At 67.1% G+C, this 449,791-nt stretch carries 426 protein-coding genes, 3 tRNA genes, 2 pseudogenes and 1 riboswitch (2 of these 432 cut by a window edge); of the genes and pseudogenes, 202 read left to right on the top strand and 229 right to left on the bottom strand.

The window, feature by feature from the left end; translation table 11 throughout:
• The 3 genes from AC23D6_RS18830 to AC23D6_RS18820 all read left to right on the top strand — a co-directional run.
• Positions 1-648, top strand: partial view of an oxidoreductase gene (locus tag AC23D6_RS18830; RefSeq protein ID WP_487750724.1) — the 3' portion only. 195 nt of this gene lie to the left of the window's left edge; only the last 648 of its 843 coding nucleotides appear in the window; the start codon falls outside the window, past its left edge; the stop codon is at positions 646-648.
• A 102-nt stretch (positions 649-750) separates the two neighbouring features.
• Entirely contained in the window at positions 751-1,251 is a 501-nt protein-coding gene (locus tag AC23D6_RS18825; protein ID WP_487750723.1) for a (2Fe-2S)-binding protein, read from the top strand.
• On the top strand, positions 1,248-3,437 hold the full coding sequence (locus AC23D6_RS18820) for a xanthine dehydrogenase family protein molybdopterin-binding subunit (protein WP_487750722.1): 2,190 nt from the start codon (positions 1,248-1,250) through the stop codon (positions 3,435-3,437). The genes AC23D6_RS18825 and AC23D6_RS18820 overlap by 4 nt, the downstream gene beginning before the upstream one ends.
• A gap of 663 nt (positions 3,438-4,100) precedes the next feature.
• Here AC23D6_RS18820 and AC23D6_RS18815 read toward each other — a convergent pair.
• Both AC23D6_RS18815 and AC23D6_RS18810 read right to left on the bottom strand, forming a co-directional pair.
• A complete protein-coding gene (locus AC23D6_RS18815; RefSeq protein WP_487752684.1) occupies positions 4,101-4,385 on the bottom strand; it encodes a helix-turn-helix transcriptional regulator in 285 nt (94 codons plus the stop codon).
• A gap of 408 nt (positions 4,386-4,793) precedes the next feature.
• The gene (locus AC23D6_RS18810) at positions 4,794-5,537 is read right to left on the bottom strand and encodes an SDR family NAD(P)-dependent oxidoreductase (protein WP_487750721.1); all 744 of its coding nucleotides are present in this window, start codon (positions 5,535-5,537) and stop codon (positions 4,794-4,796) included.
• Positions 5,538-5,758: 221 nt separating this feature from the next.
• Here AC23D6_RS18810 and AC23D6_RS18805 point away from each other — a divergent pair, with 221 nt between their 5' ends.
• Both AC23D6_RS18805 and AC23D6_RS18800 read left to right on the top strand, forming a co-directional pair.
• The gene (locus AC23D6_RS18805; protein ID WP_487752683.1) at positions 5,759-6,577 is read left to right on the top strand and encodes an AraC family transcriptional regulator; all 819 of its coding nucleotides are present in this window, start codon (positions 5,759-5,761) and stop codon (positions 6,575-6,577) included.
• 635 nt (positions 6,578-7,212) lie between these two features.
• Positions 7,213-7,758 (top strand): VOC family protein, encoded by a 546-nt coding sequence (locus tag AC23D6_RS18800; protein WP_487750720.1) that lies wholly within the window; start codon positions 7,213-7,215, stop codon positions 7,756-7,758.
• A gap of 216 nt (positions 7,759-7,974) precedes the next feature.
• On the opposite strand, the gene AC23D6_RS18795 is transcribed toward AC23D6_RS18800, so the two are convergent.
• The 9 genes from AC23D6_RS18795 to AC23D6_RS18755 all read right to left on the bottom strand — a co-directional run bounded on the left by AC23D6_RS18795 (position 7,975) and on the right by AC23D6_RS18755 (position 16,160).
• Complete coding sequence (locus tag AC23D6_RS18795) at positions 7,975-8,451, bottom strand: group I truncated hemoglobin (protein ID WP_487750719.1); 477 nt, start codon at positions 8,449-8,451, stop codon at positions 7,975-7,977.
• A gap of 1 nt (position 8,452) precedes the next feature.
• On the bottom strand, positions 8,453-9,325 hold the full coding sequence (locus tag AC23D6_RS18790; RefSeq protein WP_487750718.1) for a DUF3034 family protein: 873 nt from the start codon (positions 9,323-9,325) through the stop codon (positions 8,453-8,455).
• Entirely contained in the window at positions 9,322-11,670 is a 2,349-nt protein-coding gene (locus tag AC23D6_RS18785; RefSeq protein ID WP_487750717.1) for a putative bifunctional diguanylate cyclase/phosphodiesterase, read from the bottom strand. The genes AC23D6_RS18790 and AC23D6_RS18785 overlap by 4 nt, the downstream gene beginning before the upstream one ends.
• A complete protein-coding gene (locus tag AC23D6_RS18780; RefSeq protein ID WP_487750716.1) occupies positions 11,667-12,344 on the bottom strand; it encodes a methylamine utilization protein in 678 nt (225 codons plus the stop codon). Before AC23D6_RS18780 ends, AC23D6_RS18785 begins: the two co-directional genes overlap by 4 nt.
• Positions 12,345-12,673: 329 nt before the next feature.
• On the bottom strand, positions 12,674-12,961 hold the full coding sequence (locus AC23D6_RS18775; protein ID WP_487750715.1) for a hypothetical protein: 288 nt from the start codon (positions 12,959-12,961) through the stop codon (positions 12,674-12,676).
• 131 nt (positions 12,962-13,092) lie between these two features.
• Positions 13,093-13,416: a helix-turn-helix transcriptional regulator gene (locus tag AC23D6_RS18770; RefSeq protein WP_487750714.1), complete on the bottom strand. Its 324-nt coding sequence runs from the start codon at positions 13,414-13,416 to the stop codon at positions 13,093-13,095.
• A 242-nt stretch (positions 13,417-13,658) separates the two neighbouring features.
• Positions 13,659-14,399, bottom strand: coding sequence for an SDR family NAD(P)-dependent oxidoreductase (locus AC23D6_RS18765; RefSeq protein ID WP_487750713.1), 741 nt, complete (start codon positions 14,397-14,399; stop codon positions 13,659-13,661).
• Between the two features lie 193 nt (positions 14,400-14,592).
• Positions 14,593-15,462, bottom strand: coding sequence for a helix-turn-helix domain-containing protein (locus AC23D6_RS18760; RefSeq protein ID WP_487750712.1), 870 nt, complete (start codon positions 15,460-15,462; stop codon positions 14,593-14,595).
• A 65-nt stretch (positions 15,463-15,527) separates the two neighbouring features.
• Positions 15,528-16,160 carry a CGNR zinc finger domain-containing protein gene (locus AC23D6_RS18755; RefSeq protein WP_487750711.1) on the bottom strand — a complete coding sequence of 211 codons (633 nt, stop codon included), beginning with the start codon at positions 16,158-16,160 and terminating at the stop codon, positions 15,528-15,530.
• A 120-nt stretch (positions 16,161-16,280) separates the two neighbouring features.
• On the opposite strand from AC23D6_RS18755, the gene AC23D6_RS18750 reads away from it, so the two are divergent.
• Positions 16,281-17,216, top strand: coding sequence for an alpha/beta fold hydrolase (locus AC23D6_RS18750; RefSeq protein WP_487750710.1), 936 nt, complete (start codon positions 16,281-16,283; stop codon positions 17,214-17,216).
• A gap of 254 nt (positions 17,217-17,470) precedes the next feature.
• On the opposite strand, the gene AC23D6_RS18745 is transcribed toward AC23D6_RS18750, so the two are convergent.
• Positions 17,471-18,517, bottom strand: a complete 1,047-nt coding sequence (locus AC23D6_RS18745) for an NmrA family NAD(P)-binding protein (protein ID WP_487750709.1) — start codon at positions 18,515-18,517, stop codon at positions 17,471-17,473.
• A 185-nt stretch (positions 18,518-18,702) separates the two neighbouring features.
• Between AC23D6_RS18745 and AC23D6_RS18740 the strand changes: the two genes are divergently transcribed.
• Positions 18,703-19,620, top strand: coding sequence for an AraC family transcriptional regulator (locus AC23D6_RS18740; RefSeq protein WP_487750708.1), 918 nt, complete (start codon positions 18,703-18,705; stop codon positions 19,618-19,620).
• Positions 19,621-19,928: 308 nt separating this feature from the next.
• Here the strand turns inward: AC23D6_RS18740 and AC23D6_RS18735 are convergent, their stop codons facing one another.
• On the bottom strand, positions 19,929-20,828 hold the full coding sequence (locus AC23D6_RS18735; protein WP_487750707.1) for a LysR family transcriptional regulator: 900 nt from the start codon (positions 20,826-20,828) through the stop codon (positions 19,929-19,931).
• 263 nt (positions 20,829-21,091) lie between these two features.
• Here AC23D6_RS18735 and AC23D6_RS18730 point away from each other — a divergent pair, with 263 nt between their 5' ends.
• Positions 21,092-22,798 (top strand): amidohydrolase, encoded by a 1,707-nt coding sequence (locus tag AC23D6_RS18730; protein WP_487750706.1) that lies wholly within the window; start codon positions 21,092-21,094, stop codon positions 22,796-22,798.
• Positions 22,799-22,890: 92 nt separating this feature from the next.
• Complete coding sequence (locus AC23D6_RS18725; RefSeq protein ID WP_487750705.1) at positions 22,891-23,298, top strand: YybH family protein; 408 nt, start codon at positions 22,891-22,893, stop codon at positions 23,296-23,298.
• A 72-nt stretch (positions 23,299-23,370) separates the two neighbouring features.
• Here AC23D6_RS18725 and AC23D6_RS18720 read toward each other — a convergent pair whose 3' ends face one another.
• The 6 genes from AC23D6_RS18720 to AC23D6_RS18695 all read right to left on the bottom strand — a co-directional run bounded on the left by AC23D6_RS18720 (position 23,371) and on the right by AC23D6_RS18695 (position 28,476).
• Positions 23,371-24,897 carry a UvrD-helicase domain-containing protein gene (locus tag AC23D6_RS18720; RefSeq protein ID WP_487750704.1) on the bottom strand — a complete coding sequence of 509 codons (1,527 nt, stop codon included), beginning with the start codon at positions 24,895-24,897 and terminating at the stop codon, positions 23,371-23,373.
• On the bottom strand, positions 24,894-26,573 hold the full coding sequence (locus AC23D6_RS18715; RefSeq protein ID WP_487750703.1) for an ATP-dependent nuclease: 1,680 nt from the start codon (positions 26,571-26,573) through the stop codon (positions 24,894-24,896). Before AC23D6_RS18715 ends, AC23D6_RS18720 begins: the two co-directional genes overlap by 4 nt.
• 172 nt (positions 26,574-26,745) lie before the next feature.
• The gene (locus AC23D6_RS18710) at positions 26,746-27,390 is read right to left on the bottom strand and encodes an antitoxin PaaA2 family protein (protein ID WP_487750702.1); all 645 of its coding nucleotides are present in this window, start codon (positions 27,388-27,390) and stop codon (positions 26,746-26,748) included.
• Positions 27,391-27,942: a hypothetical protein gene (locus tag AC23D6_RS18705; protein ID WP_487750701.1), complete on the bottom strand. Its 552-nt coding sequence runs from the start codon at positions 27,940-27,942 to the stop codon at positions 27,391-27,393.
• Positions 27,943-27,946: 4 nt separating this feature from the next.
• The gene (locus AC23D6_RS18700) at positions 27,947-28,189 is read right to left on the bottom strand and encodes a hypothetical protein (RefSeq protein ID WP_487750700.1); all 243 of its coding nucleotides are present in this window, start codon (positions 28,187-28,189) and stop codon (positions 27,947-27,949) included.
• 194 nt (positions 28,190-28,383) lie between these two features.
• Positions 28,384-28,476, bottom strand: a tRNA-Ile gene (locus AC23D6_RS18695).
• Positions 28,477-28,749: 273 nt separating this feature from the next.
• Between AC23D6_RS18695 and AC23D6_RS18690 the strand changes: the two genes are divergently transcribed.
• Genes AC23D6_RS18690 through AC23D6_RS18675 form a run of 4 tightly spaced genes read left to right on the top strand, consistent with a single transcriptional unit; the run spans position 28,750 to position 31,557 of the window.
• Complete coding sequence (locus AC23D6_RS18690; protein ID WP_487750699.1) at positions 28,750-29,079, top strand: hypothetical protein; 330 nt, start codon at positions 28,750-28,752, stop codon at positions 29,077-29,079.
• A 24-nt stretch (positions 29,080-29,103) separates the two neighbouring features.
• Complete coding sequence (locus AC23D6_RS18685) at positions 29,104-30,303, top strand: PfkB family carbohydrate kinase (protein ID WP_487750698.1); 1,200 nt, start codon at positions 29,104-29,106, stop codon at positions 30,301-30,303.
• Complete coding sequence (locus AC23D6_RS18680; RefSeq protein ID WP_487750697.1) at positions 30,300-30,905, top strand: 7-cyano-7-deazaguanine synthase; 606 nt, start codon at positions 30,300-30,302, stop codon at positions 30,903-30,905. Before AC23D6_RS18685 ends, AC23D6_RS18680 begins: the two co-directional genes overlap by 4 nt.
• Before the next feature lie 22 nt (positions 30,906-30,927).
• Positions 30,928-31,557, top strand: coding sequence for a nitroreductase family protein (locus AC23D6_RS18675; protein WP_487750696.1), 630 nt, complete (start codon positions 30,928-30,930; stop codon positions 31,555-31,557).
• On the opposite strand, the gene AC23D6_RS18670 is transcribed toward AC23D6_RS18675, so the two are convergent.
• A complete protein-coding gene (locus AC23D6_RS18670) occupies positions 31,498-32,343 on the bottom strand; it encodes an 8-oxoguanine DNA glycosylase (RefSeq protein WP_487750695.1) in 846 nt (281 codons plus the stop codon). The two genes, AC23D6_RS18675 and AC23D6_RS18670, sit on opposite strands and share 60 nt — an antisense overlap.
• A gap of 20 nt (positions 32,344-32,363) precedes the next feature.
• On the opposite strand from AC23D6_RS18670, the gene AC23D6_RS18665 reads away from it, so the two are divergent.
• Positions 32,364-32,768, top strand: coding sequence for a hypothetical protein (locus AC23D6_RS18665; protein ID WP_487750694.1), 405 nt, complete (start codon positions 32,364-32,366; stop codon positions 32,766-32,768).
• Positions 32,769-32,796: 28 nt separating this feature from the next.
• Here AC23D6_RS18665 and AC23D6_RS18660 read toward each other — a convergent pair whose 3' ends face one another.
• The 4 genes from AC23D6_RS18660 to AC23D6_RS18645 form a co-directional block, all read right to left on the bottom strand.
• Positions 32,797-33,714, bottom strand: coding sequence for a hypothetical protein (locus AC23D6_RS18660; protein ID WP_487750693.1), 918 nt, complete (start codon positions 33,712-33,714; stop codon positions 32,797-32,799).
• A gap of 56 nt (positions 33,715-33,770) precedes the next feature.
• Complete coding sequence (locus tag AC23D6_RS18655; protein ID WP_487750692.1) at positions 33,771-34,298, bottom strand: hypothetical protein; 528 nt, start codon at positions 34,296-34,298, stop codon at positions 33,771-33,773.
• Positions 34,299-34,356: 58 nt separating this feature from the next.
• Positions 34,357-34,890 carry a hypothetical protein gene (locus AC23D6_RS18650; RefSeq protein WP_487750691.1) on the bottom strand — a complete coding sequence of 178 codons (534 nt, stop codon included), beginning with the start codon at positions 34,888-34,890 and terminating at the stop codon, positions 34,357-34,359.
• Between the two features lie 474 nt (positions 34,891-35,364).
• Positions 35,365-36,036, bottom strand: a complete 672-nt coding sequence (locus AC23D6_RS18645; protein WP_487750690.1) for a hypothetical protein — start codon at positions 36,034-36,036, stop codon at positions 35,365-35,367.
• A 750-nt stretch (positions 36,037-36,786) separates the two neighbouring features.
• Between AC23D6_RS18645 and bioB the strand changes: the two genes are divergently transcribed.
• The 4 genes from bioB (at position 36,787) to bioC (ending at position 40,914) form a co-directional block, all read left to right on the top strand.
• A complete protein-coding gene (gene bioB, locus AC23D6_RS18640; protein ID WP_487750689.1) occupies positions 36,787-37,863 on the top strand; it encodes a biotin synthase BioB in 1,077 nt (358 codons plus the stop codon).
• Positions 37,864-37,988: 125 nt separating this feature from the next.
• The gene (gene bioF, locus AC23D6_RS18635) at positions 37,989-39,188 is read left to right on the top strand and encodes an 8-amino-7-oxononanoate synthase (protein WP_487750688.1); all 1,200 of its coding nucleotides are present in this window, start codon (positions 37,989-37,991) and stop codon (positions 39,186-39,188) included.
• A gap of 59 nt (positions 39,189-39,247) precedes the next feature.
• On the top strand, positions 39,248-40,018 hold the full coding sequence (gene bioH / locus AC23D6_RS18630) for a pimeloyl-ACP methyl ester esterase BioH (protein WP_487750687.1): 771 nt from the start codon (positions 39,248-39,250) through the stop codon (positions 40,016-40,018).
• Positions 40,015-40,914 (top strand): malonyl-ACP O-methyltransferase BioC, encoded by a 900-nt coding sequence (gene bioC, locus AC23D6_RS18625; protein ID WP_487750686.1) that lies wholly within the window; start codon positions 40,015-40,017, stop codon positions 40,912-40,914. The genes bioH and bioC overlap by 4 nt, the downstream gene beginning before the upstream one ends.
• Here the strand turns inward: bioC and AC23D6_RS18620 are convergent, their stop codons facing one another.
• From AC23D6_RS18620 to AC23D6_RS18610, 3 genes are read right to left on the bottom strand one after another with little or no spacing between them, the layout of a single operon-like run.
• Positions 40,915-41,364 carry a ketosteroid isomerase-related protein gene (locus AC23D6_RS18620; RefSeq protein ID WP_487750685.1) on the bottom strand — a complete coding sequence of 150 codons (450 nt, stop codon included), beginning with the start codon at positions 41,362-41,364 and terminating at the stop codon, positions 40,915-40,917. It lies immediately after the preceding gene.
• Between the two features lie 49 nt (positions 41,365-41,413).
• Positions 41,414-42,022, bottom strand: a complete 609-nt coding sequence (locus tag AC23D6_RS18615; protein ID WP_487750684.1) for a YdcF family protein — start codon at positions 42,020-42,022, stop codon at positions 41,414-41,416.
• Positions 42,019-42,981 carry a pyridoxal-phosphate dependent enzyme gene (locus tag AC23D6_RS18610; RefSeq protein WP_487750683.1) on the bottom strand — a complete coding sequence of 321 codons (963 nt, stop codon included), beginning with the start codon at positions 42,979-42,981 and terminating at the stop codon, positions 42,019-42,021. The genes AC23D6_RS18615 and AC23D6_RS18610 overlap by 4 nt, the downstream gene beginning before the upstream one ends.
• Positions 42,982-43,138: 157 nt before the next feature.
• Between AC23D6_RS18610 and AC23D6_RS18605 the strand changes: the two genes are divergently transcribed.
• Together AC23D6_RS18605 and mnmG are read left to right on the top strand one after the other, a co-directional pair.
• Positions 43,139-43,741 (top strand): hypothetical protein, encoded by a 603-nt coding sequence (locus AC23D6_RS18605; RefSeq protein WP_487750682.1) that lies wholly within the window; start codon positions 43,139-43,141, stop codon positions 43,739-43,741.
• A 441-nt stretch (positions 43,742-44,182) separates the two neighbouring features.
• Positions 44,183-46,072, top strand: coding sequence for a tRNA uridine-5-carboxymethylaminomethyl(34) synthesis enzyme MnmG (gene mnmG / locus AC23D6_RS18600; RefSeq protein WP_487750681.1), 1,890 nt, complete (start codon positions 44,183-44,185; stop codon positions 46,070-46,072).
• A gap of 139 nt (positions 46,073-46,211) precedes the next feature.
• On the opposite strand, the gene AC23D6_RS18595 is transcribed toward mnmG, so the two are convergent.
• The 8 genes from AC23D6_RS18595 to glyQ all read right to left on the bottom strand — a co-directional run bounded on the left by AC23D6_RS18595 (position 46,212) and on the right by glyQ (position 59,209).
• Positions 46,212-46,379: an oxidoreductase-like domain-containing protein gene (locus tag AC23D6_RS18595; protein ID WP_487750680.1), complete on the bottom strand. Its 168-nt coding sequence runs from the start codon at positions 46,377-46,379 to the stop codon at positions 46,212-46,214.
• On the bottom strand, positions 46,376-48,517 hold the full coding sequence (locus AC23D6_RS18590; RefSeq protein ID WP_487750679.1) for a S46 family peptidase: 2,142 nt from the start codon (positions 48,515-48,517) through the stop codon (positions 46,376-46,378). Before AC23D6_RS18590 ends, AC23D6_RS18595 begins: the two co-directional genes overlap by 4 nt.
• A gap of 82 nt (positions 48,518-48,599) precedes the next feature.
• Positions 48,600-49,670 carry a winged helix DNA-binding domain-containing protein gene (locus tag AC23D6_RS18585; RefSeq protein ID WP_487750678.1) on the bottom strand — a complete coding sequence of 357 codons (1,071 nt, stop codon included), beginning with the start codon at positions 49,668-49,670 and terminating at the stop codon, positions 48,600-48,602.
• Positions 49,671-49,701: 31 nt separating this feature from the next.
• Positions 49,702-53,448, bottom strand: a complete 3,747-nt coding sequence (locus tag AC23D6_RS18580) for a translocation/assembly module TamB domain-containing protein (protein ID WP_487752682.1) — start codon at positions 53,446-53,448, stop codon at positions 49,702-49,704.
• A gap of 83 nt (positions 53,449-53,531) precedes the next feature.
• Entirely contained in the window at positions 53,532-55,316 is a 1,785-nt protein-coding gene (locus AC23D6_RS18575) for an autotransporter assembly complex protein TamA (RefSeq protein ID WP_487750677.1), read from the bottom strand.
• A 137-nt stretch (positions 55,317-55,453) separates the two neighbouring features.
• Positions 55,454-57,634, bottom strand: a complete 2,181-nt coding sequence (glyS, locus tag AC23D6_RS18570) for a glycine--tRNA ligase subunit beta (protein ID WP_487750676.1) — start codon at positions 57,632-57,634, stop codon at positions 55,454-55,456.
• Positions 57,635-57,638: 4 nt separating this feature from the next.
• Complete coding sequence (locus AC23D6_RS18565; protein ID WP_487750675.1) at positions 57,639-58,295, bottom strand: glutathione S-transferase family protein; 657 nt, start codon at positions 58,293-58,295, stop codon at positions 57,639-57,641.
• Positions 58,292-59,209 carry a glycine--tRNA ligase subunit alpha gene (glyQ, locus tag AC23D6_RS18560; RefSeq protein ID WP_487750674.1) on the bottom strand — a complete coding sequence of 306 codons (918 nt, stop codon included), beginning with the start codon at positions 59,207-59,209 and terminating at the stop codon, positions 58,292-58,294. Before glyQ ends, AC23D6_RS18565 begins: the two co-directional genes overlap by 4 nt.
• A gap of 132 nt (positions 59,210-59,341) precedes the next feature.
• On the opposite strand from glyQ, the gene AC23D6_RS18555 reads away from it, so the two are divergent.
• Entirely contained in the window at positions 59,342-60,019 is a 678-nt protein-coding gene (locus AC23D6_RS18555; protein WP_487752681.1) for a glutamine amidotransferase, read from the top strand.
• Positions 60,020-60,049: 30 nt separating this feature from the next.
• Entirely contained in the window at positions 60,050-60,940 is an 891-nt protein-coding gene (locus tag AC23D6_RS18550) for a BPSS1780 family membrane protein (protein ID WP_487750673.1), read from the top strand.
• 17 nt (positions 60,941-60,957) lie between these two features.
• Here AC23D6_RS18550 and tatC read toward each other — a convergent pair whose 3' ends face one another.
• The 4 genes from tatC to AC23D6_RS18530 all read right to left on the bottom strand — a co-directional run bounded on the left by tatC (position 60,958) and on the right by AC23D6_RS18530 (position 63,407).
• On the bottom strand, positions 60,958-61,713 hold the full coding sequence (tatC, locus tag AC23D6_RS18545) for a twin-arginine translocase subunit TatC (protein ID WP_487750672.1): 756 nt from the start codon (positions 61,711-61,713) through the stop codon (positions 60,958-60,960).
• Positions 61,710-62,222: a Sec-independent protein translocase protein TatB gene (tatB, locus tag AC23D6_RS18540; protein ID WP_487750671.1), complete on the bottom strand. Its 513-nt coding sequence runs from the start codon at positions 62,220-62,222 to the stop codon at positions 61,710-61,712. The genes tatC and tatB overlap by 4 nt, the downstream gene beginning before the upstream one ends.
• A 24-nt stretch (positions 62,223-62,246) precedes the next feature.
• Positions 62,247-62,465 (bottom strand): Sec-independent protein translocase subunit TatA, encoded by a 219-nt coding sequence (gene tatA / locus AC23D6_RS18535; protein WP_487750670.1) that lies wholly within the window; start codon positions 62,463-62,465, stop codon positions 62,247-62,249.
• An 81-nt stretch (positions 62,466-62,546) separates the two neighbouring features.
• Positions 62,547-63,407 carry a lipid-binding SYLF domain-containing protein gene (locus AC23D6_RS18530; protein WP_487750669.1) on the bottom strand — a complete coding sequence of 287 codons (861 nt, stop codon included), beginning with the start codon at positions 63,405-63,407 and terminating at the stop codon, positions 62,547-62,549.
• A 146-nt stretch (positions 63,408-63,553) separates the two neighbouring features.
• Between AC23D6_RS18530 and hemH the strand changes: the two genes are divergently transcribed.
• Together hemH and AC23D6_RS18520 are read left to right on the top strand one after the other, a co-directional pair.
• Entirely contained in the window at positions 63,554-64,519 is a 966-nt protein-coding gene (hemH, locus tag AC23D6_RS18525; protein ID WP_487750668.1) for a ferrochelatase, read from the top strand.
• Positions 64,516-65,361 (top strand): alpha/beta fold hydrolase, encoded by an 846-nt coding sequence (locus AC23D6_RS18520; protein WP_487750667.1) that lies wholly within the window; start codon positions 64,516-64,518, stop codon positions 65,359-65,361. Before hemH ends, AC23D6_RS18520 begins: the two co-directional genes overlap by 4 nt.
• Here the strand turns inward: AC23D6_RS18520 and AC23D6_RS18515 are convergent, their stop codons facing one another.
• From AC23D6_RS18515 to ttcA, 4 genes are all read right to left on the bottom strand, one after another.
• Positions 65,362-65,949 carry a hypothetical protein gene (locus tag AC23D6_RS18515; protein WP_487750666.1) on the bottom strand — a complete coding sequence of 196 codons (588 nt, stop codon included), beginning with the start codon at positions 65,947-65,949 and terminating at the stop codon, positions 65,362-65,364.
• Positions 65,950-66,044: 95 nt separating this feature from the next.
• Positions 66,045-66,833 (bottom strand): M48 family metallopeptidase, encoded by a 789-nt coding sequence (locus tag AC23D6_RS18510; protein WP_487750665.1) that lies wholly within the window; start codon positions 66,831-66,833, stop codon positions 66,045-66,047.
• A 38-nt stretch (positions 66,834-66,871) separates the two neighbouring features.
• The gene (locus AC23D6_RS18505; RefSeq protein WP_487750664.1) at positions 66,872-67,774 is read right to left on the bottom strand and encodes a recombination-associated protein RdgC; all 903 of its coding nucleotides are present in this window, start codon (positions 67,772-67,774) and stop codon (positions 66,872-66,874) included.
• Between the two features lie 163 nt (positions 67,775-67,937).
• Positions 67,938-68,852, bottom strand: coding sequence for a tRNA 2-thiocytidine(32) synthetase TtcA (ttcA, locus tag AC23D6_RS18500; protein ID WP_487750663.1), 915 nt, complete (start codon positions 68,850-68,852; stop codon positions 67,938-67,940).
• Between ttcA and AC23D6_RS18495 the strand changes: the two genes are divergently transcribed.
• Both AC23D6_RS18495 and AC23D6_RS18490 read left to right on the top strand, forming a co-directional pair.
• Positions 68,851-69,117 (top strand): YdcH family protein, encoded by a 267-nt coding sequence (locus AC23D6_RS18495; protein WP_487750662.1) that lies wholly within the window; start codon positions 68,851-68,853, stop codon positions 69,115-69,117. The genes ttcA and AC23D6_RS18495 overlap by 2 nt on opposite strands.
• Before the next feature lie 248 nt (positions 69,118-69,365).
• Entirely contained in the window at positions 69,366-70,118 is a 753-nt protein-coding gene (locus tag AC23D6_RS18490) for an N-acyl amino acid synthase FeeM domain-containing protein (protein ID WP_487750661.1), read from the top strand.
• Positions 70,119-70,124: 6 nt separating this feature from the next.
• Here AC23D6_RS18490 and plsB read toward each other — a convergent pair whose 3' ends face one another.
• The 5 genes from plsB to AC23D6_RS18465 form a co-directional block, all read right to left on the bottom strand.
• Positions 70,125-72,791, bottom strand: coding sequence for a glycerol-3-phosphate 1-O-acyltransferase PlsB (plsB, locus tag AC23D6_RS18485; RefSeq protein WP_487750660.1), 2,667 nt, complete (start codon positions 72,789-72,791; stop codon positions 70,125-70,127).
• A gap of 120 nt (positions 72,792-72,911) precedes the next feature.
• A complete protein-coding gene (locus tag AC23D6_RS18480; protein WP_487750659.1) occupies positions 72,912-73,226 on the bottom strand; it encodes an excalibur calcium-binding domain-containing protein in 315 nt (104 codons plus the stop codon).
• 62 nt (positions 73,227-73,288) lie between these two features.
• Complete coding sequence (locus AC23D6_RS18475) at positions 73,289-74,227, bottom strand: hypothetical protein (RefSeq protein ID WP_487750658.1); 939 nt, start codon at positions 74,225-74,227, stop codon at positions 73,289-73,291.
• A gap of 327 nt (positions 74,228-74,554) precedes the next feature.
• Positions 74,555-75,277, bottom strand: a complete 723-nt coding sequence (gene pyrF / locus AC23D6_RS18470) for an orotidine-5'-phosphate decarboxylase (protein WP_487750657.1) — start codon at positions 75,275-75,277, stop codon at positions 74,555-74,557.
• Positions 75,274-76,137, bottom strand: a complete 864-nt coding sequence (locus AC23D6_RS18465; RefSeq protein WP_487750656.1) for a 5'-nucleotidase, lipoprotein e(P4) family — start codon at positions 76,135-76,137, stop codon at positions 75,274-75,276. The genes pyrF and AC23D6_RS18465 overlap by 4 nt, the downstream gene beginning before the upstream one ends.
• A gap of 114 nt (positions 76,138-76,251) precedes the next feature.
• On the opposite strand from AC23D6_RS18465, the gene AC23D6_RS18460 reads away from it, so the two are divergent.
• The gene (locus AC23D6_RS18460; RefSeq protein WP_487750655.1) at positions 76,252-76,902 is read left to right on the top strand and encodes a YceH family protein; all 651 of its coding nucleotides are present in this window, start codon (positions 76,252-76,254) and stop codon (positions 76,900-76,902) included.
• Positions 76,903-76,909: 7 nt separating this feature from the next.
• On the opposite strand, the gene AC23D6_RS18455 is transcribed toward AC23D6_RS18460, so the two are convergent.
• The 3 genes from AC23D6_RS18455 to AC23D6_RS18445 form a co-directional block, all read right to left on the bottom strand.
• On the bottom strand, positions 76,910-77,284 hold the full coding sequence (locus tag AC23D6_RS18455; RefSeq protein ID WP_487750654.1) for a VOC family protein: 375 nt from the start codon (positions 77,282-77,284) through the stop codon (positions 76,910-76,912).
• 19 nt (positions 77,285-77,303) lie between these two features.
• On the bottom strand, positions 77,304-77,684 hold the full coding sequence (locus tag AC23D6_RS18450) for a hypothetical protein (protein ID WP_487750653.1): 381 nt from the start codon (positions 77,682-77,684) through the stop codon (positions 77,304-77,306).
• 61 nt (positions 77,685-77,745) lie between these two features.
• Positions 77,746-79,722, bottom strand: a complete 1,977-nt coding sequence (locus AC23D6_RS18445; protein ID WP_487752680.1) for a UvrD-helicase domain-containing protein — start codon at positions 79,720-79,722, stop codon at positions 77,746-77,748.
• A gap of 97 nt (positions 79,723-79,819) precedes the next feature.
• Here AC23D6_RS18445 and AC23D6_RS18440 point away from each other — a divergent pair, with 97 nt between their 5' ends.
• Both AC23D6_RS18440 and AC23D6_RS18435 read left to right on the top strand, forming a co-directional pair.
• A complete protein-coding gene (locus tag AC23D6_RS18440; RefSeq protein WP_487750652.1) occupies positions 79,820-80,548 on the top strand; it encodes a hypothetical protein in 729 nt (242 codons plus the stop codon).
• 22 nt (positions 80,549-80,570) lie between these two features.
• Positions 80,571-81,194 carry a thymidine kinase gene (locus tag AC23D6_RS18435; RefSeq protein ID WP_487750651.1) on the top strand — a complete coding sequence of 208 codons (624 nt, stop codon included), beginning with the start codon at positions 80,571-80,573 and terminating at the stop codon, positions 81,192-81,194.
• Positions 81,195-81,200: 6 nt separating this feature from the next.
• Here the strand turns inward: AC23D6_RS18435 and AC23D6_RS18430 are convergent, their stop codons facing one another.
• From AC23D6_RS18430 to AC23D6_RS18415, 4 genes are all read right to left on the bottom strand, one after another.
• Positions 81,201-84,005, bottom strand: a complete 2,805-nt coding sequence (locus tag AC23D6_RS18430; protein ID WP_487750650.1) for a protein kinase domain-containing protein — start codon at positions 84,003-84,005, stop codon at positions 81,201-81,203.
• An 18-nt stretch (positions 84,006-84,023) separates the two neighbouring features.
• Complete coding sequence (locus tag AC23D6_RS18425) at positions 84,024-84,590, bottom strand: ECF-type sigma factor (RefSeq protein WP_056881551.1); 567 nt, start codon at positions 84,588-84,590, stop codon at positions 84,024-84,026.
• Between the two features lie 81 nt (positions 84,591-84,671).
• Positions 84,672-85,499: a bifunctional DNA-formamidopyrimidine glycosylase/DNA-(apurinic or apyrimidinic site) lyase gene (gene mutM, locus AC23D6_RS18420; protein ID WP_487750649.1), complete on the bottom strand. Its 828-nt coding sequence runs from the start codon at positions 85,497-85,499 to the stop codon at positions 84,672-84,674.
• Positions 85,492-86,325: an ABC transporter ATP-binding protein gene (locus tag AC23D6_RS18415; protein WP_487750648.1), complete on the bottom strand. Its 834-nt coding sequence runs from the start codon at positions 86,323-86,325 to the stop codon at positions 85,492-85,494. Before AC23D6_RS18415 ends, mutM begins: the two co-directional genes overlap by 8 nt.
• An 85-nt stretch (positions 86,326-86,410) precedes the next feature.
• Between AC23D6_RS18415 and AC23D6_RS18410 the strand changes: the two genes are divergently transcribed.
• Positions 86,411-86,743 (top strand): EF-hand domain-containing protein, encoded by a 333-nt coding sequence (locus AC23D6_RS18410; protein ID WP_487750647.1) that lies wholly within the window; start codon positions 86,411-86,413, stop codon positions 86,741-86,743.
• 6 nt (positions 86,744-86,749) lie between these two features.
• Here AC23D6_RS18410 and AC23D6_RS18405 read toward each other — a convergent pair whose 3' ends face one another.
• The 3 genes from AC23D6_RS18405 to AC23D6_RS18395 form a co-directional block, all read right to left on the bottom strand.
• A complete protein-coding gene (locus tag AC23D6_RS18405) occupies positions 86,750-87,130 on the bottom strand; it encodes a tautomerase family protein (RefSeq protein WP_487750646.1) in 381 nt (126 codons plus the stop codon).
• A gap of 125 nt (positions 87,131-87,255) precedes the next feature.
• On the bottom strand, positions 87,256-88,920 hold the full coding sequence (locus tag AC23D6_RS18400) for an MFS transporter (RefSeq protein WP_487750645.1): 1,665 nt from the start codon (positions 88,918-88,920) through the stop codon (positions 87,256-87,258).
• 11 nt (positions 88,921-88,931) lie between these two features.
• Positions 88,932-90,317 carry a DcaP family trimeric outer membrane transporter gene (locus AC23D6_RS18395; RefSeq protein ID WP_487750644.1) on the bottom strand — a complete coding sequence of 462 codons (1,386 nt, stop codon included), beginning with the start codon at positions 90,315-90,317 and terminating at the stop codon, positions 88,932-88,934.
• A gap of 321 nt (positions 90,318-90,638) precedes the next feature.
• Here AC23D6_RS18395 and acs point away from each other — a divergent pair, with 321 nt between their 5' ends.
• Together acs and AC23D6_RS18385 are read left to right on the top strand one after the other, a co-directional pair.
• A complete protein-coding gene (gene acs / locus AC23D6_RS18390) occupies positions 90,639-92,582 on the top strand; it encodes an acetate--CoA ligase (protein ID WP_487750643.1) in 1,944 nt (647 codons plus the stop codon).
• 113 nt (positions 92,583-92,695) lie between these two features.
• Entirely contained in the window at positions 92,696-93,364 is a 669-nt protein-coding gene (locus AC23D6_RS18385; RefSeq protein WP_487750642.1) for a response regulator transcription factor, read from the top strand.
• 36 nt (positions 93,365-93,400) lie between these two features.
• On the opposite strand, the gene AC23D6_RS18380 is transcribed toward AC23D6_RS18385, so the two are convergent.
• From AC23D6_RS18380 to AC23D6_RS18255, 26 genes are all read right to left on the bottom strand, one after another.
• Entirely contained in the window at positions 93,401-93,790 is a 390-nt protein-coding gene (locus tag AC23D6_RS18380) for a Na+:solute symporter (protein WP_487750641.1), read from the bottom strand.
• Positions 93,791-93,811: 21 nt separating this feature from the next.
• Complete coding sequence (locus tag AC23D6_RS18375; protein WP_487750640.1) at positions 93,812-94,336, bottom strand: HIT family protein; 525 nt, start codon at positions 94,334-94,336, stop codon at positions 93,812-93,814.
• Positions 94,337-94,549: 213 nt separating this feature from the next.
• The gene (locus tag AC23D6_RS18370) at positions 94,550-94,975 is read right to left on the bottom strand and encodes a DUF5990 family protein (RefSeq protein ID WP_487750639.1); all 426 of its coding nucleotides are present in this window, start codon (positions 94,973-94,975) and stop codon (positions 94,550-94,552) included.
• A 1,217-nt stretch (positions 94,976-96,192) separates the two neighbouring features.
• Positions 96,193-96,561, bottom strand: a complete 369-nt coding sequence (locus tag AC23D6_RS18365; protein WP_487750638.1) for a hypothetical protein — start codon at positions 96,559-96,561, stop codon at positions 96,193-96,195.
• A gap of 1,163 nt (positions 96,562-97,724) precedes the next feature.
• Positions 97,725-98,123, bottom strand: a complete 399-nt coding sequence (locus AC23D6_RS18360) for a DUF6438 domain-containing protein (protein ID WP_487750637.1) — start codon at positions 98,121-98,123, stop codon at positions 97,725-97,727.
• Between the two features lie 192 nt (positions 98,124-98,315).
• Entirely contained in the window at positions 98,316-98,684 is a 369-nt protein-coding gene (locus AC23D6_RS18355; protein WP_487750636.1) for an SMI1/KNR4 family protein, read from the bottom strand.
• A gap of 1,165 nt (positions 98,685-99,849) precedes the next feature.
• Positions 99,850-100,137, bottom strand: a complete 288-nt coding sequence (locus tag AC23D6_RS18350) for a hypothetical protein (protein ID WP_487750635.1) — start codon at positions 100,135-100,137, stop codon at positions 99,850-99,852.
• A 75-nt stretch (positions 100,138-100,212) separates the two neighbouring features.
• Positions 100,213-100,512, bottom strand: a complete 300-nt coding sequence (locus tag AC23D6_RS18345) for a MafI2 family immunity protein (protein WP_487750634.1) — start codon at positions 100,510-100,512, stop codon at positions 100,213-100,215.
• 833 nt (positions 100,513-101,345) lie between these two features.
• On the bottom strand, positions 101,346-101,657 hold the full coding sequence (locus AC23D6_RS18340; protein WP_487750633.1) for a DUF5076 domain-containing protein: 312 nt from the start codon (positions 101,655-101,657) through the stop codon (positions 101,346-101,348).
• A gap of 442 nt (positions 101,658-102,099) precedes the next feature.
• Entirely contained in the window at positions 102,100-102,534 is a 435-nt protein-coding gene (locus AC23D6_RS18335; RefSeq protein ID WP_487750632.1) for a hypothetical protein, read from the bottom strand.
• Positions 102,535-102,634: 100 nt separating this feature from the next.
• A complete protein-coding gene (locus AC23D6_RS18330) occupies positions 102,635-103,075 on the bottom strand; it encodes a YbbD-related protein (RefSeq protein ID WP_487750631.1) in 441 nt (146 codons plus the stop codon).
• Between the two features lie 485 nt (positions 103,076-103,560).
• A complete protein-coding gene (locus AC23D6_RS18325; protein WP_487750630.1) occupies positions 103,561-104,103 on the bottom strand; it encodes a hypothetical protein in 543 nt (180 codons plus the stop codon).
• Between the two features lie 65 nt (positions 104,104-104,168).
• Positions 104,169-104,531, bottom strand: coding sequence for a hypothetical protein (locus AC23D6_RS18320; RefSeq protein WP_487750629.1), 363 nt, complete (start codon positions 104,529-104,531; stop codon positions 104,169-104,171).
• A gap of 97 nt (positions 104,532-104,628) precedes the next feature.
• Positions 104,629-105,153 (bottom strand): ankyrin repeat domain-containing protein, encoded by a 525-nt coding sequence (locus AC23D6_RS18315; RefSeq protein WP_487750628.1) that lies wholly within the window; start codon positions 105,151-105,153, stop codon positions 104,629-104,631.
• Between the two features lie 30 nt (positions 105,154-105,183).
• A complete protein-coding gene (locus AC23D6_RS18310; RefSeq protein WP_487750627.1) occupies positions 105,184-105,600 on the bottom strand; it encodes a hypothetical protein in 417 nt (138 codons plus the stop codon).
• 56 nt (positions 105,601-105,656) lie between these two features.
• Complete coding sequence (locus tag AC23D6_RS18305; RefSeq protein WP_487750626.1) at positions 105,657-106,097, bottom strand: YbbD-related protein; 441 nt, start codon at positions 106,095-106,097, stop codon at positions 105,657-105,659.
• 1,908 nt (positions 106,098-108,005) lie between these two features.
• Complete coding sequence (locus AC23D6_RS18300) at positions 108,006-111,476, bottom strand: hybrid sensor histidine kinase/response regulator (protein ID WP_487750625.1); 3,471 nt, start codon at positions 111,474-111,476, stop codon at positions 108,006-108,008.
• Between the two features lie 52 nt (positions 111,477-111,528).
• Positions 111,529-112,926 carry an FAD/NAD(P)-binding protein gene (locus AC23D6_RS18295; RefSeq protein ID WP_487750624.1) on the bottom strand — a complete coding sequence of 466 codons (1,398 nt, stop codon included), beginning with the start codon at positions 112,924-112,926 and terminating at the stop codon, positions 111,529-111,531.
• A gap of 43 nt (positions 112,927-112,969) precedes the next feature.
• Positions 112,970-114,379 carry a cardiolipin synthase gene (gene cls, locus AC23D6_RS18290; protein WP_487750623.1) on the bottom strand — a complete coding sequence of 470 codons (1,410 nt, stop codon included), beginning with the start codon at positions 114,377-114,379 and terminating at the stop codon, positions 112,970-112,972.
• Positions 114,380-114,637: 258 nt separating this feature from the next.
• Positions 114,638-114,802 (bottom strand): 50S ribosomal protein L33, encoded by a 165-nt coding sequence (gene rpmG, locus AC23D6_RS18285; RefSeq protein WP_027070918.1) that lies wholly within the window; start codon positions 114,800-114,802, stop codon positions 114,638-114,640.
• 13 nt (positions 114,803-114,815) lie between these two features.
• Entirely contained in the window at positions 114,816-115,052 is a 237-nt protein-coding gene (gene rpmB / locus AC23D6_RS18280) for a 50S ribosomal protein L28 (RefSeq protein WP_093489741.1), read from the bottom strand.
• A gap of 328 nt (positions 115,053-115,380) precedes the next feature.
• Complete coding sequence (locus AC23D6_RS18275; protein ID WP_487752679.1) at positions 115,381-117,132, bottom strand: DUF885 domain-containing protein; 1,752 nt, start codon at positions 117,130-117,132, stop codon at positions 115,381-115,383.
• 199 nt (positions 117,133-117,331) lie between these two features.
• Positions 117,332-118,228, bottom strand: a complete 897-nt coding sequence (locus AC23D6_RS18270) for a ParB/RepB/Spo0J family partition protein (RefSeq protein ID WP_487750622.1) — start codon at positions 118,226-118,228, stop codon at positions 117,332-117,334.
• Entirely contained in the window at positions 118,228-119,025 is a 798-nt protein-coding gene (locus tag AC23D6_RS18265; RefSeq protein WP_487750621.1) for a ParA family protein, read from the bottom strand. Before AC23D6_RS18265 ends, AC23D6_RS18270 begins: the two co-directional genes overlap by 1 nt.
• A 185-nt stretch (positions 119,026-119,210) precedes the next feature.
• A complete protein-coding gene (gene rsmG / locus AC23D6_RS18260) occupies positions 119,211-119,867 on the bottom strand; it encodes a 16S rRNA (guanine(527)-N(7))-methyltransferase RsmG (RefSeq protein WP_487750620.1) in 657 nt (218 codons plus the stop codon).
• A 7-nt stretch (positions 119,868-119,874) separates the two neighbouring features.
• The gene (locus tag AC23D6_RS18255; protein WP_487750619.1) at positions 119,875-120,492 is read right to left on the bottom strand and encodes a 4'-phosphopantetheinyl transferase family protein; all 618 of its coding nucleotides are present in this window, start codon (positions 120,490-120,492) and stop codon (positions 119,875-119,877) included.
• Positions 120,493-120,666: 174 nt separating this feature from the next.
• Between AC23D6_RS18255 and AC23D6_RS18250 the strand changes: the two genes are divergently transcribed.
• Complete coding sequence (locus AC23D6_RS18250; protein ID WP_487750618.1) at positions 120,667-120,924, top strand: GlsB/YeaQ/YmgE family stress response membrane protein; 258 nt, start codon at positions 120,667-120,669, stop codon at positions 120,922-120,924.
• A 96-nt stretch (positions 120,925-121,020) separates the two neighbouring features.
• On the opposite strand, the gene xth is transcribed toward AC23D6_RS18250, so the two are convergent.
• The 3 genes from xth to AC23D6_RS18235 all read right to left on the bottom strand — a co-directional run bounded on the left by xth (position 121,021) and on the right by AC23D6_RS18235 (position 125,746).
• Positions 121,021-121,791, bottom strand: a complete 771-nt coding sequence (gene xth, locus AC23D6_RS18245) for an exodeoxyribonuclease III (RefSeq protein ID WP_487750617.1) — start codon at positions 121,789-121,791, stop codon at positions 121,021-121,023.
• A 27-nt stretch (positions 121,792-121,818) separates the two neighbouring features.
• On the bottom strand, positions 121,819-123,378 hold the full coding sequence (locus AC23D6_RS18240) for an MFS transporter (RefSeq protein WP_487750616.1): 1,560 nt from the start codon (positions 123,376-123,378) through the stop codon (positions 121,819-121,821).
• Positions 123,379-124,219: 841 nt separating this feature from the next.
• On the bottom strand, positions 124,220-125,746 hold the full coding sequence (locus AC23D6_RS18235; RefSeq protein ID WP_487750615.1) for a coniferyl aldehyde dehydrogenase: 1,527 nt from the start codon (positions 125,744-125,746) through the stop codon (positions 124,220-124,222).
• A gap of 49 nt (positions 125,747-125,795) precedes the next feature.
• On the opposite strand from AC23D6_RS18235, the gene AC23D6_RS18230 reads away from it, so the two are divergent.
• Together AC23D6_RS18230 and AC23D6_RS18225 are read left to right on the top strand one after the other, a co-directional pair.
• Positions 125,796-126,353 (top strand): gamma carbonic anhydrase family protein, encoded by a 558-nt coding sequence (locus tag AC23D6_RS18230; protein ID WP_487750614.1) that lies wholly within the window; start codon positions 125,796-125,798, stop codon positions 126,351-126,353.
• 37 nt (positions 126,354-126,390) lie between these two features.
• On the top strand, positions 126,391-126,768 hold the full coding sequence (locus AC23D6_RS18225; RefSeq protein ID WP_487750613.1) for a VOC family protein: 378 nt from the start codon (positions 126,391-126,393) through the stop codon (positions 126,766-126,768).
• 9 nt (positions 126,769-126,777) lie between these two features.
• Here the strand turns inward: AC23D6_RS18225 and AC23D6_RS18220 are convergent, their stop codons facing one another.
• Positions 126,778-127,044 carry a YkgJ family cysteine cluster protein gene (locus AC23D6_RS18220; protein WP_487750612.1) on the bottom strand — a complete coding sequence of 89 codons (267 nt, stop codon included), beginning with the start codon at positions 127,042-127,044 and terminating at the stop codon, positions 126,778-126,780.
• A 72-nt stretch (positions 127,045-127,116) separates the two neighbouring features.
• Here AC23D6_RS18220 and AC23D6_RS18215 point away from each other — a divergent pair, with 72 nt between their 5' ends.
• The 7 genes from AC23D6_RS18215 to AC23D6_RS18185 are packed head-to-tail and all read left to right on the top strand — an operon-like array spanning position 127,117 to position 134,395.
• Positions 127,117-127,623 carry an RDD family protein gene (locus tag AC23D6_RS18215; RefSeq protein ID WP_487750611.1) on the top strand — a complete coding sequence of 169 codons (507 nt, stop codon included), beginning with the start codon at positions 127,117-127,119 and terminating at the stop codon, positions 127,621-127,623.
• Positions 127,623-128,303 (top strand): RDD family protein, encoded by a 681-nt coding sequence (locus AC23D6_RS18210; protein WP_487750610.1) that lies wholly within the window; start codon positions 127,623-127,625, stop codon positions 128,301-128,303. The genes AC23D6_RS18215 and AC23D6_RS18210 overlap by 1 nt, the downstream gene beginning before the upstream one ends.
• Positions 128,300-129,298 carry a stage II sporulation protein M gene (locus tag AC23D6_RS18205; protein ID WP_487750609.1) on the top strand — a complete coding sequence of 333 codons (999 nt, stop codon included), beginning with the start codon at positions 128,300-128,302 and terminating at the stop codon, positions 129,296-129,298. Before AC23D6_RS18210 ends, AC23D6_RS18205 begins: the two co-directional genes overlap by 4 nt.
• Complete coding sequence (locus AC23D6_RS18200) at positions 129,288-130,853, top strand: DUF4129 domain-containing protein (protein ID WP_487750608.1); 1,566 nt, start codon at positions 129,288-129,290, stop codon at positions 130,851-130,853. The genes AC23D6_RS18205 and AC23D6_RS18200 overlap by 11 nt, the downstream gene beginning before the upstream one ends.
• The gene (locus tag AC23D6_RS18195) at positions 130,850-132,046 is read left to right on the top strand and encodes a DUF4350 domain-containing protein (RefSeq protein WP_487750607.1); all 1,197 of its coding nucleotides are present in this window, start codon (positions 130,850-130,852) and stop codon (positions 132,044-132,046) included. Before AC23D6_RS18200 ends, AC23D6_RS18195 begins: the two co-directional genes overlap by 4 nt.
• On the top strand, positions 132,043-133,044 hold the full coding sequence (locus tag AC23D6_RS18190; protein ID WP_487750606.1) for an AAA family ATPase: 1,002 nt from the start codon (positions 132,043-132,045) through the stop codon (positions 133,042-133,044). The genes AC23D6_RS18195 and AC23D6_RS18190 overlap by 4 nt, the downstream gene beginning before the upstream one ends.
• A gap of 52 nt (positions 133,045-133,096) precedes the next feature.
• A complete protein-coding gene (locus tag AC23D6_RS18185) occupies positions 133,097-134,395 on the top strand; it encodes a DUF58 domain-containing protein (protein WP_487750605.1) in 1,299 nt (432 codons plus the stop codon).
• A gap of 61 nt (positions 134,396-134,456) precedes the next feature.
• Here AC23D6_RS18185 and AC23D6_RS18180 read toward each other — a convergent pair whose 3' ends face one another.
• On the bottom strand, positions 134,457-134,810 hold the full coding sequence (locus tag AC23D6_RS18180; RefSeq protein WP_487750604.1) for a hypothetical protein: 354 nt from the start codon (positions 134,808-134,810) through the stop codon (positions 134,457-134,459).
• Between the two features lie 57 nt (positions 134,811-134,867).
• Positions 134,868-135,716, bottom strand: a complete 849-nt coding sequence (gene aroE, locus AC23D6_RS18175) for a shikimate dehydrogenase (protein WP_487750603.1) — start codon at positions 135,714-135,716, stop codon at positions 134,868-134,870.
• Positions 135,717-136,069: 353 nt separating this feature from the next.
• Here aroE and AC23D6_RS18170 point away from each other — a divergent pair, with 353 nt between their 5' ends.
• The gene (locus AC23D6_RS18170) at positions 136,070-136,795 is read left to right on the top strand and encodes an outer membrane beta-barrel protein (RefSeq protein ID WP_487750602.1); all 726 of its coding nucleotides are present in this window, start codon (positions 136,070-136,072) and stop codon (positions 136,793-136,795) included.
• A 55-nt stretch (positions 136,796-136,850) separates the two neighbouring features.
• Here the strand turns inward: AC23D6_RS18170 and hemB are convergent, their stop codons facing one another.
• The 3 genes from hemB to AC23D6_RS18155 form a co-directional block, all read right to left on the bottom strand.
• Positions 136,851-137,840 (bottom strand): porphobilinogen synthase, encoded by a 990-nt coding sequence (gene hemB, locus AC23D6_RS18165; RefSeq protein ID WP_487750601.1) that lies wholly within the window; start codon positions 137,838-137,840, stop codon positions 136,851-136,853.
• Between the two features lie 97 nt (positions 137,841-137,937).
• Entirely contained in the window at positions 137,938-138,186 is a 249-nt protein-coding gene (locus AC23D6_RS18160) for a hypothetical protein (protein WP_487750600.1), read from the bottom strand.
• Positions 138,187-138,258: 72 nt separating this feature from the next.
• Positions 138,259-139,278, bottom strand: coding sequence for a chorismate transformation FkbO/Hyg5 family protein (locus AC23D6_RS18155; protein WP_487750599.1), 1,020 nt, complete (start codon positions 139,276-139,278; stop codon positions 138,259-138,261).
• A 132-nt stretch (positions 139,279-139,410) separates the two neighbouring features.
• Between AC23D6_RS18155 and AC23D6_RS18150 the strand changes: the two genes are divergently transcribed.
• A complete protein-coding gene (locus AC23D6_RS18150; protein ID WP_487750598.1) occupies positions 139,411-139,872 on the top strand; it encodes a hypothetical protein in 462 nt (153 codons plus the stop codon).
• Between the two features lie 10 nt (positions 139,873-139,882).
• A complete protein-coding gene (locus tag AC23D6_RS18145; RefSeq protein ID WP_487750597.1) occupies positions 139,883-140,374 on the top strand; it encodes a hypothetical protein in 492 nt (163 codons plus the stop codon).
• Here AC23D6_RS18145 and AC23D6_RS18140 read toward each other — a convergent pair.
• The 4 genes from AC23D6_RS18140 to AC23D6_RS18125 all read right to left on the bottom strand — a co-directional run bounded on the left by AC23D6_RS18140 (position 140,290) and on the right by AC23D6_RS18125 (position 144,694).
• A complete protein-coding gene (locus AC23D6_RS18140) occupies positions 140,290-140,982 on the bottom strand; it encodes a transglutaminase-like domain-containing protein (protein ID WP_487750596.1) in 693 nt (230 codons plus the stop codon). The two genes, AC23D6_RS18145 and AC23D6_RS18140, sit on opposite strands and share 85 nt — an antisense overlap.
• Before the next feature lie 185 nt (positions 140,983-141,167).
• Positions 141,168-141,608, bottom strand: coding sequence for a cytochrome c oxidase assembly factor Coa1 family protein (locus AC23D6_RS18135; protein WP_487750595.1), 441 nt, complete (start codon positions 141,606-141,608; stop codon positions 141,168-141,170).
• 32 nt (positions 141,609-141,640) lie between these two features.
• Positions 141,641-143,917 carry a S9 family peptidase gene (locus AC23D6_RS18130; protein WP_487750594.1) on the bottom strand — a complete coding sequence of 759 codons (2,277 nt, stop codon included), beginning with the start codon at positions 143,915-143,917 and terminating at the stop codon, positions 141,641-141,643.
• 60 nt (positions 143,918-143,977) lie between these two features.
• Positions 143,978-144,694, bottom strand: a complete 717-nt coding sequence (locus AC23D6_RS18125) for a glutathione binding-like protein (protein WP_487750593.1) — start codon at positions 144,692-144,694, stop codon at positions 143,978-143,980.
• 108 nt (positions 144,695-144,802) lie between these two features.
• Between AC23D6_RS18125 and AC23D6_RS18120 the strand changes: the two genes are divergently transcribed.
• The 4 genes from AC23D6_RS18120 (at position 144,803) to AC23D6_RS18105 (ending at position 148,720) form a co-directional block, all read left to right on the top strand.
• Positions 144,803-145,444: a TIGR00645 family protein gene (locus AC23D6_RS18120; protein WP_487750592.1), complete on the top strand. Its 642-nt coding sequence runs from the start codon at positions 144,803-144,805 to the stop codon at positions 145,442-145,444.
• Between the two features lie 4 nt (positions 145,445-145,448).
• Positions 145,449-145,952, top strand: a complete 504-nt coding sequence (locus AC23D6_RS18115) for a GNAT family N-acetyltransferase (protein ID WP_487750591.1) — start codon at positions 145,449-145,451, stop codon at positions 145,950-145,952.
• A 48-nt stretch (positions 145,953-146,000) separates the two neighbouring features.
• Positions 146,001-148,193, top strand: a complete 2,193-nt coding sequence (gene uvrD / locus AC23D6_RS18110; protein WP_487750590.1) for a DNA helicase II — start codon at positions 146,001-146,003, stop codon at positions 148,191-148,193.
• 80 nt (positions 148,194-148,273) lie between these two features.
• Complete coding sequence (locus tag AC23D6_RS18105) at positions 148,274-148,720, top strand: universal stress protein (RefSeq protein ID WP_487750589.1); 447 nt, start codon at positions 148,274-148,276, stop codon at positions 148,718-148,720.
• Between the two features lie 10 nt (positions 148,721-148,730).
• Here the strand turns inward: AC23D6_RS18105 and AC23D6_RS18100 are convergent, their stop codons facing one another.
• Positions 148,731-149,039 (bottom strand): DUF2782 domain-containing protein, encoded by a 309-nt coding sequence (locus AC23D6_RS18100; protein ID WP_487750588.1) that lies wholly within the window; start codon positions 149,037-149,039, stop codon positions 148,731-148,733.
• Between the two features lie 93 nt (positions 149,040-149,132).
• Here AC23D6_RS18100 and polA point away from each other — a divergent pair, with 93 nt between their 5' ends.
• Both polA and AC23D6_RS18090 read left to right on the top strand, forming a co-directional pair.
• A complete protein-coding gene (gene polA / locus AC23D6_RS18095) occupies positions 149,133-151,898 on the top strand; it encodes a DNA polymerase I (protein WP_487750587.1) in 2,766 nt (921 codons plus the stop codon).
• Between the two features lie 368 nt (positions 151,899-152,266).
• Positions 152,267-152,764, top strand: a complete 498-nt coding sequence (locus AC23D6_RS18090; RefSeq protein WP_487750586.1) for a DUF421 domain-containing protein — start codon at positions 152,267-152,269, stop codon at positions 152,762-152,764.
• A 131-nt stretch (positions 152,765-152,895) separates the two neighbouring features.
• On the opposite strand, the gene hemF is transcribed toward AC23D6_RS18090, so the two are convergent.
• The 3 genes from hemF to AC23D6_RS18075 are packed head-to-tail and all read right to left on the bottom strand — an operon-like array spanning position 152,896 to position 156,751.
• Positions 152,896-153,825, bottom strand: a complete 930-nt coding sequence (gene hemF / locus AC23D6_RS18085; RefSeq protein WP_487750585.1) for an oxygen-dependent coproporphyrinogen oxidase — start codon at positions 153,823-153,825, stop codon at positions 152,896-152,898.
• Between the two features lie 10 nt (positions 153,826-153,835).
• Positions 153,836-154,405, bottom strand: a complete 570-nt coding sequence (locus tag AC23D6_RS18080) for a hypothetical protein (RefSeq protein WP_487750584.1) — start codon at positions 154,403-154,405, stop codon at positions 153,836-153,838.
• A gap of 3 nt (positions 154,406-154,408) precedes the next feature.
• The gene (locus AC23D6_RS18075) at positions 154,409-156,751 is read right to left on the bottom strand and encodes a S9 family peptidase (protein WP_487752678.1); all 2,343 of its coding nucleotides are present in this window, start codon (positions 156,749-156,751) and stop codon (positions 154,409-154,411) included.
• Between the two features lie 186 nt (positions 156,752-156,937).
• Between AC23D6_RS18075 and AC23D6_RS18070 the strand changes: the two genes are divergently transcribed.
• A complete protein-coding gene (locus AC23D6_RS18070; RefSeq protein WP_487752677.1) occupies positions 156,938-157,195 on the top strand; it encodes a YcgL domain-containing protein in 258 nt (85 codons plus the stop codon).
• On the top strand, positions 157,188-160,487 hold the full coding sequence (locus tag AC23D6_RS18065) for an ankyrin repeat domain-containing protein (protein ID WP_487750583.1): 3,300 nt from the start codon (positions 157,188-157,190) through the stop codon (positions 160,485-160,487). The genes AC23D6_RS18070 and AC23D6_RS18065 overlap by 8 nt, the downstream gene beginning before the upstream one ends.
• 9 nt (positions 160,488-160,496) lie before the next feature.
• On the opposite strand, the gene AC23D6_RS18060 is transcribed toward AC23D6_RS18065, so the two are convergent.
• On the bottom strand, positions 160,497-162,290 hold the full coding sequence (locus AC23D6_RS18060; protein WP_487750582.1) for a monovalent cation:proton antiporter-2 (CPA2) family protein: 1,794 nt from the start codon (positions 162,288-162,290) through the stop codon (positions 160,497-160,499).
• Between the two features lie 73 nt (positions 162,291-162,363).
• Here AC23D6_RS18060 and AC23D6_RS18055 point away from each other — a divergent pair, with 73 nt between their 5' ends.
• Together AC23D6_RS18055 and AC23D6_RS18050 are read left to right on the top strand one after the other, a co-directional pair.
• Positions 162,364-163,230 (top strand): energy transducer TonB, encoded by an 867-nt coding sequence (locus tag AC23D6_RS18055; RefSeq protein WP_487750581.1) that lies wholly within the window; start codon positions 162,364-162,366, stop codon positions 163,228-163,230.
• Between the two features lie 22 nt (positions 163,231-163,252).
• Positions 163,253-164,155: an energy transducer TonB gene (locus AC23D6_RS18050; protein ID WP_487750580.1), complete on the top strand. Its 903-nt coding sequence runs from the start codon at positions 163,253-163,255 to the stop codon at positions 164,153-164,155.
• Between the two features lie 76 nt (positions 164,156-164,231).
• Here the strand turns inward: AC23D6_RS18050 and rho are convergent, their stop codons facing one another.
• Positions 164,232-165,926 carry a transcription termination factor Rho gene (rho, locus tag AC23D6_RS18045; RefSeq protein ID WP_487750579.1) on the bottom strand — a complete coding sequence of 565 codons (1,695 nt, stop codon included), beginning with the start codon at positions 165,924-165,926 and terminating at the stop codon, positions 164,232-164,234.
• A gap of 207 nt (positions 165,927-166,133) precedes the next feature.
• Complete coding sequence (trxA, locus tag AC23D6_RS18040) at positions 166,134-166,475, bottom strand: thioredoxin TrxA (protein ID WP_487750578.1); 342 nt, start codon at positions 166,473-166,475, stop codon at positions 166,134-166,136.
• 225 nt (positions 166,476-166,700) lie between these two features.
• Here trxA and rhlB point away from each other — a divergent pair, with 225 nt between their 5' ends.
• The 5 genes from rhlB to ung all read left to right on the top strand — a co-directional run bounded on the left by rhlB (position 166,701) and on the right by ung (position 171,686).
• The gene (gene rhlB / locus AC23D6_RS18035; RefSeq protein WP_487750577.1) at positions 166,701-168,377 is read left to right on the top strand and encodes an ATP-dependent RNA helicase RhlB; all 1,677 of its coding nucleotides are present in this window, start codon (positions 166,701-166,703) and stop codon (positions 168,375-168,377) included.
• Between the two features lie 103 nt (positions 168,378-168,480).
• Positions 168,481-169,167 carry a cell division ATP-binding protein FtsE gene (ftsE, locus tag AC23D6_RS18030; protein ID WP_487750576.1) on the top strand — a complete coding sequence of 229 codons (687 nt, stop codon included), beginning with the start codon at positions 168,481-168,483 and terminating at the stop codon, positions 169,165-169,167.
• A complete protein-coding gene (gene ftsX, locus AC23D6_RS18025; RefSeq protein WP_487750575.1) occupies positions 169,164-170,108 on the top strand; it encodes a permease-like cell division protein FtsX in 945 nt (314 codons plus the stop codon). Before ftsE ends, ftsX begins: the two co-directional genes overlap by 4 nt.
• Before the next feature lie 14 nt (positions 170,109-170,122).
• Positions 170,123-170,962 carry a response regulator gene (locus AC23D6_RS18020; RefSeq protein WP_487750574.1) on the top strand — a complete coding sequence of 280 codons (840 nt, stop codon included), beginning with the start codon at positions 170,123-170,125 and terminating at the stop codon, positions 170,960-170,962.
• Between the two features lie 16 nt (positions 170,963-170,978).
• Entirely contained in the window at positions 170,979-171,686 is a 708-nt protein-coding gene (gene ung, locus AC23D6_RS18015; RefSeq protein WP_487750573.1) for a uracil-DNA glycosylase, read from the top strand.
• Between the two features lie 117 nt (positions 171,687-171,803).
• Here ung and AC23D6_RS18010 read toward each other — a convergent pair whose 3' ends face one another.
• A complete protein-coding gene (locus AC23D6_RS18010) occupies positions 171,804-172,334 on the bottom strand; it encodes a DUF2059 domain-containing protein (protein ID WP_487750572.1) in 531 nt (176 codons plus the stop codon).
• A 124-nt stretch (positions 172,335-172,458) separates the two neighbouring features.
• On the opposite strand from AC23D6_RS18010, the gene arfB reads away from it, so the two are divergent.
• The 3 genes from arfB (at position 172,459) to AC23D6_RS17995 (ending at position 174,032) form a co-directional block, all read left to right on the top strand.
• Positions 172,459-172,893 carry an alternative ribosome rescue aminoacyl-tRNA hydrolase ArfB gene (gene arfB, locus AC23D6_RS18005; RefSeq protein ID WP_487750571.1) on the top strand — a complete coding sequence of 145 codons (435 nt, stop codon included), beginning with the start codon at positions 172,459-172,461 and terminating at the stop codon, positions 172,891-172,893.
• A gap of 40 nt (positions 172,894-172,933) precedes the next feature.
• Complete coding sequence (locus AC23D6_RS18000; protein WP_487752676.1) at positions 172,934-173,494, top strand: lysophospholipid acyltransferase family protein; 561 nt, start codon at positions 172,934-172,936, stop codon at positions 173,492-173,494.
• A 187-nt stretch (positions 173,495-173,681) separates the two neighbouring features.
• On the top strand, positions 173,682-174,032 hold the full coding sequence (locus tag AC23D6_RS17995) for a hypothetical protein (RefSeq protein WP_487750570.1): 351 nt from the start codon (positions 173,682-173,684) through the stop codon (positions 174,030-174,032).
• A gap of 399 nt (positions 174,033-174,431) precedes the next feature.
• Here the strand turns inward: AC23D6_RS17995 and AC23D6_RS17990 are convergent, their stop codons facing one another.
• From AC23D6_RS17990 to AC23D6_RS17980, 3 genes are all read right to left on the bottom strand, one after another.
• Positions 174,432-177,482 carry a TonB-dependent receptor domain-containing protein gene (locus AC23D6_RS17990; RefSeq protein ID WP_487750569.1) on the bottom strand — a complete coding sequence of 1,017 codons (3,051 nt, stop codon included), beginning with the start codon at positions 177,480-177,482 and terminating at the stop codon, positions 174,432-174,434.
• Positions 177,483-177,614: 132 nt separating this feature from the next.
• Complete coding sequence (locus AC23D6_RS17985) at positions 177,615-178,649, bottom strand: FecR family protein (protein WP_487750568.1); 1,035 nt, start codon at positions 178,647-178,649, stop codon at positions 177,615-177,617.
• Entirely contained in the window at positions 178,627-179,223 is a 597-nt protein-coding gene (locus AC23D6_RS17980; RefSeq protein WP_487750567.1) for an RNA polymerase sigma factor, read from the bottom strand. Before AC23D6_RS17980 ends, AC23D6_RS17985 begins: the two co-directional genes overlap by 23 nt.
• Here AC23D6_RS17980 and AC23D6_RS17975 point away from each other — a divergent pair.
• The 9 genes and pseudogenes from AC23D6_RS17975 to AC23D6_RS17935 form a co-directional block, all read left to right on the top strand.
• Positions 179,222-180,052, top strand: a pseudogene (locus AC23D6_RS17975) (cyanophycinase); the annotation flags it as partial. The gene AC23D6_RS17980 and the pseudogene AC23D6_RS17975 overlap by 2 nt on opposite strands.
• Before the next feature lie 249 nt (positions 180,053-180,301).
• Positions 180,302-181,282, top strand: a complete 981-nt coding sequence (locus AC23D6_RS17970) for an isoaspartyl peptidase/L-asparaginase family protein (RefSeq protein WP_487752675.1) — start codon at positions 180,302-180,304, stop codon at positions 181,280-181,282.
• Positions 181,283-181,658: 376 nt separating this feature from the next.
• The gene (locus AC23D6_RS17965; RefSeq protein ID WP_487750566.1) at positions 181,659-183,296 is read left to right on the top strand and encodes a prealbumin-like fold domain-containing protein; all 1,638 of its coding nucleotides are present in this window, start codon (positions 181,659-181,661) and stop codon (positions 183,294-183,296) included.
• A gap of 88 nt (positions 183,297-183,384) precedes the next feature.
• Entirely contained in the window at positions 183,385-185,484 is a 2,100-nt protein-coding gene (locus tag AC23D6_RS17960) for a gluconolaconase (RefSeq protein ID WP_487750565.1), read from the top strand.
• 105 nt (positions 185,485-185,589) lie between these two features.
• Positions 185,590-186,015 (top strand): YciI family protein, encoded by a 426-nt coding sequence (locus AC23D6_RS17955; RefSeq protein WP_487750564.1) that lies wholly within the window; start codon positions 185,590-185,592, stop codon positions 186,013-186,015.
• Between the two features lie 8 nt (positions 186,016-186,023).
• Positions 186,024-186,431 (top strand): VOC family protein, encoded by a 408-nt coding sequence (locus AC23D6_RS17950; RefSeq protein ID WP_487750563.1) that lies wholly within the window; start codon positions 186,024-186,026, stop codon positions 186,429-186,431.
• A gap of 211 nt (positions 186,432-186,642) precedes the next feature.
• A complete protein-coding gene (locus AC23D6_RS17945) occupies positions 186,643-187,176 on the top strand; it encodes a hypothetical protein (protein ID WP_487750562.1) in 534 nt (177 codons plus the stop codon).
• A gap of 23 nt (positions 187,177-187,199) precedes the next feature.
• Entirely contained in the window at positions 187,200-188,555 is a 1,356-nt protein-coding gene (locus AC23D6_RS17940) for a phospholipase effector Tle1 domain-containing protein (protein ID WP_487750561.1), read from the top strand.
• Between the two features lie 72 nt (positions 188,556-188,627).
• Complete coding sequence (locus AC23D6_RS17935) at positions 188,628-190,562, top strand: alpha/beta hydrolase family protein (protein WP_487750560.1); 1,935 nt, start codon at positions 188,628-188,630, stop codon at positions 190,560-190,562.
• Positions 190,563-190,569: 7 nt separating this feature from the next.
• Here the strand turns inward: AC23D6_RS17935 and AC23D6_RS17930 are convergent, their stop codons facing one another.
• The 4 genes from AC23D6_RS17930 to AC23D6_RS17915 all read right to left on the bottom strand — a co-directional run bounded on the left by AC23D6_RS17930 (position 190,570) and on the right by AC23D6_RS17915 (position 192,761).
• Positions 190,570-190,944, bottom strand: coding sequence for a YciI family protein (locus AC23D6_RS17930; RefSeq protein ID WP_487750559.1), 375 nt, complete (start codon positions 190,942-190,944; stop codon positions 190,570-190,572).
• A gap of 89 nt (positions 190,945-191,033) precedes the next feature.
• Complete coding sequence (locus tag AC23D6_RS17925; RefSeq protein WP_487750558.1) at positions 191,034-191,282, bottom strand: DUF3297 family protein; 249 nt, start codon at positions 191,280-191,282, stop codon at positions 191,034-191,036.
• Between the two features lie 51 nt (positions 191,283-191,333).
• A complete protein-coding gene (locus AC23D6_RS17920; RefSeq protein WP_487750557.1) occupies positions 191,334-192,044 on the bottom strand; it encodes a DUF6445 family protein in 711 nt (236 codons plus the stop codon).
• A 123-nt stretch (positions 192,045-192,167) separates the two neighbouring features.
• A complete protein-coding gene (locus AC23D6_RS17915; protein WP_487750556.1) occupies positions 192,168-192,761 on the bottom strand; it encodes a fasciclin domain-containing protein in 594 nt (197 codons plus the stop codon).
• A 134-nt stretch (positions 192,762-192,895) separates the two neighbouring features.
• On the opposite strand from AC23D6_RS17915, the gene AC23D6_RS17910 reads away from it, so the two are divergent.
• The 3 genes from AC23D6_RS17910 (at position 192,896) to AC23D6_RS17900 (ending at position 196,455) form a co-directional block, all read left to right on the top strand.
• On the top strand, positions 192,896-193,444 hold the full coding sequence (locus AC23D6_RS17910) for a DUF6630 family protein (protein WP_487752674.1): 549 nt from the start codon (positions 192,896-192,898) through the stop codon (positions 193,442-193,444).
• A gap of 63 nt (positions 193,445-193,507) precedes the next feature.
• Positions 193,508-195,976, top strand: a complete 2,469-nt coding sequence (locus tag AC23D6_RS17905) for a mechanosensitive ion channel family protein (protein WP_487750555.1) — start codon at positions 193,508-193,510, stop codon at positions 195,974-195,976.
• A 65-nt stretch (positions 195,977-196,041) separates the two neighbouring features.
• Positions 196,042-196,455, top strand: coding sequence for a VOC family protein (locus AC23D6_RS17900; protein WP_487750554.1), 414 nt, complete (start codon positions 196,042-196,044; stop codon positions 196,453-196,455).
• A 34-nt stretch (positions 196,456-196,489) separates the two neighbouring features.
• Here the strand turns inward: AC23D6_RS17900 and motB are convergent.
• Both motB and motA read right to left on the bottom strand, forming a co-directional pair.
• Positions 196,490-197,455, bottom strand: a pseudogene (motB, locus tag AC23D6_RS17895) (flagellar motor protein MotB); the annotation flags it as partial.
• Positions 197,456-197,464: 9 nt separating this feature from the next.
• Entirely contained in the window at positions 197,465-198,319 is an 855-nt protein-coding gene (gene motA / locus AC23D6_RS17890; RefSeq protein ID WP_487752673.1) for a flagellar motor stator protein MotA, read from the bottom strand.
• A gap of 163 nt (positions 198,320-198,482) precedes the next feature.
• Between motA and AC23D6_RS17885 the strand changes: the two genes are divergently transcribed.
• Positions 198,483-198,878 carry a BlaI/MecI/CopY family transcriptional regulator gene (locus tag AC23D6_RS17885; RefSeq protein ID WP_487750553.1) on the top strand — a complete coding sequence of 132 codons (396 nt, stop codon included), beginning with the start codon at positions 198,483-198,485 and terminating at the stop codon, positions 198,876-198,878.
• A gap of 1 nt (position 198,879) precedes the next feature.
• Positions 198,880-200,736: a M56 family metallopeptidase gene (locus AC23D6_RS17880; protein ID WP_487750552.1), complete on the top strand. Its 1,857-nt coding sequence runs from the start codon at positions 198,880-198,882 to the stop codon at positions 200,734-200,736.
• Between the two features lie 91 nt (positions 200,737-200,827).
• On the opposite strand, the gene AC23D6_RS17875 is transcribed toward AC23D6_RS17880, so the two are convergent.
• From AC23D6_RS17875 to msrB, 5 genes are all read right to left on the bottom strand, one after another.
• Positions 200,828-201,118 carry a DUF4031 domain-containing protein gene (locus AC23D6_RS17875; RefSeq protein ID WP_487750551.1) on the bottom strand — a complete coding sequence of 97 codons (291 nt, stop codon included), beginning with the start codon at positions 201,116-201,118 and terminating at the stop codon, positions 200,828-200,830.
• On the bottom strand, positions 201,115-201,522 hold the full coding sequence (locus tag AC23D6_RS17870) for a DUF3037 domain-containing protein (RefSeq protein ID WP_487750550.1): 408 nt from the start codon (positions 201,520-201,522) through the stop codon (positions 201,115-201,117). Before AC23D6_RS17870 ends, AC23D6_RS17875 begins: the two co-directional genes overlap by 4 nt.
• Positions 201,509-202,282, bottom strand: coding sequence for a HipA family kinase (locus AC23D6_RS17865; RefSeq protein WP_487750549.1), 774 nt, complete (start codon positions 202,280-202,282; stop codon positions 201,509-201,511). The genes AC23D6_RS17870 and AC23D6_RS17865 overlap by 14 nt, the downstream gene beginning before the upstream one ends.
• A gap of 34 nt (positions 202,283-202,316) precedes the next feature.
• Entirely contained in the window at positions 202,317-203,372 is a 1,056-nt protein-coding gene (locus AC23D6_RS17860; RefSeq protein WP_487750548.1) for a CorA family divalent cation transporter, read from the bottom strand.
• Between the two features lie 77 nt (positions 203,373-203,449).
• Positions 203,450-203,917, bottom strand: a complete 468-nt coding sequence (gene msrB / locus AC23D6_RS17855) for a peptide-methionine (R)-S-oxide reductase MsrB (protein WP_487750547.1) — start codon at positions 203,915-203,917, stop codon at positions 203,450-203,452.
• A 99-nt stretch (positions 203,918-204,016) separates the two neighbouring features.
• Here msrB and AC23D6_RS17850 point away from each other — a divergent pair, with 99 nt between their 5' ends.
• Entirely contained in the window at positions 204,017-204,838 is an 822-nt protein-coding gene (locus AC23D6_RS17850; RefSeq protein ID WP_487750546.1) for a DUF6491 family protein, read from the top strand.
• A 9-nt stretch (positions 204,839-204,847) separates the two neighbouring features.
• Here the strand turns inward: AC23D6_RS17850 and AC23D6_RS17845 are convergent, their stop codons facing one another.
• On the bottom strand, positions 204,848-205,417 hold the full coding sequence (locus AC23D6_RS17845; RefSeq protein ID WP_487750545.1) for a DUF3016 domain-containing protein: 570 nt from the start codon (positions 205,415-205,417) through the stop codon (positions 204,848-204,850).
• 106 nt (positions 205,418-205,523) lie between these two features.
• Entirely contained in the window at positions 205,524-206,432 is a 909-nt protein-coding gene (locus tag AC23D6_RS17840) for an AraC family transcriptional regulator (protein WP_487750544.1), read from the bottom strand.
• A 198-nt stretch (positions 206,433-206,630) separates the two neighbouring features.
• Here AC23D6_RS17840 and AC23D6_RS17835 point away from each other — a divergent pair, with 198 nt between their 5' ends.
• The 4 genes from AC23D6_RS17835 (at position 206,631) to AC23D6_RS17820 (ending at position 210,577) form a co-directional block, all read left to right on the top strand.
• Complete coding sequence (locus tag AC23D6_RS17835; RefSeq protein WP_487750543.1) at positions 206,631-207,365, top strand: SDR family oxidoreductase; 735 nt, start codon at positions 206,631-206,633, stop codon at positions 207,363-207,365.
• Positions 207,366-207,442: 77 nt separating this feature from the next.
• Positions 207,443-208,477: an aldo/keto reductase gene (locus tag AC23D6_RS17830; protein ID WP_487750542.1), complete on the top strand. Its 1,035-nt coding sequence runs from the start codon at positions 207,443-207,445 to the stop codon at positions 208,475-208,477.
• Positions 208,478-208,629: 152 nt separating this feature from the next.
• Complete coding sequence (locus AC23D6_RS17825; protein ID WP_487750541.1) at positions 208,630-209,910, top strand: Xaa-Pro dipeptidase; 1,281 nt, start codon at positions 208,630-208,632, stop codon at positions 209,908-209,910.
• 10 nt (positions 209,911-209,920) lie between these two features.
• Positions 209,921-210,577, top strand: coding sequence for a DsbA family oxidoreductase (locus AC23D6_RS17820; protein ID WP_487750540.1), 657 nt, complete (start codon positions 209,921-209,923; stop codon positions 210,575-210,577).
• 6 nt (positions 210,578-210,583) lie between these two features.
• Here AC23D6_RS17820 and AC23D6_RS17815 read toward each other — a convergent pair whose 3' ends face one another.
• The 3 genes from AC23D6_RS17815 to AC23D6_RS17805 all read right to left on the bottom strand — a co-directional run bounded on the left by AC23D6_RS17815 (position 210,584) and on the right by AC23D6_RS17805 (position 211,972).
• On the bottom strand, positions 210,584-210,796 hold the full coding sequence (locus tag AC23D6_RS17815) for a hypothetical protein (protein ID WP_487750539.1): 213 nt from the start codon (positions 210,794-210,796) through the stop codon (positions 210,584-210,586).
• Between the two features lie 128 nt (positions 210,797-210,924).
• Positions 210,925-211,239, bottom strand: coding sequence for a putative quinol monooxygenase (locus AC23D6_RS17810; RefSeq protein ID WP_487750538.1), 315 nt, complete (start codon positions 211,237-211,239; stop codon positions 210,925-210,927).
• An 88-nt stretch (positions 211,240-211,327) separates the two neighbouring features.
• On the bottom strand, positions 211,328-211,972 hold the full coding sequence (locus tag AC23D6_RS17805; protein WP_487750537.1) for an arylesterase: 645 nt from the start codon (positions 211,970-211,972) through the stop codon (positions 211,328-211,330).
• Between the two features lie 70 nt (positions 211,973-212,042).
• Between AC23D6_RS17805 and AC23D6_RS17800 the strand changes: the two genes are divergently transcribed.
• Complete coding sequence (locus AC23D6_RS17800; protein ID WP_487750536.1) at positions 212,043-212,780, top strand: ABC transporter ATP-binding protein; 738 nt, start codon at positions 212,043-212,045, stop codon at positions 212,778-212,780.
• Positions 212,777-215,278, top strand: a complete 2,502-nt coding sequence (locus tag AC23D6_RS17795) for an ABC transporter permease (protein ID WP_487750535.1) — start codon at positions 212,777-212,779, stop codon at positions 215,276-215,278. Before AC23D6_RS17800 ends, AC23D6_RS17795 begins: the two co-directional genes overlap by 4 nt.
• Positions 215,279-215,380: 102 nt before the next feature.
• Here AC23D6_RS17795 and AC23D6_RS17790 read toward each other — a convergent pair whose 3' ends face one another.
• The 4 genes from AC23D6_RS17790 to AC23D6_RS17775 form a co-directional block, all read right to left on the bottom strand.
• Positions 215,381-216,604, bottom strand: a complete 1,224-nt coding sequence (locus tag AC23D6_RS17790) for an RtcB family protein (RefSeq protein ID WP_487750534.1) — start codon at positions 216,602-216,604, stop codon at positions 215,381-215,383.
• A gap of 54 nt (positions 216,605-216,658) precedes the next feature.
• Complete coding sequence (locus AC23D6_RS17785) at positions 216,659-217,777, bottom strand: slipin family protein (protein WP_487750533.1); 1,119 nt, start codon at positions 217,775-217,777, stop codon at positions 216,659-216,661.
• A gap of 424 nt (positions 217,778-218,201) precedes the next feature.
• Positions 218,202-218,273 (bottom strand) — tRNA-OTHER (locus AC23D6_RS17780).
• Positions 218,274-218,705: 432 nt separating this feature from the next.
• Complete coding sequence (locus tag AC23D6_RS17775; protein ID WP_487750532.1) at positions 218,706-218,987, bottom strand: hypothetical protein; 282 nt, start codon at positions 218,985-218,987, stop codon at positions 218,706-218,708.
• A 60-nt stretch (positions 218,988-219,047) separates the two neighbouring features.
• On the opposite strand from AC23D6_RS17775, the gene AC23D6_RS17770 reads away from it, so the two are divergent.
• The 4 genes from AC23D6_RS17770 (at position 219,048) to AC23D6_RS17755 (ending at position 222,032) form a co-directional block, all read left to right on the top strand.
• The gene (locus AC23D6_RS17770; protein ID WP_487750531.1) at positions 219,048-220,061 is read left to right on the top strand and encodes a class I SAM-dependent methyltransferase; all 1,014 of its coding nucleotides are present in this window, start codon (positions 219,048-219,050) and stop codon (positions 220,059-220,061) included.
• A gap of 4 nt (positions 220,062-220,065) precedes the next feature.
• A complete protein-coding gene (locus tag AC23D6_RS17765; RefSeq protein ID WP_487750530.1) occupies positions 220,066-220,773 on the top strand; it encodes a pseudouridine synthase in 708 nt (235 codons plus the stop codon).
• A complete protein-coding gene (locus AC23D6_RS17760) occupies positions 220,770-221,459 on the top strand; it encodes an HAD family hydrolase (protein WP_487750529.1) in 690 nt (229 codons plus the stop codon). Before AC23D6_RS17765 ends, AC23D6_RS17760 begins: the two co-directional genes overlap by 4 nt.
• A 66-nt stretch (positions 221,460-221,525) precedes the next feature.
• On the top strand, positions 221,526-222,032 hold the full coding sequence (locus tag AC23D6_RS17755) for an REP-associated tyrosine transposase (RefSeq protein ID WP_487750528.1): 507 nt from the start codon (positions 221,526-221,528) through the stop codon (positions 222,030-222,032).
• A gap of 79 nt (positions 222,033-222,111) precedes the next feature.
• On the opposite strand, the gene AC23D6_RS17750 is transcribed toward AC23D6_RS17755, so the two are convergent.
• From AC23D6_RS17750 to AC23D6_RS17740, 3 genes are read right to left on the bottom strand one after another with little or no spacing between them, the layout of a single operon-like run.
• Complete coding sequence (locus tag AC23D6_RS17750) at positions 222,112-222,675, bottom strand: DUF1415 domain-containing protein (RefSeq protein WP_487750527.1); 564 nt, start codon at positions 222,673-222,675, stop codon at positions 222,112-222,114.
• Entirely contained in the window at positions 222,668-223,150 is a 483-nt protein-coding gene (locus tag AC23D6_RS17745) for a YajQ family cyclic di-GMP-binding protein (protein ID WP_487750526.1), read from the bottom strand. Before AC23D6_RS17745 ends, AC23D6_RS17750 begins: the two co-directional genes overlap by 8 nt.
• Before the next feature lie 30 nt (positions 223,151-223,180).
• Positions 223,181-223,825, bottom strand: coding sequence for a DUF2306 domain-containing protein (locus AC23D6_RS17740; RefSeq protein WP_487750525.1), 645 nt, complete (start codon positions 223,823-223,825; stop codon positions 223,181-223,183).
• A gap of 124 nt (positions 223,826-223,949) precedes the next feature.
• Between AC23D6_RS17740 and AC23D6_RS17735 the strand changes: the two genes are divergently transcribed.
• On the top strand, positions 223,950-224,837 hold the full coding sequence (locus AC23D6_RS17735) for a DMT family transporter (RefSeq protein ID WP_487750524.1): 888 nt from the start codon (positions 223,950-223,952) through the stop codon (positions 224,835-224,837).
• A 30-nt stretch (positions 224,838-224,867) separates the two neighbouring features.
• A complete protein-coding gene (locus AC23D6_RS17730; protein WP_487750523.1) occupies positions 224,868-225,425 on the top strand; it encodes a DUF1453 domain-containing protein in 558 nt (185 codons plus the stop codon).
• A gap of 58 nt (positions 225,426-225,483) precedes the next feature.
• Here AC23D6_RS17730 and AC23D6_RS17725 read toward each other — a convergent pair whose 3' ends face one another.
• Positions 225,484-226,122, bottom strand: coding sequence for an OmpW/AlkL family protein (locus AC23D6_RS17725; protein ID WP_487750522.1), 639 nt, complete (start codon positions 226,120-226,122; stop codon positions 225,484-225,486).
• Between the two features lie 278 nt (positions 226,123-226,400).
• Here AC23D6_RS17725 and AC23D6_RS17720 point away from each other — a divergent pair, with 278 nt between their 5' ends.
• The 9 genes from AC23D6_RS17720 to lpdA all read left to right on the top strand — a co-directional run bounded on the left by AC23D6_RS17720 (position 226,401) and on the right by lpdA (position 239,823).
• Positions 226,401-226,850, top strand: a complete 450-nt coding sequence (locus AC23D6_RS17720) for a DUF1801 domain-containing protein (protein ID WP_487750521.1) — start codon at positions 226,401-226,403, stop codon at positions 226,848-226,850.
• A gap of 5 nt (positions 226,851-226,855) precedes the next feature.
• Positions 226,856-227,890 carry a LacI family DNA-binding transcriptional regulator gene (locus AC23D6_RS17715; protein WP_487750520.1) on the top strand — a complete coding sequence of 345 codons (1,035 nt, stop codon included), beginning with the start codon at positions 226,856-226,858 and terminating at the stop codon, positions 227,888-227,890.
• 240 nt (positions 227,891-228,130) lie between these two features.
• Positions 228,131-231,136 carry a beta-phosphoglucomutase gene (pgmB, locus tag AC23D6_RS17710; RefSeq protein ID WP_487750519.1) on the top strand — a complete coding sequence of 1,002 codons (3,006 nt, stop codon included), beginning with the start codon at positions 228,131-228,133 and terminating at the stop codon, positions 231,134-231,136.
• A 77-nt stretch (positions 231,137-231,213) separates the two neighbouring features.
• Positions 231,214-233,619: a TonB-dependent receptor gene (locus tag AC23D6_RS17705; protein ID WP_487750518.1), complete on the top strand. Its 2,406-nt coding sequence runs from the start codon at positions 231,214-231,216 to the stop codon at positions 233,617-233,619.
• Positions 233,620-233,760: 141 nt separating this feature from the next.
• Complete coding sequence (locus tag AC23D6_RS17700; RefSeq protein WP_487750517.1) at positions 233,761-234,999, top strand: MFS transporter; 1,239 nt, start codon at positions 233,761-233,763, stop codon at positions 234,997-234,999.
• Positions 235,000-235,050: 51 nt separating this feature from the next.
• Positions 235,051-235,506, top strand: a complete 456-nt coding sequence (locus AC23D6_RS17695) for a DMT family transporter (RefSeq protein ID WP_487750516.1) — start codon at positions 235,051-235,053, stop codon at positions 235,504-235,506.
• Positions 235,507-235,578: 72 nt separating this feature from the next.
• Positions 235,579-236,031: a DNA-deoxyinosine glycosylase gene (locus tag AC23D6_RS17690; protein WP_487752672.1), complete on the top strand. Its 453-nt coding sequence runs from the start codon at positions 235,579-235,581 to the stop codon at positions 236,029-236,031.
• 209 nt (positions 236,032-236,240) lie between these two features.
• On the top strand, positions 236,241-237,668 hold the full coding sequence (locus tag AC23D6_RS17685; protein WP_487750515.1) for a dihydrolipoyllysine-residue acetyltransferase: 1,428 nt from the start codon (positions 236,241-236,243) through the stop codon (positions 237,666-237,668).
• Positions 237,669-237,681: 13 nt separating this feature from the next.
• Complete coding sequence (lpdA, locus tag AC23D6_RS17680) at positions 237,682-239,823, top strand: dihydrolipoyl dehydrogenase (RefSeq protein WP_487750514.1); 2,142 nt, start codon at positions 237,682-237,684, stop codon at positions 239,821-239,823.
• A 72-nt stretch (positions 239,824-239,895) separates the two neighbouring features.
• On the opposite strand, the gene AC23D6_RS17675 is transcribed toward lpdA, so the two are convergent.
• Entirely contained in the window at positions 239,896-240,099 is a 204-nt protein-coding gene (locus AC23D6_RS17675) for a DUF2061 domain-containing protein (RefSeq protein ID WP_093303842.1), read from the bottom strand.
• A gap of 470 nt (positions 240,100-240,569) precedes the next feature.
• Here AC23D6_RS17675 and AC23D6_RS17670 point away from each other — a divergent pair, with 470 nt between their 5' ends.
• The 9 genes from AC23D6_RS17670 (at position 240,570) to AC23D6_RS17630 (ending at position 247,768) form a co-directional block, all read left to right on the top strand.
• Positions 240,570-240,905: a hypothetical protein gene (locus AC23D6_RS17670; protein ID WP_487750513.1), complete on the top strand. Its 336-nt coding sequence runs from the start codon at positions 240,570-240,572 to the stop codon at positions 240,903-240,905.
• Positions 240,906-240,934: 29 nt separating this feature from the next.
• Complete coding sequence (atpB, locus tag AC23D6_RS17665) at positions 240,935-241,732, top strand: F0F1 ATP synthase subunit A (protein WP_487750512.1); 798 nt, start codon at positions 240,935-240,937, stop codon at positions 241,730-241,732.
• 64 nt (positions 241,733-241,796) lie between these two features.
• Entirely contained in the window at positions 241,797-242,099 is a 303-nt protein-coding gene (atpE, locus tag AC23D6_RS17660; protein ID WP_056880791.1) for a F0F1 ATP synthase subunit C, read from the top strand.
• A 106-nt stretch (positions 242,100-242,205) separates the two neighbouring features.
• Positions 242,206-242,676, top strand: coding sequence for a F0F1 ATP synthase subunit B (locus AC23D6_RS17655; RefSeq protein WP_487750511.1), 471 nt, complete (start codon positions 242,206-242,208; stop codon positions 242,674-242,676).
• 17 nt (positions 242,677-242,693) lie between these two features.
• Positions 242,694-243,221: a F0F1 ATP synthase subunit delta gene (locus AC23D6_RS17650; protein ID WP_487750510.1), complete on the top strand. Its 528-nt coding sequence runs from the start codon at positions 242,694-242,696 to the stop codon at positions 243,219-243,221.
• A 46-nt stretch (positions 243,222-243,267) separates the two neighbouring features.
• Positions 243,268-244,815 carry a F0F1 ATP synthase subunit alpha gene (gene atpA / locus AC23D6_RS17645; RefSeq protein ID WP_487750509.1) on the top strand — a complete coding sequence of 516 codons (1,548 nt, stop codon included), beginning with the start codon at positions 243,268-243,270 and terminating at the stop codon, positions 244,813-244,815.
• A gap of 106 nt (positions 244,816-244,921) precedes the next feature.
• The gene (atpG, locus tag AC23D6_RS17640; protein ID WP_487750508.1) at positions 244,922-245,785 is read left to right on the top strand and encodes a F0F1 ATP synthase subunit gamma; all 864 of its coding nucleotides are present in this window, start codon (positions 244,922-244,924) and stop codon (positions 245,783-245,785) included.
• Between the two features lie 39 nt (positions 245,786-245,824).
• Positions 245,825-247,231 (top strand): F0F1 ATP synthase subunit beta, encoded by a 1,407-nt coding sequence (gene atpD / locus AC23D6_RS17635; protein ID WP_487750507.1) that lies wholly within the window; start codon positions 245,825-245,827, stop codon positions 247,229-247,231.
• Positions 247,232-247,342: 111 nt separating this feature from the next.
• Positions 247,343-247,768: a F0F1 ATP synthase subunit epsilon gene (locus AC23D6_RS17630; RefSeq protein WP_487750506.1), complete on the top strand. Its 426-nt coding sequence runs from the start codon at positions 247,343-247,345 to the stop codon at positions 247,766-247,768.
• 60 nt (positions 247,769-247,828) lie between these two features.
• On the opposite strand, the gene AC23D6_RS17625 is transcribed toward AC23D6_RS17630, so the two are convergent.
• On the bottom strand, positions 247,829-248,260 hold the full coding sequence (locus AC23D6_RS17625; RefSeq protein WP_487750505.1) for a GtrA family protein: 432 nt from the start codon (positions 248,258-248,260) through the stop codon (positions 247,829-247,831).
• A 94-nt stretch (positions 248,261-248,354) separates the two neighbouring features.
• Between AC23D6_RS17625 and glmU the strand changes: the two genes are divergently transcribed.
• Positions 248,355-249,716 (top strand): bifunctional UDP-N-acetylglucosamine diphosphorylase/glucosamine-1-phosphate N-acetyltransferase GlmU, encoded by a 1,362-nt coding sequence (glmU, locus tag AC23D6_RS17620; protein WP_487750504.1) that lies wholly within the window; start codon positions 248,355-248,357, stop codon positions 249,714-249,716.
• A 13-nt stretch (positions 249,717-249,729) separates the two neighbouring features.
• Positions 249,730-250,389, top strand: coding sequence for a hypothetical protein (locus AC23D6_RS17615; RefSeq protein WP_162108274.1), 660 nt, complete (start codon positions 249,730-249,732; stop codon positions 250,387-250,389).
• A gap of 20 nt (positions 250,390-250,409) precedes the next feature.
• On the opposite strand, the gene AC23D6_RS17610 is transcribed toward AC23D6_RS17615, so the two are convergent.
• The 7 genes from AC23D6_RS17610 to AC23D6_RS17580 form a co-directional block, all read right to left on the bottom strand.
• The gene (locus tag AC23D6_RS17610) at positions 250,410-251,747 is read right to left on the bottom strand and encodes a sensor histidine kinase (protein ID WP_487750503.1); all 1,338 of its coding nucleotides are present in this window, start codon (positions 251,745-251,747) and stop codon (positions 250,410-250,412) included.
• Positions 251,744-253,081: a sigma-54-dependent transcriptional regulator gene (locus tag AC23D6_RS17605; RefSeq protein ID WP_487750502.1), complete on the bottom strand. Its 1,338-nt coding sequence runs from the start codon at positions 253,079-253,081 to the stop codon at positions 251,744-251,746. The genes AC23D6_RS17610 and AC23D6_RS17605 overlap by 4 nt, the downstream gene beginning before the upstream one ends.
• Before the next feature lie 3 nt (positions 253,082-253,084).
• The gene (locus AC23D6_RS17600) at positions 253,085-254,293 is read right to left on the bottom strand and encodes an ABC transporter permease (protein ID WP_487750501.1); all 1,209 of its coding nucleotides are present in this window, start codon (positions 254,291-254,293) and stop codon (positions 253,085-253,087) included.
• Between the two features lie 55 nt (positions 254,294-254,348).
• The gene (locus AC23D6_RS17595; protein ID WP_487750500.1) at positions 254,349-255,572 is read right to left on the bottom strand and encodes an ABC transporter permease; all 1,224 of its coding nucleotides are present in this window, start codon (positions 255,570-255,572) and stop codon (positions 254,349-254,351) included.
• Positions 255,573-255,595: 23 nt separating this feature from the next.
• The gene (locus AC23D6_RS17590; RefSeq protein WP_487750499.1) at positions 255,596-256,906 is read right to left on the bottom strand and encodes an ABC transporter permease; all 1,311 of its coding nucleotides are present in this window, start codon (positions 256,904-256,906) and stop codon (positions 255,596-255,598) included.
• Between the two features lie 11 nt (positions 256,907-256,917).
• Positions 256,918-257,640: an ABC transporter ATP-binding protein gene (locus AC23D6_RS17585; protein ID WP_487750498.1), complete on the bottom strand. Its 723-nt coding sequence runs from the start codon at positions 257,638-257,640 to the stop codon at positions 256,918-256,920.
• 109 nt (positions 257,641-257,749) lie between these two features.
• Entirely contained in the window at positions 257,750-259,018 is a 1,269-nt protein-coding gene (locus tag AC23D6_RS17580) for an efflux RND transporter periplasmic adaptor subunit (RefSeq protein ID WP_487752671.1), read from the bottom strand.
• 194 nt (positions 259,019-259,212) lie between these two features.
• On the opposite strand from AC23D6_RS17580, the gene glmS reads away from it, so the two are divergent.
• Positions 259,213-261,039: a glutamine--fructose-6-phosphate transaminase (isomerizing) gene (glmS, locus tag AC23D6_RS17575; RefSeq protein WP_487750497.1), complete on the top strand. Its 1,827-nt coding sequence runs from the start codon at positions 259,213-259,215 to the stop codon at positions 261,037-261,039.
• A gap of 72 nt (positions 261,040-261,111) precedes the next feature.
• On the opposite strand, the gene AC23D6_RS17570 is transcribed toward glmS, so the two are convergent.
• The 8 genes from AC23D6_RS17570 to AC23D6_RS17535 all read right to left on the bottom strand — a co-directional run bounded on the left by AC23D6_RS17570 (position 261,112) and on the right by AC23D6_RS17535 (position 272,799).
• The gene (locus AC23D6_RS17570; protein WP_487750496.1) at positions 261,112-262,212 is read right to left on the bottom strand and encodes a toxic anion resistance protein; all 1,101 of its coding nucleotides are present in this window, start codon (positions 262,210-262,212) and stop codon (positions 261,112-261,114) included.
• Positions 262,209-262,880 carry a hypothetical protein gene (locus AC23D6_RS17565; protein WP_487750495.1) on the bottom strand — a complete coding sequence of 224 codons (672 nt, stop codon included), beginning with the start codon at positions 262,878-262,880 and terminating at the stop codon, positions 262,209-262,211. Before AC23D6_RS17565 ends, AC23D6_RS17570 begins: the two co-directional genes overlap by 4 nt.
• Positions 262,877-268,207, bottom strand: a complete 5,331-nt coding sequence (locus AC23D6_RS17560) for a DNA repair ATPase (RefSeq protein ID WP_487750494.1) — start codon at positions 268,205-268,207, stop codon at positions 262,877-262,879. The genes AC23D6_RS17565 and AC23D6_RS17560 overlap by 4 nt, the downstream gene beginning before the upstream one ends.
• Before the next feature lie 90 nt (positions 268,208-268,297).
• Positions 268,298-270,274, bottom strand: a complete 1,977-nt coding sequence (locus AC23D6_RS17555) for a flotillin family protein (RefSeq protein WP_487750493.1) — start codon at positions 270,272-270,274, stop codon at positions 268,298-268,300.
• 30 nt (positions 270,275-270,304) lie between these two features.
• Positions 270,305-270,940 carry a hypothetical protein gene (locus AC23D6_RS17550; protein ID WP_487750492.1) on the bottom strand — a complete coding sequence of 212 codons (636 nt, stop codon included), beginning with the start codon at positions 270,938-270,940 and terminating at the stop codon, positions 270,305-270,307.
• A gap of 15 nt (positions 270,941-270,955) precedes the next feature.
• A complete protein-coding gene (locus AC23D6_RS17545) occupies positions 270,956-271,621 on the bottom strand; it encodes a PspA/IM30 family protein (protein WP_487750491.1) in 666 nt (221 codons plus the stop codon).
• Positions 271,621-272,262, bottom strand: coding sequence for a YjfI family protein (locus AC23D6_RS17540; protein ID WP_487750490.1), 642 nt, complete (start codon positions 272,260-272,262; stop codon positions 271,621-271,623). The genes AC23D6_RS17545 and AC23D6_RS17540 overlap by 1 nt, the downstream gene beginning before the upstream one ends.
• A gap of 63 nt (positions 272,263-272,325) precedes the next feature.
• Positions 272,326-272,799 carry an Lrp/AsnC family transcriptional regulator gene (locus AC23D6_RS17535; RefSeq protein ID WP_487750489.1) on the bottom strand — a complete coding sequence of 158 codons (474 nt, stop codon included), beginning with the start codon at positions 272,797-272,799 and terminating at the stop codon, positions 272,326-272,328.
• 105 nt (positions 272,800-272,904) lie between these two features.
• Here AC23D6_RS17535 and AC23D6_RS17530 point away from each other — a divergent pair, with 105 nt between their 5' ends.
• The 3 genes from AC23D6_RS17530 (at position 272,905) to AC23D6_RS17520 (ending at position 275,522) form a co-directional block, all read left to right on the top strand.
• The gene (locus AC23D6_RS17530; RefSeq protein ID WP_487750488.1) at positions 272,905-273,858 is read left to right on the top strand and encodes a proline dehydrogenase family protein; all 954 of its coding nucleotides are present in this window, start codon (positions 272,905-272,907) and stop codon (positions 273,856-273,858) included.
• Complete coding sequence (locus tag AC23D6_RS17525; protein WP_487750487.1) at positions 273,851-274,276, top strand: DUF2000 family protein; 426 nt, start codon at positions 273,851-273,853, stop codon at positions 274,274-274,276. The genes AC23D6_RS17530 and AC23D6_RS17525 overlap by 8 nt, the downstream gene beginning before the upstream one ends.
• A 166-nt stretch (positions 274,277-274,442) precedes the next feature.
• Positions 274,443-275,522, top strand: coding sequence for a glycerophosphodiester phosphodiesterase (locus AC23D6_RS17520; RefSeq protein ID WP_487750486.1), 1,080 nt, complete (start codon positions 274,443-274,445; stop codon positions 275,520-275,522).
• A gap of 1 nt (position 275,523) precedes the next feature.
• Here the strand turns inward: AC23D6_RS17520 and AC23D6_RS17515 are convergent, their stop codons facing one another.
• The 3 genes from AC23D6_RS17515 to fabA form a co-directional block, all read right to left on the bottom strand.
• Positions 275,524-277,608 (bottom strand): putative bifunctional diguanylate cyclase/phosphodiesterase, encoded by a 2,085-nt coding sequence (locus tag AC23D6_RS17515; protein WP_487750485.1) that lies wholly within the window; start codon positions 277,606-277,608, stop codon positions 275,524-275,526.
• A 121-nt stretch (positions 277,609-277,729) separates the two neighbouring features.
• Positions 277,730-278,938: a beta-ketoacyl-ACP synthase I gene (fabB, locus tag AC23D6_RS17510; RefSeq protein ID WP_487750484.1), complete on the bottom strand. Its 1,209-nt coding sequence runs from the start codon at positions 278,936-278,938 to the stop codon at positions 277,730-277,732.
• The gene (gene fabA / locus AC23D6_RS17505; RefSeq protein WP_487750483.1) at positions 278,938-279,453 is read right to left on the bottom strand and encodes a 3-hydroxyacyl-[acyl-carrier-protein] dehydratase FabA; all 516 of its coding nucleotides are present in this window, start codon (positions 279,451-279,453) and stop codon (positions 278,938-278,940) included. The genes fabB and fabA overlap by 1 nt, the downstream gene beginning before the upstream one ends.
• A gap of 214 nt (positions 279,454-279,667) precedes the next feature.
• Between fabA and dinB the strand changes: the two genes are divergently transcribed.
• Together dinB and AC23D6_RS17495 are read left to right on the top strand one after the other, a co-directional pair.
• A complete protein-coding gene (gene dinB / locus AC23D6_RS17500; RefSeq protein WP_487750482.1) occupies positions 279,668-280,738 on the top strand; it encodes a DNA polymerase IV in 1,071 nt (356 codons plus the stop codon).
• 122 nt (positions 280,739-280,860) lie between these two features.
• Positions 280,861-281,337, top strand: coding sequence for a hypothetical protein (locus AC23D6_RS17495; RefSeq protein WP_487750481.1), 477 nt, complete (start codon positions 280,861-280,863; stop codon positions 281,335-281,337).
• Positions 281,338-281,379: 42 nt separating this feature from the next.
• Here the strand turns inward: AC23D6_RS17495 and btuB are convergent, their stop codons facing one another.
• From btuB to AC23D6_RS17480, 3 genes are all read right to left on the bottom strand, one after another.
• Positions 281,380-283,248: a TonB-dependent vitamin B12 receptor gene (gene btuB / locus AC23D6_RS17490; protein ID WP_487750480.1), complete on the bottom strand. Its 1,869-nt coding sequence runs from the start codon at positions 283,246-283,248 to the stop codon at positions 281,380-281,382.
• 118 nt (positions 283,249-283,366) lie between these two features.
• A riboswitch (cobalamin riboswitch) is annotated at positions 283,367-283,586 on the bottom strand.
• 325 nt (positions 283,587-283,911) lie between these two features.
• Positions 283,912-284,280 carry a TfoX/Sxy family protein gene (locus AC23D6_RS17485; protein WP_487750479.1) on the bottom strand — a complete coding sequence of 123 codons (369 nt, stop codon included), beginning with the start codon at positions 284,278-284,280 and terminating at the stop codon, positions 283,912-283,914.
• Positions 284,277-284,762, bottom strand: coding sequence for a GAF domain-containing protein (locus tag AC23D6_RS17480; RefSeq protein WP_487750478.1), 486 nt, complete (start codon positions 284,760-284,762; stop codon positions 284,277-284,279). Before AC23D6_RS17480 ends, AC23D6_RS17485 begins: the two co-directional genes overlap by 4 nt.
• Positions 284,763-284,844: 82 nt before the next feature.
• Here AC23D6_RS17480 and AC23D6_RS17475 point away from each other — a divergent pair, with 82 nt between their 5' ends.
• Both AC23D6_RS17475 and bioD read left to right on the top strand, forming a co-directional pair.
• A complete protein-coding gene (locus AC23D6_RS17475; protein WP_487750477.1) occupies positions 284,845-285,570 on the top strand; it encodes a TMEM175 family protein in 726 nt (241 codons plus the stop codon).
• A gap of 4 nt (positions 285,571-285,574) precedes the next feature.
• Complete coding sequence (gene bioD, locus AC23D6_RS17470) at positions 285,575-286,243, top strand: dethiobiotin synthase (protein WP_487750476.1); 669 nt, start codon at positions 285,575-285,577, stop codon at positions 286,241-286,243.
• Between the two features lie 101 nt (positions 286,244-286,344).
• On the opposite strand, the gene AC23D6_RS17465 is transcribed toward bioD, so the two are convergent.
• The 3 genes from AC23D6_RS17465 to AC23D6_RS17455 form a co-directional block, all read right to left on the bottom strand.
• Entirely contained in the window at positions 286,345-286,737 is a 393-nt protein-coding gene (locus AC23D6_RS17465; protein ID WP_487750475.1) for a phasin family protein, read from the bottom strand.
• A gap of 155 nt (positions 286,738-286,892) precedes the next feature.
• Positions 286,893-287,249: a 6-carboxytetrahydropterin synthase QueD gene (queD, locus tag AC23D6_RS17460; RefSeq protein WP_487750474.1), complete on the bottom strand. Its 357-nt coding sequence runs from the start codon at positions 287,247-287,249 to the stop codon at positions 286,893-286,895.
• Between the two features lie 63 nt (positions 287,250-287,312).
• A complete protein-coding gene (locus AC23D6_RS17455; protein WP_487750473.1) occupies positions 287,313-288,674 on the bottom strand; it encodes a DEAD/DEAH box helicase in 1,362 nt (453 codons plus the stop codon).
• Positions 288,675-289,075: 401 nt separating this feature from the next.
• Between AC23D6_RS17455 and AC23D6_RS17450 the strand changes: the two genes are divergently transcribed.
• Positions 289,076-289,840 carry a Crp/Fnr family transcriptional regulator gene (locus AC23D6_RS17450; protein WP_487750472.1) on the top strand — a complete coding sequence of 255 codons (765 nt, stop codon included), beginning with the start codon at positions 289,076-289,078 and terminating at the stop codon, positions 289,838-289,840.
• Positions 289,841-289,945: 105 nt separating this feature from the next.
• Here AC23D6_RS17450 and cydC read toward each other — a convergent pair whose 3' ends face one another.
• The 12 genes from cydC to ccoN all read right to left on the bottom strand — a co-directional run bounded on the left by cydC (position 289,946) and on the right by ccoN (position 302,208).
• A complete protein-coding gene (gene cydC / locus AC23D6_RS17445) occupies positions 289,946-291,610 on the bottom strand; it encodes a thiol reductant ABC exporter subunit CydC (protein ID WP_487750471.1) in 1,665 nt (554 codons plus the stop codon).
• Positions 291,607-293,301 (bottom strand): thiol reductant ABC exporter subunit CydD, encoded by a 1,695-nt coding sequence (gene cydD / locus AC23D6_RS17440; protein WP_487750470.1) that lies wholly within the window; start codon positions 293,299-293,301, stop codon positions 291,607-291,609. The genes cydC and cydD overlap by 4 nt, the downstream gene beginning before the upstream one ends.
• Positions 293,298-294,023, bottom strand: coding sequence for a sulfite exporter TauE/SafE family protein (locus tag AC23D6_RS17435; protein ID WP_487750469.1), 726 nt, complete (start codon positions 294,021-294,023; stop codon positions 293,298-293,300). The genes cydD and AC23D6_RS17435 overlap by 4 nt, the downstream gene beginning before the upstream one ends.
• Positions 294,013-294,204 (bottom strand): cbb3-type cytochrome oxidase assembly protein CcoS, encoded by a 192-nt coding sequence (ccoS, locus tag AC23D6_RS17430; protein ID WP_487750468.1) that lies wholly within the window; start codon positions 294,202-294,204, stop codon positions 294,013-294,015. The genes AC23D6_RS17435 and ccoS overlap by 11 nt, the downstream gene beginning before the upstream one ends.
• The gene (locus AC23D6_RS17425; RefSeq protein WP_487750467.1) at positions 294,201-296,576 is read right to left on the bottom strand and encodes a heavy metal translocating P-type ATPase; all 2,376 of its coding nucleotides are present in this window, start codon (positions 296,574-296,576) and stop codon (positions 294,201-294,203) included. Before AC23D6_RS17425 ends, ccoS begins: the two co-directional genes overlap by 4 nt.
• Positions 296,577-296,586: 10 nt before the next feature.
• Positions 296,587-297,105, bottom strand: a complete 519-nt coding sequence (locus tag AC23D6_RS17420) for a FixH family protein (RefSeq protein WP_487750466.1) — start codon at positions 297,103-297,105, stop codon at positions 296,587-296,589.
• A complete protein-coding gene (locus AC23D6_RS17415) occupies positions 297,102-298,685 on the bottom strand; it encodes a 4Fe-4S dicluster domain-containing protein (protein WP_487750465.1) in 1,584 nt (527 codons plus the stop codon). Before AC23D6_RS17415 ends, AC23D6_RS17420 begins: the two co-directional genes overlap by 4 nt.
• 82 nt (positions 298,686-298,767) lie before the next feature.
• The gene (locus AC23D6_RS17410) at positions 298,768-299,064 is read right to left on the bottom strand and encodes a hypothetical protein (RefSeq protein WP_056880835.1); all 297 of its coding nucleotides are present in this window, start codon (positions 299,062-299,064) and stop codon (positions 298,768-298,770) included.
• Positions 299,061-299,996, bottom strand: coding sequence for a cytochrome-c oxidase, cbb3-type subunit III (gene ccoP, locus AC23D6_RS17405; protein ID WP_487750464.1), 936 nt, complete (start codon positions 299,994-299,996; stop codon positions 299,061-299,063). The genes AC23D6_RS17410 and ccoP overlap by 4 nt, the downstream gene beginning before the upstream one ends.
• A complete protein-coding gene (locus AC23D6_RS17400) occupies positions 299,993-300,133 on the bottom strand; it encodes a cbb3-type cytochrome oxidase subunit 3 (protein WP_487750463.1) in 141 nt (46 codons plus the stop codon). The genes ccoP and AC23D6_RS17400 overlap by 4 nt, the downstream gene beginning before the upstream one ends.
• A gap of 3 nt (positions 300,134-300,136) precedes the next feature.
• Positions 300,137-300,757 (bottom strand): cytochrome-c oxidase, cbb3-type subunit II, encoded by a 621-nt coding sequence (ccoO, locus tag AC23D6_RS17395; protein ID WP_487750462.1) that lies wholly within the window; start codon positions 300,755-300,757, stop codon positions 300,137-300,139.
• Between the two features lie 11 nt (positions 300,758-300,768).
• Positions 300,769-302,208, bottom strand: coding sequence for a cytochrome-c oxidase, cbb3-type subunit I (ccoN, locus tag AC23D6_RS17390; protein WP_487750461.1), 1,440 nt, complete (start codon positions 302,206-302,208; stop codon positions 300,769-300,771).
• A 203-nt stretch (positions 302,209-302,411) separates the two neighbouring features.
• Between ccoN and AC23D6_RS17385 the strand changes: the two genes are divergently transcribed.
• The 3 genes from AC23D6_RS17385 to cydX are packed head-to-tail and all read left to right on the top strand — an operon-like array spanning position 302,412 to position 305,271.
• Positions 302,412-303,983 carry a cytochrome ubiquinol oxidase subunit I gene (locus AC23D6_RS17385; protein ID WP_487750460.1) on the top strand — a complete coding sequence of 524 codons (1,572 nt, stop codon included), beginning with the start codon at positions 302,412-302,414 and terminating at the stop codon, positions 303,981-303,983.
• Between the two features lie 13 nt (positions 303,984-303,996).
• Positions 303,997-305,142, top strand: a complete 1,146-nt coding sequence (gene cydB / locus AC23D6_RS17380) for a cytochrome d ubiquinol oxidase subunit II (protein ID WP_487750459.1) — start codon at positions 303,997-303,999, stop codon at positions 305,140-305,142.
• Between the two features lie 12 nt (positions 305,143-305,154).
• Complete coding sequence (gene cydX / locus AC23D6_RS17375; RefSeq protein ID WP_487750458.1) at positions 305,155-305,271, top strand: cytochrome bd-I oxidase subunit CydX; 117 nt, start codon at positions 305,155-305,157, stop codon at positions 305,269-305,271.
• A gap of 72 nt (positions 305,272-305,343) precedes the next feature.
• On the opposite strand, the gene AC23D6_RS17370 is transcribed toward cydX, so the two are convergent.
• Positions 305,344-307,821: a TonB-dependent receptor gene (locus tag AC23D6_RS17370; RefSeq protein ID WP_487750457.1), complete on the bottom strand. Its 2,478-nt coding sequence runs from the start codon at positions 307,819-307,821 to the stop codon at positions 305,344-305,346.
• A gap of 28 nt (positions 307,822-307,849) precedes the next feature.
• Positions 307,850-309,892, bottom strand: coding sequence for a tetratricopeptide repeat-containing sulfotransferase family protein (locus AC23D6_RS17365; RefSeq protein ID WP_487750456.1), 2,043 nt, complete (start codon positions 309,890-309,892; stop codon positions 307,850-307,852).
• 323 nt (positions 309,893-310,215) lie between these two features.
• Between AC23D6_RS17365 and AC23D6_RS17360 the strand changes: the two genes are divergently transcribed.
• From AC23D6_RS17360 to AC23D6_RS17340, 5 genes are all read left to right on the top strand, one after another.
• Positions 310,216-311,271 carry an aromatic ring-hydroxylating oxygenase subunit alpha gene (locus AC23D6_RS17360; RefSeq protein ID WP_487750455.1) on the top strand — a complete coding sequence of 352 codons (1,056 nt, stop codon included), beginning with the start codon at positions 310,216-310,218 and terminating at the stop codon, positions 311,269-311,271.
• Positions 311,258-312,547, top strand: a complete 1,290-nt coding sequence (locus AC23D6_RS17355; protein WP_487750454.1) for a Xaa-Pro dipeptidase — start codon at positions 311,258-311,260, stop codon at positions 312,545-312,547. The genes AC23D6_RS17360 and AC23D6_RS17355 overlap by 14 nt, the downstream gene beginning before the upstream one ends.
• Positions 312,548-312,553: 6 nt before the next feature.
• Entirely contained in the window at positions 312,554-313,864 is a 1,311-nt protein-coding gene (locus tag AC23D6_RS17350; protein ID WP_487750453.1) for an amino acid permease, read from the top strand.
• On the top strand, positions 313,857-315,923 hold the full coding sequence (locus AC23D6_RS17345; RefSeq protein ID WP_487750452.1) for an oxidoreductase: 2,067 nt from the start codon (positions 313,857-313,859) through the stop codon (positions 315,921-315,923). The genes AC23D6_RS17350 and AC23D6_RS17345 overlap by 8 nt, the downstream gene beginning before the upstream one ends.
• A 314-nt stretch (positions 315,924-316,237) precedes the next feature.
• Positions 316,238-318,802: a glycoside hydrolase family 3 protein gene (locus tag AC23D6_RS17340; protein ID WP_487750451.1), complete on the top strand. Its 2,565-nt coding sequence runs from the start codon at positions 316,238-316,240 to the stop codon at positions 318,800-318,802.
• A gap of 189 nt (positions 318,803-318,991) precedes the next feature.
• Here AC23D6_RS17340 and AC23D6_RS17335 read toward each other — a convergent pair whose 3' ends face one another.
• Both AC23D6_RS17335 and AC23D6_RS17330 read right to left on the bottom strand, forming a co-directional pair.
• Complete coding sequence (locus tag AC23D6_RS17335) at positions 318,992-320,416, bottom strand: nicotinate phosphoribosyltransferase (protein ID WP_487750450.1); 1,425 nt, start codon at positions 320,414-320,416, stop codon at positions 318,992-318,994.
• Between the two features lie 62 nt (positions 320,417-320,478).
• Positions 320,479-321,216 carry a hypothetical protein gene (locus tag AC23D6_RS17330; RefSeq protein WP_487750449.1) on the bottom strand — a complete coding sequence of 246 codons (738 nt, stop codon included), beginning with the start codon at positions 321,214-321,216 and terminating at the stop codon, positions 320,479-320,481.
• A gap of 164 nt (positions 321,217-321,380) precedes the next feature.
• Between AC23D6_RS17330 and AC23D6_RS17325 the strand changes: the two genes are divergently transcribed.
• Positions 321,381-322,193 (top strand): hypothetical protein, encoded by an 813-nt coding sequence (locus AC23D6_RS17325; protein ID WP_487750448.1) that lies wholly within the window; start codon positions 321,381-321,383, stop codon positions 322,191-322,193.
• Between the two features lie 404 nt (positions 322,194-322,597).
• Here AC23D6_RS17325 and AC23D6_RS17320 read toward each other — a convergent pair.
• Positions 322,598-322,674 (bottom strand) — tRNA-Met (locus AC23D6_RS17320).
• Between the two features lie 117 nt (positions 322,675-322,791).
• Here AC23D6_RS17320 and AC23D6_RS17315 point away from each other — a divergent pair.
• The 3 genes from AC23D6_RS17315 to bfr all read left to right on the top strand — a co-directional run bounded on the left by AC23D6_RS17315 (position 322,792) and on the right by bfr (position 324,260).
• Positions 322,792-323,388 (top strand): RNA pyrophosphohydrolase, encoded by a 597-nt coding sequence (locus AC23D6_RS17315; RefSeq protein WP_487750447.1) that lies wholly within the window; start codon positions 322,792-322,794, stop codon positions 323,386-323,388.
• A gap of 66 nt (positions 323,389-323,454) precedes the next feature.
• Positions 323,455-323,667, top strand: a complete 213-nt coding sequence (locus tag AC23D6_RS17310; RefSeq protein WP_487750446.1) for a (2Fe-2S)-binding protein — start codon at positions 323,455-323,457, stop codon at positions 323,665-323,667.
• 116 nt (positions 323,668-323,783) lie between these two features.
• Entirely contained in the window at positions 323,784-324,260 is a 477-nt protein-coding gene (bfr, locus tag AC23D6_RS17305) for a bacterioferritin (RefSeq protein WP_487750445.1), read from the top strand.
• Here bfr and AC23D6_RS17300 read toward each other — a convergent pair.
• From AC23D6_RS17300 to AC23D6_RS17290, 3 genes are all read right to left on the bottom strand, one after another.
• Entirely contained in the window at positions 324,227-326,710 is a 2,484-nt protein-coding gene (locus AC23D6_RS17300; protein ID WP_487750444.1) for a hybrid sensor histidine kinase/response regulator, read from the bottom strand. The genes bfr and AC23D6_RS17300 overlap by 34 nt on opposite strands.
• Positions 326,711-326,712: 2 nt before the next feature.
• Positions 326,713-328,611 (bottom strand): EAL domain-containing protein, encoded by a 1,899-nt coding sequence (locus AC23D6_RS17295; RefSeq protein ID WP_487750443.1) that lies wholly within the window; start codon positions 328,609-328,611, stop codon positions 326,713-326,715.
• Between the two features lie 82 nt (positions 328,612-328,693).
• Entirely contained in the window at positions 328,694-329,314 is a 621-nt protein-coding gene (locus AC23D6_RS17290; RefSeq protein ID WP_487750442.1) for a DUF4126 domain-containing protein, read from the bottom strand.
• Between the two features lie 98 nt (positions 329,315-329,412).
• Here AC23D6_RS17290 and AC23D6_RS17285 point away from each other — a divergent pair, with 98 nt between their 5' ends.
• The 6 genes from AC23D6_RS17285 (at position 329,413) to AC23D6_RS17260 (ending at position 333,674) form a co-directional block, all read left to right on the top strand.
• Complete coding sequence (locus AC23D6_RS17285; RefSeq protein WP_487750441.1) at positions 329,413-330,147, top strand: DUF6776 family protein; 735 nt, start codon at positions 329,413-329,415, stop codon at positions 330,145-330,147.
• 1 nt (position 330,148) lies between these two features.
• The gene (locus AC23D6_RS17280) at positions 330,149-330,574 is read left to right on the top strand and encodes a bactofilin family protein (protein ID WP_487750440.1); all 426 of its coding nucleotides are present in this window, start codon (positions 330,149-330,151) and stop codon (positions 330,572-330,574) included.
• A gap of 47 nt (positions 330,575-330,621) precedes the next feature.
• Positions 330,622-331,347: a DUF6776 family protein gene (locus AC23D6_RS17275; protein WP_487750439.1), complete on the top strand. Its 726-nt coding sequence runs from the start codon at positions 330,622-330,624 to the stop codon at positions 331,345-331,347.
• A 37-nt stretch (positions 331,348-331,384) separates the two neighbouring features.
• On the top strand, positions 331,385-331,771 hold the full coding sequence (gene erpA / locus AC23D6_RS17270) for an iron-sulfur cluster insertion protein ErpA (RefSeq protein WP_487750438.1): 387 nt from the start codon (positions 331,385-331,387) through the stop codon (positions 331,769-331,771).
• A 20-nt stretch (positions 331,772-331,791) separates the two neighbouring features.
• Complete coding sequence (gene nudC, locus AC23D6_RS17265) at positions 331,792-332,715, top strand: NAD(+) diphosphatase (protein WP_487750437.1); 924 nt, start codon at positions 331,792-331,794, stop codon at positions 332,713-332,715.
• Positions 332,716-332,783: 68 nt separating this feature from the next.
• The gene (locus tag AC23D6_RS17260) at positions 332,784-333,674 is read left to right on the top strand and encodes a cobalamin biosynthesis protein (protein ID WP_487750436.1); all 891 of its coding nucleotides are present in this window, start codon (positions 332,784-332,786) and stop codon (positions 333,672-333,674) included.
• Positions 333,675-333,680: 6 nt separating this feature from the next.
• Here the strand turns inward: AC23D6_RS17260 and AC23D6_RS17255 are convergent, their stop codons facing one another.
• From AC23D6_RS17255 to AC23D6_RS17245, 3 genes are all read right to left on the bottom strand, one after another.
• Entirely contained in the window at positions 333,681-334,094 is a 414-nt protein-coding gene (locus tag AC23D6_RS17255) for a DUF2752 domain-containing protein (RefSeq protein ID WP_487750435.1), read from the bottom strand.
• Positions 334,091-334,426 (bottom strand): CD225/dispanin family protein, encoded by a 336-nt coding sequence (locus AC23D6_RS17250; RefSeq protein ID WP_487750434.1) that lies wholly within the window; start codon positions 334,424-334,426, stop codon positions 334,091-334,093. The genes AC23D6_RS17255 and AC23D6_RS17250 overlap by 4 nt, the downstream gene beginning before the upstream one ends.
• Before the next feature lie 106 nt (positions 334,427-334,532).
• A complete protein-coding gene (locus AC23D6_RS17245) occupies positions 334,533-336,428 on the bottom strand; it encodes an MFS transporter (RefSeq protein WP_487750433.1) in 1,896 nt (631 codons plus the stop codon).
• A 140-nt stretch (positions 336,429-336,568) separates the two neighbouring features.
• Between AC23D6_RS17245 and AC23D6_RS17240 the strand changes: the two genes are divergently transcribed.
• The gene (locus tag AC23D6_RS17240; protein WP_487750432.1) at positions 336,569-337,675 is read left to right on the top strand and encodes an NADH:flavin oxidoreductase/NADH oxidase; all 1,107 of its coding nucleotides are present in this window, start codon (positions 336,569-336,571) and stop codon (positions 337,673-337,675) included.
• 1 nt (position 337,676) lies between these two features.
• On the opposite strand, the gene purD is transcribed toward AC23D6_RS17240, so the two are convergent.
• The 6 genes from purD to prmA all read right to left on the bottom strand — a co-directional run bounded on the left by purD (position 337,677) and on the right by prmA (position 343,580).
• Positions 337,677-338,969 (bottom strand): phosphoribosylamine--glycine ligase, encoded by a 1,293-nt coding sequence (purD, locus tag AC23D6_RS17235; RefSeq protein ID WP_487750431.1) that lies wholly within the window; start codon positions 338,967-338,969, stop codon positions 337,677-337,679.
• A 28-nt stretch (positions 338,970-338,997) separates the two neighbouring features.
• The gene (locus tag AC23D6_RS17230; RefSeq protein WP_487750430.1) at positions 338,998-339,420 is read right to left on the bottom strand and encodes a hypothetical protein; all 423 of its coding nucleotides are present in this window, start codon (positions 339,418-339,420) and stop codon (positions 338,998-339,000) included.
• 149 nt (positions 339,421-339,569) lie between these two features.
• Positions 339,570-341,156 (bottom strand): bifunctional phosphoribosylaminoimidazolecarboxamide formyltransferase/IMP cyclohydrolase, encoded by a 1,587-nt coding sequence (purH, locus tag AC23D6_RS17225; protein ID WP_487750429.1) that lies wholly within the window; start codon positions 341,154-341,156, stop codon positions 339,570-339,572.
• Positions 341,157-341,220: 64 nt separating this feature from the next.
• Positions 341,221-341,493, bottom strand: a complete 273-nt coding sequence (fis, locus tag AC23D6_RS17220; protein ID WP_487750428.1) for a DNA-binding transcriptional regulator Fis — start codon at positions 341,491-341,493, stop codon at positions 341,221-341,223.
• A 119-nt stretch (positions 341,494-341,612) separates the two neighbouring features.
• Positions 341,613-342,611 (bottom strand): DUF3426 domain-containing protein, encoded by a 999-nt coding sequence (locus tag AC23D6_RS17215; protein WP_487750427.1) that lies wholly within the window; start codon positions 342,609-342,611, stop codon positions 341,613-341,615.
• Positions 342,612-342,662: 51 nt separating this feature from the next.
• Positions 342,663-343,580 carry a 50S ribosomal protein L11 methyltransferase gene (gene prmA, locus AC23D6_RS17210; protein ID WP_487750426.1) on the bottom strand — a complete coding sequence of 306 codons (918 nt, stop codon included), beginning with the start codon at positions 343,578-343,580 and terminating at the stop codon, positions 342,663-342,665.
• Between the two features lie 138 nt (positions 343,581-343,718).
• On the opposite strand from prmA, the gene AC23D6_RS17205 reads away from it, so the two are divergent.
• Both AC23D6_RS17205 and AC23D6_RS17200 read left to right on the top strand, forming a co-directional pair.
• Entirely contained in the window at positions 343,719-344,657 is a 939-nt protein-coding gene (locus AC23D6_RS17205) for a hypothetical protein (RefSeq protein WP_487750425.1), read from the top strand.
• Positions 344,654-345,010, top strand: coding sequence for a hypothetical protein (locus tag AC23D6_RS17200; RefSeq protein ID WP_487750424.1), 357 nt, complete (start codon positions 344,654-344,656; stop codon positions 345,008-345,010). Before AC23D6_RS17205 ends, AC23D6_RS17200 begins: the two co-directional genes overlap by 4 nt.
• A 77-nt stretch (positions 345,011-345,087) precedes the next feature.
• Here AC23D6_RS17200 and AC23D6_RS17195 read toward each other — a convergent pair whose 3' ends face one another.
• The 5 genes from AC23D6_RS17195 to aroQ form a co-directional block, all read right to left on the bottom strand.
• A complete protein-coding gene (locus AC23D6_RS17195) occupies positions 345,088-346,317 on the bottom strand; it encodes a hypothetical protein (RefSeq protein ID WP_487750423.1) in 1,230 nt (409 codons plus the stop codon).
• Between the two features lie 118 nt (positions 346,318-346,435).
• Complete coding sequence (gene accC, locus AC23D6_RS17190) at positions 346,436-347,803, bottom strand: acetyl-CoA carboxylase biotin carboxylase subunit (RefSeq protein WP_487750422.1); 1,368 nt, start codon at positions 347,801-347,803, stop codon at positions 346,436-346,438.
• The gene (locus AC23D6_RS17185) at positions 347,796-348,233 is read right to left on the bottom strand and encodes a four helix bundle protein (RefSeq protein WP_487750421.1); all 438 of its coding nucleotides are present in this window, start codon (positions 348,231-348,233) and stop codon (positions 347,796-347,798) included. The genes accC and AC23D6_RS17185 overlap by 8 nt, the downstream gene beginning before the upstream one ends.
• 27 nt (positions 348,234-348,260) lie before the next feature.
• A complete protein-coding gene (gene accB, locus AC23D6_RS17180) occupies positions 348,261-348,743 on the bottom strand; it encodes an acetyl-CoA carboxylase biotin carboxyl carrier protein (RefSeq protein ID WP_487750420.1) in 483 nt (160 codons plus the stop codon).
• A gap of 49 nt (positions 348,744-348,792) precedes the next feature.
• The gene (gene aroQ / locus AC23D6_RS17175; RefSeq protein ID WP_487750419.1) at positions 348,793-349,233 is read right to left on the bottom strand and encodes a type II 3-dehydroquinate dehydratase; all 441 of its coding nucleotides are present in this window, start codon (positions 349,231-349,233) and stop codon (positions 348,793-348,795) included.
• 220 nt (positions 349,234-349,453) lie between these two features.
• On the opposite strand from aroQ, the gene AC23D6_RS17170 reads away from it, so the two are divergent.
• The 13 genes from AC23D6_RS17170 to AC23D6_RS17110 all read left to right on the top strand — a co-directional run bounded on the left by AC23D6_RS17170 (position 349,454) and on the right by AC23D6_RS17110 (position 366,439).
• A complete protein-coding gene (locus AC23D6_RS17170) occupies positions 349,454-349,900 on the top strand; it encodes an arsenate reductase/protein-tyrosine-phosphatase family protein (protein WP_487750418.1) in 447 nt (148 codons plus the stop codon).
• A gap of 186 nt (positions 349,901-350,086) precedes the next feature.
• On the top strand, positions 350,087-352,447 hold the full coding sequence (locus AC23D6_RS17165; RefSeq protein WP_487750417.1) for a UDP-N-acetylglucosamine 2-epimerase: 2,361 nt from the start codon (positions 350,087-350,089) through the stop codon (positions 352,445-352,447).
• Positions 352,448-352,520: 73 nt separating this feature from the next.
• The gene (locus AC23D6_RS17160) at positions 352,521-354,779 is read left to right on the top strand and encodes a polysaccharide biosynthesis tyrosine autokinase (protein ID WP_487750416.1); all 2,259 of its coding nucleotides are present in this window, start codon (positions 352,521-352,523) and stop codon (positions 354,777-354,779) included.
• 13 nt (positions 354,780-354,792) lie between these two features.
• A complete protein-coding gene (locus AC23D6_RS17155) occupies positions 354,793-356,226 on the top strand; it encodes an asparagine synthase-related protein (protein ID WP_487750415.1) in 1,434 nt (477 codons plus the stop codon).
• Positions 356,226-357,275 (top strand): right-handed parallel beta-helix repeat-containing protein, encoded by a 1,050-nt coding sequence (locus AC23D6_RS17150; RefSeq protein ID WP_487750414.1) that lies wholly within the window; start codon positions 356,226-356,228, stop codon positions 357,273-357,275. Before AC23D6_RS17155 ends, AC23D6_RS17150 begins: the two co-directional genes overlap by 1 nt.
• A 343-nt stretch (positions 357,276-357,618) precedes the next feature.
• Positions 357,619-358,794 carry a right-handed parallel beta-helix repeat-containing protein gene (locus AC23D6_RS17145; RefSeq protein WP_487750413.1) on the top strand — a complete coding sequence of 392 codons (1,176 nt, stop codon included), beginning with the start codon at positions 357,619-357,621 and terminating at the stop codon, positions 358,792-358,794.
• 153 nt (positions 358,795-358,947) lie between these two features.
• Positions 358,948-360,102, top strand: coding sequence for a glycosyltransferase family 4 protein (locus tag AC23D6_RS17140; protein WP_487750412.1), 1,155 nt, complete (start codon positions 358,948-358,950; stop codon positions 360,100-360,102).
• Positions 360,099-361,403: an oligosaccharide flippase family protein gene (locus tag AC23D6_RS17135; protein ID WP_487750411.1), complete on the top strand. Its 1,305-nt coding sequence runs from the start codon at positions 360,099-360,101 to the stop codon at positions 361,401-361,403. Before AC23D6_RS17140 ends, AC23D6_RS17135 begins: the two co-directional genes overlap by 4 nt.
• Positions 361,400-362,536 (top strand): polysaccharide pyruvyl transferase family protein, encoded by a 1,137-nt coding sequence (locus AC23D6_RS17130; protein ID WP_487750410.1) that lies wholly within the window; start codon positions 361,400-361,402, stop codon positions 362,534-362,536. Before AC23D6_RS17135 ends, AC23D6_RS17130 begins: the two co-directional genes overlap by 4 nt.
• Positions 362,533-363,381: a glycosyltransferase family 2 protein gene (locus AC23D6_RS17125; RefSeq protein ID WP_487750409.1), complete on the top strand. Its 849-nt coding sequence runs from the start codon at positions 362,533-362,535 to the stop codon at positions 363,379-363,381. The genes AC23D6_RS17130 and AC23D6_RS17125 overlap by 4 nt, the downstream gene beginning before the upstream one ends.
• A gap of 4 nt (positions 363,382-363,385) precedes the next feature.
• A complete protein-coding gene (locus AC23D6_RS17120; RefSeq protein ID WP_487750408.1) occupies positions 363,386-364,444 on the top strand; it encodes an EpsG family protein in 1,059 nt (352 codons plus the stop codon).
• Positions 364,445-364,453: 9 nt separating this feature from the next.
• Positions 364,454-365,218, top strand: a complete 765-nt coding sequence (locus AC23D6_RS17115) for a YdcF family protein (protein ID WP_487750407.1) — start codon at positions 364,454-364,456, stop codon at positions 365,216-365,218.
• A 111-nt stretch (positions 365,219-365,329) separates the two neighbouring features.
• A complete protein-coding gene (locus AC23D6_RS17110; protein ID WP_487750406.1) occupies positions 365,330-366,439 on the top strand; it encodes a polysaccharide biosynthesis/export family protein in 1,110 nt (369 codons plus the stop codon).
• Between the two features lie 17 nt (positions 366,440-366,456).
• On the opposite strand, the gene AC23D6_RS17105 is transcribed toward AC23D6_RS17110, so the two are convergent.
• Positions 366,457-366,834, bottom strand: a complete 378-nt coding sequence (locus AC23D6_RS17105) for a hypothetical protein (protein WP_487750405.1) — start codon at positions 366,832-366,834, stop codon at positions 366,457-366,459.
• Positions 366,835-367,136: 302 nt separating this feature from the next.
• Between AC23D6_RS17105 and AC23D6_RS17100 the strand changes: the two genes are divergently transcribed.
• On the top strand, positions 367,137-367,394 hold the full coding sequence (locus AC23D6_RS17100; RefSeq protein WP_487750404.1) for a KGG domain-containing protein: 258 nt from the start codon (positions 367,137-367,139) through the stop codon (positions 367,392-367,394).
• A 24-nt stretch (positions 367,395-367,418) separates the two neighbouring features.
• Here the strand turns inward: AC23D6_RS17100 and AC23D6_RS17095 are convergent, their stop codons facing one another.
• Genes AC23D6_RS17095 through cutA form a run of 3 tightly spaced genes read right to left on the bottom strand, consistent with a single transcriptional unit; the run spans position 367,419 to position 370,637 of the window.
• Complete coding sequence (locus AC23D6_RS17095; RefSeq protein ID WP_487750403.1) at positions 367,419-368,012, bottom strand: TlpA family protein disulfide reductase; 594 nt, start codon at positions 368,010-368,012, stop codon at positions 367,419-367,421.
• Positions 368,009-370,303 (bottom strand): protein-disulfide reductase DsbD family protein, encoded by a 2,295-nt coding sequence (locus AC23D6_RS17090; protein WP_487750402.1) that lies wholly within the window; start codon positions 370,301-370,303, stop codon positions 368,009-368,011. The genes AC23D6_RS17095 and AC23D6_RS17090 overlap by 4 nt, the downstream gene beginning before the upstream one ends.
• A gap of 4 nt (positions 370,304-370,307) precedes the next feature.
• Complete coding sequence (gene cutA, locus AC23D6_RS17085) at positions 370,308-370,637, bottom strand: divalent-cation tolerance protein CutA (protein ID WP_487750401.1); 330 nt, start codon at positions 370,635-370,637, stop codon at positions 370,308-370,310.
• A gap of 206 nt (positions 370,638-370,843) precedes the next feature.
• On the opposite strand from cutA, the gene AC23D6_RS17080 reads away from it, so the two are divergent.
• Together AC23D6_RS17080 and groL are read left to right on the top strand one after the other, a co-directional pair.
• Positions 370,844-371,137 (top strand): co-chaperone GroES, encoded by a 294-nt coding sequence (locus tag AC23D6_RS17080; protein ID WP_487750400.1) that lies wholly within the window; start codon positions 370,844-370,846, stop codon positions 371,135-371,137.
• A gap of 132 nt (positions 371,138-371,269) precedes the next feature.
• Entirely contained in the window at positions 371,270-372,907 is a 1,638-nt protein-coding gene (groL, locus tag AC23D6_RS17075) for a chaperonin GroEL (RefSeq protein ID WP_094868221.1), read from the top strand.
• A gap of 62 nt (positions 372,908-372,969) precedes the next feature.
• Here groL and AC23D6_RS17070 read toward each other — a convergent pair whose 3' ends face one another.
• The gene (locus AC23D6_RS17070) at positions 372,970-374,283 is read right to left on the bottom strand and encodes an aminotransferase class V-fold PLP-dependent enzyme (protein WP_487750399.1); all 1,314 of its coding nucleotides are present in this window, start codon (positions 374,281-374,283) and stop codon (positions 372,970-372,972) included.
• Between the two features lie 139 nt (positions 374,284-374,422).
• Between AC23D6_RS17070 and AC23D6_RS17065 the strand changes: the two genes are divergently transcribed.
• The 10 genes from AC23D6_RS17065 to rarD all read left to right on the top strand — a co-directional run bounded on the left by AC23D6_RS17065 (position 374,423) and on the right by rarD (position 387,624).
• Positions 374,423-375,034 (top strand): DUF6445 family protein, encoded by a 612-nt coding sequence (locus AC23D6_RS17065; protein WP_487750398.1) that lies wholly within the window; start codon positions 374,423-374,425, stop codon positions 375,032-375,034.
• 217 nt (positions 375,035-375,251) lie between these two features.
• A complete protein-coding gene (locus tag AC23D6_RS17060; protein WP_487750397.1) occupies positions 375,252-376,316 on the top strand; it encodes a 3-deoxy-7-phosphoheptulonate synthase in 1,065 nt (354 codons plus the stop codon).
• Positions 376,317-376,440: 124 nt separating this feature from the next.
• Positions 376,441-378,783 carry a putative bifunctional diguanylate cyclase/phosphodiesterase gene (locus AC23D6_RS17055; RefSeq protein ID WP_487750396.1) on the top strand — a complete coding sequence of 781 codons (2,343 nt, stop codon included), beginning with the start codon at positions 376,441-376,443 and terminating at the stop codon, positions 378,781-378,783.
• A gap of 96 nt (positions 378,784-378,879) precedes the next feature.
• Positions 378,880-379,305 carry a DUF2141 domain-containing protein gene (locus tag AC23D6_RS17050; RefSeq protein WP_487750395.1) on the top strand — a complete coding sequence of 142 codons (426 nt, stop codon included), beginning with the start codon at positions 378,880-378,882 and terminating at the stop codon, positions 379,303-379,305.
• 10 nt (positions 379,306-379,315) lie between these two features.
• A complete protein-coding gene (locus AC23D6_RS17045) occupies positions 379,316-380,833 on the top strand; it encodes a carotenoid oxygenase family protein (RefSeq protein ID WP_487750394.1) in 1,518 nt (505 codons plus the stop codon).
• Between the two features lie 514 nt (positions 380,834-381,347).
• Positions 381,348-382,364: a lipoyl synthase gene (gene lipA / locus AC23D6_RS17040; RefSeq protein ID WP_487750393.1), complete on the top strand. Its 1,017-nt coding sequence runs from the start codon at positions 381,348-381,350 to the stop codon at positions 382,362-382,364.
• 206 nt (positions 382,365-382,570) lie between these two features.
• Complete coding sequence (locus AC23D6_RS17035) at positions 382,571-384,751, top strand: carboxy terminal-processing peptidase (protein ID WP_487750392.1); 2,181 nt, start codon at positions 382,571-382,573, stop codon at positions 384,749-384,751.
• An 86-nt stretch (positions 384,752-384,837) separates the two neighbouring features.
• On the top strand, positions 384,838-385,680 hold the full coding sequence (locus AC23D6_RS17030) for a bifunctional transcriptional activator/DNA repair enzyme AdaA (protein ID WP_487750391.1): 843 nt from the start codon (positions 384,838-384,840) through the stop codon (positions 385,678-385,680).
• 133 nt (positions 385,681-385,813) lie between these two features.
• A complete protein-coding gene (gene yedA / locus AC23D6_RS17025) occupies positions 385,814-386,722 on the top strand; it encodes a drug/metabolite exporter YedA (protein WP_487750390.1) in 909 nt (302 codons plus the stop codon).
• Positions 386,719-387,624: an EamA family transporter RarD gene (gene rarD / locus AC23D6_RS17020; protein WP_487750389.1), complete on the top strand. Its 906-nt coding sequence runs from the start codon at positions 386,719-386,721 to the stop codon at positions 387,622-387,624. The genes yedA and rarD overlap by 4 nt, the downstream gene beginning before the upstream one ends.
• Before the next feature lie 73 nt (positions 387,625-387,697).
• Here the strand turns inward: rarD and AC23D6_RS17015 are convergent, their stop codons facing one another.
• The 3 genes from AC23D6_RS17015 to AC23D6_RS17005 are packed head-to-tail and all read right to left on the bottom strand — an operon-like array spanning position 387,698 to position 390,995.
• Positions 387,698-388,279: a hypothetical protein gene (locus AC23D6_RS17015; protein WP_487750388.1), complete on the bottom strand. Its 582-nt coding sequence runs from the start codon at positions 388,277-388,279 to the stop codon at positions 387,698-387,700.
• A gap of 8 nt (positions 388,280-388,287) precedes the next feature.
• Positions 388,288-390,483: a xanthine dehydrogenase family protein molybdopterin-binding subunit gene (locus AC23D6_RS17010; protein ID WP_487750387.1), complete on the bottom strand. Its 2,196-nt coding sequence runs from the start codon at positions 390,481-390,483 to the stop codon at positions 388,288-388,290.
• Between the two features lie 56 nt (positions 390,484-390,539).
• Positions 390,540-390,995 carry a (2Fe-2S)-binding protein gene (locus AC23D6_RS17005; RefSeq protein WP_487750386.1) on the bottom strand — a complete coding sequence of 152 codons (456 nt, stop codon included), beginning with the start codon at positions 390,993-390,995 and terminating at the stop codon, positions 390,540-390,542.
• A gap of 170 nt (positions 390,996-391,165) precedes the next feature.
• On the opposite strand from AC23D6_RS17005, the gene AC23D6_RS17000 reads away from it, so the two are divergent.
• Together AC23D6_RS17000 and AC23D6_RS16995 are read left to right on the top strand one after the other, a co-directional pair.
• Positions 391,166-392,128 (top strand): XdhC family protein, encoded by a 963-nt coding sequence (locus tag AC23D6_RS17000; RefSeq protein ID WP_487750385.1) that lies wholly within the window; start codon positions 391,166-391,168, stop codon positions 392,126-392,128.
• Positions 392,125-392,727: a nucleotidyltransferase family protein gene (locus AC23D6_RS16995; protein ID WP_487750384.1), complete on the top strand. Its 603-nt coding sequence runs from the start codon at positions 392,125-392,127 to the stop codon at positions 392,725-392,727. The genes AC23D6_RS17000 and AC23D6_RS16995 overlap by 4 nt, the downstream gene beginning before the upstream one ends.
• Before the next feature lie 44 nt (positions 392,728-392,771).
• On the opposite strand, the gene AC23D6_RS16990 is transcribed toward AC23D6_RS16995, so the two are convergent.
• From AC23D6_RS16990 to AC23D6_RS16975, 4 genes are all read right to left on the bottom strand, one after another.
• Positions 392,772-394,082, bottom strand: coding sequence for an ABC transporter permease (locus AC23D6_RS16990; protein ID WP_487750383.1), 1,311 nt, complete (start codon positions 394,080-394,082; stop codon positions 392,772-392,774).
• A 13-nt stretch (positions 394,083-394,095) separates the two neighbouring features.
• The gene (locus AC23D6_RS16985; RefSeq protein ID WP_487750382.1) at positions 394,096-395,256 is read right to left on the bottom strand and encodes an ABC transporter permease; all 1,161 of its coding nucleotides are present in this window, start codon (positions 395,254-395,256) and stop codon (positions 394,096-394,098) included.
• 13 nt (positions 395,257-395,269) lie between these two features.
• Positions 395,270-395,962, bottom strand: coding sequence for an ABC transporter ATP-binding protein (locus AC23D6_RS16980; RefSeq protein WP_093489972.1), 693 nt, complete (start codon positions 395,960-395,962; stop codon positions 395,270-395,272).
• Between the two features lie 196 nt (positions 395,963-396,158).
• On the bottom strand, positions 396,159-397,400 hold the full coding sequence (locus AC23D6_RS16975) for an efflux RND transporter periplasmic adaptor subunit (protein WP_487750381.1): 1,242 nt from the start codon (positions 397,398-397,400) through the stop codon (positions 396,159-396,161).
• A gap of 244 nt (positions 397,401-397,644) precedes the next feature.
• Here AC23D6_RS16975 and AC23D6_RS16970 point away from each other — a divergent pair, with 244 nt between their 5' ends.
• From AC23D6_RS16970 to AC23D6_RS16950, 5 genes are all read left to right on the top strand, one after another.
• Positions 397,645-398,577, top strand: a complete 933-nt coding sequence (locus AC23D6_RS16970; RefSeq protein WP_487750380.1) for an ABC transporter ATP-binding protein — start codon at positions 397,645-397,647, stop codon at positions 398,575-398,577.
• Positions 398,577-399,335: an ABC transporter permease gene (locus tag AC23D6_RS16965; RefSeq protein WP_487750379.1), complete on the top strand. Its 759-nt coding sequence runs from the start codon at positions 398,577-398,579 to the stop codon at positions 399,333-399,335. The genes AC23D6_RS16970 and AC23D6_RS16965 overlap by 1 nt, the downstream gene beginning before the upstream one ends.
• Before the next feature lie 28 nt (positions 399,336-399,363).
• Positions 399,364-400,569 carry a sensor histidine kinase gene (locus AC23D6_RS16960; protein ID WP_487750378.1) on the top strand — a complete coding sequence of 402 codons (1,206 nt, stop codon included), beginning with the start codon at positions 399,364-399,366 and terminating at the stop codon, positions 400,567-400,569.
• 196 nt (positions 400,570-400,765) lie between these two features.
• Complete coding sequence (locus AC23D6_RS16955; protein ID WP_487750377.1) at positions 400,766-401,368, top strand: response regulator transcription factor; 603 nt, start codon at positions 400,766-400,768, stop codon at positions 401,366-401,368.
• Positions 401,369-401,472: 104 nt separating this feature from the next.
• The gene (locus AC23D6_RS16950) at positions 401,473-403,188 is read left to right on the top strand and encodes a sensor domain-containing diguanylate cyclase (protein WP_487750376.1); all 1,716 of its coding nucleotides are present in this window, start codon (positions 401,473-401,475) and stop codon (positions 403,186-403,188) included.
• Here the strand turns inward: AC23D6_RS16950 and AC23D6_RS16945 are convergent.
• The 7 genes from AC23D6_RS16945 to AC23D6_RS16915 form a co-directional block, all read right to left on the bottom strand.
• Positions 403,170-404,546, bottom strand: coding sequence for a leucyl aminopeptidase family protein (locus AC23D6_RS16945; protein WP_487750375.1), 1,377 nt, complete (start codon positions 404,544-404,546; stop codon positions 403,170-403,172). The two genes, AC23D6_RS16950 and AC23D6_RS16945, sit on opposite strands and share 19 nt — an antisense overlap.
• Entirely contained in the window at positions 404,543-405,283 is a 741-nt protein-coding gene (locus tag AC23D6_RS16940; RefSeq protein ID WP_487750374.1) for an HAD family hydrolase, read from the bottom strand. Before AC23D6_RS16940 ends, AC23D6_RS16945 begins: the two co-directional genes overlap by 4 nt.
• Before the next feature lie 883 nt (positions 405,284-406,166).
• Positions 406,167-407,270, bottom strand: coding sequence for an AI-2E family transporter (locus AC23D6_RS16935; protein WP_487750373.1), 1,104 nt, complete (start codon positions 407,268-407,270; stop codon positions 406,167-406,169).
• Between the two features lie 179 nt (positions 407,271-407,449).
• A complete protein-coding gene (locus AC23D6_RS16930; protein ID WP_487750372.1) occupies positions 407,450-407,881 on the bottom strand; it encodes a hypothetical protein in 432 nt (143 codons plus the stop codon).
• Positions 407,881-408,372: a phage holin family protein gene (locus AC23D6_RS16925; protein WP_487750371.1), complete on the bottom strand. Its 492-nt coding sequence runs from the start codon at positions 408,370-408,372 to the stop codon at positions 407,881-407,883. The genes AC23D6_RS16930 and AC23D6_RS16925 overlap by 1 nt, the downstream gene beginning before the upstream one ends.
• A 9-nt stretch (positions 408,373-408,381) precedes the next feature.
• Complete coding sequence (locus tag AC23D6_RS16920) at positions 408,382-408,744, bottom strand: hypothetical protein (RefSeq protein ID WP_487752670.1); 363 nt, start codon at positions 408,742-408,744, stop codon at positions 408,382-408,384.
• Between the two features lie 185 nt (positions 408,745-408,929).
• Positions 408,930-410,393: a Do family serine endopeptidase gene (locus AC23D6_RS16915; protein WP_487750370.1), complete on the bottom strand. Its 1,464-nt coding sequence runs from the start codon at positions 410,391-410,393 to the stop codon at positions 408,930-408,932.
• 560 nt (positions 410,394-410,953) lie between these two features.
• Here AC23D6_RS16915 and AC23D6_RS16910 point away from each other — a divergent pair.
• The 3 genes from AC23D6_RS16910 to AC23D6_RS16900 all read left to right on the top strand — a co-directional run bounded on the left by AC23D6_RS16910 (position 410,954) and on the right by AC23D6_RS16900 (position 415,123).
• On the top strand, positions 410,954-413,104 hold the full coding sequence (locus AC23D6_RS16910; RefSeq protein ID WP_487750369.1) for an adenosylcobalamin-dependent ribonucleoside-diphosphate reductase: 2,151 nt from the start codon (positions 410,954-410,956) through the stop codon (positions 413,102-413,104).
• Positions 413,105-413,574: 470 nt separating this feature from the next.
• Positions 413,575-414,162 carry a hypothetical protein gene (locus tag AC23D6_RS16905; RefSeq protein WP_487750368.1) on the top strand — a complete coding sequence of 196 codons (588 nt, stop codon included), beginning with the start codon at positions 413,575-413,577 and terminating at the stop codon, positions 414,160-414,162.
• Between the two features lie 124 nt (positions 414,163-414,286).
• The gene (locus AC23D6_RS16900; protein ID WP_487750367.1) at positions 414,287-415,123 is read left to right on the top strand and encodes a TSCPD domain-containing protein; all 837 of its coding nucleotides are present in this window, start codon (positions 414,287-414,289) and stop codon (positions 415,121-415,123) included.
• Positions 415,124-415,275: 152 nt separating this feature from the next.
• Here AC23D6_RS16900 and AC23D6_RS16895 read toward each other — a convergent pair whose 3' ends face one another.
• The 3 genes from AC23D6_RS16895 to AC23D6_RS16885 are packed head-to-tail and all read right to left on the bottom strand — an operon-like array spanning position 415,276 to position 418,756.
• The gene (locus AC23D6_RS16895; RefSeq protein WP_487750366.1) at positions 415,276-416,298 is read right to left on the bottom strand and encodes an O-methyltransferase; all 1,023 of its coding nucleotides are present in this window, start codon (positions 416,296-416,298) and stop codon (positions 415,276-415,278) included.
• Positions 416,295-417,629 carry an ATP-binding protein gene (locus tag AC23D6_RS16890; RefSeq protein WP_487750365.1) on the bottom strand — a complete coding sequence of 445 codons (1,335 nt, stop codon included), beginning with the start codon at positions 417,627-417,629 and terminating at the stop codon, positions 416,295-416,297. Before AC23D6_RS16890 ends, AC23D6_RS16895 begins: the two co-directional genes overlap by 4 nt.
• On the bottom strand, positions 417,626-418,756 hold the full coding sequence (locus tag AC23D6_RS16885) for a DNA cytosine methyltransferase (RefSeq protein WP_487750364.1): 1,131 nt from the start codon (positions 418,754-418,756) through the stop codon (positions 417,626-417,628). Before AC23D6_RS16885 ends, AC23D6_RS16890 begins: the two co-directional genes overlap by 4 nt.
• A 449-nt stretch (positions 418,757-419,205) precedes the next feature.
• Between AC23D6_RS16885 and AC23D6_RS16880 the strand changes: the two genes are divergently transcribed.
• Complete coding sequence (locus tag AC23D6_RS16880; RefSeq protein WP_487750363.1) at positions 419,206-419,424, top strand: XAC0095 family protein; 219 nt, start codon at positions 419,206-419,208, stop codon at positions 419,422-419,424.
• Between the two features lie 99 nt (positions 419,425-419,523).
• On the opposite strand, the gene AC23D6_RS16875 is transcribed toward AC23D6_RS16880, so the two are convergent.
• Positions 419,524-419,994 (bottom strand): YybH family protein, encoded by a 471-nt coding sequence (locus tag AC23D6_RS16875; RefSeq protein ID WP_487750362.1) that lies wholly within the window; start codon positions 419,992-419,994, stop codon positions 419,524-419,526.
• 395 nt (positions 419,995-420,389) lie between these two features.
• Between AC23D6_RS16875 and AC23D6_RS16870 the strand changes: the two genes are divergently transcribed.
• From AC23D6_RS16870 to AC23D6_RS16850, 5 genes are all read left to right on the top strand, one after another.
• Positions 420,390-421,223: a tetratricopeptide repeat protein gene (locus AC23D6_RS16870; protein WP_487750361.1), complete on the top strand. Its 834-nt coding sequence runs from the start codon at positions 420,390-420,392 to the stop codon at positions 421,221-421,223.
• Positions 421,224-421,275: 52 nt separating this feature from the next.
• On the top strand, positions 421,276-422,043 hold the full coding sequence (locus AC23D6_RS16865) for a hypothetical protein (RefSeq protein ID WP_487750360.1): 768 nt from the start codon (positions 421,276-421,278) through the stop codon (positions 422,041-422,043).
• Positions 422,044-422,145: 102 nt separating this feature from the next.
• Positions 422,146-422,571: a hypothetical protein gene (locus AC23D6_RS16860; RefSeq protein ID WP_487750359.1), complete on the top strand. Its 426-nt coding sequence runs from the start codon at positions 422,146-422,148 to the stop codon at positions 422,569-422,571.
• Positions 422,572-422,644: 73 nt separating this feature from the next.
• Positions 422,645-422,971, top strand: a complete 327-nt coding sequence (locus tag AC23D6_RS16855) for a hypothetical protein (RefSeq protein ID WP_487750358.1) — start codon at positions 422,645-422,647, stop codon at positions 422,969-422,971.
• Positions 422,972-423,448: 477 nt separating this feature from the next.
• Positions 423,449-423,916, top strand: a complete 468-nt coding sequence (locus AC23D6_RS16850; protein WP_487750357.1) for a hypothetical protein — start codon at positions 423,449-423,451, stop codon at positions 423,914-423,916.
• 139 nt (positions 423,917-424,055) lie between these two features.
• Here AC23D6_RS16850 and AC23D6_RS16845 read toward each other — a convergent pair whose 3' ends face one another.
• Positions 424,056-424,673 carry an FMN-dependent NADH-azoreductase gene (locus AC23D6_RS16845; protein ID WP_487750356.1) on the bottom strand — a complete coding sequence of 206 codons (618 nt, stop codon included), beginning with the start codon at positions 424,671-424,673 and terminating at the stop codon, positions 424,056-424,058.
• Between the two features lie 131 nt (positions 424,674-424,804).
• Here AC23D6_RS16845 and AC23D6_RS16840 point away from each other — a divergent pair, with 131 nt between their 5' ends.
• The 5 genes from AC23D6_RS16840 (at position 424,805) to AC23D6_RS16820 (ending at position 427,321) form a co-directional block, all read left to right on the top strand.
• The gene (locus AC23D6_RS16840; protein WP_487750355.1) at positions 424,805-425,152 is read left to right on the top strand and encodes a winged helix-turn-helix transcriptional regulator; all 348 of its coding nucleotides are present in this window, start codon (positions 424,805-424,807) and stop codon (positions 425,150-425,152) included.
• 79 nt (positions 425,153-425,231) lie between these two features.
• Positions 425,232-425,885, top strand: a complete 654-nt coding sequence (locus AC23D6_RS16835; protein WP_487750354.1) for a hypothetical protein — start codon at positions 425,232-425,234, stop codon at positions 425,883-425,885.
• Between the two features lie 55 nt (positions 425,886-425,940).
• Positions 425,941-426,294, top strand: coding sequence for an FKBP-type peptidyl-prolyl cis-trans isomerase (locus tag AC23D6_RS16830; protein WP_487750353.1), 354 nt, complete (start codon positions 425,941-425,943; stop codon positions 426,292-426,294).
• A gap of 225 nt (positions 426,295-426,519) precedes the next feature.
• The gene (locus AC23D6_RS16825) at positions 426,520-426,900 is read left to right on the top strand and encodes a hypothetical protein (protein ID WP_487750352.1); all 381 of its coding nucleotides are present in this window, start codon (positions 426,520-426,522) and stop codon (positions 426,898-426,900) included.
• A gap of 151 nt (positions 426,901-427,051) precedes the next feature.
• On the top strand, positions 427,052-427,321 hold the full coding sequence (locus tag AC23D6_RS16820; RefSeq protein WP_487750351.1) for a DUF2845 domain-containing protein: 270 nt from the start codon (positions 427,052-427,054) through the stop codon (positions 427,319-427,321).
• 82 nt (positions 427,322-427,403) lie between these two features.
• Here the strand turns inward: AC23D6_RS16820 and AC23D6_RS16815 are convergent, their stop codons facing one another.
• Together AC23D6_RS16815 and AC23D6_RS16810 are read right to left on the bottom strand one after the other, a co-directional pair.
• Positions 427,404-427,985 (bottom strand): pyridoxamine 5'-phosphate oxidase family protein, encoded by a 582-nt coding sequence (locus tag AC23D6_RS16815; RefSeq protein ID WP_487750350.1) that lies wholly within the window; start codon positions 427,983-427,985, stop codon positions 427,404-427,406.
• 81 nt (positions 427,986-428,066) lie between these two features.
• Positions 428,067-429,497 (bottom strand): M20/M25/M40 family metallo-hydrolase, encoded by a 1,431-nt coding sequence (locus AC23D6_RS16810; RefSeq protein ID WP_487750349.1) that lies wholly within the window; start codon positions 429,495-429,497, stop codon positions 428,067-428,069.
• A 165-nt stretch (positions 429,498-429,662) separates the two neighbouring features.
• On the opposite strand from AC23D6_RS16810, the gene AC23D6_RS16805 reads away from it, so the two are divergent.
• The gene (locus AC23D6_RS16805) at positions 429,663-429,905 is read left to right on the top strand and encodes a DUF2789 domain-containing protein (RefSeq protein ID WP_487750348.1); all 243 of its coding nucleotides are present in this window, start codon (positions 429,663-429,665) and stop codon (positions 429,903-429,905) included.
• A 12-nt stretch (positions 429,906-429,917) separates the two neighbouring features.
• Here the strand turns inward: AC23D6_RS16805 and AC23D6_RS16800 are convergent, their stop codons facing one another.
• Positions 429,918-430,259 carry a hypothetical protein gene (locus tag AC23D6_RS16800; RefSeq protein ID WP_487750347.1) on the bottom strand — a complete coding sequence of 114 codons (342 nt, stop codon included), beginning with the start codon at positions 430,257-430,259 and terminating at the stop codon, positions 429,918-429,920.
• Positions 430,246-430,674, bottom strand: coding sequence for a hypothetical protein (locus AC23D6_RS16795; protein ID WP_487750346.1), 429 nt, complete (start codon positions 430,672-430,674; stop codon positions 430,246-430,248). The genes AC23D6_RS16800 and AC23D6_RS16795 overlap by 14 nt, the downstream gene beginning before the upstream one ends.
• A 179-nt stretch (positions 430,675-430,853) precedes the next feature.
• On the opposite strand from AC23D6_RS16795, the gene AC23D6_RS16790 reads away from it, so the two are divergent.
• Together AC23D6_RS16790 and AC23D6_RS16785 are read left to right on the top strand one after the other, a co-directional pair.
• Complete coding sequence (locus tag AC23D6_RS16790) at positions 430,854-432,002, top strand: M23 family metallopeptidase (RefSeq protein ID WP_487750345.1); 1,149 nt, start codon at positions 430,854-430,856, stop codon at positions 432,000-432,002.
• A 400-nt stretch (positions 432,003-432,402) separates the two neighbouring features.
• Positions 432,403-435,162, top strand: coding sequence for a prealbumin-like fold domain-containing protein (locus AC23D6_RS16785; protein ID WP_487752669.1), 2,760 nt, complete (start codon positions 432,403-432,405; stop codon positions 435,160-435,162).
• Between the two features lie 276 nt (positions 435,163-435,438).
• Here the strand turns inward: AC23D6_RS16785 and AC23D6_RS16780 are convergent, their stop codons facing one another.
• Positions 435,439-435,777 (bottom strand): hypothetical protein, encoded by a 339-nt coding sequence (locus AC23D6_RS16780; RefSeq protein WP_487750344.1) that lies wholly within the window; start codon positions 435,775-435,777, stop codon positions 435,439-435,441.
• Between the two features lie 259 nt (positions 435,778-436,036).
• Between AC23D6_RS16780 and AC23D6_RS16775 the strand changes: the two genes are divergently transcribed.
• The gene (locus tag AC23D6_RS16775; protein ID WP_487750343.1) at positions 436,037-436,432 is read left to right on the top strand and encodes a helix-turn-helix domain-containing protein; all 396 of its coding nucleotides are present in this window, start codon (positions 436,037-436,039) and stop codon (positions 436,430-436,432) included.
• A gap of 74 nt (positions 436,433-436,506) precedes the next feature.
• Positions 436,507-436,707 carry a hypothetical protein gene (locus AC23D6_RS16770; RefSeq protein WP_487750342.1) on the top strand — a complete coding sequence of 67 codons (201 nt, stop codon included), beginning with the start codon at positions 436,507-436,509 and terminating at the stop codon, positions 436,705-436,707.
• A 12-nt stretch (positions 436,708-436,719) separates the two neighbouring features.
• On the opposite strand, the gene AC23D6_RS16765 is transcribed toward AC23D6_RS16770, so the two are convergent.
• The gene (locus AC23D6_RS16765) at positions 436,720-437,106 is read right to left on the bottom strand and encodes a DUF6165 family protein (RefSeq protein WP_487750341.1); all 387 of its coding nucleotides are present in this window, start codon (positions 437,104-437,106) and stop codon (positions 436,720-436,722) included.
• Positions 437,107-437,188: 82 nt separating this feature from the next.
• Here AC23D6_RS16765 and AC23D6_RS16760 point away from each other — a divergent pair, with 82 nt between their 5' ends.
• The 4 genes from AC23D6_RS16760 to AC23D6_RS16745 all read left to right on the top strand — a co-directional run bounded on the left by AC23D6_RS16760 (position 437,189) and on the right by AC23D6_RS16745 (position 440,945).
• On the top strand, positions 437,189-438,472 hold the full coding sequence (locus AC23D6_RS16760; RefSeq protein WP_487750340.1) for a glycoside hydrolase family 2 TIM barrel-domain containing protein: 1,284 nt from the start codon (positions 437,189-437,191) through the stop codon (positions 438,470-438,472).
• An 80-nt stretch (positions 438,473-438,552) separates the two neighbouring features.
• Complete coding sequence (locus AC23D6_RS16755) at positions 438,553-439,170, top strand: hypothetical protein (protein ID WP_487750339.1); 618 nt, start codon at positions 438,553-438,555, stop codon at positions 439,168-439,170.
• A gap of 22 nt (positions 439,171-439,192) precedes the next feature.
• A complete protein-coding gene (locus AC23D6_RS16750) occupies positions 439,193-439,642 on the top strand; it encodes a hypothetical protein (RefSeq protein WP_487750338.1) in 450 nt (149 codons plus the stop codon).
• A gap of 61 nt (positions 439,643-439,703) precedes the next feature.
• A complete protein-coding gene (locus AC23D6_RS16745; RefSeq protein ID WP_487750337.1) occupies positions 439,704-440,945 on the top strand; it encodes an MFS transporter in 1,242 nt (413 codons plus the stop codon).
• A 21-nt stretch (positions 440,946-440,966) separates the two neighbouring features.
• Here the strand turns inward: AC23D6_RS16745 and AC23D6_RS16740 are convergent, their stop codons facing one another.
• Complete coding sequence (locus tag AC23D6_RS16740) at positions 440,967-441,545, bottom strand: mechanosensitive ion channel family protein (RefSeq protein ID WP_487750336.1); 579 nt, start codon at positions 441,543-441,545, stop codon at positions 440,967-440,969.
• 111 nt (positions 441,546-441,656) lie between these two features.
• Positions 441,657-442,118, bottom strand: a complete 462-nt coding sequence (locus AC23D6_RS16735) for a hypothetical protein (protein WP_487750335.1) — start codon at positions 442,116-442,118, stop codon at positions 441,657-441,659.
• Between the two features lie 192 nt (positions 442,119-442,310).
• On the opposite strand from AC23D6_RS16735, the gene AC23D6_RS16730 reads away from it, so the two are divergent.
• Positions 442,311-443,147 (top strand): hypothetical protein, encoded by an 837-nt coding sequence (locus tag AC23D6_RS16730; protein WP_487750334.1) that lies wholly within the window; start codon positions 442,311-442,313, stop codon positions 443,145-443,147.
• A gap of 60 nt (positions 443,148-443,207) precedes the next feature.
• Here AC23D6_RS16730 and AC23D6_RS16725 read toward each other — a convergent pair whose 3' ends face one another.
• The 3 genes from AC23D6_RS16725 to AC23D6_RS16715 form a co-directional block, all read right to left on the bottom strand.
• A complete protein-coding gene (locus tag AC23D6_RS16725) occupies positions 443,208-443,630 on the bottom strand; it encodes a hypothetical protein (RefSeq protein WP_487750333.1) in 423 nt (140 codons plus the stop codon).
• A 211-nt stretch (positions 443,631-443,841) separates the two neighbouring features.
• Positions 443,842-444,474, bottom strand: a complete 633-nt coding sequence (locus AC23D6_RS16720; protein ID WP_487750332.1) for a cysteine hydrolase family protein — start codon at positions 444,472-444,474, stop codon at positions 443,842-443,844.
• A 115-nt stretch (positions 444,475-444,589) separates the two neighbouring features.
• Positions 444,590-445,153 (bottom strand): ECF-type sigma factor, encoded by a 564-nt coding sequence (locus tag AC23D6_RS16715; protein ID WP_487750331.1) that lies wholly within the window; start codon positions 445,151-445,153, stop codon positions 444,590-444,592.
• A gap of 381 nt (positions 445,154-445,534) precedes the next feature.
• Between AC23D6_RS16715 and AC23D6_RS16710 the strand changes: the two genes are divergently transcribed.
• Positions 445,535-445,999, top strand: a complete 465-nt coding sequence (locus AC23D6_RS16710) for a transposase (RefSeq protein ID WP_487750330.1) — start codon at positions 445,535-445,537, stop codon at positions 445,997-445,999.
• Positions 446,000-446,328: 329 nt separating this feature from the next.
• Positions 446,329-446,541, top strand: coding sequence for a hypothetical protein (locus tag AC23D6_RS16705; RefSeq protein ID WP_487750329.1), 213 nt, complete (start codon positions 446,329-446,331; stop codon positions 446,539-446,541).
• A 24-nt stretch (positions 446,542-446,565) separates the two neighbouring features.
• Here the strand turns inward: AC23D6_RS16705 and AC23D6_RS16700 are convergent, their stop codons facing one another.
• Entirely contained in the window at positions 446,566-447,084 is a 519-nt protein-coding gene (locus AC23D6_RS16700; protein WP_487750328.1) for an adenine phosphoribosyltransferase, read from the bottom strand.
• A 133-nt stretch (positions 447,085-447,217) separates the two neighbouring features.
• Here AC23D6_RS16700 and AC23D6_RS16695 point away from each other — a divergent pair, with 133 nt between their 5' ends.
• From AC23D6_RS16695 to AC23D6_RS16685, 3 genes are all read left to right on the top strand, one after another.
• On the top strand, positions 447,218-447,499 hold the full coding sequence (locus AC23D6_RS16695) for a DUF1993 family protein (RefSeq protein ID WP_487750327.1): 282 nt from the start codon (positions 447,218-447,220) through the stop codon (positions 447,497-447,499).
• The gene (locus tag AC23D6_RS16690) at positions 447,405-447,770 is read left to right on the top strand and encodes a DUF1993 domain-containing protein (RefSeq protein WP_487750326.1); all 366 of its coding nucleotides are present in this window, start codon (positions 447,405-447,407) and stop codon (positions 447,768-447,770) included. The genes AC23D6_RS16695 and AC23D6_RS16690 overlap by 95 nt, the downstream gene beginning before the upstream one ends.
• A gap of 236 nt (positions 447,771-448,006) precedes the next feature.
• The gene (locus AC23D6_RS16685; RefSeq protein ID WP_487750325.1) at positions 448,007-449,746 is read left to right on the top strand and encodes a caspase family protein; all 1,740 of its coding nucleotides are present in this window, start codon (positions 448,007-448,009) and stop codon (positions 449,744-449,746) included.
• Between the two features lie 5 nt (positions 449,747-449,751).
• Here AC23D6_RS16685 and AC23D6_RS16680 read toward each other — a convergent pair whose 3' ends face one another.
• Positions 449,752-449,791: the end of an RNA polymerase sigma factor gene (locus AC23D6_RS16680; protein WP_487750324.1), read on the bottom strand. 1,229 nt of this gene lie beyond the right edge of the window; only the last 40 of its 1,269 coding nucleotides appear in the window; its start codon lies beyond the right edge, outside the window; its stop codon occupies positions 449,752-449,754.

Genomic DNA, 449,791 nt, shown 5'->3' with positions numbered 1-449,791 from the left:
CGTGCCGCGGTGTCGCGATTCGGACGCATCGACATACTGGTTAACAACGCGGGCTTCGGTGTCATCGGTGGCATCGAAGAGACGAGTGCTTCAGAGGTCGAGGCACTGTTTGCGACGAATGTGTTCGGGCTCCTGAACGTCACGCGTGCGACGCTTCCGTACATGCGTGCGCAGCGATCCGGCCACGTGATCAACTTTTCGTCCATTGGCGGTTATGCGTCGGCGGCAGGCTTTGGAGTCTACTGCGCGACGAAGTTCGCTGTGGAAGGAATCAGTGAAGCTCTCAGCGTCGAGCTCGCACCTCTTGGAATCCACGCCACGGTTGTTGAGCCGGGATACTTCCGAACCAGCTTCCTGAGCGACAAATCCGTTGTCAGCACCGCATCGCGGATCGATGACTACGCTGAGACCGTCGGCGCGGTAAGGCTGTTTGCGCAAGCCGCGGATGGTCAACAGCCAGGTGACCCTGAGCTGCTGGCGCAGGCGGTGATGCGTCTGGTCGACGCAAGCCAACCCCCGCGTAGGCTGCCGTTGGGTGCGGATACTGTGCAACGGATCGAGCAGAAGCATCGCGAAGTCGAGGCCGAGCTTGCACAGTGGCGCGAGGTCGCCTTGTCGACGGGGTTTGTGCCCGCGATTGCGCACTAATTGACAAGATCGCTTCGCAATTCCGGAATATAGCTCGCAACTTCAGGCGAGCAGAACGCCGGACGGGCCGCTACTTTTGGGCCCAGCTAGGGAGTCCAAGCCATGCGCTATACGCTGAAAGTAAACGGGTCCCGTTACGACGCAGATGTCGAGTCTGATACGCCGCTGCTTTGGGTGCTGCGTGATGTGAATGGTCTAACCGGTACAAAGTTTGGGTGCGGCATCGCGATGTGCGGTGCCTGCACCGTCCACGTTGATGGGCTTGCGCGTCGCTCCTGCGTTACGCCGGTGTCGGCCATTGGGACTAGCGAAGTTCGAACTATTGAGGGGCTTCACGCGACCGCGGTGGGGCAAGCACTTCAGCAGGCATGGATTGAACTGGACGTAGTGCAGTGCGGCTACTGCCAGTCTGGCCAACTCATGTCTGCGGCCGCTCTTCTCGAGGCCAATCCGGAACCTAATGACTCTGACATTGATGCGGTCATGTCAGGGAATCTGTGCCGGTGTGGAACTTACGGGCGAATTCGCGCGGGAGTACATCTTGCGGCGAAGAAACTGAAAACATCAGGAGCGAGGAAGAAGACTGCAGCGGAGGCGACATGAGCTCGCCGCGATCAATCCCAGAAAGTCCGGTCGCGCCATTAACCAGGCGCGCATTCTTGGCAACCGCAGCCGTCACCGGCGGTGCGATGCTGCTGGGATTTCCACTCCGTACGCCAGCACAACAGGCTCCCGCGCCTACACCGCTTGCATACATCCGCATTGACCCGACTGGAAAGATCACTTTGATCCTTCCGTACGTGGAGATGGGTCAGGGTGCATACACCTCCCAGGCGCAGATCCTCGCTGAGGAGCTTGAGGTTGATCCCTCAAGGGTCGTGCTTGAGGCCGCTCCTCCGCAAGAACCTATGTATGCAAGCCCGCTATTTGGAGGTCAGATCACGGGCGGATCTGGATCCTTGCGAGGCTCATGGATGACCATGCGCTCGGCAGGGGCTGCGGCCCGAATGATGTTAGTGAGTGCCGCAGCCAAGCGTTGGAAAGTCAGGTCGTCGAGCTGTTTAGCTGCTGACGGAAGAGTCGTCCACAAGCCGTCTGGCCGTACCCTCGGCTATGGTGAGCTCGCGGCGGAGGCTGCTGCTTTGCCTGTTCCGCACTCGCCGACACTGAAGAGGCGGGATGCGTACAGGACAGTCGGCACCCCGCAAAGGCGGCTGGATACCCCGACAAAGATTAACGGCCAAGCGATCTTCGGCATTGATGTCCGTCCGAAAGGACTCAAGTATGCGGCCGTCTCTGCATCGCCGGTGTTAGGCGGAAAGGTATCTGTCGTCGACTCAACAAAAACCATGCAGATTCCTGGTGTTAGGCAAGTAGTCCAGATCGAGGATGCTGTTGCCGTTGTCGCGGATAACACATGGGCGGCCCGAAAGGGCCTTGCCGCACTCAGAGTGACGTGGGATGACGGGGCCGGATCGACTGTAAGCACAAAGCAACTCGTCGAAGCGGCAGATCAGGCGCTGGCAAAGCAGGGGATCGTCTCCACGAGCACCGGCGATATCCAGAAAGCGGAGGCCAGTGCTGCAGAGAGTATCGAGGCAATTTATCGGCTTCCTATGCTGGCTCACGCGGCCATGGAGCCCTTGAACTGCACGGTTCACCTCGCCGAGGATCGCTGTGATGTATGGCTTGGTAGTCAGATCCTAGCTCGAGCTCATCAGACCGCGGCCGAAGCTTGTGGCCTGCCGCCAGAGCGGGTGGCCATGCACAATCAGTTCCTAGGCGGAGGATTCGGTCGCCGGCTGGAGGTGGACTATGTCGCACAAGCCGTTCGATTCGCGAAGCAGATTGAGGGTCCGGTGCAGGTTCTCTGGAGTCGCGAAGAGGATATGCAGCACGACTACTACCGCTATCACAACCACAGCCACGTAAAGGTGGGAGTCGATGCAGACGGACGTCCCATAAGTTGGCGTCACCGCCTTGTGGGTCCTAACATCATGGCGCGGTTCCTGCCGGTCTACCAGAAAGATGGTGTTGATCTGGACGTGGTCGACTGCGCGAGCGGGCCTTACGACATCGACAACGTACATGTTGAGTTCGTGCGGAACGAGGCGCCTCCCGGCCTGAATACCGGGAACTGGCGAGGTGTCGGCCCATCTCGGAATGTGTACATTGTTGAGAGCGTCATTGAGGACTTGGCACGCCGCGCCGGGCGCGATTCCGTGTCATACCGCGTCAAGCTCATGAAAGGTGCGCCTCGCGCCCGTGCGGTGCTGCAGACGCTGTCGGAGCGATCGCTTTGGTCGAGCCAGGCTCAGCAACCACCTGCTGGCCAAGGACGCCGTGGAAAGGGGCTAGCCGTCTTCCATGCCTTCGGTAGCCATTTGGCGATGGCGGCACAGGTTCTTGTTTCACCATCAGGTTCAGTACGTGTCGAACGCGTGGATTGCGTTGTGGACACAGGCTTGGCTGTGAACCCAGACATCGTGCGGGCCCAGCTCGAGGGGGGAATCAACTTCGGGATATCGGCGGTCTTGTACGGACGCATCACAGTCGAGGGTGGTCGAGTCCAGCAAGCAAACTTCGATACCTACCCAATTCTGAGGATGCATGAAGCACCCTTGATTGAAGTTCACATCATGCCCAGCGATGAAGAGCCTGGGGGTGTTGGAGAGCCGGGTACTTCAGGCATCTTTGCTGCGGTAGCCAATGCTGTATTCGATGCGACGGGCGTGCGCGTTCGAACGCTGCCTATCGACCCTCAGGAGCTCAAGCAGGGGGAAGCATGAACGTGCATCCAATGTATCGACTCCTGGGGGCGGGCCTGCTTCTCGGCCTGCTGGTAGCTTGCGTCTTCGATCTCGCCCCGTCCGTGGGTGACTCCACAGAGTCTAAGGTTGTGGCGGCAGAGGCACTGCGAGATCCCACCGAGTTCAAAGGAATCAAGGACAGGACGCAGAGGTCAGAGAGTCTTTTCACTGAAGCCGCACGCGTGCTGCAAAGCCCACGCTGTATGAACTGCCATCCTGTGTCCAGGTTTCCGACTCAAGGTGATGACATGCATCCGCACGTTCCTCTGATTCACGCGGGTGCCGCGGGACATGGTGTGGCCGGGCTGGAGTGCTCAGCGTGTCACCAGAAAGACAACGTAAACACCTTCTCTGTACCCATCGCATCGATACCCGGAAACAGCCATTGGGCCTTGGCCCCCCAGTCGATGGCGTGGCAGGGGCTCTCAATTGGTCAGATCTGCGAGCAGCTGAAGGATCCCAAGCGCAATGGCGGGCGGACGCTCGCTCAGATCCACAAGCATATGGAAGAGGATTCACTTGTCGGCTGGGCATGGAACCCTGGTGCGGGCCGCAAGCCAGCACCCGGTACCCAGGAGACCTTTGCCGACTTGGTCAAAGCTTGGATAGACACAGGCGCTGCCTGCCCTCGGGGATAGGCATTCAGGGCTGTCGTCGGAACCGAGTAGGCGTGGTACCCGTATGGCGCCGAAATCTCGAGCAGAACGCTGAAGGAGATCGATAGCCGACGGAAAGAGCGATGTCCGTGATGCTCATCGACGTGCTGGCAAGCAGGTCGCATGCTTTCTCCATACGTCGAGCCTGCAGCCAGTTGCCTGGCGTATCTCCAGAACTCCAGCGGAAGGCTGTGCAGAAATGCCAGCGACTGAGCTTGAGGAGGCTGGAGACTTCCGTAAGACACAATGGCTGATCCAACCTTTGGATCATATAGGTCGTCACCCGTTGCATCTGCCAAGGGGCAAGGCCGCGGGAGATATCGCACGTACCCTGGGTTAGCAGGGTCTCTGCGTGGAGCGCTTCAAGCGCACGCAGTAACTCGGGCCGATACCTAGAGCCGGCATCCGAGCTTCGCGATGCAAGAATCTCAAGAAGCCTAGCCGACATGACGCGAAGCTGCGCGACGAGCCTCGCCGTACTCGCTTCTTGTCGCAACGGATTCATTCCTGCATCGGGATCCAGCTCCCCCTAAGTGCGTTTACCCGCAATCTAGTGAAGGGTGGAGGGCCCATAATCTACTTAAAGGTTAAAGAGGCTTGAACCAGCAGTTCGTAGTCGCAGGCCCCTAACCAAAGGGGCCTGCCGTGCTGTTCTCGTGTGCGTGGGTGGTCGCGTCAATCAGATGTTGTATCCACCTGCAACTTCAATGGATTGTGCATTCACCCAGGCGGCGTCGTCGGACAGCAGCGTTGCAATGACTTTTGCGACGTCCTCAGGCTCCCCGACGCGGCCGAGCGCGGTCTGGGATGCCAGCATTGCCTCAAAGTCTGGGGTTAGTCCGCCACCCAACTCCGTGCGGATAGCGCCAGGCGACACCGAGTTGACCCGAATGCCACGCTCGCTGAATTCCTTGGCCATGTAGCGACTCAGTACTTCTAACCCACCCTTGAATGCCGCGTACGGTGCTACGCCTGCGAAGGCCACCCGTGTAGTCGTGCTGGTGAGATTGACGATCGACGAGCCATGCCCGAGCAGTGGGAGCAGGGCCTGAGTGAGGAAGAACGGACCCTTGAGATGTACGTTGAACAGGCCGTCGAACTGCGACTCGTCGACAGTCTCGATAGGATTGAACAGCCCGTGGCCTGCATTGTTGACCAGGCCTGCAAGCTTGTCCTGCCGCCAGACGGTATGCAGGGTCTCTCTGACCGAGGACGCGAACGTGCCGAAGCTTCGCGAGTCGCTCACATCCAATGGCAGGGCTACCGCTTTGCCGCCGTCAGCGACGATACGGACCACCACGGATTCTGCGGCGGCTGGGTTCTGGTTGTAGGTCAGGATAACGCCCATGCCCCGACGAGCAGCGGCGATAGCGGTGGCGGCTCCAATACCCCGGCTACCACCCGTAATGACTGCGACTTTCATGGCTTTGAACTCCTTTCTGAGGGTGTGCTCAGATTAGAAGTCGGCCTGGGCCGAGGCTTGCCGGAAGCTGGCGCGCGCCTGCCTGATCCTGCTCTTGAGGGTTGCTCGAAAGGTCCCCTCGTAGTCTCATGTGGCCTATGGAATTGGCCTTGCAAGAACTCAGGCGCCTCACCCGAGGTGCCCAAAACCGCCGGACGGAGACTGGCATTCCTCGCGTGGCGATGGTTCAAGGAGAGATCCCGGAACACGCGCTGGCAGCGCTTTACGATCCGATGATCAATCTGATCTCGCAGGGCGGTAAGTCGATGACCGTAGGTGATCGGACCCTGCACTACAATCCGGCGACCTATTTCGTCATGACCGTAGATCTCCCAGCGGTTGGCCAGGTGCATGCGGCGGCAGACGGATCACCCTATCTGGCTGTTAGCTTGACGCTGGATCCTGAAACCATTGGTGGACTTCTGCAGGATCTGCCTGTGCCTTCGACGGAAGTAGGCGCACGTGCTGATACAGTGTCTTTCTGCGTGGCTTCCATGACGTCGGACATGATGGACGCGTGGGTGCGGATGCTTGGGCTCATGGAGCGGCCAGCCGATATCCCGGCCTTAGCTCCAGTGTATGAGCGCGAAATTATGTATCGCGCACTTCAGGGTCCCCATGGTGGGGTGTTGAGAGCCGTGGCTACTCCTGATTCAACGCTAGCGAGACTACGCAGGGCGATTCAATGCATACGTGAGAACTATGCGCAGCCATTGAGAATCGCTGCGCTCGCCGACCGTGCGGCGATGAGCGAGTCGGCGTTTCATCGGAACTTCAAGGCGGCAACTGCTTTGAGTCCCCTTCAGTACCAGAAACAACTACGCCTGCTGCAGGCGCGCCAACTGCTTACGGCGCACGGCAGGAGTGTCACTGCCGTTGCGCTGGATGTAGGTTACGAAAGCGCAACTCAGTTCAGTCGTGAGTATGCACGCGCATTCGGTCTGCCCCCTTCTCAGGATGCCGCACGGATCATGCAGGCGTTCCGCGGAGTACCTGCCTGAGAGCCTGCTCCGGGTCACGAAAGCAGGATTGGGCAGATCTTCGCCACAATTAGAGCGGCAGAAGGCGTGGCAGCTCTGCACGCTGGAGGCGCATACACCTCAGGAGCCGCCCATGCCCGCAAACTCCAAAGTTCCCGCACTTGAAGTGACCACGTTCAAGCTTAGGCAGGGACTAAAACTCAAAGACTTCATCTCCGCGAATGCCGATGTCGATTCTTGGCTCATTCGCCAGCCAGGCTTTCGGACACGATACATGTCACAGCGAGACGATGGCACCGTGGTGGACGTGATTTGTTGGGACAGCGTGGCTGAGGGCACTCGAGCCATCCATCGGCTTCTAGATGAGCTTGCGGACTCTCCAGTGCACGACTGCATCGATCAGCGGACCGTAAAGTGGTCGATCGGACCCATTAGTCACTCAACCTCAGCCAAAGACGCTTAAGCCCAATCGCCTAGTTGAAGAGGCATGTGCGGACTCGGAGCAGTAGCACTCTCGACGAGATCAACGCTCCAAGCTATGCACTCTTGGTTCAAAGTACATAAACGATTCAGAAGATTCACTCAGTAATTCGCCGTGACTACCTTGTGCGTCAACCGCTGCATTCCGCCGCGGCCCACTTTCAGGAGTTCACGCCATGTCTCTACTCAAGCCTTTTGCGCTTCTGCTCGCGCTTGCCGCTGTTGTCGCCCCTCCCGCTGTAGCCCAAGAGACCACCTCGGCCCCCGTCCGTGTTGTTGTGCCTGCCAAGAACACTTCCAGCCCCTTTGCGTCGATGAAGGGCCATCATGTCGCTGTGCGCGTTCCGGACTACGAGGCCGCGCGCCGCTGGTACGTCGAGAAGCTGGACTTCCGCGTTGTACATGAATGGCCGTATTCAGCCCAGCGACTTGCCTACATTGCTCCGCCGAACGACGACAACTTCTTCATTGAAATCCTCGGCGACGGCAACCCCAGCCCCATCGAGAAGCCCACCTACAAGGATCTGGGTGACAGTCTTCGCCAGGCTGGCTACCACCATTTCTGCCTCAATGTCGAAGACATCGATGCAACGGTCGAGGAGCTGCGTAGCCGCGGTGTAACCATCGTCACCGAACCCTTCGAACTGCCGGTGGTGGGCCGTAAGCTCGCCTTCATTGCTGATCCTTGGGGAAATCTGATTGAGCTCGCCGAAGTGCTGTGAAGCATCGACGAAACTCTCACCGACGCGATACGCATCACTGGTGCCAGCCCCATCGGGCTGGCGCTCAACTGCCGGAAGACTCCGCAGGAGTTCCGGGACAATGCGCCAATCGGACTAGAGGGATGCAGGCCAATGTCTGCTTCTGGCCGATAGCCGACGTGCAGCTTGGGATGTCCGCTTCCGACCCGAAGCGGACGTCCCTACGCGGTCTGTCCGTCAGCGGTTCGGTAGAAGCGGCGCTTCTTGCGGCGGCGGTCCACGACGCACCACGTCGCTCTGCATCGTCGCCAGCACGCGCAGCAGGCGGTTTTGCGTCGTGCGCGGCAGCTCACGCTCGTCCATCGCCCACATCAGATCCTCGACCAGTGCATTGAAGTCGGCTTCGCCAACGGTCACGTGCTTGTGGGCCTCGGCCATCGGCTTGCCGGCATAGGCGCAGGGACCGCCGGACTGCACGCACAGGAATTCCACCAACCGGTCGTTGAGGTGGATGATGTCCACGTCGGCGAAATGATGGGCGATGCGCGGATCGTCGGACACGCGGAACAGCAGCGTCTCCACCAGCGCCTCGATGCCGCTTCGCTGCCCCAGTGCGCGGTACAGGGAGTCGTCGCGCGGCGGCGTGGAGGCGCAGCCGGCCACCGTCATCAGGCCCACCAGCAGCAACACCGTGACCAGGCGTTGGATCGTCATGTCAGAAGCTCCACTGCACGGACACGTAGGCGCCGTGCTGGTCGTCCAGCGTGGCGATGCTGCCCAGGTCCGCCCAGGCGCCGACCACGGCGACATGCTTGTTGGGGAACCACGCGATGAATACGTCGCGCCAGTCGTCCTCGCGGGCGAAACCCAGGTTGTCGGGCTTCTGGCGATACTCCACGCCGACCGCCAGACGCGGATCCAGCAGCACGGCCGCTGAGCCTTCCCACACCCACTGGCGGTCCGCACGCCGGTCGCCGCCGAAGCCGAGGAGGCCCGTCTGGTTGGCGCTGGTCGAGCGCAGGGTGGCATTGAGCAGCAACTGGTAGCCGCCGGCGGCATCGAGGAACAGCTTGCTGGCGCTGACGTAGCCATCGGTGCCGTGAGCATCGCGCGCCCCCACCGCCAGCGGCAGTGCGCCGTCGCGCAGGCGCTTGTGCTGCACGCCTACGCTGACCTGCGGCAGGTAGCTGTAGACCAGATCGCCGGCCAGCCGCACCTTCATGCCGTAGATGTCCTGTTCCAACGCATTCCAGGGCAGCGCGAGCTGTCGCTGCAGTTCGCCCAGGTCGAAGGACTGCCGCGCGAACGAAAGTTCCACCCGGTTCCGGAAGGTGTACGACGCACCGTAGGCGTCCAGCGCATAGTCGCCGGTATCCACGCGTGTGTAGAAGGCGGTACCGCCATGCTGCGTGTCGGTGCCATAACCGGACAACACCGCCCAGGGCACGATGCCGCCCCCCGCCGCGCCCTCGATCTGGGTAGCGCCGCTGGTGGCCAATAGGCGCCCCTGACCGGCGAAAGCGGGCAGCGCCAGGAGCAGCGCGGCCAGCGAACAGGCCAGCGGCAGGGCACGGAGGGAAGGGGTCATGGGTCGGTTTCCAGCGTGAGGTCGTCGGCGGGCACCGCGGCTTGTCGGCGACGGCACCAGTCCAGCAGATCGGCGCTACCGAGTGGCGCGCTGAACAGATAGCCCTGCACCATGTCGCAGCGGTAGTGGCGCAGCAGGGCCAGCGCGCGGTCGTTCTCCACACCCTCGGCGATCACCGACAGGCCCATGTTGTGACCCAGCTCGATGGTGGAACGCACGATCACCGCATCGTCGCTGCCTTCTTCCAACTGCATGACGAAGCTCTTGTCGATCTTCAACTCATCCACTGGCATACGTTTGAGCTGCGCCAGCGAGGAATAGCCGGTGCCGAAGTCGTCGATCGCCAGTCGCACGCCACATGCTTTAAGCCGGTGCAGCATGCGCAGCGCGTACTCGATGTCCTGCATCAGCGCGCTTTCGGTGACTTCCAGGATCATCCTTTCCGCACGCACACCATGTATCGCGAGCCGCTCTTCAATGTAGTCCGGAAGATCCGCATCCAGCAGGTCCATCGCCGACAGGTTGACCGCCAGCCCCAGGTCCAGGCCTGCGGCGCGCCACGCGGCATTGAAGGCCATGGCCTGGTCCAGCACGAAGCGCGTCAGCTCGTGGATGAAGCCCGATCGCTCCGCCAGGGGAATGAATTCATCCGGCGCCACCGGCCCGAGCACCGGATGGCGCCAGCGGACCAGTGCCTCCACGTGCTGCACATGCACGCTGGCCGCGTCGAGCTTGGGCTGGAACTTCAGCTCCAACTGCCCACGCACGATCGCCTGGCGCAGGTCCGTCATCAGCTGCAGCTGCCGCAGGTGCGATTCATCGCGGCCCGGCTGGTAGACCGCGATGCCGCCGTGCGCGGCCTTGGCGTCGTACAGCGCGATATCGGCGCGGCGCAGCAGCGTGTCAGGATCGTCGCCATGCTGCGGATGGCAGGCCAGGCCGAAGCTGCCTTCGACACCCACCCGAGTGCTGGACAGGTCCAGCGGCTGCTTCAACGCATGCCACAGGGCCTGCGCCTGCGCACGCGCGGCCTCGCAGGACAACCCCGGCAGCATCACCATGAATTCATCGCCCCCCAGGCGCGCCACCAGTTGCGTGTCATCCAGTGTGCCACGCAGTCGCCGCGCCACTTCGCGCAGCACCTGGTCGCCGAATGCATGGCCCAGGGTGTCGTTGATTTCCTTGAAGCGGTTCACGTCCATCACCAGGACGGCCACGTCGCCGCCCGCATCGATCGCCGCCTGCAGGCGGTCGTAGGCATGGCGGCGGTTGGGGAGTCCGGTCAGTCCATCGTGATGCGCCTGGTACAGGATGCGCTCTTCACGTGCGGCGATGTCGGCCTGCATGCGCCCGAGCGCGCCGGCCAACTCCACGATCTCGCGGCTGCCGCCGGAGGCTGGTGCCTGCGAGTAATCGCCGGCCTGTATGCGCTGTGCCGCCTGCGCCAGCCGCGACACCGGCAGGCTGATGCCGCGACCCAGCGCCACGGCCACGCCGACGGACAGCAGGGTCGCCAGCCCGGACAGCAGCAGGATGCGCGAACGCAGCGTGCGGTACGGCGCCAGTGCTCGGTCGTACGAATCCAGCAATATCAGTCGCGCGTCGTCGCCGGGGGTAAGCGGATGCGAATCGGATAGGTAGTGGTCGCCGCCCACCGCGAGCTCGCGCACGTGGTCGCCGCCCGGCGCCCAGACGTTGGCGAACATTGCGCGCTGGTCGGCGGGCAGGGTAGCGGCATGCACACGCGTGCCGGAACCGGTGTGGGTGACGAAGGCGGCTTCCAGACCGGTCAGGCTTCGATACTGCTGCGCGACCGCGTCGTCGTAACGGCGGCCGACGACCAGCCAGCCGACCCGCTCTGGCGCCAGCACCGGTAGCATCACTACTAGGTACAGCGCATTCCCCACCACCACCGTCTGCAGTGCCACGCCCTCCTGCGCCGCCTGTTGCGTGATGCCCGCCAGCACGTCCGCCGCCGGTGCAGCCATGCCGTCGGCGCTGGCCTGCCAGCGGCCATCGCGGTCCAGCAGCCACGCCAGGTCGGCGCCGATGCGCGTGCCGTGGTTGCCCAGCGCCGAACGCAGCGTTGGCGCGTCACCGCTTGCTACGGCCGCGCGGAAGCCGAAGTCGTCCGCCAGCACCGAAGCCGAAGCCAGCAGCTGTTCCGAACGATTCTGCTGGAACTGTTCCCATACGCGTTGACCCACGCTCAGCTCCTGCTCCAGCCGCGACGACACGGCGCGCTGGGTGGCCACCGTCACTACGGCGAACGTGGCCAGCTGCGCGGCTGCCACCACGCCAATCATCATCGCGATCACGCGGGTCTGGAAACGGCGCGGTTTCAAGGCGTAGCGCCCTTCGTCTGACGGAATTTCTGCTGTAGCGCGCGCAGGCGATCGTTGCCACGTACGTCCTCCCTGGCGGGCGCCAGGGACACTTGCAATGTCGCGGAGGCGCCCGCCGCCGGAACGATCAGCGTACGCTCAAGTGGCGCACCATCGCCGCGCACATGCCATACGCGCAGCGTGTAGCGGCCGGGAGGCACGTCCAGCGTCAGGTGGCCGTCGGCGGTGGTCTTGCCGAAATGGGGTGTGTCGAGCACCACGATGTGGCCAATCATCCAGTCGTGGATGTTGCAGCCGACCACCACCACACCGGCCCTGTCGAAGCGGATCGGCGTGGCTTTGTTGCCCGAGTACAGCGGAATCTCGAACTGCCGCGGCTGCGAGAAGGAATAGACGTGATGCTGGATATTGTCGCGGTTGGGAAAGGCCACCACCGTGCCGACCTGGACGGGCAACACGGCGGGCATGAAGGCCGAGTGCTGTTGGTCCATGCGCGCGGTGGCCGCGCGGGTGGTCACGGGCACGGCGCCGTGGAGGCTGACCACGGCATCGGCCACCGGCCCACTCCCGCTGCCCACCGCGAGGCGAACCTCCGCAGCATCGACACACGTTGCCAAGCCCAGGGCTAGCAGCCCCCAAAACCACACCCTCGGTACGCGAAGCCGCCCCTCCATGCCATCCCCCTGTCTGACGGAAGTTTTGCAAGCAAATCCCGTGCCACGTGCCTCCGCGCTTGAGTGGACACCTGCGTTTGAGGTGGCTGCCGCGCATGCTGCCGTCGTGCACTTTCTGGGCAGAAACTGACGTTACGCGTAATCGTCGGCGACGGATGCACGAGCTCGTCGCGGGCCGGCCTGGCCGATGAGGGGCGCGTGGAAGGGACAGCGCTTCTCTCTATCTCCGTATCGGCTAAGGGAGCCTTGAGCTGGCCCACGAAGGCCTGACGTTGTCGCGCGTCATGAGATGCAGCGTGTCGACGGCGACCGCACCGGGCAACTGAACTTCAAAGCACGCAATCGCCCGGGAGGTATGCACGCACCGCAGGCGCATGGGTGAGACCGGCGGCGCGTGTCCTGGCAAGCTTCGCCCGCGCTGCATCGCCTGCCAGGGCGTGCACTCGTGCCCGTGCCACCCAATATGCCGGATAGCGTTCTACCAGCGCGGGATCGAGCGCATCCAGCATCGACATGGCGCGACTGGTCTGTCCGCTTTCAGCCTGGGCAACGGCGTCATTGACGAGGACGCCGTTAGGCCAATGGGCGCACAACGCCTTGTGGATGGCGGCGATCACTGTCCAGGGCTTCGGTTGGCCAAGACGACGCGCGCAGTGTGCCGACTGGATCGCCGCCTCGATCTAGGATCGACAAGAAAATACTGCGCCAGCAGACCGCACAGGCCACGACAACAGCGTGGGACTGCGGTTCATATGTTCAGCTCAGGCCGGGCCACTCCATTGAGGTACTCTTGCGGTCGCAAACCGGTTACCGAGCGGAATGCGCGCGTGAAGTGACTCTGATCGAAGTATCCAAGATCCGTAGCGATGGTCGCCAACGGAATGCCACCGGTTCGAAGGAGGCGTTTGGCCTCGTGGACGCGTCGCCAGCGGACATACTGCATGGTGCTCATGCCCGTCTCCGCGCGGAATGCACGAGCGAAGTGAAACCTGCTCATGTGCGATGCCCTCGCGATGGCTTCCAGAGACATAGGGTCGCGGAAGCGGGCCTCTATGTAGATCACCGCCAGCATCACGCAACGGAACCTCGACCTGGCTCGCCGAGACAGCACGGGCTCCTGCCGTATCAAGCGTGATTCACCGGAAGACTCGCGCATCCGCAGGCGGTTCCTCGTGGGCGGGTGGGGAACATCGGCGCGTGTGCGGTGCGCGTATGGGGAGATCGACACGGCCATGGACGCGATGCTACCAATGGCCACCCGCGGATTTCTGGTCACTGCATCGGCGCACGAGTAACGCGTGATGCAAGCCTGGGCTACGCAAGCGCGCCGGCATCGGCGGTCAGCGACGCGCCGGTGATCACGCTTGCCTGAGGGCTCGCAAGGAAGGCGACCGCGTACGCGATCTCTTCAGGCCGCGCGAAGCGGCCGAGCGAGGTCATGCCGCGCTGGAAATCCCCTGCCGGGCCATCCGCTGGATTGGCGTCCGTATCGGTAGAACCGGGATTCACCAGGTTCACGGTAATGCCCTTCGGACCGAGTTCGCGCGACAGGCCGCGTGTGAAGGCGACCAGGGCTGCTTTCGTCATCGCGTAGGCGGTCACGCCGGGAAAAGGAACGCGCTCGGACAAGCCGGAGCCGATCGTGATGATGCGCCCACCCTCGCCCAGGTGCGGTATGACGGCTTTGGAGAACAGTACCGGTCCGCGCACGTTCGTATCCATGAGGTGCTGGTATTCGGCCAGGTCAAGCGTCTCGATGGTGCCGTTGTGTGCGATGGCCGCACTGTTCACGAGAATGTCCAGCCCGCCCAGGAAGGCGATCGCCTCGTTCACCGCACGCGTGATCGCCTCCGGCTCGGCACTGTCGGCATGAAGGGCAAGCCCACGCCGCCCCGTGCCTAGGATAGCGGTGACCACGGTGTGGGCCTTTTTAGTCGAGTTCCGGTAGGTGAACGCAACGTCCGCGCCGGCGTCCGCCAGCGCCGTGGCGATGGCGGCACCGATACCTCGCGAGCCGCCGGTGACGAGTGCGCGCTTTCCAATGAGGCTGGTCATGTCGATCCTGTAGACGAGAGGGGCCGGGGGTGCGCCGCGCGACACGTGCGCTTGGCATCGCACTGGCCACGAACAGTATCTCGACCATGCAGGCGTCCGGCACTGTCTCTTCATGCCGCAAGCCGCTCGAAGTTGCTATGCAGCCCGTGTGTGTGGCGACGGTGGCGCGGGGCGCGGCGTTCTCACGCCAGACTCAGCCGCGCCTGTCCCTGCGCCAGGTCGCAGGCGTCGTGCCGGTGAGTTTCCGGAACGTGCGCCCCAAGTGCACGCCGTCCGCAAAGCCGGTGGCCTCGGCCACGCGCTCCAGCGAATCGTTCGTCGTCAGCAACAGGCTTTGGGCGCGCTGGATCCTGCTACGGAGCTGCCATTGGTAGGGCGCCAGCCCCGTCGAGGCTTTGAACGCCCGGCTGAAGTGGTACGGCGACAACCCGGCGTGTGCGGCCAGCGTGGCCAGATCGACCCGCAGCGGCATTCGTGCCTCAAGATAGGCGACGACGCGTCGCAGCTGCGCGGGCGAGAGTTTCGAAGGCCCTTGCGCGGCGTCGCGGCTGCGGGCGAAGAATCGGGCGGCAAACGCCGTGATCAACCCCTCGCCGTAGAGCAGGTCGCCGGGATCCTGATCGGAGACGGCGTCTCCGATGAGCCGCATCAACGTGGCCAGCGTCTCGTCCGAGAAACGGAGATCCGGGACGGAAGCGACGTGCGTATTCTCGATATGGCAGCGCTCGGCGAGCGCATTGGCGTCGAACGAAAGGCGTACGTCCCGCGCATGGCGGATGTCCTCGCTGAACCCCCAGATATCCATGCCGGCGGGGACGAAATTCAACTGATTCGGTTTGTACTCGATCGCGCAAGCCGTCGCGCGCTTTAACCTGGGCTCCGAACGATACGCGCCCACTTCCTCCAGGATCATACCGATGCGTGCGCTCGCCTGATGGGGCACCTCATACATCACGCGGCCGGCGCAGGTGAAGTCCGTCAGGCTTGCCGTCACACCGCACCAGTGGCGACTCACGCTGTGGACGCTGACCAGGTTATCCGGCATCGCTGGGACGTTCTGCATGGGAAGGAACTCGTGCGATCTGTCTTGAAGGCCCGCATCGCGCCTGCGCGGCCAAGGCGCTTTACTCAGGCACCACGGCGCAACGGGGCGTTGGGCGACGCAGCGGATGATGAGGCGGCACTTCGCTCCCTGTGGCGTGATGCTTTCTGGCGGTTACCGCACTGGGCCATGCTGCACCAGCGGCGCTTGTGCGACTTGGTGCGGTCGTAGAACCACAGGATGCAGTCCGGATGCTCGCACTGCCGGACCAGGGCGAAGTCGCCGTCCACCAGCAGGTGCGCCGCGGCCTCCGCCACCGGACCGAGCCATGATGCGACTACGTCCGTCCGGGTGACGCGCCGCATCGCCAATGCGCCCGCCGCATCGCGCTGCAGGCGCGGCGAGGTCACGTACGCGTCGAGGTGCGCGTTGAGCGCGTCCACCTCGATCGGATTGCCGGCCTTGCGGGCGGCGACCGCATGGCGCACCGCGATCCGCAGGTCGCGGCCGCGTTGCAGCAGATCCGGGGGCGCCGGCCCCTCTGCAGACACGACGCCCTGCCGTACGAGCCAACGGCGCACGTCCTCTGCACTCGTCCAGTGATCGATCGCTTGCCCTTGGTTGACCGCCTCGGTGTTCAACAGATCCAGCGCCAAGTGGTCTCCGACCTGCGACGCGTCAGGCGTTCCGCCTTGGGCGGAATCGTTTTCGTTGGCCATGAAGGAATAACCGTTAAAAATCATGTTGACAGGTTACCACGGCGGGGGCACACTTGGCGTCAAGTAACCTTTAAAGATTGATATTAAAGGTTACTCCTTTCATCCTTGAGAGCGCACGCCATGAACCTACGGAGTCTTCTGTTCGCCGCCGCCGCCCTGGGCGGCGCCCTGCCTGCCATCGCGGCTGAGCCCGCCGCGCAGGTCCACTACCGCACTTCGGACATCCGGGGCGTCAGTGTGTTCTACCGCGAGGCCGGGCCGGCCGATGCGCCTGCGGTCCTGTTGCTGCATGGGTTCGGCGCGTCTTCGCACATGTTCCGCGAGCTGATCCCGGTGCTGGCGCAGCGCTACCACGTGCTCGCCCCGGATCTACCCGGCTTCGGCCAGACCACGGTCGCGCCAGGCGTCGCCTTCGATTACACCTTCGACAATGTGGCCTCGGTCATCGACGACTTCACCGTCGAAAAGGGGCTGGAGCGCTATGCCATCTACGTCTTCGATTACGGCGCGCCGGTCGGCTGGCGGCTGGCGGTAGCCCATCCGAAGAAGATCACTGCCATCGTCAGCCAGAACGGCAATGCGTACGAAGAGGGCCTGAGCGCGGGCTGGGTCGACATGCGCAAGGCGTGGGCCGCGCCTACGGCGGAAAACCGCGAAGCGCTGCGCCGCTTCAACACTCCCGACATGATCAAGTGGCAATACACCGAAGGCGTGCGCGATACGTCGCTGATCGCGCCGGAGAGTTACCAGTTGGCATCCGCCGCGATCGCACGCATCGGCGTCGAGCCGCAGATGGACCTGCTGTTGGATTACGGGAGCAATGTCCGGCAGTACCCGGCGCTGCATGCCTACTTCCGCCAGTACCAGCCGCCGACGCTCGCGATCTGGGGCAAGAACGATCCGTTCTTCCTGCCTGCCGGGGCGGAGGCCTACAAGCGCGACAATCCGAACGCCGAAGTACGGTTCCTGGACACGGGCCATTTCGCTATCGAAACCCATGGCGACGAGATCGCGGCACGCATGCTTGAGTTTCTAGACCACCATGTGAAGCACTGAATTCAGTTCTAGCCACGCGCCTTTTCTGTCGCAATGGAATGCGACAGGCATGTCTCCTTTTGGCCGAGCGCATGGAGCACCGGCAAGCACCTGAGGTGACGCGGCTGTGGCGGCGATGCTGCAGAGTGCCGGTGCCGTTGAGATTCCTGCAGACGCAACGGCGCTCGCGCGACTGTGCGCCTATGCCTCTGTATAACGCGTGCGAAGCCCTGCCAAGTACCCACGGGTCGTTCCGCGTTGGGCTCTGCCCAATCTCAACGCATGATCAGGGGATGCAGCTCTTCTTCGCACCACTGTCGAAACGATGTCGGCGTGCTGTTCGCCGAGGTGCGCTTCACGCCATTGTCGATGCCCTCGTTTTTCGCCCGGGCCATGTCGGTCATCCCCTGCGCCATACCAGGCGACATGCCCCGCTGGATGAAGCCGGCCCGGTAGGCCTCGAAGCTGATCCGTCGGTACTGGACAGGTTTGCCGAGCACGTCGGACATGATCACGGCCATGTCGTCGAAAGACAGGTCTTCCGGACCGAGCAGCGGCTGTTCGGACTGTCCCGTCCAGGCCTGGTCGAGCAGCAACCGCGCGGCGGAACCGGCGATGTCGCGGCTCGCGATCGCGGGGAGCTTGAGATCGCCGTCGATCGGGAGGAAGAACGCACCACTGTCGCGGATCGCGCCGGCCTGGCGGGCGATGTTCTCCATGAAGGACGGCATCGTGAGGGCGCGGAAATGCGCCCCGGTGCCGGCGATGAGATCGTCCATTTCGAGCGAAGCGGTGACGTGGCCGGCATTCGCGGCCATCGGAGTTCCGCGCCCGAGCGCTGAGATGCTGACCACCCTGCGGACGCCGAGCGCGGCGATGGCGCGGCAGGCAGGGCGGGAGAAGTCCACGTAGGCCATCCTAGGGCCAGGTGCGGCAGGATCCGGCGGACACAGCCAGAACACGCTGTCGATGCCGTCCAGCGCTTGCTCGATGACGTCAGGGTCGCCATGGGAGCCTTGCACCACATTCACGTGCTTCCGAACCTCGGGCGCGATGCGTGCGGGATCGCGCGCGATCACGCGAACATCGGCCTGCTGGTCGAGGAGGTGGCCCAGGACCTGCCGCCCGATGGTACTGGTGGGCGCGGTCAACAGGATGCGGTTGCGCGCCGATGCGGTGGCATGTCCGGACATGGACACTCCCAAACCCGCGAGCACGCCGCCTCCCGCGCCCAACGCAAGGCTGCCGAGAAAGCTGCGCCGCCCCATCCGCGTATCCGAGGATGCCTGTGGCGCAGCTACAGAGATGCCATCGTCTTTCATGGTGATGCTTCGCCTCCTGCCGAAACGGCGGGCCGTCGTGGGGTGCCCGCCTGCGTCAAGGTTAGTGGGCTCGCACCCGCCGGCCCATGCGCAGGAGTACGAGTTTCCTTGGCGATCGTCCAAAGACGCCTACGCATGCGGCGCCTCCCAAGCGCGTTCGCGCTGTGCTGGTACAGAATGGCGGCATGGATCCCTTATCGGATGTCCTCTCGCTGCTGAAGCCCCGCAGCTACGTGTCGTCCGGCTTGGATGCGGGCGCGCCGTGGTCGATCGGGTTTCCCGATCAAAACAGGCTCATCAAATGCTACGCCGTCGTCTCCGGCCAATGCTGGCTGTTGATCGAGGGCGTCGCCCCGGCGACGCTACTCACGACCGGCGACTGCTTCGTGCTGCCCAGCGGACGCGCCTTCAGGCTTGCCAGCGACGTGACGCTGCCGGCACAAGCCTCGAGCCTGTATTTTCCTCCGCCGACGCCCGCCAGTACCGTACTCATCAATGGAGGCGGGGACTGCCACCTCGTAGGCAGCCGGTTCGGCGTCAGCGGACGCTATGCCGACATGCTGATGGCGATGTTGCCACCCATTGTCCATATCCGGAGCCCATCGGGCAGGGCCGCCCTGCGCTGGTCGGTCCAGCACATGATGGAGGAACAGCAGGCGGCAAGGCCGGGAAGCACGCTGGTCGCGCAGCACCTGGCGCACATGATGCTGATCCAGGCGCTCCGCCTGCACATGGAACATGCGGAACCACGCGCTGCGGGCTGGCTGTTCGGCGTCGCGGACAAACAACTCGGCCCTGTCATCACGGCGATCCACGCCGACCCGGCGCGGCGATGGACGCTTGAAGCGCTCGCCCGCGCCGCGTGCATGTCCCGCTCGGCGTTCGCGCAGCGATTCAAGGACGCCATCGGCATGTCGCCGATGGACTACGTGACGCGGTGGCGTATGTTGCTGGCCGCGGACAGGCTGGAGAACTCGCAAGATTCGGTGTCGGCGGTTGCCCTGGCGCTCGGTTATGAATCGGAAAGCGCGTTCAGTACGGCGTTCAAGCGGGTAATGGGCGCGGCGCCGCGTCACTACGCTCCCAGGGGAGGCGCATCCTGATGATCTGCCGAACTGCGCCGAGATTGGGGTCGACGAGATCGCGATCCGCCTAGATGGGGTAGAGCGTCTGCTTCAGAGCCGAAGCGGGCAGGTATCAGCCTCTTGATCGCGCCCCTTCCGCTACATGGGTCGTAGCAATGGCTCCCTGATGAGTCTGTTAGTCGGTGCGTGTGGGCCCAAGATGGAGCGCACCGAGGGATGCCGTGAGTAGGACGCGCTGTCGCCAGAGCTCTGACCAGTCGTTTATCCACGTACTCGGCCATACACGCGCCCGCTCGATTGACGCGATCGCATCGGTGCGAATGTCTCTAGTCTGCGGTGCGTTGCGCACTCGTTGGCAGAGCGTTGCCGAAGCACTCGATAAGCAAATCGGTCAGCGCCCGGACTTTATGAGATGGATGCTGTCCCTGGGGTCGGACGACAAAAATACCCAAATCGGGGATTGGATACTCAGGCATGACCTCGACCAAGGCGCCCGAATGCAGGTGGTCTGCAATGATCTCGACCGGCATGGCAACGACGCCCAGTCCTGCCAGTGCCGCCGAGACCAGGGCAACTCCGTTGTCCCCCTTGAATCGGCCCTGCGGATGAATCGCGACCACTTTGCCGTCCACCGATACCGGCCAACTCTCGGTCCCCTGCATCAGCGCCTCATGGGTGACGAATTCTTCCGGCGTCTTCGGTGATCCGTATTTAGCGATGTACTCAGGACTCGCGACGAACTTGGCGCGCGTTGTTCCCACGCGTCGCGCGACCAGGCTCGAGTCGGTCAAGTGGCCCACGCGGATGCCGCAATCGAATCCTTCGGCGATCAGGTCTACGAAGCGATCCGAGTAGCTGGTGTGGACATGCAGCCGGGGATGCCGACGGGCCAGTTCCGCGAGGACGGGGGCGAAGTGGGTCGGCCCGAACGTCAGTGGAGCTGCAACACGTAACCGGCCCCGAAGTTCACCATGCGGCAACAGCAGCTCCGTCGCCACATCGATCGCCGCCACGGCCTTCGCGGCTTGGTCTCTGAAGATCTCCCCGGCTTCGGTGAGCGCAGCGCCCCGGGTGTTCCTCGAAAGAAGCTGTACCCCAAGATCTCCTTCCAGTCGCGCCAATCGACGGCTGATGATCGACTTGGACAGGCCTAGACGCTTCGCTGCGGGTGTCACGCCGCCAGCGTCCGCGACCTCTACAAAGGCTCGAAGATCCTCAATGTCCATCCGCCAGCGTTCCCCATTCCGCGACACAGTACTTCAATCATCGATGCTATCGCCCCAAGCAACGGAGTGTCAGTCTCCCATCCGGGAATGCCCGCTCACTCTTCCGTGTCCTCTCGCGACGCGACGGTACATGGGCACCCACCTTCCAGCAGCCGACATGGTGGACGATGTTCAGTAGGATACTCGCTGTTGTTATTTCCGCAGGCGCTGCAGCCTCTTCTCTAGCGCAAGTGGCTCCGGCGGATGCCGGTGCCGATCTGATCGTGTTCAATGCCAAGGTCGCCACTGGCAACCGCTCGCAACCCACCGCCTCAGCCCTGGCCGTCAAGAGCGGAAGAATCTACTTCGTCGGGTCTGACGCCGAAGTGATCGCGCTGAAGGGGCCGACTACCCGCTTGATCGATGCCGGTAACCGCCGACTTATTCCGGGCATCAGCGATGCCCATACCCACATCGTCAATGACAGCGGCTTCAACTACAACGTGCGTTGGGACGGCGTGCCGACATTGCGGCGGGCGCTGGAGATGCTGACCGAACAGGCGGCGCGGACGCCGGACGGCCAGTGGGTCAAGGTGATAGGGGGGTGGTCGCCCTACCAGTTCCAGGAGAGGCGTTTCCCGAGCATGGATGAGATCAACGGAGCGGTCCGGGATCGCCCGCTCATCGTCCAATACGCTTACAACCGCGCTTTCCTCAACCGCCCTGCGATGGAGGCCCTGGGAGTCGGTACCGAGCGTTTTCCGCAGCTCCCAGACACCGAGTTCGAGAAGGACGAGGACGGTAAGCCCACCGGTGTGGTGTACGGAAATACATGGACTTTCGTCGCGCTTGAGACGATGGTTCCCCAGCTTACGCCGGATGAGGAAGTGAGCTCCTTGCTCTACAGCATCAATGGCCTCAATCGCCTCGGGATCACATCGGTCATCGACAATGGCAGCCGCTGGGGCTACCCCCGGGCCGAGCAGATCATCGACCGCCTTGCGCGCGACTTCCGGCTGCATGTCCGTATGCCCTTCGTGGTTCTACAGCTGCCGGAAACGCCCGCCTCCAGCATGGTGGAGGCGCAGCTGGAAGCGATCAAGAAAACCCCGTTGAGCCCGGGTCAGAATCTCTACCCGGCCCTGGCGTACGGCCACGAATACCTGGGTTTCGGCGAGGTGCTGAAGGTGGAAACGCACGATCACGAGAACTTCGACAATCCTGCGGTCATCGTTCCCGCGGGAAAGATGCATGCATTGGTCGAGCGGGATGTGGCCAAGCTGGTCCTGCGGCGCATTCCGTTTCGCATGCACATCAGCTACAACGAGAACATCACGCCTTTTCTCGATGCATTGGAGAAGCTCGATCGGACCATGCCGCTGCAGGGTCTTCGCTGGAGCCTGGAGCACACGGAGACGATAAGCGCAGAGAACATCGAGCGCGTCAGACGCTTGGGCGGCGGCATAGCGCTCGACCACAAGATGGCCCTGCACGGCGATGCGTTCATCGAAAGCCATGGCCGGGATGTCGCGCTGCAGACGCCCCGCCTTCGTCACCTTGTCGAAAGCGGCGTGCCCTTGGCGATGACCACCGATGCGTTCCGGGCCGCCACCTTCAACCCTTGGGTTGGAATCAGCTGGATGGTGACAGGCAAGTCTGTCTCCGGCTCTGAAGTGCTGGCCGCAGAACATAGGCTTTCCCGGGAAGAAGCCTTGAAGCTGTTCACCAGCGGCGCCGCCTGGTTCATGGGGGCGCAGTCGGAGATCGGCCTGATTGCCCCGGGTTACCTTGCTGATTTCGCACTGCTCGACAAGGATTATTTCGAGGTTCCAGACAACCAGATCACATCAGTGTCTTCCGTACTCACCGTTCTCGACGGTCACGTGGTGTTCGGTGCGCAGGAGTTCAGCGGGTTGGCCCCGGCTCTACCGGCTATCCTTCCGGCGTGGTCTCCGGTGAAGTACTTCGGTACCTATTATCGGGAGCAGTGAGGTGGTGGGCACCGCCCGGCGTTGCTCCCGGCAGCCAGCGTTACAGCGAATGAGGGCCACGGCCATGACACACCGACAGGAGGCGAAGTCCGATGAATGATCCAGCGGCGGCACGATCGAATATCGAGAAGGCACTGAGGCACTACGAGGCTGCGTTGAACAGCGCCAACGTCGACGCGGTGCTGGGTATGTTCACGGAAGACGGCGTTTTCATGGCGCCGAATCGGCCCGCGACCACCGGAAAGACGGCCATCCGTGCGGCTTATGAAGGCATCTTCCAGGTGATCGCCTTCGATACCACGTTGACCATCGAAGAGGTGGTGCCGGTTGCGGCGGATTGGGCGTTCGCTCGTACGAGCTCTAACGGCAGCGTTACTGTAAAAGCCAACGCGCAGAAAGTTCATGACGCCAACCACGAGCTCTTCGTGCTTCAACGAGGGGGTGACGACGCGTGGAGGATTGCGCGCTATTCGTTTGCTACGACCAATCCGGCTCAATAGGGAAATGCTGCGCTGTCCATTCACGTGCCGCGTCCGCTTCCGGCCAAGAGCGGTCAGCAGAGCGCGGTATGTTCAAGTCTCAAACAACGGGCTTGTATTCGTATCAGGAACAACCAAGGTAAGTGATCGCTTTGCCCTGCTGATCGCTACATACAGCTTGCACTTGGCATACGAGGTAGACGAGAACTGGGTGCGGTCACATGCCATGACCATGACATGGTCGCACTCCAGTCCCTTGGCTTTGTGGATGCTGCTCAGCGTCCGCGATGGAGGTGACGGTCGCGAGTACGACCTCCTTCGCGCGATTTCTGCGAATCCTTCTTCCGCGTCTGCGAATGCACCCAGCCGAATCGCATCTCCGAGTTCAACCCGACGGTCAATTTTGACATCCAAAAAGCCGTCCCCTTTGGCCTTGACCAAATCCCGAATCAACTCAATTGCATCGGACACACCCTTGGGAGACGGGTTTCCCAAGATCAGTCGTGCGATAGCTTGAATGTTGGCAGGCCTCCCCGTTGTCTTGCGGATGCAGCCTTCCGTTATCTCTTGCAGCAGGCGGTCTCCGTGGCTTCTCTGTGTGAAACCGACGGAGACGCTGGAAACAAACTCGATCAGCCCTTGGGCTAGGCCTTCTGCATTGCCGTGCTTCTCCCGCAACACGGCAACGAGCCCGGCCAAGGCATCCCGCGTATGCCCTTCCCAAATCGGGATCGTGCGCATCCAGAAGGCACGGAGCGCAGTGACCAGGTCATTCTGAGATGCAAGGATCATCAACTGATCCATCTCGTTGACCAGTTGATCGATGGGTCGCCGCTGATCCTTTGAGAGGCTGTAGCCCCCATGTTGCCTTGCGACATTGCTGGCGCGCAGGATGGTCAGCGAATCTGGTAGCCCCCCAGTGAGATCTATGGGTTTGTTCGCCTTCAGACTTTCACGCGCCGAGCGAATCCACTTCCCGAGTTCGGCGCACCCCGTTTGCCAGCGATGCGGGGTGTCCAGGACGCCACAGGTCGCAGCCTGCTTCAATGCCTCCCACCGCGCCTGGTCGGCCTTAGCTTCTGCTGCGGTTCTTCCGCCGTAGATCCGCTGTAGCGGATCGCCGAAAATCCGGAGCATGGCGCCGCCCCGATGCAGTGCCATGACCACTTCATGCTGGTCGGCGCTCGAATCCTGATGTTCGTCGCAGACGATTAACGGATAGCGCGTGGCGAGTGCCTTGGCCACCATGGGATGAGCGCCGAGGAATGCGGCGACCTTTGCCGCCATGATGGCGAATCCGCTGCCGTTATCTCGCCACGCCCACGAAGACAAGTTCGATGGCAGGCCCAACGCTTGATGATAGGCAGTCGAGATCTGCATGATCAGTGCATCGATGGTCTTGATCTCGACCCTGCTGCCGGCACCTTTCGTTCTTTCAGCGAACACCGAACAGGCCGCATGGGTATGTGTAAGGATAAGGAGCCGGCCGTCACCAAGGGTCGTCATGGCGTCCCGCGCGTAGCTGGCGCCCTGATAGGTCTTCCCGCAACCGGCCGCCGCTTCGACGAGTACCAGCGGTTGGTCGGAACGGAGCAGCGCAGCTACCGCCTCGTCACTCATAGGGTGAGGTTGTCCTTCTTCGGCAGGCCCGCCGCGACCAGGATTGCGTTGAGCAACGGGAGCACCTGCGGAACCACTGCGTCCCAGGCGCCCAGGGCGGCCATGTTCTGCGCAAGTTCACGTCCGCCGTCCTCGGACTTGAACCAATGCCGAGAGTGCTTCTTCCACACCTTCTCGTCGCCGACCGGCGCCCCTTCCTTGTCGCCGACGGCGGCTGCGACGATAAGCTGGCGCAACGTCTTTCCCTGATTCGCCAAGGCTTGCTCAATGGATGCAAACTGTTTGTCCTGGATGCCAAGCCGGTCCGCAATCGTTCGCAAGCGATCGCCGTCATGTGCTCCTTCCGCATTCTTCAACAGTTCGGGCAGCTTGTCGTCTGCTATCGCCGCGATCACATGTTGCTCCGTGCATCCGTCCTGCCATTGGTGCAGCCTGTCGCCCAACTCCTGCTTTAATGTCTGCCAGCGGCCAGGATCGGTGCCTTCATTGTCCGCTAGGCCGGCAAACAGGAGACCGGAGGCGGACAGTGTCTCCAGCAAGTCGAGAGTCGCGGAGTTCCCTTGACCGTCGCAGACGCGCACGCCATGGTCCAGCGGAGCGGAACTGAAGGCTTTTTCAAGAAGAAACTGCAGAAACCCGACTTCGGTCGGACCTTCCGCGATAACGGCTACCTTGGCGAGAAAGGTTTCGGGATCGCGGCGCTGCTGAGCAGCGATCTTGTCACGCGACAGCGCACCCACGTTGCCGACGCCATCCATGTACCACAGCTGTGCCTTCCCGCTGCAAGCGATGGCGACCGGACTATGCGTAGTAATGAATGCCTGACCCTCTTCATCCGCGATGATGCCGAGGAGCCTGCGCAATCGATACGGCTCCAGACCTCGTTCGACCTCGTCGACCAAGGTGATGCTCACTTCCTTCTCGGCAGCGGAAGCAATCTCGAGGGCGACCATTCGCCTTGTGCCGGCGCCCCAGTTGGCGAGCGGCAGGTTGACCTCGTGCTTCTTCGCCAGCAAGCCGATCAGCGCGCCGATAGACAGTCCTTGGCTCGTGGTCAGACCGAGCTTCAGGTCATGCGGCAGGGCGGAACCTACGAGACGCTTGTCTAGCTCGCTGATCGCTTTCTTGCCCGCTTCGTTCAGTAACGCTTCGAGGTCCAGTTCTGAAATCCGCCTTCCGATGCGTGCGCGAAGCGCGCCATCGGAGATCAGTCGATCCAGTCCAGAGCCATAGACAAGTCGAAGGTCACGATCGTTGCGATCGTCCGCGCTAAGCCGTACAACACCGATATTCCGGCGCGTGCTGACGGAGAAATGATCCGCTTCGTCGTTGGGCTGGACTATCTCCCAGACGAGTTCGAGCTCGATGGTTCCCCGAACCCGTACTCGATACACGGGGTCGTCGGCATCGGGCAAGTCCTCACCTTCTTCCTTGGCTGGCGGCTGAACCGCATCGGTCCCGTTCCAGGTCCACGGCCAAGAAAAGCTCTTCTGGGTGTTGATCCCGGAAGCCTGGGAAAGCGAGAGCACTGCCTCGATGCAGAATTCCTGCGAGCTGTTCCGTTGCCAGTAGTCCGACTCCGACACCGTGGTTGCGTTCGTTGGGCTGAGCAGCAGCGCGATGGCTTCGAGAATCGTCGTCTTCCCAACATCCCCGCCACCGAGAATGATGTTCATCCCGGACGCGGGTCTCCATTCGAGCTTCTCTATTCCTCGAAAGCGCGACACGCTTAGTTTTCGGATCGTCGCAGTACTTCCCATATCAACGTCCCCTACGTTCCTGTGCAAAGAATATGGCACTGGAAGCCTTCATATGTCTGCATTGGGTCGTTAGCAGACTTCTCATTTGTTAGTCTTCGTCCTTAGATTTAATGCCCTCAACGCGCTTCTTGAGCGTCTCCATGACGATGTCGTGAGGGATGGAAGGCTGTGGATCAGCTCTCGCAGCCCTTACCTTCGCATGAAGCCATTCGTCATAGTGGGGGTCATGTGAGGTGGCATCACCTACATCGCCATCCAACCTGTAGTTTTCTAAGATCCAAGCTGCTCGAAGTGCCATAGCATCTACGAGAGCATGGTGTCGACGCGCCCTTTGGTCGGGATTGAGCTCAAAATATTGCTCAACACTCGGCATCAGGTTCCCCTCGCGAGCAAGCCTCGTACGGAATGGCGCTTCGGGCGGTGTCTGGTCACGTCCGTTCCATACTCGGCTGAGCATCGAGAAGTCGAGCGGCGCGTCCGCGAAGACTTCGCAGGCCCCCAACGGTTCCAAAAAGCTCCGCAAGGCGAGCGTCATGGCGCTATCCGTCATTGCCGCTTGCCCGCAGTTTAGGAGCGGATAGACATTCTCGCGTACGAAGCTGGACGGCATGCCACGTAGCGGATCGCGCTCCGCGTAGAAGACATACTCTCCGTCTTCACTGATTAGAGCCAAGCTGACGAGCTCTCGCAGCGCATCGTTAGCCCATTCAGAGTCGAGGAAGAGTCGGATCATCTAAGGCTGGACCTGATGGCGGAGCATGGTCGTCGCCCAGTGCGGCGTAGCAACGCGCCCAGTAACGACCAGCCAGGCCATGCGCAGGGCCTCTGCATCAATGAGTGCATGATGGCGTCGAGCCGCAGCACCGGGGTGGCCTACGAAGTAGTCCTCGATCAACATGCCCATGGCACCTTCCTTGAGCATTCTCGTCATCACGGGCTGAGGGATCGGTCCACATGCTGCAGCCTGATCGTCTGGGAGATCGAAGCCAGCTACAACGTACTGCAGAAGGGATAGGTCGTTGGGGTAGTCAGCTATCACGATCGGGTCGGTAACGGCTCCCAGAAAGGCACGAAGCCCCGTCGTCATCGCTTGGTCGGACATGCGCCACTTGCCACGGTCCAGCAGGGGATAGACCACCGATCGCACGAAATCGGTTGCCACTTCTGGCAGAGGATCACGCTCAGCGTAGAACCTGTGGATCCCATCCTCAGTAATGAGCGCCAAGCTCACCAATTCCGAGCCCGTCGGGTCTGCCCATTCGGTATCGAGGAAAAGATAGGTCATTAGGTCAGCTTGGCGTGTACTTCTTCGGCCAGATCAAAGTTGCTCCTTTGACCATCTCAGGCTGGATGAAATGCGTGTAGGTGGGCGGCTTTCGGCCCTCGATTACATCAAGCCGATCGAGCTCCTTTGTCCTGGCGATCATCTCCTGAATAAGAAGCCATTGGCCTTCTTCGGTTAGACACCAGCCACCACGCACTTCGTCATAGACGATGTACGAAAGGTAGTCATCAGGATCCAGGATGGGCATGGGCAGAAAGAATATGCCTACTTCATGCGTAAAGGCGCCAATTGAGCAAGCGACGCTCCGACACATGACTAAGTGATTGATTTCGAGCGCATGAACTCGCTTGCTGCCATGTAATGCCCCCAAATTTGGGATGAGGCAGGCCCCTACGCGTGTCGGGCGAAGGATTATCAGTGCGATTGTTCATGCACAGGCGGTGGTGCCCCTGGCCGGACTCGAACCGGCACAAGCCGCTTATCTGGCGCTGACGGGTTATAAAACCGCTGCTCTACCAATTAAGCTACAGGGGCTGATCAGTTGCTGATCAGCCAAGTATTCGAAGCGCGCGGCGTAAGATGTTCACGGGGCCAATCTAGCAAGTCATGACGACAAAGCAATAGATCCGCCTAAGATCGCTCCGTTCTAGTCGCCGAATCGAACGGACGCGTCTGGGCCGGCCTAGAACTTGCCTGAAGCCGGCTCCTGCCCGACGAGCCCGTCAGCAGCGGGCTTTGGGTTGAGTTACGCTCTGCGGGTCCGGCCAGGGGTGGGTTGGACCAACTGGCCAACTAGGGAGGTGGTGTGTGTCCGGCATCGATAAAGATCCCTTTCTCCCAGCGGCCGGAAACGAGCCGCCGGTATCGTGCGAACGGCTGACGATCAACACGCCAATTGCCTCGCCCAAAGAGCAAGTTATCGCACAACTCAATCCCGGCAATGTGCTTTCGGTCGAACTGGAAAAGCAGGCTGGCACCTCCGTTATCGCGCTCATGTTCAATGGGCAGAAGGCAGGCGGCATCGCGTCAGCTCAGACGACCCAGTTACGGCAGTGCATTGAAGGCGGCACACGCTATGAGGCTACTGTGCTGACCAAGAATGATGCCCACGTCCAGGTGCGTATCAAGGCCATCTAAGACCTGACCAGGGACGGAGCATTCATGTTGTCGATTGTTGGCGGAGTTTACCGAGAGCAGTGCCTGCGCCCGGACTGGGACCAGGTGATGGGTTCGGCTGGCCGCGCGGCTATGGCAATTCGCCAGTTGGGCGGACAAGCACACCTGCACAGTCATCTGGATGAGCAAGCCCGCGCGATCTTCACGGCGGTAGATGAGCTTAAGCTCACCGGTCCTGCGATTGCGAGCTGCCCGGCTTTTTCCTACCTGCACGGCCTGGCGCGGCCTGCGATCCATCGCATTGCAGATCTACCAGACCTTGAGGTAGAGGCAGAGAAAGTCATCCGCTTTGGCATGCTCAATGCCACCGCCGTTGTGAAGGCAACCCATGCGGTGTTCGATCCTCAGAACGTGGAAGGCATCGAGCGTTTTGGCCAGAATGGCTCCACAGCCCAGCATCTGGCCCTGGTGCTAAATCGCAATGAAGCCGCCAAGCTACTGAATCGACCCGGTCTGGAGCCGGCCGAGATGGCGCGACAGTTGGCAAAGCAGGAGGCGGCTGAGGTCGTTGTCATCAAGATGGGACCCCAGGGCGCACTGGTCTGGCATGACGGCGCTGCGCATCAGGTGCCTGCCTACGAGACGTCCTTTGTTTGGAAGATTGGCTCCGGCGATCAGTTTGTAGCCCACTTTGCGTATGCGTGGATGGAAGAAGGCCGAGGTCCCGTTGAGGCAGCTGAGCGCGCCTCGCGGGCCACCGCTTACTACTGTCAGTACCGTGGCTTTCCAAGCTTGCAGCAGCTGGACAACTATCGTCCCGATCCGGTTGAGGTTTCGGACAGGTTCAAGGCGCGCTTGAATCCGCCGCGCGTGTATTTGGCTGGCCCCTTCTTCTCGCTCGCTCAACTATGGGTGGTGGATCAAGCGCGAGACGCGTTGCAGAATATGGGGCTGAGTGTCTTCTCGCCCTACCATGATGTGGGTGTGGGCCCGGCCGAGGAGGTCGTGCAGCAAGATCTGGACGGCATCGATGACTGCGATCTGATATTTGCCATCGCCGATGGCATGGATCCCGGAACCGTCTTCGAAATTGGCTATGCCAAGCGCATGGGTATGCCGGTTATCGTGTATGCCGAGACCGAAGCGGCAGAGGCATCCAAGATGATGGTCGGCACGGGTTGCTTCATGCGCAACGACTTCGTCAGCGCGATCTACCAGGCCGCATGGGTCGGGGCCAAGCTATGAAGACGGCCTTGCTGCTGTCCGGGGGAATGGACTCAAACGCCGTGGCGTGGTGGGCTAAGCCGGATGTGGCCTACACAGTGGACTATGGCCAGTTGGCCGCGAAGGCCGAGATCCAGGCTAGTGCCGCCATCTGCGCCCGGCTCAAGATCCCCCACGAAGTGCTCGTAATCGATGCTCGCGCCTTCGGTTCAGGCGATATGGCGGGCACTAAGGCCGATGAGCGAGCGCCTGCGACGGACTGGTGGCCGTACCGGAACCAACTGCTGATTACGCTGGTGGCCATGCGTGCAATGGCGATCGAGGTGAAGTGCTTGTTGCTCGGTACGGTGGCTTCGGACGAGGCACACAAAGATGGCACGGCCAAGTTCGTGACCAACATTAGCCGGCTGCTCTCGCACCAGGAGGGTGGGATGCTGGTAAAAGCCCCTGCCATCGACAAGACGACCGCTGAGCTGGTGGTGGCCTCGGGCATGCCCCGTGAGGCGTTACTCTGGTCGCATAGCTGCCACAAGGCTGATGTGCCATGCGGGCAGTGCCGTGGATGCAACAAATACTTCGACGTGCTCAGAGAACTAGGCTTCTATGTGGACACAGCTCGGTAGCCCCCGTCCACGTCTGGAGCCGATGAGCTATAGCCCGATCCGCTGGCCGATCGTCTCTACGATCCCTCTGGCCAGTGCTGCGGGGACAACGCTGCCAGCACTGGATGTGGTGCTGGATCGTCGTAGAAGTGAGCGCACGTTCGCTGCGCCGAGCATGGAGGCGATCAGCAGATTGCTATGGCTCGCGGCGCGGGCTCAGCGCGTGGGAGACTGTGTTGCGGGCTACAAAGTTTCGCAGCGCCCATTGCCCTCTGCCGGCGCTCTCCATCCGATCCACATCCTAATGGAGTTGGCGCCTGGCAACGGTTGGGCCGTCTACCTGCCCGAAGAGCACGCGCTGGCCACGGTGGATGGGCTGGGCGCCGCATTGATGCCGCTCATCCAGATGTGCGAGGACGCCGTGCCTCGCCAAGATGGCCGGCTGATGCTCTTCGCCGCTGAAATTGGCAAGACGGCTGCAAAGTATGAGAATGCCGAAAGCTTAGTCTGGCGTGATGCGGGCGTTCTGCAGGCAGGGTTGGCGGTGGTGGCTGCCAGTCTGGATTTGCCGTTTTGCCTGTTGGGTGTAACGGGCGAGCCGTGGATCGGTGCGTTAACCGAGCAGGGCGAGCTGATGGGTGTTGGTGCGGCGGTGTTTGGCGCGCGTGTTTGAAGGCGCATGCGCTTGTTTGAACTTGCTTTCCGGCAGTGACTCCATGGCATGCGCGACTGAGCCGGGCGAGGCCATCATGTCCAACCAGATCACTGCGTCGAGCTCGGACGGGCGCACGCCCAGGGCGTGGCTAAAGGACAGGAACTGCTCCTCAAGCCTGAGGTAGTCCCTTTCAACGGTTAGGTTCGAGTCGAGGAAGCGTGCGAACACTCCCGCGCGAAGAATGTGGATATCCAGGATCGCCACGTCGTCCGCATCCAGATAGTTGCGTGCGACCCAGGAGGCGGTCTTGTATCCGATACCGGGAAGTTTGAGTAGCCAATCTCTCAAGCTACGCCCCGACTGATTGGGCACCTGTGCGCCGGACAATGCACTCAGCGCAGCAGCTAGGTAACGCGCTTTCTGGGCAGCAAATCGATAGCGGATGCTGCGGCCATCCACAGCGATCGGCTCGGATAACCAGGCGTGCAGCGTGGCCTCATCGGGCGCGTGCTCACCAAACGCGCCTTTGGCCCGAAGGTGCTCGAAAGCCATCAATCCGATGCGTGCAGGAATGCCGTGCCCACCCAGCAGGCATGCAGCCACTTCCTCGCGCAGCGTCTGACCTATGCGATATCGGATCGGGCGGGCTTCGATACGTCGGGCCAAGACTTGATAGGCCCAATAGGCTGGCGTGGGAAAGGCCTCCACCAAACCCCAGTGCACACCGGGCAACACCTCGGCATCGGCAGCGGGTAAGTCCACGCTGACAGACATCGCATCGAGCATTACGTAGGCGCGTTGCATAGGTCCTCCGAGATACACGAGTGAGCCAGGGGCTTTCGCATGGTATGGATTATGCCATAAAGTATGCCTATATGCCAAAAGGCTCCGCCCAAACTGACCCACGCATGGCGTGGTTGCCAGCCGCCCTTGATGGGCGGATGAAAGCGCTTGGTCATAAACAAGGCGATGTAGAGCGACTTACGGGGGTACCCCAGCCCCAGATCAGCAAGGTGCTGAAGGGTGTTCGCAAACGGCTGACAGATCCGATGGAGGCGCTATGCCGATATGCCGAAACAGGGGAGGGCAGGAGCTCAGAAGCTCGGATCTCGACTTTGGCCGCCCAGCTGGTCAGGGCGGTGGCGCTCGAACCTAGTCGGACCGAGGCGGTTGAGATTGCGCTTGAAGGATTGATCGCCCTGATCGGGCCTTCCAAACAAGCGGTTTGATCCCTCCGGTCAGCATGGCGGCAGGACCTCAGGATCCTGTCAGCTCGTCGGTGCGCGCCAGCAAGGCGTTAACGTTGACGTGCTGCAGCTCATCGTAATTCTCCAGGCGCAACAAGCAGAACGAGCAGCGAATCGCGACAACGGAAACACCCACGATGTGCGCCACCGGAATCTCCGTGTTTTTATCGTGGCTGTACTCAACGTCGGGCTTGAGAATGGCCAGTGCAATACTGCCGCAGGCTGGGCACTTGCACTCTTCAACGTAGGTCTCTTTAGCTAGCGTGTTGTGGGTTGTCCTTTCTGCCACGCTTACCAGCACCGGGTCTTTCGACCGTTCTGTCCAGCCATCTCGGTGTCGCTTCAAGAGCTTGGCCATCTTCAGGTTCAAGTCCTGCTTCTCTGCCATGGCCGCGCTCAGCGCCTGAAGGCGCTGACGATGCGAACCCAAGAGATGGGCCACGTCCAAGCCGATGCTGCCTGCGATGGCCTCAACGGCGACATACAAGTCTCGACATAACGCAATCCTGGTCCGGTCCTCGTTAACTTCGCTCCATGGCCGATGTGCTGCCATATCGCGCACGTCGGCTAGCCAGTGAAGGAAAATTGCGTGCTCGCCGACAGCGGCCGAAAAGTGCGCGCCGCGTTGAACCGATATCTTGAAGGTCACCACATCAGGGTTTGCCTTCTTCCTTAGGTCAGCTAGCCTCTCGGCGCTTATGACCTTGTCCGCATGCCAAGTCACCACGGTGTTCTCGAAATCCACCGCCTTTAGCGCTAAGCAAGGGTTGATGCGGCAGAGAATATGCTTGAGTAGCTTCTCAGCACCTATGGCAGAGAAAAGCACCGCTTGCCATTGCTCTTCCGGTGAGGTCTCCAGCCCAATAAGAGGGGCCGCTGCGGCAAAGTGGTCTTGGGCATCCTTGAGATATTGCGCTGCGACATCCATTCGAGTTCTCCCTGCGCGCAGATCTTCTATGGTGGGAAGTGACCAGTACCTACCGGCTACTGTTGATAAAGCAGATGGAAGTTCCGCTCGCCATGTCCATCGTAGACATAGATCTGTCGAAACACAGGGATTGGCCTTTCATGTACCAGCTTGGCAATCGACTTGGCCTGGCCCTGCGAGACGGTCAAGGCGGTTTCAAAAGGGGTGAAAATCCCCACCAACAAGATGCCTGGCCCAAGATCGCTAGACACCTGCTGCATGGTTGACTTGTCGTACTTGGCGCCGATGACCGCCTGCAAAACCCGTGGAAACGCGGCATCCATGTCAACAACAATGCGCTCGTGGTCGCTCACATGAGGGACATCATCTGCTGAGTAAGTGTTGATATCTTGCGCATGCAGGTTGTCCAAGTACGCGTCGGTGATTTCGATCCATGTCGTGGCACCATCAAGCTGGACGATCGCCTCTGGAGGATCGGGCCGAGCCATGACATCCAGCCGCACTCCGCAGGTCGCGAGATACTCGCCAAACTGATTGAGTACCGCCTCTTCGTGGGCCGCCTTGATGTTTCGCCGACTCACCATGATGGGGTCTCAGAAGTAGGAGTGCCAATGCCTGAACCCATGTTTCGTCGCGTGGGGCTCAGTCGATGAGTCTTGCAATTGCAAAAGCAGCTAGGGAGAACACAGCCAAAAGACTGTAGAAGTTGAGAATGTGCCAGCGGCTACGATTCCCAAGGATCGAGAAGACGTGCAAAACGGATGGATATTTCAGCTTACGACCAAAGCTATGGTTGTAACCTTGAAGCAAATCCGTAGTCGATGGGTCTGCCAAGTACTTGTCGATGCGAACGGAGATATCGGTATTGTGCTCAATGGCCGAGTCTTGGAAGGACTTGTAGATCAACTCCAGATAGATGAAGGCCACCAATAAGGCCAGATTGGCCAGGGCGATGAGGTCCTGATCCTGTGTGATCGAAAAGGCGATGACTGCCGAGGAGGTCAGCAGCGCCCAGTTCTTGATTCTGAAAATGTGATCGTCGCACTTATCGATGAAGCCGAGGGTCTGTGAAAAGTCTTCGCGAAGTGCATCGATAGGTTGCATAGCTTCCCGCCACCAAGTGCCGGGCCTGCGTCCGGCTGGTCGAATCGTCGAGCGCCCTACTAAGGGCGTCATCCCCTGCTTAACTCAAGCTTAGGCCGCCACACAATGGCGAACAAGTCGCGGCGTTGAGCGTTCACAAGGGAGGACGTCGAGAACGCCTCCCGTTCTGCATCAAGCAAGTACAGCGCCACCCCGGCGACCGCCTGCCAGACACGGCTCCATCCTTTACCTCCAATCTCCGCGATGAATCAAGCGCGGAGGCAGCACGTCGACACCTCGAAGTCGGATGCTTTGCATCCCGCATGCTGGAATCCACACAGCGTGACTTCTGGTCGGCATGTTGGGCGCTTGCATGCCCCGACCGGCCCTCAGAATGGCAGCCAGGACGTCGGAATCCAGGGTGCGCCGATCACGAGGGCAATCAGGACTAGCCGGATGTCACGCGAGACCAGTGCCCAGAGACGATCACGATCGCTCTTGAAGGCGCAGTAAGGGCCGTGCTCTGCAGCCCTGGCTGCCTTCGATCTGATGCGTAGGCGAACCATGTCATGCCCCCGCACCATTCGGAGTTGCTACAGGGTCGCGTGACACAGCGGGCGGTATGGCCGCTACATCGGAAGTGTTGGCCTCAGCGGGAGCAGGCTCCGCGATCTGCGTCGCCACCTGTGCGGCATTCACCTCTTTCCAGTGTGCTCGAATCGCTTCTAGTTCGCCGTAGCCACCAACTTCGACGAGGCGATCCAGGAAGCGGCCATACAGGCCGTCCTGGACCATGCCGTTGCCACGCATCCACTCCATCGCAACGTTCGGATTCAGCAGCAGGACGAAGTGGAAGTCCCCGGATGGACCGGACTTGGACTGAATCAGGTTGAGCTCGCGAAGCCGTTTCATCCGGCGACGCCAGGTATCCACAGCGCGCTCCCCGTAAAAGCCGGCTTCACTTGCGAAGGTCGCCGGATTCTCGATCATCACCAGCGGGTGGTCCGGCGACCTAGCCCAGAGACAGAACAGCGTATGTCCGGCCGGTTGTCCTTTGCTCTGCGCATCGACGGCCTGCATTACCAGCGGCAGCGTACGCGGCAGGGTGGTAAACCCGTCGTTCGTCTTACGGCGCCACAGCCACTGAGGAGGGAAACCGGGGAAGTGCAGGTCAAGCTGTTGCTGCGCTCTTTCCGACATCTTCAAGCGCTTGGTAGCGGTCTGTTTCTGGTTGGCCATGGCGGCGTGCCGACTAGTTGATCTGCGGAGAGTCTCCCAATCCCATGTGAACGCTGCAACGATTGAGTGCGCAGGAAATTGACGGGATTGGACGAGTCGTATGGGTACATTGGAGCTCGTTAGTGTGAGGCATATGGTTCCATTTTGGCCCGCTCAATCTGCACTATTCCGCACAATAGTATGTGCAAATATTATTATTTTTCATGTACTTAACTTCAGTGTGGGGTGCTCCGAGTGCTCTGGTCCTCGGGTGTTCCATGTGCTCGTAGTGCTCCCGGGGTGATGGCTTGGAAGAGGGGGCTCCTGGGGCAGAAAGATGGCTGGTGGCAACCCGATGGCCAATTGGACGCGAGCCTTCATTGGCGCGCGGTCGTGCCTCTAGGCAAGCCGGCGCTGACAGGGTGGGAGCCATCAGGTGCGCTATGCCGCTTTAGGCGCCGGATACGCGCTTACTGGATCTGAATCCGCTGGGCAGTAGCAGCTAGAAGCTGGCGGGATTGCCGAACTTGGCAGAGGTTAATCGGCTAAAGCCAGCCGTTATCGCCATTGCCTTTGGAGAAAAAACTCACCTTTTGGGGCCATTGTTCGCGTCTTTTGCCCCAACTGATCTCGCTTTTCGCCGGATCCTACAGCGGAGGCAATAGCCAACGTGCCACCTTGCGCCATCCGTCAACTGAACCGACATCCATGCGGTTGACAGCCTCATCCGTGGTTTCCAGACTTCCGCGACTGTAAGCCCTCGAGTCCGCGATGTCTGTGCACATTTCCAGCCCCCTCCCGACCCTGCGCCACGACTGGCGGCGCGACGAGCTGCTGGCGTTGTTCGACCTGCCGTTCCCCGAGCTGCTGCATCGGGCGGCGACCGTGCACCGCGCCCACTTCGACCCGGCGGAGGTGCAGGTCTCCACGCTGCTGTCGGTGAAGACCGGAGGCTGTCCGGAGGACTGCGCGTACTGCCCGCAGGCGCAGCGCTACGACACCGGCGTCGCCGCGCAAAAGCTGATGGACACCGAGCAGGTGCTGGCGAAGGCGGCGCAGGCCAAGGCGGCGGGCGCGTCGCGCTTTTGCATGGGCGCGGCGTGGCGCTCGCCGAAGGACCGCGACATCCCGAAGGTCGCCGAGATGATCCGCGGCGTGAAAGCGATGGGCCTGGAGACCTGCGCCACCCTCGGCATGCTCAGCGGCGATCAGGCGCACGCGCTGAAGGACGCGGGCCTGGACTACTACAACCACAACCTGGATACGGCGCCTGAGTTCTACGGCGACATCATCCACACCCGCGACTACCAGGACCGCCTGGACACGCTGGCGCACGTGCGCGATGCCGGCATGAAGACCTGCTGCGGTGGCATCGTCGGCATGGGCGAGTCGCGCGAACAACGCGCCGGATTGCTGGAAGCGCTGGCCAACCTGCCGGCTCACCCCGACTCGGTGCCGATCAACCGGCTGGTGCAGGTGGCGGGCACGCCGTTGCATGGCACCACCGAGCTCGACCCGTTCGAGTTCGTCCGCACGATCGCCGTCGCGCGCATCGTCATGCCGGCGTCGATGGTGCGGCTGTCGGCCGGCCGTGAAGCGATGAGCGACGAACTGCAGGCGCTGTGCTTCATGGCCGGCGCCAATTCGATCTTCTACGGCGAGAAGCTGCTGACCACCGGCAACCCGGACACCGAGCGCGACCAGGCCCTGTTTGCCCGGCTGGGCCTGCGGCCGATGGCGGTGCAGGTGGAAAACGTGCACGACCATCACAGAATGGAAGCCGCCGGCAGCGGTACGGTGCATGCCGACATCACCCGTCCTGCGCCGTCCTGCGGCCAGGCGGCGTAGTCGGGGCGCACCAGGGGGCACAGGATGAAGGCCATCACGCCGGCGCGGGCATCGCGTCCCGGCGCGTCGGCGTCGCCTCGCCCCGGGGGCGCCTAACGACGTTCCCCGTTCCCGGTGCCGATGCCATGACCCGTCTCGACCTGCACGACCGCATCCTCGCCCAGCGCCAGCAGCGCCTCGCGCTGTCGCGCCAGCGCGTGCGCCGCACCGTCCAACGCCGCGACGGCGTACGGGTGGAGGTCGACGGCCGCTGGCTGACCGCGTTCAGCAGCAATGATTACCTGGGCTTGGCCCAGCAGTTCGAAGTCACCACCGCCCTGCAGGATGCGGCGGGCCGCGACGGGGCGGGCGCCGGTGCCTCGCATCTGGTCAGCGGCCACCATGCGGCGCACGAAGGACTGGAGCGCGACATCGCCGACTGGCTGGGCTATCCGCGTGCGCTGCTGTTCGGCAGCGGCTTTCTCGCCAACCTTGCCGTGCAGCAGGCCCTGCTCGAGGACGGCGACGTCTGCGTGCAGGACCGCTTGAACCACGCCAGCCTGCTCGATGCGACACGACTGGCCGGCGCGAAGCTGCGCCGCTATCCGCATCTCGATCCGGAAGGCGCGCTGCGCCAACTCAAACTACAGCCCGACGGCGCGGCGATGCTGGCGACCGACGGCGTCTTCAGCATGGACGGCGACACCGCGCCGCTGCGCGCGCTGAGCCTGGTCGCACGCATGCAGCAGGCGCTCTTCTTCGTCGACGACGCCCACGGCGTGGGTGTGCGCGGGCCGGAGGGTCGTGGCAGCGTGGCGGAGGCGCGCATGGGGGTGGCCGACGTGCCCTTGCAGCTGGTCACCCTGGGCAAGGCGCTCGGCGGCTACGGCGCGGTGATCGTGGGTGAAGAAACGCTCATCCAGCATCTGGCGGAAACCGCACGGCCGCACATCTACACCACCGCCATGCCGCCCGCGCTGGCGGCCGCCACCCGGGTAGCGGTGAAGCACGCACGCAAGGACCACTGGCGTCGCGAAAAACTGCAGATGCTGGTGGACCGCTTCCGTGTCGGCGCACAGCGCGCCGGCCTGCAACTGATGGCCTCCGAATCGCCGATCCAGCCCGTGCTCTGCGGCAGCGATGGCAATGCGCTGGCGTTGTCCGCGGCCCTGGACAGTGGCGGTTACCTGGTGCCGGCGATTCGTCCGCCGACGGTGCCGGACGGCAAGGCGCGCCTGCGCGTCACCCTGTCCGCGCTCCATTCGCCGCAGGACGTGGATGGTCTGGTCGCCACGCTGGCGCGGTCATGGGATGCCGTGCAGCGCGTGCACGGCGCCGTCGCCTAGCACGCGCCTTTCCTGCGCGGGGAGGCGCCTCGCCGGGCGTGATCGGCGACAATGCGCGCATGCATATCGAAACCACCGGCAGCGGCCCCTCCTTGGTGTTGCTGCATGGCTGGGCCTTGCATGGCGGCGTGTTCGCGCCGCTGGTGCAACGCCTGTCCTCCCGTTACACCCTGCATCTGGTCGACCTGCCGGGGCATGGCCATAGCCGCGACAGCGATATCGCGCTGTCGCTCGACGCGACCGTCGATGCGGTGCTCGCACGTACGCCGCCCGCCGCATGGCTGGCCTGGTCGCTGGGCGGGCTGTTCGCGCTGGAGGCCGCCGCGCGTTCGCCACAGGTACGTGGCCTGGCAATGATCGCGGCCACGCCGCGCTTCGTGCGCGCCGACGACTGGCCGCATGCGGTCGACGCCCGCGTGTTCGCTCAGTTCGGGGACGACCTCCGCGACGATTACGCCGGCACGCTGGAACGTTTCCTGGCGTTGGACACGATGGGCTCCGAACACGCCCGCAGCGAACTGCGCAGCCTGAAGCGCGACTTGTACGCGCGCGGCGAACCCACGCCATCGGCGCTGCAAGCAGGCCTGCGCCTGCTGGAGCAGAGCGACCTGCGCCCGAGCCTGCCGGCGATCGGCGTGCCCAGCGTGTGGATCGCGGGCCGTCGCGATCTGCTCGTCCCGGCAAAGGCCATGCGTGCCGCGTCGGGACGGACACCCGGCGGGCAGTACGTCGAAATCTCCGGCGGCGGCCACGCGCCGTTCCTCGGCCACGCCGATCTTGTCGTCGAGGCGCTGGAAGCCTTCCTGCCCACTCTGGAGGCCGCCGCGTGACCACCTTCGACCAACGCCACATCCGGCGCGCCTTCTCACGATCGGCCGCCGGTTACGACGCGGCCGCCGCGCTTCAGCACGAAGTCGAAAAGCGATTGATGGAGTCGCTGGACTATTTCGCGTTGCGCACCGGTCCGGACGGTGCCGAACCGGCCGTGGTGCTGGATGTCGGTTGCGGGCCGGCGCATGCGGCCGCCGCGATGCGCAAGCGCTGGCCCAAGGCGCGGGTGATCGCGCTGGACCTGGCCCTGCCCATGTTGCGCGAGGCGAAGAAGCAGGCGGGTTGGTGGAAGCCGTTCGCGCGGGTCTGCGCCGACCTGCGCGCGCTGCCGATCGCGGAAGGCAGCGTCGACGTGCTGTTCTCCAACCTGAGCCTGCAGTGGGTTGACGATCTGCCCGCCGCATTCGCCAACTTCCGTCGCGTGATGAAGCCGGGCGGGTTGCTCGTGTGTTCCACATTCGGCCCGGAAACCCTGCAGGAATTGCGGGACGCCTTTGCCCACGGCGACGCTGCACCCCACGTGAGTCCGTTTCCACCTATCGCCCAATTCGGCGACGCGCTGGTGATGGCCGGCTTCCGGGATCCGGTGCTGGATCGCGACAGGTTCACGCTGACTTACGAAGACCTGCCCAGCCTCATGCGCGAGCTGCGCGCGATGGGGGCGACGAATGCGCTGCAGCGCCGGCGGCACACGCTGACCGGACGGTCGCGCTTCGCCGCGGCTGCGGCCGCCTACGAGCCGCTGCGCCGCGACGACGGCAGGCTGCCGAGCACTTGGGAAGTGCTGTATGCGCATGCCTGGGCGCCGCCGCCCGGCGCACCGATCCGCGGACAGGGCGAGGACATCGCGGCGGTGCCGCTATCGAAGATCCCGATCAGGCGCCGCGGGGAGTGACTACGCGCCGGCGGTCGGACCGTCGCGGCGTACCTGCGCGATCCAGTCCTGCAGGTTGTAGTAGTTGGTGACGCGAGCGATGCGGTCGTCGCGGATATCGAAGAACGCGCCGCCCGGCAACACGTAGGTCTGGCCGTCCGCGGGCGGCAGGCCTTCGTCGGTGTGCAGGTACTCGCCGTGCACGACGTACTCGGCGGCGGCGCGGTTGCCGTCCTGCGTGGCCAGCACCACGATGTTGCGCAGCTGTTCGCGGTAACTGGCATTCATGCGGCCGAGGAATGCCGCAAACGCCTCCTTGCCGGTCTCGCGCGCGCCCTGGTTGAGGTCGTGCACCACGTCGTCGGTGAGCATGGCCAGCATGCCTTCCCAGTCCCCTCGGTTGAACGCGGCGTAGTAGGTCAGCACCAGCTCGGTGGCGCGGTCCTGCTTGCGCGTGCCGTCGATCTTCATGGGCGGTTCCGTAGGGGCAAAGCGAACACGGCCATCATACGCCACGCATTCAGCGCGGCAGGCGGTCGCGGTGGAAGAAGTAGACTTCCTGCAGCAGGAAACGCCAGCGCGTGGCGAACGTGCGGAATCGGCTGGTGGGCGTGGGCGAACCCACTGCCTGGATGCCGATATCCTTGCTGATGCGCAACGCGCGCGCCATGTGCAGCGGGTCGCTGACGACGATGGCCTTGTGCAGGTTGTGTTGCTGCATCACCTGGGAGGCCTGCCGCAGGTTCTCGTGCGTGTTGCGCGAGAGCGACTCGATCAGGATCGCCTTGTCCGGCACGCCCTGGCGCAACGCATAACGTCGCGCGACCTGGGATTCCGAGAAGCGCGCGCCCTTGCCGCCATACCCACCGGTGAAGATCAGCGTCGGGGCGATGCCGCGCTTGTACAGATCGATGCCGTGGCGGATGCGCTCCTCGAACACCGGCGACGGCTTGGCGTCGTACGCCGCCGCACCCAGCACGATGATCGCGTCGGCCGGTGCGGCATCGTCGCGCTGCCCCACCCAGATGATGTACGCGGCCACGCCGACCAACCACAACAGCGCCAGCACCAGCAGGCGCCACGTCCAACCCAACATGCCGCGCCGCGGCTGTCTGCGCCGTGCGCTCATGCGGCCAACTCCCAAGGCAGGGCATCCAGGTCGACGTTGCCCCCGGACAGCACCACGCCCACATCGCGATCTTCAAAGACGTCGCGGTGACGCAGGATCGCGGCCAGCGCGATGGCCGAGGAGGGTTCGACCAGCAGCTTCAGGCATTGCCAGATCAGGCGCATCGCGGCGAGCGTGTCTTCGTCGGGCACGGTGTGCACGTCGACACCATGCGCCTGCAGCAACGCGAAGTTCGGTTCGCCGAGCGTGCCGCGCAGTCCGTCGCACACCGTGCGGGGTACGAAATCCACCTCGCGCTTGCCGGCGGCCAGCGATGCTGCGGTGTCGGCGGCGCCCTCGGGCTCGGCACCGTACACGCGGCATCCCGGTGCGGTCGCGGCGGCGGCGATCGCGGTGCCGGACAGCAGCCCACCCCCGCCCACCGGGGCGACGACCGCATCGATCTGGCGGTGGGCATTGAGCAGTTCCAGCGCCGCCGTCCCTTGGCCGGCGATCACATGCGGGTGGGTGTAGGGATGGATGAGGACGGCACCGGTCTCGGCCTGAAGGCGGTCGGCCGTCGCCTCGCGTGCGGCGATCGTCGGGGCACAGGTGTGGAGGTGGGCGCCGTAGCGGCTGATGTTGGCCAGCTTCGCGGCGTTGGCGCCTTCCGGCACGACCACATGGCAGGGAATGCCGCGCGTCCGGGCGGCCAGTGCGAGCGCGGCGCCGTGGTTGCCGGAGGAATGGGTCACCACCCCCTGCGCCGCCTCGACGTCGTCGAGGGCCCAGACCGCATTGCAGGCACCGCGGAACTTGAATGCGCCGCCGCGCTGCAGCGGCTCCGCCTTGAAATACAGCCGACAGCCGGCCAGGGCGTCCAGGGTATGGGAGCGCAGCACCGGCGTGGCGTGGGCGTGCGGGGCGATGCGGGCGGCGGCAGCGAGGATGTCGCCAAAGGTGGGCAGGGGTAGCGGCATGGACAAAGGTTAACGCATCGACACGTTGGCGCAGCCTTTGCGCGGCGTCGCGCAAGCTTTCCGTGCGCTGAGTCGCCAATGTCACGACAGGCAGGGTTAAGCACGGATTCAAAGCGGCAGGTCGATGCTGCGATGACCGAGTAATGGGGGTTCCGCCATGAAGCGCATCTATTTGACTGCAGTCGCCGTTGCCAGTCTGGCATTGGGCGGTTGCGCGACCTACGACTACGTGGGCGATACCGCGCCGGGCGGCTACTACCACGGACGTCCCAGCACGCAGTACTACGACCCCTATGGCGGCTATTACGGCGGCGTGTACAGCGGTTACGGCTACTACGGTCCCTACCGCTATGGCGGCTATTCGAGCTATCCGTACTACGGCTACTACGGGCCGTACTACCCCTATTACCCGCACCATCCGCGACCGCCCCGCCCCGGCGACCACACGCCGAAGCCGCCGAGCACCGGAGGCGGTGACCGTCCTCCGCCGTGGCGCGATCCGACCGGGCGCTGGCGCGAAAGCGGGTCCCATCCGCTGGTCCCGAACCGCGCGGGTCAGGTGGCCCCGGCCCCCAGCCAGCCGCGGGTCGGCGACAGCGGCTATCGCGTGCCCCGGGTAGCCGCGCCCCCGTCCGCGCCGCGTGCGGTCGAGCGGTCGCAGCGCATGGAGCGTGCCGCGCCGTCCCGCGTGGAGCGTTCCGAGCCGGCCCCGAGGCCGTCCAGACGCTCCGAGGGCGCCATCCGTCAGCAGGAGCGCTGATCAGGCCGCCTTCGGGCGGGTTCTCCGTTGCTTTCCCACACAGGCCGTCGCAGGCTGCGAACACAGGTTGACCGGTTGCGTCGCTTTCTGACGTAAGCGGCAATAAAGGTTCAATGTCGACGTCCGGTGGGGAAATCTGGATCCCCCCTGTTCCGGCCCTGCCGGACGTCGGCGCCTAACAAGAAGCCCGGCTTTGGCCGGGCTTTTTTCTTGCTCTGGTATCCTGCGCGCATAAAAAAGGGGCCGGCAGTCCCCCGACTACCGGCCCCCGGCATCCCCGCCGTGCGCATCGCTGGCCCCTGTTCCATTACCAGCCTGGCGCCCCTGGTCGCTTGCCACGACGGGTGCATGGGAGTACAGCAGGAAGCGTGCCAACTTCGCCTGCAGCTCCGACGCCGTTTGCCTGAACCCCACCCGCAGCATCGCGGGACTGGAATCCACATGAGCCCCAGCTTCCACCACTACGACGTAATCATCATCGGCGGCGGCCATGCCGGCACCGAGGCCGCGCTGGCGTCCGCCCGCACCGGCGCGCGCACGCTGTTGCTGACCCATAACGTGGAGACGGTGGGCGCGATGAGCTGCAACCCGGCCATCGGCGGTATCGGCAAGGGCCACCTGGTGAAGGAAATCGACGCGCTCGGTGGCGTGATGGCCTGGGCGGCCGACCGCGCAGGCATCCAGTGGCGCACGCTCAACGCCTCGAAGGGCCCGGCCGTGCGTGCGACGCGCTGCCAGGCCGATCGCGCGCTTTATCGCAGCGCGATCCGGCGCGCGGTGGAAGCGCAGGCCAACCTCACCCTGTTCCAGGCCGCCGTCGACGACCTGATCATCGAGAGCGGCGTCGTGAAGGGCGCGATCACCCAGACGGGACTGCGTTTCCAGGCGCCAGCCGTGGTACTGACGGCCGGCACCTTCCTGGCTGGCAAGATCCATGTCGGCGAGACGCAGTACGCCGCCGGTCGCGCGGGCGACCCGCCGGCCACGGCATTGGCGCAGCGCCTGCGCGAAGGTGCCTTCGTCGTCGATCGGTTGAAGACCGGTACGCCGCCACGCATCGACGGGCGCTCGCTCGACTACTCGGTGATGGAGGAGCAGCCTGGCGATGATCCGCTGCCGGTGATGTCGTTCATGGGCGAGGTGGCCGACCATCCGCGCCAGGTGTCGTGCTGGATCACGCACACCAGTGAGCAGACCCACGAGATCATCCGTGGCGCGTTGCACCGTTCGCCGATGTACTCCGGCCAGATCGAAGGCATCGGGCCGCGCTACTGTCCGTCCATCGAGGACAAGGTGGTGCGTTTCGCCGAGAAGGCCAGTCACCAGATCTTCGTCGAGCCCGAAGGCCTCGACGTCACCGAGATCTATCCCAACGGCATTTCGACCTCGCTGCCGTTCGACGTGCAGCTGGCACTGGTGCGCAGCATCCGCGGCATGGAGCACGCGCACATCACGCGCCCGGGCTACGCCATCGAGTACGACTTCTTCGATCCGCGCGGCCTGAAGGCCTCGCTGGAAACCAAGGCGGTCGCCGGCCTGTTCTTCGCCGGCCAGATCAACGGCACCACCGGCTACGAAGAGGCCGCGGCCCAGGGCCTGCTCGCCGGCCTCAACGCCGCGCGTTTCGCCCAGCAGAAGGAGGCCTGGTCGCCGCGCCGCGACGAAGCCTACCTCGGCGTGCTGGTCGACGACCTGATCACGCACGGCACGAAAGAGCCGTACCGGATGTTCACCAGCCGCGCTGAATACCGACTGCAGCTGCGCGAGGACAACGCCGACCTGCGCCTGACCGAAACCGGCCGCACGCTGGGCCTGGTGGAGGACGCGCGCTGGCAGCGCTTCGAGGCCAAGCGCGAAGCCATCGCGCGCGAGACCGGCCGCTTGCGCGCGCTGTGGGCCACGCCTGCCAATGCGATGGGGCGCGACGTCGCCGATACGCTGGGCGTCCAGGTCAGCCGCGAGACCAACGTGCTCGACCTGATCAAGCGCCCCGAACTGGATTACGCCAAGCTGATGGCGGTGCCGTCGATCGGTCCCGGCGTGGACGACGCGCAGGTGGCCGAACAGGTGGAGATCGGCGTGAAGTACGCCGGTTACCTCGACCGCCAGCGCGACGAGATCGAGCGTCAGCAGCGCAACGAATCCACGCCGATCCCGGCGGGTTTCGATTTCGCCAGCGTGCGCGGCCTCTCGGCTGAGGTGCAGCAGAAGCTGGAGCGCGTACAGCCGGAAACGATCGGCCAGGCGCAGCGCATCCCCGGCATTACGCCCGCCGCCATCTCGCTGCTGCTGGTGCACCTGGAGCGCGCGCGGCGTAGTCGGGTGGCTTAGGCCACCTTTGCCGCCTCTGTAGGAGCGACGTGAGTCGCGACCGCACGTCTTCCGACCTGCGACATCCCGTCCACCGGCTGTGACGGTTCGCTCCCGTAGGACATCTGCGGTCGCGACTTACGTCGCTCCTACAGCACCCTTAAGCGGCGTCGGAATGCCGCGCCTTCCACGCCGCCAACTGCTCGCGGTAGTGCTGCAGCTGCTCCGCATACAGATCGTGCACGCAGATCGGGCAGCCGCTGTTGCAGCAGTCGCTGGGCAGCGGCGGTTCGGGTTCGACCGGGCGCGGATCGTCGTCGGGGATCACTGCGCCCCCATCTCCTCCAGCAGGTGCGGCGCCGGATATACCTTGCCCATCAGCCAGCGCAGATAGCGCATGTCGACGTGCACCGCGCGCTTGTAGCGCGGGTCGAACATCCAGCTGGCGCTGACAGACTCCCAGTTGCTGTCGAAGTTCAGGCCGATCAGTTCGCCGCGTGCGTTGAGTACGGGTGAGCCAGAGTTGCCGCCGGTGGTGTCCAGGTTGGTCAGGAAGTTGACGGTCTGCGTCTTCAGCACGGGATCTTCGGTGCCGGCGAAGTCGCCCTCCGCGATCGCCTCCAGCAACGGCGTCGGCGCATCGAAGGGCACCTCGCCGGTGTTCTTCTCGACGATGCCGGCCACTGTCGTCACCGGCGTGTAGTGCACACCGTCGCGCGGCGAGAAGCCGTCCACCTTGCCGAAGCTGACGCGCAGCGTGCCGTTGGCGTCCGGATACAGCGCGCGCCCCTGTTGCTGGCGCCATGCGAACAACGCACGCATGTACGCCGGGCGCAGGCGGAGCTGTTCGCCTTCGCGCGTCTTGCGCTCCTGCTCCAACGCCAGCTGCACCGGCAACAGCGTGGCGGCCAGGTCGATCAACGGATCGGCGGCCACCGGCTTGCCTTCGCGGGCAGCGGCGAACCGGGACAGACGCTCGGCTTCATCGCCTAGTTTCGTGCGCGCGTACAGCGTGTCCAGTGCCTGCTTCAGCCCGGTAGGCGTACGCCCGAACGCGGCGTCGAAGCCCGGCAGGCGCTGCGCATCCGGCAATTGCTGGTAGCGCGCCAGCAGGACCGTCAGCAGGGCCTTTTCCACATCGGGCGAATAGCGTCGCTGGACCTGTTTCAGGACGCCTTCGATCAGGGCGTGGTCGCGCGCCTGGTAGCCCGTCTCGCGCTCGGCATCCGGCTTGGCCGACTCCACGCGCAGCCGTTCCAGGGTAATCGCGCTGCGCATCAGCTGGGACTGGGAACCGAACAGGGACAGCAGCAGCTCACGCTCGCGCACGGCCGAGCCACCGGATATCGACGCGGCGAGTGCGTCGATATCCGCCCGCTCCTTCGTCGCCGCCGCGGTGGCCAGCATGCCGCGTTCGTCTTCCGCGCGGACGCGCACGGCATCGCTGCGGCGCAGGCCTTCCAGCTCGCCGGCCGCGCGCTTGCGGTTGTTCTTCAGCGACTGCAGTTGCGCGGCGTAGCGGGTCTTCGCGTCGGCGTCCTGTTTGCCGGCCGCCTCGATCACCTCGATCAGCTGGTCGAACACGGCCACGCGCGCAGGCAGCGTCCAGTTGACCTGTTCGTCGAACTCGGCGGCGGTGCGATGCCGGTAGGTCGTGCCCGGATACCCGGCCAGCATCGCGTAGTCGCCGGCCTTCGGTCCGTCCTTGGCCAGCGACAGGTGGGCGGGCGCGCGATAGGGCACGTTGTCCGCGCTGTAGGCCGCCGGTTTGCCGTCCTTGCCGACGTACGCGCGCAGCAGGGTGAAGTCGCCGGTGTGCCGCGGCCACATGAAGTTGTCGATCTCGTCGCCGTAGTTGCCGATCGCGCGCGGCGGCGCGTACGCCAGGCGGATGTCCCGCAGCTCCAGCTGGCGGATCCGGTAGAAATCGGTGCCGTAGTACATGTTCGCCACGCTGCAGCGCACGCCGGCCTCCTGCTCGCATTCGGCAACGATGGCCTTGCTGGCGCGATCGACCGCATCGAAGTAGGCGCGCCCGGTCTTGCCGGCGGCGTCCTTCAACACGCGATCGGTGACCTTGTCGTAGCCGACCGTGACCAGCACGCGGAAGTCCGGGTTGGCGGGCAATTCGGCGTTGCGGTCGGCGGCGGTGAAGCCATCGTCGATCAGGTTCCGCTCCGTCTTGCTGTTGTACTGGATCACGCCGTAGGCGACGTGGTGATTGGTCAGGATCAGGCCGTCCGGCGAGACGAACGCGCCGGTGCCGCCGCCGGCCCGCACCACCGCGCTCAACGGCGCGGCGGTGACATCGGCCAGCATCTTCGGGTCGCCCTTGAAGCCGGCGTCACGCAGCGGCTTGGCCAGCTGCGGCAGTTGCGAGGGCATCCACATGCCTTCGTCGGCGTAGGCGGGGAGGGCGAGGGCGACGCCCAGGGCGAGCGTGGAGGCGGAGAGTCGGCGGCGCATCGAAGGTATCGCAATGACAGGACGGACGACGATAGCCGGCCGCACCGCATGCGGCAAATGCCGGACTAAGGAACGGCGCTGCTCAGGGCACCACCGGCGCGGGCGCGCCCAGAAAGCGCGAAAGGCGCGTCGCGGCCTTGCCGATGCCGAGCTGTTCCTTCTCCGCCAGAGGTTTGAACAGCGCGATGCGAACATGCCCACGCGCATCGGCATCGCGCTTCCACGTGCCCACCACGCGCCCGTCCACGATGACGGTGGGGCTCACCAGACCGTTGAGCCCGATCACCCGGCGCAGCTGATCGTCCGATACCACCGGGCTGCGGTCACGGTAGCCGATGAGGTATTCGTCGAACGCGGGCAGCAGATGGACGCAGCGGGCAGCACGTGCCGCCGGCAGTCCGGCCGCATGCCACAGCACATCGCCGTCGTGCGTCTCGCGCCGCAATGACGACGATGCGCTTTCGAGCGCCTGTTTCGCGTCCCTCTGGGTCAGGCCGGACCACCAGGCCAGGTCCGCGGCGGTCGCCGGTGCGTGCCCCTGCAGGTAGCGCAGGGCGAGGCGGTGCAGGGCCTCATCACGGCTGAGCGCGGCGGACACAGGGACCCACGCGTCGAGCCAGACGAACGTCGGTTGCCTGCCTTCGCGCGGGCCCTGGCAGATCAGACCCTCGTGGGCCATCCATCCCAGCACCTGCAGGCCGCGCTGGCCGCCGCTGTCCACGCCGATCGCGTCCAGCCTGGCGTACAGGTCGCCGCGCATGACGGGACGGCCGTGCGAAAGCGCTGCTTCGATCGCGCGACGGCAGCGCGCCAAGGTGTCCGCGTCCAGCCCATGGTCGCGGGCGATGCGCGCCGCATTGGCAGCCTGCACGCGCGGCGCCATCAGCGCCACCATCCAGCGCACGTCCTCACGCGCCATCCAGTGCAGCGTGCCGCGCATCGGCCACGTGCGGACGATCTCGCCATTGGCGATCGTGGTCTCCACCGTGGCCAGCGTGGCGCCGGCGGTACGCAGCCCGATCGCGAACAACGAAGCGGCGTAATCCTGCGCCTGCAGCGCCGCCAGATGGCGGACCGTGTCCGCGACGCTGCCGGCAACCGGTGCGGCGATGCCCTGCCGCAGCAGGCGATGCCGGAGCAGGGCGGGCGTCATCGGGCGGGGCCGCCGCGAGGGAGGCGCGGCCTCATTTTTCCTTGCGCCAGTTGATCGAACCGCGGGTCTCGATGGTGCTGGACTCGATTTCCACGTCGAAGCCCTTGCGCAGCAGGTACTTCAGCGTCACCGCTGAGCCGGAGCCGATCATCGACACGCCGTAGCTGACGTAGAGCTTCGGCGAGAGGTATTTGCCCACGCCGAACACCGAACCGCCGAGCGTGCGCGATTCCAGTACACCGGCATCGTCCAGGCCGATCTGCGCGCCGAGCTGCGAGGCCAGCAGGCCGGCGCCGGCGCCCAGGGCGGACGAGGCCGCATTGATGCGCTGGCTTTCGTCGCTGCTGGCGGTATTGAGCGAGCGGCCCAGCACCAGGTAGGCGAGCGCTTCGGATTCGGACATTGCCGGGTTGGACCAGACGCGTGCGCGCGGCTGGCTGGCGCGGCCGGTCACGTCGATGCCGGCGGTGACGCTGGCGCTGACGACTTCGCGCTCGGCGCGGATGTTGATGCGCGGGTCGGAGACGGCGTTGTTGCTCCAAGTCAGTTCGCCGCGGGTGATGCGCAGCTTCTGCCCGTAGGCTTCGTAACGGCCGTCGACGTCGAGCCGACCGGTCGCCAGCATTTCGCGGCCCGGCTGCGAGCGAACATGCAGCGTGCCGGCCAGCGTGCCTTCCAGGCCATAGCCCTTCAGGTTGACCTCGTCGCCCACCTTCAACGCCAGGTCCAGGTCGAGTCGCGAACTCGGCGCACGCTCGGGATCGGCCGGGTCCAGCACCACGACGTCTTCCGAGGCGGACACGCCGTCGTCGAGCTTCTCCACGTCGATGGTCGCCGACGGGACACCGACGTCGCCGCGCACCTGGATCGTGTTGTCGGCGAATCCCACCTGCAGATTCGGCGACGCCACCGCGCGCAGGTCGGTGGTATCGGCGACCAGCACGTTGTTGCCGCGCACCTGGAACTGCAGCGGTGTGGTGTCGTTGTTCCAGCCCAGCGTGCCGGACACGTTGAGCACGCCGCCGGTCCCGGTGCCGCCGGTGGACGACACGGTCTTCATGCTGCCATCGATGCGCGCGCTGCCGTCGGACAGGGCGACCAGGTCCGCGCTGCCTTCGGTCAGGGAGACGCCCAATGCGGGCAATTCGCCGGTGAATTCGGTCAGCGTGGCTTCGCCGCTCAGCAACGGTTGGCCGCGCGTACCCGCCACGCCGATATGGCCCGCCAGCTTGCCGCGCGGACGCACCAGGTCCGGCGAGAACAGCTCCATCCAGAACAGGCGCGAGTTGTGGAAGTACAGATCGCCCTTCAGTGGTGCGAACGCATCCCAGCCGGTGTTGAACGTCGCGTCGACGTAGCCGTCGCCCTTGAAGCCCGTGCCCAGGCGGCCCTGGATGCGTTGCGGCGTGAACTCGGCATCGAAGGTGAAGTTGTCGTACCGGATGATCTCGCCGCGCGCGGTGGTGCCCATCTTCAGGCCGCCGTCGAGCGAGGCCAGGTGCACTTCGCCTTCCCACGCGTTGCCGGCCGGACGCAGCGACGCGTCGAGGGTGAATTCGCCGCGCACGGTCAGCGGGCGGCCGTTGTTCGGCGGCAGCCAGGGCTGCACGAGGGCGAGCGAGAGCGCTTCGCCGCGCACCCTCAGGCCCTGCCGTGGCCAGTTGGCGGTCGCGCACAACGCACCGCCGATGTCCGAGCCCAGGCAGCTTTCGGACAAGGTCCAGGTCGTACCGTTCTGGGCGAAGCGCGCCGGCTGCCGCAGCGTCCACGGATAGCCTTTCGAGGGCGCGATGCGCAGCGCCTCCAGCGTGCCCTGCCAGTGGGCGCCGCGCTTCTGCGCGCTGCCGGCCAGTGCCGCGGCGCCCATCGCATTGCGCGCGTCGCCATCGAAGCGCAAGTCTTCCACCGCGCCGCGCGCGTTGAGCTGCACGCTGTCCAGCACGGTGCCGACATCGATGGCGCTGCCCTGCAGTGCGAGCTCGCCTGCGCCGTTGCGCCACGGCAGGCGGCCGCGCAGGCTGACGCGACCGGCGCTCCAGTCGTTCCAGCGCAGGTTCTCGCCGCCCAGGTCGGCGTCGATGTTCGGCGCCGTGCGTGCGCCGGTAAGCCTCACCGTGCCGGCCAGCGTGCCGCTGGCATCGGGGACCAGGTCGGCCAGGTTGAGCGGACGGAACGCGGCGTCGACATCCAGCGTATCGGCCACCTTGCCCTTCGCCGCAACGCGACTGCCGCCGAGCGACAGGTCCAGTTCGCCCTGGCCCGCGTTGCCGTCGAGGGCGAACCTCCCGCGTGCATCGAGCGCGCGATCGCGCAGGCGACCGCCGAGCTTGGGCACGTCCAGCGTGCCCTGGAACTGGCCGTCCTCGCGCTGCCTGCCCTTGGAGGCAAGTTGTCCGGAGATGTTGCCGTTCCATCCCGCAGCGAAGTACCCCGGATCGAAGCCGGCGAGTGTGGCCTTCACGTCCCAGTCCAGCGCGGGAGCCCAGCCGACGGTGCCGGTCGCATCCAGCGTGCCGGTCGGCATGGTGGCCCGCAGCGTCTGCAGCTGCACGCGCTCGGCGTTGCCGCGTCCGTCGAATTCCAACAGTGCACTGTCGTCACCGCGCGTCAGCGTGGCCTTGCCGATCGCCGCCCAGGCGTCGAGCTTGCCGGCCAGGCCGAAGTCGCCTTCGGCACCGATCATGCTGTCCGCTTCCGTGCCCCAGCGCAGGCCGCGCGCATTCACCGCGAAACGGAACTCGGGGTTCTCCGGCACGGTGAAATCCGCGCGTCCACGCAACGCCGCGTAGCCATCGAACGCGCGGATGGCGAGCGGTTCGACGGTCAACACCTCGCCGTCGATGCGCGCGTGCGAGGGCTCGATCACCACCGCGATGTCGCCCTGCTGCACCGTGCCCTGCAGGTCCGCGGCGCCACCGGCGCCCTTGGCGCGCAGGTCGAACGCGAACGGCATGCTGTCGTCCATCACGCCGAGCAACGACAAGTCCAGCGCTTCGGTCTTGGCGGTGAAGTTCCAGGTCGGCTTGGTTTCGCCACGCAAAGTTAGCGTTGCGCGCAGTGGCGCGGGCGCGGCACCGGCCAAGCCGACGTTCATGCGTGCCCGGTTGCCGCGCGCCACCAAGCCGATGCGGGCCGGCGTGCGGCCCAGCGCCGCCGGGAACACCCCCGTCGCGGTCAGGTCGGTCTCGTAGTTGTCGCGTGGCGCATAGGTGCCGTGCACACCGAAGGCGCCGCGATCGCTGGCGATGGCCAGCGTCTCCGCGTGCACGTAGCCATTACCGATATCGAGGCCGCCGGTGGCGCGGGCGATGTCGATGACGGGCTGGCCGCTCTGCCGGATCAGGAAGCGGTCGATCTCCAGCCGGTCAGCCTGGATCGCGAGCGGCATCTCGATCTGCGGCAGCACATCGGGCCAATGCGGCAGTTCGAACGGCTCCTCGCTCTCGGGCACATCGAGCATCGCGCCGCGTACGCGCAGTGCATCCAGGCGCAGGCGCTTGCCCAGCAACGGACGCAGGTCCGGCTCCAGGTACACCTCGTCGGCGGTGAAGCGGATCGTGTCCCAGCGGAAATCCACGCCACGCAGCGTCAGCGGACCGGCGATGGGGCCGTCCACTTCCTTGTAGGTCAGCGACGCATCGGCCGGCAGGCGTGCCTGGATCTGCGCGAGCAGGATGTCGCGGCCGGCCACCGTCTGCAGCAACCAGTACAGGCCGATGCACAGCAACACCACGAGCACGCCGGTACCGATCGCACTGCGGATCGCCAGCGTCCGCATGCGCGCGCGACGGCGCGCGCGCAGCTCGGCGATGCGGGCTTCGCGCTCTTCCGGCGTGAGGTTGTCGGGGACGCGTGGCTTCCTCACAGGTCGGTCCCGATGTTGAGGTAGAGCTGGAAACTGGAATCCGGATCATCCAGGCCGTGCGCGATGTCGAGCCGCACCGGGCCCACCGGCGAGCGCCAACGCAGGCCGACGCCGATGCCCGTGCTTAGTTGCGGTCGGGTACCGTCAAAGGCGCTACCGGTGTCGACGAACACCGCGCCGCCGTACGGGCCGCCCTTGGGGTAGAACTCGTACTCCACGCTGCCGGTGAGCACGTTCTTCGCGCCCAGCGCGTAATCGCCGCGGCGCGGGCCGACCTCGCGCCAGGCGTAGCCGCGGATGCTGCGGTCGCCGCCGGCGAAGAAGCGCAGCGATGGCGGCATCGCCACCAGCGAGCTGGTGAACGTGTGGCCGTATTCGCCGCGCACGATCAGCGCGCTGTTGGTCTTGTACTGCTGCGACCAGCGCGCACGCATGTGGAACTGCAGGAAGTTGGCGTCCGAGCCCACACCCTCCACGCCACCGCGCAGCAGGATGGACCCGGCAAGCTGATCGGGCCGGTTCGAACCGACCGGCGAGTTGGTGTAGTCCGCGCGCAGCGACGGGTAGGTAAACGTGGCGTACTGCACGGTGGCGTCGGGCAGGCCGGTCAACGGGTCGTCCTCGACATAGCGCCAGCGCTCGCGCAGCGCATGCAGCGAGGCCACCGCGGTCCAGTCTTCGCTCACCTGCCCGCTGCGACTGCCGGTGAATTCGACATGACGCAGGTCGATGTAGTCGGTCTGTTCGTCGCTGGCCTGCACGCCGACGGTGTACCAGCCGTCCAGCCACTTGAAGGCGGGAATGCGGTACTGCGTCAGCAGCGTCTTGCGCTTCTGCGCGTAGTCCAGGTGCGTGGACAGCTTGTGTCCGCGCGAATTGACGTAGCGCCGATCCAGGCCCAGGCGGATACCGGGCCCGCTTTCGCTGCCGTAGCTGACGCCGGCCGTGTAGATGTCGCGCTTGGCCAGTTCCAGCTTGACGTCGATCGGTACGCGGCCGTCCTCAGCCTTGTCGGGATTGGCCTGGATGTCGATGCTGCCGAAGTAGTCCAACCCCACCAGCGACTCGCGCAGGCGATCGAGCTTGCCCTGGTGGAAATAGCTGCCTTCTTCCCAGTACACCAGCTTGTCCAGCAGGCCGGGGTCGAACTTGTCCTGGTGGAAGGTGGTCGGGCCCATGTCGTAACGGATGCCGCTGACCCAGCCCAGCGCGATGTCGGCCGCATGGTCGGCGCGGGTGACTTCCACGCGGCGATGGGTGAAGTCGGCGTCGAAGTAGCCGCGGTCGGCCAGGCGCCGCACGATCGCCAGCTTGCTTGCCTCGTAGGTGGTGTGGTCGAACACGTCGCCGACGTTGGGCGCGAAGGCGTCCAGATCTTCCTTCAGGTAGCGGTCGTTGCCGCCTTCGCCTTCGATCGACAAGTCGCGCCGCCGGACGCGCACCGGCTCGCCCAGCGATACGCGCACCGTCACCGTCAGCCGTTCGTCGTCGGCTCCTTCGGTGCGCGGTGCATCGAGGGTGATCTCGGGCGAGTAATAGCCGAAGGGTTCGAGCGCCTCGCGCGTTTCGGCGACGGCTTCGCCCAGCAGGTATTCCAGCCGCGATTCGCCCAGCCGCTTGCCGAGCGAGTCGTTGAGCGAGAGCGCCGCGTTGACGTTCTCGATCATCAACTCGTTGTCGAGTCCCTCGATCTGCACCTTGTCGACCGTGGCCGCGGCCCAAGCGTTGGCCGTGGCAGCGAACAGGACGACGACGGTGGCGAGGCGGGGGAATCGACGCATGCGGGCAGGATAACCGGTGCGGGTTAAGCGCGGTGAAGGTGCGCTGCGATCCCGCGCAGCATTGTTCATGCGAAACGAGGATGAATGCCGAGTGTGAAGTGGTCCCTCGCCCGCATGCGGGGAGAAGGAAACAGCCGTCAGCTCGACAGATGCTCGATCGCCGCCACGGCGCGGAAGCGGTCGGCCAGGCGCTTGAGCAGCGCCAGCCGATTCGCGCGCACGGCCGGGTCGTCCGCGTTCACCATCACGCTGTCGAAGAAGGCGTCCACCTGCGGGCGCAGCCGCGCGAGGTGGTTCAGCACGGTGACGTGGTCGTGGTGATGCAGCGCCTCGTCGGTCTCGCCGAGCACGGCTTCCACCGCTTCGGCCAGCGCGGCCTCGGCCGGATCGTTCAGCAGCGAGCGGTCGATCGCATGCGGAATAGCGATATCGGCCTTCTTCAGAATGTTGCCGATGCGCTTGTTCGCGGCGGCCAGTGCCTCGGCCTCCGGCAGCGTTGCGAAGGTGCCGATGGCGTCCAGGCGCGTATCGAAGTCGTAGAGCGAGGCCGGCTTCAGTTCGGCGACGGCGTTGAAGTGCGCGGCGGGCACGCCCTTGTCGGCGTAGTAACCGCGCAGGCGATCGAGGATGAAGTCGTAGAGTTCGTTGTCTTGCCCCGGTTGAGCAAGTGACAGATGTGCCTCGCTTTCAACGGGATCCGGGAGATATGCGCCAGCCTCTTTCGCTTTCTCGACGGCGTCGATCCTCTTTAGTACCCGACTACCCGAAGAGCTGACATTGACCTCATGTCTCGCTTTACTGAGCAGCTCTTTTAGATTTAGATCAAATCCACTCTCGATCACTGTCCGCGCCAATCCCAACGCATTCCGCCGCAGTGCGAACGGGTCCTTGTTGCCGGTCGGCTTCAACCCTGCCGCGAACCCGCCGGCCAGCGTGTCCAGGCGCTCGGCGATCGCGAGCACCTTGCCCAGCGGCGACAGCGCGATGTCGTCGCCGGCGAAGCGCGGCTGGTAGGCCTCGTCGATGGCCAGCGCGATCTCCTTCGGCTCGCCCGCGGCGATGGCGTAGTGGCGGCCGGCGATGCCCTGCAATTCGGGGAACTCGTTGACCATGCGCGACTGCAGGTCGTTCTTCGCCAACTCGGCGGCGCGACGCGCCTGCGCCGGATCGGCGCCGACCTGCGCGGCGATGGCTTCGGCCAACGCGGCCACGCGCGCCACCTTGTCGGCGACGGTGCCGAGCTTGGCCTGGTAAGTCACCGTCTTCAGTCCATCGCCCATCGACACCAGGCCCTGCTTGAGGTCCTCGTCGAAGAAGAACTTCGCATCGCTGAAGCGCGGACGGATCACGCGCTCGTAGCCCTTGCGCACTTCGGCGACATCCTGCGATTCGATGTTGGCGATGCCGATGAAATGCTCGGTCAGCTTGCCGCCGTCGCTCAGCACCGGGAAGAACTTCTGGTTGATTTCCATCGTCTCGATCAGCGCTTCCTGCGGCACGGCCAGGAACGCGGATTCGAAGCTGCACAGCACCGCCGACGGCCACTCGGTCAGGCAGACCACCTGCTCGAGGTTGTCGTCGGTGACGCGCGCGGTGCCGCCGGCCTGCGTCGCGGCTTTCTCCACTTCGGCGATGATGCGGGCGCGGCGGGCGTCGGGGTCGACCAGCACCTTCGCGCCCTGCAACGCCATCACGTAATCGCCCGGGTCGTTGATCCACACCGGCTTGTCGTGTTCGAAGCGATGGCCGCGGCTCATCCGGTCGGACGTCACGCCCAGCACCTCGGCCGGCACCACGTCCTTGCCCAGCAGCAGCACCAGCCAGTGCACCGGCCGCGCGAACGCGTACTCATGGGCGCCCCAGCGCATCGGTTTCGGGATCGGCATGCCGGCAATCGCCTCGCGCACGACGTCGGCCAGCAAGTCAGCGGTCTTCGCGCCGGGCTTCACCGCGCGATGGACGAACCGCTCGCCCTTGCCGTCGGTGGTGCGTTCCAGCGCGGTCCAGTCGATGCCGGTCTTGGCGGCGAAGCCTTCCAGCGCTTTGGTCGGCGCCCCGTTCGCGTCCAGCGCGATATTGAGATACGGGCCCAGCACTTCGGACTTCTGCTCGGGCTGTTCCACATCCACCGCCGGCAGCAGCACCGCCAGGCGACGCGGCGTGTACAGCGGCTTGGCATCGCCGCGCGCGAACCCGATGCCGCGCTTCTCCAGCGCGGCGATCACGCCGTCGAAGAAGGCCTGCGCCAGGCCGGGCAGCGCCTTGACCGGCAATTCTTCGGTGCCGAGTTCGATCAGCAGGGAGGAGGTCTGGCTCATCGGTTCAATCCTTCGCGGGGGCCGCCGCACCGGTCACCGGCGCATCGAACGGCACGTAGTATTTCTTCAGCACCGGCAACGCCTCGTAGCGCGCCAAGCGCGCGGACAATGCCGGGAATTCGTCGAGCTGGAACGGCACCGCATCGCGCACGTAGGTGCAGTAGCAGGCCAGCGTGATGTCGGCCAGGCCGATGCGGTCGCCGACCAGCCAGTCGGTATCTCCGGCGTCCAGGCAGGCGGCTTCGAGCACGTGCAGCGCGCCATGCATCTGCGCACGGCAGCGATCCAGCCACGGCTGGTGGCTCTTCTCGGCCGGACGAAACACGCGTTCCATGACCTGCAGCAGCGCCTTCTCCACCGCGCCCGTCGCGTAACCGACCAACTTCAGCGCTTGCCGGCGCTGCGCGCCATGCGGTGGCAGCAGCGAGGCGCCTGTGTCGGCTTGGCCGTCCAGCCAATCGAGGATCACCGCCGACTCGGTCAGCGCTTCGCCGTCATCGAGCACCAGCACGGGCACGCGCCCGAGCGGGCTGTACTCACGGATCCGGTCGAAGTCGCGACCGACCGACCAGTTCCGGTGTTCGAACGGGACGCCGTGCAGATCCATCGCCACGGCGACGCGGCGCACGAACGGCGAATCGAACATGCCGATCAGGATCACGCGGCGCTATCCCGCTTCAGCCCCGGGAAGCCCAGCTTCTCGCGCTGCGCGTGATAGGCCTCGGCCACCGCCTGCGCCAGTTTGCGCACGCGCAGGATGTAGCGCTGGCGTTCGGTCACGGAGATGGCGCGGCGCGCGTCCAGCAGGTTGAAGCTGTGGCTGGCCTTGGTGACCTGTTCGTAGGCCGGCAGCGGCAGGCCGGCCTCGACCAGCTTGAACGCTTCGGCCTCGTACGCGTCGAAGCGTTTAAACAGCTCCTCGACGTTGGCGTGCTCGAAGTTGTACGTGCTCTGCTCGACCTCGTTCTGGTGGTACACGTCGCCGTAGGTCACCACGCCCTGCGGGCCGATGGTCCAGACCAGGTCGTAGACGTTGTCGACGTTCTGCAGGTACATGCAGAGGCGTTCCAGGCCGTAGGTGATCTCGCCCAGCACCGGGCGGCACTCCAGGCCGCCGGCCTGCTGGAAGTAGGTGAACTGGGTGACTTCCATGCCGTTGAGCCAGACCTCCCAGCCCAAGCCCCAAGCGCCGAGCGTCGGCGATTCCCAGTTGTCCTCGACGAAGCGCAGATCGTGCACGCGCGGGTCGATGCCCAGCGCCTTCAACGAACCCAGGTAAAGCTCCTGCAGGTTGTCGGGGTTGGGCTTCATCACCACCTGGTACTGGTAGTAACGCTGCAGGCGGTTGGGGTTCTCGCCATAGCGGCCGTCGGTGGGGCGGCGGCTGGGCTGCACGTAGGCGGCGTTCCACGGTTCCGGGCCAAGGGCGCGCAGGAAGGTGGCCGGATGGAACGTCCCGGCGCCCACTTCCAGGTCCAGCGGCTGGATCAGGACGCAGCCCTGTTCGGCCCAGTACTGGTTCAGCGTCTGGATCAGGCCCTGGAAGGTTACCGGTGAAATTGTGTGTCCGGCCATGGCGTTATCGTGCACTGCGGAAAAGCGGGCTAGTATACGGGCAAGCCCTTGTCCTGCCGCTGCTTTGCCGTCGTGGATGCCCCTGTGAAAGCCCCCTTCCTCATCGTCGAAACCGGCCAGCCGGTGCCCTCGATGCGGCGCTATGGCGGCTTCCCTCACTGGATCCGCGTGGCCGCCGGCCTGGACGCCCACGAGACCGTGGTGGCGAACGTCGAACGCGGCGATGCGCTGCCGGAGCGGGAAGGTTTCGCGGGCGTCATCGTCAGCGGCTCCGCTGCGATGGTCACCGACCGTGCCGACTGGAGCGAGCGCAGCGCCGAATGGCTGCGCGACGCTGCACACGAAGGCCTGCCGCTGCTGGGCATCTGCTACGGCCACCAGTTGCTGGCGCATGCGCTGGGCGGCGAAGTGGCCTACAACCCGGCCGGCCGCGAATCCGGCACCGTCCATATCGATCTGCATCCGCACGCCCAGGACGACCCCCTGTTCTCGGCGCTGCCGCTGAAGTTCACCGCACACGCCACCCACGTGCAGACGGTGGCGCGACCGCCGGAGGGCGCCACCGTGCTGGCGCGCTCGGCGCAGGACGATTGCCATGCGTTCCGCTGGCGCGACCGCGCCTGGGGCGTGCAGTTCCATCCCGAATTCGCCACCCACCACATGCGCGGCTATGTGCACGCCCGTGCCGAGCACCTGCGCAGCGAAGGCCGGTGCCCGGGCACCATCGCCCGCGGCGTGACGGCGGCGCCGCAAGCCCGCAAACTATTGCGGCGGTTCGTCCGCCACGCGCGCGGCCTGCACGCGCGCTGAGTCCCGCCGCACCCTTCCAGAGAACCCCTGATGTCGACGATCAACAAGGTGCCGGCCAGTGCCGGCGCGGAATGGCTGCTGGCGGGCGTTGCGCTGCTCAAGCGCGCGCCGGTGCCGCTGATCGGCATGGCGCTGCTGTGGCAGGCGCTGGCTTTGATCGCCAGTGTTATCGCTTTCGCCGTCCCGTCGCTGGGAGTCGTGCTGCAGGTCATTCTGGTGCTGGCGCAGCCGCTGTTCCTGGGGGGATTGATGTGGGTGATCCGTGAGTTGGATCAGCGTCGGCATGCTGCGCCCAGTCTATTGCTGCAACCTGCCCGCGATGGCCGCGGCTGGGCGCTGGTGTTGAGCAGCCTCGTCCCTCAGCTCGGTATGTTTGCTGCGATGTTCCTGTCGCTAGCGTTGCTGATAGGTCCGTCCGGGGTCGAGCAGTTGATCGAGGTCATGCAGAAAATGTCCGCCTTGGCACAGGCCGGACAGACGGCCGACCCGACCTTGATTCAGGGCCTGCCGGTGTTCCGGTTGACCTTCTGGATGTTGGTGGTACTGCCCGCCCTGTTTGTGGCGATGCTGTGGCTGATCTTCCTGGTCGTTCCTGAAATCGTGTTCTCGGGCCGTCGCGCCGTGGATGCCTTGCGCAACAGTTTCGTGGCATGCGCACGAAACTGGACGGCGATGCTCATGTTCTATCTGCTGGCAATCATTGCAGGCATGGTGCTAGCGGTGTGCGCGACTGCATTGATCGCGACGTTGCAACTGGTAGGAGCGGGCCTGCTGGCGGGACCGCTGGTCCAACTCGCGATGGCCGTGCTGCTACCGATCTACGTGGCGTCAACCTACTACGCGTGGCGACAGATGATAGTCGTCACGCCGGATGGCCGCGGAGCCGCCCCCATCGATTCGCGTGCCCACATCGAAGCCTGACCTGGCGGCTGCTCCGCTCAGGCGGCAGGTGCGCCTTTGGGCTTCAACCATCCCGCCGCCACGATCCCCAGCTCGTACAACAGGCACATCGGCACGGCGAGCATCAGCTGCGACACCACGTCCGGTGGGGTGATCAACGCGGCGATGACGAACACGCCGACGATGGCGTAGCCGCGACCTTCACGGAGCTGTTGCGGCGTCACCCAGCCCAGCAGCACCATGATGACCAGGGCGACGGGCAGCTCGAAGCTGACGCCGAACGCCAGGAAGATCACCATCACGAAGTCCAGGTACTTCGCCGGGTCGGGCGCCAGCGTCACGATGTCCGGCGTGAACACGGTCAGTGCATGGAAGACGCTGGGCAGTACGAGGAAGTACGCGAACGCGCAGCCCGCATAGAACAGCACGATCGCCGACACCAGCAGCGGCATCGCCAGCCGCTTCTCGTGCTTGTACAGACCGGGCGCGACGAAGCTCCAGGCCTGGTACAGCAGCCATGGCGAGGACAGGAACAGCGCCAGGAAGAACGCAAGCTTGATCGGTGCGAAGAAGCCCGACGTAGGATCGCTCGCGATCATCTGCGTCGCCTGGCCCGCGGGCAGCTGGGAAATCAACGGGCGGGCGAGATGGTCGTACAGCTGCCGCACGAACGGCAGCAGCGCAAGCAGCACCACACCCACCCCCATCAGGCCGCGCACCAGCCGCGTCCGCAACTCCAGCAGGTGCTCCATCAGGCTGCTTTCGGCGTCCTGGCCCGGCGCTTCGCGGTTCATCGCGATTCCTTCGGCGGGAACAGGTCCGCGGTCGTGCCGACGTCCGGCGCGTGCGCGTCATCCGCCGGCACGTCATCGTGCGTGTCGGTCGTCGAGGCCAGCGGCCGTTCCACGTCCAGCTCGATGGCCGGCTGCGGATCGGGCGCCGTTGCCGGCGGCTTGGCCAGCGCGGGCGGCGTGATGGCCGATTCGACGTCATCGCGCAACGCCTTGGCGTCATCGCGCGCCGCCTGGCGGACTTCCTCGAACTGGCGCTCGGTCTCGCGCGCGCTGTCGCGGATACGTTGCTCGGTGTCGCGCAGGGCGTCCTGGGCATCCTTGAGATTGCGCTTCAGCTCCTCGGAGGCCAGCTCACGTTCCAGCTCGTCCTTCACCGAGTACCACTGCGCGCGCGCGCGGCGCACCCAAAGCCCGGCGAACCGCGCCGCCTTGGGCAGGCGTTCGGGGCCGAGCACGATCAACGCGACGACCGCGATGACCAGCAGTTCACTGAAACCGATGTCGAACATGGTCGCGGCGGAGGTTCCGCCGGATCAGGGGGCGTCGCGGTCGCGCTCTTTGGAGGCGCTGGATTCTTCACTGCGGGACTGGTCGCCGAGCTGACCCGTCGGTTTGTCGTCGCGCATGCCTTCCTTGAAGCCCTTCACGGCCTCGCCCAGGTCCTTGCCGGCGCTGCGCAGGCGCTTGGTGCCGAAGACCAGCAGCACCACCACCAGCACGATGATCCAATGCCAGATGCTCAAACCGCCCATGGTGTGCTCGCAGAAAAGTAGGGGCGCTCAGGATAGCGCAGCCCGGGGGTGAGGATGTTGACCCGCACCCCATGACGTCCGTCACGGGGTGCCGTCGAGCGGTTCCGTGCGGACCTCGCCTTCCTGAACCGGCTGGAAGCCCTGCGTTTGCGTGGGTGCAGGGGCTTCCACCACGACGGGCGCCACAGCCGGCGCGGGCGCGCTGGCCTGCGACGCGGTGCTGCCCGTCGTGCCGCGGTTGCCGCGCGCCAGTTCGGTGACCTCTTCGAGTTGGTCACGGAAACCGACCACGGCATCGGAGGGCTGGCCGGCGCGGCTTTCGAAGATGGCGCGCGGGGTGGCGGCGCTGCCGTAGACCGCGGTGTTGGCCTCGTCATCGATCTGCAACACGGCACCATCCAGGGCCACGCCGGCGAACAGGCCGCGCGCCCGCGACCACGACCAGATCTCGGCCTTCAACTGGCCGTCGGTCGCGGCGCTGGCGTTGCGGCCTACGGGACCGGCCGCCACGCCGGCATCGGCGCCGAGGGTGAACTTGCCGTTGACGATGGAGTCCAGCGAACGGTCGTTGCGGAACACCAGCACTACGTCCGAGGACTGCACGCCGGCCTGGAAACCGATGCTCCCACCGGTGAGCTTGACGAAGACCGGCTGGGACCAGCTGCCGTCGGGATTCTTCACCGACATCAGGCCGTGGCCACGGCGACCGCCGATCACCAGGCCGGCCTTCAACGTGTCGGGGATGACGATGATCGCCTTGCCTTCGTCCAGCAGTTTGTCGGGAATCCCGTTCTCCGGGATGCGCTGGATCTCGTTGAGCACCCGCACCGCGTTGGTGGCACGCTCGTCTTCCTTCGGCCCGGCGATGGCCTGCCCGGCGGACAGCGCGACCGCCAGCGCGAGGGCGGTGGGGAGCAACAGGCGGCGGGAGGTGCGGTTCATGGCGGACTCCGGGAAGGTCGCGCAGCAGTTTGCTGCAAGCGCTTGAAAGTAGGCGTGAACAGATGAATCCGTGCTGACGCGGAGCAGCTTCCCGATCATGCGCGGCGGGCATCGGATGGCGTGTCGGGCTCTGCCACAATAGGGACATGTCCAACACCCCGCCTCCTGCGCTCCTGCTCGTCAACCTCGGCACCCCCGAAGCGCCCACCGCGCCCGCCGTGCGCCGCTATCTGTCGCAATTCCTGCACGACCGCCGCGTCGTGCAATTGAGCCGCTGGCTGTGGTGCCCGCTGCTCCACTTCATCATCCTGCCCATTCGCGGCCCGAAGGCCGCGGAGAAATACGCCAGCATCTGGATGAGCGAAGGCTCGCCGCTGGCCGTTTACACGCGGCGTTTGGCCGCCGCAGTCCAGCGCGTGCTGCCGGGATGGCGGGTCAGCGACGCCATGCGCTACGGGCAGCCTTCCATTGCCGCGCGCCTGCAGGCGCTGCGCCACGACGGCGTGCGGTCCGTGGTGGTGTTGCCGCTGTATCCGCAGTACTCCACGACCACCACCGAATCGGTGCGCGACGTGGTGGCGCGCGAAGCGGCCGGCCTGGATGTGCGGTTCATCGAAGACTATTCGGTGGATGCCGGCTGGGTCGCGGCCGTGGTCGCATCGATCCGCGCCTGGCGCGCCGAGCACGGTGCCGGCGAACACCTGCTGTTCTCCTACCATGGCCTGCCGCAGCGCCTGGCCCGCCAGGGCGATCCGTATCCACAGCGCTGCGAGGCCAGTACCCGCGCGATCGTGCAGGCCTTGGGCCTGCAGGAAGGCCAGTGGACGCTGACTTACCAGTCGCGCTTCGGCAAGGAGCGCTGGCTGGAACCGGCGACCGACGTCACGCTGCGCGCACTGGCGGCGCGGGGCGTGCGCAAGGTGGATGTCGTCTGCCCCGGCTTCGCTGTCGACTGTCTTGAGACGCTGGAGGAAGTAGGCATTGGTCTGGCGGAAGAATTCGCCCATGCCGGCGGCGAGCTGCGCTACCTGCCCTGCCTCAACGACAGCGATGCCCACGCGGATGCGCTTGCGGCGCTGGCGCGCGGTGCGGCAGACGAAAGGGCTCCATGACGCTGCACGACTTCGAGTTGCAGGTCCCGCTGGGACGCATCACCGGCCTGCGCACCCAAGGTGAAGGCACGCGCGTCATCGCGTTGCACGGCTGGTTGGACAACGCGGCGAGCTTCGTTCCGTTGGCGCCGCATCTTCCGGGCGTGCAGCTGGTTGCGCCCGATCTGCCGGGGCATGGCGCCAGTGCCCACCTCGCACCCGGGGCCGAATACACCAGCGGCGTGGCCGTGAACGCGGTGCTGGACATCGCCGATGCGCTGGGCTGGGAGACGTTCTCGCTGCTGGGCCACTCGATGGGCGCCGGCATCGCGAGCCTGGTGGCGGCCTCGGTGCCGGAACGCGTGCGGCGCCTGGTGGTGATCGAAGCGCTGGGCGGGTTGGCGGAGACCGTCGAACGCACCGCCGACCGTTGGCGCGAAGCCATCGCGGCGGCGCGCGCGCTGCCGGGCAAGAAGCTGCGCGTATTCTCCGATCTCGCAGCGCCGGTGCGTGCCCGCATGCAGGCCAACCAGTTGAGCGAACCCGCGGCGCGGTTGCTGGTCGAGCGCGGCGTGCGCGAGGTGGACGGCGGGTATGTCTGGAGCAGCGATCCGCGGCTCACGCTGCCCACGCCGCAGCGGCTGAGCGAACCGCAACTTGCCCGCCTCGTCGCCGGCATCACCTGTCCCACGACGGTGGTGTATGCCGATCCGCCGCAGGCTTACTTTCCGGAGCCTTTGCGCACGCAGCGCGCGGGACTGCTACCGGACGGCCGCCTGCATGTCATCGCCGGCACCCATCATCTCCACATGGAAGACCCGGCGGCGGTCGCCGCGGTGATCGGCGACTTCCTGCGCGGCTGATCAGCCCAGTTTCGCGCGGCGCAGGTCCAGCGCCAGGCGGATGTCGCTCTTGCGGATCGGGGCCTGGTTGCGCCACCACGCGTTGGTGACGACCTCGAGTTCCGCGTCCTCGTTGGCAAGGCGGCGCAACAAAGCAATGTCTTCAGCGGTGGCCGGCAATTCGTCCGGCAGGTAGAACGCGTCCAACGGCGACCGCGCCCGCGTCCGTGTCACGCGCGCCAGCAACGCCACCAGTGCGAGGGCGAACAGGGCGTAACCGCCCAGCAACAGGGCCTGCGAAGACAGGGCGCTGCCCTGCCACGCCAGCATTCCGCCGCTGATGATCCCGGCGAGCAGCAGCCAGGCCGTGCGGTCCATGCGTCGCATCTTGCCGGCTTCGCGCCGCCGTTCGCGCGCGCGCGCCGCCGCCTCTTCCACGGTCACGCCCTTGCGGCTCATCAGCGCGCGTCGCGCCTGGATCGTGGCGCTGGTCTCCGACGCCGGCAGGGCGTACAGCGAGAAGCGCGAAAGCGCGGGCAGCTCGCCGCTGCGGCCGGCATCCGGGTCGGCATCGAAAGCGGCGGAGGTACGTGGAGCGGTGAGGGACATGAGGTTGGCCGGTCGAAGGATTTGGCGCCGGGCTGCCGGCCCCTTTCAATTCGCGAGGTGCCTGCCGCGCAGGACACGGCAACGCGAAGCGCCGATCAGTCGATGGTCAACAGCCGATGCAGACGGGATTTCAGCCGGCGGCCTTCGGCGTGGAAATACGCACGCTCCTCGCGCCATGCCGGAAACCGCGACTCCACTTCCCGCCAAAAGGCGGGCGAGTGGTTGGCCTGCAGCAGATGGCAGACCTCGTGGACCAGGACGTACTCGAACGCCGAGGGGCGCCCAAGGACCAATGCCAGGTCCAGGGTGAGCGTGCCGTCTGGCGCGAGCGAGCCCCATTGCGACGACATCACCTTCAAGCGGATCTGGCGGGGCGCGCGCGGCAGGCCCGTGAGATAGCCGGGGAGCCAGCGACCGATGTCGGTACGTGCCTCGGCTTCGTAGAACGCGCGCAGCGTCCGTCGCAATGTGGCCGGCGTGGCGCGGGCAGGCAACTCGACGTGGATGCCGTCCTCCTGCCGCATGATGCGGGTGAAGCGACCTTCGTGCCAATGCAGTGGAAGATCTTCACCGCGTAGCGGCAGCTGCGAGGTGACGCCCGGAACGAGGGCGGCGATGCCGTCGTCAGGCGCGTGCCGCGCGAGCTGGTCGGCTAGCCAGTCGCGGTGCTGTAGCAGGAAGCGATCGCCCGAGACCAGGCTGGCACGCCACGGCAGCGTAAGCCTCGCCCCGCGTTCGTCGACGCTCAGTTTCAATCGCTTGGCGCGGGGATCGCGGACGCGCTGCACGTCCAGCGAGCGTCCGTCTCCCAGTTCAAGCACGACCGTATCGCGTTCGACGCTGCGGGGCGTGCGGGCGATCAGGCGGCGGAGCACAGATGGCATGCGTGCATCATAGCGGGGATACGCGATGGAGGCCGCGCTCACTCCGCCTTGCTGAGCTTCAACGCGTGTTCCAACACCAGGAACAGCCGCTTGAGTTCGCCGGCCATCAGGGCGAAGCGGGCGTCGAGTTCCGCACGCAGGTCGTCGTGCTCGGCGTTTTCGAGCTGGTCGACCGCGCCGTCGAGGAACTTCAGCTTGCGCACGATCAGGTCCTCGCCGAGGACGAACGACACGTGATCGTCCAGCACCAGGGCCAGCTTGGTGACCTGTTTGCCGGCTTCCAGGTGCTTGGCGATCTCGTCGCTCTGCAGCTCCTGGTTCTGGCACTTCACCACCGCGCCGCCTTCCATCGCGTCCTTGAGTTCGCATTCCTCGCCCAGCGACAGGCCTTCCGGCAGCGGTTCGCCGGCGATCCAGCCGGTCAGCACGCTGCGTGGCGCGACTTCGGCGTTGAGCGGCAGGGCGGGGAAACTGCCCAGCGCACGTCGCACTTCCGAGACCACGTTCTCACCGGTCTTGCGCGACGACGCATCGACCGCGATAAAGCCGTGTTCCAGGTCGATCAGCGCGTCGGTGCGCGAGGGTTTGACGAAGGCGCGCGGCAGCAGCTCGTGCAGCAGGTCGTCCTTCAACCGCTTGCGGGTCTTGCCGCCGGGCTTGCGGCCTTCCTTCTCTTCGATCTCGAGCAGTTTCTTCTGTAGCAGATCGTTGACGACCGCGCCGGGCAGGATCTTGTCCTCGCCGCCGACGCTGAGCCAGATCGCATCGTTGATACGGTGGGACAGCGCTTCTTCGCCGCGCCCGAAAGGCGAGATGAAGCCGCGTGAGGACAGCTCCAGCGGACCGACGGGCTTGAGTGCGGCTTCCGGAAGCAGCTCGTCGAGCTGGGAGAAATCGAGGGTGGTGGGGAAGCGGAACAGGGTCAGGTTGCGGAAGAACATCAGGGAATCAGGGGTCCGGTAAGTGGGGAGTGCGTGTTGTTGCTTGGCCTGTCATCCCGGCGAAGGCCGGGATCCATTCTGCTTCTGCTGTCAGCGTGCCTGCCAAGCGCGAGAGCAACATGGATCCCGGCCTTCGACGGGATGACGGCGGGGTGTGGCGAGCTCAGATGCCCTCGTCGACCGTCGCCGCGTTCGGCTCGCCCGCCAGCCACGCACGGGCATCCGGCAGCGCGGCGCCATCGCGATGGCCCAAGGAGAGGAAATCGAAGAGCTTCGGATCGCTCAGCTGCGAAGGACGGATGTCGCCCAGCGCGCGGGCGATCGTTTCGATGCGGCCGGGCGTCTCGCGCTCCCAGGCCTCCATCATCTTCTTGACCTGCTTGCGCTGCAGGTTCTCCTGGCTGCCGCACAGGTTGCAGGGGATGATCGGGAACGCCTTGGCCTCGGCGTACTCGGCGATATCGTCTTCGCGCACGTAGGCCAGCGGGCGGATCACCACGTGCTTGCCGTTGTCCGACAGCAGCTTGGGCGGCATGCCCGAGAGCTTGGCGTGGAAGAACATGTTGAGGAAGAACGTGGCCACCAGGTCGTCGCGGTGGTGGCCCAGCGCGATCTTGGTGAAGCCGTGCTCCTCGGCGTAGCTGTACAGCGCGCCCCGGCGCAGGCGCGAGCACAGCGAGCACATGGTCTTGCCCTCCGGGATCACCCGGCTGACCACCGAATACGTGTCCTGTTCGATGATGTGGTACGCCACGCCGATCGAGGCCAGGTACGCCGGCAGCACGTGCTCGGGGAAGTCGGGTTGCTTCTGGTCCAGGTTCACCGCGACCAGCTCGAAGCGCACCGGCGCCTTCTTCTGCAGCTGCAACAGGATGTCCAGCATCGTGTAGCTGTCCTTGCCGCCGGACAGGCACACCATCACCTTGTCGCCGTCTTCGATCATGCCGAAGTCGGCGATGGCCTGGCCCACCTGCCGGCGCAGGCGCTTGGCCAGCTTGCCCTGCTCGTGCACGGCGCGGCGCGGATCGGCGGCCGGACGGCGCAGGATGGGGTCGGGCAGGGGCAGGACGGTGCTCATGGCGCCATTGTACCGGGGCGCGGTGACGGGCTCGGCGCGGCCGGTGTACGCTCGCCGGGTGGAAGCCAGCAACCCCGCCGACGTCGCCCAGAAGATCGCCGAACTCCGCGTGGAGCATCGGGACCTCGACGACGCCATCGCGAAGCTGGTCGACGATGCCGAGGCCGACGAGGTCGCCATCAAGCGCCTGAAGAAGCGCAAACTGTGGCTGAAGGACTGCATCGCGCGGCTCGAAAGCGCGCTGATCCCGGACGAGCCGGCCTGACCTCGGCGCCGGCTCCAGGGCCGGCTGAATCTGACGCGGGGCGTCACCCCTGGCCGTCCATGAGGGGCGCTGCCCGCGCGCTGCCCCCGCCAAGTGACTGAAAACCGGGTGTAGCGCGCCGTGCAGTGTCCGCTCCACCGCTCGCGCACAGTTGGCCCGATGCTTGCTTCAGTCAAGGCTGTGGGGGATTCCCCGACGACCACGACCGTATGCCGTCCTGCCGGCGCCACGGTTCCCAACGACGAGCCATGCGCGCCCACGCGCCGTGGCGAGGGAGCGGCATGGAGCAGGACAAACCCTTCAGTCATCGCACGGACCCGCGCCTGCGCGAAACGCTGGCCGCGGCCGGCTCGGTGGAAGACGCGACCGCCGGACTGGGCCTGCGCGTGCGACGGATCGCGCCGGGCGACCCGCTGGGCGATGTGCCGCGCCTGCGGCGCGAGGTGTACTTCCACGAACAGGGGCAGGCCGGCGACCGCAGCAAGCGCGTCGCCGACGGCCTCGATGGCTGCGGCACCACGCTGTCGGTGGAAAAGGGCGCGCAGGCCATCGCCACGCTGCGGCTGCACGACTTCTCGCCGCTCGCCGTGCAGGTGGAGTACGGCAGCCTGTTCCAGATCGATGCCTTCGCGCGGATGTGGCCGCTGGCGCAGGTCGCCGTGGGCACACGTTTCGCCGTGCAGGCCGACCAGCGCAGCAAGGCGGTGGTGGACCGGCTGATGGAGGAAGCCTACCGCTGGGCGCAGGCGGCGCGCATCCAGTTCTGCCTGCTGGCCTGCGAGCCGTTCCTGCACGGCGTGTTCGAACACTATGGGTTCCGCGAGTACCTGCCGCCGGCGATCCTGCCCGGCGGCGTGGACCTGCTGCGCATGGTGCTGGTGCTGGACGATGAGCCCCACCTGTCCGAATGCGGGTCGCCGCTGCACCGGCTGGTACGCGACCCTGCGCGTGCGCTGCCCGCCAAGGCGTGGCTGACGCGCAGCTTCAATCTCGCCGACTGATCGTCTTCAGTCCTGTGCCGGCGCGGGTTCGGCCGGGCGCGCGGCTTCCGGGCTGACCTTCTCGATGGTGTGGCGCAGTTCGCGGCCGAGGATGGCCTTCGCATCGCGCGCCCAGGCATCCAGGCGCTCGTCGAACACCAGCTTGCTGTTCTCGTCCGGCCACACCAGCTTCAGCTCGCGCAGCTTCTGGATGAAGCTGCGGAACAGGCTCTTGTCGAAGAACTCCGGTGCGGCAGGCGCGTACAGCAGGCTCAGCCGCTGCGCGGCCTGCTGGCACAGGCTTTCCAATTCCGCGGTGCCCAGCGTGCCGGGCCCGTTCTTCACTAGCACCGAAATGGCGATGTAGTAGCGCTCGAACGCCTGCTGCAGCGAATGACCGATCGCGCGCAGGCGGAATACCTCGTCGGTCTGGCCGGCGCTGCGCGCCAGGATGCCGCCGTCGTCGTCGTTCACCTGCTGGAGCAGGCCTTCGCGGATGAACACCTCGATGGTGCGCTCCATGCGCTCGTTGAACTCGTCCTCGGTCCAGGGGAGGAACAACTCCGCCTGCAGGAACGGGTACAGCGTGCGTCCGAGCCGGAGCACGCCGGCGCGGCTCATGCGGCGGTTGTTCTGGAAGCAGCAGGCGATCCAGGACGAGGCCGTGAACAGGTGCAGCACGTTGTTGCGGTAGTAGCTCAGCAGCACGGCGGTGTCACCGTCCACGCTCAGCACGTCGCCGAGCGGATGCTTGATCCGCTGCAGCATGTTGATTTCCTCGGCGTGCGCGATGATGCGCTCCGGCGAATGCGGCGTGACCGTAACCAGCTCTGAGTACGGCAGCTCGGCCAGCACCTTCTTCGACAGTTCGATCTGCGCGATCAGGTCGGCTTCGCCCATCGCGTGCTTGGGCGTGGACAGCAGCGCCAGCGCGAGCAGGTTGATCGGGTTCACGTCCGCCGCGCGGTTGATGTTGACCTGGATCTGCTGCGCCAGCGCATCCACGGTATCGGACAGCCACGCCGGCTTCTCTTCCTCGCCCACCGGCTGTCCGTCCCACGCGGGGGCATGCGTGGCCAGCGCGTCGTTGAGCAGGATGGGCTCGCCGAAGTTCACCACCACCTGGCCGTAGTTCTGCCGCAACACCTTGGGGATGCCCCACAGCACGGCCCAGATGGATTCCTTTTCCTTCGGCCGGCCGCTGAGCTCGTCCAGATAGCTGGTGCCTTCCAGCAGCTTCTCGTAACCGATGTAGACCGGCTGGAACAGCACCGGCTTGCGCGGTTGGCGCAGGAAGGCGCGCACCGTCATCGAGATCATGCCGCCCTTGGGCGCCAGCAGGCGGCCCGTGCGCGAACGCCCGCCTTCGATGAAATACTCCAGCGAATAACCGCCCGAGACCAGCTGCGCGACGTACTCGGTGAACACCGCCGAATACAGCGGGTTGCCGCGGAAGCTGCGGCGCATGAAGAACGCGCCGCCCTTGCGCAGCAGCGTGCCCACCACCGGCAGGTTGAGGTTGATGCCGGCCGCGATGTGCGGCGGCACGATGCCGCGTTCGTACAACAGGTACGACAGCAGCAGGTAGTCCATGTGGCTGCGGTGGCAGGGCACGTAGACCACTTCATGGCCGGGCGCGGCTTCCTTGAACTTGTCCAGGTGGTGGACCAGCACGCCGTCGTAGATCTGGTTCCACACATGGCTCAACAGGAAGCTGGCCGAGCGCACCACCGGGTTGGAGTAGTCGGCGGCGATTTCCCAGGCGTAGGCGTGCGCCTTCTTCCATGCCTCCTCGGGCTTGGACTTGTCGCGCTTGGCCTGTTCGGCGATGGCTTCCTTCACCGGCTCGGCGGCCAGCACCTGGTCCACCAGCAGGCGGCGGGTGGACAGGTCGGGGCCGATGATGGCTTCGCGGATGCGGTGGAAGTGCGTGCGCAGGACGCGCGAGAGCTTGCGTACCGTACGCTCGGGCTCCAGGCCTTCGTCGACGGTGTTCCGCAGCGACACCGGCGAGGCGAAGCGCACGATGGTGCCGCGGCCGTTGAGCAGGATCGCCAGCAGGCGGCGGAAGCGACCGACGATGGCCCAGTTCTCTGAGAACAGCACCGAGAACCAGCCGCTCTGCTTGTCCGGCGCGCGACCGACGAAGATCGACACCGGCACCAGCTGCACATCCAGCCCCGGATTGGCGCGGTGCGCCTGCAGCAGCTTGGCCAGCGAACCGGAATGGGTCTTGGCGCTGATCTGGTCCGGGATCAGCGTGCTGGCGTTGCGGCGCGACAGCGCCACGTAGGCGCGCTTGCGCCCCAGCGGGTTGCCGGGCACCGGCAGCGGCAACAGCGGCGATGGCAGGCCGGCGTCGCGGCAGGCGCGGTCCAGGATCAACGCGTTGGACAAGCCATAGTCTTCCAGCACATAGCAGACGGGGCGCTCGTCCAGCAGTTCGACCGGCGCGTCGGGTTCGATCGACAGCGCCAGCCACGGGTCGGCCAGGCGGCTCAGCAGCCGTGCCCATAGCGGGCGCTTGGCCTGGCGGGCCGGCACGGGCGGCGTCATCGGGAGACCGGCGGTCAGCGGCGCGGCGTCATCGGCGGTCGTCCCGGGCGCAGGCGTGCCCGCCGGCGTCTTGTCCGGGGGCGTCGGTGCCGGGGCATCCGGGAACGGCAGGGGATCTTGTTCAGGCATCGGCCGCATTATGGCCCACGCCCGTGGGCGGCTGGAAAGCGGTTACAGGTGCCGGTTCGCGTCCGCCATCCGCACGCTGCGCTTGGCTGGCGGAATCCGCCGTCGGCCAAGTCGTTGATCGGGTGGGAGTTAGCGGCCCCGGTAGGGCTCGCAGCCGACGCCGTCGTTGTCGCGATCCAGGTGGGGTCCATAGCCGGGTTCGCCTCGCCGCACCGGAGCCGCACCGTGAGCGCGAGCCTCGGCGCAGTTACGGAATGATCGACTCAGCGGAGCGTCCCCGCGCGCTGGCGCTTTCGGCGCGGACAGGGTGGGTTCGTCTTCCTGTAGGCGTGCCGCGGGGGCGTTGTGAGCAGCGGCGCCGCGGTGACAGTGGTATTCGCCAGTCTTCCGGTTGGTGTGGCAGCCCTCGGTGTTCAGGCCCCCTGGGTGGGCCTGCGCAGCCATGATCGCGACGATGGACCCGCCGACCACCCATGCGCGAAGGACCGCGGAGCGCGCACCTTGCCTCACGGCGTCTTGGCGTCGCCGTCAGGCGTTTTCTCGGGCGGGGAAGGCACGGGCGCCGCATCGGCCTGAGCCGCCGTCAGCGCCGTTTCGGCATGCCGAAGGTAATCGGTCAGGTACCACTGCTTGCCGCGGCGTTCCAGGCTCACCACGGTGTCGATCTCGTGTTCGCCCAGTGGGTAATGGATGCGGACCGTGGCAGTGTCGCCCTGCTGCTGGACCAGGCCGGTACGCAGGTCGGCGAAGGTCGTGTCCAGCGGCAGCCCGTAGCGGGCGAAGGTGGCCTTGGTTTCGATGAAGAGCGGCGTCAGCTGTCGCAGGCTGGCCTGCATGCCGGCCTGGCTGAGGGCTTCGTCGCTGGTCAGGCCGCTGCGCCGGGCGGCGGGGGCGAGCCCGGCGAGGGTGGCGCGGGCCAGGGCGGGATCGCCCAGCGGCGCCTGCTGCGCCCAATCGCTGAGGGCAGCGACGACCTGGGCGTAGTGGTCGCGTTCTTCTTGGGTGTAGTCGCCCTCGTTCTTCACGTATTGCACGCCGAACAGACCGAGCGTCCGTGCCGCCTCGCGCAGGTCGCGGTCCTGGCGGGCGAACTGGCGATCGAAGCTGCGCTGCAGGGTGCGTTCGGCATCCTTTGCGGACAGCGCCGCCAGCATCGGCACCAGCTTGTCGTCCAGCGGCAGCTCGGTCAGTGGCCAGCGTGCGTGGCCGCTGCGCCAGGCCGCCTCGAGCTGGGCATGCACGTCAGGGGGCACGGCGTCGCGCGCGAAGCCGACCAGGTCGTTGCGCTGCAGGTGCGAGGCGAGCTGGCGCACGGCGGCCGCGGGCTCGCTGGCGGCGCCGGCGAGCTCCTCGGGTTCGCGCTTCTTGCAGCCGGCCAGCAGGACGAGCGACAGCCCGAGGGCTGCCAGCGCGCGCAGGATGGACGCGGTGGGCTTCGGCTTCATGCGGTGACTCCCCAGTCGTTCCGCATCTTCAAGGCTGGCGGGGCGGGGCGGCAAGCATCGCCGTCGCAAGTTGGGCGAGGAGCGAGTGGCGAGGCGTGAGGAACGAGGGAGACTTCTCTTCTTCTCACACCTCACCCCTCCACTCACTCCTCAGGAATAAAAAAGGGGACCCGGTGTCTTGCGACGCCGCGGGTCCCCTGAAATCCGGCCGAAGCCGGAGGACGAAGTGTTGTGGCACATCTCCGGCCCTAAGGCCGGATGCGCACAGCCTACCTGCGCCCGAATGCTAAGGCAATACCTGAAATAACTTCGTATAAGCCATTGATTTTAAATAATGGCTTTCGCAATCTCGGCCTGAATTGCTTCCGCGGCGGCTTTCGGATCGGCGGCCTGGCTGATCGGCCGACCGACCACGATAGCGTCCGCACCCAGGGCGAAGGCCTCTGCCACGCCCACCGTGCGCTTCTGGTCGTCCCCTACGGGGCCACCCGGGCGGATGCCGGGGCAGACGATGGAGAAGCCAGCGCCGGTGGCGGCGCGGATCATGCCGGCCTCCTGGCCAGAGCAGATCACGCCGTCGATGCCAGAGGCCTGTGCAGCCAATGCGCGTTGCACGACGATGTCGGCCGGTTCGCCGCTATTGATGCCCATGGCCCGCAGATCGTTGCCATCCATCGAGGTCAGCACGGTCACGGCCAGCAGCCGGAGGTCGCCACCACGTGCGGCGGCGGCCGCTTCCATCATGCCGGCATGCCAGCCATGGATGGTCGCGTAGGTCACCGGCCAGCGCGACAGGCCGCGGATCACCCCGGCGACGGTGGCCGGGATGTCGAAGAACTTCAGGTCGACGAACACCCGCTTGTCGCGGCGGGCGAGGGCATCCAGCACGGTGAAGTAGTCGCCGCTGGCCAGCAGCTCCATGCCGATCTTGTAGAACTGCACCGCATCGCCCAGCCGGTCCACCCACGCCAGCGCGTCGGCGCCGGACGGCGCGTCCAGCGCGAAGATCAGGCGCTCGCGCGGCGCCAGGGCGACCGGGCCCCGGCTCATGGCGCGTAGTCCAGCGCGTCGCGCTTGGCCTGGGTGCGCGCGGCGGCCGGCTGGTCCCAGGCATTGTTGAACAGCGCGGGTTCCCAGGAGCCGTAGGTCGGGTTGGGCAGCATCCACCAACGCTCGCCGAACCAGTCGTCGTACTCGTCGAACAAGGCCTGGCGGCCCTCGCGGGTATTGGCTTCCACCTGGACGAAGTCGCCGATCTGGTCGCCGAACTGCATCAGTACGCGGTACTTCTGCCCGGCCAGGCGGCGGCGGCAGTTCTTCTCGGAGCCGTTCTGCTCGCAGCCTTCCAGCACCGTGCCCAGGCCGAGGAATACGCTGTCGTCGGCCACCGGCAGGCCCGCTTCACGCAGGTTGGCCAGCGTCGCTTCCTTCAGGTGCACCGCGCGGTTGGAGATGTACAGGATGGTCACGCCCTTCTCGGCCGCGGCCTTGGCGAAATCCACCACGCCTGGCAATGGCTTGGCCTTCTTCTCGGCCACCCACTGGTCCCAGCTGATCTCGTCGTATTCCTTGCCGTCGCGGATCAGGCGGGCCTGGTAGGGCGAGTTGTCCAGCACAGTCTCGTCCACGTCCATCACCACGGCCGGCTTCAGGCCGGTGGCGGCGTTGCCGCGTTCGTCCGGCACCAGTGCATCCCAGTTCTTTTCCTTCAGCGCCACGTCCAGGTGGTCGGCGGCGGCGCGGAAGGTCTGGGTGGTGATCGCGCGGTATTCCACCGACGTCTGCACCCAGGCCACGGCGTTGAGGTTGTCGTGCGCGCCGGTCGGCGTGACCGCCGGTTCGGTGGGCTTGCACGCGGACAGGGTCAGCAACGAAGCCGCCAGGCCGGCGGCGAGCAGGGAAACGCGCATGGGAGATCCGGTCTTCAAGGTGCGGGAATTCTAGCCGACCGGTGTTACGCCCATCGTTCGGTCACGTGGCGTGCGCGGGTTATCCTGCCGGCCTCTGACCGATCTCCTGTTCCCATGGAAGACACCACGCCCGTCTTGAATGCCGCCGAGGCCCGCCTGCTGGGCTGCCTGATCGAGAAGGAAGCGACCACGCCGGACACCTATCCGCTGACGATCAACGCCGCGCAGGTCGCCGCCAACCAGAAGACCGCGCGCGATCCGGTGATGGCGCTGGATCCGGGTGCGGTGAACCACGCGTTGCGCCAGCTGGAGCAGAAGGGCCTGGCGAAACAGGTGTTCTCCTCGCGCGCCGAACGCTACGAGCACCGCACTGCGGCGTTCTTCGGCATTCCGCAACAGCAGGTCGCGCTGCTCGGCCTGCTTGCGCTGCGGGGTGCGCAGACGGTGCACGAGCTGCTCGCGCGCGCCGAACGCCTGTGCCGGTTCAACGATGCGGACGATGTGCGGCACCACCTCGATCGGTTGATCCAGCGCGACGCTGCGCTGGTCGTCCAGATTCCGCGCGGACCCGGCCAGCGGGAAGATCGCTACATGCATCTGCTGAGCGGGCCGGTGGACATCGCGGCCATCGCCGCGCGCGCACCGTCGTCGCCCGCGGGTGAACCCGCGAATGCGGAACTCGAAGCGCGCGTCGCCACCCTGGAAGTCGAAGTCGCCGCACTGCGCGAGCAGATGGAGCAGTTGCTCGCCGATCGCGCCGGCTGAGCGTGCCTCAGCGCTTCTCTTCCATCAGGCCGACAAGATTGCCGTCCGGATCGCGGAGGAAGCCGGTCCACAGTTCGTGGTCGGGCATGCGCGCGGCCAGTTGCGGCGCGCGCTCTTCGGTGGCGCCGCGCGATACCAGGGCGGCCTGCGTCGCTTCGATATCGTCCACGCTGAAATAGAGGATCGAGTTGGCGCCCGCCGCGCCGGCGCCTTGCGGCGTGGTCAGCATCACGCGGATGCCGCCGGCATCCAGGAAGGCCAGCGTCGGCGCGGGCCGGAACAGGAATGCCAGGCCGAGCGTATCGCGATAGAACACGAGCGCAGCGTCGACATCGCTCACCGTGATGGCGATCTGGCGGATGGTGGAGAGCGTCGTGGTCATCGCGGAACCTCCGGCAGGATCAGGTCGGTCTACGGCTGCTGCGCAGCAGGAACAGGCTGCCGACGAGCGTGCCGACCAGCGAGGCCGCCAGGCCCAGGGCGCACGCGATCAGCAGTTCGCGCGGCCACGACACCGGCGCGCCCGCGGTGTCGCCGATCAGCAGGCGCAGCACGACGGCCATGGGCGCGGCGGCGGCGATGAGCAGCCATAGCGGCAGGAAGCGGCCGGTGCCGAAGGCGCGCAGCATCATCGCCACCACGGCAAGCGCGGCCAGACCGGGGCCGTAGAACGCACTGGGCAGGGCCGTCATCGCGGAAGGCGTCCGCCAGTACGGAAAACCCACGCCGACCAGGGCGATCAGGAAACCCACCAGCCACCAGATCCGGCTGTTGCGCGTCATCGTCTGTGCTCCCGTGGATGCGGGCCAAGCGTACCGCGTCGCGCGCGGCGTGGGCACGGCCTCAGTCGAACATCGCCTGGATCGCCGCCAGACCCGCGCTGGCGCGCTCCTTCTTGCGCTCGGCATCGGCCACCGGATCCGCACCGTCGCGCTGCAACTCGTCGGCGGGCAGCTCGTCGATGAAGCGGCTGGGCTGCAGGCGCAGGCGTTCGCCGAAGCGGCGCGTCTCGCGGCTGTGGCTGAGCCACAACTGGGTCTTGGCGCGGGTGATGCCCACGTACATCAGGCGACGCTCTTCCTGCAGGTTGCCTTCTTCGACGCTGGTCTCGTGCGGCAACGTGCCGTCCTCGCAACCGACGATGAAGACATAGGGGAACTCCAGGCCCTTGGCCGCGTGCAGGCTCATCAGCCGCACCTGGTTGCCGCCGTCGTCCTTGTCGTTGCGCGACAGCAGCGCAAGCTGCGCGGCGAGGTCGCCCGCGGAGCTGCCGCGCGGCCCGCCCTCGAACCAGTCCGCCAGTTCGTCCAGGTTGGCGCGCCGCCGCTGGAACGAGGCTTCGTCCTTGCACTGTGCGCGCAGATCGGCCAGTAGGCCGGAGCGCTCGCTCAGGCGGCGCACGAGATCGGCCGGCGGCAGTTCCCCGGCGTGCCGCCGCAGGTCGCGCAGGATGTCGTTGAACGCGCTCAGGCCGTTGGCGGCGCGCGGCGGCAACGCCTTCAGCGCGCCCATCGATTCGGCCGCGCGCGACAGCGGCAGGTGCGCGTGCTGCGCCATCTCGGCGAGCTTGGCCAGCGAGGTGGCGCCGACCTCGCGCTTGGGCGATTGCACCGCGCGCAGGAAGGCCGCGTCGTCGTCCGGATTCACCAGCAGGCGGAGCCATGACAGCGCGTCCTTCACTTCCTGGCGCTCCAGGAACGCAGTGCCACCGGTCAGGTGGTAGGGGATGCGCAGCAGCTGCAGCGCCTTTTCCAGGGCGCGCGACTGGTGGTTGCCGCGGAACAGGATGCAGAAATCGCTCCAGGCCGCGCTCTTGGAGGCGTGCACGAAGGAGATCTCGGCCGCGACCTTTTCCGCTTCATGCTCGTTGTCTCGGCACTCCCACACGCGGATGCGCTCGCCGTCGGCCTGGTCGCTCCACAGCTTCTTCGGGTGTTCGTGCGGGTTGTTCGCGATCAGCGCGTTGGCTGCGCGCAGCACGCGGTTGCTGCAACGGTAGTTCTGCTCCAGCTTGATGATCTGCAAGGCCGGATAGTCCTTGGCCATCTGCAGCAGGTTGTCGGGGTTCGCGCCGCGCCAGGCATAGATGCTCTGGTCGTCGTCGCCCACGCAGGTGAAGTCGCCGCGCTCGCCGGCGATCGCCTTCAGCAGGCGGTACTGCGCATCGTTGGTGTCCTGGCACTCGTCGACCAGCAGGTAGCCGATGCGTTCGCGCCATGCCGCCGTGATCTCGGGATTGTTCTCCAGCACCTGCACCGGCAGGCGGATCAGGTCGTCGAAGTCGACGGCATTGAACGTGGTCAACCGGTCCTGGTAGCGCTGGTACAGCAGCGCGGCTTCCTTCTCGCGGTTGGTGCGCGCCTCGGCGAGCGCTTCCTCGGGCGAGAGACCGGCGTTCTTGGCGCGCGAAATCAGGTTCTTCGCCATCTCGACGTCGTCGGGCTTGGCGCCGTACATCAGGTCCTTGACCTGCGCACTCGCGTCGTCGGCATCGAAGATGGAGAAGCCGCGCTTCAAGCCCACCGCGGCATGCTCGATCTGCAGGAACTTCAAGCCCAGTGCGTGGAAGGTGCAGATCGTCAGGCCGTCGGCCGCATCGCCCTTGATCCGCTTGGCCACGCGCTCGCGCATTTCCTTGGCGGACTTGTTGGTGAAGGTGATCGCCGCGATCCGGCGCGCCGGGAAATGCCCACCGGAGATCAGGTGGGCGATCTTCTCCACGATCACGCGCGTCTTGCCGCTGCCGGCGCCCGCGAGCACCAGCAGGGGGCCCTTGCTGTGAAGGACGGCGGCGCTTTGGGGGGGGTTGAGGCCGTGCATTGGGAGTGCGTCTGCGTAGGCCATCAGTTTACAGACAACCTCGCGCGGCTTCTCCTAGCATGGCGTTCATTCCCGCCGCCGGACGCAGGCCCACGACATGAACGCCTTCCGAAGCCTTGTGTTCGCGGTCGTTATGGGTCTGGCAGTCGTACCGTCCGTCGCCCAGGAAGCGAAGATCGATCCGGCGGTGCTGACGGAAGGCTTCCTCGCCGCCCATCCGGATCTGCGCTGGAGGGCGGAGGGCGTCCGGTCGTATGAGAAGAAGGACTACGCCGTTGCGTTGGCCGAATTTCGGCGTGCGGCGTACTACGGCGACAAGCCGGCGCAGGCGATGATCGCCGAGATGTACTGGAACGGCATCGGTGTGGCGATGGACAGGCCGCTGGCCTATGCGTGGATGGATATCGCAGCGGAGCGGCTTTACCACGATTTCCTGGTGCGGCGCGAAGGCATCTGGAGCGCGCTCGACGCCGCCGAACAGCGCGACGCGCTTTCGCGGGGTGAGGCGCTCATGGCCGAGTATGGCGACGATGCTGCCAAGCCCCGGCTGGAAAAGGTCCTGCGCCGCGAGCAGCGCCGCGGCACGGGAAGCAGGGTCGGGTTCGTCGGCAATCTCACCATCGTCCCCTACACCGGCCCGTTGGCGGGCACAGGCATGACCTTGACCGGCGAGGAGTACTACGCACCCCAGTATTGGCAGCCCGAGAAATATTGGCAGTTGCAGGACGCGATCTGGAAAGCGCCGCTCAAGGGGCGTGTCAAGGTGGGCGAGGTCGAGAACGTGCCGGCGGAAGCGGCCGACTCGCCGGCCGGCAAGGACCGGTGACGCCCCGCGGTAGAATCCGGGCATGGCCAAGCTCTACTTCTACTACTCGGCGATGAATGCCGGGAAGACCACCACGCTGCTGCAGTCCGCCCACAACTACCGCGAGCGCGGGATGCGGGTGGCGATCCTCACCCCGCGGCTGGACGACCGGGCCGGTGCCGGCGTGGTGGCTTCGCGCATCGGCCTGCGCGCCGACGCCGCGGCGTTCGAGCGCGACGACGACCTCGAGCGATGGGTACGCGACGATATCGCCGCGCACGGCAAGCTCGACTGCGTCCTGGTGGATGAAGCGCAGTTCCTGACCCGTGCGCAGGTGTGGCAGCTCAGCGAAGTGGTGGATGCGTTGCGTATCCCGGTGCTGTGCTACGGGCTGCGCACCGACTTCCGTGGCGAGCTGTTCGAGGGCAGCCAGTACCTGCTGGCCTGGGCCGATGAATTGAGCGAGATCAAGACCATCTGCCATACCGGCAAGAAGGCGACGATGACCGTGCGGGTCAACGAGCAGGGGCTGGCGGTGCAGGATGGCCCGCAGGTCGAGATCGGCGGCAACGAGCGCTATGTGTCGGTGAGCCGCGCGGAGTTCAAGAAGATCGCGCGCGGCGAGGGCCGTATCGAGCCGCTGCAGCCGGGGCTGCCGCTGGCGTGAGCCGCCTCAGCGGCAGGCGGTACGCAGCTCGGCGACTTCGCGCGGAATGATGCCGCCATCCGGCAGCGCGGTGCGCAGCTCGCCGGCCAGGGCATCGAGTTCGCGGCGCGCGCGGTCCTTCTCGCCGATCTTGCAGTGGGCTTCGGCCAGGTAGGCGCGCGACAACCAGCGCAATTTAGGGGCTTCGCTGCCGCTGCCGTCGTGGCGCGCGAGCGTTTCAAGCGGCGCGATCGCGTCCTGCGGGCGGCCCAACCGGGTCAGGTGGCGCGCCATCGACAGCTCCGCGAACCAGGTGCGCGGATGCTCCGGGCCGAACCCGACGCGGGTCAGACGCACCGCGCGGTCGAACCGCTCGGTGGCGCCGGCGAGGTCGCCCTTGGACGCGAGCACCTCGCCGATCATGCGATCAGTCTCACCGATCAGCGCATGGCTGGCGCCAATCGTCGACACGCGCATCTGCCGTGATTCCTCCAGCGCGGCCAGCGCTTCGTCGTAGCGGCCTGCGCTGTGCAGCACCATGCCGTAATTGAACAAGCCGCCCGGCAGGATCTGGAAGCTCTCGTTCGCCCGCCAGATGCCCACCGCGCGCGCCACATCGCGCACGGCGGTGTCGTAGTCGCCGCGTTCCCACGCGATGATGCCCATCGAGTTCCAACTCGAGGCGGCGTCGCGGTGGTTCGGCCCCAGCGACTCCATCGTCATCGCATGCAGGCGCCGCAGCTCCGCGTCGGCCTCCGCCAGCTGGCCCAGGTCGACCTGCACGGCGGCGATGTGCCGGCGCAGCGCCTGCGTCAGCGGATGGCGCGGGCCGTGGATGTCTTCCGCCAGTTCGCGCGCGCGCTGGAACGAGGCCAGCGCCGCGTCGGTGTCGCCGCGGTTGCGGTACAGCAGGGCGAGGCTGCGCTGGATCTCCACCGCCAGCGGGTGGCGCGCATGGCCGTGCGCCTGCAGGTGAGCCAGTGCGGCACGGTAGCCGCGCACGCCGGCGTCGGCATTGCCGAGCTCGACGTCCAGCTGCGCCAGGTCGCGCAGGTTCTCGGCCACGCCGGCCTCGTCCTTCAGGCTGCGGCGGATCGTCAGCGAACGGTCGAACATCTGCCGCGCCAGCTGCTTCTCGCCCGCGTCGGCCCGACAGCGACCGTTCTGCGACTGGAATTCGGCCACCGCCAGCGGCAGCCGCGACTGCAACGTGCCCAGCCGCGCCTCCATTGCCGTCATCGCCTGCACGCACTGGCGCGAACGGCCCAGCAGGCGCAGTACGCGCCCGTGCTGGGTGGCTGCCTGCAAACGCAGGCTGTCCGGCGCGTCGTCGGCGATGGCGAGCACGCGCGATTGCTTCTCCAGTAGCGCCAGCGATTCGTGGTAATCGCCCAGGCCCAGGCGCAGGCGTGCGATCACGCCCAGCAGCTCGGCCTGCGCCAGTGGCTGGTTGGCGAGTTCGCGCTCGCCACGGCGCTCGCCGGCGGCCAGCAGTTCGCGCGCATCGAAGGTGTTCCCCTGCTGTGATGCGCCGGCGTTGTCGAACAGGCCGATGACGAAATCCTGCATGGCCTGCGCGCGCGCGGCTTCGCGCATCGCCTGGCGGCCCTGCCACAGGCTCATGCCGAGCGCGGCGATCAGCACGGTGGCGGCCAGCCCGCCACCCGCCAGGGCCCAGCGGTGGCGGACCAGGTACTTCTGCAGGCGGTAGCCCACGCTCTGGGGACGCGCGTGGATCGGACGGCCCTCCATGTGCCGGCGCAGGTCGAGCGAAAGCGCTTCCACCGACGGGTAGCGGTGTTCCGGCAGTTTCTGCAGCGCTTTCAGCGCGATGTTGTCGAGGTCGCCGGCGAGCTTGCGCGCCGTGCGTCGCGCGTCCGGGCAGCGGCTGCGGCTGCCGTCGGTAGTGCGCAGCGTCGCCACGGAGGGCTTCAGCGGTTCCACCGCGAGGATGGCCTGTTCCCATTCGGCATCGGTCTGCCGGCGCAACCGGTACGGCTTGGTGTCGGCGATCAGTTCGTACAGCACCACGCCCAGCGAATAGACATCGGTCATCGTCGTGACCAATTCGCCGCGCACCTGTTCCGGCGCGGCGTAGTGCAGGGTGAAGGCGCGCACCTCGGTGCGCGGATGCACCGGCGCCGGCTCCGGGTCGTCCAGCAGCTTGGCGATGCCGAAGTCCAACAGGCGGACTTCGCCGCCGGGCGTCACCAGGATGTTGGACGGCTTCAGGTCGCGGTGGACGATCAGGTTGGCGTGCGCGTGGCTCACCGCCTCGCAGATCTGCAGGAACAGCGTCAGCCGCTCCTCCAGGCCGATGTTGTTGGCCTGGCAGTAGTCGGTGATCGATACGCCCTCGACGTACTCCAGCGCGAGGTAGGGCTGTCCCTCGCCGCCGATGCCGGCGTCCAGCAGGCGCGCGATGTTGGGGTGCTCGAGCCGCGCGAGGATCTCGCGCTCGCGGGTGAAGCGCAGTCGCAGGTTGGGGTCGGCCAGGCCGGGGCGCAGCAGCTTCAGCGCGACGCGGCGCTGGTACAGGCCATCGGCGCGCGAGGCCAGCCACACCATGCCCATGCCGCCTTCGCCGAGCATGGATTCCAGCTGGTAGGGGCCGATGCGGATGCCGGGCTTCAGCTGGCCGGGCTTGTCGACCAGCGGCTGGTCGATGAAGTCGTCGCCTTCTTCTTCCAGGGCGAGCAGCTTCTCGAGCTCGCGCGCGGTGTCGGGGTCGTCCGCGCGCAGGATTTCCAGCTGCTGCGCGCGTGCCTCCGGGTCAAGCTCCAGCAGGACGTCCAGCAGCGGTGACAGGCGTTGCCAGCGTTCGGCGTCCATCGGTGGGCGTGCGGCGGCTCAGGTGTCCTGCATCGCGGACAGCAGGAACATGCGCGCCTTCTGCCAGTCACGACGGATGCTGCGCTCGGAGCGTTGCAGCAGTTCGGCGATTTCCAGTTCCGACAGGCCGGCGAAATAGCGCATCTCGACCACCTGGGCCAGGCGCTCGTCGGCGGCGGCGAGTTTCTCCAGCGCGTCGTTCAGCGCCAGCATGTCCTCGTCCAGGCGCAGGTTGCCTTCCACTTCCTCCGGAATGTCGGCCACGCGCTTGAGGTCGCCGCCGCGCTTGCGGGCCAGGCGGCTGCGCGCGTAATCGACCACCACGCTGCGCATCGACGAAGCGGCATAGGCGAAGAAGTGCGCGCGGTCCTCGAACTTGGCCGTACCGGTGGAGCCCAGCAGCTTCAGGTAGGACTCGTGCACCAGGGCGGTGGCATCGAGGGTGTAACCGTGCTGGCCCGACAGTTGCCGGCGGGCCATGGTGTGCAGTTCCTGGTACAGCGTGGCCAGCACGCGGTCCAGCGCGGCGCGATCGCCGCTGCGGGCCGAGTCGAGCCACAAGGTGATGTCAGGTGCGTCGGCCATCCGTCTTCCCCCACGAGCCAAGGGCGCGAATATAACGTCATTTGTCTCACACGACGTGAGTGGGGCGAGGCCTTGCGCGGGTCAGCGCTGGCAGTGGCCGCACCACACCGTGGCGCGCTGGCCGATGCTGGCGTGCTTCATCGGCCGGCCGCAGCGCGGGCAGGGCTCGCCCGCCCGGCCGTAGGCCGAGAGCTCCTGTTCGAAATAGCCGGGCGCCCCGTCCGGGCTGAGGAAGTCGCGCAGCGTGGTGCCGCCGCGCGTGATCGCGTAGGCCAGGATCGCCTTCACGGCGTCGGCCAGCGCCAGGTAGCGCTCGCGGGACACCTTGCCGGCGGGGCGCAGGGGCGAGATGCCGGCGCGGAACAGGCTTTCGGCGGCGTAGATGTTGCCCACGCCCACCACCACCGCCTGGTCCATCAGGAAGGTCTTCACCGGCGCCTTGCGGCCGCGGCTCATCGCGAACAGGTAATCGCCGTCGAACGCGTCCGACAGCGGTTCCGGCCCCAGTCCCTGCAGCAGTGCATGGACTTCGCCGGGCGGCTGCCACAGCAGCGAGCCGAAGCGGCGCGGATCGTTGAAGCGCAACACGCGGCCGGCACCCCCGCGCTCGCCGGCCAGGGCGATGTCCACGTGGTCATGCGTGGTCACCGGCGTGGTCGCCGGCAGCACGCGCAGGCTGCCGGACATGCCCAGGTGCAGCAGGGCGCTGCCGGCTTCAGTGTCCATCAGCAGGTACTTGGCGCGACGGCGCACCGCCTGGATGCGTTGGCCGGGCAGCTCGCGCGCCACCTCGGGCGGAATCGGCCAGCGCAGGTCGGGCCGGCGCAGCGTCACCGCCTGGATCGTGCGCCCTTCCACGTGCGGGGCCAGTCCGCGGCGGGTGGTCTCGACTTCGGGCAACTCAGGCATGGGCGGGCACGGCTCCGTAGTACTCGCCTTCCCGGCGCACTTGTACGGGGCCGCCGAAGGCATGGCTGAGGTGGGCATCGGTCAGCGTGCCGGCGCGGTCGCCGTCGGCGTAGACGGCGCCGTCGCGCAGCAGCAGTACCCGATCGATCTCCGGGATGATCTCCTCGATATGGTGCGTGACCAGCACCAGCGTGATGCCACGCTGGGCGAGGCTGCGCATCAGGCCGAGGAAATGCTGGCGCGCCACCAGGTCCAGCCCGGCGGTGGGCTCGTCCAGCAGCAGGGCTTCGGGTTCATGGACCAGCGCGCGCGCGATCAGCACGCGCCGCATCTCGCCCGTGGACAGCTCGGCCACCTGGCGATCGGCGAGCGGCGTTGCGCGCACTTGTTCCAGCGCTCGCCGCGCCTTCGCCCGCATCTCGGCGTCCACGTGCCGATGCGGGGGCACGACGAAGCTGGAGAAGAAGCCGGTGACCACCGCTTCCTCCACGCGCAGGTAGGGCATCTGCTGCAGGTCGCGGGTGAGGTCGCTGGTGACCACGCCCAGCCGGTTGCGCAGCTCATTCACGTTCCAGCGGCGCAGGCCGAACACCTTCACCGGCGCATCGCCCTCGCGCGCCAGCGGATACAGCTCGCGGTTGATCAGCTTGATGAACGTGGATTTCCCGCAGCCGTTCGGCCCGAGGATGGCCGTGTGCTGGCCCAGCGGGATGCGCAGCGACAGGTCGTGCAGCACGCGCGAAGCGCCGCGCACCACGGTGGCGCGGTCGAGTTCGAACAGGGGTGCGACCGGCGTCGTCGCAGAGGAGGAAGCAGGCAGGTTCATCGGCGGTGGGACGGGGGCGAGCCGGTGCAGCGTACCCGAATCGCCGACGCCGCCGCCGTGCGCGCCATCGCCCTACAATGGGGCCATGCGCTCCCGCCTGCTCCTGCTCGCCATGCTCTGCCCGCCCTGCGCCGCGCAGGCGCAGGTCACCGCCACCGGCGACTACCTTGCGCGGATGGACACCGACCGCGATGGTCGCGTCAGCCTGGCCGAATACCAAGCGTGGATGAGCTATGCCTTCGATGGCATGGACCGCAACCGCGATGGTGTGCTCTCGGTGGACGAACTGCCCGGCGGCCGCGGCAAGCCGATCACCCGCGAGGCCCACCTCGCCCAGCTGGCCGAGCGCTTCAAGCGCCAGGACGTGGATCGCGACGGCGTCCTCAGCGAAAAGGAACTGGCGGCACCGCCGCGCTGACCTGCCTCAGGTGTGGATCAGACGACCGCCGGCGAACGCCCAGTTCTCCCACGTCGTTTCCTTGAAGCAGACCATGACGTTCTCCGGGTTCCGTCCTGCGGCCTGCAGGCGCTGCATCAGATCGGCCAGCAGCGCCTTCTTCACCTTCACGCTGCGCCCGACCGACCACAGGATCTCGATCAGCACGAAGTCGTCGTCGCGCGCGCCGGCCACATCCGGGTACGCCGGGTCGTAGCGGAAGTCGTCGTCCGACAGCTCCAGCACGCGCTGGAAGCGGTCGGTCGCTGGCACCCCGGACGCGACCAGCGCCGCATGCACCGCATCGAGCACGGACGACTTGAAGGCCGCGTCCTTCGGCTTGCGGACGGTGACGGTGACCAGCGGCATGGTGTGCTCCCACGTAGGCGGAGGCGGCCAGCTTATCCCTTGGCCTGTGCGCAAAGAAAACGCCGGCCACGGGGGCCGGCGTCGAGGTGGCCGGCCCTGGGAGGGACCGGCCGGGGGAGGCGCGTTTACTTCGTGATGTCGACATCCTTGGTTTCGCGCAGGAACAGCGTGCCGATGATCAGCGTCATCACCGCGATGCCGATCGGGTACCACAGGCCGTAGTACAGGTTGCCCGTGGCCGCCACCAGCGCGAAGGAGATCGCCGGCAGGAAGCCGCCGAACCAGCCATTGCCGATGTGATACGGCAGGGACATCGAGGTGTAGCGGATGTGGGTCGGGAACAGCTCGACCAGGTACGCGGCGATCGGGCCGTAGACCATCGTCACGTAGATCACCAGCACCCACAGCAGCAGGATCGTCATCGGGACGTTGATGCGAGCGGTGTCCGCCTTCTCCGGATAGCCCGCCGCGGTCAGCGCGGTCTTCAGCGCGCCGCCGAACTCGGTGGTCTTGGCCTTGACGTCATCACCCGACAGGCCCGCGGCCTCGAACGAAGACACCGAAGCATCACCCACGCGCACCTGCGCCAGCGAGCCCGCCGGAGCGGTTTCCACGCTGTACGGCACGCCGGCACGGGCAAGCGCCGCGGTGGCCTGGTCGCACGAGCTGGTGAACTTGCGGGTGCCCGGGATCGGATCGAACTGGAAGCTGCAGGTGTTCTTGTCCGCGACCACCACGGCCGGCGAAGTGCGGCTGGCTTCTTCCACGCCCGGATTGGCGAAGTGGGTGATGCCCTTGAAGATCGGGAAGTAGGTCACCGCCGCCAGCAGGCAGCCCGCCATGATGATCTTCTTGCGGCCGATGCGGTCCGACAGCCAACCGAAGAACAGGAAGAACGGCGTGGCCAGGAACAGCGCGGCGGCGATCAGCAGGTAGGCGACCGTGGAGTCGACCTTCAGGATGCTCTGCAGGTAGAACAGCGCGTAGAACTGGCCGGCGTACCAGACCACGGCCTGGCCGGCGGTGGCGCCGAACAGCACCAGCAGCATGAGCTTCAGGTTGCCGCCCTTGATCGAATCGCGGAACGGAGTCTTCGAGCCCTTGCCTTCGGCCTTCATCTGCTGGAACAGCGGGGATTCGCTCAACTGCAGGCGGATCCACACCGAGATGCCCAGCAGGATGATCGAGGCCAGGAACGGAATGCGCCAGCCCCAGGCTTCGAACGCCTCGGTGCCCAGCGACAGGCGGCAGGCCAGGATCACCAGCAGCGACAGGAACAGGCCCAGCGTCGCGGTGGTCTGGATGAAGGCCGTGTACAGGCCGCGCTTGCCGTCTGGCGCATGCTCGGCCACGTAGGTCGCCGCGCCGCCATACTCGCCGCCCATCGCCAGGCCCTGGGCCAGGCGCAGCACGATCAGGATGACGGGCGCCGCCATGCCGATCGATGCGTAGTTGGGCAGCACGCCGACCAGGAACGTCGAGATGCCCATGATCAGGATCGTGACCAGGAACGTGTACTTGCGGCCGATGCGGTCGCCCAGGCTGCCGAAGAACGCCGCGCCGAACGGACGGACGAAGAAGCCCGCCGCGAACGCCAGCAGCGCGAAGATCATGCCGGTGGTCGGATTGACGCCGCTGAAGAACTGCTTGGCGATGATCGCCGCCAGCGAGCCATAGAGATAGAAGTCGTACCACTCGAACACGGTGCCGAGGCTGGAGGCGAAGATGACCTTCTTGTGGCCCTTCGTCAGCTCGCCCGACGACGAATGCTGCACAGTCGTGGAACTCATGTGGTTTCCCCTCAGAAAGTGTATTTGACGGTCGTGTGCAGACGCTTCAGGTCGCCTTCGCGGTCATCCTCGAGCGAACGCTGGCCGTAGGTCAGTTCGGCGCCCAGGTCCAGCTTCGGGAACGGCGAATAGATGATGTTGGCGTGCAGCGACTGCGTGCGCTCGGTGACGCCGAAGCCGGTGATGGCGGCATCGTTGTCGAAGTGCGAGGCGGAGTACATCAGGTTGGTACGGACTTTCGGGCTGAACACGTGGCGCCAGGCGACGAAGCCGCCGTAGCCGTCCAGCGCATTGATGTCGCCGTTGGCTTCGGTCACCACGTCGCTGCCCACGCCGAAGGCGAGATAGCGGCCAATGCCTTGGCCGGCGTTCACCGCATAGCGGATGTCGTCGCTCTTGCCCAGGTTGAACTTGCCCGACACGCTCACCGAGGCGCCGGTGTCGGTTTCGTCCAGCAGCTTGAACTGGCGCACCATGCCGGCGACGGTGAAGTGGCCCCAGTCGCCCTTGGTCAGCCAGCGCGCGGTGACGTCCGGCGCGGCATTGTCCCCGCTGTTGAAGCGGGCGCCGGTGAGGTAGGGGGTCACCGTGGTTTGCGGGTTCTCGACCGAGAACGACCACGGACCCTTGGTATAACGCAACTGCGCCTGGCGCACGAAGATCGTGCCATCGGTCGGTCCGACGAAGTCGACCGCATCCGGCAGCGCCGCCGTATCCATGAAGTTGGACCAGGTCTGGCCGGCCAGCCAGTTGTTCCAGCTGACATACGCGTGACGCAGGCTCACGGCGTAGGTATTGGTCGCCGTTTCGTTGCCGGCCAGCGCGTTGCTGCCGCCGCCGAAGAAATCCATCTCGACGAAGGCCTTGAACTTGTCGCCACCCTCGGTCACGTAGTCCGAGCTCAGCCAGAAGCGCGAGAACTGCGCATGGAAGTCGGCATACGGGTCGCCACCGTCAGCCGTCGGCCCACCCACCGGAATCGTGCCGGGCACGTAGAACAGGCGGCCCGAATTGCCGTCGGCGATGCGGCCATCGCTGGTATCGGTGACCATCGCGTCCATCTTGATGAAGCCGCCGTAGGAGAACGTGCTGCCCGGGTTGGCCGCGGTCAGGATGGTGGTGCTCTGGATCGGCTGCTTGCCGGCGGGCACGGCGGCCGGTGCGGCGGCCTGCTTGGCCTGCACCTGCGTCACCTGCTCCTGCGTGGTGGCGATCTGGGTCTGTTGCTGCTGTTGCGCGGACAGCAACAGCTGCACCTGGCGCTCGAGGTCGGCGACGCGGGCCTCCAGCGCTTTTTCCTTGGCGGTCTGTGCGAACGCCATCCCCGGCGCAATGAGGGCGACGAAAAGCGCGGCGGCCAGTGGCCGTCGCGCCATGAGTGCGGAACGTTGGGTCATAACCCCTCCCGAAAGGTTGATGGCCGCGTTGCGCGGCTGACGGAGACTTGCGCCTGCGCGCCGACGACGCCTATTCGCCATTAGTCGTAAGTGCGCCGCGGAGCGCACAACCCCTTGCCAGCAAAGGGGTGCGACGTTCGGTCGCACCATGCGCTCCCCCTGCTTTAAGACCATCGTCTAAGCCGGATGCTGCAATGCGGCACGTCCGTATGCGTCAAACTCGTTGCGTCGGACATGCCACGCGACGCGCTTTGCCATCTCGCCCGGTCTTCGTCCATGCCTCAGAATCGACGCATCACTTGAACGTCCCGGGAGGACCTCATGACTGACCAGTATCCGGTCAAGCCGGAATTCGCGGCCAAGGCCCGCATCACGCGCGAGCAGTACCAGCGCGATTACCAGGCCTCGATCAACGATCCGGAGGCCTTCTGGGGCCAGGCCGCCGAGCGCCTGCAATGGTTCAAGAAGCCGACCCAGATCAAGGACGTCAGCTACGCACTGGACGATTTCCATATCCGTTGGTTCGCCGATGGCGAACTCAATGCCAGCGTCAACTGCCTGGACCGCCAACTCGCCGAGCGGGGCGACAAGATCGCGCTGCTGTTCGAACCTGACGGCCCCGACACGCCGTCCTACGGCGTCACCTACCGCGAGCTGTACGAACGCACCTGCAAGCTCGCCAACGCGCTGCGCGCGCTGGGCGTGCAGAAGGGCGACCGCGTCACGATCTACCTGCCGATGATCCCGGACGCCGCGGTCGCCATGCTGGCCTGCGCGCGCATCGGCGCGATTCACTCGGTGGTGTTCGGCGGCTTCGCGCCCAATTCCATCGCCGACCGCGTGGCCGATTGCGGCAGCAAGCTGATCATCACCGCCGACGAGGGCCTGCGCGGGGGCAAGAAAGTGCCGCTGAAGGCGAACGTCGACGCCGCGCTCAAGCTGCCGGGTACCAACTCGGTGGAAACCGTCCTGGTCGTTCGCCACACCGGCGGCGCCGTGGACATGCAGATGCCGCGTGACCGCTGGTTCGACGCCGTCGTCGATGCGCAGCCGGCCGAGTGCGAGCCCGAGCGCATGAACGCCGAGGACCCGCTCTTCATCCTCTACACCTCCGGCTCCACCGGCAAGCCCAAGGGCGTGCTGCATACCACCGGCGGCTACCTGCTCTACGCAAGTTACACGCACGAAGCCGTGTTCGACCTGCGCGAGGACGATATCTACTGGTGCACCGCCGATGTCGGCTGGGTCACCGGGCACAGCTACATCGTTTATGGACCGCTGGCTAATGGCGCCACCGCGGTGATGTTCGAAGGTGTGCCTAACTACCCGAACGTGTCGCGTTTCTGGGAAGTGATCGACAAGCACAAGGTCACCATCTTCTACACCGCCCCCACCGCGATCCGCGCGCTGATGCGCGAAGGCGAGGCGCCGGTGAAGAAGACCTCGCGCGCCTCGCTGCGCCTGCTGGGCAGCGTGGGCGAGCCGATCAATCCCGAAGCCTGGCGCTGGTACTACGACGTGGTCGGCGACGGCCGCTGCCCGATCGTGGATACCTGGTGGCAGACCGAGACCGGCGGCATCCTGATCACCCCGCTGGCCGGCGCCATCGACCTCAAGCCCGGCTCGGCCACGTTGCCGTTCTTCGGCGTGCAGCCCGCGCTGGTCGACGCCAACGGCGAACGGCTGGAAGGCGCGACCGAAGGCAACCTGGTGTTGCTGGATTCCTGGCCGGGCCAGATGCGCACGGTGTACGGCGACCACCAGCGCTTCATTGACACCTACTTCCGCACCTACCCGGGCACCTATTTCACCGGCGACGGCTGCCGCCGCGATGCCGACGGCTACTACTGGATCACCGGCCGTGTCGACGACGTCATCAACGTGTCCGGCCACCGCATCGGCACCGCCGAGGTGGAGAGCGCACTGGTCGCGCACCCGAAGGTGGCCGAGGCGGCCGTGGTTGGCTTCCCGCACGACATCAAGGGCCAGGGCATCTACGCCTACGTCACCCTCAAGGCGGGCGAAGCGCAAAGCGACGAGCTGCTGAAGGAGCTGGTGGCGTGGGTGCGCAAGGAGATCGGCCCGATCGCCACGCCAGACCATTTGCAGTGGGCGCCGGGCCTGCCGAAGACGCGCTCGGGCAAGATCATGCGCCGCATTCTGCGCAAGATCGCCGAGAACGCCCCGGAGCAACTGGGCGACACCTCGACGCTGGCCGACCCGTCGGTGGTGGAATCGCTGGTGGCCGAACGCAAGGTGCGGTGAAGCAGGAGTGAGGGAAGAGGAGTGAGAAGTGGGTAAAGGCAGAAGCCCTTCCATCCGACTATCCTGACGCCGCACCTCTCACTCCTCACGCCTCCCCACTCACTTCTCGCCCCATGCCCACCCTGCTGATCGCCGACGACCACCCGCTGTTCCGCGAAGCCCTGCGCGGCGCCGTGCAGCGGGTGATGCCCGGCGTGAAGCTGCACGAGGCCGACAGCGTCGACGCGCTCTACGTGCTTGTCGACATGCACCCGGACGCCGACCTGCTGCTGATGGATCTCAACATGCCCGGCGCGCACGGCTTCAATGCGCTGGTGCACCTGCGCGCGCTGCATCCGCAGTTGCCGGTCGTCATCGTGTCCGCGCGCGAAGAGCCGGTGGTGATGCGCCGCGCGCTCGACCACGGTGCGCTGGGCTTCATCCCCAAGTCGGCCGATTCGGACACCATCGGCCAGGCGATCGGTGCCGTGCTCGACGGCGAACGCTGGGTGCCGGACGAAGCGCTAAGCGCTCCAGCGACGCCGCGGGACGAGCAGGAAACCGCGCAGCGTCTGCGCGATCTCACCCCGCAGCAGTTCAAGGTGCTGCAGATGCTCGGCGCCGGCCGCCTCAACAAGCAGATCGCCTACGACCTGGGCGTGTCCGAAGCCACCATCAAGGCGCATGTCACCGCTATCCTGCGCAAGCTGCACGTCACCAATCGTACCCAGGCGGTACTCGCCGCCGGCCGCCTCGCGGTCGATCCGGATGGCCTGGTGCTGCCGCCCGAAGAAGGCGAGTAGCGTCGGTGCCATCGCCGCGGCAGCACCGCCGCTGCGCTAGCGTCCTTCCACCCGAATACCGAAGCGCCGCAATACCGGGCCGGTGAGCAGCGCGCCAAGCAAGGCGCTGGGTGTCCCCCAGAACAGGACCGCTACATAGATCATGGAGGCGCCGCCACCGGCGTACGGACGAATGCAGTCCGTGTAGTACGCGAAGACGAGCCACGGCGCCAGCAGCAAGCACGCGCCCACCGCACGCAAGGGGTTGGCCGTGGCCAGCGAGACCGCGGCGGGCAGCAGCGGGATGACCAGGAAGAACCCGACGGCGCCCAGGTACCCCATCAGCGAGTGGTCGTAGCAGGCCGCGCTATTGAAGGCTTGCAACATCAGGATGCCGACAATGGCGGCGACGCCGAGGATGCGAGCGGTGTTGCGGGAGATGTCCAAGGCAGACTCCTGGTTATCCTGCTACGGGCCGTCGGTCCTGGCCGGGAGGTTCGCGCGGATCAGCGCCACGGTCTTGGCAAGGCGCGCGTCGGGTACCCGCACGCGCTTGATGCGCTGCGCATCGTTTGCTGGATCATGCGGCGTGCCACGCGCGCGCCCGGCGCCCTCGAACGTAGCGAGTTGCGGCGGGCCGATGCCCCAGTCGCTGCCGGCTTGCCGGGGCACGACGTGGAAATGAAAATGCGGCGTCTCCTGGCCGCTGTACACCCCATTGTTCTGGAAAGTGAGTATGCCCAGAGGCCTGAACGCGCCAACAAGCGCCACGGCTACCCGCTTCGCGGCCGCGAGCACCGCGCCGCACTCCCGGGCGTCAAGGTCCAGCAAAGTGGCGACATGCCGCCGCGTGATGACGCAGCACTGGCCCGTCTCGAACTGCCATGGGTTGATCACCGTCAGCGTGTGATCGTCTTCGTCGATGATCTTCCACCGCTCTTCATGGGCCGCCACGCAGAGGTCGCAGGGGTCTCGGACGGGGAGCTCGATCACGTGTCGGTTCCTGCTCATGGGATGACTAGGGTGTGGCGAATCCGTAGGTGCAGGCTACGCCCGGCAAGCACACCATGAGGGCCAGCGAAGGGCGCCATGAGCCGATGCTCGCATCTCAGCAGCGACCCGGCCCACAATCGGTGGCTCAGCCGACTTGCACGGTGCGATTTAGTTTAAGCGAGACTGCGACCAGGCCTTAGCTTGAGCGCATGGTCAGTCGGCACCCGCGATAGCCCACCATGAAAGCAATGGGACAGAAGCACAGAACGGGCCACCGTCCTTTGCCCTGCCGTGCACACTGGCCTGCAACGCGACGCCTGACGCGATGGCCTCTCCGGCCAACGAAGCGGAGATGCCTGTGAGGGGGACCTTGGCCCTGCGGGACCACGAGGTTCCAGATTCGCCTGCATACGTGCCGGAGTTGACGTAAACGAATCGTTTGGCCGGCGGCCCTTGTGCGAACTCCCCGGTAAGAGCTATCGGGTCCTTGGACAAATCCACCTGCACCGAGAAGTCGAAAACCAGGTTGCCAGAGGAGACGAGCGGCGGGAGAAGTTCCGATCTCCCACGTTGCATGGCGCAGTGAACGCCCGGCAGTGGATCATTCACAACCAGTCGGAGCTTGAGCGTCTGCTTCATGCGTTCTAACACCTGAGCCGAGCCGATTCTCAAAGCGGGTCGGTTTGAATGAATTGTTACGCCCCGGACGCACCCTAACAAGTCCAATAGATCTTGTTGATCAGGTCAACGGTCTCGGGGCCATCGCTGCAACCGCCCACGTCAGTGGCTAGCTTGTCCGAAGGCTCACGACCGATAATCCATTGCTGGGACGCGGCGTGCCACATGAGCTCGCCCTCCGCGAGAGTGCCGGCTGGGAATGGCTCAGAAGCTACTGGGTTGATTACGACGATATGCGATCCGGTAATCTTCACTTCTAGTTTGATGCTCGGGATCGCAGGGTGCTCAGCGAAGCGATGTTGGAAGTCGTACTGGCCAGACGCGAGTGGAACAGCCGGATCGTTCTCGGCCGAGCTGGGAGAGGCCAGTATCACTGCTAATAGAACTAGTGAGCGCTTCATACGGGACCTAACACCTGAATTAAGCCGACCCGCGAAGCGGGTTCGGCTTGAATGAATTGTTAGGCCCGCGCATCGCGAGCCTCACGTGCCAAACGTATTGAATGCCAGAAATACGCCGGCGTACAGCGATGTTCCTGTGGCGAAAAACGCCAACGAAGCGCTGCGCGCTGAGGCGACCCCGGCGCTTGCAATGTAGTAGGCGAGCCCGGCCGCAAGCGACGACACGCCCAGCCAGACAATGGGGGCAACAGCGGACGGAAGCGAGAGCCCAAAGAACTTGGTGCCGTACGCAGCAAATAAGAAGGCGATGTGAGCTGAGGCAATCAGGAGCAGAAGTAGAAGACGTCCCATAGCGGGCCTAACACCAGAATTAAGCCGACCCGCGAAGCGGGTTCGGCTTGAATGACTTGTTATGCGCGCCAAGGTAAACCCGAAGCCGACGGCCCGCAACGGCTGCGCCGCACCAGGGAGCACGGACAAAGCATTCGCAGGCCCGGAACAGGTCGAGGCCAGCAAAGGCCGAAGCCGACAGTGCCGCAAGTCCGAAGGTCATGAAGCCATCCTTTGCCGAGCGGCACGAACGCGATGCATCCGAAGCCGAGTGAAGCGAAGTGCGGAGGTGCCAGTCGTCCGGATGAATCAGCGAGCGACCAACACCGAAGCCGGCAGCGCTGCAGAGGTCGACGCGTTACCGGAGCCGACAACATCAATGCGCCAACCCACGCATAACGCCTGAATTAAGCCGACCCGCGAAGCGGGTTCGGCTTGAATGAATTGTTAGAGCCCATGACTCACGATCTCTTGTTTTGAGCGAAAGACAATGCTGTCGCCTTGGTAGACGGAAGTTACCACGGTCACCAATGGAACTTCGTGTGCGCTCATCGAGCTGGTGAACGCGTAGCGCCGGCCCGGGAGCTTCGTGTTTGAGAAAGTCTTGGTTTCTGTCTCACCGGGCTCCAGCGCGAAGGTGGCCGCGCTAACGTCAGGGTTTCCCTTCACCCACTCCTGGGGCGTGACAATGGTGACCAGAGTTATCGCGGTAGCGCCAGGAGCGCGTGTTAGCTGGATCGATGTGTCGAACTGCTCATAGCTCCCACTGCAGGAGCAGATGACTAACGTGCTGAGAAGGGTGGCCAGCTTCCTCATGGGCTCTAACACCTGAGTTAAGCCGACCCGCGAAGCGGGTTCGGCTTGGACGAACTGTTATGCGCGCCAAGGTAATCCCGAAGCCAGCAGCCCGCAACGGGGCGGGCAGAGTAGGGAGCACGGACGAAGCATCCGAACGCACGGACAGGTCGAGGCCAGCAAAGGCCGAAGCCAACAGCGCCGCCAATCCGCAAGCCATGAAGCCATCCTTGTGCCGAGCGGCGCGAACGCCATGCATCCGAAGCCGAGTGAAGCGAAGCCAGGAAGCGCGAGCGAACCGGGCAGGTCAGCGACCGATCAACGCCGGAGTCTGCGATACGGTAGGAGTCGCAGCACCACCGAAGCCGACAACACCAAAACACCTACCCACGCATAACACCGGAATTAAGCCGACCCGCGAAGCGGGTTCGGCTTGAATGAATTGTTAGGCCGATAGCTAAGCATTCCGGGTGCCGCCAGTCGCAAGAATCCGCCGAATCAAGAGCAGCCTGCGTATCACGCGTACACATGTGATGAACAGACTGAAGGCGCCCAGTCCGGCCAGAAGAAGCACAGCAGGAACAGTGGACGTTACAAGCTTGTAGCAGCAGTATGCTAGAAGTGCGCCAAATAGCACGAGTCCTAAGACATTCTTCCAGAAGTGCCAAGGCGTAATAACAATGGTCGCGCTTGAATTTCGACTTCCCATAGTCCGCCCCCTAGCGGCCTAACACCGGAATTAAGCCGACCCGCGAAGCGGGTTCGGCTTGAATGATTTGTTAGGGCCAACGCCCGTACGGCCCATCATAGCTTTGCAAAGAACAATGGGACGACGAAGGCCGCAAGCGAGCCGCCCACCCATGCCGCCGCGAGGTTGCCAAAGGACAACTGCAATTTGCGTCGCCTAACGCAATAGAACGGAATTAACACTAGGAGCTGGATCAGAAGTGCGATCAAAGCTGCGCCTACTGGGAACACGATGCCAATGCATCCATCGCTTTGGCAGTTGCGACTAAAGGAGGCACCCCAAGCGGAAAGCAGGAAGATGACCGTCAAGGCAGTGGTGAGGTAATGAGGGTTTGGCCGCGTTTTTCTTGGATTCTGCACCGATCTCCCCCGTGGGCCCTAACGCCTGAATTAAGCCGACCCGCGAAGCGGGTTCGGCTTGAATGAATTGTTAGCCGTCATTGGCTCACCCGTTTCCATTCCGAAGACATGCGCTGGCTATGTAAGATCTCTTCTAATGCCCACACTTGATAAGGCGCTACTTGGCCATAGTCTCTGACAGTCCAGTGGCCGTCTTTGCCTGTCACAGTAATCTCCGCTGAGTAGTCATCTTTCCACTGGCCTGCATACTCGGATTGGTCCGATACGGATTTAGCAGCGTGGACTAGTTGTGCAAGTCGAGCAAAGTCTCTCAGGCTGATGTGCGCTGAATATTTAACGGACTTTTCTGGTAATAAGTAGTCGTCGGTCAGAAATGCCTCCCCATTGCGGTGGAACGTCACTGAATACACAGGACAGCTCCCTAAGCAAGGGCCGCGATCTAGCTTGATGCTGTCGTACGGGATGAGGGCGGACACATGTTGAGTATCCAGAATTTCGGGGGTCGACGAGATTACTTTTTGCAGCTCGCTCCATGATGAAGCGAGAGGTGCAGGCGCCTTCTGGCAGCCGATCAAGAGCCCCGTTCCTAAGATTGCCCAAAGTCTTCGCATGACGGCTAACACCTGAGTTAAGCCGCGCCGCGAAGCGGCGTCGGCTTGGACGAATTGTTAGGCCGCAGCCCCGCGCTCGCGCTCGATGCGGATGCAAAACTCGTAGAACTCACGAAGGCTGGGGGCAAGGAGGCGCTTCTCTCTGGTTTCATGATCGTATTCCCAGACACCTGGTTCCGGGTCGCTGGCGGCCACGAGATAGAGATCTCCGCTGCCCGATTCTCCGATGATCCAGTCGTTCTCTGGCCAACGATAGATGCCCGGATACCATTCGACCGTGCTACCGCGGGCGAGCCGATTCAGCTCTTCCACGACACTCGCATCGGTGGCAAGCGCGCACGATGCGTGGCTGTAATCGTCGATGTGGCCCAGCAAGCCATCAGCTTCAAGCCATTCGCGAAAGAGCGTAGTGGTCACGTTCGCCATGATGTGATTCTGCGGCCTAACGCCTGAATTAAGCCGAGCCGCGAAGCGGCTTCGGCTTGAATGAATTGTTAGGGCCCATCGACCCACACCTCAGTGCCCGCCGGAACGTCCCGCTTGGATAGGGTGGGGAACACGCAGCCCCAGCGGTACTCCTTGGGTGGAGGAGTTTGGAAGAAATGCTGCACTTGCAACGGCGCTGAAAGGACAGAGCCATCCGGGCGCCGAAGCTCAGCGAGAAGTTTGGCAGCACCCGGAAAGTCTTTTGGCAATGGACCAGGCACCACAATGAGCCCGCGGCCGGTGATCTCAAATGCATCTTCCACAGTCGTGAGGAGCTTTGGCATGGGGCCTAACACCGGAATTGAGCCGACCCGCGAAGCGGGTTCGGCTTGAATGAATTGTTAGCGCTCATGCCTGGAAGCGCGACGCCACAAGCGGATGGTAGGACAGAGCGACGCCACACAGCCAGGCCAGTGCCCCAACCGCGAAGAGCGCAATACTAAAGCTACCTATATGGCTTGCGAGCGGCGATTGCGCTAGAAGCCACATAGCTAAGAAGATAAAAGCAGATGCGATTGTAGCGAGCAGTCGGCCCAACCGTTTGAGTCGCATGAGGCCTACCGAAGCCACTGCTCCAATCACAAAGCCGCCAAGCAGCAAAGCGGCGCCGAGGACCCACATTGGGGGTGGTTGATCTAGCGGGATACTCACGGTCATGGGGTGCTCGAATGGCATGAGCAAAGGCGCCAAGAGCAGGGCTAGCGAAAAAATGGTCAACGTGCGGATGAGAGAGACCATGAGCGCTAACACCTGAATTAAGCCGACCCGCGAAGCGGGTTCGGCTTGAATGAATTGTTAGGCCTCAAGCTACACCCGCGGCTTGCGTGCGACAAGCCAGATGCCGAGGGCCAACAAGGCCACACCGACTGCGATGTGAAGTAATAGCTGGCCAGTCTGAGGCGGCGCCCCAAAAGGATCTGAGTCATTGGCAAGCTGCGCGCCTTGCGGATCAGCAAGGGCCAGTAAGCCAAAGATCGCAACACCCAGTCCAAGCGCAGAAACCAAGTAGCCGATTGCCCTGACAGCAAATCTCATGATGCTTGCTCTTGAGGCCTAACACCTGAATTAAGCCGACCCGCGAAGCGGGTTCGGCTTGAATGAATTGTTAGGCCCCGGTACCCGAGACCTCTCCGATGCCAGTATCCCAGAGCACGAAACTGTATGTCTCTGGCGAGCGCAGCGCTAGCAATGGCGTCACGTCCAGATGCCAGCGACGGAAGATCACGAGGAGTTGTCGTACGGTCTCAGGCTCCACAGGGTAGCCGAGGGTCAACTCCAGCGTAGTGCCGACGCCGCGAACGGACTGAAACTGGGGCAGCGCGCTAAGCCAGCCGAAGAACCGATCTTCGTCCGCCGCGGCAAAGAAAACTGGGCCTTCAAAAGAAATGATCACGGGGCCTAACACCGGAATTAAGCCGACCCGCGAAGCGGGTTCGACTTGAATGAATTGTTAGGCCGCATGCTGGGACTAGGCACGACGATATGCAACATGCTTGAGAGGTGACAACCCTGATGAGGCCAGGGCGGAAACATGCTGCTCATCCAGGTCCCAAGGGCTCGGAAAGTCCGCAATTACCTCAGTAGCGGCGAGTGAGCAGATCTCTCTAGCGGCATCAGATGGAGTGCCGTCGTACTCAAAGCGGAGTCGGATGATGTGCCCGACAACGTCGGCCTCAATCGAGGCTTGGCGCAACTGAGGGTGGACATCGCCGAGAAGGGCGCGCTGAAGTGAGAGTAGCAGAGCTTGAGGTTTAGCGATATCGCTCATGCGGCCTAACACCGGAATTAAGCCGTGCCGCGAAGCGGCATCGGCTTGAATGAATTGTTAGGCCTTAGCGGATCCATGCGCTCGTCTGCCCCAAAAAGCAGTTGCCTCGCATTGCCAAATGACCGCCAGTTACTTGCGTCTCAAAGCCATGAAGCTTGTCACCTTGCCGTAGCTTAGCGCGCAGCTCTGTCCAGCCCAGCTCACGGAGCTCTGGGAGAGTGGCGTGACCTACTACGACAGCCGGCCCGAGTTTTACAACGTTGGGAGGCAACGGCTCGCAACTAGGCGGCTCGATCGGCAGTGACGGCACAGCGAAACGCCCATAAGCGGTTACGCCAAGAACCGACAAACCAATCAGTGTGGCGGTCCAGGCAAAGATGCGGTTGGCTTTTGGCTGAGTTGTCACTGAAGTTGATCTAAGGCCTAACACCAGAATTAAGCCGACCCGCGAAGCGGGTTCGGCTTGAATGAATTGTTAGGCCGCGTACCCATGAGGCTACGGACGACCCGTCTTGCGTTGAAGTGCATCTACCGCTTGCCAGAAAGAGGGTGTTGCCTCGTTCTCGAATGGGCCAGAGTCTAAGAGGGCGTGCGCAATAGCGCGAACCTCCAGCTCAATTCTATCGGGGCCGAGAGTGCTGGCAACGGATAGCCGATCAGCTAAACGATCCAGCCAGGCACCGCCGTATGGCGCTGCGCTTGTAGTGGCCTTGAACCGGCGAATCTCATCGGCCCCTTGTGCCAGCAAGTTTGTGATTGCAGTCATAGCGGCCTAACACCAGAATTAAGCCGTGCCGCGAAGCGGTATCGGCTTGAATGACTTGTTAGACCTGCTAGCTATGACCATGGGAAAACGATCCTGTAGTAAGTGACGTAGGGTCGGCCAGCTCGTCATGCAGCGACTCAAGAACTGCTGAAATGGAATCAGGGGCGGAAAATCCATGCTGCTCTTGCAGTGCATTTGCGATGTGTCGAACCGTATCTGCAAGAAAGATACCCCATGCACGAGGCTCGTCACGCCCCATGTCATGCCACATGCCGATCTTTAGCGTGCAGTGCTGTTGTTCCTCCGCGATCCAGGCGCTGAGCATCTGGACGGAGTTCGGATCGCGCTGCGCTGCTGGTGGGACAACGAGTGGTTTCATAGCAGGTCTAACACCTGAATTAAGCCGACCCGCGAAGCGGGTTCGGCTTGAATGAATTGTTAGGTGCCGCCCATGGATAGCAGTATGCCGCATCCGATACGACGAACACCCTCGGAGAATTCCCAGCGAAAGCCGGGAACAAACATCGAGACATCCTCCTGCGGTACTACAAATACACAGTTGGCTTGGCACTTGCTGCCTGGGGATAGCCAAGCGACATTAATGAAATCTATCTGTCCGAGCACACAGTAATCTCGCCCGGGGAGATGGTGGTTTGGCCGTATGCCAGAGCCGAAGCCAGGCCGGCCTACCAGCGCAGCCTCATCGAGGGAGATCTCGGCGCGAAAGGAAAGCGTCTCGTATGAGTTTGCCATCATCTTTCAAAGGCACCTAACACCAGAATTAAGCCGACCCGCGAAGCGGGTTCGGCTTGAATGATTTGTTAGGTGCCGCCCTTGGACAGCTGCACCCACCCATACGACCCAAAATCATGCACGGCCAGCGTTGCTGGCACAGGATACGTCCACCCACCAGCTTTCCACCATGACTCCGCGAGCCAGCGCGAGAGCAGAGAGACTGTCAACTGAAAGCCAGGGAACTCGTCAGGTCCAACAAAGTACTGCTCGTCAATCTCTGCGAGGTCTTTGAGGTCAAGGTCAAGCTCAAGTGACCTCCCGGGAAAGAGGCTTTGATCTACGTGATCGACCTTGTTGTTCTTGCCACGCCAGTAGGCCCAGATACTGGGAGCTCCACCGTACTCGTCCGGGAAGATCTCCAGGTGCGCCTCGTTTACGCCGTGTCCGAGCGGAAGGGTCAATATCTCTCTGAGCGCGCGGATAGTTTGGTCTGAAAGACGATCCAGCTTGCGCTGATACATCGAGACAAACTGCTCTTGGTTCAAACCGTATGGGACCATCCGCGGCACCTAACACCTGAATTAAGCCGACCCGCGAAGCGGGTTCGGCTTGAATGAACTGTTAGCGGGCATATGTACGCCAGTGAAGCACCCGCTGTCCATCTGCCCTAATGCCAACGAACGTAAATTCTGTTGCATCGGCCGGGCACTTGTAGAAAACATACGACTCGCGGAGCTCCTCTTCGTTTGGCCACCAGCGGCGCTGAATATAAGCCGGGACGGTGCCTTTGAAATCTGTCGGAATGCAGCTTTCTGGAAGCGTTAGCGGCTCTCTATTTGGGATTGAGAAAGACAGCTCACTGGCATTTGAGTCAATGTTGTGGGTCTCTTGGAGATCGATGGCGTCAGAAGGCAGCCAATGCGGTATCCATCCTTTCTCCAGGTAGCCACTATCAATAACTTCTTTGGCTGTTGAGTAAGACGCGTCGGTTGTCTCCCAGAAGCAACCAGAAGTAAGTAGGCAAGTTGCGACAATCAATGAGTGGCGAAAGTGTTTGCTCATGCCCGCTAACACGAGAATTAAGCCGACCCGCGAAGCGGGTTCGGCTTGAATGAATTGTTAGCCATCATGCTTGGTGGTTGCTTGAGAAAGTGCAAGCACATGCGCACAAATCCAAAAGAGAAAAGTGCTGAAAACAGCGCATACACGATAAGAGTGACCAGAAGTGCAACCGGGCCGAATGTCATCTCTAAGCTGCCGCCCATGTATTGCTCGAATGCCCACCACGTCGGGAGTACCAGCGTACTGGCGAGAACGCTAAAGCGCCCAGGTAAGCGTGTCTTAGCGGCGACGAATGAGGCTGCTGCCACTACACAGACAAAAGCCAGCACACTGATCCCGAAGCCAACCATGCTGATGGTGCTCAGTAGGTCGAGCTCCTCCGTCGTGGGTGGCCTTACATCGACTATCCGTAGAGGACTATCTGACATGATGGCTAACGCCAGAATTAAGCCGAGCCGCGAAGCGGCGTCGGCTTGAATGAATTGTTAGGCCTCAGCACAGTCAACTCCACGTAGCCGAAGCATTTTACAAATGGTGTCCAGTCGAAACTCATTGTCCATGTGGCCGACAAAATATTGCTCTTTCTTGAGGGCTTTGAGTGCTGAAGGGAAGGCAAATATTGGAGCGTCTTCGTTCTTTGCAGAGCCTTCCAGGTAATAGGCATAAGGGTTTTCTTGGCGCTTGTTGGAATAGACGCAATCTAGCGAAGAAAGCCATTCTGAAAAAGCAGTACTGATCTTGTGCAACTGTGGGAATTGCTTGCGCAATGGAGTGGCGCGGAAGTGCACCTCGCCAACTGTCCAGAGAGCGCTTCGACGGACTTGTGGCAGAACAATCGTCGCTACAGGGGAGGTATCTGCATCTATGCCACCAGTATGGAGATACGAAAGAGGGCCGAAGTCTCTGAAGTGGAGAGCATGACCATACTCGGTCGCCGCCCTCGTGACTGGAGTGTCTAGAGACTGGAACCAAGCCATCACTTCTGATGGTTCGGTAGGGTTGGCTATGAATCTATGAGTCACGCTCATGCTTTTATGACGCCTAACACCTGAATTAAGCCGACCCGCGAAGCGGGTTCGGCTTGAATGATTTGTTAGGTGCCAACCGGCTGGCCGGCACCCTTGCGCTTTGCTATGAGCAAAATGACGAAAAAGGCCAGCAACGCCACGCACCATAGCGGCACATAGAGGAGCCAAGCAAGGCCAGACTCATGCCTTGGGACTGCCAGCAAGACCCAAAGCTGAAAGGCAATGAGCATCACATTGAGGAATGAAAGCCCCCACAGAAGTGCAGGTTGTCGAGCTTTGGGCCAGATAGTCAAGCAGCTGACTAGCAGCAGCGGCAATGCCATGAAGAGGTAGTTGGGTAGCAGGTACTTGAGAACATCGTTGCGGCCGTTATAGAGCCCAACCACCAAGTAAAGCGCGGCCGGTGCACAAAGCTGCAGCGCAACCAATCCAGCAAATCGGGTTGATCTAGGCATTGGCACCTAACACCTTGAGTTAAGCCGACCCGCGAAGCGGGTTCGGCTTGAATGAATTGTTAGACCGCAGCTATTGAACTTGACGGCTCATTAGACTGACTATGACCGACGCGCACTCAAGCTCACCTCTCATTACGGCAAAATCATGTGCGTCAACGATTGCGCCGCTTCCAAGGGTGTGACGCTTGTTTGGATCAGCGCCATTCTCTATGAGGAGTTTAACAATATCCGGGCTTCTACCGATGATGGCGCCAAATAATGGGTCAGTGTGCGACTGCGCCCGTACTATTTTTGCCCCATGCTGAAGCAACATTTCTACGTTATCGAGGTGTCCATTACAGCATGCCAAGTCCAGGGCAGAATCTTGATACGTCTTGCCTTTAAGATTGACGTCAAAGCCCAGGTCTATAAGGAGCTTTACCACCTCTGAAGTTGACTCGGCCGCCGCATAGTGAAGCAATGTCCCGCCAGCAAAGTATGTATGTTGATTTATTAGTTCAGGATGGCTTCTGAGAATCGATTCAGTCTCTCGGACTGATCCTGATCGGATATATTCAAATGCGGCAGTAAGTGGGTGCTTTTCTTGGGCGGGCATTGTGGCTTGCTCTGCGGTCTAACGCCTGAATTAAGCCGACCCGCGAAGCGGGTTCGGCTTGAATGAATTGTTAGGGCCAGTGAAGCGAGAATTACGCCAAAGTGCGATAACCCAGAACACAAGGCCCCCGATTGCGGCAAGAAGCAAAGAGGAGAGCGTCAGTGCCAGCCCGTTGAGTACGAAGTACTCCCAGGGTGATGTAACAAACCAAAGAACAAGGAAGAGACTGACCGCTATTAGGCCGCCGAGGACCGATTGCCACCAAGAAAGCCAACGTTTGCGAATGAATAACCAGACGAGCGGGACGCCGAAAAGCAGCATTGCCGTGTAGCCAATGACTAGCATGAGGCGAAACCACCACATGGTGAAAGTCCCATAAGGCGGAATTAGATAAGGAAGCTGAAGAATCAGTGGTGTTAGCAACAGCCCCAGAAGAAGTCGAATCATGGCCCTAACACCTGAATTAAGCCGACCCGCGAAGCGGGTTCGGCTTGAATGAACTGTTAGCGGGCATATGTACGCCAGTGAAGCACCCGCTGTCCATCTGCCCTAATGCCAACGAACGTAAATTCTGTTGCATCGGCCGGGCACTTGTAGAAAACATACGACTCGCGGAGCTCCTCTTCGTTTGGCCACCAGCGGCGCTGAATATAAGCCGGGACGGTGCCTTTGAAATCTGTCGGAATGCAGCTTTCTGGAAGCGTTAGCGACTCTCTATTTGGGATTGAGAAAGACAGCTCACTGGCATTTGAGTCAATGTTGTGGGTCTCTTGGAGATCGATGGCGTCAGAAGGCAGCCAATGCGGTATCCATCCTTTCTCCAGGTAGCCACTATCAATAACTTCTTTGGCTGTTGAGTAAGACGCGTCGGTTGTCTCCCAGAAGCAACCAGAAGTAAGTAGGCAAGTTGCGACAATCAATGAGTGGCGAAAGTGTTTGCTCATGCCCGCTAACACCGGAATTAAGCCGACCCGCGAAGCGGGTTCGGCTTGAATGAATTGTTAGGCACCATACGGTGCTGGTGCCTCTTTGCAAACGGTTACCTCGTCAGCCCACCAGTGACCCCGCTCGTAAGAGCAAAGCATAAGGCGTGCTGTTGGGGACGAGACCTCTAGGACTTGGTTCTCAGGCGCTGCAAAAAGGAGCGACACATCCTGATTGATTAGGTCAGCCCAAATGGCAGACGTAGAAACATCAAAGTCCGTAAGCGCAGCGTCTGGTAAGAAGTGAGATGCGTCGCTGGTGCCAATAGCGTACTGGACAGGCTCGCCAACCCAGGAGACGAAGAGCCTCTGACCATCTTGGAAGGTCAGCACCAGCTCACCGCCAAAATCATGGGTCTCACCATTTGCTGCAGCCTCTACGGCAGACTCCTCACCCTGAAGAAGCCGGTAGCAGATAGCGGTGAGCTTGGGCATGGTGCCTAACACCAGAATTAAGCCGACCCGCGAAGCGGGTTCGGCTTGAATGAATTGTTATGCGCGCCAAGGTAAACCCGAAGTCGACAGCCTGCAACGGCTGCGCGATACCAGGGAGCATGGACAAAGCATCCGCCAGCACGTAGCGGGTCGAGGCCAGCAAAGACCGAAGCCGACAGTGTCGCGAATCCGAAGGTCATGAAGCCATCCTTTGCCGAGCGGCACGAACGCGATGCATCCGAAGCCGAGTGAAGCGAAGTGCGGAGGTGCCAGTCGTCCGGATGAATCAGCGAGCGACCAACACCGAAGCCGGCAGCGCTGCAGAAGTCGACGCGTTACCGGAGCCGACAACATCAATGCGCCAACCCACGCATAACACCGGAATTAAGCCGACCCGCGAAGCGGGTTCGGCTTGAATGAATTGTTAGGGCGCGAGCAGCTAGCCCAGCCCGATCTAGTTAATTGCATGATTCACCAGTTAGCCAGAGCTTGCATGCGTCAACCTCGGCTACTTCGGCCGCTGATTCGAACTCTAGGATGTGCCAGTGGCCGTGTGACGCGAGCCTAGGGATTGCTGTGATGCTCATCCTGTATGCAGGCCCCAGCACTCTGAATAGTCCCTGGTACTCCGCGAGCGAGGCTTTATCCGAGCGATCTACCGTCATGAACGTAGCGATATGGTTTGCGGTAAGGCGTGGGTCGCAGCTAACCACAGCAACAGCACCATGTGGATCCATATAAGTGCAGCCATGGACTACAACTCGCTTGCCCTCGTACAAAGAGAAAGACTCTTTGAGCTTCAAGAGATCTAACTCTGGTGGTGAACTGGTGTGCATGTTGGCACATGCGCCAAGATAGGCCGATACAACCAGCATGAGCACCTTTGATGTTCTCATCGCGCCCTAACACCTGAATTAAGCCGAGCCGCGAAGCGGGTTCGGCTTGAATGAATTGTTAGGCGTGCCGGGCATAGTGGCTGGCCCTAGCTTGCGCCTCCCCTTTGACACCAACCACCTTGCCAAGAGCGGGGTCAGCCACTCTATAGATGATGTACCCCACATGCTGCAGCTGACTACGCTTGATACAAGTCAGCTCGACGCTGTGACTGGACAGCCAGTGGCTAGTTGCGCCCGCAGTACCAACAGCCAACATGAAGCTGTGCCAGTCTCGTGCTTGCAAATGAGGGTGAAACTCCACGGTGAAAGAAGATTGCTCCACGGACGCCTAACACCTATTAGACCCCGAAAGCGGGGTATAGCACGATTCTGACGCCAGGCGATTTCCACCGTCAATTGCCGAAAACCCTTGGCGGACGGCCCTCTCGGGCAAACATGAGTTCGCTCGGCAACTTGAAGGAGCGCAGTTATCCCGCGGTTGAGCGGTGCTAATCCGTTATAGCCGTAGATCTGAGGTGGTAATGGGCATGGTGGGGCGTCACTCGGGGGCGGGCACTTGCACCGGAATGTGGTGGGCGGCGAGGAACGCGCGGAGCGAGGCGGGTTTGACCGGCTTGGTCAGCAGACGGTAGCCGCGCTCGCGCGCTTCGCGTTTGAGTTCGTCGCGGCCGTCGGCGGTCAGCAGGGCGCCGGCGACGGGGCCGGGGCTGGCGGCGCGCAGGGCGTCTAGCGTGGCCAGGCCGTCGAGGCGGTCGTGCAGGTGGTAATCGACCAGCATCACGGCGGGACCTTCGGCGATCTTCTCCAGCGCCTCGTCGACCGTGGTGGCGGACATGACATCCACCTGCCAGCGTCCCAGCAGGGCGCGCATGCCATCGATGATCTCGCGGTCGTTGTCCACGCACAGCACGCGCAGGCCGGCCAGCGAATCGCTCGCCAGCGCCGCGCGACGCGAGGACGTGCGGCGCTCGCTGGCCTGGGTGCCGCGCGGCACGACGATCGAGAACATGCTGCCGCGGTCTACTTTGCTGCGCGCGTCGAGTTCGTGCTGCAGCAGGCGCGAGATGCGCTGGCAGATCGACAGGCCCAGGCCGAGGCCGCGTTCGCCCCAGTCGAAGGGCTGCTGGTAGCGGTGGAACTCGTCGTAGATCTGCCGCATGTGGTTATCCGGGATGCCGGGGCCGGTATCCCATACCTGCAGCACCACCTGGTCGCCTCGCACGCGCATGCCGATCACGATGCGACCTTCGCGCGTGTAGCGCAGCGCGTTGGCGAGGAAGTTCTGCAGCACGCGCCGCAGCAGGCGGCGGTCGCTGCGGACCGGGATGGGGCGCGCGTGCGCGCGCAACTTCAGCCCGCGTCCCGCCGCCACGGGCGCGTACTGTGCGGCCAGCTCGCGCAACAGCTCGCCGGCATCGAAATCGGTGATCTGCGTATGCAGGCCACCGGCGTCCAGGCGCGAGACATCGAGCAAGCCGTCGAGCAACTCTTCGGCGGCGCGCAGCGACGCATCCACGCGCTCGGCCAAGTGCTGGCGTTCCTGCGCCTGCGCATCGGCACCCTGCTCGCTGTCGCGCAAGGCGCTGACGAACAGGCGCGCCGCATTGAGGGGTTGCAGCACGTCGTGGCTGATGGCGGCCAGGAAGCGCGTACGCGATTGCTGCGCGTGCTCGGCCGCCTGGCTACGCTCGGCTACGCGCTGTTCCAGCGTTTCGTTGGTCTCCAGCAACAGCGACTCGGCCAGCTTGAAATCGGTGATGTCGTTGTAGCTGGTGACGTAGCCGCCGCCCGGCAACGGCTGGCCGCGCATTTCGATCACCTGGCCATCCGCGCGCACGCGTTCGAAGATATGCGGCGAACCCGCGCGCATGTAGCGGATGCGCTTGTTGATCTGCGCATCGATATCGCCGTCGCCCAGTTCGCCACGCTCGGCGTTGTAGCGGATCAGGTCCGCCACCGGACGCCCCACGTAGAGCATGCCCTCCGGATAACCGAACATTTGCTGGTAACGCCGGTTCCAGGCCACCAGGCGCATCTCCGGGTCCACCACGCTGACGCCGGCACTGATGTTCTCCAGCGTGGTCGACAGGATCTCGCGATTGAACCGCAATTCCTGCCCTGCCTGGTCGAGTACGGCCACCACTTCGCCCAGTTCCATGCCCGAGCCGCGCAGCACGCTGGTCAGCACGATCCGCGCGGATGCGGCGCCGATGGCCGCCGCCAACAAGCGCTCGGTGAACTGCACCCAGGCACGGTCGGCCGGTGCATTAGGTTGCAGCTCGCGCTCCAGCGCCTGTGCCTGTTCGGCGAACGCGCGCCGCGCGTGGCGCTCGCCGACCACGCGCTCGGCCAGCGTGCGCAGGTCGCCCACGCGCACGCTGCCGGGCCACTCGCCGGCGACCAGCGCGGGACGCTGTGCATACGGGTCCAGGAACGGGGCCGCACGCAGGCGTTCGTCCACGCCGGGGCGCGAGCGCGCGGAGACGATCATCATCGCGCCGGTGTTGACGAGCAGCGACCAGAACGTACCGTGCGTCAGCGTGTCCCACCCGCTCAGGCCGAACAGCTGCTGCGGGCGCAACCAGGCGATGCCGAACGGGCCGCTGTGCAGCCAGTGCGGATCGAACCAGCCGGCCTGCGTCATCGTCGGCAACAACAGCGTGTAGATCCAGGTGGCGAAGCCGAGCACCATGCCGACTTCCACACCGCGCCGGCTGGCGCCGCGCCAGTACAGGCCGCCGATCAGACCGGGCGCGAACTGCGCCACCGCTGCGAAGGCCATCAGGCCGTACGACGCCAGCGTGCTGTCGTTGCTGCTGCTGCGGTAATAGCTGTAGGCGGTGAGCGCGAGCAGCAGGATCGCCACGCGGCGGATCCACAGCACGCGCGAAGCCACGTCCGCCGCCGCGTGGTGCTCGGCCCAGCCGCGGCGCAGCAGCACGGGCATGATCAGGTCGTTGCTGACCATCGTCGCCAGCGCGATGCTGGCCACGATCACCATGCCGGTCGCCGCCGAAAAGCCGCCGACGTAGGCGACGATGGCCAGCGCGGTGCGGCCTTCGGCCAGCGGCAACGCCAGCACGTAACTGTCGTCGGCCACGCTGCTGCCACCGAACAGCGCCACGCCCGCGGCGGCCACCGGCACCACCATCAGCGAGAACAGCGCGAGGTAGCCGCCGAACAACCAGCGCGCCTTGCGGATATCGCCCACGTCGCTGCATTCCACCACCGCCACGTGGAACTGGCGCGGCAGGCAGACGATGGCGAGGAAGCCGAGCAGCGTCTGAGCGATGAAGCCCACCGGCGGTGCGTTCTCGAACAGCGTACGCGCCGAATCGGTCACCCGGATCGCATTGCCATCCAGCCAGAGATAGGCGAACACGCCGACGGCGATCATCGCCACCAGCTTCACCACCGATTCCAGCGAGATCGCCAGCATCATGCCGTGGTGGTGCTCGGTGGCATCCACCTGCCGGGTGCCGAACAGCGCGGCGAACAGGGCCATCAGCAGCGCCACGTACAGTGCGGGATCGGTGAAGAAACCGTGCGTGCTGTCGCCGCCTTCGCCGCTGAGTACGCTCAGGCTCATCGCCACGGCCTTGTACTGCAGGGCGAGGTAGGGCACCACGCCGATCAGGGCGATCACGGTGACCAGCGCGGCCAGCCGGCGCGAACGGCCGTAGCGCGAGGAAATGAAGTCGGCGATGGAGACGGTGTTCTCGCTGCGCGCGATCAGCGCGAGCCGCTCGATGATGCGCCAGCCGAACAGCAGCAGCAGGACCGGGCCGAGGTAGATCGGCAGGTACCCCAGACCGTTGCGCACCGCGCTGCCGACCGCGCCGTAGAACGTCCACGACGAGCAGTACACGGCCAGCGCCAGGCTGTAGACCACCGGACGCAGCCAAGGCCGGTCGGGGTACATCGGGCGGCGGTCGCCCCACCACGCTACGCCGAACAGCAGTGCGGCGTAGCCGATCGACACCAACAGCAGGATCCAGCTGGAAACCAACGCCCTCTCCCCCGCGCCCAACCCGTCGCCGAGTGTACTGCGTGGCGTGCGCTCAGGTGTCCGGTGCCAACAGCCCGCGCACGGCCGTCTCGGCCTGGCCGCGCAGTTCGGGGATGGCGATGCTTTCCCACACGCAGCCGATGCGCAGGCTGCCGAGGATGAACACGTGCGGCTGCGACTGCCCTTGCGCATCGACCATGCGCCCGTCGCGTGCGGCCTTCAAGCCGATGCCGTGCGGCCCGGCCTGTGCATGGCCCTTGCCCAGCAGGTCGTGCAGCAGCGGGCTGCGCATGGTCTGCGCGCGCATCTCTACGCCGGTGGCGTTGACCACGTAGTCGACATCGAACTCGTCGATGCGACCGTCGCGGGCGTGCGTGCTGACACGCAGGCGCGGGCCTTCGGCCAGCACCGTGTCCAGGCGACCGCGGTGCAGGCGCAGCTGGCCGCGTTCGACCAGCGCCTGCAAGCGGGCATGCACTTCCGGCGCGATGCGGTGGCGATGAACGTCCCACTGGCGCAGCACATGGCGCAGGAAGCGGCGCTGGTCGGGCAGGGACAGCGACTGCCACAGCGCCTGGCCATGCGGGCGGATGCGTTCCATCACCGACTGCCACGGCAGCCCGTCGGCGACTGCCTGCTTCGCCGCGCCGCGCAGGAAGCGCATGCGCGCACGCAGGCCCATCGTCTGCAGCGGTGCGGGGTCGTAAGTAGCGGCCGCGCCGTGGCAATGCGGCAGCGGCAGCAGGGCGTGCCGCGACAGCACGTGGATCGTGCCCGCGTGCGCGTTGTCGGCCAGGCTGAGTACCGTATCGACCATGCTCAGCCCGGAGCCGACGATGCACAGGTCGGCGCCGACCGGGATCGCCTTGATCGCATCGAAATCCCATGCCGGCAGCGAGCGCCCCGGCGGCAACTGCGGCGCGCCGCGGGCCGGCAGCGGCTTGGGCGTGTTGCCTACCGCCAGTACGACGCCCTTCGCCCGCAAGCTGCCGTGCGCTTCGAGGCGCAGTGTCGCGCCATCGGCATCCGGTTCGAGTTCGCTGACGCGATCGTGCACGACCTGGAGCGTCGCCGGACTCGCTGCAATCGCTTCGCCCAGGCGCGCGCGCAGATAGTCGCCATAGCGACGGCGTTCGATGAAGGCATGCGCGAGCGCATCGCGGTCGGGGCCGCCCGGCGGCGTGGTCGCCACCACATAGTCCAGGAAGTCCGCGGGTCGGTCATCGAAGGCGCTCATCCGCGCGGCGGGCACGTTCAGTACGTGCTCGCCATGTGTTGTTGCATACGCCACGCCCTGCGCGAGCACGTCGCGCGGCTCGATCATGACGATGCGCAGCGGCGTGGTGGCCTGGCGCAGGGCCTGCATCGCCACCAGCACGCCCCCGGCGCCGCCACCGATAATCGCAAGGTCGCAGGGCGGCAGCGGGGCAGTCGCGGTCTCTTCGCTCATGCGCGCATTGTAGCGAATGGACTGCATCGCCCTGCGCTGAGCCCTACATCAGCGAGTCCGCCAGCCGCGCGATGCCTTCACGGCTGCGTTGCCAGCCCGGCCGGCGCTGCCATGCCTCCGCCTGCACGATGTCGGCCTGTGCCAGGTAATCGGCTTCGATCGCGCGGATGCGCGCGACCACGTCGGCGTCGTAGCAGACCAGGCCGATTTCGGCATTCAACGCGAACGAACGGATGTCCAGGTTGATTGAGCCGACCAGGGCGATGTCGTCGTCGACCGTCAGGTGCTTGGCGTGCAGGAAGTGCGGCCGGTACAGCGCGATCTTCACGCCGCAGGCGAGCAGTTCTGCGTAATACGACTGCTGCGCCCAGGCCGTCAGCGGTTGGTTGTTGGTGGCCGACAGCACCAGTTGCACGTCCACGCCCGACAACGCCGCGATGCGCAGCGCGCTCAGTGTCGCGTCGTCCGGTACGAAGTAGGGCGTGGTCAGCACCACCTTGCGGCGGGCGAGGTGGATCAGCGCGTTGACGGTATCGCGCGCATTCTCGAACGGATACGCCGGCCCGCTGGGCAGCAGCTGCGCGGCCACGTCCTGCGCCTGTACCGACAGGTCCGGCTGCACGTCGAGGCGTTCGCCGGTCTCGATATACCAGTCGCTGGCGAACACGCCTTCCAGATGCGACACCACCGGCCCCTGCACGCGTGCGACCAGTTCGCGATTGGGATGGCCGGGCACGAAGGTCGCACCGGCGAGGTTCTGCGAGCCCACGTAACCGATGCGGTTGTCGATCACCGCCACTTTGCGGTGGTTGCGCAGGTCCATCCGGCCGCTGCGCCGCCAGCGCAGGCCGCCGGGCAGCATGTCGTGCACCGCCACGCCGGCAGCGCGCAGCCGCCCGCGGTACGCCCGCAATCCACGCTTGGCGCCCACGGCATCCAACAGCACGCGGCAGGTCACGCCGCGCGCGGCGGCCTCGCACAATGCCGTGGTCACGGCCTCGCCCACCGCATCGTCGAACATCAGGTAGTACAGCAGGTGGACCTGCTGCTGCGCGGCGCCGATGTCGTCGAGCAGCGCGCGCAGCGACGCGGCGTAGTCGTCCAGCAGCGCCACGGCATTGCCGTGGGTGGGCATGAACGCGCCCTGCCGTTCGATCAGCGGCGCCATTTCCGCCGCGGCGCCGTCGCGCGGGGTCCAGCGCAGGGCGCTGAGCGGGCGCTGTTCCTCGCGGATCACGTCCGAGGCGCGCGCCTGGCGGGTGATGCGTTCGCGCGACAGCCAGGGATGCCCCAGCAGCAGGTACAGCGGCAGGCCGAGCAATGGTACGAAGCCGACCAGCAGCAGCCAGCTGCGCGCGGCGGCCGGGGTCGTGCGGCTGGGGATCCACCACAGCGCCGCGAGGCGGATCAGCCAGTCGACGATCAGCAGGGCCGTGCCGAGGGACCAGTCCATGCGGTGCGGGTGTCCGGGGAGGAGATGCTCCGGATTCTGCGTTGGCGGGCGAACAAATGAAAACCCAAGCGCCGTTCCCTTCTCCCTGCAACGCGGGGAGAAGGTGCCCGAAGGGCGGATGAGGGGCAGCTTTTGGCTCGCCGAAGACTGAAAGCAGAAAACCCCGCCGAGGCGGGGTTTTCCTTGAGGCGCTGGATCCCCGCTTTCGCGGGGATGACCTAGCGGCAAAGGCGTTCGCTGTGCGAACGCGCCGCTAGGTCACTTGATCTTGCCTTCCTTGTAGATCACGTGCTTGCGCACGACCGGGTCGTACTTCTTGATTTCCATCTTGCCCGGGGTGTTCTTCTTGTTCTTGTCCGTCGTGTAGAAGTGGCCGGTGTTGGCCGAGGAGATCAGACGGATCTTGTCGCGCTTGGATGCCATGTTTAGTTACTCCTCAGACCTTTTCGCCGCGGGCACGCAGCTCGGCCAGAACGGAATCGATGCCGTTCTTGTCGATGGTGCGCAGCGCGTGCGCGGACACTTTCAGCTTGACCCAGCGATTTTCGCTGGCGACCCAGAAGCGGCGCTCATGCAGGTTGGGCAGGAAACGACGACGGGTCTTGTTGTTGGCGTGCGAGACGTTGTTACCGGTCTGCACACGCTTGCCGGTGACTTGGCATACGCGGGACATACGCACCTCGATAGGTAATTGTGTCGCCCATAGCCCGGGAGACGGCGGCCCGGCGGACGGCCTGCAGGACAGGACGGACACCACGCGATACGGTCGAAAACCGCTGCAGACACAAGCCGGAATCGCATTTCCGGCCGCAGATCCGGCCAGGCCGGACGCAGCGAGCCGCGCATTATGCCGAGGTTTTCCTTGTCCCGCAAGCACTTAGCGTGCAGGCCACGTAGAGCGGAGCTTGCTCCGCTGCTTTCCTGCCCATCTCCGGTATCGGGCAGGGGTTACGGAGCCGAGCAAGCTCGGCTCTACGGGATGATCTCGCCCGATTGTGAGATCAGGGGGCGGCCGTCGCCGGCTTGGCAGGGCCGGCCTTGCTCTCGGCAATGAAGGCCCGGATCTGGCTCTCCAGCACGGGCAGGGTGACCGAGCCCTGCTTCAGCACGGCGTCGTGGAAGGCCTTGATGTCGAATTTCGAACCCAGCTCCCGCTCAGCCTCGCCGCGCAGGCGGACGATGGCGATCTCGCCCAGCTTGTAGCTCAACGCCTGGGCGGGCCAGGAGATGTAGCGGTCCACCTCGGTGGTGACTTCGTGCTCGGACAGCGCGGTGTGGTCGCGCAGGTAGGCCAAGGCCCGGTCGCGGCTCCAGCCCTTGTGGTGCACGCCGGTGTCGATCACCAGGCGGGCGGCGCGCCACATCTCGTAGGTCAGCCGGCCGAAGTCCTCGTAGGGCGTCTCGTAGATGCCCATCTCCTTGCCCAGCTTCTCGGTGTACAGCGCCCAGCCCTCGCCGTAGGCGGAGATGTAGTTGTCGCGGCGGAACGCGGGCTGTTCGCCTTGTTCCTGCGCCAGCGCCGCCTGCAGCGAATGGCCGGGCGAGGATTCGTGCAAGGTCAGCGCCGGCAGGTTGTACAGCGGTCGCGAGGGCAGGTTGTAGGTATTGAGCCAGTAAGTGCCCAGGCCGCCGCGGCCGGCCGTCCAGAACGGCGCGATGTCGGCCGGCACTTCGACGATGGTGAACCGCCCGCGCGGCAGCGTGCCGATGAACTTGCCGACCTCGCCATCGACGCGCTTGGAGATCCACGCCGCGCGGTCGAGCAACTGTTGCGGTGTCTTCGCGTAGAACTGCGGATCGGTGCGCAGGAAGGTCAGGAACTCGGCGAACGTGCCCTTGAAGCCGGTCTGCTGGATCACCTCCTGCATCTCGGCCCGGATGCGCGCGGCTTCCTTCAGGCCGATGGCGTGGATCTCCTCGGCGGTCAGGTCCAGCGTGGTGTATTCGCGGATCTGCTGCGCGTAGAAGTCCTTGCCGCCGGGCATCGCCTCGGCCGCCAGCGTGGTGCGCGCCCTCGGCATGTATTCGGTGCGGAAGAACGCCAGCAGCGTGCCGAACGCGGGGACGACCTGCTCGCTGATCGCGGCGCGCACGTCCTTGCGCAGCGCTTCCTGTTCGGCGGCCGGGATGCTGGCCGGCATCTTCCTGTAAGGCGCGTAGAAGGCGGACTGCTCCGGATCCTTCAGCTCTGCCACCGCCGCGATGGAGACATCGCGGCCGTCGAGCACGGCGCGCGGCACGGTGAAGCCGCGCGCCAGGCCGGCGCGCATGTTGGCGATGTGCTGGTCGAAGTGGCGCGGCACGTCGCGCAGGCGCGCGGCGTAAGCGCGGTAGTCGTCCGCCGTTTTCATCTGCCGGCGCGCCATGAAGGACAGGTTCGACCAGAACGACGAGTCGGAGTTGAACGGCATTTCGTACGCGCGCAGGCGTACTTCCGCGGCGAGGTTCTCCACCTGCGGGCGGTAGATGGCAAGGTTGATGCGGTTCTCGGCCGACAGTTGCGTGGCATCGATGCCGTCCAGGTCCTTCAGGACCTGCTCCCACACCTTCAGGCGCGCTTCGTGCGCGGCGGCACCGACATCGGGCAGGCGCGTGTTGTCGCCACTGGTATCGGAGTCCTCATCGGCCTGGCCGGTCTGTTCCTGCCGCCACTTCCATTCCTTTTCATAGATCGCCTGGAAGCGCTGGTCGGCGTCGGAGGGCGCGAAGGCGAGCGCGTGCAGCGGTGCGCACGCGAGCAGGAGGGCGGCGATGCGGAGGTTCAAGGCAGATATCCGGTCGAAGCGGAATCCGAATGGTAATGCAGCGGTGCTGTGCCCGTCCGGGCGGCAACGCCCGTCTTTGTGGGAGCGATGTAAGTCGCGAGGTTTTCGCTCATCGCTGGACCTGCTTGACCGCTATCGCGACTTACGTCGCTCCCACATCCCACATTCCCACAACAACCTGAGCGCCTCAGCCCTTCGGGCGCAGGCGCTCCAGCACACCATCCAGCGTGTCCAGATCGGTGTACTGGATGATCAGCTTGCCCTTGCCGCCACGGCCGTGGGCGATGGTCACACGCGTGCCCAGGCTCTCGGACAGTTCGGTTTCCAGCGAGGCGATGTCGGGCTGCGGCGCGGCCTTGGTGGGTTTGGCCTTCTTGCCGTTGACCGGCACCTTGCCGGCGGCGAACTGTTGCGCGCGGTGTTCCACTTCGCGCACCGACCAGCCCTGTTCGGCGGCATCGGAGGCCAGCTTGCTGGCCAGGTCGGGCGACAGCGTCAGCAGCGCGCGCGCGTGGCCCATTTCCAGGCGTCGTGCTTCCAGCAGCGCGCGAATGGCCGGCGGCAGCTCCAGCAGGCGCAGCAGGTTGGAGACGGCGGCGCGCGAACGGCCCACGGCCTCGGCGGCCTCGGCGTGGGTCAGCGAGAATTCGTTGATCAGGCGCTGCAGCGACTGCGCCTCTTCCAGCGGATTGAGGTCTTCGCGCTGGATGTTCTCGATCAGCGCCATCGCGATGACGGTACGGTCGTCCAGTTCGCGCACCACCACCGGCACTTCGGCCAGGCCGGCTTCCTGCGAGGCGCGCCAGCGGCGTTCGCCGGCGACGATCTCGAACTTGCCCGGCGACAGCTCGCGCACGACGATCGGCTGGATCACGCCCTGCGCCTTGATCGACTCGGCCAGCTCGCTGAGCTTGGACGGATCCATCGCCATGCGCGGCTGGTACTTGCCCGGCTGCAGCTGCGCCACCGGCAGGGTGCGCAACGCTTCGCCCGGCTGGGCTTCCGGCGGGGGCGTCTCGGCGGCTTTCGGGCCGAGCAGGGCTTCCAGTCCGCGACCCAGGCCGCGTTTCTTCGGGGCGCTCATCACGCGTGCTCCATGTGCTTCTGCTGCTTCTTGCGGTCGGCCTGGCGGCGCAGGATCTCGCCGGCCAGGCCCAGGTAGGCCACGCCGCCGCGCGAGGCGCGGTCGTAGCCGACGATGCTCTGGCCATGGCTGGGTGCCTCGGCCACGCGCACGTTGCGCGGCACGATGGTGCGGAACACCTTGTCGCCGAAATGCGTGGTCAGTTCACCGGACACGGCGTTGGCCAGGTTGTTGCGGATGTCGAACATCGTGCGCAGCACGCCTTCGATCTCCAGGCCCGGATTCAGGCGCGTGCGCAGCGCGTCGATCGTTTCCATCAGCGCCGACAGGCCTTCCAGGGCGTAGTACTCGCACTGCATCGGCACCAGCACCGAGTCGGCGGCGGTCAGCGCGTTGAGCGTGAGCAGCGACAGCGCCGGCGGACAGTCGATGATGATGAAGTCGTAGTCCGGGCGCAGGCTTTCCAGCGCGGTCTTCAGGCGAAGTTCGCGGCCGGAGGATTCCATCAGCTGGATCTCGGCGGCGGTCAGGTCGATGTTGCCCGGCATCAGGTCGAACCCTTCGGCGGTGGTGACCACCGCGGCCTTCGCCTCCACGTCGCCCAGCAGCACGTCGCAGGTCGAGGCCTCGACTTCGCGCTTGTCCACGCCGCTGCCCATCGTCGCGTTGCCCTGCGCATCCAGGTCGACCAGCAACACCCGCTGCGGCGCGCGTGCGAGCGCGGCGGCGAGGTTCACGGCGGTGGTCGTCTTGCCGACTCCGCCTTTCTGGTTGGCAATGGCAATGATGCGGGCCATGCGAGGGCGCCTTATCGATGACGGGTGGGTAGGGGATTATGGGGGGTCGGGAGCGGGCGTGCGAAATCATCCCAACGCATGGACCGGCCGCGTCCGGTCATCAGGCCGCGCGCCCGCGCGACATCGCGGGAGCGCACTCAGTCATATCAAGGAGTTACACCGTGCGCACCGGCGCGGTGCGCGATTCAGTCGCGGCGGACGACCACCATGTGGCGCTCGCCGACCAGCCCGGGCACAGCCAGGGCGTCGATCGTCGCCACCGACCAGCCGGCCGGCAGGGCCGCGATCTCATCGTCGGGTCGCACGCCCTTCATCGCGAGCAACGCGCCGCCGGGCTTCAGCAGATGGCCGCTGACCTCGATGATGCCGGCCAGCACGTCCAGCGCACGCGCAGTGAGCGCGTCGTAGGCCTGCGGTTCGTCGAGCGCCTCGGCGCGCGATTCGGCCACGCGGGCGTTCTCCAGTTTCAACGTGCGTACGGCTTCGCGCAGGAAACGCGCCTTCTTGCCGTTGCTCTCCACCAGGGTCACGCGCAGGCCGGGCTTGGCGATGGCCAACGGGATGCCGGGCAGGCCCGGTCCCGTGCCGAGGTCGGCGAGCGCGCCGCCGCGGGTGGCAAGTTCGTCCACGAACGGATGCATCGCCAGCGAGTCCAGCAGGTGGCGCGTGACCATCTCGCGCGGGTCGCGGATCGCGGTGAGGTTGTAGGTCTTGTTCCAGCGGTCGAGCAGGGCCAGGTAGGCCAGCAGGCGCGGCGCCAGCGCGTCGGCATCGAGGCCGAGGGTCGTCAGTCCGCGGTGCAGGGTGTCGCGCAAGTCGGCGGGGAAGGCGGTGTCGTTCATCGCGCCATTATCGCAGGCCTTCGCGCCGGCCCCGTGGGTGCCAGGCCAGCGCGGCGCGGTAATCCGGTCGCGGCGCCCACTCGTGTAGGTGCCAATCGTCGGGTCGGCCGAGGCCCGGATCGCAGGCCACCAGCCGCGGGGCTTCGTCGCTGAGCGCGACGTGGAAGCGGTGCAGGCCGAACGAAATGCCCTGGCCGTGCGTCTTCAGTATCGCCTCCTTGCAGCACCACAGACGCACGAACGCGAGCAGGCGCGCATCGTCGTCGTTGATCGCGCGCAGCCACGCGCTCTCTTCCGGATGGTAGAAGCGTTCGGCCAGCTCCAGCGCGCGCGGCCGCGGTCGCAGGCGTTCGATGTCCACGCCCAACTCCACGTCTTCGCCCAGCGCGAGCAGCAGCGCTTCGCCGCTATGGCTCCAGCCGGTCTCCAGGTGGTGCAGCGGTGCGATGAAGTGCGGCCGCCCGTGCGCATCGCGGGTGATGGGCAACGTCTCTGGCGTGAAACCCAGCGTGCGCGCCAGCGACTCGCGAGCCTGCGGTTCGCCGCGTTGCCGCGGGGCGTGCGGCAGCAGCCACAGCGCGATGCCGTCGTGGCGCCACTCGGCGGGGGCGTCGCGCCAATTCATGCGCGGGCACGCGGTGCGTGGTGCGGTACGGCGTGCAATCGCAGCACGACCGCGGTATCCAGCAGTGGCAAGGACGCGTCCCCCATGTGAGTTAACGGTGGTTTCACGCCGGACGGTAAAGATTCAAGCGTGCCCCGCGCGATGGGGTCCTGTCCAACAAGGGAGAAGCGACGCATGAATTTTCTTATCTATCTGATCGTGGGTGGCATCGCGGGCTGGCTGGCCAGCATCGTGATGAAGCGCGATGGCTCGCAAGGCATCATCCTGAACATCGTGGTGGGCATCATCGGCGGTTTCCTCGGCGGCTGGCTGCTGCCCACGCTGGGCCTGGGCCTGGGCGGCGGCTGGGTCGGCTTCCTGATCACCGCCTTCATCGGCGCCGTGGTCCTGTTGCTGATCGTCAACCTGCTCAGCCGGGGTCGCGCCCGGTAGCGGTTCCGCTGCGGCCGCGTGCGCATTCGAGACGCACCCAAGGCCCGTGGCAAGAAGAAGGCCCGGCATCCGCCGGGCCTTCTTCGTTTGCGTCGTTCAACCGCCCAGCCGTACCCACGCCGGGGCGTGGTCGCTCGGCCGGTCCCAGGTGCGAGGTTCGCGGTCGATGCCCGATTCCACCGCGTTTCCGCGCAAGGCGTCGGATACCAGGGTCAGGTCGATGCGCAGGCCCAGGTTGCGGCGCAGGCCGCCCATCCGATAGTCCCACCAGCTGTACACGTTGGCTTCGTCGCTGTGCAGGCGGAACGCATCGTGCAGGCCGAGCGCGTACAGCCGCTGCAAGGCGGCGCGCTCGGCGGCGGAGGTCAGGATGTGGCCGTCGTTCCAGACTTTCGGATCGAATACGTCGCGCTCGTCCGGCGCGATGTTGAAGTCGCCCATCACCACCAGCTTCGGATGCGCCTGGAGTTCGGCGGCCAACCAGTCGTGCACCGCCTCCAGCCAGCGCAGCTTGTAAGCGTATTTGTCGGTGCCCACGTCCTGGCCATTGACCACGTAGAGGTTGACGATGCGTACCTCGCCCACCGTCGCGGCGATCACGCGCTTCTGTTCGTCGTCGAAGCCCGGAATGCCCACCTGCACGTCGTCGATGGCCTCGCGCGCCAGCAGTGCAACGCCGTTGTAGGTCTTCTGCCCGGCGAACACGCTGCGGTAGCCCAGCTCCGCCAGGGCGGTGTCGGGGAAGCGGTGGTCCTCCAGTTTGGTTTCCTGCAGGCCCACGATGTCCGGTGCGAACGCGCCCAGCCACTGGGTGAGGTGCGGCAGGCGCACGTTGAGCGAATTGACGTTCCAGCTGGCGATCTTCATGGCGGCGATTCTATGCCAGCCGGCGCATCATGCGCCCGAGGCTTCGTCGGCCGCCACCGCGCCGTGCGCTTCGCCCTCGCCGTCGCGCATCAGCCGCGCGGCCATCCAGGCGGCCACCAGCATCATCGCCATGCCGAACACGGCGATGGCCCGCATGGCGTCGGTGAAGGCGGTGCGTGCGGTGTCGACGACAGCCACCCCCGCCGCACCGCCGAGTTCGCTACCCACGGCCACCGCACCGCCCAGCGTGGACAACGCGCGCGTCGTGTCGGTGTCGGCGAGCGTTGCCGGCAGGGTTGGGTCCAGCCACAGGCGATACGCCAGCATGCCGGCGCTGCCGAGCATAGCGATGCCGAGTGCGCCGCTGAGTTCGGCACTGGTCTCGGCCAAGGCGGACGCTGCGCCCGCGCGTTCCGGCGGCGCGGTGGTGATGATGAGTTCGTTGCCGACGGTGAACACCGGCGCCATGCCCAGGCTCATCGCCAGCATGCCGGAAATCAGGATCCACAGCCCGTACGGCGGCACCACCAATGCGGTGATGCCGAAGCCCACGGCAGCGAGCAGCAGGCCGCGCACCATCACCCGGCGCGCGCCCCAGTGCCGTGCGAGCCGCGGCGCCAGCAGCGAGCCGAAGGTGAAGCACAGCGACCACGGCACCGTCGCGATGCCTGCCTGCAGCGGGGTCAGGCCCAGCACCAGTTGCAGATACTGGGTCATGAAGATGTACACGCCCATCATCGACAGGCCGGCCAGTGCATAGGCGACGATGGCCGCCGAGAATGCCGGCCGCTGGAACAGGGTCACGTCGAGGAACGGATAGGCCAGGTGCTTCTGCCGGCGCACGAACAGCACGCCCAGCACGATGCCGACCAGCAGCACCGCGAGACCGCGCATATCGGCGCCGTACTCGGCGATGCGCTTTAGTCCGTAGACCACGGCCAGCACCGCGAACAGCGACTGCACCATGCTGACCGGATCGAGCGCGCCTGCGTCCGGGTCGCGGTACTCGGGCAGCAGTTTCGGCCCCAGCACCAGCAGCAGCACCATCACCGGCACCGCCGCCAGGAACGCCGCGCCCCACCACCACCATTGCAGCAGCAGGCCGCCGACCAGCGGGCCAATCGCGCCGCCGACCGAGAAGGCCGCGATCCACACGCCGATCGCGAACTGGCGCTCGTGCTCGTCATGGAACATGTTGCGGATCAGCGACATCGTCGACGGCGCCAGCGTCGCGCCCGCCACGCCCAGCAGGGCGCGCATCGCGATGAGCATCTCCGCGCTGCGCGAGAACGCCGCGATCACCGAGGCGGCCGCGAACGCCGCCGCGCCGATCAAGAGCAGCTTGCGTCGGCCGATCCGATCGCCCAGCGTCCCCATCGTGATCAGGAAGCCGGCGACGAGGAAGCCGTACACGTCGACGATCCACAACAGCTGGCTGGCGCTGGGATCCAGCTCGGCGCTGATCGCCGGCAGCGCGAGATTCAGCACGGTCAGGTCCATCGCATAGACCATGCAGGGCAGGGCGATGATGGCCAGCCCGATCCATTCGCGGCGGGTGGCTTTGGCGGGCGTGGCGGCAGTCGGCATGCGGATCCTTGCGTCGGGTCTGACCGTGCGACGGACGGGAAGGTCCATTTTCGACGAAGTCGAGGGCGCCACATGACCTCAAGGGCCATCGTGGCCCTTATCGCCTCCGGACGCCGCGCCCGTGGATCCCGCATGCAACAACCCGATCCCGTCATCCCGGCGCAGGCCGGGATCCACTGGCTCTTGCCGTTGCGCCGGCCCGATGAGCCCTGGCCGCCATAGGCCAATCCAGGCAACCGCAAGATCAAACTGGGTCCCAGCTTTCGCTGGGACGACGGCTGCTGTGGCATGCCGCTGGCATCCAACAGCCGAATGACCTCTCGTCGTCCCGGCGCATGCCGGGACCCAGCGCCTTTGCATGACCCACGCGGCACACCAAAAGCCCACGAGACAATCCAGACGGCGTCATCCCAGCGCAGGCTGGGATCCACTGGCTCTTGCCGTTGCGCCTGCCTGATGAGCTCTGGCCGCCATAGGCCAATCCAGGCCACCGCAGGATGAAACGGGGTCCAGCTTTCGCTGGGACGACGGCTGTGCGTCATACCCTCGGTATCTGACAGCCGAGTGACCACTCGTCATCCCGGCGAACGCCGGGACCTAGCGTTCGCGCGAGCCAAGAGATGAGCCACACCCACACCGCACGCAACAACTCGATCCCGTCATCCCAGCGCATGCTGGGATCCACTGGCTCTTGCTGTGGCGCCCGCCGATGAGCCCGTGGACACAGTAGGCCGATTAAGAAACCGCAGGATCAAAATGGGTCCCAGCCTTCGCTGGGACGACGGCGGGGTTCCCGCCTTTGCAAGAACGACTGGCAGGAGCCGGGTCGTTAAGAGGATCCCTAGCGGATGATGAAGTCGATGAAGCGCGCGACCTTCGAGTACGGCGGCTTCAGCAAGTCGCTGCCCGCGCGCCGCGGCTGCCACAGCACTGGCAGCGCCTTGCTCATCGCATCGAAGCCCGCCCGCCCGTGGTAGGCGCCCATGCCGCTGGGGCCGATGCCGCCGAACGGCAGCGCGTTGATGCCGAAGTGCAGCACGGTGTCGTTCACGGTCACGCCGCCGGCCAGCGTGGTGCGCAGGATCTTCTCGACGCGCGCGCGGTCGTGGCTGAACGGGTAGAGCGCCAGCGGGCGATCGTGCGCGTTGACGTAGGCCAGGGCCTCGTCCAGCGAGCCGACCGTGCGGATGGGCAGGATCGGGCCGAAGATCTCGTCCTGCATCACCTTCGCGTCGTCGCCGGGTTCCAGTACCAGCGCAGGCGCGAACAGCCGTTGCGCGCGGTCGTGGTGGGAGGCCAGCGGGATCACCTCGTGACCGCGCTGGCGGGCGTCGTCCAGGTAGCCTTCGAGCCGGCCGAACTGGCCGTCGTTGATGATGCGGGTGTAGTCGCCGGCATCGGACAGGTCGCCGTAGCGCGCCGCCACTTGCTCGCGCAACGCCTGCACCAGCGCGTCGCGCCGGCTACGGCCCACCAGCAGCACGTAATCCGGGGCGATGCAGGTCTGCCCACCGTTGAACCACTTGCCGGTGGCCAACCGCGCGGCGGCCTGTTCCACCGGGAAATCGTCGCAGACGATGGCGGGCGATTTGCCGCCCAGTTCCAGTGTCAGCGGCGTGAGATTGGGCGCCGCGGCCGCCATCACCTTGCGGCCGACGGCGGTGGAACCCGTAAACACTAAGTGGTCGAACGGCAGCGCGGCGAACGCCGCGGCCACCTCGGCACCGCCGGCGGCCACGGCCACGCGTTCCAGCGGGAAAACCTCCGCCAGCAGCGAGCGCAGGAACTCGGTGGTGCGCGGCGTGTGTTCCGACGGCTTCAGGTAGACGTGGTTGCCGGCCGCGATCGCGGTGGCCAGCGGAATCAGCGCCAGGTTGACCGGATAGTTCCAAGGCGAGATCACGCCGACCACACCGACCGGCGCTTGCCGCACTTCGGCACGCGCCGGCCAGAAGCGCCAGCCCACGCCCACGCGGCGCGGTTTCATCCACCGGCGCAGGTGCGAAGCCAGGTGGTCGATCTCGTTGAGCACCGTCATGCCGTCGGCGATCAGCGACTCGTGGCGCGAACGGTGGCCGAAATCGGCGGCGACGGTGTCGGCCATCTCCGGCAGCCGGCGCTTCAGTGCATCGCGTAGCCGCTGCAGGTCGTCGCGACGCTGCGCGTAGTCGGGCTTGCGGGCCTGCCAGGCCTGGCGCAACCGGTCCAGCGTTGGGGCCAGGTCGACCACCTGCGTATCGCGCGTCACGGGGCGATCGGACGGCGGCGCGGCGGGCTCGCGTCCCGCGGTGGCGGCCGTGATCGCGCTGTTGGCGGCGGTGATGGCCGCGTTCGCGGCGGTGGTGGCGGCATGCGGGAAGGTCGTCATTGCCCGAGTGTATGCCTTCCCTTCCGAGCGGGCGCACTACAATCCGGGCATGACCGCCACTCTGACCGCCCTGCGCCCCTATCTTGGCCGCTTTCCCGTCCTCGGCCCGCGGGTCTATGTCGATCCGGCCGCTACCGTGATCGGCGATGTCGAACTGGCCGAGGATGCCTCCGTCTGGCCCGGCACGATCCTGCGCGGCGACGTCAACTTCATCCGCGTCGGTGCGCGGACCAACGTGCAGGACGGCACCATCGTCCACGTCAGCCACCACAGCCCGTACAACAAGGCCGGCTATCCCACGCTGATCGGCGCCGACGTCACCATCGGCCACGGCACCATCATCCACGCGTGCACCATCGAGGACCTGTGCCTGATCGGCATGGGCGCTTGCATCCTCGACGGCGCCACGGTGAAGAAGTACGGCTTCCTCGGCGCCGGCGCGGTGCTAGGCCCGGGCAAGGTGGTGGGCGAGGCCGAGCTGTGGCTGGGCAATCCTGCCCGCTTCGCCCGCAGGCTGACCGAGAAGGAAATCGAGAGCCTGCATTATTCGGCAGGCCACTACGTCCGGCTGAAGGACCAGTACCTGCAGCCGCCGCCCATCGCCTGAGCATCACCGGCGCCTGTCGCGCCGCGGGAGAATCCGCATGGCCTGGAAACCGCAGGGCTACACCTCGGCCGCACCGTACCTGGTCGTCGATGGCGCGCAGCGCACGATCGACTTCCTCGAGGCCGTCTTCGGCGCCGAACCGCTGCGCATGCATCCGATGGGCGACCGCCTCGGCCATGCGGAAGTGCGCATCGACGACACCGTGTTGATGCTGGCCGACGGCATGGACGGTTGGCCGGCCCTTCCCAGCCACGTGCATGTGTACGTGCCGGACGTCGATGCCACGTGGGCACGCGCGCTGGCCGCCGGCGCCGAGCCGGTGCAGGCGCCCGAGGAGAAGGGCGATGGCGATCGCCGTGGCGGCTTCCGCGATGCCGGCGGCACCACCTGGTGGATCTCCACGCAGGTGGAATGATCTGCTGGGTCAGGGCGTGGTCGCGCGTTCGAGCGCCGCCAACAGCGCCATCGCCTCCTGCCGGCTGGTCCCGCACATGTCGGGGCCGGGCTTCAGCGTGCCGCAGAACGCCGGGCGCTCGGGGCGCCCGAACAACCGGCAGCGCAGCGCCTCATCCAATTGCACGCACGGCACGCCCGCCGGCTTGCCCTGCGGCATGCCGGGGATCGGCGAAGTGATCGACGGCGCGGTACAGCACGCTGCGCAGCCCGATCGGCAGGAGAAGAGGGTGTCCACGGGGGCGGAGTGTAGTGCGGCTGGGCAAGCGTGGCGCGTCCGGCTAAAGTCGGCGTGTACAGGGGATTACGCATGGAAAGCGCCGACGAGCAGGGCAATCCGTATGCCGCGCCCGCGACCGTGATCGACACGGCCGCGGAGGATGTACCGCGCATGTTGGCGGGTCGAGCAGAGCGCCTGGGAGCAGTCATCGTGGACAACGTCATGGTCAGCGCTCTCCTGTTCCCCGGCTACATGCTGCTCCTGGAAGCCGCACCCGCGTGGACGCACGTGCTGGTACCGGCTGCCTGGGCGGCGACCCCGCTGGCGCTGGTGCTGGTCGGCATCAACGTCTTCCTGCTGGTTCGCGACGGACAGACTGTGGCGAAGCGATGGTTCGGTCTTCGCATCGTGCGCGCGGATGGCACGCGTTGCGCCGCCGCCAGGCTGCTGGGAATGCGCTACGTCCTGCCGACGCTGATCGCGGCGTTGCCGTGTATCGGACCGCTGTTCTCGCTGGTGGATGCGCTGACGATCTTCCGTGACGAGCGTCGGTGCTTGCACGACGATATGGCCGACACGATCGTGGTGCGCGCCTGATGCTGGACACCTACCGCGAAGTCGTCACGCCGGAGGGCGTCCCCCTCCATCTGCCCGCCGCCGGCCCGGTGCCGCGGGCGTTGGCGTGGAGCATCGATCTGATGGTGCGTTTCGGCCTGTTGAGCGTGCTGGGCATGGTGCTGGCGCTGCTGGGCAAGACCGGTGAGGGTCTGTACCTGATCGGCCTGTTCCTGCTGTTCTGGGCCTATCCCATCGTGCTTGAGGCGGTGTGGCAGGGGCAGACCGTCGGCAAGAAGGCGCTGCGGCTGCGCGTGGTCGCGGCTGATGGCGCGCCGGTGGGCTGGCTGGCCGTGATCACGCGCAACCTGCTGCGCACCGTGGACATGCTGCCCTTCGGCTACGCCGCCGGGCTGGTGTCGTGCCTGACCGACACGCATGCGCGCCGCCTGGGCGACATGGTCGCCGGCACGCTGGTGGTGCACGCGACCGGCGAGCGCGAACACACGCCGGCGCCGGCGAACGAAGTCTTCGCACCGCCGGCGGGCCTGCTGCCGGAAGAGCAAGGCGCGGTCGTCGCCTTCGGGGAGCGCGCCCCGCAACTGACGCCGTCGCGGCAGGAAGAGCTCGCCAACCTGGTGGCGCCGGTCACTGGCGCGCGCGGCCAGGTCGGCGTGCAGCGCCTGTACGGCATGGCCAACTGGCTGTTGGGGCGGCGATGAGGCAGGAGCAGTTCGTGGCCCGCCACCAGGCCGAATGGTTGGCGTTCGAATCCTGGCTGCTGGCCCGCGGCGAAAGCGCGCGGCGGGCGCGCAAGGAACGCAACACCGGCACGCTGACCGACGAGGAAGTGCCGGCGCGCTACCGCCGCATCTGCCAGCAGCTGGCGCTGGCCCGTGCGCGTGGCTACAGCCCGGTGGTGGTGGATCGCCTGCAGGCGCTGATGCAGCAGGGCCACGGCGTGCTCTACCGCACGCCCGCCCCGCGCTGGCAGCGGGCGGCGCGCTTCCTGCTGGCGGATTTCCCGCGGCTGGTGCGCAGCGAAGCCGGCTGCATGGCCGTGGCCACGGTCGCGTTCGTGTTCCCGCTGGTGCTGATGTTCGTGCTGCTGCAGCTGCGCCCGGAACTGGTGTACAGCCTCGCATCGCCCGAACAGGTCGCGATGTACGAGCGCATGTACGACCCGAGCGATCCACGCCACGCCCTCGGCCGCGAGAGCGGCTCGGACTGGCAGATGTTCGGCGTCTACATCTGGAACAACATCAGCATCGGCCTGAAGACCTTCGCCGGTGGCCTGGTGGCGGGGGTGGGTGCTCTGATCGTGCTGATCGCCAATGGCATCAGCATCGGCACCGTGTTCGGCCACCTCCAGCAGATCGGCTACGGCGATCCGCTCTGGCGTTTCGTCTGCGGGCACGCCCCGTTCGAACTCACCGCGCTGGTGCTGGCCGGTGGCGCCGGCCTGCGGCTGGGACTGGCGTTGATCGCGCCGGGCCGCCATCGTCGGATCGATGCTTTGGCCATCGCCGGCACGAAGGGCGCGCGCTTGTGCCTGGGCGTGGCCTTCATGCTGCTGGTCGCGGCCTTCATCGAGGCGTTCTGGTCCTCGACGCAATCCATCCCGGCGGTGGTGAAGTACAGCGTGTCCGGTGTGCTGTGGACATTGGTGGCGCTGTGGCTAGGCCTCGGTGGGCGCGGGGTGGCCGATGAGGATTGAGGAGCTCACCGTCCGCCTGCGCACGCGCTCGGGCTGGGAGGCCATCGAACTGGGCATGGCGCTGGTGCGCCGCCACGCCGGCGCGATCTGGACGCCGTGGCTGTGGCTGACGGTGCCGCTGTTCGTCCTGCTCAACCTGGGCGCGTGGCTGATCGACGCCTTCTGGTTGGCCGCGCTGCTGATGTGGTGGCTGAAGCCCGTGTTCGACCGCGTACCGCTGTATGTCATCTCGCGTGCGGTCTTCGGCAGCGTGCCCGGCACGCGCGAGACCTTGCGTGCGCAACGCCAGTGGGGCGTGCGCACGATGCTGCACCTGCTGACCTGGCGCCGGCTGAGCCCCGTGCGCTCCCTGTACATGCCCATCGATCTGCTGGAAGGCGTGCAGGGCGAGCGCCTGGGGCAGCGTCGCCGCGTGCTCGGTGGGCAGGCGTACGGCACGGCGTTCTTGCTGACGATGATCTGCCAGTTGTTCACCGTCGCGCTGGTGCTGGGCGGCGTGGTGGCAGTGCTGGTCTACCTGCCGCAGGACCTGCTGCCGGACAGCATGCAGGCGGCGTTCCGCATCATGGCCATCGAATGGCCCGTGTGGTTGCACTTGGCATGGAACGCCCTGCTGTGGGCCGCGGTCAGCGTCACCGAGCCGTTCTTCATCGGTGCGGGGTTCGGCCTGTACCTCAACCGCCGCACCGAGATCGAAGCCTGGGACGTGGAGATCGTGTTCCGCAAACTGCGCGCGCGGCTGGCTGCCGCGGTGCCGGTGCTGCTCGCCGCCGTACTGCTGGCGGGCCTGCCGGGCTACGCGGGTGCGCAGGAACGGCATGGCGGGCTGCCGCCGACGGTGCCGGCGAGGGAAGCACCGGCCCCGGAGAAACCGACACCGCCCACATTGCCGATCGTGTTCGGCGACCAGCGCGTCGATGATCGCGCGTTCCGTGAGGCGGCCGACCGCGCGTACAAGGACCCGCTGCTGGACCGCAAGCGCACCGAGGGCAGTTGGGAACCGCGGAAGAAGCAGGAACGGCAGAAGAGCGACTTCTCGCTGAGCGGCACCCCGCTGTTGATGGCCCTGGCCAACTTTTTCGCCTTCATCGGCGAGTGGGGCCTGTGGCTGGTGGCCGGTGTGCTGGTCATCGTGCTGTTGGCCACGGCGCGCTACTGGTGGCCGTGGATGCGCGGCATCTCGCGCGCACCGGCGCCGTACCGGGACAGCCCGCAGATCGAGGCGCTGGTGTTGCCGGAGACCTTGCCCGATGACATCGCCGCCGCCGCGCGCGCGCTGTGGCGCGATGGCCGTCCGCGGCACGCGTTGGCGCTGCTCTACCGCGCGAGCGTGGAGAGCATGAGCGCACGTGCCGAGATCGCCTTGCCGCCCGGCGCGACGGAGGCCGAATGCCTGCGGGCATCGCGGCGCATGCCGCGGGCCGAAGACCGGCAGGCGTTCGCATTGATGGTCCGCGTGTGGCAGTACGCGGCCTACGGCCAGCGCCTGCCTGCCGACAACGAATTCGATGCATTGGTGGCGGAACTGCAGCAGCGCTACGGGTGGGCGTCATGAACGCGCGTCGCAACGGTCGGATCGTCGGCGGCAGCCTGCTCGTAGCGTTCGTCCTGCTGGCCCTGGTCGTGGCGTGGTTTCTCCACACCTATGTCCGCGTGGAAAAGACACTGTATCTGCCGCCGAGTGGCGAGGCCGCCTACAACCCGCTGTACGCACTGGCGCGGACGCTCGAGGCCGACGGGATCAAGGTGAATGCGCGCCAGCGCCTCATGCTGGACGACAATGCCCTCGGCCCGCACGACACGTTGCTGCTCTTCAACGACCCGCGCGCGTTGTCGCCGCCGGAGGCGGAGGCGCTGCTGGCGTGGGTGGAGCGCGGCGGGCATCTGATCGTGCGTACGCCGCTGCGCACCAACGACGAGGCCCTGGTCGAGGAAGAGACGCCGCATGCGGCGCTGCTGGACCAGCTTTCCGTGTGGCTGGTCGAGGAAACACCCGACTGCGAGGCCTTCCAGGTCGAGGGCGAGGACCACCACGTCGAGTTCTGCCGCGGGCGTCGCTTCGCCTTCGATGGCGTCGTGCCGGAAATCTCGTGGGGCGACCTGCAGGCGGGCTTCGTCTATGCGCGGCTCGCGCACGGGCGCGGCCACGTCGACGTGCTGGCCGATGTGGACTTCCTGATGAATGCCGAGCCCCGGCCGCCGCTGGGCGATGCGCTCGGCACGCCGCCGAAGGGTGGTCTGCGCGACGGACCGCACCGTGCACTGGCGCGGCAGGTGCTGGCGCCCAACTACGGCCAGGGCACCATGCACCTGGTCTACGCCGCGCAGATGCCGTCGTTGTGGCGCACCTTGCTGGTTCGCGGCTGGATGGTGTGGATTCCATTGGTGCTCGCCCTAGCCGCCTGGCTGTGGATGCGCATGCAGCGGTTCGGCCCGCCGGTGCCGGCGCCGGCCGGCGAGCGGCGCTCGCTGCTCGAACACGTCCGTGCCAGCGGCGAACATCTCTACCGCTACGGCCGCGGCGTCATGCTGTATTCCGCCGTGCGCCAGGCGTTCCTGGCCCGGTTGCGCCGCCGCGACCCGGTCGCCGCCGCCTTGTCGGGCGAACCCCAGGTCGCCGCCATCGCCGCGCGCACAGGCGTGCCCGCCGACCGCATCCGTACCGCGCTCAACGCGCCCGCCTCGCACGACCGGCCGGCATTCCGCGACCGCATCTCCCTGCTGATCCAACTGAGAAACTGCCTATGAACGACGAGACCGCTGCCGCGCCCCCCGCGCTCCCGCCGACGCCCGGCAATGCGTTGTCGGCCCGCGCCGATGCCGTGCGCGACGAGGTGTCCAAGGCCTTCATCGGCCAGGCCGACGTGCTGGACCAGATCCTGATCGCGCTGCTCGCCGGCGGCCACGTGCTGATCGAGGGCGTGCCCGGCCTCGGCAAGACGCTGCTGGTGCGCGCGCTGGCGCAGGCGCTGGAGCTGACCTACGCACGCGTCCAGTTCACCCCCGACCTGATGCCGAGCGACGTCAGCGGGCACGCCGTCTACGACCCGAAGACCGAGAGCTTCAAGATCCGCCGCGGTCCGGTGTTCACCAACATCCTGCTCGCCGACGAGATCAACCGCGCGCCGGCCAAGACCCAGGCGGCCTTGCTGGAAGTGATGCAGGAAGGCCAGGTGACGATCGAGGGCAAGTCCTTCGAACTCTCGCCGCCCTTCATCACCCTGGCCACGCAGAACCCGGTGGAACAGGAAGGCACGTATCCGCTGCCCGAAGCGCAGCTGGACCGCTTCCTGCTGAAGGTGCTGATCGACTACCCCGCACTGGAGGACGAGAAGCGCATGGTCGACGCGATCACCACCGGCCGCACCGCCGCCGACTTCGACCTGTCGAAGGTGAAGCGCGTGCTGGGGCCGGACGACATCATCGCGATGCAGCGCGACACCGCCGCCGTGCAGGTGGACGAACAGGTGATCGATTACGCCGTACGCATCGTCGCGGCGACGCGCAAGTGGCCGGGCATCGCCCTCGGCGCGGGTCCGCGCGGCAGCCTCGCGCTGGTGCGCGCGGCGCGCGCGCAGGCCGTGTTGCAGGGTCGCGATTTCGTCACTCCCGACGACGTGCGCGACATCGCCCGTCCCGCGCTGCGCCACCGCATCACGCTGGCGCCGGAACTGCAGATCGAAGGCCAGTCGCCCGACGACGCGCTGCGCGCGCTGCTGGCGAAAGTGGACGCGCCCCGCAAATGATCCTGCCGTGTGCACCTGACGCCGCACCGCGCGCCGCGGCGGGATCGCGCGCGTGAGGCCTGCCCCGCTTCTGATCCTGCTGCTCTCCGTATGGGGTCTGGCCGGGCTTGCTGTGCCGTTCCTGGCCTGGCCGCTGTGGCAGTGGCAGCTGGTGGGCGCGGCGATCGCGGTGGTGGCCGTGCTCGACGGTGCGTGGCTGCACCGGCGGCCCACGCCCGAAGTGGTGCGCGAAGTGCCGGAGGCCTTGCCGCTGGGGATCGAGCGCGAGGTCGCCCTGCAGCTGGAATCGCGGGTGCGGCAGCGGGTGGAGGTGTTCGATCTGCATCCCGGCGGGTGGACGTCCTCGGGCCTGCCGCGTCGCCTGCAGCTGGCGGCGCTCTCGGCCACGCGCTTTACTTATCGCCTTCAGCCCGCCGCACGCGGCGATGCCGTGTTCGAAGGCGTGCACCTGCGGCTGCGTTCGCGCTTGTGGCTGTGGCGGCAGGCACGCGTGGCCGGCGTGCCGCAGCGCGTGCGTGTCTACCCGAACTTCGCCCCGCTGACGCGCTTCGCGCTGTTCAGTGCGGAACAGGCCTCGCGTCTGGTCGGCGCGCACCTGAAGCGGCGCCGCGGCGAAGGCACCGACTTCCACCAGATGCGCGAATACCGCGTCGGCGACAGCCTGCGCCAGATCGACTGGAAGGCGACGGCGCGCTCGCGCAAACTGATCTCGCGGGAATACCAGGACGAGAAGAACCAGCAGCTGGTGATGCTGATCGACACCGGCCGCCGGATGATGGCGCGCGAGGATGCGCTGGGCCACTTCGACCATGTGCTCAACGCCTCGCTGGTGGTGTCCTACCTGGCCCTGCGGCAGGGCGATGGCGTGGGGTTGCTCGCGACCGGCGGTGACCGCCGCTGGGTGGCGCCGCAGCGCGGCATGGGCGCCATCGACACGTTGCTGCGCGCCAGCTACGACCTGCAGCCGCGCGCCGTCGCCACGGATTACCTGGCGGCGGCGACCGAGCTGAGCCTGCGCCAGCGCCGCCGCGCGCTGGTGATGCTGGTGACCAACGTGCGCGATGAGGACATCGAGGATCTGCTGGCGGCCGTGCGCTTGCTGCAGCGTCGGCACCTGGTCTGCGTGGCCAGCCTGCGCGAAACCTCATTGGACGACGCGCTCGGACATGAAGTGCGCGACCTGCAGGGCGCGATCCATGCCGGTGCCGTCGCCCGCTACCTGGAACAGCGCACCGCCGCGCACGAAGCCTTGCGCAGCCATCGCGTGATGGTGCTGGACGTGACCACCGACGAGCTGCCGGGCGCGCTGGTGGAGCGCTACCTGGCGGTGAAGCGGGACGGCGTGCTGTAGCGGCGCGCGCCAGTAACGGGGGCTGGCGCCTGCGGGTGCGCGCGGAGCGTGTGGCCGCGCCCTAGGCAGCGGCGCGGGTCGCCTGCATCGCCTTGCTGGCGCCCCAGGCCAGCATCACCAGGCCGGCGGCGGATACCACGCCGAGCAGCATGCCAACCGCACCGAACAGCGATATCATCCCGCTGATCGACGCATAACCGTCGGCAGTGCTGTTGATCAGCCACGCCTGCCAGGTACTCATCGCGGCGCGCAGCACCGTGGCGATCAGCATCACCACGGTACCGGCCAGCGCGAGCGACCTGCCCGGCGCCGCCGGCGCCCACATCGCCAGCATCGCGACACCGGCCACGCAGGCCAGCAGTTCGGGCAATTGGTAGCCCAGCATCGTCAATAGTTGGGTGAGAAATCCGTCCATGCGTCGTCCCGATTGGAGTGCGATCTAGGTAATCCGGCCACCGCCATGGCGTGACGCTCAATCCGCCGTCACCAGCACCTTGTCCTTGTCGCGCAGCGCCGCGTAAACCGCGTCGGTCTCCGGGCGCACGCCGTGCCAGTGTTCGAAGGCCTCGGCGGCCTGCTCGACCAGCATGCCCAGGCCGTCGACCGCGTCGTGGCAGCCGGCGGCGCGCGCCCAGGCGAGGAACGGGATCGCCGCTTCGCCATAGTTGAGGTCGACCGCCAGCGTGCGCGGCGTGGCCAGGCCGAAGGGCAAGGTGAACTCGCCCTGGTCCTGCCGTGCGGCCGAGGTCGCATTGATGATCAGCGAGAAATCGCCGAGGTTGCGCAGGTCGTCCCAGTAGCGCGAGTGCGTGCGGTCCGGCTCGCCGAGCGCGTCGGCCAGCGCATCGGCACGCTCCGGTGTGCGGTTGACGATGATCAACTCGCTGACGCCCGCATCCAGCAGGGCCGGCGCCACGCCGCGCGCCGCGCCGCCCGCGCCGATCATCACCGCGCGTCGTGCGCGCAGGTCCAGACCATGACGGCCGGTCAGGTCGCGCACCAGCCCCGCGCCGTCGGTGTTGTCGCCATGCCACTGGCCATCGTTGCGGGTCAGCGTGTTGACCGCGCCGGCGCGGCGCGCGCGGTCGGTCGCTTGGGCGCAGATCGCGAAGGCGGCTTCCTTCAGCGGCAGGGTGACGTTCGCCCCTGCGCCGCCTTCGCCGGCAAAGCGGTCCAGCGTGGCGACGAAGTCGTGCGGCGCGGTGTCGATGGCCGTGTACTCCAGCGCGATGCCGACCTGCCGCGCGAACGCCGCATGGATGCGGGGCGATAGCGAGTGGGCGACGGGATGGCCGAATACGGCGTAGCGATGGCTGGACATGGCGCAGGACCCCGTCGGGAGGAAGGATGGTTGCCGCAGCGCCTTCGGTCCGCCGCTGCTGCTTCGACCCGAGTCTACCGCGCACGGACGGCGGCTTGACAGGCGATGCCAGTGGCCTTCACTGTGCCGCCGCCGAAACGGGGCGCCAGGGATCAAGGCGACAGGCAGGCCGGGCTGGGGAGTCGGGCCGCCATCCATCGAAACCTGCTGCTGCGAGAACACCTGCCGACCGCCTGCGGATCGGTTCGGACGCTCGCATGCGCGCCTTCGTCAGGCTGCAATCGCACCACGACTCCGCCCCGCCGGTACCGCAAGGACGCGGGGATCTCACCATGACCGAAAGGGGAAACTCGATGAAACCGTTGTTCCGTTGCCTGCCCTTCGCGCTGTTAGCTTTCGCGTTCCACGCCCAGGCGCAGTCCGTCTCGCCTGCCTACGATGCCTTCCGCAAGAAGGAGACCCCGGCCCCCGCACCCGCCCAGCCGACGGCCGCGCCAACGCAGGCCGTTGCCGCACCGCCGGCCCCCGCACCGGTCGTGGCACCGGCACCCTACGTAGCACCGGCTGCACCGCCGGCGCGTGAGCAGGACCACGGTGGCTTCTTCGTGGGCGCGCAGATCGGCCAGGGCTGGATCTACGAAGACGTCGAGCAGGACGCCATCGCCGTGAGCGCGGGCTACCGCTGGCAGGCGGGGCCTTGGGCGCAGGTCGGTGTCGAACTGTCGGGCGGTCGGCTGGATGAAACGACCGATGGCGGCTATCGCTTCCCGAAGGCGACGTACAAGGCCGTGGGCGCCAACGCGCGCATGAACTTCGGCGAAAGCCCGTGGTTCGCCGTGGTCCGCGGTGGCTACTTCGATGCGGAGCAGGACTTCCCCGGTGGCGGTGATTTCTCCACCGACGGCGGCTACGCGGGTCTGGCCATCGGTGTGGACATCAACCGCCACTTCAACGTCAGCCTGGGCTACACCGCGTTCGTCTACGCGGACGAGTACTACTACGACGACTGCGATGACTACAGCGATTGCGAGTTCAACCGTGCCGACACGGTGATGCTGGGGCTGGAAGCCCGCTTCTGAGGCAGAAACGGAAACGGGAGCCGCAGGGCTCCCGTTTGTTTATGAGCAATTACGCTCAGGCGTTGCGCAGCCAGCGCGCCGCGTCCAATGCGAAATAAGTCAGCACACCGTCGGCGCCGGCGCGCTTGAACGCGGTCAGGGCTTCCAGTGCGCAGGCCTTCTCATCCAGCCAACCGTTGGCGGCCGCGGCCTTGATCATCGCGTACTCGCCGCTGACCTGGTACGCGAACGTCGGCACGCCGAATTCGTCCTTCACCCGGCGGATCACGTCCAAATACGGCAGGCCGGGCTTCACCATCACCATGTCGGCGCCTTCGTCCAGGTCCAGCGCAATCTCGTGCAGGGCTTCGTTCGAGTTCGCCGGATCCATCTGGTAGGTGAACTTGTTTCCCTTGCCCAGGTTGCCGGCGCTGCCCACCGCACTGCGGAACGGGCCGTAGAACGCGCTGGCGTACTTGGCCGCGTACGACATGATGCGGGTGTTGATGAAGCCGGCCTTCTCCAGCGCCTCGCGGATCGCGCCGATGCGGCCGTCCATCATGTCGCTGGGCGAGAGGATGTCCACGCCGGCGGCGGCGTGCGCCAGCGATTGCTTGACCAGCGCCTCGATCGTCTCGTCGTTGAGGATGTAGCCGGCGTCGTCGATCAGCCCGTCCTGGCCGTGCGTGGTGTACGGGTCCAGCGCCTGGTCGCTCATCACGCCCAGCTCGGGGAAGCGCGCCTTCAAGGCGCGGATCGCGCGCGGGATGAGGCCGTCCTCGTCCCACGCGATGCGGCCGTCGGCGGTCTTGGCCGACGGATCCGGCACGCCGAACAGGTCCAGCACCGGCACGCCCAGTTCCAGCGCTTCCTCGCCCACGCGCAACAGCTCGTCGATCGAGAGCCGCTCCACGCCCGGCATCGACGCCACCGGCACCCGGCCCTTCTCCTCGTGCACGAACACGGGGTAGATCAGGTCGTTGGTGGTCAGCACGTTCTCGCGCATCAGGCGGCGGGAGAACTCGTCGCGGCGCATGCGGCGCGGGCGGGTGTAGGGATAGGCCATCACGGGCTCCTGGCAGAGCGCCGCATGATACGCCCGTCGGGCGGGAGCCGGCCTGCGACCGGCGGTCGCAGCGTGGAACGCTGCGTCCGGGCGGGAATCAGAGGACGCCGCCGCCCAGCGAGAGGCGGACGATGCCCACGATGATGACGATGCCGTTGAGCACCAGGCCGGCCTTCGCGCGGCCGCGTTTTTCGGTACGGGTGAACAGGATGCCGATGGCGGCGATGATCGCGCCGACAGCGGCGAAGGGAATCACCAGCCAGTTCGCGGCCCCCAGCAGCGGAATGAGGGCGAGGATCATCAGGATCATCGCCACGATGCCCCACAGCAGGCTGATCAGTCCCATCGATGCGTCCTTCCGGCACGGCCCGCGATGCGGCGCCTCATGCCTGCACTATGCGGATGTCGCTGCGGCGCTTCAAGCGCCGACGCCGTGCATGCCTTCGATCTCTACCAGCAGTTCGCGGCGGCAGACATCGGCGTGCAGCATCAGCCACGGCACGCGGGTGCCCAGGCGTGCCTCAAGTTGCGCGGCGACGGCGTCGGCATCCGTCGCATCGCGCACATAGACTTTCAGCCGCGAGCTCCCGTCCAGGTGCGGCGACAGCATCGGTGCGCGTTCGCGCGCCGCGCCCAGCAGGCTGTCGAGGTTGGTCAGCGTTTCGTCCAGCTGCGCACGCAGCGAGTCGGCGTGCTGCGAGGCATGTCCCACGATGCTGGCCGTGCCCGACAGCAGCAGCGGCACGTGGGGCGACGGCGGCAGCAGGGCACGGGCGAAGCTCGGCGATTGCGGGCCGTATTCGCGCGGATAGCGGTAAGCGCTCACCTGGCGCGGATTTTCCAGCGGCACGCCGGGTTCACGCGCGGCCAGCCAGTACACCTGCAGCACGCGGCGACCGTCGCGGCTGCCGATGGCGGTCGCCGCGGGCAGCGTGCGCGTGTCCACGTTGCCCAGGCCCTGCACGCGACCCACGCAGAACTGCCGGTAGCGCTCGCTGTCGCCGTCGCCCAGGGTGATGGCGTCGAAGTAGTTCCAGATGCGCAGCAGGTGCGGATAACCGCTGTCACGCCAGAACGCCATCAGGGCGGCGTACGCATGCGCGCTGGCATGGAGGATGCCGCCGTCCGGTTCTTCCCACTCCAGCACACCGAACTGCAGCGCGCCGTCCTGGCTGTAGCGGATGGCGCCCTCGCGCCCGGTCGCTACCGGCCCGGTCGAGCGCCACACCTCGTACGGTGCCGCGGCTTCGCGCAAGGGCGATAGCGGCACGTGCAGGTAGCGGGGGTCGTCGATCGCCGACGTGGCCGGCGCCAGCGCGCCGAACCCGAAGACGGCCAGCGTTTCGGGCATGCCGAGCAGCGCCTGCGGGCCAGGGGCATGGATGTAATCGACCGCCAGCCGCTGCGGTGCGGGCGGGAGGTCGGGAGCGGAGCTCATCGTGCGGGAAACAGGCGCATGGTCAGAGTGAAATGATAACCCGCCGCCCCGTGACGCCACCTTGCAACGGGATATGCCAGTATTCAGGCGGTGCGGCGGAAGATCGCCGCAAGGCCACCGGGAGAAGCCGCCATGTCGTTCCGCATCGTCGCCATCGTGTTCGCCGCTGCGCTCATCGCCGGGTGTGCCGGCAGCTCCAAGGTCATGCTGGGCCAGGCGCGCGCGCCCATCGATCCCGCCCAGGTGCAGATCTACCGCACCGCGCCCGCCGGTGCGCAGGAGATCGCACAGCTGGAATCCAAGAGCGCGGTCGGCTTCGGTACCCAGGGGCAGACCGACGCCGCGGTGGCGCGCCTGAAGCGCGAAGCCGCCGCGCTCGGCGCCAACGGCGTCGTCCTGCTGGGCGTGGGCTCCAGCGGCTCGCCCGTCGGTATGTCCGTCGGCGCCGGCAGCTACGGCCGCCATTCCGGCGGCGGCCTGAGCATGGGCATCCCCACCACCCAGAAACAGGCGGCGGGCGTGGCGATCTACGTGCCCCCGGGCACGCCGGTGGACCCGTCCATCGTAGTGCCGGAGCCGGCGCCGAAACGCTGAGGCGGCCGCGATGGCGAAATTCCCCAGGATCGAAAGTCCTTGCCCGCTGCCTGCGGAGCAACAGCGCTGCGTCGCGGGCTTCTGCGGGCTTTGCGGCAAGTCGGTGCAGCGCCTGGATGACATGGATGATCGACAGCGCGCTGCGTGGATGAGCCAGGCAGCCGGCTCGGTCTGCGTGTCCTACCGCCTTCCCCGTCAGGCGATCGCCGGGCTGGCGGTAGCGGCGTTGTTCGCTGCGGCGCCCTCCATCGCAGGTGAGCCTGATGCCGTGACGAAACACGAAGCTCCGCTCGAGGATGTTTCAGACGCAAGCCCGGATGCTTCGCCGTTGACGATGCTCATCATGGTGGGTGGAATCGCTGAGCCAAGTGCGGCCGAATGGATCGATGACACCGGCCTGTCCGACCTCCCGCAGCGTCAGGTGGAAGGATCGCTCGAAGAGCGTGCCGAAGGGGCGCCACGCCTGGATGTGTCGGGGTCCGTGGAAGACACCGGCGCATAGGCATCCAGGATATGCAATCGTCGGATGCCTTCCAGCATCGGCGGCATGCCGGGCGGGTCGCCGTCGCCCACATGGAGCGCAATGTGACCCGCGTCGAACGTGCCTAGTCCAGCGTCGTAGCTGATCCATCGTCGGCCGTCCCAGGCCTGCACCCACATGTGTGGACTGAAGACGTGCGCCTGTCCGGTAAATCGGCTCGAGTACGCGATGCCGGAGACCACCCGCGTCGGAATCCCGCGGGCGCGCGCAAGGGCCGCCAACAGCACCGCGCTCTCCGTGCAGTCGCCTGATCGCGCTGTGAGCGCCTCGCTGGCGGTCAAGTACTCGCCAAATGAGATGCGGCCCGTCATGTGCTGGCGTACGGCGTTGGTTAGTGACTGCATCCTTGAATGCGTACTGCGGCCGCGCGAATGGGCCCGCGCGAAGGTACGGATCGAAGCGTTGTCGCTGTCCACGTAGGCATTGCCCATGCGGTAGCGCTTCAATGTGGCGGCGTCCGGATGCGATTCGTCGCCGCAGTCGCGGCAGATACGCACCAGCACGGTGTCGTTCGCGACCGCGACCTGCTGTTCGTGCGTGCGAGGCCAGGACCACGCGATGTCGTCCATGCGCAATCGATACTCGATGACGCCGTGTCGCGCTGCATTCGACAGCCTGTAGGGCGATGAGACCAAGAGCGGTTGCAACCAGGCCCGCGTGCCCGCACGTGCATCCGCCGTTCGCGCTTCCTGGGCGTGGGCGACCGCGGATAGGGCCCACGCCAATACGATTGCGATCGCGCGAAGGGTGTCCCTCAAGGCGCGGGTGCGGTGCTGGACGTGCCGCCCTCCAGCACGATCCGCTCGCCACCATCGACATTCACCGCCAGCGTCTCGTAACGCCATTCGCCGGCGTGCTTCTTGGCGACGACGAACAGCGTGCCGTCGGCCTTCGGGCCGTCCAGCGGGATGACCAGGTTGGCTTCGCCGTCGGGGCCGTTGCTGCTGAAGTTGCCCTGCACCAGCCAGCCGGCCTGGATGGGCGTGCCGAGCGCGGCCCCCACGGCGGGATCGGCCTGCGCCCTTTCCATCGCATGCTGGTACGGGCCAGAGGATTTCATTGCGCCGAAGACCAGCGCGAGGACCCCGAAGACGAAGGCGGCGAACAGGGCGAGCAGCAGCGCCGCCACGACCGGCACGCACCACTTCCAGTTGCGGCCTAGCCAAGTAGAAGTGGGCGGGGTCATCGAGGGCATGCGCGGGCTCCGGTCGTTCCCCCGTTGAACGCTTACGGCTTCAGGCAGCGGCCAAGGAAATCCTCGGTCAGGCGGTAGCGGTGCAACAGATCGCTCCCGCGCAGGCCGTGCTTGGCGCCGGGGTAGGTCATCAGTTCGAACGGCGTGCCGCGCTTCTGCAGCTCGCTCATCAACTTGGTGGAGTTGGTGAACAGTACGTTGTCATCGGCCATGCCGTGGATCAGCAGCAGCTTGTGGGCGCCGATGCCGTCCACGTGGGTGAACACGCTGGCTTCGCGGTAGCCCGCCTCGTTCGCCTTGGGCAGGTCCATGTAGCGCTCTGTGTAGTGGGTGTCGTAGAGCGCCCAGTCGGTGACCGGCGCGCCGGCCACGCCGCAGGCATAGGCTTCGTCGTGCTTGGCCAGCAGCATCAGCGTCATGTAGCCACCGTTGGACCAGCCGTACACGCCGATGCGCGCCGGATCGACGAAGGGCTGCGACTTCAGCCATTCGACGCCGCGCAGCTGGTCGTCCACCTCCACGGTGCCCTGCTTTCCGTATAACGCGCCACCGAAGGCCGCGCCCCGGCGCGGCGTGCCGCGGTTGTCCAGCGAGAAAACTACGTAGCCCTGCTGGGCGAGGTACTGGTTGAAAAAAGCATCGCTGCGGCCGGGCCAGGCGTTGGTGACCGTCTGCGCAGCAGGGCCGCCATAGACGAACACCACAACGGGATACTTCTTTCTGGGATCGAAGCCGGCGGGCGTGGTCAAGCTGTAGAACAAAGTGGTTTCGTCGTCGGCAGCGGTCAGGACCCCAAACAGCGGGGATTGGTGAGCATCGCGATACCGGGCATAAGGGTGGTCGGCCGCCTTCAGGTCGTTGACGAGCAGTGTGGCGATGCGCGAGCCATCCGCGCGATACAGCTCGATCTGCGGCGGTGTCGATCCGCTGGACCAGTCGTCGACGAAGACGCTGGCGTTGCGCGCGAACACCGCATTGTGGGTGCCGCTCTCGCGCGTAAGCGTGGTGATCTCGCCCCCTGCCAGCGGTACGGCATGCACATGCTTGTCCGTTGGCATCGAGAACGAGGGCGACAGCTCCTTCAGCTTCATGCCGGCAAGGAGAGTACTCATTCCTGCACTGAAATACGCCAGACCCTTCGTTTCATCGACGGCGAGCAATGCATCCACCGGCCACTCACCCTGCGTCAGCGCGGTCAGCTTCGAGCCGTCTTCCGATGCGATGTACAGATGCTCGAACCCGCTGCGTTCCGACGACCACAGGAAGCGGCCGTCCTTCAGGAAGCGCAGGTCGTTGTGCAGCGGCACCCAGGTCTTCGAGGTTTCGGTCACCAGCGTGCGCTGTTGGCCGGTCGCCAGCGTGGTCTCGATCAGCTCAAGCGTCTTCTGGTCGCGCGACTGGCGCTGGAAGGTCAGGCGCTGCGGATCGCGCCAGTCCACGCGGGCCAGGTAGATGTCCGGGTTCTTGCCCAGGTCGATCCAGCGCGGCGTGGCGCCGGCCTTCGGCGCGATCACGCCCAGCTGCACCCGCACGTTGTGGTCGCCGGCCGCGGGATAGCGCTGCTCCACCACGTCCGTGCGGTCGGGATAGACCTCGTAGCGCTTCTGCACCGGCACCGGGGTTTCATCGATGCGGGCAAAGGCGATCGCCGAATCGTCCGGCGCCCACCAGTAGCCGGTGTGGCGGTCCATTTCCTCGTCGGCCACGAACTCGGCCACGCCGTTGCCGATGGTGTCGCTGCCATCGCGGGTCAGCTGCACTTCCTTGCCGTCGGCCAGCGCGATGACCCACAGGTTGCGGTTGCGGATGAAGCTGACGTAGCCGCCCTTCGGCGAGAGCTTCGGATCGGTGGCGAAGCCGCCGCCGTTCGTCAGCTTGCGCACGGCGGCCTTGCCGCTCTTCGACAGGTCGTAGACGTACAGCTCGCCGCCGAGCGGGAACAGCAGCGCCTTGCCGTCGGGCGACCACTGGTAGTCGACGATGCCGGACAGCGCGGCGATGCGTTGGCGCTCGCGGCGCGCCTTTTCCTCGTCGCTCAGCACTTCCTCGCCCGGCAGCACCACCGAGGAGTCCACCAACAAACGCGTCTGCCCGCTGGCAACGTCGTACTCCCACAGGTCCAGCCGGTTGCGGTCGCTTTCCTTGCCGCGCAGGAAGGTCACCCGCGTGCCGTCCGGTGCGATCTGCGGCTTGGTCAGCGTGGGGCCCGACAGCGGTGCGCTGCCGGTGATGGCTTCCAGGGTGAGCTTTTCGGCGTGGGTTGGCAGGGCGGTGGCGACGGTCATCAGGGCGAACAGGGCAAGGCGCATGGGACTTCTCGGGCGGCAGGGCCGGTCAGTCCCGGATTATGACGCGAACGCCGCGGGTTCTCAGACCTTCGGCGCGCCCTGGCCGAACAGGTGCTTGCGTTCCTCATCGCTGAGGGGCTGGCCGGCGTTCGGATTCACCTGCGACTTCAACGCATACGCGCGTTGCACGGCCGGCCGCGCGGCGATCTCCGCGTACCAGCGCTGCAAGGCGGGATAGGGCGTCATGTCGAGCGGTGACTTCTCGTAGGCGTTGATCCACGGGTGCGTGGCCATGTCGGCGATGCTGTAGTCGTCGCCGGCGATGTAGGCGTGCTTCGCCAGCTGCGTGTCCAGCACGCCGAGCAGGCGCTGCACCTCGCGGGTGTAGCGGTCGATCGCGTAGGGGATCTTTTCCGGCGCGTAGACGGTGAAGTGGCCGTACTGTCCCGTCATCGGACCCAGCCCGGCCATCTGCCACATCAGCCACTGGTTCACCGCCACTTTCTGGCGCACATCCGCGCCGAAGAAGCGGCCGGTCTTGTTGGCCAAATACAGCAGGATGGCGCCGGACTCGAACACGCTGATCGGCTCACCGCCATCGGCGGGCGCGTGATCGATGATTGCCGGCATCTTGTTGTTCGGCGAGAACGCGAGATAGTCCGGCTTGAACTGGTCGCCCTTGCCGATATTGACCGGGAAGATGCGGTACTCGAGTTTCGCGCCGGCGTCCGCCAGCTCTTCGAGCATCAGCGTGATCTTGTGGCCGTTCGGCGTGGGCCAGTAGTACAGGTCGATCATGGCGGTTCCTCGCAGGGGAGAGCCGCAGTCTAGCGGCGGCGGTGGACTTGGCAGCGTCAAATTCGGCCGTTACCCTGCGCCATCCTTGGAAATCACTGTTCCCGGCCCATGTCGCAGCCCAGCAACGCCCGCCTCGGCTTCCTGCCCAACCTGATCTTCGCCTCGCGCTGGCTGCAGCTGCCGCTGTACCTGGGGTTGATCATCGCGCAGGGCGTCTATGTGTTCCTGTTCCTCAAGGAGCTCACGCACCTGGTGGTGGATGCGAACAGCCTGACCGAGCAGGGCATCATGCTGCTGGTGCTGGGTCTGATCGACGTGGTGATGATCTCGAACCTGCTGGTCATGGTGATCGTCGGCGGTTACGAGACCTTCGTGTCGCGCCTGCGCCTGGAAGGCCATCCGGACCAGCCGGAGTGGTTGAGCCACGTCAACGCGTCGGTGCTGAAGGTGAAGCTGGCGATGGCGATCATCGGCATCTCCTCGGTCCACCTGCTGAAGACCTTCATCGGCGCCGGCGAGTTGGGCCTGCCGCTGTGCGGCTCGCCGGACCACCTGGCCTCGCTGGATGCCGTCGCCAATGCGCTGAAGGCGGGCTACACCATGGCCGCCGCCAAGTGCACTTCGGTCACTACCACGGCGGTGATGTGGCAGACCATCATCCATGGCGCCTTCATCCTGTCGGCGATGGGCATCGCCTACACCGACAAGGTCATGAGTACCAGCGCGCCCTCCAAGCACGCTGCGCACTGACGCCATGGCGGCGGTCGCGCCCGTGATCCGCGATGCGGTCGAGGCCGACATCGACGCCATCGTCGCCCTGAACGCGGCGGAAGTCCGCCACACCAGCCCGATGGACGCGGACAGGACGCGCGCGCTGGCGGCGCTGTCCGCCTACCACCGTGTGGTCGTGCTCGAAGGCCGCGTCGTGGCCTTCCTGCTGGCCATGCGCGCCGGCGCCGACTACCGCAACGACAACTTCGGCTGGTTCGCCGCGCGCTATCCCGATTTCCTGTATGTGGACCGCATCGTCGTCGACGCCGCGGCGCAGGGGCTCCGGCTGGGCTCCGCGCTGTACGCGGACCTGTTCGCCTTCGCCCGCCGCCAGGGCATTGCGCGCGTGACCTGCGAGTTCAACGTGGTGCCGCCGAACGAGCCCTCGCGCCTGTTCCATGCCCGCCACGGCTTCGTCGAAGCGGGCCACCAGTGGCTTGATGGGGGCCGCAAGCAGGTTTCGATGCAGGTGGCCGAACTGGCCTGAACGGTGAGCGTCTCAGGGCGTGGACGCCACAGGCCGTAAAATGGGCACATGGATGTCTCCCACCTGCTCGACCACCTCAATCCGGCCCAGCGCGAGGCCGTCTCCGCCCCGCCGGGCCACTACCTCGTCCTCGCCGGTGCCGGTTCCGGCAAGACGCGCGTGCTGACGCACCGCATCGCGTGGCTGAACGAAGTGCACGGCGTGCCGGCGCACGGCATCCTCGCGGTGACCTTCACCAACAAGGCCGCCGGCGAGATGCGCGCGCGCGCCGACACGCAGCTGCGCACCGGCAGCCGCGGCATGTGGATCGGCACCTTCCACGGCCTGGCGCACCGTCTGCTGCGGCTGCACTGGCAGGAAGCGAAACTGCCGGAGACCTTCCAGGTCCTGGACAGCGACGACCAGCAGCGGCTGGTCAAGCGCGTGGTGCAGGCGATGGAACTGGACGAGGGCAAGTACCCGCCCAAGCAGCTCGCCTGGTGGATCAACGAGCAGAAGGACGAAGGCCGACGTCCCGAGCACATCCAGCCCGCGCCCAATGACGATTGGCTGGACGTGCGCCGGCAGGTCTACGCGGGTTACCAGGAACGCTGCGATCGCGCCGGCCTGGTGGATTTCGCCGAACTGCTGTTGCGTGCCCACGAGGTACTGCGCGACACGCCGGCGCTGCTGGCGCATTACCGGGCACGGTTCCGCCAGATCCTGGTGGACGAGTTCCAGGACACCAATGCCATCCAGTACGCGTTCGTGCGCGTGTTGGCCGGCGATACCGGGCAGGTGTTCGTGGTCGGCGACGACGACCAGAGCATCTACGGCTGGCGGGGTGCGAAAGTCGAGAACATGCAGCAGTTCCTGCGCGACTACCCCAGCGCGAAGACGATCCGCCTGGAGCAGAACTACCGCTCCAGCGCCAACATCCTGGGCGCCGCGAACGCAGTGATCGCGCACAACCCCGGCCGCATCGGCAAGCAGCTGTGGACCGATACCGGCGACGGCGAGCCGATCGACCTCTACGCGGCCTACAACGAGATGGACGAGGCGCGCTTCGTCGTCGAGCGCATCCGTCAGTGGGTGCGCGAAGGCGGCAGCCTGGGCGATGCCGCCATCCTGTACCGAAGCAACGCGCAGTCGCGGGCATTCGAAGAGGCGCTTCTCTCCGAACAACTGCCCTATCGCGTGTATGGCGGCATGCGGTTCTTCGAACGTGCGGAAATCAAGGACGCGCTGGCGTACCTGCGTCTGGTCGCCAATCGCGCCGATGACGCCGCGTTCGAGCGCGCGGTCAATACGCCGGCGCGCGGCATCGGCGAACGCACGCTGGACGAAGTGCGCCGCCTCGCGCGTGGCGCACGCGTGTCGTTGTGGGGCGCGGCGATGCTGGCCACGCAGGGCACGGAGCTGGCCGGGCGCGCGCGCAACGCGCTGGCCGCGTTCCTGTCGCTGGTGGAACAGCTGGCCGGCGAAACTGGCGAGATGGACCTGGCCGAACGCGTGGACCACGTGCTGGTCCGCTCCGGTCTGCGCGAGCATTGGGCGAAGGAGAGCCGCGGTGGGCTGGATTCCGAATCCCGCACCGAGAACCTGGATGAACTGGTATCGGTGGCCTCGCGCTTCGTGCGCCGCATCGACGACGACGAGACCACCGAAGGCATGAGCGAGCTGGTCGCCTTCCTGTCCTACGCGGCGCTGGAGGCCGGCGAGGGCCAGGTGGAGGCGGGCGAGGACGGCGTGCAACTGATGACGCTGCATTCGGCCAAGGGGCTGGAGTTCCCGCTGGTGTTCCTGGTGGGGCTGGAAGAGGGCCTGTTCCCCAGCAACCGCTCGCTGGACGAGAGCGGCCGGCTGGAGGAGGAGCGCCGCCTGGCCTACGTGGGCATCACCCGCGCGCGCCAGAAGCTCGTGCTGACGTTCGCGGAGGCGCGCCGGCTGCACGGACAGGACATGTACGGCATTCCGTCGCGGTTCCTGCGCGAGATCCCGGCCTCGCTGGTCAACGAGGTGCGCCCGCGCGTGCAGGTCAGCCGCGCGGCACCCGGATTCGCCAGCCGCGCGGTCGCAGGCCATGCCAGCCTGGAAACACCGGGGCTGAAGCTGGGCCAGACGGTCACCCATGCCAAGTTCGGGCCTGGCGTGGTCACCGACTACGAAGGCAGCGGGGCGCACGCGCGAGTCCAAGTGAACTTCGACAGCGAAGGCAGCAAGTGGCTGGTGTTGGCCTATGCGAACCTGCAGGCGGTCTAGCGCGCCCGATTGATCCAGATCACGGCGCACTAAGCCCGCCGGGCGTGTAATGGCCGCATCCCATCGTCATGAGGTGCGGCATGTACCGGCATATCCTGATCGCGACGGACGGCTCCGAGCTCGCCGGCAAGGGCGTGGAGCACGGCCTGGCACTGGCTTCGAAGCTGCAGGCGCGGGCTACCGTGCTGACCGTCAGCGAACCCATCAGCACCGGTTTCGACGATGCGCTCGGCTGGAGCGCGGTGGGTACGTCGATGCCGGAATTCCAGGCCGCCCGTGAAGAAGCCGCACGCAAGGTGCTGGCCGGTGCGTCCGCCCAAGCCGCTGGCATGGGAATGGACGCGGCCACCCTGCACGTGGCGGATCGTTACGCTGCCGAGGCCATCGTGGAGGCTGCGGAGCGCGAGGGCTGCGACCTCATCGTGATGGCATCGCACGGACGCCGCGCGCTGGGACGCCTGCTGCTGGGCAGCCAGACCAGTGAAGTACTGGCGCGCTGCGGCGTGCCGGTGCTGGTGATCCGCTGAGCGCGGGCCGTCACCAGCCGTAGAGCTTCCAGTACACCGGCGAGATGTCGCTGTTGTCCTTGCTCTTGTCCAGGCGGCCGTCGCCGTCGGAGTCGTAGAGGAAATAGGGCGCGCCGCGCGACGGCGTGACCTTGACCATGCGCAGGTTGCCGGCGACGCGGTATTCCTCGATGGTGTCGCCGTTCTTCTCCGTGCGCACGGCGACCTGGGCATTGGCGAGATCGACGCCGGGCGGCGCGCTGGCCCCACCGGTGGAGGCGCAGCCGGCCATGGCCAGCACGCAGGACAACAGCAGGGCGCGTTTCAGCGGGCGGGTCATGGGGGCATCCTGGCGGGGCTGTGGCCGGATTATGCGCCCAACGCGTGGTGCGCGCGTGACGCCGGCCCTGGAGGCGCGGCGTAGAATGCGGGCATGACACGACTCGTACTGATCGACGGCTCCAGCTACCTGTTCCGCGCCTTCCACGCGCTGCCTCCGCTCACCAACGCGCAGGGCGAGCCGACCGGCGCCCTCTTCGGCGTGGTGAACATGCTGCGTGCCACGCTGAAGGAGAAGCCCGACTACGTCGCCTTCGTGTTGGACGCCAGCGGGCCGACCTTCCGCGACGATCTGTATCCCGCGTACAAGGCCAACCGCCCGCCGATGCCGGACGAGTTGCGGGCACAGGTACAGCCGATGCGCCGCATCGTGGAGGCGCTGGGTTTTCCCTTGCTCTGCGTCGACGGCGTGGAAGCCGACGACGTGATCGGCACGCTCGCGCTGCAGGGTGCGGCGCAAGGCATGGACGTCACCATCTCCACCAGCGACAAGGACTTCGCCCAGCTGGTCCGCCCGGGCGTGGCGCTGGTCAACACGATGAGCGGCAGCCGGCTGGATTCAGCCGAGTCGGTGATGGAGAAGTTCGGCGTGCGGCCGGAGCAGATCGTCGATTTCCTCGCCCTGATGGGCGACGCCATCGACAACGTGCCTGGCGTGGAGAAGTGCGGACCCAAGACGGCGGCGAAGTGGCTGGCCGAGTACGGCACGCTGGATGCGATCATCGAGAAGGCCGGCGAGATCAAGGGCAAGATCGGCGACAACCTGCGTGCCGCGCTGCCGCGCCTGCCGCTGAACCGCACGCTGGTGACCATCAAGACCGACGTGGCGCTAGATGGCGGGCCGGACACGCTGCCGCTGCGCGAGCGCCATGTCGAGGAGCTGCGCGAGCTGTACGCGCGTTACGGCTTCAACCAGGCGTTGAAGGAGTTGGAAGGCGGTGCGTCCGATGCGACCGCCGTCGCGGAGAAAGAGCCGGGTCGTGCCCGGGGCACCGGGCGCGTGGCGGCCGCGTCGGTGGACGACGGGCCGGTGGATGCCGCGCTGAGCGTGGCCGGCGAGTACGCTGCCATCACCGAGCCCGCGCAGCTCGATGCGTTGGTCGCGCAGCTGCGCGCGTCCGAGGAGGTCGCGTTCGACACCGAGACCGATAGTCTCGATCCGATGCAGGCGAACCTGGTCGGCCTGAGCTTCGCGACCGAGACCGGCAAGGCTGTCTACGTGCCTGTAGGCCACGATTATCCGGGAGCGCCCGCCCAGCTCGATCGCGCCTTCGTGCTGGACGCGCTGGCGCCGGTGCTCGCCGATCCGGCCATGCGCAAGCTGGGCCAGCACGGCAAGTACGACCTGCACGTGCTGCGCCGCCATGGCGTGGACGTGCAGGGTTATGCCGACGACACGATGCTGGAAAGCTTCGTGCTCAACTCCGGCAGCAACCGCCATGACATGGACAGTCTGGCAAAGCGTTTCCTCGGTTACGACACGATCAAGTACGAAGACGTGGCGGGGAAGGGCGCGAAGCAGATCCCGTTCTCGCAGGTGGCCATCGACGACGCCACCCGTTATGCCGCGGAAGATGCCGACATCACCCTGCGCCTGCATCGTGCGATCGCGCCGAGGCTGGCCGCGGAGCCGGGCCTGGAGCGTGTGTACCGCGACATCGAAATGCCGCTGGTGCCGGTGCTGGCCCGCATCGAGGCCAACGGCGTGATGATCGACGGCGACGAACTGCGCCGGCAGAGCGCCGACCTGTCCAAGCGCATGCTGGCCGCGCAGCAGAAGGCGACGGAACTCGCCGGACGCACCTTCAACCTGGATTCGCCGAAGCAACTGCAGGCGCTGCTGTTCGACGAACTGAAGCTTCCGGTGCTGGTGAAGACGCCGACCGGCCAGCCCAGCACGAACGAAGAAGCACTGGAAGCCATCGCCGACCAGCACGAACTGCCGCGCGTGATCCTCGAGTACCGCGGCCTGGCCAAGCTGCGCAGCACCTACACCGACAAGCTTCCAGAGATGGTCAATCCGGACACCGGCCGCGTGCACACCAGCTACCACCAGGCCGGTGCCGCGACGGGACGGCTGTCCTCGACCGATCCCAACCTGCAGAACATTCCGATCCGCACCGAAGACGGACGCCGCATCCGCAAGGCGTTCGTCGCACCGCCGGGCCGCAAGCTGGTCGCCTGCGACTACTCGCAGATCGAGCTGCGCATCATGGCGCACCTGTCGCAGGATCCCGGCCTGGTGCGTGCGTTCGAGTCCGGCGCCGACATCCACAAGGCGACGGCGGCGGAAGTGTTCGGCAGGAAGCTGGAAGACGTCAACGGCAACGAGCGCCGCGCGGCGAAGGCGATCAACTTCGGATTGATGTACGGCATGAGCGCATTCGGCCTGGCGCGGCAGCTGGGCATCGGGCGCGGCGAGGCGCAGGACTACATCGCGCTGTACTTCAGCCGCTATCCCGGCGTGCGCGACTACATGGAACGCACGCGTCAGCAGGCGCGCGAGCATGGCTACGTCGAGACCGTGTTCGGCCGCCGCCTGTACCTGGAATACATCAACAAGGGCACCCAGGGGCAACGTGCAGGCGCCGAGCGCGCGGCGATCAATGCGCCGATGCAGGGCACGGCGGCGGACATCATCAAGCGCGCGATGATCGGCGTGGACGCCTGGCTGGCGGCGCACCGCGAGCAGGCGCTGATGATCCTGCAGGTGCATGACGAACTCGTGTTCGAGGCGGACGCGGACTTCGTGCCGACGTTGCTGGAGGAAGCGACGTCCCGCATGGCGGCGGCAGCGCAATTGAGCGTTCCGCTGGTGGTCGACAGTGGGGTCGGTGACAACTGGGAAGAGGCCCATTAGGCCCGCCTGAAAACGTTTTCCCTTGCGTAACAGAGGCTTGCGGAAAGTTCAGGGAAACCCTGTCAGGTATATTTGTATACCGACCAGTTCAATAAACTGAATTCCCCCTGAATCTTACGGTTTTTTAACCGGAATCTTCACGAACCATCCATGTGCGGAGTGGTCATATAGCTCGCGACAGATGCAACGTCTGTCGCTGATCTCTCCCATCCCCTGGAGCGATCTCCCCCGGAGCGACGACCCCTCCCCAGGTCCCGCTCCCCTGGCCCCGCCGATCTCCCCCTGGTCTGCGGGGCTTTTTATTGCCTGTCGTTTGCCCTTGGCTCCCTGCGCTACCGTGCGTGGAGTCCTTCGCCACCGGGTGACGCATGAGTGCGACCTTCTCTGACATGTTCCAACTGGCCATGCCGTGGTGGGCCTTCGTGCTCCGCGCGTGCGTCGTGTATTTCATCCTGCTGGGGATGATCCGCCTCTCGGGCAAGCGGACGATGGGGCAGTTCACCCCGTTCGACATGCTGCTGGTGGTGCTGCTCGGCAACGCGGTGCAGAACGCGCTGCTGGGCGAGGACACGTCCATCGGCGGCGGCCTGGTGCTGGCTGCGACGTTGATCGCGCTGAACTGGCTGGTCGGCCTGGTCTCTGCGCGCTCGCCGCGGGTGGAGCGCTGGGTGGAGGGCGCGCCCGTGCTGCTGGCGCGGGATGGTCAGGTCTACCGCGACGTTCTCCGGCGGGAGTTGATCAGCCACGAGGATTTCGAGAAGGCCATGCGCGAAGCCGGCTGCCTGGACATGGCGGACATCCAGTTGGCCGTGCTGGAGAACAACGGGCACATCACGCTGGTGGCGAGGCAAAAGCCGCCCCTGTAGGAGCGACGTCAGTCGCGACTGCACGCCGTACACGCACGTTGGCTCCACCCGTGCCGGAGAGATGGTCGAACTGAAGGTCCAGAAAGTTTGATTTCCGCGGTCGCGACTGACGTCGCTTCTACAGGAAGTCGTCAGGCGAGTTCGGCCAGCCAGTCGCGCGGTCGCAGGTAGTCGGACAGGCGCTGCTCGTCGCTGCCGTCCTCCGGCGTGAAGCCGTACTCCCAGCGGACCAGCGGTGGGAGGCTCATCAGGATCGACTCGGCGCGCCCGCCGCTCTGCAGGCCGAACAGCGTGCCGCGGTCGTAGACCAGGTTGAACTCGACGTAGCGGCCACGGCGATACAGCTGGAACTGTCGTTCGCGCTCGCCGTACGGCGCGTCCTTGCGGCGCGCGACAATGGGCAGGTACGCATCGAGGAAACCATCGCCGACGGCGCGCAGATAACCGAAGTCGCGCTCGAAATCCTCGCTCAGGTCGTCGAAGAACAGACCGCCCACGCCGCGCGTCTCATTGCGGTGCTTGAGGAAGAAGTAGTCGTCGCACCAGCGCTTGTGCGCGTCGTAGCGCGCCTGGCCGCCGAACGGCTCGCACAGGTCGCGCGCGGTACGGTGCCAGTGCCGGACATCCTCGTCGACCGGATAGAACGGGGTCAGGTCGAAGCCGCCACCGAACCACCATGCCACCGTTTCGCCGTCGCGTTCGGCGCGGAAATGGCGCACGTTCGCATGCGTGGTGGGCACGTGCGGATTGCGCGGGTGGAACACGAGGGACACGCCGACCGCGCGCCAAGACGCGCCGGCCAGTTCGGGGCGATGCGCGGACGCGGACGGCGGCAGGCGGTCGCCGGACACGTCGGAGAAGCCGATGCCGGCCTGCTCGAACACCGCGCCGTCGCGGAGGATGCGGGTGCGCCCGCCACCTCGGATAGGCGACGCGTCGCCTGGCACGCGGCTCCATGCGTCCTCACGGAACCTGGCGGTGCCGTCGGCTGTTTCGATGGCAGCGCAGATGCGGTCCTGCAGGTCGGTGAGGTAGTCGCGGACAGGCGTAATGTCGTTCATCCCGCGCATTCTACCGGGGCCGCTGCGTCCATCCGAATTCGGCACGCACGTTCGGCCGGCACAACTGCCACACGATCAGCGCATGCAGCATGCCGAACGCCACCGCCGTCGCCCACGCCAGGGCCAGCGACAACGAACGCAGCGTGGCCAGTTCGGCCAGCAGCGGCGCGGTATCCGGCGTCCGCGGCAAGCGGTCGACCCAGGCGAACAGCGCATCGATCACGGCGATGCCGGCGAAGTTGGCCAATGCGCCCAGCACCATGAAGCCGACGAAGCCCCACCAGCCCCACACGCGACGGCGCAGCAGGCCCACCGAGACCGCCAGGAAGGCGGCGCTGACCAGCAGGAAGCCGACGGCGATCGCGGTCAGGTGCGACAACACCCACACGAGACTCGCCGGTACCGACTGCGCCGCGACGAAGTCGATGAAGCGCGATACCTCCTCGCCCCGCAGGATGACCAGCGCCGCCAGCACCTGCAGCGCGGCGTAGAGCGTGGCGCCGACGCCCACGACGATCGACACCTTCGCCGTCACGGTGACGAAGGCGGCGCCGTTCGCGGTGGGCGACGGTACGGGCATGGCCTACTTCAGGTTCTGCTCGAACAGCTTCAGCACGCGCTTGTACTCGTCCAGCCACGAGTCCGAGCGCGTGAAGCCGTGCCGTTCCAGCGGATACGCCGCCAATTCCCAGTTGTCCTTCCGCAGTTCGATCAGCTTCTGCGTCAACACCACCGAGTCCTTGAAGAACACGTTGTCGTCGATCATGCCGTGCGCGATCAGCAGGTGGTCCTGCAGGCCGTCGGCGTATTCGATCGGCGAAGAAGTGCGGTAGGCCTGCGGATCCAGTTCGGGCGTATTGAGGATGTTGCTGGTGTACTCATGGTTGTATTGGGTCCAGTCGACCACCGGTCGCAGCGCGGCGCCGGCCTTGAACACGCCGGGTGCGCGGAACAACGCCATGAAGGTCATGAAGCCGCCATAGCTCCCACCGTAGATACCGGCGCGGTCACGGTCGCCCTGCTTCTGGGCGACCAGCCATTCCAGACCGTCCAGATAGTCCTCCAGCTCGGGATGGCCCATGTTGCGGTAGATGGCCGTGCGCCAGTCGCGGCCGTAGCCCTCGCTGGCACGGTAGTCGAGGTCGAGCACGATGTAGCCGCGATCCACCAGCAGCTGGTGGAACATCTGCTCGCGGAAGTAGTTGGGATAGCGCGCGGTGACGTTCTGCAGGTAGCCCGCGCCGTGCACGAACATGACGACGGGATAGCGCTTGCCGGCTTCCATCGTCTTCGGTCCGTAGTACTTGCCCCATACCACGCCGGCACCGTGCTTCGACGGCACCTGCACGTACTCGGGTTGGATCCATTCACGCGCCTTGAAGGCGGCCGTGCGGGTGTCTGTGAGCGGCTTCGCCTGGCCGCCGTCGATGCCGACGACCGACAACTGCGCCGGCGTGTAGCTGCGCGAATGGCGCACCAGCAGCTGGCGGCCGTCCGGCGACAGACTGAAGTCCTCCACGCCGTCCAGCGCAGTGACTTCCTTCAACTGGTTACTCGCCAGGTCGAGCTTGCAGACTTCGTAATCGCCCGGCCACGCGCGGTTGCACAGGAACAGGAAGCCGTTGCCGTCGGCGGTGACTTCCGCTGCGGACACTTCCCACTTGCCGGACGTACGCGCGCGAGGTTTTTCGTTACTGGAGGCGGTGTAAATGTGCGAGTAGCCGGACTCTTCCGAGAGCAGCCACAGCGTGCGGTTGTCGGGCAGCCAGCCGAACTGGTTGAAGCCCCAGTTGATCCATGCGTCGTCGGTCAGCCGGTGGCGCGGCTGCAGGCGCGCCGCCGGCAGGTCGACCGTGGCGATCCAACGGTCCTTGTTATCGACGGCATGCACCTGCACGGCGACCTGGGTGCCATCGTTCGTCCAAGCGATCGCATTGCCATCACTGTCGTTTTCCACGCGCACGTCGCGCGGCCCCTTCAGTGGCTCCTTGCCGGCCTGCTTGCGCAGCGCGGCCAGCGGGTCCTTGTCGATGCCGGGCAGAACGTCGAACGCGATGTCTTTGACGCTGCCGTCGGCCAGATCGACCCGCCAGAGGGTGTGCGGCACCGGTGCATTGCGGCCCACGCGCGTGCGGACCTCCTGGAATTCCTCGTAACCGGATTCGGTCACGTACTTCGGCATCTTGCCGGCTTGGCCGGCATCGGCGCCCTTCTTGCGGGTCACCACCAGCAGCCAGCGTCCGTTCGGCGAGAGCGAACTGCCTTCGATCTCCACCTCCGTGCCGAGGTAGATCGGCGCAGGCGCGCGGCTCGGGTCGGCCTTGCGCCAGGCTTCGGCCTGCTTCTGCGCCGCCTCGCGCTGCGCGCGGTCGTCGGCCAAGGTGCGGATCGTGCGCAGCTGTTGCTCGCGCAGCGCATCCGCCTTGGGCGGGGCCAGCGGATCGCGCTCGGCCTTCAGTTCGGCCACGGTGGCCACGCCGGTGCCGGCCGTCCAGCGGTACCACGTGGCGCCCGTGCGCCAGATCACCGCGCCGTCCTGGGCGAAGCGCGCCTGCTGTTCGGTGTCGTTGGTGCGCGTGACCTGGGTCAGCGCGCCACTGCGCAGATCGCGCACGAAGAGGTCACCATTGCGCGAAAGCAGCATGCGCTGGCGCGAGGCGTCGTAGACGGGGTTGATGGCATCCAGGCGTGCGCGCTGGTCATCGCCGACGCGGTGTGCCGCGGCCCCGTCGAGGGTCTGCTCGAAGGTATCGCGGACCACGCTACCGTCGCGCTTCAATTCGTACTGCACCTGCTTGCCGTCCCATGCCCACCACGCACGCTCGACCGGCGGACCGATCCAGTCCGGCTCGGCCATCACCTGCTCCAGTGTGAGCGGTGCGGGCGTCTGGGCATGCGCCATCGGCGCGAGCGCGAGCGGCAGCAGCAGGGCGAACAAGGCAGGGCGCATGGGAGGTCCGTTAGTGCGAGGTGAAGAGGCAAGATTACCAGCCCCTTCCTGTGCCTCCCGCCGCCGATCGTCATGCCCGCCGTGATCGCGATGCGGGTTTCGCGCATGGGGCATTTCCCGCACAATCCCCGCTTGTCCACTGGCAGGGCGCAACGCGCGCGGATGCAAGCCTACGTCTACAAGAGTCAGCGCAAGGCCGACACGTTCGTCTATCTGGCTGCGCGCGACGATTTCGGCCGATTGCCCGAGCCGCTGCGCACCCAACTGGGCAACCTGTCGTTCGTCCTCGAGGTCGCCCTGACGCCGGAGCGAAAACTCGCCCGCGAGGATGCCGACGTGGTCCGCACCAACCTCGCCTCGCGCGGGTTCCATATCCAGTTCCCGCCGCAACCCGATCCCGCCGTCCGTCCCGATGCCTGAGCCCCGGCTGCAGATCCGCCACGTCGCCCTGGTCGCCCTGCTGGCAGGCCTGCTGCTGGCCGGCATCGGCGCGTGGCTGGGCGGCGTGCCGGCGGCCATCGGCGCGTGGCTGGCGCAGCCGGCGGTGGCGCTGGGCGTGTCGTGGCTGCGGGGCACGCGTGTGCTGGCGCCCGGTCGGGCCTGGCGCGAGGACCTGCCGGCTTTGGCGCTGGCCTGGGCGGCGGCGTTCGCCGGTAGCGCGCTGCTGCTGGCCTGGCCGCTGGCGTCGTTGCACGACAGCGGCAGCCTGCCGGCGGCGCTGGGTGTCAGTGCCGTGATCGGTGCGGTCATCGTGGGCCTCTGGCGCACCTGGCCGTTGTGGCACGGGTTGGAGCGCGACGGCGGCGCGCTCGCGGCCCACTGGCGCGGGCTGCTGGAACATGACTTCCACGCTTGGCGCGGCCTGGTCGTGGCCACGGCGCTGACGGTGGCGATCGGGGGCGGCCTGTGCCTGGCCTGGCCCGGCCTGGTGCCCGCATCGGCCCGCACGGCTCTCGCGGTTGCTTACGCCCTCCTGCTGCCGTGGCTGCACCTTGGCGTGCAGCGCGTGGCGGGGGCGGGCGTGCTGCCGGTCGTGGAGATGCCGCCGGAACGCGACGCCGACGCCTTCGATGCGCCGGCCGCCTCAGCCGAAGCCGGCGTGGATGTCGATCTCGACCAGGCCCTGTTCGAGGCGGCGCGCGCCGGGCGCGTCGATCGGGCGTTGGCACTGATCGAAGCCGGCGCCGATGCCCATGCGTTGCCGGCGGAAGGCTCGCGCGACCAGCGCAGCCTGGGTGCGCTGGCCGCCGTGTTGCCGGACCTGCGCCTGTTGCGCACGCTGATCGCGCACGGCGTGGACCTCAACCATGCCCATGCCGGCGTCACGCCACTGCTGGCGGCCACCCGCGACAGCTGGCACGGGCGGCCGGACGCGGTGACCACGCTGCTGGCCAATGGCGCCGATCCCCGCATTGCCGATGCCGAGGGCAATACGCCGCTGCATCACGCTGCGCGCAGTTCGGATCCTGGCGTGGTCGCGCTGTTGCGCGATGCCGCGGCCGAACTGGATGCGCTCAACCATGACGGGCTGACCCCGCTCGGCGTGGCCTGCATGGCGGGCAACTGGCGGTTGGCGAAGTTCCTGCTGGAACGCGGTGCGCGCCCCGACCCGCAGGGCGGGCAGCCGGTACTGCTGGCCGCCGCCGCGACGGAAGAAGACGATCCTGCGGGCGTGCAACTGTTGCTCAAGCACAAGGCGAAGGTCGATGCGCGCGACGCGCAGCGCCGCAGCGCCCTGCACGAGGCCGCGTATGCGGGCCATGCCGAAGTGGTCGCCACGCTGCTCGCCGCCGGGGCCGACGTGCACGCGCGCGATGCGCAACAGCGCACGCCGTGGCTCGACGCCGCGCGCGGCGCACGCACCGCGGTGCTGGAGAAGCTGGCCGACGCCGGTGCGGACCGCCTGGCCACCGATGCGGAACGGCGCAACGCGCTGATGCTGGCCTGTGGTGCGGAGCAGGTATCGCCTGCGCTGGTGCGCCGCCTGCTGGAGTGGGGCATCGATCCGGCCGACACCGATGCCGCCGGACGTCGCGCCGTCGATGCGGCGGCGGAGGCGGGCCGCTGGGCGCTGGTGTCCGCGCTCGATCCCACCTACGCCCTGCCCGATGCCGTAGCGGCCGCCGACGACGAGGCGCCTCCCGACCGCGCGCCCTCTGCGCTATTGCGCGAAGGCCTGGCCAGCGGACAGTTCGACGGGTTGGAGGCGCTCGCGCGCCTGTGCTCGCGCGAGGAACTTGGCGTACTGCTGCACGAGGGCGATCTGCAGCGGCCCTCGCGCCTGTCGTGGCTGCTGCGCCAGGGCGCCGACCCGGAGATGCGCAACGCGCAAGGCGATACGCTGGCCTTCGCGTTGCTGTCGCAGGGCGCGTCGGGCGTTCCTGCGCTCGCCGCGGTGCTCGCGCGCGGCGTGTCTCCGGCCGGTGCCGGCGGCCTGTCGCGGTTCCTGGCCGCCTGCGCGGCCGACGACCAGGCCGCACGCACGCTGGAGTCCTGCGCGCTGGACCTGCTGGATCGCGGCGCTGATCCGTTCGGCGCTTCCCCGCAAGGCGATCCCGCGCTCTCGCTCGCGGTGCGCCTGGGCTGGCAGCGCGTACTCGATCGCCTGCTCGACATCGGCGTGGACCGCGAGGCGCGCGACAGCCATGGCATGACGGCGCTGCATCTGGCCGCCGTGCTCGGCCGCGAGACCGCCCTCAAGCAGTTGATCGCCAAGGGCGCCTCGCCGGACGCGCGCGCTGCCGATGGCCAGACCCCGCTCGGCGTGGCGCTGGCCTGTGGACGGCGCGACCTGGCGGAGTGGCTGGACTGGCGAACCTGGCCGTTGCCCAAGCGCGCGCTGCGCCCGGCCGACCTGCCGTCGGCCGCGATGGTCGGCGATCGGGACGCGGTGCGCCGCTTGCTCGACCTCGGGTTCGATGTCGATTCGCCCGACGCCCAGGGTTGCACCGCCCTGCTGCGCGCGGCGGGCGGCGGCTTCGCCACCACGGTGGAACTGCTGATCGCGCGCGGCGCCGATCCGCAGCGCGCCGCACACACCGGTGCGACGCCGCTGTCGGCGGCGGTGAGCATGCGCCAGGCGGAGATTGTCGGCGCGCTGCTGGCCGCCGGCGCGGACATCGAATACCGCCTGCCCGGTGGCGTGACCGTGCTGATGCTGGCGGCCGCGCTGGGTCTGCCCGAGATCGCCGCGCGCCTGATCACCGCCGGCGCCAACGTGCACGCCGGCGATGCGCAGGGGCTCACGCCGCTGCATTGCGCCACGCTCTACGGTTTCACCGCACGCGAGAAGCCGCGTCTGGTCGCGCTGCTCGACACGTTGCTGCTGTCCGGCGCGGAGCCCGAGCAGGTGGCCTCCGGTTCGGTCACGCCGCTGCTGTTGCTGCTGGGCGCCCGCGCCGAACCGGGCACCGCCTGCGATGAGGAAGTCGTGCTGGCCGGCCTGGAGCGCCTGCTCGACGAAGGCGTATCGCTGGATGTGCAGGACCCGCGCGGCTTCGGGCCGCTGCACCTGGCTTCGCTTCACGGCCTGCTGCGCGTGGTCAGTCGCCTGCTGCGCGCCGGCGCCGATCCGGAACTGCGCGACGCGCTGAACCGCACGCCGCGCGAGATCGCGGTGATGCGCGGCTTCATCGACGTGGCCGCCGAGTTCGTCCCGGCCACGCCCGGCGCGGGCGCCTCGATGGCCCGCTTCCTGCGCGACCGCGGCTGAGCCGCGGCCTCAGCGCGCCGGCGGTGTGTCTTCGCCGGTCGCGTCGGCCTCGAACAGCTTCTCCAGGTCGCTGACGGCATCGCGTGCCGTCTGGATCACCGCGCCGTCGTCGTCGTAGACCAGGTACTGCGCGCGCAGCAGTTTCTCGTCGTGCAGGCGGAAGCGACGCGCGTGGTCGGCCGCGGTGTCGGCCGACATGCCCAGCTCGACCAGCACCTGCTGCGCCATCTCCAGGCTCGAGCCCAGCGTTTCGCGATAAGCCTCCGCGCTCAGGTCCATCAGCCGCCACGCATGCTGGCGGTTGCGCGCGCGCGCCAGCACCCGTGCCTCGGGATACATGCGGCGGATCAGGCGCGTTGCCTTGATGTTGGTGTCGGGGTCGTCCATGGCGATGACGAAAACCTTGACGTGCTGCGCGCCCGCCGAGCGCAACAGGTCCGGGCGCGTCGGGTCGCCGTAATACAGCCGGATATTGCCGAAGCGGCGCAGCGTGTCGACGGTTTCGGGACTGTGCTCGAGCGCGACGAACGGAATCTTCTGCGCCGTCAGCAGGCGCGCGACGATCTGGCCGAAGCGGCCCATGCCGGCGATCAGCACCTGCGGCTGCTCGTCGGGGATCTCGTCGAACGTGCGCGTGTCGGGCTTGGGTCGCTTCACGCCGGCCAGCGCGCGATGCAGGCCCAGCAGCAGGACCGGCGTGAGCGCCATCGACACGCCGACGATGGCGGTCAGCTGGTTGCGCAGTTCGGCATCGATCAGGCGCACGCGTGCGGCTTCGCTGAAGACGACGAAGGCGAATTCGCCGCCGAGCCACAGCGTGCCCGCCATCATCAGCGCGCCGCGCGGGTCCAGCCGGCCGGGCCAACGGCCGACGCCGAACAGCACGCTGAACTTCACCGCCAGGAGGATCAACACCCCCGTGGTGATCATTTCGGGTTGTTCCACCATGGCGTCGAGGTCGATGTCCATGCCGACCGCGATGAAGAACAGACCCAGCAGCAGGCCCTTGAAAGGATCGATCTGCGATTCGAGTTCGTGGCGGAATTCCGAGTCCGACAGCAGCACGCCGGCGAGGAACGCGCCCAAGCCGGCGCTCAGGTCGGCCAGCTGCATGAACCAGGCGATGCCTAGCACCACCAGCAGCGCGGTGGCGGTGAACACCTCCGGCATGCGCGTGCGCGCGACCACGCGGAACAACTGGCGCAACACCAGCCGGCCGCCCAGGATGACGACAGCGATGGCGCCGACCGCATGGAACACCATCGTCCACGTCAGCGTCTCGTTCTTGGCCCCGCCCAGCAGCGGGATGGCGGCCAGCAACGGGATCGCCGCCAGGTCCTGGAACAGCAGGATCGCGAAGCCCAGCCGGCCATGCTCGCTGGTCAGTTCCTTGCGCTCGGACAGCAGTTGCAGGCTGACCGCGGTGGACGACAGCGCCAGGCCCAGGCCCACCACCAGCGCCGTTTTCCAGTGGTGTTCGAACAGCAGCGCCAGGCCGCCCAGCAGCAGCGCGCTCAGCAGGACCTGCAGTCCCCCGGCGCCGAACACCGGCTTGCGCATCACCCGCAGGCGCGACGGCGAGAGTTCCAGGCCGATGACGAACAGCATCATCACCACGCCGATTTCCGCAGCGTTGAGGATGCGGTCGGCATCGCGCACCAGCGCCAGCCCGTCCGGCCCCAGCACCACGCCGGCCACCAGATAAGCCAGCACCGCCCCCAACCCGAAGCGCTTGAACACCGGCACCGCGATCACCGCGGCCAGCAGGAACACCAGCGCCAACTCCAGACCGCTACCGTGCATGCGTCACCTCGTGGGGATAGTATGCGGCGGACCGGCCCGGGACGGGCCCGTTTCCAGGGATCGAGGAGAACGTATGAAGCAGCGTAATGCTTGGCTCGCGTGGATGCTCGTGGGGTTGTTGGCGTTCGCGCAGGGTGCTTGGGCGGAAGGCCCGCGTGCCGTTCGCAAGCAGGTCGAAGGCAGCATGTTGGTCACCGGCATGATCACGATCCGCACCGATGGCAGCGTGGCCGCTGTGGATCTGGACAAGCCGGACCGTCTGCCGGAAGGCATCGCGCCCTTCGTGACCCGGGTCGCGACATCATGGCGTTTCGAGCCGGTCCTGGTGGAGGGCGTCGTCAGGCAGGTACGCACGCGGATGAGCGCGCGCCTCGTGGCCAAGTCCACCGGCGACGGCAACATGCAGGTCACGGTCCGGGGCGCCGACTTTGGAGATTACCTGGCCATGCCGCCGGAGGAGCGCATCAGTAGCAACGGGATGAAGCCGCCGGGGTACCCGATGGCGGCAGCCCAGGGCGGCGTCCAAGGGACGGTGTACCTGCTATTGAAGATCGGTCGCCACGGCACGGTCGACGATGTGGTCGCGGAGCAGGTGAACCTGCGTATGGTCGCCAGCGAAGGACAGATGCGCCAGTTCCGCGAACGCTTCGCACGGGCAGCGATCGGAGCGGCGGCAAAGTGGACCTTCACTACCCCGACCCGTGGCGATGCCGCGGAGCAGCCATATTGGGTCGTGCGTGTGCCCGTCGATTTCAATTTTGGCGAGAAGCCGCGCTACGGCAAATGGGAAGTCTACGTGCCTGGCCCGCGCGAGCGCGTTTCCTGGGCGCAGGATGACGACGGTCCTGGCTTCTCGCCCGATGCGCTCGCCGAAGGTAGCGTGCACATGGCGGGAGGCAAGCAGGGTCCGAAATTACTTACGCCGTTGGATGGCGCCTGAGCGAGCCACCGCCATGCTACCCATGAGAACCGCGGCCTATGTCATAGCGGCAGGCCTGGCATGGACAGGCGGCGCTACGCTGGCAAAGCCTTTGCACCCCGCCGGTCATGACGTTGCCGCGCAGGCCGGAAACCCGATGCGGGAACAGGTCGTCGGTGCCATGGTGCTGACGGGGACCCTGGTCGTGTCGGACGACGGAACCATCACGGCCCACGCCATTGACCGGGCGGCCGAAGTGCCGCCGGAGGTACTGCGGCATCTCGGCCGCTCAATCCCGCATTGGCGCGTCAAGGGCGCGGATGGAACGCAAGATGAGCTGCGTTTCAGTGTTCGCGTCGTGGCATTGCCGCAAGGCAGCGAACGCCATGTCCTGTCGCTGGCGGGCGCCTCGATCCGGATGGCCCGCGATCGAGACCAGGAACCCACGGTCGCGGGTCGCTTGAAGCGCCCGGAGTATCCCCGCTCCCACGTAGCCAAAGGCATCGGTGGCGAGGTGGTCATGATCGTCAAGCTGGACCGCAACGGTAGCGTGGAGGATCTGGTGGCCGAGCAGGTAAATCTGGATGTCGTCGGCCCGGCTGACGAGGTCGCCCAGATCCGTGCCGACTTCGCTGCGCAGACGGCGGCAGCGGCGCGACGATGGAAGTTCCGGATGCCGGTCAAAGGTCCGTTGGCGGACGCGCCTCACCTGTCTGTGCGGGTTCCCGTGACTTATGACACCAAGCCGCGGCCTGGGTACGGGCAGTGGATGTATTACGTGCCAGGACCCCGCCACCCCACGCCTTGGATGAAAATCGATGGCTTGGCATTCGGCGCACATGAAGCCGACAGTTTGGAACTGGTCGGTGTAGGGCCACGGATAGAAACGTCACTGGGCTCCGTCCCGCGCGTCGAATCGGGCGGCGGGATACAGCGGGTGCCTTAATGCGGCACCCAGCTTTCTGCGCCTAGCAAAACGCCCCGCAATGCGGGGCGTTTTTCGTTTCCTGCAGCGTGAACGATCAGCGCTTCATCGAGCTGAAGAACTCGTCGTTGGACTTGGTGTTCTTCATCTTGTCCAGCAAGAACTCCATCGCCGCGATCTCGTCCATCGGGTGCAGCAGCTTGCGCAGGATCCAGATCTTCTGCAGCAGCTCCGGTTCGATCAGCAGGTCTTCGCGGCGGGTGCCCGAACGGTTGATGTCGATGGCCGGGTAGACGCGCTTCTCGGTGATGCGGCGGTTCAGGTGCACTTCGCTGTTGCCGGTGCCCTTGAACTCTTCGTAGATCACCTCGTCCATCTTGCTGCCGGTCTCGACCAGCGCCGTGGCGATGATGGTCAGCGAACCGCCTTCCTCGACATTGCGCGCAGCGCCGAAGAAGCGCTTCGGGCGGTGCAGGGCGTTGGCGTCCACGCCGCCGGTCAGCACCTTGCCGGAGCTGGGCACAACATTGTTGTAGGCGCGGGCCAGGCGGGTGATCGAGTCCAGCATGATCACCACGTCCTTCTTGTGCTCGACCAGGCGCTTGGCGCGCTCGATCACCATTTCGGCGACCTGCACGTGGCGCGCGGCCGGCTCGTCGAACGTGGAGCTGACCACTTCGCCGCGCACGGTGCGCTGCATTTCGGTCACTTCTTCCGGACGCTCGTCCACCAGCAGCACGATCAGGTGCACGTCAGGGTGGTTGGTCGTGATGGCGGTGGCGATCTGCTGCATCATGATCGTCTTGCCGGCCTTCGGCGGCGACACGATCAGGGCGCGCTGGCCCTTGCCTTGCGGCGCCATCAGGTCGAGGATGCGGCCGGCGATGTCTTCCGACGAGCCGTTGCCGCGCTCCAGGGTGAAACGACGGCGCGGGAACAGCGGCGTCAGGTTTTCGAACAGCACCTTGTTCTTCGACGCTTCCAGTGGCTCGCCGTTGATCGTGTCGATCGTCGACAGCGCGAAGTAGCGCTCGCCATCCTTCGGCCAGCGGATACGGCCGGCCAGGTGGTCGCCGGTACGCAGGTTGAAGCGGCGGATCTGGCTGGGGCTGATATAGACGTCGTCCGGGCCGGCCAGGTAGCTGGCCTCCGCGGCGCGCAGGAAGCCGAAGCCGTCCGGGAGGATTTCCAGCACGCCGTCGGCGGCGACCCCCTCACCGTGGCGGGTCAGCACCTTCAGCAGCGCGAAGATCACGTCCTGCTTACGGGCACGGGCCACGCCTTCCTGGATGTTCAGCTGCTCGGCGATGTCCAGCAGCTTGGGCGCGGGCATGCGCTTGAGGTCGCCCAGCGAGTACTGCGGGAAGCCCTCCGGCACGCTCGGCTGCGGGCGCGGGGCGTAGTTCTCCTGGCCGCCCTGGCCGCCGCCATTGCCGCCGCCTTCCTGCGGCATGCCGTCGTTGCCGTAACGTTCGCGGTTGCGCTCGCGGCGGTTGCGGAAGCGCTCGCGGCGGTTGTTGCCGAACCGGTTGCCTTCGCGCGGCTCGCGCGCGTCCTGGCCACCGTCCTGGCCCTGTTGGCCGCCACCGTGCGTCGGCTCGCCACCCTCATGGGCAGCGGCGGGCGCGGGCGCGGAGGCCGGGGCGGGCGCGTCGTTCACCGGCGGCAGCGGGAGCTGCGGCGCGGCGTCGGCCTGCGGTGTGGGTGTCTCGGCGGAAGAGGCCTTCGGGACGCGGGCTTTGCGCACGCGCTTCTCGGCGGGAGCGCCGGTTTCGTTGCTGCTGTCGGACAAGTTGCGATTCCTCGCTAGGTGGCGAGCGCGCCGGCGTTGCGGCGGCGGGTGAGTAAAAGAGGAGTGGGGCTTCAGATGGGTGCGGCGCATCCCCTGCGCCGGATTCGGTTCGACACTATCACCGGCCTGCGGCGGCGGCAAGCCGGGCCACCGCGGCGGGTTTGAACGGATTCAGCCAACGCCCCGGTCGGCGCCGGGGCCTGGAGGTCAGGCGGCCTGGGAGCCCAGGGCCTTGTCGATCATCTGGGTCAGCTGGCCCTTGCCGACGGCGCCGATCTGGGTGGCCTGGACCTGGCCGTCCTTGAACAGCAGCAGCATCGGGATGGACCGCACGTGGTACTTGATCGCGGTCGCGCGGTTCTCGTCCACGTTCACCTTGGCGACCTTGAGCTTGCCGCCGTAGGTTTCGGCCAGCTCGTCCAGGACCGGGGAAATCATCTTGCACGGGCCGCACCATTCGGCCCAGAAATCCACCAGCACCGGCTCGCCGGACTGCAGCACGGCGGCATCGAAATCGGCGTCGCCGACGTGGGAAACTTTATCGCTCACTGGGGTCTCCTGCGGGGTCCGCGGGGGCCCGCGGACGGGTTCGGGCCGGGTCGGCCGTCTGTTTGGGGTAAACTGGGGCGTTCCGCGGCCATTTCAAGAAGCTCCTGGGCGGCCGCGCAGCCCGGCACAGGGAGCGCAGTGTGCGACGCCGGACCCCCCGTTGCAAGCACAGCGACCCGCATTCACACAGCCGCACGCAGAACACTGCGGCGCAAAGAAGATGGCATGAGCGACAAACCCTTAACCGACATTACTTTCAGTTCGTTCGACCTGCATCCGGCCCTGCTGGCCGGTCTTGAGGCCGCAGGCTTTACTCGTTGCACCCCCATCCAGGCGATGACCCTGCCGGTCGCCCTGGCCGGCCGCGATGTCGCGGGCCAGGCGCAGACCGGCACCGGCAAGACGCTGGCCTTCCTGGTCGCGGTGATGAATCGCCTGCTGAGCCGCCCGGCCCTGGCCGAACGCAAGCCCGAGGACCCGCGCGCGCTGATCCTGGCGCCCACCCGCGAACTCGCCATCCAGATCCACAAGGACGCGGTGAAGTTCGGTGCCGACCTCGGCCTGCGCTTCGCGCTGGTCTACGGCGGCGTGGACTACGACAAGCAGCGCGAACTGCTGCAGAAGGGCGTGGACGTCATCATCGCCACGCCCGGCCGCCTGATCGACTACGTCAAGCAGCACAAGGTGGTCAGCCTGCACGCGTGCGAGATGTGCGTGCTGGACGAAGCCGACCGCATGTTCGACCTCGGCTTCATCAAGGACATCCGTTTCCTGCTGCGCCGCATGCCCGAGCGCACCACGCGGCAGACGCTGCTGTTCTCGGCCACGCTGTCGCACCGCGTGCTGGAACTCGCGTACGAGCACATGAACGAGCCGGAGAAGCTCGTCGTCGAAACCGAGTTCATCACCGCGGCCAAGGTGCGGCAGAAGCTGTACTACCCGGCCGACGAAGAGAAGATCCCGCTGCTGATCGGCCTGCTGTCGCGCAGCGAAGGCGCGCGCACGATGGTGTTCGTCAACACCAAGGCGTTCGTCGAGCGCGTGGCGCGCGCGCTGGAGCGGGCGGGCTATCGGGTCGGCGTGCTGTCCGGCGATGTGCCGCAGAAAAAGCGCGAGACCTTGCTCAAGCGCTTCCAGGCCGGCCAGCTGGAACTGCTGGTGGCCACCGACGTCGCCGCGCGCGGCCTGCATATCGACGGCGTGTCGCACGTGTTCAACTTCGACCTGCCGTTCGATGCCGAAGACTACGTGCACCGCATCGGCCGCACCGCGCGCCTGGGCGCGGAAGGCGACGCGATCAGCTTCGCCTGCGAGCGCTACGCGATGTCGCTGCCGGACATCGAGGCCTATATCGAGCAGAAGATCCCGTCCGAGCCGGTCACCGCAGAGCTGCTGACCGCGCTGCCGCGGCCGGAGCGTCCGAAGCCGGAAGCGGGCGAGAGCGACGAGGAAGAAGAGAGCATCGGCCAGATCTTCCGCGAAGCCCGCGAGCAGAAGGCCGCCGACGAAGAGCGTCGTGGCGGTAGCCGCAAGTCCGGTGGTGGTGCAGGGCGTCGCGATGGCGGGCGCCGTGAGGGTGGCCGCCGCGAAGGGGGTCCGCGTTCGGCCGACGGCAAGCCGCGTCCGCCGCGCGCGCCGCGTCCGGAAGGCGAGGCCCCGAAGCCGCAGGCCGAGCGGCCTGCCAATGAAGCGCGCGCGGAGACCGCCGTGGCGCCCGAAGGTGATCGCAAGCCGCGCAAGCGACGCCGTCGTCGCCACGGACGTCCGCTGGAAGGCGCCGAGGGCGCCGTGGCGAACGTCGCCGCGCCCATCGCACCAAAGCCCGCCGCGCAGGCGAAGGACGAGAACGCGGGCTTCCTGACGCGCCTCGGCCGCAAGATCCGTTCGCTGGTTGGCGGCTGAGCCACCGGAAAGACGGAACCATGAGAAGCCGGGCATGTCCCGGCTTCTTTTTTGCCCGCGCGGCATCGCCAGCGTCTTCGCTGCTCCGGCATAATCGAGGCACATGAGCGTCCTTCGATTCGAAAACGTCAGCAAGCAGTATCCCGGCGGCCATCCGGCGCTGGTCGACGTCAGCTTCGAGGTGGCCGAGGGCGAGATGCTCTTCGTCACCGGCCACTCCGGTGCCGGCAAGAGCACGCTGCTGAAGCTGATCCATCTGAGCGAACGACCCTCGCGAGGCGCGGTGGTGTTCGGCGGACGCAATCTGCTGAAGGTGCGCGGCGGGCGCATTCCGCTGCACCGGCGCGAGGTGGGCGCGGTCTACCAGGACCATCGCCTGCTGACCGACCGCACGGTGATGGAAAACGTGTCGTTGCCGCTGATCCTGCGCGGCGACCGGCGCGGCGACATCGGCAAGCGTGTGCGCGAAGTGCTGGCGCGACTGGGTCTGGGCCATCGCGAGAACGCGCTGCCCACGCAGTTGTCCGCTGGCGAGCAGCAGCGCGTGGGCATCGCGCGCGCCATCGTCGCCGAGCCGCGCCTGCTGGTGGCCGACGAACCCACCGGCAACCTCGACCCGACCCTGGCGGCAGAGATCATGTCGTTGTTCGCGTCGATGCCTGAGCGCGGCACCAGCGTGCTGGTGGTCAGCCACGACCTGTCGCTGCTCAAGCGCATGAAGAAGCGCGTGCTGATCCTCGACCACGGCAAGCTGGTCGACGACATCTCTCCCGCGGACCTAGCCGAATGAGCGACGCGAAGAACGCCCGGACGCAGGCACGCTCCGGCATCGGCATCTGGCTGGACCAGCATCTCTACAGTTTCGTCTCCAGCCTGGGACGTGCCGCTCGTCGCCCGTGGGCCACACTGCTGACCATCGGCGTGATGGCGATCGCGCTGGCGCTGCCGCTGGGCCTGTGGCTGGCCCTGCAGAACGTCGGCCATTTCGCTGGCGACGTGCAGCAGTCGCGCGAGATCGACCTGTTTCTCAAGCCCGATACGCCGGTCGCGCGCGCGCAGGCGCTGGCGCTCGAGCTGCGTGGCCGCGACGACGTCGCCGGCGTGGAGCTGCGCACGCCCGAGCAGGGCATGGCCGAGTTCCGCGACCGCAGCGGGCTAGGCGCGTCGCTGGATACATTGGAAGGCAACCCGCTGCCCAGCCTGCTGATCGTGCTGCCGGAAGGCGACGACGCGCGCCTGGTGGCCGCCTTGCAGGCGCTGCCGGAAACCGACCTGCTGCAGCACGACGCCGCATGGCGCGATCGTCTCGCGGGCTGGATGGGCTTCGGCCGGCGGCTCGCCTGGGTGCTGGCGGCGCTGTTCGGGCTCGGCGCACTCCTGGTGGTGGGCAACACGGTCCGGCTGGACATCCAGTCGCGGCGCGAGGAAATCGGCGTGCTCCAGTTGCTGGGCGCCAGCGATGGCTTCATCCGCCGGCCCTTCATCTACCTTGGCGCGTGGTATGGCCTGGCCGCCGGCGCGCTCGCGCTCGGCCTGTTGACGCTGGCCGCGCTTGCCCTGCGCGACCCGTTGGCCGCGCTCGCACGCAGTTACGGCAGCACCTTCGCCCTGGCGGGACTGGATGTCGTGGGGGCCGTCACCGTGGTGGTGGCCGCGACCGCGATCGGCTGGCTGGGGGCATGGCTGGTGACGGGGCATTTCTTGCGTCAGACTCGCCCCACAGAAACCTGAGACTCGCTTCCTTCATGGCCCAGGAACTCCGCCACCTGATCAGCGACGCCCCCCGCGTGATGGTGGTGGACGGCTCCAAGCTGGTACGCAAGCTGATCGCGGATGTCCTGCGGCGCGACGTGCCCGGCGTGGAGGTGATCGGGTGTTCCAGCATCGCCGAGGCGCGCGCCGCGCTGGAGCAGGGGGCCGTGCATCTGGTGACCACCGCGCTGGCGCTGCCCGACGGCGACGGCCTGGAGATCGCACGCACGGTGCGCGAAGCGGCCGGTCAGGCCTACGTGCCGGTGATCGTGGTGTCCGGCGATGCGCAGCAGCACCTGGAAGAGCGCCGCTTCACCGAGTTCGTCACCGACTACTTCGACAAGTCGCTGGGCCACGAAGCGCTGGCGACCTTCATCCGCGGCTATGTGCAGCCCGAGCCGGTCGCAGGCGCGACCATCCTCTTCATCGAGGACAGCCGCGTGGTGGCCGAAACCACGCGGCGCATGCTGGAACGGCAATCGCTGAAGGTGGTGCACGTGCTGAAGGCCGAGGATGCCTTCGCGCTGCTCACCGCCGAATCGCTGGGTCTGTCCACGCACAAATTCGACCTGGTGCTGACGGACGTCATCCTGAAGGGCGAGCTGAGCGGCCGCGACATCGTGCAGCGCATCCGCGTCGATTTCGCGTACGGCAAACGTCGCCTGCCCATCCTGGTGATGACTGGCGACAGCAACCGCGACAACCAGGCCGAACTGCTGCAGGCCGGCGCCAACGATCTGGTGCTGAAGCCGATCGAGGAGCGCCTGCTGGTGACCAAGGTGCTGTTCCAGCTGCGCCTGGCGCGCATGGACGAATCGCGCGCCCTGGTCTGATGCGCGTGCGTCCGGCATGACCGAAGAAGACCGCATCAAGCTGGAACCCTCCTGGAAGGCCCGCATAGGCGACTGGCTGCAGCGGCCGGAGATGCGCGATCTGTCCGCGTTCCTGCGTCAGCGCAAGGCCGCTGGCGCGCGCATCTATCCGCCCGGACCGCAGATCTTCGCGGCCTTCGATGCCACTCCTTTCGATGCGGTGAAGGTGGTGATCCTCGGCCAGGACCCGTACCACGGGCCGGGGCAGGCGCACGGCCTGTGCTTCTCCGTGCTGCCGGGCGTACCGGTGCCGCCTTCGTTGGTGAACATCTACAAGGAAATCAACGCGGACCTGGGCGTCGCGCCGCCCGACCACGGCTGCCTGCTGCCCTGGGCGCGCCAGGGCGTGCTGCTGCTCAATGCCGTGCTGACGGTGGAGGAGAGCCGGGCGGGCGCTCACCAGGGCAAAGGCTGGGAAGGCTTCACCGACCACGCCATCGAAACGCTTGCGCGTGAACGCGAGGGCCTGGTGTTCCTGCTGTGGGGCAGTTACGCGCAGGCCAAGGGCAAGGTGATCGACACGCGGCGCCACCGCGTACTGCGCGCGCCGCATCCCTCGCCGCTGTCGGCGCATCGCGGGTTCCTGGGCTGCGGGCATTTCTCGGCGACCAATCATTACCTGGCGCAGCGGGGTCAGGCGCCGATCGACTGGCGGTTGCCACCTCGGGACCAACTGGTGCTTTGAGACAGGCGGAGTGTTGGGTAATTCGCGTATGGGAGCGACATAAGTCGCGATGAAGCATTACCGGTAAATCATCGCGACTTACGTCGCTCCCACCTCGTACGGACCTGCGTCCAGGCGTCAGCGCGTGCGGCGGCGCTTCTGCGGCGGAGAGACCGGCGGCGCGGTCACCGGGATGTTCTTGATCTCGGCCTGCAGTTCTTCCAGCATCGGCACCATCTTCTGCTGCACGGCCGACATGATGTTCTGCATCAGGGCCGGATTCTTGTCGAGCATGCGCTGCCCGGCGGCGCTCTCGTAGAACTTCGTGATCGCGCGCACGTCTTCGCGCGTATAGGTCTTCTTGTAGACGTCCAGGTACACCGGGCGCATTTCTTCCCAGGACAGCGCCTTGCGCACGATCTCCTGGGTCTTGGCCTGGATGCGGGCCACCTCGGCCTTCTGCTCGTCGGTCATTTCCCGGCCGGCGAAGTGCTTGTCGAACTCCTGCTGCTGCACGGCTTCCATCTGCGGCACCACGCCCGCCAGCAGGCTTTCGGCGCGCGAGGCCTTCAGCAGGCGGTCGATGTCCGCGTCGGTCGGTTCGGCGGCGAAGGCCGGTGCGGATGCCGCCAGGGCGAGGGCGAGCAGGAGGCGCAGGAGCTGGGACATGCGGCGTGGACACCGTGGAACGGGGTCGTAGGGTGCCTTCCCGGGAGTAAATCTGGTGTTAATCGACGGCGATCGGGGTGCCAGCGCGCTGCGAACCGACGCGCATCCTGACTACAATCCGCGCATGGGGAGCACCGCACTCGAAATCACGCCAACGCTGTCGATACCGGACGACGAACTCGTCGAACGGTTCGTGCGCGCGAGCGGCGCGGGTGGGCAGAACGTCAACAAGGTCGCCACGGCGGTGGAGCTGCGCTTCGATGTGGCGGGGTCGCCATCGCTTCCCGAGGCCCTGCGCGAGCGCCTGCTGGCCAAGCGCGACCGCCGGCTCACCGACGAGGGCGTGCTGGTGATCGACGCGCAGCGCTTCCGCACGCAGGACCGCAATCGACAGGATGCGCGCGAGCGACTCGCCGCGCTGATCGCCGCTGCGCTGGTGGTGCCGAAGAAGCGCATCGCCACCAAGCCTTCGCGCGCTGCGAAGGCGCGCCGGCTGGACGCCAAGCGCGAACGCAGCCAGGTTAAGCGCGGCCGTTCGCAGAAGAACCAATGGGAGTAACCGTTTGAGCCACGACATCGTCCCGCGCATCCCGCCGAACATGCCGCAGGTGCCGCCGAACCGCTTCACCCGCTGGATGGGCCGCACGTTCCTACGCGTGTTCGGCTGGAAGATCGTCGGCACCCTGCCCGACATCCCGAAGCTGGTAATGATTGTGGCCCCGCACTCGTCCAACTGGGACGGCATCTGGGGCATGGCGGCGAAGATCGCGATGGGCTTCCAGGTGCGCGTGCTGGGCAAGGCGCAACTGTTCTGGTGGCCGCTGTCGCCGTTGCTGCGCAAGCTGGGCGTGGTGCCGGTGGACCGCAGCTCGCCGCAGGGCACGGTGGAACAGGCGGTGAGGATGATCCGTCAGTCCGACAAGATGTGGTTCGCGCTGACGCCGGAAGGCACCCGCAAGCGCGTGGACAAGTGGAAGGGGGGGTTCCTGAAGATCGCGCAGCAGGCGCAGGTACCGATCCTGATGGCGTACTTCCATTACCCCGAGAAGATCGTCGGCATCGGCGATGTCTACTACCCGACCGGCGACATGGACACGGACATGGCCGCGATCCGCGCGTGGTACCAACCGTGGCAGGGCAAGAATCGCGGGACGGTGTAAGTCACGACGGGATGGGACGTTGCCGCCTGCGGTGTTGGTGCGCGGCGCATCGCTTGACTCGTGCGAAGGCGCTGGGTCCCGGCGTTCGCCGGGAAGACGGGTGGCACTCGGCTGTCGAATGCGGGCTGGATGACGAAGCCGCCGTCGTTCCAGCGAAAGCTGGGACCCAGCTTGATCCTGGGGTTGTTTGATCGCCTACGACGTCCGCGGGCTCATCGGCAGGCGCAACGGCAAGAGCGAAATGGATCCCAGCTTGCGCTGGAATGACGGAGTCGAGATTGTCTCATCGGCCTTGTGTGTGCTTGGTCGTGCAAAGACGCTGGGTCCCGGCATTCGCCGGGAAGACGAGTGGCACTCGGCGGTCGGATGCGGGCTGGATGACGAAAAGCCGTCGTCCCAGCGAAAGCTGGGACCCATCTTGATTCTCGGGTTGCTTGATCGGCTTACGGCGTCTGCGGGCGCATCGGGCAACCGCAACGGCAAGAGCGAAATGGATCCCAGCCTGCGCTGGGATGACGAAGCCGTGGTTGCCTCGTAGGCTTCTGGTGTGCGCTTGGGTCATGCAAAGGCGCTGGGTCCCGGCGTTCGCCGGGAAGACGAGTGGCACTCGGCGGTCGGATGCGGGCTGGATGACGAAAAGCCGTCGTCCCAGCGAAGGCTGGGACCCATCTTGATTCTGGGGTTGCTTGATCGCCTACGACGTCCGCGGGCTATCGGCAGGCGCAAGGGCAAGAGCGAAATGGATCCCAGCTTGCGCTGGAATGACGAAGCCGTGGTTGCCTCGTAGGCTTCTGGTGTGCGCTTGGGTCGTGCAAAGACGCTGGGTCCCGGCATTCGCCGGGAAGACGAGTGGCACTCGGCGGTCGGATGCGGGCTGGATGACGAAAAGAAAGGCCCCGCCTTGCGGCGGGCCTGCTCCCTTCCTTGGGGATGCGCGTTACAACGGTGCGCCGCCCAGCTTCCAGGTGACCTGCAGGAAGTAGCTGCGGCCGGTGGAATCGAACCAGGAGGTGTCGTAGTACGGGTAGTTCGCCCAGGTCGCGTCCTTCGGCGGCATGTCGTCGAGCAAGTTGTTGACCGTCAGCGACACGCGCAGGTGGTCGTTGACGTCGTAGCGCGCGCCGGCGTTGAAGCGCCACGTGGCCTTCGTCCACGCATCGTTGTCGTAGTTGGCGACGCGGCCCAGGTAATTGCCGAACACGCTGGCGCCCCAGGCGTTGCGGTCCCAGCTGATGCCCAGGTTGCCTTTCTGGCGCGGCAGCGTAGTGGCGCTGAAGCTGACGTCCAGCATGTCTTCTTCGGGGTCGCCCGGGTACTGCTGACGCGTGTGCTTGTCGGTCCAGGTGTAGCTGCCGGTGAAGCGGAAGTCGCCCGCGTTCGCCGTCTGCAGGCGGTAGTTCGCGGTGACGTCGACGCCGGAGGTCTCCTCGTTGGCGATGTTGATCGGCGCGAAGCGGACGCTGGTGATGTTGCCATCCGCATCGCGGATCACGCGGGCCAGGGCGTCGACGCAGGTCGGCGAGTTCACGTCGACGGTCTGCCCGGAATCGGTCACGCCGAGGCGGCAGTTGGCTTCGTCGATGCGCAGCTGCTCGCGGCTCTGCGCCTGTACCTGGTTCGACACGCGGATGCGGTAGTAGTCCACCGCCAGGTCGAAGTTGGCGAAGGGCGACCACACGAAGCCGGCCGAGAACGACTTGCTCGTCTCCACGTCCAGGTCCATGTTGCCGGTGTAGACGTCGAAGGTGTTGATGTCCCAGGTGCCGTCGTCGTAGCACTCGCCGTCGGTGAAGCCCGGCTCGTCGGTGCGGCACTGGTAGTAATCGGTCGACAGCGTGCGGTAGTAGTCGTCGCCGGCGAACAGGTAGTGCATGTCCGGCGCGCGGAAGCCGGTGCCGTAGGAGCCGCGCACCAGCAGCGTGTCGACCGGGCGCCATTCCAGGCCGGCGCTGTACGTGAACTTGCCCGGATTCTTGTTGCCGTACTCGTAGCGGTCGTAGCGGCCGGCCAGACTGGCCTGCAGCGAGGACAGCAGCGGCAGGCGGAACTCGCCGGCCACGCTCCAGCGGTCGCGGTCGCCCTTGCCGTCGCCGTAGCGCGGGCCGTAGTAGGCATCGGCGGTCAGGGCGAGCGGATCGGGATTGATCTCGTACGATTGCTGGCCGTATTCGATCGCGGCGGCGAAGCCGACATCGCCCGCGGGCATCGTAAACAACGCCGGCGTGTCGAGGGTGAAGCTGAGGTTGTCGTTGTCGGCCTTCGGATGGAAGGTGGACATCGCCGCGATGGTGGCGAACTCGGCCGGCGTCAGCGGCGTGAACAGGCGGGCCGGATCCGGGCTGTAGATCGCATAACCATCGGCGTCGTACCCCTGGCGTTCGCCGAGGAAGAGCTCGTTCGCGGCCTGTGCGCGAATGCGCGGCATGCCCACGTCGGCCTTGTACTGCGAGTGGTTGTAGGCAGCTTCCCAGTTCCAGTTGTCGCCGAACGCGCCCTGCAAACCCGTCGTCACCGCGAAGGTCTTCTGGGTGGTGGTGTTCATGCGGTTGCGCAGGCCGCCCATCTCCTCGGGCGTGAACTGGCGCGACCAGGTCTCGTAGTGGCCGGTGACGGCGTTGTAGAAAACCTTGTCGTTGTTGTCGGTGGAGGTGGGGTCGTGGAACTCCCAGCCCATGACGTCGCTGACCACGTCGTTGCCGTTGGTGCCGGTCAGCAGCTTCACCTCCTGGCGACCCAACTGAACGTCGGCGAACCACGACAGCGTGTCGGAGAAGCGGTACTCGAACGAACCGTAGGCGTTGAATCCCTTGCGCTCGTTCTGGATGGTCCGGTAGGCGATGGCGCGCTCGCTGCCGCAGTAGGGTTCGCCGAAGCGGTCTTCCGCCAGCACGGTAGTGCCCTCGTTCAAGCCCGCCATGGCGGCGCAGCCGTCGGCGGGGGCGATGTTGACGCCGTCGTCCCAGTCGTAGAGCTGCGCGGTGAGTCGCGGCAGGCGGCGGCGCGAGGTCGGCGCGTCGAGGGTCGAATCCTGGTTGCTGCGTTCGTAGCCCCACAGCGGGCGCTTGTCGAGCAGTTCCAGGCCGACGATGCCGCTGAACGCGTCGCGCTCGAAGCCCGTGGTCAGCGTGAGCTTGTGCGATTCACCGCCGCCGCGCTCGGTGTCGCCGTAGCGATAGTCGATGATGGTGCCGTCGGTGGACTTCTTCAGGATGAAGTTGATGACGCCGGCCATCGCATCGGAACCGTAGACCGCCGAGGCGCTGCCGGTCAGCACTTCGATGCGGTCGATCATGCCCAGCGGGATGTTGCCGATGTCGGTGAAATTGCTGCGGCCGTTGAGCGGGAGCGGGAAGTCGGCGATGCGACGGCCGTTGATGAGGACCAGCGTGTGGTTGGGGCCGAGGCCACGCAGGTCGACGGCTTGCGCACCGGGTGTGGACTGGGCGCTGGTGGTGTTCTGTTGGCCCTGCACGCTACCGCTGTTCTGGCTCAGCGAGCGCAGCACGTCCGGCACCGAGGTCAGGCCGGCGGCCTGGATCTGTTCGGCGGTCACCACGGTGATCGGTGCAGGACCTTCGATCTGCGCGCGCGGGATGCGCGAGCCGGTGACCTGCAGGGTCTCCAGCTGGGTTACGGGTTCTTCGGCCTGTGCGGCGCCGCCGCCGGGAGGCGCCTCCTGAGGCGCGGGACGCGGCGCCGGTGCGCGACGCGGCGTCGCGTCGGCTTGCACGATCAGGAACGCACCGGAGGCATCGCGCTTGGCTTCGAACCCGCTGCCCTTCAGCAGGCGCTCGAGGGCCTGGTCGGTGGAGGTGGCGCCCTGCACGCCGGTGGTGCGGCGGCCCTTCATCTGATCGGCGCGGTAGACCAGCTGCGTGCCGGACTGCTTGGCCAGCGTATTGAGCGCCGTGGCCAGTTCGCCCGCGGGCAGGTCGATGCGGCCGGGGGCCGCCTGGGCCTGCGCAGCCAGGGCCGCGCTACAGGCCATGCTCAATAGCAGGACTCGCATTGGATACCGCATGGACGACTCTCCCCGGGGGTGCTCGGGATGGCACCTTCTCGACATCAGGACGAACGAGCCCGACAAATCCCCCCGTGACCTTCGTCGGTCGGGAGCGGGCTAGCGCGCGTGCAGCACGATGCGGTCTTCGTGCCGCTCGGCGCGCACGGGGAAACCCTGCTCGAGCAGGCGCACGAAGCCATCGGCATTGGACCAGCGGAAATTGCCGCCCACCCGCAGGTCGGCCACCACGGCATCGCCCAGCTCCAGCTTGCGCGTGTTGAAGCGGTTGAACTCGGCGGCCGCGTCGGCCAGCGAGGTGTCATCAAAGGTCAGGAAGCCGTCGCGCCACTCCAGGTAGCGCTCGGCGTCGGCCACCGGGACCGACTGCACCAGCACGCCGTGGCGCCCGGCCGTGGCCACGCTGCCGGCGGGCAGCAGGGCGACCGGCTGGGCGCGACCATCGGCGGCCAGTCCGCTGTCCAGGCGCACCTTGCCTTCGGTCACCACCACGCGGAGGTCATCGGGGTTGCGGCGCACGGAGAAGCGCGTGCCCACGGCGGCCACGCGCCGGCCCTGCGCTTCCACGACGAACGGACGGCGGGGGTCATGCGCCACATCGAAGAAGGCTTCGCCGCGTGCCAGCGCGATGCCTCGCTCGCCACGGCTGATCTGCACGTCCAGCTGGCTGTCGCTGCTGAGCGTGGCGGTGGAGCCGTCCGGCAGGGTGAACGTCTGCACCTCACCGACGGCGCTCACGTAGTGCGCTTCCTGGCGCCCGCTCAGCTGCCAGCCGCCCCAGGCAGCCGCACCCACCGCGCACAGGGCCACGGCGGCGGCGATGCCTTGCCGCCAGCGGAGGGGTGTGGCGGCCGTGCCGCGTGGCGCGAAGGCGATCCCGCGCAGATCGGGCAGAGGTCGCGTACCGGCGTCCGCACGCGGCGGGGGGCCGCCCGCGGGCAGGCCGGCGGCCAAGGCCTGCAGGCGTCCGGCTTCTGACCAGGCCGCTTCCAGTCGCAGGAAGGCGACCTTGTGGCGCGCGGACGCCGACAGCCACACGTCCAGTCGCTGCTGGTCGTGCGCGGTCCAGTCTCCTGCGTCGCGGCGGACCAGCCAGTCCGCGGCGTCCTGTTCAATCTGTCTGCTGTCGGTCATGTGCGTTGTCCTCGTCCATGACAAGACGGGCATTCCTTCGCCCGTCCGGCGCGTGCGCGTCGTCGCCGCCATAAAGATGGTCGGCGATCAAGCGCATCCCCTTGGCCAGATGTTTTTCCACGGTCTTCTCGCTGATGCCCAGGCGCGCGGCGACCGCCTTCTGCGGCAACTCCTCCACGCGCCGCAGCCACACGACTTCGCGGCAACGGTCGGGGAGCCGGTCCAGGGCCTCCACCACGCGCTTGAGCGCCTGGCGGGTCCCGGTCCACCGCTCGGGCGACACCTCGTCGATCAGGTAGACGTTCGAGGACTCGAAATCACCCACTGGCTCGATCGAGACCACCCGGCTGCGGCGCAGGCGGTCCGTCATCAGGTGGCGGGCGGTGGCGAACAGGAAGGCCTTGGGCGCGTCCGGGCGTAGCCGCCCCGCGGCTTCGTAGACGCGCGCATAGACTTCCTGGCGAAGGTCGTGCCACTCGTCGCGGTGCGGCCAGTGGCGTTGCAGGAACAGCGCCAGCGCACGTTCGTGGACGAGCACCTCGCGGACGAACCACGCGTCGAATTCGGTGGGCATGACCGCACTCTATCCGATCGGCCGAGCGTTCCGCATGGGGGAAAGCGTGCCCCGCTTCGTCACCACACGTCACCGGTGCGTGGCATCCTGCCGCGACCTTCGACGTGGAGTGCATGGCATGGTGTCTGTCCTTGGTGCGGTGCGGCGCAGTGCGCTCGGCATGTTGGTGCTCCTGCTGGCGCTGCCCGCGTTCGCGGCCAAGCCCGCCCATTACGTGCTCGGCGACGTCAACGCCAAGACGCCCGGCAAGGTCGAGCCGGGCCTGCTGCTGATGGGCGGCGGCGACCGCAACTTCGATGCCCTGCGCTGGTTCATGAAGAAGGCGGGCAACGGCCACATCGTCGTGCTGCGCGCCTCGCAGGCCGGCGAGATCGGCGAGGAGTTCTTCAACGAGGTCGGCGGCATCGCCTCGGTGGAAACCTACGTCTTCAGCGACCGCGAAAGCGCGAGCGACCCCGCCGTGCTGCGCAGCCTGAAGCGCGCCGACGGCATCTTCCTCGCCGGCGGCGACCAGTCGCGCTACGTGCGCTACTGGCGCGGCACGCCAGTGGGCGCGGCGCTGGACGCGCATGTGCGCGCCGGCAAGCCGCTGGGCGGCACCAGCGCCGGCCTGGCCATGCAGGGCGAGTATCTCTACGGCGCGATGGACGGCGGCAGCCAGATCAGTCCGCGTGCGCTGGCCGATCCGCTGGGCCCGGACAACACCATCGAGACCGGCTTCCTGCAGTTGGCGCTGCTCAAGGGCGTGCTCACCGATACGCACTTCAGCGAACGCAACCGGCTCGGCCGCCTGATCGCCTTCGTCGCCAAGGCCGAGTCGATGGCGGGCCGCCCGATCCTGGGTCTGGGCGTGGATGAAGATGCCGCCGTCGCGGTGGAAGGCGATGGCAGCGCGCGCGTGTACGCGACCGCGCCGGGCGCCGGCGCGACGGTGGTGAAGGGCGGCTTCGCACAGAAGCAGGTGGAAGACCAGGCGATGAACCTCGACCGCGTCGACACCGTGATCGCCGGTGTCGATTCCGTGCTGCACCTGCCGAGTGGACGCGTGGAAAAGCCCGCCGCCGAGCGGCAATACGCCGTGCGCAACGGCGTGCTGGTGGCGGTCGATGCGCCGGTGCTGGTAATCCATGGCGGCGCGGGCGTCGAGCGCGCCGGAATGACGCCGACCGACGAAGCCGCCGCGCGTGCCGCGCTGGAAGCGGCGCTGCGCGCCGGCCATGCGCAACTCACCGCGGGCAAGCCGGCACTAGACGCCGTGACCGCCGCCATCACCGTGCTGGAAGACGCGCCGCAGTTCAACGCGGGTCGTGGTGCGGTGTTCACCCACGACGGCAAGAACGAGCTCGATTCCTCGATCATGGACGGCGCCACCGGCAAGGCCGGTGCGGTCGCCGGCGTGCATCGGGTCAAGAACCCGATCACCCTCGCGCGCGCGGTGATGGACAAGTCGCGCCACGTGATGATGGTAGGCGGCGGTGCGGAGGCGTTCGCCAAGGAGCAGGGCATCGCCTTGGTCGATCCGTCTTACTTCCGTACCGAGAAGCGCTGGCAGCAACTGCAGAAAGCGTTGAAGGAAGAGGCGCAGGCGCAGGCCAGCCACACCCCGCTGGAACTGCCGGGCAAGGCCTACTTCGGCACGGTCGGCGCGCTGGCGCTGGACGCGAAGGGCTTGCTGGCTGCGGGCACGTCCACCGGCGGCATGGCCAACAAGCGCTACGGCCGCGTGGGCGATTCGCCCATCATCGGTGCCGGCACCTGGGCCGATGACCGCTGTGCGGTCTCGGGCACCGGCTGGGGCGAGTACTACATCCGTGCGGCGGCCGCGCACGAGATCTGCGCGCGCGTGCGCCTGGCCGGCGAGGGCTTGGTCCGCGCCGCGGACGGCGTGATCAACCGCGATATCCCCAAGGCCGGCGGCGACGGAGGTGCCATCGCCCTGGGCGCGGACGGCAGCATCGCGTTCCCGTTCAATACGGAAGGCATGTATCGCGGCTGGATCGGCAGCGACGGCGTGCCGCACGTGGCGATCTACAAGGAAGACGCGCTGCCCGCGCGTTGATCACCCCCCGTCGTGCTGGATTCGCCCTTCAGGCCGACCTCCACCGGCTGAGTACGTTAGCTTGGGGCAGGCCCTTTTGTTATGTGACGAACCTCTCACAACCGCGTTCTGTAAGCTAAGATACGGATCACATTAGCGTCGTGGGCAGGCCGGGTTTCCGGTGGCGTACGGGCTACAGGGGGTGTACCCGACCGTTCGCGGCACGTTGCCGCAGCGCTGCGGGTGCCAGCCAGGAAGGCATGTCTTTCCGGAAGGTCGTCAGGGGATCCGTTCGTCGATGTCGCGCCATGTCTTGGGTCTGCGCCTGCGAGGCGCTTCGTGTGTCTCTCCTTCTCTCGCCTCCCTCCGCCGCGCGGCCAAGCCGTCGCGGCGCCGGTTGTCGCGCCTGCTCGGACAGGCCGGACTGATCGTCGCGGGCATGTTCGCCGCCGGCTCGGCGCTGGCCCTGCTGACGGGCACCTGGACGACCAATGGCGCCAGTTCCGCCACCACGACGGTGAGCGGCATCACCGTGACGTGGACCGGCACCGCCAACCAGAACTACGCCAACGGCACGTTCAACGCCACGAACAACGGCTGGTGGACCGATCCCTACGGCGGCACGGTCAATGGCGGCGCCTCGCTGGTGATGCTGCACGACACCGGCACCCGTACCTACACCGCCACCTTCAGCAAGCCGGTCGACAACCCGGTGCTGCACATCGATCGGCTCGGCGGCGCGATCGGCAGCGACCCAAACAGCTCGCGCTGGACGCTGACCAGCTCCGCGTCGCAGGGCGGCACGGTCACCCTGAGCCGACTGAGCGGCAACACTCAGTTCGTCGTGCAGCCGGCGCAGAACCGGTTCTTCCGCCAACTGGGCGCGTTCACCGGCGATGCGTCGGCCGACTGCCTGACCGGTAATGCCGGCACGGTGGCGCGCGGCACGGCCTGTGGCTCGGTGCAGTTCAACGGCACGGGCATCACCAGCCTGACCTTCAGCATCGACCTGACCGGCCCGACCGGCGGCGATGAGTTGGAGATGCGCTGGAGTTTCGACGGCGCGAAGCTGATCGTGCGCAAGCAGACCGTCGGCGGCACCGGCACGTTCGGCATCACCGCCAGCGATGCGCTGACGCAGTCGTTCAACCTGACCACCACGGCAGCGAATACGCCGGCGGCGTCCAGCACGTACGCGATCACCAACCACGCCGCGCCGATCACGCTCACCGAATCCCAGGTGGCCGGCTATGTGCTGACCGGCGCCACCTGCACGGATCAGAGCGGCGCCACGGTGTCGGCCACGGTCAACGCCCCCACGCGCCAGGTCGTGATCCCGGCGGCGAACTACCGCGCGAACCAGACGCTGACCTGCACGCTGACCAACACGCGGCAATCGACGCTGGCACTCGCCAAGCGCTGGGTGAACGCCGCCGTCAACGACACCGCCGCGCTGTCGGCGACCGGCGGCACCAACGCCGCGAGTCTCGCCTCCACGGCCAACACCGCGTCCGAAACCGACACCGGTACGGCGGTCGTGGTGGCGGCGGGCAACGTCATCACCCTGGGCGAGACGTTGGGTGCGGGGAATGCGCGCATTTACAACGCCGGCGCCTGGAGCTGCACGGGCGGCAACCTCAGCGGCAACACGCTGACGCTGACCGCGGCGCACACCGGCTTGGACATCGTCTGCACGATCACCAACACCGCACGCCTGGTGGATCTGTCGATCAGCAAGACGACGGGTGCGGGACCGGCCGTGTCCGGCGATCTGCGCACGTTCACCGTGCAGGTGACCAACACGGGTCCCGAAGCCGCCGACGGCGCCGTCGTCGCTGACACGCCAGGCACGGGGCTCACCTGCCCACCGGCGGGCAACCCGATCACCTGCAGTGCGGGTGGCGGTGCGCAGTGCCCGACCACCGGCGTGCTGGCCAGCCTGGTGGGCAGCGGCGTGGCGATCCCCGCGCTGCCGTCCGGCGGCACGGTAACCTTCCTCGTGCCCTGCCGCGTGACCGCTAGCGGGCAGCCCTGAGGGCGGTCGGCCATCGCGCGGAGGGGATGCTTCCTTTCCCTGCGCGCAGTGACTATCGTGCGGCGATCTTCTTCGTCGCCCCGGTGCAATGAGCCGTCACGCATGGATGTGGGTCGTCGTCGTGTTGACGACCGTGGCGATCGCCGCAACCTTCCTTTTCACGCCGCGATTCCCGGTGCCCGTGCCCGATGCAGGCCCGCCGGTCACGCCGTTTGGTTGGACGGCGGAGCGGACACTCGCGGCCGGTGATGGGGTGCGCGGCGCGCGGGATGGAGCCGGCATGCAGGCGCGCTTCGACGATCCCTGGGGCATCGTCGTCATGGAGGACGGCACGCGGTATGTCGCCGACGCGGGCGACAGCAACCGCATCCGTCGCATCGCGCCCGACGGTACAGTCAGCACGTTGGCCGGTGGCACCGAGGGTTTCGCGGACGGTGCGGGCACGGCGGCCGCCTTCAACACGCCCTCCGCGATCGCGCGCGATCTCGACGACAACCTGTATGTGGCGGACACCGGCAATCACGCGATCCGCAGGATCACGCCGCAAGGCGTGGTGACCACTGTCGCCGGCACCGGCGAGGCGGGCTACCGCGACGGACCGGGCGCGCAGGCGCAGTTCAATGGACCCATCGGCGTGGCGGTGGATGGACGCGGGCGCATTCTGGTCGCGGACACCTACAACGACCGCATCCGGGTGATCGCGCGCGATGGCCAGGTGAGCACGCTGGCCGGTGGCGATGCGCCGGGTTTCCTTGACGGCACCGGTACGCAGGCGCGCTTCGATACACCGACCGCGGTAGCGGTGGATGCGACAGGCATCGTGTGGGTCGCCGACCTGCGCAACGACGCGATCCGCCGGATCGAACCGCAGGGTGGCGTCAGTACGCTGCCGCTGCAGCCGGATACAGCCACGATGGCCGGCCCGCGTCGGCCACTCAACCTGGCGCTGACCCATGACGGCCACCTCTATGTCGGCGAGCTGTACACCGGCCGGGTGATGCAGGTGATGCGCGACGGCCGCTGGCATGCACTGGCGGGCCATCTCCCGGGTCAGCGCCTCTCCCGCGCGGCGGGGCTGGCGGTGGATGCCGCAGGCCGAGTGCATTTCACCGACGCCGGCAGTCACCGCGTGCATCGGCTCGCGCCGCTGGCGGCGGGCGCGGCACCGACCCCGTCGCCCGTGGGGCCCTCGCCGGACGATCCCTTGCCGGACACGGCGGGCCGCTGGCCGCTCGCCCCGCAGGACGGCTGGCATGAAGTGGTCGGCACGCTCGGCGAAGTGCGGGGCGATTACGAAGGCGAGAGTCGGCATCACTTGCACGGTGGCCTCGACATCCGTGGCGACGTCGGCGCGACCGTGCTCGCGATCGCCAACGGCAAGGTCAGCAGTCCGTCGGCCGCGTGGGGATTCGATGGCTTGGGCGAAGGACTGGGCGTGGGCGCGCTGGACTACATCCACATGAAGGTGGGGCGCACGCCGCGCGGCGATCTGCTCGACCCAACACGCTTCCATTTGCTGCATGACCTCAGCGGCGCACCGAGCCGCATCCGCGTGCGTCGCGGCACGAGGTTCGCGGTGGGCGATGCCTTGGGCACGGTAAACCGCATGGCCCATGTGCACCTGTCGATCGGTCCGTCCGGTTACGAGCGCAACGCCATCGGCTTGGGCTTCACTGGCTTCACCGACGCCTACGCGCCCCGTATCGACCAGGTGGCGCTGTTCGACACGCTGGACCAACCCATCGACACGAAGCAGGACGGTCGCATCGTCGTGCCGCGCGGGTTGCAGGGCGTGCGCATCGTCGTGGACGCCTGGGACCAGGTGGACCGCAACCTGCCGCGCCGTCGCCTGGGCCTGTATGCGCTGGGCTACCAACTGCTGCATGACGACGGCACGCCGCTCGCGGGCTACGAAACGCCACGCATGAACATCGACTTCCAGCGCCTGCCGTCCGACGACGCGGTGCAGGTGGCTTATGCGCCGGGCAGCGGTATCACCGTGCACGGCAGCGCGGTCACCCGGTTCCTCTACAGCGTCACCAACACGGTGCGCGATGGCGTTTGGGCCGAAGGTGCGTGGCAGGCGGACGCGCTGCCGCCGGGCGACTACGTGTTGCGTATCACCGCCCGCGACCACAGCGGCAACGAGGCGCAGGCCCGGCGCGATCTGAAGCTGCGCCTGCCCTAGGTCGGCGCCGACATTTTTTCTCGGCGCCGTGTCGATCGCCGCCGCGCCCGTTCGTCGTATCCACAAGAGCGGCCGGATGGTCCGGCCCGGAAACAGGAGAACGCCGTGAAAGTGATGGTCATCGTGAAAGCCAGTCCCGAGTCCGAAGCGGGCGAGATGCCGAGCACCGAACTGCTGGCCGAGATGGGCAAGTTCAACGAAGCGCTGGTCAAGGCCGGCGTCATGCTGGCCGGCGAGGGCCTGCACCCGACCTCGCGCGGCGCGCGCGTGCGTTTCGACGGGCGCGAGCGCACGGTCATCGACGGGCCTTTCGGCGAGACGAAGGAGCTCATCGCCGGCTTCTGGCTCTGGCAGGTCCGGAATCTCGACGAAGCGATCGAATGGATCAAGCGCGCACCGTTCGACGGCGGCGCGGAGATCGAGCTGCGGCCGGTGTTCGAAGCCGACGACTTCGGCGAGGCGCTGACGCCCGAACTGCGCGAGCAGGAAGCGCGTCTGGCGGCCGACCTCCATGCCCGCGCCCAACAGTGAGCCACGCCATGAGCACGCAGATCTTCGTCAACTTGCCGGTGCGCGACCTGGACAAGGCCAAGGCCTTCTTCAATGCGTTGGGCTATTCGGTGAATCCGCAGTTCACCGATGCCAATGCCGCCTGCCTCGTCATCAGCGACACGATCTACGTGATGCTGCTGGTGGAGCCGTTCTTCCAGGGCTTCACCCGCAAGCCGCTCTGCGACGCCCGCACGCATACCGAAGTGCTGCTCTGCCTGTCGGTCGAAAGCCGCAGCGATGTGGATGCGATGATCGCCAAGGCACTGGCGGCGGGCGGTCGCGAGCCGATGGAGGCCAAGGACTACGGCTTCATGTACCAACGTGGTTTCGAGGATCTCGACGGCCATCTGTGGGAAGTTGTGCACATGGATGAAGACGCGATGCCGGCGGAGTGAGGTACATGAATGTACGCGCCGAACATGGGGCGCTTCAAATGTGAAAGCTTGCGTGCGTGCGGCTTCTGTCGTACAGAAGACGTCACGCAAGAAGCGATAGGTATATCCGATGCAGGGCTGGAGGCCATCACCTCTTCGATGTTTACCGCGCCACGCATGCTCGCTGGCGCTGGTCTCGGCGATGATCTTTTCAACCGCAGGATGCCACGGCATGGCGAGGATGCAGGAATCAGGTAGCGAGAAGACCGTCGGCAAGATCGACAGCACAGTCGCCGACTGGCCATTGACGTTCGTCAGGCACAACTTCGGAGCCACGAGTTATTCGACCTATGGCTGCAAGGTGGTCTACAACGGATTCCTACACCTGTCCGACGAAGAGGATGTGTTGCAGATCTCCTCGGCAAGCGCGCATCCTGACGCGCTCAAGAAGTTGTCCGCCGGCTACCTGAGCGTCAGGAATTTCCCGGGACCGGCCAAGGTGACGTGGCGATCCGCAGACGGTGCTGCTCACCAGGCAGAAGTGGATATAGGCGAGATATTCAAGGACCAGAAGGTCCTGCATAACGTGCCGAAGGAAGAGGTGCTGGGGGATCTCGGCAATCCCGACATCCTTCTGGAAGTGAACGACAGAACCATCAATGTCTACATGCGGGCATTCGTGCCCACGCGGGAACTGCAGATCCCGGGCAACAAATACAGTAGGTTTCGCGATGACCTGATCCTGGCGTGGAGCAAGACTTACTGACACCTTCATCCAAGGAGAGGAAGATGGGAGGAGAACAACATCCGGATGGTGTCGGCACGATACCGGCGACAGAAGCCGACTTGGCGAGCTTTCCCGAAGCCAGCAGGCAGCTGGCGGGTTTTTCCGCCCCGGTACTGCACGACGGCAACCGGTCGAACGACCGGCTGTTCGTTGCGTCCTTCGATGGCACCGGCAACAGCATGCTCACGGATGCGCCGGAGAACCATACCAATGTGGCCTTCATCTATGCGCATGTGAAGGCGCTTGAGCGGCGTGCCTTGGAGGACCACGGAAGCAGCACGATCGCGGGCGGATACGTGGAAGGCCCTGGCACACAGGGAGGTTGGCGAGGCGGCGTCGACTTGGCCACCGGCGGCACCTACGAATCCCGCATGGAGGAAATGTACCTGCAGTTCATCAAGCAGGCCTCGACGTGGCTGCGCGACGATTCCGACGCCAACATCCGTATCGCCGCCATCGGCTTCAGTCGAGGCGCCGAGCAGGCCGCGGGCTTCACCCGGTTGATCGAAGAACGTGGCATCCAGGATCCTGCAGGCATGAATGTGGTGCGTGACAGGAACGGATTCATCGAGCGGCTTGAGTTCACCCGACCGCCCCTGCGCGAACCCGGCACCGTCATCCAGGCCGTCGGCCTGTTCGATCCGGTGGGCACCGGCGAGCCGCGGAACCATGATCGCCGCTTGCCTCCGTCGGTCGTATCGGGGTTCCAGATCACGGCCGACGACGAGCGGCGCAACCTGTTCCAGTCCACCCGCGTTCTCGATCCCGGCGTCACCGACGGGGGCCGCTTCCTCAACGTCACCGTCGCGGGCGCGCATAGCGACATCGGCGGCAGCTATACGCTGGATGGCCTGTCGATCCGCAGCGGCAACCTGATGATCGACTACCTCAACGCGCTGAGCGATCCGCCCTTCCTGCAGAAGCGGGAAGAGCCCACCGACCCCGCGCGCAACGTCATCCACCGTTCCGAAGACCATCAGTTCTTCTACCGCACCTCCGTGTACGACAAGGAAGGCATCCGCGGGAGGCAGGAAGCACTCGCGCCATCGAACCTGTGCAGGATCGACTGCCTCGACGCCCAGCCGCGTAACGCCGCGATGGCGGAAGAACTGCGGTGGCGTCCGGTGGAGATCGGGCCGACGCCGGTGGCGGCATCACCAACCAGTATGGTCGAACAGTTGTTGCAGGCGGCGAAGCAGGGCGATGGCGCGGCCATCGACCGGATCGGGCGCGAGCACCTGCATGGCGCGCAGGGGCAGGCCTGGCTGCAGGCCGGGCAGCAGCGCCTGCAGGAGGCTCAGCCCGTCGTGCACGCACCCGTTGAGCCCCAGCGCGAGCCTGCCGCGCTCGCGCGCTGAGCCGCGCTTGTAGCCTCCCACACGCCTGCGGTTTAATCCGCGCCGGGGACAACGATGCCACGGGAGGCATCCATGGGGTGGGGGACAAGGAGTGTGGGCATCCTGCTGGGATGCCTGATCGCGCCGTGGGCGCAGGCGCAGGTCGACCTGGAGCCGTTCCTGAAGCAGGACGTGCTGGAAACCCTGAAGATCTCGCCCACCGGCGAGTACTACGCGCTGACCGTGCCGATGGAGGACCAGACGATCCTGGCCGTGCAGCGGCGCAGCGACCGCCAGATCACCGCCAAGATCAGCGCCGGGCGCGACAGCGTCATCGACGATGTGTGGTGGGTGAGCGACGAGCGTGTGGTCGTCTCGGTGGCGAAGAAATTCGGCTCGCGCGACCAGCCTTACGCCACCGGCGAGTTGTATGCCACGAATGTCGACGGTTCGATCCGTCGGCAGATCTTCGGCCGCTACGGCCTGGACGGCACCGATCTGCAACCGCGCGCCGCCGAACTGGTCGATCCGATGCCGAACGATCCGCGCAAGGTGCTGATCAGCATGTATGCGCTGGATACGTCGATGCCGAATACCCGACTGATGGCCCTGGACGCCTACAACGGCAGCCTCGATACGCTGGCCACCGCGCCCGTGCGCCGCGCGGATTTCACCGTGGATGCGACCGGCGAGGTCCGTTTCGCGCGTGGTGCGAGCGAGGACAATGCCAGCAAGCTCTACCACCGCGCCAACAGCGACGCGCCCTGGGCGCTGATCAACGACGAAAACATGTCGCGGCGCGTCGAGGTGCCGCTGGGCTTCGCGGCCGACGGGCGCACCGCCTACCTGCAGGTCGAGCAGCGCGAAGGGCCGGACGCGATCATGGCGCTGGATACGGTCACCGGAGAGCGTAAGCAGGTGCTGCGCGACGCCGTAGTCGATCCCTACCGGATCATCCGCGCGCCCGGAGAACGCACGCCGGTGGGCAGCTTCTTCATGCACGACAAGTTGCGCACCCGGTTCTTCGACGACAGTTCCGACACGGCACGCCTGTACCGCAAGCTGGAACGCGCGTTTCCGGCCCACTCCGTCCTGATCACGTCCGGGACGCGCGATGGCAAGCTCAAGATCGTCCACATCTGGAACGACACCAGTCCCGGCGATTTCTACCTCTTCAATACCGAAACGAATGCCGCCGACCTGATCTTCAGCCGCCGCAAGTGGCTGGATCCGGCAACGCTCGCGCCCAGCGAATCGGTGTCGCTGAAGGCACGCGACGGTCTGTCGTTGCACGGGTACCTGACGCGCCCGCGCGGCAGCCAGGGTCCGCTGCCGCTGGTGGTGATGCCGCACGGTGGGCCGATCGGCATTTTCGACCGCTGGGAGATCGATGACGAGGCGCAGATGCTCGCGCGCGCCGGCTATGCGGTACTGCGTCTGAACTTCCGCGGCTCGGGCAACTACGGGCGCGCGCACATGCAGGCGGGCGCGCGCGAGTGGGGCGGCGCCATGCAGGACGACTTGACCGACGCCACCCGCTGGGCGATCGAGCAGAAGGTCGCCGACCCGCAGCGCATCTGCCTGTACGGTGCCAGCTACGGCGGCTATGCCGCGCTGATGGGCGTGGCCAAGGAACCGGACATGTACCGCTGCGCCGCAGGTTACGTGGGTGTTTACGACTTGGAGCTGATGCACCGGCAGAAGTCGCGCAACGCCAAGTGGCTCGGCAACTACATGAACGACTGGGTGGGCGATGACCGCACCGCCCTGGCCGATATCTCACCCACCTCGTTGGCGTCCAGGATCCGTGTGCCGGTCTTCCTGGCCGCGGGCGGCAAGGACGAAATCGCCCCTCAGGTGCAGACCGAGCGGATGGAGAAGGCGCTGAAGGCGGCGGGCGTGCCGGTGGAGACGCTGTACGTGCGTACCGAGGGCCACGGCTTCTATGCCGAGGACAACCGGCGCACCTACTACACGCAGCTGCTGGGCTTCCTCTCGCGCCATCTTGGCGGCGCGAAGGCGAAGTAGAACGGGATCAGGCGCCGACGCGCCTGCGCACCTCATCGAAATCGCGCACCGGCCGCACCTCGATGCTGCCGGTGCCGATCCACGGGAATCCCTGCGCGATCTTCACCGCCTCCTCGAGGCTGTCGGCTTCGATCAGGTTGTAGCCGCCCAGGATTTCCTTGGTCTCGGCGAACGGACCGTCGACGACACTGGTCTTGCCGTTGCGCACGCGGACCGTGCGTGCGGTGCTGCCGTGTTCGAGTTGCTGCGATTCGATCAGCGTGCCGCCGGCCTTGAGCTCATCGGCGTGGGTGATGCAGCCGTGCATCATCCGGTCGAACTCGCCTTCGGGCAGCGCCTCGAGCAGCGAGTCGTCGGTATAGACCATCAGCAGGAACTTCATGCGCCCTCCCGGCGTGCCATGCAGGCCGGGATTGTGCCACGGAGACATGGTGGCCGACGTTGCCGCCGCGTGGCATGCCGCTATTGCGGTTACTCGGTGGCGGGCGAGCGGAACCAGGCTTCCACGGTGCCCTTGACCTTCATCGTCATCGGGTTGCCGCGGCGGTCCTTCGACTTGCCCACCGGCACGCGCACCCAGCCTTCGCTGATGCAGTATTCCTCGACGTTGTCGCGCTCGATGCCGTTGAAGCGGATGCCCACGCCACGGTCCATCGCCTCGGCGTTGTGGAACGGACTGCGCGGGTCGGAGGAGAGGCGGTCGGGCGGGGTGTCGGACATGGCGGTGCGTCGTGCGTGCTTCGGGAGCGCAAGAATACCCGAAGCGCGGGACTACCACGGCACGCGCGGGCGGCTGCACGTGAAGGCGGCCGTCAGGCTCAGCCGGCCGTGGCGCGGGTCGGCGTCCAGACGCGCCGGATCGCGGATCGCGGGTGCGTGGAAGGCGGCGCCGTCGTAGAAGATCAGGCGGTTCCAGCGCGCCGGCACCGAGAGGGCAGGAGCGAAGCAGGGATGGCTTTGCTGCGGGTAGCCGGCGCGCACGCCGTGGCGGTGCGAGAACGCGTCGGGCGCGAGCGCTTCGGCATCGTGCTCGAGTTGTTCGATCTGCTGCGACGACACGCGCGGCAGGAAGAACTGCGTGCCGCCCAGCGACGGATCCTGGAAGAGCAACAGCTCGGCCAGCACGACCCGTTGATCCGGATCGAACGCGCGCACGCGGCGTGGGCTCCAGTGCGCCGGGGCCAGCCGCTGCGGCGGCGAGGTGATCAGCGACAGGCGACTGGCAGCGAAGAGCACGCGTCGTGCGCCGAGGGCGTGCCGCGCGTATTCGCGGAAGACCTCGCCCAGCAGGTGAGTGAACTCTTCCGGCATGCGCAGATGCAAACCGGGAAAGAGGTCCGCCGGCGCCTGCTGGAAGTCTTCGCGATAGGCATGCGCGAAGGCGGGCAGACGTTCCGGGCCTAACAGCGCATCGTCCACCACGATGCACGCGTGTCCGTCGCCGATGGCGATTGCCTGTACCTGGGGACGCGGATTGAACATGCGCCGGCTCCCGGCAGGCCGGCCCGCGCCGGCGGCACTACCTTAGACCTTCCGGTCGCGAGCGACAAAAGAACGCCCGGGCGGCCCACCACGACCGCCCGGGCGTGTGCTGCCGTCGAGGAATTACGGCATCAGCACCTTGTCGACCACATGGATCACGCCATTGCTGGCCTTCAAGTCGGCCGTCGTGACCTTCGCAACGTTGCCCTTCGCGTCGGTGAGGGTCACGCCACCGTCGGCGAGGCTGGCTTTCAGTTCGCCGCCCTGCACGGTCTTCAGCGTGGCCGTGCCGCCGCCGGCTTCGATCTGCGAGGCAAGCGTGGCCGCGTCGACATTGCCGGCAACGACGTGGTACGTCAGCACGGCGGTGAGGTCGCCCTTGCTTTCCGGCTTCAACAGCGTATCCACCGTGCCTGCCGGCAGCGCACTGAAGGCCGCGTTGGTCGGCGCGAACACCGTGAACGGGCCTGCACCCTTCAGCGTGTCGACCAAGCCGGCTGCCTGCACCGCGCTCACCAGCGTGGTGTGGTCGGGCGAACCGATGGCGGTATCCACGATGTCCTTCGCCACGGCAGGCTCGGCGGCCGCAGGCGCTGGATCCGCGGCTTCCGGAACGGGCGCAGGTGCCGCGCCGGCTTCGGCATCGGCAGTCTTGGGGGAACAGGCGGCCGCGGCGAACACCGACAGCAGCGCGACGGACAGGAATGTGCGGTTCATCGAAATCTCCTAAGGGGTGGGTGGAGCGTTGCGGTTGCGTGCGCGCTTACGCGGCGTGCATCTGCCCGGATGCATCACATGGCCTTAATATTCAGCCAGCCTCGACATGCGCCTTCGCTGGAGCCGCCATGCACCTGCCCGACCACGAATTCGACCCCGACGACAACTTCCGCCATGCCTTCGACGACGAAGACGACATGGACCTGGACGACACCGAAGCGCTGGTATGGAATCTGCTGGTCCTCATCAACCCCGGCGACGAGGAAACCGCGTTGCGCCAGTTCGCGGCGTATCGCGACGCCACCGGCGAGGCCGGTGCCGAGCCGGACCAAGTGCTGTGGGCGGTGAAGGATGCGATCGACTGGACGTCCGGGTTCTACGTGGATTGGAAGGACGCAGCGTCCTTCATCGATTGCGTCAACCAGTTGGCCGCGCGCTACGCCATCGAGATCGACTGGGGCGGCGATACCAGCGATGAGGATTTCATGGACGCGGCCGAGGTGCCGGTATTGATGGCGACCGCGTACGACCGGCTGCGCGAGCACGGCTACACCCTGTGGAACTGGAACACCGGCAGCGACGCCTACGCCGGCTGGATGGCGCTGCGCCGCGACGACGAGGGCATGCAGCAGCTGGCCGCGGTGATGGGCGTGGAGATCCGGCCGGGCAGCGACGCGTTCTGAGGCATCCGCCCTAACGGGCTCGCGCTAGACTCGGCGCATCCCGTGGCATCGAGGTTCAACCCCATGCGTGTGCTGCCGGTCCTGCTCGCCTGCCTGCTGCCCTTCGCCGCGCTCGTTGCACACGCGCAGGACGCGACGACCTTGCTGTCCCCGGCGAGGCCGAAGGCGCCGGAAGCCATTGCGCTGGCCGACATCCCCGCCCGCGCCGATGCGGATGAACGTTACGCGGAAGAAGTCTCGTTGCGCGCAGGACGCGCGGATCCGCTGGGCCGGCTGGTGCCGCGGCTGGCCGCCATCGAGCAGTCGGTAGCGAAGAAGAGCGGCCTGTTCGCCTATGGTGAACTGCGTAACCTTCCCGTGATGCGCTTGGAGAGCATGGAGCGCCACTGGAAGTTCGACGCGCGCCAGTACGCGCGCTGGCGCGTCGACATGCAGGGGCTGATCGCGCCCTACGCACAGGATGCCGCCCAGATCGCGCTGCGCCGCGCCGAGTGGGAGCTGACCCGGCAGGGCATGGCGGCCGACAGCACGCCGGCTGCCTTGCGTTCGCGCGTGGAGGCAGTCGCCGCCCGCCTGCAGCAGGCCGAACAGGCGCTGTCGTCGCCGCTGGCGGAGCAGATCGGCCTGGGGCGGCGTGCCAATCTGCTCGCCGCGCGCATCCAGGCGGGCCAGCAGGCCGTGGAGGACGCGATCGCCTATACGGACCGGCGGCTTTTCCGGATGGATGCGCCGCCGCTGTGGCAGGTGAGGGATACCGGCACGCTGCGACGGGACGTGGCCGCCAGCTTGAATCGCGAGGTCAAGTCGGAAAACAGTTTCGTGGTCCAGTACACGTCGGCCGACGTCGGCAACCAGCGTCTGCTGCACGTGTTGCAGCTGCTCCTGCTGCCGTTCCTGCTGTGGGTGGCGTGGCGGCACCGCCGGCGCAGCCTCGATCCCGCCGTGCCCGTGGCGACCGATGCCGAGACACGGGTGATCCGGCGCCCGTTCTCCACGTGGGTGCTGTTGTCGATGATCGGCGTACTGGTGTTCGAACCGAATGCGCCGATATTCCTGCACCAGCTCGCGATGCTGTTGGCGCTGGTGCCGGTGCTGCGCCTGATGCCGCAACACGGGCGCCGCCTGCTGGGCCCGTGGCCCTACCTCGCGACCGCGTTCTACCTGCTGCAGCACTTGGCCGTGCTGCTGGTGGCCAGCGACTACCTCTACCGCCTGTACTACCTCGCGCTCGCCTCGCTGGCACTGGTGTCGACCGGCTGGTTGCTGTGGCGCTCGCGCGGCGAGCGTTTCGCCGGCGCGACCGGCACTGCCGGTCGCGTGGTGCACGGCCTCGCCTGGGTCGCCGTCGCGCTGTTGCTGGTCTCGATCGTGGCCAACATGCTGGGCAACGTGTCGCTGGCCGAGATGCTGACCGCCGGCATCATCGAGAGCGGGTACTTCGCCCTGGTGCTGTACGCGGCGGTCACGGTGCTGGAGGCTCTGCTGCGGCGGCTGGGCGCACGTCCGGAAGTGCGGCGACTGTGGCTGATGCGGCGCCATGCCGGCAACCTGCTCGATACGCTCGCACGATGGGCGCGGGTGGCGGCGGTGATCGGATGGACCGTCTACACCATGACGCGCTTCCGCGTCTTCCGGCCCGTGTACGACGTGACGAAGGCGATCATCACGCACCGGTTCGAATACGGCGAGTTGTCGATCAGCCTGGGCCACGTCCTGGTGTTCTGCATCGGCGTCGTGCTGGCGGTCTGGGTGGCGCGCACGCTGCGCGCGCTGCTGCGCGAAGAGGTGTTGCCGCGCATGTCGCTGCCGCGCGGGGTGGACAACAGCGTCGCGTCGCTGAGTTACTACGTGTTGCTGCTGGTCGGCCTGCTGGCGGCGCTGTCGGCGGCAGGCTTCAAGATCGGGCAGTTGACCTTCATGTTCGGTGCGCTCGGCGTGGGTATCGGGCTGGGGCTGCAGGATGTGGTGAAGAACTTCGTCTCTGGCCTGATCCTGATGTTCGAGCGCCCCGTGAAGCCAGGCGATGCGGTGGACATCAGCGGCACGACCGGGCGCGTGCGCGCCATCGGCATGCGCGCCACGACGGTGCGTACCTTCGAAGGCGCCGACGTGGTGGTGCCCAACGGCATGCTGCTGTCGGAGAAGGTGACCAACTGGACGCTGGTGGACCAGAACCGCCGCATCGACGTGGACCTCGGCGTGGCCTACGGATCCGACGTGACGCGGGTGATGCAGCTGCTGCAGGAGACCACGCGTGCCACGCCCGGCATCGCCGACGACCCCGCCCCCGCTGTGCTGTTCACCGGCTTCGGCGCCAGTTCGCTGGACTTCGCCATCCGCGCCTGGAGCCGTCGCTACGACGACTGGTCTGCCGTCCGCAGCGACCTGATGACGCGGCTGCACGCGGCGCTCGACGCGGCGGGCATCGTCATCCCGTTCCCGCAGCAGGACGTCCACCTGCGTTCGCTGTCCGAGGACCTGCTGCGCTCGCTGGCGTCGCGTCCGTCCCCCGGGGATACGGCGCCCACATGACGGCGACCGGGTGTCGATCCGGGCGCTCGTCGCGCGTCGCAGGGGAAAGACCGGGAGCGCCACCGATGACACACCCTTTCCATGTGCAGCGTATCGACCACCTCGTGCTTCGCGTGCGCGACCTGTCCCGCAGCATCGCGTTTTACGGCGACGTGCTGGGCTGCGAAGTGGTACGGCAGCGCGAGCATCTCGGGCTGGCGCATCTGCGCGCCGGCGCCTCCATGATCGATCTGGTCGCCGTCGACGGCACGCTGGGTGCGCGCGGTGGCGCCGCGGCCGGTCGCGAAGGGCGGAACCTCGATCATCTCTGCCTGCGCATCGCGCCCTTCGACGAAGCGGCACTGCGCACCCATCTTGCGCGCTTCGGCCTGGCGCCCGCGCCAGCGGAGAACAACTTCGGCGCGGAAGGCGACGGGCCGTCGCTCTACTTCGACGATCCGGACGGCAACACGATCGAACTCAAGGGTCCTGCTCTATAGCGGGCAGGCCTCAGGGGGCCGCGGTGTCCCGTGCCGTGGCCTGCCCCAGCGCCGCGGTCGCCTGCACCGGCGCGTCGGGCATGGCGGTGTCGGCATCCGGCTTGGGGGCGCCGGGGGCGAGTGGCCGGCCTTCGCCCTGCATGGCTTCCTCGGCGGCTTTGGTCATCACCACGATACTGATGCGGCGATTGATGGGGTTCTGCGGGTTCTGCTTGTCGAACAGCACCGACGAGGAAAGCCCCACCACGCGCGAGACCTTGTCCTCGTGCATGCCGCCGGCCACCAGCGCACGACGCGCGGCGTTGGCGCGCCCGGCACTCAGTTCCCAGTTGGTGTAATCGCGGCTGGCGGCGTATTGCGTGGTGTCCGTGTGGCCGGTGATGCTGATGTGGTTGGGCACCTGGTTGATGAAGCCGGCCAGCTCGGCCAGGATCGCCTGCGTGTAGGGCTTCAGCACCGTGCCACCGAGGTCGAACATCGGCCGGTTCTGCTGATCGACGATCTGGATGCGCAGCCCTTCCGGCGTGAGGTCGAGCAGCAGCTGGTCCTTGAACGGCTCCAGCGCCTGGCTCTTGCCGATGGCTTCCTGCAGCGCCTGCATCAGCGTCTCGAGGCGCTGCTTCTCCTGCGCCTTCTGCTGTTCCTCGGATACTTCATTCCCGTCGCCGGGAGGCTTGGTGAACGGGTCGTTGCTGTCGCCTTTCGGCACGTCCATGGTGCCGCCGAGCTTGATCATCGACGTGCTCGCGCCGCCCGGACCTGCAGGACCGGGCGCCGGCGAGAAACTCTTGCCGCTCAGCGGGCTGGGATTGCGGAAATATTCCGAGATCGCCGCGCGCTCCTTGTTGGTGGTGGCGCCCATCAGCCACATCACCAGGAAGAACGCCATCATCGCGGTCACGAAGTCCGCGTAGGCGACCTTCCACGAGCCGCCATGATGGCCGCCGCCGGCGACCTTCTTGACCCGGCGGACGATGATGGTGGGGCGCTGCTCGCTCATCGCCGTGGCTCACTTGTTGGCCTTCAGGTGTGCCTCGAATTCCGCGAACGGCGGGCGCACGTCGGAGGGCAGCGTCTTGCGGGCGAACTCCAGCGCCACCGCCGGGTTGTAGCCGCGCAGGCAGGCCAGCAGGGCGGTTTTCACCGATTCGTACATGCGGCTGTCCTGTTCCACTTGCGCTTCGATGGCGGCCGCCAGCGGCGAGACGAAGCCGTAGGCCAGCAGGATGCCGAGGAAGGTGCCGACCAGCGCGGCGGCGACGTGCGCGCCGACCGCGGCGATATCGCCGCCGATCGAGCCCATGGTCACGATGATGCCGAGCACGGCCGCCACGATGCCGAAGCCCGGCAGGCCGTCGGACACTTTCTGCAGCGCATGCGCCGGCGCCATCGCTTCGTGGTGGTGCTTCTCCAGTTCCAGCTCGAGCAATGGTTCCAGTTCGTGCGGTTCGATGTTGCTGCCCACCATCAGACGCAGGCACTCGGTGAGGAAATCGAGCAGGTGGTGGTCGGCGAGGATCTTGGGGTACTTCTGGAACAGCGGGCTGTTGGTCGGGTTCTCGATGTGCTCTTCCAGCGACATGAAGCCATCGCGGCGCGCCTTGTTGAGCATTTCGTGGATCAGCGTGAGCACGTCGAGGTAGTCGGACGACTTGTACTTCGCGCCCTTGAACACGGACAGCGTCGCCGAAATCGTGCCCTTGACCACCTTGGTCGGGTTGCTGGCCATGAACGCGCCCAGGGCCGCGCCACCGATGATGACCAGCTCGAACGGCTGCCACAGGGCGCCGAGCTTGCCGTGCGAGCCCAGGTAGCCGCCGATCACGCTCAGGGTGACGATGATGAAGCCGACGATGATGAGCATGGCGACGCGGGCGCAGGGTGGGGTCACCCAAGGATCGGCTCGGCGGGCCGTTTCTTGAGCCCCGACCGTTCGTCGGCCGGTCCCGGGGAATGACCTTCGGCAGGGTTGACTACAATTGTCGTCACGGGCATGTTGACGACAACTGTAGTCATGAGGCGATCCCATGCCCGGCAAGGCCCGCAAGTCCATTGGCGACCAGGAGCTGGCGCTGCTGCAACACCTGTCCGAACACGGCGAGGCCAGCGTCGGCGAAGTCGCCGCGGCGTTCGGCGAGGCGCGCGGTCTGGCCCGTTCCACCGTGCTGACGATGATGGAGCGGCTGCGCGCCAAGGCCTACCTGAGGCGGCGGCAGGTGGAGGGCGTCTACCGCTACGCCCCGGTGGCCCAGCACGACGATGTGATGCGCAGCGCGGTGGGCAGCTTCGTCGAGAAGACCCTGCAGGGCTCGCTGTCGCCGTTCGTGGCGTGGATGTCGCAACGCTCCGAGGTCAGTGACGACGAGCTCGCCGAGCTGGAAGCGCTGGTCGCCAACCTGCAGTCCAAGCGTAAGGAGGGCTGAGATGGGCCTGGATGCCGTCGCCGACCTGATCCTGTCGCGCCTGCTCGCCGTGGGTGGGCAGGCCCTCGTGCTTGCGGCGCTGGTCTGGGCGCTGTGCCGTTTCCTGCCGCGCCTCGATGCGCGCACGCGGGCCTGGCTGTGGTGGCTGGTCGCCACGCAGATGGTGGTGGGCCTGTTCTGGCATGCGCCGGTCGGATTGCCGCTGTTGCCCGCTGCGCCTTCCGCGTCCGTCGCGGTGCAGGCGGTTCCGATGACGGTCGATGTCGCGGCGGCGACCGCGTCCGTCGCCTCGGCGGCGACCCCCGCGCTTCCCCCGGTTGCCCAGGACGCCGGACTGCAATTCGGCTGGCCGGTCTGGCTGTTGGCCGCATGGCTCGCCGGCGTGACGGTCATGCTGCTCAACACCGTGCGACAGTGGATTCGCCTGCGCAGACAGCTGGCGCGCGCGACACCCTGCGCCGATCCCCGCGCGACGGCGGAGTACGCCGCACTCGGTCGCCATCTCGGCCTCGACAGGTTGCCGGCACTGCGCGTCAGCGACGAGATCGACTCGCCGATGCTGGCCGGGCTTTGGCGCCCCGTGCTGCTGCTCCCCGCCGCCGGTCTGGCGCGGATGGGCGGCGACGACCTGCGCATGGCGCTGCGGCACGAGCTCGCGCATCTGCAGCGTCGCGACCTGTGGTGGGCGTGGATGCCGGCGCTCGCGCAGCACCTGTTCTTCTTCCATCCCGTCGCCCATCTGGCCGCGCGCGAGTACGGCCTGGCCCGCGAAGTCGCGTGCGACGCCGCCGTGCTGGCCGATGAGCGCCACGCACCCCACGACTACGGCCGCCTGCTGGTGAAGCTGGGCGTATCCACCGCACCGTCGCCGGCGTTGGCCGGCGCCTCCCCCACATTCCGCATCCTGAAAAGGAGACTGCTCATGCTCCAGCACACCGCATCGCCGTTGCGCACCAGCGCGCTGGCCCTGACCCTGACCCTCGGCATCGTGCTGCTGGGCGCGGTGCCGTACCGCGTGATCGCCCGCAGCGCACCGGTCGTACCGCCCGCGCCCATCGCGCCCATCGCGCCCATCGCCGCTCCTGCGCCCGCCCCCACGCCCGCCGCGCGTCCGGCGTCCGAATCCGGCGTCGCGCCGACGCCGGTGGCGGCCCCGCGAGCCACCGTGGTCGCAAGCGCGCACGACATGCCCGCGCCGCCCGCGCCCCCTGCGCCGCCGAGCGTGTCGCCGCCGCCGGCCCCGGCCCCTCCCGCCCCGCCCCCCATGCGCGGCACATGGAGCATCGGGGGCGACCGCAACGGCGATGCCTATGTGCTGATCTACGACGACGAGGTGACGATGGCGGGGCACAGCGACGACATCCGGATCGCCCGTACCCTGCAGCAGGGCAAGTCGCCGGTGTTGTGGCTGCGCGAGGATGGCAAGCAGTACATCGTGCGTGACCTGCCCACGATGGAGCGACTCAGGGCCGCGCACGCACCGATGCAAGCCCTCGGTGCCCAGCAGGGCAGACTGGGCGAACAGCAGGGCGCATTGGGCGAGCGTCAGGGCGCGCTGGGCGTGAAGCAGGGCGAGCTCGGCATGAAGATGGCCACCCTCGCCACGGAGCGGTCCGCCGCCGCGAGGGACGGCAGCGAGACCCGCGAGCAGGAACTCGACCGCAGGATGGATGCGCTGGCGCGCGAACAGGATGTCCTGGCCAAGCAGCAGGATGCCCTGGCCCGTCAGCAGGAACCGTTGGCACGGCAGCAGGAGGCGCTCGCACGCCGGCAGGAAGCCGCCGCCGCCCAGGCCCAGCGCGACGTCGACCGCCTGGTCGATGACGCCATCCGCAGCGGCAAGGCCCAGCAACTCTGAGTTCCCGTAGAGCGGAGCTCGCTCCGCTGCTCTCCGCTCCACCACCGGAGATTGAAAGACCAAGGAGCCGAGCACGCTCGGCTCTGCGGCATCAGGGTTCTGCCGCGTATCCGCTCCATTGCGATCTGGCGATGCGGATGATCGCGCGGACCTGGTCGCGGTCGCGATGGCGCGAGATAGCGATGGCACCGAACCGCAGGGCGTCCTCGCGCAATTCTTCGGTCAGGTCGTAATGCGCGCCGCTGCGCTTGTCCTGGAAGGCGCGCCGCGGCATGCCCAGCCGCGCGGCCATCGCATGCAGCTCGTCCAGCGTGTCGGCCATCATGTGGGCCCAGCGCTGACCGCGCCACAGCGTGACCGCATCGTCCACGTAGACGCTCATCGCGGCACGGTGGCCTTCGGTGGCCGCACCATGCGGTCCATCAGGTGTTCGAGCGTGGCCGGCAGGTCGCCGCAGCGGCCCATGTGCACCGGCGAGGTCTGGATGATCGAACTGCGCTTGGCGGTGAGCCAGTGGAAGCGCGCGCGCGGCGGCAACAACCCGATCGGCGCCGCCGCTTCGCCGCCGCGGCAGATCGCCGGGATGGTCTCCAGGTGGCGGCGCAGCGATTCGATGTCCAGCGTGGGGTCGAGCAGGCGCAGGCGCGCCTCGTCCAATTCGATCCGTGCTTCCAGGAAGCCCGCGCGTTCGCACGACAGGATGACGCCGACGTTGACGAATTCCTCCCGCTCCACGCGCGGCACCACGCGGATCACCGCATAGTCGTAGGTGTCATGCGCGTGCACGGATCGCCTCCTGCACGAACGCCTGGCGCTGCGCGAGGCGCTGCACGAGGTACGCGATGTAGGCCGCGCGCTGGGTGGCGGCATCGCCGAAGCGGTCCGGTCCTTCCAGCCAGGCATCGGGCACGTCGCCGACGATCGCGCTGATCGTGGGCTCCGTCAGCCTGGCCGCCATGTCGGCGTCGACCTCTTCAAGGCGCGAGGCCCAGCGCAGCAGCACGTGGTCGCGGATCAACGGGAACGGTTTGCCCGCGCCCGCCAGATCGCCGTCCCAACCGTGGTGGAAGTACAGCGCCGCGCCGTGGTCGATCAGGTATAGCCTGCGGTGCCACATCAGCAAGTTGGTGTTGCGCGCGGTGCGGTCGACGTTGCTGATGAACGCATCGAACCAGACGATGCGCGAGGCCAGCGCCGCATCGGGCTGTTCGGCGACCGGGTCGAAGTTCACCGCGCCGGGCAGGTAGTCCATCGCCAGGTTGGTACCGGCGCTGGCCTTGATCAGGTCCTGGATCTCCGGGTCGCCTTCGGTGCGCGCAAGATCGGCATCGAGTTCCATCAGCGCCAGGTCGGGCATCGGCAACGACAACGCCTTCGCCAGCCCACCGGCGATCACTTCCGCCACCAGCGCCTTCGGGCCTTGGCCGGCACCACGGAACTTCAATACGTAAAGGCCTTCGTCGTCGGCTTCGACCACGGCGGGCATGGAGCCGCCTTCGCGCAGCGGGGTGACGTAACGGGTGGCGGTGCGGAGGGCGAGCGTCATCAGGCCGCTAGGATAGCGCGGCTGCGCGCGAGGCTCAGGTCGAACGCGCCACACCCATGCGCCGCAACAGCCCGTAGACCAGCACGCTCGAGGCCACGCCCAGCAGGAGCGCGAACGCCAGTCCGTGGGTGCTGTGCGCGAACGGCAGCCCAGGCAGGTTCATGCCGAACAGGCCGGCGACCAGGCTGGGCGGCAGCAGCAGCGCGGTGATCATCGACAACACGTAGAGATGCCGGTTGGTGCGCTCGGCGAGCTTGGCGGCGACTTCGTCCTGCAGCAGGCGCGCGCGTTCCTGCAGCGTGCCGACATCACTATCGAGGTCGTCGAAGCGCTGGTTGAGGCGTGCGATGGCGTCCAGCAGGTCGTCGTCGGCATCGCCCGCATGGCGCTGCTCGAACGGCTTCAACACGCGCCGCATCGCGGTGAGCGGCCGATGCAGGCGCACCGTCTGGTGGCGCAGCTGGGCCAAGTCGCGACGCTCTTCGCCGATGCTGTCCGCGAGCACGCGGTCTTCAATACGATCCAGCCGTGTCGACAAGCCATCGCTGCTGCGTTCCACCGTATCGGCGAAGCGGCCGGCCACCAACTCCAGCAGACGGACCGGCGCATCGGCCTGCGCGCCGGCGATCACCGCACGGCGCGCGGCCTCCACCGAGCGCAGGGCCTGGCGGCGTGCGGTGACCAGAAGGCGTTCGGTCATCGCGAAGTGCAGCCAGCCGATGCCGTCGTCGCCCCGCAACTGGCCTTCAGCCGCGAGGTCGACGCCGCGCTGGTGCGTCCAGTCGACGAAGACGCCGTAGGCCGCGGCGTCTTCGCGTTGCAGGTTCACGTGCGAGTCCGGCGACAGCAGCGTATCGCGCGCATCGTCGGGGATCGGCAGGCACGCCACCACCTGCGCGCTGCGCACGTCGCTGAGATCCAGATGCAACCAGTACCAGGCCCCAGCGGACGCGCCCAGCGCATCCACAACGGTGGACGCGGCATCGAGCGCGTGGGCACGGCCTTCGCCCTCGAACCGGTAGAGCCAGAGCGCGCCCGGCAGTCCGGAGAACGTCGGCAGGGGCGCGTGCGGGTCGGGGAATGCGGCCATGTATGACAGCCGGGCGACGATCGAGTGACGGTCAGGCTACCGCCGTCATGTGCCCGTCTTATGACACGCGGCTGGCGTCATCCGGCCGGTTGCGACTCCGCGCCGCCGCGGTGCAGCGGGTCGGGCAGGGCGGCCCCCTGTGGCGTGAAGGCAAGCGAGACCGAGTTCAGGCAGTGCCGTTCGCCGGTCGGCGGCGGGCCGTCCGGGAATACATGGCCCAGGTGGCTCTGGCAGCGGGCGCAGACGATCTCGGTGCGGATCATGCCGTAGCTGGTGTCGCGGATGCGCCCGATGTGCGCCTCGTCCACCGGTTGGAAAAAGCTCGGCCAGCCGGTACCCGAATCGAACTTGGCGCTGGAGCGGAACAGCGGCAGCCCGCACAGGCGGCAGGTGTAGACACCCTCCTGCTTGTTGTCCAGGAAGACGCCGCAGAACGGGGCCTCCGTGCCGTGCTGCAGCAGCACCCGGCGCTCGTCGTCGCTGAGGTCGGCCACCAGGGCCGTGCGCTGTGCTTCAGTGGGCGGGGTGAGGTCGAAGGCCGTCATGGGCATGCTCCGCGGAAAGGATGTGGACGATATGGTGCCTGAGCACGCGTGCCGCAAGCCTGGTTTACCATCGGCGCGTTCCCGAGGAGAGAAGCACGGATGCGATCGACACTGGCCTTCTTCGCGCTGGTCCTGCCGCTGACGGCAGTGCACGCCCAGACCCCCGCCCCCACACCGCGCGTCGCGCCGGCCCCCGGCTGTCTGGATGCCCGGCAGATGGACGAAGTGCGCCAGGTTTCGCCCGCCCTGCTCGCGGTGCAGGGTCGCGATGGCCAGCGCTTCCGCCTTGATCTGTCGGCCGGCTGTCCGGGCGCCAGCCAAGCGGAAGCGGTGCTGCTGGCGCGCGAGGGCTGGGTCTGCGGCACCGGGCGGGAATACGTGCGCATCGGCGATGCCACCTGTGCCATCGCCGGCATCGCGACGATCGACGCGCGCGAGTACGCGGCGCTCGCGCGCGCCTCGCAGGGCGCCGACGATGGCGTGACCACGCTGGACACCGTGGAGGTGCGCGCGCCGCGGCGCCGCGGCTTCGCCGGTTCGTCGAGCTTCTGCTTCAATCCGCGTTACCTGCGCGCCTGGTCGGAAGACACCCGGGGCATGCTGGTCGAACTCTCGCCGCGCCGCTCGGGCGGGCATCGCTACTACCGCGTCGAACTCGCGCAAGGGTGTCCGGATCTGGATTCGGCGCCGGCCATCACCTTCCGCTCCGGTGTGGGCATCGGCCTCATCTGCGGCAACCCCGGCGACCGCGTGGTCGCGCAGGACAGCGGCGGCAACAGCCTCTTCGACTCGGGCAACGCGGATGCTTTGATCCCGGGCGACGAACGACGCTGGTCGCGGCCGGGGATCCGCGTGCAGTGTTCGGTTTCGGCGGTGTATCCGCACGAGCCGGCCCCGCGCGAGACGGCGCCAGCGCCCTGAGCGTGCGCCTCAGCGCGCAGTCAGCGCGGCATCGCCCTTGAACTCGCGGCGCAGCCAGTCGTCGATCATGCGCTTCTCGTAGCGCAGGGTGTCGGTGTTGGTGAGGTTGGGACCCATCAGGAAACCGTGGTCGACCAGCTTGCGCTCGCCTTCAGCGACCACTTGGCCGTCCGCGCCCTTCACCACGAAACTCAGCGTCATCCGCGGCGGATAGATGTCCTTGACGATGCGGATGTCCTCCATGCCGTTGCGCACGATGGGCTCGTAGCGGCCGGCGCGGTCGATGTCGGTGATGGTGACGTCCAAGGTCTGGCCGCGCGCCAGCCGTTGGCCGGCTTCATCGCGCAGGTACTTGGCCAGGTCGGTGACCCAGGTGCCGCGCTTGGATTCCCAGCGGTTGCCGCTGAACTTGATCTCGCTGAACTGCGCCGGATCGGTCCACTGGACGCTGACGGCGCCTCCGTCCGTGGGAAGGCTGCGCGGGATCTCGGGATCGGTGACGTTCTTCTGTCGCGCCTGGGCGGGCAGAGCGGCGGCGAGCGCAACGATGGCGGTCAGCAGCAGGACGGGGGCTTTCATGGCCGTTCCTCGGGAATGTGACGCGTCGATTGTGCGCCGCGCGCCGAACCCCGGCAACGCGGCGGAGGCCGGGGCTTACGACGCGTTCAGCGGGCGGCGACGGGCCTCAGAGGCTGCGTAGCCGTTCGACGTCGCGGACCGGCGGCGCGCCGAACATGCGGCTGTATTCGCGGCTGAACTGCGACGGGCTTTCGTAGCCCACGCGGTGGCCGGCGCTGGCTGCGTCCATCACTTCGCTGAGCATCAGCCGGCGCGCTTCCTGCAGACGGAGCTGCTTCTGGTACTGCAGCGGGCTCATCGCCGTGACCGCCTTGAAATGATGATGCAGCGCGGAGGTGCTCATGTGCACCTCGCGCGCGATGTGGTCGATGCGCAGCGGCTGGGCATAGTGCTGCCGCAACCAATGGATCGCCTTGGCCACGCGCTGGCCCTGGCTGTCGGCGATACCGATGTGGCGCAGCATCGCGCCCTGCGGGCTGCACAGCACGCGATAGAGGATTTCGCGCTCCACCAGCGGCGCCAGCAACGGAATGTCGTGCGGCGTATCGAGCAGCTTCACCAGGCGGATCACCGCATCCAGCAGCTCCACGCTGCTGGGCGCCAGGCACAGGCCACGCGACGGCGGCGGCAAGGGCGCGCGCGCGGATTCGGCTTCGGTGACCAGGGTGGCGATGGTGGAGGGCGAGAGCTTCAGCACCAGGCACAGGTAGGGCGCCTCGGCGGACGCGCGGGTCACCTGGCCGGTGACCGGCAGGTCGACCGAGGCGACGACGAAGCGACTCGCGTCGTACTCGTAGACCTCGTCGGCGAGGATCGCGCGTTTGGCCCCCTGGACGATCAGGCACAAGGCGGCCTCCTGCACGCCGCGCATCGGCTGTGGCATCGGTGCGCTGAGGCGGGAGAAGTGCAGGGCCGGGATCGCCGTGGCATGCAGGCCGTCTTCGCCGGTGGATCGTTCAATCAGATCCGCGAGTTCGCGGAGGCGGTCTTCATGGGCGGGGGTGGTCTCGGACATGGGAGCGCTTGCTGCGGCATGCGGGGAGGTGGGACCGAGTCTACGCAGCGCTCCGGGGGATGGCATGGCCTTGCGGGCGGCCGAGCAGGATCAGGCAATGATCGCGGAGGAACCGGATATCGAGGCCGTGGCCGGCGGGCCGAGACTGCGGCCCGTTGCGGCACAGCCCGTGCCGCGCATTCCCCACGAGGTACTCCCATGTCCGGAATCCAAGGAAAAGTCATCGCCATCACGGGCGCCAGCAGCGGCATCGGCGAAGCCGCCGCCCGTGAACTCGCCCGCCGCGGTGCCCATGTCGTCCTCGGCGCGCGCCGCACCGACCGCCTGGAGCGGCTGGTGGCGGACATCGCCGCGGCAGGCGGCAGCGCGCGCTTCCAGGCGCTGGATGTCACCCGCCTGGACGACGTGCAGGCGTTCGTCGCGTTCGCCCAGGCGGCGTTCGGCCGGCTCGACGTCATCGTCAACAACGCGGGTGTCATGCCGCTGTCGCCGCTGTCGGCGCTGAAGATCGACGAATGGAACGCGATGATCGACGTCAACATCCGCGGCGTGCTGCACGGCATCGCCGCGGCACTGCCGGTGATGCAGGCGCAGGGTGGCGGGCAGATCATCAACGTGGCCTCCACGGCCGGCCACCGCGTGTGGCCGAGCGCCGCGGTGTACTGCGCCACCAAGCATGCCGTGCTCGCCATTTCAGAAGGCCTGCGGCAAGAGCACGACGCCCTGCGCGTCACCGTGGTGTCGCCAGGTGTGACCACCAGCGAACTGGCGGAAACCACGAGCGATGCCGGCATCAAGGCGTGGCTCGAGGATTTCCGCCAGGTGGCGATCCCCGCGGAGGCCATCGCGCGCGCCATCGCCTATGCGGTGGAGCAGCCCGACGACGTGGATGTCAGCGAAGTCATCGTGCGGCCGGCGGCGAGCGCGAACTAAGCGTTCCATCGCGAGGGGTTGCCGTTGCGGTGGCGGGGGAGTGCAATGGCGCACTCCCCCGCTTCAGGACCCTCGTCATGGAATACCGTTATCTCGGCGCGTCAGGCTTCCGCGTTCCCGTCCTTTCCTTCGGTACCGGGACCTTCGGCGGGCAGGGCGCGTTGTTCAGCGCATGGGGCAGTACCGACGTGGCCGGAGCGCGCCGCCTGGTCGATGTCTGCCTCGATGCGGGTCTGAACATGTTCGACAGCGCCGACGTCTATTCGAAGGGCGCGGCCGAGGAGATCCTCGGTGAAGCGATCAAAGGCAGGCCGCGCGATTCGCTGATCCTCTCCACCAAGGCCACGTTCCGCTTCGGCGAGGGCGAGAACCAGGTGGGCTCTTCGCGCCACCACCTCATCAACGCCATCGACGCGGCGCTGAAGCGGCTCGGCACCGATTACATCGACCTGTTCCAGCTGCATGGCTTCGATGCCCGCCCACCGGTGGAGGAAGTGCTGTCCACGCTCGACACCTTGGTGAAGGCGGGCAAGATCCGCTACCTGGGCGTATCGAACTTCTCCGGCTGGCATCTCATGAAGTCGCTGGCCGCCGCCGATCGTCACGGCTGGACGCGCTATGTGGCGCACCAGGCCTACTACTCGCTGGTCGGCCGCGACTACGAATGGGAGCTGATGCCGCTGGCCGCCGACCAGGGCGTGGGTGCGGTGGTGTGGAGCCCGCTGGGATGGGGCCGGCTCACCGGCAAGATCCGCCGCGGCCAGCCGCTGCCCGAGAACAGCCGCCTGCAGTCGCAGACCGCCCAGGACGCGGGTCCCCAGGTGGACCTCGACTATCTCTACGGCGTCGTCGATGCGCTGGACGAGGTCGCACAGGAAACCGGCAAGTCGATCCCGCAGGTGGCACTGAACTGGTTGCTGCAGCGGCCGACGGTCAGCACCGTGGTGATCGGCGCGCGCAATGAGGAGCAGTTGAAGCAGAACCTCGGCGCGGTGGGCTGGAATCTGACGGCCGAGCAGGTCGCCAAACTGGATGCGGCGAGCCAACGACCGAAGCCGTACCCGTACTGGCATCAGGCCGGCTTCGCCTACCGCAATCCCACGCCGGTCTGATGCCCCGCAGAGCGGAGCTTGCTCCGCTGCTTTTTGTGTTGCTTTGCGATCGTCGTGCTTGCGGCGGGTGTACGCAGCCGAGCAAGCTCGGCTCTACAGCGCCGGTTGCGGCCTGCTAGAGTCGCGCAGCCCCTTTCCTGTCCGGAGTTCCGATGCGTCTGCGCGTTCTTGCCGTCGTCCTGTCCCTCGCCTGCGCGCCTGCGTTCGCGGCAACCACGTACGTGAAAGCCGGGCGCCTGCTGGATGTCGAATCCGGGCGCATGCTGACCGACCAGGCCATCGTCATCGAAGACGCGCGGATCAGCGCCGTCGGGCCCACAGCGAGCACGCCGGTGCCGGCCGGTGCGACGGTGCACGATCTGTCGGACAGGACGGTGATGCCTGGCCTGATGGACGCGCACGTGCACCTGCACGGCGACGCCGACCTGCAGGGCTACCGGCGCCTGGCCATCTCGTTGCCGGCCGCCGCGATCAAGGGGGCGAAGAACGCGCGCACTACGCTGCTGGCCGGCTTCACCACTGTGCGTGTGCCCGGTTCGCCGGGCTATGCCGACGTGGCGTTGCGCGATGCGATCGCCGCCGGGGAAGTGGACGGCCCACGCATCCTCGCCGGCGGCGTGTCTATCGGCATCACCGGTGGCCACTGCAGCGACAACAATCTCTTGCCGGCGGAGTACAAGGCTGTGGGCGAAGGCGTGGCCGACGGCCCGTGGGCCGCGCGGCAAAAGGTGCGGCAGAACGTCAAGTTCGGCGCCGACTTCATCAAGACCTGCTCGACCGGTGGCGTGCTGTCCAAGGGCACCGAGGTCGGCGCGCCGCAGTACTCGCCGGAGGAACTGAAGGCGCTAGTCGAGGAAGCGCATGCGCTGGGCCGCAAGGTCGCCTCGCATGCGCACGGCGCCACCGGCATCCGCAATGCGTTGCTGGCCGGCGTGGACTCCATCGAGCACGCCAGCTTCATCGACGATGAAGGCATCGCGCTGGCGAAGAAGAACGGCACGGTGCTGGTGATGGACATCTACAACACCGAGTACATCCTCGGCGAAGGCGAGAAAGCCGGCTTCCTGCCCGAATCCCTGGAGAAGGAACGCCGGGTGGGCGCCACCCAGCGTGAGAACTTCCGCAAGGCGCACCAGGCGGGCGCGATCATGGGCTTCGGCACCGACGGCGGCGTATACCCGCACGGCCTCAACGCGCGCCAGTTCTCGCGCATGGTGCAGTTCGGGATGACGCCGCTGCAGGCGATCCGCTCGGCCACGGTGGTCAATGCGCGCCTCTTCGGCATCGAGAAGGAGGTCGGCGTACTGAAGCCGGGCTTCTACGCGGACCTGATCGCCGTGGAGGGCGACCCGCTGCAGGACGTGGCGGTGCTGGAGAACGTCGGCTTCGTGATGAAGCAAGGCCGCGTGTACAAGAACACCGCGCCCGAATGAGGTCTGCCGTATGTCCAACCCTGTGAAGATCGATTTCGTATCCGACGTCGCCTGCCCGTGGTGCGCGATCGGCCTGGCGTCGCTCGAACGTGCGATCGCCGCGGTCGGCGACGGCCTGCAGGTCGAGGTGCGCTTCCAGCCGTTCGAACTCAACCCGGACATGGCCCCGGAAGGCGAGTCCATCGCCGAGCACCTTGGCCGCAAATACGGCCTGTCGCCCGCGCAACTGGCGCAGAATGGCGAGGCGCTGCGTCGGCGTGGCGAAGCGCTGGGCTTCCACTTCGACCTCCAGAAGCGCGACCGGATCTACAACACCTTCGATGCGCATCGCCTGCTGCACTGGGCGGGTGGATTAGGTGCCACGCAGCAGCATGCGCTCAAGCGCGCGCTGTTGCAGGCGTACCACGCGGAAGGCCGTGATGTGTCGGATCGCGACACGCTGGTCGCGATCGCCAGCGCAGCGGGACTGGATGCGACCGAGGCGCGCGACGTGCTGCAAACGGGCCGCTTCGCCGCCGAGGTCCGCGAGCGCGAGCGCTTCTACCAGCAGCACGGCATCCAGGCGGTGCCGTCGGTGATCTTCAACGAGCGCCACCTGGTGCAGGGCGGCCAGCCGCCCGAGACGTTCGAGCAAGTACTGCGGCAACTGTCGGGCATCGCCGCCTGAGCCGGGTCAGCCGTGCCGGGCGAGCAGGATGGCCTCGTTGCTCGGCATCTCGATGACCACGGCGGTCGGGATGCCGTGGTGTTGGTGCAGGGTGGCGGCGAGCAGCTTCGCGTTCTCGCGGGCGTCGCCCAGGTTGTCGAACCAGTTGCGGCCGTATTCGCCCTCGTAGAGCTGCCAGCCGCTGGCCGCGGCGGCGATGGTGAAGAGCAGGCGAGGCATGGGGAACTCCAGTCAGCAATGCCGGGCAGGGAACCGGCAGGGCTACTGTGCGTGAATGTGTCAGATTTCACATTCGGCGGATGCCTCGGTTTGGCGTAGGAAAATTCCTACGAAGTCCGGAGACATCTTCAGGCGACCGGTTCGAGGGCGGTCTGTTCGAACCGGTCGATCAGTTCCGCGCAGCGGTCCAGCAGCTCGAACATGCCCGGCAGTTCCAGCATGGCGCGGTGTTCGTTGCGACCGCTCCAATATTCGGTGATGAAGACCGCATCGCCGTTCTCGGGCACGCGGCTGATCGTGTAGTCCAGGCAGCCTGGACTCTGGTGGACGAGTCGGGAGATGTCGGTCAGCACAGCGACCAGCGCTTCGCGGCGGCCCGAGTGCGCCTTCACGAGGGTGGCCAGCCCGTAGCCGTTCGCTGCATCCGAAAGGTGCTGGTACATGCGCCCCAGTGTGGAGGGATTCATCGCACGGGGCGTGGGTAGGAAGTCACGCGCCAGCGTGCCGGCGCGTGCGTGAAGACATGGCGAACTAGCGCAGCAGCGGCTCCAGTGCCTTCCACACATGGTCGCGCAAAGCGGGTTGCGCGCGTGCGACGGGGTGCAGGTTGTCGGCTTGGTAGGCGCTGCGGTCCAGGGCGATCGGCTCCAGCAGGAACGGCAGCAGGGCCGTGCCGTACTGCTGGGATAGCGCGGTGTAGTTTTGCTCGAAGCCGCGGGTGTAGTCCGGCCCGTAGTTGGGCGGCATGCGCATACCGACCAGCAGGACCTTGGCCTTGGCGGCCTGCGCGGCGGTGATCATCTTGGCCAGGTTGGCGCGGGTCTGGGCTAGGGGCAGGCCGCGCAGGCCGTCGTTCGCCCCGAGGGCAATCACCACCACGGCAGGGCGGTGACGCTGCAGTTCCGCGGCGATGCGCGCCGCGCCGCCGGCGGTGGTTTCCCCGCTGATGCTGGCGTTGACGACCCGCCAGCCCGGTTTGGTCTTGCCCACGCGATCGGCGGTGAGGGCGACCCAGCCTTGCGACGGCGCCAGCCCGTAGGCGGCGGACAGCGAGTCGCCCATCACCAGGAGGGTGCGCGCGCCCTTCGCCGGTGCGGCCTGCGCGTTCTGCGCTGCGACGGGTTGTGCGAATAATGCGACGAGCAGAAGCAGGGCCAGGCCCATGACCCATTGCATGCGTGCGCGGTGAGCCCCATACCTGTTTGAATTAAGAAACATTTAATCCGCGCTCCCGATGATTCACGAAATGACCGACGAGACGATCATGGCCGACGCCAGCAGACTGCACACTGAAGCCCGCACCACCGAACGCGCCGTCCTCGACGTGCAGGGGCTGGGCAAGCACGTGCCGCTGCCGGACGGCGAGCTGACGATACTCGACGACATCGGCTTCCGCATCGGCCACGGCGACACGGTGGCGATCGTCGGCGCGTCGGGCTCCGGCAAGAGCACGCTGCTCTCGCTGTTGGCCGGGCTGGACGTTCCCAGTGCCGGCACCGTTACCCTGGATGGCGAACGCATCTCCGACATGGACGAAGACGGCCGTGCGCGCGTACGCGGCGAAAAGGTCGGCTTCGTGTTCCAGAGTTTCCAGCTGCTGCCTTCGCTGACGGCGCTGGAGAACGTCATGCTGCCGCTGGAGTTGCGCGGCGACACCGATGTGGACGGACCCGCACGCCAGATCCTCGAGAAAGTCGGCCTGGGCCAGCGCCTGGGCCACTACCCGCGGCAGCTGTCCGGCGGCGAGCAACAGCGCGTGGCGTTGGCGCGCGCGTTCGTGACGCGGCCGTCGCTGCTGTTCGCCGACGAACCCACCGGCAATCTCGACACGCACACCGGCCAGGCGATCATCGAACTGCTGTTCGCGTTAAACGCCGACGCCGGCACGACACTGGTGCTGGTCACTCACGACGATCATCTGGCCGAACGCTGCCATCGCTTGCTCCGGCTTGATGCCGGTCGCCTGCAGGGCGACAGCGCATGAAGACCGTCGCACTGGCTTGGCGCCAGTTGCGTCGCGACCTGGTCGCGGGCGATGTGCGCATCCTGTTCGCCGCGCTGGTGCTGGCCGTGGTGGCGGTGACATCGGTGGGTTTCGTCACCGATCGCGCGGAGCGCGCGCTGGTCATCGAAGCGAATCGCCTGCTGGGCGGCGATGTGGTCGTGCGTGGCGATGCGCCGCCGACCGATGCGGTGCGAGCGTTGGCCGCTGCGCCGGGTCTGCGCGTCACCGAGACGCAGGACATGCAGAGCATGGTCCGCGCCGGCGAGTCGCTGTCGCTCGGTGATCTGCGCGCGCTGGGCGAAGGCTTCCCCTTGCGCGGCAGTTTCCGCGTGGTCGAGGCGGCCGGCGGTGCCGAGCGCAACGCCACCGGCGTCCCTGCGCCGGGTACGGTGTGGATCAGCCAGGCGGGTGCCGAGACATTGGGTGCCAAGCTCGGCGACGAGATCGGCATCGGCACGCGCACACTGAAACTCGTGGCGCTCGTCACGCAGGAGCCCGACGCGGCGCTGGACTACTTCAATGTCGCACCGAAGGTCTTTCTCAACCTCGCTGACCTGCCATCGACCGGCCTCGTGCAGGAAGGCAGTCGCTTGCGCTACCGCTTGGTGGTCGCGGGCGATGCGGCGGCGGTCGAAGCTTTCACCGCCGCGGCGAAACCGCAGCTCGCCCGCGGCCAGCGGATGGAAACCATCCAGGACGCGCGCCCGGAAGTGCGCTCCGCGCTGGACCGCGCCAGCCGCTTCCTGGGCCTGGCCGCACTCGTGTCGGTGGTGCTGGCGGCGGTCGCCGTAGCGATGGCGGCGCGCCGCCATAGCGAGCGCCATCTTTCCGGCACCGCGGTGATGCGCTGCCTCGGTGCGCAGCAGCGGACGCTGGTGGGCATCCATGTCGGCGAACTGGTATTGCTGGGGCTGGCCGCCTGCACGGTGGGCGTGCTGATCGCATTCGGCCTGCAGTGGGGCATCGGCAGCTGGCTGCAACAATCGTTGAAGATCGACATTCCGCCGGCCGGCTTGCTGCCTGCCCTGCAGGGTTATGGCGTGGGCATGATCGTGTTGCTCGCCTTCGGTGCGCCGCCGGTGCTGGCGCTGCGGCGTGTTCCGGCGTTGCGTGTATTGCGTCGTGACCTGGACCGGACCGAGCCCAGCGCCTGGCTGGTCGCGCTGACCGGCTTCGTCGGGCTCGGCGCGCTGCTGTGGTGGAAGGCGGGTTCGCCGACGCTCGGCACCGCGATGCTGGTCGGCATCATCGGCACGTTGGCGGTCCTTGCCGGCCTGGCGTGGTTGCTGATCCTGCTCGTGCGCCGCGTGCGCTCGCGCCTGCGTGGCAGCCTGCGTTACGGGCTGGCGAACGTCAGCCGGCGCGCCGGCACGTCGATCGCGCAGGTGTCGGCGCTCGGCCTGGGCTTGATGGCCCTGCTGTTGCTGACCTTCGTGCGCACCGACCTGCTGGACCGCTGGCAGCTGGCGCTCTCGGCCAATGCGCCCAACCGTTTCATCGTCAACGTGCAGACGGACCAGGTCGATCCGGTGAAGTCCTTCATGCAGGCGCGCGGCCTGTCGGCGGTGGACCTGTATCCGATGATCCGCGGTCGGCTGGTCGAGCTCAACGGCACGCCCACCGGCGGCGCGGCTTACGAGCAAGCGGATGAGCGCACGCAGCGTCGCGCCGAGCGCGAGTTCAACCTGTCGATGGCCGCGACGCTGCGCGATGACAACAAGGTGACCGCCGGCGAATTCTGGACCGGCCGAACGCCGTCGTCGCCGGAACTGTCGGTGGAGGAAGGCTTCGCCGAAGACCTCGGCTGGAAGCTCGGCGACCGCGTCGCGTTCGACATCGCCGGCCAGCGCTTCGAGGGTCGCATCACCAGCCTGCGCAGCGTGGATTGGGAAAGCTTCCGTCCCAACTTCTTTGTCATCGCTTCGCCTGGTGCGCTGGACGGCTACTCCGCCAGTTACATCACCGCGGTGAGCGTACCGGCCGGCGATGCCGCGTTCACCCGCGACCTCGTAGGCCAGTTCCCGAACCTTTCGGTGGTCGACGTGGAGGCGGTACTGAAGCAGGTGCGCGGCACGGCCGAGCAGGTCTCGCAAGTGGTGCAGGTGGTGTTCTGGTTCTCGCTGGCGGCCGGCCTGTTGGTGCTGATGGCGGCGGTAAGCGCCAGTCAGGACGAACGGCTGCTCGAAGGCGGCGTGATGCGCGTGCTCGGCGGCAGCCGTCGTCAACTGCGTCTGGCGCAGGCCTCGGAGTTCGCCGCCATCGGCCTGTTGGCCGGCCTGGTCGCGGCAATCGCGGCGTCGGTACTGTCGGGCGTGGTCGCGACCCAGGTGTTCGATCTGCCGTGGAAGGCGAATTGGCAGCTGGCCGCCATCGGCGGCGGGCTGGGCATGCTCGCGGCGCTGGGTGCGGGGCTGTTTGCCACGCGCAAGGTGCTGGACGCGCCGCCGTCGGTGACGCTGCGCGAACTGCAGGGCTGAGGCATCGGCGCTTGTGGGAGCGACGTAAGTCGCGATGGGCCACCGGTCATGCCTCATCGCGACTTACGTCGCTCCCACAGAAAAAAAGGGGCGAGCCGAAGCTCACCCCTTGATGCACACCACCTGGCGCAGCGTGTGGAGCACTTCCACCAGGTCGCTCTGCGCGGCCATCACGGCGTCGATGTCCTTGTAGGCCGCCGGTGACTCGTCGATCACGCCGGCATCCTTGCGGCATTCGACGTGCGCCGTGGCCTCGCGATGCTGCGACAGCGTGATCTGCTGGCGCGCGGCGGTACGGCTCAATACGCGGCCGGCACCGTGGCTGCAGCTGTGGAAGCTGTCCGCGTTCCCCTTGCCGCGCACGATGAAGCTCTTCGCACCCATGCTGCCGGGGATGATGCCCAGCTCGCCGGCACGCGCGCTCACCGCGCCCTTGCGGGTCACGAGTAGGTCCACGCCGTCGTGCGCCTCCTTTTGCACGTAGTTGTGGTGGCAGTTGACTGCCATCTTCTCCAACTGGAACTTCGGCAGGCGGTGGCGCATTTCGGCCAGCACACGCGACATCATCGCTTCACGATTCTCGCGGGCGTAGTCCTGCGCCCACGACACCGCTTCCACGTAATCGTCGAACAGGGGCTCGCCTTCCATGAAGAAGGCCAGGTCCTTGTCCGGCAGGTGGAAGCCGAGCACGCGGTGCGCCAACTGCTCGCGTGCGCGCTCGATGAAGTACGTGCCGATCAGGTTGCCGGTACCGCGCGAACCGCTGTGCAGCATCACCCACACCGCGTCGGCCTCGTCCAGGCAGATCTCGATGAAGTGGTTGCCGCCGCCCAGCGTGCCGATCTGGCGGTCCAGCTTGTCGGTACGGATCCTGCGGTGCTTCTGCTTGATCGCCTCCAGGCGCGGTTCCAGCCCCGACTTCGCGATGCGCGTGGCGATGCTGTCCGGCAGCTTCCAGTGCTCGCCACCGCGGCCGTTGCCCACCGGCACGCTGCGCTCGATGCTCGAGCGCAGTTGCGCCAGGTTGTCCGGCAAGTCCTTCGCGCGCAGCGTGGTCCGCACCGCGGCCATGCCGCAGCCGATATCCACGCCGACGGCGGCCGGGATGATGGCGCCGCGGGTCGGGATGACCGAACCCACGGTGGCGCCCTTGCCCAGATGCACGTCGGGCATCACCGCGACCCAGGGGCCGACGAAGGGGATGGCCGCGATGTTCCGCAGCTGCTCGCGGGCGCCCTGGTCCAGGGGCACGCCGCGCACCCAGCCCTTGATCGGCGTGGTGCTGCCCTCGGCGTGCAGCAGTTCGAAGTGTGTTTGCGTACTCATGTGATCATTCCATTGAAGCCGGAAGCGGTGGTTCCATCCACCGCCCCGGCTGTTCTACCTCAACGTCACCAATTGCTTCAGCACGCCCTCCAGGCCACCGAACACGGTGAGCTTGTCGATCTTCTCGGTGACCTTTTCCAGGGCCTCGAGCTCCTTCAGGCGCATCAGCACCGGCGACTCGTCGATCAGCTTCGCGGTGTTGAGCAGGGAACGCGTGGCGTTCGCCTCCTCGCGACGGCGGATCACGTTGGCTTGCGCCTGCTTCTCCGCCTGCACCACCGCGTTGAGGATCTCCTTCATCTCGCCCGGCAGGATCACGTCCTTCACGCCGACACCCAGCACCTCCACGCCGAGACCGGTCAACTGGCCGCGCACGTACGCGAAGATGTCGGCGTCCAGCGAGGCCTTGTCGCCCAGCAGTTCGTCCAGCGTCTTGGCGGAGACCGCGTTGCGCAGGCCGTACTGCAGTTCGCGGTAGACGAAGTCGCCCACCTTCGCGACCTTGGTCCGCGCGGCCACCACGTCGGTGACGCGGGTGCTGGCGGCCAGGTTCACGCGCAGGCTGACCTTGTCGCGAGTCAGCAGTTCCTGGCCCGAGACCTCGATCGACTGCACGCGCAGGTCGACCACATCCACCACGACGTTCTTCTGGAAGTTCCAGAAGGCGTAGCTGCCGGGCGCGAGCGTGCGCTCGAGCTTGCCGTCGATGAAGACCAGGCCGGCGAACTCCGCCGGCACGTCGGCCACCACCGCCAGCTTCGACAACGCGCCCAGCTGGCGCAGGCGCCGCGCGACGGCGACGTCCACGTCCGGCGTGGCGAGCGACACGGCCTGCACCTCGACCTTCACCAGACCGACCCAGTACAAGCGCCGCGCGCCGGGCGGCAGCACGTCTTCCAGCTTGCCGTTCTTCAGTACCAGGCCGACCTGGTCCACCCCGATGTCGGCGAGCACGAAGGCCTCGCCCAGGCGTTCGCCCAGGCGCGCGATCAGCGCGTCGACGTCGTGGCCGGCGTACTCCGGCGCGGCGATGTTGAAGGTGCGCACCTCGATCCGACCCATCGGGTCGAACCAGCGGTACACGCCGGGCGCGAGCAGTTGCTCGAACCGACGGTTGCGATACACCAGGCCGCGCTCGCCGTCACCGATCACGACCCTCTTGGTCCAGAACATGGCGTTGTTCTCCTTGTTGGCTCTGGTGGTTCGATCCGGATTCAACGGATCGCCGCAGTGGATCGAATCCCGCGACGAAGGGTGCCCATCGCGATTCGCGATCGGCGGAAGAAGGTGGAAACGCCCCTGCACGGCGGCGAGGCGGGCGGCCGGCGCTGTCGGCGGAAGCATCGCAACGAGGGCGCGGTCCGTGGACTGCGTCGAACGCTGCGCGCCTCCGCGTCGAGGGCGCGGTGCCGGCGTCGTCCCCGCTGCGCCACGCCGTCTTCTGCGTTCCATCGCGGAAGGACGACACGCCGCACGGGGCGTTCCCTGGGCGGGACTTGCGTCCCTGTTTCCAGATTTACAGTCTGGTGTTGGAGCGGGAGTCGAACCCGCGACCGTCGGATTAATGTCCGATGCTCTACCCATCTGAGCTATCCAGTGGTGGACGAACCGGATTCGAACCGGCGGCCAACGGCATGCGCCGCTGCTCTCCCAAGCTGAGCTATCGTCCGCTCGAGGAACACCTTCTCCCACGCGTCGGCATACGCCACGGCAGCGCCGCGCGCACCGGACGGGACACAAGCCCGTACCGCTGTCGCGTGTTCGATCGATGCTCCCCATTGCCGGCTGTCGCCAACCGACAATTCGTGCGGGCGCCATGCGCCCTTGTGGTGTCCATTCCCCGCGCCGCTCGCGTCGAAGCATCACAACGCAGCGCACATGCGCCGGTCGCAGCCGCGCCCCTGCCTCGGGCGCGCGGACGCGCTACCCGGATGCTCCAGGGCGGAAAGAAACTTCCGTGGTGGAATGGATGAAACCTGGTCGATGCATGCGCATCCTCCGCGAACGCTGAAAACAAAACGCCCCCGGGTGTTGCGACCCGAGGGCGTTCGCGTTCCTCGGGAGATCGGGGTGGCCGATCTCCCAGGGAGTCAGCCGGATGTCAGAAGTCCAGGTGCCGTGCGCGTTCGGAATTGCGCAGGCCGCCCTTGTTCGCGTGCAGCACCAAGCCGCAGCGCGAGGGCTGCAGGGCGGGCTTGCTGTCGAAGGAATAGGCGGGCTTCATGGGAAGAATTCGATTGATGAAAAAACGGCCACGGGGCCGACGGGCGCGCACGATACGCCGCTTGTTCGCGAAGCGCAACACTTTTTTCGTTTTATTTTCGATGCCCGACCGACGGCAGTGGAAGTGACCATCAGTGGCTGCCGCTAGAATGAGGCGCATCTTCCCTTCGTCTTCCGCACCGTGGCCTCCAAGTTTTCCGATCCCGCACTCGATGCGTTGATGCTGCCCTTCGCACAAGGGCTGCTCGGCTGGCCACACGGGCCCGTGCTGTTCCTGCGTGCGCGGGATGGCGCGGCGCTGCGCCAGTTCCCGTTGTCGCAGCTGGTGTGCGAACAAAGCTTCCGTCCCGACGCCGACTTGCTGGAGCGCGCCGGCCTGCGCGTCGTCGCCGATGCCGCCACCGACGGTGTGCGTTATCCGCTCGTCCTCGTGCTGCCGCCCCGCCAGCGCGAAGAGGCACGCGCATTGCTGGCGCGCGCGGTGCAGCTCGTAGCGCCTGGCGGTATCGTCGTCGCCGCGATGACGAACAACGAAGGCGCCAAGTCGGGCGAAGCCGATCTCAAGCAGCTCGCCGGGCTGGCCGGTACGTTGACCAAGTTCCACTGCCGCACGTTCTGGACGCGCCCGCTCGACGGCGACGGCGACGGCGCCCTGCTCGCGCAGTGGGTATCGCTGGATGCGCCGCGCCGCATCGAAGGCGGACGCTATCTCAGCCGTCCCGGCGTCTTCGCGTGGAATCGTGTCGACCCGGCTTCGGCACTGCTGGTCGAGTGCCTGCCGACCGATATTGCGGGGCACGGCGCCGACCTGGGCGCGGGCTGGGGCTTCCTGTCGCTGTCGCTGCTGGCGCGCAATCCGGGCATCGCCGCGCTCGATCTGTACGAAGCCGAGGCACGCGCACTGGCGTTGGCGAAGCAGAATCTTGACCAGCTCGCCTCGGCCGTCGCGCTCGATTACCACTGGCACGACGTGACCGCCGGGCTGCCGAAACGTTACGACTTCATCGTCAGCAACCCGCCCTTCCATACGCAGAGCCGCGCGGACCGTCCCGACATCGGGCAGCGTTTCATCGCCGCGGCGGCGGAAGCGCTGAAGCCGGGTAGCCGCCTGTGGCTGGTCGCCAATCGCCACCTGCCTTACGAGCAGACCTTGAACGAGCGGTTCGGCGAGGTGCGTGTGGCGGGCGAGCGCGATGGCTTCAAGGTCATCGCAGCGACCAAGGCACGGCGGTGACCGCATGAAGATCGTCAAGCATATCGCCAACCTTGGTTACGGCAGCCGCAAGGATGTGCAGTGGATGTTCCGCGAAGGCCGCATTACCGACGCCGCGGGCGAGGTGCTGTACGCCGATGATCCGGTGGACCACGACAACATCCGCGTGGATGGCGAACCGCTGGATCCCGCGCCGGGCGTGGCGATCCTGTTGCACAAGCCGGCCGGCTACACCTGTTCGACCAAGGACACCGGCCGGATCGTCTACGACTTGTTCCCGCCGCGCTTCCGTGAGCGCTCGCCGGTGCTGTCCACGGTGGGTCGGCTGGATCGCGAAACCAGTGGCCTGCTGCTGCTCACCGACGATGGCGGGCTGCTGCATCGGATCATTTCGCCGAAGGCGAACCTCCCCAAAGTCTACGATGCCACCCTGGCGCAGGATCTGCGTGGCGACGAAGGCGCGGTGTTCGCCAGCGGTACGCTGATGCTGGAATCGGAGCAGACGCCGCTGGCGCCCGCCGGTTTGCACGTCATCGATCCTCGGCATGCGCAGCTGACGCTGACCGAGGGCCGCTACCACCAGGTGCGACGGATGTTCGCCGCGGTCGGCAACCACGTCGAAACGCTGCACCGCAGCCGCATCGGTGGACTGACGCTGGACGACCTGGCGCCCGGGCAGTGGCGCGTCCTCGGCGAGGACGATCTTCGCCAGCTGTTCGAAACAGCCGCGTGAGTCACGTGGCCCTGCCGTTCACGCCGGTTGCGGTGATCTTCGACATGGACGGCCTGATGCTCGACAGCGAGCGCGCCATCATCGCGTGCCTGGCCGAGGCGGCGCGCGAGCGCGGCCACGACCTGCCCGACCTGCTGTGGCTGTCGATGGTCGGTCACAGCGAAGCCGTCTGCCGCCACCTGCTGGACGAAGCCGTGGGCGAGGCCGAACGCGAGCAAATCCTGCGGCGCTCGCACGTGCTCTACGACGCCGTCGTAGCGGCTGGCGTGCCGCACCGGCCGGGCATCATCGAGATGTTGGATTTCCTGCAGGCGCGCGGTATTCCAAGGGCGGTCGCCACGTCGACGCGCCGTCCGCTGGCGCTGAAGAAGCTGGAGGCCGCAGGCCTGCTTCCTCGATTCGATGCGATCTGCACCAGCAGCGACGTGACGCATCCCAAGCCGGCGCCGGACGTCTACCTGTTGGCGGCACGTTCGCTGGGCGTCGATCCTGCGCAGTGCCTGGTGCTGGAGGATTCGCCCACCGGCGTGCGCGCGGCGCTGGCGGCCGGCATGTATCCGATCCAGATCCCCGACCTGCTGGAACCCGACGACACGGTCCGCGCCTTGGGGCACATCATCCTGCCGTCGCTGCATGATGCGCGCGCGCTGCTTGAGCAGCGGCTGGATGCGTATCCGAAGGCTTGATGTGGGAGCGACGTAAGTCGCGAGGCCTTCCCGTGAAACTCCGACACGCCGGCGGGCGGTCCTCCGATGGTGTTCCACATCGTGCTCGCCATGCTCACCTTCTTCCACGGGAGGTCAGCGATGTCGGGTTACTCGGAGCTTAGAAAGGGCCGATCTTCCCAAGCCGGCCAGGCCTACATGGTGACCTTCACGACGGCCGACCGCCGCCCGCTCTTTCTTCATCCGGGCCGCGCCATGGAAGCCTGTCGGGCGATGACCTCCCCCAGGCTGTGGTATCGCTCAAGGCTGTTGTGCTGGGTGCTGATGCCGGACCATTGGCATGGCGTGATTGAACTGGGTTCGCTAGAGAGCCTGTCGACGACGGTGCAGCGATTGAAGGCCAACGGTGGCCGGATCATTCGCCTGCATCACCCCGAGTCCGGCATCGTGTGGGAGAAGGGATTCCACGACCACGCGCTACGCGGCGAGCGGTCGATCCTTGCTGCGGGACGCTACATCGTGGCCAACCCCCGGCGCACTGGACTGGCGCGAAGCGTCTGCGAGTATGCGTGGTGGGACGCGATCTGGCTTTGATCGATGCTGTGCGAGGCCGTGGAAGGAAAAACATCGCGACTTACGTCGCTCCCACACCGGGCATCGCGGGTTGGCTCCGTCAGTCCGCGAACAGCTTCTGCCACCCCGCATGCCCCAACGCATCCAGCGTCTTCACGTTGCGCTCGACGATGACATCCGGATCCGGGAAGGCCTCCACCGCGCGGTCGATGCTGGCTTCGCGCAGCAGGTGCAGGGTGGGGTAGGGCGAACGGTTGGTGTAGTTGCTGATGTCGTCCGGCATCGTGCCGGCGAACTGGTAGTCCGGATGGAAGCTGGCCACCTGGATCACGCCCTGCAGGTCGAGCGCTTCGACGGCCGCGTCGGCGTTGTCGAGGAATTCGTTGTAGTCGAGGAAATCCACCAGCACGTCCGGGTGCACGATCAGCGTGGTATCGACCTGCTCGGGATCGGTGTCGCGCAACAGTACCAGTTCTTCCGCCAGTTCCTCCAGCAGGGCTTCCGGGGTGCTGGCATCGCTCAGCACGATGCGCACCTGCTGCTTCACGTACACCGCCTTGGCGAACGGGCACAGGTTCAGTCCGATCACCGCGCGCTCCACCCAGCGACGCGTGGCGTCGATGGGATCGGTTGTACCGCCGGCAGCGGGCAGCGTGTCAGTCACGGAAATTGTCGAACTGCAGCGGCAGCTCGAATTCCGTCTTCTTCAGCAGGGCGATGACGTCCTGCAGATCGTCGCGTTTCTTGCCGGTGACGCGCAGCTTGTCGCCGTTGATCTGTGCTTCCACCTTCAGCTTGGCGTCCTTGATGGTGGCGACGATCTTCTTCGCCAGCTTCTGCTCGATGCCCTGTCTCACGGTGATCTTCTGGCGCGCGCCGGCCAGGTTGGTCTCCACGTCGCCGAACTCCAGGCAGCGCGCGTCGATCTGGCGGGCGATCAGGCGCGCGCGCAGGATGTCGGTCATCTGCTTGAGCTGGAAATCGCTGGGCGCGGACTGGGTGATCAGTTTCTCTTCCAGCACGAACTTGGCGTCCACCCCCTTGAAGTCGAAACGGGTGGAGAGTTCGCGGTTGGCCTGGTCCACGGCGTTGGTGAGCTCGTGGACGTTGACTTCGGACACGACGTCGAAGGAAGGCATGGGGGGAATCCTGTAGCGGGGCGCGAAATTCTACCGCGCGCCGTGAACCGGCATCGCCTCCGCAGGCCGGGTACGTGCGGGGCGCCGCTTGCCCGCCAGCCGGCGAACGACTTCACACGCGAGCAGCGGCACCGTCCAGCTGCACCAGAGCAGGCCTGCGATCAGGGTCGGCGAGGGGGCGAATCCCCCTGCGATGGCGAGGGGCAACGACAGGCGAAACAGGATCGGTGCCAAGGTCACCGCGTAGTTGCGGATCATCCAGCGGCGATGTTTCTCCACCGCGCCACCCCTGACCGCGACCAGGCCGGTCAGTCCCGTGGTCAGCCAGGCCAAGGCCGTCGCGGAGAACGCCAGGCGGATGGCGAACGGAGCGGTCGACGTGGCGATCAGTCCGATGGCGCCGGTAGCGGCGACCAGCATGCCGGACAGGTAGATGCGGCCCATCACGCGGTGCATGCGTGGTTGGCGTCGGCGCCACTGGGTGAAGAACTGCACCGGCCCGAGCACGACGGTGGTGAGTCCGCCGGCCAGGTGCGTCCACAGCCAGCCGCGGCGTGCCATGAACATCCCGTAGGCCGCAGAATCGAGATGGCGGTACTTGCCGTAGGCGGCGACCAGGAATTCGAGGCTGGCAAAGCCCAGCAACAGCCACAGCACGGCCCACGCCAGAAGCATGGCTAGGCGCGACCCGGGTAATGCACGTGTGTGTGCAACGCTTCCTGTCATCGACCTGCCTGCGCGGGTAGTGCGCGCAGGGTAGCGCACGGGCGGCAAACGCGGCAGGAAGCGATAATGGCGCATGCCCAAGCCCCCCCGCCCCTCGCTCATGTCCGCCGTCCTGCTCATGCTGGCCGCCGTGCTGTCGTTCGCATTGATGGATGCGGGATTGAAGCTGCTCTCCTCGCAGTACCCACCGCTGCAGGTCGCGGCGTTGCGCGGGCTATCGTCGCTGCCGCTTGTGGCGATCTGGGTGCTGGCCACGGTACCGGCCCGTTCGCTGTTGCGCGTGCACTGGCCGCTGCACCTGCTGCGCGGCGTGCTGGGCATCGCGATGATGGCGGGGTTCGTCTATGGCCTGCGGACGATGCCGTTGTCCACGGCCTATGCCATCACCTTCGTCGCGCCGCTGCTGGTCACCGCGATGGCCGGGCCGCTGCTCAAGGAGAAGGTCGGCGCGGGCCGCTGGACCGCGATCGTGATCGGCCTGGTCGGGGTGCTGGTGATCCTGCGGCCGACCGGCGAGGGCATGCTGACCGCGGGTGGCCTGGCCATCCTCGTGGCGGCGATCTGCTACGCGCTGGGCGCGGTCACCGTGCGCATGCTGGCGCAGCGCGACAGCACGCAGGCGTTGGTGTTCTGGTTCGTCGTCCTGCTCTCGCTCGGCGCGTGGTTGCTCGCGCTGCCCGCGTGGGTGCCCCTGCAGGCCACGCATGGATGGATCATCGCCGGTGTAGGTGTGTCGGGCTCATTGGCGCAGGTGGCGCTGACCGAAGCCTTCCGTCGCGGCGAGGCCTCGCTGATCGCGCCACTCGAATACACTGCCCTGGTCTGGGGCGTGATCCTCGATGTCACCCTGTGGTCGGTACTGCCGGATGGCGTCACCTGGATCGGCGCCGGCATCATCGTCGCCAGCGGGCTATACCTGCTGCGCCGCGAGAAGGTGCACGTGGAAGCCGAGCACCCCTGAGGCGCCGCGCTTTTCGGGCATCATGCGGGCATGCCCATCGTCATCGCGCTGCTGATCCTGGTCCTGTCGCTCGCCCTATGGGTGGTGGCCCTGCCGCTGACGCTGTGGCAACGCTATCGCTACGGACGTGCGCGCCGCATGGCGCGCGACTGGCTGCTGGCGCTCAATGCGTGGAGCCTGCTGGTGTCGGTGGCGATCTTCCTCGCGATCAGCGCGCTGGGGCTTTTCTGGTGGCCGGACAGTCTGGTCGGCGCGGGCATCGGCCTGGCGGTGGGTGCGGTGCTGGGCCTGGTCGGCCTCGGCCTAACGCGCTGGGAAGTCGCGCCGCAGGGCGTGTTCTACCAACCCAATGCCTGGCTATCCCTGTTGCTGGTGGCGATTGTCGCGGGCCGCATCGTGCTCGGATTCGTGCAGATGGTGCAGTACTGGCAAGCCGGCAACGTGGCGCCCGCGCATGCGTTGTTGAGCGGCCATGGCAGCCTGCTTGCGGTCGCTGGCGTGCTGCTGGGCCACTACCTGGTCTATGCCTGGGGCGCGAAATGGCGGGTGGCGCGCTTGCGCCGCCTGCTGGGCCGGGGCGCACGCTGACAAGAAAAGACGGCGGGCCCGGAAGCCCGCCGCCGTATCGACGCGATGGAGCGATGGATCAGAAGCGCGCGCCGATACCCACACCCACGACCCACGGGTCGATCGTCAGTTCTTCGCCGGTGCCCTGGCCGGCCACGCGCACACCGGCGTCGCCCTTCAGATAGCGCGCGTCCGCGCGCGCGAACCAGGTCTCGTTGATGTTGAAGTCCACGCCGGCGGTCGCGATGGCGCCCTTGGCGGTCTCCAGGCCGACATGCGCATCGTCGCTGCCGATGCTCTCGTTACTGAAATTGGACTCGTAGTAGCCCAGGCCCACGAACGGACGCATCACCTTGTCCGGCGTACCGAAGTGGTACTGGCCGCTCAACGCGATCGGCTGCTGGTCGACGGTGCCGATCTTGCCGGCGCCATCGGCCTTGACGCGATGGTTGAACTTGTCCGCCGCGCCCCACAGTTCCACCGCGATGTTGTCGGTGGCGTACCAGCTGGCGCTGATCACGGGCGCGACGTCGCCGTCGATCTTCAGGCCGGGCGCGGGATCGCGGTCGGGCTTGAGGATGGCGGCCCCACCGACCACGGCGAAGCGCTTGCCGCTGGTGGAAGAGGACGCGGTGTCGGTCGAGGTGTCCTGGGCGAAGGCAGCGGGCACGGCCAGCAGCGAAGCAAGGGCGATCGTGAGGGTACGGATCGAAGTCATGCGGGGAATCTCCATTGTTGTGTTCTTATCGCCACCGATGACGCGACGCAGAGCGCGGAGTGCATCGAAGGCGTGCGCACCGTAACCAGGCGCGCATGAACGTCGGCCGCCCTGCGACGTGAACCAAACGCAACGCCGGCGAGAGCCAGCGCAGGTTCATCCGCTTTTCACTGCGCGTCGACATGCGGCCTTGGCGCGGGTCGCCCGAATGGGCGAAGTTCATCCCGCATGACGTGGCGGCGCGGCTGCGCTAATGTCGCGACGAACAGGAGGCGGCTATGGCCAGCAGCAAGGCGAAGACGGTGGAGGAGTACCTGGCGGAACTGCCCGGCGATCGCCGCACGGTGATCGCGTCGGTCCGCGATCTGGTCAACCGGCACATTCCTGACGGCTACGTCGAGGCGATGAACTGGGGCATGATCGCGTGGGAGGTACCGCTGTCGCGCTACCCGACCACCTACAACAAGCAGCCGCTGGCTTATGTGGCGCTGGCCGCGCAAAAACAGTACTACGCGCTGTACCTGACGGTGTGCTACGCCAACTCCGCGCAGGACGTGGTGTTGCGCAATGCGTACGCCGACGCGGGCAAACGGCTGGACATGGGGAAGAGTTGCCTGCGATTCAAATCGCCGGAAGACTTGCTGCCCGAGGTGATCGGCGCGGTGATCGCCTCCACGCCGGTGGATACGCTTATTGCACAATACGAAGCCAGCCGCGCACGGACGTGACCCGCATGCCTTCCGCCAAACGCAAGCGTCCCACCGGTCGCGCCACGACGGCGCTGCCATCGCCCGGCGATCACCTGACGATGGCGGACCTGGCGAAAGTCGCGGGTGTTTCGGCGATCACCGTCTCGCGCGCGCTGCGCGACAGCCCGCTGGTGAACGCGGAGACGCGCGCCCGCGTGCGCGAGGTGGCACAGCAGTACGGGTATTCGTTCAACGTCAGTGCCCGCAACCTCAAGCTCCGCCGCAGCATGACGGTGGCGGTGGTGGTGGAGATGAAGCCCACCGTCGAACGGCAGATGTCCGGGCCCTATCCCCTCGATCTGCTGGGCGGCATCACCCAGGAACTCACCTCCATTGGCTACAGCGTGCTGCTGACCTCGCTGCAGGGCGGTTCGCTGCCGAACGTGCAGGCGGCCGACGGGGTGATCCTGCTCGGCCAGGGCGCGCACGAGGATGCGATGCATGAAGTGCAGCGCTGGGGCCGTCCGATGGTCGTCTGGGGCGCCGTGAGCCGGCACGAATCGCAAGTCGTGGTGGGCAGCGACAACCAGCGGGGGGGCGCGCTGGCGGCGGAACGCTTCATCGCGCTGGGGCGTCGGCGGCCCGCGTTCCTGGGTGACCCCGCGCATGGCGAATTCGCCGAGCGCCTGGAGGGGTTCGGCAGCGCGCTCGCCCGGCATGGCATCGCGCCGCTGACCCCGACCGTCGCGAGTTTCACCGTCAGCGCCGGTGCGGAGGCGGTGCATGCGCTGCTGGAGGCGCACCCGCAGGTCGACGCCCTGTTCGCGGCCAGCGACCTGCTGGCCATCGGTGCGATCCGTGCGTTGATCGAGCGCGGCCGGCGGGTGCCGGAGGATGTCTCGGTGATCGGCTACGACGACTCCCCGTTGGGCGCGACCTATGTGCCGCCGCTGACCTCGGTGCACCAGAATTTCATCGATGCCGGCGTCCTCCTGGCCCGCAAGGTGCGGGCGCTGATTGAAGGCGGCGAGGCGGCCTCCGAGACCCTGCCGACCCATCTGGTGGTCCGCACGACCTGAGCGCATCGCGCTGCTGCATCGCAGCGTCCACCCGGTGGACACGCCGCCGGTACGCCCCGCGCGGACGCGTCTTCAACTTCTTGAATGGAAAGGCGCTTCTTCACGCCGGGGAGGCCGGGCAGCGGCTTCTGTCTTCTCACACAAGACGCTTTGACATCGATAACTTGACATCGATAACAACGGCTCCTAGCGTGCGCTCGCTCACCCGTTCGGGTGGTCAGGTTCAGAGTGAGGATGTCGGTGGAACAGCGTTCGGACACAACACAGGCGGGCCCGCGTTCCGGCGAGGGCCGGACCGACCCGTGGCGGCTTAGCCAGCCGGCCTTCGACCCCGCGCGTGCCGCGCGCGACGAAACCCTGTTCGCCCTCGCCAACGGCACGCTGGGGGTGCGCGGGGCGCTGGAGGAGGACGACAGCCCCAGCGATGGCACGTTCCTGTCGAGCGTGTTCGAACAGAACCCGATCCATTACCACGAGCGCTTCCCGGGCTTCACCCGCAGCACCGATACCCGCGTGCCGGTGGCCGAAGGCAAGCACATCCGCCTGCGCCTGGGCGACACGCCCCTGCGGCTGCAGGATGCCGAGTGGCTCGACTTCGAGCGCACGCTGGATCTCGCCGCGGGCACGTTGGACCGCCGCCTGCGCTTGAAAACCGCGCAGGGGCATACGCTGGAGATCCGCGCCCGACGCGTGGTGCCGCTGGAGGAGCGCGCGTTGCTGGCGATCCGCTTCGAAGTCGCGTCCATCGACTACGCGGGCCCGCTGACCCTGTGTTCGTCCATCGAGACCGGACGGCAGGCGGTGGAGCAGGGCGACGACCCGCGCATCGGCGTGCACGGAGGCAAGGAGCTGGAGGTGGCCGACGAGCAGGCCGATGCGGAAGGCGCGCAGCTCACCCAGCGGACTCATCACAGCGGCGTCGCCCTGGTCTGCGCGCAGCGGCATCGGTTGTCGCCGGGCCTGGTGTTCGTTGGTGCGGACGTGGGCGCGGGCCGGGTGGAGCAGCGCTTTTCCGCCACGCTGTCACCCGGCGCATCGGTGGTCATCGAAAAGTACGTGGCCTACGACGACGGCAACGGCCGCGCGCACGACGGCGCGAACGCGGTGCTGGCGCGGGCATTGCGCGACGGTTTCGAGAGCATCGCCGCCGCCCAGGCCGACGCGATGCAGGCGTTCTGGCAACGCGCCGGTCTGTCGGTTGACGGGGACGCCGCCGCGGAACTCGCGCTGCGCTTCAACCTGTTCCACCTGCTGCAATCGGCCGGCCGCGACGGCATCAACGGCACCGCGGCCAAGGGCATCACCGGCGAAGGCTACGAGGGGCATTGCTTCTGGGATACCGAAGCCTTCGTGTTGCCGGTCATGGCCTTTACCGCGCCGGACGTGGCGCGCGCGATGCTGATGTACCGCTTCCGTACCCTCGACGGCGCGCGCGACACCGCCCGCGCGATGAACCATCCGCGTGGCGCGCTGTATCCGTGGCGCACCATCGCCGGCCGCGAATGTTCCGCGCACTATCCCAGCGGGTCGGCGGCGTACCACATCAACGCCGCCATCGCCTACGGGATCGGGCTTTATCTCGACGCCAGCGATGATCTCGACTTCCTCAGCGAGGCTGGCGCCGAGATTCTTTTCGAAACCGCGCGGATCTGGCCGCAGGCGGGCCACTTCAATCCGCGGCTCGACGGCGCGTTCTGCATCCACGAAGTGACCGGCCCCGACGAGTACACCACGCTGGTCAACAACAACTGGTACACCAACCGGATGGCCCAGCGGCATCTGCAGCGCGCCGTCGATGCCTGGCACCGCCTGTCCGCAGACCGTCCTGACGCGCTGCGCGCGCTGGCGGCGCGCATTGGGCTGGAGGCGGCCGAGGTGGCGCTGTGGCAGCGCGCCGCCGATGCCATGCACCTGCCGGTCGACGACGCACTGGGCATTCACCCGCAGGACGACGATTTCCTCGCCAAGCCGCGCTGGCCGTTCCCGAAGCGCGAAGGGCCGCATCGCCCGCTGCTGCTCGATTACCACCCGCTCACCCTGTACCGCCACCAGGTCTGCAAGCAGGCCGACGTGGTGATGGCGATGGTGCTCGCCGGCGATGGTGTCGACCTGGCCACGAAGCGGCGCGACTTCGACTACTACGACGCGGTTACCACCCACGATTCGACGCTTTCCGCGCCGGTGTACGGCATCCTCGCCAGTGAAGTCGGCCAGGACGGCAAGGCCTGGGACTACTTCGACGCCAGCCTGCGCGTGGACCTGGACGACCTGCATGGCAACACCGACCACGGCGTACACATGGCCGCGATGGCCGGCAGCTGGCTGGGCCTGGTGCAGGGCTTCGGCGGGCTGCGCGTGGTGGGCGGGCGCCTGCAGTTCGCGCCGACGCTGCCCGTGGCGTGGCGCGGCTACGGCTTCAACCTGCGATGGCGCGGCTGCGCGCTACGCGTCGATGTGGACGCCCGTGGGGCGCGCTACCGCCTCGACGAAGGCGATGTATTGGCGTTCGGCCATGCTGGCAGCGAGGTGGTGCTGAAGCCCGGCCGCGACGTGGTGCTGCCGCTGGCGGTGCCGTCGCCACCGAAGCGGTCGCTGCCGCGCCCGTGCGATGCGCTGATCTTCGACCTCGATGGCGTCTTGACCGATACCGCGCACACGCATTACCGGGCGTGGAAACGGCTGGCCGACGAGATCGGCGTGCCGTTCGACCTGCAGGTCAACGAACGCCTGAAGGGCGTGGACCGCATGGCGTCGCTGGAGATCATCCTGGAGCGTGCCACGCGCACGTACTCGGCCGAGGAAAAACGCGCGTTGGCGGACACGAAGAACGGCTACTACGTGCAGGAGATCGCGAACGTGGGGCCGCAGGACCTGTTCGACGGCGTGCGCGAGGTGTTGGACGCCGCACGCGCCGCCGGCCTGAAACTGGGCCTGGCCTCGGCCAGCCGCAACGCACCGGCGCTGCTGGACAAGCTGGGCATCGTCGACCGCTTCGACTACATCGCCGATGCCGGCCGCATCGTCAGGGCCAAGCCCGACCCGGCCATCTTCCTCGATGTCGCCGCCGCGCTTGGCGTACCGCCGCACCGCTGCATCGGCGTGGAAGACGCCGCGGCGGGCATCGAGGCCATCCATGCGGCGGGCATGGCCGCGATCGGCATCGGTGACGCGCGCGCGCTGCGCCACGCCGACGCCGTCATCCCGCACATCAAAGAGTTCGACCTGAGGACGTTCGTATCGCCTTGACCGCACGTGGCCACAGAAGCCGCGGCGGCCAGCCAGCCAACAACACGACAACAACAATGCAAGTGGAGGGAGGGACCATGCAACACACCAAGCACCCGATGCGCTATGCCCTGTCGGCCGCCATCGCGCTGGCGCTATCGCCGGCGCTGGCGAGCGCGCAGGAAGCCGCACCCGCGGCGCCTGCCGACCAGGAGGCCAAGACGCTCGACGCCGTGGTCGTCAGCGGCACGGCAAAGTTCAAGGGCCTGCGCAAGCGCGACGCCAGCTTCTCGATCAGCACCGCCACGCCGGAACAGATCCAGGAAACCGCGCCCACCAGCACCGCCGACCTGCTGAAGATCGTGCCCGGCGTCTGGGCCGAGGCCAGCGGCGGCGGCACCGGCGCCAACGTCTTCGTGCGCGGCATGCCCTCCGAGGGCGACGCGCCGTTCTTCACCCTGCAGCTGGACGGCTCGCCGATTTTCCCGCCGCCGACGCTGTCGTTCCTCGAGAACACCACGCTGTTCCGCATCGACGACACCATCGCCCGCGTCGAAGGCCTGCGTGGTGGCCCCAGCCCCATCTATTCGAATGGCCAGCCCGGTGTGACCGTCAACTTCATCCAGAAGAAGGGCGAGGACACGCCCGAGGGCCTGGTGCGCCTGACCGTGGGCACGGACGACCTGCGCCGCGTCGATTTCTACAGCGGCGGGCCGCTGGGCGCCGACACCGGCTGGTACTACAGCGTGGGCGGTTTCTATCGCGAGACCGACGGCGTGCGCCAGACCGGATTCCCGGTGGAGAAGGGCGGCCAGCTGAGCGCTACGCTGACCAAGCGCTGGGCCGAGGGCGAATTCAACCTTTACGCGCGCCACACCGACGACAAGAACACGTTCTATACGGCGGTACCGCTGGTTTCGCGCAACAACGGCGAGGACATCTCCAACTTCCCCGGCCTGGACGCCACTACCGGTACGCTGGTCGGTGACGACTTCCGTCGCGTGACCCTGCCCACCGGCGTCGGCAACCAGACGATGACGCGCGACCTGGCCGACGGTCGCGGCGTGGACATCGACGTGTTCGGCGGGTCGCTGGACTGGTACGTCGGCAACTGGACGATCAGCGACAAGTTCAACTACCTCAAGGGCGATGCGCCGACCTACGCGCTGTTCACGGGCGCGAACCCGCAGACGCTTTCGTCCTACATCACCGACACCTACGGCGCGGGCGTCACCGGCACCGGCACCTTCGTCAACGGTGGCGGCGCCGTGGACCCGAACCAGCAGGTGCTGACGGCCGGGTTCTGGGTGGTGGAGAAAGAGATCAGCTCGTTCACCAACGACCTGCGCTTCAGCATCGACCTGACCGACAACAACGCGCTGACGTTCGGCGTGTACTACGCGGACTATTCGTCCAAGGACCGCTGGTGGCTGGGCAACAACATGCTGCTCACGGCGCAGGACAACGCGCGTCGCGTGAACCTGGCGCTGTCCAACGGGCAGGTCGCCACGCGCGACGGCTTCGTGGGTACTTCCTTCTACAACATCCGCGGCGATTACGACGGCCAGAACACGGCCTTCTTCATCGCCGACGAGTGGACGGTCAACGACCGCATCCGCCTGGATGCCGGCGTGCGCTACGAGCGACAGGAAGTGGACGGCACGGTGTGGGATCCGATCACCGTCGATCTGGACGGCAATCCGAACACGCTGTACGACAACAACACCTCGGTTTCCACCACGCCGCGCAGCATCGATCAGAACGACAGCGACGTGTCCTGGACGGCCGGCCTGAACTACACGCTCAACGAAAGCGTCAGCCTGTTCGGCCGGGTCAACTCGGGCTTCACCTTCCCGCAGTTCGACAACCTGCGCGACGGGGCCAACAACAAGACCGAGATCGACCAGTACGAGCTGGGCCTGAAGGCCGGCGGCGAGACGTACGAGATGTACGTCACCGCGTTCTACAACGACTTCACCGGCTTGCGGTACCAGGCGTTCGACAACAACGGCAACAACGTCGTCATCATCGGCGACTCGAAAGCCCGAGGCCTAGAATTCGAGGGCGCGTGGCGCCCGGCCGGCGGCTTCGAGCTGGCGTGGAACGCGACGTGGCTGCGCGCCAAGTACGGCGACTTCTCGACGTTCGACGGCAACCAGGTGGTGCGCCAGCCGAAGTTCCGCGCGCGGTTGACGCCCAGCTACTACTGGTCGCTGCCATGGGGCGACCTGAAGGTGTTCAGCACCTACACGCACGTCGGCGATCGCTATTCCGATCCCGCCAACGGCCAGGTGCTGCCGAAGTACGACACCTGGGACGTCGGTGCCAGCGCGCACGTGGGCGACCATTGGGAATTCACCTTCTCGGGTCGCAACGTCACCGACGAGATCGCGCTGACCGAGGGCAACGCCCGCGTGTTGGGCAACGCGACCAGCGGCGGCGTTTTCATGGGCCGTCCGCTGGAAGGCACCTCGTACCAGGCCTCCGTCGCCTATCGCTGGTGACGCCCCGCGGCCCGCGTCGCCGCGGGCCGCCATCCGCCGCCGTGCCGTCTCTCCCCGGCGCGGCGGCGGATATCCTCTTCGCTCTTGGCGTCGCGCGGCAGGGCCGCGCCGACGTCGCGCACCTACCGACCGGTAACGCCCATGACGCGCACCCGCATGATCCTGGCGATGATCCTGACCTACATGATCTTCGCCATGCTGTTGAACTCCGTGGGCACGGTGATCCTGCAGTCCCAGGGGTTCGGCATCAGCAAGGCCGATGCGAGCCTGCTGGAAGCATTCAAGGACCTGCCCATCGCGATCACGTCGTTCCTGGTGGCGTCGTTCCTGCCACGGTTGGGCTATCGCCGCGCCATGATGCTCGGCCTGCTGCTGGTCGCCGGCGCGTGCGCCGCCATGCCGCTGCTGCACGCATTCTGGGCGACCAAGCTGCTGTTCACGACGGTCGGCGTGTCGTTCGCGTTGGTGAAGGTATCGGTGTATTCCAGCATCGGCCTGCTGACCGACGATGCGAAAGCGCACGCCGCGCTCACCAGTTCGGTGGAAGGCTGGTTCATGGTCGGCATCCTCGGAAGTGCGTGGCTGTTCGCCGCCTTCATCAATGCCGATGTGCCGGGCGATCCGGTCTGGCTGGATGTCTATTGGGTGCTGGCGGCACTATGCCTCGCCGTGGTCGTCCTGCTGGCGACCTGCAGCCTGGATGAGCGCGCGGCGCAGGACGGCCACGCGGCGGGCGAATCGTTCGTCGACATGTTCCGCCTGCTGGCGTTGCCGCTGGTGGCGGTGTTCCTGGTATCGGCCTTCCTCTATGTGCTGATGGAGCAGGCCATCAATACCTGGCTGCCGACGTTCAACCGCGAGATCCTGCACCTGCCGACCACGCTCAGCGTGCAGGCAGCGGGGATCTTCGCCGGCTCGTTGGCGCTGGGCCGGCTGGGCGGCGGCGTGCTGCTGCGGCGCGTGCCCTGGTTCTGGTTGCTGGCCGGCTGCGTGGTCGCGATGGCGGCATTGGTGCTGGTGGCGCTGCCGCTGGCCGCCAACGTGCAGCCGCGCGACGGCATGACGTGGTGGAACGCGCCGCTGGCGGCGTATGTGTTCCCGCTGATCGGCCTGCTGATGGCGCCGATCTACCCTGCCATCAACTCCGTGGTGCTGAGCGCGCTGCCGAAGGCACGGCATGCGGCGATGACGGGTTTGATCGTGGTGTTCTCCGCGCTGGGCGGGACCACCGGCTCGTACATCACCGGTCAGCTTTTCGCCCACTTCGATGGATCGCGCGCGTTCTACCTGCTGCTGGCGCCGATGGCGATGCTGCTGGTGTCGATGGCACTGCTGCGTCGCGCGGTGTCCCGGCGCGATGGCGCGGTGGCGCCGGCCTGAAATCGCGGGGCTTGGCGTATCGTGTCGTTCTTTCCCGGCACGAGACCCGATATGAACGCGACCGGCGTCGCCCTCGCCCTCTTCATCGGCATGCTGCTGCCGCTCCAGGCGCTGATCAACGCCTCGCTGGGCAGGCAGACCTTCGGTCCGGTGTTCGCTTCGCTCACCTCCTTCATGGTGGGGACGGGCGTATTGCTGGCGTGGTGGCTGCTGACGCGACCGGTATTCGTGCCTGCGGCCCTGGGCAAGGTGCCGTGGTGGGCGTGGACGGGCGGTGTGATCGGCGCAGTGTTCGTCGCGTCCGCGACGCTGCTGGTGCCACGGCTCGGCGCCGCCTCGCTGATCTGCCTGGTCGTCGCGGGGCAGCTGGTGGGTTCGGTGCTGCTCGACCATTTCGGCGTACTGCACGCGCGCCAGCCGGTGGACTCGCTGCGCGTCATCGGCCTGCTGCTGGTCGTGGCCGGTGCGGTGCTGGTGGTGCGGCCTTGGCAGTCCGCGGGCGGCTGAGACGTGCCGGAGCTGCTGGTTGGCTTGCCGCCGCGCGCCGATGCGCAATGCCGCGTGCTGGTGCTCGGCTCGATGCCCGGAGGCGCGTCCCTGCAGGAGGCGCAGTACTACGCGCATCCGCGCAACCGCTTCTGGCCGGTGATGGCCGCCGTGTGCGGCTTCGCGCCCGACCTGCCGTATGACGCGCGTCTGGAGGCACTGCGGCAGGCGGGCGTAGGTTTGTGGGATGTCATCGGGCGTTGCGAGCGCAAGGGCAGCCTGGACAGCGCCATCGTTCGCGGCAGCGAAGTGCCCAACCCCATCGCTGACTGGTTGACGACGCATCCGCAGGTCACGGCGATCGCGCTCAACGGTGGCAAGGCGGCGGAAGCGTTCCGCAGGCATATCCGGCCGACGCTGCCCGACGACGCAGCTCTAGTCACGTTCGCCCTGCCGTCGACCAGTCCGGCGCATGCGGCGATGGGGCTGCCTGGCCTGGTGGATGCGTGGCGCGCGATCGCGCCGTTCCTCCGCACGACCGTCTGACAATGCGGCGGCGTATCGTGCATGTTCGCCCTGGCGAACCAAAGCGATACCAATGGCTTCGCGCAGCGGCGGCCAAGGCGTCCCTGCCGTTGCTGCGGCACGCAATGTCCCGGCGGGGACAGCAATTAACACCAAGGGATGGTTGGCGCATCGCGCCACTGCGGACACAATAGGGGTTCCCCTCTTCACGCCCGCACCGGAGTAACGCCATGTCCGACATCAAGGAAGCCAAAGTCCCCGATATCGGTGACTACGACGGCGTACCGGTGATCGAGATCCTGGTCGCCGTGGGTGACACGGTGGAGAAGGATCAGGGTCTGGTCACGCTGGAGTCCGACAAGGCGACGATGGAAGTGCCGTCCGCCTTCGCCGGGGTGGTGAAGGAAATCAAGGTCAAGCTGGGCGACGAGATCGCTGAAGGCGCCGTCGTCGCGTTGATCGAAGTCAGCGAAGGCGCCGCCGAGGCCACGCCCGCCGCCACGCCCGCCCCGACGCCGACCGCCGAAACCGGCACGAAGGTCGAGCCGGTCGCCGTGTCCACGACGCCGGACAAGCTGGCCCAGCGCGAGATCGCGCAGGAGCGCGCCGCGCCGGCCGTGGCGCCGGTTGCCTCGCGTGTGCTGGACGACAAGCCGGGCATCGATCCGGAAGCCTCGCCGCCGCGCACTCCGCCGGTGGAGTTCAATGCCGATCGCGTGCTGCCGGAGAAGGTCGCCTACGCCAGCCCGGCGGTACGCCTGTTCGCACGCGAGCTGGGCGTGGACCTCAACCAGGTGAAGGGAACCGAGCGCGGGGGCCGCATCAGCAAGGAAGACGTGCAGAAGTACGTCAAGGGCGCGCTGGCCGGCGGCGTGGCCGCACCGGCGTCCGCCGCTGCACGTGTCGCCGCCGGTGGCGGACTCAACCTGCTGCCGTGGCCGAAGGTCGACTTCAGCAAGTTCGGCGAGACCGAAGTCGTCGCGCTGTCGCGCATCAAGAAGATCTCCGGCGCCAACCTGGCGCGCAACTGGGCGATGATCCCGCACGTCACCCAGCATGACCACGCCGACATCACCGACCTGGAAGCGCTGCGTGTGGCGCTGAACAAGGAAAACGAGAAGGCGGGCATCAAGCTCACCATGCTCGCCTTCCTGATGAAGGCCAGCGTGTCGGCGCTGAAGAAGTTCCCCGATTTCAACGCCTCGCTTGACGCCAGCGGCGAGAACCTCACGCTGAAGAAGTACTTCCACGTGGGCTTCGCCGCCGACACGCCGAACGGCCTGGTCGTGCCGGTGATCCGTGACGTCGACAAGAAGGGCGTCAACGAGATCGCAAAGGAAAGCGGCGAGCTGGCGAAGAAAGCGCGCGAAGGCAAGCTCGGCCCGGCCGAGATGTCGGGCGGCTGCTTCTCGATCTCCTCGCTGGGCGGCATCGGTGGCGTGGCGTTCACGCCCATCGTCAATGCGCCGGAGGTAGCGATCCTCGGCGTGTCGAAGTCCTCGATCCAGCCGGTCTGGGACGGCAAACAGTTCCAGCCGCGCCTGATGCTGCCGCTGTCGCTGAGCTACGACCACCGCGTGATCGACGGCGCCGCCGCCGCGCGCTTCACCGCCTATCTTGCCCAGCTGCTCGGCGACATGCGCCGCGTGCTGCTGTAAGGAGGCCGAGACCATGGCGAACACGATTGAAGTCAAAGTCCCCGACATCGGCGATTACAGCGATGTGCCGGTCATCGAAATCCTGGTCGCCGTCGGCGACACGGTGAAGAAGGACCAGGGTCTGGTCACGCTGGAGTCCGACAAGGCCACGCTGGAAGTGCCGTCCTCGGCGGCCGGCGTGGTGAAGGAACTCAAGGTCAAGCTGGGCGATACGCTGTCCGAAGGCAGTGTGGTGGCTGTGCTGGAAGCCGAGGGCGTTGCGGCATCCGCGCCGGCGCCCGCCGCTCCCGCCAAACCTTCGCCTGCGGCTGCACCGGCGACGCAGGCCGCGCCCGCGCCTGCGGCACCCGCCGCGGCCCCCGCGCCGTCCGGCGGTGGCGGCCTGATCGAAGCCAAGGTGCCCGACATCGGCGACTACGACGGTGTACCGGTCATCGAGATCCTGGTCGCCGTCGGCGACACGGTGAAGAAGGACCAGGGCCTGGTCACGCTGGAGTCGGACAAGGCGACGATGGAAGTGCCGTCGCCCGCCGCCGGCGTAGTGAAGGAAATCAAGGTCAAGCTCGGCGACGAGTTGGCTGAAGGCAGTCTCGTCGCGATTCTGGAAGGCGAGGGCGCCGCCGCGGCACCGGCCAAGTCCGCTCCCGTCACGCCGTCGCCCGCCGCCCCTGCCGCATCGGCCACTTCGGCGCCGAAGCCGGCGCTGGGCACCGGCAAGACGGCCGACATCGAATGCCGCATCGTCGTGATCGGCTCCGGCCCGGGCGGCTACACGGCCGCGTTCCGCGCCGCCGACCTCGGATTGGATACGGTGCTGATCGAGCGCTACGAAGCGCTCGGCGGCGTCTGCCTCAACGTGGGCTGCATCCCGTCGAAGGCGCTGCTGCATGCGGCGGCCTTGATCGACGAAGCGGCGCATTCGGACGAGATCGGCATCAGCTTCGGCAAGCCGAAGATCGACATCGACAAGCTGCGCAGCTTCAAGCAGGACAAAGTGGTCGGCCAGTTCACCAAGGGCCTGGCCGGCATGGCCAAGCAGCGCAAGGTGCGCACGGTCACCGGGGTGGCGAAGTTCGTCTCGCCGAATGAACTGGAGATCGTGGGCAGCGAAGGCAAGACGCAGCTGCTGCGCTTCGAGCAATGCATCATTGCCGCCGGTTCGCAGGCGGTGAAGCTGCCGAACTTCCCGTGGGACGACCCGCGCGTGATGGATTCCACCGACGCGCTTCAGCTGGCCGAGGTGCCGAAGAAGCTGCTCGTTGTCGGCGGCGGCATCATCGGCCTGGAAATGGCGACGGTGTACCGCGCGCTGGGCGCCGAAGTCACCGTGGTCGAGTTCATGGACCAGCTGATGCCGGGCGCCGACAAGGACCTGGTGAAGCCGCTGGCCGACCGCCTGAAGAAGCAGGGCGTGGCCGTGCACCTGAAGACCAAGGCCGCCAAGGTCGAAGCGTCGAAGAAGGGCATCACCGTGGGCTTCGAGAGCGCCATCGAAGGCCAGACGCCGGAGCTGGCATCCGGCACGTTCGATCGTGTGCTGGTCGCGGTAGGCCGGTCGCCGAACGGCGGCAAGCTCGATGCCGACAAGGCCGGCGTCACCGTCACCGACCGCGGCTTCATCCCGGTCGATGCGCAGATGCGCACCAACGTGCCGCATATCTTCGCCATCGGCGACCTGGTGGGCCAGCCGATGCTGGCGCACAAGGCCACGCACGAGGGCAAGCTGGCCGCGGAAGTGGCGGCCGGCGAGAAGAAGGAGTGGGTGGCGCGGGTGATCCCGTCGGTGGCCTACACCGATCCGGAAATCGCTTGGGTCGGCGTGACCGAGACCGAAGCCAAGGCGAAGGGCCTGAAGATCGGCGTGGGCAAGTTCCCATGGGTGGCGTCCGCGCGCGCGGTCGGCATCGGCCGTGGCGAGGGCTTCACCAAGCTCATCTTCGACGAGCACACCCATCGCATCATCGGCGCCGGCATCGTCGGCGTACATGCGGGCGACCTGATCAGCGAACTGGCACTGGCGATCGAGATGGGCGCGGAAGCCGGCGACATCGGCGCGACCATCCATCCGCACCCGACGCTCAGCGAGTCGGTGGCGATGGCGGCCGAAGTCTACGAAGGCACGATCACCGACCTGTACATCCCGAAGAAGAAGTAAGCGCCACCTGCGGGTGCACAACGAAAAGGCCGCGCATCAGCGCGGCCTTTTCCATTCGAGGCGGTCGGGACCTCAGGCGGGCAGTGGCATCGCTTTCGCCGCGCGGCGCGCCTCGATCCGCTTCCACACCTTCTCGTGGAAGTGGAATACCACGGTGTTGGTCGCGGGCTCGATCAGCGCCAGCATGCCGCCGACCAGCAGGCTGCCGGTGAACAGGTAGCCCAGGGTGAAGGCCACCGAGAAGTGCAGGATCGCGAAGCTCAGGGTCTTGTTCATGGGGATCCCGGCAGCCATAGATGAGAATTGATCTCATTGTGGGGCGTTCCATTGGCAAGTCCAATGGATTGATCGGTTCGGATTGATAGCGCCTGACTATCGGTGCCGGTGCCGGTGTTGGATGCAAAAGGCGAAGCCCCGGGGGCAGCCGGGGCTTCGGGAGGCCTGCGACGGAGCATCGGACGAGGAAGTTGAGCAGCAGGCCTTGCATTGACTGACAGGCGGTTCCCGCCAAAGTTCCGGGGATTCCGAGGGAAAATTCTGAATAGGGAAACGGTTACACGCAGACAGGCCAAGGGCTTGCAGGCGAACGTGGCTTCGCCGGCGTTTTCGACCTTTGGCGGTTGTCCCGGAAATTGTCCCGCTGCTATACTTTTGCGGCTCGGCGAGGCGCTTTACCGCCTTGTACCCCGCCAATTCCGTAGGGCTTTCGTGTGCTGAATTCCGTCGCTGCGGGCCGGCGGCTAGTGTTGCGCGCCGCCGTCTGGCAGACGGTCGCGGTACTGCTGGTCGCGCTGCTGTTCCTGCTTCGGGGTGTGCCCCACGCAGCCGCGGCGGCCGTCGGAGGGTTGGCGATCGTGGCCGGCGCACTGCTGGCGGCCTGGATGGCCTTCGGCGGTGGCGTACTCGGCGCCGTTTCGGCGGTGCTGAGGCTGGTCGCGGGGATGGTGGTGAAGTGGGTCGTGGTGATCGGCGTGCTGGTGATGGGCGCGGGGCTGTACAAGCTGCCCCCGCTGCCCCTGATGGCAGGCGTGGTCGCCGGACTGGTGGCTCAGATGCTGGTTGCGGTTGGCAAGCAGCGATAAACCCAATCTAGACGAAAGGTTTCCGACACATGGCGGGCGAGGCTCTTACTCCCACCACCTACATCCAGCACCACCTGAAGAACCTCACGGCCCAGGTGGGCGGCGACGGTCCTTTCTGGACCATCAACGTCGACACCTTCGTGACGGCCGTGCTGATGGGGCTGATGATCGTGTTCGCGTTCTGGCTGGCGACCCGCAAGGCGACCGCCGGCGTACCGGGCAAGTGGCAGGCCTTCGTCGAGATCCTGCTGGAGTTCGTCGACAAGCAGGCCCGCGACACCTACCACGGGACCAGCAAGCTGGTGACGCCGATCGCGATCACCATCTTCTTCTGGATCCTGATGATGAACCTGCTGAAGATGATCCCGGCAGACTTCATCGCCAAGCCGCTCGAACTGCTGGGCATCCACTACTGGAAGCCGGTCCCCACCGCCGACGTCAATGCCACGCTGGGCATGTCGATCAGCGTGTTCTTCCTGATGATCGTCTTCGCGTTCCGCTCGAAGGGCTTCGGCGGCTTCGCCCACGAGTTCCTGACGGCGCCGTTCGGCAAGTGGATGATGCCGTTCAACCTGATCCTCAACATCGTCGAATGGGTCAGCAAGCCCATCTCCCTGGCGATGCGACTGTTCGGCAACATGTTCGGCGGCGAGATCGTCTTCCTGCTGATCTGGGTGCTGGGCGGCGCGGGCATCGTCGGCATGCTTGGTGGCGCGGCGTTCGGCCTGGGCTGGATGCTGTTCCACCTGCTCGTCATCCCGCTGCAGGCATTCATCTTCATGATGCTGTCGATCGTCTACCTCAGCTTGTCGGAAGACAGCCACTAACGTTTCCGCTTCACCGTTCCCTTCGTACCATCCACCTTTCAAGCACTTAGTTCCGGAGATCACCATGGAAAGCATCCTCACCAACCTCGCCCAGGTCCAGGCTTCGACCGCCCTCGCCATCGGCATCATGATCGGTCTGGCCGCGCTGGGCGCCGGTCTGGGTCTGGCCATCATGGCCGGCAAGTTCCTGGAATCGGCTGCCCGCCAGCCGGAGCTGATCCCGGTCCTGCAGGTCCGCATGTTCATCACCGCCGGCCTGATCGACGCCGCGTTCATCATCTCGGTCGCCGTCGGCCTGCTGTTCGCCTTCGCCAGCCCGTTCATCACGATCTTCACCGAGCAGCTGGCCAAGCTGGCCGGCGGCTGAGAAGCCACGTGAAGCCTGATCGCGGCGGTTCGCCTCCGCGGTCGGCCATCAGGCGTCGCTGGGCGCGCGCATCGTGCGCGGGCCCTTCCTCACCGGCAGGTTACCGATGAATATCAATCTCACTCTGTTCGCCCAGGCGCTGGCCTTCGCTGGCCTGATCTGGATCATTGCGACCAAAATCTGGCCGCCGCTGCTGGCTGCCATCGAAGAACGCCAGCAGAAGATCGCGGAAGGTCTCGCTGCCGCCGACCGCAGCCAGAAGGACCTGGCGCAGGCGCAGGAAAAGGTCAACGAAGCGCTGAAGGAAGCCCGCGTCAAGGCCAACGAGATCATCGATCAGGCCCACGCGCGTGCGAACCAGATCGTCGATGCGGCCAAGAACGAAGCGATCGCCGAAGCCAACCGCCAGAAAGAACTGGCACAGGCCGAAATCGACGCCGCCGCCACCCGTGCCCGCGAGGATCTGCGCAAGCAGGTGTCCGCGCTGGCCGTCAGCGGTGCCGAGAAGTTGCTGAAGCGCGAGATCGACGTCAACGCCCACAAGGCGCTGCTCGACGAACTCGCCGCCGAAATCTGATCCGGACGATCTGATCGATGAGCCAGGCCCTGACTGTCGCCCGCCCCTACGCCCGCGCCGCCTTCGCGACGGCGCGCGACGAAGGCAACTTCGCCGCCTGGTCGCAGGCGCTGGGCTTCGCCGCGCATGCCGCGGCCGACCCGCGCGTGGCCGCCCTGCTGCCGAATCCGCAACTGCTGCCGGCCGACGCGGTATCGCTGCTGTCGCCGGAAGGCGCCAGCGAGGCCTTCACCCGCTTCCTGGGCGTCCTCGCCGATGCGCGCCGCCTGCCGCAGCTGCCGGAGATCGCCGGCCTGTTCGAGGAGCTGCGCGCCGAAGCCGAGCATGTCGTGAAGGCGAAGGTCACCTCCGCCACGGACCTGCCCGCCGGCGAGCTCGACATGATCAAGGCCGCGCTGAAGAAGCGCTTCGGCCGCGAGGTCGAGGTGGAGACGGCGGTCGACGCGTCGCTGATCGGCGGCGCCGTGATCGATGCCGGCAGCGTGGTGATCGACGGCTCGCTGAAAGGCAAGCTGGCGCGCCTGCAGTCGGCGCTGACGCACTGAATTCCCATTGAACCGCCGCGCGCGAGCCGGCACACAGGACTTACCCATGGCTACCACGCTCAACCCCTCTGAAATCAGCGACCTGATCAAGACCCGTATCGAGAAGGTCAAGCTGGCCGCGGAGTCGCGCAACGAAGGCACGGTCACCAGCGTGTCCGACGGCATCGTGCGCATCTTCGGCCTGGCCGACGTCATGCAGGGCGAAATGATCGAGCTGCCGAACAACACCTACGCGCTGGCGCTGAACCTGGAGCGCGATTCGGTCGGCGCCGTGGTCCTGGGCGATTACGAGCACCTGCGCGAAGGCGACGTGGCCAAGACCACCGGCCGCATCCTGGAAGTGCCGGTCGGTCCGGAAATGCTCGGCCGCGTGGTGAACGCGCTGGGCGAGCCGATCGACGGCAAGGGCCCGCTGGGCACCTCGCTGACCGCGCCGGTGGAGCGCGTGGCCCCGGGCGTGATCTGGCGCAAGTCGGTCGACCAGCCGGTGCAGACCGGTTACAAGTCGGTCGACGCGATGATCCCGATCGGCCGCGGGCAGCGCGAGCTGATCATCGGCGACCGCCAGACCGGCAAGACCGCGATGGCCATCGACGCCGTGATCAACCAGAAGGGCACCGGCATCAAGTGCGTGTACGTCGCGATCGGCCAGAAGGCCTCGACCGTGGCCAACATCGTGCGCAAGCTGGAAGAGAACGGCGCGCTGGCCCACACCGTGGTCGTCGCCGCCACCGCCTCCGAGTCGGCCGCGATGCAGTACATCAGCGCCTACTCCGGCTGCACCATGGGCGAGTACTTCATGGACCGCGGCCAGGACGCCCTGATCGTGTACGACGACCTGTCCAAGCAGGCCGTGGCCTACCGCCAGATTTCGCTGCTGCTGAAGCGCCCGCCGGGCCGCGAAGCCTACCCGGGCGACGTGTTCTACCTGCACTCCCGTCTGCTCGAGCGCGCGGCCCGCGTGTCCGAGGAGTACGTCGAGAAGTTCACCGAAGGCAAGGTCACCGGCAAGACCGGTTCGCTGACCGCGCTGCCGATCATCGAAACGCAGGCCGGCGACGTGTCCGCGTTCGTGCCGACCAACGTGATTTCGATCACCGACGGCCAGATCTTCCTGGAAACCGACCTGTTCAACGCCGGCATCCGCCCGGCCGTGAACGCGGGTATCTCGGTGTCGCGCGTCGGTGGCGCCGCCCAGACCAAGATCATCAAGAAGCTGTCGGGCGGCATCCGCATCTCGCTCGCCCAGTACCGCGAGCTGGCCGCGTTCGCGCAGTTCGCCTCGGACCTGGACGAAGCCACCCGCAAGCAGCTCGAGCGCGGCCAGCGCGTCACCGAGCTGATGAAGCAGAAGCAGTACGCACCGATGTCCATCGCCCTGCAGGCGCTGTCCATCTACGCAGTCAACGAGGGTTACCTGGACGACGTGCCGGTCAACAAGATCCTGGCGTTCGAAGACGCGCTGCACGCGCACTTCACCAACACCCAGGGCGCGCTGGTCGACACGATCAACAACACCGGCAACTGGAACGACGAGATCGAAGGCGCCTTCAAGAAGGGCATCGCCGAGTTCAAGCAGACCGGTACCTGGTAAGAGCCGGGATAAGAGATTCGGGATTGGGGATTCGTAATCGCGAAGCCCCGCCACGAATCCCGAATAACGGATCCCGAATCCCGAGCGAGCAAAGCGAGCGATAGAGATGGCAGGCGGACGCGAAATCAAAACCAAGATCAAGAGCGTGCAGAACACCCGCAAGGTGACGCGCGCGCTCGAGATGGTCTCGGCCTCCAAGATCCGCAAGGCCCAAGACCGCATGAAGACCTCGCGCCCGTATGCGCGGGCGATGAAGCAGGTGATCGGCCACCTGGCCCAGGCCAATACCGATTACCAGCACCCCTTCATGGTGGAGCGCAAGGACGTCAAGCGCGTCGGCTTCATCATCGTGTCCTCGGACCGCGGCCTGGCCGGTGGCCTGAACAACAACCTGTTCCGCAAGATGCTCGGCGAAATCCGCCAGTGGAACGAGAAGGGCGTCGAAGTCGACGTGGTCACCATCGGTCAGAAGGCCTCGGTGTACTTCCGCCGGGTCAAGGTCAACATGCTGGCCAGCGTGTCGCACCTGGGCGATGCGCCCAAGCTGGACCAGCTGATCGGCGTGATCAAGGTGATGCTGGACGCCTACACCGAAGGCTCGCTGGACCGCGTGTTCGTCGTCTACAACGACTTCGTCAACACGATGACGCAGCGCGCCGCGTTCGACCAACTGCTGCCGCTGCCCGCAGCGGAGACACAGGTCGCGCACCACGACTGGGACTACATCTACGAACCCGATGCCGCGACCGTGCTCGACCACGTGATCACGCGCTACATCGAGTCGCTGGTGTACCAGGCCGTACTGGAGAACATCGCGTCCGAGCATGCGGCTCGCATGGTGGCCATGAAGGCCGCCAGCGACAACGCCAGCAAGCTCATCGGTACCCTGCAGCTGGTCTACAACAAGGCCCGCCAGGCCGCGATCACCCAGGAAATCTCGGAAATCGTCGGCGGCGCGGCAGCGGTCTGACGCGCGTAGTCACAAGAATTCATCTAGAGGAATGCAGCAATGAGTCAGGGCAAGATCGTTCAGATCATCGGCGCGGTGGTTGACGTCGAATTCCCGCGCAACGAAGTGCCGAAGGTGTACGACGCGCTGAAGGTGGAGAACACCGCCATCACGCTCGAAGTGCAGCAGCAGCTCGGCGACGGCGTCGTGCGCACCATCGCCCTCGGTTCCACCGATGGCCTGAAGCGCAACCTGGTCGCCGTGAACACCGACAAGGCCATCTCGGTGCCGGTCGGCGCGGGCACGCTGGGCCGCATCATGGACGTGCTGGGCAACCCGATCGACGAAGCCGGCCCGGTGCAGGCCTCCGATCATTGGGAAATCCACCGTTCGGCCCCGTCGTACGAGGACCAGTCCTCGGCCACCGACCTGCTGGAAACCGGCATCAAGGTCATCGACCTGATGTGCCCGTTCGCCAAGGGCGGCAAAGTCGGCCTGTTCGGCGGCGCCGGCGTCGGCAAGACCGTCAACATGATGGAACTGATCAACAACATCGCCAAGGCGCACTCGGGTCTGTCCGTGTTCGCCGGCGTGGGCGAGCGTACCCGCGAGGGCAACGACTTCTACCACGAGATGAAGGACTCCAACGTCCTCGACAAGGTCGCGATGGTGTACGGCCAGATGAACGAACCGCCGGGCAACCGCCTGCGCGTCGCGCTGACCGGCCTGACCATGGCCGAGTACTTCCGCGACGAGAAGGACGCGTCCGGCAAGGGCAAGGACGTGCTGCTGTTCGTCGACAACATCTACCGCTACACGCTGGCCGGTACCGAAGTGTCGGCGCTGCTGGGCCGCATGCCGTCGGCCGTGGGTTACCAGCCGACGCTGGCCGAGGAAATGGGCGTCCTGCAGGAGCGCATCACCTCGACCAAGACCGGTTCGATCACCTCGATCCAGGCCGTGTACGTACCCGCGGACGACCTGACCGACCCGTCGCCGGCCACCACGTTCGCCCACCTGGACGCGACCGTCGTGCTGAGCCGTAACATCGCGTCGCTGGGTATCTACCCGGCCGTGGACCCGCTCGACTCGACCAGCCGCCAGCTGGACCCGAACGTCATCGGCCACGAGCACTACGACACCGCGCGCCGCGTGCAGGCCACGCTGCAGAAGTACAAGGAACTGAAGGACATCATCGCCATCCTCGGCATGGACGAGCTGTCCGAAGAGGACAAGCAGGCCGTGTCGCGCGCCCGCAAGATCGAGCGCTTCTTCAGCCAGCCCTTCCACGTGGCCGAAGTGTTCACCGGCTCGCCGGGCAAGTACGTCTCGCTGAAGGACACGATCCGCGGCTTCAAGGCGATCGTCGACGGCGAATACGACCACCTGCCGGAGCAGGCGTTCTACATGGTCGGCGGCATCGAAGAAGCGGTCGAGAAGGCCAAGAAGCTCGCCGAGAAGGCGTAAGAGCGAGTAGCGGGGGTCGAGGAGTGGGGGAGTGAGCGGTTGCTCCTACTCACTTCTCACTCCTCTCCACTCACTCCTCCTACTGCACGATCCGACAGGCGAGACAGATTCATGACCACCACCATCCGTTGCGACATCGTCAGTGCCGAGCAGGAGATCTTCCACGGTGAAGCCACCCTGGTCGTCGCCACCGGCGAACTGGGCGAGTTGGGCATCGCGCCGAAGCATGCGCCGCTGATCACCCGCCTGAAGCCGGGCAAGGTGGTGGTGACGCTGCCGAGCGGCGAGCATCTGGACTTCGCCATCTCCGGCGGCATCCTGGAGGTGCAGCCGCAGGTCGTCACCGTGCTGGCGGACACCGCCGTGCGGGCGACCGACATCGACGAGGCGCAGGTCCGCAAGGCGAAGGAAGAAGCCGAGCGCGTGCTGTCGCATAAGGACCCGAAGATGAGCGTGGAAGAAGCCCAGGCCCAGTTGGCCATGAGCATCGCCCAGCTCAGCGCGCTGGAGCGCCTGCGCAAGAACCTCAAGCACTGAGGTCCGCGCACACGCGCTTCACTGGAAACGCCGGCCTCGCGCCGGCGTTTTCGTTTTCGGCTAGCGGTAGACCACGTGCCGCCAGAGGAAGAAGGCCACGACCGCCAGCACGCCTTCCACCAGCGGTTTGGCCAGCCATGCGTGCGCCAGGCCCAGCGATGCGGCGATCCCCGAGACCGCCACGGTGCTGACCACCGTCAGCGGCACCCACACCAGCAGGAACTTGGCGAAACGCCACCAGCCCAGGCGCGCGACGCCATCCCGCGCGAAGGTCACGCGGCCGTTCAACCAGAAGCCCAGCAGCGCCCCGCTGACGCGGCCGGCGAGATTGCCCGGCGCCGCCGGCACGCCGAGCGCCGTGAGCGCGACGAATACCAGCCAGTCCAGCAGCAGTTGCGCCAGGCCGACCGCGAGATAGCTGCCGCCTTGGCGGAACAGCAGGTGGCGTCGCGAGGGAGAGGTCATCGAGGCATGGTACCTGTCGTCGCGCATGACGATGGCACCTCCCTGACGCGGCCTGCGTTGAGCAGGGAATTGCTACCATGCGGCGCATCGCGACGCCGCACCACCACAGGGACATGCGCACATGAAGCCACTCCACGTCGTCATCCTCGCCGCCGGCGAAGGCAAGCGGATGAAGTCCGCGCTGCCGAAGGTGCTCCAGCCGATTGCCGGGCGCCCGATGCTGGCGCACGTGATCGAGGCGGCGCGTGCGCTGTCGCCGGCCGGGGTGCACGTGGTCTATGGCCACGGGGGCGAGCAGGTGCAGGCGTCGTTCGCCGATCAGCCGGATCTGCACTGGGCGCACCAGGCGCAGCAGCTGGGCACCGGCCACGCGGTTGCGCAGGCGATGCCCGGCGTTCCCGATGGCGCGCGCGTGCTGGTGCTGTACGGCGACGTGCCGCTGACGCGCAGCGAGACCCTGCAGCGCCTGCTGGACGCGCCGGGCCGCCTGGCGGTGCTGGTTGCCGAGCCCGTCGATCCCACCGGTTACGGCCGCATCGTCCGCGATGAAGCGGGCCGCGTGGCCGCCATCGTCGAGCACAAGGACGCCGATGAGGAGCAGCGGCGCATCCGCACCATCAACACCGGCATCATCGCCGCCGACGGCAGCGCGCTGAAAGGCTGGCTGGCCCGGTTGTCCAACCACAATGCGCAGGGCGAGTACTACCTGACCGATGTCTTCGCGATGGCCGCCGAGGAATTCACGCCCGCGGAAATGGTGCTGGTTAGCGAGCCCATCGAGGCCGAAGGCGCCAACGATCCATGGCAGCTGTCGCAGCTCGAGCGCGCCCACCAGCTGCGCGCCGCCCGTGCGCTGTGCGCGCAGGGCGCGCGCCTGGTCGACCCCGCGCGCTTCGACCAGCGCGGCACGGTGACGGTGGGGCGCGACGTGCAGATCGACGTGGACGTGGTGCTGGAAGGCAAGGTGGAACTGGGCGACGGAGTCGTCATCGGCCCGTTCACGCGCCTGAAGGACGTGAGCCTCGCCGCGGGCACGCAGGTGCGCGCGCACTGCGATCTGGAAGGCGTCGCCAGCGAAGGCGCTGCGCTGATCGGCCCCTATGCGCGCCTGCGCCCGGGCACCGTGCTTGCCGATGGCGTGCACGTGGGCAATTTCGTCGAGACCAAGAACGCGCGCATCGGCGTGGGCAGCAAGGCCAACCACCTGACGTATCTGGGCGACACCGTCATCGGTACCGGCACCAACATCGGCGCCGGCACCATCACCTGCAACTACGACGGCGTGAACAAGTCCACCACGACGATCGGTGATCGCGTCTTCGTCGGTTCGAACTCGTCGCTGGTCGCACCCGTGACCCTCGCCGACGGCGCCACCATCGGCGCTGGCTCGGTCATCTCGAAGAATGCGCCGGCCGACAAGCTGACCGTCGCGCGCGCGCGCCAGATGACGGTCGAGGGCTGGCAGAGGCCGGTGAAGAAATAGCCTTCGCATTGGCATGGTCAGCTCCAAGCACATCCTCAGGAACTCGGAAGAGCTCAACAGATTGAGCGAGCGGATCCATGTCGCGTCGCGTGGCCGTCGGGCATCCGATCCGGCGTCCCTCGATAAGCATCTGGAAGCCTGTCGCGAGTTTCATGAGCGCTTCGACTCGTTGATGTATCCCGGTGGATGCGCTGTATTCAATCGCGTCAGGCAGCATGATCCCCATGCGCTGGAGACGGCGGTCACTTTCTTGCTTGCAGACCCGATCCATTTCCGTTCGGGCTATCTCAAGGAGTACCTCTGGCGATGGCTGGTGCACTGTCCACTTTCAGATCTTGCGCGGTCGCGATTGGAGCGAGCTGCGCTCGGCTACCTGGATCGGCCAATCAAGCGGGAATTCGCGGCGATGTGCAGAGCAATGCACAGGATTGGACGAGAAGCCTTCTGGATGCGCGTATCACATGCCCTGCTCTCGGTCGACGTGTTGAAGGTGCGGAGGGCGGAACTGCTGTTGATCCACAAGGGGAGCCTGTTCGCTGGCGCAGTCGCACGCCGCGATATGTGGATTAGGCTGCTCAAGGAACGCTGCGGCAGCACCACTGAACCTTCGCTCTGGCTGAGTGAAAGGAGGTGGAGGTACAACGGTCGCAACGGTACGGAATCATCGACGTAGCGGACAATAGATGCCCGCCGTCATGCCCCCGGCCCGTCCGGCAATTGGATCGCCACGCACAGACCACCGCCGTCGCGGTTGTGCAGCGACAGGCGTCCGCCGTGTGCTTCGACGATCTCGCGGGTCAGGGCCAGGCCCAGACCAGTGCCGTTGCGTTTGGTGGAATAGAACGGGACCAGCGCGTTCTGCAGCACGGCGTCGTTCATGCCGGTGCCGCGGTCCATCACCTCGATGCGGACCCAGCCGGGCAGATGGGTCACGCGCACGGAAACACCGTCGGCCGTCGTGCCCGACTCATGCGCATTCTTGAGCAGGTTCAACAGCGCCTGCTCGATCTGCGCGACGTCGATGCGGCCATCGATCTCGCTTTCGGCCATCAGCAGCTCGAAGCCGATCTGGCGCTGCAGACCCTCGAAGAACGCCCGCCAGTGCACCGTATGCAGCTGTGGCGAGGGCAGCTTGGCGAAGCGCGCATACCCCCGGATGAAACCTTCCAGGTGGCGTGCGCGCTCTTCGATGGTGCCGAAGACCTCTTCCAGCCGTTCGTGCTTGCCGCGGCGTACGAGCTCTGCGCCGGAATGCGCCAGCGACGCCACCGGCGCCAGCGAGTTGTTGAGTTCGTGGCTGATCACGCGGATGACCTTCTTCCACGTCATCACTTCCTGGCGGCGCAGTTCGTTCGTCAGCAGGCGCAGCAGCAGCAGTTCGTGCGGGCGGCCGTTGAGGCGGAAGTTGCGGCGCGCGAGGTGGTAGACCTGCTCCTCCCCGTCCTCCTCTTCGCTGCCGATGGCGAACAGGCTGTCGCCGCTGCGCGCGAGCGCTTCGCGCATCTCCACCGGCGACGCGGCCATCAGCGAGTCGTAGTCCTGGCCCTCCAGCTTCCAGCCACTGTGCAGCAGCTTGCGTGCGGCGACGTTGGCGAACACCACCCGGCGCACGCCATCGCCGCCGGGCGCCACCAGCAGCATAGCAACCGGCGTGTTCTGCACCATCGTGTCCAGCAGCAGTTCCCGCTGCACCAGGGTCTGCCGCTGCTCGCGCAGCACCTCGCCCAGTTCGCCATGGGAACGCACGAGTTCGGCCAGTTCGTCGCTGCCCTGCCAATGGATGCCGAAGTTGTACTCGCCGTCGCGGTAGCTGTTGACGCTGCCGGCCAGCGCGCGGAACAGCGAGCGCGTACTGCGCAGGCCGCGGTGGATCGCCCACCCCGCCAGTGGCAGCACGACGAGCGCGGACAGCAGGACGGCCAGCAGATCGTCCTCCAGCCAACGCGACAGCGCGACCGGCAACACCAGCGCCACCGCCAGCAACGGCAGCAGCCAGGACAGCACGCGACCGGCGAGCGAGCGGCGGATCATGTGGCCTTGATGCCGAAGCGTTCCATGCGCCGGTACAGCGCCTGCCGGCTCATGCCCAAGTCGGTGGCGGCCTGCGCGATCACGCCACCCGCGCGGGCGATCGCGGCCTCGATGTCGGCCCGCTCAGGCTCCGCCACGATCGGCGCGCGCACCGCGGCGGGCTTGGGCAGGTTCAGGTCGCTGGCTTCGATGCGCTCGCCCATCGCCAGCAGGCCGGCACGCTGGATGACGTTGCGCAGCTCGCGCACGTTGCCCGGCCATGCGTGGCGCAACAGTGCAGCGCGCGCGCTTTCGCCCAGCGGCTTGTCTTCCGGGCGGAAGCGCTCGGCCAACGGCAGGATGTCGCCGGGCCGCTCGGCCAGCGGCGGCAGCGCGAGTTCGATCGCGTTGAGCCGGTAGTACAGATCCTCGCGAAAACTGCCTTCGCGGATCATCGTCGGCAGGTCCGCATTAGTGGCACTGATCACGCGCACGGCGACCTTGCGCTCGCGATTTGAGCCCAACCGCTCGAAGCGGCCGGTCTCCAGTACGCGCAGCAGCTTCATCTGCCCGGTGAGCGGCAGGTTACCGATTTCGTCGAGGAACAGCGTGCCGCCATCGGCCGCTTCGAACTTGCCTTCGCGCGCCTTGTTCGCGCCGGTGTAGGCACCCGCATCCGCGCCGAACAGTTCGGCCTCGATCAACTCCGACGGCAGCGCGCCGCAGTTGAGCGTCACGAATGGCCCCTGCTTCACGCTGGAGTTGGCCTGGATGATCTCGGCGATCTTCTCCTTGCCCGCGCCATTCGGGCCGGTGATCAGCACCGGCAGGTCCGAACGCGCGACCTGGCAGGCGAGCGCGACGACGCGTTCGCTGGCCGGGTCTTCGAATACGAGATTGCGCAGGTCGTACTTCTGCGAGAGCTGGTCGCGGCTGCGGCGCTCGCGGCTGCGGCGACGGTCGAGTTCGCGGCGCGTTTCCGTCAGCTCCAGCAGCGTGTTGACGGTCGCCAGCAGCTTGCGGTCGTCCCAGGGCTTGGCGACGTAGTCCGCCGCGCCGGCCTTCACCAGGTTCACCGCGGCTTCCAGGTGCGTCCATGCGGTCAGCAGGATCACCGGCAGGTCCGGCCACTCCGCGCGCAGGTCGGCGAACAACTGCTCGCCCTCCAAGCCGGAGGTGGTGTCTTCGCTGAAGTTCATGTCCTGGATGACCAAGTCCACCGGATGTTCGCGCAACATCGCCAGGCCGGAGGCGGGTGACTCGGCGTGCAGCGTTTCGATGTCGTGCAGGGAGAAGAGGACTTCCAGGGCCGTACTGACGGCCAGGTTGTCGTCGATCACGAGGATGGTAGGCATGCGCTATAGCCTAACCGAAGGGCTGCGGCTGACGAGGTGCGGCGGGATGCGGCGGGCCAGGCGCGCGGGCCACGCGGCGGCGAACTGCACGGCCAGCGTCACCCATCCCACCGTTGCCAGCATTGCGGCAATGGAGGGCGTAGCGGCCCATCCATCCGGCGCGATGCGCGGCAGCAGCCAGCCGCAGGCCAGGCCCACCGTCGCTGCGATGGTTGCCAGCCCCAGGTATTCGCAACGCAGGCGGCGCGCGAGTTGGCGACCGGTCGCGCCGGTGGCACGACGCAGACTGAACTCCTGCGCATGCGCCTGCACCCAGCGCTGACCGCCGAGCATCAGCAGGCCGAGCGTGGAAAGCCACCACGCGGTGCAGGCACCCACCGACCACCGCGCACGCAAGCGCGGGCCATGCAACGCGTCCTCGCGCAACGCCGCCATCTCGACCGGCGCGGCGATGGCCACGGACGGATAGGCAGCGGAAAGTGCAGCGCGGATGCGCGCGGCCATGTCATGCGTGTCGTTGTCATGGCGGATCAGGAACTGCGCGTCGCCCGCGCGCACCATCCGCACGGGCAACAGCATGGCCAGGTCGCGCACGTCGCGCGCACTGGCCGGCGGCGGCACGCGCTCGACCACGCCGATCACGTGCAGCTTTGCGCCCGGTGCGGTCAACAGCGTACGGCCGAGCGGGTCCGCATCGCCATACAGCTGTTTCGCCAGCGCGGCCGAGATGATGGCTGGCCCAAGGCCGGCATGCAGATCGGTCTGGGTGCCGGCGTAGTTGCGGAACTCGCCGGGTAAGAAATCACGTCCGCGCACTATCGCCATACCGAGTGTCGAGCCGAAGTGCTCTTCGCCGAGGAACACCGACACCACGTTGCGCTCCGCAGGACGCGCAGGTGTCCACACGTGCACGCTCCAGGCGCTGTTGCCGTAAGGCACCTGGTTGGACGCCGTTACCGCACGCACGCCCGGCACAGTGCGCAGGCGGCGCAGGACGTCGGCGACGCCCGGATCCGTTGCGGGCGTGGTCTGCAGCCAGGGCACCAGCAGCAAGCCGGCATCGTCGACGCCGTCGGGCGCGGTGCGCGCGGCGCGCAGGCCGGTGACCGCCTGCCAGGCCTGCAGGCACAGGACCACGCCGAACGCCAACTGCAGTGCGATCAGCCAGGTACCCGCGTGGTGGCGTCCCAGCAGCAGGAACGGAGGAGACATGGGAACCCCGTCGCCGCGCACGCCAGACCGGCATGCGCGGCATGAAGCGGAGGAATCAGGCGGTGCGCGTGGCGACCGCTGGCGGCACCGAAGCGGCCTTGCGCGCCGGACCGTACACCGCTGCTTGGCCCAGCAGCCACAGCAGCACGGCGCCGACCGGCAGGTACAGCAGGGGCAGGCGCGGCAATTCGTACTTGCCCATCAGCATCTGGTTGATGCCGTAGGCGAGGATCATGCCGATGACGATGCCCAGCGTGGCCAGCAGGAAGTTCTCGGTCTGGAAGTAGCGCAGGATCTGGCCCTTGGTCGCGCCCAGCGCACGGCGGATGCCGATCTGCTTGGTGCGCTGCTGCACCCAGAAACTGGCCAGGCCGACGATGCCCAACGCGGTGACGACCAGCAGCGAGATGATCACCGTGATGAGCAGCCAGGCCATCGCGCGGTCGCCGCGGTAGTAGTTGCTCATGATGTCGGTGAACGTGCCCTCGCGCAGGATCAGCCGGCGCGCGCTGTTCTTCTCGAGTGCGGCGACCGCCGCCTTCTGCACTTCCGCGCGGCGCTCGGGGCTGGTGCGCAGCACGAACGTGCCCAGCGTCATGTCCTTCGCCGGAAAGATCATCGTGTACCCGGCTTCCGCCGGACCACCATTGTCGTTGGTACGGATCAGGCGTTCGACCACACCCACCACGCGATGCGGCGCATTGTCCGCGTTCCAGGAGTAGATGTTCTTGCCGATCGCGCTTTCACCGGGGAACAGCTTGTTCGCCAGCTCCCGGCTCAGGATCACCGCCGGCATGGTGACCTTGGCGTTCTGCTTGTTCATCTCCGTCCAGTTGGAATACTCGTCCGCATTGAAGTCGCGGCCCTCGACCAGTTTCAGGCCCAGTGTGTCGATGACGGATTCGCCGAGATAGACGTTGGCCTGCGCCGTGGGTCGCTCCTGCTCCGGCGCGAGCTGGATGGAACTGTTCCAGGAAGAGTTGTCGAACGGCACGTGGTTGATGCTGCTGGCCGCCTTGACGCCGGGCAGGGCGCGCAGGCTGGCGACATCCTGCTTCACCAGCGCGTCGGCCTCGGGGTTGTCGCCGATGTTGCCCATGCTGATGCGCACGATCTCCTCGTTCGCCATGCCGGTGGGGCGGTCGATGCGCTCCAGCCGCTGGGTGATGAGGAAGACCGCATTGCAGATGATGGCGCACGACAGCGCCACTTCCAGCACGATCAGCGCGGCGGCCGTCTTGTGGCGGGCCAGAGTGGAAAGAATGGGGCGGATGTCCATGACGTGCCTCTTGGATGGATGGGTCACTGGCTCTTGAGCTGGATGGCGGGCGTCACCTGCATGGCGCGCCAGGCGGGCAACATGCCGGCGAGCAGGCTGGCGACGATCGCCAGCGCGAAGGTGGCCAGCAGCATCTTCAGGTCCATGTGGGCCAGGTCGGCATAGCCGGCGGGCTGCTGGCGCACCGCCAGCAGGCCGAGCCAGGCCAGCACGAGGCCGAGCACGCCGCCGACCAGGCCGACCGTACCCGCTTCGACCAGGCACTGCGCGAAGATCGCCTTGCGCGTCGCACCCAATGCGCGCCGTACGCCGATCTGCGAAGCGCGGCCCAGGAACTTCGCCAGCAGCAGGCCCACGGTGTTGAGCAGGCAGACCGCGAGGAAGCCGAACGCCAGCCATACCTGCAGGCGCACGTCGCCGGGCACGGCGCCCTGCTTGTCCAGCCACTGCATGACGTTGTGCAGGTCCACGTTGGTCGGTCGCTCGAAACGGCCCGCCGCGCGCTGCTGGTCGGAATAATTGGCCAGGTACTGCTTGTAGGCGCTCACCTTCTCCGCCGATCCCAGCTCCACCCAGTACTGCAGCCACGAGCAGGGGGCATTGGGTCCGCGCGAACCTTCTTCATCTCCGCTGGAGTCGCCCCAGCAGTTCATGTTGCCCTGGGTGCCCATCTTCAGGCTGAGCGCGGTCCAGAAAGGCACGAACAGCTGTTCCACTTCGGTGAAGCGGTCCTGCGTCATGTCGTAGAACTTCGGCGCCGGGCGCCACTCATCGAGTACGCCGATCACGCGGAACGTCGCACCGGAGGCCTTGATGTCGCGGCCGACGCTGTTGGCGCCGCCGAACAGCTTGTCGTTCAGCGCCTTGGAGATGACGGCTACGCGCGCGCGCGATTCGTCATCGCCGGCCGACCAACCGTTGCCGTAGCGGAACGGCACGTCGAACATCGGGAAGAAGTCGGCCGTCGTGTAGCGCGCATCCACACGGAACGGTTCGATGCGGCCGTCCTCGGTCTCGATCGACGAGGCGCCGCCGGTCATGAAGGCCTGGCGGTCGCCCTTCTTGTCGCGCAGCATGCGTTCGGCGTCGTAACGGGTGAACTGGTCTTCCGGTTCGTCGCCGGGCGTGAAGCCGTTCGCCGAACGCGGATCGATGCGCGGGTAGAACAGCTTGTCGCTTTTCTGCGGGATCGGATCGCCCGACAGCACGTAGAACACGGTCAGCGTGGTCATGCTGGCGCCGATGCCGAGCGCGATGGCCAGCACCATCAGGAAGGTCAGCGCCTTGTTGCGCTTGAAGCTGCGCAGCGCGAGGGTGAAGTAGTAGCCGAACATGTCGGGTCTCCTCAGGCGGAGGCGCTGGTTTCGGCGGCGTGCGCCGCGCGGATCAGCGCGGGCTCCACCGACAGGTCGGTGGCCATGCCGTCCACGATGTGCACGTTGCGCTGCGCGCGCGCGGCGAGTTCGGGGTCGTGGGTGACCATGATGATGGTCGTGCCCTGGCGGTTGATCTCCTCCAGCAACTCCATCACGCCGCGGGCCATCTGCGAGTCCAGGTTGCCGGTGGGTTCGTCCGCCAGCAGCAGGCGCGGACTGCCGGCCAGCGCGCGCGCGATCGCCGTGCGCTGCTGCTGGCCGCCCGACAGCTCGGACGGGTAGTGCTTCATGCGCGAGCCCAGGCCCACGCGGGCCAGCGCATCCTCGATGCGCTGCTTGCGCTCGGCCGCCGGCATCCCGCGGTAGCGCAGCGGCACGTCGACGTTGTCGAACAGGTTCAGGTCGGGGATCAGGTTGAAGCCCTGGAAGATGAAACCGATCTTCTGGTTGCGCAGGCGCGAGCGGGCGTCGTCGCCGAGGTGGCTGACGTCCTGGCCATCGAGCAGGAACTGCCCGCCGGTGAAGGTCTCCAGCAGGCCGGCGATGTTGAGGAAGGTGGTCTTGCCCGAGCCCGACGGACCGGTGACGGCGACGAACTCGCCTTCGCGGACATGCAGGTCCAGGGAACGCAGCGCATGCGTTTCCACCTGTTCGGTGCGGTAGACCTTGGCGACTTGGCGCATCTCTAGCATGGCGGGTTCCTTCGGATGGGATTAGGGATTCGTGATTGGGGATTCGGAGAGGGAGTCGAGACATCCGGGAGCGGGCGAATCCCGATTCCCCAATCCCGAATCCCGGCTTTCAATTCACCGACACCCGCTCGGCATCGCCGAACAGGTCGCTGCCGGAGACGACCACCTTGTCGCCGGGCTGCAGGCCGCTGAGTACTTCGACATGGCTCAGGCTGCTGACGCCCAGTTGCACCGGGCGGCGCACGGCGGAGCTGCCGTCCATGACGTAGGCGTAGCGACCTCCGCCCTGCTCGAGGAACGGACCACGCTCGACCATCAGCACGTTGCGGCGTGTATCCATCAGGATGCGTGCGGCCAGGCGCTGATTCTGGCGCAGGCCCGGCGGTTGCTTGTCGGAGAAGCGCAGGCGGGTGACGACTTCGCCGTTGACGACTTCCGGCGACACCGCGGAAATCTCGCCCGGGTAGGGCTGGCCGGCGCTGGTCAGGGTGGCCGGCATGCCGATGGCGAGATCGCGCGCGAAACTCTCGGGCACCTTGATCTCGACTTCGAACACCGACAAGTCCACCACGCTCAGCACCGGTGCGTTGATCGCCACGTTGGAACGCTGCACGGCCTGGATCTGGCCGACCTGGCCGTCGAACGGCGCACGCAGGGTCAGCGCATCGACCTGGCGCTGCACTTCGGCCACCACCGCGCGCTGGCGCTCGGCCAGCAGCTGCTTGTTGCGGGCATCCAGCCCGGCGCCCTGGCCCTGCAGGCCGGCATCCTTGCGCGCATGAGAGAGCGCGATCTCGGCCTTGCGCAGGTTGTCCTGCGCTTCCATCACGTCGACCTGCGGCACCGCGCCGCCGTCGTAGCCGCGCTGGTAGCGCTGCAGGTTGCGTTCGGCGGCCTGGCGTTCGATCCCCGCCTGGTCCAGCGCCTTCTGGGCGTTGGCGCGGGTGACGCTGGCATCCAGGGTGGCGCGGCTGGCTTCGGCTTCCAGGCCGGCCAGCGTGGTCTGCTCCTGTGCCAGCTTGCTGCGCAGCTCCGGGCTGTCGATTTCGGCCAGCGGTTGGCCCTTGGTCACCTTGTCGCCGGCCACGACCTTGAGCGTAACCACGCCCCCGGCCACGGCGTACAGGGTAGGGCTGTTGGCGGCGATGACGCGGCCGTCGGCGGCGATGTCGCGGACCAGGTCGCCGCGGGTCACTTCGGCGATGCGCAGGCGGGCGCCATCCACCGACGAGGTGCCGGCCAGCCAGCCGCGCGCGGCGAACGCGATGCCGACCAGCAGCACGGCGCCGCCAGCGGCCGGCCACACCCACCGGCGCCAGGCCGGGCGGGTCTGGGAGGAGCTGAGCACTCGGTCTTGCGCGGAGGTGTCCCGAATCATCGGCGGCATGCGTTCTTTGGAATGACCTGCTCGTATCAGCAGGATGCGTGCCAAACGCAAGTGGTTGATTCACAAGGGGGTTGTCCGGCGCCAGAGGCTGTCCGGGTGTCCGCGGACACTCGCCGGACACGGCCTGTCCCGTGCCGGACACGTAGAATGTCCATTCGTTTCACTCAGATGGAAGACACAGGCCTATGTGCGGAATTGTGGGCGCGATCGCCGATCGCGACGTGGTACCGGTACTCATCGAGGGACTGAAGCGGCTGGAATACCGGGGCTACGATTCCGCGGGCATCGCGGTGGTCGACCGGCAGGACGTGCGCCGCGTGCGCCGCACCGGCCGCGTCGCCGAAATGGAAAGTGCCGCCGCCGCGGAAGGGTTCAACGCGAGTCTGGGCATCGGCCACACCCGCTGGGCCACCCATGGCGGCGTCACCGAAGCCAACGCGCACCCGCACATCAGCCACGGTGTGGCGCTGGTGCACAACGGCATCATCGAGAACCACGAGGAGCAGCGCGAGAAGTTGCGCGCCCTCGGCTACGTGTTCGAATCGCAGACCGACACCGAAGTCATCGCCCACCTGATGCACCACCACCTCAAGGGCGGCGATGACCTGCTGGCGGCGCTGCAGCGCACGGTGAAGGAGCTCACCGGCGCCTACGCGCTGGCCGTGGTGAGCCGCAAGGAACCCGAGCGCATGGTCTGCGCGCGCATGGGGTGCCCGCTGCTGATCGGCCTGGGCGAGGGGGAGAACTTCATCGCTTCGGACGTGTCCGCGATCATCCAGGCCACGCGCCGCGTCATCTTCCTGGAAGAAGGCGATACCGCCGAAGTCACGCGCCAGTCGGTGCGCGTGTTCGACGGAAAGGACCAACCCGTCGAGCGCGACGTGCACGTCTCCGACGTGTCGTTGGCCTCGCTGGAGCTGGGCCCGTATCGACACTTCATGCAGAAGGAGATCCACGAGCAGCCGCGCGCGATCGCCGACACCATCGAGGCGGTGGTCGACGGGGGCTTCCAGCCCACGCTGTTCGGCGCCAATGCGGAAGCCGCATTGAAGGACATCGAGGGCGTGCAGATCCTCGCCTGCGGTACCAGCTATTACGCGGGCATGACTGCGCGCTACTGGCTGGAAGCCATCGCCGGCGTGCCGTGCAATGTCGAGATCGCCAGCGAGTACCGCTACCGCGCCGCGTACGCGAACCCCAAGCACCTGATCGTCACCATTTCCCAATCCGGCGAAACGCTGGACACGATGGAGGCGCTGAAGTACGCCAAGTCGCTGGGCCACGAGCACACGCTGTCGATCTGCAACGTGCCCGAGAGCGCCATTCCGCGCGCCAGCGAGCTGGTCTGCTACACGCGTGCGGGCGCCGAGATCGGCGTGGCCTCCACCAAGGCCTTCACCACGCAGCTGGCGGCGCTGTTCCAGTTGACCGTCGTGCTGGGCAAGCTGCGCGGCAAGGTGACGCCGGCGCAGGAAGCCGACTACCTGGAGCAACTGCGCCACCTGCCGGGCAGCGTGCAGCATGCGTTGAACCTGGAACCGCAGATCGCCGCATGGGCTGAGCGCTTTGCGCCGAAGTCCGACGCGCTGTTCCTCGGCCGCGGCCTGCATTACCCGATCGCGCTGGAAGGCGCGCTCAAGCTAAAGGAAATCTCCTACATCCATGCCGAGGCCTACCCGGCCGGCGAACTGAAGCACGGCCCGCTGGCGCTGGTGGATGCCGACATGCCGGTGGTGGTGATCGCACCCAACGACGTGCTGCTGGAGAAGGTGAAGTCCAACATGCAGGAAGTGCGCGCGCGCGGCGGCGAGCTGTTCGTGTTCACCGACCAGGACAGCCATTTCAGCGAATCGGAAGGCGTGCATGTCATCCGCACCCCGCGCCATGTCGGCGTGCTCAGCCCCATCGTGCACACCATCCCCGTGCAGCTGCTGGCGTACCACACTGCACTGGCGCGCGGCACCGACGTGGACAAGCCGCGCAATTTGGCGAAGTCGGTGACGGTGGAGTAAACCCGGCATGCCGGACGCAAGAAGGGCCGCCCAGGGCGGCCCTTCTTCATTTCGCCAGCGGTAACCGTGCGATCAGGCCGGATTGGCGCTCGTGGGAAGGGCGAGGCGCTTCTCCAGGTCTTCGCGCATGCCGGCCAGTTCGCTGCTCAGCTGTTTGCGGTGCGCCATGCCCTCGCGATGGATTTCGCGGACTTCCTCGACCGTGCGGATCAGGGTGTCGTTGACGGTGCGCAGCGTGTCCACGTCGATCACCGAGCGCTGGTTGGCGCGCGCGGTACCGACAGCGGTGGCGTGAACCAGTTCGGCATTCTTGCGCATCAGCTCGTTGCTGGCGTCGTCGATGGCGTTCGCCAGCTCCACCGCGTTGCGCTGGTCGGCCAGCGACAGCTGGATGGCGAACTGGTTGCGCCACATCGGGATGGTGATGTCGCGCACCGCGCTGAACTTCTCGATCAGCTGGATCGCGTTGGCCTGGATCAGGCGGATCATCGGCAGCGTCTGGTCGGCAGCGTGCTGCAGCACCTGCAGGTCGGACACGCGCTTGTCGATAAGGCGGAGCGCCGTGTCGAGCGCGGCGCGGCGGCTGCGCGACTCCGGATCTTCCTGGCCCGACAGCGACGCCAGTTCCGCTTCCAGTTCCGCAATGCGCACGCGGCCGGCGGCGACGTGCACGCCCAGTTCGCGTCGCTCCTCGCGCACGATGTCGTGCATCTGGTCGTACTCGCGTACGCGCTGCTGCTGGATCTGCTGGGTTTTGCCGACATCGGCCATCAGATGGTCGATCTGCCGGTTGGTGGAGCTGTAGCGCTGCACCAGGTCGTCCCTGGTCGCGCGCAGGCGATCGATCAACGCGCCGATGACCGGCACCTTGGAGCGGCCGTGGAAGGACTCCAGGTTGAGTGAGCGCGCGATGCGCACGACTTCGCCCAGCTTGTCGCCGCTGCTGTCCAGGTCCGCGTTGCGCACCTTGTCCAATAGTTGCGTGCTGAACGCGCTCGTCTTGGTGGTGGCCTCGCGGCCATAGGTGTGCAGGTTGCCCGGCGCGATATCGTCCAGCGCCCTAGCGGTTTCCTGGATACGCGGAATGTCGGCGCTGTCCAGGCCCAGGTCGGTCAGCAGCTGTGGCGATAGGGCGGCGGGGACCAGCGTCTGGTCGGGATTCGGCGTCGTCATGGGACCTCCTGTGCAGGGTTATCGGGTGCCGGCACCGTGGTCGGCGCAGGCAAGTGGTCGATGTAGGCTTCCAGTTCGTCGATCGTCCGCCGGGCAGAGGATAGCTGCATTCCCTGCGCGACACCGGCGGCCACGCCCTGCTGCTGGTCGAGCAGCACGGCAAGCCGGGGCAACTGCTGCGCATGGCGCTCGGCCACGGCCAGCGCGTTGGCGGCGACCAGGTCCAGCTGGCTGGCGGTGATCTCGTAGGCGGTGCGCAGCGCGACCAGATGATCCAGTCGCGCGGAGGGCGTTGTCGCGGCTTCGCCCGCGAAGGCGGCGGCCTGCGCGTCGATGTCGTGTTGCAGCAGCGCGCAGGCCTGGCGAAGCCGCGCCGCGTGCCCGGCGAGTACCGCATGCTGATCGCGCAGCCGCGCGGCCTGCGCCTGTGCGCGGACGAGCAGGACGCCGCTGCGCTCGCGCAGCGCGCGCGCCTCGGCGCCGAGGCGGATGTCGCGGCCGATCAGCCGGCCCCAGAAGCCGACGCTGCGTCGCAACGCACGCGTATCGGCCGACAGCAGCGCCGCACGCAGATCGCGCAGCGTCTCGAGCAGATCGCCGATGTCGGCCCCGCCAAGCGCGCGGATCGCGCCGGCGTGGTCGGCCAGGATGGAGGCTTCCGTCGTCACCGCGGCGCCTCATCGTCGTCAGGCGGAGGCGGGTCCGGCGACACGTCGAGGATGGGCGTCGGGCGCTCCTCGCGAAACTCAAGGTCGGCGATGACGCGATCGAAAGCAACCTGCCGCGACGAGCGCGGCTTGGCCTTGGCGCGCGTACCGGCGGGCGGCGCTTCCACCGGAGTACGCAAGGCATCGGCCAGCGCGATCACCGCGGTACTCAGCTGATCCTGGCGCGCCAGCGTCTGCCGCAGCGCTTCCAGCACCGGCGCAGTGTCTGTCACGGGCGCCGGCGTGGCCGGAGCCGTGGGCACGGGATGGGCCGTTTCCGTCGGGCGCAATGCCTGCAGGGCGGTAAGCAGGGCCTCCCACGGCGCGGGCGTCGGGACCGGCGTCTCGTGTGTGGGCGTGCCGAGGCGCTGCAGCCCCGCCGCGATGTCCGCGAGCTGCGCGACCATGCGACCGCCCACGTCGGCGTCGTCGGACCCCATCGCCTTGTTGCGCATGAAGTCGGCCTTGATCTGCTTCCAGCGCCCTTGCTCCGCGTCGGTCAGCGTGCCGCGCAGCTCACCGAGCTTCAGCAGGTTCTCTTCGGCGCCGGTGGTCAGCAACTGGGCTTCACCGAGATAATGGTCCGACAGCAGTTGCTGCAGCTCGGCCGCATTCATCACCGGCGATATCTTCTCCGCCAGCTTGTTCATGTTGCGGTAGCTGCCCTGGAGTCTGAAGGGCGGTTCGATGCGGTATTTGTCCGCCTGCGCGGCGCTGGCGATGTACTGCTGGTTGACCTTATAGACCACGTCGCGCACCGACAGCAGCCGCGACAGTACCGCGACGATCTCGTTGACCTCTGCGCCGCTGTATGCGTGCGAGAGCTGGTTGGTGCTCACTTCCTTGCCGAGCGCCTTGTCGACCAGCAGGTACAGGTCGGACATGTCGCGCGTGGCCAGCGGCGCCAGCACCGGATTGGACGTCAGGCAGTTCTCCACGTAGCTCAGCAGGAAGGCGTCTTCCATGCCGCCCAGCACATCGCCCAGGTTGTAGATGTCGGCGCGGTTGGCCAGCATGTCCGGGATCTTGAACACCTCGCCGGACTCGGTGTACGGGTTGCCCGCCATCACCACCGCGAACTTGCGACCGCGCATGTCGTAGGTCTTGGTCTTGCCGCGCCAGACGCCCTCGATGCGCCGGGTGCCGTCGCAGAGCGAAATGAACTTCTGCAGGAATTCCGGATGCGTATGCTGGATGTCGTCGATGTACAGCATGACGTTGCTGCCCATCTCCAACCCGAGGTTGAGCTTCTCCAGCTCCTGCCGCGATGTGGCGTCCGGTGCCTGCGCAGGATCCAGCGAGCGCACTTCATGGCCCAGCGCGGGACCGTTGACCTTCATGAAGACCAGGCCCAAGCGGTGCGCCACGTACTCCATCAGCGTGGTCTTGCCGTAGCCCGGCGGCGAGATCAGCATCAGCAATCCCATCAGGTCGCTGCGCTTGCTCTCGCCCACCGTGCCCATTTGCTTGGCGAGGTTGTCGCCGATCACCGGCAGGTAGACGTCGTTGATCAGGCGGTTGCGTACGAACGAGGTCAGCGGCCTGGCCTTGAACTCCGACAGGCGCATGGACGTACGTTCGTGCTGGACGACTTCGGCGCGCAGAGCTTGATACTGCTGCCACGCGGGGACGAAGCGGTCGCAGTGCGCGGCAAAACGCGCCAGCAAGTCGTCCACCGCCACCGCTAGGCGCCCCCCGGCGATCCGCGGGTGGTCGCCCAGCAGGCCGTCCACCTGCGCCATCAGCGTGACGTGGTCCACGACGTGGGTCAGCTGCGCGCCGTGGCGGAACAGCGCAACCGCCTCGGTTACGTAGGGTGCCGTTGGCGCCAGGCCCGGCGTGGTGGCCAGTGCGGAGAACGCCTGCAGCAGCAGTTGCCACGCTGCCGCTGGGCGGTCGTTCAACCGCTGCAATGCGCTCTTGAGCACGGCGCCGCTTTCGTCTTCCGCCAAGCGCTTGGTGAAGGTGGTCACCAATGCTTCAGCGTAGTGGGTGAAGCGGTACGTCGGCGTTGCGTCGCTCAACGTGTCGGCGAGAAACGCGGCGGCAGCGGCGGATGCATCGGCCGGCAGCGGGAGCGCTTCATCTTGGAGCCAGACAGCGATCGCCGCAGCCAGTTCGTCACGCGCGCCGGCCAGGGCACCGACGCCAGGCGACAGCGCATCGATCGCGCGCGCGGCGCGCAGGCGATCAAGGGTCTCCTGCGGTGTGGCGTCGCGGCGGCACGCATAGGCGACCGCCAGGGCGCGGGCTGCCGGCGCATGCACCAGCGTGCCGGCCGCCTGTTGTAAGGGCAGGAACGTCCGCAGTATCGCGGCGGCGTCGTGATCGTGAATACCTTTTTCGTAGCCTTCGCGGTATCGCGGCGCGGCGTAGTCGCGCACGATGCGATCCAGTGCGGCCGGATCGGACAACGCCTGCGCCAGCGTCTGCATGTCCACGCCATGGCGACCGGCTCGCGCATCCTCCAGCAGCCGGCCGGCCAGGTATTCGCCGCGGTAGATCGCGGGCGATTCCGATTCCAGCGACACGTCCCAGTACGGCTTCAGGGCCTCCAGCGCCGGGTCGTGCAACGGCTCCAGGTAGTCGGTGCCGGTGAGGTGAACGGCTAACGCGTCGCCGCGCGGGATGAGGGTCAGGTCCAGCGGCTGCGTGTTGACGCTGAACCGATGGCGCGGCCCCAGGCGAATGACGTTGCCGGCCTCCTCGAACAGGTCGCTGCGATCCCGCAGTCCGCGTACGGCCTGGTCGCGCGCGGCCTTGATGCGCGCTTCAACATCGTCGGCCTTCACGGAATCCTTCAGCTCGCGCAGGCGCTCGGCCAGTTCGCGCAGCTTTAGGATCAGGGCGTCGCCGGCGAAGAAGGCGTTGAGTTCGTCCGGCGTGGTGAAACGCTCGGTGCGCCGGCCCAGGCCTTCCAGGATGCGATTCGCCGCATCCAGCACGGACTGCGCCTTGCGCTGCCGCTCGTCGAGCAGCGCCTGCCTGTGGCCTTCGAACGCCTCCAGCATCTCTTCGCGCTTGGTCAGGATGTCGCCGAGGAACTGCTCGTGCTCGCCGAACTGGCTCTCCAGTTCCTCCAGTTGCACCATCAGGCGAGAGAGCTGCTCGTCCGCGCGCTCCGGCGTGGTGGCCAGCGCCAGGGCGTTGGCCACCGCTTGGCCGAACAGGGTGAACTGCGCGCCGAACTGGGCGACGGATTCGGCCGAACCCAGTTCGCGGCGCCGTTGCGTGGCGCGCGCGCGCGTCTGGTTGAGGCGGGCGTAGATGGACGACAACGCATCCACCACGCGCGTACGCTGGGTGGCGTCCTCGACCTTCAGCGTGGCCATCAGTTCGGACAGCATGTCCAGCTCCCCGGACATGGCCTGCATGGCGTCGATCGCCTCGCCCAGTTCGCGCGCGCTCTTCGCCTTCTGTGCCTGTTCGTCCAGGGCGAGAAGGCGTTGCTGAAACGGTTGCAGCGCCTTCTCGCCGGCGAGGAAGTCGCCGGTCGCCGCACCGATGCGCGCATGCGCCTCCTGCAGCGTCGCCGTCATCGCGTCGATGGCGGCCGTGTCGATGTAGCGGTAGTCGCGGATCGTCAGCAAGTGGCCGCGCAGGCGCGACACGGCGCCGAGCGCGTCGACGAACTCGCCGACCTGCTGCCAGCCCTCCGGCTGCAGGCGGCCGACCAGCGCGCGGTGGTCGCGTTGCGCTTGCGCCATGGCCGTGTCGGACTGGCGGCGGATCTCCTGCACTTTTTCGTACTCGTCCAGCACCGATTCGCCGGTGGCGGCGATGTCGTGCAGCAACGTGGCCAGGCCGTCGCACTGCGCGTCGTCGATCCAGTGGTGCAGGTCGAACAGGCGCCGCGTGCCGTGGGTCAGCAACTGGTAGCGCTGGGCGGAGACGTCTTCGCGTTCGATCTCGCGGGCGAGGTCCAGCAGGTTGGACATGGCGCGGACCAGCTCGGCGTTGCCGAGGCGGCCCATGAAGGATGTGCCCGGCGGCCGGGTGGCGGCGAACTCGTCGGAGGTGAACGGTGTCTGCCATACCTGCATCTGGTGCACGCGCGTGGGGTCGTCGTTCTCTGCGCGGAACAGCACCATGCGGCCGTCGTGCAGACGGGCATAGCCGTGCGCCAGCACCGGTGGCTGCAAGCGGCGCTGGATCAGGTTGTAGACCAGCAGTGCGGCCTGGCCGGTTTCGCGCGCGTAGAAGATGTACAGCACGTCCTCGCCGTTGGGCGAGCGGATCGTGCGCTTGTACTGCATGTCCTGCACGGTGGCATCGAACGCCTTGTGTTCGCCGTTCTGCAGGTAGTAGCCACCAGGGAAGATGATGCCGTGGTCTTCGGGCAGCTGGATGCAGGCCTGCACGATGGCGTCTACGCGCGCGACCTTGCCGGTCAGCGTGTTGTAGACCAGGCCGCGCCATACGGTCTCGCGGTAGGGCAGAACCTTCAGCAGGATCAACGAACCGACGCGCGCGTACTCGAATTGCGCGTCATCCAGCGACTGCGTGCGGTCCTCGACCGGTTCGCTGTAGACGCCGGCACCGGTCTCGGTGTTGTTCTCCACCTTGAGGGTGAGGTCGCCGCCGGTGGTCTCGACGAACAAGGTGTCGAGAATGTTCAGGTGCGGATGGCGGCCGCTGACTTCCATGTCCTTGGTGGCGCGGACCCATTCGAAGTCGAACGGCGGCGGTAGCACGATGTCGCGCTCGCCACGCGCATCCAGGTAGCTGATGCCGCCGTCCGAGGCCAGCGTCCAGCGGAACACGCGCACGTCGCTGGACTTCAGGCCGATCTGGAACGCCATCAGCAGCCGGCCGTCGCGCACGATCAGCTGCAGCAGGCGGGCGTCCTTGTAGTAGCTGTACAACTCGCCGAAGTCGCGCTGGAAGGTGCCCTCGGACAGGAAGCTGGTCGCCAGGTCCACCGGGGCGACGTCAAAGCCCTCGGCCGTCTCCACCAACCGGTACAAACCGAACACGTCGGCCACCGAGGTGGTCGCCTTCAGGCCCATGTAGACGTTGAAGCCGAACAGCAGCAGGTCGCCGACCTGGACGATATCGCGACCGACGGAATTGTGTTCGGTGCGGATGCGCAGGCGGCCGATGGCCTCCATGCGGCTGTCGCCGAACTCCTGCAGGCGCTGCGCGTTGAGCGCGTCGGCCAGGCCACGCAGGCGCGTACCCTGTTCGCTCAGGCGCCGGCGCAGGACCTCATAGGCACCGCCTTGGGCGACAGCTTGATCGACCTGCGCGCCAGCGGAAGTCGCGTGATTGTTTGCGGTGTCGGACATCGGACCTCGTCCTCGCCCGTCCTGGGCGGTCGATGCGGAAAATCGGAGCCGGCGGGTAGGCCCGCCGGCCCGGCTGGGGCGTGACGGCGATCAGGCGTCGGCGACTTCCGCTTGGGTGCGACCGGCCAGTGGCAGACCCGTGCCGGCGAGGCGACCCAGCAACTGCGCGGCGATCGGGCTTTCGCCCACGATGCCTTCCAAGGCCTTGCCCAGCGATACGCCCTTGGTCAGCGCGTTGAACACGCCGCCGTCGCCACCGATCAACTCGATGTTGGCGCTCTTCAGCGCGCTGGCCAGCACTTCGGCGTTCTCACGCGAGATCGCCTTGCCCGCGTCGATCGACGCCAGCAACTGGCGCAGCTGGGTTTCCAGCAGCATGCGGAATTCCTCGTGGCTGCGCGCATCCGGGCTCATCTTGCCCATCGCATCGAACTTGGAAGTCAGGCCCTCTGCTTCGGCCGACATCTTCTTGGCGATGTTGCTGGCTTCGGCATCGCCCATGGCCTGGGCGGCGCTGGCGTTGGCTTGGCCGAGTTTCTGCGCGCCTTCAGCCTCGGCGGTCAGGCGTTCGGTCAGCACGCGCGCGTCGGCATTGCCTTGCTTGTAGGTCGCGTCGGCCTTGGCTTCCAGCACGCGGGCTTCGGCCAGTCCGGTCTTCTCCATGGCCACGGCGTTGGCTTCCCGCACTTGCGCTTCGGCCAGGCCGGGCGCGGCGCTTTCGGCGCGAACGCCATCGGCCAGCACGCGCTTGGCTTCGGCCTGCTTGCCGGCGGCCTGCAATTCCGCCTCCGCCAGCACGGTCAGTTCGACCGCGCGGTGACGCGCGGCCTGCTCGGCGGCTTCGGCGGCCTTCACGTCCTTGACCAGCGTCTCCTGGGCAGCGGCCTCGGCAGCCAGCACGGTCACCTGCTTGGCGCGGTCGGCCTCGGCGACCTCGCGGGTCTCCTTGATCTTCTCCTCAGCCACGGCAACCGTCTGTTCGATCTGCGTGCGCTCGCGCACGACGTTGGCCACTTCCATGCGGCCCTGCTCGACGACCTTGTCGCGGTCGACCTGCTGCATCTGGACTTCCTTGTCGGTGTTGACGCGCTCGAGCTGCTCGGCGCGCGCCACGCGCTCAAGTTCGATCGCGACGGCGCGGCGGCGGTTCTGCTCGGCCACCTCGACCTGGCGCAGCTGCTCCTGCTCGCGGATCTTGATCTGCTCCTCGGTCTCCAGGCGCGCGCGCTCGGCGACCTGGCGCTGCTCCTCGATCACCTTCGCCGTCTCGGCGGCTTCGCGGGCCCGCACCGTTTCCACCTCGCGCTTCTGACGCGCTTCGGCCTCGGCCTGCTGACGCTCAAGCGCCAGCAGCGCCTCGCGTGCCTCCGTGTTCTTCTTGGTGATGGCCAGCTTTTCATTCTGCTCCAGTTCGTTGGTGTGGACGTTCTGGCGCGCGGTGAGTTCGGTGATCTTGCGGATGCCCTCGGCGTCGAGGATGTTGCTGGGGTCCAGCAGGTGCTTGGGCGTCTGCTCCAGATAATCGATGGCGACGTCTTCCAGCACGTAGCCGTTGAGGTCCTGGCCGATGACGGCCACGATCTCGTCGCGGAATTCCTGGCGCTTGTCAAACAGGTCGGTGAAGTCGAACTTCTTGCCAACGGTCTTCAAGGCTTCGGAGAACTTGGCATTGAACAGTTCGTCGACTGCGTGCTTGTCCGAGGCGCGGTCGGCACCGATGGCCTTGGCCACGCGGAGCACATCGGCGGGCGTTTCGTTGACGCGCAGGTAGAACGCGACCGCGATGTCCGCACGCATGTTGTCTTTGCAGACCAGGCCCTCCTTGCCGCGGCGGTCCACTTGCAGGGTGATCAGGCTGATCTTCATCAGCTCGGCCTTGTACAGCACCGGGATGATCAGCGCCCCGGTGAAATGCACCTTGGGCTGGGAGCTCATGTCGTTGACGATGAGGGCGGTGCCCTGTTCGACCTTCTTGTAGAAGGCCTTGAAGATGCCGATGAAGCCTAGTCCCAGCACCAGCAAGACGCCGAGGCCGATGACGAAGGGAAGGATCGTGGCAGTGCTCATGGCGGAACTCCTTGTAGACGGCGCGGGTGCTTACTGCTGGTGGAAGGCGGTTTCGGAAATGACGCGGTAGGTGTTGCCCGGTTCGAGATGCTCGATCAGGACGACGCGGTCGCCTCGCGAGAAGCGTTCGCCGGGCAGGGTGCGGACCTGCAGGATCAGGCCCGCACCTCCGTCGTCGAAGTGGGCGCGCCCGGTATCGGTGTCCGCGTGCGCCGAGATCACCGCGCCGGCACGGCCCAGCACGGAAGGCGGGACTGGCGGGCGCAGGCGATGGATGAGGGCGGCCAGGGGGCGCAGCGCGAGCGAGGCGGCCAGCGCGCCGGGCAGCAGCGCGACAATCGCCACGCCTGCCCCGACGATCCAGCGCAGGGCGTCGGGCACATGCTGGAGCAGGAACAACTGTACGAAGTAGGTGATCAGCCAGCCGAAGAGCGACAACACCGTCAGCACCAGCATCATCGGCACGCCGGACAGGCCCAGCTTGGCGAGCATGCCGGCGATCGCACTGGGCTCGACGCTGTCGCCGTCGGTGGCGACCCATCCGTCCACGGCATCGAGGTCGACGATGCCAGTGGCCGCCAGCAGCCAATACACCGTGCAGAAAGCAAGTAATACGCTGTAGATCAGCGTAGGAAAGGTCAGAGCGGTGTTCAGAAATTCGGTCATTGATCTTCCCCGGATTCAGCGTTTGCGCGCTGAAGACGTGATGCGTTTGCGGGCGCGGTCCAGCACCGCTTCCGCCGGATCCGCGGCCGTCTTCTTTCCGCGCTTGACTGGACTATCAGCAGGAGGGGTCAGGTCGGGCGTGCGCCGATGCTTCATGCGCGCGGCGGATGCGAACGCGGGCTCTGGGTGGAGCGCATCGCCCGGCTGCCGTCGCGCCACCGTCGCCTGCGCGCGCTGCAGGCTGTTGGAGGCACGCAGCAGGTCCCATTGATGCTTGAGCCGGCGCAGACGGCCTTCGAGCTGGTCCACGCTATGCGCGAACAGGCGCTCAAGGGCGGCGAGCCGCTGGGCCTCCTCCATCCGCTCGCTGCGCTCGGTCTCAAGGCGAACGACCTCGTCGGCGGCGGTGCGTGCCTGTGCGAGACGGTCCTGCCGCAAGGCAGCGTCCACTGTTGCCTCGGCCTCACCCATCTGGGACGTCAGGACGGCCTGGCGCTGCTCGTTGGCGATCCGGCGTGCCTTCGCCGCGGCATGTTGGCCTCGTGCCTCGTGCAGCGCATCGTCCACGGCCCGGATTTCCCCGTCCAGCAAGCGTTCGGCACGGTCGCCCATCACGGCGTCGGCCAACCCTTCCATGCCCTCTTGGATGCGCTTGAAGAGGGTCTTCAGCGTGTCCGGCATCAGCTTCTCCTCCGCGTCGTGACGCGCAGGAACGGGCGGTAAGCTTCGGTAGCGGCGATGACGTTTTCGGCCAGCGTCTCGATCTCGAACATGACGTTGGCGAGGCTGGAGTGGCTGTCGAGCGCGCCGAACATGGTGTATCCGGCGACGCCGCCGATCCGTTGGAGTCCGATGGTCGAGAGTGGCAGAAGTACATGGGTACTCAGGACGTGCGCGTTGAACGCGCCGGGGTCAATCACGTCCTCCACCGGCCAGAGGTAGGCCTCCACCAGGATCTGCTCGCCGCCGACAGCGAGGAATACCGACAGGTCGCCGTACTCGTGCATGACCAGGTGCAGGCTGGGTTCGGCGCCCTCGATGGTCTCCAGGCTCATCAGGCCGTCGCGTACGGTGCTGGTCTGCATCAGCGCGTGACGGATGGCGGCCACGGTCCAGCCGGCCTCGGTGGGCTGCGCGGCTAGGTAGGGAATGCCGGCGTTGCGATCGGACTCGCGCATCGATCTCTCGATGGCGGCCAACTCCTCGGCATACTCGGGCCGGATCCAAACATCTTTCTTGACCAGCCCCTGCTCGCGCATGCGTTCGCGATAGTTGCGGACGTGCAGCGTGGATGCCTTGATGGCGGGGCGCGGGGCTGTCATGAAATAAACGGTAGTTCTTACATGTAATGATGTCAAGCGTGGTGGCCGGGCTGATTGGATGCGTCAATCCACCGGCAACACCGGCGTCTCCTTGAGTTCGCGCAGGACGAACATGGTGTTCATGGACTTGATGCCCGGCAGGCGCCGGAGCCGTTGCATGGCGAAGCGGGCGTAGGCGTCCAGGTCGGCGGCGACCACCTGCAGCACGAAGTCCGCTTCGCCGGTCACCGCGAAGCAGGCGTGGACTTCGTCCATGGCGGCCAGTTCATGTTCGAAACGGCGCGCCTCAGCCTCCGAATGGCTGTCGATGCTGATCCTGACCAGCGCCATCACACCCAGGCCCAATTGTTCCCGGTCGAGGACGGCGCGGTATCCGCGGATCAGCCCGGACGACTCCATCTGTTTCACGCGCCGCCAGCAGGGGGATGGCGCCATGTGGATGCGCTCGGCCAGTTCCTGGTTGGACAGGCGTCCCTCCTTCTGCAGGATGCGGAGGATCTCGCGGTCGCGTTTGTCGATCGGGGCGGTTTTGCTCATTTCTTTCTCGCTTACGGCAGGGCCTGGAAGAATCTATCGCAAGATCCGCCTTTGACCGGTACATCGGTCAGCCTATTCCAAGGCTGCCGGGACATTCTTTCGGCCATGGATACTTATTGGCGACGCCTCTTCTCCCGCCTGGCGGGCTCCGAACGATGGAAGGCATGGGGGCAGTCGGCCGGCGTGGGGCGCGCGCTGGCTGCGCGCTACTGCGGCGGCGCCGATGCGCAAGCCGCCGCGGACACCGCACGGCGGCTGCGAGACGAAGGCATCGCCTGCTCGCTGTTCCACCTTGGCGAATACGTCCGCTCGCCGATGGAGGTCGAGCGCAACGTCCAGGCCAAGCGCGATGCCGTGGCGGCGCTGGCGGCGGCCGGGCTGGACGTTCACGTGTCGGTCGATCCCACCCAACTGGGGCTGCTGGAGTCCACGGACACGCTGGCGCGCAACCTGGCGCGGATCGGCACGGACCTCGTCGCGGCCGCCACCCGTCCGGGCCGGCACGCGTTGATGCTCGACATGGAGGATGCCAGCGTCACCGATGCCACCCTGGCTGGGCACGATGCGCTGCGTGCTGCCGGGATTCCCGCCGCGATCACGTTGCAGGCTTACCGGCACCGCACCGCGGACGACCTGGCGCGGCTGATCGCGGACGGTGCGATGGTCCGGCTGGTGAAGGGCGCCTTCCCGGCCAGCGCGGATCTGGCCCTGCAACGGCGGGAGGACGTGACCGCCGCCTTCCTCACTCATGCGCGCGCCCTGCTGTCGCCGGCGGCCCGCCGCGCGGGCGTGTATCCGGTGTTCGCCACCCACGACGCCGGTCTGCACGAGGCCATCGCGGCCTTCGCCGCACGCGCCGGCTGGCCACCGGAGGCCTACGAGTTCGAGATGCTGCTGGGCGCGCGCGATGAGGTCGCGCGCGGATTGGCGCAGGCGGGTCGACGCGTACGCCTGTACGTGCCGTTCGGCGCGGACTGGTGGCCCTACGCCATGCGCCGCATCGGCGAGAATCCGTCCACAGTGCGCTTCCTGCTGCGGGGAGTCGCCGGTCATGGATGAGTCGGTGGCTCGCCGCATCGCGGTGGTGGTGGATCCGGGTGCGCCGCTGGGGCTGCTGGCCAACGCCGTGGGCGTGGTGGCGGCCGGGTTGGGGGCGGCCTTTCCCGCGCTGGCGGGACAGGCGCTGCACGATGCCGCCGGGCGCCGTTTCATGGCCAGTGCCAGTGTGCCGGTGCCGGTGTTGCAGGCGACGCCGGCCGCCCTGCTGGCGCTGCTGGACGCCGCCCGAGGCGCCGACGGGCTGGATGCGGTGGTGGCGTTCCCCTGCTTCGCGCGCGAGATCCACGATTTCGCCACCTATCGCGCCGTGCTGGCCACGCGCGATCTTGCCGGCGAGCCGCTGGCCGCGGTGGGCGTGGCGGGCCGGTCCGAGGTGGTCAAGGCACTGACGCGACGTCATTCGTTGCTGCGGGGCTAGGGCGCGCCCGGTGTCGCCGGCCTGTCACACGCCAGGCGCACACTGTGTCCGGCAACGAGGCACCTCTCTCCTCCCGCGTTGCAAACCGGAGCCCGGCGGAAGCCGGGCTTCGTGCTTTCCGGACGTTGTCGCGCCCGTGGCATGCTCACCCGATGAGGATCGCACCATGCCCTTCCCACATCTGCTCGCGGTCCTGACGGCAGTCGCGCCGCTGACCTACGCGGGTGACTCGTCCGAGCGTCCCCTCGTCATCGCGCACCGCGGCGCCAGCGCGCACCTGCCGGAGCACACGCTGGCGGCTTACGCGCGAGCCATCGAGGATGGCGCCGATTACATCGAGCCGGATCTGGTCGCGACGCGCGACGGTGTGCTGGTCGCCCGCCACGAGAACGAAATCAGCGGGACCACCGATATCGCGCAACGCCCCGAATTCGCCCACCGCAAGCGCCGGCAAGTGATCGATGGCGACGCCTTCGAAGGCTGGTTCACCGAAGACTTCACCCTGGCCGAGTTGAAGACGCTGCGCGCACGCGAGCGGTTGCCACAGCTGCGCGGTACGGACCATGACGGTGCGTTCGAGATCGCGACGCTGGAGGAGATCATCGCGCTCGCCGCGGAACACGCAGCACGCAGCGGGCGGACCGTGGGCCTGATCCCGGAGATCAAGCATCCCAGCCATTTCCGCCGCATCGGTCTGTCGATGGAGGAGACCTTGCTGCAGGCGCTGGCGGCGCACGCGTACACGCGTCAGGCACCGGTGGTGATCCAGTCGTTCGAACAGGACAACCTGCGCGTGTTGCGCAGGCGCCTGGGCCAGGCGCATCCGAACATCCGCCTGCTGCAGTTGCTGGGTCCCGCCGATGCGGTGCCCGGCGACGCGCGGGCCGCGGACATGGCCCGGCGCTATGCCGACCTGATGACGCCGGCGGGCCTGAAGGACATCGCCACCTATGCGGACCTGCTCGGACCCTGGACGCGCAGCCTGATGCCGGAAGCGGCGGACGGCACGCTGGGTTCGCCTACGGACCTGATGCGCGATGCGCGCGCGGCGGGCCTGCCGGTGTGGCCCTACACGTTCCGGCCCGAGAACCATTTCCTGCCGTCGGCGCGGCGCGAAGGCGACGATCCGCGCACGCGCAACGAGGCGGGATCGATCGCCGAGATCCGCGCCTACCTGGCGCTCGGCATCAGTGGCTTCTTCACTGACGATCCGGCCGTGGGCCGGCGCGCGGTGGACGGGCGCTGACTCAGGCGGTGGCGCAGTCGGCGCTGGGCGCAGCCATGCTGCGCACCAACCGGTCCGCGGCCGCCGGTTCGCCGAGCAGGTAACCCTGGTAGAAATCGCAGCCCAACTGGCGCAGCTGCCGCTGCTGGCCGGGCGTTTCCACGCCCTCGGCGACGACCTTGAGGTTCAGCGTGCGGCCCAGCGCGACGATCGAGGCGACGATGGCCGCGTCGTCGGCATTGGATTCCAGTTCGCGAACGAAGGCGCGGTCGATCTTCAGCTCGGTGGCCGGCAGGCGCTTGAGGTACAGCAGGCTGGAATAGCCGGTGCCGAAGTCGTCGATGGAAATGCGGATGCCCATGCGCGTCAGCGCGTCGAGGATGCCGACGCTGGCATCCGCATCGCGCATGGCGGTGGTCTCGGTGATCTCCAGCGTCAGGCGTGTCGGGTCCAGCGCGTGCCGCGCCAGCGTGTCGCGCACGGTGTCGACCAGGGTGGGCGAGGAGAACTGCAGGGGCGACAGGTTCACCGCCATGGTGGGCACGTCGTGGCCGGCGTCGTCCCACGCGCGCAACTGGCGGCAGGCTTCGTCCAGCACCCATTCGCCCAGGCTCAGGATCAGTCCGCTGCGTTCGGCCGCGGCGATGAACGCGCCCGGTGCCAGGAGGCCCATCTCGGGGTGCTGCCAGCGCACTAGCGCTTCTACGCCCGCCATCCGGTAGTCCGGCGCGGCGAACTTGGGTTGGTAGTGCAGCAGGAGTTCGTTGCGCTCCACGGCGCGGCGCAGGTCGTTGAGCAGTTTCAGCTGCTGGTGCGCGCTGACGTTCATCGATGGCGCGAAAAACGTGTATCCGTTCCGGCCGTTGTCCTTGGTGTGGTACATCGCGGCATCCGCGTGCGCCATCAGATCGCGCTCGGTGATGCCGTCGGACGGGTACATGGCGATCCCGAGGCTGGCGGTCACCTGCACGTCGATACCCTGCGCCTGGATCGGCATCGCGACCGCATCGAGGATGCGCTGCGCGACCACCGCGGCATCGTCGGGGTCGCTCGAGGGAGCGACCAGCACGAATTCGTCGCCACCGAGCCGCGACAGCGTGTCCTGGCCACGCAGTAGTCCACGCACGCGGCTGGCGACGGCGACCAGCAGCGCATCGCCTGCCTGGTGGCCGTAGGCGTCGTTGATGCTCTTGAAGCCGTCGAGATCCAGGAACATCACCGCCAGGGATTCCTGCTTGCGCTTGGCCTTCTCGATGGCCTGCTCGATGCGGTCCTGCAGCAGCACGCGGTTCGGCAGGCGGGTAAGTGGGTCGTGCAGCGCCGCCTGTACCAGCTCTTCGTTGGCGCGCGCCAGCGAGATCGCCAGATGGCGCGTGCGCAGATGCATCTGCCGGTCCAACACGGAGACGATCAGCGCGATCCCCATGATCGCGACGGTGGCCACCACCACCAGGACCGCCAGCCACGGCGCGGGGACGCCGCCGTCGCGGGCCGCGCCGCACCAGCTGTCCGCCGGGAAGCGCGCGGCCGCCATGCCGGTGTAGTGCATGCCGACAATGGCGAAACCCATCACCACGGCCGCCGCCAGCCGCATCCAGTGGCGGCGATGGCCACGGCGCAGGTGGAAGGCGATCCACAACGCCGCGCCCGACGCGACTACGGCAATGGCGATGGACAGCGCGAACCACAGAGGGTCGTAGTCGATGCCAGGCTGCATGCGCAGCGCGGCCATGCCGATGTAGTGCATCAGCGCGATGCCCGCGCCCATCAGCACGGCGCCGAGGCAGAGCAGACGCCTGGGAAGATCGGGACGCGAGACCAGCCACAACGCGAATGCCGATGCGCCCACCGCGGCCAGCATCGAATACAGGGTGATGGCGAGGTCGTAGCCCAGTGGGATGGGCAGGTCGAAGGCCAGCATGCCGACGAAATGCATCGACCAGATGCCCAGGCCCATCGCCAGCGCGCCGCCGGCCAGCCACCCGCGCGCGGCCGTGGTGCCCTGGGTGGTCGTCACGCGGCTGGCCATGTCCAGCGCCGTGTAGGACGCCAGGATGGCGACCAGCAGCGAGAAGAGGACGAGGACCTCGTTGTAGGTTCCGGACATGGGGGAGCGCCGATGCCCGGTGGGGGCTGTCGACACTGTATCGGCCGCTACGCTTCTAACTTGAGTCCTGCCGCCTCCTCCCGCGCTCGCGCGCGGGAGAGGCCTTCAGCCTGTTGCGGGCTCAGACGCGCCCGAACACCAGGCTGGCGTTGGTGCCGCCGAAGCCGAAGCTGTTCGACATCACCGTATTGAGCGTCGCATCCCGGCTTGTCTGCACGATGGGAAAGCCCGCTGCGCCTTCGTCCAGCGTTTCGATATTGGCCGAGCCCGCGATGAAACCCTCGCGCATCATCAGCAGGCAGTAGATCGCCTCGTGCACGCTGGCCGCGCCCAGCGAGTGGCCGGACAGCGCCTTGGTCGAGGAGATCGGCGGCAGCGTGTCGCCCAGTGCGGTGCGGATCGCATCGAGTTCGATCACGTCGCCCAGCGGCGTCGAGGTGCCGTGGGTGTTGAGGTAGTCCAGCGGCGCGGTGACGCCTTCCAGCGCCATCCGCATGCAACGCACGGCACCTTCGCCGGATGGCGCCACCATGTCGGCGCCATCGGACGTCACGCCGTAGCCCAGCAGTTCGGCGTGGATGCGGGCGCCGCGCTTCACCGCGTGGTCGTAATCCTCCAGCACCAGCATGCCGCCGCCGCCGGCGATGACGAACCCGTCGCGGTCCGTATCGTAGGGACGCGAAGCATGGGTCGGGTCGTCATTGCGCTTGCTCGACAGCGCGCCCATGGCATCGAACATCATCGTCAATGCCCAGTGCAGTTCTTCGCCGCCGCCGGCGAAGACGATGTCCTGACGACCGGCGCGGATCAGGTCCGCCGCCGCGCCGATGCAGTGCGCAGAGGTCGCGCAGGCGGCGGAAATCGAATAGCTCACGCCCTTGATCTTGAACGCCGTGGCCAGCGTGGCCGAGACCGTGGAGCACATCGTGCGCGGCACCATGTACGGCCCGACCTTGCGGATGCCGCGCGCGCGCAGCAGGTCCGCGGCTTCGATCTGCCATTCGGCCGAGCCGCCGCCCGAGCCGGCGATCAGGCCGGTGCGCGGCTGGCTGACCAGTGCATCGTCCAGGCCCGCGTCGGCGATGGCATCGCGCAGCGCGATGTGCGCGAACGCGGCCGCATCGCCCATGAAGCGCTTTTGTTTGCGGTCGATCTGCGCATCGAGGTCGATCTCCGGCGCGCCGCCGACCTGGCTGCGGAAGCCGAGCTCGGCGTATTGCGGGATGTGGCGGATGCCCGAGCGGCCTTCGCGCAGCGCGGCCGACACGGTGTCCGCATCGTTGCCCAGGCACGAGGTGATGCCCAGGCCGGTGATGACGACACGGCGCATCAGAAGCTCTCCGTCGAAGTGAACAGGCCCACACGCAAATCGCGTGCGGTGTAGATCTCGCGGCCGTCGACGAGCATGCGTCCGTCGGCCACCGCCAGCACCAGCTTGCGGTTGACCACGCGGCTGATGTCGATCTCGTAGCTCACGCGCTGGGCGGTGGGCAGCACTTGGCCGGTGAACTTCACTTCGCCGGAGCCGAGCGCACGTCCGCGGCCGGGTGCGCCGAGCCACGTGAGGAAGAAACCGGTCAACTGCCACATCGCATCCAGGCCCAGGCAGCCGGGCATCACCGGATCGCCGAGGAAGTGGCACTGGAAGAACCACAGGTCCGGATGGATATCGAGTTCGGCGCGCACCATGCCCTTGCCGTGCGCGCCACCGTCCTGGCGGATCTCGGTGATGCGGTCGAACATCAGCATCGGGTCGTTCGGAAGGCGGCCGCTGTCGGGGCCGAACAGTTCACCGCGCGCGCTGGCCAGCAGCTGTTCGCGCGAGTAGGAAGCGGGGGCGTTCATTGCGTGATCCGTTCTGCGAAGCCCCAAATAATGCACACATGTGCATACGCTTGTCTTGATGTAGATCAACCGGGTTTTTCCATACGCCGGCGTACCATCGGCGAAGTGCAATCGCGGCAAGGGTTTCGCGCTTTTCGCCCTCGACTCCACACGCGTGCGTATCGTGCGTGCCTGCATCCATGCGATCGCGTACGGCCGCCGATATCATCGCGTGATGCGCAAAATCATCCACATCGACATGGACGCGTTCTACGCGTCGGTGGAGCAGCGCGACGACCCGTCGCTGCGCGGGCGACCGGTGGTGGTGGCGTGGCGCGGCGAGCGTTCGGTGGTGTGCGCGGCGTCGTATGAAGCGCGCGTGTTCGGCGTGCGCTCGGCGATGCCGGCGGTCCGCGCGGAACGGTTGTGCCCGCAGGCGGTGTTCGTGCCGCCGGACTTCACCCGCTACAAGGCGGTGTCGCGACAGGTGCGCGAGATCTTCCTGCGCCATACCGACCTGGTCGAGCCCCTGTCGCTGGACGAAGCCTATCTCGACGTCACCACGCCGAAATCGGATCTGCCGACCGCCACCGCCGTGGCCGAGACCATCCGCGCGCAGATCCGCGAAGAAACGCAGCTCACCGCATCCGCCGGTGTGGCGCCGAACAAGTTCCTCGCCAAGATCGCATCGGACTGGCGCAAGCCCGACGGGCAGTTTGTGCTGCGGCCGCACCAGGTGGAGGCGTTCCTGACGCCACTGCCGGTGGAGCGCATCCCCGGCGTGGGAAAGGTGATGCAGGGCCGGTTGAACGCGGACGGTATCCGCACCGTCGGCGACCTGCGTGCGTATGCACAGCAGGAGCTCGAAGCGCGCTACGGCAGCTTCGGTGGCAGCCTGTACCGGCGCGCGCGCGGTATCGACGAACGGCCCGTCGAGCCGGACCAGCCGGTGCAGTCGATCTCCTCCGAAGATACCTTCGCTACCGACCTGCTGCTGTCCGAACTGGAACCGCACATCGTCCGCATCGCGGAGAAGGCCTGGCAGGCCACCCGCAAGACCGAGCGCGTCGGCCGCACCGTGGTGTTGAAGCTGAAGACGGCGCAGTTCCGTCTGCTCACCCGCAGCTTCACGCCGGAGTCGCCGCCGGCGTCGGCGCAAGAGTTCATCGACATTGCGCTCGCCCTGCGCGAGCGCGTGGACCTGCCCGCGACGACGCGCTATCGGCTGGTCGGCGTGGGGCTGTCCGGCTTCCGCGACCGCGAGGAAGTCGCGTCCCAGCCCGGGCTGTTCGACAGCCTGGTTTGACGACGGTCACGATGCGGCTGCGCACATCGCCGCTGCGCGTTGGCAGTCGCGTCCTCCGCCTGCCAGCGCGCGCCGCGGCGTAGCGGTAGGCTCGCGCCATCGACCCGAAGAGGAGGCAGACGATGGTTTCGATCCGACAGGGGGCCGCCGCCGAACTCTGGCAAGCGGTGGTGCGCGAAGCGTGCGCACGCTGTGGGCAGACGCTGGACGAGGCGCAGGAGAGCTACCTGGTCTTCGTGCTGTTGCGGCACCAGCGCGATGGCCAGTTGCTGGCGCGCACCCAGGCGCTGGAATGGCTGGAGGCGCAACTGCGCGTGGGCAGCGCACGCACCGATGCGCTGCGCGATGTCGGCGACCGCTGCCTGCTGATCGCCGGGCTGTTTCCCGCGCTGGCGCAGCGGCGCCGCGTCAGCGTGGACTACTTCATCGACCTCGGCCGTGGCGCCTACCAGGGCGTGGCCGAGAGCGGGCGCAGCGCATATACCGACCTCTTCGCCCAACTGGCATGCACCTACCACCAGCTCGTGCAGACGCTGCGGGCGATACGGGGTGAGCGCATCGTGCCGGTGCTCGGGCGCCACGCCGGCCCGCTGCACTGAGTTCGCCGGTGACCCGCCGGGGGCGGGCCACCGGGAGGCATCTCAGTCGCGCGGCTGGTAGCGCAAGCTCAGGCCGTAGGTGCGGCCGGCCTGGTTGTACCAGGCGACGGTCTCGTACGCGTGGTCGAACACATTGCCCACCTTCGCCTGCAGCGTCCACGCCGGCGCGATGGCGTATTCAAGGCGCAGGTCCAGCGTGCTGTAGCCGCCCAGGCGATCGGTGTTGGCCAGGTTGTCGTAGCGCTCGCCCGCGGCGTTGAACGTCACGCCGGTGCGGAACGCGCCGAACGCGCGATCCACGTCGATGCGTGCGGTGTTGCGCGGACGACGCGCCAGCAGGTTGTCGTGGTTGGGGCCCGCCGAACGGTTGCGCGGATCGGTGTGGCTCAGCTGGGTGGCGATGTCGAAGCCGGCCAGGGTGAAATCGACGGTGAACTCGGCGCCGCGGATGCGGGCTTCGTCGATGTTGTTGGGCAGGAAGATCGCCGCGTCATACGAGATCAGCTGATCCACCTTGTTCTGGTAGACGTTGAACGTCCAGTTCCAGGTGTTCGCGTACTGCGCGATGCCGACGTTGACGCTTTCGGATTCTTCCGGCTTGAGGTCCGGATTGCCGAAGAACGGGTAGTACAGGTCGTTGAAGCTCGGTGCCTTGAAGCCGGTCGCCACGCTGGCGGTCAGCTTCAGGCCATCGCCGAAACCGAAGCCATAGCCGAGGCTGCCGGTGGTGTGGTTGCCGAACTGTTCGTTGTCGTCGTTGCGGACGCTGGCCTGCAGCTGATGCGCGCCGAAGCGGCCCTGGTACTCGACGAAGCCCGCCAGGTTGTCGCGCTGGGTGACGTCGAAATCAGTGTCGCTTTCCACTTTGTCGTCCTGCCAGTCGACGCCGGCGGTCAGCAGCTGGTTCGTCGCCAACGTGAAGTCGCCCTGCAGCGAGGCCACGTAGCGACGCGTTTCGAAGTAGCCCATCTGCACGTCGTCGAGGAAGTCGTCAGACTTGTCGTCGTTGCGGCCCAGGCTCAGCAGCAGGTTGACCTTGTCGCTCGGGGCGTAGCGCAGCTTGGTGCCCAGCACCTGCTGCACGGTCTCGGAGCGGTTGGTGAAACTGCCGTCGAACTCGCTCTCGCCGTCGGCACGCAGCGCGTTGGCTTCCAGCGTCAGGGTGTCGGTGAACGAATAACCGCCGCGCAGGTTGGCCGAGGTGTTGCGGTAGCCGTCACGGTCGGGTTCGTCGGTGAAGCAGCCGGCGCCATCGAACGGATCAATGGGGTCGCCAGCGGTGCCACGGCAGGCATTGAAGCCGTCCGTGCGCGTGTACGCCACGTCGGCGCCGAACCAACCGCGCGCGTTGCCGCCACCGATGCCGGCGCTGGCTTCGCGCGTGCTGTCGCTGCCGACGCCGATGCGGAAGTTCGGGCGCACCTTGCCGGTGTTGCGGCGGGTGAACACCTGGATCACGCCGCCGATCGCTTCCGAGCCCCACAGGCTCGAGCGCGGGCCGCGGACGATTTCGACACGGTCGATCTGGTCGATCGGCAGGTCCTGCAGCGCCGGCAAGCCGGCGGTCGCCGAGCCCATGCGCACGCCGTCCACGAGCACCAGCACGTGATCGGACTCGGCGCCGCGCAGATTGAGCGTGGTGATCTTGCCGGCGCCGCCCTGGTTGGCGATCGAGATGCCGGCGCGGCCCTGCAACAGTTCGCCCAGCGAGCGCGCCTGGCTGCGCTGGATGGCGTCGCGGCCGATCACCTGGGCCGGGACCAGGCTGTCTTCGACGGACACCTCGGTACGCGTGCCGGAGACGACGATTTCGTCGAAGTCGGTGGCGTCCTGCGCGTGCGCGGCGAACGGCAGCGCCATCGCGACCGCAAGGGCCAGCAGGGAAGGGGAGGAAAGGGTACGGCTCTGCATCGGAACAACTCCATCGCGCGCCCCGCGCGCATTCTTCGGCGTGGAGTCGCGATGGAAAGGGAAGCGGAGCGGACAGCGCAGGCGAGCGGCGCGGCACGCCGCGACGCCCTCCGCATCGCAACCAGTGGACTTCCAGGCCGGTCTCCGGGCTTGCGAACGAGTGCAGGACACTCCGCCGTGGCGCCTTCCCATGCGTGTTGGACGCACAGTGGCCGATGCCGCGGCTGTCTTCGCCTACCGTTGCGGGGGCAGCGCCGGAATGCCGCCGTGGGGCGGGTCACCGGCTTCCCGTTTCAACCCGGCACGAAGCACGGGTCACCTGAAAGCGCGCGCAGTATACGGGAAGCGCGCGCACCGTGGTCCGGCGTAGAGCGGAGCTTGCTCCGCTGCTTATGTGGGAACGGCCGGCGTGCGGCGTCGAGCAAGCTCGACGCTACGAGGGCGGGACGCGCGCGGGTTACCTCCAAGAGGCGCGTAGAGCGGAGCTTGCTCCGCTGCTTTTGTGGGACGGCCGGCGTGCGGCGTCGAGCAAGCTCGACGCTACGAAGGTGGGGCGCGCGAGGGTTGCCTCCAGGAGGCGCGCAGAGCGGAGCTTGCTCCGCTGCTTCTTGGCATCGGCGGATGGGCGACATGCACCCAACGCGACGTTGTGAATGGTCGCGATCAGTCGTCGCCGCGCGAGTCGAACAGGTTGAGCGAAGGGCCGGTGTCTTCTTCCTGCTCGGTGTGGGTCGTGGTGACCGGACCGGCGGCCGGCCGGCCACGCGGCGGCGGCAGCAGGGCTGCAGCGGCATCGTAGGCGACCAGCAGTTCGCCGCGGCGCACTTCGGGCAGTTGCTGCCAGTGGCAGTCCAGCAGGGCACCTTCCAGCGCGTACAGCAGGTTGAGGCTCGGGCGGAACCCGGCGCGCTTGACCCGGATGAAGGCTTCCACCGCGCCGACCGACTCCAGATCCTCCTGCGTGCGCAGGCCGACCTGGCGGAGCCAGGCGGCGGACTTGGGGCCGATGTTGCGCAGCTTGGTGCCTGTCATGTCAGGGAGTCCAGAAAGATGGCGGCGATGCGTTCCATGCCCGCCTGATCGTCGGCATCGAAGCGCGCCAGGCGTGGGCTGTCGAGGTCGAGCACGCCGACCAGGTCATCCCCTTTCACCAGCGGGACCACCAGTTCCGAGCGCGATGCGGAATCGCAGGCGATGTGGCCCGGGAAGGCGTCCACGTCGTCTACGCGCTGGGTCTGGCGGGTGCGTGCGGCGGCTCCGCAGACCCCCTTGTCCAACGGGATCCGCACGCAGGCTGGTAGTCCTTGAAACGGACCGACCACCAATTCCCGGCCATCGAAGAAGTAGAAGCCCACCCAGTTGAAGTCGGGAAGGGCGTGGTACAGCAATGCGGCCAGGTTGGCGGCATTGGCGATCCGGTCCGGTTCGCCGGCCAAGAGGGCGCGGGCCTGTTCGGCCAGCTGTGCGTATTGTTCCGGCTTGCTGCCGGAGAGCGTTTGGGAGGCGAATGACATGCCGCCGATTCTACTCCCGGCCCCTCGCAGTGGCCCGATATGATGCATTCCATCAGCGAACCTGACGGGGACACGGGTGGGCATGAATGCAGGCGATGACGAAGCCGGGTGGCGCGGCCACGGGGTGACCAGGCTGGAGGCGTTCGTGGACGCGGCGTTCGCGTTCGCGGTGACCTTGCTGGTCATCTCCGTGGACCGTATCCCGGACAGCATCGGCGCGCTGCAGCAGGCGCTGAAGAACGTGCCGGCGTTCGCCGCCAGTTTCGCGATGGTGGCGATGTTCTGGTACGCGCACGTGCGCTGGAGTCGGCGCTACCGCCTCGGTACCGTGCCGGCCACCCTGCTGAGCCTGTTGCTCGTGTTCCTGGTGCTGGTCTACGTGTATCCGCTGCGGCTGCTGCTGGGCACCTTCTTCGCGTGGATCACCGGCGGCTGGTTGCCGATGCCGCTGACCGACGCCAATGGCGCGCGTCCGCTGGCCTTCATGTTCACCTTCTACGGTCTGGCGTTCGCCTCGATGTCGGCCTGCATCGGCGGCCTGTACGTGCTGGCCTGGCGTGCACGCGCGCGGCTGGGGCTGGATGGCGAGGCCGCCGCGAACGCCGCCGGCGAAGTCGCTTCGCATGTTTACTTCGTCGGCGTAGGCCTGCTGTCGGTGCTGATCGCCAGCCTGCTGGGCGAGCACGCGCGGTCCTGGCAGGTCGCGATGCCGGGCAGTGTGTACTTCCTGCTGTCCTTCACCGGGTTAGTCCACGTCTGGGGCCAACGCTGGGGCGCGCGCCGCTGGCCGGAACACGGGGAGGGCTAGGCGGATGGACAGGCTGTTCGTCACCGGTACCGACACCGGCGTGGGCAAGACCGTCGCCAGCGCCGCACTGCTGCATGCGTTCCGTGCGCGGGGCTTGCGCGCGGTCGGCATGAAACCGGTCGCCAGCGGGTGCGAGGCAACGCCGGAGGGCTGGCGCAACGAGGATGCGCTCGCCTTGCAGGCCGCCAGCGATCCGGTACCCCCGTATGAGGACGTGAATCCCTATGCGCTGCCGGCGCCACTCGCCCCGGAGATCGCCGCGCGCGACGCCGGTGTGAATGTGCAGCTGGGCGTGCTGGTGTCTGCCTTCGAGCGCCTGCATCCGCTGGCCGACCTGGTGCTGGTGGAAGGCGTCGGCGGTTGGGCCGCGCCGCTGACGGGCACGCTGGACCAACGGCATCTGGTCGAACAACTGCGCCTGCCGGTGGTGCTGGTGGTCGGCATGCGGCTTGGGTGCATCAACCATGCGCGGCTTAGTGCGCGCGCGGTCCAGGACGACGGCGCGCGCCTGGTGGGCTGGATCGCGAACGAAGTCGATCCGGAGATGGCGCGTCGCGACGAGAACTTCGCTCTGCTGTCAGCCCGCATGCCGGTGCCGTGCTGGGGACGCCTGCCGCATGCGCCGGACATTGACGCCAGGCTGCTCAGCCGGCACATCGCGATTCCGGCGTAGCAAGGCGGCGCGGAAAATAAAAAACCCGGCAGCGTGGGGGCTGCCGGGTCGGGTTTGCGCGGAGGGAGGGGAGGGCCGCGCAATAACCGGTTGAGGCGGGCTTACTTGGCCTTCGCTGCCTTGGTCGCCTTGGCCACGGAGGCCTGGACGCTGTCGGTGGCGGTTTCGAACTGGCTCTTCACCAGCTGGCCGAAGGCTTCGCCGGTCTTCAGGCTCAGGCCGAACACTTCCTGGCTGGCGGCGACGACGCGCTCGGCGTTGTCCTTGGCGACCTGCAGGCCCTTCGGCCACAGGTTCTTGTAACCGTCGAGGTCACGGGTCTCGGCCAGCTCGCCGAAGAAGGCGGTGGTGGCGTCGACGTTCTTCTCGAAGGTCTTGAGCTGCACGCCGAACACGGTCTCGGCGCTCTCCAGGGCCAGGCGGTTCGCACGGGCGGCGGCGGCCGCGAACTGGTGCGTGAACTGGCTGAAGCTTTCGTTGAATTGCGTGGTCATTGGCGTGCTCCTAAAAGGGGAATCCATCTGTTGCGGTGCAGCATAGGCCGGTCTATGTTGCAGTGCAATAACCGCCGTATGGATTTCCGACGAACGGTCAGGAGCCGTTAAAAATCAAACGCTTGTAAGAGTGATCTGAAACCGGTTCCATCCCCTCAGGCGCCGCTGTAGCGGCAACCCGAAGTGCAGGTCTCATGCACCACGACGGCGCTGAGCAGCGGCAGCACCGGCTTGGTCTGGTCCCAGATCCACTTCGCCAATTGCTCGCTGGTCGGATTGTCCAGGCCAGGAATGTCGTTGAGGTAGTGGTGATCGAGCCGGTCGTAGATCGGCTTGAAGGCCGCCTTCACGTCGGCGAAGTCCATGACCCAGCCGGCCTGCGGGTCGACCGGACCCGAGAGATGCAGCTCGATGCGGAACGAGTGGCCATGCAGGCGGGCGCACTTGTGGCCTTCCGGCACGTGCGGCAGGCGGTGCGCGGCTTCGACAGTGAAGACCTTGAAGATGTCCATGCGACGGCTCCGGGAGCGTGGAAACGCGCGGCACCGGGGGACGGTGCCGCGCGAGGGGGCAGCTTAGCGGGCCGGACGCGACTGGCCCTGGCGCGCGCCGCCGGAGCGGGCGCCGTCGCGACGCTGGCCGCCGTGCTTCTTCGGGCCGGCATGGGCGTGGCGCGGTGCATCGCCGTGCGGACGGCGCGCGTGCTTCTGCGGGCCGTTGCGGCGCGGGGTGCGCTCGCCCGCCGGCTGATCGGCCTTGCCCGGGGCACTGTTGCCCCAGCGGATCGGCGTCTGCGGCTCGAAGCCCGGCACGTCGCGCAGGTCCATGTCGCGGTTGAGCAGGCGGACGATGGCGCGCAGGTACTTGGCTTCATCCTGCGCGACCAGCGAGATCGCCTGGCCCGTCGACCCGTTGCGGCCGGTGCGGCCGATGCGGTGCACGTAGTCCTCGGCCACCATCGGCAAGTCGAAGTTGATCACCTGCGGCAGCTGGTCGATGTCAATGCCGCGCGCGGCGATGTCGGTGGCGACCAGCACGTTGATGCGGCCGGCCTTGAAGTCATTGAGCGCGCGCTGGCGGGCGCCCTGCGACTTGTTGCCGTGGATTGCCGCGGTCTTGATGCCGCTCTTCTCTAGGAACGTCGCCAGCTTGTCGCTGCCGTGCTTGGTGCGGGCGAACACCAGTGTCTGCAGGCGGCTGTCCTGCGCCAGCAGGTGCAGCAGCAGGTCGCGCTTGCGGCTGCCGTCCACCGGATGGACGCGATGGGTGATGGTCTCGGCCACGGTGTTGCGCGGCGTCACCTGGATCTGCTTCGGCTCGCGCATGAATTCCAGCGCCAGCTCGCGGATCGGGTCGGCGAAGGTCGCCGAGAACAGCATGGTCTGGCGGTTCTGCCGCGGCAGCTTGGCGAGGATGCGCTTGATCGACGGCAGGAAGCCCATGTCGAGCATGCGATCGGCTTCGTCCAGCACCAGGATCTCGATGCCCGACAGGTCCACGCTGCGGCGCTCGAGGTGGTCGATCAGGCGGCCCGGGCAGGCGATCACCAGGTCCACGCCACGGCGCAGCGCGTCCAGCTGGTTGCCCATGCCGACGCCGCCGTAGATGGTGGTGCTGGGGATGCGCAGGTACTTGCCGTAGCCCCGCAGGCTGTCGTGCACCTGCACGGCCAGTTCGCGGGTCGGCGTCAGGACCAGGGCGCGCGGCTTGCGCGGGCCGCCGCGCTGCACTTCCTGCGGCGTGGTGGCCAGGTACTGGATCAGCGGCAGGCCGAACGCGGCGGTCTTGCCGGTGCCGGTCTGCGCGCCGGCCAGCAGGTCGTGGCCTTCCAGGGCCAGCGGGATGGCCTGTTCCTGGATGGGGGTGGGCTGGGTGTAGCCCTGTTCGTCGAGCGCGCGCAGCAGGGCGGGCGCCAGGCCTAGGGTTTCAAACGTCATGGGTAAGGCTCCAAAGCGGATCGGCCGGACACGCACGCAACGCCGGCACAGCGATGTGCGGCAACGTAGGACGCGCGGAATGCGGCAAGACCGTGACTCGAAGCGTTCCCTGAAACCGCGCTGCGAGAAGGGGTGCGGAGGCGCCAAAACGGCGCTACCGAGCTTGCGCAACGAAAGAAGTCGGAGCGGGGCGGGCGCGGGAACTCGCGGGGGAATTCCCTGCGCCGGCGGACCATCGGGGAAACGAACGGCCGCAGGCAAGCGGCGCGCACTGTAACCGAATCCGGGGCTGAATGGGGGAATCCCCGCTGAAACGGGGTGCTGCGACCGATTGTCGCAGCGCCGAAATCAAGGATTTTCGGGGCGTATCATGGCCCGTGAAGACCCCCTAGCCGATCGCCATGAGCCTTCGCATCCTCCGCCAGAACGACGCCCCGGTGCCCGCGAACGCGGCCGGCGAGGTCGTCTGCCAGGCCGCGCGCGGCTGCAGCGGCTGTCTGGTCCGACACCTGGCCGTCTGCGCGGTGCTGCCGGTGTCCAAGGCCCAGGCGATGGAAGCGCTGGCCGAAGATGTCCGCCTGACGGCGGGCGAGGCTCTCGTCCGCGAGGGCGAACCGCGTCGCGGCGTGTTCACGGTGACCAAGGGCGCGCTGCGACGCATCCGCCTGTTGCCGGACGGCCGCCGGCTGGTGGCCGGCTTCCTGATGCCGGGCGACTTCATCGGTTTCAGCGGCACCTCGCACTACAAGCACACCATCGAGTCGATCACCGACAGCACGCTGTGCGAGTTCTCGATGGCCGACATGCGCAGCCTGTGCAACGACCATCCTGCGCTCGAACGCGAACTGCTCGAACGCGCCTGCGTCGAACTGGATGCGACCCGCGGCAACCTGATGGCGCTGGCCCGCCTGAACCCGATGGAGCGGTTGGCCGGGTTCCTCGTCGACATGGCGCAGCGCCGCCGGCGCCAGGGCCAGGACGACACCGAAGTGATCCTGCCGATGACGCGCACCGACATCGCCGACTACCTGGGCCTGACCGTGGAAACGGTGAGCCGCAGCTTCACCCGCCTGCGCCAGGAAGGCAGCATCGCCACCGACGATCCGCACCATGTGCGCCTGCTGAACCGCGCGCGCCTGGATGCGCTGGCGGAAGCACGGGCCTGATTGTCCCGGGATTCGTGGGGTCCTCATTGTGGGAGCGACGTAAGTCGCGAGGGTTCGCCAGTAAGCTTCATCGCGACTAACGTCGCTCCCACGCCTCAGTTCGCCTCACTCACGCACCAGCTTCCCACCCTGCAATCGACAGCGTGCATCCGCTACGCCGTCCGGCAACACGGCATGGCTGATGATCAGCGCGCTGCGTCCGCGCGCGGCGTCGGCGAAGTCGCGCATCAGCGCATCGGCGGTGTCCTGGTCCAGGCCCTCGGTGGGTTCGTCGAGCAGCAGCAGCGGCGCGTCGCGCAGCAGGGCGCGCGCCAGCGCCAGTCGACGCGCCTGGCCTGCGGACAGCGTGGCGCCGTTCTCGCCGACCCACGCGTCCAGGCGATCGGACAGGCTGCGCACATGCGCTTCCAGCCGTACTTGGGCGAGGACGGACCACAATCGCGCGTCATCGGCGGACGGATCGCCGAGCAGCAGGTTCTCGCGCACGCTGCCGGAGAACACCGGCGCGTCCTGCGGCAGCCACGCGAGGCGTGCATGCCAGTCGGCCGGCGACAGCATGCGCAGGTCCACGCCAGCGAAAGAGACCTTGCCCGATTGCGGTTCGCACAGGCCCAGCACCAACGCCACCAGCGATGACTTGCCCGCGCCGCTGTCGCCGTCGATGACCACGTGATCGCCCGGCGCCACGCACAGGTCTGCCCCGTCGAGCACCGGACGCGAGGCCCCAGGCCACGCGAACGTCACCGCCTGCAGCGCGAGCGCGCCCTGCATCTCCGGTACGCGCGTGCCCGCAGGCGATGTGCGCGCAGGCGCATCGACGACGTCTTCCAGGCGGCGCGTGGCTACGTTGGCGGCGTGCCATGCCTGCCAGGCAGGCACGATGGCGGTGCACGCATCCAGCACCGCGATCGCCATGAAGAACAGGGCGCCAGCCAAGGGCGCGCCGAGCCGCCCCGCATCCACCGCGGACAGCAACACCCACAACATCGCCGGCAGCGCGAATGCGGCGACCACCGCCTGCAAGCCGGTGGCGTCGGCAATCCGTTGCCTGCGCGCACCGTCCCAGCGCGCGACGTCCTGACTCCGGGCGTCCAGCGCCTGCAGCCAAGCCGTGGTGGCATCCATCGCCGCGAGATCGGCCTGGCCCTCGATGCCTTCCTGCACGCTCGCGCGCAGCTGGGTGCGTGCCTGCGCGCGCGCGTCTTCGAGTGCCGCCGCGCGACGGACCGACCACCCGGGGACCACGATGCCAAGCAACAACAGCGTCGCCAGGAGCACCCCGCCGGCCAGTGGCAGCACGCAGACCGCGATGCCGACCGAAAGTACGCTCAGTGCCAGCGCCGCCAGCAGCGGGCCGATCGCGCGGACCAGCCGTCCGTCCACGGCATCGATGTCGGCCAGCAGCCGCGTCACCAGTTCGCCGACCCGATAACGCCCCAGTCCCAGCGGCGCGAGCGGCAGGGCGCGGCGGAAGAACCACACGCGCAAGTCTCGCGCGATGCGCAGGGTGGCGTCGTGCCCGACCAGCTTCTCCGCGTACCGCGACAGGATGCGCGCGAACGTCAGCGCGCGGATCCCGGCGGACGGACCGAAAAAGTTGAAGCCGAGTGCGCCGGTGCCCGCGAGCGCCGCGGCGGTCAGGAAATGTCCCGACACCGCGAGCAACGCGGTACCCGTCAGCAGCGTGAGCAGCAGCAACGTCACCGCCAGGACGGTCAGGCGTCGGTGCGAGCGGAGGACGTCGCTCAGGCGGGTCGCGTGCTCGCTCATGCGCGCTCCTCCGCTGCTTGCACGCGACCGTCGTGGACGCGCCATGTCGTGTCCATCGCCGCCATCGCGGCCGCGCTGTGCGTCGCCATCACGACGCAGCGTCCTTCGGCGAAGCGCACGATCGCCTGCAACACGGCCGCCTCCGTGTCGGGGTCGAGGAACGCAGTGGGTTCGTCGAGCAGCACCAGGTCCGGCGCGCGCAGGAACACGCGCGCCAGGGCGACGCGACGCGCTTCGCCTCCCGAAAGCCCGAAGCCACGCTCGCCGATCACCGTGTCCAGACCCTCCGGCAGCCGGTCGGTGAAGCGGAGGACCTGCGCGGCGTCGGCGGCGGCGCGTAGATCCTCGTCGCTGGCGTCGGGCCTGGCCATGCGCAGGTTCTCGTGCAGGGTGCCGGCGAACAGGAACGGGCGTTGCGGTGCGACGCCGATGCGCAGATGGGGCGCGCGCGTCAGTTCGCCCGCCGTCGCCGGCACCAACCCGGCCAACGCATCGAGCAGCGTGCTCTTGCCACCGCCGCTGGGACCGACCAGCGCCACGCGCTGTCCGCGCTGCAGGGCAATGTTCACGTCGTGCAGCGCATCGCGCGCCGCGCCGGGATGGCGCACCGCCACGCCGCGGGCAACCACGAGGGCGGGCAACGGGACGGCGTCGTGCGCGCCCGGAGCTGCACGCTCGTTGGTATCCAGCAACGGCGCGATCTCGTCCATCGCGGCGCGCGCGGCGGCACGGTCGTGGTAATGCGTGGCCAGGCGGCGCAACGGTGCGTAAAACTCGGGCGCCAGCAACAGGCAGAACACGCCCGCGCCCAGCGTGAGCGGTGCGGCGCGCAGGTCGATCATGCCGAGGTAACTCAAGCCCAGGTACAGCGCGATCATCGCCACGCTGAGGGACGCGAAGAACTCCAGCACCGCCGACGACAGGAAGGCGATCCGCAGCACCCGCAGGCTGCGCACGCGCAACGTCTCGGCGGCGGCGCGGACGCCTTCCAGCTCGGCGTCGCCGCGGCCGTACACGCGGATCAAACCCAGTCCGCGCAGGCGGTCGGCGAAATGGCCGCCCATCCGCGCCAGTGCCTGCAACTGGCGTCGACTGGCGGCTTCGGCGCCCCAGCCCACCAGCATCATGAAGACTGGCACCAGCGGCATCGTCAGCAGCAACACCGCGCCGACGACGCGATCCACGGTGAACACCGCCAGCAGGATCGCCAGTGGCACGCCGACGACTTCGGCGCGCAACGGCACGAAGCCGCCGTAATAGCCTTCGACCGCATCGACATGCGCACCCAGGTGTTCAGCCAGCGCGCCGCTCTGCTGCGCGCGGATCCACGCCGGTCCCCGGGCGACCACGGCGCGCGCCAGCCGAGCGCGCAGCGCCACGCGGATCCGCTCCACTGCCTGGTCCGCCCAGCGCCGCCCGGCCCAGCCGAGCAGGGCGCGCAGCAGCAGCGTGGCGAGCAACGCGGCCAACAGCGGCAGCTGCGCCGCGGCCGTTTCTCCGGCGACGAACACGCGCTGGATGCAGAGGGCGATCAATGCCGCCTGCGGCACCACCAATACGCCGGCCAGCACCGTGCAGCCGCTCGCCGCCCGGAGCGGTCCGCCCGCGTCGCGTCCCAGTTCGGCAAGCCGGGCCTGCGGCGTCATCGTCGAAAAGGCCGGCGGTGTGCCGGCGGCAGGCGCGTCGCTCATGCGGGCAGTGGCCGGCAGCCGAGCGCGGCCAGCACGCCGTGCAGCGCGGGGTGCTTCATCAGCCAGGGCGAGGCGAGCGTCAGCAGGCCGGCCGCCAGTACGAATCCTGCGGCGACGCGCCGGAATGCAGGCTGTTGCCAGCGTCGGCCCAGGCGCGCGCCGGACCATGTCAGCGTCACCATCATCGGCAACGTGCCGAGGCCGAATGCGGCCATCGTCAGCGCGGCATCACGCGCGTTCGCCTGCAGCCATGCCACCGTCAGCAGGCTGAGGCTGAGGCCGCACGGCAACCAGCCCCATAGCGCACCCGCGGCGAGGCGACGCGGAAGCGTGTTCGCGGGCAGCACGCGAGCATGCAGCGGGCGCAGGGCCTGCCAGACCTTCGCGCCGGGGCGTGCGAGCACATCGAATCGGCCGCGCTGATCCAGCAGCCGCAGCGCCAGCGCCACCAACGCCAGACCCACGCCAACGCGCATCGCCACCACGGCCGTGTCATGGCGCGCGAGCGCCAGCAGGCCGCTGCCGAACACGCCGACCAGCGCGCCGGCGAGCGCGTAGCCGCCGAGGCGCCCGAGATTCACCTGCAGCGCCTCGCGCCAGCCCTGTTGGGACGCCATCGCCGAGAAGCCGGTGGCGATGCCGCCGCACATCACCGCGCAGTGCGTGCTGCCCACCAGCCCTGCGAGCAGCGCGGCGAGCAGGACGGGAAGGTCAGGCCCCATCGGCGTCGCGCAGGACCGAGGTCGGCGGTGCCGACGAGTGCGGCGGTACATCGTCGAGGATGTCCAGCGCCGGCGTGTCGAGATCATCGAACTGGCCTTTGCGCACCGCCCAGGTGAACGCCGCGATCGCCAGCCCCAGCAGGAGCAGGCTGATCGGCAGCAGCATCAGCAGGATGTTCATGCGGCAAGCCTCCTGTCGTCGCGCGCCAGCCGCAGCGCGTTGACCGTCACGACCAGCGAGGATACCGCCATGCCGAGTGCGGCGATCCACGGCGTCACCAGGCCGGCGGCCGCCAGCGGCACGGCGAGCAGGTTGTAGCCGGCCGACCAGGCGAGGTTCTGCTTCACGAGTTTGCGTGCCAGATGCGCCACCCGCACCGCATCGGCAATGCGCAGCAGCGAGGGACCGGTGGCCACGAAGTCCGCAGCTTGCTGCGCGAGCGGGGCGCCTTCTCCCATCGCGATGGACACATCGGCGCCGGCGAGCACCGGCGCATCGTTGAGACCGTCGCCGACCATCGCGACGATGCGGCCTTCCCGCTGCAACTGACGCACCCGCGCCAGCTTGTCCTCCGGTGACTGGCGCGCGAGCGGGGCGGCGATCCCCAGTGCATGCGCGAGCCGCTGTACGGCACCGTCGCTGTCGCCGCTGGACAGATGGAGCCGCAGTCCCTGTGCGCGCAACGCATCCAGGGCGGCGGCGGCGTCCCCGCGCGGCCGTTCGCTCAGGGTTAAGCGCGCCATCGCGTGCGTGCCGTCGCTGAGCCAGAGGCCGCCATCGTCCTCGCGGCCCGCCGCCCAGTCCGCGCGGCCGAGGCGCCAGCGCCGGCCATCGACCTCGCCTTCCACGCCACTGCCCGGATGCGCCACCACGCCTTGTGCGGTGGCACGGGCATCGACATCGGCAAAGGCCGCGGCGATGGGGTGGCCGCTGTCCTTCTCGAGTGCAGCGGCGATACGCGTGGCGGCGTCCACATCGAGACCGTTGAACACGTCGACCGCCACCCGCGCCGGGCGGCCATCGCTGAGCGTGCCGGTCTTGTCGAAGACCATGTCGGTGGCGCGCGCCAGCGTGTCCAGCGCTTCCGGTCGCGTCGCCAGCACGCCGCAGCGCGCCAATGCGCCGTGCGCCGCGGCGAGCACGGCCGGCACCGATAGCGACAGCGCGCAGGGGCAGCTGATGACCAGCAGGGCGAGGGTGACCTCGAAGGCGCGCTCGGGCTGGTAGATCCGCCAGCCGACGTAGACGCACACGGCCAGCACCAGCAGGCTGGCCACCAAGTGGCGGCCGAGCCGGTCGGCCATGCGTGCCAGGGGCGGGCGATGGCTTTGCGCGCGGTCCACCAGGTCGGCCAGCTGCGAGAGGCGTGTCGCGTGGCCGGTCGCGGTGGCGCGCAAGCGCGCGGGACGTTCGCGGCAGGTCGTGCCCGCGTACACCGTCTCACCCGAGCGCCGACGCACCGGTCGCGATTCGCCGGTCAGCAGCGCTTCTTCGAAATCCGCGTCCTGGTCCAGCAGGATGCCGTCGGCCGGTACGCCGTCCCCGGCGGCCACGCATACCGTGTCGCCGATGCGCAATGCGGAAGGCGGCACCGATTCGCGCGTGCCGTCGTCGCGCTCGCGGGTGGCGAAGACCGGTTGCGCCCGTGCCAGCGCGTCGACCTGCGCGGTCGCCACGTTGCGCGCGCGCTGTTCCAGCATGCGCGCGGCCAGCAGCAGGAAGACGAACATCACCGCCGCGTCGTACCAGATATGGGTGCCGCCGCGGATCGTCTCCGCCAGGCTGGCGAAGTAGGCCAGCAGCGTGGAGCCGGCGATCAGCGTGTCCATGCCGAGGTGGCGGGCGCGCAGTTCGCGCGCCATGCCGGCGAGGAACGGCCAGCCGCTGTAGAACACCACCGGCGTGCTGACCAGGAACGTCAGCCACCGGAACAGGTCGCGCGTGGGCACCGGCATCGTCGCGTTGACGTCCAGGTACAACGCCTCGGCCAGCATCATCGCCTGCAGCGAGCCCAGGCCGGCCACGCCCAGGCGCAGCAGCCAGCGCCGGCGTTCCGACAGGCGCGCCTGTTCGCGCGCATCGCCGGTGGCCAGGTAAGGCCGGTAACCGAGCATCGCCAGGCGTTCGAGCAGCGTGGAGAGTTTCGTCCGCGCCGGATCCCAGCTCAGGCGGATGCGTCCGGTGACCGCGTTGGCCGTGGTGTCGAGGACGCCGGCTTCGCGCGCCAATGCGCGGTCGATCAGCCAGGCGCAGGCCGCGCAGCGCATGCCGTCGGTGAGCAGCACGATCTCGCGACCGCCATCGATCAGGCGGCTGTGTTCGTCCAGCAGTTCGGCCCGGTCCCAGCTGTCCAGGTCGCTGCGCGAGGCCTGCACACGATTCGCTGCCGCGCTGCGCAGGCGGTAGTAACTGCCCAGGTCGGCGTCTTCGATCCATGCGGCGGCGGCCGCGCAGCCCTCGCAGCAGAACGCCCGGTTGCCGTCGATGCGCGCCGTCGTGCCGTCGGCGACGGGTTCGCCACAGTGATGGCACCGCGCGACCGACATGTCCATGCGTGGGTGCTCAACCGCCCCCGTGCGAGGGGGCCAGACGGACTGCTTGCGTGTCCTTCTGCAGGCGGCCGCGAATGCGCCAACTGCCGTCTTCCGGGCCGAGCTGCACGTTCCAGTCGTGCGTCGTGTCGATCTCGCCCGCCGCGCGCCAGCCCGCGGTATCGCGCGCCAGCGGCAGGGTGATGTCCTGAGCCGCGACGGTGGGATGGGCCAGCGTCAGCGCCAGCGGCGACGTGCCGGCAAGTTCGCCGGTCACCGGCACCAGTTCGACGTGATCGGCGCGCACTTGCACGATCGCACTGAGCTTGCGGCGCGCTGCATTCTCGTCCGGGCCGAGATCGGTGGTCTGGATCTGGGAAACGCGGTCGACCTTGTCGGTGACCGCGTCGACGCTGCCCGAGCGGACGGCCACCACGACGAGGCCGACGCCGGCGACGATCGAGGCCAGGGGAATGCCGAGCACCACCCACATCATCGGTTCCTTCCAGAAGGGGCGCTGGGCGTCGGGGCGTGCGGAGTTCGTGATCATTGGATCGGTCCGAAGTAGCTGGTGTCGACGGTCTTCTCGCCGCCGCCCTCGAGACTGCGAACGGTGAGTGCCACCCCGTGGCGGCCCCTGATGTCTGCCGGTGCCGTGGCGACCAGCGGCAGCGAAAGCACCTGCTCGGGCTCGGCGGTGACGGTCATCTCGCCGCCGCGCAACGCGATGCCCGGCGTGGCCGAGGTCAGGGTGATGCGGTAGTGATGCGGTCGCTGGTCCTTGTTGACCAGCTTGAGGGTATAGCTGTTCTCGACCTGGCCGCCGGCGACTTCGCGGTATAGCGCGTTGCGGTCGCGCAGCACCTCTGCGATCAGGTCGCTGCGATGGGTCACGCCCCAAGCCCAGCCGACGACCAGCGTGAGCAGCAGTGCGCCATAGACCACCACCCGTGGGCGCAGCACGCGCGAGCGCTTGCCGTCGATGGCGTTCTGGGTCGTATAGCGGATCAGGCCCTGCGGGTAGCCCATCTTGTCCATGACCTCGTTGCAGGCGTCGATGCAGGCGCCGCACGCGATGCACTCGTACTGCAGGCCGTTGCGGATGTCGATGCCGGTCGGGCAGACCTGCACGCAGATCGTGCAGTCGATGCAGTCGCCGAGTTGTTCGGGCACGAACTTCGGCAGCGGCTCCACCACCGCGCCGGCGCCGGCGAAGGTGATCGTGCCGTGCGCGCCGAGGCGCTGGTCCGCCGCACTCGGGTGCGCGTTGGCGCGCATCACGTAGTCGTAGGCGACGGCCGGCTCCAGCAGGCCGCGCACGCGTTCCAGCACGCTGCCCAAGCCGCGCTTGCGCGGTCCGCGTGGCTCGCCTCGCATCGGGTCGTAGGCGATGATGAGGGTGTTGCGGTCGAACATCGCGCTCTGGAAGCGCGCGTACGGGCACATGTACTTGCAGACCTGCTCGCGCAGGAAGCCGGCGAAGCCCCACGTGGCCAGCGCGTAAAACAACACCCAAAACGTCTCCCAGCCGCCCCACGCGAACGGCCACAGGCGCGCGCCGAGATCGAGGATGGGAGTGAAGAAGCCGACGAAGGTGAAGCCGGTCCACAGCGCGAACGCCGCCCAGAGCACGTGCTTGCCGCCCTTGCGCAGCAGCTTGTTCGCGCTCCACGGCGCGGCATCGAGCTTGATCCGCGCGCCGCGGTCGCCTTCGGTCCAGCGCTCCATCCACAGGAAGACTTCCGTCCACACCGTCTGCGGGCAGGCGTAGCCGCACCACAGCCGTCCCGCGAGCGAGGTGAAGAAGAACAGCGCCATCGCCGCGATGATCAACAGCATCGCCAGGAACAGGAAGTCCTGCGGCCAGAACACCAGACCGAACACGTAGAACTTGCGCGCGGGCAGGTCGAACAGCACCGCCTGGCGGCCGTCCCACTTCACCCACGGGAACACGTAGTACATGCCCAGCAGCCACCACACCGCGGCCACGCGCAGGCGGTTGAGCGTGCCGGCCACGTCGCGCGGATAGACCTTGCGCTCGCTGACGTAGAAGGAATTGCCGTGCGTATCCACCACGTCCAGTGGGATGCGGCGCTTGGAGGATTCCGGCGTGGAAGCGGGCGTGGACATGGACGACTCTGTCGTGGCTGGCGTCATGCTCGCGCTGTGCGGGCGCGCGAGGGAGCGACGGTTTGTCGCAGGCTGCGCGCGCTCAGTCCGGCGGTAGCGCGCGGTTGAAACGGCTGGCCGGGCGCAGCAGGATCCAGGTGAACAGGCTGCTGGCCGCCGTCGCCAGCCAGAACATGAAGAAGCCCAGCGTGTAGCCGAGCTCGCGGCTGATCGCCAGGTCCGGGAACGTCATGTCGCGCAGCGTCAGCGGATCGACGAAGGCGAAGAACACCATCGTCGCCACGCCCGCCGCGAAGAAGCTCGGCCAGAGCACCGCCCCGACGCGCTGCGCGAGCGGTCGGGGCGGGTGGTCGAGGCGGGGCTCGGTGAAGTCGGTCATGGTGCGGCTGCGGCAGCCGGACCCTGCTTGTGCGACAGCGACCAGACGTATGAAGCGACCAGCCGCGCGCGGGTCTCGCCCAGCAGTTCGCGATGGGCGGGCATCACGCCGTGGCGACCCTTCGTGATCGTGGCGCGCAGGCTCTCCTTGCTGTTGCCGTACAGCCAGTAGTCGTCGGTCAGGTCAGGCGCGCCGAGTTCCGGATTGCCCTTGCCGTTCACGCCATGGCAGGCCACGCACAGGCCCTCGTAAAGCGGCTTGCCCTGGGCGGCCATGAAGTTGTTCTGCAGGCCTTCCTCGGGATTGCCGAGCACGTTGACGTAGGCGATCACGTAGTCGATCGCGTTGTCGCCGCCCATGTTGGTCAGCGCGGTGCCCCATTCCGGCATCACGCCCTCGCGGCCGTCCAGCACCGTCTGCAGCACCAGATCGGGCGTGCCGCCCCAGTGCCAGATGCCATCGGTCAGGTTGGGGTAGCCGATCGCGCCCTGACCCGACGAGCCGTGGCAGGTGGCGCAGGTGTTGTTGAAGATCGAGCGGCCCAGCGCCAGTGCCTTCGGATCCCTGGCCAGCGCGTCGATCGACTGCCCGGCGAAGGGCGCGAACGTCGCCTCCAGCTTCTTGTCCTCCACCGCCTTCTGCTGGTCGTGCTCGCTCGCCGAGGACCACTTGCCGTAGCCGGGAATGATGCCGAGGCCGCCGTACCAGGCGATGTAGCCGATGCTGAAGACGATGGTGATGTAGAACAGGTTGATCCACCACCTCGGCAGGGGCTTGTTGTACTCGGTGAGGTCGCCGTCCCAGACGTGCGAGGTGTCTTCCGGCGCGGGATCGCCAGGACGGCGGCGCGCGGTCCACCACAGCAGCCCCACGCAGCCCAGGATGTTCAGTACGACCAGCGCGACGATGAAACCGATCCAGCCAGCGCTCATGGGTTCTTCTCCCCGTCCTCACCCAGCGGCAGGCGCGCCGCATCCTCGAAATCCACCTTGCGGCGTGGGCTCCAGGCCCAGACCCAACCAGCCAGGAACAACACCAGCAGTACCGCGGTCACGATGCCGGACACCATGGCTCAGCCCCCCCTCGGCGCGGCCTTGCCCAGCCCTTGCAGGTAGGCGACCACGGCGTCCAGTTCGGTCTTGCCGTCGACATCGGCGGCGGCGTTGGAAATCTCTTCCTCCGAGTACGGATGTCCCAGCGTCTTCAGCGTCTTCATGTGCTGGGTGACTTCCGCCCCGTCCACCGTGGCGTTCTCCAGCCAGGGGAAGGCGGGCATGTTCGACTCGGGCACCACGTCGCGCGGATTGACCAGGTGCACGCGATGCCAGTCGTCGGAGTAGCGTCCGCCGACGCGGGCCAGGTCCGGCCCGGTGCGCTTGCTGCCCCACTGGAACGGGCGGTCGTACACCGACTCGCCGGCCAGCGAGTAGTGGCCGTAGCGTTCGGATTCGAAGCGCAGCGTGCGCACCATCTGCGAATGGCAGTTGTAGCAGCCCTCGCGGATGTACACGTCGCGCCCGGCCAGTTCCAGCGCGGGATAGGGCTTCACGCCTTCCAGCGGCTCGATCGCCTCGGCCTGGAACATCAGCGGCACGATCTCCGCCAGGCCGCCGAAGGACACCGCCACCGCGATCAGCACGGCCATCAGGCCGACGTTCTTCTCGATCTTCTCGTGCGAATTTCCGTTGCTCATCTCGTCGTTCCTCAGGCGCGGGCTTGCGACGCGTCGGGCGCCATGATCGGTTGCGGCGACGTGCACTTCGCGCCCTGCAGGGTCTTCACCATGTTCCAAGCCATCAGGAACATGCCGGCCAGCACCAGCAGGCCGCCCGCCAGGCGGAACAGGTAGTAGGGGTAGGTGGCGTTGAGCGCTTCGACGAAGCTGTAGGTCAACGTGCCGTCGGCGTTGGTGGCGCGCCACATCAGGCCCTGCATCACGCCGGCGATCCACATCGAGGCGATGTAGAACACCACGCCGATGGTGTGCAGCCAGAAGTGCGTGTCGATGGCCTTCACCGAATGCATCTGCTCGCGGCCCGACAGCTTCGGCAGCAGCGCGTAGATCGCGCCGACCGAGATCATCGCCACCCAGCCCAGCGCGCCGGCGTGCACGTGGCCGATGGTCCAGTCGGTGTAATGGCTCAGGGAGTTGACCGTCTTGATCGACATCATGGGACCTTCGAAGGTCGACATCATGTAGAACGACAGCGAGACGATCAGGAACTTCAGGATCGGGTCGGTGCGCAGCTTATGCCACACGCCCGACAGGGTCATGAGGCCGTTGATGGCGCCGCCCCAGCTGGGTGCCAGCAGGACCAACGAGAACACCATGCCCAGGCTCTGCGCCCAGTCCGGCAGCGCGGTGTAGTGCAGGTGATGCGGGCCCGCCCACATGTAGACCGCGATCAGCGCCCAGAAGTGCACGATGGACAGGCGGTAGGAGTAGATCGGGCGACCGGCCTGCTTCGGCACGAAGTAGTACATGATCCCGAGGAAGCCGGCGGTCAGGAAGAAGCCCACCGCGTTGTGGCCGTACCACCACTGCACCATCGCATCGACCGCGCCGCTGTAGACCGGGTAGGAGTGCAGCAGGCCGCTGGGCAGGGCCAGGCTGTTGATGATGTGCAGCAGCGCCACGGCGATGATGAAGGCGCCGTAGAACCAGTTCGCCACGTATATGTGTTTCACCTTGCGCTTGGCGAGGGTGCCGAAGAACAGCACGGCGTAGGCCACCCACACCACCGCGATCAGTACGTCGATGGGCCAGATCAGCTCGGCGTATTCCTTGCCCTGGGTCAGGCCCAGCGGCAGGGTGATCGCCGCCAGCAGGATCACCAGCTGCCAGCCCCAGAACACGAACGCCGCCAGCGTGTCCGAGAGCAGCCGCACGTGGCTGGTCCGCTGCACCACGTGCAGGCTGGTGGCGAACAGCGCGCAGCCGCCGAACGCGAAGATCACCGCGTTGGTGTGCAGGGGACGCAGGCGGCCGTAACCGAGCCATGGCAGGTCGAAGTTCAGGGCCGGCCAGTACAGCTGGGCGGCGATCAGTGCGCCCACGGCCATCCCCACGATGCCCCAGACCACGGTCATGACCGCGAACTGGCGCACCACCTTGTCGTTGTAAGTCCCCCGGACGCCTTGCATGCGGCCTCTCCTGTGCTGGTGCGGAGGATTCTCCGGCCCGGTCGGGCGGGCCGCATTGATCAGGATCAACCCCTCCCCGGGCCGGTGGCGCGGCACGCACCGGACGCCGCGTGTCGGTGCGGCGGGGGTGCGACCGTTGGTCGCCCCCGTCCATGGCACGGGCAGGACTAGAATCCCCGCCAGACCACCGGGAGCCGCGTTCCATGCCGGACATGACCGTCGTCGAACTGTCCCGTCTGCAATTCGCGCTGACGGCGATGTACCACTTCCTCTTCGTGCCCCTGACCCTGGGGCTGTCCTTCATGATCGCCATCATGGAAAGCGTCTACGTCATGACGGGGCGCGACCTCTGGCGGCGAATGACCCTGTTCTGGGGCACGCTGTTCGGCGTCAACTTCGCCATGGGCGTGGCCACCGGCATCGTGATGGAGTTCCAGTTCGGCATGAACTGGTCCTACTACAGCCACTACGTCGGCGACATCTTCGGCGCGCCGCTGGCCATCGAGGGCCTGATGGCGTTCTTCCTGGAAGCGACCTTCATCGGCCTGTTCTTCTTCGGCTGGGACAGGCTGAGCAAGGTGCAACACCTGGTGGTGACCTGGCTAGTCGCATTGGGTTCTAACTTCTCGGCGCTGTGGATCCTGGTCGCCAACGGCTGGATGCAGAACCCGGTCGGTGCGGTCTTCAATCCCGAGACCATGCGCATGGAGATCACCGACTTCATGGCGGTGATCTTCAATCCGGTGGCGCAGGCGAAATTCGTGCATACGGTCTCGGCCGGCTATGTCACCGGCGCGATGTTCGTCATGGCGATCAGCGCGTTCTACCTGCTGCGCGGGCGCAACGCCGATTTCGCCAAGCGCTCGATGGCGGTGGCCGCCAGCTTCGGCCTGGCCTCGGCGCTGTCGGTCGTGGTGCTGGGCGACGAGAGCGGCTACGCCACCAGCGAGCACCAGAAGATGAAGCTGGCCGCTATCGAAGCGATGTGGGAGACCGAACCCGCCCCGGCCGGCTTCAACGCCTTCGCCATCCCCGACCAGAAGCACCAGACCAACCATTACGCGCTGCACATCCCCTACGTAATGGGCCTGATCGGCACGCGTTCGTTCAACACCGAGATGCCGGGCATCCTGGACCTGGTGGAGCGTGCCGAGGGCCGCATCCGCAACGGCCTGATGGGGTACGAGGCGCTGCAGAAATTGCGCGCGAACCGCAACGACGGCACCGCACGCTACATCTTCGAAGCGCACTGGCGCGATATCGGGCACGCGCTGCTGCTCAAGCGTTACCGCGAAGACATCGGCAACGCGACCGAGGAGGAAATCGCGAAGGCCGCGCACGACACCATCCCGCACGTGGCGCCGCTGTTCTGGAGCTTCCGCCTGATGGCGGGGCTGGGCTTTTACTTCATCGCCTTCTTCGCCGTCGCGTTCTATCTCGCCAGCCGGCAGCGGCTGGACCGCTACCGATGGCTCCTGAAAGTCGCGTTCTGGAGCCTGCCCCTGCCATGGCTGGCGATCGAGGCCGGCTGGCTGATCGCCGAGTACGGGCGCCAGCCCTGGATCATCGATGGTGTGCTGCCGACCTTCCTGGCCGCCTCCGGGTTGAAGCTGCACCAGATCATCATCACCCTCAGCGGCTTCGTGCTGGTCTACACGGTGCTGGCGGTGATCGAGTTCTGGCTGATGCGCAAGCTGATCCTGAAAGGGCCCGACCACCTGGCCGAACCCGCGCCCGACACGCTCGGCGCGCCACAGCCGGCCCCGGCGGGCTGACGGGAGACCACGCATGGACACGATTCCCCTCGATTACGCCACGCTGCGCCTGATCTGGTGGCTGCTGCTGGGCATCCTGCTGATCGGCTTCGCGATCATGGACGGCTTCGACCTGGGCGTGGCGACGCTGTTGCCCGCGGTGGCGCGCACCGACGAAGAGCGCCGCATCGTGCTGAACGTCATCGGCCCGGTGTGGGAAGGCAACCAGGTGTGGCTGATCCTCGGCGGCGGCGCGATCTTCGCGGCGTTCCCGCCGCTGTATGCCGTCAGCTTCTCCGGGTTCTACATCGCGATGTTCCTGATCCTGTTCGCGCTGATCCTGCGGCCGGTGGGCTTCAAGTTCCGCAGCAAGGTGCCCGACCCGCGCTGGCGCGCCGCCTGGGACTGGGCGTTGTTCGTCAGCGGGCTGGTGCCGGCGCTGGTGTTCGGCGTGGCGATGGGCAACGTGCTGCTCGGCGTGCCGTTCCATTTCGACGAGACCTTGCGGATCTTCTACGAAGGCGGGCTGTTCGGCCTGCTCACGCCCTTCGCGCTGCTGTGCGGCCTGGTCAGCGTGGCGATGTTGGTCATGCACGGCGCCGGCATGCTGGCGATGAAGACCTCCGGCGCCATCGCCGAGCGCGCGCGCCGCTACGGCAGTATCGCGGCGCTGGCCACGGCGGTGCTGTTCGTGATCGGTGGCTTCTGGGTCGCGCGCATCGACGGTTACGCGCTGCAGGTGGCGATGGATCCCGCCGGGCTGTCCAACCCCTTGGCCAAGGTCGCCGTGGCCCAGGCCGGTGCGTGGATGGACAACTACGCACGCTGGCCGATCACCTGGGCGCTGCCGGCGCTGGGCGTGGCGGGCGCGCTGCTGAGCGCGATGTGGCTGCGTGCCGGGCGCGCGGGCCTGGCGTTCCTGGCGTCCTCGGTCAGCATCGCCGGCATCATCCTGACCGAGGGACTGGCCACCTTCCCGTTCCTGCTGCCGTCGTCCACCCAGGCGGGCTCCAGCCTGACCCTCTGGGACGCCTCGTCCAGCCACATGACGCTGTTCATCATGCTGCTGGCCACGGCGTTCTTCCTGCCCATCGTCCTGCTGTACACCGCCTGGGTCTTCCGCGTGCTGCGCGGCAAGGTCGACCAGGCCGGCATGGGACGCAACCCGAACGCGTACTGAGGAGGCCTTCGCATGTGGTACTTCAGCTGGATCCTGGGCGCTGGCCTGGCGGCGAGCTTCGCCATCCTCAACGGCATGTGGTACGAGATGCGCGAGAACGATCGCGAGGCGGGCGAGCGCAAGGCCTGACGGCGCGTTTGCTTCGTCGCAGAAAAAAGCCCCGGCTCGAGCCAGGGCTTTTCGTTGCCGAAACGCGAGGCGTCAGAACTCCTGCGAGAAACGGATGCCTATCGTGCGCGGCTGCGACACGACCGTGTAGACCTGCCCGTTCGGGTACTCGGGCACTACGCCGGCGGCGCCGCAGACGGATTCCGCGCACTGGGTGAAGCGGTTCAGCTCGCCGCGTTCGTCGAACAGGTTGTTGACGTACACGTCCACCTTCCAGTCGTTGCGGCGGAAGCCGGCCGACACGTCCACGGTGGTGTACGCATCCAGATCGCCGAGGATGTCGCGCTCGGCCAGGCGCAGGTCGGACTTGCGATCGCCCACATGCACCACCGCGCCCTGCAGGAACGCCTCGCCGCCCGCCACGTCGAACGTGTAGCGCGCGGTCAGGTTGCCCTTGACCTTCGGCGTGACCGGCAGCTGCGTGCCTTCCGGCGCTTCAGGATCGGCGCATTCGGTGACCGGGTTGCCGTCGTCGTCGGTGAAGCCGCAGTAGTTCTCGGTCAGTTCCGCGTCGTAGAACGCGGCGCCGGCCGTCAGCTGAAGGTTGTAGGTGGCCGCGAACGCCAGCGAGACTTCGGCGCCGTTGATGCGCGCTTGGTTGGCGTTCTTGATCTCGGTCAGTCCGTTCGCGCCGAGGATGGAGAACTGGAAGTCCTCCCAGTCCTGGCGGAACACCGACCCGTTGAACGACAGCCGGTTGTCCAGCCACGTCGTCTTCCAGCCGAACTCGTAGTTGGTCAGGTAATCCGACAGGTAAGGCGGTAGCGTGCCGCGGCGGTTGATGCCGCCGGGACGGAAGCCCTCCGACCAGGTGCCGTAGATCATCTTGGTGTCGTCGATCCGCCAGGTCAGGTTGAAGCGGCCGATATGGCCGTTCTCCTTCACCCGCTTGTCGAAGAAGCTGCAGGGCGCGCCGTTGAAGGTGGGCGCACCGTCCGGGCAAGCCGCCTCGCCGTAGCTGGACACCCAGCCCCAGTCGGCGAAACCGAAGAAGCCCTTCAGGCTGTTGTCGACCTCGAACCAGCGCGCGCCGGCGGTCGCGGTGAGGTCCTCGGTGATGTCGAAGCTGAGCTCGCCGAACACCGCCTTGTCCTTGTCCTGGCGCAGCTGCTTGGTCAGCCAGATCGTGTCCGGCCAGCCCGTGACCGACTGCACCGCCGACAGTCCATCGATCTTGTAGCGCTGCTGGATGTCGTGTTCCTGGTCCTGCATGAACACGCCGGCGACGAAGCGGAAGCGGTTCTCGGTCGGCGACGCGATGCGCAGTTCGTGGCTGGTCTTCTTGTAGCCGTCCACGCCTTGGATGTACTGCGACGGGTTGACCAGCGAGCCCGGCGCACAGGTGAACGTATCCGGATCGAAGTCCGAACAGGTGTACGCGCCATAGGCCGCCAGCGTGTCGTACCAGAACGCGTAGTCGTTGTAGTCCTGCTCCACGTCGACGTCGCGGTCCAGTCGGGCGAACGCGTAGGTCAGGTCGAAGTTGCCTATCTTGCCTTCCACCGTCAGCGCGGCCTGCCACCAGCGATCGTCCGAAGTTTCCGGATAGAAGTGGGTCAGCGCCAGTTCGCCCACCTGTGGATCGACGGCGAAGCCGCCCTTGGACTTCTGCTGCTGGCCCATGACGGTCGGGGTGATCGACCAAGTGTCGTTGAGGTCCACCTTCAGCGCCAGGCGCGCGCCTGTGGTGTCGACCTCGTTGTAGTCCTTCTTCGCGCGGTCGGCGTTATCGATGGTGCCGTTGCCGCCGGAGTCGGCGTCCCACGAGGGGAAGGTGCGCGTGCCGTACACGTTGTCGATGTAGCCGGCGTCGTGCTTGTTCCACGCGACCAGGCGGATCGCGGCGCGGTCGCTCATCGGCAGGTTGAGGAAGCCTTCGGCGACGTGGCCGATGCCGCCATGGCTGACGCTGTTGAGTTCCAGCCCGTAGCCGGCGGCGAAGCCGGTGGGGTCGGGCTTGTTGGTGATGATGCGCAGCGTGCCCGCCTGCGAACTGGCGCCGTACAGCGTGCCCTGCGGGCCGGCCAGCGACTCGACGCGGTCGATGTCGTAGATGTGGATGTCCAGCGGGCCCTGGATGGTGGTGACCGGCTGTTCGTCCAGGTACATACCCACGCTAGGCAGCGAACCGGAGTGGTTGCCATCGCCGCCGCTGGCGACGCCGCGCATGTAGATCTGCGCGAAGCCCGGGCCCGCCGACTGGTACGACACGCTGGGCAGGTACTTCACGTAGTCATCGAAATCGGTGACGTTGAGGTTCTTCAACTGTTCCGTGCCCAGTACCTGGATGCTGATCGGCACTTCCTGCAGGTTCTCCACGCGCTTCTGCGCGGTCACCGTGACGGTGTCCAGCGTGGCCGCCGCGCGCTCGCCCTCGGTGGGCGGCGTGGCGGGCGCGTCCTGCGCCATCGCGGTGGCACCGAACGCGAGGTAGATCGCGGCGGTCAACGGGAACCTCGCCAGGGTCGACGGATTGCGCCGCCCCGGTTTTCTTCTGTTGCGGTTACTCATCCAGCTCACCTCTCTCCAGTGATGATGGTCAATCGGGGATGGAACTGCCCTCCGTGAAGTCCGGAACCGCCGGATAGGCGCCCAACACAGGCCCCAAGGCGTTCTTCAGCGGCTCCAGCCACGGTTCGTAATGCCGCCAGTGATCCACGCCTTCGCGGTAGATGGGTTGGCGGACCTGTTCGGAACTGGCGGTCCGGACGGGCCGCGCGTTCTCGAAGAAGCGCAGGCAGCCGTCTTCGAACGGCAGCCCGCAGTAGTCCAGCAGGCGACGCACCTCGACCTCGGTGTCGTCCACCAACTGCTCGTAGATCACCCGGTGCACGCGCCCGGGCAGCACGGCGTCGTAGTGCGCCATCAGCGCCACGTAGTCGCGGTAATAGCGCCCGATGTCCTCCAGGCCATAACTGAAGCCCTGGCCGCGCGCGAAATGCTGCTTGTAGCCAGAGAAGCAACAGGCCAGCGGATGCCGGCGCGCGTCGATGATCTTCGCGTTGGGCAGCATCAGGTGGATCAGGCCGGTGTGGGCGAAGTTGTTCGGCATCTTGTCGATGAAGAACGGCCGGCCGGACTTGCGGTGGATGCGGGTCGTCTCGAGGTAACGCTCGCCAAGCGCGCGCAGGGCGTCGCTGTCCAGCATCGCCAGCAGGTCGTGGTAGGTCTCGGCGCCGTCGCTGCGGGCCTGCGCACGCAGCTCGCGGGTGATCGAGGTGATCTCCGGCAGTTCCATCGTGCCTTCCACCGCCGAGTGACTGGCCAGGATCTGTTCCAGCAACGTGGAGCCGGCGCGCGGCATGCCGACGATGAAGATCGGGTCCGGCGCGTCGCAGCCCCGGCCGGCGCGCGCGGCGAAGAACGCAGCGCTATGCGTGGCCTTCAGCCGCTCGACGCGCGCATGCGTGTCGTCGGCGCTGTAGGCAAGCTGCGTGCGGCGCAAGACGTTGCCGTCGCGATAATGCGCGAACGAGGCGGCGTACTCGGCGGCGTCTTCCAGTGCCTTGCCCAGCGCGAAGTCCAGGTGCAGGCGATGGTCGTCGGCCAGGTCATCGCGTGCGCGCTGCGCGCGCATGGTCGCGACATCTTCGTTACTGAAGCGGAACGTCTTCAGATTGGCCAGGCTCCACCACACTTCGCCGAAACCGGGCTGGAGCGCAAGCGCGCGACGGTAGGCGTCGATCGCGCGCGCCGCGTGGCCGGCGGTCTTCAGCGCGTGGCCGTAGCTCATCCAGATCTTCGCCTGGTTCGGATACGACGCCAGCACGCGTTCGTACAACGTCAGTGCAGGTTCGTAATCGCCGATGCGGCACAGGACCACGGCCTTCAGATTGAGGTGCGCGGGGTTGTCGGGGTCGTGCGCGAGCAGCGCATCGATGGTTTGCAGCGCCTCCCGCGGCCGATTGGCCCGATGCAAGACCAGCGCGTGGTTCTGCCGGGCCGCGTGGAAGTCCGGTGCGAGTTCCAGGCAGCGCGCGAGCAGGGCATCGGCATCGTCGATGCGGCCTACGCGCGCGGCGACCTCGGCCAGCATGCGGATCGCGGCGACGTCGGTCGGCGTGCGCTTCAGGCGGTCGCGCAACAGCGCCTCGGCCTCGGGGATGCGGTTGTCGGCGAGGGCGGCCGCGGCCTGCATCAGCTGCGGATCGCGGGTGGAATAGCGCGTGTGCTGCAGGTAGGCCGCGGCGGCGCCGTCGGCAGCGCCCATCGCGGCGAGATGGTCGCCCAGCTCGCGCCAGGCCTGGGGCAGGTCCGGTTTCAGGGCCAGGGCGCGCCGCAGCGCAGGCACCGCGGCATCGCCACGCCCGGCCCGGCCGAGCGCCAGGCCCTGTTCGAGGTGGGCCAGCGGCCATTGTGGGTGTTCGCGCACCAGCGGCTCCAGCACGTCGAGTGCGTGCGCCGCCTGGCCGCGGACGCGGTGCGACGCCGCCAGGATCAGCAACGCCATCGGGTGACGGCCGACCACGCGGATGATCTCGGTGGCCTGCTGGGCGGCCATGGCCGGGTCGCTGGCCAACAGGTGGCGGGCGTGGTCCAGCGCGGTGTCGAGGGAGCCGGCGGGCGACGCGGAGGCGGTCATGCACCGTCCCTGTGCGACAGGTCGGTGGTGCGTCCACGGTCGTCCATCGATCGCTTCAATCCGATCCCCCACAGGTGTTGGCCCCTTGTCATCAATCTATAGGCGAACCGGGGCCATTGGATAGGGCAGGAATACGCCGGCGACATGAAAAGCGAATCGGAGGGAAGTAATCCAACTTTCGTCATTGGGGCGCGCACCAGGTCAGTGCGGGCGCGCGCTGCGTTCGGGTGCGGGGGGCTGTGCCGCACCCCCCGCCTCCGCGTAGGCTTGGGCGGCGTCGTCGGCCGGCAGTGCGGCGGCGCACCACCATCGACGGGAACGCCATGCCAAGCCCAGCCAGCTCTCTTCCCCTGGAGCGCGCCCGCGCGCTGCCCGCGCGCTACTACGCCGGCGAGGCCATGCTCGCGATGGAGCATGGCGCGGTCTTCCAGTGCAGCTGGCAACTAGTGGCGCACCAAGGCCAGTTGGCCGAGCCGGGCGACCACGTGGTGGAACGGATCGGCGGCGTGCCGGTGCTGGTGGTGCGCGGCCAGGACGGCGTGCTGCGCGCCTTCCCCAACGTCTGCCGCCATCGCGCGGGTCCGCTCGCGCTGTGCAACGGCAAGGGCGCCCGCGCGCTGCACTGCAAGTACCACGGCTGGACCTACACGCTGGAGGGGCAACTGCGCAGCGCGCCGGAGATGCAGGGCGCCGCCGATTTCGACGTCAACGACATCCGCCTGCCGCCGTTGCGGGTCCACGCCTGGCAGGGCCTGGTGTTCGTCGCCCTGCACGAGGACGCGCCGCCGTTCGACGCCGTCTACGGCGGCATCGCCGAGCGCATCGCGCCGATCGACCTGGCCTCGATGCGCTTCCACCGCCGTGACAGCTACGACATCGCGTGCAACTGGAAGGTCTACGTGGACAACTTCCTCGAGGGCTACCACCTGCCGCACGTGCACCCGGGATTGTCGAAGATGCTCGATTACCGCGCGTACGAAACGGAACTTTTCCCCTGGTATTCGTTGCAGCATTCGCCCTTGCGCAACAGCGGCGATATCTACGGCGACGGCGACGCGTTCTATTACTTCGTCTACCCGAACGTGATGCTCAACATCATGCCCGGGCGGTTGCAGACCAATCGGATCCTGCCGCTGGGGCCGGATCGGTGCCGCGTGGAGTTCGACTACTACTACGCACAGGACGATGCCGCACTGGCGCGCATCGCCAACGACCAGGCCTTCAGCGACGAAGTCCAGGACGAGGACATCCGCATCTGCGAAGCGGTGCAGCAGGGCCTGGCGTCCGGCTTCTACGACGCCGGCCGGCTATGCCCGAAGCGCGAAAGCGGCGTCTGGCACTTCCACACCCTGCTGAGGGCGGCCTATGGCGATGCGTAACCGGTGGCAGGCGGCGTTCCTGCTGGCCGCCATCGCTTCGCCCGCCAGCGCGCAGGATCTGATGATCCAGGCGGGTCGCGTGCTCGATGTCGAAACGGGGCAGACCCTCGCTGATCGCGACATCCTGATCCGGGACGGCCGCATCGTGTCGATCGCGCCTTCCCAGCAGCGCGTCGATCGAAACGTCCGCGTTCTCGACTGGTCCGCGCTCACGGTGGTACCTGGCCTGATGGACATGCACACCCACTTGGCCGATGAGGGGCCGTACGGCGATCCCGCAACGCCGCTGAGAAGCAATGCCGCGCGCGATGCCTTCATCGGTGCGCGCAATGCGCGGGCGACCCTGCAGGCTGGCTTCACCACCGTGCGTGACGTGGGCGTCTATCGCGGCTTCGCCGACGTGCAGTTGCGCGATGCGATCAACACCGGCCTCGTGCCCGGGCCGCGTATGTTCGTTGCCGGCACCTACGTCACGGTCACCGGGGGCGGCGGCGAGATCACCGGATTGCCCGCGGGGACGGAGTTGCCGGCGATCTTCCGCCGTGGCGTCGCGGACAACGAAGCGGAGGTGCGTCGTCGGGTCAACGAGATCCTCGATGCCGGCGCGGACTTCATCAAGCTGATCGCCACGGGCGCCGTCCTCGCCGACGGCACCGAGCCGGGGCAATCCGAGTACACGGAAGCCGACATCCGTGCCGCCGTGGAAGAAGCCGAACGTCGCGGCAGTTTCGTCGCCGCCCACGCGCACGGCGCGGAAGGCATCAAGCGGGCGGTGCGCGCGGGCGTGCGCTCGATCGAGCACGGTTCGCTGATGGACGACGAAGCCATCGCGTTGATGAAGGAGCACGGCACCTGGCTGGTTGCCGACATCTACAACGGCGACTACATCGATACGGTGGGCCGGCGCGACGGTTGGTCCGCCGAGATCCTGCGCAAGAACCTGGACACCACCGAGGCGCAGCGCGAGGGCTTCCGCAAGGCCGTCGCCGCGGGCATCAACATCGCCTACGGCACGGACAGCGGCGTGTATCCGCATGGCGACAATGCGCGGCAGTTCGCCTACATGGTCCGCTACGGCATGACGCCGTTGCAGGCCGTCCGGGCCGCGACGCTGGAATCGGCACGCCTGTTGCGCAAGGAAAAGGAACTGGGCTCCATCTCGCCGGCCAAGCTCGCCGATCTCGTCGCCCTGGCCTGCGATCCGCTGGCCGACATCGCCTGTCTGCAGCAGGTGCGCGGCGTGGTCAAGGCGGGCGTGCCGGTGCCGCGGGACTGACGGCGCATGCCGCGCGAGGCCCGCAAGATCGGTTTCTGGACCTGCACCGCGCTCGTGGTGGGCAACACCATCGGCATGGGGATCTTCGTGCTGCCCGCCTCGCTGGCGCCGTTCGGCTACAACGCGCTGCTGGGCTGGGGCATCACGGTACTGGGCTGCCTCGCACTGGCCCGGGTGCTCGCCCGGCTGGCGCGCCTGCTGCCGCAGGCGGACGGACCGTATGGCTATGTACGGGAGACGCTGGGCGGCCTGCCGGCCTACGCGGTGCTGTGGTCGTACTGGGTGTCGAACTGGATCACCCTCGCCGCGCTCGCCACGGGCGTCGTCGGCTACGCCGCCGCGATCTTTCCCGCGCTGGCGCGCGTGCCGGCGGCCGTGCTGAGCCTGGGCACCTTGTGGCTGTTCGTCGGCGTCAACCTGTTCGGCGTACGCAGCGGCGGCCGTGTACAAGTCGTGACTACGGTGATGAAGCTGTTGCCGATGCTGGCGGTAGCCGGACTGGGCGCCTGGATGCTGATCGACTCGCCTGCCTCGTTCGCCACGCATCCGCCTGCCAGGCCAGTCAGTCTGGGCGATGCGATGGCGGCCTCGACACTGGCGTTGTTCGCGATGCTCGGCATCGAATCGGCGACGATCCCCGCCGCGAAGGTCGCCGATCCCGGCCGTACCATTCCGCGTGCGACGGTGATCGGAACCTTCATCACGGCCGCCATTTACCTGGTGGTGTCGGCGGTGCCGTTGCTGTTGCTGCCGCACGCGGAACTGGCCGAGTCCAGTGCGCCCTTCGCGCTGGTGATGGAGCGTTTCGCGGGCGAGGGCACCGGGCGGTGGATCGCCTTGTTCGTCGTCATCAGCGGCCTGGGGGCGCTGAACGGCTGGACCCTGCTCAGCGGCGAGATGATGCGCACCATGGCCGACAACGGCTCGATGCCGGCGATGTTCGCGCGGACCAACCGCTTCGGCGCGCCCACCGGCGCCCTGGTGCTGACGGCCCTGCTGGCCAGTGCGATGGTGTTGATGAACTACAGCGAATCCGCCGTCGCGGGTTTCACCTTCCTCAGCACCGTGGTGACGGCGGCCAATCTGCCGCTGTACCTCGGCTGCTCGCTCGCCCTCGGCGTGCTCTGGTGGCGCGGGCAGCGCGACGCAGGGCGCGACTTGCTGGTCGCGGCCGTGCTGGGCACCAGCTACACGGTCTTCGCCTTCGTCGGCATGGGCGCCAAGCCCTTCTGGCTGGCGCTGGCGCTGATGGTCGCAGGCCTGCCGTTGTATTTCCTGCTTCGTCGCCGCCAAGCCAGGGTTGTGCAGGATGCGTGATCCCCGCTACGACATCCTGTTCGAGCCGGTGCGCATCGGGCCGGTGACCACGAAGAACCGTTTCTTCCAGGTGCCGCACTGCAATGGCATGGGCCACGCGATGCCGCTGGCGCACGCGGCCATGCGCGAGGTGAAGGCCGAGGGCGGGTGGGGCGTGGTGTCGACCGAAGAGTGCGAGATCCACCCCAGTAGCGACCTGACGCCCTATGTCGAGGCGCGCTTGTGGGACGACCGCGACATCCCGGCGCTGGCGCTGATGTGCGACAAGGTGCATGCGCACGGCGCGCTGGCGGCCGTGGAGCTGTCGCACAACGGACCGACCGCCTCGAACCTGTACTCGCGCGAGGTACTGCTGGCGCCGTCGCACCAGCCATCGAAATACGGCTATCCGGCGCAGGCGCGCGCGATGGACCTGCGCGACATCGCCGCGTACCGGCGGTGGCACCGCGACGCGGCCGTGCGCGGCATGAAGGCCGGCATGGACATCGTCTATGTCTACGCTGCGCACGACCTGTCGTTGCCGATGCACTTCCTGCAGCGCCGCCGCAACCAGCGCAGCGACGCCTACGGCGGCAGCCTGGAGAACCGCGTGCGCCTGTTGCGCGAGGTGCTGCAGGACACGCGCGAAGCGGTCGGCCATCGCTGCGCCGTCGCCCTGCGCTTCGCCACCGAAGAACTGCTGGGCCCGGGCGGCGTCGAGCTGGCCGAGGCGCAGGACATCGTCGGCCTGCTGGCTGAGCTGCCGGACCTGTGGGACGTCAATCTCGCGGCCTGGTACAACGATTCGGTGCCGTCGCGCTTCGCCCGCGAAGGCGCGCAGGAACCCTTCATCGATTTCGTCCGCAAGGCGACCACGAAGCCGGTGGTCGGCGTGGGCCGATTCACCTCGCCCGACACGATGGTGTCGCAGATCCGTCGCGGCGTGATCGACCTGATCGGCGCCGCGCGTCCGTCCATCGCTGACCCCTACCTGCCGCGCAAGATCGAGGAAGGGCGTGTCGACGACATCCGTGAATGCATCGGTTGCAACATCTGCGTGTCCGGCGACATGACGATCTCGCCGATCCGCTGCACGCAGAACCCCAGCATGGGCGAGGAATGGCGCAAGGGCTGGCATCCGGAGCGCATCGCGGCGAAGGCGAGCGAAGCGCGCGTGCTCGTGGTCGGCGGCGGTCCGGCCGGCTTGGAAGCGGCGCGCGCGCTGGGCCAGCGCGGGTACGAAGTGCATCTCGCCGAAGCGCGGCGCGAACTGGGCGGCCGCGTCACCCGCGAGGCACGCCTGCCCGGCCTGGCCGAATGGGCGCGCGTGCGCGACTGGCGGCTCGGACAGATCGGCAAGCTGGCGAACGTCAGCACCTACCTCGACTCCGCGCTCACCGCGCAGGACGTGCTCGACTTCGGTGCCGACCACGTCGTCATCGCCACCGGTTGCCATTGGCGGAGGGACGGGTTCGGCCGCACGCACGGTCTGGGTGTCGCGGACTTCATCGACAATCCGCGCGTCTTCACGCCGGATGACCTGATGGATGGGCGCTGGCCCGAAGGTCGCGTGGTGGTCTACGACGACGACTACTTCTACACCGCCAGCGTCATCGCCGAGGCGCTGCGCCTGCGTGGCTGCGAGGTCACGTACCTCACGCCGGACGACACCGTCGCCTCGTGGAGCGCGAACACGCTGGACTATCGCCACATCCAGTGGCGGATGGCCGAGCTCGGCGTGGCGCAATGCGTCTCGCACATGGTCACGGGTTACGCCGACACCGCGCTGGCGCTGGAGCACGTGTGGAACGGTGCCGCCGCCTCGCTCGCGTGCGATGCGGTGGTGCTGGTGACCGCGCGCCTGCCGGACGATGCGCTGTACCAGGCGCTGCAGCAGCGAGAAGCCGAGTGGGAGGCAGCGGGGATCCGCACCGTGTCCTGCATTGGCGACGCGCTGGCACCTGGCTTGATCGCGCACGCGGTGTACGCCGGCCATCGCTATGCGCAGGAGCTGGACGCGCCGAAGGCCGACGGGGTCCCCTTCAGGCGGCACTTCCACCACGACACGCCGGCGGCTTGAGCCTGCGCCCGGATCGCTGCGGTGCAGCGAACGCGTGTCCCTGACGAGGCTGCCGAACCCCCTGTGGTGCGGGCCAAGCGCATCGCCGGAACGATGCGCGTCGATGGGCGCGGAGGCCGGTGTGCCGGGGTTTCCGTAGCCGGAGGCGCACGGGGAATACTCGCTGCCGCCTGCAGGGACCGTCTGGCGGGACGTCCCCGGAGCACGACGGCCGCGCCGGACTACAGCCGTGGGCCGATTTGAGCGATGATCGCGGCCTTCGTGCTGACGTGCGCGTACGCAATCAAACGCAGGGAACTGGAGCAGATGGAAGGATGAACGCGATGACGAACCGCAATTCCCCGCGCGCCCGTGCCGGCGTGCTGATGGCCGCCCTCGTGCTGGCGCTCGGCGCCTGCAAGGGCGACGACAACGCGTCCGCGCCGGCCGCCGCCGCGGACACGAATCCCTGGCCGCAGGTCGCCTGGCCGCTGGCGGAGGATGCTGCGCTCGAGAAGCGCATCGCCGACCTGATGGCCACGATGACGGTGGAAGAAAAGGTCGGCCAGTTGGTGCAGGGCGACATCGCCAGCATCACGCCGGAGGACGTGCGCAAGTACCGGCTCGGTTCGATCCTGGCCGGCGGAAATTCCGATCCCGGTGGCCGCTACGACGCCTCGCCGGCCGAATGGCTGGCGCTGGCCGATGCCTTCTACGAGGCGTCGATGGACACCTCGCAAGGCGGCAAGGCGATCCCGGTGATCTTCGGCATCGATGCGGTGCACGGACAGAGCAACATCGTCGGCGCCACGCTGTTCCCGCACAACATCGGCCTGGGCGCGACGCGCAATCCGGAGCTCCTGCGCAAGATCGGCGAGGTCACCGCGCTCGAGACGCGCGTCACCGGCATGGAGTGGGCGTTCGCGCCGACCGTGGCGGTGCCGCAGGACGATCGCTGGGGCCGTTCGTACGAAGGCTATTCCGAATCGCCGGAGATCGTCGCCAGCTACGCCGGGGCGATGGTCGAAGGCCTGCAGGGCAAGGTGGGCACGCCGGGCTTCCTCGACGGGCGCCACGTGATCGCGTCGGTGAAGCACTTCCTCGGCGATGGCGGCACCACGAATGGCAAGGACCAGGGCGATACGAAGATCAGCGAGGCCGAGCTGGTGCGCATCCACGGCGCCGGCTACCCGCCGGCGATCGCGGCCGGCGCGCAGACGGTGATGGCGTCGTTCAACAGCGTCAACGGCGAGAAGATGCACGGCAACAAGCCGTACCTGACCGATGCGCTGAAGGGCCGCATGCACTTCGGCGGCTTCGTCGTCGGCGACTGGAACGGCCACGGCCAGGTGAAGGGCTGCACGAACACCGATTGCCCGGCGACGATCAACGCCGGCCTCGACATGGCCATGGCGTCGGACAGCTGGAAGGGGTTCTACGAGACCACACTGGCCGCGGTGAAGGCCGGCACGATCAGCCAGGAACGCCTGGACGACGCGGTGCGCCGCATCCTGCGGGTGAAGTTCCGCCTGGGCCTGTTCGAGGCGGGCAAGCCCTCGGCGCGCGCCGTGGGCGGGCAGTTCGCGCTGCTCGGTTCGGCGCAGCATCGCGCGGTCGCGCGTCAGGCCGTGCGCGAATCATTGGTGCTGTTGAAGAACGCGGGTGGTGTACTGCCGCTGGCGCCGAAGCAGCGCATCCTGGTGGCCGGCGACGGCGCGAACGATGTCGGCAAGCAGGCCGGCGGCTGGACGCTCAACTGGCAGGGCACCGGCACGACGCGCAAGGATTTCCCGAATGCGGATTCCATCTACGAAGGCATCGCGCAGCAGGCCAAGGCCGCCGGTGGCGAGGCGATCCTGGCGGTCGACGGCAAGTACACGCAGAAGCCGGACGTCGCGGTGGTCGTGTTCGGCGAGAACCCGTACGCGGAGTTCCAAGGCGACCTGCAGACGCTGCTTTACAAGCCCGGCGACGATACCGACCTTGCATTGATCAAGCGCCTCAAAGCCGAGGGCATCCCGGTGGTCGCGGTATTCCTCAGCGGCCGCCCGCTGTGGATGAACCGCGAGATCAACGCCGCCGATGCCTTCGTGGCCGCGTGGCTGCCGGGTTCCGAAGGCGGCGGCATCGCGGATGTACTGCTGCGCAAGGCCGATGGCAGCGTGCAGCACGACTTCAAGGGCAAGCTCAGCTTCAGCTGGCCGCGCACCGCGACGCAGTACGCCAATAATGTGGGACAGGACGGTTACGACCCGCTGTTCGCGTTCGGCTTCGGCCTGACCTATGCCGACAAGGGCGATCTGGCGGCGCTGCCGGAGGAGTCCGGCGTCAGCGGCGACGAGGGTGTGAGCGGTGTGTTCTTCGCGCGCGGCGATGCCGGTGCCGGCATGGCCTTGCGTCTGGAAGCCGGTGACGGCCAGGGCGTGACCGTCACCAAGGTACCGGAGGCGTTGAACACCGATCTGTTGAAAGTCACCGGCGTGGACCATCTGGCGCAGGAAGACGCGCGCCGGTTCGCGTGGTCCGGCAAGGGCGAGGCGGTCGCGGCGCTGCAGTCGCATACGCCGCTCGACCTGCAGCGCGAGAGCAACGGCGATGTGCTGCTGCTGACCACGTTGCGCGTGGATGCCGCGCCGAGCGGCGACGCCTGGCTGTCGGTCGGCTGCGGCACCGGATGCACCGCGCGTGTCGCGCTGGCGCCGACGCTGGCCAAGCTGCCGGCAGCCCAGTGGACGCGTGTCGGCGTGCCGCTGAAGTGCCTGGCCAAGGCGGGCGCCGATGTCAGCAAGCTGGACCGGCCGTGGTCCATCGGCACCGCCGGCACGATGACGGTCGCGGTGTCGCGCGTGGTGCTGGGTGCGCTGGACCAGGCCGAGCAGACCGTGGACTGCGCGCGCTGAGCACGATAGAAGCCCGGGCGCGCAGGCACCCGGGCTTCCTGTCTTTACCGAACGAAGGAAAACGTGGGCGTCATCCGGCACCCACGATGTCGATGGCTGCCGCGTGCCGCGTTCGACATCCATGCCGTCGCGCTGGCGCCGCGGATGACTGCGGCGGAGGCCGTCTTCCGGTAAAGGAAGTCGCGATCCTCAGAGCCGCGCCGCGTCCGCGCGTGCCCGGATCTCGGCGAATGTCCAGTCGCGCAGCAACCGACCGTCTTCCCACACGGTGACCATGGCGTCGTCGTAGCCGGCGGACTTCTCCACGTCGTCCAGCGATGCCGCTGTCGGCGGCACGGGCACCGTGCGGAAGCCGCCGTACTCGCGGTGCCGCAGTAGCGTCATGCGGCCGCGCTTGCTCTGCTTGCCCTTGTCGGTGACCGGGTCCTTGTAGACGTCGATCCACTCGCCCCGCACGCGCGCGGCGGAGCACTTGAGCGCGAATTTCTGGGTGTCCCGGTCCAGCCGCTGCAAGAGCGCGCCACCCATGCCGAAGGCGAGGTTGTCGGTGGCGTAGCCGGCGCTGGTGATGCGCTCGAGGATGGCACGGATGCTGGTGGGATTGATGCCGTCCCCCTGGATCACCCGCACGTGCTTGAGCACCTTGAAACCTTTTCCGTTGACCTCGTGGCCGAAGGCTTCATCCAGCAATTCCAGGCACTGGTGAACGACGGCGACCGGATCGCCCGAATCGGGGCGGATCACGACCGTCGCGCCGGAGTCGATCACGTCCTGCCTCAGCGTGGTGCCCCAGTGCTGGCGGATGGCGTGGAAGATGTCGTAGCTGTCCGACACCACCGCGACGATCGCACCGGGCCTGGCGAACTGGCGCAGCATGTTGCGATAGGCCTCGGCTTCGTTCTCGCGCCCCCAACTGGTGATCGTGCTGTGCTCGGCGGCGGGGATCGAATAGCCCGCCATGGGCTCGTGATAGTGCGCCCTCGCCAGCATCAGGCCCGATACCGTATCGGTGCCGAGGAAGTTGACCAGGTGCGCGGCACCACCGATCGCGGCGGATTCCAGGCTGGATACGCCACGTGCGCCGAAGTCGTGCAGCTTGAAGGGCAACTGGCTGTCGGGATCGTCGCTGGTGCGTTCGAGGAACTGGCGGATGGTCTGCTTCGCGTGCCAGCTGATGGTCGCCACGGTGATCGGGTACCAGATGCGCAGCAGCATCGTCTCCAGGTAGGACGGCACCCAGAACGCATGCGGATCGGTCGACTCGATGGTCATCAGCGCTTCGTGCGTCGGCACCACGGTGCCCTCAGGCACCGCGCGGATGCGGATCGGCAGGTGGCCGCCGTGGCGATCGACGATGTCGCGCCAGCCGACTTCGTTGAACGGTTCGCCGTGCGAGGCGAAGACATCGCGCGCTTCGTCCACATCGGCGTGGGTGATCGGCGTGGCCAGGTATTCCTTCAGGATCGCCTGCAGGCCGAAGAACAGCGTGCGGTCATGGATGCCGCCGCGCGATTCCACGTAGAAGAACGTGGCGTCCGTCTCCGGCGGGTACTGCAGCCAATGGCTGGCCTTGTAGCTGTCGGTGTTGAGCAGCAGGTTGCTCAGGCATCGCATGGCGGGGTTCCGCGGCGTGGGAACCACAGTGTCGCAGTTTCCTGGCGCGCCACGGCGCCGCGCTAAGGTTGCCCGCCCTGTGCCGCCTCTTCCTCCGCGCCATCGCCCGCATCCGCCACGGCGCGCAAGCGCTGCACGCGGATGCGGGTGCCGCCGGGGTAGGTGACGTGGAAGTAGGTGCCATCGTGGCGATGCGATTCGACCGGGATCGGATCCACATACTCCGGCAACTCCAGACGCTTGCCGGCGTAGGCGGCCAGTGTCCCCGTCGGCACCAACGTGAGCGGCGGGCTCTCGTACTTGAACGAGGAGTACTGCGTGCTGCAGCCGAAACAGGGCGGCGAGAAGAAGCCCGGCAGCTTCTTGAGCCAGAGGAAATACTTGTTCTCGTGCTGGATCCGCACCTGGTCTTCCTTGCCGCCATGCGACGTCGAGCCCAACGGACTCCAGACGCGCACGACGCGCGCTACGCTGCAATCGGGTGCGGCGCATTCCTGCAAGACGAGGTAGCTGTCATCGCTGAGATGGAGGGGCTGCACCTTCAGGATGTCGCCTGCGACCAGTGGTTGCGCGGCGAACACCACATACGGCATCCGCGGGTCGACCGTGAAGTCGCCCGACACCTTATAGCCGCCCCGCACGACCGTATGCGGCGGCGCCTTGACGACGATGCCCGGCAGCTCCGTCTGCGCCATCGCGGGCGCGGCCGACAGGGCCAGCGCAAGCGTCAGGAGCAGGGGCCTGTATCCGCCGGCCCACAGAAAGGAGTTTGCGCTGTGGCGGGCATTCCATTGCGGCATGGCGCATTCCTTGGCCGGGGCGGTGGTGGGGGCAAGTCTAAGACGCAAGGGGATGAATTGGGAGCGGATTGCTGGCCGAGCTACCCGTTGCGACGATGGGCTTCCCACGTCCGTATCCAGTCCGATGGCCCTCGCCAGCCCTCAGCCGACTAAAGGAGTAGCCCTTGCACCAGATACTCACGCGTGTCTTCTTTGCCTCGACCACAGGCCTTGGCCTCTGCACTTACGCCAGCCTTGCGCTGGCGCAGGACGCTTCCGTTCTTGACCGGGTATTCGTGAGCGGTGCGATCGCGGTCAACGAGGCGGAGTTTGAAACGGGCGAGGAATACCTCGATTCCGCCCGTAAGAGCCGGCTCGACGACGCGATCTGGAACGTGGGCGCCACGTTGGGCGGCTCGCATCGGTTACAGGCCAGCCACAGTAAAGTCGGCAACGTCTATCGAGATACCACTACCCAACCAGTCACCATGATCGGAGGCGTGGGATACTTAAGTGGCACAGCATTTTCCAGCGTGCTCGACGTCGAAATCCAGACGCTGTCCTACACTTGGTTTTTCTGGAAAGATGCGGAACAGGCGTTCGGCATCGGGTTTGGCGCTTCCCGAGTTCGAATGGACAACGATACGGCGGTCATCGTCGGTGGATTTCCTGGCGACTTCGAGATCGACAGCAGCGCTCGTGAACGAGTCACCTTGCCGCAGGTCAGGGCGGAGTACACCAGACTGATCGGCGCTTGGCGTATCGGAGCGGAAGCTTCAGTCGGTCGGAAAGCCGGGGGTGAGTTTCGGGCCCGTAGCGTTGAGGCCGCTGTGAACCTTGAGTATCTTCCGGCGCCGGTGATGGCAGTCGGTGTGCGCTACGCGATCCATCGCACTCGACTGGAAGGCGACAACCAAGCGTGGCTGGGCGCGGGTACCGGCGGTGATTTCCGCGTCAGGAGCGCAACGCCGCAGCTCTATATCACGCTGAGGTATTGAGGGTGGTATGAAGGTATGTGGTGACTTGCTTTGGTGCTGCTGGGATGGGGGCGCTCTCTTGCCGGGACTTCGAGCTCTCGCGCACGAGTGAGCATCCTTAGGCGGTCGGCATAGGAACCCTCTGTCACCACGGGGAAACAGTGGCCGCTGTCGGGCTGCACGCCATTTATTGGCCGACCTGCGTGCGGCGGCTTGCTCCAGGTCGCGCAGTGTAAGCACACCGCCCAGGCGCTGCTCTTCGGCGGGGGCTCAGGAACCGCACTCCTCAATCCTTCGTCGGTTCGACCGGGGCTGCTGAGCCGCTTTGATGCCGGCCTCCCACCCCTTTCGACAGCCTCACCACGCGCCCAACAAAAACCCGCCGTGCGGCGGGTCTCTCAACGCGTTGATTCCGCTCGGGAATCTGGTGGCTATGGGTGGACTCGAACCACCGACCCCAGCATTATGAGTGCTGTGCTCTAACCGGCTGAGCTACATAGCCGCGTGAACCGCGTATTCTTCATTTCCACCCCCTGCCTGTCAACCGGGGCGGGCCGTGCTTGTCGCTCGCGGCGGGGCGTGGCAGAGTCGGGGACAGTAGATTTCAGGAGTCCGCATCGTGATCGATCCGGACGGCTACCGACCCAATGTCGGTATCGTGTTGATGCGGCCGGATGGCCGGGTGTTCTGGGCGCGTCGGGTGCGCCGGGATGGCTGGCAGTTCCCGCAGGGCGGCATGAACACGGACGAGACGCCGGTTGAGGCCATGTATCGCGAATTGCGCGAAGAAACCGGCCTGTTGCCCGAACATGTCGAGGTGCTGGGCGTCACGCCCGGCTGGTTGCGTTATCGGCTGCCGCCCCGGGCGGTGCGCCGGAACGAGCGTCAGGTCTGCATCGGTCAGAAGCAGGTGTGGTTCCTGTTGCGCCTGGTCGGCGATGAGGCCCACCTGCGGCTAGATCTGACCGAAAGCCCCGAGTTCGATCACTGGCGCTGGGTGGATTTCTGGTACCCGGTCGAACACGTGGTCCTGTTCAAGCGCCGGGTCTACGCCAGCGCCTTGGGTCATTTGGCTGAGTTCGCGCGGGGTGTGGCGGGCGCGCAGGCCATTCCGCCGCCCCTCCCGTCGGCCCGGCCACCGGATGCGACGCGCCGGCGGGGACGTAACCGGCCGGGACGCAAACGCGGAGGCGGCAGCGAACCGGCTCAGAATTGACAATCATTCTCATTCCGGGTGAAATAGCCACGGGCCGCTTCGTGCCCGCTGCGCCTGCTCGCCATCGTGTACGTCTGCATCTGCAACGGCGTGACCGAACGCCAGATCCGTGAAGCCGCGACCGCCGGCTGCACGACCGTGGCTGAACTGACGATGCGGACGGGTGCCGGCGCCAACTGCGGCAGCTGCCTCGACATGGCGATGGACGTGTTGCAGGCCGCGCAGCCCGCATCGCACGAGCCGCTGTTCCCGATCCTGACGCTGTCCCACGCGGCCTGACGCGTCCGCACCGCCCGTCGGCGGCGCCCACTTCCCGAATGATCACGATTCGCGTTCCGTCACGGTGCGCATGCGCGGGCTAACCTGTGCCGTCCTTCCGCCCCCGGAGCATGGCCATGAAAGGCGACGCCAAGGTCATCGAGTACCTCAACAAGGCGCTCTACAACGAGCTCACCGCGATCAACCAGTACTTTCTGCACGCCAAGATGCTCAAGAACTGGGGCTTCAAGGAGCTGGCCGAACACGAGTACAAGGAGTCCATCGACGAGATGAAGCACGCCGACAAGCTGTCGGAGCGCATCCTCTTCCTCGATGGTCTGCCGAACTTCCAGGCCCTGGGCAAGCTGCGCATCGGCGAAACGCCGCGCGAGATCCTCGAATGCGATCTGGCCCTGGAGCACGAAGCCCTGCCGCTGCTGCGTGACGCGATCAAGTACTGCGAATCCGTGGCGGACTACGTGAGCCGCAAGCTGTTCGCCGACATCCTGGATTCCGAGGAAGAGCACATCGACTGGCTGGAGACCCAGCTGTCGGTGATCGATCGCATCGGCGAGCCGAACTACCTGCTGACCAAGCTCGAAGGCGACGACTGAGGCGCGGCGGCGGGCTGCGGAATCAGCGGCCTGCCGAGCTGTTGCGCGGCGTAGCCCTGCAGCGCCATCCGCGCGCGCGCGTATTCGGCGATGACCAGCGCCACGGCCACGGCCGGGCGCTCCAGCTTGCGCGCACGGGCACCCAACTCCACGCGCTTGGCCGCGGCGGACAGCGCCATCGCACCGACGTTGGCGCTTGACGATTTCAAGGTATGCGCGGCGTCGCGCATGGCGTCCAGGTCGGGAATCGCAGCCGCCTTCTCCAGCGTGGAGATCAGGCGCGGCGCATCCTCGAGGAACACGGTGATGATGCGCGCGGTTTCGTCGCCGGCGATCTCGCGCAGCTCCTCCAGCATGGTCTGGTCCAGCACCGGAAAACTCGGCGCTGGCGCGCGCGCTGTCGCCACCGCGGGCGCGGGCGCGGCGGGTGCGGGTTCGGCGCGGGGTGCGAGCGCGGCGTTGCGCAAGACGAAATTCATCCGGTCGGGCAGCCAGCGGTTGAGGCAGCCCTCGAGCTGCTCGCGCGATACCGGCTTGGCGAGGTAGTCGTCCATGCCGGCGTCGAGGCATCGCTGCCGGTCGCCGGCCATGGCATTGGCCGTCATCGCGACGATCGGCAGGCGTCCACCGGTCGCACGCTGCGCTTCGATCTCACGCCAGCGACGGGTCGCCGCGTAGCCGTCCAGCACCGGCATCTGGCAGTCCATCAGCACCAGGTCGAAGTGCTCCACCTGCATGCGTTTCAACGCGATGTCGCCATTGGCCGCCGTTTCGCACTCGAAGCCGAGCGCCGACAGCAACTTCTGCGCCACCAGCAGGTTGACGGGATTGTCTTCTACCAACAGCAATCGGGGTTCGATGCGCATGGCGCTGACGACCGCAGGCTCGGGTTCGGAAGGGAGTTCAGGGGCTGCCTCGGCCGCCACCGGTGGGGGCGCGAAGGCGGCCGTGGCGGCCTCGGCCAGCACCGGGCCGGTGGCGACGGGGAAGATGTCCTCCACCACTGGCGCAGCCACGTCCGGGTCGCGTTCGGGCGCGGCGCCGGTCAGCGCAGCGCGCAGATCGGCGTCGGGCGACTGGCGCGACAGCAGAGTCGCGCGGGGATGCAACTCGGTGGGCACGGTCTCGTCGCCATACAGCCACACCAGCCGGAGCGCATCCGGCAGTGGGCGGCGCGTGATCGCGCGGTGCAGCGCGAGCGCCGTACTGCGAATGCCGCTGATGTCGGCGAGCACGGCCAGATAATCCTGCTGCCCTTGTTCGGACACCAGGCGCAGGCGGTCGAGCGCTTCCTGCGTGGTCTCGACGGCGACCGGTTGCATGCCCCAGTTGGTGACCAGCAGGGTGAGGCGCTGCCGCAGCCGCGCGTCGGGCGAGACGATCAGGACCCGCCCATGGTCCAGCACGCCGTTGTCGCGTTGGCGCAGGTCGCCGATGACCTTCATCAGCGGGGCTTCGAACCAGAACGTCGAGCCGCGCCCGACTTCGGATACGACGTCGATGCGGCCGCCCATCAGGTCGACGATGCGCCGGCAGATCGCCAGCCCCAGGCCCGTGCCGCCGTAAAGGCGCGTGGTCGACGCATCGGCCTGGCTGAAGGAGTGGAACAGGCGCCCGCGCGCATCCTCGTCGATGCCGATGCCGGTATCGCGCACCTCGAAGCGCAGCAGGTGCTGCGCGGCGGTCTCGCCCAGACGGCGGACGACCAGCGTGACGGAGCCGCGATCGGTGAACTTGATGGCGTTGCCGACAAGGTTGGTGAGCACCTGGCGCAACCGCACCGGATCGCCGCGCACCGGCAGCCGGACCGCGGGGTCGAGCTGGAGACTCAACTTGAGGCCCTTGTTCTCGGCCGGGCGGTACATCAGCTGGAGCACGCTATCCAGCAACTCGCGCAGGTTGAAGCCGGTGATCTCAAGGTCGAGCTTGTTCGCCTCAAGCTTGGAGTAGTCGAGGATGTCGTCAACGATGCGCAGCAACTGGTGCGAGGATGCCGTGGCGGTCGCCAGCATCTCGCGCTGGTCGGGCGCCAGCGGCGCGCGCGACAGCATTTCCAGCATCGGCACGATGCCGTTGAGCGGGGTGCGGATCTCGTGGCTCATCGTGGCGAGGAATTCGCCCTTGGCCATCGCCGCGGATTCGGCGGCCTGCTTCGCCCGTACCAGTTCCTGCTCCAGCTGGTCGTGACGCTGCAGGTCGCGGCGCAGGCCGTCGCGTTCGGATTCGGCCATGGCCGCGCGCGCCTGCGCGCCGGTGTGCTGGTGTGCCTGCGTGCGGGCGCGCAGCGCTTCGGCCAGCGCGGTGGCCAGCGTGGCGCCGCCGGCGCCGAGCGCCACCGGCAGCCAGGGCCCCTCGATGGCCGCCGCGTGCAGGCCGCCCGCGGCGACCGTGGCCGCGGCGAGCGCGGTCGTCAACCAGGGCATCACCGGCGTGCGCCCCGCGGCGGGCATGCTTACAGCACCGCGTTGTGGAAGTCGAAGCCGAGTTCGCTGCCGACGGCCTGCACCAGGTTGCCCTGGATGAAGTCGACACCGCCCATCCACATGGCCGCGGCGGCCTGCGGATCCTCGATCTGCTGGCCGATCACCTGCAGCCCCTGGCGATGGGCGGCATCGATGACGCCGCGCAACTGGTCGCGCAGTACCGGGTCGGCGTGCGCGCTGGCGTACTTGCTGGACACGCGCACAAAGCCGAGCGGCAGCTGCGTCAGCAGTGCGTCGGCCTCGGTGCCGGGCTCGAACTGACTCAGGCAGAACTGCACGCCCGCCGGCATCAGCTGCTGGCAGAACTGGCGCAGCGTGACGGTGTGGATCAGCGCGTCGGCCAGGCGAAGATCGATGACAAGCGACGTGCCCTCGATGCCGCGCGCGCGCAGCGCATCGAGCAACCATTGTGCGTGCGACTCGCGCGCCAGCGATCGCGGCGATTGCGAGACGAACAGGCGCAGCGACGGGCCCTCCGCCTGGCGCTCGGCCAGCACGTAGAGCGCGTGTTCCAACACCCAATGGTCGATCTGGGCGATGCCGCCGGCGGATTCGGCCGCCGGGATGACCTGCGACGCCGGGATCAGCGAACCGTCGGCCTGGCGCATGCGCAACAGCACCTGGTACTGCGCTTGGTCACTGCCGGCGACGGCGACGATGGGCTGGTAGGCGAGTTCGAACTGGCCGTCCTCGAGCGAGATGCGCGGGGCGTCCTCGTCGACCTGTGCGGGTTCGTAGGCGGCGAGGCTTTCCGGCTTCAGGCGGGCCTGCAGCACCGCGCGTTCGGTCGCTTCCAGTGCGCTGCCGGCATCGGCGAAGCCGAGCGAGAGCGCGGTGTAACCAACGGAGCCGCGCAGCTTCAGCGGTTCGTTGGCGCGGGCCTGGAAATCGTGGGCCGTCAGACCGTCGCGCAGCTGCTGCGCCAGCGCGGCCAAGGTGCCTTCATCGACGGTGTCGGCCAGCATCAGGAAGCTGTTGTCGTTCAAGCGCGCGACCGGATGCGGCGACGCGGCGGCGGCGAGCTGGCGGCCCGCCTGATTCATCAAGTGCTCGAACACGGCGTAGCCGAAACGTTCGCGCAGGCTCAGCGCACTGCTGACTTCGACGAAGAACAGGCCGCCGCCGGCATTGCGTTGTAGGCTGTCGGTCAGTTGCTGCAGGACGAACGTGCGCGTGGGCAGGCCGGTTTCGGTGTTGACCGTCGCGCGCGGCTGCGCCGCCTGCTGGCGCTGGCGCGAGCGCAGGATGCGGTTGGAGACCGCGGCGATCAGGTGACGGGGGCGGATCGGTTTGTTGAGGAAATCGTCCGCACCGCTTTCCAGCACTTCGAACTGGCGCTCCGGGTCCGGATCGCCGGTGAGGAACACGATCGGCAGGTGCAGGTACTCGGGCTGCTGCCGGATCAGCATCGTCAACGACATGCCGTCCTTGCCCGGCATGTGCAGGTCCATGAGGACCAGATCGGGGTGGAAGCGGCGCATCGCCTCCAGCACACCGTCCGACTGCATCTGCACCTCGGCCTGCATGCCTGCGCCGTGCAGCACGCTCTGCGCGAACAGGGCCTGCCCGCGGTCGTCTTCCACGATCATCACGCGGTAAGGCGATTCCGGGTCGACGGGCGGCGGCGGGCTGCCGGTGTCGCTCGTCGCCGACGCCGGCGGTGCCACGGGGGGCGTCGGGGCGGCGGACACAGCGGTGGGGGTCGGTGGGGTCATCTCGACGGGCTCTCCGGCTCCGGGCAACGGCTCGTCCTCCAGGGCGGCATCGCCCACCCAGCGGCGCCAGTAATGCGCCGGCGGGGTTTCGGCACGCAGGCGCGAGCGCGGCGGCTCATCCTGCATGCGGGACGTGGCATCGATGGCGGACATCAGGCTTCCCCAAGCTGAGCCCCATTATGCGATGAAGTTCACAGGTGAGGCAGACCCATGATCCCCGATGCGCTGGCGCCTGTCACGGGCCAGAGGTCGGGGGTGTCGCCTGCGTGGCAAGCAGCGGTTCCAAGAGGCGTTTCAGCCCGCGCGACAACGTGCGCCAGACCCACCACACCGCGACCGCCACCAGCAGCGACACCCCGACTACCAGGAACAACGCAATCCAGGGGTGCGCAAAGGCCAGCGACAGGCCACCGACCACCACGGCGTCTTCGGCCACGGACGCGGTCCAGTTGCTCACCGGCTCGGGCGAGGTATTCATCAGGGCCCGCGAGCCGCTCTTCAGCAGGTGGCTGGTCAGGGCCACGCCGGCGCCCGCAGCCAAAGCGCCGCCGCTGAGCTGGCCATCCGGGGACAGGGTCGCGGCCGCGAGGAAGGCCCCGGCAGGCACACGGGCCAAGGTCTGCAGCAGGTCCCAGCCGGAGTCCACGCCCGGGATCTTGTCGGCGAAGAACTCGGTTAGCGCAAGCGCGCCGGAGGTGCCGAGCACCCACCAGGATTCGGTCACCTGCAGCGCCGGCGGCAGGTCGAGCCAGCCGAGCGCGCCCGCGAGTCCCAGACCGAACACCGTCAGATAGACGCGGATGCCCGCCATCCATGCCAACAGGATCCCAATTACGAAAAGATGCGCTTCGGACATCTCAGCCACTCCCGGTAAACTCGAGGACGCGCGCCACTGCGGCGAGTATAGGGGTCCCATCTGGCTGCCGGCTGAGTGCCGGCTGCCGTTTGTCCGTCATGTCCGAGCGTCTTCCGTCCCGCTTCCGCATCGTGCCGCGCGATGCGGCCGTGCGCCGTCGAGGCACCACGCTGCTGTTCGGCATCGTCTGGGCGGCCAGCGTGGCGGCCGCGTGGTTCGTGGCCAGCTACACGGCTGCGCCGCGGCTGGCGCAGGCCGATGCCGCGCGCGCGCGCGCCGAGCGCGACATTGTGGCCGTGCGGAACGAACTGCGTTCGCTGCAGCAGCGTGAGTCGACCCTGGCCCGTTCCGACCAGATCAGTCGGGCGGCCAATGCCGAAGTCCAGGACGCCCTGGCCGAGCGCGACGAGGAAATCGCCGCGTTGCGTGCCGACGTCGCCTTTTACGAGCGCCTGGTCGGCGCCACCAGCCAGCGCAAGGGCCTGGGCGTGCACGTGGCCGAGTTCGAACCGGTGTCGGGCGGGACTTGGCGTTACCAGATCATGCTCACCCAGACCCTCAACCGCGGCGCGATCAGCCAGGGCCAGATGCGCTTCATCGTCGAGGGCGTGCGCAACGGCAAGCTCGCCGCGGTGGCGTGGGACGAACTGCACCAGCAGCGCGCCGCGCCCGGGCAGGCTTACTCCTTCCGATATTTCCAGCAGTTGGATGGCAGCGTGATGCTGCCGCCGGGCTTCACGCCGCAGCGCGTCAAGGTGACGCTGCACGGCGACGACGCGGCGGTGGAACAGGCCTTCGACTGGAAGACCGCCACAGCCGCAGGAGGCAAGTGACATGTTCAAGACCAAGCCCATCCGCCCGGACGTGGGCGCCATCGACACCCTGATCGGGCCGCAGGTGACCATCCGCGGCGATGTGGTGTTCAGCGGCGGCCTGTACGTCGAGGGCCATATTCAGGGCAAGGTAATCGCCGAAGCCGGCGAGCGCGCCGTGCTGACGCTCGCCGAGCAGGGCAGCATCGAGGGCGAGGTGCAGGCGCCGGTGGTGGTGATCAACGGCCGGATGGTGGGCGACGTGCATGCCCACGAGCGCATCGAACTGGCGACCAAGGCCCGCGTCCACGGCAATCTGCACTACAAGGTGGTCGAGATGAGCGCCGGTGCGCAGCTGACCGGCCACCTCGTGCACGCCGAGGCGGTCGCCGCTGGCCAGCCCTCCGGGGGCGCCGCCCTGCCCGAGGCTTGGGCCGCCGACGCCTGAGGCCGCCATTCAGAGCCTGATGTGAGAGGCCGCGCTATCCTGCGGCGATGAACACCAGGCCCGTACCGCCGTCCGTTCCCCCGCCCCGCGCGGTGGGCTGGCCGGTGCTGGCCGCCGTGCTGGTCCTCGCGCTGGGCTTCGGTGTCTGGGGAGCCTGGCAGGTCTTCTCCCACCACAGCGCGGATGTGCCCACCCCCGGACAGCTCCGGGCCCAGCAGCAGCGCATCGAAACGCTGGAGCAGCGGGCCGCCACGCTGGCGCGTTCGGACCAGATCAGCCGTGACGCCAACCGTGACCTGCAGGCGACGCTGGCCGAGCGCGACGAAGAGATTTCCGCCCTGCGCGCCGACGTGGCGTTCTACGAGCGTTTCGTCGGCGCAACCGCGCAGCGCCGCGGCCTGTCGGTGCACGAGCTCACCCTGGTGCCGCAGGACGCGCAGGCTTGGCACTTCACCGCCACGCTCACGCAGAACCTCAATCGCGGCGCCGTGAATGCCGGTCGCCTGCTGGTTTCGGTGGAAGGCACCGAGAGCGGCAAGCTGCGCCGGCTGGGCTGGGCCGACCTGCGCCAGCAAGCCAACGCGCCGGGCGTGCCGTACTCCTTCAAGTATTTCCAGCAGGTCGAAGGCGATCTGCTGCTGCCGCAGGGCTTCAAGCCGGTGCGGGTGATCGCGCGCGTGGTGCCGCAGGGCGGTACGGCGGTGGAGCAGTCGTTCCCGTGGGCGCAGGCCGCCGCGAAGGACGGCGCCGGTGAAGGCGCAGGCACGCGTTGAACTTGAACTGCCCCCCGCCAACCCCCATCCTTTCGCCATGACCACTGTCGTCTCCCTACCCACCGCGTCCGCCGCGCCGGACTACCAGTCCATCGATCGGCCGCTCAACTTCACCCCGGCCGCGGCCGCGAAGGTGCGCGAGCTGATCCAGGACGAAGGCAACGATGCGCTGGCGCTGCGCGTCTATATCCAGGGCGGTGGCTGCTCGGGGTTCCAGTACGGCTTCGAGTTCGACGAGAACCGCGCCGAGGACGATCTGGCCGTGGATACCGACGGCGTCTCGCTGCTGGTCGATCCGTTGAGCCTGCAGTACCTGATGGGGGCGGAAGTGGACTACAGCGAAAGCCTGCAGGGCGCGCAGTTCGTCATCCGCAACCCGAACGCCAAGACCACCTGCGGCTGCGGCAGCAGTTTCAGCATGTGATCCCCGGCCTGCCGCGTTCCGTGACAGGTCTTCCTTCGCCCACCGCACCCCTCACCGGCTTCGCCTTCGCCGGTGACACGCTGGACCGTGCCGACGCGCTGCGTGATGACGCCGCTGCGCTCGCACGCCTGTGGGACGCGGCGCGCGTATTGCTGCTCGACGATGACGGCCGCGCGCTGGCCACCGAGTCCGGCGAACCATTCCCTGTCATGGGCGCCTCGCTCGGGGGCGGACCGGGCGCCAGCTTGTTCCTCGGTCTGAAGGACGGCATGGCCTGGTTTGCCGCGCATGCCCGCCACCACGCCGTGCAGGCGCCTTCGCACATCGACCTGCGCCGCGCCGCCGCCACCTGGCCGCGCTTCGAATCCGGCGTCTTCGCCATGGCGCGTGCACTGCTGCATTGGCAGGCCTCCACCCCGTTCTGCAGTGCATGTGGCGGGGCGATCACGTTCCGGCGCGCCGGCTACATCGCGCATTGCACGCAGTGCGGCAAGGACCACTATCCGCGCGTCGACCCGGCCGTCATTGTCGCCGTCAGCGATGGGCAACGCTTGTTGCTCGGGCGGCAGTCGGCGTGGCCGCCGCGTCGTTACTCGGTCGTCGCCGGCTTCGTGGAGCCCGGCGAAACGCTCGAGCAGACGGTTGCGCGCGAAGTCCTCGAAGAAACGCAGGTGCGCGTGCGCACGTGCCGCTATCTCGGCGCCCAGCCGTGGCCGTTCCCCGGCGCGTTGATGCTGGGCTTCAGCGCTGAGGGCGAACCCGATCCGCCGCAAGTGGATGGAGAACTGGAAGACGCGCGCTGGTTCACCTTCGACGAGATCGATGCCGCGTTGCGGGGCGAAGACGATGGCGAAACGTCGCTCTTGCTCGCGCCTTCCATCTCCATCGCGCGCGCCTTGATCGAACACTGGCACGCCCATCAGCGCGCGCAGCGCGCAGCGTAGCGCGGTGCTCGTTGCAGACCGGCCATTAACGCACGGCCGCGCTAGAATCCCGGCCCGGAGGACGCGACATGTCGATCACCCTCGTTGCGGTCGTGATTGCCCTGGTACTGGGCCATGTCGCGCCTACGCTGGTCACTTCGCTGCGCCAGTACGCCTGGTACCGCCGCTGGCTGGAGTGGCTGACCCGGCACACAGGGGAGGGCGCGTTCTGGCAGGGCCGCTACGGCATCGCGCTGGCGGTCGTGCCGGTGCTGCTGGTCGTCGGCATCCTGCAATGGCTGCTCGATGGCCCGATCTACGGCTTGGTCGGATTGTTGTTCGATATCGCGGTGCTCGTTTACGCATGGGGCCCGCGCGACCTTGACGTGGATGTCGAAGCCGTCATCGATGCGCACGACCCGCCAACGCGGCGTGCCGCGATCGCCCGGCTCGGCCTGACCGGGGAGGCCGCTGCATTGGATGGTCCCGCATTGGTGGAGGCCGTGTTCCGCAATGCGCTGCAGCGCTGGTTCGGCGTGCTGTTCTGGTTCCTGTTGCTCGGACCTGTCGGTGCGATGCTCTATCGCATGACCGTCCTCGCGGCACAGGACGCATGGGCGGATCTGCCGGCCGCGAACCGCGAAGGCGCGCGCAAGCTGCAGGCCGCGCTGGAGTGGCCGGTGGCGCAGCTCATGACGCTGGCGATGGCCCTGGTGGGCAACTTCGATACGGTGTTCTCCACCTGGCGCGAAGCCGGCGGCACGCGCTTCGGCCTGGACACGGGGTTTCTCGGCAGCGCGGCGCGCGCCAGCGTGCGCTGCGAACTGGCGGAAGAGGCCGAGGAATACGCCGAGGAAGGCATGGTGCAGGCGATGCGCGAACTGCCCGAACTGCGCGACGCGATGAGCCTGGTGTGGCGCATCCTGCTGCTGTGGCTGGCGGTGCTCGCCGTGTTCGTGATCGGCGGCTGGGTCAGCTGACGGCGGTCAGCCCGGCGCGAGCCAAGTAAACGGCGCCCACGGCAGGTTGCGCGCGACCCAGTAGGCCGGCAGCAGGACCAGCCAGAACTTCGGCGCGGTGAGCAGGCGCATCACCGGCTCCAGAGCGCGTGGCCGCCAGCCCTGCCCGTGGGCGATCATCATCGGAATCGCCGGGATCAGCAGGACGCCGAGCGGATTCATCGCGAATGCGCGCGCAAGATCGCCATGGACCAGCGCATGCAGTGCGCGCGTCAGCCCGCATCCCACGCAGTAGTAGCCGGTCACCGCGCGGAAGATGCAGCCCGGGAACGGACTGTCGGCTGCGTTGGGATCGAATTTCAGCAGCAACCAGACGCCGGCGGCGGCCACCAGGGCCGCCGCGGCGATACCGATCCAGTGCGGGAGACGCAGTGCGGTCACTGCGCCTGTTGCATCTGCTGCATCACTTCCATGTACTGCTCCATGCCGCCCGTCGCCAGCACGACGATGTTGAGCAGCAGGCCGATGATGGCGAACGCGGTGGCCACCCAGCACCAGGTCTTGGCGTTGGCGGACGCACGACGAGCGCCTTCCAGGTCGCCCTGGTTGAGCTTGCCGTTGACCTGCGAGGAGAACACGATGGCGACGATGCCGATCAGGCCCAATGGGCAGCACAGGCAGGTGGCCAGCACGGTCGACACGATGGCCCACGCCAAATGGTTGGGGACGGAGTCCGGCGCGGAGGTCGGGGGCATCGGAGGTACGGCGCTCATGCAGGCTTTCCTTGTGCAGGGTGGAGGATGCGGCGAGCCGCCACGCGGGCGGCCCGGTTCGTCTCAATAGTGCCAGACGGCCGGGAAAAATGGACCCCGTCGGCGCTTACGCCGCATCCCCGCGCAGTGCGCGCACGCGGGCCTCAAGCGATTCCGCCGTCGCCGTGGCGCCGTCCATCGGCTCGCCCGCCACGACCTCCACGTGGGCGCGGAAGCGACGCGGCACACGCATGCGGCCCAGGCGGCCGTCGCGCCGGCTCCACATGCTCGCCCACATGCCCTTCAGCGCCATCGGCACCACCGGTACCGGGCGCCGCTCCAGGATCTTTTCGACACCGGACTTGAATGCGGCGATGTCGCCGTCCTTCGTCAGCGCGCCTTCCGGGAAGATGCCGACGATCTCGCCCTCGGCCAGCGCCGCGTCGATTTCCTCGAACGCGCGCTGCATCAGCTCGGGATTCTCCCTGGCGCCGGCGATCGGGATCGCCTTGGCGGTGCGGAAGATCCAGCTCATCACCGGAATGTTGAAGATCTTGTAGTACATGACGAAGCGCACCGGGCGCGGGATCGTCGCCGCCAGGATCAGCGCGTCCATGTAGCTGACGTGGTTGCAGACGATCAGTGCCGGCCCCTCGTCCGGCACGTGTTTCTCGATCCCGTGCAGGCGCAGCCGGTACAACGTGCGCACCAGCACCCAGCTGAGAAACCGCATCAGGAACTCGGGCACGATCGTGAAGATCCAGATCGCGACCACGGCGTTGGCGATCGCCAACGCGAGGAAGATCTGCGGGCCGCTCCAGTCCAGCGCATGCAGGCCCAGGCCGACCAGCGCCGCCAGCACGATGAAGCCGGAGTTCTGGATGTTGAGGGCGGCGAACACGCGCGCCATCTGCGTGCGGTCGGTGCGGCTCTGGATCAGCGCGAACAACGGCACCACGAAGATACCGGCGAACATGCCGATGCCGACCAGGTCGATCATGATGCGCAGGCTGCCGCTCTGGCGCACGAACTCCGCGATGCCCAGGCCGGCCGCCGGCGCGGCGCCGGGGCGCGCAAAGTACAGGTCGAGCAGGAAGGCGGTCATGCCGAAGGCGCCGACCGGCACCAGACCGATCTCGACGGTGCGGCCGGACAGTCTTTCGCACAGCAGCGAGCCGATGCCGGTGCCCACCGAGAACAGGGCCAGCGCGAACACGTACAGCGTGGACGAGCCCTCGGCAGCACCGAGGTGCAGTTTCGCGTACGCGGGCAGTTGCGACGTCAGCAAGGTGCCGAAGAACCAGAACCACGACACGCCGAGGATGGCGTTACGCACGGCCAGTTGCTGCCTGGCCATACGCAGGACCGCCAGCGACTCGGGAATCGGGTTCCAGCGGATCTTCAGGTCCGGCGCGCCCGCGTCCATGCGCGGGATCATCCGCGACACCGCGTTGCCCAGCACCGCGAGCAGCACGATGGCGACGGCGGCGGCCTGCGGCCCGTGCGCGCCGGCGATCTGGAAGATCATGCCGCCGGCGATCATGCCGCACAGGATCGAGATCGACGTCCCCATCTCGACCAGGCCATTGCCGCCGGTCAGTTCCTCCGGCTTGAGGATCGATGGCAGCACGGAGTACTTCACCGGGCCGAACAGAGTCGATTGCACGCCGGTGCAGAACAGTGCCACCAGCAGCAGCGGCATGTTCTGCAGCAGGAAGCCGACCGCCGCCAGCGACATGATCACGATCTCCATCGTCGTGGTGATCACGATCAGCCGGTGCTTCTCCAGCTTCTCGGCGAACTGCCCGGCGATGGCGGAGAACAGGAAGTAAGGCAGGATGAAGATCGCTGGCGCCAGCGTCGCATAAAGCGAGAGCTGGTCGTCGCTGGCGCCGAGGAAGAACAGCAGGGCGATGATCGCCTGCCGGTAGACGTTGTCGTTGAAAGCGCCCAGCGCCTGGACGGTGAAGTACGGCAGGAACCGCCGTTGTGTCAGCAGCGAGAACTGGCTGTAGCTGGACATGCGCCCTCCGTGGGTTGCGCGCAGCCTAGCAAATCGACGTGGCCGCGCCAGCCTCTCCGCCCGACAGCGTTCCATGGCTGGCGTTGATGGGGTGGATGCATGGGCGGATAGTGGCGGCCCCACGTCGTTCCTCCTCCGCCATGAGTCGTCTGTTCTCGCCCCTCGATCTGGGCCCGCTGCGCCTGTCCAACCGCATCGTCATCGCACCGATGTGCCAGTACTCCGCCGAAGAGGGGCGTGCCACCGACTGGCACGCGTTCCATTGGCCGAATCTGGCCCAGTCGGGCGCGGGATTGGCCATCATTGAGGCGACCGCGGTGGAGCCACGCGGCCGCATCAGCTGGGCCGACCTCGGTCTCTGGGACGACACCACCGAAGCCGCTTTCGCTCGTGCACTGGCCGCGACGCGCCGTTATTCGACGATGCCGATCGGCGTGCAACTCGCGCACGCGGGGCGCAAGGCGTCCACGCATCGCCCCTGGGAACACCATGGCGCTGCGATCCCGCCGGAGGCCACGCATGGCTGGCAGACGGTGTCCGCGTCTGCCGTGCCCTATGCCGAGACGAGCGTGCCGCCGATAGCACTCGATAGCGCGGGCATCGACGATATCGTCGATGCCTTCGCGGACAGCGCGCGTCGGGCCGTTCGACTCGGTCTGGACCTGATCGAGATCCACGCTGCGCACGGTTACCTTTTGCACCAATTCCTTTCACCGCTCAGCAATCATCGCGATGATGCGTACGGCGGTTCCCTGGAGAACCGCATGCGCCTGCTGTTGCGTGTGTTCGATGCGGTGAAGGCCGCGGTGCCGGACACGATGGCGCTCGGCGTGCGCATTTCCGCGACGGATTGGGTGGAGGGCGGTTGGGACCTGGCGCAGAGCATCGCGCTGGCGAAGGCGCTGGACGCCCGGGGCTGCCATTACATCCACGTGTCCAGCGGCGGCCTGCACCCGGCGCAGCGCATCGCCGTCGCGCCCGCCTACCAGGTGCCGTTCGCTGAAGCGATCAAGCGCGAGGTCGCGATGCCGGTGATCGCGGTGGGCCTCATCACCGAGCCGCAACAGGCGGAAGACATCCTCGTGCAGGGTCGGGCCGACGCCATCGGCCTCGCACGCGCCATTCTCTACGACCCGCGCTGGCCATGGCATGCCGCCGCGGCCCTGGGCGAAGAGCTCGCGATCGCGCCGCAGTACCTGCGCAGCGCGCCGCGTGAGCACGCCGCACGCTTCGTGCAGGCCGCCTGACTCAGGCGGTGCCCTGCTCGCGGGCGATGGCGCGCCAGCCGATGTCGGTGCGATGGAATTCGTTGGTCCAACGCACCTTCTCGACGCCCGCATACGCTTGGCGCTGCGCGTCGGAGACGGAGTTACCCAGTGCGGCCACGCACAGCACGCGGCCACCGGCACTCACCACGCGGCCATCGGCATCCAGCGCGGTACCGGCATGGAAGACCTTGGCGGTCGCCGGCACGTCGTCCAGCCCGGCGATCACATCGCCCGTCACCGGCGTTTCCGGATAGGGCGCCGCCGCCATCACCACGCCCAGCGACGGCCGCGGGTCCCATTGCGCCTGCGTGCGGTCGAGCCGGCCATCGATGGCCGCTTCCACCAGATCCACCAGGTCGGACTGCAGGCGCAGCATGACCGGCTGCGTTTCCGGGTCGCCGAAGCGCACGTTGAACTCGATCACCTTCGGCGCGCCGGTGTGGTCGATCATCAGGCCGGCGTACAGGAAGCCGGTGAACGGCGCACCGTCGGCAATCATGCCCTGCACGGTGGGATTCACCACCTCGCGCATCACGCGGGCGTGCACTTCGGGCGTGACCACCGGCGCGGGCGAATACGCGCCCATGCCGCCGGTGTTGGGGCCGGTGTCGCCGTCGCCGACGCGCTTGTGGTCCTGGCTGGTGGCCATCGGCAGCGCGGTGGCGCCATCGACCATGCTGATGAAGCTCGCTTCCTCGCCTTCGAGGAACTCCTCGATCACCACGCGCGCACCGGCATCGCCGAAAGCGTTGCCCGACAGCATGTCGCGCACCGCGGCCTCGGCCTCGTCCAACGTCATCGCCACGATCACGCCCTTGCCCGCGGCCAGTCCATCGGCCTTCACCACGATGGGTGCGCCTTTCTCGCGTACGTAAGCCAGCGCCGCATCGACATCGGTGTGCACGGCATAGAACGCAGTGGGAATGCCGTGGCGCGCGAGGAAATCCTTCGCGAACGCCTTGCTGCCCTCGAGCTGCGCGGCGGCTGCGGTGGGGCCAAAAATCCGCAGGCCCGCCAGTCGGAAACGATCGACCACGCCAGCGACCAGTGGCACCTCCGGACCGACGACGGTCAGGCCCACGCCTTCGTCCTGGGCGAGCGCCAACAGGCCTTCGATGTCGGTGACCTTGACCGGCGCGTTGCGGCAGCCGGCTTCCGTCGCGGTGCCGGCATTGCCGGGTGCGACGATCACTTCATCCACGCGCGGCGACTGCGCCAGTTTCCACGCCAGGGCGTGCTCGCGACCGCCGGAACCGATGACCAGGACTTTCACGGAGATTTCCTCAAGGCAGAACCGGCGATCAGGCCGATGGGGCGGGGCACTCGCGTGCCGGAAGTTCGGTTTCGAAGAACAGCTTGTCGTTGCGGTCGACGAAGCGTCGCACCAGCACGGCGTCCGTTCCGATCAGCGGCCGGATCGCGGGCAACGCACAGAGCCCCTGCATCTGCTGCTGCTCGCTCTGGCGCAGGGCATCGAAAGCAGGGGCCTGGCGGGTCTTGTCGGCATCGCCGTCAGGGCTGCGCACTACCAGGATCAAGCGGTCGCCTTCGACCATCGCCGATTCGGTCACCAGATCCTCAAAGTAGGGCGCCGGCAGCGTGCCCTCCAGGGTGGCCCGCGCCTGTTGCAATGCGCGCCGGGTATCCAGGCAGCCCGCCAGCACCAGCATGCCGGCGAGCGCAAGCAAGGGCATGGCGCGAGGGGGCAGGGGTGTGTTCTTCATCTACGCGCTCCGGCAAGGATCAGGCTGGAAGAATGGACGGCATCACGGCGCTGGCACGGCGCCCAGTGTTGCTGGCCGCCGGCGGTGCAGGCAACGGGTCGGATGGGCGTGGGGGGTCGAAGTCGTCCTGCGCCCCACGCCGCGGCTCGTCAGTGCCGGAAGTGCCGCACGCCGGTGAACACCATCGCGATGCCGTGTTCGTCGGCCGCGGCGATCACTTCGCTGTCGCGCATCGAACCGCCCGGCTGGATCACCGCCTTGATGCCGGCGGCGGCGGCGGCGTCGATGCCGTCGCGGAACGGGAAGAACGCATCGCTGGCCATCACCGAACCCTCGACCACCAGGTTCGCATCAGCCGCTTTGATGCCGGCGATGCGCGCCGAATAGACGCGGCTCATCTGGCCGGCCCCGACGCCGATGGTGCGGTGGTCCTTCGCGTACACGATGGCGTTGGACTTCACGAACTTGGCCACTTTCCACGCGAACAGCAGGTCGGTGAACTGCGCCTCCGTCGGCGCAAGCTTGGTCACCATCTTCAGTTCTTCGCGCGTCACCACGCGATCATCGGCGGTCTGCATCAGCATGCCCGAACCCACCCGCTTGGTATCGATGAAGCCGCTCGACGCCGGGGCGAGCGGAATGCGCAGCACGCGCACATTGGCCTTCTTGGCGGCGTAATCGAGCGCGCCTTGCTCGTAGTCCGGCGCGATCAACACTTCGACGAACTGGCGGTCCAGGATGACCTTCGCCGTGGCCGCGTCCAGCGTGCGATTGAAGGCGATGATGCCGCCGAACGCGCTGGTCGGGTCGGTCGCGTAAGCCAGCTCGTAGGCATCGCCGCAGGCCACGCCGACGGCCACACCGCAGGGATTGGCATGCTTGACAATGACGCAGGCGGGCGCATCGAACTGGCGCACGCATTCCCACGCGGCATCGCTGTCGGCGATGTTGTTGTAGCTCAGCTCCTTGCCCTGCAGCTGGGTGAAGGTCGCCAGCGAACCGGGCGCGGGGTACAGGTCGCGGTAGAACGCCGCCTGCTGATGCGGGTTTTCGCCGTAGCGCAAGTCCATCACCTTGACGAAATTGCCGTTCGCCTGCGCGGCGAACGCGGCGCGGGCAGGCACCTCGGCGGACGCGTCGGTCACCGAAGACAGATAGGTGCTGATGGCGGCATCGTACTGGGCGACGCGGTTGAATGCAGCCACCGACAGCGCGAAACGCGTGGCCGCCGGCAGCGCACCGTTGTTCGCGTCCAGCTCCGCCACCAGCGCCGCGTACTGGGAAGGATCGGTGGCCACGGCGACGCGCGCGAAGTTCTTCGCGGCCGAACGCAGCATCGCCGGTCCGCCGATGTCGATGTTCTCCACCGCATCGGCCAGCGTGCAGCCGGCCTTGGCCGTGACCGCTTCGAACGGATACAGGTTGAGCACCAGCAGATCGATCGCACCGATGCCGTGCTCGGCCATCACGGCGTCGTCGAGGTCGGCGCGACCGAGCAGACCGCCATGGACCTTCGGATGCAGCGTCTTGACGCGGCCGTCCATCATTTCCGGAAATCCGGTGACCTCGGCGACGTCGCGCACGGTCAGGCCGGCGTCACGCAATGTCTTCGCCGTGCCGCCCGTGGACAACAATTCCACGCCATGGCGCGCCAGCGCGTGGGCCAGGTCGAGCAGGCCGGACTTGTCGGAAACGGACAGCAGCGCCCGTCGCACGGGCTGGAGATCGAGGGTCATGGAGAGGGCGGTACGGAGCGGGGCGCGAATTATAACGCGCCGCAGCAACCCGCCCGGCGGGCGCTCAGGCCAGCCCGTAGTCCTTGAGCTTCTTGCGCAGTGTGGCGCGGTGGATGCCCAGCATGGCCGCGGCACGGCTCTGGTTGCCGTCGCAATGGTTCAGCACTTCGACGAACAGCGGAATCTCCATCTCGCGCAGCACGATCTCGTAGACATCGTCCGCCTCGCAGCCGTCCAGGTCGCGCAGATAGCGGCGCACGGACTGCGCCACGTGCTCGCGCAGCGGCGGGCGTTGCGCACTGCGCGTAGGGTCCTGTCGGGTGGAGGCAGCGTTCAATCGAATCCCCTGGTGCCACGGATGCTGAAGCCCGCCTTGTGCTTGTGGGTATTCGGCGGGGGGACGAGTCTAGCGCCTGATCGGGGCGCGTGCATCCGCTTTTTGATGAATCGGGGCGATTAACGGAAGTCGAAGGAAAACGCGACGACGTTCGCGCTCGGCTCCTTCACGCGCACCGCCATCTGCGCGCTCTGACCCGGGCCGATCGAGGGCGATGCTTCGCCTTGCGGCAGGTAGTCGACGGGTTGCAGCGCGCGCGCGCCGAGCGTACGGCCGTCGGCATCCTTCAGTGTCAAAAGAATGACCGGCCATGCCTGCGCCCAGCGCGCGTCGTTGCGGAATGTGGCCTGTGCCTGCAGCGCGCCGGGACGCCCGATGATGGGCCTGACGTCGCGGCTCAGCATGGTGAATGCCGCCGGTTCTCGCCAGGTGGGCACGTCGCAACGGAAGACCCCGCACAGCGCTACCACGAGGGGTCGCCAGCCCGCCTGCGTCGCCAGGCGCGCGCGATCGGCCAGCACCACCTGCGCGAAGAGCAGCAGCGAAAGTGCGATCACGGCGAGCCATTGCAGCCTCGCCTGCTTCGCATGCACCGGCGTGGTGCGCGCGCGTTGCAGGAAACGCGGCCCCGTCGGGCCACGGGCCTTCGATCTCGCGGCGACGACGGTCGCCGCCTGCGGCGCTTCGATGGATGCGTCGCGATGCGGTGCGGCATCCGCCTGCGCGGAAAGCGCAGCGTCCGTGGCTTCGGCGGACGATGCATCCGCGGTATCGGCCGTCATCGCGGCGACGGGTTCGAGCAGGTCGGTGACCTCAACGACCTCGGACACCGGTTCCGGCGCGGACGTCTCGGGCTCCGCGACGTGCGCCGTGACGGCGCTGATCGAATCGTCGCGAACGTCTACCGGTGCCGCCGCTGCCTGTGGCGCGTCGGTGACGGCCTCATCGTCTGACGATGGCGCGGGATGCAGGAAGGTCGCCAGACTGGGCGAAGGCGTCGGGGCCGCAGCATCCTCGGCCGCCAGCGGCTTGCCGCAGCGCGTGCAATGGGCCGGCAGCGTGTGCACCTGCGGATCGCGGGCGACCAGGAACTGGCAATGAGGGCAGGCGACGAACATGCCTCTTATTCAACCATGCACGCCCGCGCGCGTGTTGTGACCGGCGTGGTCTCAGCGGCGCACGCCGTCGATGCGCATCCAGTCGCCGTCCTGGGTGGCCCGAAGCGCATCGAACCAGCCGGCGTAGCGGACCAGCAGATCGTCTTCCTGTCCCTTGAGGATGCCCGACAACGCGATGCGGCCACCGGGCGCCACGCGCGCGGCCAGCGTCTCGGCCAACGCATCCAGCGCGGAGGCCAGGATGTTGGCCACGACCACGGGGTACGTGCTGACCGGTTCGTCTTCGGGGAGGTACACCTGGAGGCGTTCTTCGATCCCGTTGCGCTGTGCGTTGTCCGCGGTCGCCAGCAGGGCCTGCGGATCGTTATCCACGCCGATTGCGCCGGCAGCGCCGAGCTTGAGCGCGGCGAGCGCGAGGATGCCGGAGCCGCAGCCGAAATCGAGGACATGACGGCCCTGCAGTTCGCCATCCCCCGCCAGTCCGTCCAGCCAGCGCAGGCACAGGGCGGTGGTGGGGTGCGTGCCCGAACCGAAGGCCAGGCCGGGGTCCAGCCGCACGACGGCCGATCCGGGTGCTTGCGCCTCTTCGGGCACCTCGTGGTTCCAGGGCACGATGAAGGTGCGCGCGCCGAAGCGCATCGGCTTGAACTGGTCCAGCCAGGCGCGTTCCCAATCTTCGTCCGCCACGGTGCGGAAGCCGACCTGCGTCCAGTCCAGGCCGGGATCGAAGGCTTCCAGTGCGGCGAGCAGGGTGAGCGCATCGGTGTCGGCATCGAACAGGGCGGTGAGCACCAGCGATTTCCACAGCGGCGTTTCGCCCACGCCGGGCTCCAGGATGGCGCGCTCGTTGCCGGTGTCGGCATCGGCGTCCAGCAGCGTGACCGACAGCGCGCCGACGTCCTCCAGGGCGTTCTCGTAGCGCGGCTGCTCGGCTTCGGTGCAGCGCAGGGAGAGTTCCAGGTAGGGCATGGCGTGCGGCAACGGCAGGAGGGGTCGCCTAGTGTCTCACGCGCTCCAGGGCCGGGCCCGCGACGGAAGGCAGCCGCGGGCCGCCCGGCGCGATCCGCGTTCGTTGAAAGGCCGGGAAACGGCCGGGATAATGGCGGCGTGCCCCGGAAGCTGCTACTGCCGATCCTGCTCGTGGGCCTGCTGGGCGCGCTGGCGTGGATGCCATGGCGCCAGGCGGGGTGGAGACCCGCGGCCTTCTACGGCGAGGATGTCGAGGGCGTCGGGTTCGCGGTGTCACCGATCGAACGCATGGGCGCGCCGGCGTCGCGGCTGCGACCAGCGACTTTGCCCGCCGTGCCGGCCCTGTCGCCGCTGCGCCGCGGCTTCGAAGAGAGCACGGATCTGTTCGCGTACTCACGCGAACTGATGACCTGGGCCTCGGCCGGCGACGCCGACGCGATGTGGCTGCTCAGCCTGGTGCAGGACTATTGCGCGGGCTTCGCCGCCGATCCGGTCGGTTATGCGCAGGACACGCGCGTGATCGCGAAGCTGGGCCTGTCCGGTGGCGGGGCGATGCTGGCGGCGCGCCAGCGCGTGCAGCAGCGGTGTGCGCGTTTCGTGCCGCAGGATGGCTTCTCGCTGCCGATGATCGTCAACCAGCGCACGCAGGCGGCGCGCGCGGGCAGCCTGGCGGCAGAGGCCGCGCTGCTGGCGATGGATCGTCCACTTGAGCCCGGCGACGACTACCGGCGTGACCTGGTGCAGCGGGTGCTCGACTCCGGCGACCCTTACGCCTTCGTGGCCATCGCACCGGTGATGGGCAGCGTGGGCAGTGGCCGTGGCGAGACCCTTGGCGAAGTGTCCGGCAGCGAGTTGAGCGAGATCGCGTGGCGTATCGCCTCGTGCCGGCTCGGCATGGACTGCAGCCCGTCCGGCACGATGATGACCAACTACTGCGTCAATGGCGGGATCTGCTCGCAGGACGAAACGCAGGATTTCAGCACCTTCGCACGGGACGCCGGCGTCCCGCGGCAGGGTGAGGACAACGTGGAAGAGATGGTGGGCACCTTGCTGTCCCACACGGGAGTTGAAGGATGAAGTACAAGCGCACGCGGCCGGGAGTGAACCTCCTGGTCTGGGGCCTGGTGGTGGTGGCGTATGCGGCCGCCGCGGCGACCATCGTCATCGAGACGCGCAGTCCCGAATACCGCGACCTGTCGCGCGTGGGCCACATGACGGTCCATGCGCCCGACGAAGCGCGCCGGCTCGGCGCGGCCCAGGTCGCCGCGCTGTACCGCGCGCGCAGCGGTACGCCGTTTTCCACGCTCGCGCCCGGCAGCACGATCAAGGTCGTGTGGGCCGATGGCTCGGCGGAGACCGTGCGCATCACCGACCCGGCGTCGCCATTGGGTGTCGAACCGGTGCCGGGCACGCAGCAAGCGCCGCAATGACGTGACAGCGTCGCCGCGACGTGAGTGAAGAAGGGCCGGGAAGCGATCTCCCGGCCTTTTTTGTGCCGACGGGTCGGTCAGCCGCCGATGAGCCCTTTCAACAGGCTGCGCAACGGCTTCTTTTCTTCCTGCGGTGTCTCGGGATCCTGCGAGTCCGTGTCCTGCATCTGCGACAGGTCCATGCCGAGCATGGCGCTGCCCGTGGATTTGGTGCGCACGCGCACGTTCCACTCCGGATTCCACGGCTGCTTCGGATCGGCCGGCTTGGGCGGCCACGCGATGTGGCTTTCGGGACCGTAGGCGATGATGCTGAGCAAGCCACCGCCGCCGTCGCGGCCGCCTTCGCCAGGCGCGGAGAAGATGCCCTTCGGCACCGCGCATTGCGTGGTGGCGGGCGGCAGCAGGACTTTCTCCTTCGTCCAGCGGTCGATCAGCGAACCGGTCAGGTAATCGAAGACGCCTTGCCCCGCATCGGGCACCTCGGCGCTGCTCCACAGCACTACGTCCTTGCCTTTCGTGCCGACGGCATGGAGGAAGTACGCCTGCGCGCGATCGACCGGCGCCCAGCGCCATGTCTGTCCTTCAGCCAGTGAACCGGTGCTCTGCAGATCGATCTTCGGCATGAAGTCGGCGACCTGCTTGAGCTCGAACTTCAGCGATGCCGGCACGCCCTGGCCGGTGATCTGGTGCGCACCCTGAAGAGATGCGCCATCGGGCACGCGCTTGCCCGACTTCGGATTCGGCCACAGCGCGTAGGCGGGATCGGATTCGATATCGCGATCCGGTGCGTAGCGTCCCTGCATCGATCCGCTCACCTCCACCTTCCCGCCACTCGCGCTGATGCTGATGATCTTCGGCTGTCCCTTGCGCACGGCGGTGCCGCAGCCCCAGTAGATCAGCAGGCGCTGCTGGCCTTCCGGTGGCGTGTACTCGCCGCTGCGGTCGGAGGGCGCGGCGGTGCGCACCGGCGGCACCAGCGGCAGCGACTTGCCCAGGCGCAGGCCGGCAGGAATGCGCTGCTCGGCGTCCTTGCCGGGGTTGAGGCGGTTGTACAGGGCGATGTCGAGGTACTGCCCCGTCATCATCGGCATTCGCGTCTGTCCGTAGTGCGCCTGCTGCCCGCCGCCGCCCATCATGCGCGAGGCCATGCCGCCGAGCGGGCCCAGGTCGGGCATGCCGGCCATCTGGTGGGTGGCGACGTCGATCCAGACCTGCGTGGGAGGGCCGGAGGTCGTTGCGCTAGCGGCAGGCGCGGCCGCGATGACGGTGGCGAGGGCCAGGAACAGGGGGCGTGGCAGGGGACGCATCGTGCGTTCTCGTCGGGGGATCCTTCTCCTCCAACGCCGGAGCGGTGTCCTGCCGGACACGCGCCGTACTCAGCTTTCGCCATAGGCGGCCCCGCGGTGGACGCGGGGCCGGGGTGCATCAGACCAGCGAGATCGCCTTGTTCTTGCGTTCGGCCAGGCGCTTTTCCAAGTAGTGGATGTTCTGGCCGCCAGCCTGGAAGCCCTGGTCGCGCATGATGCGCTGCTGCAGCGGGATGTTGGTCTTGATCCCGTCGATGACCATCTCGCTGAGCGCGACGCGCATGCGCGCGATCGCGGTGTCGCGGTCCGGACCGTGCACGATGAGTTTGGCGATCATCGAGTCGTAGTTCGGCGGCACGCGGTAGCCTTCGTAGATGTGCGTGTCCACGCGCACACCGGGGCCGCCCGGCGGATGGAAGTGCTGGATCAGGCCGGGATGCGGCATGAACGTATCGGGGTCTTCCGCGTTGATGCGGCACTCAATGGCATGGCCGCGGAGCACGATGTCGCTCTGCTTGATGGTCAGCTTCTGGCCGGCGGCGATGCGGAGCTGTTCGCAGACCAGGTCGATGCCGGTAATGCGTTCGGTGACCGGATGTTCCACCTGGATGCGGGTGTTCATCTCGATGAAATAGAAGCGGCCGTCCTCGAACAGGAATTCGAACGTGCCCGCGCCGCGGTAGCCGATGCGGATACACGCTTCCACGCAGACCTTGCCGATCTCGTTACGGAGTTCCTCGGTGATGCCGGGCGCCGGCGCTTCCTCGACCACCTTCTGGTGGCGTCGCTGCATCGAGCAGTCGCGCTCGCCCAGGTGGATGGCGTTGCCCTGGCCGTCGGCGAGCACCTGGATCTCCACGTGGCGCGGATTCTCCAGGAACTTCTCCATGTAGACCTCGCCGTTGCCGAAGGCCGCCTTGGCTTCCGACTTGGTGGTCTCGATGGCCGCCTTCAGCGCGCCTTCGACATGCACCACGCGCATGCCGCGGCCGCCGCCGCCGCCCGCGGCCTTGATGATCACCGGATAGCCGATCTCGCGCGCGATCTTGGTGTTGGCGACGATGTCGTCGCCCAGCGGGCCCCCGCTGCCGGGCACGCACGGCACGCCGGCGGCCTGCATCGCGCGGATCGCCTCCACCTTGTCGCCCATCATGCGGATGGTGTCGGCCTTGGGGCCGATGAAGATGAAGCCGGACTGCTCCACGCGCTCGGCGAAGTCGGCGTTCTCCGACAGGAAGCCGTAGCCGGGATGGATGGCCTGCGCGTCGGTCACCTCGGCCGCGGCGATGATCGCCGGGATGTTGAGGTAGCTGTCCTTCGATGCCGCCGGGCCGATGCAGACGGATTCGTCGGCCATGGCCACGTGCTTGAGGTTGCGGTCCACGGTGGAATGCACCGCGACCGTGCGGATGCCGAGGGTGTGGCAGGCGCGCAGGATGCGCAGCGCGATCTCACCCCGGTTGGCGATAACGACTTTATCAAGCATGGGATTCGGGATTCGTGATTGGGGATTCGTAAGAGGCGGGCGTCTGGCGGACGCTGCGCGGCGAGGAGTCCAGCGAGCGGATCAATGCATTGAGTCGGGCGAATGTGCGGTCGATCAGGTCCTCGATCGAGTTGCCTGCTTCTACGTAAGCGAGGCGGCGTGCAATCTCGACCTGTGTGCTTATCTCGGCCAGTGAGCCTCGCGCCATCGAGAGGAAGCGCAGATACTCGTTAGTCGAGCGGCGCGCAGCGCCTTCCGCGATGTTCGACGGGACGCTTACCGAGGCGCGGCGCAACTGCATGGCCAGGCCGAGTCGTTCCGATTCGGGAAACGAAGCCGTGAGCCGGTAGGTCGCTTCGACAAGCGACATCGCATCGCGCCAGACATCCAGGCGCTCATGCGGCCGCTGCTTTGACGAATCACGAATCACGAATGACGAATCCCGTCGTGGTCGGCCTCAGCCGATCACGAACAGCGGCTGATCGAACTCGATCGGCTGGCCACTCTCGGCCAGGATCGACAGCACGGTGCCGGACACGTCGGCTTCGATGGGGTTGAACATCTTCATGGCTTCGATGATCGCCAGCGTCTCGCCGGCCTTCACGGCCTGGCCGACCGCGACGAATGCCGGCTTGTCCGGCGACGGCGAGGCGTAGAACGTGCCGACCATCGGGGCGCGCACCACGTGTCCGTCGGGCAGCGCATTGCCGGCCTTGGCGGTGCCGCCGGTCGAGGCTTCGGTAGGCGAGCTCATCGGCATCGGCGCGGCGGGGCGCGCTTCCACCGGGGCCGCCATCACCGGCGCGGCGGCCTGGACGGCGTAGCCGCCCTTCGGGGCGCGCGCCAGGCGCACGGATTCTTCGCCTTCCTTGATCTCGATTTCGGCCAGGTTCGACTCTTCCAGCAGGTCGATCAGTTTCTTGATTTTGCGGAGATCCATGGGAGCCTCGTGGTTGAACGCTGTTCCCCGCAGGGAACAAGAAGGAAAGTCAGGCCGGCAGCCGCTGCAGGGCGGCGTCCAGCGCGTAGCGGTAGCTGTCGGCCCCGAAGCCGCAGACCACGCCCACCGCCTTGTCGCTGACGTAGCTGGTATGACGGAAGGGCTCGCGGCTGTGCGGGTTGGACAAATGGACTTCGATGAAGGGCAGGGACACTGCCGCCAGCGCGTCGCGGATCGCGACGGACGTGTGGGTGAACGCGGCCGGATTGATCAGGATGAAGGCGGTGCCGTCGGTGCGGGCGGCCTGGATGCGGTCGACCAGGGCGTGCTCGGCATTGGATTGGAACGCCTCCAACTGGTGGCCGGCGGCCTGCGCCTGCGCCGCGAGCGCCAGGTCGATGTCTGCCAGCGTCGTGTGGCCATAGACCTCCGGCTCGCGTGTGCCGAGCAGGTTGAGGTTGGGGCCATGCAGGACCAGCAGTTTCGCCATTCGCGCCTCCAGCGGAAGGGCGGCAGTCTGCGCGATGCGGGGGATACTGTCCAGTTCGCCGAAGTTTATGTCGTTTTAAGCGATTGTTTGAATCGTGCGGGGTGCCTCGGGTCTGGGCGCCCCTATATGAATGTCTCGCGTCACCTCACGCAACGTTCGCGCGACACGGCCGGCGCTTGGCCTAGGCTGGCGCTCCGTGTTGACCGAGGATCCGCGCCCTTTGTTCACCTTGCACGTCGTCTGCATGGGCAACCTCTGCCGCAGTCCGATCGCCGCGGCGCTGTTCCAGGCCCGGGTACCGGCGGGGCGTTGCACCGTCGTCTCGTCGGGACTGGCGGCACAGGCTGGCCGGCCGGTCGACCCCGGCGCGATCGCCGTCCTCGAGCGGCACGGCCTGCGTGCGCTGGACACCGTGGCGCGCCCCTTCGATCCCGGTGCCGTCGGACCATGCGATCTGGTGCTGGCCATGCAGCGACGGCACCTGCAGGCGTTGCGCGCGCAGGCGCTCGACGCGCGCGCACGGATGCATCTGCTGGGGCGCTGGACGCGACCGCGCGAGATCGATGATCCGATCGGCGGCAGCGACGAGGATTTTGAACGCGCGTTCGTGGCGATCGCGCGCAGCGTGGACGCGTGGTGCGCACGCGACCGTCGATTGTCCACATGAACGCGTGCGCGTATCGCCCTCCATGTTCCTGACTGGTGCGTTACGCCTCGACGTCCATTTCATGCGCTCATCAAATTCCTGTCCGTAGCCTCGGGTCACTCAACAGCGCCCCGTGTTGACGCGCAGGATCCCGAACGGACCAGGGTTCCTTGGGGGCAATCGTCCACAGCAAACCCTGGGTGACAGATGGAGAATGCAAGGGTCGTCGCGGCAAGCGCCATCGCGCTCGCTGCCACGCTGTTCACCATATTCTCGATGCGGCCATGGGCCCGGCGGGTCGGTCTGGTCGACCGTCCCAGCGGGCGTAAGCAGCACGTCGGCCGTGTGCCGGTGATCGGTGGCATCTGTTTCTTCGTTGGCACGCTGGTCGGCCTGGGGTATCTGGGCTACGTCGACCGTTTCGTCATGAGCCTGATGATGGGGAGCGCGCTGATCGTCGCGATCGGCGTCGCCGACGACATCAGCCACCTGAGCGTGCGCAGCCGCCTGCTGGTGGAGGCGGCCATCGTCGGCCTCGTCATCCTCAGTACCGGCTACTACCTCGACCATGTCGGCGGCCTCGTCCCGCTCTTCGATCTGCGCCTGGGCCTGATCGGCATCCCGGTCACGATCGTCGCGGTGATCGGGCTGATGAACGCGTTCAACATGATGGACGGCATCGATGGCCTGGCCGCTTCCACGGCGATGGTCTCGATCGCGGCCATCCTGCTGTTCGCACACGACGGCGCGCCCGATGTCGGCGCCACGCTGATGCTGCAGATCCTGTTCGCGTCGTTGATCCCCTACGTGTTCGTCAACCTCGGTTGGCCGGACGGGCGCAAGATCTTCATGGGCGACGCAGGCAGCACGGTGATCGGCTTTCTCATCGGCTGGAGCCTGATCTACCTGAGCCAGCCGCGCGTGGGCCGGCTGGCGCCGGTCGAGGTGCTGTGGTGCGTGGCGCTGCCGCTGCTGGATACCGCAGCGGTGATGTACCGGCGCATGCGCCAGGGACGCTCCCCGTTCGCGGCCGATCGCCAACACCTGCATCACCTGCTGCTGGACCGCGGCCTGTCGGCGCAGGCGTCGCTGTGGACCATCGTGTCGATGGGGGCCGCGCTCGCGCTGTTGGGCTACGCCTTGCGCAACGTGCCGCAGCCGTTGAGCTTCCTGGTGTTCCTCGCGACGGCGGTGGGGTATGTCGTCGGCTTCCCGCGCCTGCTCGACGTGGCCGAACGCCGCCTTGTGTCCGGCCCTGCGTCCCGACCGGAACCGCGCGGTATACGTCGCGCGTTCCACGACGATGGCGAGTTGAACCATGCGCCGGTCTCCGCCCGCCCCCTCGGCCCGCGTCCGGTGGAGGCCCTGGCCAGCCTCGCCGGCCTGTCCGAAGACGAAAGACGCGAAGCACCGCTGCACGCGCTGTGCCTGATCAATGCCTCTTGCGAGGGTGCCGGCGTCGCGCCGATCGCACGGCGCCTCGCGGATGACGCACGCTTCCATGCCACGGTGTGCGTGGCCGAAGGCCAGGGCGGCGATACGGATCACCTGTTGCAGTTGTTCGGCCTGGAGGCGCAGGCGAGCCTTTCCAGCGAAGGTACGGGCGCGGACGCGCGCGCCGACGTGCAGGCCGAAGTGCAGCAGCTGCTCGGGGAAACGAAACCCGACGTCGTGGTCGTGCCCGGCGATGCGCCGCTGACGTTCGCGATGAGCCTGGCGGCGCATGCGCGCGACGTGCCGCTGGTCTGCGTGGATGCCGACGCGCCCGCCAGCGGCACCCCGCATTGGCCGAGCGAAGCCAGCCGGCGCATCGTGCAATCGCTTGCGGCGCTGCATGTGGCGCCGAGCGAAGTGACCGGCCGGCGCCTCAGCGGCGAAGGCGTGCCGCGCGAAACCATCCTGGTGCAGGCGGATGTGGCGGACGATGCATTGCGCACGGCGCTGCGCCAGATCCGCCGCGATGCCGACCTCGCGCGCGCGTTGGCCGAAGGCTTCGGCTTCCTGCGCGGCAACGCGCCGCTGCTGCTTGCCGTCAGCGCGCGGGGCGATACGCCCGGACAGGGCGCGTTCTCCGATGCGCTGGCGATGGTCGCGCGGCGGCGTCCCGACGTGGACATCGTCTGGGTCGGTGGCGTGGGCGTGGCTCCCGGCGAGGGGGGCGATCCGTTGCAGACCTTCGCGAACGTCCATCCGATGGACATCGACGATTTCCTCGCCTGGGCCTACCTGCTGGAGCGCGCCCACCTGGTGCTGGTGGGCAGCGGTGCGCCGCCGCCGCGTCGCCTGCTCGGCAAGCCGGTGCTGGTGGCGCAGGAAGAATTCGCGGGAACGGAAGCCGGCGCTGTTGCGATCGGCACCACGCCGGTGGCGATCGCCGGCCGCGTGCTGACGCTGCTGGGCGACGATGCGGTCTACATGTCGCTGTGCGCCGCGCCCGACCTGGACATTCCACGCGAGGACGGCTGCGCGCCGGTGCTCGAAGCGCTGGCCGGCCTGCGCGCGCCGTCCATCGTCCGTGCCACGCCCCACGACCTGGGCGAACCGATCAATGCGCGGGCCGCGTCATGACGGCGGCCCGGCTCCCACGCGCGCGCCACGTACGACGGTGCGCCCACCACACGACATGCCAGCGAGGTAACCCATGGCGAGCCATCTGATCACGCGCCGCGGCGCGGACCGACCGTCCGTCGCGTCGGAAACCCTGCGCAACGATGACGTCGACATTCCCGCCCTGGTTTCCACCCTGGGCGCGAAGAAGAAACTCATCCTGTTCGGTACCGCGGCGTTCGTCCTCGCCAGCATGGCGTACCTCGCGGTGGTCACGCCGAAGTACGAGGCGAACGCGGTGGTCCAGGTGGAAAGCCGTCCGGCCATTCCGCCGGGATTGAGCCCGAACGCCGCGATGCAGGCGCCGCCGGCGATCCCGACGCCGGGGACGACCGAAGTGCAGCTGCTCACGTCGCGTCGAGTGATCGGCGAGGCGATCACTCGCATGGACCTGGATATCGACGTGAAGCCCATGCACCTGCCGGTGGTCGGCGACTTCATCGCGCGTCGCTACCAGCAGTCCAACCCCGGCCAGCTCGCATCGCCGTGGTTTGGCCTTTCCCGGTTCGGCTGGGGTGGGGAGGTGCTCGACATCGCCCGGCTCGACGTGCCCGATCACCTGAAGGGCGTACCGATGGAGCTGACGGCGACGGGCCAGGGTGGCTATGTCCTGTCGGCGCAAGGTCAGGTGCTCGCGCGCGGCCGCGTGGGCACCCCGGTGAATGCGGGCGGCGTGGCCGTGCAGGTGCGACGCCTGTCGGCGAACCCGGGCATGCGCTTCCAGGTGACGCGCTACGATCCTTCGGCGGTCATGGCCGCGCTGAAGGAGAACATCAGCGCCACCGAGATGGGGCGCAACTCCGGCGTGATCGGCCTGGTCTATGCGCATGCCGATCCCGAGCGCGCGCGCCGGGTGCTCGATGAAGTCACCGGCGCCTACGTGCGCCAGAACGTCGCCCGCACGTCCGCCGAAGCCGCCAGCCGGCTGAAGTTCGTCACCGAACAGCTGCCGAAGGTGCGCGAAGAGCTCGCCAAGGCGCAGGCGGCCCTGACCGCATACCAGACCCGGACCCAGACGCTGGACGTGGCGACGCAGAACCGCGCGCTGCTCGACCAGACCATCGCGCTGGATTCCAGCATCCAGCAGCTGCGCATCAAGATGACCGAGGTGGAGAACCGCTATACCGCGGCGCATCCGACGTATCGCGCGCTGCAGGACCAGATCAATCGCTTCCAGGGCGAGCGCAATGGGCTGCAGGGCAGGATCCACGACCTGCCGGACACGCAGCAGGTGCTGTTCCGCCTGAACCGCGATGTCGAGGTCACCAACCAGACCTACGCCAACCTGCTGGACCAGGCGCAGCAGCTCGAGATCGCGAAGGCGAGCGCGGTGGGCAATGCGCGCGTGATCGATCCGGCGGCGGTGAACCTCAACAGCCCGGCCTGGCCGAAGCCGCTGCCGGTGCTGGCGGCCGGCACGCTGCTGGGCCTGATGGTGATGGTGGTGCTGGTCCTGCTGCAGCAGATGTTCCGTCGCGGCGTGGAAGACCCGGTCGATATCGAACTGCTGGGCCTGCCGGTCTATGCGTCGATTCCACTGAGCAAGAAGGGGCAGGCGCTGACCCACCGCATGGGCCACCGCCGTCGCGACGGCAAGTCGCGCCTGCTGGCCCTCAACGCACCGGCCGACCTCGCGATGGAGGCGCTGCGCTCGCTGCGCACCAGTCTGCACTTCGCCCGCATGCGTACGCGCAACAATCTGCTGATGATCTCCGCGCCGAGTCCGGGCGTGGGCAAGACCTTCATCTGCGCCAATCTGGCCGTGACCATTGCCCAGACCGGCCAGCGCGTGCTGCTGATCGACGCCGACATGCGCCGCGGCACGCTGCACGATGCCGTCGGCGTGCGCTGGGAGAATGGCTTGTCGGACGTGATCGCCGGACGCGTCGAGCTGGACGACGCGGTCCGCCGGGTCGCCGGCGCCGAGAACCTCTCCTTCATCTCGCGCGGTGCGATTCCCTCCAATCCTTCCGAACTGCTGATGCACGAGAACTTCAGCGATCTGCTGAAGCGGGTCTCCGGCGAATACGACATCGTGCTGATCGATACGCCGCCGGTGCTCGCGGTGACCGACGCGGCGGTCATCGGCCACCACGCGGGCACCTGCCTGATGGTCGTGCGCTGGGGCCTCAACCAGCAGCGCGAGATCGCGCTGGCCAAGCAGCGGCTGGAACAGAACGGCGTGGAGGTGAAGGGCGCCATCTTCAACGGCGTGGAGAAGCGGGGTGCGGGCGAATACGCCTACACCTACTACGAATACCTGCCTGCACCGCGCGCCGGCCGGGCGCATTGAGGAGGCGCCGTCGATGCAGATCACGATGTCGCCGTACTACGGCACGCCCGACTTCACCGTGCTGGACCGCCATCCGGAATACCACCGGGTCGATCCGGTGTCGGTGGCGGACCTGCTGCGCAACGCCTTCGTCTATCCCCCACATTCGATCTACGAAGGGGTCAAGCTGGTGACGTTCGGCTTCTCGGCGCATCAGGACATGCGCGACGAACCGGATTTCCGCTTCAAGTTCCGCAATGCAGGCGAGGTCCCGGAAGTCGCGGACCGGCCGCAGGACTGGATCGCCGTTTACCACCGCATGCTGTGCGACGCGATCACGCGCACCTGCAGCGGCATGCGTTCGCCATGGCAGCTGCAGAGCGGCGGCAAGGACTCCACCACGCTGGCGATCGCCCTCGCGGACGCGCGTCCGGACACCACCTGCATCACGTATCTCGGCGGGCGCGAGGAGAACGAACTGGCTTCGGCGCGCCATGTGGCGTCCCGCCTGGGCCTACGGCATGAAGCGCTGACCTGCGATCCCGGGCGCGCCTACGACCGCTATCTGGCGCTGGCGCCGCGCATGCCGCTGCTGACGGCGGATTTCGCGCTGCTGTCCTATGCGGACCTGGCCACCGAGGTGGCGGCGCGCGGCGGCGACGGCGTCGTCGACGGACTCGGCGCCGACAGCTACTTCGGCACGCCCGTCGACCTGCAGCAGCGGCTGACGGTGCGCATGGCGCGCGGCCTGAGATTGCCGTTCGATGCGACCGGCCTGCCCGGCGTGTCGGCCAGCTTCCCGCTGTGTTTCGTGCTGGGTACGCTGCAGATGACGCCGATCGAACGGGTCTTCCCCGGGTCGCGCTTCAACGATGCCGAAGTGGATGCGCTGTTCGGCAGCGACATGGCGCGCCGTTCCCGCGAGCGCCTGTCGCTGTTCGAGAAGGAGATCGCTTCAGCGACCAGCGCGTGGGAGTGGCGCGACATGTCGATGTCCATCGCCGGTTCGGCGGGCGCGTTCGCAAAGGGTCTCTACACCGCGCATGCGGCCGGGCTGGGCGCGGCCTATCCCTTCTGCGACAGGGCGCTGCGCGAGTGGATCCACCACGAGGTGCCGCGCCGGCAGAAGGTGGATCCGGAGACCGGGCTCAACAAGGTCCTGATCCGCCGGCATATCGCCGCGCATTTCGGCGAGCTCCCGTACGTGCAGCGCAAGGGCAGCTTCCGCTTCGATGTCTGCGGCCTGGCGGCGCAGCGGTTCGATCAGGTCCACGCGTTCGCCACGCAGGCGCGCGACCTGCTGCCCGGCGCGCCGGCCTGGCTGGAGCGCAATCGCGACCGCCTGGGCAACAAGTACCACGCTTCGAAGTTCTACCTGCTGGCGGTGGTGCTGCCCTGGCTGGTCGCGCGTGCGCATGTCCGGGCGGACGCCGCGTCGCAGCCGCGCCAGGACGCGGTCGCCGCCTGATGCCACTCACCCGACGGCGACTGCTGGGCGCCGGCGCCGGGCTGGCGCTGACGACCGCGCTGTCGGCTACGCGTGCGCTCGCGCTGGATGCGCGCGATTTCGGTGCTCGCGGGGACGGCGTCAGCGACGACACGCGTGCGCTTCAGGCCGCCATCGACGCCCTGCCTGCCGACGGCACGCTGGTGCTCGGGCCGGGCAACTACGTCGTCGATCCCGAGCGCAGCCTCCGTCTGCATTCGCGCATGCATCTTTCGATGGCGCCCGACGCGCGGTTGGTCGCCAGGGCCAATGCTGCGCCGAGGGCGTATGTCCTGCTGATCGAAGACGTGCACGACGTGCAGGTCAGCGGCGGGCGGATCATCGGCGACCGCGACCATCACCTGGCGACCACAGGCGAGTGGGGGCACGGCATCATGGTGCGGGGCGCGGAGCGCGTGAGGTTGCGCGACCTGCACATCGCCAAGTGTTGGGGCGACGGCATTTCGGTCGGCGGCATCAGCGGCGCCCGCGTGCGGCCCAGCCGCGACATCCGCATCGAGGACGTGGTCTGCACCGGCAATCGCCGGCAGGGGCTGACGATCGGTCGGTCGCGCCATGTGCGCGTGCTGCGTTCCCACTTCCTCGCCACGCGGGGCACGTTGCCGGCGTGCGGCATCGATATCGAACCCGATCCGGGCGACGGCGCAGAGGATATCGGCATCGAAGCCTGCACGATGCGCGGCAACCATGGCGCGGGCCTGCAGGTGTACGAGCGCGGTCGCCGCATCACCGTGCGCCGCTGCGTCATCCGGGGCAACCGCGGCGACGGTGTTCTGATCCGCGGCGGCGAGGATTGCATCCTCGAGGACAATGACATCGCCGACAACGGTCTGCGTGGCGTCGTGGTGCGGGGCGGCGGGCGCGGCATCATCGTGGCCGGCAACCGGTTCTCGGGCAACGCGGTCGGTTTGCGGCGACAGAAGCCGCAAGCGATGAAGGGCTGGATGCACGTCGATGTGGCGAAGACCGCGACGGACGTGCGCATCGAGCGGAGCAACCGCTTCGAGTAATACATCGCTTCGATGCGCACGAAGTGGGCGCATCCGGCCGGACAAGCGGCCTCATCCGCGCTGAGCAAGCGGACTCAACCACGATCACTTTCGTGAAAACGCGTGACGGCGTTCGCGTGAACAACATGTGCACGCGCGAAGTGTTTGAAAGCGTTCACAGATACGCCGTTGCGTTAACCAGCGGTTGCTTCTCCATCGCTATAGTCGCCCCCGTCGCGATTTTCACGCGGCGATCACTCGGCATGTTTTCCGACGGGCACTTGCCCGCAAGGGGTTACTTTTTGTGAAGAAGAATGTACTCGTGCACACCGTGCGCGAGGCTGGGATGCCTCGGCGCGATTTCATGCGAAAGTCGATGCTGATGGCGCTGCCCGCCATCGGCGTGGCCAGCGGCATCCCGCGTGCGGTCGCGGCCGTGATGGCGGGCAACATGCCGGCGATGTCGATGTCTGCTGCGGCCGTCTACGAGCCGCCGCTGCGCGCGCGCGGCAGCACGACGCTCAACGTGCGCAACTGGGGTGCGGCGGGCGACGGTGCGCGCGACGACACGACGTCGTTCCAGTCCGCCATCGACGCGCTGCCCTCCACCGGCGGCACGGTGTACGTGCCGGATGGCGACTACGTGATCGATCCGACGCGCAATGTTCGCCTGCGCAGCAATATGCACCTGGAGCTGGCGCCGGGCGCCGTCCTGCGCGCCAAGCGCAACGACCAGGAGCGCGCCTACGTGCTGATGGCCTACAAGGTCAGCAACGTGGAGATCTCCGGCGGCCGCATCATCGGCGACCGCGACAACCACCTGGGTACGACCGGCGAGTGGGGCCACGGCATCATGATCCGCGGCTCCTCGCAGGTGACCGTGCGCGACATCCATGTGTCCAGGTGCTGGGGCGACGGCGTCTCGATCGGCGGCGCCATGGTGACCAATGCGCCCACCATCCCGTGCAACGACGTGGTGATCGCGAACATCGTGAGCACCGGCAACCGCCGCCAGGGCCTGACCATCGGTTGCGCGACCAACGTCAAGGTGTACGACAGCGAGTTCAGCGACACCCGCGGCATCGCGCCCGAGTGCGGCATCGACGTGGAGCCGGACTCCAACGACGCGCGCGTCACCTCGACCGTACACATCGAGAACTGCGTGATGCGCGGCAATGCCGGCAACGGCCTGCTGCTCTACAAGCGCGTCAAGGGGGTGACGGTCAAACGCTGCACGCTGGAGTACAACGGCGGCCACGGCCTGCTGACCATCGGGCCGGAAAGCGGCTACATCGTCCAGAACACGATCCGGCACAACTACCTGGTCGGATTGATGCTGGGCGCCAGCACCTACAATTACCAGGTGAGCGGCAATGTGTTCCGCAACAACAACACGCGGCTGCACGGCGTCAACACGTTGGAAAACCCGCTGGTTTCGATGACGGGCCTGGTCGACGGCAACAAGGGCAACGGTGCGCACGTCGCGAAGGTCTCCACGGCCACCGAGATCCGGGTCACGACGAATTACTTCGCCAAGTAACTCGCGTGGGTGAAGAGTGCGTCAAGAGGCGGCCGCAGGGCCGCCTCTTCCGTTTCGGGCGTTCACGCAGGCCTGCGCCTTGTGGTGAGTGCGTCAATGGATTCGCGGAGGTCGTTTCCTAGAATCCGGACGTTGCCCCGCACGGAGCCGGCCTTGAAGTTCATCCTGTTCGCCAACACCGACTGGTATCTCTACAACTTCCGTCTTTCCACCGCGCGCGCCCTGCAGGCGCGCGGCGTGGATGTGGTGATGGTGTCGCCTCCCGGCGAGTTCGGTCCGCGCTTCGCCGCGCATGGCGTACGGTGGGTGCCGCTGCGCATGCAGCGGGCGAGCCTGAATCCGCTGCGTGAAGCCGGCACGCTGGCGAGCCTGGTGGCGCTGCTACGCGAAGAGCGGCCTGACCTACTGCACAGTTTCACCCTCAAGTGCGCGGTGTACGGTGCACTCGCGGCGCGCGCGGCCCAGGTGCCCGCCTACGTGAACGCGGTGACCGGGCTGGGTTACGTGTTCGCCAGCGACCGGATGAAAGCGCGCGTGCTGCGACCGCTGGTCTCGGCGCTGATGCGCGTCGCGCTCGGCAGTGCGCGCTCGCGGGTGATCCTGCAGAACCCGGACGATGCCGAAGCCTTCCATGCCTTGCGCCTGGCGCCCGCGCACCACATCCGCCTGATCCGCAGTTCCGGTGTGGATATCGCGCGCTTCAATGCGGACGGTCGCACCGAGCATCGCGAAGGCGCGCTGCGCGTCCTGCTGGCCGCACGCCTGCTGCAGGAGAAAGGCGTGCGCGAATTCGCCGAAGCCTCGGCGCGGCTTCGCGCGGACGGTCGCGATGTGCGTTTCCTGCTGGCCGGCATGCCGGATGAAGGCAATCCGAGTTCGGTGACGCGGGAGGAGGTCGAAGGCTGGCAGGCGCAGGGCCTTGTCCACTGGCTGGGGCACGTGGACGACATGCCGGCGCTGCTGCGCGAGGTCGACGTGATGGCGCTGCCCAGCTATTACCGCGAAGGTGTGCCCAAGAGCCTGATCGAGGCCGGCGCCTGCGGTATCGCGCTGGTGACCACCGACCTGCCGGGCTGCCGCGAAGTGGTGACGCGCGATGGCCACGATGGCCTGCACGTGGTGCCGCGCAGCGCCGAATCCCTGGCACAGGTGCTGGCGCGGCTCGACGACGACCGCGCACTGCTGCGGCGGCTCGGCGCACGCGCACGGGAGAAGGCGCTGGCGGACTTCGACGAGCGCGTCGTGATCAGGCGCACCTGCGAGGTCTACGACGAGCTGCTGCCGCAGCCGCTTGCGGCGGCCGCATGAGCCATGCGCTGCCCATGCCGTGGCGTCCGGCGCTGGCCGCGCTTTCCGTGCTTTCGTTGGCGACAGCGGCGGGCGCGGCGATGGTGTTCGTGACCCAGGTGTTGCTGGCGCGCCACTTCGGCCCCGCGCAGTACGGCCTGTTCGCGTCCTCGCTGGCCACGGTCAGCCTGGTGGCGCCGTTGGCGGGGTTCGGCTTGTCCCAGTTCCGTCTGAAGGCGCACGGCGCGGAAGGCTGGGCGGCCGAGCGGTGGCAGCCGGCGTCAGCGCGCTTCATCGTCTTGACCAGTGCGGTGGCCGTGGGTGGCGTGGTGGCGTGGGCGCTCGCGGGTCCGCCGGTGGATGCGTCCACGCGTCATATGTTGTTGGTGCTGGCGCCCTTCATCCTCGGTCTTCTCGCCGTCGAGCAGATCGGCAGCAAGCTGCGGCTGGAGGAGCGGCACGCCGCGCTCGCGGGGTGGCAACTGCTGATGCCCGCGGGCCGGTTGGCGATCGCGCTGCTGGCGGTGGCCGGCCTGTCGCTCTCGATCTACGTCGTCGCCTGGGGTCACGCGCTGCTGGCGGTGGTCGCACTCACGCTTGCCTGGCCGCAGTGGCAAGCGATGCGGCGCGGTGCGTGGACATTGAAGGGCCATGGTGCACGCGATCCGATGCTCGCGCGTGATATCGCAGCGCCGGATACCCGCATGCTGTTCCGGCATGCCTGGCCGTACGGCGTGGCGGCGGTCCTGTATCCGGTGTTCTTCCAGATTGGGACGGTGTTGCTGAAGTACCTGCGTGGCGACGCCGAGGCCGGCGTCTTCGGCATCGCGCTTGCGGTGATGACCGCGATCTACCTGTTCCCGACCACCGTGTACCAGAAGTTCTTGCTCGCCCGCCTGCATCGCTGGGCCGTGCACGATCGCGCGCGCTTCCGCCAGGTGTACCGCCTGGGCTGCATCGGGATGCTGGCCAGCGGCGTGGTGGTCGGTGTGGCGTTGGCGGCGGCGTCCGGTTACGCGGTGCGGCTGTTCGGTGAACGCTATGCAGGCTTGGCGCCGCTGCTGATGGTGCTGGCGGTCTGCGTGCCGGTCCGCTTCCTGTCGACCGCCGTCGGCGCCGTGCTGCTGACGGAAGGCCAGATGCGGTTCCGCGTGGGCGCGATGCTGGCCGCTGCCGTGGCCGCCACGGCGCTCAACCTGCTGCTGATTCCCGCACACGGCGCGATGGGCGCCGCCGTCGCCACGCTGGCGGCGGAAGGCCTGCTGTTGCTGGCGATGTACCTGGGCGCACGGCGTGCCGCCGCGCTGCGGGGTGCGCCATGACGGCCCTGCGCACGGCGTTCACCGGGTACTACGGGATGCGCAACTTCGGCGACGATCTGTTCGGCGTACTCTGCGCACGCGCGGCGCAGACCTACTGGCGTGCCGCACCCTGTGTGGTGGGCCCGCCGCTGGCCTCGGCGCCCGCCCGCAGCACGATGCCGCGCCGCTACCCGGCCCGCTGGTATGGCGGCACCGGGGTGGTGGGCAAGGCCAGCCGCTGGTTGAGCTTCGCGCGCGGCGTACGCGATTGCGACGTGCTGGTGATGGGCGGTGGCTCGGTGATCACGGCGCGCGAATCGTTCCGCAAGCCGATGATGTTGGCCGCCGTCGAGCGTGGCGTACAGCTGGCCGCAGTCGGCGTGTCGATCGGCCCTTTCGACACCACGCGCGACGAGGATGCGGTCGCCGCATTCCTGCAGCGGTTCCGCTACCTGTCCGTGCGCGACGCGCGCTCGCACCAGCTGGCCCAAGCGATGGGACTGGAGGCGATCACCCATGACGGTTGCGACCTGGCCGCCCTGCTGCCCGCGCTGGGGCCGGTAGTCGCCGGCCCGGTGAAGATGCCGAACGCGCCGTTGCGCATCGGCGTGGCGCCATGCCGCTACCGCGAGGACGGCGACTATCCCGCACCGTCGCGGCAACGCTGGGAGGAACATCTGATCACGACGCTCGCGGCGTTGAGACGTACACGCGAGGTGTCGGTCGACGTGTTCAGCCTCAACGAACACCCGCAGCACGGCGATCGCGCATTGGCGCAGGCACTGGTGGACCGGCTGCGCACCGAGGGCGTGGCCGCGGAATGGCGGGGGTACGCCAGCCAGGATCCCCTGCGCACCGTGGATGCGCTCGCGGCCTGCGACGTGGTGGTGAGTGCACGCCTGCATGGCGCGATCGTCGCTTACCTGCAGGACGTGCCCTTCATGATCATCGACTACCACCCCAAGTGCCGCGACTTCGCCGATGACATCGGCCTGGACGACACGTTGCGGGTAACGGCGGCGGGTACCGGCAATCCGTTCAGCGAGGCGTTGCCTGCCTTGCTGTCGGGCGAACGGCGGCCACGCGTTTCACGCGACGCCTACGCCGCTCGGGCGCCGGACATCTTCCAATACGCACCATGGGCACGCGCATGAATCCTCACCATTCACCGTCCACGCCGCGCGGCGGCGATGCGCCGGCGCCGGTCAGCGTCGTCGTGCCGTGTTATCGCTGCAGCGACACCATCGGCGACGCCGTGGCCTCGATCGCGGCACAGCGCCGGCAGCCCGCCGAAGTGCTGCTGGTCGACGACGCCAGCGGCGACGACACGCTGGAGGCGCTGCATCGCGTCGCGGCGGAGTACCCGGCAGGCTGGGTGCAGGTAATCGCCTCGACACCGAACGCGGGGCCGTCGCGCGCACGCAACCTGGGCTGGCAACAGGCGACCCAGCCCTACATCGCCTTCCTCGACGCCGACGATACCTGGTTGCCGGACAAGCTCGCCCTGCAGATGGCGGAACTCGAACGTGACCCGGACATCGCGCTGATCGCGCATGCGATGAAGGTCGCGCCCCGTGGCGCCACGCCAGCACCGCCCCGTGGTCACGTGCGGGCGCGGGTGATCGGGCGCCGCCGCCTGTTGCTCAACAATCCGTTTCCCACCGCGTCGGTGATCCTGCGGCGCGACCTGCCGTTCCGCTTCAACGAGCGCTTCCGGCGGGTGGAGGACTTCCTGCTGTGGGCGCAGATCGGCTTCTCCGGCTACCGCTGCGTCAAGCTCAACCAGGTGCTGGCGCATTGGCATAAGCCGACCTTCGGTGCCGCCGGTCTCAGCGGCGATCTCGACGCCATGCATCGTGCAGGCAAGGACGTGCGGCGCGAGTTGCTCGCCGCCGGGCTGGTCACGCGGAGTGAGCACTGGTTCGCCCGCGGCGTTGGCCTGGTGCGGCGCGGGCGCCGGCGCATGCTGTTGCTGATGCGGACGGCGACGGCGCGGTGACCGCATGAAAGGGACGGGCACTCCGTTAGCGTACCTGCCTCCCGTCGCGACGCCGCAGGCGAGCGCCGCGCGCGGGTTGGGCGTGGTGTGGTTGCTGCTCGTGGCGTTGTTCGGCTGCTGGCTGGTCGGCAGCCGGTCGCTGGAGATCGGGTCCGACACGGAGACGTACGCCGGCTTCTTCGAGAGCCTGGACCAAGGCGTGCCAGATACGCGCCTGGAACCCGGCTTCGCCTACCTGAGCTACGGTCTTCGCCTGCTCGGCCTCGGCGTGCCCGGCTACCAGGCCGTGCTGTTCGCATTGCTGCTGCTGGGCGTGGCCATCGCCGTGCGGATCAACCATCGCGCGTTCCCGCCGACGCAGGCGTACGCGACGTTGTTGTGCGCCTCATTGCTGTGGCTGTTCGTCTCGCCGATGTTCGTCAATGCCTCGATCAACGCCATCCGCCAGGGGCTGGCGGCGCCGCTCGTGTTCGCGGCATTGCTGTGCTTTCAACAGCGTCGCTGGTGGGGCTTCGCGGTGCTGGGGGCGGTCGCTGCCAGTCTGCACGTCTCCTCGCTGCTGTACCTGGCCTGTGCGCCCGCGCTGCTGTTGAAAACCACTGCGCTGCGTGCCGTGGTGGCACTGGCCTTCGTGGCCTACATCAGCGGCGTCTCCATGAAGGTCGTCGGCGTGGTGTCGCCGGCGCTCTACACCACCGTGATGGAGTACACCGCGAACGACAACTATCGTGCGGGTGTGCGCATCGATTTCGCGGTGTTCTCGGTCTTCTGGTACGTGCTGGTGCTGGCTGTTTCGCCCTGGGTACAGCCGGCGGCACGCAAACCCCTACAGGATGCGGCATCGGCCTATCTGGTGATGCTGCTGCCGTTCTTCGTGATCGGATGGGGCTACTTCTCCAATCGCTATCTGCTGCCCGGGTGGCTGGCGGTGTCGCTGATCCTGGCCGCGGCCTGCTGCTACAGCCGCATCGCGCCGCTGCGCCAACCGTTGCTGCTGGGGGCAGGCCTGGCGGCCGCCTGCGGGGTGCTGTTCTTCTATGTCAGTCGCGGCATCGTCATCTGAGGCCGGCCGATGAAGACGCTGGCCGAACTCGTGGTATCGCTCAGCTATCCGCCAGCGCTTTCGCTGTGCCTGTTGGGCATCGCGCTGGTGGCATGGGTGCTGCGGCGCAGGTGGATCGCCGGGGGCGTGGCCGGCCTGGCGCTGGCGTGGTCGCTGTTGTGGTCGATCCCGTTCGCCTCGGAGACGCTGCGCGGGGTGCTGGAACATCGCTATGCGATCCGCGATGCGTCGGCGTTGCCACGCGCGGATGCGATCGTCGTGCTGGGTGGCGGCGGCAACTACGCCTGGCTCGACCGGACCGACGTGGACCCGGCGAAGCTGCGCAGCAGCCGGCTCGCCGCCGGGGCGCGCGCGTGGCACGCCGGCAAGGCGTCGAAGGTCATCCTCAGCGGCGGGGGCGTCGGCAACACCACCGAAGCGCGCCGCATGGCCGATGCGATCCAGCGCCTGGGTGTGCCGCATGACGCGCTGTTGCTCGAGGAGCGCAGCCACGACACGCGCGACAACGCACGCTTCAGCACGGCCCTGCTCGAGGCCGACCAAGGCGGTCGCCACGTGCTGCTGGTGACCTCCGCGCTGCACATGCCGCGCGCCACGCTGCTCTTCACCCAGGCCGGCGCCGAGGTGACGCCTGTGCCGGTGCCTGAGGGACGACCCGCGGAAGGCCTGCGTGGACGCTGGTTGCCCTCGCGGCGCGCGCTGTGGCGCAGTGGCCGCGCCTTCAAGGAATTCGCGGCGTTGACTGCGGCCTGGATCGGCGCGCAGACGCATTAATCCACGGTTGGGCTGCTTCCGTCGTTCTCTTCACGCCGCCGTTGCCACGATCCGGAGCACGACCGCGACGGCATGCGCCGGCGCAATCCAGACTTCACGAGGTGCCCGCTGGTGAATATCCAACGTCCTGTCCAAGTCCTGCTCGCCACGGCGATCATCGCGTCGTTGTCGGCGTGTTCACTGGGTCCCGGCCAACGCATGATGCGCAACGCCAGCGTGCCCAGCGGTGATGGCGAAGCGCAGAGCGACGTGCGCATGGTCCCGATCACGCAGTCACTGGTGGCAGCGCCACGCACCGCCGTCGCGCTGCCGCCAGCGCTGGCGCAGTACCAGCCCGAGGCCTACCGCATCCAGCCGGGCGATACCCTGATCGTCACGGTGTGGGACCACCCCGAACTCACCACGCCGGCGGGCAACCAGCAGCAGGCGGCCACCAATGGCCGTCTGGTGCAGCCGGATGGCAGTTTCTTCTTCCCGTACACAGGCAAGCTCAACGTCACCGACATGACGATCGAGCAGGTGCGCAGCACGCTGGCGAGTCGTTTGAGCCAGTACCTGAAGTCGCCGCAGGTCGACGTCAATGTCGTCGGCCATGGCGCGAAGGTCACCCTGCAGGGTGCATTCGAAGACACCACGCCGCAGGAATTCACCACCGTGCCGCTCACGCTGGCGCAGGCGGTGGGCCGCGCGCGGATCAACGTGGAGGAAGCCGACCTGTCGGGCTTCGTGCTGACGCGCGACGGGACCGACTATCCCCTCGACCTGGATGCCTTGAACCGCGGCGGCACCGTCGCCGCCGACGTTTACCTCAAGCCGGGCGATCGCCTGCACATGCCGTTCAACGACCGCAAGCAGGTCTACGTGATCGGCGAAGTGCTGCGCCCGCAGGCGCTGACCTTCAAGACCACGGACATGAGCCTGACCCAGGCGCTGGGCCGGACCGGCGGGCTCAATCCCGTCACGGCGAAAGGCGGCGCGGTCTACGTGATCCGCGGCATGGAGGACACCTCGCACGAGCAGGCGACGGTGTACCACCTCGATGCGACCTCGCCGGTGGCGTTCACGCTGGCGGACCGCTTCTCGCTGCGGCCCGGCGACGTGGTCTGGGTCGGTCCGGCGGGCGTGACGCGCTGGAATCGCTTCCTGACCCAGTTGCTGCCGTTGTCCGGCATCATCAGCAATGCGGCCGCGGCGCAGTACAACTTCGACCGCGGCAACTGACCGTGGCGCGATGCGCGTCAGGCGTCCAGTGTTTCTTCCTCGCGCGCATAGGGCAACGGCCGCGCGGTCAGCGACAGCGCAGGTGACGGACGCGTCGCAGCCGAGGCGTGCGACGCCTTCATGCGCGCGGCCAACACGCGCAGGCGGTCGGTGCGCGACAGCGCCCATCGCGCGGACCAGCGCATGCCGGCGGGAACGGAACGCACGGCGACATTGGGCTGCGGTTGTCGGGGATCGTCCAGCAACACCACCACGAGCCAGCCGCCGCGGCATGCACTCACTTCCAATACGGGATGGCCATCCAGGTCGAGCCGAGCGCCACTCCAGTCGTCGTCGGGCGTGGCTTCGATCCACTGGAAATCGTCGGGGAGTTTCATCGGGACAGCCTTGGTCATGGGGAGAACCTTCTCGCTTGCACGGGGGAGGAAGTGATCGCAGGGCGCGATCGGGTCCGTCATCGACGGACACAACGTGGATCTTCGCGGAGAAATGCGAATGTTCTTGTTCGAGTGCCCCGATCATAAGGACTGCGAAAGCGTCACGACGATTTCTGTTGAGCCCGCTTCAGCAACAAGCCAGTGATGTGGGCATGCGTGCACTGCGTCACACCGAGTCATGTGGATGAACGACATTCACGCGCTCATCGCATCGCATCGCGCGTTTCCAACGGTTGCGTCCGCTTGTGTGGATGAGCGCGATGACTGAGAAGAAGCGCAAGTGGGGCTTCGCGCTGCTGACGCCGGAGCAGCGCAAGGAGATCGCGAGCAAGGGCGGTCGCGCGGCACAGAAGCGTGGGCGCGCGCATCAGTTCGACAGCGAGGATGCACGCGAGGCCGGCAAGAAGGGCGGCGCGAAAGTCAGCCAGGATCGCGCGCACATGGCGCGCATCGGTGCCAAGGGTGGACGCGTGCGCCCGGGCGACCGGCAGGCGCCACGCGACGAAGAAGCGGAATGAGCGGCGCGTCGTGCGCCGGCTGGATCAGTCGACCCAGCCGCTGATCTCGCCATGCGCGAAGGGGCCGATCTTCTGTCGTGCGATGCGACCGTCGGCGTCCACCAGCACGGTATATGGCAGCACGCCTTTCGCATTGCCCAGCCACACGCTGGCATCGGCGGGGCCTGGTGTGTCCAGCACGATCGGATAGCGCACCGGCACGCGCGCGGTGAAGTCGCGCACGCCTTCCGGCGTATCGAGGGCGAGGCCGATCACCTGCACGCCCTCTGCGCCCTGCGTGGCGGCGAAGCGATCGAGCTCCGGCATCTCTTCGATGCACGGCCCGCACCAGCTCGCCCACACGTTGATCAGCAGCCGTTTGCCAGCGTAGCGCGCGCGCAGGTCGACGACGGCGCCGTCCAGTCCGGGCAACGCGATGGCGGGCATGGGGTCGCCGATGCCCGCGGGCGTGACGCCGGTCGCGGGCGCGGGCGCGGTGGCTTTCGTCGCCGCGTGCAGGGCGCGCTCACCCACCTGCGTGCGCCAGAACGGATTGCCGTTGAACCACAGGCTGGCCAGCAGGCCCAGGCCGCCCGCGGCCACCGCCACGAGCAGCACGCGTGCGGTGTTCGCCTTCATCGGGCGGCGCGCTCGAAGGCCTGGCGCATGCCGTCCTGCGTGAGCACGGTCGGCAGCACTTCGCCGGCGCCGCCACCGCGCGGATACATCACGTACAACGGCACGCCGACGGCACCATGTTCTTCGAGGAAGGCGGTGATGGCCGGGTCCACGTTCGTCCAGTCGCCCGTCATCATCACGGCGTCGTGGCGGGCGAGCAGTTCGCGGAACGCGGGCGTGTTGAGCACCGCCTTCTCGTTCGCCTTGCAGGTCACGCACCAGTCCGCCGTCATGTCGACGAAGACGATGCGCCCCTCGGCACGCAGCGTGCCCAGCGCTTCGGCGGAGTAGGCGACGTGGTCCGCGCCCCGCGTCGTGATCGCGGACTGCTTCGGCAGGCGATGCGCGACCACCAACGGCACCACCGACGCCGCCACCAGCAGCACGGCCAGCACGCGCTGCAGCGGGGCCGTGCGCAAGCGCAGGCGCTGCCACCACCACAGGCCCAGCGTCAACACAACCAGGCCGGCGAGCGCGAGGCCGATCGCGTCGACGCCGCGCTGGTTGCCCAACACCCACAGCAGCCACGCCGCGGTGAGGTACATGGGGAACGCGAGCACCTGTTTGAGCGTGTCCATCCACGCGCCCGGGCGTGGCAAGCGATTGGCCAGCGCCGGCACGAAGCCGATCAGCAGGAACGGCAGCGCCAGGCCCAGGCCGAGCATCGCGAAGACCAGCAGGCCCTGCACGCCCGGCGCGGTGAAGGCGTAGGCCAGCGCGACGCCCATGAACGGCGCGGTGCACGGACTGGCGACGACGACGGCGAGGACGCCGGTAAAGAAGTCGCCGGCCGGGCCGCTGCGCGTTGCAAGGCCGTGGCCGGCACCTGCAAGGCGATGGCCGACGCTGAACACGCCCGACAGGCTCAGGCCCACGGCGAACATGACGTAGGCGAGCACGCCCACCACCCACGGCTGCTGCAGTTGGAAGCCCCAGCCCAGCGCCTGGCCCGCATAGCGCAGCGCGATCGCGATCGCGCCCACCGTGATGAAGCTGACCAGCACGCCAGCCGTGTACCAGAGTGCGCGCCGGCGAGCATCGTTGCCACCGCGGCCGCTCTCGGCCAGCGACAGCGCTTTCAGCGACAGGATCGGCAACACGCACGGCATCAGGTTGAGCACCAGGCCACCCAGCAGCGCGAAGGCGAACGCCGTCAGCAGCGACATGGAGCCGTAGCCGTACGCACTGCTGCGTGCAAGTACGTTCTTCGGCGGCTGCGTGCGCGCGATGTCGGTGGTCGCACCGTCGCCGCGCACGGGCGACGTGGGCGCCGTCGTTGGAACCTCGGCCGGCGTGGCCACCGGCGCCACCGTGGCGGGCGCTTCCGTCACCGGCGCATCCGTCGGCGTCACCGTACCGGCGGGGATCGCGAGCTTCACCCGGCGCGTCATCGGCGGGTAGCAGATGCCGTCGGTCTGGCAGCCCTGGAAGGTCACCCGCAACGTCGCCGTCACGGCCTGGGCGGTGTCGCGTTTCAGCGGCACCGGCACTTCGGCCTGATCGAAGTAGACGGTGACGTCGCCGAAATGCTCGTCGCGGTGCGCCTTGCCTTTCGGCCAGCGCGGCGCCTGCAGCGATACGCCCTGCGCGCCTTCCAATGCCATCGAGGTGCGGTCGCGGTAGACGTAGTAGCCGCGCGCCGGGGTGAAGCGCAGCAGCAGTTCGTTGCCGTTGAACGCGATTGCCTCGAACGCGAACGCCTGTTCTTCCGGCAGCGGCAACGCGTCGACGCCGGGCTGCGCCTTCTGCCCCAGCAGGCCGCCCCGGGTCGCCCCCGCGCCCAGCGGGACGAAGGCTTCGTCCGCGGCGGGAGGCAGCGAAACTTTCAGCGTGCGCGTCTGCGGTGGGTAGCAGATGCCGGCATCCGCGCAGCCCTGGTATTTGATCTTCAGGCTGACGCTGTCGGTGCCCGGCGCCGGACGGCCGGGCAAGGTGGCGACCAGTTCGCCGCGATAGGTCTCCACATCACCGAAGAACTCGTCGCGATAGGCCTTGCCCTTCGGCAGCTGCAGCGGCTGCGCCGCGAAGCCCGGATCGGCCTCCACGCCGGTCCGGTGCCGGTACAGGTAATAACCCTCGGTGATCTTCCAGCGCACCTCGATGCGGTCGCGCGTCGGCGCGCTGGCCGTCAGCACGAAGGCGTCGTCCACCGGCAGCAGATCGTCCTGGGTGATCGCGGCGGAGGCGGCGGGCGCCACCAGCACGCCCAGGGGCAGCAGCAGACGGGCGAACAGGGTACGGATCGGGATCATCGGCTCACTCGGGGCGGGCCTCGGCCCGGGTTTCCACGACGACCCAGTCCAGGTAGGCGGGCAGGCCGGCGGTTTCGACCGCCAGGATCTCCGGCAGTTCATACGGATGCAGCTCGGCGAGCCGGGCCATCAGGGCTTCGCGCCGGTCGGCGGAGGTCTTGGCCAGCAACTGGACCTCGGTGGCCTGCTCCACCTGGCCCTGCCAGCGGTAGGTCGAGGTCACGCCCGGCAACAGGCTGACGCAGGCGGCCAGGCGTTCCTCCACCAGGATCCGCGACAGCCGCTGGGCGGTGTCGGCGTCCGGGCAGGTCGACAGGATCAGGAAGACAGGCATGGGCGGGCGATTATCGCAGACCCGTCCGTTCCGGCCGGGCTGAAAATTTTTTCGCCCCGGCCCTTGAAAGGCGCGGGTGCCCACCCAACATCGGACGGCATCCGGCCTTGCCGGGTTTTTGCGTCCGCGACGTTGGCACTCTCTGCAGGAGACTGCTAACATCGCCGCCCCTTTCCTAGTCCAATCAATCACTTAAGAGGATTGACATGAGCAACATCAAGCCGCTGTACGACCGCGTGGTGGTCAAGCCGATCGAAGCCGAAGAGACCTCGCTCGGCGGCATCATCATCCCCGACGCCGCCAAGGAAAAGCCCACCAAGGGTGAAGTCATCGCCGTCGGCGAAGGCAAGTTCGTCGAGGCCACCGGTGGCGTGCGCGCCCCGAAGGTCAAGGTCGGCGACAAGGTGATCTACGGCCAGTACTCGGGTTCGGCCTACAAGCAGGACGGCGTCGAGTACAAGATCATCAAGGAAGACGACGTTCTCGCGATCCTCGGCTGACGCCGAGGCGGGATTCGGCATACGAGATTCGGGATTCGCAACAGCGACATCGCTGCACGCGCCCGATCTCTCCCGAAGTCCCGCTTTCCCTCGAATCCCGCATCTCCAATCTCGAATCCCGGAGTTTTTACAATGGCTGCCAAAGATATCCGTTTCGGTGAAGACGCCCGTACGCGCATGGTGCGCGGCGTGAACATCCTCGCCAATGCCGTCAAGGCAACCCTCGGCCCGAAGGGCCGCAACGTCGTGCTCGAGAAGAGCTTCGGCGCCCCGACCATCACCAAGGACGGCGTGTCCGTCGCCAAGGAAATCGAACTGGCCGACAAGTTCGAGAACATGGGCGCGCAGATGGTCAAGGAAGTCGCGTCCAAGACCTCCGACAACGCCGGTGACGGCACCACCACCGCCACCGTGCTGGCGCAGGCGTTCATCCGCGAAGGCTCCAAGGCCGTCGCCGCCGGCATGAACCCGATGGACCTCAAGCGCGGCATCGACCAGGCCGTGAAGGCCGCCGTCGAAGAGCTGAAGAAGCTGTCCAAGCCCACCGCCGACGACAAGGCGATCGCCCAGGTCGGCACGATCTCGGCCAACTCCGACAGCAACATCGGCGACATCATCGCCGAGGCCATGAAGAAGGTCGGCAAGGAAGGCGTGATCACCGTTGAAGAAGGCTCGGGCCTGGAGAACGAACTCGACGTCGTCGAGGGCATGCAGTTCGACCGCGGCTACCTGTCGCCGTACTTCATCAACAACCAGCAGTCGCAGCAGGTCGAATTCGACGACCCCTTCATCCTGATCCACGACAAGAAGGTCTCCAACGTCCGCGAATTGCTGCCGGTGCTGGAAGGCGTCGCCAAGGCCGGCAAGCCGCTGCTGATCGTGGCCGAGGAAGTGGAAGGCGAAGCCCTCGCCACACTGGTGGTCAACACCATCCGCGGCATCGTCAAGGTCGCCGCCGTCAAGGCGCCGGGCTTCGGTGACCGCCGCAAGGCCATCCTGGAAGACATCGCCACGCTGACCAACGGCACGGTGATCTCCGAGGAAGTCGGCCTGCAACTGGAGAAGGCCACCATCAACGACCTGGGCCGTGCGAAGAAGGTCGTGGTCTCGAAGGAGAACACCACCATCATCGACGGCGCCGGCGATGCCGAGCGCATCCAGTCGCGCATCAAGCAGATCAAGGCGCAGATCGAAGAGACCTCTTCGGACTACGACCGCGAGAAGCTGCAGGAACGCGTGGCCAAGCTGGCCGGCGGTGTGGCCGTGATCAAGGTCGGTGCCTCGACCGAAATCGAAATGAAGGAAAAGAAGGCCCGCGTCGAAGACGCCCTGCACGCCACGCGTGCGGCGGTGGAAGAAGGCGTGGTCCCGGGCGGTGGCGTCGCGCTGATCCGCGCGCTGCAGAGCATCGGCACCCTGAAGGGCGCCAACGAAGACCAGAACCACGGCATCCAGATCGCCCTGCGCGCGATGGAAGCCCCGCTGCGCGAGATCGTCACCAACGCCGGCGAAGAGCCGTCGGTGATCGTCAACCGCGTCAAGGAAGGTTCGGGCAACTTCGGCTACAACGCCGCCAACGGCGAGTTCGGCGACATGATCGAGTTCGGCATCCTGGACCCGACCAAGGTCACCCGTTCGGCCCTGCAGAACGCGGCATCCATCGCCGGCCTGATGATCACCACCGAAGCGATGGTGGCCGAAGCGCCGAAGAAGGAAGAGCCGGCCGCTCCGGGCGGCGGCATGGGCGGCATGGGCGGCATGGACTTCTAAGTCCCGCTTCCCGCGTCACCGTTCCGAGAAGGGCCCCGCAGCGATGCGGGGCCCTTTTTTCGTCAACCCGAAATCGCACGCACCGCGCGCAAGGCCTCGTCGACTTCGGCGGGCGTGTTCACCAGGCTCGGCGCCAGCCGGGCATAGCTGACGGCATACGGACTGGTGCTGGCGACGATGCGGCGCGCGAGCAGCTGTTTCACGATGTCGGTGGGTCCCACGCCCTCGATCTCGAAGGCGACCAGTCCCGCCGACAAGGCCGCCGCGCGGGGTGTGTACATCTTGACCTTCGACAGCGAGGCCAGGCCTTGCTTTAGCTGGTCGTTCATCGCGGTGATGCGGGCGGCGACGCGCGGGCGCTGCATCTGCTTGTGCATGCGGAAGGCGGCTCCCATTGCCCATTGGTGTTCGAAGGCGTGGAAGCCGCCCGGCATCATCCGCGCCGCGTTCGCGGGGCCGGCCGGCGGGCGATCTTCGGTCCAAGCGTTGTAGCTCTCGATCTCGGTGAAGTTGGGCACCAGCGGCCGCAGGCGGCCCCAGTTCGCCGCGTTCGCCCACACCAACCCGGTGCCGCGTGGCGCGAACATCCACTTGTGCGTGCCGGCGCAGAAATAGTCCGCGCCCATCGTGGCGACGGTGTCGTCGACGGCGCCGAGGCCGTGCACCCCATCGACCACCAGCAGCGGCGGGTCGGGAAGGCCGCGCAGCATCGCGGCGATCTCGCGTATCGGCAGGCGGATGCCGGTGCTGGAGTGCACCCAGGTGATGCCGACCACGCGCGTGGCCGGTCGTACCGCTGCTTTCAGGTTGCCGACGATCTCGTCGACGCTGGCGTCCGCGGACGAGGCGAACAGCGCGATCTTGCGCATCGAGGCGCCGGCGCGCGCGGTGGCCAGCCGGATCGATTCATGGTGCGAGTAGTGGTCGTGCACGGTGGTCAGCACTTCATCGCCGGCCTTCAGTGGCAGCCCGTGGTAGACCAGCGCGAGGCCTTCGGTGGTGCTGCGGGTCAGGCAGACTTCGTTGGCGCGTCCACCCAGGTAGTCGGCGGCCTCGGTGCAAACCTGCAGGGGCAGGTTGTGCGCATCGTCCTCGAACATCGCGCGTTCGACGAACAGGAACGGATTGGCGTCCATCGCGCGCCGATAGCCTTCCAGCGCCTCGCGTACCGGCGTCGGATGGCTGGCGATGAAGAACGAGGCGAAATGTAGGTAGGCCGGGTCCAGCGCGAACTGCGCGCGCACGGTTTCCCAGTCGGAGAGGTCGGGCAGGGCGGGGGTCTGAGCGGCGACTGCGGCCAGCACGGGGCCGGGCAGCAGTGCGGAGGCGGCGAGCGCGGCAGGGGCCGCGAGCAGGTGTCGGCGGGACAGGGCCATGGTGTATCGGAGCCGGTGGCGTCGCCGGGTGCGACAGAGGGGCCAACGCGAGCGCGCGCGCGGTGCGGTCACCGTTCGGCGGCGGAGCCGGGGCGGGGGAGCTTGTCGGCGTTCCAGCGTCCGGATAGCCTCGACGCCCATGCCTACCTCGCTGCTGGTCGTGGATGATTTCCTGGGAGCCCGTGATGCGCTGGCCTTGCGTGAGGCCGGTCTCAGGCTGACCTATCCCCCAGACCAGAAAGGGGCATTTCCGGGCCGCAATTCGGTGGAGAGGGTCGAGATCGACGGCCTTACCGAGGCCGTCTCGCGCCTGGTGGGGGAGAAACTGCGTGCCGCCCCGCCGCCCCAATCCCATGCGAAGTTCCGCATCACGCTGGCCGGCGACGTTGGCCGCGCGAAGGTGCACATCGACAAGGCCCACTGGTCCGGCGTGCTGTATCTCAGTCGGCCGGAAGATTGCCGCGGCGGCACCGAGTTCTTTCGCCATCTGCCGACCCAGAGCGACCGGGCCCCGATGACCGACCAGGAGCTGGCCGCAGCCGGTTTCTCGTCCCAGGAGCAGATGTACCAGGAGATCGTTAGCAAGCACACCGTGGACGACAGCAAGTGGGAGATGACGATGCGCGTCCCGATGCGCTTCAACCGCCTGCTGATGCTGCGCCCATGGCTGTGGCATACGGCCGGGGAAGCCTTCGGCAATACGCTGGAAGACGGGCGATTGGTCTATCTGCTGTTCTTCGAAGTCGCGTGAACCGCTGCACCACGTTGCAGATGAAACATTCGCGCGCCCGCAAAAGGCGTGCTATCACTACGCCCCAATGAATCCGACCCGCGCCCGCTTTTGGTTTTGGTATTACCGCGATCCCACGGCGGTGGCGAGGCTGCGTTCATTCTAGGTAGACACCAGAAGAATCCCCTTGAAGCCGCCAGCGAACCTGGCGGCTTTTTTATTGACTCCGGAGACACCCATGGCCCCCCACACCGACGATCTGCGCATCAGGAAACTCGATGAGCTGGTCACCCCCGCTGCGATCATCGGCGAACTGCCCTGCGACGACGCGGTGTCGCAGACGGTGTCCGAAGCGCGCGACGCGCTGCACGGCATCCTGCACGGGCACGATGATCGACTCGTGGTGGTGATCGGCCCCTGCTCGATCCACGACCCGGCTTCCGCGATGGAGTACGCCGCACGCCTGAAGCCGTTGCGCGAGGCGTTGGCGGGCGAGCTGGAAATCGTCATGCGCGTCTATTTCGAGAAGCCGCGCACGACGGTAGGCTGGAAGGGCCTGATCAACGATCCCGCGCTGGACGGCAGCTTCGACATTAACCGCGGCCTGCGCCTGGCGCGCGGCCTGCTGCGCGACATCAACGCGCTGGGGTTGCCCGCCGGCTGCGAATACCTGGACACGATCTCGCCGCAGTACATCAGCGACCTGGTCGCTTGGGGAGCGATTGGCGCGCGCACCACCGAAAGCCAGGTGCACCGTGAGATGGCTAGCGGGCTGTCGTGCCCGGTGGGCTTCAAGAACGGCACCGACGGCAACGTGAAGATCGCCGTGGACGCGGTGGGCGCGGCCTCGCATCCGCACCATTTCCTGGCCGTGACGAAGGAAGGCCGCTCGGCGATCGCCGCCACCGCGGGCAATCCGGATTGCCACGTCATCCTGCGCGGCGGCAAGGCGCCCAACTACGACACCGCGAGCATCGAGGCCGCGAGCCAGGTGCTCGCGAAGGCCGGCTTACCGGCGCGACTGATGGTCGATGCCAGCCACGCCAACAGCGGCAAGAACCCCGACAACCAGCCCGCCGTGGTGGACGACATCGCACGCCAGCTGGAAGGCGGCGAACGCCGCATCGTCGGGGTGATGGTGGAAAGCCACCTGGTCGGTGGTCGGCAGGACCTCGTCGAAGGCGAACCGCTGCGCTACGGCCAGAGCATCACCGACGGCTGTCTGGGCTGGGAGGCCTCGGTCGAGGTCCTCGAGCGATTGGCGGCCGCGGTCCGGATCCGTCGATTGGCCAAGGCGGCGTAAGCGCCTCGCGACGATGTCCGCTCCGGCACGAGCGCACCGAAGGGGAGGGTGTCGATCACGCGCGCCGTGGTGACGCCGGTGCAACGGCGTCCACCGGCGCGGATCGCGGGCCAAGGGGACGCCGATGCCGTGGAAGGAGCTGCGCCAATGCTGGGCCCTGCCGCATGCCGATGCGGCCACGCGCGCGGTATTGCTGGACCGGCAGCTGCGCAATCTATTCCGGGTCATCCCGTGGTACGTCGCGTCCAACCTGCTCACCGGCATCGGCGTCTTCCAGGTCATGGCGCCGTTCCTGCAAGGGCGCCGATGGCAGCCCTGGGCGCTCGCCTTCATCGTCGTCCACGTAGGGTGGGCCGTGCATGCGGTCGGCCGGTGGCGCTATGCCCGTCGGCCGGGGACGCAAGGACTGCAGTTGCCGGACCTGTGGGTATCCGCCGCGTGGTGCAGCCTGGCGGCGCTGGCTTGCGGGGTCGGCCTCTATCTGGGCGCCCCGCTCGCCGCGAGCGACGGCAGCCGGCTGCTGTTGGCCGCCTATACGCCGGGGCTGATCGCTACCGGCGTGCTGGTGGGCATTACCGCGCCATTGGTGTCGTTCCTCTGGCTGGTCATCCTGACCGTGGCGTCGTGCCTGATGGTGGCGCGACTGGACTTCCTCGCGCAGGGCATGACGGTCGTGCAGCTGTGCTGTTACGCGGCGATGCTGACCGTCGCCTTGTTGTTCGTCTCGCGCATGCTGGTGAAGCGGATCGAGGCGGAGACGTCCGCAGCGCGGCAGAAACACATCGTGGGCCTGCTGCTGCGCGAGTTCGAGAGCAACGCCAATGACTGGCTGTGGGAAAGCGACCGCGACGGCGTTCTGAGCCGGGTCGGGCCGGGCTTGGCGCGGATGCTGGGGCGGGGTGACGCGGCCTTGCTGGGGAAACGGCTGGACACGCTGTTCGCGCGGCAGCGGCTGATTGTCGTGGCCAGCGATCGGGAGGTTGGCACGGAAGCGCTACGGCGACGCCTGGGCACTCCGATGCCGTTCGCCGGGGTGGTGGTGGAAGCCGCGACCGCCGAAACCTGCAGCTGGAAGATCAGCGCGCGGCCGCTGCATGCGCCTTCGGGCGCGTGGACCGGCTGGCGCGGGGTCGGCTGCGATGTATCCGACGCGCGCCTGCGCGAAGCGGAAGCGCTGCAACGCGAACGCCAACTGCACCATCTTGCCCACCACGACGCGCTGACCGGACTGCCGAACCGGCGCCATTTCCTCCAGCAACCGCACGCGGGAACGGTGCCGGGAGCGAGGGGCGCGGTGGCGCTGATTGATCTGGATCACTTCAAGAACGTCAACGACAGCCTCGGGCATCCGGTCGGCGACACCGTGCTGCGCCTGGTCGCGCGACGGCTGCAGCACGTCTGTCGGGCCGGCGACGTACTTGCGCGCCTGGGTGGCGACGAGTTCGCCGTGCTGCTGCGCGATGTGCGTGCGGATGCCCCGGAAGAGGATATCCGGCACCGCCTGCACGACGTGCTGCTGGCGCTACGCCAGCCCGAGTGGGTCAACGGATTCCGTGTGGACGTGCGGGCCAGCATCGGCGTGGCACTGATTCCGGACCTGCCCGTGACTCAGGACGAACTGTTGAGGCGCGCCGATACCGCGCTGTATGCGGCGAAGAGCGAGGGTCGCGACACCGTGCGCCTTTACGACCCGGCGATGAGTGCCCATCTGCGCGAGCGGTTGGCGCTGGTCAGCGATCTCGCCGCGGCGGTGGACAGCGACCAGTTGGAGATCGACTACATGGCACTGCACGCCGCCGATACGCGGGAAGTGCGCGGATACGAGGCGCTGCTGCGGTGGCGGCATCCCCTGCACGGGCGCATCAGTCCGGCCGACTTCATCCCCGCGGCAGAGGAGTCGGGCCTGATCCTGCCCGTCGGCCTGTGGGTGCTGGAGCGTGCCTGCCGCGATGCGTTGCGGTGGCCCTCGTCGATCGTGCTGGCGGTCAATGTGTCGGTGGTGCAGTTGGCGTGGCCGCCGTTCGTCGATGCGGTGTTGGACCTGCTCCACCGCGTCGGCCTGCCGCCTTCGCGCCTCGAGCTCGAAGTCACCGAATCGGCCCTGGCACGCGAACCGGCGGCGGCGCGCGCGGTGCTGGCGCGATTGCGTGGCAGCGGCATCCGCATCGCGATCGACGATTTCGGCGTGGGCTATTCGTCGATGGCGCAGTTGCGCGACCTGCCTTTCGACCACATCAAGCTCGACCAGTCGTTCGCGGCGGGCCTGCTGCAGGACGCGCGCGACACAACCGTGGCGATCATCGCCGCCATCCTCCAGCTCGCCCGCACCTTGCAGGTGCCGGTGACGGCGGAGGGCGTGGAGCAGCAGGCGCAACTGGATACGCTGAGCGCGCTGGGGTGCACGTCGGTGCAGGGTTTCCTGCTGGGGCGGCCCGCACCCGCGGACCGGCTGCCGACGATGAAGTGACTTCCGGCAGGTCGAATCGATGACGGTTGGCAACTGACCCAGGCGCGGGTGGGAAGGAGACTGGCCCTACGTTCCCGCCACCGACCGGAGTCCGCCATGAACCGTTTCGCCCGCCGCGCTCTCGTACTTTCCGTCTTGTTTGCCGCCACCGCCGGTGCGCACGCCGCCGAGCTCACCGTGGTGTTGAGCGATGTCCGCGCACAGACCGGCCTGATCAAGGTCGCGCTGGTCGATTCGCAGGCTGCGTGGGACGGCCAGGCCGCGCCGGTACAGGCGACGGGCGCGCCGCCCAGCGGGGGGCAGGCCACGTTCGTGTTCAAGGACCTCAAGCCGGGGTCCTACGCGGTGTTGATCACCCACGACGAAAACGGCAACGGCCAGCTCGACACCAACGCGATGGGCATGCCGCTGGAGGGCTACGGCTTCAGCAACAACCCGCGCGTGATGCGCAAACCGACGTGGGACGAGGCGCGCTTCGATCTGGCCGGCGCCGCCGACCGCATCGACGTCAGCCTGCGCTGAGGCCGCTGCCATGGACCGTCGCCGCTTCCTTCGCAACCTGGTGTCCGGCGCCACCGCCCTGGCCATCGCGCCCGCGCTGCTGCGCGGCGAGCAGGCCTTCGCCGGCGATCCCGCGCGCTTCGCCGAGGGCCTGCGCGAACACCCCTGGCTGGCCGGCTGGAAGTCCGTGCAGTCCGAAACGCTCGGTCCCGCGACGGTGTCGCTGGAAGGCCGCATGCCGGCCGGTTTCGCCGGCACCCTGTACCGCAACGGCCCGGCGTGGACCGAGCGCGCCGGCTTCCGTTACGAACACTGGTTCGATGGCGACGGCATGGTCCATGGTTGGCGCTTCAACGGCGACGGCACGCTGACCCATCATGCGCGCATGGTGGCCACGCCGAAGTTCACCCGCGAGCAGAAGGCCGGCAAGTTCCAGTATCCGGTCGCGGGCACGTCGATCCCCGACATGCAGCCGATCCGCAACAACGACGATGCGAACACGGCCAACACCTCGGTGACGATGATCGACGGCCGCCTGTTCGCATTGTGCGAGGCAGGTTCGGCGTTCGAACTCGATCCCGACCAGCTCACCACACTCGGCCCGGTGACGTGGCGCCCGGACCTGGCGGCGATCCCGTTCTCGGCGCATCCGCTGGTCGACCGCGATGGCTCGTCGTGGAACTTCGGTTCGATCTCGATGCTGGGCGGCAACGGCCTGATGGTCTGGCATATCGGCCGCGACGGCCGGCTCGCGTCCGCCGACGTGCTGGAGACACCGGTGCCCGGCTACCTGCACAGCTTCGCGATGACCGATCGCCACCTGGTGTTCGTGCTGATGCCGTTCCGCTACGCCGAGGGCTCTGGCGCGTTCTTCGAGCGGTTGCGCTTCCAGCAGGACCAGCCGCTGCGCATCGCGGTGGTCGACAAGGCCGCGCCCTCGGTGGCGCGCTGGTTCGAGGCCGACTTCGCGGCGATCTACCATTTCGGCGACGCGTTCGAGCGCGATGGCCGCATCGTCGTGCGCGCGGTCCACCATCCCGACGTCGACGACGCGCGCTCGCCGATGAAGGCGGCGATGAGCGGGCAGGCCGATGCGCATGGCGGCCAAGGCCTGGTACGCGAGCTGATGCTGGACCTGCGCACCGGTCGCGCGCATTGGGAAGAGACCGGCGTGGCTGGCATCGAGTTTCCCGTGTTCGACGCACGCACGCCGTCCGCTGGGCCCGCGCGCCTGTACGCGCCGGTGCACGCCAGCGCATCCACCGCGCCCTACTTCAGTGGCGTAGGCGCTTTCGACCTCGCCCGCGGGCGTCGGCAGATCCACGACTTCGGGCCGGACGTGCTCGTCGAAGAGCATCTCTTTGTGCCACGCCCGGGCAGCCGGCGGCCGGACGACGGCTGGCTGGTCGGCACGCTGCTGGATGGTCGTCGCGGGCGCAGTGGCATCGCCGTGTTCGATGCGCGCCGCGTCGACGCCGGCCCGCTCGCCCAAGGGTGGCTGCCGTACACGGTGCCGCTGGGTTTCCATGGGCACTTCGCCGCGCGTTGAGCGTATCGCGCGAGGCAGGACGACCCGTCCCCGGCTGCTGCGAGCGCTTGCCGCGCGTCCATGATCGGGAAGGCCTGTTCAGGTAAACGCAGTGAAGAACGTAATGCGAATTTTCGAAGGCGGCTCTTCAATTGGTCTGATATCGGTAACATCCTTTCCTGGCTTGGGTTTTGCTCGCATTCATTTTCGTGACATCACAACACCGACGGCTGAACTGCCCGGTTTTGTTTTGCAGTGCAGCGTGCATGACCTGTAACGCACCCTTCACGATGGCCCCGCATCCCGACGTGGGGGAGGGAGCAAGCCCGCAACTGGCCTAGCCTTTGCGGGCTTTTTTATGCCTGCTCCGCACGAACAAAAACCCAACGTTTGCTGCGCAAACCTTGGGTCCCGAGCCGCGCCACCACACCCGTCAACTCCACCGCGCCCCCCGGCTTAGGGGCTCTGCGCCAGTCGTCTTCCATGAAGGCAGGTGCCAGCCAGAGGCGACCGGCGAAGCGTTAGAATTGCGGCCATGGCCGACACCCCCGCACGCGCAATTCCCCTTGAGGTCGTCAGCGCCTCGCCCGCCCCGCTCGAAGCCGGCGCCAAGCAGCTCGGCGGAGACAAGATCGCGCGCTCGCCGGTCCAGTTCGCCGACGCGCCGGTGCTGCGCAAGCCGTCCTGGATCCGCGTACGGATCCCGTCCGATGGCTCGGTGGCCAAGCTCAAGGCCAAGTTGCGCGAGAACCGCCTGGTCACCGTGTGCGAAGAGGCCAGCTGCCCGAACATCCACGAGTGCTTCGGCCACGGCACGGCGACCTTCATGATCCTCGGCGAGGTGTGCACGCGCCGGTGCTCGTTCTGCGACGTCGCCCACGGGCGGCCCAAGCCGCCGGATCCGTCCGAGCCGCTGAGCCTGGCGAACACCGTGGCCGACATGGGCCTGAAGTACGTCGTGGTGACCAGCGTGGACCGCGACGACCTGCGCGACGGTGGCGCCCAGCATTTCGTCGATTGCATCGCGGCCATCCGCGAGCACTCGCCGGCCACCCGCATCGAGATCCTCACCCCGGACTTCCGCGGCAAGGGCCGCATGGACCGCGCGCTGGAGATCCTGGCGGTCAATCCGCCGGACGTGTTCAACCACAACATCGAGACCGTGCCGGACCTGTACCCGAACGTCCGCCCCGGCGCCGACTACCAGTGGTCGCTCACCCTGCTGCAGCGCTTCAAGCAGCAGCATCCGCACCTGCCGACCAAGTCGGGGATCATGCTCGGCCTGGGCGAGACCATGGAGCAGGTGCAGGGCACGCTGCGCGACCTGCGCGCGCACGACGTCGACATGGTCACCATCGGCCAATACCTGCAGCCCACGGCGCACCACCACCCGGTGCTGCGCTACTGGACGCCCGAAGAGTTCAAGGCGCTGGAGGAGTACGGCATGGCGCTGGGCTTCAGCCACGTCGCCTCCGGCCCGCTGGTCCGTTCGTCCTACCACGCCGACCAGCAGGCGGCGCAGGCCGCCCACGCCGCCCGCCAGGCGGTCTGACGCTTCCTTCCGCGATGCTGGCCCGCGCGGGCCGGCGCTTGCGTGCATGCTGTCCGGCCGCGGCACGGGCGCGGTTCACCTTTCCCTACGCCAGGGCCTTTAGGCTGCCGAAAGGCAGATGACAAGGCACGCAACTTTGTGCACTGTCATCGTGTCGAATCCGCCACCTGTTCCAGCCTGACGGCCCCCCGGGGCCACGAGTACCCATGAAACTGAAGAAAGCCCCCCTGCTGTTGCTGGCCCTGGCCCTGTCGACCCCGTTGGCGCTGCTCGCGCGCGGCGACGGCGACGCGATCGCCGTGGCGCCCACGGCGGACCAGGCCAATACGTCCAAGCTCGTCTACGGGCTGCTGTCCGACAGCCGTTACGCCTACCGTCCGCGCCCGCTGGACGATGCGCTTTCGCAGGACGTGTTCAAGCGCTATCTGGAAGCGCTGGATGGCGGCAAGCAGTTCTTCACGGCGGCCGACGTGGCGCGCTTCGCCCCGTACAAGACGAAGATGGACGACGCGATCCGCAGCGGCGACCTCGCGCCCGCGTACGACATCTTCACCGTCTACAAGCAGCGCGTGGGCCAGCGCGTGTCGTATGCGCGCGCGCTGCTGAAGCAGGACTTCGACTTCACCGGCAACCAGCGCTGGGACTACGACCGCGAAGACGCGCCCTGGCCGGCCGACGGCAAGGAGCTGGATGCGATCTGGAAGAAGTCGGTGATGAACGACTGGCTGCGCCTGAAGCTGGCCGGCAAGAAGCCCGACGACATCCGCAAGACGCTGGACAAGCGCTACGCCAACCTCCAGCGCAGCATCAACGAACTCAAGACCGAGGACGTCTTCCAGACGTTCCTCAACGCGTATACCAGCGCGATCGACCCGCATACCGATTACTTCACCCCGCGCACCGCCGAGAACTTCAACCAGTCGATGTCGCTGTCGCTGGAAGGCATCGGTGCGGTGCTGCAGCGCCAGGACGACCTGGTCGCGATCCGCGAGATCGTGCCCGGCGGCCCGGCCGACCTGAGCGGCAAGCTGACCGTGGGCGACCGCATCGTCGCCGTGGGCCAGGGCAAGTCCGGCCCGATGACCGACGTGATCGGCTGGCGCATCGACGACGTCGTCGCCCAGATCCGCGGCAAGAAGGACACCCAGGTGCGCATCGAGTACATCCCGGTGGAAGCCGGCATCGATGGCAAGCACCAGACCGTGACGATCACCCGGCAGAAGGTGAAGCTGGAGGAGCAGGCCGCCAAGGCCGAGACCATCACGCTGCCCGCCGACGCCAGCGGCCCCGCGCGCCGCATTGGCGTGATCAAGCTGCCGGCGTTCTACCAGGACTTCGAAGGCCGTCGCCGCAATCCAAACGACTTCAACTCGGCCACCCGCGACATCGCCAAACTGCTCGCGCAGTTCAAGGCGCAGGGCGTGGACGGCGTGGTGATGGACCTGCGCAACAACGGCGGCGGTTCGCTGGACGAGGCGGTGGAACTCACCGGCCTGTTCATCGACAAGGGCCCGGTCGTGCAGGTGCGCGAGTCCGGCGGTCGCGTGACCGTCAACAGCGATCGCAAGACGGGCGTGGCCTGGGACGGGCCGCTGGCGGTGCTGATCAACCGTGCGTCCGCGTCGGCGTCGGAGATCTTCGCCGGCGCGATCCAGGACTACGGCCGCGGCCTGGTGATCGGCGAAACCAGCTTCGGCAAGGGCACCGTGCAGAACATGGTGGACCTGGACCGCTGGCCCGCCAACGAAGCGCCGCGCTTCGGCTCGGTGAAGCTGACCATCGCGCAGTTCTTCCGCGTCGCCGGCGGCAGCACCCAGCACAAGGGCGTGGTGCCGGACATCGCGTTCCCGGTGAGCGTGGACGCCAGCGAGTACGGCGAGAGCACCTACGACAACGCACTGCCGTGGACGCGCATCGCCGCGCTGCCGCACACCACCTACGGCAACTTCGCGCCGCTGCTGCCGCGCCTGCAGGCCCTGCACGCGGCGCGTTCGGCCAAGGACAAGGAATTCCAGTGGTGGTCGGAAGACGTCGCCCAGTTCCGTGCCGAAGCCGCGAAGAAGTACGTCTCGCTCAATGAAACCGAGCGCCGCGCCGAGCGCGATCGCCAGGACGCGCAGCGCAAGCAGCGCCAAGCCGAACGCAAGGCGCTGGGTCTGGCCCTGGACCCGCTGGCCGACGATCTGGCCGACGATGGCCTGGGCGCGTCCGAGCGCGACATCGTCCGCGACGCCCAGCGCGAGAAGCTGGCCGACAAGCGCCCGGATCCGCTGCTGCGCGAATCGGCGGCGATCCTTGGCGATGCGATCGAGATCCTGGGCCAGGACCGCAAGTTGTCCGCGCAGGTCCTGCCGGATTCGCCGGGTCCTGGCCGCTGGGCCGAATGAGTTTCCTGCGCGGGGTGTCCGCCACCCCGCGCAAGATCCGGATAGCGCGCCCGCACCGCCCGGCCTAGTCTGGGCGCATGGACACCATGACGCGCCGCCCTGCCGCTTCCCCTGCGCCTTCACCCGATCCGCTCGACGTCGCGCGCCGGCTGCTTGATGACGGCGAACCTTCGCTGTCGGAGCTGGCCGCACGCACCGGCCTCAGCGCCTCGCACCTGCAAAGGCGCTTCCGTGCGCGCTATGGACTGAGCCCCGCCGAATACCTCGCCCGTAAGAAGCTCGGCACGCTGAAGTCGGCGTTGCGCGAAGGGCACGACGTCACCACTGCGCTGTACGACGCCGGCTACGGTTCGCCGTCGCGGCTGTACGAGACGGGCGCCACGCGATTGGGCATGACACCGGCCACCTACCGTGCGGGCGGGCGCGGCGTGGCAATCCGCTGGACGCTGGTGGACACCGTGCTGGGCCGCGCGCTGGTAGCGGCCACCGAGCGCGGCATTTGCGCGATCGAACTGGGCGATGACGACGGTGCGCTCGAGCAGCGTTTGCGCGAAGAATTCCCGCAGGCGCAGCTGGAGCGCGTGGAAGCCGGCCGCGACGATTTCCTCGCGCCGCGCCTGCAAGCGGTGGCCGAGCGTTTGGCGGGCCGTGAAGCGGAGGTGCCCGTGGACCTGCTGGGCACCGGCTTCCAGCAGCGCGTCTGGGATGCGTTGATGAAGGTGCCCGAGGGCGACACCGTCAGCTATGCCGGCCTTGCGCGCCAGCTGGGTGCGCCGCGTGCCGCGCGTGCGGTGGCCAGTGCATGCGCACACAACCGAATCGCGGTCGTGGTGCCATGCCATCGGGTGATCCGCGGCGACGGTTCGCTCGGCGGCTACCGCTGGGGTCTGCCGCGCAAAGAGCAGTTGCTCGCGCGCGAGCAGGGCTGATCCTGTCCGCAACCGGCTTGAGCGGAATTCAAGCCGTACCGGAAAGGTTTCAACCGGCCGGTGACGGTCCCGGCACGCCGCCGGTCCCCGCCTGGCCTAGAATTACGGCATACCGAACACCCCACGGTTCCCCATGACTTCGTCCGTTTCCGCCGCCGCGCCTGCGCGTGGCGGTCTTGCCGTCGCTGCCGCCCTGGCCATCGTCTACGTGGTCTGGGGCTCGACCTATCTCGGCATCCGCTTCGCGCTCGAAGGCGGCTTCCCGCCGTTGCTGATGGTGTCGGGCAGCCGTTTCGTCGCGGCGGGCCTGGTGCTGTACCTGTTCCTGCGCTGGCGCGGTGTCGCCGCGCCGACGCGCGCGCAGTGGAAGAACCTGCTGGTCATGGGTGCGTTGCTGCTGCTGATGGGCAACGGCATGGTGGTGCTGGCCGAACAGACAGTGTCGTCCGGCTTGGCGGCGGTCGCCGTGGCATCGATGCCGTTGTGGATGGGTCTGTTCGGCGCGATGCGCGGACAGCATCCCACCCGTGGCGAATGGCTGGGCATCATCGTCGGCTTCGCCGGCGTGGTCTGGCTCAATGCCGGCAGTTCGCTGACCGGCTCGCCGGTGGGACTGGTGCTGCTGCTGATCGCGCCGATTGCCTGGGCCTACGGCTCGGTGTGGTCGCGCGGACGCGACCTGCCGTCGCCGTTCATGACGGCCGCCGCGCAGATGCTGGCCGCGGGCGTGATGCTGGTGACCGCGGGGCTGCTGCATGGCGAACGCTTCAACGTGGCGGACTGGACGGTCAACGGCGCGCTTGCCGTCGCCTATCTGGCTGTGTTCGGTTCTATCGTCGCGTTCACCGCCTACGTGTGGCTGCTGCACCACGCACGTCCCGTGCTGGTCGGCAGCTATGCCTACGTCAATCCGGTCATCGCGGTGGCGCTGGGCGCCTTCATCGCCGGCGAGACCTTTACCGCGCATGATCTCGGCGCTATGGCGGTGATCCTGGCCGGCGTAGTGGTCATCACGCTGGCGCGTGCGCGGCAGTCGAAATGACCCCGCAACCTCTCGACCGCAAAGGGCTGGCGATCACCGTCGGCACCTTCCTGATCTGGGGCGTGGTGCCGCTGTACTGGCACCTGCTCAAGGCGGTGCCGTCTTTCCAGATCATCGCCCACCGCATCGTGTGGAGCGCGGTGCTCGTGCTGGGCTGGCTGCTGCTCAAGAACGGCCTGGGCTGGTGGCGGCAGATCCGCGCGCAGCCGCGCGCCGTGCCGCTGCTGGGCATCAGCAGCCTGCTGATCGCGTTCAACTGGGGCCTCTACATCTGGGCGGTGAATGCCGGCCATGTGGTGGAAACCAGCCTGGGTTATTTCATCAATCCGTTGATCAACGTGGTGCTCGGCGTGCTGGTGCTGCGCGAGCGCCTCTCGCCTGCGCAGTGGATCGCGGTGGCGTTCGCGCTGGTGGGCGTGGCCTGGCTGACGCTGCAGTCGGGCTCGCCGCCGTGGATCGCGTTGGGCCTGGCGTTCTCGTTCGGCCTGTACGGGCTGGTGCGCAAGCTGGTCGCGGTGGACGCGGTCGCGGGCCTGGGCGTGGAAAGCCTGTACCTGTTCCTGCCGGCGCTGGCCTACGTGGTGTGGGGCGAGTTCGGCCACGGTGGTGGCTTCATCGACGGCTTCGGCTGGAAGAACACCCTGCTGCTCATCCTCGGCGGCGTGGTCACCGCGGTGCCGCTGATCGGTTTCGCCTACGGTGTGCGCCGCATCCCGCTCTCGATGGTGGGGCTGCTGCAATACATCGCGCCCAGCCTGCAGTTCCTGATCGGCGTGCTGGTGTTCAAGGAAGCCTTCGACGCCACGCGCGCGATCGGCTTCGCCGCGATCTGGGCGGGCCTGGTGATCTTCGCCAGCGACGGCCTGTGGCGCGCGCGTCGCCGCGAAGTGGCAGCGGCGTAAAGCGGAGCTTGCTCCGCTGTTCGGCGAACTCAGGCCGTTAGCCGAGCGAGCTCGGCTCTACAACGGCGCCGCGTCAGCCCTGCGCGGCCGGCGCGGGGCAGGGGCCGCCGGCATCCACCCAGGTCTTGAACGCGGCGACGAATTGGTCGTGCGGCACCGGCACCGGTGCGCGCTCGCCGCCCGGGTTCCAGCCCCACAGCACCAGCTTGTCTTCGGCCACGTGCTTGAGCAACGCGTCGAAGTCGCGGTCGCCGTTGCGCTTCTTGTCCTGGATCATCGCGCACAGCTGGTCGGCCGGCAGGCCGATCCACGCCATCTTGTGGTCCGGCGGCGGCAGCTGCCAATGCGGCGCGCCGGGCGGTGCATGCGGGCCGTAGCTCGCCGGCGAGTTCGCTTCGCCGTGACAGGTCGCGCAGGGCAGGCCCGGTGCGCCCTTGCCGTCGGGGCCGCGCACCACGTTCATCGCATGCGGCGTCTGCGCGTCGAACTGCAGCGGCGCATCGCCCGGGATGTGGCAGTTGCTGCAGCGCGGATGCTGGAACACCTTCTCCACCGTCGCGAACGCGGTCAGCGCCTGGGCTTTCTGTTCCTCGCTGATGCGCGGCTTGCAGGCCACGAGCAGGAGGACGGTCAACGACATCATCAGGATGCGCATGGCGGGCCTCAGGCAGCAGGCGGGGTGGAAGAGGCGGGCGTCGGCAGGCGCAGCGGCAGTTCGCGCAGGCGCTGGCCGGTGAGGGCGAACACCGCGTTGGCCACCGCGGGCGCGATCGGCGGCGTGCCGGGTTCGCCGACGCCGCCCATCTTTTCGGTGCTCGGCACGATGTGGACCTCCACCTTCGGCATCTCGTTCATCCGCAAGACCTGGTAGTCGTGGAAGTTGGATTCCTGCACCTGGCCTTCGCGGAGGGTCAGCGCCGAATGCAGCGCCGCGCCCAGGCCGAAGGCGATGCCGGATTCCATCTGCGCCTGCACGCCGGCCGGATTGACGGCCACGCCGCAGTCGATGGCGCACACCACGCGGTGCACGCGGATGCGACCGTTCTCGATCGACACTTCAGCGGCCTGCGCCACGTAGCTGCCGAACGACTCGTGCACGGCGATGCCGTGGCCCCGCCCCTGCGCGGGCGGCGTGCCCCAGCCGAACTTCTCGGCGGCCAGGTTCAACGCCGCAAGATGGCGCGGATGGTCCTTCAGCAGCTTGCGCCGGTACTCCACCGGGTCCTGGCCCGCCGCGTGCGCAAGTTCGTCGACGAAGCTCTCCATCACGAAGCCGTTGACGCTGTGGCCGACCGAGCGCCACCACAGCACGGGAATGCCGGTGACGGGCGAATGCAGGTCCACGCGATGCGCCGGCGTACCGAGCACGTAGGCCGAATCGGCGACGCCCTCGACCGAGGTCGCGTCGATGCCGTTCTTGACCATCATCGCTTCCATGAAGGTCCCGGCCATGATCGACTGGCCCACCATCACCTGATGCCAGGCGACCGGGTTGCCGTCCTTGTCCAGGCCGGCCTTGATCTTCTCGACGAAGGCGGAGCGGTAATAGCCGCCGCGGGTGTCGTCCTCGCGCGTCCAGACCGTCTTGACCGGCGCCTTCGCGGCCTTGGCGACTTCGACGGCCTCCGACGCCACGTCCGCGGTCGGCGTCGCGCGGCGGCCGAAGCCGCCGCCCAGGAACGGCGTGTGGATGCGGACCTTCTCGGGCGGAATGCCGAGGATCTTCGCGGCACTGTTCTGGTCCAGTGTCGGGAACTGCGTGCCGCACCAGATATCGCACTCGCCGTCGCCGATCTTCACCGTGCAGTTCAGCGGCTCCATCGCCGCGTGTGCGAGGTAGGGCACGGCGTACTCGGCTTCCAGTGTCTTGTCGGCCTTTGCCAATGCGCCTGCCACGTCGCCGGCGCGGGCGGCCACGGCGCCCTCGGTGCGTGCCAGTTGCGAGAACTGCTCGCGCAGTGCAGTGCTGTCGAGCGTGGCGTTCGCACCGCCCTCCCACACGACCTGCAGCGCGTCGCGGCCCAGCTTGGCGGCCCAGTAGTGGTCGGCGATCACGGCCACGCCACTAGGCACCTGCACCACGTTGCGCACGCCGGCCACGGCGCGCGCCTTGGTCGCGTCGAACGACTTCACGGTGCCGCCGAACACCGGCGAGCGCAGCACCACCGCGGTCAGCAGGCCTTCGAACTGCACGTCCATGCCGAACTTGGCCTTGCCGGTGATCTTCTCGGGCGTGTCCAGCCGCTTGGTCGCCTTGCCGATCAGCTTCCAGTCCTTGGGGTCGCGCAGCTTCAGCGCATCCAGTGCGGGCGGCGTCTGCTTGCCGGCCTCGTCGGCCAGTTCGCCGTAGCGCAACCGGGTGTTGCCGGACACCACCGCGCCGTTCTCGGTGCGCAGTTGATCGACAGGAACATTCAGTCGCGCGGCCGCCGCCTGCAGCAGCATTGCCCGCGCGGTCGCGCCGGCCTGCCGGTAGCGGTCGAACTCGGACCAGGTGGTGGTGGAGCCGCCGGTGCCCTGCATGCCGAACACCGGGCTGGTGTAGGCCTTGTCAGCGGGGCCGTGTTCGACGCGGATCTTCGACCAGTCCGCGTCCAGCTCTTCGGCGATCAGCATCGGCAGCGTGGTCCAGATGCCCTGGCCCATTTCGGCGTGCGCGAGCTGCACGGTGATGGTGTCGTCGGCGGCGATGCTGAGGAATGCATTCGGCACGAACGTGGCGGGTGCGCCCGCGGCGCTTTCCTGGGCCATGGCGTAACGCCGTGCGCCGGGCACAAGGAAGCCGATGACCAGGCCGCCGCCGGCGAGCGCGGCGGCGCGCAGGAAATCGCGGCGGGATGTCGAGGTTTCAAGGTTCACGGAACAGCCTCCGTCGAACGATGGGAAAGGCGGCGACCGGGGGTCGCCGCACGCGGTCACGCCTTGCCGATGTCGGCGGCGCGGTGCACGGCGGCGCGGATGCGCTGGTACGTGCCGCATCGGCACAGGTTGCCGGAGAGCGCCTGGTCGATGTCGGTATCGGTGGGCGAAGGCACCTTGGCGAGCAGCGCGGCGGCCGACATGATCTGGCCGGACTGGCAGTAGCCGCATTGCACGACATCCAGCTCCGCCCAGGCTTTCTGCACCGGATGCGAGCCGTCGGCCGACAGACCTTCGATAGTGGTGATCTTCTTGCCGGCGACGGCGGAGGCCGGCGTGACGCAGGCGCGCAGCGGTGCGCCGTCGACATGCACGGTGCACGCACCGCACTGGGCGATGCCGCAACCGAACTTGGTACCCGTCAGGCCCATCAGGTCGCGCAGGACCCAGAGCAGCGGCATGTCATCCGGCGCGTCGACTTCGCGCTCGGCCCCGTTGACGTTCAACTTCATGGCGTCTCCTGGCGGCGGCGTGGGACCGGACGACGATACTCCGCCGTCCCGGCCGATGCCAAGTGGACGTGCGGGCGAATACTTGCACGATCCTGCGGCATCGTTGCCCGATGTGCCGCGCGGATCGCGAACCGTTGCCTTCGCCCGCCGGCTTGCGCCATCGTGGTGCCATGACCGCCTCCCCTCCCGTGTTGCTTGCCTCCGCCCGTGCCGGTGAAGCTGCTGACGGCCGCGCGCTGGCCGTGGTCGTGGCGACCGAGGGCTCGACCTACGTGCGGGCCGGCGCGATGGCGCTGTTCGGTCCGGGCGAGGCGCAGATGGGCTGGCTCAGTGGCGGCTGCCTGGAGCCGGAGATCGCGCGGCGCGCGCGCCAGGTCGCCGACGGCGGCGCGGCGGACGCGATGGAGATCGACACTCGCGACGACGAGGATTTGTTCGCCGGGTCCGCCGTCGGCTGCCGCGGGCGCTTGCGCATCGCCTTGCTGCCGCTGGATCGCATGCCCCACTGGGCGCAGGCCGTGCAGGCGTGGTGGGCGGGTCATGGCGCGCTGACGCTGGTGCTGTCCGACGACGGCGATGTGCGGGTGCAGGCGGGCGAGGTGAGTCTGCACTGGGCGCTGCCGCGACACACGCAGGATGTATCGGTGGGCCTCGCGGGCGATATCAGCGTTCCGCCGCCGGCGCGGGTGGCCATTTTCGGTGCGGGACCGGAAACCCCGACGCTGGTGCGCGGGCTCGGCGCGCTCGGCTGGCACGTCACCGTGGTGGAGCGGCGCGCGCGCTGGATTCCCGAAACCGACATCGCCGATGCCTGGCTGATGCAGGCGCCGGACGACGCCCTGCGCGTGCTGCACCCCGCACCCGACGCAGCGTTGGTCATGCACCACCATTTCGAACACGACCGCGAGGCGCTGGACGCGCTCGCGTCCACCGCGATTCCCTTCATCGGCTTGCTGGGCCCGGTGCGGCGGCGGGAAGACCTGCTGCGCGTCCTACCGACGTCTGTGCACGCGGTGCTGTTGCCGCGCCTACGGTCCCCTGTCGGTTTGAAGTTGGGCGGCCACGGGCCGGAGGCGATTGCGCTGAGCATCATGGCGCAGCTGCAAGCCTGGCGGCACGGCGAATCTGCATGAAGGCGGCGCACGCGGCGGTCGTGCTGGCAGCCGGTGGCAGCACGCGGCTGGGGCGGCCCAAGCAACTGCTGACGCGCGAAGGCGAGACCCTGGTCCATCGCGCGGCACGCCTCGCGGTCGCGACCGGCGCAGCGCGGGTGCTGGTCGTCATCGGCGAGCAGGCGGACGACGTCGCGGATGCCGTGAGCGACCTGCCGGTGGAGTGCCTCGTCAACGCGCGGTGGCACGAAGGATTGGCGGGCAGCGTGCGCATCGCCGCCGAAGCCCTGGACCACCTCACCGGCGCAACGTTGTTGCTTGCTTGCGACCAGCCGGCCCTGGAGGCCGCGCATCTGCAGAGGTTGCTTGAAGCGGCGCGTCGTACGGCATCAGGCGCCGCCGCGACGCGCTTCGGTGATCGCGTGGGTATCCCGGCCGTCGTCGCGCCGGTGATGCTGCACGCCGCGCTGGCGGTGCAGGGTGATCGCGGGCTGCGTGATGCGCTCAATGCGCCGAACGCCGACGTCATCGGCTGCGATGCACCCGACCTGGCCTTCGATATCGATACGCCGGAAGACATCGCCACGGCGGTGGCGAAGGGATGGCTGGATCCGCCGTGAAAACAGGACGGGCACCGGCATCGCCAGTGCCCGTCGCGTGAACCTCAGACCGCGCGCAAGGCCTGCGTGATCGGCAGCCGGGCCGCGCGCAGGGCCGGGAACAGGCCGCCGACCAGGCCGATGCCCAGCGCCCACTTCAACCCGCTCCACAGCAGTTCGGGCGTGACCTTGAACTGGAACACCACTTGGCTGAAGTTGCTGCCCAGCGTGGCCACGCTGTAGCCGTTGAAGACCACCCAGGCGATCAACCCGCCCAGCAGGCCACCCAGCAGCGCCAGCAGCATCGTCTCCAGCATCACCGCCATCACCACCGGCACGCCGCGGAAACCGATCGCCCGCATCGTGGCGATCTCGCGCGCGCGGCCGGCGACGGCGGCGTACATGGTGTTGAGCGCGCCGAACACCGCGCCGATGGCCATGATGCCGCCGATCACCGTGCCCAGAACCTTGATCAGCGTGGTCAGGCCGGTGGATTGCTTGGTGTAGTAGTCGCGCGTGGTCAGCACGTCCAGCTTCAGGCGCGGGTCGTCTTCCATCGCTTTCTTGAACTGATCGAAGCCCGCCTTCCCTTCGGTTCGCACGGTGACCGACTGGTACGCGCGGCGGTCATAGGCCGACGACAGCGTGTCGATGTCGGTCCACAGTTCCGAATCGTGCGCGTCGCCGGCCGCGAACACGCCGACCACCGTCCAATCCTGGTTGCCCAATCGCAGGGTCTTGCCGATCTCCAGGCCGCGGTACTGGCCCTTGGCGCCCTGACCGACCACGATCTCGCGCACGCCGATGTTGAACTTGCGGCCCTCGATCAGCTTGATGTGCGGCCGGATCGCCCAGGCCGCCTCGCTGACGCCGCGGAACTGCGCGTTGGCGTCCTCGCCGCTGCCGGCGGTGGGCAGGTTGACGATCTGCGACAGCTCGGGCGAGAGCAGGGCGCGGCCGTCCTTGTCCTTGGCGATGCCGGCCAGTGTCGAGATCAACGGTACCTGGTCGCGACTGATGACCGAATTGGTCTCCGCCTGCGATCCGCCGCGCAGGACGATCGCCGTGTCGTCGCTGCCGGTCTGCTTGAGCGTGGCCGAGAAGCCTTCGCCCATCGCCAGCATCGCGACCAGCACACCGACCACGCCGGCGATGCCGACCACGATCACCGAGGAGGCGCCCCAGCGTTGCGGCAGGCTGGCGATGCCGATCTTCGCCGCTTCCAGCGAGAGCCGCCCGCTGCGGGTGAGGAACAGCCACAGCGCCAGCAGTACCGCCACGCCGGCGACGACGAACCACGGCGACATGATCCAGGCCACCAGGCCCACGACCAGCAACACCACGGAGATGAGATTGCCCAACCATTGCTTCTTCATGTCGTGTCTCCTCTCAGCGGCCGGCCAGGGCGTCGACGATCTTCAGGCGCATCGCCCGCATCGCCGGCAGCGCGCCGACGATCAGGCCGATGGCGACCATCAGCGACAACCCGAGCGCCCAGGTCTGCGCGGGAATGGCGGGCAGGGCGATCATGCCGTTGCTGGCCCCGCTGACGATGGGAATCAGCACCGACGCCAGCAGCATGCCCAGCACGCCGCCCAGCACGATCAGCAGCACCGCCTCCACCAGCACGAGTACCAGCACGGTCCCGTTGGTGAAGCCGAGCGTCTTCAGGACCGCCAGCTCCGGGATGCGCTCGCGCACCGCCTGCGCCATCGTGTTGCCGGTCAGCAGCAGCAGGGTGAAGAACACCGCCGCCATGATCGCGGTGACGATCAGGCCGATGTCGGCGAACTGCTTGGCGAAGGACTGGTTGAACGCCTGTTCGGTCTGCGTCTTGGTTTCGTGCGCCGAGTTCTCCGAGATCACATCGATGGCCTTCGCCACGCGGGTGGCGTGGTTCACGTTGTCCAGCTTCACCATGTACCAGCCGACCTGGCCGTTGACGTACTGGTTGGCCTCGTCGAAGTACTTCCAGTGGAAGATCAGCTGGTTCTCTTCGCCCTTGCGCTTGGAATCGGCCAGCTTGAACGTGCCGCGCAAGGTCAGCGGCCACGCGTTGCTGCCGTCCTTCTGCGGGAAGATCGTCGCCTGCAGCGGAATGGTGTCGCCGACCTTCCAGCCGAAGCGCTTGGCCAGGTTCTCGCCGACGATGGCGCCGGTGCGATCGGCCTCCCAGGCCTTCACCTGCGCCGGATCGACGATGTATTCCGGGTACATGTCCAGGTAGCCCGGGCCTACCGAGAAGTTCGGGAAGAAGTTCTTCGGATCCTTGTAGATGCCGCCGAACCAGGCCGCATACGTGGCCTTCTTCACGCCGGGCGTGGTTTCGATGCGGGTCAGCAGGCTGTACGGCAGCATCTGCGTGATCGACAGGCGCGAGGCGACCACGAGGCGGTCCGCACCGGCGACGCTGCCGCCGGAGTTGAACGCCACGCGCACCGAGTCGAGCAGGCCGAACAGCAGGAACGCCGCGACCACCGACAGCAACGTCAGCAGCGTCCGCGTCTTGCTGCGGAACAGCGCCGACCAGATCAACGAGAAATATTTCATGTCCGCCTCCGGATCAGTGCGCGGCGGCCGGGGCGTCGACCAGTTCGCCCTTGTCCAGGTGGATGGTGTGGGTGGCGTATTCGGCCGCCTTCGGGTCGTGCGTGACCATGATGATGGTCTTGCCGTGTTCGCGGTTGAGCATCTTCAGCAGGTTGAGGATCTCTTCGGCCGAATGGCGGTCCAGGTCGCCGGTGGGCTCGTCGCAGATCAGGAAGGTCGGGTCGGAGACGATCGCGCGTGCGATGGCCACGCGCTGCTGCTGGCCGCCGGAGAGTTCGTTGGGGCGGTGCGATCCGCGGTCGGCCAGGCCGACCAGCTGCAGCGCGATCTCCGCGTTGCGCTTGCGCTGCGCGGCGCCCAGCTTGGTCAGCAGCAGCGGCAATTCGACGTTGCGCTGCGCGGTCAGCGTCGGCATCAGGTTGTAGAACTGGAACACGAAGCCCACGTGCGAGCTGCGCCAGTGCGCGAGCTGGCCGTCGTTCATGCGGTCGATGCGCTGGCCCTCGATCTCGATCTCGCCGCCGGACGGGGTGTCCAGGCCGCCGATCAGGTTCAGCAGGGTGGTCTTGCCCGAACCGGACGGGCCCATCAGCGCGACGAAATCGCCGTGCGGGATGTCCAGGTCGATACCGTGCAGCACCTGCACCTTCTCGGGGCCGCGCTGGTAGGTCTTGGTGACGTTGCGGATGGAAACCAGGGAAGACATCGGCAGGATCCTTGTAGGAGACGGAAAGGCGAACGGCGATGCGGCGGTTCAAACCGGGCGGATCCGGTCCCCGAGGGACACGGGACGCCCTCGGGACGACGAAGGACATCGTCCGGGATCGACAGGCGCGCGCGAGCGGCGCCGGTATGCGGTGATTCGCCGCGACGAGGCCATCCTCACGCGGCGCCTTGCAGGCTTACTCGGTGTCTTCGGCCAGCACGACCTTGGCACCGTCCTTCAATTCCGCGGGCGGGTCCAGCACGACGGTCTCGCCGGGGGCCAGGCCCTCGGTGACATGCACATCGTCGCCCAGCTTGCCGGCGACCTTGAGCGCGCGCTGCTCCACCGTGTCCGTGTCGCCGACGACGAAGGCGACCTGCGCGCCGTCGCGCTCGACCACCGCGGCGCCGGGCGCGCGCACGCCCATGGGCTGTTCGGCCTGCTGCGGTTTGGCCGCCTCCAGGAAGCTCACCCGCACGCCCATGTCCGGGACGATTCGCGCGTCCTTGCTGTTCAGCGCCACGCGCACCTTCACCGTCGCCTTGCTGCGGTCGGCGGTGGGGATGATGGCGATTACCTCGCCGGGGATCTGCCAGTCGGGATAGGCATTGAGCGTGGCCTGGATCGGCATCTTCGGTTGGACGCGACCGATGAAGGACTCGTTGACCTCCACTTCCACTTCCAGCGACTCCATGTCGACGATGGTGCCGATGCCGGTGCGGGTGAAGCCACCAGTGGCCAGCGGCGAGACGATTTCGCCCGGCTGCGCCGCCTTGGCGATCACCACACCGGCGAACGGCGCGCGGACGATGGTGTTGTCCACGCCGTTGTCGGAAATGGCCAGGCTGCGGTTGGCTACGGTGACGTTGCGCTGCGCAGCCTGCATCTGCGCGCGCAGGGCATCCCGCGTGGCCACGGCCTGGTCGTACTGCGAGCGGGCGACCAGTTGCTGCTGCACCAGCGAGGCCAGGCGTCGCGCATTGGCTTCAGCCTCGGTCAGCTGCGCCTGCACGTTGGCCACCTGCGAGCGCGCGGCTTCGACCTGGGCCTGCGACAGCGCGCGGCTCGCATCGGCATCGACGGGGTCGAGCGTGGCCATCACCTGGCCGGCCTCGACTTTCATGCCTTCTTCGATCAGCACTTCGCGCACCTTGCCAGTGATCTTGGCCGACACCGTGGCCATGCGCCGCGCGACCACGTAGCCGGAGGCGTCCAGCACCGATGCCGACGCGCCGCCGTTGCCCATCGCCACTGTCGGCGCGGTACGCACCTCGATCGGCTTCTCGCGGCCCAGCAGCGCCCAGGCGGCCGCGGCCAGCGCCAGCAGCAAGACGACCACGCCGAGCGTGATCCACAGGCCGCGACGCGACGTCGGCTCGGGCGGCGGCGCCTTGCGGTCGATGCGGAGTTCCTTCAGCAGGTCGGCAGACGTGTTCATGCTTATCCAGACGGTGAATGCGGGAAAGTGTGACCAGCAAGGGTAACGGAAGCCTAGTTGCCGGAAGTCACTTCATGCAGGAACCGGCCCGCCGGGAACGGACGGACCGGAACGGTACGCATCATGGGGCGTGGCCGCGGGCGCAGCCCAGTGACAACTGTCACCTGATTCGCCTGAGGAGCGCCACTGATCACGCGCGGGGCGGCGCGGCACGCTGTGTCCACCTTCCGACTAGGCCCCTGGCATGGACATGGCGACCCTTCCTTCCCCTGCGCTCGCCCGGCTGCGTGGCGTGCGCCACCAGTACGGCCGCACGCTGGCGCTCGACGGCCTGGACCTGGCGCTGCCGGCCGGCCAGGTGGTGGCCCTGCTGGGCCCCAACGGCGCGGGCAAGACCACCGCGATCAGCCTGCTGCTGGGCCTGCAACGTCCGCAGGCGGGCCAAGCGGTCTTGTTCGATCTGCCCCCGCAGGACCTGGCCGCGCGCCGTCGCGTCGGCGTGATGCTGCAGACGGCGGCGGTGCCGGACACCTTGAAGGTGCGCGAGCTGGTCGACCTGACGCGTAGCTACTACCCGCGCCCGCGCAGCGTGGCCGACTGCATGGCGCTGGCCGGACTGGAAGGCCTGATGGAGCGCCGCTACGGCCAGCTGTCCGGCGGCCAGCAGCGGCGCGTGCAGTTCGCGCTGGCCGTCTGCGGCCGGCCCGAGCTGCTGTTCCTCGACGAGCCGACGACCGGCCTCGACATCGACGCCCGCCAGACCTTGTGGAAGGCGATCCGCGAACTGAGCGCGCAAGGCTGCGCGGTGCTGCTGACCACGCACTACCTGGAAGAAGCCGAAGCGCTGGCCGACCGCGTCGTGGTGGTCAACCACGGCCGCGTGGTCGCCGAAGGTACGGTGGCGCAGGTGCGCGCGCACGTGGCCCAGCGCCGCATCCGCTGCAGCACGTCGCTGCCGGCCGCGTTGGTGCAGGGCTGGCCGGGCGTGCAGCGCGCGCAGCACGACGGCGACCGATTGGACATTGTTGCCGACGCCGCCGAGCCGATCGTCCGCCGCCTGCTGGCCGAAGACCCCGCGCTCAGCGAACTGGAAGTCCAGCGCGCAGGCCTGGCCGACGCCTTCCTCGCGCTGACCCGCGACACCGCCACCCACGACCCGCACCAGGAAGCCGCCTGATGGACGCCATCGCCCCGCTGCCGTTCTCTCCCGCGCGTGCCTACCTGCTGGAAGCGCGCTACGAATTCCTCCGCCTGCTGCGCACGCCGTCGTTCTCACTGCCGGCCCTGGCGTTCCCGCCGGTGTTCTACCTGCTGTTCGGCGTGCTGCTGGGCGGCAAGGGTGGGCCGGTGGCCGCGCAGTACATGTTGGCCGGCTACGGCGTGTTCGGCGTGATCGGCGTGGCGTTGTTCGGTTTCGGCGTGACCGTGGCGCTGGATCGCGAACAGGGCCTGCTGACGCTCAAGCGCGCGCAGCCGATGCCGCCGGGCGCGTACCTGGTCGCGAAGATGGTGATGGCCTTGCTCTTCGCCGCGATCATCCTGCTGCTGCTCGCCGCCATCGCCGCCGGCGTGGCCCACGTGCACCTGTCGGCCGCGCAATGGATCGCTTGGGCGACCGCATGCCTGGTCGGCGTGCTGCCCTTCAGTGCGCTGGGCCTGTGGCTCGGTACGCTCGTCAGCGGCCGAGGCGCACCGGCGCTGATCAACCTGGTCTACCTGCCCATGGCGTTCCTGTCGGGGCTGTGGGTGCCGCTGACGATGTTGCCGAAAGTGCTGCAGACCTTGGCGCCGATGTGGCCGGCGTATCATCTGGCGCAGGTCGCGCAGCAGGCGGTCGGCGTGGGCACCGGGCGTCCGCTGGCAGTGCACGTGGCCGTGATGGCCGCCATTACCGTAGTCTTCTTCGTGCTGGCCCGCCGCCGTCTGGTGCAGTGAACCGAATCGCCGGCGCAAGGAGCCGTCCATGCAGCATTCGTCGTCATCCCTGCTTGCCTCGCTGACGCGCCTGCGCGACCGCCTGGTGCCCGAAGCGCTCGGCCTGGGCTGGATGCCGCTGTTCCTGCTGGGCTACCTGGTCTTCCTGTTCGTGCCGGTACTGGTGCCGTCCGACGCCGACTGGGGCGAGGGCGTGCGCTGGTTCCTGTGGCCCACGCTGGTGTCCATCGCAGTATTCCTGCCGATGTACTTCCTGGCCTACCGCGGCAGCGCGATGACGCGCGTGCTGTGCGCGCTCGGCATCGCCGCGCTCGGCTACGGCCTGATGCCGTTCAACGCCTTCTCGAACACCTACGTGATCTATGCGGCAGCCTTCATCGCCCTGCTGCCGGGGTCGATGTGGGTCCGGCTGGAGGTGTTCGCCCTCCTGATCATCGCGTACTGCGGCATGGCGGCGTGGCTGGGCTTTCCGGTATTCGTACCGGTGGTGACCGCGATCGTGTCGGTGGCGGTATTCACCGGCAACTATTTCCAGTCCGAAACGGTGCGCAAGCGCGCCGAACTGAAACTCTCGCACGAGGAAGTGCGCCGGCTGGCGGCGCTGGCCGAGCGCGAGCGCATCGGCCGCGACCTGCACGACCTGCTCGGCCATACGCTGTCGCTGGTGGCGCTGAAGTCCGACCTGGCCGGGCGTCTGATCGACCGTGATCCGCAGGCCGCGCGCACCGAGATCGACGACGTCAGCCGCGTTGCCCGCGATGCACTGGCGCAGGTGCGCCGCGCGGTGACCGGCATCCGCGCGGCCGGGCTGGCGGCCGAACTCGCCTCCGCGCGCTTGTTGCTGGAGTCCGATGGCGTCACGCTGCGGTATGAAGCGCAGGAGGTGGCCTTGCCCGCCGACCTGGAGACCGTGCTCGCGCTGAGCCTGCGCGAGGCGGTGACCAACATCCAGCGCCACGCACGCGCCAGCCTCGCCGAGGTGGTACTGGCCGCCACGCCGGAGCACGTCACCCTGCGCATCCGCGACAACGGCGTCGGCAGCGCGGCGGTGCCGGGCAATGGTTTGAGTGGCATGCGCGAGCGCGTCGAGTCACGCGGCGGCCGCCTGCGCGTGGATTCCACGCTGCGGCAAGGCACCTGCGTGGAGATCGTGCTGCCGCTGCCGTCGGGGGAGACGGCGGCGTCCGTCGAGCGGCAGTCCGCGAGCGCAGAGACAGGTGTGGGAGCGACATAAGTCGCGATGCAACATCCCGGATGGTTCAGAGGTGTGGAAACGTGGCGAGGCCCGGACGCGGATTTCATGCGATCGCGACTTACGTCGCTCCCACATCGGAACTTCCCGCTTCGTCACGTGGCGACGGACGCGACTCCTCCCAAGGCGCTGCACGATTTGGTAGCGTGACGTTTACCCCTTTCACCCCGACGTCCCGATGATCCGCGTCCTGCTTGCCGAAGACCAGGCCATGGTGCGGGGTGCGCTCACCGCGTTGCTGGGCATGGAAAGCGACATCGAGGTCGTCGGCAGCGCGGCCGATGGCGAGGCCGCATGGCGCGAACTGCAGCGGCTCACGCCCGACCTGCTGGTGACCGATATCGAAATGCCCGGCCTGACCGGCCTGGAGCTCGCGCAGCGGATCCAGCGGCACGAGCTGGCGTGCAAGGTGGTCATCGTCACCACGTTCGCGCGCAGCGGCTTCCTGCGTCGCGCGCTGGAGGCCGGCGTGTCCGGCTACCTGCTGAAGGACGCGCCGGCGGAAGACCTCGCAGAGGCGCTGCGCAAGGTGCACCGCGGCGGCCGTGCGATCGATCCGCAGCTCGCGGTGGAAGCGTGGTCCGACGCCGACCCGCTCAACGACCGCGAGCGCCAGGTGTTGCGGCTGGCCGGCGAAGGGCAGTCCGCCGGCGACATCGCCAGGCAGTTGAACCTCTCGCAGGGCACGGTGCGCAACTATCTGTCCGAGGCGATCGGCAAGCTCGGCGTCGCCAACCGCATCGAGGCCTACCGCCTCGCACGCCAGCGGGGCTGGCTGTAGCGGCATCAAGATGTGCCGTGGTTGGCAGTTCCGGTGTGCGCCGGGTTGTGGCTGGCAGTATGCCCCCCTAGGCTCCCGCTGACGCCCCCGCGCCCCTGACCGGCATGCCCCTGCGCCGCCCCCACGCCAACCGTATCGGCCTGCTCGTCGCCGCCGCCATCTTCGTGGTCATTGGCGTGGGTGTGGTGCTGGGCGCGCAGCGCTTCATCGGCGACGCCAACCGGGTCGCGCACACCAACGAAGTCATCGCCCTGGTCGGCGCCATCGAAGCGCACCTGCGCGATGGCGAATCCGCCCAGCGCGGCTACCTGCTGACGGCCGACGTCGACTACCTGGCCGACTACCGGCGCAGCCGCGGCGAGTTGCCCGAGCTGCTCGCGCAGTTGCGGCAGCTGGTCCGCGACAATCCACAGCAGACCCGCCTCGCGCTGGCGTGGAAGCTCGAAATCGAGCGCCGGCTCGGCCAGATGGACGCCACGCTCGGCAACTACGCCAGCGGCGGGCTGCCGTCGGCGCAGCGCTCCATCGGCCAGGAAGCGCGGCGCACCTCGGGCGCCTTGCGCGCGCAGGCGCGGCAGCTGGTCGCCAACGAGCGGCAGTTGCTGGTGCAACGCGCGGATTCCAGCCGCAACAGCGCCACCTTGCTGCGCGCACTGGCCCTGCTCGGCATCCCGCTCGGCCTGGCGATCATCGGCGTGGTCTATACGCTGCTGGTCGGCGAGATCCGCCGCCGTGCGCGCGCCGAGGACGCCGGTGACGACGCGCGCGCCCAGTTGCTCGACAACATCGACGCGCTCGAACGGCAGGGCGCCGACCTCAACGAGCTCAGCCGCTACGGCGGCATGCTGCAGAGCTGCGTCAGCGTGGAAGAGGCCGTGGGCCTGGCCACGCAGTATTTCTCGCGCCTGCTGCCCGATGCCGGCGGCACCCTGTACCGTGTGCGCGCCTCGCAGGATTACGCCGAGGAAGTGGCGCACTGGGGCGAGCACGCGCTCAGCGGCCCGGCGATGTTCCCGCTGCAGGACTGCTGGGCGCTGCGCCGCGGCCAGCCGCACGTGCACCGTGCGCACCACGAGCTGCTGCCGTGCGCGCACGCCACCGCGCCGTCGCTGGGTGCCACGCCCACCTACGTCTGCGTGCCGCTGATCGCCCAGGGCAGCCAGCTGGGCCTGCTGTACCTGTCGGGCCGCGACGACGCCTTCCTCGCCCGTATGGATCTGGTGAAGACCGCGGCCGAGCAGCTGTCGATGGCGCTCTCCAGCCTGGAACTGCAATCGCGCCTGCGCGTGCAGTCCATCCGCGAGCCGCTGACCGGCCTGTTCAACCGCCGCTACCTGGAAGAGTCGCTGGCGCGCGAACTGGCGCGCTGCGAGCGCCGGCACATGCCGCTGGGCCTGATGATGCTGGACCTGGACCACTTCAAGCGCTTCAACGACGTGCACGGCCACGCCGGCGGCGACGCGTTGCTGGCCGAGTTCGGGCGCCTGCTGCAGGCGCTCTCGCGCGATGAGGACATCGCCTGCCGTTACGGCGGCGAAGAATTCACCCTGATCCTGCCCGAAGCCGATGCGATCACCGTGCAGGCGCGCGCCGAAGCGATCCGCGCCGGCGTGGAAGGCATGCGGGTGATGCACCTGGGCCAGGAACTGCCCACGGTGACCGTCTCGATCGGTGTGGCGATGTTCCCGCAGCATGGCGGGCTGGGCGAAACACTGCTGCGGCAGGCGGACGTGGCGCTGTACCGCGCCAAGCACGCCGGCCGCAATCGGGTGGAAGTCGCGGCGACCGACCTCGCCGTGGTTCAGGCCGTGGCGCCGTAGCGCGCCTTCAGCATCGCGTAGGCGCTGCGCAGCGCGAGGGCTTCGCCCCCGGCCGGACGACCGGCGCGGTCGCTGTCGTTCCACGCGTAGACGTCCAGGTGCGCCCACGGCAGGCCGTCCGGCACGAAGCGCTCCAGGTACAGCGCCGCGGTGACCGCGCCGGCCATGCGCGAACCGGCGTTGGCCAGGTCGGCGATGCCGCTGGTCAGGTAGCGCAGGTAGGGGCGCCACAGCGGCATGCGCCAGACCGGGTCGCGCATGCGTTCGCCAGCGGCGATCCAGTCGTTGGCCACGCGGTCGTCGTTGGCGAACAGCGCCGGCAGGTCCGGGCCCAGCGCGATGCGCGCTGCGCCGGTGAGCGTGGCGAAATCCAGCAGCAGTTCCGGCGACTGCTCGCCGGCGTAGGTCAGCGCATCGCACAGGATGACGCGACCTTCGGCATCGGTGTTGTCGATCTCCACGCTAACGCCCTTGCGGGTGGCGATCACTTCGCCGGGGCGGAACGCGTTCGGGCCGATGCTGTTCTCCACCGCCGGCACCAGCAGGGTCAGCCGCACCGGCAGCCGGCGCGCCATCACCAGGCGGGCGAGGGCGATCGCATGCGCGGCGCCGCCCATGTCCTTCTTCATGTTGCGCATGCCGTCGGCGGGCTTGATGTCCAGGCCGCCGGTGTCGAAGCACACGCCCTTGCCGACCAGTGCCACGTGCGGTGCCGCGGTGTCGCCCCAGCGCAGCGCGATCAGGCGCGGCGCACGGTGCGAGGCGCGGCCCACGGCGTGGATCGCGGGGAAGTTCTGTTCCAGCAGCGCGTCGCCGGCGATCACTTCGATCTCCGCGCCGTGCGTGGTGGCGAGCTCGCGTACGGTGGCTTCCAGCTCATCCGGGCCCATGTGCTCGGTGGGCGTGTTGACCAGGTCGCGCACCTGCAGGCTGGCGGCCAGCAGGTCCATCGCTTCGGCGTCGGCCTGCGCCAGCACCAGGCGCGCCGGCTTGCGCGCTGGCTGCTTGTAGCGGTCGAACTTGTAGCTGCCCAGGCCCCAGCCCAACTGCAGGGCGGTGCGCGCCTCGGCGGCGAGGTCGGTGGCCAGCTGCCAGTCACCGGCCGGCAGGCCGAACGGCGCATGCGCATACGCGTACGGGTCCAGCGCATCGCCGATGCCGATGACCGCGCCCGCCAGGCCGTCGTCGCCCGGCAGCAACAGCAGCGACCCCGCACCTGCGGCAAAGCCCTGCGCGTCGATCCACGCATTCACCGCGGATGATTGCGTGGCGCGCCAGGCGGCCAGCTGCGTGCGTTCGAGCACGTGCAGCGGGCGGGCGGTGGCGGAAGCATCGGTGTAGGCGAGGGCAGCGCTCATGCGGCGGCGGGTTCCGTGGCGAAATCAGGGTGCGCGTCCAGCCAATCGGCCAGCGCGGTGAGGGTGGCGAATTCCAGGTCCGGGCGCAGCGTGGCGTCGGTCCACACTTGCGGGTGGCCGCCGTGGTCTTCGGGGCGATTGATCCAGCACGTGCGCAGCCCGGCGCGCGCGGCGCCGATCACGTCCATCTCGATGTGGTCGCCCACGTGCAGCACGTCAGCCGGCGGCACGCCCAGGCGCTCGCAGGCGGCGTGGAAGATGCTGGCCTCGGGCTTGGCCGCGCCGTGTTCGCGCGAGTGGATCTGATGGGCGAACACATGGCCCAGGCCGATCCGCTGCAGGTCGGCATTCCCATTGGTGACGGCGGCCACCGGCAGGCGGGCGGCGATGCGGTGCAGGGCGTCCAGCGTGTCGGGGTAGTACTCGACCTGGTTGCGGGCGGCGTAGAAGGTCTCGTACGCCGGTTCCAGCAGGGCCATGTCGGCGCCGCTCTCGCGCAGGGCGTGTTCGAGGGTCATCCGGCGCAGCAGGCTGAGGTCGTGCTTGTGCTGGGGATGGGCGGCGAACACGGCGTCGCGGACGGCGCGCATGCGTTCGACGGGGAAGAGTGCCGCGGTGGCGGGGCTGTGTTCGCGCAGCCAGTCGTCGAGCACGCGTTCGATCCGGGCGCCGATGGGGGCGAACGGCCACAGGGTGTCGTCGAGGTCGAGGGTGATGGCGCGGACGGGAAAGCTCATCGGCGTGATTTTACACCCCGTCCCACGGAAGCCTTTCACCTGGGCCCGGGTGTGAGCCCCTCCCCACCGGCGACCGAAGGAAGTCCCTGTGGGAGAGAGGGGTTGGGGTGAGGGGCAACGAAGAGGGTCGCGCCTAATCTCCCGCGATTCGGCAGCAATCGCTGTGAGCGCGATACGCACATCCGGCGATGAGCGCATCGGGTTCATTGGGTTTGCTGAGACGTTGTGGTGGGTTTGGCATGGTGCCGCTGGCCGCGGGGGCCCTACTTTTCTTTGCTTGTGCAAAGAAAAGTAGGCAAAAGAAACACACCCCGGCGGTCCGCCCGCCGCTGCGCGGCGGGTGCGCAGTCCCGGCGAGAATTTTCGGACGGGGCCTCCTGCCCCGGCCGAAAACGGCGCACATCCTTGTGCGCCGCCCCTGCGGGGTTTGCCCCGCCGTGACTGCCGGACCTTAAGGGGCCCCGAAAGCCGAGACGGACAGATCGGGAGTGCACGCCTTTGACCTGGCTCTTCAGGGCCCCCATGAGGCACGGCGAGTGGGCCGGGTAAAACCCGAAGGGCGCCGCCCTGGATGGGCGGCGTTTTCGTATGGCACAGGGATGTGCCTTACGAAAATTCCCGGCGCGCTCGCGAACCCGGAGCGCAAAGCGCGGAGGGCGTGCCGCCTGGGGTGTGTTTCTTTGCTCCTTTCTTTGCACAAGCAAAGAAAGGAGGCCCCGCGGCGAGCGGCGCCATGCCTCAACAAAAGAAGGCCGATCCCGACAGGCCATGAAACCCATCCATCGCGGGCGTCGTACCAGAGCGAGTGCGCGGTGAATACGGACTTCGTTGCCCCTCACCCCAACCCCTCTCCCGATGGGAGAGGGGCTCAAACGGGCTTCGATCACTCCAACAACCGCGCCCATCCCTCCATCCCTTCCACCCGCGCCAGCACCAGCTTCACGCACACCAGCAGCGGCACCGCCAACAACAACCCGATGATCCCCCACAACCACCCGAACACCATCAGCGCCAGGATCAGCACCAACGGCGACAGCGCCATCCGCTTGCCCAGGATGATCGGCGTGACGATCTGCCCCTCGATCGTGTGCAGCACCAGGTAGGCGATCGCCGGCAGCATTGACTGGAACGGCTCCTCGAAACTGATGAAGCCCACCAGCAGCATCGCCGCCATCCCGATCAGCGGCCCCACGTACGGCGCGAAATTCAGCAGCGCCGCCATCGTGCCCCACAGCAGCGCCTCGGCCAGCGGCAGCCCCAACAGGTACAGCACGCCGGCGAACACGAAGCCCACCACCGTGTTGATCACGCTGATCGTCAGCACGTAGCGCGACACCTCGCGCTCGATCGAGTGCAGGATGTCCACGGTGAACTTCTTCTGCTGCCGCCCCGGCAGCAGCGCGATCGCGTTGCGCTGCAGGTTCTCCCCGTAGACCATGAAGAAGAACGTCAGCAGCACCACCGCCAGCAACGAGGCCAGCACGCGGGGCGTGGCCAGCAGCTTGCGGTAGGGATCGTCCGGCGTGGTCTGCACGACCTGCGGCGACTTCGCGTTCTGGGTGCCGGCGGCGGCGCGGGCGAAGCTCTCGGCGGCCTTGTTGGCGTCCTGCACCGGTTTGGTCAGCTCGCGCAGCTTGGGCGCCAGCTGGCGCATCTCGCGTGGCGCCTGCTGCGCCCAGTCCATCGCCGAGGGCAGCATCTTCTGCGCCAGCAGCCCGGCCATCGCCATGCCGCCGAGCAACACGATCAGGGCGCCGACGAAGCGCGGCACGTAGAGCCGCCGCAGCACGCGGATGATCGGGTTGCCGACCAGGGCGAAGAACATCGCCAGCAGCACCGGCAGCAGGACCTCCTGCGCCGCCCACAACGTGTAGCCCACGGCCAGCGTGGCCAGGACCAGCAGCGGCACGGATGCGCGCGGGCGTGTGGGCGGCGGCGTAGGCGTGACCGGGGTGGGCAGGGTGTCGGAGGGAGCAGCTGTGCTCATGGACGGGTCGCGGCCGTAAGGAAGGCGCGATTGTGCGGCCAATCCTGTGGGAGCGACGTGAGTCGCGACGCGTGCCGAGGGTTGGGTGCCTAGGCGCGTTCATCCGAGCACAAGGCGGTGCGCGCATGCCGCATGGAAAAGCTCGCGACTTACGTCGCTCCCACAGAGTGGGGTTTCCTTCAGCGCTCGGATAGCTCGGTGGCGGCTTCGGCGGGGCGAGGCGCGGTGGTGACGATCACGTCTTCCTCGAATGCCTCGTCAACCCGCGGTTCTTCGGCTTCGACCACGCCCTCGGCCTGGTCCTGCACGTCCTGCGCGGTGTCGGCCGCCTGTTCGGCCTGTTGCGCGGCGGCGGCCGCCTGCGCGGTGGCCAGCAGGCTGGAGACGGCGCTGAACATCTGCATCCAGCGGGCGCCGGTCATCGCCTTCAGCGGCTCCGCACGCCCGGCGAGGAAGCCGGAGACCAGGCCGGCGATCACGATGCGTCCGGGCGTCCAGCCTTCGCGCCACGCGTGCTTCAGCGTGGCCCACTGCGTCTGCGTGTGCGTCACCCGCAGTTCCACCCGCTGCTCCGCGCGCTGCACATGCTGCAGGAGTTGTTCGAAGCGCATCACGCGCCTCCGTGATCGGCCGCGCGCGGGTCGTGCGCGCTGCCGGCAGGGGGCGCATCGTCGTCGATCGCCTCGTCCTCGTCGAACAGGCCCAGCCTGGACAGCTGGCGCCGCGTCGCGTGCATGCCGGTGTAATCGAAGTAGCGCCCCACCTTCCACACCGCGAGCGCGGTGACGGCGATGCTCAGCAGCGCCGCCACCGACAACGACTGGAACCAGGAGTAGCCGAAGCGCTGCATCAGCGCGATCAGCGCGCCGGTCACCAGCAGCCAGGCCGAGGCGCCGAACACGATCGCCACGCCCGCCCAGGCCAGGCCACGGCCGAAGGCGCTGCGGGCCAGCGCGAAGTCGGCCGACACCAGCCCGCGCAGCGCGCGGCCGGTGCCTTTCGCCGAGCCGTACGCGGCACGGCCCGCCGCGCCGACGACCTTCAGGGTCTCGGCGAGGTCGGGCGGGTCGGGTGCGTCGGTGTCGCGGGGCGCGTCGGACACGCGGCAGGCTTACTTGTCGCCGCCGCTGCGTGCCAGCTTGGCGATGATCCAGCCGGCCGCGAAGGCCACGCCGAACGAGGCCAGCGGACGTTCGCGGATCAGGTCCGCCGCGCTGTCGATCAGGTCGCGGCCCTTGTCCATCAGCGCGTCCACCTGCTCGCGCGCGGCGCCGCCGCCGGCTTCCGCCGCGGCGATGCCCGACAGCGCGCTGTCGGCCAGTTCGGCTTTCACCTGCGCCTTGCCCAGCCGCAACTCGTCGCCAGCGGCGCTGGCGGCGCCCTTGATCGCCTCGCCCGCGGCGGCAGCCGCCGAGGCGAGGTGGGACCCGGCTTCACCCAGGTTGGACTTCAGCGCATCGGTATTCGTAGGCATCGTCATCGTGGTGCTCCTGCAGGCGGGGGATGGAGCCACTCTAATGCACGGCAGTGAACGGGCTGTTAGGTGGCTTGGGAGTGAGGAGTGAGGAGTGAGTGGGGAGAAGTGAGGAGTGAGGAGTGAGCGGGGTAGCCGGGCAAGGTACTCACTCCTCACTCCTCTCCACTCACTCCTGCCTCAGTTCACTGCATCAGCGCCCGCGCCACGCGGCGGCCGCGCAGCACGTCCAGCACCAGCTGCGCCGGCTTGCGCTCGAAGCTGGCGCGGAAGCCCGGCAGGTCGCCGAACTCGCCGCTGCTGCTGCCCACGATCACATCGCCCGGTCGCAGGCCGTTGTTCCAGGCCCGGCTGTCGCGCGCCACGTTGCTGACCTGCACGCCGCCGTTGGCGCCCATGCCGCGCAGTTGCTGGCGCGCGGATTCGTCCAGTTCCTTCAGCGTCGCACCGGTCAGGCGGGCGTCGATCGTCGCGCCCTCGGCCGAGCGCGCGCCTTCCTTCAGCGCCGCGGTGAGCTGCAACGGCTTGCCGTCGCGGCGCACGTCCAGTGCTACCCGCGTGCCCACCGGCTGCAAGCCCTCGAAGTTGTGCAGGGCCGCGCGGTTGTCGATGCGCTGGCCGTTGGCGGCGGTGACCACGTCGCCGGGCTGCAGGCCGGCAGCGGCCGCGGCCGAGCCGGGATACACGCGCGTGACCAGCGCGCCGCGCGGCGCGTCCAGGCCCAGGCCGCGCGCGGTGCGCTCGTCCACGTCCTGCGCTTCCACGCCGAAAGTGCCGCGCCGGACCACGCCGTTGTTGGCGATCAGCTGCTCCATGATCCCGCGCGCCATGTTGATCGGGATCGCGAAGCCCAGGCCGATGTTGCCGGCCATGCTGCCGCGCGGGTTGAAGCTGGCGGTGTTGATGCCGACCAGCCGGCCCTGCAGGTCGACCAGCGCACCGCCCGAGTTGCCCGGATTGATCGAGGCATCGGTCTGGATGAAGTTCTGGTAGCCGGCCACCGGGATGCCGCTGCGGCCCACCGCCGAGACGATGCCCGAGGTCACCGTCTGGCCCAGGCCGTAGGGGTTGCCCATCGCCACCACGAAATCGCCCACCTGCAGCTGGTCGCTGTTGGCCATCTGCACCGCGGTCAGGCCCTGGGTGGGGATGCGGATCAGGGCCACGTCGGTGTCCGGATCCGAGCCGATGAACTCGGCTTCCACCTGGCGCCCGTCGCTGAGGGTGACCGACACCCCGTCGGCGTTCTCCACCACGTGGTGGTTGGTCAGCACGTAGCCGCGCGCGGCATCGACGATCACGCCCGAGCCCAGCGCGCGTTCCACCCGCTCGCGCGGCATGTCCGGGATGCCGAAGATCCGCCGGAACACCGGGTCGTCGCCGAACGGCCCCAGCGGGCTGGCCACGCGCACGGTCTGCCGGCTGTACACGCTGACCACCGCCGGGGTGACCCGCTTGAGCATCGGCGCCAGCGAGGGCAGCGCCTGGCCGTCGACGGCGGTGGGCAGGGCGGCGGCGGCCGGCACCGCCGCGGCGGCGCTGGGCGCGGCCTGGGCCGGCTGCTGGAGCAGTTCGTTCAAGCCGGTGGCGGCGAAACCGCCGAAGGCGGCGGCGACGGTCAGGGCGAGCAGGGTGGGGAGCGGGCGCATCGCGTTCTTCATGGGCGGTCGGCGGGTCGTCGCATCAGATAAGGAAGGAGGGCGCCGGGATCCGCGGAGCGGGCGGCGAACCTGAATGAGTCTGCTGAGAGACCCCTAAACCGGCAATGAAGTTCAGCCGCCAAGGCCGTCGCGCCGGCTCCGGCGCGTGATGACGAACGGTCGCGCGGCGTCATGCAATCTTCATGTCAATCCGGTTGACAGGGGTCACACCCAGGGGTAGTTTGCATGCCTCGTGCGGACACAATATGTTGCGGTCCAGCACGGAGCGGACCCAAGCGATGGTGTTTTCAGGCGGTTTTGCTTGGGAATTCGGGCGCCTTTGGGGATTGGCGCATGAGGGCGAGGGAAGCAGTGGGCGACACGGCGATTTCAAGGTCGGTGGTACGGCCCATGTCCACAATCCGGCAACCTGGGCGGCGCCTCCTGAGCGGCTGCCCGCGTCGCCGTCCCCGTCGTCCGGGTCCGCGTTGAGATTCCGGGGGTGGGCCTGCCGCCCACCCGCCACAGCCATATCGGGTACCAGTCGTTTTTAGGAGAACAACAGAACCATGAGTACGGTGCGCCTCGAGGCGGTCAAGACGGAACAGCCCACCCTGATCCCCATGCAACCGGCGTCCCAGGACATCTGGGACAAGAAGTACCGGCTGAAGACCAAGCAGGGCGAGGCCCTGGACGCCGACATCGATGGCACCTACCAGCGCGTGGCCCGCGCCCTGGCCGATGCCGAAGCCACCCCCGAGAAGCGGGCCTACTGGTACGAGCGCTTCGTGTGGGCGCTGCGCCGTGGTGCCATCCCGGCCGGCCGCATCACCTCCAACGCCGGCGCCCAGCAGCACAAGCCGGCCACCAGCACGATCAACTGCACCGTCTCCGGCACCATCGAGGATTCGATGGACGGCATCCTGGAGAAGGTCCACGAAGCGGGCCTGACCCTGAAGGCCGGCTGCGGCATCGGCTACGAGTTCAGCACCCTGCGCCCCAAGGGCGCCTTCGTCGCCGGCGCCGGTGCCTACACCTCCGGCCCGATGTCCTTCATGGATATCTACGACAAGATGTGCTTCACCGTCTCCAGCGCCGGCGGCCGCCGCGGCGCGCAGATGGGCACGTTCGAGATCTCGCACCCGGACGTGAAGGACTTCATCCGCGCCAAGCGCGAAGACGGTCGTCTGCGCCAGTTCAACCTCTCGCTGCTGATCACCGACGGCTTCATGCAGGCCGTGGATACCGACGCCGACTGGCCGCTGGTGTTCCCGGTGAACATCAAGGAGAAGGGCGACATCGACGTGGAAGACGCCAGCCAGGTCGTCTGGCGCGAGTGGCCCACCCACAAGAACTACATCGTCCGCGACGACGGCCTGGTGGCCTGCAAGATCTACGGCCACATCCGCGCGCGGCACCTGTGGGACATGATCATGGTGTCCACGTATGACTACGCCGAACCGGGCTTCATCCTGATCGACCGCGTCAACGAGATGAACAACAACTGGTGGTGCGAGACCATCCGCGCCACCAACCCCTGCGGCGAGCAGCCGCTGCCGCCCTACGGCGCCTGCCTGCTGGGCTCGGTCAACCTGACCACCTTCGTGCGTGATCCCTTCACCGATCAGGCCCGTTTCGACTGGGAGGAATACAAGGAAGTCGTGCGCGTGTTCACCCGCATGCTCGACAACGTGGTCGAAGTGAACGGCCTGCCGCTGCCGCAGCAGCAGGCGGAGATCCTGCGCAAGCGTCGCCACGGCATGGGCTTCCTGGGCCTGGGCAGCACGCTGACCATGCTCAAGCACAAGTACGGCAGCGCCGAATCCTGCGAGTTCACCGAAGCCATCGCCCGCGAGATGGCCGTGGCCGGTTGGGAAATGGGCCTGGCCCTGGCGAAGGAGAAAGGTCCGGCGCCGATCATGGACGAACTGTTCACCGTCACCGCCGCCATGCTGCGCCAGCGCCCGGAAATGGCGAAGGACGGCTGGAAGGTCGGCCAGGAAATCCCCGGCAAGGTGCTGCACGCCAAGTACAGCCGCTACATGCAGCGCGTGGCCGAAGTCGCGCCGGACCTGGTGGACGAGCTGGCCGAAGTCGGCAGCCGCTTCACCCACCACAGCTCCATCGCGCCCACCGGCACCATCAGCCTGTCGCTGGCCAACAACGCCTCCAACGGCATCGAGCCCTCGTTCGCGCACCACTACAGCCGCAACGTGATCCGCGAAGGCAAGAAGTCGAAGGAGAAGGTGGACGTCTACTCCTACGAGCTGCTGGCCTACCGCGAGCTGGTCAACCCCAAGGCCATGCCGTTCTCGGACGACCCGGACGCCAAGCTGCCCGACTACTTCATCGCCGCCGACGACATCAGCCCGAAGGAGCACGTGGACGTGCAGGCCGCCGCGCAGAAGTGGGTGGATAGCTCCATCTCCAAGACCGCCAACGTGCCCACGGACTACCCGTACGAGCAGTTCAAGGACATCTACCGCTACGCCCACCAGCAGGGTCTGAAGGGCTGCACCACGTTCCGCTTCAACCCGGCCGCCTTCCAGGGCGTGCTGGTCAAGGAAGCCGACCTGGAGAACACCACCTACCGCTTCGAGCTGGAAGACGGCAACGTCATCGAGGTCAAGGGCAACGAGCAAATCGAGTACGACGGCGAAATGCACACCGCCGCCAACCTGTTCGACGCGTTGAAGGAAGGCTATTACGGCAAGTTCTGAGGCAACCCCTCAGTAATGCCTGCTTTACCCCTCTCCCCTCGCGGGAGAGGGTGCCCCGAAGGGGCGGGAGAGGGGGAGCGAGCGCAGCGAGTTGCCTTTGCTCCCAGCGAAAAGCGTCCCCTCATCCGGCCTTCGGCCACCTTCTCCCACAAGGGGAGAAGGGAAGAGCAAAGCAGTACGCCTCCCCCTTCCATCAGGGGAGGAGCAAAGGGAAAAAGCACTGCGTTACCCCTCTCCCCTCGCGGGAGAGGGTGCCCCGAAGGGGCGGGAGAGGGGGAGCGAGCGCAGCGAGTTGCGTTTGCTCCCAGCGAAAAGCGGCCCCTCATCCGGCCTTCGGCCACCTTCTCCCCGCTGGCGGGGAGAAGGGAACAGCAAACTTGAACCACCAGTTCATCCGCTTCACCGCTCCACCCCGCGTTATCAGGTATAGCATCGGCTGCGTCACAAACCTCGCCCACAAGGAGGGCAACATGAGCAACGGTAATGGTGTCACGGCGACGCTCTCCGGCGCCGCCGAGAGCGTGAAGGAAACCGTGGCGGGCATCGGCGAAGCGGTGGCGTCCACCGCCAGCGAGACCGTCGCCAAGGCCAAGAAAGCGGCCAAGAAGGCGCGCAAGACGGTGACCGCCGACATCGCCAAGGCGAAGAAGGCCGTGGCCAAGCGCACCGACAAGGCGGCCAAGGCGGTGAAGAAGACCGTGGCCAAGGCGAAGAAGAAGCTGGCCGCCGCCAGCACCGCCGCCAAGGCCGAGGCCGCCAGCCTGCAGAAGAAGGTGACCGGCAAGAAGACCGCCAAGAAGGCCACCAAGAAGACCGCGAAGAAGGCCGCCAAGAAGGCCACGGCCAAGAAGGCGGTGAAGAAAGTCGCCAAGAAGGCCGCGGCCAAGAAGGCGCCGGCCAAGAAGGCCGCCAAGAAAGCCGTGAAGAAGGTCGCCCGCAAGGCGCCCGCGAAGAAGGCGGCGAAGAAAGCCGCCCCGAAGAAAGCGGCCAAGAAGGCCGTGAAGAAAGCCCCGAAGAAAGCCGCCAAGAAAGCAGTACGCAAAGCGGCCCGTAAGTAAGACCTGATGCTTCACCCCACCTCCCCCGGGTCCGGGGGAGGGTTGGGGCGGGAGCCGGCCCGGAAGGCCATCGCTCCGCCCGTCATCGTCACCCACAACAAGACAAGAACAGGATTCCCCCGTCATGGCCGTCAAGATCGACAAGAAAATCAAGGGCTACAGCGTGCTCACCCCGGAAGACAAGGCGCGCGAAGCCGCAGCCGCGATTCCGACGGCGTCGGTGCCGCGCGAGACGGTGGAAAAGGAAGTGCCGCAGGACAACATCATCCAGATGCACGAGCGCATCGAGCGCCCGGAAGTCCTCATCGGCAGCACCTACAAGATCAAGTCGCCGCTGGTGGAGCACGCCATGTACGTGACCATCAACGACATCGTGTTGAACGCCGGCACGGAGCACGAGCTGCGCCGTCCGTTCGAGATCTTCGTCAACAGCAAGTCCATGGAGCACTTCCAGTGGATCGTCGCGCTGACGCGCATCATGTCGGCCGTGTTCCGCAAGGGCGGCGACGTGACGTTCCTGGTGGACGAGATGAAGGCGGTGTTCGACCCGCGCGGGGGTTACTTCAAGGCCGGTGGCGTGTACATGCCGTCGCTGGTCGCCGAGCTGGGCGCCATCGTGGAAGAGCACATGAAGTCCATCGGCTTGATCCACGACCCGGAAATGAGCGCGCACCAGCGCGCCATCCTGGCCGAGAAGCGCAAGCAGTACGAAGACCGCGCAAAAAAAAACTCTGACGTAAGCGTTGTTCCTTCTCCCGCCCCGGCGGGAGAAGGTGCCCGAAGGGCGGATGAGGGCGCTTCTGCCGTCACGCCCGGTTCTTCGGAAGACATCGCCGTCACCGGCGACGGCGCCAGCTTCCCGCCCTCTGCGACCCTGTGCCACAAGTGCAGCACCAAGGCTCTCGTCATCATGGACGGGTGTGCGACGTGCCTGAACTGTGGTTATTCGAAATGCGGTTAGCGGGTCCGAGCTAGCTTCCTCTACCCGCGATAGCCATACGTAAAGAAGCCCGCCAATAAGGCGGGCTTTTTGCCTTCAGCAATGGTCGATTTCAATTGGGAGCCACTTCGCGTATCGACATTGCGTGCGCCAGGCCCAGCGCCGCGTAGCCACTAGAGACTACTCTCTACGAACACTGGGAACTGTCGATAGAATGTTCGATAAGTCTCCACGTCCGAAGCATCCAATCGTATCCCGTGCGCCCGCACTGAGTTGAAGAACACTCCTGCGTCCGCTGCCGCAGGTAGATTCTCATCCAGCGCAATCTTCTCTTTCAGAGTTATCGGCGGCAGGGCAATCGAGCGGAAGGATGGCTTCCCAGAGGGGTCGCAAAGCACCTTGCGCGTTGTCCTGGCGTCGCGCCAGAGGTGTCGAGATTTGATCGTAGTAAGCGCTCCTCCCACCGTGACCATGTCAGCGTTATCTCTATGATGAAGCAGGAAAAGAGGTTCGAAGACGATCAGCTCATCGCCATGTCGTCGAGCTTGCGAGTCAACTGCATGTGACAGGTGTGCTGTCAGTGCGTCTGCCAAGAATGGCGGGAATGAAATGTCGTTGAGGTCATTCGACGCGCGATTCTCCTCAAGTGCGGCAATGTAGCTGGCGGATATAGCCGCCGACCCTAGGAAGTGCGCCACAGTTCCAATTGTTGTTTTAATTGGAGAACCAGGCTGTTGTGGTCTATAGAACCTGCGGTTGGCGTTCACTGTCAGTACGACGACAGAATTGAGTGCTGCCTTCTCCGCAAGCACACGAATGTCCTCGACGACGGAATCGTCGATCGTGCCGTCGTAATCCAGCCATGCTACGAAAGGGTTCTCCCATTTGGCGGCTTCAACTTGCTCTTTAAGTACATTGGTGCTGTGACCGCCGAGTACTGAAACTCCGGAAAATGGTCTGTTGAATCGAGCGCGCTCTGCGTACTGCGCCTTCTCGATCGAGACCATGGAGTCTATGTCGAGCACTTTGTGTGCTAGTCGGAAGTCGCCGAACCACATCGAGCCAAAGCCAAGGTACCAGTGATTGTCAAAACTTACCTTTTGCTTGGCGGCATGCAGTACGTCAAAAACAAGCTTGCGCTCGATTGCTTTATTAGTTCTTAGGAGGTAATCGAATAGCTTGAAAGATCCGCTCATTTCCCAAGCTCCACCTTCTGATAGAACTCAAAGGTGAAAATGCCGATGTCTTTGTTGGTCATCGCGATGTTGCCGGTGGCTCGTCGTATCTCGTCGAGCTCGGAACGCTCTCGTTTGTAGGCAATCGTTACCAGATCAGGCCCCGCGACGACCTCAATGTTAGGAAGTCGCATGGCTTGGGGTTCTAACTGCCTAAGCACCTTCAGGTCGACACGCTGGACCGTGTCTTCAATTCTTCTCAAGGCCTCGAGGTCTGCCTTCCGCCTATTGGAGTACTCAATAAACTGACGAGTAATGTTCTTCATGCGGACGAGGGCGCGGCGGTAGAGCTGCGATGCAGTGTCTAGCTCTCGCTTCGTGGTCGTCCAAGGAAGGACTCGTTGGTCGTCTGAATGAAAAAATATGTACCCCGCAAATCCGCCATACTGTGGATGCCACTGCGGGAAATCGTTTCCCCACACAGTCTTACTAGATTTGTCTGCCGCAAGCACTACTCGATCGTTGCAGACGACAAACCAGCCGGAGTTCGCGACGGTCCCTGGGCGAATTTCGTCGGGCACTTCAATAGGTATGTCTTCAGCGAATCCGGCAAGAATTCGAACGGAAACACCCTGATCTTCGTACGCTTCAACGTGTGGAGCGATCTCTCGCGACTGCTTGAGCTTGTAGTCAAGGGTTGGAACAATTGCGTCGTTAACCCGCACAACTAAACCCTTCGCTAGAAAGAATGCGTAGTCGCGCGCTAACGCGGCCACTAGTTCATTGATATAGCCCCGATCACTGAGGAGTTCCCCGATGCCGGGGAGGAGGTTGGTCACCTCGATAGTTGCGCCTTTGGGAAGTTTCGCTTCCACAGAGTTGTACTCAAAATCCCAAGATTCAGCAGCTTCCCATGTAGGTACATCAATCACCACTTCGAACGACCCGTCATCCGCATGGCTGGTGACAACGCAATGGCGACCAATCTTGAATATGGCTCGCTTCATGCCTATGCCGTACAGGCCTATGCCTCCGGGAACATCAAGGTCTGCACCTTTCCTCTTGCCGAAATAGAACGCATGATCGATGGCATCTGCTAGGCGTATCCCCCCGCAGTTGTCGCGGATCGAGAATCGGTCGGCACCCAGCGTTAGCTGAACTTCGTACCCTTCAAACGGTTTGTCAACGTCATCACTCGGTGTTCGCCTCGCGCCATCTACGGCGTTGTCGAGAAGATCGAAAATGCAGTCCCGCAATGAGATGTCACGGGTGATCATGGTTACGAAGAAATCTTTGGTTGCAACGACTTTGATTACCTTGTCTTCAATTCCAGCATCCGAAGCCATATTCATGAAACGCTCCTGTTTCCTAGGCCTTTTGAATTTATGACGCTGAGTATCTTCTGAGCTGCTATGGGGCTAACGCTGTTTCCGATCTGACGAAACGAATGCCACTTCGTCGGATGAAACTGGAACCAGTCAGGGAATCCCTGCAGTCGTGCGGCCTCGCGAGGGGCGATCACACGATGGGCCGAAGGGTGGATTGGACGTAAGGCTTGATGGCTGCCGCGCTCGGGGCCGGTCCCGGCGCGCAGTGTCGGGCAGTAACCATCTTTGCGAAGCCTGACACTCTTGGACGAAGCATCACGCTCTCCCGGCTTTATCAGCCTGAATCTGGCCTTGGTTTCGGCTGTGTGCACGGTTCCAAGGAATCCAGATACCTCAGATCGCCGCTCTAGCCGCGATATAGATGCTGAGTCACCAACCCCGGCCGGAATATTGCCGAGGAGATGTTCGGAGAACCATCCGGCCTCCATAGTGCCCACGGCTCGCCAACCCTGTTCTTCGGTGCTCCAATTCTCTCGCAGCTTGGGAAGTCCTCTGAGGGCAGTTCCAACGCGCGTGTCCGTGACTTGCTTAGGCTCAAAGTCTTGCGCATTGAGTTCATCCACTTCTGTAGGCAGATACCCAATTAAGAAAACTCGGGTGCGCGTTGTAGGAGCGCCATAATCGGAAGCTCTAACGAGGAGTGGAGACAGGCAAACATAGTCGCTTGGCACAAGCGCAAGGGCGCGCTCAAGAATCTTCTTGTTTCTCTCCTTCAGAAGTCCTTGTACGTTCTCGGCTACAAAGAATGCTGGACGCGCTTCTGCGACGAGTCTGAAGAAGTGAACCAAGAAGTCATTGCGTGGGTCATCTTCGTTCTTATGACCAATGTCGCTGAAGCCTTGACATGGTGGGCCCCCGATTAGGCCAAACGACTCGAGCGTTCTGAGGCCTGCTGCCTCATGAAGATCGGAACCTGTGAGTGTTCCCACGTCCCGCAAGAGGTGATTTGAGTTTGGGAAGTTGATAGCGTGGTACTGGGAAGCCAAACGGTCCCATTCCACCGCGGCAGCTACGTTAAAGCCAGCTCTCGCTGCTCCGAGGCTGAGTCCGCCAACGCCTGCGAATAGGTCAACAACCTTCAACGGCGTCATACTCGACCTCCTGCTGCCTTGAGACAAAGTAGTCGATTGCAAACGATTTGTCGATCGACGCGTCGCCGGCATGCCCCACTCCCTCCGACGATACTATCGCACATAGGGTCCGAACCCTTGGGTCTCCAAAGGTCTTGGGGCGAAGGCCGGCTTATGCCTCTGAAATGTAAATAGACACCCCGCCATCCCTGACGCAAACTTGCCTCCAAGGAGCGTCGAATCTCCGAAGTACAGCGGTACCCACCTACGACAACTTGGTGGGTTTTTCATGCCCAAGGCACCGGGCGCTTCCGACGCAATCTGTTCTGCGTCGGGAGGGTGGCGGAATAGAACACCCTTCGGGGAAATACGCCCGGCCGTCTGTACTCGGCTTCGAACCTCCCGACACCCTGCGGGCGCATGCCGCGCCCGCAGGTACGCCTTGCACCCCGCACGCGGAAGGATTCGCCATGAAGCACGCAACGCCCACCGACCCCGGCTACCACCTGCCCACCGAGGCCCACGCCGAACTGCAGGCGCTGCGCGACCACCTGCATCTGCTGGCCCAGCTCAGCATCCCCGAACACCAACACCCCGACAGCCTCGTCCTCCCCCGCACCGGCCTGGCCCACTGCTTCACCCACCTGGCCGACACCGCCGACCGCATCGTCGCGGCCGTCACACCCTGATGCCGTCGGGCGGACTCGCGCCCGCCATCGCACCGCATCCCCACCGAAGCGCAGGCACAGCGCACCAGGATGCCTTCGCGGCCGCCGTCCGTGCGCGCGTTACGGAATCAACGATTCGTGTGCCACCACGATGCGCCACCCTTCCGGCAGCTTCCGCCAGACCGACGTGGCCACCACCCGCACGTTCCCCTTCTTGCCATCGGGCATCGTGCTGGCCACCTCCATCGACTGCAGCGTGCTGACCACATCCGGCGCGATCACGGTGATGACCGGCGCAGCGCGGTAGCGGTACACCGCGTCCGACGTGCCGCCGGCCCACCATTCGTCCTGCTGGTCCCGCACCGTCTGCCAGCCGCGCAGCGTCTGGTCGTCGAACTGCACCACCAACGCATCGCCGCGCACATAGAGCGCCATGAACCGGTCCGTATCGTGCGCATTCGCCGCCGATAGCAATTCGTCCAGCAACGGCACCAGTTGCGCCTGGACCGAAGGCGCGGCGTCGTCCGCGCGGGCGTGGACCGGCGCCAGCAGAGCCAGCCCCAACAGCACTACATGCAGCAGGATCTTCATCCCGATTCTCCGCAGACCGTCGAAACAATGCGGCCCTTCTCCGCGCGCTTGCGCAGCGCCGTGACGAGCCGGGCGTCCCCTTGGCGCATCGTACCCCGCCTCACCTGCGTTGCGGATGCGCATCCCGTCGCGTGGGCACGCGCAGCGCACGGGGTGTGCCTGCCACGTAACCCGTCCGAGCCCCGGGTGCGGCCTTCGGCCTTACCCGGCTACGCGTTTCCTGGCCTACACCGCCGACCGCATCGTCGCGGCCGTGACCGCCTGACCTCGCGCACGGGGAGGGCGCTGTCGCCGCCGCGCGCCAACCCGTACGATGCGGGAACACAGCGGCATGTCCGGGGATGTCCGGCACACGAGGGCAGGGACGCCGCACTCATCACAAGGCGGGGGAACGTATGCGACACCTTCTGATCGGCACCGTCCTGCTGCTGGCCGGCTGCAACCTCGTGAACGCCGACAAGGAAGCCCAGATGGAGATCTGCGGCGACCGGACGCAACCCGACGTTGCCATCGCCGCCTGCGACCGCCTGCTCGACGACAAGACCATGCGCAAGGAAGCACGCGTCTACGTGTATTACTCGCGCGGCCGGGCCGCCATGGAGAAGCAGGACATGGCCGCGGCCATCGCCGACCTCGACGAATCCATCCGCCTGGACGACACACAGGCGGTCAGCTTCGCGACCCGCGGCATCGCCCGCGGCACGATGGGCGACATGGCCTCCGCGATCACCGACTTCACTCGCGCACTCGAACTGGACCCCAACGACGCCATCACCCTCCAGAACCGCGGCAAGGCCTATTCGGATGTCGGCAAGCAGGAGCGGGCCATCCAGGACTTCACCCGCGCCATCGAGCTGGGCAACGACGAAGCCGCCACCCGCAACGGCCGCTGCTGGGCGCGCGCCGTCCTGGGCCGGGAACTGGACCTGGCCCGGCAAGACTGCGAAGCCGCCGTGCGCATGGAGCCCGAAGACGGCAACAACCACAACAGCCTCGGCTTCGTGCATTTCCGTAGCGGCGACGCCGCCAGCGCCATCGCCGCCTACACCACCTCGCTCTCGCTCAACCCCAAGGGCGCGTCGTCGTACTACATGCGCGGCCGCGCCAAGGCCCTCACCAACGACGCCACCGCCCAGGCCGATATCGAAAAAGGCCTGAGCCTTGAGCCGGGCGTCGCCGAGCGTTATGCGGGCTATGGCATCGAGATGCCGCCTGCGTCGGTGCCGTGATGGTGGGATGCGATAGTTCTGAGTAAGGGGATAGCCGCAAGGAGCGTCGGGGATGGGCGTACTGGGAAGTATCGGGTCCAAGACCCTGCAACTGATCGAGCTGGCCACCAAGCTCACCATCGTGGGGGTGCCCGCGCTGTACTTCGCAGGATGGGCCTATCTGGACACCTTCTGGTCAGAGTTCGGTATCGCCGATGAGCTGCTGGGCTACACGGGAGCGGACTACCTCCGTTCGGGCTCGTTGGTGCTCATTCACTTCATCATGGGAAGCACCACGTGGGTTGCAATCATCACCTGGGTGATTGTTCCTATTGTGATCACCCTGATGGTGCTGCGCGTCCTGGCGATGCCGATGCTGTTCGGGGCAAACAGGAAGTTCAGAGCGTTCAAGGCAAAGCTGCGTAGGCAGGGAAGGGTCGCACCGCGGCACCGCGCGCTGGCGCGCTCGATCGACACAGCAGTGGACACCGCCAACGCCGGTGTCCTGAGCTTTCTCGTCATGTTCCTGTTCGTCGTTGGCCTGATCTACGTCGGCGTGAAGCCATCAGCAGCGAGGGCGAGGGCGGACGCCGAAAAGGAGCGTGTCGCGCTGGCGCAGATCGCGACGCTGGAACGGAATTGGGTGCTGGCCTACACCACAGCCGAGACCGCTCGCTCGGCACTGGTTATGCAATGCGGCAGCGAGATGTGCGTCTTGTTGACGAGCGAGAAGACCGAAGTCGTCCCGCGCTCAACGGTCACACGCATGGAAACCTGTCGCCCGATAAGCAAGGCGGACGACGGCACGTTCCGGTGCAGCACCCGAGCGGCGCTGCTCTGAGTCAGTAGGTGGTGGGCCAAGACCCGCCCTACGATTTCTACGTGTTCATGACTGGCGCCTGCCGCACGAATAAACGAAATTCGGATCAGGAGCCCCAGCAGAATGAATCTCACCCCCAACCCCTACGAAGCGCCGCACGCTTCGTTGCTGACGACCGACCGCGTGCCCACGCACATGCCGCGGACGATGATCGCGGCCTTGGCGTGCTACCTGCTCAGCTACGTCTTTGACGTGGTGCCGCTCATCGGCACCCCCCTGTCCACGTCCGAACTGTTCATGCCCACCATGACAGCGCTCGGCATCTACACGGCGCTGATGGCGTTCGCATTGTGGCGACGCAAACGGTGGGCGAGGGCATGGGTGGTGCTGACCACGGCGGTCGTGGCGTTCGTCTTCGCTCGTATGATCTGGCGTGGCGTTTCGATCGCGCATTGGGAGGCCTACCTCGCCTCTCTGTTGCGTATCGCCGCCGCCGTCGCACTGCTCCTCCCCGCGAGCCGGCGATGGTTCTCCGCGACGCGAGCTTAGGTACTTAGGGTGGGGCGCCGCGATCCGGACGGTGAACGAGGCCACCCTACCCACAGGAAAACAGGAGACCGACATGAGAGATAAGGTCATCGCTCTCTCCGGGCCCAACGCCAAGGCGTTCTGCATCCAGCTTTGGCAGGAGCTCACCCTCGTGGGCCGCATCATCGGGTCCGACAAGACAGCGGACCCGGCATCCCAACTCAATGCGCTCAAATGGCTCAACGAGATCCAGCACCGCGTGTGGGGCGCCCATGCCAGTGATCGCGAGGATGCGCTGGCGCACATGCTGGACAGGCTGATGTCGCACTGCGAACACGAGCGCGTGCTGGCGTACGAAGTCAGTGCGGCGCTGGACCGCGCGTTCCGCAAGGTGTCGGGCGAGCAGGTGGGATCGGGCTAGCCAACTCGTGGCGCAGTCCCGATGGGCCCAAGATGGCCCTCCAAGCCCCATCTCTCTCACATTGAGCCCCATCGATGGCACTCGGAAAGCCATCTGTCTCACATTGAGCCCCGCACCTCACACTCCGAAGGCCATCGATGGCCCTCCGAGCTCCGGACATCACACAACGAGCTCCGCACCTCACACAACGAGCCCCAGAGATCACACTCGGAAGGCCATCGATGGCGTTCCGAAAGCCATCTGTCTCACACTGAGCCCGGCACATCACGTTCAGAGCCCCATCGCTCACACGTAGAGCCCCATCGCTCACACGCAGAGCGCCATCGATCGCACATAACACCCCGTCGCTCCCCGTCGACGCCCTGCATGCCGCACGCCTCACACCGCAAATGTGAGAGGCAATCGCGCGCCGCGCGCGTTAGCCTGCCAGGGCCGGCCATCCCGGCCGGTATTCCCAACGTGGATCAAGGAGTGACCATGAGCCAGAACCGCATCGCCCTGCAGTGGGACGTCGAACGACTGAACACCCTCGATAGCCTCCTCGCCGGACTGGAGGGCCAACTGACCGATCTCATCGGCCTGAGCCCCGACGAACGCCGCGAGCTCACCAAGATGGGCAAGAAGTCCGAAGCCTTCTGCCGCCAGGCCGTGACCGTGCTGTCCGAAAACGCACAGGTGCTGCCGCGCAACTTCGACGTGGACGCCTATCGCGCCGACCTGGCGGCGCTGGACGCCCTGCGCCCGCGCCTCTCACGCGTGCAACGCCTGTACGAGCGCATGGTCGACAGCGAGATGGCGCTCGGTAGCGACCTGATGGTCGCCTCGCTGGAAGGCTATGCCCTGCTGAAAGTCGCCGGCCGCGGCGAAGGCCTGGACGCCCTGCGCCAATCCCTGGGCGCACGCTTCGACCGCAGGCGCCGGCAGGAACCCGAAGCGGCAGCGTGAGCGTCGCCTCATGCAGAAGAAAAAAGGCGAGCTTCGGCTCGCCTTTTTTTCTTCCGGGCGCGCGGGTTGCGCATCGGGCTATGCGGCCTGAGCGGCTACGCGTCCCGAGTGCCGCGCGAATATCCATGCTGCACGGCCATCACGCCGCTTTCAGTTGGGCCGCCTGTGCCAATGCACCGGCCACCGCGTCCCGTGCGTGGTCCGGGCTGAGTTTGACGCCTTCGGCACGCACGACTTCGATGCGGGTTACGCCGAGGAAGTCCAGGAAACTGCGTAGGTAGGACTCGTGGTGCTCGTACGCCGCGACCGGCGAGCCCGCCGCGTAGACATTGCCGCGCGCGGATGCGATGACCACGCGCTTCTCGCCCAGCAAGCCCTGCACGCCCTGTGCGTCGTAGCGAAACGTCTTGCCCGGCACCGCAATCGCATCCAGCCACGCTTTCAACTGGCTGGGCACGCTGAAGTTGTACATCGGTGCGCCGATGACGATGACATCCGCCGCCAGCACCTCGTCCAGCACGCGGTTCACCACGGAAACCTCCGCCTGCAGCGCACTATCCTGCATGGGTACGTCGGCGCCCGCCGCGACGGCCAGCAACGGGCCGGATGCCTGCGGCAGCGGTTGGGCGGCGAGGTCGCGGTAGGTGACGTCGGCGTCCGGGTTGAGCGCGACCAGGCGTTCGACCACCGCCGCGGTCAACGTGCGGCTGACCGAATGGTCGCCGGTAATGCTGGAATCGATATGCAGGATCTTCATGGGGCAAGTGCCTTGCGGGGAAGGAAGTGCGGCCGCATGTCGAACGTCTTCGTGACGCCGCTGCCACCGCGTCGCGAAAATCTAGTGGCGTATAGTCGTGCCAACAAGAAGGATTGATTTGAGTACCAGGTATGCAAAACCATACTGACCACGTATGCGCCGGCATCGCCGACAACATCGATGAAGTGCACGGCGACATCCGGAAGGCCGTGGCCATCTTCGGTGGCAAATGGAAGCTGGAAATCCTGTGGCTGCTGCACCAGCGCATGCACCGTTTCAACGAACTGCGCCGCGCCATTCCCGGCGTCACCCAGCACATGCTGACCGCGCAGCTGCGTGAACTGGAAAGCGACGGGCTGGTGCGCCGCACCCTCTATCCGGAAATCCCCCCGCGTGTGGAATACGAACTCACCGACGAGGCCGCGCGCCTGCACCCGGTGTTCGAAGCGATGCTGGCGTTCATGCGGGGCAGGCGGTAGGCGCGTGCACGGTGGGCCAAGGCCCACGGTGGCGATCCTTGTGTAGCATGAAGGCTCACCCGAACCGTCCGGAGGCGCCATGCGATTCTTCGCCAACGTCGTGATGCTGTGCCTAGCCATGACCCTCGCGCCCGCCGTCAGAGCCACCGCGCAACTGTCCGATCTGTTGATCGTGGACGGCAAGGAATTCGCGCTCAACACCAACCCTCTGGAAACCCAGCTTCAGAAGAAGCAGTGGACTCCACCCAAGGAGGCGTTGATCTCCTCGGCCAACTGGCGGGGCTACCTCGCGACGTGGGAGATCAAGGGCGGCAAGCTGTTCCTGAAGGACGTCAGCATCGCCGTCGTCAATCCCAAGGACGAGCACGATGACATGCGCAAGAGCATCACCGGCGACCTGTACCCCGGCGCGGCCGAGGTCTTCGCCGACTGGTACACCGGCGCACTGATCGTCCCCGACGGCAAGATGACGCGCTATGTGCACATGGGGTACGGCTCCTCCTTCGACCACTACCAGGTCTTCCGCGTGCACGCCGGCAAGGTCGTCGAGCACCTCTCGATGACCGGCGCCGAGTTCGAGACCTACAGGGAAAGGAAGTTCGCGGCCTTCCGCAAGACCGACGCCTACGCAAAGGCGTACGCCGAATTCCGCAAGGAGGCGCCCGACCTCGGCAAGGCGCATGCCGAGGATTTCATCAGGTCGTACTTCGCCGAAACCTACCTGTCGCAGTAGGGCGCGCGCGATAAACTACGCGCCACGACATTCCCTATCACGACAAGGAAACCTCATGGCCTTCACCACCACCGCCTCCGGCCTGCAATTCGAAGACACCCTCGTCGGCAGCGGCGCCGAAGCCAAGTCCGGCCGCAACGTCGTGGTGCACTACACCGGCTGGCTGTACGACAACGGCCAACAGGGCGCCAAGTTCGACTCCAGCAAGGACCGCGGCGAACCCTTCATCTTCGCCCTCGGCGAGGGCATGGTCATCCAGGGCTGGGACGAAGGCGTGCAGGGCATGAAGGTCGGCGGCCAGCGCACCCTCATCATCCCGGCGAACCTGGGCTATGGCGCCCGCGGCGCCGGCGGTGTCATTCCGCCCCACGCCACCCTGAAGTTCGACGTCGAACTGCTGGGCGCCTGAGCGTCATGATCGCGTAGCCCGGATACGCGCAGCGCACCCGGGCGCACCCTGCATGACGCCTCCGCTCGCCGGTTGCAGACGGGCGGAGGTGCTGGGCGACGCAGGCGCCGGGATCGGTGTGCAGGCGGATCGTGTGGCGCTCTGTGGATCATGCGCATCCGATGCCGCGCCGGCCGTCGTAGGAAGAAGACGCAATCCCGCCGGCATCCACTCTCAGGATCTCCCATGCGCCGCGCCCTCGCGCTTGTTCTGCTGCTCGCCGCTTCCGCGTTCGCCCGTGCCACGCCCCTGGATGGCACCTGGCGCGTGGACCTGTCCACGAAGCCCGACACGCCCTACACGCAGCCCATGCAGCTGACGCTCAACGCGGACGGCACGGTGACCGGCAGCTTCTACAACAGCACGATCGAAGCCGGGCGCTGGAAGGAAAGCCGCGGCCGCCTGTGTGCCAGCTTCCGCACCACCGACGGTGTGGGCCCGTACCACACCGCGGTCTGCCTGACGGGCGACACCGCCAGCGGACAGACCTGGGCCGAACATCGCGGCTTCCTGTTCAACTGGAATGCGGTGCGCGAACCGGCGGCCAAGGTCGTGCCGGCGCCTTGAGCGCCGATCACGCCGCCACACACTCCGTTCCCGAGGCTAAGGCAGAGGGGTGCCAGCGGCTGGGCCCCGTCTCACATGCAAGGTACACTTGGCTTGGGGCCGCGTCGCCGTCGGCCGAGGTCCCCTCGTCCACCCAAGGAAAGGAGACGTCATGCGCAAGACCGCACTCGTGATCGCCCTGCTGCTGGCCAGCAGCGCCGCATTGGCAGACAGCTACACCTTCGGCAACCGCGTCGTCACTGATGGCGACAGCATCGGCAAGCTGGTGGAGGTAGCCGGCAAGCCGGACCTCGTCACGCCGATCCAGAACGACTACGGCGGCCAGATCGGCGAGAAGTGGACCTACTTCCGGGACGGCAAGACCGTCGTGTTCACGATCAACCCCAGCGGCAAGATCCTCGGCATCACCGAATCGCGCTGATACCGATCGCGCAAGGTGGGCTGCAGCCCACCTTGCGTCGGCTGCCTGGCGACCCGGACGGTGGACCAAGGCCCACCATGCACTACCGCGCGCGCCGCGCCTCGGCCAACTGTGCTTCCAGTTCCGCGATGCGCTGGTCGCGCTCGGCCAGCGCACGCTGCACGTCTTCGGCCTCGAAGCGGACCGGGATGTACTTCGGGCAATTCCAGTCGAAGGCTTCCACGTGGATCCGCATCTCGCGCTCGGTGCGTCCCGTGCCCGGCGACTCCTCCACCACCAATCGGCCCAGCAGCTTCAATCGGTGGCGGTGTGCGTAGTCGACCAGGATCAGCGCCACGCGGTCGTCCTTGGCCAGGTTGCCCACGCTGATGAACTGCCGGTTGCCCGGTAGATCGGTGAACGACAGCGTCTTCGGATCCACGACGCGCAGGAACCCCGGCTCACCGCCGCGGTGCTGCACGTAGGGCCAGCCGGTTTCCGACACGGTGGCCATGTAGAAACTGCGCTGCGCGTGGATGAAGTCGGCCTCATCCGGCCCGAGTTCGGCATTGCGGATCCCGTCCCCGGATTCGAAGGCGCGCGCATACTGCGCGCGGCTGCCGTCGCGCGCCTGCACATCGCGGACGGCAGGCGTGAAAGCGATATTGGCGAAGGCGTGTCTCATCTCGTGCTCCGATGATGGTGCGAGCCGGCAGGTGCTTGCTGTCCAAGCGCCACGAACGACAGACCCAAGCCTGCCTTGCGGTCACGGCTTGACGAGCACCTGCGCCGGTCCGCCGGTCAATTTTCCGCGGGTCTTCGCGGTCTCGCCGAGATAGGCCAGGGCGAACTGGGCGAACTTGACGCTGTGCTGTGCCGATTCGCCCATCGTCGCCAGCGTGTCCTGGGTGGTGTGGATGTAGGGGAAGCTGCCGCTCGGGCCACCGGCCTCGAACATCATCGCCGCCGGATAGCCCGCGTTCGTCCACGAGGCGTGGTCCGAACACGCGTAGCCGCAGGCGGTGTTGCTGCGGGTCAGGCCCCGCGGCGCCAGGTAGGTATCGAACAGGGTGATGAAGAAGTTCTTCAGCGCCGTGTTGGAATAGTCGCTGATCAACTTCATGTCGGTGACCGCGCCGGCCTTGTAGTTGGTCATGTCCACCTGCAGCACGCTGACCACGTTCACGCCGCTGGCGCGGAACGACTGCGCGATGGCATTCGAGCCGCGCAGGCCGACTTCCTCGGCGGCATAGCCCATGAACTTCACCGTGCGTCGCGGCTGCCATCCGTCGGCCAGGGCGATGCGCAGCGTCTCGGTGAGCGTGGCGATGCCCGAGGCGTCGTCGTCGGCGCCTGGCGCCAGCTGGTTGGGATCGTTGGGGGTGTTGCCGTTGATCGAATCCAGGTGCGCGCCCAACACCACGACCTCATCGGGCAGGTCCCACCCGCGGATGGTGAGGATCACCGACGGCTGCGTGCTGCAGTTGCTGCACGCGGTGAACAGCTCGGTGGTGACGTCCTCGCGGCCGGCGGCGATGGACTGCCAGTGCGTGCGGATCCATTCGGCCGAGGTGCGGCCGTAGGTGCTGGCGAAGTAGCGGTTGCGGTAGCTGGAGAGGTGGTTGATGGTGTCGTAGATGCGCTGCTCCTGCACCTGCGGCAGCCAGCGGTTTACCGTGTCCTGGTTGTCGAGCGTGTAAACGGCGAGCAGCGTCTTCGCCATCGCGTCCTTCGCCCGGCCCTCGCTGACGAAGGCCTCGGCCTGCGCGCGCGTCGGGAACGCGAAGTAGCCGCCACAGCGGTGTTCGTTGACATGGACGTAGCGGCTGATCTCGCCCAGGCGATCGGCGCGCGTTTCGGCAATCAGCACCGGCAGGCCGGCGCTGTCGCGCCGCGCGACGGCATTGCGGGCCATGCCGCGGATGCCCTGGTAGGTCTCGCGCGAGGTCACGATGAAGACCGGCGCGTACGGGTCGGCCTGCACCGGTACTGCCGTTGCGGCCGTGCCGCCGCGAACGGGCGCGGGCGTGTCCACCCGGGAAGCCATGTGCGGCGCATTCCACCGGACCACGGGAACGGCGGCCTGCACCCGCGGGCCGGCCATCGGCTCGACCGGCGCCGCATCCGAGCGCAACAGCGCCACGCTGGCAAACAGGAAGAACAGCGTCGTCATCGGGCCCAGCCAGAACGGTTTCATCGTCGCATCCCCCCGGATGACAGCCTGCAGCATGGCGGCTGCCACGCTACCACTTTCGCGCGCGGGCCTCGCGTGCCAGCGAGGCGCGAAGGGGCTCGACGGGGGCGTTAGCCGACGGCTTCACGCGATCGGGGATAGGCTGGCGTCCTTTCCCGCGAGGCCGCCATGGAACCGACCGTCCACCCTTTCTCCGAACTGTTCGCCCAATTGGGCCTGGCCAACGACCACGCCAGCATCCAGCAGTTCATCGCCACCCACTCGCCCTTGCCCGACGCCATGCGGCTGGAAGAGGCGCCATTCTGGTCGCCCGCACAAGCCCAGCTGCTGCGCGAGGAGCGCCTGGACGACGCCGACTGGGCCATGGTGGTGGACCGCTTGAACGTGGCGCTGCATGCGGGGCCGGAGTGAGCGTGCAGCGGCTCAGTCCTTGTCTTCCACGCCCGCATACCACTCCGCGTAGGGCGTGTTCTTCACCAGGTGCCGGTTGAAGTCTTTCGCCCCGTCGGTCCACCACACCGGGCCACGCTCGCCGAGCTTGACCTTGGCTGCGTCGACGGCGGCACGCGCTTCGCGCAGCGCCACGGTGTCTCCGGTGCGGCCCGCCGTCTTCACCGCGCGCCGCGCCTGCATCAGCTGGTGGACGAGCGCGTCCCGCGCCGCTGCGGGCAGGGACGGATTGGCCGCGCGCCACAGGCGGCCGCGCACGATGAGATAGCGGCCATCCGGCGTGAGCCGGGGCGCCACGGCGTCAGTTCGCGCCAACGCCACCGACCTTCAGCACCACGCGGTAGTCGCCCGGCGACACCGCGCCGTCGCTGCGTGGCCGCGGCTCGAGCGTCTCCAGCCACAGCGTGTAAGCGCCGACGCGGGTCGCGTCCTGCGGGCGCGACTCTCCACCGCCATTCCATGGCAGCGCGACCACGTGAGGTGCCATGCCCGGGCCGGACACCCACACGAATGCATGCGCCTCGCCTGCCCACACGCAGGTGACGTTCGCCGGGCACCGGCTGTCGCGGTAGCCGACGAACTGGACGGACAGGCCGTCCACGTTCGTTGCCTGCTGCCACGCCAGCGCGACCGTCCGTTTCGGGGGTGCCGCGCTGTTGCGCGTTGCCGACGACGGCGTGCAGGCGGTCAGCGCCGCGAGCAGCGCAGCCAGGCAGAAGAATCGCGTCATGGGAAGTCTCCGGGAGAAGGTCGCCAGGCGGTAGTGGAGACCGGGCGGGGTGAGCGCAGTGTAGGCACGTCGCGCCTCCCCTGGATGCGATGGAAGGAGGGAATGCCGCGCCGGAGCGATCAGTCGCATCGCGGCGGCGTGGTTACGATGGGCCTTCCTCGGCCGAGTCGTGCATGCCCATGAGGATGCGTCTCCCCCAGCGCCTGCTTGCCGGCGTGGCCTGTTCGCTGATCGCGCTCGCCGCCCGTGCGCAGGGCCTGCAGGCGTCCTTCGACCTCGGCGTCCCGGTGCCGCCCACGCCGGTGATCGTCGAAGGGCAGACGCGGCTGTTCTACGAACTGCACCTGCGAAACTTCGCGCGGCATGCACTGGATCCGGTGCGCGTCGAGGTGCGCGATGCCACCACCGCCGCGCCACTGGCGGTGTTCGAAGGCGAAGCGCTGGAGCGGCAGTTGGACCGCTCCGGTGTGCAGGGGAACGCGGAGGCGGGCGCGCAGATCGCACCGGGGCGGTGGGGCATCGTCTTCGTCGAACTCGCGTTGCCCACGGGCATGCCGACGCCGCTGGCGCTGACCCATCGCGTCGCGTACCGCGCGCCCGAGGGCGAGGATGTTTTCCATGTCGATGGTCCGGCGGTGCCTGTCGCGCGTGCCATGGCCGTGACGTTGGGGCCGCCGCTGCGGGGCGGGCCCTGGATCGCGATCTACGATCCCGCCTGGGCGCGCGGTCATCGCCGCGTCGTCTATGCGCTCGACGGCCAGGCGCGCACGCCCGGACGTTTCGCCATCGACTGGGTGAAGCTTGATGCGCAGGGCCGCAAGTCATCGCGCGACAGCGGTCGGGTAGCCGATGCCTACAGCCACGGCGAAGCGGTGCTCGCGGTCGCCGATGGCATCGTGGCGAGCGTGCGCAACGACCTGCCGGAACGCCTGCGCCTGGATGAGCGTTCGGACCATGCGCTGGATACCGGCGGCGGCAACACCATCGTGCTCGATCTGGGCGACGGCCGCTTCGCCCACTACGGCCATCTGCGCACGGGCAGTGTGCGCGTCGTGCCCGGTCAGCGCGTGCGCCGCGGCGAAGCGATCGCCGAGGTCGGCTTCACCGGCAGCGCCTCGGCCCCGCAGCTTCATTTCAATCTCTCCGACGGCGCCAGTGCCCTTGGCAGCGAAGGCCTCCCGTTCGCCCTGGACCGCTTCCGCTCCCTGGGCGCCTACGCGCGTATCGACGACGTCGGCCGCGCGCCGTGGACGCCGCGCCGCGGGAGCGGGGAAACGCGCCGCAACGAATTGCCGGCGGGGAACAGCGTGGTGGTGTTCGGGGAGTAGAGTCCTTCCGCTTCAGTGCGCGTCCTCCCGCGCGACAGACGATCTCATATTTGTACGCTGCCACCGGTGGCATGCGATGTCCTCGATTTCACATTTGCGGTCCTTGTGACTTTGATCGCACTTCCGTTGCCCGCCTGTGCCGCCACGTTGCGAAAGGAAGGGCATACGCCGCACGTCGGTGAAGGGGGACACCATGATTCAGAACACTCGTCTTGCTTACGGCGAGGGGCCGTTGCCGTTGGATCACGGGTCCGCGATGGACGGTCTAGCCCGCTGCCCCGTGGTCGTCTCCGGCGACCGCGCGCGTCACCCGCCGGCATCAGTACAGGATTCTGCCGCCCGGGTGGCATCACGCAGGTGCGGCTCCCTGTGGCGTCCTATAGCGTGGCCTGCCTTGCTCGTGGTGCTTTTTGGAGCGTCGCTGCTTTCCGGCGATGCGCTCGCGGTGGAGACCCTGGATTTCGGTACGGCGACAGGCGGCGGAAATTTGCTGGCCACGCCTATGAATACCAATGTCGGCGGCATCACGGTCAACACCAGCGCCAGCCAGTCAGGGGGGCCATGGGACGCGACGCCAACGGTCTCCACCAGCACGGGTGGTCTCAATGGCGTAAACGGCGTCATCTTCATGACGATGGATGCCGCCCTTGGGTCGTCGTTGCCGTGGACGCAGGTGACCTTCAGTTTCTCCCGCCCAGTCACGAATCTCCAGTTCAGCCTCAACGATATCGATGGCGGGCCGCTGCATTCGTGGAATGACCGCGTCGTCATCAATGCGACACCGACCCTGACGCCTAGCGTGTTGTCTCAAGGCGCACAGGTCTCATGGACTCCCTCTACCCGGACCGCGCAGGCCACCGCCAATGCCAACTCAACCAGCGCTGCCAGCGCCCTTCGCCTGGGGTTCGCGCAGCCGGTCACACAGGTCACGGTACGCTACATCGCCGGACCGTCTACCGATGGTTCGGGAAATGGCCCCAACAGCCAGACCATCACCATCGATGACCTGACGTGGGACTCAGGCACAGTAGCCGTGCAGAAACTCACCAGCGTTGGCGTTGGCGGTCCCTTCACTTTTACCCAGACCAATCTGCTCACGACGCCGTCCGGGATTACGACGACGGCGGTGGGCGTGGCGACGCCGGCAAGCGCGGTGGCGCATGAAATAAGCGCTCCTGGCGCCAATGTCTCCCTCACTGAATCCAGCTTGTCCGGATGGGCGCTCACCTCGGCGACGTGCACGGATGCCAACAGTGCAGTCACCGGTAACGTGGGTACGTTCGGCACGCTGTCGGGCAACACGATCACGCTCAATTCCGGGTCGTTGGTGCTCTCCGGCGCAAACATCACCTGCCGTTTCACCAACACCGTCGTGCAGCCGAGCTTCGGGACGTGCGATGGACGGATGTTCCTGGGCACATCGGATGGTGCCGCATCGGACACGCAACTCAACACCATCAACATCGCTGCCAATCCCATCAGTTATTCCACCTTGGGGCCGCCAGGAAGCCCGGCCTATGATGCGATCGGCTACAACCCGCTGGACAACTACATCTACGGCATCGAATACACAGGATTTTCCGGCAACCAGGTCTACCGTATAGGGGCCGACGGTTCCGTCGTCGTCCTGGGCACGCTGTCGTTGAGTACGGGCGGCACATTCCCCGACATCAATGTCGCGGGTGGCGCGTTCTCGCCGTCGGGCGAGTACTACATTTCCTCCCGCTCGACCGATACCCTGTACCGCGTCAACCTGGCGACCCTGGTCGCCACGCCGGTGGTGACGCATGCGCTGCTCGACAGCATCATCGATTTCGCGTTTGTCGGCAGCGACCTTTACGCACCGGTCGGCACAGGACGCGTGGTTCGGATCACCACATCGGGTGTGGTGTCGACGATCGGCGGCGGGGTGATCGGTAGCGGATCACCGTCGGTCTGGGGCTCGCCCAATGGCGGGCTGTATAGCCTTGTGGGCGGCAACATGTACCAGTGGGACCTCACTTGGGGGCAGCGGGTCCTCATCGGCACGGGACCCTCCACCAGTGATGCCGACGGCACGAATTGTCCGTCGGGGAACCTCGTGTTTCCGACCGAGCTTTCGATCACCAAGACCAACACGCCCGCGCAGGACCCCAGCGATCTGAGTGGCGACCTGTATGTGCCGGGAGAGGTGCGGACGTACCGGATCGTGGTCTCGGCGGATGTCGGCTCGCTGGGCGTGCTGGATGCGACGGTCACGGATGCGGTGCCGGCGGGCATCGACCCGGCGACCGTGAGCTGGACGTGCAGCTCCAGTTCGGGTGGGTGGTGTGGCTTTGCCGGCAGTGGAACGGGCGCGCTTAATGACACTGGCGTTGACGTGCCTGCCGGTGGAAGCGTCATTTATATGGTGACGATGACGGTACCGACCGGCTTCAGTGGTGATCTGATCAACACGGCGACGGTGACGGCACCCCCTACTCGCACCGAGACGAACACCAGCAACAACACCGCCACCGACACCGATCCGCGTACGCCGTTGCTGACGATCCGCAAGACCAGCCTCGGCGGCGTGGGCAGCTTTGGCTTCACCGGCACGAATGGGACGGCCACGCAGACGCTGACCACGATCACCGCGGGGACGCCGCAGCCAGGCGCGCGACAGGCGCTGACGGCGGCGTCCACCGCGACCACGATCACCGAGAGCACCTCACCGTCGACCTATCGCGTCACCGATATCACCTGCACCGGCCTCGGTGCCGGCGGCACCGCCACGCCCGACCTGGCCAACCGCAGCGTCGCACTGGACACGGCCGCGACGGCGGCGGGCAGCGATATCGTGTGCACCTTCACCAACACCTTGCAGCAAGCGGATCTGCAGGTTGTGAAGACCGCATCGCCGAACCCGGTGGTATCCGGCGACGTGGTGACCTACACGCTGGTGGTCACCAACAACGGACCGAATGCGGTCACGAACGCGGTGCTGAGCGACGTGGCGTCATCTGGCCAGACGTGCACGGTGGCAGCGACGTGTACGCCCACGGGCGGCGCGACGTGCCCCTCGCCGACCGTGCCGGCGGCCACGCTGCTCGGTGGTGGCATGACGATCCCGAACCTGCCGATGGGCGGACAGGTGACCGTCGCCCTGTCGTGCACAGTCACCGCCAGCGGTACGCCCTAAGGCGTGGATCGCCGTGAGTCGCGGATAATACGGCATGTGGGTTGGCTTATCGGTCTACTCCGCCGAGCTGGCTAGTTCGTACGCGGCACGCGGTTTCGGGTTTGATCTGCGGCTGGATCAACGTTCGCACGTGTGGCGAGAGCTTACTGACCGTACAACGGCCCAGAGAACGCGAAATGGAGCGTCCGGGCCTTCCCCACTCGCTTATGACTTGCGCACGGTTTCCGTTGGAGCGCCACGGAAGCCTCTCTGGCCTCCGTGGCGTGACCAGGCCGCTTACGCCTTCGTGGCGTCGCCAGGCAGGTCGCGGTCCGAGGTGATGGACAGGCCGTCCGGCAGCTCGATGGCGTCGAATTGCGCTTGCACCGTCTGCAGCAGCGCTTTCTGCCGGCCTTCGGACAGCGTCTGTGCCAGGGCGTCGATGGTGGCCAGGACCTGCAGATCGTGCGCAAGTTCCGGCCTGATACCTTCGCCGCCGAACCACGGCGGCTCGCGGCGGGGCGGGAGTTCGAAGAAGCGCTCCACCCAGACGATGATGGGGATGCGGATCCACTTCAGGCAGATCTTGGTGATGGGATGGCGAAGAATGCAGATGTAGCGCCATGCGATGATCATGGTGACCTCCGATGTCGGGCGGGATGTGCCCACCCGGAATGACGCGCTAGGCATCGAGGAGCGGCTAGTAGGCGGCGCCGCCCGTCGGCAACGAGACCGCGCACGATGTCCAGCGACGCTCGCTTCTGCTCGATGTGAGGGTATGGCTTCCACGAATGCGGGCGCGGCGACGGACGGTAAGTCGTGCTGGGCAAGATTGGATTAGCGTGGCTTGCAGGCCAGCATCACTGGCACGAGCGTCGAACAGGGAGGTAAAGCGATGATGACCTTGCCCTTGCGGATCCGTCGCGCGCGCGCCGTCGCGCGCGTCACCCAATCCGAGCTTGCGCGGCGCCTGGACGTGAAGCGCAGCGCGGTCAGCCAATGGGAAAGCGCGCATGGCACTACGCCGAACGTGGCCCACTTGATCCGGATCGCCGTGGAAACCGGCGTTGCCTTCGAATGGCTGGCGACCGGGCGCGGCCCGCTTCGCCTCGACGACGACCCATCAGGTGAGGCGGTCGTGCTGAAGGACTTCGCCCAGGACGCGCTGGAGAGCCGCGGCCTGCACGCGCTGAGCCGTTTGTCGCGACCGAAGAAGCAGGTCGCCGTGACGATCATCGAGCTGCTGAGTGGCGTCGTTACGCCTGCAGGTGAGGATGCGCGGACGCTTTAGCGCCGGTTGTCGGCCCTGACACGACGCACACATGCCGATGGTTAGGCTGGTTTCCCCTGCACCCCGAGCACCCCATGACCCCGAGCACCCGCGAAGACGTCATCCTGCAACTGGACCGCGTGGATACCGCACTGGAGGCGCCGGAAGCCGACAAGGCCGCGATCCTGCGCGAGGCGCTGGACTGGCTGGCGGACCATCCGCCGGAGAAGGCGGCCGACGCGCTGTACTACCGCGAACGACTGGACGTGATCCGCGAACGCCACGGCGCGGCGTGATCACGCGCCGCCTCAGGCCTGGTACTGCTTCTCTTCGATGAAGCGCGAGCCCGCCAGGCGGTTGATGGTGTTCTTCACCTGGATGCGGTCGCCGTTGTGGCGGGCGACCGAACGTGCGAGTTCGATGAAGTCCGCGTCGAAGGCCTGCGCGGCCTCCTTCGCACGCAACGCGTCCTGCACGTCCCACATGCGCTCGTTGATCGCGCGCAACTCGCCCATCAGCGAGGACAACTCGGCCTGTTGGGCCACGAGGGGCGCCCACAGCGCTTCCAGGCCCTCCTTCTCCACCTGCACGTGCGCCCGCTTGCCGGCGTCGTCGATGCGTTCGGCCTTGATCGCGAGGATGGACAGCTTGTCGGCGAGTTCGCCGATGGAAACGGGGATCTGGATAGTGTTCATGCCGGCATTCTAGCGCTGCGCTTCGTGTACGCGCAGTGCATGGCATGATGCGGGCCATCGCGCACCGGCCGGAGGCTTTCGCATGCGTTTTCCGATGATGTTGCTGCTGCTGGCGCTGGCGCCGTGGGCGGGCGCCGCCCCGGCCGATGTCCGCATCACCCAGGAGGAGGGCCGCTACATTCTGCGGGTGGACGGCGCGCCGTTCCGGGTGAAGGGCGCCGGCATGGGCGAGGAGGGTCAGGAAGCGCTGGCCGCGCGCGGTGGCAACTCCTTCCGTACGTGGAGCACGGGCACCGATGTGGCGAAGGTGCGCGCGATGCTGGATCGCGCGCAACGCAACGGGCTCAAGGTCGCGATGGGTATCGAGGTGGGTAACGAGCGCCACGGCTTCGACTACGACGACAGGGCCGCGGTGGCGGCGCAGCACGCGCGCATCCGCGACGAAGTGAATCTCTACAAGGACCATCCCGCGGTGCTGATGTGGGTGGTGGGCAACGAATTGAACCTGCATTACCGCAATCCGAAAGTCTGGAATGCCATCGGTGCGATCGCCGACATGATCCATCGCGAGGACCCGCACCATCCCGTGATGACGACGCTGGCCGGTTTCGACAAGCCGCTCATCGATCTATTGAAGGCGCGCGCTCCGTCACTGGACCTGATCGGCATCCAGCTGTACGGCGACATCGGCGCGTTGCCGGAAAAGCTGAAAACCAGCGGCTGGACAGGGCCGTACGTGGTCACCGAGTGGGGGCCGACAGGTCATTGGGAAAGTCCGCTGACCACGTGGAAGGCGCCGATCGAGGACGATGCCTCGCGCAAGGCGCAGCTGCTGCAGCAGCGCTACGAGCAGGTGATCGCCGCGGACAGCACGCAGGGCCTGGGTTCGTACGTCTTCCTGTGGGGCCACAAGCAGGAGCGCACGCCCACCTGGTATGGCCTGTTCCTGCCGACGGGCGAGAGCACACCGGCGGTGGATGCGATGCAGTACGTGTGGACGGGTGTCTGGCCGAAGAACCGCGCGCCTTCGATCACACCACTGCGCCTGAACGGGCGCATCGCCACGGACAGCGTCACCGTGCGCGCCGGCGCGGAGGCTTCCGCAAAGATCGATGCGCGCGATGCCGAGGGCGATCCGCTGACGTATCGCTGGACCGTCCTGCACGAGAGCACGGCCACCAGCATCGGCGGCGATCGCGAGGACGTGCCGGACACGGTGGAGGTGGCCGCGAAGGACGACGGCCAGGGCGGCGTGCGCTTCAAGGCGCCGAAGAAGCCCGGCGCGTACCGCCTGTTCGTGGAGGTGCTGGACGGGCAGGGACACGCGGCGTACGCCAATCTGCCGTTCCGGGTGAGCGACGAGTGACGGGAGCCCGCATTGCACACCCGCGTCCGGTGCGATGAAATGACGGGACATGCGCCGGGGGGCGCTTCCAAGGGGAACACATGCGGAACTGGATGATCGGCCTGCTCCTGCAGGTGGGGATGGTCGTGTCGGTGTCGGCGCAGGAACAGGCGGCAGCGGCAACGGCGGCAGCGGAAACTGGAACACTGGTCGTGGACGTGAAGACGTTCACCAGCGAGCAGGAGTTGCCCGCCAAGGCCGTGGAGCAGCTGAAAAGCGGCGGACTGGAGTGGGGCGTCCGCGACGGGAAGGTGGTGTTCACGATGGTCGGCAAGCAGTTCATCGACTTTCCCATCAACCACATGACGCGCTACGGCCAGCAGGAGAGCCTGTCGCTCCCCGTCGGCGAGTATCGCGTGACTGGCATCGGGCTGGAGATGCATACGAGTTTCAGCGTGAAGAAAGTGCTGGAGCGCGGAGCGTTCTTCAACGAGGACGTGATCGTGTTCCGCATCGAACCGGGCAAGACCACCACGCTCTCGATCAACCCCGTCATCCGGAAGGATGCGATCTTCGGCAGCACGTTCTACGTGCCGACATTGATGGCCAGCCTGCGTGATGAAACGAACGAGACGACCGCAGTGGCGCTGAATACGCGCGGCCCGGGTTCGATCGCGTGGCCGCAGTACACCGGGCCGCTGAAGTTCGTGGCCAAGTGATGCGGCGCAGGAGGCTGCGGTGATGAACGTCCTGAAGACCGGCTTCTTCGTCGCCGTGGCCGCGCTGGCCGTGTTGGCGGCACGTGAGTATCTGCCCAAGGACGCCTTGCAAGCCGTGACCGCGCGCGTCTCGGGCGCGCCCGTTGCCGATGCCGATGCGCCCAGCCGTCAGGGGTTCATCGATATCCCACTGCCCGATGGCCAGTCGGGGCATCACGTGGTGATCTTCGCGCCGGCGAATTGCTCCTCGGACGCGGCGCAGCGTGCCGAGGCGCTGGCGCGCCGACTGGATGACGCGGGCATTCCCTATACCCGTTCGCAGGACGCCCGTTTCAGCAGCCTGTCCTCGCAGGAGGAGGCGGCCCGGGTGACCTCGGTGATGAACGGCCCCATTCCCGTCGTGTTCGTGCGCAAGCGCGCCCGCGCCAATCCGGACGCCGACGCGGTCGTCGCGGAATACCGCGGCGGCTGAGGCCGCAGCGTTCCATCGACAAGGGTCGACCCGGCCTGTTGCGGTGCAGCATAATGGCGGCATGGATGTCGCACCGCCCCCTGCCGCCTCGCTTTCCGTCGCCGATGCGCTAACGCCGCGCCAAGTCGGACTGATCCTGTTCGCGCTGACGCTCGGCGGCTTCGCCATCGGCACCAGCGAGTTCGCCAGCATGGGGCTGATGCCCAACATGGTGGCGTCGCTGGGCGTGACCGAACCGCAGGTCGGGCACCTGATCAGCGCTTACGCGCTGGGCGTGGTCGTCGGGGCGCCGCTGCTGGCGATCATCGGCGCAGGCTGGAGGCGCAAGATGTTGCTGCTCGCCCTGATGGGTTTCTACGTGCTGGGCAACCTGGCCAGCGCGTTGGGCCCCACTTACGAAAGCCTGCTGGTGTTCCGTTTCATCGCCGGCCTGCCGCACGGGGCGTACTTCGGCGTGGCCGCATTGACGGCGGTGGCGATCAGTCCGCCGAACAAGCGCGGGCGGGCGATCAGCCTGGTGATGCTCGGCCTGACGCTGGCGATCCTGATCGGTAATCCGCTGGCGACCTGGCTGGGCCAGGTGATCGATTGGCGCTGGGTGTTCGCGTTCGTCGCGTTGATCGCGCTGACCACCGCCACCCTGTTGGCGGTCTGGCTGCCCGCGGGCATCGATGGCCCGAAGGCGCACCCGCTGCACGAACTGCGTGCGTTCAACCGCGCGCCCGTGTGGCAGGCACTGGGCATCGGCGCGATCGGTTTTGCCGGCATGTTCGCGGTCTTCAGCTACCTGGCGCCGACGATGCTGGAAGTGACCCGCGTGTCGCCGGCCTGGATCCCGCTCGGCCTGGCCGGGTTCGGCGTGGGGGGTGTGATCGGCAACTTCGTCGGCGGCTGGCTGTTCGACCGCATGCAACTGCGCGGCGCCTGGATCGTGCTGGTCTGGGCGATGGCGATGCTGTTGCTGTTCCCGCTGATGGCGCAGACGCTGCCGACGATCCTGCTGGCGACGGTGGGCATCGGCCTGATGGGCGCGCTGGGTCCGATCCTGCAGTCGCACCTGATGGACGTGGCCGGCGACGCGCAGACGCTGGCCGCGGCCTCGCATCACGCGGCGTTCAATACCGCCAACGCGCTCGGCCCGTGGCTGGGCGGCATGGCGATCACGGCGGGCTTCGGCTGGACCTCGACGGGCTATGTCGGTGCGGCGATGGCCGTCGCCGGCCTGCTGAGCTACGCGTGGGCGCGCCAGACCCTGCGCGCGGGTGATGCCGAGGACGCCATCGCCTGCGGATCGTCGCGCTGAGCGAAGCGCCGACGAGGCCCATTACTCCGGCGAAGACGCCCCAGGCGGCGAACCGGAGCGCCAGCGACGCGTCGTGCGCTGGAAGAACTGGCTGTTGGGAATCTGCAGCACGGTGTCGCCGCGCAGCGTGTCTTCTTCCAGCAAGGTGGTGTACAGCAGATTGATGTCGATCACCCGGCCACGCAGGCCGGGCTTGTCGCCGTTCTCGAGCACTTCGATGTGGTCGTGCACGCGGAATGGACGCGTGGTCAGGATCAGCACACTGCAGAAGATGTTGGACAGCACGCTCCACGCGGCGAAGAACGCCACGGCCGCGACCGCGGTGAAGCCGGTCAGCGCCGTCCACAGCACGCTGCCGGACACGCCCAGACGGCCGAGCGCCAGTAGGAACGCCGAGACATAGATCAGCACGCCCACCAGCCGCCGCGCGCTGACCGCGACCTGGGCGGGCAGATGGTAGCTCTCGCAGACGCGGCGCACGATGATGCGCAACACGCGCAGCAGCAGCCAGGCGCCCAGCAGGATGGCCATGGCTTGCGCCACGGGGATGGCGACGCTCGCGCCTTCCTGCAGCCAGCCATTGATCTGAGGCCAGGTCATCGGGGCACCTTCGTAGGGGAGGGCGAAGCGCACGATGCGGCGTGCAGCGGAGGTACGTCCATGCGGAAAGGGTGACCGCCTTGGCGGGGAGGGTCAACCTTAGGGCGGCCATCAGGGCTCGAAGGGATGCGCCTTGCCGCACGCATAGACGTGGTTGTAGTCGCTGGACATGCATTGGTAGAACGCGCGGCGTTCGCCCGTCGCCGCAGCGCAATCGTCCGTCGTCAGTACGTCCAGCAGCGCCCTCAACGGCGGCGCGGCAGCATCGTGGTCGGCTTGTGAAAGGTAGCCGCTGCGCAGGTTCTTGCCAGCCACTTCCAGCATGGTTTCCACGCCCCAGCGCGCATTCTCCACCGCCTTGTCGCAGGCCAGCGCGGGGGCGGGATCGCTCACCTTCGAGAGATGTTCCGCGATGGCGATGACGTCGGCTTGCACGTCGGCTTGCACGTCGGCGGGCAGCGTGCGGGTCGCGGGCCCGTCCTCGCGCCCGAAGGCATGGGTCGCCGCCAGGCACAACGTCGCGAAAGTGACATGGCGCAGCGAACGACGTAACGAGCGCGATCTGGAGGCCATGGCATTTGATGTGTGTTTGCAGTGGGGTCCGCATTGTAGTTCGAGGCACGGCCGGGCATGGGCGCATCGTGTGGCTTGTCGTGCCCGCAACGCCTTGCAAGAATGCAGGGGCGCCGGAGCAGGCGCAGGCGCTGGCAGGAAGCGGCGCCCGTCGTACCGGATCGATCGACACTTCCACTCTGTGAGGACCACATGACCTACAAGCTACTTGCCGCCATGGCGCTCGCCCTCTCGAGCGTGGCGCCCGCCGCCTTCGCGGGTGAATGCGAGGACAACTTCAGCAAGTCCGGCAGCATCTTCTCCGGCACCGATTTCTCCAGCCGCGTGACCGTCCCCGATCTTTCCATCAAGGATGCGATGGGCCAGGTCCGGGGAATCATGATCGGCGAGAAGATGGACGTGATTACCGAAGACGTTGAAACCGGCACGATGCTCGTCGAGCAGCGCTCCACCGGCACCACGCGCGCAGTTCCCACCTTGATCAACATCAGTGGCGATGGCGGCGCGGCGACGGTGCAGATGACGGTGAAAACCGAGAAGGGCCAGATCGCGAAGGCGGATGCGATGCGTCCGTACATGTGCCAGCTGCTGGGCAAGGTGAGGGGCGGCAAGGAAGGTCGCACCGCCGCCGCGCAGGGCGCGAAGACGCAGAACAACGCCGACGTGAAGGTGAAGGATGTTTACGTGTTCTCGCGCGAGATCGCGCGCGAGGCCAAGGGCAACGCGGTGGCGGTGACCGCGCGCCACAAGGGCCGTCACTACGCCTTGCGTGGCCGGGTGGACTACGTCCAGGAGGACGGCCAGGACTACAACGTTTCCTTTGAGATCCCGCAGCCGGGCTCTGGGCTGCTGCAGGTACCGGGCGACAACGAGCCGCGCGTCGGTGTGGCCTGCCTGTTCAAACCCAACCAGCTGGCCAACGTGCTGACCTTCCGCAAGGGCGACAAGGTGACGTTCAAGGGCCAGTTCCTGCGTTACGACGACTTCAAGCGCGTGTTGTGGCTGCAGAACTGCGTGCAGACGCGCTGACGGTATCGTGTCCACGAACGAGAAAGGCGCCCTTGCGGGCGCCTTTCTTCTTTTGCCAGATCAGTTGGTCTGGCGGCGGTACACGCCCACGTTGGTGTAGCGCCGCCCATCGCTCAGGTGGCCATGCATGCGGATGACCAGCGTGTCGTCGTCGACCAGTTCGCGCTCGGACCATTGCACTTCCTGCCCGTCGTGCCAGGTGGTCGAGTGGAGTTGCGTGGGCGATACGGATTCGAAGCTCAGCGCGTCGGCATAGGGCGTACTGGTATACGGGTACTGCGCACCGTCGGCGCGGCCGTCGAAGGCGGCGCGATAGCGCTTGCCGTTCGCGCTGAGCCATTCCGATGCGATCGACAGTTTCCCGTCGTGGGCGCACGACAGTCGATAGCGCGCGCTGCGCGGCGGACGTCCGAGTTGGTAATCGCACTGCTCCGGCAGCAGGTTCCAGGTGCCGGCGAAAGCGGCGGCGGCGTGGGTCGTCATCAGCGCTCCTTGCGCGAGCTGCGGTCGGGGTTAGCCCCGGGGCCACCATGCTAGCGAGGCACCCCGGGGCGCCGGCTGCCAACGTCGTCGCAATTTCATGCATGAGCGGGATGCGCGGGGAGGTTGCACGATGGGCGCGCGCTGTAAGTGTGATGCGGAATGCGACGTACTGCCCAGCATGGCGCGCGCACGGCCGATAGGCGTGGTGCGTTCAGCGGGCGCGGGAGCTCAGCGCATCGATCAGGCCGTCCGTGGTGAGAATGGCGTGGGCATACGTCGGCGCATTGATCTCGTGCGCGGCATGCATCGCCGCCGTGCTGGCCGCAGCGGTGGCATCCCGGACCAGCGTGACGTGGTAGCCGAGTTCCGACGCGAAGCGACCGGTCGTTTCGATACAGGTGTTCGCGATCAGCCCGACCAGGATCACGTGGGTGATGCGATGCTGCTTGAGCAGGTAGTCCAGGTCGGTGTTCGCGAAGCCGCTGCTGCCCCAGTGCTCCTTGACCAGAATGTCGCCGGGTTGCGGCACGAAGTCAGGATGCCATTCGGCGCCCCAGCTGTCCTTCGCGAACGGTTGCACGCGGGCCGCGCCCAGTTGGTAGGGCGTGGGATGGTCCCAGCCCTTGAAATCATCGGGCTCGAAGCGGTGGTGGGGGACGATGAAGACCGGTAGCCCGGCTTGGCGCACGCAGGCGACCACGGCGCGCAGGTGCGCATGCAGGTCGACACTGCGGGCCACCTCCGCTACCAGCGGCCAGAGCTTGCCGCCTTCCGAGAGGAAGTCGTTGTAGGGATCGACAAACAGCAATGCGGTGCGCCCGGCGGGATATCCCTGCGTGGACATGACGGCGTCCTTTTTGGCGGCGCGGATCAACACCCGCCCCCGGAGCATCGCGCCCGGCGCCCGTCCCGCCTTGCACGGGCGTGCGGGACGCGCGTTCATCCGTCGGCGCCCGTCGTCAGGGCGGCAGATCCGCCCCGGCATCCCCCAGGTGGCTGAACAGGAAGGCACGCGCCTTGCGCCAGTCCCGCCGTACGGTGCGTTCGGTCACCTTCAAGACCCCGGCGATCTCATGCTCGCTGAGGCCGCCGAAGTAGCGCATCTCCACCACCTGGGCCAGGCGCGGGTCTAGCTTGCCCAGGTCGTTCAGCGCCTCGTCCAGGATCAGCAACTGTTCCAGGCGCGATCCTTGGGCAGGTTCGGTGGTTTCGTCGAGCGGCAGCAGGTCCATGCCTTCGCCGCGCTTCTCAGCCAGCGCCCGGCGGACTTCGTCCAGCAGGACGAAGCGCATCGCCCGGGCGATCAGCGCGACCAGATGGGCCCGGTTCTCGACGCTGAAGTCGGCGCTGGCCAGCTTCAGCCACGTCTCGCTGATCAGCGAAGTGGGCGAGCGCATGTGGCCGCGCCGCTGCTGGCGGATCTGGGACCGCGCGATCTGATGGAGGTCGCGATAGAGCAGCGAGTAGATCCGGTTCCATGCGCCCGCCTGGCCGCTCTCCACGGCCCCCAGCAACTGGGTCACCGACTGCTCGTCCACCGCCGGCAGCGGGCTGGCGGCGGAGGGGATTTGCGGCAGGGGAATCCCGCGCCCGGGCCTGTCTGGGTGCCGCTGTCCCGTCATGTCCGGACTGCGCCTGTGATCACGATCTCACTGCATATATGACGCGGCATGCGCCGGTCATGCAAGCCGTAACCGCCGCTTCGTGAACGGGGGCCGCCGACAAGGGATGACTGGGGGCGAAGGCGGGCAAATGCGGACATCGAGGGGTCAGCGCGGAATGTCGACAAGAGGGTGCCATGCGTAGTCTGAAGAAAGTCTGTGGTGTGAGTTTTCCGGATGTCCTGTCGGTCGCGTCGCGCGAATATGGCGTGGGGGGTGCCTGGCATGCGGCATGAAGTTCCAATGATCGCCTCGCGCGACGAACGCGATCTGCACGTCGCAGGTCAGGCGCCTGCCGCGACGGTCGGCTCCGCGCCGGTGCTGCCACAGGGGTTGGGGCCGCGCGCGATCAGCCAGTGGTCGATCATGCAGAGATTGACGGCGCAGGAATGGCAAACCCTGATGAATGCACTTCCGGGCCGGGTCGGGGCACGCGCGCGCCATGGCGGCAATACGCGACGTTTCATCGAAGCCGTGCTGTGGGTGGCGCAGACGGGGGCGTACTGGTCCGACTTGCCGCGCGACTACGGCTCGTGGCATGGCATCTATGTCCGCTTCATCCGCTGGGCGCAAGACGGCAACTGGAGCGAGGTGCTCAATCGGCTCGATCCCCAGGACCAGCGGGCACAGGATCTGCTGGCGTTGGTGCAGCGCTACCTGCAGCGTAACAACACCAAGCACCTCAGTCGGGTGATGCGCGCCTCGTAGCGGCTGGCGCGGTCAGCAACCGCGCCGTCGGGTTCATGAATACGGTCGAGGGTGGGCGGCGCCTCTGCCTTCACGCTCGTCCGCCAAGCTACCTGCCGGCGAAATCCCCCGTCCGGCAGTTAGCGGACCGGCTTCGTCCCCATGATGCCGGTCCATCGCCTGCCATGCCCGACACATGGCAAGCATCGCGCTTCGGCGCATGAGGGGGAGGTGCAATGCCTCCCCCTCGTTTTTGCGGTCGAAGACGCACATGCATCGCTCACACGACGCTGCACAGGTCTTAACACGCCCCGTCCTAGGCTGGCGCTACCGAACCTCAGGAGCCGCTGATGAGCACGCATGTTTTCACTGCGCAGGACGCGGCAGGCCGGCAGTGCCGCATCCAACTCGTGCGCGACGATGCGGCGTCGCAGGGATCGCAGGCGGCCACGGACCGTCAATCGACCTATGTACTTGAAGACGGAAGCCAGGTCCGCCGTATCGACAACGACACCTTCCAGGTGATCAGCACCGGTGCCTACGTCACCCGCGTCGCCGACTGATCTTGTGAACGCCGACGTCGGGGTTCAGTAAACAGCCGACGCCCGCAGGGGCGCCGCGTGCGTCCAGGCCGTGCGCGCCTGCAGGAAGGCCAGTTCGATCAGCACCGCCGTGCCAACCACATCTGCGCCTTGCTGTTCGACCAGCTGCACGGCCGCCTTGAGCGTGCCGCCCGTGGCGAGCACGTCGTCCACCACGATCACGCGGGCGCCCTCGGGCAGTGCGTCGGCATGGATCTCCAGGCGGTCGCGGCCGTACTCCAGACCGTAGTCCAGCGCCAGCGTGTGTCCGGGCAACTTGCCGGGTTTTCGCACAGGCACGAAGCCCACGCCCAACTCCCGTGCCAGCGCGGCGCCGAGAATGAAGCCGCGCGCTTCCACGCCGACAATGGCATGGATCGTCACGCCGCGCCACGGTTCGGCCATCGACGCGATCGCTTCGGCAAAGGCGTCGCCATCGGCCAGCACCGGGGTGATGTCCTTGAAGAGAATGCCGGGCTTGGGGAAGTCGGGGATATCGCGAAGCAGGTCGGTCCAGGCAGGCATGGCACGTCAATCGAGCAGGGGGCGCTGATGCTAGCGCAGTCGCCGGACGTGCGCTGGTCCACGAGTGTTCCGGCCGCAGCCTGGGATGCACTCTCCCGCGCAGAGCGACTAATCATCGTCGCGACCGCCGACTATGCTCACGCCACACACATTCCAGGCATTCCCCATGAGCACAGCCCTGTCGATGCACCAGGCTTCGGTTCCCGTCCTTCTCCGTGCGCTGAAGAACCTGCGCCACGTGCTGGAACAAGGCGAGGCGCACGCGCGCAAAAAAAGGCTACGAGCCGATCATCCTGCTGCAATCGCGCCTGGCGCCCGACATGCTGCCGCTGGTGCGCCAGGTGCAGATTGCGACGGACACGTCGAAGTTCGCCCTCGCGCGCCTGACCGCGACGGAGTCGCCGCGCTTCGATGATGTCGAAACCACGTTCGAGGGGTTGTATGCGCGCCTGGACGCGGTATCCGACTACCTGCGCACGTTCGATGAAGCCGCGCTCGACGGCAGCGAAGACCGCCGCATCACCCTGACCACACGCACGCGTGGCGACCTGGTGTTCGATGGCCGCGGCTATCTGCTGGGCTTCGTGCTGCCCAACCTGTTCTTCCACGTCACCACGGCCTACGCGATCCTGCGCCACAACGGCGTGCCGCTGGGCAAGCGGGACTACCTCGGCCCCGAGGCCTGACGACCCCGCCGGAGCGGCGTGTCCGCTCCGGCCGGCCACCGGCGTTGGACAGGGTGAGCTGCGCGATCCCTGCCGCGCGGTGGCTTCCCTGAGGAGCGGGTTGCCCGGCGGCGAAGGAGTGCTGCGCGTGTCACGACATGCGACGGGCGGCTCCGATACTGTCGGCCGGGCATCCACGCCATGCGACGCACATCGCGTGCGCGGACGCCGGGACCACATCAGCGAGGGAAGCAGCGATGGCGACGGCACTACGGATCCTCTGCGTGCATGGCGTGGGCCAGCACCCGCCGGGCGGCGCCTGGCAACAGACCTGGGAAGACGCGATCCACGATGCATGCCGGCAGGTCGATGCCGAACGCCCGCTCGACATCCAGTATTGCCACTACGACGACATCTTCGCCCAGCACACGGTGAGCCTGGGCGACACCCTGGAAGCCTTGGCGCGCCTGCTGGCCAACGGCATCACTGCGCCTTTTCGGCGTGCGCGCGGCGACGACTCGCGCCTGCGCCATACCGCGGGCATGGTGGTGAAATGGGTGGAAAGCGCCACCTTCCGCAAGCAGACGCGCGACCGCCTGGCGCAGCGCATCGACGCGACGAAGCCGCACGTCGTGCTCGGACACAGCCTCGGCTCGCTGGTCTGCTACGACACCTTCACCCACCCGGACACGCGGGCCAGCGCCAGCGGCCGCTACTTCGTCTCGCTGGGCTCGCAGATCGGCAATCCGTTCGTGCGTGGCGAGTACCAGGCCGGCCGCCTCAGCGCCCTGGACAAAGCGCGCTTCTGGTACCACCTCTACAACCGCTTCGATTCGGTGTTCACCGCGCGCGTCTCCATCGCGGCCGACAATTTCCGCCAGGTCGACACCCACTTCGACATCGCCGGCAACGCGGACCACGCCGCCGAGGAGTACCTGCGCCATCCGCAGGCCGTCAGTACCTTCTGGTACGACGTGCTCAACGACGAGACCACGCGCATCACCCGCGCATTGCGGGAGCAGAAGCCGGTCGCCGCGCGCGTGGCCACGCCGCGCAAGCGCGCGCTGCTGGTCGGGATCAACGAATATCCCGATCCGGACCAGCGCCTGGCCGGCTGCGTCAACGACGTGTTCCTGATGAGCGCCATGCTGCAGGAACAAGGCTTCGACGCCGGCGACATCCGCGTGGTGCTGGACGAGCGCGCCACCGCCGACGGCATCCGCGACCGCGTCGACTGGCTGCTGGACGGCGTGCGCCCGGGCGATCAGCGCATCCTCTACTACAGCGGCCATGGCGCGCAGCTGGCCACCTACGGGCTAGGCGACCGCGTCGACCGCATGGATGAAACCCTGGTCCCCTACGACTTCGACTGGACCGAGGACACCGCGCTCACCGACGACTGGCTGTTCGAGCGCTACGTGCAGCTGCCGTACGACGTGGACTTCAGCATCATCCTCGACTGCTGCCACTCCGGCGGCATGTCCAAGGGCGGGCCGGCGCGCATGCGCGGCCTCAACCCGCCCGACGACATCCGCCACCGGTCGATGAAATGGAACGCCGCGCGCGAGATGTGGGTGCCTCGCGAGCTGGAGGTCGCCGAGCGCAAGCAGCTCGCGGTCGACCAGAGCACGATGCCGCTGGCCGACATGAGTGGGCGGCTGGGCTACGCGCTGCCGGTACGCACGCTGCCGCTGTCGCAGGCGCGCCAGCTCCGCAAGCGCCTGGGCCACAAGGGGCCGTACATGCCGTTGCTGGTGTACGCCTGCCAGGAAGGCGAATTCGCCTACGAGTACGAACACGGCGCCATCCAGCACGGCGCGTTCACCTATGCGCTGGTGAAGAACTGGCGGAAGATGCTGCGCGGCGGCGCTGGCGATCGGCGCCGACTGAAGGTCAGCGACTTGGTGAAGTACACGTCGCAGGAACTGCGCGAACTGGAGTACGACCAGACCGCGGCCCTGGCCGGTCCGGAAATTCGTTTATCGCGCTGGATGTAACCGCTTCAGCCAGCGGCCACGCACTCACGCGCGCGCGCCAGCAGC

This window comes from Pseudoxanthomonas sp. G3, from assembly GCF_057654715.1.
This window is presented reverse-complemented; position numbering and strand designations above follow the sequence as displayed.

Bases quoted from the DNA above. Each gene is read 5' to 3' on its own strand.
- AC23D6_RS18740 (WP_487750708.1), top strand. From the start codon at position 18,703: ATGGATCCCTTATCGGATGTCCTCTCGCTGCTGAAGCCCCGCAGCTAC.
- AC23D6_RS17650 (WP_487750510.1), top strand. From the start codon at position 242,694: ATGAGCCAGGCCCTGACTGTCGCCCGCCCCTACGCCCGCGCCGCCTTC.
- AC23D6_RS17685 (WP_487750515.1), top strand. From the start codon at position 236,241: ATGTCCGACATCAAGGAAGCCAAAGTCCCCGATATCGGTGACTACGAC.
- AC23D6_RS17725 (WP_487750522.1), bottom strand. From the start codon at position 226,122: ATGACTTCGATCCGTACCCTCACGATCGCCCTTGCTTCGCTGCTGGCC.
- AC23D6_RS17410 (WP_056880835.1), bottom strand. From the start codon at position 299,064: ATGACCGACTTCACCGAGCCCCGCCTCGACCACCCGCCCCGACCGCTC.
- msrB (WP_487750547.1), bottom strand. From the start codon at position 203,917: ATGACGGCCTTCGACCTCACCCCGCCCACTGAAGCACAGCGCACGGCC.
- AC23D6_RS18405 (WP_487750646.1), bottom strand. From the start codon at position 87,130: ATGCCGCTGGTCACCGTCACCGTCCGCAAGCCGAAGGACGCGGCCTTC.
- AC23D6_RS18200 (WP_487750608.1), top strand. From the start codon at position 129,288: ATGAGGATTGAGGAGCTCACCGTCCGCCTGCGCACGCGCTCGGGCTGG.
- AC23D6_RS16975 (WP_487750381.1), bottom strand. From the start codon at position 397,400: ATGAACACGTCTGCCGACCTGCTGAAGGAACTCCGCATCGACCGCAAG.
- AC23D6_RS17090 (WP_487750402.1), bottom strand. From the start codon at position 370,303: ATGATCCCGATCCGTACCCTGTTCGCCCGTCTGCTGCTGCCCCTGGGC.
- AC23D6_RS18510 (WP_487750665.1), bottom strand. From the start codon at position 66,833: ATGCCATCTGTGCTCCGCCGCCTGATCGCCCGCACGCCCCGCAGCGTC.
- rhlB (WP_487750577.1), top strand. From the start codon at position 166,701: ATGAGCGACAAACCCTTAACCGACATTACTTTCAGTTCGTTCGACCTG.
- AC23D6_RS16955 (WP_487750377.1), top strand. From the start codon at position 400,766: ATGATCCGCGTCCTGCTTGCCGAAGACCAGGCCATGGTGCGGGGTGCG.
- AC23D6_RS17520 (WP_487750486.1), top strand. From the start codon at position 274,443: ATGCCCTTCCCACATCTGCTCGCGGTCCTGACGGCAGTCGCGCCGCTG.
- AC23D6_RS17335 (WP_487750450.1), bottom strand. From the start codon at position 320,416: ATGCGATGCCTGAGCAACCTGCTGCTCAACACCGACAGCTACAAGGCC.
- AC23D6_RS18685 (WP_487750698.1), top strand. From the start codon at position 29,104: ATGTTGTCGATTGTTGGCGGAGTTTACCGAGAGCAGTGCCTGCGCCCG.
- AC23D6_RS18020 (WP_487750574.1), top strand. From the start codon at position 170,123: ATGGCCCAGGAACTCCGCCACCTGATCAGCGACGCCCCCCGCGTGATG.
- AC23D6_RS18585 (WP_487750678.1), bottom strand. From the start codon at position 49,670: ATGACGCCCGCCCTGCTCCGGCATCGCCTGCTGCGGCAGGGCATCGCC.
- btuB (WP_487750480.1), bottom strand. From the start codon at position 283,248: ATGCAGAGCCGTACCCTTTCCTCCCCTTCCCTGCTGGCCCTTGCGGTC.
- AC23D6_RS17905 (WP_487750555.1), top strand. From the start codon at position 193,508: ATGCGTGTGCTGCCGGTCCTGCTCGCCTGCCTGCTGCCCTTCGCCGCG.
- AC23D6_RS17700 (WP_487750517.1), top strand. From the start codon at position 233,761: ATGACGCGCACCCGCATGATCCTGGCGATGATCCTGACCTACATGATC.
- AC23D6_RS18160 (WP_487750600.1), bottom strand. From the start codon at position 138,186: ATGGGACTGATCAGCCTGCTGTGGGGCATCGTGGCGATGATCCTGATG.
- AC23D6_RS17980 (WP_487750567.1), bottom strand. From the start codon at position 179,223: ATGCCCACCGAATTCGACGCGTGGTTCGTCCGCGAGGTGCTCGTCCAC.
- AC23D6_RS16825 (WP_487750352.1), top strand. From the start codon at position 426,520: ATGCGCCGCGCCCTCGCGCTTGTTCTGCTGCTCGCCGCTTCCGCGTTC.
- AC23D6_RS17745 (WP_487750526.1), bottom strand. From the start codon at position 223,150: ATGCCTTCCTTCGACGTCGTGTCCGAAGTCAACGTCCACGAGCTCACC.
- AC23D6_RS17005 (WP_487750386.1), bottom strand. From the start codon at position 390,995: ATGAAGTTGAACGTCAACGGGGCCGAGCGCGAAGTCGACGCGCCGGAT.
- bioB (WP_487750689.1), top strand. From the start codon at position 36,787: ATGTCTGTGCACATTTCCAGCCCCCTCCCGACCCTGCGCCACGACTGG.
- prmA (WP_487750426.1), bottom strand. From the start codon at position 343,580: ATGCCCTACCTGGAACTCTCCCTGCGCTGCACCGAAGCCGAGCAGCCG.
- AC23D6_RS18805 (WP_487752683.1), top strand. From the start codon at position 5,759: ATGGTTCAAGGAGAGATCCCGGAACACGCGCTGGCAGCGCTTTACGAT.
- AC23D6_RS17810 (WP_487750538.1), bottom strand. From the start codon at position 211,239: ATGTACCAGCACCTTTCGGATGCAGCGAACGGCTACGGGCTGGCCACC.
- hemH (WP_487750668.1), top strand. From the start codon at position 63,554: ATGTCCAACACCCCGCCTCCTGCGCTCCTGCTCGTCAACCTCGGCACC.
- AC23D6_RS17095 (WP_487750403.1), bottom strand. From the start codon at position 368,012: ATGAAGGCGAACACCGCACGCGTGCTGCTCGTGGCGGTGGCCGCGGGC.
- pyrF (WP_487750657.1), bottom strand. From the start codon at position 75,277: ATGAGCCGGGGCCCGGTCGCCCTGGCGCCGCGCGAGCGCCTGATCTTC.
- bioF (WP_487750688.1), top strand. From the start codon at position 37,989: ATGACCCGTCTCGACCTGCACGACCGCATCCTCGCCCAGCGCCAGCAG.
- AC23D6_RS17705 (WP_487750518.1), top strand. From the start codon at position 231,214: ATGCAACACACCAAGCACCCGATGCGCTATGCCCTGTCGGCCGCCATC.
- AC23D6_RS16950 (WP_487750376.1), top strand. From the start codon at position 401,473: ATGCCCCTGCGCCGCCCCCACGCCAACCGTATCGGCCTGCTCGTCGCC.
- AC23D6_RS16880 (WP_487750363.1), top strand. From the start codon at position 419,206: ATGAAGCACGCAACGCCCACCGACCCCGGCTACCACCTGCCCACCGAG.
- AC23D6_RS18720 (WP_487750704.1), bottom strand. From the start codon at position 24,897: ATGAGTGACGAGGCGGTAGCTGCGCTGCTCCGTTCCGACCAACCGCTG.
- AC23D6_RS18345 (WP_487750634.1), bottom strand. From the start codon at position 100,512: ATGAGCGATATCGCTAAACCTCAAGCTCTGCTACTCTCACTTCAGCGC.
- AC23D6_RS17065 (WP_487750398.1), top strand. From the start codon at position 374,423: ATGCCTACCTCGCTGCTGGTCGTGGATGATTTCCTGGGAGCCCGTGAT.
- AC23D6_RS17935 (WP_487750560.1), top strand. From the start codon at position 188,628: ATGGGGTGGGGGACAAGGAGTGTGGGCATCCTGCTGGGATGCCTGATC.
- AC23D6_RS17845 (WP_487750545.1), bottom strand. From the start codon at position 205,417: ATGAAAGCCCCCGTCCTGCTGCTGACCGCCATCGTTGCGCTCGCCGCC.
- atpG (WP_487750508.1), top strand. From the start codon at position 244,922: ATGGCAGGCGGACGCGAAATCAAAACCAAGATCAAGAGCGTGCAGAAC.
- AC23D6_RS18400 (WP_487750645.1), bottom strand. From the start codon at position 88,920: ATGAGTTCCACGACTGTGCAGCATTCGTCGTCGGGCGAGCTGACGAAG.
- AC23D6_RS18365 (WP_487750638.1), bottom strand. From the start codon at position 96,561: ATGAGGAAGCTGGCCACCCTTCTCAGCACGTTAGTCATCTGCTCCTGC.
- AC23D6_RS17435 (WP_487750469.1), bottom strand. From the start codon at position 294,023: ATGGGGCCTGACCTTCCCGTCCTGCTCGCCGCGCTGCTCGCAGGGCTG.
- fabA (WP_487750483.1), bottom strand. From the start codon at position 279,453: ATGAACGCCCCCGCTTCCTACTCGCGCGAACAGCTGCTGGCCAGCGCG.
- hemF (WP_487750585.1), bottom strand. From the start codon at position 153,825: ATGAACGACATTACGCCTGTCCGCGACTACCTCACCGACCTGCAGGAC.
- AC23D6_RS17730 (WP_487750523.1), top strand. From the start codon at position 224,868: ATGCCCATCGTCATCGCGCTGCTGATCCTGGTCCTGTCGCTCGCCCTA.
- AC23D6_RS18115 (WP_487750591.1), top strand. From the start codon at position 145,449: ATGGCGGCGGTCGCGCCCGTGATCCGCGATGCGGTCGAGGCCGACATC.
- AC23D6_RS17695 (WP_487750516.1), top strand. From the start codon at position 235,051: ATGAACGCGACCGGCGTCGCCCTCGCCCTCTTCATCGGCATGCTGCTG.
- dinB (WP_487750482.1), top strand. From the start codon at position 279,668: ATGCGCAAAATCATCCACATCGACATGGACGCGTTCTACGCGTCGGTG.
- purH (WP_487750429.1), bottom strand. From the start codon at position 341,156: ATGACCCTCGATCTCCAGCCCGTGCGACGGGCGCTGCTGTCCGTTTCC.
- AC23D6_RS17015 (WP_487750388.1), bottom strand. From the start codon at position 388,279: ATGCGCATCCTGATGATGTCGTTGACCGTCCTCCTGCTCGTGGCCTGC.
- accB (WP_487750420.1), bottom strand. From the start codon at position 348,743: ATGGATCTCCGCAAAATCAAGAAACTGATCGACCTGCTGGAAGAGTCG.
- AC23D6_RS16985 (WP_487750382.1), bottom strand. From the start codon at position 395,256: ATGAAATATTTCTCGTTGATCTGGTCGGCGCTGTTCCGCAGCAAGACG.
- AC23D6_RS17525 (WP_487750487.1), top strand. From the start codon at position 273,851: ATGGATGAGTCGGTGGCTCGCCGCATCGCGGTGGTGGTGGATCCGGGT.
- AC23D6_RS16860 (WP_487750359.1), top strand. From the start codon at position 422,146: ATGAATCTCACCCCCAACCCCTACGAAGCGCCGCACGCTTCGTTGCTG.
- AC23D6_RS17825 (WP_487750541.1), top strand. From the start codon at position 208,630: ATGCGTCTGCGCGTTCTTGCCGTCGTCCTGTCCCTCGCCTGCGCGCCT.
- AC23D6_RS17535 (WP_487750489.1), bottom strand. From the start codon at position 272,799: ATGAGCAAAACCGCCCCGATCGACAAACGCGACCGCGAGATCCTCCGC.
- AC23D6_RS17135 (WP_487750411.1), top strand. From the start codon at position 360,099: ATGAGCCATGCGCTGCCCATGCCGTGGCGTCCGGCGCTGGCCGCGCTT.
- erpA (WP_487750438.1), top strand. From the start codon at position 331,385: ATGACCACTGTCGTCTCCCTACCCACCGCGTCCGCCGCGCCGGACTAC.
- AC23D6_RS18465 (WP_487750656.1), bottom strand. From the start codon at position 76,137: ATGCGCGTTTCCCTGCTCGCCGCCGGCCTGGCGGCTTCGTTGCTGACC.
- AC23D6_RS18065 (WP_487750583.1), top strand. From the start codon at position 157,188: ATGCCTGAGCCCCGGCTGCAGATCCGCCACGTCGCCCTGGTCGCCCTG.
- lipA (WP_487750393.1), top strand. From the start codon at position 381,348: ATGGCCGACACCCCCGCACGCGCAATTCCCCTTGAGGTCGTCAGCGCC.
- AC23D6_RS17370 (WP_487750457.1), bottom strand. From the start codon at position 307,821: ATGAGTAACCGCAACAGAAGAAAACCGGGGCGGCGCAATCCGTCGACC.
- AC23D6_RS18715 (WP_487750703.1), bottom strand. From the start codon at position 26,573: ATGAACATCATTCTCGGTGGCGGGGATGTTGGGAAGACGACGATTCTC.
- glmU (WP_487750504.1), top strand. From the start codon at position 248,355: ATGAAGCCACTCCACGTCGTCATCCTCGCCGCCGGCGAAGGCAAGCGG.
- AC23D6_RS17610 (WP_487750503.1), bottom strand. From the start codon at position 251,747: ATGATCCGCCGCTCGCTCGCCGGTCGCGTGCTGTCCTGGCTGCTGCCG.
- AC23D6_RS17540 (WP_487750490.1), bottom strand. From the start codon at position 272,262: ATGACAGCCCCGCGCCCCGCCATCAAGGCATCCACGCTGCACGTCCGC.
- AC23D6_RS16970 (WP_487750380.1), top strand. From the start codon at position 397,645: ATGGACATGGCGACCCTTCCTTCCCCTGCGCTCGCCCGGCTGCGTGGC.
- AC23D6_RS17260 (WP_487750436.1), top strand. From the start codon at position 332,784: ATGTCGATCACCCTCGTTGCGGTCGTGATTGCCCTGGTACTGGGCCAT.
- AC23D6_RS17475 (WP_487750477.1), top strand. From the start codon at position 284,845: ATGAATGCAGGCGATGACGAAGCCGGGTGGCGCGGCCACGGGGTGACC.
- AC23D6_RS18410 (WP_487750647.1), top strand. From the start codon at position 86,411: ATGCGCTCCCGCCTGCTCCTGCTCGCCATGCTCTGCCCGCCCTGCGCC.
- AC23D6_RS16775 (WP_487750343.1), top strand. From the start codon at position 436,037: ATGATGACCTTGCCCTTGCGGATCCGTCGCGCGCGCGCCGTCGCGCGC.
- AC23D6_RS18655 (WP_487750692.1), bottom strand. From the start codon at position 34,298: ATGGTGAGTCGGCGAAACATCAAGGCGGCCCACGAAGAGGCGGTACTC.
- AC23D6_RS16745 (WP_487750337.1), top strand. From the start codon at position 439,704: ATGGATGTCGCACCGCCCCCTGCCGCCTCGCTTTCCGTCGCCGATGCG.
- glmS (WP_487750497.1), top strand. From the start codon at position 259,213: ATGTGCGGAATTGTGGGCGCGATCGCCGATCGCGACGTGGTACCGGTA.
- AC23D6_RS17045 (WP_487750394.1), top strand. From the start codon at position 379,316: ATGGACCGTCGCCGCTTCCTTCGCAACCTGGTGTCCGGCGCCACCGCC.
- tatA (WP_487750670.1), bottom strand. From the start codon at position 62,465: ATGGGCGGTTTGAGCATCTGGCATTGGATCATCGTGCTGGTGGTGGTG.
- AC23D6_RS17350 (WP_487750453.1), top strand. From the start codon at position 312,554: ATGCCGCGCGAGGCCCGCAAGATCGGTTTCTGGACCTGCACCGCGCTC.
- AC23D6_RS16890 (WP_487750365.1), bottom strand. From the start codon at position 417,629: ATGAATATGGCTTCGGATGCTGGAATTGAAGACAAGGTAATCAAAGTC.
- AC23D6_RS18155 (WP_487750599.1), bottom strand. From the start codon at position 139,278: ATGAGCTCCGCTCCCGACCTCCCGCCCGCACCGCAGCGGCTGGCGGTC.
- AC23D6_RS16820 (WP_487750351.1), top strand. From the start codon at position 427,052: ATGCGCAAGACCGCACTCGTGATCGCCCTGCTGCTGGCCAGCAGCGCC.
- AC23D6_RS16760 (WP_487750340.1), top strand. From the start codon at position 437,189: ATGCGTTTTCCGATGATGTTGCTGCTGCTGGCGCTGGCGCCGTGGGCG.
- hemB (WP_487750601.1), bottom strand. From the start codon at position 137,840: ATGGCCTATCCCTACACCCGCCCGCGCCGCATGCGCCGCGACGAGTTC.
- AC23D6_RS18790 (WP_487750718.1), bottom strand. From the start codon at position 9,325: ATGACCCCTTCCCTCCGTGCCCTGCCGCTGGCCTGTTCGCTGGCCGCG.
- AC23D6_RS17715 (WP_487750520.1), top strand. From the start codon at position 226,856: ATGCCTTCCGCCAAACGCAAGCGTCCCACCGGTCGCGCCACGACGGCG.
- AC23D6_RS16895 (WP_487750366.1), bottom strand. From the start codon at position 416,298: ATGAGCGGATCTTTCAAGCTATTCGATTACCTCCTAAGAACTAATAAA.
- AC23D6_RS18205 (WP_487750609.1), top strand. From the start codon at position 128,300: ATGAGGCAGGAGCAGTTCGTGGCCCGCCACCAGGCCGAATGGTTGGCG.
- AC23D6_RS17125 (WP_487750409.1), top strand. From the start codon at position 362,533: ATGAATCCTCACCATTCACCGTCCACGCCGCGCGGCGGCGATGCGCCG.
- AC23D6_RS18270 (WP_487750622.1), bottom strand. From the start codon at position 118,228: ATGAGCGCCCCGAAGAAACGCGGCCTGGGTCGCGGACTGGAAGCCCTG.
- AC23D6_RS16770 (WP_487750342.1), top strand. From the start codon at position 436,507: ATGACCCCGAGCACCCGCGAAGACGTCATCCTGCAACTGGACCGCGTG.
- AC23D6_RS17560 (WP_487750494.1), bottom strand. From the start codon at position 268,207: ATGTCCGACACCGCAAACAATCACGCGACTTCCGCTGGCGCGCAGGTC.
- AC23D6_RS18770 (WP_487750714.1), bottom strand. From the start codon at position 13,416: ATGCTGGCGGTGATCTACATAGAGGCCCGCTTCCGCGACCCTATGTCT.
- AC23D6_RS16710 (WP_487750330.1), top strand. From the start codon at position 445,535: ATGATCGCCTCGCGCGACGAACGCGATCTGCACGTCGCAGGTCAGGCG.
- AC23D6_RS17820 (WP_487750540.1), top strand. From the start codon at position 209,921: ATGTCCAACCCTGTGAAGATCGATTTCGTATCCGACGTCGCCTGCCCG.
- AC23D6_RS17590 (WP_487750499.1), bottom strand. From the start codon at position 256,906: ATGTTCGGCTACTACTTCACCCTCGCGCTGCGCAGCTTCAAGCGCAAC.
- cydX (WP_487750458.1), top strand. From the start codon at position 305,155: ATGTGGTACTTCAGCTGGATCCTGGGCGCTGGCCTGGCGGCGAGCTTC.
- ccoS (WP_487750468.1), bottom strand. From the start codon at position 294,204: ATGAACATCCTGCTGATGCTGCTGCCGATCAGCCTGCTCCTGCTGGGG.
- acs (WP_487750643.1), top strand. From the start codon at position 90,639: ATGACTGACCAGTATCCGGTCAAGCCGGAATTCGCGGCCAAGGCCCGC.
- AC23D6_RS18610 (WP_487750683.1), bottom strand. From the start codon at position 42,981: ATGCCGCTACCCCTGCCCACCTTTGGCGACATCCTCGCTGCCGCCGCC.
- AC23D6_RS18705 (WP_487750701.1), bottom strand. From the start codon at position 27,942: ATGACCTATCTTTTCCTCGATACCGAATGGGCAGACCCGACGGGCTCG.
- AC23D6_RS16830 (WP_487750353.1), top strand. From the start codon at position 425,941: ATGGCCTTCACCACCACCGCCTCCGGCCTGCAATTCGAAGACACCCTC.
- AC23D6_RS18620 (WP_487750685.1), bottom strand. From the start codon at position 41,364: ATGAAGATCGACGGCACGCGCAAGCAGGACCGCGCCACCGAGCTGGTG.
- AC23D6_RS17885 (WP_487750553.1), top strand. From the start codon at position 198,483: ATGCCCGGCAAGGCCCGCAAGTCCATTGGCGACCAGGAGCTGGCGCTG.
- AC23D6_RS18495 (WP_487750662.1), top strand. From the start codon at position 68,851: ATGGCGCCATTGTACCGGGGCGCGGTGACGGGCTCGGCGCGGCCGGTG.
- bioH (WP_487750687.1), top strand. From the start codon at position 39,248: ATGCATATCGAAACCACCGGCAGCGGCCCCTCCTTGGTGTTGCTGCAT.
- tatB (WP_487750671.1), bottom strand. From the start codon at position 62,222: ATGTTCGACATCGGTTTCAGTGAACTGCTGGTCATCGCGGTCGTCGCG.
- AC23D6_RS18305 (WP_487750626.1), bottom strand. From the start codon at position 106,097: ATGAGCAAACACTTTCGCCACTCATTGATTGTCGCAACTTGCCTACTT.
- accC (WP_487750422.1), bottom strand. From the start codon at position 347,803: ATGCTTGATAAAGTCGTTATCGCCAACCGGGGTGAGATCGCGCTGCGC.
- AC23D6_RS18700 (WP_487750700.1), bottom strand. From the start codon at position 28,189: ATGCCCATCCTGGATCCTGATGACTACCTTTCGTACATCGTCTATGAC.
- AC23D6_RS16865 (WP_487750360.1), top strand. From the start codon at position 421,276: ATGGGCGTACTGGGAAGTATCGGGTCCAAGACCCTGCAACTGATCGAG.
- mnmG (WP_487750681.1), top strand. From the start codon at position 44,183: ATGAGCCCCAGCTTCCACCACTACGACGTAATCATCATCGGCGGCGGC.
- AC23D6_RS17595 (WP_487750500.1), bottom strand. From the start codon at position 255,572: ATGGACATCCGCCCCATTCTTTCCACTCTGGCCCGCCACAAGACGGCC.
- AC23D6_RS17165 (WP_487750417.1), top strand. From the start codon at position 350,087: ATGGAGAATGCAAGGGTCGTCGCGGCAAGCGCCATCGCGCTCGCTGCC.
- AC23D6_RS18645 (WP_487750690.1), bottom strand. From the start codon at position 36,036: ATGGCCAACCAGAAACAGACCGCTACCAAGCGCTTGAAGATGTCGGAA.
- bioD (WP_487750476.1), top strand. From the start codon at position 285,575: ATGGACAGGCTGTTCGTCACCGGTACCGACACCGGCGTGGGCAAGACC.
- AC23D6_RS18795 (WP_487750719.1), bottom strand. From the start codon at position 8,451: ATGACGATCCAACGCCTGGTCACGGTGTTGCTGCTGGTGGGCCTGATG.
- AC23D6_RS16995 (WP_487750384.1), top strand. From the start codon at position 392,125: ATGAAGGCGGCGCACGCGGCGGTCGTGCTGGCAGCCGGTGGCAGCACG.
- AC23D6_RS18140 (WP_487750596.1), bottom strand. From the start codon at position 140,982: ATGGACGACATCGCGTGGTCCTGGCCTCGCACGCACGAACAGCAGGTC.
- AC23D6_RS18105 (WP_487750589.1), top strand. From the start codon at position 148,274: ATGTACCGGCATATCCTGATCGCGACGGACGGCTCCGAGCTCGCCGGC.
- AC23D6_RS18210 (WP_487750610.1), top strand. From the start codon at position 127,623: ATGCTGGACACCTACCGCGAAGTCGTCACGCCGGAGGGCGTCCCCCTC.
- AC23D6_RS17940 (WP_487750561.1), top strand. From the start codon at position 187,200: ATGGGAGGAGAACAACATCCGGATGGTGTCGGCACGATACCGGCGACA.
- AC23D6_RS18325 (WP_487750630.1), bottom strand. From the start codon at position 104,103: ATGAGCGTGACTCATAGATTCATAGCCAACCCTACCGAACCATCAGAA.
- AC23D6_RS18760 (WP_487750712.1), bottom strand. From the start codon at position 15,462: ATGCAGAACGTCCCAGCGATGCCGGATAACCTGGTCAGCGTCCACAGC.
- AC23D6_RS18315 (WP_487750628.1), bottom strand. From the start codon at position 105,153: ATGCCCGCCCAAGAAAAGCACCCACTTACTGCCGCATTTGAATATATC.
- queD (WP_487750474.1), bottom strand. From the start codon at position 287,249: ATGGACATCTTCAAGGTCTTCACTGTCGAAGCCGCGCACCGCCTGCCG.
- AC23D6_RS16910 (WP_487750369.1), top strand. From the start codon at position 410,954: ATGAGTACGGTGCGCCTCGAGGCGGTCAAGACGGAACAGCCCACCCTG.
- AC23D6_RS18505 (WP_487750664.1), bottom strand. From the start codon at position 67,774: ATGTTCTTCCGCAACCTGACCCTGTTCCGCTTCCCCACCACCCTCGAT.
- AC23D6_RS17240 (WP_487750432.1), top strand. From the start codon at position 336,569: ATGAGTCGTCTGTTCTCGCCCCTCGATCTGGGCCCGCTGCGCCTGTCC.
- AC23D6_RS18355 (WP_487750636.1), bottom strand. From the start codon at position 98,684: ATGGCGAACGTGACCACTACGCTCTTTCGCGAATGGCTTGAAGCTGAT.
- AC23D6_RS16850 (WP_487750357.1), top strand. From the start codon at position 423,449: ATGAGCCAGAACCGCATCGCCCTGCAGTGGGACGTCGAACGACTGAAC.
- AC23D6_RS17775 (WP_487750532.1), bottom strand. From the start codon at position 218,987: ATGCGCCTCATTCTAGCGGCAGCCACTGATGGTCACTTCCACTGCCGT.
- AC23D6_RS18725 (WP_487750705.1), top strand. From the start codon at position 22,891: ATGAATGATCCAGCGGCGGCACGATCGAATATCGAGAAGGCACTGAGG.
- atpD (WP_487750507.1), top strand. From the start codon at position 245,825: ATGAGTCAGGGCAAGATCGTTCAGATCATCGGCGCGGTGGTTGACGTC.
- AC23D6_RS17515 (WP_487750485.1), bottom strand. From the start codon at position 277,608: ATGTCCGGAACCTACAACGAGGTCCTCGTCCTCTTCTCGCTGCTGGTC.
- AC23D6_RS17070 (WP_487750399.1), bottom strand. From the start codon at position 374,283: ATGGCCCTGTCCCGCCGACACCTGCTCGCGGCCCCTGCCGCGCTCGCC.
- AC23D6_RS17600 (WP_487750501.1), bottom strand. From the start codon at position 254,293: ATGTCTCCTCCGTTCCTGCTGCTGGGACGCCACCACGCGGGTACCTGG.
- AC23D6_RS18295 (WP_487750624.1), bottom strand. From the start codon at position 112,926: ATGAGCGAAGAGACCGCGACTGCCCCGCTGCCGCCCTGCGACCTTGCG.
- AC23D6_RS18550 (WP_487750673.1), top strand. From the start codon at position 60,050: ATGTCGACGATCAACAAGGTGCCGGCCAGTGCCGGCGCGGAATGGCTG.
- AC23D6_RS17355 (WP_487750454.1), top strand. From the start codon at position 311,258: ATGGCGATGCGTAACCGGTGGCAGGCGGCGTTCCTGCTGGCCGCCATC.
- AC23D6_RS16935 (WP_487750373.1), bottom strand. From the start codon at position 407,270: ATGAGCACAGCTGCTCCCTCCGACACCCTGCCCACCCCGGTCACGCCT.
- AC23D6_RS18250 (WP_487750618.1), top strand. From the start codon at position 120,667: ATGAATTTTCTTATCTATCTGATCGTGGGTGGCATCGCGGGCTGGCTG.
- AC23D6_RS17485 (WP_487750479.1), bottom strand. From the start codon at position 284,280: ATGACAGGCACCAAGCTGCGCAACATCGGCCCCAAGTCCGCCGCCTGG.
- AC23D6_RS16885 (WP_487750364.1), bottom strand. From the start codon at position 418,756: ATGACGCCGTTGAAGGTTGTTGACCTATTCGCAGGCGTTGGCGGACTC.
- AC23D6_RS17060 (WP_487750397.1), top strand. From the start codon at position 375,252: ATGGCCCCCCACACCGACGATCTGCGCATCAGGAAACTCGATGAGCTG.
- AC23D6_RS17765 (WP_487750530.1), top strand. From the start codon at position 220,066: ATGAAGATCGTCAAGCATATCGCCAACCTTGGTTACGGCAGCCGCAAG.
- AC23D6_RS17865 (WP_487750549.1), bottom strand. From the start codon at position 202,282: ATGACGCTCGCCCTCCGCACCGCCACCCGTTACGTCACCCCGCTGCGC.
- AC23D6_RS16875 (WP_487750362.1), bottom strand. From the start codon at position 419,994: ATGAAGATCCTGCTGCATGTAGTGCTGTTGGGGCTGGCTCTGCTGGCG.
- AC23D6_RS18615 (WP_487750684.1), bottom strand. From the start codon at position 42,022: ATGAGCGCACGGCGCAGACAGCCGCGGCGCGGCATGTTGGGTTGGACG.
- AC23D6_RS18745 (WP_487750709.1), bottom strand. From the start codon at position 18,517: ATGAAAGACGATGGCATCTCTGTAGCTGCGCCACAGGCATCCTCGGAT.
- AC23D6_RS17615 (WP_162108274.1), top strand. From the start codon at position 249,730: ATGGTCAGCTCCAAGCACATCCTCAGGAACTCGGAAGAGCTCAACAGA.
- AC23D6_RS18230 (WP_487750614.1), top strand. From the start codon at position 125,796: ATGACCGCCACTCTGACCGCCCTGCGCCCCTATCTTGGCCGCTTTCCC.
- AC23D6_RS17345 (WP_487750452.1), top strand. From the start codon at position 313,857: ATGCGTGATCCCCGCTACGACATCCTGTTCGAGCCGGTGCGCATCGGG.
- AC23D6_RS17150 (WP_487750414.1), top strand. From the start codon at position 356,226: ATGCCACTCACCCGACGGCGACTGCTGGGCGCCGGCGCCGGGCTGGCG.
- AC23D6_RS16700 (WP_487750328.1), bottom strand. From the start codon at position 447,084: ATGCCTGCCTGGACCGACCTGCTTCGCGATATCCCCGACTTCCCCAAG.
- AC23D6_RS18680 (WP_487750697.1), top strand. From the start codon at position 30,300: ATGAAGACGGCCTTGCTGCTGTCCGGGGGAATGGACTCAAACGCCGTG.
- AC23D6_RS18810 (WP_487750721.1), bottom strand. From the start codon at position 5,537: ATGAAAGTCGCAGTCATTACGGGTGGTAGCCGGGGTATTGGAGCCGCC.
- AC23D6_RS18445 (WP_487752680.1), bottom strand. From the start codon at position 79,722: ATGCACGGCCTCAACCCCCCCCAAAGCGCCGCCGTCCTTCACAGCAAG.
- AC23D6_RS18780 (WP_487750716.1), bottom strand. From the start codon at position 12,344: ATGGAGGGGCGGCTTCGCGTACCGAGGGTGTGGTTTTGGGGGCTGCTA.
- AC23D6_RS17840 (WP_487750544.1), bottom strand. From the start codon at position 206,432: ATGTCCGAGACCACCCCCGCCCATGAAGACCGCCTCCGCGAACTCGCG.
- AC23D6_RS18415 (WP_487750648.1), bottom strand. From the start codon at position 86,325: ATGAACCTGCCTGCTTCCTCCTCTGCGACGACGCCGGTCGCACCCCTG.
- AC23D6_RS16990 (WP_487750383.1), bottom strand. From the start codon at position 394,082: ATGAAGAAGCAATGGTTGGGCAATCTCATCTCCGTGGTGTTGCTGGTC.
- AC23D6_RS17875 (WP_487750551.1), bottom strand. From the start codon at position 201,118: ATGAGCGTCTACGTGGACGATGCGGTCACGCTGTGGCGCGGTCAGCGC.
- AC23D6_RS18240 (WP_487750616.1), bottom strand. From the start codon at position 123,378: ATGCCGACTGCCGCCACGCCCGCCAAAGCCACCCGCCGCGAATGGATC.
- AC23D6_RS17880 (WP_487750552.1), top strand. From the start codon at position 198,880: ATGGGCCTGGATGCCGTCGCCGACCTGATCCTGTCGCGCCTGCTCGCC.
- AC23D6_RS17215 (WP_487750427.1), bottom strand. From the start codon at position 342,611: ATGTTCGTCGCCTGCCCTCATTGCCAGTTCCTGGTCGCCCGCGATCCG.
- AC23D6_RS17275 (WP_487750439.1), top strand. From the start codon at position 330,622: ATGAACACCAGGCCCGTACCGCCGTCCGTTCCCCCGCCCCGCGCGGTG.
- AC23D6_RS16755 (WP_487750339.1), top strand. From the start codon at position 438,553: ATGCGGAACTGGATGATCGGCCTGCTCCTGCAGGTGGGGATGGTCGTG.
- AC23D6_RS17145 (WP_487750413.1), top strand. From the start codon at position 357,619: ATGCGAAAGTCGATGCTGATGGCGCTGCCCGCCATCGGCGTGGCCAGC.
- AC23D6_RS18650 (WP_487750691.1), bottom strand. From the start codon at position 34,890: ATGACGCCCTTAGTAGGGCGCTCGACGATTCGACCAGCCGGACGCAGG.
- yedA (WP_487750390.1), top strand. From the start codon at position 385,814: ATGACTTCGTCCGTTTCCGCCGCCGCGCCTGCGCGTGGCGGTCTTGCC.
- AC23D6_RS17925 (WP_487750558.1), bottom strand. From the start codon at position 191,282: ATGTCCGACACCCCGCCCGACCGCCTCTCCTCCGACCCGCGCAGTCCG.
- AC23D6_RS18820 (WP_487750722.1), top strand. From the start codon at position 1,248: ATGAGCTCGCCGCGATCAATCCCAGAAAGTCCGGTCGCGCCATTAACC.
- rpmG (WP_027070918.1), bottom strand. From the start codon at position 114,802: ATGGCATCCAAGCGCGACAAGATCCGTCTGATCTCCTCGGCCAACACC.
- AC23D6_RS17720 (WP_487750521.1), top strand. From the start codon at position 226,401: ATGGCCAGCAGCAAGGCGAAGACGGTGGAGGAGTACCTGGCGGAACTG.
- AC23D6_RS18010 (WP_487750572.1), bottom strand. From the start codon at position 172,334: ATGTCCCAGCTCCTGCGCCTCCTGCTCGCCCTCGCCCTGGCGGCATCC.
- aroE (WP_487750603.1), bottom strand. From the start codon at position 135,716: ATGTCCAGCCATCGCTACGCCGTATTCGGCCATCCCGTCGCCCACTCG.
- AC23D6_RS16815 (WP_487750350.1), bottom strand. From the start codon at position 427,985: ATGAGACACGCCTTCGCCAATATCGCTTTCACGCCTGCCGTCCGCGAT.
- AC23D6_RS17795 (WP_487750535.1), top strand. From the start codon at position 212,777: ATGAAGACCGTCGCACTGGCTTGGCGCCAGTTGCGTCGCGACCTGGTC.
- AC23D6_RS17050 (WP_487750395.1), top strand. From the start codon at position 378,880: ATGAACCGTTTCGCCCGCCGCGCTCTCGTACTTTCCGTCTTGTTTGCC.
- AC23D6_RS17385 (WP_487750460.1), top strand. From the start codon at position 302,412: ATGCCGGACATGACCGTCGTCGAACTGTCCCGTCTGCAATTCGCGCTG.
- AC23D6_RS18605 (WP_487750682.1), top strand. From the start codon at position 43,139: ATGAAGCGCATCTATTTGACTGCAGTCGCCGTTGCCAGTCTGGCATTG.
- AC23D6_RS17035 (WP_487750392.1), top strand. From the start codon at position 382,571: ATGAAACTGAAGAAAGCCCCCCTGCTGTTGCTGGCCCTGGCCCTGTCG.
- AC23D6_RS18190 (WP_487750606.1), top strand. From the start codon at position 132,043: ATGAACGACGAGACCGCTGCCGCGCCCCCCGCGCTCCCGCCGACGCCC.
- AC23D6_RS17360 (WP_487750455.1), top strand. From the start codon at position 310,216: ATGCCAAGCCCAGCCAGCTCTCTTCCCCTGGAGCGCGCCCGCGCGCTG.
- AC23D6_RS17945 (WP_487750562.1), top strand. From the start codon at position 186,643: ATGGCGAGGATGCAGGAATCAGGTAGCGAGAAGACCGTCGGCAAGATC.
- AC23D6_RS17950 (WP_487750563.1), top strand. From the start codon at position 186,024: ATGAGCACGCAGATCTTCGTCAACTTGCCGGTGCGCGACCTGGACAAG.
- motA (WP_487752673.1), bottom strand. From the start codon at position 198,319: ATGCTCATCATCGTCGGCTTCATCATCGTCACCCTGAGCGTGATCGGC.
- AC23D6_RS17285 (WP_487750441.1), top strand. From the start codon at position 329,413: ATGTCCGAGCGTCTTCCGTCCCGCTTCCGCATCGTGCCGCGCGATGCG.
- AC23D6_RS18815 (WP_487752684.1), bottom strand. From the start codon at position 4,385: ATGATCCAAAGGTTGGATCAGCCATTGTGTCTTACGGAAGTCTCCAGC.
- AC23D6_RS18555 (WP_487752681.1), top strand. From the start codon at position 59,342: ATGCGGCGCTATGGCGGCTTCCCTCACTGGATCCGCGTGGCCGCCGGC.
- AC23D6_RS16845 (WP_487750356.1), bottom strand. From the start codon at position 424,673: ATGAAGATCCTGCATATCGATTCCAGCATTACCGGCGACCATTCGGTC.
- AC23D6_RS17735 (WP_487750524.1), top strand. From the start codon at position 223,950: ATGCCCAAGCCCCCCCGCCCCTCGCTCATGTCCGCCGTCCTGCTCATG.
- AC23D6_RS16730 (WP_487750334.1), top strand. From the start codon at position 442,311: ATGACCTACAAGCTACTTGCCGCCATGGCGCTCGCCCTCTCGAGCGTG.
- glyS (WP_487750676.1), bottom strand. From the start codon at position 57,634: ATGAGCCAGACCTCCTCCCTGCTGATCGAACTCGGCACCGAAGAATTG.
- AC23D6_RS18440 (WP_487750652.1), top strand. From the start codon at position 79,820: ATGAACGCCTTCCGAAGCCTTGTGTTCGCGGTCGTTATGGGTCTGGCA.
- AC23D6_RS18100 (WP_487750588.1), bottom strand. From the start codon at position 149,039: ATGACCCGCCCGCTGAAACGCGCCCTGCTGTTGTCCTGCGTGCTGGCC.
- AC23D6_RS17160 (WP_487750416.1), top strand. From the start codon at position 352,521: ATGGCGAGCCATCTGATCACGCGCCGCGGCGCGGACCGACCGTCCGTC.
- atpE (WP_056880791.1), top strand. From the start codon at position 241,797: ATGGAAAGCATCCTCACCAACCTCGCCCAGGTCCAGGCTTCGACCGCC.
- AC23D6_RS16765 (WP_487750341.1), bottom strand. From the start codon at position 437,106: ATGAACACTATCCAGATCCCCGTTTCCATCGGCGAACTCGCCGACAAG.
- AC23D6_RS16980 (WP_093489972.1), bottom strand. From the start codon at position 395,962: ATGTCTTCCCTGGTTTCCATCCGCAACGTCACCAAGACCTACCAGCGC.
- AC23D6_RS18430 (WP_487750650.1), bottom strand. From the start codon at position 84,005: ATGGACGCCGAACGCTGGCAACGCCTGTCACCGCTGCTGGACGTCCTG.
- AC23D6_RS18195 (WP_487750607.1), top strand. From the start codon at position 130,850: ATGAACGCGCGTCGCAACGGTCGGATCGTCGGCGGCAGCCTGCTCGTA.
- AC23D6_RS18120 (WP_487750592.1), top strand. From the start codon at position 144,803: ATGTCGCAGCCCAGCAACGCCCGCCTCGGCTTCCTGCCCAACCTGATC.
- AC23D6_RS17805 (WP_487750537.1), bottom strand. From the start codon at position 211,972: ATGCAATGGGTCATGGGCCTGGCCCTGCTTCTGCTCGTCGCATTATTC.
- AC23D6_RS18675 (WP_487750696.1), top strand. From the start codon at position 30,928: ATGAGCTATAGCCCGATCCGCTGGCCGATCGTCTCTACGATCCCTCTG.
- AC23D6_RS17990 (WP_487750569.1), bottom strand. From the start codon at position 177,482: ATGGCCTGTAGCGCGGCCCTGGCTGCGCAGGCCCAGGCGGCCCCCGGC.
- AC23D6_RS16905 (WP_487750368.1), top strand. From the start codon at position 413,575: ATGAGCAACGGTAATGGTGTCACGGCGACGCTCTCCGGCGCCGCCGAG.
- AC23D6_RS18490 (WP_487750661.1), top strand. From the start codon at position 69,366: ATGCGCGCCCACGCGCCGTGGCGAGGGAGCGGCATGGAGCAGGACAAA.
- ccoN (WP_487750461.1), bottom strand. From the start codon at position 302,208: ATGCAAGGCGTCCGGGGGACTTACAACGACAAGGTGGTGCGCCAGTTC.
- AC23D6_RS18255 (WP_487750619.1), bottom strand. From the start codon at position 120,492: ATGAATTGGCGCGACGCCCCCGCCGAGTGGCGCCACGACGGCATCGCG.
- AC23D6_RS16930 (WP_487750372.1), bottom strand. From the start codon at position 407,881: ATGCGCTTCGAACAACTCCTGCAGCATGTGCAGCGCGCGGAGCAGCGG.
- AC23D6_RS17815 (WP_487750539.1), bottom strand. From the start codon at position 210,796: ATGCCTCGCCTGCTCTTCACCATCGCCGCCGCGGCCAGCGGCTGGCAG.
- AC23D6_RS17365 (WP_487750456.1), bottom strand. From the start codon at position 309,892: ATGACCGCCTCCGCGTCGCCCGCCGGCTCCCTCGACACCGCGCTGGAC.
- AC23D6_RS18460 (WP_487750655.1), top strand. From the start codon at position 76,252: ATGGAAGACACCACGCCCGTCTTGAATGCCGCCGAGGCCCGCCTGCTG.
- tatC (WP_487750672.1), bottom strand. From the start codon at position 61,713: ATGAACCGCGAAGCGCCGGGCCAGGACGCCGAAAGCAGCCTGATGGAG.
- AC23D6_RS16920 (WP_487752670.1), bottom strand. From the start codon at position 408,744: ATGCCTACGAATACCGATGCGCTGAAGTCCAACCTGGGTGAAGCCGGG.
- AC23D6_RS17425 (WP_487750467.1), bottom strand. From the start codon at position 296,576: ATGGACATGTCGGTCGCGCGGTGCCATCACTGTGGCGAACCCGTCGCC.
- AC23D6_RS18180 (WP_487750604.1), bottom strand. From the start codon at position 134,810: ATGGACGGATTTCTCACCCAACTATTGACGATGCTGGGCTACCAATTG.
- fabB (WP_487750484.1), bottom strand. From the start codon at position 278,938: ATGCGCCGTGTCGTCATCACCGGCCTGGGCATCACCTCGTGCCTGGGC.
- AC23D6_RS17230 (WP_487750430.1), bottom strand. From the start codon at position 339,420: ATGAAGAACACACCCCTGCCCCCTCGCGCCATGCCCTTGCTTGCGCTC.
- AC23D6_RS18135 (WP_487750595.1), bottom strand. From the start codon at position 141,608: ATGCCCTCGATGACCCCGCCCACTTCTACTTGGCTAGGCCGCAACTGG.
- AC23D6_RS18425 (WP_056881551.1), bottom strand. From the start codon at position 84,590: ATGGCCGACGCACCTGACATCACCTTGTGGCTCGACTCGGCCCGCAGC.
- AC23D6_RS17830 (WP_487750542.1), top strand. From the start codon at position 207,443: ATGGAATACCGTTATCTCGGCGCGTCAGGCTTCCGCGTTCCCGTCCTT.
- AC23D6_RS18330 (WP_487750631.1), bottom strand. From the start codon at position 103,075: ATGAGCAAACACTTTCGCCACTCATTGATTGTCGCAACTTGCCTACTT.
- bfr (WP_487750445.1), top strand. From the start codon at position 323,784: ATGAAAGGCGACGCCAAGGTCATCGAGTACCTCAACAAGGCGCTCTAC.
- AC23D6_RS17295 (WP_487750443.1), bottom strand. From the start codon at position 328,611: ATGTCCGCCATCGATGCCACGTCCCGCATGCAGGATGAGCCGCCGCGC.
- AC23D6_RS18825 (WP_487750723.1), top strand. From the start codon at position 751: ATGCGCTATACGCTGAAAGTAAACGGGTCCCGTTACGACGCAGATGTC.
- AC23D6_RS17545 (WP_487750491.1), bottom strand. From the start codon at position 271,621: ATGCCGGACACGCTGAAGACCCTCTTCAAGCGCATCCAAGAGGGCATG.
- AC23D6_RS17770 (WP_487750531.1), top strand. From the start codon at position 219,048: ATGCTGCCCTTCGCACAAGGGCTGCTCGGCTGGCCACACGGGCCCGTG.
- AC23D6_RS18450 (WP_487750653.1), bottom strand. From the start codon at position 77,684: ATGACGCGCAACAGCCGGATCTGGTGGCTGGTGGGTTTCCTGATCGCC.
- AC23D6_RS18755 (WP_487750711.1), bottom strand. From the start codon at position 16,160: ATGGCCAACGAAAACGATTCCGCCCAAGGCGGAACGCCTGACGCGTCG.
- arfB (WP_487750571.1), top strand. From the start codon at position 172,459: ATGGGGAGCACCGCACTCGAAATCACGCCAACGCTGTCGATACCGGAC.
- AC23D6_RS16780 (WP_487750344.1), bottom strand. From the start codon at position 435,777: ATGATCATCGCATGGCGCTACATCTGCATTCTTCGCCATCCCATCACC.
- AC23D6_RS18235 (WP_487750615.1), bottom strand. From the start codon at position 125,746: ATGACGACCTTCCCGCATGCCGCCACCACCGCCGCGAACGCGGCCATC.
- AC23D6_RS17080 (WP_487750400.1), top strand. From the start codon at position 370,844: ATGAGCAACATCAAGCCGCTGTACGACCGCGTGGTGGTCAAGCCGATC.
- AC23D6_RS17450 (WP_487750472.1), top strand. From the start codon at position 289,076: ATGAGCCTTCGCATCCTCCGCCAGAACGACGCCCCGGTGCCCGCGAAC.
- cls (WP_487750623.1), bottom strand. From the start codon at position 114,379: ATGGACTGGTCCCTCGGCACGGCCCTGCTGATCGTCGACTGGCTGATC.
- AC23D6_RS17455 (WP_487750473.1), bottom strand. From the start codon at position 288,674: ATGACGTTTGAAACCCTAGGCCTGGCGCCCGCCCTGCTGCGCGCGCTC.
- AC23D6_RS18225 (WP_487750613.1), top strand. From the start codon at position 126,391: ATGGCCTGGAAACCGCAGGGCTACACCTCGGCCGCACCGTACCTGGTC.
- AC23D6_RS17300 (WP_487750444.1), bottom strand. From the start codon at position 326,710: ATGCCCGCCGCGGGGCGCACGCCGGTGATGCCCTGGTTGACGACCGCG.
- AC23D6_RS17655 (WP_487750511.1), top strand. From the start codon at position 242,206: ATGAATATCAATCTCACTCTGTTCGCCCAGGCGCTGGCCTTCGCTGGC.
- ccoO (WP_487750462.1), bottom strand. From the start codon at position 300,757: ATGAGCAACGGAAATTCGCACGAGAAGATCGAGAAGAACGTCGGCCTG.
- AC23D6_RS18050 (WP_487750580.1), top strand. From the start codon at position 163,253: ATGAGAACCGCGGCCTATGTCATAGCGGCAGGCCTGGCATGGACAGGC.
- polA (WP_487750587.1), top strand. From the start codon at position 149,133: ATGACACGACTCGTACTGATCGACGGCTCCAGCTACCTGTTCCGCGCC.
- AC23D6_RS17055 (WP_487750396.1), top strand. From the start codon at position 376,441: ATGCCGTGGAAGGAGCTGCGCCAATGCTGGGCCCTGCCGCATGCCGAT.
- ccoP (WP_487750464.1), bottom strand. From the start codon at position 299,996: ATGAGCGCTGGCTGGATCGGTTTCATCGTCGCGCTGGTCGTACTGAAC.
- AC23D6_RS16795 (WP_487750346.1), bottom strand. From the start codon at position 430,674: ATGACGCGATTCTTCTGCCTGGCTGCGCTGCTCGCGGCGCTGACCGCC.
- AC23D6_RS16805 (WP_487750348.1), top strand. From the start codon at position 429,663: ATGGAACCGACCGTCCACCCTTTCTCCGAACTGTTCGCCCAATTGGGC.
- AC23D6_RS17625 (WP_487750505.1), bottom strand. From the start codon at position 248,260: ATGCGCGACGACAGGTACCATGCCTCGATGACCTCTCCCTCGCGACGC.
- AC23D6_RS17585 (WP_487750498.1), bottom strand. From the start codon at position 257,640: ATGCTAGAGATGCGCCAAGTCGCCAAGGTCTACCGCACCGAACAGGTG.
- AC23D6_RS17835 (WP_487750543.1), top strand. From the start codon at position 206,631: ATGTCCGGAATCCAAGGAAAAGTCATCGCCATCACGGGCGCCAGCAGC.
- AC23D6_RS17530 (WP_487750488.1), top strand. From the start codon at position 272,905: ATGGATACTTATTGGCGACGCCTCTTCTCCCGCCTGGCGGGCTCCGAA.
- glyQ (WP_487750674.1), bottom strand. From the start codon at position 59,209: ATGGCCGGACACACAATTTCACCGGTAACCTTCCAGGGCCTGATCCAG.
- AC23D6_RS18000 (WP_487752676.1), top strand. From the start codon at position 172,934: ATGCCGCAGGTGCCGCCGAACCGCTTCACCCGCTGGATGGGCCGCACG.
- aroQ (WP_487750419.1), bottom strand. From the start codon at position 349,233: ATGGCGAAACTGCTGGTCCTGCATGGCCCCAACCTCAACCTGCTCGGC.
- AC23D6_RS17960 (WP_487750565.1), top strand. From the start codon at position 183,385: ATGAGCCGTCACGCATGGATGTGGGTCGTCGTCGTGTTGACGACCGTG.
- AC23D6_RS18395 (WP_487750644.1), bottom strand. From the start codon at position 90,317: ATGACCCAACGTTCCGCACTCATGGCGCGACGGCCACTGGCCGCCGCG.
- AC23D6_RS17000 (WP_487750385.1), top strand. From the start codon at position 391,166: ATGACCGCCTCCCCTCCCGTGTTGCTTGCCTCCGCCCGTGCCGGTGAA.
- ftsE (WP_487750576.1), top strand. From the start codon at position 168,481: ATGAGCGTCCTTCGATTCGAAAACGTCAGCAAGCAGTATCCCGGCGGC.
- AC23D6_RS17985 (WP_487750568.1), bottom strand. From the start codon at position 178,649: ATGACCGACAGCAGACAGATTGAACAGGACGCCGCGGACTGGCTGGTC.
- plsB (WP_487750660.1), bottom strand. From the start codon at position 72,791: ATGCGGCCGATGCCTGAACAAGATCCCCTGCCGTTCCCGGATGCCCCG.
- AC23D6_RS17340 (WP_487750451.1), top strand. From the start codon at position 316,238: ATGAACGCGATGACGAACCGCAATTCCCCGCGCGCCCGTGCCGGCGTG.
- AC23D6_RS18750 (WP_487750710.1), top strand. From the start codon at position 16,281: ATGAACCTACGGAGTCTTCTGTTCGCCGCCGCCGCCCTGGGCGGCGCC.
- AC23D6_RS18710 (WP_487750702.1), bottom strand. From the start codon at position 27,390: ATGATCCGACTCTTCCTCGACTCTGAATGGGCTAACGATGCGCTGCGA.
- AC23D6_RS17550 (WP_487750492.1), bottom strand. From the start codon at position 270,940: ATGACCGAATTTCTGAACACCGCTCTGACCTTTCCTACGCTGATCTAC.
- mutM (WP_487750649.1), bottom strand. From the start codon at position 85,499: ATGCCTGAGTTGCCCGAAGTCGAGACCACCCGCCGCGGACTGGCCCCG.
- AC23D6_RS18435 (WP_487750651.1), top strand. From the start codon at position 80,571: ATGGCCAAGCTCTACTTCTACTACTCGGCGATGAATGCCGGGAAGACC.
- AC23D6_RS18125 (WP_487750593.1), bottom strand. From the start codon at position 144,694: ATGATCGACCTGTACTACTGGCCCACGCCGAACGGCCACAAGATCACG.
- ftsX (WP_487750575.1), top strand. From the start codon at position 169,164: ATGAGCGACGCGAAGAACGCCCGGACGCAGGCACGCTCCGGCATCGGC.
- AC23D6_RS18575 (WP_487750677.1), bottom strand. From the start codon at position 55,316: ATGCGTCGATTCCCCCGCCTCGCCACCGTCGTCGTCCTGTTCGCTGCC.
- AC23D6_RS17030 (WP_487750391.1), top strand. From the start codon at position 384,838: ATGACGCGCCGCCCTGCCGCTTCCCCTGCGCCTTCACCCGATCCGCTC.
- AC23D6_RS16720 (WP_487750332.1), bottom strand. From the start codon at position 444,474: ATGTCCACGCAGGGATATCCCGCCGGGCGCACCGCATTGCTGTTTGTC.
- AC23D6_RS17420 (WP_487750466.1), bottom strand. From the start codon at position 297,105: ATGATCACGAACTCCGCACGCCCCGACGCCCAGCGCCCCTTCTGGAAG.
- AC23D6_RS17155 (WP_487750415.1), top strand. From the start codon at position 354,793: ATGCAGATCACGATGTCGCCGTACTACGGCACGCCCGACTTCACCGTG.
- AC23D6_RS17920 (WP_487750557.1), bottom strand. From the start codon at position 192,044: ATGTTCAATCCGCGTCCCCAGGTACAGGCAATCGCCATCGGCGACGGA.
- cydD (WP_487750470.1), bottom strand. From the start codon at position 293,301: ATGAGCGACGCGCCTGCCGCCGGCACACCGCCGGCCTTTTCGACGATG.
- AC23D6_RS16750 (WP_487750338.1), top strand. From the start codon at position 439,193: ATGAACGTCCTGAAGACCGGCTTCTTCGTCGCCGTGGCCGCGCTGGCC.
- AC23D6_RS16705 (WP_487750329.1), top strand. From the start codon at position 446,329: ATGAGCACGCATGTTTTCACTGCGCAGGACGCGGCAGGCCGGCAGTGC.
- AC23D6_RS17790 (WP_487750534.1), bottom strand. From the start codon at position 216,604: ATGAGTACGCAAACACACTTCGAACTGCTGCACGCCGAGGGCAGCACC.
- AC23D6_RS16695 (WP_487750327.1), top strand. From the start codon at position 447,218: ATGCTCACGCCACACACATTCCAGGCATTCCCCATGAGCACAGCCCTG.
- AC23D6_RS17740 (WP_487750525.1), bottom strand. From the start codon at position 223,825: ATGCTTCTGGCGTGGGCCGTGCTGTGGCTGTTGCTGGGCTTTGCCAGC.
- uvrD (WP_487750590.1), top strand. From the start codon at position 146,001: ATGGATGTCTCCCACCTGCTCGACCACCTCAATCCGGCCCAGCGCGAG.
- AC23D6_RS18130 (WP_487750594.1), bottom strand. From the start codon at position 143,917: ATGCGCCTTGCCCTGTTCGCCCTGATGACCGTCGCCACCGCCCTGCCA.
- AC23D6_RS17290 (WP_487750442.1), bottom strand. From the start codon at position 329,314: ATGTCCGAAGCGCATCTTTTCGTAATTGGGATCCTGTTGGCATGGATG.
- AC23D6_RS16855 (WP_487750358.1), top strand. From the start codon at position 422,645: ATGAGAGATAAGGTCATCGCTCTCTCCGGGCCCAACGCCAAGGCGTTC.
- AC23D6_RS18150 (WP_487750598.1), top strand. From the start codon at position 139,411: ATGTCGTTCCGCATCGTCGCCATCGTGTTCGCCGCTGCGCTCATCGCC.
- AC23D6_RS17400 (WP_487750463.1), bottom strand. From the start codon at position 300,133: ATGGTGTCCGGCATCGTGACCGCGGTACTGCTGGTGTTGTTCCTGGCT.
- ttcA (WP_487750663.1), bottom strand. From the start codon at position 68,852: ATGAGCACCGTCCTGCCCCTGCCCGACCCCATCCTGCGCCGTCCGGCC.
- AC23D6_RS16840 (WP_487750355.1), top strand. From the start codon at position 424,805: ATGCAAAACCATACTGACCACGTATGCGCCGGCATCGCCGACAACATC.
- ung (WP_487750573.1), top strand. From the start codon at position 170,979: ATGACCGAAGAAGACCGCATCAAGCTGGAACCCTCCTGGAAGGCCCGC.
- AC23D6_RS16790 (WP_487750345.1), top strand. From the start codon at position 430,854: ATGAGGATGCGTCTCCCCCAGCGCCTGCTTGCCGGCGTGGCCTGTTCG.
- rarD (WP_487750389.1), top strand. From the start codon at position 386,719: ATGACCCCGCAACCTCTCGACCGCAAAGGGCTGGCGATCACCGTCGGC.
- AC23D6_RS17200 (WP_487750424.1), top strand. From the start codon at position 344,654: ATGAAGTACAAGCGCACGCGGCCGGGAGTGAACCTCCTGGTCTGGGGC.
- AC23D6_RS18530 (WP_487750669.1), bottom strand. From the start codon at position 63,407: ATGAACCGCACCTCCCGCCGCCTGTTGCTCCCCACCGCCCTCGCGCTG.
- AC23D6_RS17605 (WP_487750502.1), bottom strand. From the start codon at position 253,081: ATGCCTACCATCCTCGTGATCGACGACAACCTGGCCGTCAGTACGGCC.
- AC23D6_RS18080 (WP_487750584.1), bottom strand. From the start codon at position 154,405: ATGCCCGTACCGTCGCCCACCGCGAACGGCGCCGCCTTCGTCACCGTG.
- atpA (WP_487750509.1), top strand. From the start codon at position 243,268: ATGGCTACCACGCTCAACCCCTCTGAAATCAGCGACCTGATCAAGACC.
- AC23D6_RS16810 (WP_487750349.1), bottom strand. From the start codon at position 429,497: ATGAAACCGTTCTGGCTGGGCCCGATGACGACGCTGTTCTTCCTGTTT.
- AC23D6_RS18800 (WP_487750720.1), top strand. From the start codon at position 7,213: ATGTCTCTACTCAAGCCTTTTGCGCTTCTGCTCGCGCTTGCCGCTGTT.
- AC23D6_RS18060 (WP_487750582.1), bottom strand. From the start codon at position 162,290: ATGCACGGTAGCGGTCTGGAGTTGGCGCTGGTGTTCCTGCTGGCCGCG.
- AC23D6_RS17570 (WP_487750496.1), bottom strand. From the start codon at position 262,212: ATGACGACGCCGAATCCCGACCAGACGCTGGTCCCCGCCGCCCTATCG.
- AC23D6_RS17495 (WP_487750481.1), top strand. From the start codon at position 280,861: ATGGTTTCGATCCGACAGGGGGCCGCCGCCGAACTCTGGCAAGCGGTG.
- AC23D6_RS17630 (WP_487750506.1), top strand. From the start codon at position 247,343: ATGACCACCACCATCCGTTGCGACATCGTCAGTGCCGAGCAGGAGATC.
- AC23D6_RS17105 (WP_487750405.1), bottom strand. From the start codon at position 366,834: ATGACCAAGGCTGTCCCGATGAAACTCCCCGACGATTTCCAGTGGATC.
- AC23D6_RS18765 (WP_487750713.1), bottom strand. From the start codon at position 14,399: ATGACCAGCCTCATTGGAAAGCGCGCACTCGTCACCGGCGGCTCGCGA.
- rsmG (WP_487750620.1), bottom strand. From the start codon at position 119,867: ATGAACGACACCGCCTTCCCCGCCGACTTGCGCGACACCCTGCACCGC.
- AC23D6_RS17930 (WP_487750559.1), bottom strand. From the start codon at position 190,944: ATGAAGTTCCTGCTGATGGTCTATACCGACGACTCGCTGCTCGAGGCG.
- AC23D6_RS16960 (WP_487750378.1), top strand. From the start codon at position 399,364: ATGCAGCATTCGTCGTCATCCCTGCTTGCCTCGCTGACGCGCCTGCGC.
- AC23D6_RS18455 (WP_487750654.1), bottom strand. From the start codon at position 77,284: ATGACCACGACGCTCTCCACCATCCGCCAGATCGCCATCACGGTGAGC.
- AC23D6_RS18335 (WP_487750632.1), bottom strand. From the start codon at position 102,534: ATGTATCAGCGCAAGCTGGATCGTCTTTCAGACCAAACTATCCGCGCG.
- AC23D6_RS16740 (WP_487750336.1), bottom strand. From the start codon at position 441,545: ATGACCTGGCCTCAGATCAATGGCTGGCTGCAGGAAGGCGCGAGCGTC.
- AC23D6_RS16685 (WP_487750325.1), top strand. From the start codon at position 448,007: ATGGCGACGGCACTACGGATCCTCTGCGTGCATGGCGTGGGCCAGCAC.
- cutA (WP_487750401.1), bottom strand. From the start codon at position 370,637: ATGCCTGTCTTCCTGATCCTGTCGACCTGCCCGGACGCCGACACCGCC.
- AC23D6_RS17330 (WP_487750449.1), bottom strand. From the start codon at position 321,216: ATGCCGCAATGGAATGCCCGCCACAGCGCAAACTCCTTTCTGTGGGCC.
- atpB (WP_487750512.1), top strand. From the start codon at position 240,935: ATGGCGGGCGAGGCTCTTACTCCCACCACCTACATCCAGCACCACCTG.
- AC23D6_RS17415 (WP_487750465.1), bottom strand. From the start codon at position 298,685: ATGTCCACGCCCGCTTCCACGCCGGAATCCTCCAAGCGCCGCATCCCA.
- AC23D6_RS16965 (WP_487750379.1), top strand. From the start codon at position 398,577: ATGGACGCCATCGCCCCGCTGCCGTTCTCTCCCGCGCGTGCCTACCTG.
- AC23D6_RS17580 (WP_487752671.1), bottom strand. From the start codon at position 259,018: ATGATTCGGGACACCTCCGCGCAAGACCGAGTGCTCAGCTCCTCCCAG.
- AC23D6_RS18670 (WP_487750695.1), bottom strand. From the start codon at position 32,343: ATGCAACGCGCCTACGTAATGCTCGATGCGATGTCTGTCAGCGTGGAC.
- AC23D6_RS18215 (WP_487750611.1), top strand. From the start codon at position 127,117: ATGGAAAGCGCCGACGAGCAGGGCAATCCGTATGCCGCGCCCGCGACC.
- AC23D6_RS18340 (WP_487750633.1), bottom strand. From the start codon at position 101,657: ATGAAACCACTCGTTGTCCCACCAGCAGCGCAGCGCGATCCGAACTCC.
- AC23D6_RS18310 (WP_487750627.1), bottom strand. From the start codon at position 105,600: ATGATTCGACTTCTTCTGGGGCTGTTGCTAACACCACTGATTCTTCAG.
- xth (WP_487750617.1), bottom strand. From the start codon at position 121,791: ATGAAGATCGCCAGCTGGAACGTCAATTCGCTCAACGTGCGCCTGCCG.
- lpdA (WP_487750514.1), top strand. From the start codon at position 237,682: ATGGCGAACACGATTGAAGTCAAAGTCCCCGACATCGGCGATTACAGC.
- AC23D6_RS17120 (WP_487750408.1), top strand. From the start codon at position 363,386: ATGAAAGGGACGGGCACTCCGTTAGCGTACCTGCCTCCCGTCGCGACG.
- AC23D6_RS18515 (WP_487750666.1), bottom strand. From the start codon at position 65,949: ATGTCCCTCACCGCTCCACGTACCTCCGCCGCTTTCGATGCCGACCCG.
- AC23D6_RS16870 (WP_487750361.1), top strand. From the start codon at position 420,390: ATGCGACACCTTCTGATCGGCACCGTCCTGCTGCTGGCCGGCTGCAAC.
- AC23D6_RS17250 (WP_487750434.1), bottom strand. From the start codon at position 334,426: ATGAGCGCCGTACCTCCGATGCCCCCGACCTCCGCGCCGGACTCCGTC.
- AC23D6_RS16725 (WP_487750333.1), bottom strand. From the start codon at position 443,630: ATGACGACCCACGCCGCCGCCGCTTTCGCCGGCACCTGGAACCTGCTG.
- AC23D6_RS17860 (WP_487750548.1), bottom strand. From the start codon at position 203,372: ATGGCCGCATTCCCCGACCCGCACGCGCCCCTGCCGACGTTCTCCGGA.
- AC23D6_RS18475 (WP_487750658.1), bottom strand. From the start codon at position 74,227: ATGAAGCCGAAGCCCACCGCGTCCATCCTGCGCGCGCTGGCAGCCCTC.
- AC23D6_RS16690 (WP_487750326.1), top strand. From the start codon at position 447,405: ATGCTGCCGCTGGTGCGCCAGGTGCAGATTGCGACGGACACGTCGAAG.
- AC23D6_RS18265 (WP_487750621.1), bottom strand. From the start codon at position 119,025: ATGGCCCGCATCATTGCCATTGCCAACCAGAAAGGCGGAGTCGGCAAG.
- AC23D6_RS18055 (WP_487750581.1), top strand. From the start codon at position 162,364: ATGAAGCAGCGTAATGCTTGGCTCGCGTGGATGCTCGTGGGGTTGTTG.
- AC23D6_RS17915 (WP_487750556.1), bottom strand. From the start codon at position 192,761: ATGAACCGCACATTCCTGTCCGTCGCGCTGCTGTCGGTGTTCGCCGCG.
- AC23D6_RS16735 (WP_487750335.1), bottom strand. From the start codon at position 442,118: ATGGCCTCCAGATCGCGCTCGTTACGTCGTTCGCTGCGCCATGTCACT.
- AC23D6_RS18145 (WP_487750597.1), top strand. From the start codon at position 139,883: ATGGCGAAATTCCCCAGGATCGAAAGTCCTTGCCCGCTGCCTGCGGAG.
- AC23D6_RS16940 (WP_487750374.1), bottom strand. From the start codon at position 405,283: ATGAGCTTTCCCGTCCGCGCCATCACCCTCGACCTCGACGACACCCTG.
- AC23D6_RS17785 (WP_487750533.1), bottom strand. From the start codon at position 217,777: ATGTTCTGGACCAAGAGGGTCGTGATCGGTGACGGCGAGCGCGGCCTG.
- AC23D6_RS18170 (WP_487750602.1), top strand. From the start codon at position 136,070: ATGAAACCGTTGTTCCGTTGCCTGCCCTTCGCGCTGTTAGCTTTCGCG.
- AC23D6_RS17690 (WP_487752672.1), top strand. From the start codon at position 235,579: ATGCCCGGAGGCGCGTCCCTGCAGGAGGCGCAGTACTACGCGCATCCG.
- rpmB (WP_093489741.1), bottom strand. From the start codon at position 115,052: ATGTCCCGCGTATGCCAAGTCACCGGCAAGCGTGTGCAGACCGGTAAC.
- AC23D6_RS17480 (WP_487750478.1), bottom strand. From the start codon at position 284,762: ATGTCATTCGCCTCCCAAACGCTCTCCGGCAGCAAGCCGGAACAATAC.
- AC23D6_RS17850 (WP_487750546.1), top strand. From the start codon at position 204,017: ATGCGATCGACACTGGCCTTCTTCGCGCTGGTCCTGCCGCTGACGGCA.
- AC23D6_RS16835 (WP_487750354.1), top strand. From the start codon at position 425,232: ATGCGATTCTTCGCCAACGTCGTGATGCTGTGCCTAGCCATGACCCTC.
- AC23D6_RS17675 (WP_093303842.1), bottom strand. From the start codon at position 240,099: ATGAACAAGACCCTGAGCTTCGCGATCCTGCACTTCTCGGTGGCCTTC.
- cydB (WP_487750459.1), top strand. From the start codon at position 303,997: ATGGACACGATTCCCCTCGATTACGCCACGCTGCGCCTGATCTGGTGG.
- AC23D6_RS17900 (WP_487750554.1), top strand. From the start codon at position 196,042: ATGACACACCCTTTCCATGTGCAGCGTATCGACCACCTCGTGCTTCGC.
- groL (WP_094868221.1), top strand. From the start codon at position 371,270: ATGGCTGCCAAAGATATCCGTTTCGGTGAAGACGCCCGTACGCGCATG.
- AC23D6_RS18660 (WP_487750693.1), bottom strand. From the start codon at position 33,714: ATGGATGTCGCAGCGCAATATCTCAAGGATGCCCAAGACCACTTTGCC.
- AC23D6_RS18590 (WP_487750679.1), bottom strand. From the start codon at position 48,517: ATGCGCCGCCGACTCTCCGCCTCCACGCTCGCCCTGGGCGTCGCCCTC.
- AC23D6_RS17195 (WP_487750423.1), bottom strand. From the start codon at position 346,317: ATGCGTCCCCTGCCACGCCCCCTGTTCCTGGCCCTCGCCACCGTCATC.
- AC23D6_RS18580 (WP_487752682.1), bottom strand. From the start codon at position 53,448: ATGCGGACGCTGGCGATCCGCAGTGCGATCGGTACCGGCGTGCTCGTG.
- AC23D6_RS18385 (WP_487750642.1), top strand. From the start codon at position 92,696: ATGCCCACCCTGCTGATCGCCGACGACCACCCGCTGTTCCGCGAAGCC.
- AC23D6_RS17130 (WP_487750410.1), top strand. From the start codon at position 361,400: ATGACGGCCCTGCGCACGGCGTTCACCGGGTACTACGGGATGCGCAAC.
- AC23D6_RS17755 (WP_487750528.1), top strand. From the start codon at position 221,526: ATGGTGTTCCACATCGTGCTCGCCATGCTCACCTTCTTCCACGGGAGG.
- AC23D6_RS17245 (WP_487750433.1), bottom strand. From the start codon at position 336,428: ATGTCCAGCTACAGCCAGTTCTCGCTGCTGACACAACGGCGGTTCCTG.
- AC23D6_RS17465 (WP_487750475.1), bottom strand. From the start codon at position 286,737: ATGACCACGCAATTCAACGAAAGCTTCAGCCAGTTCACGCACCAGTTC.
- AC23D6_RS18735 (WP_487750707.1), bottom strand. From the start codon at position 20,828: ATGGACATTGAGGATCTTCGAGCCTTTGTAGAGGTCGCGGACGCTGGC.
- AC23D6_RS17100 (WP_487750404.1), top strand. From the start codon at position 367,137: ATGACTGAGAAGAAGCGCAAGTGGGGCTTCGCGCTGCTGACGCCGGAG.
- AC23D6_RS17800 (WP_487750536.1), top strand. From the start codon at position 212,043: ATGACCGACGAGACGATCATGGCCGACGCCAGCAGACTGCACACTGAA.
- AC23D6_RS16945 (WP_487750375.1), bottom strand. From the start codon at position 404,546: ATGAGCGCTGCCCTCGCCTACACCGATGCTTCCGCCACCGCCCGCCCG.
- AC23D6_RS18480 (WP_487750659.1), bottom strand. From the start codon at position 73,226: ATGGCTGCGCAGGCCCACCCAGGGGGCCTGAACACCGAGGGCTGCCAC.
- AC23D6_RS18070 (WP_487752677.1), top strand. From the start codon at position 156,938: ATGCAAGCCTACGTCTACAAGAGTCAGCGCAAGGCCGACACGTTCGTC.
- AC23D6_RS17115 (WP_487750407.1), top strand. From the start codon at position 364,454: ATGAAGACGCTGGCCGAACTCGTGGTATCGCTCAGCTATCCGCCAGCG.
- AC23D6_RS16915 (WP_487750370.1), bottom strand. From the start codon at position 410,393: ATGCGCCCGCTCCCCACCCTGCTCGCCCTGACCGTCGCCGCCGCCTTC.
- AC23D6_RS16900 (WP_487750367.1), top strand. From the start codon at position 414,287: ATGGCCGTCAAGATCGACAAGAAAATCAAGGGCTACAGCGTGCTCACC.
- AC23D6_RS17280 (WP_487750440.1), top strand. From the start codon at position 330,149: ATGTTCAAGACCAAGCCCATCCGCCCGGACGTGGGCGCCATCGACACC.
- AC23D6_RS18090 (WP_487750586.1), top strand. From the start codon at position 152,267: ATGAGTGCGACCTTCTCTGACATGTTCCAACTGGCCATGCCGTGGTGG.
- AC23D6_RS17555 (WP_487750493.1), bottom strand. From the start codon at position 270,274: ATGAGCACTGCCACGATCCTTCCCTTCGTCATCGGCCTCGGCGTCTTG.
- AC23D6_RS18370 (WP_487750639.1), bottom strand. From the start codon at position 94,975: ATGAAGCAGACGCTCAAGCTCCGACTGGTTGTGAATGATCCACTGCCG.
- cydC (WP_487750471.1), bottom strand. From the start codon at position 291,610: ATGAGCGAGCACGCGACCCGCCTGAGCGACGTCCTCCGCTCGCACCGA.
- AC23D6_RS18520 (WP_487750667.1), top strand. From the start codon at position 64,516: ATGACGCTGCACGACTTCGAGTTGCAGGTCCCGCTGGGACGCATCACC.